The 354,898-nt window shown below is 41.4% G+C and carries 303 protein-coding genes, 6 tRNA genes, 1 pseudogene and 1 riboswitch (1 of these 311 only partly in view); of the genes and pseudogenes, 170 read left to right on the top strand and 140 right to left on the bottom strand.

Annotated features, from left to right (window positions below; translation table 11 throughout):
- Nucleotides 1-308: 308 nt before the first annotated feature.
- Together FCN14_RS12890 and FCN14_RS12885 are read right to left on the bottom strand one after the other, a co-directional pair.
- Nucleotides 309-1,085, bottom strand: coding sequence for a queuosine precursor transporter (locus FCN14_RS12890; protein ID WP_138431679.1), 777 nt, complete (start codon nt 1,083-1,085; stop codon nt 309-311).
- A gap of 91 nt (nt 1,086-1,176) precedes the next feature.
- Nucleotides 1,177-1,890, bottom strand: coding sequence for an N-formylglutamate amidohydrolase (locus tag FCN14_RS12885; RefSeq protein WP_138431678.1), 714 nt, complete (start codon nt 1,888-1,890; stop codon nt 1,177-1,179).
- Between the two features lie 148 nt (nt 1,891-2,038).
- Here FCN14_RS12885 and FCN14_RS12880 point away from each other — a divergent pair, with 148 nt between their 5' ends.
- Nucleotides 2,039-2,968, top strand: a complete 930-nt coding sequence (locus FCN14_RS12880; RefSeq protein WP_138431677.1) for a 2-hydroxyacid dehydrogenase — start codon at nt 2,039-2,041, stop codon at nt 2,966-2,968.
- A 56-nt stretch (nt 2,969-3,024) separates the two neighbouring features.
- On the opposite strand, the gene FCN14_RS12875 is transcribed toward FCN14_RS12880, so the two are convergent.
- Nucleotides 3,025-4,095 (bottom strand): branched-chain amino acid aminotransferase, encoded by a 1,071-nt coding sequence (locus FCN14_RS12875; protein WP_138431676.1) that lies wholly within the window; start codon nt 4,093-4,095, stop codon nt 3,025-3,027.
- Nucleotides 4,096-4,266: 171 nt separating this feature from the next.
- On the opposite strand from FCN14_RS12875, the gene FCN14_RS12870 reads away from it, so the two are divergent.
- Both FCN14_RS12870 and FCN14_RS12865 read left to right on the top strand, forming a co-directional pair.
- Nucleotides 4,267-5,622, top strand: a complete 1,356-nt coding sequence (locus FCN14_RS12870; RefSeq protein WP_138431675.1) for a M24 family metallopeptidase — start codon at nt 4,267-4,269, stop codon at nt 5,620-5,622.
- Between the two features lie 93 nt (nt 5,623-5,715).
- Complete coding sequence (locus tag FCN14_RS12865; protein ID WP_138431674.1) at nt 5,716-6,402, top strand: uracil-DNA glycosylase; 687 nt, start codon at nt 5,716-5,718, stop codon at nt 6,400-6,402.
- A gap of 53 nt (nt 6,403-6,455) precedes the next feature.
- Here the strand turns inward: FCN14_RS12865 and ppc are convergent, their stop codons facing one another.
- Nucleotides 6,456-9,245, bottom strand: a complete 2,790-nt coding sequence (ppc, locus tag FCN14_RS12860) for a phosphoenolpyruvate carboxylase (RefSeq protein ID WP_138431673.1) — start codon at nt 9,243-9,245, stop codon at nt 6,456-6,458.
- A gap of 63 nt (nt 9,246-9,308) precedes the next feature.
- Here ppc and FCN14_RS12855 point away from each other — a divergent pair, with 63 nt between their 5' ends.
- The 13 genes from FCN14_RS12855 to FCN14_RS12810 all read left to right on the top strand — a co-directional run bounded on the left by FCN14_RS12855 (nt 9,309) and on the right by FCN14_RS12810 (nt 21,624).
- Entirely contained in the window at nt 9,309-9,884 is a 576-nt protein-coding gene (locus FCN14_RS12855) for a DNA-3-methyladenine glycosylase I (protein WP_138431672.1), read from the top strand.
- Between the two features lie 124 nt (nt 9,885-10,008).
- Nucleotides 10,009-10,215 (top strand): MerR family transcriptional regulator, encoded by a 207-nt coding sequence (locus tag FCN14_RS12850; RefSeq protein ID WP_138431671.1) that lies wholly within the window; start codon nt 10,009-10,011, stop codon nt 10,213-10,215.
- 502 nt (nt 10,216-10,717) lie between these two features.
- Nucleotides 10,718-11,425 (top strand): helix-turn-helix transcriptional regulator, encoded by a 708-nt coding sequence (locus FCN14_RS12845; protein WP_171032924.1) that lies wholly within the window; start codon nt 10,718-10,720, stop codon nt 11,423-11,425.
- A gap of 97 nt (nt 11,426-11,522) precedes the next feature.
- Entirely contained in the window at nt 11,523-11,696 is a 174-nt protein-coding gene (locus tag FCN14_RS15805; RefSeq protein WP_171032923.1) for a hypothetical protein, read from the top strand.
- A gap of 80 nt (nt 11,697-11,776) precedes the next feature.
- Nucleotides 11,777-12,973 (top strand): HlyD family secretion protein, encoded by a 1,197-nt coding sequence (locus tag FCN14_RS12840; protein WP_138431669.1) that lies wholly within the window; start codon nt 11,777-11,779, stop codon nt 12,971-12,973.
- 71 nt (nt 12,974-13,044) lie between these two features.
- Nucleotides 13,045-15,249 carry a peptidase domain-containing ABC transporter gene (locus FCN14_RS12835; protein WP_138431668.1) on the top strand — a complete coding sequence of 735 codons (2,205 nt, stop codon included), beginning with the start codon at nt 13,045-13,047 and terminating at the stop codon, nt 15,247-15,249.
- A 12-nt stretch (nt 15,250-15,261) separates the two neighbouring features.
- Nucleotides 15,262-15,603, top strand: a complete 342-nt coding sequence (locus tag FCN14_RS15910) for a hypothetical protein (protein ID WP_212747645.1) — start codon at nt 15,262-15,264, stop codon at nt 15,601-15,603.
- A gap of 51 nt (nt 15,604-15,654) precedes the next feature.
- Nucleotides 15,655-15,828, top strand: coding sequence for a hypothetical protein (locus tag FCN14_RS15800; protein ID WP_171032922.1), 174 nt, complete (start codon nt 15,655-15,657; stop codon nt 15,826-15,828).
- Between the two features lie 178 nt (nt 15,829-16,006).
- Nucleotides 16,007-16,237, top strand: a complete 231-nt coding sequence (locus FCN14_RS12825; protein WP_138431667.1) for a hypothetical protein — start codon at nt 16,007-16,009, stop codon at nt 16,235-16,237.
- A gap of 134 nt (nt 16,238-16,371) precedes the next feature.
- On the top strand, nt 16,372-16,605 hold the full coding sequence (locus FCN14_RS15795) for a hypothetical protein (protein ID WP_171032921.1): 234 nt from the start codon (nt 16,372-16,374) through the stop codon (nt 16,603-16,605).
- Nucleotides 16,606-17,267: 662 nt separating this feature from the next.
- Nucleotides 17,268-18,800, top strand: coding sequence for a M16 family metallopeptidase (locus FCN14_RS12820; protein WP_212747644.1), 1,533 nt, complete (start codon nt 17,268-17,270; stop codon nt 18,798-18,800).
- Between the two features lie 43 nt (nt 18,801-18,843).
- Nucleotides 18,844-20,949 carry a M16 family metallopeptidase gene (locus tag FCN14_RS12815; protein WP_171032920.1) on the top strand — a complete coding sequence of 702 codons (2,106 nt, stop codon included), beginning with the start codon at nt 18,844-18,846 and terminating at the stop codon, nt 20,947-20,949.
- Nucleotides 20,950-21,069: 120 nt separating this feature from the next.
- On the top strand, nt 21,070-21,624 hold the full coding sequence (locus FCN14_RS12810; RefSeq protein ID WP_138431665.1) for a DinB family protein: 555 nt from the start codon (nt 21,070-21,072) through the stop codon (nt 21,622-21,624).
- Here the strand turns inward: FCN14_RS12810 and FCN14_RS12805 are convergent.
- Both FCN14_RS12805 and FCN14_RS12800 read right to left on the bottom strand, forming a co-directional pair.
- Nucleotides 21,610-22,647, bottom strand: coding sequence for a glycosyltransferase family protein (locus tag FCN14_RS12805; RefSeq protein WP_138431664.1), 1,038 nt, complete (start codon nt 22,645-22,647; stop codon nt 21,610-21,612). The two genes, FCN14_RS12810 and FCN14_RS12805, sit on opposite strands and share 15 nt — an antisense overlap.
- Nucleotides 22,644-23,462: a UDP-2,3-diacylglucosamine diphosphatase gene (locus tag FCN14_RS12800; RefSeq protein ID WP_138431663.1), complete on the bottom strand. Its 819-nt coding sequence runs from the start codon at nt 23,460-23,462 to the stop codon at nt 22,644-22,646. The genes FCN14_RS12805 and FCN14_RS12800 overlap by 4 nt, the downstream gene beginning before the upstream one ends.
- A gap of 176 nt (nt 23,463-23,638) precedes the next feature.
- On the opposite strand from FCN14_RS12800, the gene FCN14_RS12795 reads away from it, so the two are divergent.
- Entirely contained in the window at nt 23,639-24,094 is a 456-nt protein-coding gene (locus tag FCN14_RS12795; protein ID WP_138431662.1) for an OsmC family protein, read from the top strand.
- Nucleotides 24,095-24,316: 222 nt separating this feature from the next.
- Nucleotides 24,317-24,796, top strand: coding sequence for an IS200/IS605 family transposase (gene tnpA, locus FCN14_RS12790; protein ID WP_138431661.1), 480 nt, complete (start codon nt 24,317-24,319; stop codon nt 24,794-24,796).
- A gap of 98 nt (nt 24,797-24,894) precedes the next feature.
- Here the strand turns inward: tnpA and gcvP are convergent, their stop codons facing one another.
- Nucleotides 24,895-27,810 (bottom strand): aminomethyl-transferring glycine dehydrogenase, encoded by a 2,916-nt coding sequence (gcvP, locus tag FCN14_RS12785; RefSeq protein WP_138431660.1) that lies wholly within the window; start codon nt 27,808-27,810, stop codon nt 24,895-24,897.
- Between the two features lie 315 nt (nt 27,811-28,125).
- On the opposite strand from gcvP, the gene FCN14_RS12780 reads away from it, so the two are divergent.
- From FCN14_RS12780 to FCN14_RS12755, 6 genes are all read left to right on the top strand, one after another.
- Entirely contained in the window at nt 28,126-30,135 is a 2,010-nt protein-coding gene (locus FCN14_RS12780; RefSeq protein WP_138431659.1) for an LVIVD repeat-containing protein, read from the top strand.
- 89 nt (nt 30,136-30,224) lie between these two features.
- Nucleotides 30,225-31,295 carry a YncE family protein gene (locus FCN14_RS12775; RefSeq protein WP_138431658.1) on the top strand — a complete coding sequence of 357 codons (1,071 nt, stop codon included), beginning with the start codon at nt 30,225-30,227 and terminating at the stop codon, nt 31,293-31,295.
- Nucleotides 31,296-31,419: 124 nt separating this feature from the next.
- Nucleotides 31,420-32,259, top strand: a complete 840-nt coding sequence (locus tag FCN14_RS12770; RefSeq protein ID WP_138431657.1) for a ZIP family metal transporter — start codon at nt 31,420-31,422, stop codon at nt 32,257-32,259.
- Between the two features lie 90 nt (nt 32,260-32,349).
- Complete coding sequence (locus tag FCN14_RS12765) at nt 32,350-32,742, top strand: response regulator (protein ID WP_138431656.1); 393 nt, start codon at nt 32,350-32,352, stop codon at nt 32,740-32,742.
- A gap of 71 nt (nt 32,743-32,813) precedes the next feature.
- Nucleotides 32,814-33,902, top strand: coding sequence for a fatty acid desaturase family protein (locus tag FCN14_RS12760; protein WP_138431655.1), 1,089 nt, complete (start codon nt 32,814-32,816; stop codon nt 33,900-33,902).
- A gap of 147 nt (nt 33,903-34,049) precedes the next feature.
- Entirely contained in the window at nt 34,050-34,523 is a 474-nt protein-coding gene (locus FCN14_RS12755; RefSeq protein WP_138431654.1) for a hypothetical protein, read from the top strand.
- A gap of 6 nt (nt 34,524-34,529) precedes the next feature.
- On the opposite strand, the gene FCN14_RS12750 is transcribed toward FCN14_RS12755, so the two are convergent.
- From FCN14_RS12750 to FCN14_RS12735, 4 genes are all read right to left on the bottom strand, one after another.
- Nucleotides 34,530-36,017, bottom strand: coding sequence for a PH domain-containing protein (locus FCN14_RS12750; RefSeq protein ID WP_212747643.1), 1,488 nt, complete (start codon nt 36,015-36,017; stop codon nt 34,530-34,532).
- The gene (locus FCN14_RS12745) at nt 35,989-36,480 is read right to left on the bottom strand and encodes a PH domain-containing protein (RefSeq protein WP_138431652.1); all 492 of its coding nucleotides are present in this window, start codon (nt 36,478-36,480) and stop codon (nt 35,989-35,991) included. Before FCN14_RS12745 ends, FCN14_RS12750 begins: the two co-directional genes overlap by 29 nt.
- A 90-nt stretch (nt 36,481-36,570) precedes the next feature.
- Nucleotides 36,571-36,747 carry a histone H1 gene (locus tag FCN14_RS12740; RefSeq protein WP_138431651.1) on the bottom strand — a complete coding sequence of 59 codons (177 nt, stop codon included), beginning with the start codon at nt 36,745-36,747 and terminating at the stop codon, nt 36,571-36,573.
- A gap of 119 nt (nt 36,748-36,866) precedes the next feature.
- Nucleotides 36,867-38,165, bottom strand: coding sequence for an MFS transporter (locus FCN14_RS12735; RefSeq protein WP_138431650.1), 1,299 nt, complete (start codon nt 38,163-38,165; stop codon nt 36,867-36,869).
- A 104-nt stretch (nt 38,166-38,269) separates the two neighbouring features.
- Here FCN14_RS12735 and FCN14_RS12730 point away from each other — a divergent pair, with 104 nt between their 5' ends.
- Nucleotides 38,270-38,836, top strand: coding sequence for a hypothetical protein (locus FCN14_RS12730; protein WP_138431649.1), 567 nt, complete (start codon nt 38,270-38,272; stop codon nt 38,834-38,836).
- Nucleotides 38,837-38,942: 106 nt separating this feature from the next.
- On the opposite strand, the gene FCN14_RS12725 is transcribed toward FCN14_RS12730, so the two are convergent.
- Together FCN14_RS12725 and FCN14_RS12720 are read right to left on the bottom strand one after the other, a co-directional pair.
- The gene (locus FCN14_RS12725; protein ID WP_138431648.1) at nt 38,943-40,409 is read right to left on the bottom strand and encodes a histidine kinase dimerization/phosphoacceptor domain -containing protein; all 1,467 of its coding nucleotides are present in this window, start codon (nt 40,407-40,409) and stop codon (nt 38,943-38,945) included.
- A gap of 315 nt (nt 40,410-40,724) precedes the next feature.
- Nucleotides 40,725-42,155: a sensor histidine kinase gene (locus FCN14_RS12720; protein ID WP_171032918.1), complete on the bottom strand. Its 1,431-nt coding sequence runs from the start codon at nt 42,153-42,155 to the stop codon at nt 40,725-40,727.
- Between the two features lie 247 nt (nt 42,156-42,402).
- Between FCN14_RS12720 and FCN14_RS12715 the strand changes: the two genes are divergently transcribed.
- Together FCN14_RS12715 and FCN14_RS12710 are read left to right on the top strand one after the other, a co-directional pair.
- Nucleotides 42,403-43,869: an SDR family oxidoreductase gene (locus FCN14_RS12715; RefSeq protein WP_138431646.1), complete on the top strand. Its 1,467-nt coding sequence runs from the start codon at nt 42,403-42,405 to the stop codon at nt 43,867-43,869.
- A 62-nt stretch (nt 43,870-43,931) separates the two neighbouring features.
- Complete coding sequence (locus FCN14_RS12710) at nt 43,932-44,729, top strand: alpha/beta fold hydrolase (protein WP_138431645.1); 798 nt, start codon at nt 43,932-43,934, stop codon at nt 44,727-44,729.
- 25 nt (nt 44,730-44,754) lie between these two features.
- Here the strand turns inward: FCN14_RS12710 and FCN14_RS12705 are convergent, their stop codons facing one another.
- The gene (locus FCN14_RS12705) at nt 44,755-45,729 is read right to left on the bottom strand and encodes an Acg family FMN-binding oxidoreductase (RefSeq protein ID WP_138431644.1); all 975 of its coding nucleotides are present in this window, start codon (nt 45,727-45,729) and stop codon (nt 44,755-44,757) included.
- Nucleotides 45,722-46,156 carry a hypothetical protein gene (locus FCN14_RS12700; protein WP_212747642.1) on the bottom strand — a complete coding sequence of 145 codons (435 nt, stop codon included), beginning with the start codon at nt 46,154-46,156 and terminating at the stop codon, nt 45,722-45,724. The genes FCN14_RS12705 and FCN14_RS12700 overlap by 8 nt, the downstream gene beginning before the upstream one ends.
- 292 nt (nt 46,157-46,448) lie before the next feature.
- Between FCN14_RS12700 and FCN14_RS12695 the strand changes: the two genes are divergently transcribed.
- Nucleotides 46,449-46,958 (top strand): hypothetical protein, encoded by a 510-nt coding sequence (locus tag FCN14_RS12695; protein ID WP_138431642.1) that lies wholly within the window; start codon nt 46,449-46,451, stop codon nt 46,956-46,958.
- Between the two features lie 3 nt (nt 46,959-46,961).
- On the opposite strand, the gene FCN14_RS12690 is transcribed toward FCN14_RS12695, so the two are convergent.
- Both FCN14_RS12690 and FCN14_RS12685 read right to left on the bottom strand, forming a co-directional pair.
- Nucleotides 46,962-47,402, bottom strand: coding sequence for a 5' nucleotidase, NT5C type (locus tag FCN14_RS12690; RefSeq protein WP_138431641.1), 441 nt, complete (start codon nt 47,400-47,402; stop codon nt 46,962-46,964).
- Nucleotides 47,403-48,162: 760 nt separating this feature from the next.
- Nucleotides 48,163-49,188: a zinc-binding dehydrogenase gene (locus FCN14_RS12685; RefSeq protein ID WP_138431640.1), complete on the bottom strand. Its 1,026-nt coding sequence runs from the start codon at nt 49,186-49,188 to the stop codon at nt 48,163-48,165.
- A gap of 87 nt (nt 49,189-49,275) precedes the next feature.
- Here FCN14_RS12685 and FCN14_RS15790 point away from each other — a divergent pair, with 87 nt between their 5' ends.
- From FCN14_RS15790 to FCN14_RS12665, 5 genes are all read left to right on the top strand, one after another.
- The gene (locus tag FCN14_RS15790) at nt 49,276-49,428 is read left to right on the top strand and encodes a hypothetical protein (protein WP_171032917.1); all 153 of its coding nucleotides are present in this window, start codon (nt 49,276-49,278) and stop codon (nt 49,426-49,428) included.
- Between the two features lie 83 nt (nt 49,429-49,511).
- Nucleotides 49,512-50,708: a CynX/NimT family MFS transporter gene (locus FCN14_RS12680; protein WP_138431639.1), complete on the top strand. Its 1,197-nt coding sequence runs from the start codon at nt 49,512-49,514 to the stop codon at nt 50,706-50,708.
- Between the two features lie 264 nt (nt 50,709-50,972).
- A complete protein-coding gene (locus FCN14_RS12675) occupies nt 50,973-51,239 on the top strand; it encodes a hypothetical protein (RefSeq protein ID WP_138431638.1) in 267 nt (88 codons plus the stop codon).
- Between the two features lie 501 nt (nt 51,240-51,740).
- Nucleotides 51,741-52,274, top strand: coding sequence for a thioredoxin family protein (locus FCN14_RS12670; protein ID WP_138431637.1), 534 nt, complete (start codon nt 51,741-51,743; stop codon nt 52,272-52,274).
- A gap of 251 nt (nt 52,275-52,525) precedes the next feature.
- The gene (locus tag FCN14_RS12665; protein ID WP_138431636.1) at nt 52,526-52,870 is read left to right on the top strand and encodes a carboxypeptidase-like regulatory domain-containing protein; all 345 of its coding nucleotides are present in this window, start codon (nt 52,526-52,528) and stop codon (nt 52,868-52,870) included.
- Nucleotides 52,871-52,983: 113 nt separating this feature from the next.
- On the opposite strand, the gene FCN14_RS12660 is transcribed toward FCN14_RS12665, so the two are convergent.
- The gene (locus tag FCN14_RS12660) at nt 52,984-53,529 is read right to left on the bottom strand and encodes a YceI family protein (RefSeq protein WP_138431635.1); all 546 of its coding nucleotides are present in this window, start codon (nt 53,527-53,529) and stop codon (nt 52,984-52,986) included.
- A gap of 531 nt (nt 53,530-54,060) precedes the next feature.
- Between FCN14_RS12660 and FCN14_RS12655 the strand changes: the two genes are divergently transcribed.
- The 5 genes from FCN14_RS12655 (at nt 54,061) to FCN14_RS12635 (ending at nt 58,521) form a co-directional block, all read left to right on the top strand.
- A complete protein-coding gene (locus FCN14_RS12655; protein ID WP_212747641.1) occupies nt 54,061-55,158 on the top strand; it encodes an RDD family protein in 1,098 nt (365 codons plus the stop codon).
- Nucleotides 55,159-55,227: 69 nt separating this feature from the next.
- Entirely contained in the window at nt 55,228-56,070 is an 843-nt protein-coding gene (locus tag FCN14_RS12650) for a LytR/AlgR family response regulator transcription factor (protein ID WP_138431634.1), read from the top strand.
- Between the two features lie 136 nt (nt 56,071-56,206).
- A complete protein-coding gene (locus FCN14_RS12645) occupies nt 56,207-56,845 on the top strand; it encodes a peptidase associated/transthyretin-like domain-containing protein (protein ID WP_138431633.1) in 639 nt (212 codons plus the stop codon).
- A gap of 187 nt (nt 56,846-57,032) precedes the next feature.
- Nucleotides 57,033-57,539: a YceI family protein gene (locus FCN14_RS12640; RefSeq protein ID WP_138431632.1), complete on the top strand. Its 507-nt coding sequence runs from the start codon at nt 57,033-57,035 to the stop codon at nt 57,537-57,539.
- 352 nt (nt 57,540-57,891) lie between these two features.
- Nucleotides 57,892-58,521, top strand: coding sequence for a hypothetical protein (locus FCN14_RS12635; RefSeq protein ID WP_138431631.1), 630 nt, complete (start codon nt 57,892-57,894; stop codon nt 58,519-58,521).
- A gap of 191 nt (nt 58,522-58,712) precedes the next feature.
- On the opposite strand, the gene FCN14_RS12630 is transcribed toward FCN14_RS12635, so the two are convergent.
- Genes FCN14_RS12630 through FCN14_RS12615 form a run of 4 tightly spaced genes read right to left on the bottom strand, consistent with a single transcriptional unit; the run spans nt 58,713 to nt 64,619 of the window.
- Nucleotides 58,713-60,086: a hypothetical protein gene (locus FCN14_RS12630; protein WP_138431630.1), complete on the bottom strand. Its 1,374-nt coding sequence runs from the start codon at nt 60,084-60,086 to the stop codon at nt 58,713-58,715.
- 56 nt (nt 60,087-60,142) lie between these two features.
- A complete protein-coding gene (locus FCN14_RS12625; RefSeq protein ID WP_138431629.1) occupies nt 60,143-62,335 on the bottom strand; it encodes a hypothetical protein in 2,193 nt (730 codons plus the stop codon).
- The gene (locus FCN14_RS12620; protein ID WP_138431628.1) at nt 62,335-63,426 is read right to left on the bottom strand and encodes a S8 family peptidase; all 1,092 of its coding nucleotides are present in this window, start codon (nt 63,424-63,426) and stop codon (nt 62,335-62,337) included. Before FCN14_RS12620 ends, FCN14_RS12625 begins: the two co-directional genes overlap by 1 nt.
- Nucleotides 63,423-64,619: a hypothetical protein gene (locus FCN14_RS12615; protein ID WP_138431627.1), complete on the bottom strand. Its 1,197-nt coding sequence runs from the start codon at nt 64,617-64,619 to the stop codon at nt 63,423-63,425. The genes FCN14_RS12620 and FCN14_RS12615 overlap by 4 nt, the downstream gene beginning before the upstream one ends.
- 197 nt (nt 64,620-64,816) lie before the next feature.
- On the opposite strand from FCN14_RS12615, the gene FCN14_RS12610 reads away from it, so the two are divergent.
- Nucleotides 64,817-65,215 (top strand): nucleoside 2-deoxyribosyltransferase, encoded by a 399-nt coding sequence (locus FCN14_RS12610; RefSeq protein WP_138431626.1) that lies wholly within the window; start codon nt 64,817-64,819, stop codon nt 65,213-65,215.
- A gap of 50 nt (nt 65,216-65,265) precedes the next feature.
- On the top strand, nt 65,266-65,565 hold the full coding sequence (locus FCN14_RS12605) for an antibiotic biosynthesis monooxygenase family protein (protein WP_138431625.1): 300 nt from the start codon (nt 65,266-65,268) through the stop codon (nt 65,563-65,565).
- Between the two features lie 7 nt (nt 65,566-65,572).
- Here FCN14_RS12605 and FCN14_RS12600 read toward each other — a convergent pair whose 3' ends face one another.
- The 3 genes from FCN14_RS12600 to FCN14_RS12590 form a co-directional block, all read right to left on the bottom strand.
- Nucleotides 65,573-66,034, bottom strand: coding sequence for a hypothetical protein (locus FCN14_RS12600; protein ID WP_138431624.1), 462 nt, complete (start codon nt 66,032-66,034; stop codon nt 65,573-65,575).
- A 53-nt stretch (nt 66,035-66,087) separates the two neighbouring features.
- A complete protein-coding gene (locus FCN14_RS12595; RefSeq protein ID WP_138431623.1) occupies nt 66,088-66,540 on the bottom strand; it encodes a MarR family winged helix-turn-helix transcriptional regulator in 453 nt (150 codons plus the stop codon).
- A 456-nt stretch (nt 66,541-66,996) separates the two neighbouring features.
- Nucleotides 66,997-68,562 carry a DEAD/DEAH box helicase gene (locus tag FCN14_RS12590; protein WP_138431622.1) on the bottom strand — a complete coding sequence of 522 codons (1,566 nt, stop codon included), beginning with the start codon at nt 68,560-68,562 and terminating at the stop codon, nt 66,997-66,999.
- 283 nt (nt 68,563-68,845) lie between these two features.
- On the opposite strand from FCN14_RS12590, the gene FCN14_RS12585 reads away from it, so the two are divergent.
- Nucleotides 68,846-69,235, top strand: a complete 390-nt coding sequence (locus FCN14_RS12585; protein ID WP_138431621.1) for a hypothetical protein — start codon at nt 68,846-68,848, stop codon at nt 69,233-69,235.
- 7 nt (nt 69,236-69,242) lie between these two features.
- Here FCN14_RS12585 and FCN14_RS12580 read toward each other — a convergent pair whose 3' ends face one another.
- The 4 genes from FCN14_RS12580 to FCN14_RS12565 form a co-directional block, all read right to left on the bottom strand.
- Nucleotides 69,243-70,166 (bottom strand): sterol desaturase family protein, encoded by a 924-nt coding sequence (locus FCN14_RS12580; RefSeq protein WP_138431620.1) that lies wholly within the window; start codon nt 70,164-70,166, stop codon nt 69,243-69,245.
- Nucleotides 70,167-70,344: 178 nt separating this feature from the next.
- Nucleotides 70,345-71,340 (bottom strand): universal stress protein, encoded by a 996-nt coding sequence (locus tag FCN14_RS12575; protein WP_138431619.1) that lies wholly within the window; start codon nt 71,338-71,340, stop codon nt 70,345-70,347.
- Nucleotides 71,341-71,404: 64 nt separating this feature from the next.
- Complete coding sequence (locus FCN14_RS12570) at nt 71,405-72,538, bottom strand: DUF368 domain-containing protein (protein WP_246043169.1); 1,134 nt, start codon at nt 72,536-72,538, stop codon at nt 71,405-71,407.
- An 88-nt stretch (nt 72,539-72,626) separates the two neighbouring features.
- Complete coding sequence (locus tag FCN14_RS12565; RefSeq protein WP_138431618.1) at nt 72,627-73,295, bottom strand: protein-L-isoaspartate(D-aspartate) O-methyltransferase; 669 nt, start codon at nt 73,293-73,295, stop codon at nt 72,627-72,629.
- Between the two features lie 137 nt (nt 73,296-73,432).
- Here FCN14_RS12565 and FCN14_RS12560 point away from each other — a divergent pair, with 137 nt between their 5' ends.
- The 7 genes from FCN14_RS12560 to FCN14_RS12530 all read left to right on the top strand — a co-directional run bounded on the left by FCN14_RS12560 (nt 73,433) and on the right by FCN14_RS12530 (nt 85,915).
- Nucleotides 73,433-76,510, top strand: a complete 3,078-nt coding sequence (locus FCN14_RS12560; protein WP_138431617.1) for an AsmA family protein — start codon at nt 73,433-73,435, stop codon at nt 76,508-76,510.
- Nucleotides 76,511-76,650: 140 nt separating this feature from the next.
- Nucleotides 76,651-78,111 (top strand): cysteine--tRNA ligase, encoded by a 1,461-nt coding sequence (cysS, locus tag FCN14_RS12555; protein WP_138431616.1) that lies wholly within the window; start codon nt 76,651-76,653, stop codon nt 78,109-78,111.
- Between the two features lie 354 nt (nt 78,112-78,465).
- A complete protein-coding gene (lgt, locus tag FCN14_RS12550) occupies nt 78,466-79,491 on the top strand; it encodes a prolipoprotein diacylglyceryl transferase (RefSeq protein ID WP_138431615.1) in 1,026 nt (341 codons plus the stop codon).
- A 24-nt stretch (nt 79,492-79,515) separates the two neighbouring features.
- Entirely contained in the window at nt 79,516-81,252 is a 1,737-nt protein-coding gene (locus tag FCN14_RS12545) for a phospho-sugar mutase (RefSeq protein ID WP_138431614.1), read from the top strand.
- 116 nt (nt 81,253-81,368) lie between these two features.
- Nucleotides 81,369-82,124 (top strand): ZIP family metal transporter, encoded by a 756-nt coding sequence (locus FCN14_RS12540; protein ID WP_246043168.1) that lies wholly within the window; start codon nt 81,369-81,371, stop codon nt 82,122-82,124.
- 78 nt (nt 82,125-82,202) lie between these two features.
- Nucleotides 82,203-84,434, top strand: coding sequence for a S9 family peptidase (locus FCN14_RS12535; RefSeq protein ID WP_138431613.1), 2,232 nt, complete (start codon nt 82,203-82,205; stop codon nt 84,432-84,434).
- A gap of 215 nt (nt 84,435-84,649) precedes the next feature.
- Complete coding sequence (locus tag FCN14_RS12530) at nt 84,650-85,915, top strand: hypothetical protein (protein WP_138431612.1); 1,266 nt, start codon at nt 84,650-84,652, stop codon at nt 85,913-85,915.
- A gap of 29 nt (nt 85,916-85,944) precedes the next feature.
- Here FCN14_RS12530 and FCN14_RS12525 read toward each other — a convergent pair whose 3' ends face one another.
- Nucleotides 85,945-86,880 (bottom strand): mechanosensitive ion channel family protein, encoded by a 936-nt coding sequence (locus tag FCN14_RS12525; protein ID WP_246043167.1) that lies wholly within the window; start codon nt 86,878-86,880, stop codon nt 85,945-85,947.
- Nucleotides 86,881-87,074: 194 nt separating this feature from the next.
- On the opposite strand from FCN14_RS12525, the gene FCN14_RS12520 reads away from it, so the two are divergent.
- The 3 genes from FCN14_RS12520 to rlmN all read left to right on the top strand — a co-directional run bounded on the left by FCN14_RS12520 (nt 87,075) and on the right by rlmN (nt 89,476).
- Nucleotides 87,075-87,503 (top strand): OsmC family protein, encoded by a 429-nt coding sequence (locus FCN14_RS12520; protein WP_138431611.1) that lies wholly within the window; start codon nt 87,075-87,077, stop codon nt 87,501-87,503.
- A gap of 105 nt (nt 87,504-87,608) precedes the next feature.
- The gene (locus FCN14_RS12515; RefSeq protein ID WP_138431610.1) at nt 87,609-88,247 is read left to right on the top strand and encodes a peroxiredoxin-like family protein; all 639 of its coding nucleotides are present in this window, start codon (nt 87,609-87,611) and stop codon (nt 88,245-88,247) included.
- A gap of 116 nt (nt 88,248-88,363) precedes the next feature.
- On the top strand, nt 88,364-89,476 hold the full coding sequence (gene rlmN, locus FCN14_RS12510) for a dual-specificity RNA methyltransferase RlmN (protein ID WP_138431609.1): 1,113 nt from the start codon (nt 88,364-88,366) through the stop codon (nt 89,474-89,476).
- Between the two features lie 168 nt (nt 89,477-89,644).
- On the opposite strand, the gene lepB is transcribed toward rlmN, so the two are convergent.
- The 4 genes from lepB to FCN14_RS12490 all read right to left on the bottom strand — a co-directional run bounded on the left by lepB (nt 89,645) and on the right by FCN14_RS12490 (nt 93,703).
- Entirely contained in the window at nt 89,645-90,730 is a 1,086-nt protein-coding gene (gene lepB, locus FCN14_RS12505) for a signal peptidase I (RefSeq protein WP_246043166.1), read from the bottom strand.
- 46 nt (nt 90,731-90,776) lie between these two features.
- Complete coding sequence (locus FCN14_RS12500) at nt 90,777-91,412, bottom strand: hypothetical protein (protein ID WP_246043165.1); 636 nt, start codon at nt 91,410-91,412, stop codon at nt 90,777-90,779.
- A 34-nt stretch (nt 91,413-91,446) separates the two neighbouring features.
- A complete protein-coding gene (gene lepA / locus FCN14_RS12495; protein WP_138431608.1) occupies nt 91,447-93,255 on the bottom strand; it encodes a translation elongation factor 4 in 1,809 nt (602 codons plus the stop codon).
- Nucleotides 93,256-93,421: 166 nt separating this feature from the next.
- On the bottom strand, nt 93,422-93,703 hold the full coding sequence (locus tag FCN14_RS12490) for a thiamine-binding protein (protein ID WP_138431607.1): 282 nt from the start codon (nt 93,701-93,703) through the stop codon (nt 93,422-93,424).
- 445 nt (nt 93,704-94,148) lie between these two features.
- Here FCN14_RS12490 and FCN14_RS12485 point away from each other — a divergent pair, with 445 nt between their 5' ends.
- The 14 genes from FCN14_RS12485 (at nt 94,149) to hisA (ending at nt 107,371) form a co-directional block, all read left to right on the top strand.
- Nucleotides 94,149-94,973 (top strand): DUF4382 domain-containing protein, encoded by an 825-nt coding sequence (locus tag FCN14_RS12485; protein ID WP_138431606.1) that lies wholly within the window; start codon nt 94,149-94,151, stop codon nt 94,971-94,973.
- Between the two features lie 317 nt (nt 94,974-95,290).
- Nucleotides 95,291-96,172 carry an ATP phosphoribosyltransferase gene (gene hisG, locus FCN14_RS12480; RefSeq protein ID WP_138431605.1) on the top strand — a complete coding sequence of 294 codons (882 nt, stop codon included), beginning with the start codon at nt 95,291-95,293 and terminating at the stop codon, nt 96,170-96,172.
- A gap of 2 nt (nt 96,173-96,174) precedes the next feature.
- A complete protein-coding gene (gene hisD / locus FCN14_RS12475; protein ID WP_138431604.1) occupies nt 96,175-97,464 on the top strand; it encodes a histidinol dehydrogenase in 1,290 nt (429 codons plus the stop codon).
- Between the two features lie 23 nt (nt 97,465-97,487).
- A complete protein-coding gene (hisC, locus tag FCN14_RS12470; RefSeq protein ID WP_138431603.1) occupies nt 97,488-98,549 on the top strand; it encodes a histidinol-phosphate transaminase in 1,062 nt (353 codons plus the stop codon).
- Complete coding sequence (hisB, locus tag FCN14_RS12465; protein ID WP_138431602.1) at nt 98,546-99,436, top strand: imidazoleglycerol-phosphate dehydratase HisB; 891 nt, start codon at nt 98,546-98,548, stop codon at nt 99,434-99,436. Before hisC ends, hisB begins: the two co-directional genes overlap by 4 nt.
- Nucleotides 99,437-99,438: 2 nt before the next feature.
- Entirely contained in the window at nt 99,439-100,044 is a 606-nt protein-coding gene (hisH, locus tag FCN14_RS12460; RefSeq protein WP_212747640.1) for an imidazole glycerol phosphate synthase subunit HisH, read from the top strand.
- A gap of 284 nt (nt 100,045-100,328) precedes the next feature.
- Complete coding sequence (locus FCN14_RS12455) at nt 100,329-100,874, top strand: RNA polymerase sigma factor (protein ID WP_138431600.1); 546 nt, start codon at nt 100,329-100,331, stop codon at nt 100,872-100,874.
- 19 nt (nt 100,875-100,893) lie between these two features.
- A complete protein-coding gene (locus tag FCN14_RS12450) occupies nt 100,894-101,277 on the top strand; it encodes a DUF6768 family protein (RefSeq protein ID WP_138431599.1) in 384 nt (127 codons plus the stop codon).
- 18 nt (nt 101,278-101,295) lie between these two features.
- Entirely contained in the window at nt 101,296-102,054 is a 759-nt protein-coding gene (locus FCN14_RS12445; protein ID WP_138431598.1) for an outer membrane lipoprotein-sorting protein, read from the top strand.
- Between the two features lie 95 nt (nt 102,055-102,149).
- Nucleotides 102,150-103,373, top strand: coding sequence for an ABC transporter permease (locus tag FCN14_RS12440; RefSeq protein WP_138431597.1), 1,224 nt, complete (start codon nt 102,150-102,152; stop codon nt 103,371-103,373).
- A 1-nt stretch (nt 103,374) separates the two neighbouring features.
- A complete protein-coding gene (locus FCN14_RS12435; protein ID WP_138431596.1) occupies nt 103,375-104,595 on the top strand; it encodes an ABC transporter permease in 1,221 nt (406 codons plus the stop codon).
- 74 nt (nt 104,596-104,669) lie between these two features.
- Entirely contained in the window at nt 104,670-105,371 is a 702-nt protein-coding gene (locus tag FCN14_RS12430; RefSeq protein WP_138431595.1) for an ABC transporter ATP-binding protein, read from the top strand.
- A gap of 73 nt (nt 105,372-105,444) precedes the next feature.
- A complete protein-coding gene (locus FCN14_RS12425; protein WP_138431594.1) occupies nt 105,445-106,563 on the top strand; it encodes a hypothetical protein in 1,119 nt (372 codons plus the stop codon).
- A gap of 88 nt (nt 106,564-106,651) precedes the next feature.
- Nucleotides 106,652-107,371, top strand: coding sequence for a 1-(5-phosphoribosyl)-5-[(5-phosphoribosylamino)methylideneamino]imidazole-4-carboxamide isomerase (gene hisA, locus FCN14_RS12420; protein WP_138431593.1), 720 nt, complete (start codon nt 106,652-106,654; stop codon nt 107,369-107,371).
- Nucleotides 107,372-107,412: 41 nt separating this feature from the next.
- On the opposite strand, the gene FCN14_RS12415 is transcribed toward hisA, so the two are convergent.
- The gene (locus FCN14_RS12415; RefSeq protein WP_138431592.1) at nt 107,413-107,907 is read right to left on the bottom strand and encodes a cupin domain-containing protein; all 495 of its coding nucleotides are present in this window, start codon (nt 107,905-107,907) and stop codon (nt 107,413-107,415) included.
- 208 nt (nt 107,908-108,115) lie between these two features.
- Between FCN14_RS12415 and hisF the strand changes: the two genes are divergently transcribed.
- On the top strand, nt 108,116-108,886 hold the full coding sequence (gene hisF, locus FCN14_RS12410; RefSeq protein WP_138431591.1) for an imidazole glycerol phosphate synthase subunit HisF: 771 nt from the start codon (nt 108,116-108,118) through the stop codon (nt 108,884-108,886).
- A 62-nt stretch (nt 108,887-108,948) separates the two neighbouring features.
- On the top strand, nt 108,949-109,560 hold the full coding sequence (gene hisIE / locus FCN14_RS12405) for a bifunctional phosphoribosyl-AMP cyclohydrolase/phosphoribosyl-ATP diphosphatase HisIE (protein ID WP_138431590.1): 612 nt from the start codon (nt 108,949-108,951) through the stop codon (nt 109,558-109,560).
- Between the two features lie 10 nt (nt 109,561-109,570).
- Here hisIE and FCN14_RS12400 read toward each other — a convergent pair whose 3' ends face one another.
- The 3 genes from FCN14_RS12400 to FCN14_RS12395 are packed head-to-tail and all read right to left on the bottom strand — an operon-like array spanning nt 109,571 to nt 112,607.
- Complete coding sequence (locus tag FCN14_RS12400; RefSeq protein ID WP_246043164.1) at nt 109,571-110,410, bottom strand: acetamidase/formamidase family protein; 840 nt, start codon at nt 110,408-110,410, stop codon at nt 109,571-109,573.
- 34 nt (nt 110,411-110,444) lie between these two features.
- Complete coding sequence (locus FCN14_RS16030; RefSeq protein WP_281280659.1) at nt 110,445-110,570, bottom strand: hypothetical protein; 126 nt, start codon at nt 110,568-110,570, stop codon at nt 110,445-110,447.
- Between the two features lie 39 nt (nt 110,571-110,609).
- Entirely contained in the window at nt 110,610-112,607 is a 1,998-nt protein-coding gene (locus tag FCN14_RS12395) for an OPT family oligopeptide transporter (RefSeq protein WP_138431703.1), read from the bottom strand.
- 198 nt (nt 112,608-112,805) lie between these two features.
- Here FCN14_RS12395 and FCN14_RS12390 point away from each other — a divergent pair, with 198 nt between their 5' ends.
- Together FCN14_RS12390 and FCN14_RS12385 are read left to right on the top strand one after the other, a co-directional pair.
- Nucleotides 112,806-113,216 carry an OsmC family protein gene (locus FCN14_RS12390; RefSeq protein WP_138431588.1) on the top strand — a complete coding sequence of 137 codons (411 nt, stop codon included), beginning with the start codon at nt 112,806-112,808 and terminating at the stop codon, nt 113,214-113,216.
- Between the two features lie 7 nt (nt 113,217-113,223).
- Nucleotides 113,224-114,390 carry a trans-sulfuration enzyme family protein gene (locus FCN14_RS12385; RefSeq protein ID WP_138431587.1) on the top strand — a complete coding sequence of 389 codons (1,167 nt, stop codon included), beginning with the start codon at nt 113,224-113,226 and terminating at the stop codon, nt 114,388-114,390.
- On the opposite strand, the gene msrB is transcribed toward FCN14_RS12385, so the two are convergent.
- The 10 genes from msrB to FCN14_RS12335 all read right to left on the bottom strand — a co-directional run bounded on the left by msrB (nt 114,387) and on the right by FCN14_RS12335 (nt 122,349).
- Entirely contained in the window at nt 114,387-114,839 is a 453-nt protein-coding gene (gene msrB, locus FCN14_RS12380) for a peptide-methionine (R)-S-oxide reductase MsrB (RefSeq protein ID WP_138431586.1), read from the bottom strand. The two genes, FCN14_RS12385 and msrB, sit on opposite strands and share 4 nt — an antisense overlap.
- Nucleotides 114,840-114,899: 60 nt before the next feature.
- Nucleotides 114,900-114,973: transfer RNA gene (locus tag FCN14_RS12375), tRNA-Pro, on the bottom strand.
- A gap of 56 nt (nt 114,974-115,029) precedes the next feature.
- Nucleotides 115,030-116,034 (bottom strand): type I glyceraldehyde-3-phosphate dehydrogenase, encoded by a 1,005-nt coding sequence (gap, locus tag FCN14_RS12370; protein ID WP_138431585.1) that lies wholly within the window; start codon nt 116,032-116,034, stop codon nt 115,030-115,032.
- 152 nt (nt 116,035-116,186) lie between these two features.
- Nucleotides 116,187-117,101, bottom strand: a complete 915-nt coding sequence (gene fmt, locus FCN14_RS12365; protein WP_138431584.1) for a methionyl-tRNA formyltransferase — start codon at nt 117,099-117,101, stop codon at nt 116,187-116,189.
- Between the two features lie 8 nt (nt 117,102-117,109).
- Complete coding sequence (gene def, locus FCN14_RS12360) at nt 117,110-117,676, bottom strand: peptide deformylase (RefSeq protein WP_138431583.1); 567 nt, start codon at nt 117,674-117,676, stop codon at nt 117,110-117,112.
- A complete protein-coding gene (gene ruvX / locus FCN14_RS12355; RefSeq protein WP_138431582.1) occupies nt 117,648-118,103 on the bottom strand; it encodes a Holliday junction resolvase RuvX in 456 nt (151 codons plus the stop codon). Before ruvX ends, def begins: the two co-directional genes overlap by 29 nt.
- 1 nt (nt 118,104) lies before the next feature.
- A complete protein-coding gene (locus FCN14_RS12350; protein ID WP_138431581.1) occupies nt 118,105-118,437 on the bottom strand; it encodes an HU family DNA-binding protein in 333 nt (110 codons plus the stop codon).
- Between the two features lie 148 nt (nt 118,438-118,585).
- Nucleotides 118,586-120,835: a RelA/SpoT family protein gene (locus FCN14_RS12345; protein WP_138431580.1), complete on the bottom strand. Its 2,250-nt coding sequence runs from the start codon at nt 120,833-120,835 to the stop codon at nt 118,586-118,588.
- Nucleotides 120,836-121,025: 190 nt separating this feature from the next.
- Nucleotides 121,026-121,604, bottom strand: a complete 579-nt coding sequence (locus FCN14_RS12340) for an outer membrane beta-barrel protein (RefSeq protein ID WP_138431579.1) — start codon at nt 121,602-121,604, stop codon at nt 121,026-121,028.
- 262 nt (nt 121,605-121,866) lie between these two features.
- A complete protein-coding gene (locus FCN14_RS12335; protein ID WP_138431578.1) occupies nt 121,867-122,349 on the bottom strand; it encodes a hypothetical protein in 483 nt (160 codons plus the stop codon).
- 386 nt (nt 122,350-122,735) lie between these two features.
- Here FCN14_RS12335 and FCN14_RS12330 point away from each other — a divergent pair, with 386 nt between their 5' ends.
- Complete coding sequence (locus tag FCN14_RS12330; RefSeq protein WP_138431577.1) at nt 122,736-122,954, top strand: cold-shock protein; 219 nt, start codon at nt 122,736-122,738, stop codon at nt 122,952-122,954.
- A gap of 295 nt (nt 122,955-123,249) precedes the next feature.
- The gene (locus FCN14_RS15785) at nt 123,250-123,405 is read left to right on the top strand and encodes a hypothetical protein (RefSeq protein ID WP_171032915.1); all 156 of its coding nucleotides are present in this window, start codon (nt 123,250-123,252) and stop codon (nt 123,403-123,405) included.
- 5 nt (nt 123,406-123,410) lie between these two features.
- Here FCN14_RS15785 and FCN14_RS12325 read toward each other — a convergent pair whose 3' ends face one another.
- The 4 genes from FCN14_RS12325 to FCN14_RS12310 all read right to left on the bottom strand — a co-directional run bounded on the left by FCN14_RS12325 (nt 123,411) and on the right by FCN14_RS12310 (nt 130,826).
- Entirely contained in the window at nt 123,411-124,532 is a 1,122-nt protein-coding gene (locus FCN14_RS12325) for a GNAT family N-acetyltransferase (RefSeq protein ID WP_138431576.1), read from the bottom strand.
- A 194-nt stretch (nt 124,533-124,726) separates the two neighbouring features.
- On the bottom strand, nt 124,727-125,482 hold the full coding sequence (locus FCN14_RS12320) for an InlB B-repeat-containing protein (RefSeq protein WP_138431575.1): 756 nt from the start codon (nt 125,480-125,482) through the stop codon (nt 124,727-124,729).
- A gap of 10 nt (nt 125,483-125,492) precedes the next feature.
- Nucleotides 125,493-130,241: a S8 family serine peptidase gene (locus FCN14_RS12315; RefSeq protein WP_138431574.1), complete on the bottom strand. Its 4,749-nt coding sequence runs from the start codon at nt 130,239-130,241 to the stop codon at nt 125,493-125,495.
- A gap of 24 nt (nt 130,242-130,265) precedes the next feature.
- Nucleotides 130,266-130,826 (bottom strand): hypothetical protein, encoded by a 561-nt coding sequence (locus tag FCN14_RS12310; protein ID WP_138431573.1) that lies wholly within the window; start codon nt 130,824-130,826, stop codon nt 130,266-130,268.
- Between the two features lie 568 nt (nt 130,827-131,394).
- Between FCN14_RS12310 and FCN14_RS12305 the strand changes: the two genes are divergently transcribed.
- The 4 genes from FCN14_RS12305 (at nt 131,395) to FCN14_RS12290 (ending at nt 138,174) form a co-directional block, all read left to right on the top strand.
- The gene (locus tag FCN14_RS12305) at nt 131,395-132,090 is read left to right on the top strand and encodes a DUF305 domain-containing protein (RefSeq protein ID WP_246043162.1); all 696 of its coding nucleotides are present in this window, start codon (nt 131,395-131,397) and stop codon (nt 132,088-132,090) included.
- Nucleotides 132,091-132,159: 69 nt separating this feature from the next.
- Nucleotides 132,160-134,199: an LVIVD repeat-containing protein gene (locus FCN14_RS12300; RefSeq protein ID WP_138431572.1), complete on the top strand. Its 2,040-nt coding sequence runs from the start codon at nt 132,160-132,162 to the stop codon at nt 134,197-134,199.
- A gap of 183 nt (nt 134,200-134,382) precedes the next feature.
- Nucleotides 134,383-135,435 (top strand): amidohydrolase family protein, encoded by a 1,053-nt coding sequence (locus FCN14_RS12295; RefSeq protein WP_138431571.1) that lies wholly within the window; start codon nt 134,383-134,385, stop codon nt 135,433-135,435.
- Nucleotides 135,436-135,939: 504 nt separating this feature from the next.
- A complete protein-coding gene (locus FCN14_RS12290) occupies nt 135,940-138,174 on the top strand; it encodes an amino acid permease (RefSeq protein WP_138431570.1) in 2,235 nt (744 codons plus the stop codon).
- A gap of 2 nt (nt 138,175-138,176) precedes the next feature.
- On the opposite strand, the gene FCN14_RS12285 is transcribed toward FCN14_RS12290, so the two are convergent.
- The 3 genes from FCN14_RS12285 to FCN14_RS12275 form a co-directional block, all read right to left on the bottom strand.
- Nucleotides 138,177-138,878, bottom strand: a complete 702-nt coding sequence (locus tag FCN14_RS12285; RefSeq protein WP_138431569.1) for a potassium channel family protein — start codon at nt 138,876-138,878, stop codon at nt 138,177-138,179.
- 24 nt (nt 138,879-138,902) lie between these two features.
- Nucleotides 138,903-140,756 (bottom strand): TrkH family potassium uptake protein, encoded by a 1,854-nt coding sequence (locus FCN14_RS12280; RefSeq protein ID WP_138431568.1) that lies wholly within the window; start codon nt 140,754-140,756, stop codon nt 138,903-138,905.
- Nucleotides 140,757-141,350: 594 nt separating this feature from the next.
- Nucleotides 141,351-141,423: transfer RNA gene (locus tag FCN14_RS12275), tRNA-Ile, on the bottom strand.
- A gap of 274 nt (nt 141,424-141,697) precedes the next feature.
- On the opposite strand from FCN14_RS12275, the gene FCN14_RS12270 reads away from it, so the two are divergent.
- Together FCN14_RS12270 and lexA (FCN14_RS12265) are read left to right on the top strand one after the other, a co-directional pair.
- Nucleotides 141,698-141,785, top strand: a tRNA-Leu gene (locus FCN14_RS12270).
- Between the two features lie 148 nt (nt 141,786-141,933).
- Nucleotides 141,934-142,572, top strand: coding sequence for a transcriptional repressor LexA (gene lexA / locus FCN14_RS12265; RefSeq protein ID WP_138431567.1), 639 nt, complete (start codon nt 141,934-141,936; stop codon nt 142,570-142,572).
- Nucleotides 142,573-142,702: 130 nt separating this feature from the next.
- Here lexA (FCN14_RS12265) and FCN14_RS12260 read toward each other — a convergent pair whose 3' ends face one another.
- On the bottom strand, nt 142,703-143,011 hold the full coding sequence (locus FCN14_RS12260) for a hypothetical protein (protein WP_171032914.1): 309 nt from the start codon (nt 143,009-143,011) through the stop codon (nt 142,703-142,705).
- An 86-nt stretch (nt 143,012-143,097) separates the two neighbouring features.
- Here FCN14_RS12260 and FCN14_RS12255 point away from each other — a divergent pair, with 86 nt between their 5' ends.
- The 7 genes from FCN14_RS12255 (at nt 143,098) to FCN14_RS12225 (ending at nt 154,760) form a co-directional block, all read left to right on the top strand.
- Nucleotides 143,098-144,453, top strand: coding sequence for a Y-family DNA polymerase (locus FCN14_RS12255; protein WP_171032913.1), 1,356 nt, complete (start codon nt 143,098-143,100; stop codon nt 144,451-144,453).
- 204 nt (nt 144,454-144,657) lie between these two features.
- Nucleotides 144,658-146,535 carry a histidine kinase dimerization/phosphoacceptor domain -containing protein gene (locus FCN14_RS12250; RefSeq protein WP_138431564.1) on the top strand — a complete coding sequence of 626 codons (1,878 nt, stop codon included), beginning with the start codon at nt 144,658-144,660 and terminating at the stop codon, nt 146,533-146,535.
- A 270-nt stretch (nt 146,536-146,805) separates the two neighbouring features.
- Nucleotides 146,806-149,442, top strand: coding sequence for a PAS domain S-box protein (locus tag FCN14_RS12245; RefSeq protein ID WP_138431563.1), 2,637 nt, complete (start codon nt 146,806-146,808; stop codon nt 149,440-149,442).
- A gap of 273 nt (nt 149,443-149,715) precedes the next feature.
- A complete protein-coding gene (locus FCN14_RS12240; RefSeq protein WP_138431562.1) occupies nt 149,716-150,096 on the top strand; it encodes a response regulator in 381 nt (126 codons plus the stop codon).
- Between the two features lie 48 nt (nt 150,097-150,144).
- Nucleotides 150,145-152,184, top strand: a complete 2,040-nt coding sequence (locus FCN14_RS12235) for a M1 family metallopeptidase (RefSeq protein ID WP_138431561.1) — start codon at nt 150,145-150,147, stop codon at nt 152,182-152,184.
- A 178-nt stretch (nt 152,185-152,362) separates the two neighbouring features.
- Complete coding sequence (locus FCN14_RS12230; RefSeq protein WP_138431560.1) at nt 152,363-154,066, top strand: sensor histidine kinase; 1,704 nt, start codon at nt 152,363-152,365, stop codon at nt 154,064-154,066.
- Nucleotides 154,056-154,760, top strand: coding sequence for a response regulator transcription factor (locus tag FCN14_RS12225; protein WP_138431559.1), 705 nt, complete (start codon nt 154,056-154,058; stop codon nt 154,758-154,760). The genes FCN14_RS12230 and FCN14_RS12225 overlap by 11 nt, the downstream gene beginning before the upstream one ends.
- Nucleotides 154,761-154,777: 17 nt before the next feature.
- On the opposite strand, the gene FCN14_RS12220 is transcribed toward FCN14_RS12225, so the two are convergent.
- The 4 genes from FCN14_RS12220 to FCN14_RS12205 all read right to left on the bottom strand — a co-directional run bounded on the left by FCN14_RS12220 (nt 154,778) and on the right by FCN14_RS12205 (nt 160,196).
- Nucleotides 154,778-155,344: an NADPH-dependent FMN reductase gene (locus tag FCN14_RS12220; RefSeq protein WP_138431558.1), complete on the bottom strand. Its 567-nt coding sequence runs from the start codon at nt 155,342-155,344 to the stop codon at nt 154,778-154,780.
- Between the two features lie 69 nt (nt 155,345-155,413).
- Complete coding sequence (locus FCN14_RS12215) at nt 155,414-156,787, bottom strand: replication-associated recombination protein A (protein WP_138431557.1); 1,374 nt, start codon at nt 156,785-156,787, stop codon at nt 155,414-155,416.
- 236 nt (nt 156,788-157,023) lie between these two features.
- Entirely contained in the window at nt 157,024-158,574 is a 1,551-nt protein-coding gene (locus tag FCN14_RS12210) for an acyl-CoA carboxylase subunit beta (protein WP_138431556.1), read from the bottom strand.
- An 8-nt stretch (nt 158,575-158,582) separates the two neighbouring features.
- Nucleotides 158,583-160,196: a DUF8457 domain-containing protein gene (locus FCN14_RS12205; protein WP_138431555.1), complete on the bottom strand. Its 1,614-nt coding sequence runs from the start codon at nt 160,194-160,196 to the stop codon at nt 158,583-158,585.
- A gap of 149 nt (nt 160,197-160,345) precedes the next feature.
- Between FCN14_RS12205 and FCN14_RS12200 the strand changes: the two genes are divergently transcribed.
- On the top strand, nt 160,346-160,975 hold the full coding sequence (locus FCN14_RS12200) for an ABC transporter ATP-binding protein (RefSeq protein WP_171032912.1): 630 nt from the start codon (nt 160,346-160,348) through the stop codon (nt 160,973-160,975).
- An 80-nt stretch (nt 160,976-161,055) separates the two neighbouring features.
- Here FCN14_RS12200 and FCN14_RS15780 read toward each other — a convergent pair whose 3' ends face one another.
- The 3 genes from FCN14_RS15780 to FCN14_RS12190 all read right to left on the bottom strand — a co-directional run bounded on the left by FCN14_RS15780 (nt 161,056) and on the right by FCN14_RS12190 (nt 162,631).
- The gene (locus FCN14_RS15780) at nt 161,056-161,232 is read right to left on the bottom strand and encodes a hypothetical protein (protein WP_171032911.1); all 177 of its coding nucleotides are present in this window, start codon (nt 161,230-161,232) and stop codon (nt 161,056-161,058) included.
- Nucleotide 161,233: 1 nt separating this feature from the next.
- On the bottom strand, nt 161,234-162,130 hold the full coding sequence (locus FCN14_RS12195; RefSeq protein ID WP_138431553.1) for an MBL fold metallo-hydrolase: 897 nt from the start codon (nt 162,128-162,130) through the stop codon (nt 161,234-161,236).
- Nucleotides 162,131-162,259: 129 nt separating this feature from the next.
- Entirely contained in the window at nt 162,260-162,631 is a 372-nt protein-coding gene (locus FCN14_RS12190; RefSeq protein ID WP_138431552.1) for a co-chaperone GroES, read from the bottom strand.
- A gap of 111 nt (nt 162,632-162,742) precedes the next feature.
- Between FCN14_RS12190 and FCN14_RS12185 the strand changes: the two genes are divergently transcribed.
- Nucleotides 162,743-163,594, top strand: a complete 852-nt coding sequence (locus FCN14_RS12185) for an SDR family oxidoreductase (RefSeq protein ID WP_138431551.1) — start codon at nt 162,743-162,745, stop codon at nt 163,592-163,594.
- Here the strand turns inward: FCN14_RS12185 and FCN14_RS12180 are convergent.
- Nucleotides 163,586-164,152, bottom strand: coding sequence for a hypothetical protein (locus tag FCN14_RS12180; RefSeq protein WP_138431550.1), 567 nt, complete (start codon nt 164,150-164,152; stop codon nt 163,586-163,588). The two genes, FCN14_RS12185 and FCN14_RS12180, sit on opposite strands and share 9 nt — an antisense overlap.
- Before the next feature lie 143 nt (nt 164,153-164,295).
- Between FCN14_RS12180 and FCN14_RS12175 the strand changes: the two genes are divergently transcribed.
- The gene (locus FCN14_RS12175) at nt 164,296-165,117 is read left to right on the top strand and encodes a tetratricopeptide repeat protein (RefSeq protein WP_171032910.1); all 822 of its coding nucleotides are present in this window, start codon (nt 164,296-164,298) and stop codon (nt 165,115-165,117) included.
- Between the two features lie 146 nt (nt 165,118-165,263).
- On the opposite strand, the gene FCN14_RS12170 is transcribed toward FCN14_RS12175, so the two are convergent.
- Nucleotides 165,264-165,614 carry a hypothetical protein gene (locus FCN14_RS12170; RefSeq protein ID WP_138431548.1) on the bottom strand — a complete coding sequence of 117 codons (351 nt, stop codon included), beginning with the start codon at nt 165,612-165,614 and terminating at the stop codon, nt 165,264-165,266.
- A gap of 69 nt (nt 165,615-165,683) precedes the next feature.
- Here FCN14_RS12170 and FCN14_RS16115 point away from each other — a divergent pair, with 69 nt between their 5' ends.
- Both FCN14_RS16115 and lexA (FCN14_RS12160) read left to right on the top strand, forming a co-directional pair.
- On the top strand, nt 165,684-165,839 hold the full coding sequence (locus FCN14_RS16115; RefSeq protein ID WP_138431547.1) for a zinc ribbon domain-containing protein: 156 nt from the start codon (nt 165,684-165,686) through the stop codon (nt 165,837-165,839).
- 131 nt (nt 165,840-165,970) lie between these two features.
- Complete coding sequence (lexA, locus tag FCN14_RS12160; protein ID WP_138431546.1) at nt 165,971-166,621, top strand: transcriptional repressor LexA; 651 nt, start codon at nt 165,971-165,973, stop codon at nt 166,619-166,621.
- 73 nt (nt 166,622-166,694) lie between these two features.
- On the opposite strand, the gene FCN14_RS12155 is transcribed toward lexA (FCN14_RS12160), so the two are convergent.
- The 19 genes from FCN14_RS12155 to uvrA form a co-directional block, all read right to left on the bottom strand.
- A tRNA-Pro gene (locus FCN14_RS12155) sits at nt 166,695-166,768 on the bottom strand.
- 102 nt (nt 166,769-166,870) lie between these two features.
- On the bottom strand, nt 166,871-167,272 hold the full coding sequence (gene mce / locus FCN14_RS12150) for a methylmalonyl-CoA epimerase (RefSeq protein ID WP_138431545.1): 402 nt from the start codon (nt 167,270-167,272) through the stop codon (nt 166,871-166,873).
- Nucleotide 167,273: 1 nt separating this feature from the next.
- Entirely contained in the window at nt 167,274-168,881 is a 1,608-nt protein-coding gene (gene serA, locus FCN14_RS12145; protein WP_138431544.1) for a phosphoglycerate dehydrogenase, read from the bottom strand.
- Nucleotides 168,882-168,897: 16 nt separating this feature from the next.
- Nucleotides 168,898-169,494 (bottom strand): ribosome biogenesis GTP-binding protein YihA/YsxC, encoded by a 597-nt coding sequence (gene yihA, locus FCN14_RS12140; protein WP_138431543.1) that lies wholly within the window; start codon nt 169,492-169,494, stop codon nt 168,898-168,900.
- Nucleotides 169,494-170,993, bottom strand: coding sequence for an amidophosphoribosyltransferase (gene purF / locus FCN14_RS12135; RefSeq protein WP_138431542.1), 1,500 nt, complete (start codon nt 170,991-170,993; stop codon nt 169,494-169,496). The genes yihA and purF overlap by 1 nt, the downstream gene beginning before the upstream one ends.
- 124 nt (nt 170,994-171,117) lie before the next feature.
- A complete protein-coding gene (locus FCN14_RS12130) occupies nt 171,118-172,887 on the bottom strand; it encodes a sensor histidine kinase (RefSeq protein ID WP_138431541.1) in 1,770 nt (589 codons plus the stop codon).
- Nucleotides 172,884-173,900 carry an ABC transporter substrate-binding protein gene (locus tag FCN14_RS12125; RefSeq protein ID WP_138431540.1) on the bottom strand — a complete coding sequence of 339 codons (1,017 nt, stop codon included), beginning with the start codon at nt 173,898-173,900 and terminating at the stop codon, nt 172,884-172,886. The genes FCN14_RS12130 and FCN14_RS12125 overlap by 4 nt, the downstream gene beginning before the upstream one ends.
- Before the next feature lie 539 nt (nt 173,901-174,439).
- Nucleotides 174,440-174,511, bottom strand: a tRNA-Gly gene (locus FCN14_RS12120).
- A gap of 46 nt (nt 174,512-174,557) precedes the next feature.
- Nucleotides 174,558-175,010 carry a cupin domain-containing protein gene (locus FCN14_RS12115; protein WP_138431539.1) on the bottom strand — a complete coding sequence of 151 codons (453 nt, stop codon included), beginning with the start codon at nt 175,008-175,010 and terminating at the stop codon, nt 174,558-174,560.
- 9 nt (nt 175,011-175,019) lie between these two features.
- The gene (locus tag FCN14_RS12110; RefSeq protein ID WP_138431538.1) at nt 175,020-176,126 is read right to left on the bottom strand and encodes a RuBisCO large subunit C-terminal-like domain-containing protein; all 1,107 of its coding nucleotides are present in this window, start codon (nt 176,124-176,126) and stop codon (nt 175,020-175,022) included.
- Nucleotides 176,127-176,232: 106 nt separating this feature from the next.
- On the bottom strand, nt 176,233-177,507 hold the full coding sequence (locus FCN14_RS12105) for an adenylosuccinate synthase (RefSeq protein ID WP_138431537.1): 1,275 nt from the start codon (nt 177,505-177,507) through the stop codon (nt 176,233-176,235).
- Between the two features lie 69 nt (nt 177,508-177,576).
- On the bottom strand, nt 177,577-177,933 hold the full coding sequence (locus tag FCN14_RS12100) for an STAS domain-containing protein (RefSeq protein ID WP_138431536.1): 357 nt from the start codon (nt 177,931-177,933) through the stop codon (nt 177,577-177,579).
- A 38-nt stretch (nt 177,934-177,971) separates the two neighbouring features.
- Nucleotides 177,972-178,883: a protein translocase subunit SecF gene (gene secF / locus FCN14_RS12095; RefSeq protein ID WP_138431535.1), complete on the bottom strand. Its 912-nt coding sequence runs from the start codon at nt 178,881-178,883 to the stop codon at nt 177,972-177,974.
- Between the two features lie 40 nt (nt 178,884-178,923).
- Nucleotides 178,924-180,744, bottom strand: coding sequence for a protein translocase subunit SecD (secD, locus tag FCN14_RS12090; protein WP_138431534.1), 1,821 nt, complete (start codon nt 180,742-180,744; stop codon nt 178,924-178,926).
- Nucleotides 180,745-180,838: 94 nt separating this feature from the next.
- Nucleotides 180,839-181,387, bottom strand: a complete 549-nt coding sequence (locus tag FCN14_RS12085) for a hypothetical protein (protein WP_138431533.1) — start codon at nt 181,385-181,387, stop codon at nt 180,839-180,841.
- 126 nt (nt 181,388-181,513) lie between these two features.
- On the bottom strand, nt 181,514-181,720 hold the full coding sequence (locus tag FCN14_RS12080) for a hypothetical protein (protein ID WP_138431532.1): 207 nt from the start codon (nt 181,718-181,720) through the stop codon (nt 181,514-181,516).
- A gap of 139 nt (nt 181,721-181,859) precedes the next feature.
- Entirely contained in the window at nt 181,860-182,828 is a 969-nt protein-coding gene (locus tag FCN14_RS12075; protein ID WP_138431531.1) for an NAD-dependent epimerase/dehydratase family protein, read from the bottom strand.
- Between the two features lie 13 nt (nt 182,829-182,841).
- Nucleotides 182,842-184,029: a glycine C-acetyltransferase gene (gene kbl, locus FCN14_RS12070; protein ID WP_138431530.1), complete on the bottom strand. Its 1,188-nt coding sequence runs from the start codon at nt 184,027-184,029 to the stop codon at nt 182,842-182,844.
- Between the two features lie 208 nt (nt 184,030-184,237).
- Nucleotides 184,238-187,093: an excinuclease ABC subunit UvrA gene (uvrA, locus tag FCN14_RS12065; RefSeq protein WP_138431529.1), complete on the bottom strand. Its 2,856-nt coding sequence runs from the start codon at nt 187,091-187,093 to the stop codon at nt 184,238-184,240.
- A 136-nt stretch (nt 187,094-187,229) separates the two neighbouring features.
- Between uvrA and FCN14_RS12060 the strand changes: the two genes are divergently transcribed.
- The 6 genes from FCN14_RS12060 (at nt 187,230) to FCN14_RS12035 (ending at nt 194,094) form a co-directional block, all read left to right on the top strand.
- Nucleotides 187,230-187,883 (top strand): DUF975 family protein, encoded by a 654-nt coding sequence (locus tag FCN14_RS12060; protein WP_138431528.1) that lies wholly within the window; start codon nt 187,230-187,232, stop codon nt 187,881-187,883.
- An 88-nt stretch (nt 187,884-187,971) separates the two neighbouring features.
- Nucleotides 187,972-189,018 carry a WG repeat-containing protein gene (locus tag FCN14_RS12055; protein ID WP_138431527.1) on the top strand — a complete coding sequence of 349 codons (1,047 nt, stop codon included), beginning with the start codon at nt 187,972-187,974 and terminating at the stop codon, nt 189,016-189,018.
- Nucleotides 189,019-189,136: 118 nt separating this feature from the next.
- Nucleotides 189,137-190,519, top strand: coding sequence for a 3-deoxy-7-phosphoheptulonate synthase class II (locus FCN14_RS12050; protein WP_138431526.1), 1,383 nt, complete (start codon nt 189,137-189,139; stop codon nt 190,517-190,519).
- Between the two features lie 273 nt (nt 190,520-190,792).
- Nucleotides 190,793-191,221 (top strand): Hsp20/alpha crystallin family protein, encoded by a 429-nt coding sequence (locus FCN14_RS12045; protein ID WP_138431525.1) that lies wholly within the window; start codon nt 190,793-190,795, stop codon nt 191,219-191,221.
- A 162-nt stretch (nt 191,222-191,383) separates the two neighbouring features.
- A complete protein-coding gene (locus tag FCN14_RS12040) occupies nt 191,384-192,877 on the top strand; it encodes a Do family serine endopeptidase (RefSeq protein WP_138431524.1) in 1,494 nt (497 codons plus the stop codon).
- A 182-nt stretch (nt 192,878-193,059) separates the two neighbouring features.
- A complete protein-coding gene (locus tag FCN14_RS12035; protein ID WP_138431523.1) occupies nt 193,060-194,094 on the top strand; it encodes a DnaJ C-terminal domain-containing protein in 1,035 nt (344 codons plus the stop codon).
- Here the strand turns inward: FCN14_RS12035 and FCN14_RS12030 are convergent.
- Nucleotides 194,091-194,471 (bottom strand): DUF2784 domain-containing protein, encoded by a 381-nt coding sequence (locus FCN14_RS12030; protein WP_138431522.1) that lies wholly within the window; start codon nt 194,469-194,471, stop codon nt 194,091-194,093. The genes FCN14_RS12035 and FCN14_RS12030 overlap by 4 nt on opposite strands.
- A gap of 86 nt (nt 194,472-194,557) precedes the next feature.
- On the opposite strand from FCN14_RS12030, the gene FCN14_RS12025 reads away from it, so the two are divergent.
- Complete coding sequence (locus tag FCN14_RS12025) at nt 194,558-195,337, top strand: S1/P1 nuclease (protein WP_138431521.1); 780 nt, start codon at nt 194,558-194,560, stop codon at nt 195,335-195,337.
- Nucleotides 195,338-195,476: 139 nt separating this feature from the next.
- Here the strand turns inward: FCN14_RS12025 and FCN14_RS12020 are convergent, their stop codons facing one another.
- Nucleotides 195,477-196,013, bottom strand: a complete 537-nt coding sequence (locus FCN14_RS12020; RefSeq protein ID WP_138431520.1) for a macro domain-containing protein — start codon at nt 196,011-196,013, stop codon at nt 195,477-195,479.
- A gap of 384 nt (nt 196,014-196,397) precedes the next feature.
- Between FCN14_RS12020 and clpB the strand changes: the two genes are divergently transcribed.
- Complete coding sequence (clpB, locus tag FCN14_RS12015; RefSeq protein WP_138431519.1) at nt 196,398-199,031, top strand: ATP-dependent chaperone ClpB; 2,634 nt, start codon at nt 196,398-196,400, stop codon at nt 199,029-199,031.
- Between the two features lie 105 nt (nt 199,032-199,136).
- On the opposite strand, the gene FCN14_RS12010 is transcribed toward clpB, so the two are convergent.
- From FCN14_RS12010 to FCN14_RS11995, 4 genes are all read right to left on the bottom strand, one after another.
- Nucleotides 199,137-200,633 carry an N-acetylmuramoyl-L-alanine amidase gene (locus FCN14_RS12010; protein ID WP_138431518.1) on the bottom strand — a complete coding sequence of 499 codons (1,497 nt, stop codon included), beginning with the start codon at nt 200,631-200,633 and terminating at the stop codon, nt 199,137-199,139.
- 304 nt (nt 200,634-200,937) lie between these two features.
- Nucleotides 200,938-202,044: an aminopeptidase gene (locus tag FCN14_RS12005; RefSeq protein ID WP_246043161.1), complete on the bottom strand. Its 1,107-nt coding sequence runs from the start codon at nt 202,042-202,044 to the stop codon at nt 200,938-200,940.
- Nucleotides 202,045-202,293: 249 nt separating this feature from the next.
- A complete protein-coding gene (locus FCN14_RS12000) occupies nt 202,294-206,754 on the bottom strand; it encodes a translocation/assembly module TamB domain-containing protein (RefSeq protein ID WP_138431517.1) in 4,461 nt (1,486 codons plus the stop codon).
- The gene (locus FCN14_RS11995) at nt 206,754-208,667 is read right to left on the bottom strand and encodes a BamA/OMP85 family outer membrane protein (protein ID WP_138431516.1); all 1,914 of its coding nucleotides are present in this window, start codon (nt 208,665-208,667) and stop codon (nt 206,754-206,756) included. Before FCN14_RS11995 ends, FCN14_RS12000 begins: the two co-directional genes overlap by 1 nt.
- A gap of 174 nt (nt 208,668-208,841) precedes the next feature.
- Between FCN14_RS11995 and FCN14_RS11990 the strand changes: the two genes are divergently transcribed.
- The 6 genes from FCN14_RS11990 to crcB all read left to right on the top strand — a co-directional run bounded on the left by FCN14_RS11990 (nt 208,842) and on the right by crcB (nt 214,532).
- Nucleotides 208,842-210,119: a M14 family metallopeptidase gene (locus FCN14_RS11990; protein WP_138431515.1), complete on the top strand. Its 1,278-nt coding sequence runs from the start codon at nt 208,842-208,844 to the stop codon at nt 210,117-210,119.
- Between the two features lie 149 nt (nt 210,120-210,268).
- Nucleotides 210,269-210,649, top strand: a complete 381-nt coding sequence (locus FCN14_RS11985) for a hypothetical protein (protein WP_138431514.1) — start codon at nt 210,269-210,271, stop codon at nt 210,647-210,649.
- Nucleotides 210,650-210,747: 98 nt separating this feature from the next.
- Complete coding sequence (locus FCN14_RS11980; protein ID WP_138431513.1) at nt 210,748-213,057, top strand: TonB-dependent receptor; 2,310 nt, start codon at nt 210,748-210,750, stop codon at nt 213,055-213,057.
- Between the two features lie 26 nt (nt 213,058-213,083).
- Nucleotides 213,084-213,677 (top strand): SCO family protein, encoded by a 594-nt coding sequence (locus tag FCN14_RS11975; protein WP_138431512.1) that lies wholly within the window; start codon nt 213,084-213,086, stop codon nt 213,675-213,677.
- A complete protein-coding gene (locus FCN14_RS11970) occupies nt 213,674-214,150 on the top strand; it encodes a copper chaperone PCu(A)C (RefSeq protein ID WP_138431511.1) in 477 nt (158 codons plus the stop codon). The genes FCN14_RS11975 and FCN14_RS11970 overlap by 4 nt, the downstream gene beginning before the upstream one ends.
- A gap of 10 nt (nt 214,151-214,160) precedes the next feature.
- Nucleotides 214,161-214,532, top strand: coding sequence for a fluoride efflux transporter CrcB (gene crcB / locus FCN14_RS11965; RefSeq protein WP_138431510.1), 372 nt, complete (start codon nt 214,161-214,163; stop codon nt 214,530-214,532).
- Between the two features lie 214 nt (nt 214,533-214,746).
- On the opposite strand, the gene pafA is transcribed toward crcB, so the two are convergent.
- Nucleotides 214,747-216,384 (bottom strand): alkaline phosphatase PafA, encoded by a 1,638-nt coding sequence (gene pafA / locus FCN14_RS11960; protein ID WP_138431509.1) that lies wholly within the window; start codon nt 216,382-216,384, stop codon nt 214,747-214,749.
- Nucleotides 216,385-216,680: 296 nt separating this feature from the next.
- On the opposite strand from pafA, the gene FCN14_RS11955 reads away from it, so the two are divergent.
- Nucleotides 216,681-217,301 carry a TlpA family protein disulfide reductase gene (locus tag FCN14_RS11955; RefSeq protein WP_138431508.1) on the top strand — a complete coding sequence of 207 codons (621 nt, stop codon included), beginning with the start codon at nt 216,681-216,683 and terminating at the stop codon, nt 217,299-217,301.
- Nucleotides 217,302-217,339: 38 nt separating this feature from the next.
- Here FCN14_RS11955 and FCN14_RS11950 read toward each other — a convergent pair whose 3' ends face one another.
- On the bottom strand, nt 217,340-217,795 hold the full coding sequence (locus FCN14_RS11950; RefSeq protein ID WP_138431507.1) for a methyltransferase family protein: 456 nt from the start codon (nt 217,793-217,795) through the stop codon (nt 217,340-217,342).
- A gap of 8 nt (nt 217,796-217,803) precedes the next feature.
- Nucleotides 217,804-218,640 (bottom strand): sterol desaturase family protein, encoded by an 837-nt coding sequence (locus FCN14_RS11945; RefSeq protein WP_138431506.1) that lies wholly within the window; start codon nt 218,638-218,640, stop codon nt 217,804-217,806.
- A 102-nt stretch (nt 218,641-218,742) separates the two neighbouring features.
- On the opposite strand from FCN14_RS11945, the gene FCN14_RS15905 reads away from it, so the two are divergent.
- Nucleotides 218,743-219,042 (top strand): class I SAM-dependent methyltransferase, encoded by a 300-nt coding sequence (locus FCN14_RS15905; RefSeq protein ID WP_212747638.1) that lies wholly within the window; start codon nt 218,743-218,745, stop codon nt 219,040-219,042.
- Nucleotides 218,948-219,364: a methyltransferase domain-containing protein gene (locus FCN14_RS11940; RefSeq protein ID WP_212747637.1), complete on the top strand. Its 417-nt coding sequence runs from the start codon at nt 218,948-218,950 to the stop codon at nt 219,362-219,364. Before FCN14_RS15905 ends, FCN14_RS11940 begins: the two co-directional genes overlap by 95 nt.
- An 8-nt stretch (nt 219,365-219,372) precedes the next feature.
- Here FCN14_RS11940 and FCN14_RS11935 read toward each other — a convergent pair whose 3' ends face one another.
- The 12 genes from FCN14_RS11935 to FCN14_RS11880 form a co-directional block, all read right to left on the bottom strand.
- Nucleotides 219,373-219,765, bottom strand: coding sequence for a rhodanese-like domain-containing protein (locus FCN14_RS11935; protein ID WP_212747636.1), 393 nt, complete (start codon nt 219,763-219,765; stop codon nt 219,373-219,375).
- A gap of 44 nt (nt 219,766-219,809) precedes the next feature.
- Nucleotides 219,810-220,196 (bottom strand): rhodanese-like domain-containing protein, encoded by a 387-nt coding sequence (locus FCN14_RS11930; RefSeq protein WP_138431505.1) that lies wholly within the window; start codon nt 220,194-220,196, stop codon nt 219,810-219,812.
- 55 nt (nt 220,197-220,251) lie between these two features.
- Entirely contained in the window at nt 220,252-221,013 is a 762-nt protein-coding gene (locus FCN14_RS11925) for a sulfite exporter TauE/SafE family protein (protein WP_138431504.1), read from the bottom strand.
- A 50-nt stretch (nt 221,014-221,063) separates the two neighbouring features.
- A complete protein-coding gene (locus tag FCN14_RS11920) occupies nt 221,064-222,482 on the bottom strand; it encodes an MBL fold metallo-hydrolase (protein ID WP_138431503.1) in 1,419 nt (472 codons plus the stop codon).
- Between the two features lie 58 nt (nt 222,483-222,540).
- Nucleotides 222,541-222,960, bottom strand: a complete 420-nt coding sequence (locus tag FCN14_RS11915) for a DUF6691 family protein (RefSeq protein ID WP_138431502.1) — start codon at nt 222,958-222,960, stop codon at nt 222,541-222,543.
- A gap of 132 nt (nt 222,961-223,092) precedes the next feature.
- The gene (locus FCN14_RS11910) at nt 223,093-223,653 is read right to left on the bottom strand and encodes a YeeE/YedE family protein (RefSeq protein WP_138431501.1); all 561 of its coding nucleotides are present in this window, start codon (nt 223,651-223,653) and stop codon (nt 223,093-223,095) included.
- 327 nt (nt 223,654-223,980) lie between these two features.
- Nucleotides 223,981-224,208, bottom strand: a complete 228-nt coding sequence (locus FCN14_RS11905; protein ID WP_212747635.1) for a YgaP family membrane protein — start codon at nt 224,206-224,208, stop codon at nt 223,981-223,983.
- A 66-nt stretch (nt 224,209-224,274) separates the two neighbouring features.
- A complete protein-coding gene (locus FCN14_RS11900; RefSeq protein WP_138431500.1) occupies nt 224,275-224,586 on the bottom strand; it encodes a hypothetical protein in 312 nt (103 codons plus the stop codon).
- 30 nt (nt 224,587-224,616) lie between these two features.
- Entirely contained in the window at nt 224,617-227,850 is a 3,234-nt protein-coding gene (locus FCN14_RS11895) for an efflux RND transporter permease subunit (RefSeq protein WP_138431499.1), read from the bottom strand.
- Nucleotides 227,851-227,872: 22 nt separating this feature from the next.
- Nucleotides 227,873-228,961, bottom strand: a complete 1,089-nt coding sequence (locus FCN14_RS11890; protein ID WP_171032909.1) for an efflux RND transporter periplasmic adaptor subunit — start codon at nt 228,959-228,961, stop codon at nt 227,873-227,875.
- A gap of 46 nt (nt 228,962-229,007) precedes the next feature.
- The gene (locus FCN14_RS11885) at nt 229,008-230,363 is read right to left on the bottom strand and encodes a TolC family protein (RefSeq protein ID WP_138431497.1); all 1,356 of its coding nucleotides are present in this window, start codon (nt 230,361-230,363) and stop codon (nt 229,008-229,010) included.
- A gap of 20 nt (nt 230,364-230,383) precedes the next feature.
- Nucleotides 230,384-230,770 (bottom strand): DUF302 domain-containing protein, encoded by a 387-nt coding sequence (locus FCN14_RS11880; RefSeq protein WP_138431496.1) that lies wholly within the window; start codon nt 230,768-230,770, stop codon nt 230,384-230,386.
- 252 nt (nt 230,771-231,022) lie between these two features.
- On the opposite strand from FCN14_RS11880, the gene FCN14_RS11875 reads away from it, so the two are divergent.
- The 6 genes from FCN14_RS11875 (at nt 231,023) to FCN14_RS11850 (ending at nt 238,543) form a co-directional block, all read left to right on the top strand.
- Nucleotides 231,023-231,832, top strand: coding sequence for a GntR family transcriptional regulator (locus tag FCN14_RS11875; protein ID WP_138431495.1), 810 nt, complete (start codon nt 231,023-231,025; stop codon nt 231,830-231,832).
- Between the two features lie 39 nt (nt 231,833-231,871).
- Nucleotides 231,872-232,072, top strand: a complete 201-nt coding sequence (locus tag FCN14_RS11870; protein ID WP_138431494.1) for a YgaP family membrane protein — start codon at nt 231,872-231,874, stop codon at nt 232,070-232,072.
- Nucleotides 232,073-232,262: 190 nt separating this feature from the next.
- Nucleotides 232,263-235,076 carry a PAS domain-containing sensor histidine kinase gene (locus tag FCN14_RS11865; RefSeq protein ID WP_138431493.1) on the top strand — a complete coding sequence of 938 codons (2,814 nt, stop codon included), beginning with the start codon at nt 232,263-232,265 and terminating at the stop codon, nt 235,074-235,076.
- The gene (locus FCN14_RS11860) at nt 235,077-235,730 is read left to right on the top strand and encodes a response regulator (RefSeq protein ID WP_138431492.1); all 654 of its coding nucleotides are present in this window, start codon (nt 235,077-235,079) and stop codon (nt 235,728-235,730) included. It begins immediately after the preceding gene.
- A gap of 119 nt (nt 235,731-235,849) precedes the next feature.
- A complete protein-coding gene (locus FCN14_RS11855; RefSeq protein ID WP_138431491.1) occupies nt 235,850-236,248 on the top strand; it encodes a response regulator in 399 nt (132 codons plus the stop codon).
- Nucleotides 236,249-236,359: 111 nt separating this feature from the next.
- Nucleotides 236,360-238,543, top strand: coding sequence for a PAS domain S-box protein (locus tag FCN14_RS11850; protein WP_138431490.1), 2,184 nt, complete (start codon nt 236,360-236,362; stop codon nt 238,541-238,543).
- Nucleotides 238,544-238,604: 61 nt separating this feature from the next.
- Here the strand turns inward: FCN14_RS11850 and FCN14_RS11845 are convergent, their stop codons facing one another.
- Complete coding sequence (locus FCN14_RS11845) at nt 238,605-240,125, bottom strand: DUF7282 domain-containing protein (protein ID WP_138431489.1); 1,521 nt, start codon at nt 240,123-240,125, stop codon at nt 238,605-238,607.
- Nucleotides 240,126-240,366: 241 nt separating this feature from the next.
- On the opposite strand from FCN14_RS11845, the gene FCN14_RS11840 reads away from it, so the two are divergent.
- Entirely contained in the window at nt 240,367-243,546 is a 3,180-nt protein-coding gene (locus tag FCN14_RS11840) for a S41 family peptidase (protein WP_138431488.1), read from the top strand.
- Nucleotides 243,547-243,866: 320 nt separating this feature from the next.
- On the opposite strand, the gene FCN14_RS11835 is transcribed toward FCN14_RS11840, so the two are convergent.
- Entirely contained in the window at nt 243,867-245,072 is a 1,206-nt protein-coding gene (locus FCN14_RS11835) for a permease (protein WP_246043160.1), read from the bottom strand.
- Between the two features lie 241 nt (nt 245,073-245,313).
- Nucleotides 245,314-245,910 carry a helix-turn-helix transcriptional regulator gene (locus FCN14_RS11830; protein ID WP_138431487.1) on the bottom strand — a complete coding sequence of 199 codons (597 nt, stop codon included), beginning with the start codon at nt 245,908-245,910 and terminating at the stop codon, nt 245,314-245,316.
- A gap of 177 nt (nt 245,911-246,087) precedes the next feature.
- Here FCN14_RS11830 and FCN14_RS11825 point away from each other — a divergent pair, with 177 nt between their 5' ends.
- The 3 genes from FCN14_RS11825 to FCN14_RS11815 all read left to right on the top strand — a co-directional run bounded on the left by FCN14_RS11825 (nt 246,088) and on the right by FCN14_RS11815 (nt 250,131).
- Nucleotides 246,088-248,376 carry a TonB-dependent receptor gene (locus FCN14_RS11825; protein ID WP_138431486.1) on the top strand — a complete coding sequence of 763 codons (2,289 nt, stop codon included), beginning with the start codon at nt 246,088-246,090 and terminating at the stop codon, nt 248,374-248,376.
- Between the two features lie 26 nt (nt 248,377-248,402).
- The gene (locus tag FCN14_RS11820) at nt 248,403-249,038 is read left to right on the top strand and encodes an HmuY family protein (protein WP_138431485.1); all 636 of its coding nucleotides are present in this window, start codon (nt 248,403-248,405) and stop codon (nt 249,036-249,038) included.
- A 157-nt stretch (nt 249,039-249,195) separates the two neighbouring features.
- A complete protein-coding gene (locus FCN14_RS11815) occupies nt 249,196-250,131 on the top strand; it encodes a sirohydrochlorin chelatase (RefSeq protein ID WP_171032908.1) in 936 nt (311 codons plus the stop codon).
- A gap of 562 nt (nt 250,132-250,693) precedes the next feature.
- Here the strand turns inward: FCN14_RS11815 and FCN14_RS11810 are convergent.
- Nucleotides 250,694-251,983, bottom strand: coding sequence for a hypothetical protein (locus FCN14_RS11810; protein WP_138431483.1), 1,290 nt, complete (start codon nt 251,981-251,983; stop codon nt 250,694-250,696).
- A gap of 540 nt (nt 251,984-252,523) precedes the next feature.
- Between FCN14_RS11810 and FCN14_RS11805 the strand changes: the two genes are divergently transcribed.
- The 3 genes from FCN14_RS11805 to FCN14_RS11795 all read left to right on the top strand — a co-directional run bounded on the left by FCN14_RS11805 (nt 252,524) and on the right by FCN14_RS11795 (nt 256,523).
- Entirely contained in the window at nt 252,524-253,621 is a 1,098-nt protein-coding gene (locus tag FCN14_RS11805; protein ID WP_138431482.1) for a PepSY-associated TM helix domain-containing protein, read from the top strand.
- A 170-nt stretch (nt 253,622-253,791) separates the two neighbouring features.
- On the top strand, nt 253,792-256,020 hold the full coding sequence (locus FCN14_RS11800; protein ID WP_138431481.1) for a TonB-dependent receptor: 2,229 nt from the start codon (nt 253,792-253,794) through the stop codon (nt 256,018-256,020).
- An 8-nt stretch (nt 256,021-256,028) separates the two neighbouring features.
- Entirely contained in the window at nt 256,029-256,523 is a 495-nt protein-coding gene (locus tag FCN14_RS11795; protein WP_138431480.1) for a thioredoxin family protein, read from the top strand.
- Here the strand turns inward: FCN14_RS11795 and FCN14_RS11790 are convergent.
- The 3 genes from FCN14_RS11790 to FCN14_RS11780 form a co-directional block, all read right to left on the bottom strand.
- Nucleotides 256,477-257,133 (bottom strand): metal-dependent transcriptional regulator, encoded by a 657-nt coding sequence (locus FCN14_RS11790; protein WP_138431479.1) that lies wholly within the window; start codon nt 257,131-257,133, stop codon nt 256,477-256,479. The two genes, FCN14_RS11795 and FCN14_RS11790, sit on opposite strands and share 47 nt — an antisense overlap.
- A 74-nt stretch (nt 257,134-257,207) precedes the next feature.
- Nucleotides 257,208-257,708, bottom strand: a complete 501-nt coding sequence (locus tag FCN14_RS11785) for a thioredoxin family protein (protein WP_138431478.1) — start codon at nt 257,706-257,708, stop codon at nt 257,208-257,210.
- Between the two features lie 47 nt (nt 257,709-257,755).
- Complete coding sequence (locus tag FCN14_RS11780; protein ID WP_138431477.1) at nt 257,756-260,377, bottom strand: PP2C family protein-serine/threonine phosphatase; 2,622 nt, start codon at nt 260,375-260,377, stop codon at nt 257,756-257,758.
- Nucleotides 260,378-260,476: 99 nt separating this feature from the next.
- On the opposite strand from FCN14_RS11780, the gene FCN14_RS11775 reads away from it, so the two are divergent.
- Nucleotides 260,477-261,247 carry an NRDE family protein gene (locus FCN14_RS11775; protein WP_138431476.1) on the top strand — a complete coding sequence of 257 codons (771 nt, stop codon included), beginning with the start codon at nt 260,477-260,479 and terminating at the stop codon, nt 261,245-261,247.
- A gap of 96 nt (nt 261,248-261,343) precedes the next feature.
- Here the strand turns inward: FCN14_RS11775 and FCN14_RS11770 are convergent, their stop codons facing one another.
- Entirely contained in the window at nt 261,344-263,062 is a 1,719-nt protein-coding gene (locus FCN14_RS11770; RefSeq protein WP_138431475.1) for a Na+/H+ antiporter NhaC family protein, read from the bottom strand.
- 272 nt (nt 263,063-263,334) lie between these two features.
- Between FCN14_RS11770 and FCN14_RS11765 the strand changes: the two genes are divergently transcribed.
- Nucleotides 263,335-263,517, top strand: coding sequence for a hypothetical protein (locus tag FCN14_RS11765; RefSeq protein WP_138431474.1), 183 nt, complete (start codon nt 263,335-263,337; stop codon nt 263,515-263,517).
- A 53-nt stretch (nt 263,518-263,570) separates the two neighbouring features.
- On the opposite strand, the gene gltX is transcribed toward FCN14_RS11765, so the two are convergent.
- Nucleotides 263,571-265,070, bottom strand: coding sequence for a glutamate--tRNA ligase (gene gltX / locus FCN14_RS11760; protein ID WP_246043159.1), 1,500 nt, complete (start codon nt 265,068-265,070; stop codon nt 263,571-263,573).
- A 305-nt stretch (nt 265,071-265,375) separates the two neighbouring features.
- Here gltX and FCN14_RS16110 point away from each other — a divergent pair, with 305 nt between their 5' ends.
- From FCN14_RS16110 to FCN14_RS11720, 8 genes are all read left to right on the top strand, one after another.
- Nucleotides 265,376-265,456, top strand: a complete 81-nt coding sequence (locus FCN14_RS16110) for a hypothetical protein (protein WP_350354174.1) — start codon at nt 265,376-265,378, stop codon at nt 265,454-265,456.
- A 29-nt stretch (nt 265,457-265,485) separates the two neighbouring features.
- Entirely contained in the window at nt 265,486-265,665 is a 180-nt protein-coding gene (locus tag FCN14_RS16105) for a GxxExxY protein (protein ID WP_138431473.1), read from the top strand.
- Nucleotides 265,666-265,700: 35 nt separating this feature from the next.
- Nucleotides 265,701-266,369, top strand: coding sequence for a WbqC family protein (locus FCN14_RS11745; protein WP_138431472.1), 669 nt, complete (start codon nt 265,701-265,703; stop codon nt 266,367-266,369).
- A gap of 72 nt (nt 266,370-266,441) precedes the next feature.
- Nucleotides 266,442-267,596 carry an aminotransferase class V-fold PLP-dependent enzyme gene (locus FCN14_RS11740; RefSeq protein ID WP_138431471.1) on the top strand — a complete coding sequence of 385 codons (1,155 nt, stop codon included), beginning with the start codon at nt 266,442-266,444 and terminating at the stop codon, nt 267,594-267,596.
- A gap of 128 nt (nt 267,597-267,724) precedes the next feature.
- Entirely contained in the window at nt 267,725-269,458 is a 1,734-nt protein-coding gene (locus tag FCN14_RS11735; protein ID WP_138431470.1) for a sodium:solute symporter family protein, read from the top strand.
- 341 nt (nt 269,459-269,799) lie between these two features.
- A complete protein-coding gene (locus FCN14_RS11730) occupies nt 269,800-271,791 on the top strand; it encodes a methyl-accepting chemotaxis protein (RefSeq protein ID WP_138431469.1) in 1,992 nt (663 codons plus the stop codon).
- Between the two features lie 510 nt (nt 271,792-272,301).
- On the top strand, nt 272,302-274,260 hold the full coding sequence (locus tag FCN14_RS11725) for a methyl-accepting chemotaxis protein (RefSeq protein WP_138431468.1): 1,959 nt from the start codon (nt 272,302-272,304) through the stop codon (nt 274,258-274,260).
- 40 nt (nt 274,261-274,300) lie between these two features.
- Complete coding sequence (locus FCN14_RS11720) at nt 274,301-275,002, top strand: DUF5020 family protein (RefSeq protein WP_138431467.1); 702 nt, start codon at nt 274,301-274,303, stop codon at nt 275,000-275,002.
- A gap of 88 nt (nt 275,003-275,090) precedes the next feature.
- Here the strand turns inward: FCN14_RS11720 and FCN14_RS11715 are convergent, their stop codons facing one another.
- Both FCN14_RS11715 and FCN14_RS16100 read right to left on the bottom strand, forming a co-directional pair.
- Nucleotides 275,091-278,309: a VPS10 domain-containing protein gene (locus FCN14_RS11715; protein ID WP_212747634.1), complete on the bottom strand. Its 3,219-nt coding sequence runs from the start codon at nt 278,307-278,309 to the stop codon at nt 275,091-275,093.
- 177 nt (nt 278,310-278,486) lie between these two features.
- Nucleotides 278,487-280,973 (bottom strand): annotated as a pseudogene (locus FCN14_RS16100) (zinc-dependent metalloprotease).
- A 244-nt stretch (nt 280,974-281,217) separates the two neighbouring features.
- Between FCN14_RS16100 and FCN14_RS11705 the strand changes: the two are divergent.
- On the top strand, nt 281,218-281,820 hold the full coding sequence (locus FCN14_RS11705) for a class I SAM-dependent methyltransferase (protein ID WP_138431466.1): 603 nt from the start codon (nt 281,218-281,220) through the stop codon (nt 281,818-281,820).
- On the opposite strand, the gene FCN14_RS11700 is transcribed toward FCN14_RS11705, so the two are convergent.
- From FCN14_RS11700 to glmS, 5 genes are all read right to left on the bottom strand, one after another.
- A complete protein-coding gene (locus FCN14_RS11700) occupies nt 281,821-282,132 on the bottom strand; it encodes a phage holin family protein (protein WP_246043158.1) in 312 nt (103 codons plus the stop codon).
- Nucleotides 282,133-282,207: 75 nt separating this feature from the next.
- The gene (locus tag FCN14_RS11695) at nt 282,208-282,564 is read right to left on the bottom strand and encodes an Hpt domain-containing protein (RefSeq protein ID WP_138431464.1); all 357 of its coding nucleotides are present in this window, start codon (nt 282,562-282,564) and stop codon (nt 282,208-282,210) included.
- Between the two features lie 362 nt (nt 282,565-282,926).
- Nucleotides 282,927-285,173: a heavy metal translocating P-type ATPase gene (locus tag FCN14_RS11690; RefSeq protein ID WP_138431463.1), complete on the bottom strand. Its 2,247-nt coding sequence runs from the start codon at nt 285,171-285,173 to the stop codon at nt 282,927-282,929.
- A gap of 100 nt (nt 285,174-285,273) precedes the next feature.
- The gene (locus FCN14_RS11685; RefSeq protein ID WP_138431462.1) at nt 285,274-285,849 is read right to left on the bottom strand and encodes a helix-turn-helix domain-containing protein; all 576 of its coding nucleotides are present in this window, start codon (nt 285,847-285,849) and stop codon (nt 285,274-285,276) included.
- Between the two features lie 236 nt (nt 285,850-286,085).
- Nucleotides 286,086-287,924, bottom strand: a complete 1,839-nt coding sequence (gene glmS / locus FCN14_RS11680; protein ID WP_138431461.1) for a glutamine--fructose-6-phosphate transaminase (isomerizing) — start codon at nt 287,922-287,924, stop codon at nt 286,086-286,088.
- 136 nt (nt 287,925-288,060) lie between these two features.
- On the opposite strand from glmS, the gene FCN14_RS11675 reads away from it, so the two are divergent.
- Nucleotides 288,061-289,260 (top strand): putative sugar nucleotidyl transferase, encoded by a 1,200-nt coding sequence (locus tag FCN14_RS11675; protein ID WP_138431460.1) that lies wholly within the window; start codon nt 288,061-288,063, stop codon nt 289,258-289,260.
- Between the two features lies 1 nt (nt 289,261).
- Here the strand turns inward: FCN14_RS11675 and FCN14_RS11670 are convergent, their stop codons facing one another.
- Nucleotides 289,262-290,740 carry an SLC13 family permease gene (locus FCN14_RS11670; protein WP_138431459.1) on the bottom strand — a complete coding sequence of 493 codons (1,479 nt, stop codon included), beginning with the start codon at nt 290,738-290,740 and terminating at the stop codon, nt 289,262-289,264.
- Between the two features lie 341 nt (nt 290,741-291,081).
- Between FCN14_RS11670 and FCN14_RS11665 the strand changes: the two genes are divergently transcribed.
- The 3 genes from FCN14_RS11665 to FCN14_RS11650 all read left to right on the top strand — a co-directional run bounded on the left by FCN14_RS11665 (nt 291,082) and on the right by FCN14_RS11650 (nt 294,324).
- Entirely contained in the window at nt 291,082-291,297 is a 216-nt protein-coding gene (locus tag FCN14_RS11665) for a cold-shock protein (protein WP_138431458.1), read from the top strand.
- Between the two features lie 206 nt (nt 291,298-291,503).
- A tRNA-Leu gene (locus tag FCN14_RS11660) sits at nt 291,504-291,587 on the top strand.
- A 574-nt stretch (nt 291,588-292,161) separates the two neighbouring features.
- Nucleotides 292,162-294,324: a S41 family peptidase gene (locus tag FCN14_RS11650; protein WP_138431456.1), complete on the top strand. Its 2,163-nt coding sequence runs from the start codon at nt 292,162-292,164 to the stop codon at nt 294,322-294,324.
- 67 nt (nt 294,325-294,391) lie between these two features.
- On the opposite strand, the gene FCN14_RS11645 is transcribed toward FCN14_RS11650, so the two are convergent.
- Nucleotides 294,392-294,814 carry a MarR family winged helix-turn-helix transcriptional regulator gene (locus FCN14_RS11645; protein WP_138431455.1) on the bottom strand — a complete coding sequence of 141 codons (423 nt, stop codon included), beginning with the start codon at nt 294,812-294,814 and terminating at the stop codon, nt 294,392-294,394.
- An 80-nt stretch (nt 294,815-294,894) separates the two neighbouring features.
- Between FCN14_RS11645 and FCN14_RS11640 the strand changes: the two genes are divergently transcribed.
- Nucleotides 294,895-295,218: an antibiotic biosynthesis monooxygenase family protein gene (locus FCN14_RS11640; protein WP_138431454.1), complete on the top strand. Its 324-nt coding sequence runs from the start codon at nt 294,895-294,897 to the stop codon at nt 295,216-295,218.
- A gap of 9 nt (nt 295,219-295,227) precedes the next feature.
- Nucleotides 295,228-295,647 carry an EVE domain-containing protein gene (locus FCN14_RS11635; RefSeq protein WP_138431453.1) on the top strand — a complete coding sequence of 140 codons (420 nt, stop codon included), beginning with the start codon at nt 295,228-295,230 and terminating at the stop codon, nt 295,645-295,647.
- A gap of 277 nt (nt 295,648-295,924) precedes the next feature.
- Here FCN14_RS11635 and FCN14_RS11630 read toward each other — a convergent pair whose 3' ends face one another.
- Nucleotides 295,925-296,383 carry a transposase gene (locus FCN14_RS11630; protein WP_212747633.1) on the bottom strand — a complete coding sequence of 153 codons (459 nt, stop codon included), beginning with the start codon at nt 296,381-296,383 and terminating at the stop codon, nt 295,925-295,927.
- Nucleotides 296,384-296,984: 601 nt separating this feature from the next.
- On the opposite strand from FCN14_RS11630, the gene FCN14_RS11625 reads away from it, so the two are divergent.
- Entirely contained in the window at nt 296,985-297,650 is a 666-nt protein-coding gene (locus tag FCN14_RS11625) for a hypothetical protein (protein WP_138431451.1), read from the top strand.
- Between the two features lie 253 nt (nt 297,651-297,903).
- Here the strand turns inward: FCN14_RS11625 and FCN14_RS11620 are convergent, their stop codons facing one another.
- A complete protein-coding gene (locus tag FCN14_RS11620) occupies nt 297,904-298,473 on the bottom strand; it encodes a hypothetical protein (protein ID WP_138431450.1) in 570 nt (189 codons plus the stop codon).
- Between the two features lie 453 nt (nt 298,474-298,926).
- Between FCN14_RS11620 and FCN14_RS11615 the strand changes: the two genes are divergently transcribed.
- Together FCN14_RS11615 and FCN14_RS11610 are read left to right on the top strand one after the other, a co-directional pair.
- A complete protein-coding gene (locus FCN14_RS11615; RefSeq protein ID WP_138431449.1) occupies nt 298,927-299,280 on the top strand; it encodes a hypothetical protein in 354 nt (117 codons plus the stop codon).
- 155 nt (nt 299,281-299,435) lie between these two features.
- On the top strand, nt 299,436-299,882 hold the full coding sequence (locus tag FCN14_RS11610) for a hypothetical protein (protein WP_138431448.1): 447 nt from the start codon (nt 299,436-299,438) through the stop codon (nt 299,880-299,882).
- A 138-nt stretch (nt 299,883-300,020) separates the two neighbouring features.
- Here the strand turns inward: FCN14_RS11610 and FCN14_RS15775 are convergent, their stop codons facing one another.
- The gene (locus FCN14_RS15775) at nt 300,021-300,158 is read right to left on the bottom strand and encodes a hypothetical protein (RefSeq protein ID WP_171032906.1); all 138 of its coding nucleotides are present in this window, start codon (nt 300,156-300,158) and stop codon (nt 300,021-300,023) included.
- Between the two features lie 906 nt (nt 300,159-301,064).
- Between FCN14_RS15775 and FCN14_RS15770 the strand changes: the two genes are divergently transcribed.
- From FCN14_RS15770 to FCN14_RS11605, 3 genes are all read left to right on the top strand, one after another.
- The gene (locus tag FCN14_RS15770; protein WP_171032905.1) at nt 301,065-301,211 is read left to right on the top strand and encodes a hypothetical protein; all 147 of its coding nucleotides are present in this window, start codon (nt 301,065-301,067) and stop codon (nt 301,209-301,211) included.
- A gap of 356 nt (nt 301,212-301,567) precedes the next feature.
- The gene (locus tag FCN14_RS15765) at nt 301,568-301,726 is read left to right on the top strand and encodes a hypothetical protein (RefSeq protein ID WP_171032904.1); all 159 of its coding nucleotides are present in this window, start codon (nt 301,568-301,570) and stop codon (nt 301,724-301,726) included.
- A gap of 18 nt (nt 301,727-301,744) precedes the next feature.
- Nucleotides 301,745-302,278 (top strand): right-handed parallel beta-helix repeat-containing protein, encoded by a 534-nt coding sequence (locus tag FCN14_RS11605; protein ID WP_138431447.1) that lies wholly within the window; start codon nt 301,745-301,747, stop codon nt 302,276-302,278.
- A 70-nt stretch (nt 302,279-302,348) separates the two neighbouring features.
- Here the strand turns inward: FCN14_RS11605 and FCN14_RS11600 are convergent, their stop codons facing one another.
- Complete coding sequence (locus tag FCN14_RS11600) at nt 302,349-303,959, bottom strand: bifunctional aminoglycoside phosphotransferase/ATP-binding protein (protein ID WP_138431446.1); 1,611 nt, start codon at nt 303,957-303,959, stop codon at nt 302,349-302,351.
- Nucleotides 303,960-304,163: 204 nt separating this feature from the next.
- Here FCN14_RS11600 and FCN14_RS11595 point away from each other — a divergent pair, with 204 nt between their 5' ends.
- From FCN14_RS11595 to FCN14_RS11585, 3 genes are all read left to right on the top strand, one after another.
- Nucleotides 304,164-306,305 carry a prolyl oligopeptidase family serine peptidase gene (locus tag FCN14_RS11595; protein WP_138431445.1) on the top strand — a complete coding sequence of 714 codons (2,142 nt, stop codon included), beginning with the start codon at nt 304,164-304,166 and terminating at the stop codon, nt 306,303-306,305.
- A 537-nt stretch (nt 306,306-306,842) separates the two neighbouring features.
- Nucleotides 306,843-308,285, top strand: coding sequence for a hypothetical protein (locus FCN14_RS11590; protein ID WP_171032903.1), 1,443 nt, complete (start codon nt 306,843-306,845; stop codon nt 308,283-308,285).
- Between the two features lie 219 nt (nt 308,286-308,504).
- The gene (locus FCN14_RS11585; RefSeq protein WP_138431443.1) at nt 308,505-308,861 is read left to right on the top strand and encodes a DUF3127 domain-containing protein; all 357 of its coding nucleotides are present in this window, start codon (nt 308,505-308,507) and stop codon (nt 308,859-308,861) included.
- A gap of 13 nt (nt 308,862-308,874) precedes the next feature.
- Here FCN14_RS11585 and FCN14_RS11580 read toward each other — a convergent pair whose 3' ends face one another.
- The 3 genes from FCN14_RS11580 to FCN14_RS11570 are packed head-to-tail and all read right to left on the bottom strand — an operon-like array spanning nt 308,875 to nt 311,126.
- The gene (locus FCN14_RS11580; protein WP_138431442.1) at nt 308,875-309,063 is read right to left on the bottom strand and encodes a hypothetical protein; all 189 of its coding nucleotides are present in this window, start codon (nt 309,061-309,063) and stop codon (nt 308,875-308,877) included.
- Between the two features lies 1 nt (nt 309,064).
- A complete protein-coding gene (locus FCN14_RS11575; RefSeq protein ID WP_138431441.1) occupies nt 309,065-310,501 on the bottom strand; it encodes an amidohydrolase family protein in 1,437 nt (478 codons plus the stop codon).
- A 31-nt stretch (nt 310,502-310,532) separates the two neighbouring features.
- Complete coding sequence (locus FCN14_RS11570; protein ID WP_138431440.1) at nt 310,533-311,126, bottom strand: NlpC/P60 family protein; 594 nt, start codon at nt 311,124-311,126, stop codon at nt 310,533-310,535.
- 87 nt (nt 311,127-311,213) lie between these two features.
- Here FCN14_RS11570 and FCN14_RS11565 point away from each other — a divergent pair, with 87 nt between their 5' ends.
- From FCN14_RS11565 to FCN14_RS11460, 22 genes are all read left to right on the top strand, one after another.
- Nucleotides 311,214-311,951, top strand: a complete 738-nt coding sequence (locus tag FCN14_RS11565; protein ID WP_138431439.1) for a pyridoxine 5'-phosphate synthase — start codon at nt 311,214-311,216, stop codon at nt 311,949-311,951.
- Between the two features lie 37 nt (nt 311,952-311,988).
- On the top strand, nt 311,989-312,876 hold the full coding sequence (gene era / locus FCN14_RS11560; RefSeq protein WP_138431438.1) for a GTPase Era: 888 nt from the start codon (nt 311,989-311,991) through the stop codon (nt 312,874-312,876).
- A 197-nt stretch (nt 312,877-313,073) separates the two neighbouring features.
- The gene (locus FCN14_RS11555) at nt 313,074-314,771 is read left to right on the top strand and encodes a M1 family metallopeptidase (RefSeq protein ID WP_138431437.1); all 1,698 of its coding nucleotides are present in this window, start codon (nt 313,074-313,076) and stop codon (nt 314,769-314,771) included.
- 50 nt (nt 314,772-314,821) lie between these two features.
- The gene (locus FCN14_RS11550; RefSeq protein WP_212747632.1) at nt 314,822-315,913 is read left to right on the top strand and encodes a sensor histidine kinase; all 1,092 of its coding nucleotides are present in this window, start codon (nt 314,822-314,824) and stop codon (nt 315,911-315,913) included.
- Between the two features lie 480 nt (nt 315,914-316,393).
- Nucleotides 316,394-316,513, top strand: a riboswitch (SAM riboswitch).
- A gap of 144 nt (nt 316,514-316,657) precedes the next feature.
- On the top strand, nt 316,658-317,986 hold the full coding sequence (locus tag FCN14_RS11545) for an O-acetylhomoserine aminocarboxypropyltransferase/cysteine synthase family protein (protein WP_138431435.1): 1,329 nt from the start codon (nt 316,658-316,660) through the stop codon (nt 317,984-317,986).
- 89 nt (nt 317,987-318,075) lie between these two features.
- A complete protein-coding gene (gene metX / locus FCN14_RS11540; protein ID WP_138431434.1) occupies nt 318,076-319,125 on the top strand; it encodes a homoserine O-acetyltransferase MetX in 1,050 nt (349 codons plus the stop codon).
- Nucleotides 319,126-319,128: 3 nt separating this feature from the next.
- A complete protein-coding gene (locus tag FCN14_RS11535; protein WP_138431433.1) occupies nt 319,129-321,540 on the top strand; it encodes an aspartate kinase in 2,412 nt (803 codons plus the stop codon).
- A gap of 190 nt (nt 321,541-321,730) precedes the next feature.
- On the top strand, nt 321,731-322,339 hold the full coding sequence (gene can / locus FCN14_RS11530) for a carbonate dehydratase (protein WP_138431432.1): 609 nt from the start codon (nt 321,731-321,733) through the stop codon (nt 322,337-322,339).
- A gap of 755 nt (nt 322,340-323,094) precedes the next feature.
- Entirely contained in the window at nt 323,095-323,565 is a 471-nt protein-coding gene (gene mraZ, locus FCN14_RS11525; RefSeq protein ID WP_138431431.1) for a division/cell wall cluster transcriptional repressor MraZ, read from the top strand.
- Nucleotides 323,549-324,487, top strand: a complete 939-nt coding sequence (rsmH, locus tag FCN14_RS11520) for a 16S rRNA (cytosine(1402)-N(4))-methyltransferase RsmH (protein ID WP_138431430.1) — start codon at nt 323,549-323,551, stop codon at nt 324,485-324,487. The genes mraZ and rsmH overlap by 17 nt, the downstream gene beginning before the upstream one ends.
- Nucleotides 324,488-324,490: 3 nt before the next feature.
- On the top strand, nt 324,491-324,925 hold the full coding sequence (locus FCN14_RS11515; RefSeq protein WP_138431429.1) for a hypothetical protein: 435 nt from the start codon (nt 324,491-324,493) through the stop codon (nt 324,923-324,925).
- A complete protein-coding gene (locus FCN14_RS11510) occupies nt 324,926-327,079 on the top strand; it encodes a peptidoglycan D,D-transpeptidase FtsI family protein (RefSeq protein WP_138431428.1) in 2,154 nt (717 codons plus the stop codon). It abuts the gene before it with no gap.
- Nucleotides 327,080-327,082: 3 nt separating this feature from the next.
- Entirely contained in the window at nt 327,083-328,564 is a 1,482-nt protein-coding gene (locus tag FCN14_RS11505; protein WP_138431427.1) for a UDP-N-acetylmuramoyl-L-alanyl-D-glutamate--2,6-diaminopimelate ligase, read from the top strand.
- Entirely contained in the window at nt 328,564-329,700 is a 1,137-nt protein-coding gene (mraY, locus tag FCN14_RS11500; protein ID WP_138431426.1) for a phospho-N-acetylmuramoyl-pentapeptide-transferase, read from the top strand. Before FCN14_RS11505 ends, mraY begins: the two co-directional genes overlap by 1 nt.
- Nucleotides 329,697-331,064, top strand: a complete 1,368-nt coding sequence (gene murD, locus FCN14_RS11495) for a UDP-N-acetylmuramoyl-L-alanine--D-glutamate ligase (protein WP_138431425.1) — start codon at nt 329,697-329,699, stop codon at nt 331,062-331,064. Before mraY ends, murD begins: the two co-directional genes overlap by 4 nt.
- A gap of 79 nt (nt 331,065-331,143) precedes the next feature.
- Nucleotides 331,144-332,334 (top strand): FtsW/RodA/SpoVE family cell cycle protein, encoded by a 1,191-nt coding sequence (locus FCN14_RS11490; RefSeq protein ID WP_138431424.1) that lies wholly within the window; start codon nt 331,144-331,146, stop codon nt 332,332-332,334.
- Nucleotides 332,327-333,493, top strand: a complete 1,167-nt coding sequence (murG, locus tag FCN14_RS11485; protein ID WP_246043157.1) for an undecaprenyldiphospho-muramoylpentapeptide beta-N-acetylglucosaminyltransferase — start codon at nt 332,327-332,329, stop codon at nt 333,491-333,493. Before FCN14_RS11490 ends, murG begins: the two co-directional genes overlap by 8 nt.
- 124 nt (nt 333,494-333,617) lie before the next feature.
- The gene (gene murC / locus FCN14_RS11480) at nt 333,618-335,018 is read left to right on the top strand and encodes a UDP-N-acetylmuramate--L-alanine ligase (RefSeq protein ID WP_171032925.1); all 1,401 of its coding nucleotides are present in this window, start codon (nt 333,618-333,620) and stop codon (nt 335,016-335,018) included.
- A 33-nt stretch (nt 335,019-335,051) separates the two neighbouring features.
- Complete coding sequence (locus FCN14_RS11475) at nt 335,052-335,804, top strand: cell division protein FtsQ/DivIB (RefSeq protein ID WP_246043156.1); 753 nt, start codon at nt 335,052-335,054, stop codon at nt 335,802-335,804.
- A gap of 127 nt (nt 335,805-335,931) precedes the next feature.
- Nucleotides 335,932-337,197, top strand: coding sequence for a cell division protein FtsA (gene ftsA / locus FCN14_RS11470; RefSeq protein WP_138431422.1), 1,266 nt, complete (start codon nt 335,932-335,934; stop codon nt 337,195-337,197).
- Between the two features lie 67 nt (nt 337,198-337,264).
- Nucleotides 337,265-338,590: a cell division protein FtsZ gene (gene ftsZ, locus FCN14_RS11465; protein ID WP_171032902.1), complete on the top strand. Its 1,326-nt coding sequence runs from the start codon at nt 337,265-337,267 to the stop codon at nt 338,588-338,590.
- Between the two features lie 260 nt (nt 338,591-338,850).
- Nucleotides 338,851-341,583 (top strand): S9 family peptidase, encoded by a 2,733-nt coding sequence (locus FCN14_RS11460; RefSeq protein ID WP_171032901.1) that lies wholly within the window; start codon nt 338,851-338,853, stop codon nt 341,581-341,583.
- A gap of 549 nt (nt 341,584-342,132) precedes the next feature.
- Here the strand turns inward: FCN14_RS11460 and FCN14_RS11455 are convergent.
- Together FCN14_RS11455 and FCN14_RS11450 are read right to left on the bottom strand one after the other, a co-directional pair.
- On the bottom strand, nt 342,133-342,975 hold the full coding sequence (locus tag FCN14_RS11455) for a sulfite exporter TauE/SafE family protein (protein WP_246043155.1): 843 nt from the start codon (nt 342,973-342,975) through the stop codon (nt 342,133-342,135).
- On the bottom strand, nt 342,942-343,721 hold the full coding sequence (locus FCN14_RS11450) for a PhzF family phenazine biosynthesis protein (protein WP_138431419.1): 780 nt from the start codon (nt 343,719-343,721) through the stop codon (nt 342,942-342,944). The genes FCN14_RS11455 and FCN14_RS11450 overlap by 34 nt, the downstream gene beginning before the upstream one ends.
- A 179-nt stretch (nt 343,722-343,900) precedes the next feature.
- On the opposite strand from FCN14_RS11450, the gene FCN14_RS11445 reads away from it, so the two are divergent.
- On the top strand, nt 343,901-346,303 hold the full coding sequence (locus FCN14_RS11445) for an endonuclease MutS2 (protein ID WP_138431418.1): 2,403 nt from the start codon (nt 343,901-343,903) through the stop codon (nt 346,301-346,303).
- Nucleotides 346,304-346,425: 122 nt separating this feature from the next.
- Here the strand turns inward: FCN14_RS11445 and FCN14_RS11440 are convergent, their stop codons facing one another.
- Genes FCN14_RS11440 through FCN14_RS11430 form a run of 3 tightly spaced genes read right to left on the bottom strand, consistent with a single transcriptional unit; the run spans nt 346,426 to nt 348,729 of the window.
- Nucleotides 346,426-347,172: a uroporphyrinogen-III synthase gene (locus FCN14_RS11440; protein ID WP_138431417.1), complete on the bottom strand. Its 747-nt coding sequence runs from the start codon at nt 347,170-347,172 to the stop codon at nt 346,426-346,428.
- 30 nt (nt 347,173-347,202) lie between these two features.
- Nucleotides 347,203-348,345 (bottom strand): ShlB/FhaC/HecB family hemolysin secretion/activation protein, encoded by a 1,143-nt coding sequence (locus FCN14_RS11435; RefSeq protein ID WP_138431416.1) that lies wholly within the window; start codon nt 348,343-348,345, stop codon nt 347,203-347,205.
- A 12-nt stretch (nt 348,346-348,357) separates the two neighbouring features.
- Nucleotides 348,358-348,729: a carboxymuconolactone decarboxylase family protein gene (locus tag FCN14_RS11430; RefSeq protein WP_138431415.1), complete on the bottom strand. Its 372-nt coding sequence runs from the start codon at nt 348,727-348,729 to the stop codon at nt 348,358-348,360.
- Nucleotides 348,730-348,830: 101 nt separating this feature from the next.
- Here FCN14_RS11430 and FCN14_RS11425 point away from each other — a divergent pair, with 101 nt between their 5' ends.
- A complete protein-coding gene (locus FCN14_RS11425; protein ID WP_138431414.1) occupies nt 348,831-350,339 on the top strand; it encodes a hypothetical protein in 1,509 nt (502 codons plus the stop codon).
- 5 nt (nt 350,340-350,344) lie between these two features.
- Here FCN14_RS11425 and FCN14_RS11420 read toward each other — a convergent pair whose 3' ends face one another.
- From FCN14_RS11420 to FCN14_RS11400, 5 genes are all read right to left on the bottom strand, one after another.
- A complete protein-coding gene (locus tag FCN14_RS11420; RefSeq protein WP_138431413.1) occupies nt 350,345-351,319 on the bottom strand; it encodes an FAD:protein FMN transferase in 975 nt (324 codons plus the stop codon).
- Between the two features lies 1 nt (nt 351,320).
- Nucleotides 351,321-351,824: an Aq_1264-related membrane protein gene (locus FCN14_RS11415; RefSeq protein ID WP_138431412.1), complete on the bottom strand. Its 504-nt coding sequence runs from the start codon at nt 351,822-351,824 to the stop codon at nt 351,321-351,323.
- Nucleotides 351,821-352,387: an FMN-binding protein gene (locus tag FCN14_RS11410; RefSeq protein WP_138431411.1), complete on the bottom strand. Its 567-nt coding sequence runs from the start codon at nt 352,385-352,387 to the stop codon at nt 351,821-351,823. The genes FCN14_RS11415 and FCN14_RS11410 overlap by 4 nt, the downstream gene beginning before the upstream one ends.
- A 63-nt stretch (nt 352,388-352,450) precedes the next feature.
- On the bottom strand, nt 352,451-353,569 hold the full coding sequence (locus tag FCN14_RS11405) for a porin family protein (RefSeq protein WP_138431410.1): 1,119 nt from the start codon (nt 353,567-353,569) through the stop codon (nt 352,451-352,453).
- 60 nt (nt 353,570-353,629) lie between these two features.
- Nucleotides 353,630-354,685, bottom strand: a complete 1,056-nt coding sequence (locus tag FCN14_RS11400; protein ID WP_138431409.1) for an extracellular solute-binding protein — start codon at nt 354,683-354,685, stop codon at nt 353,630-353,632.
- A gap of 138 nt (nt 354,686-354,823) precedes the next feature.
- Between FCN14_RS11400 and hemG the strand changes: the two genes are divergently transcribed.
- Nucleotides 354,824-354,898: the beginning of a protoporphyrinogen oxidase gene (gene hemG / locus FCN14_RS11395; protein WP_138431408.1), read on the top strand. The gene runs 1,296 nt beyond the window's last position; only the first 75 of its 1,371 coding nucleotides appear in the window; it begins with the start codon at nt 354,824-354,826; the stop codon falls past the right edge of the window.

Here is a 354,898-nt window from a genome sequence, read left to right as displayed (position 1 = left end):
ATGAACAATGTCTGTCCCGCCTAACTGCTTCCGTGGCGGCGCTCGGCCCTGTTTCAGCACTCAGTGCCTCCCAGTTCCGAAGCGATGCAAAGATAAACACTCTGCCGGACACTTCCAAATTTAATTTTAGCTCTTTTTTAGAGCCAAAAAAACGGGGTTGAGCAATTGTTGCTGTTGGGCTCGACCCCGTTTCTAAATTGGAATCTTAAGGTACGACAATTAGGGGGTTCGTGTCAATAAATATTTAAGTTTTTTTTAGGAAAAATAGGTAATCCCTACTGCCATTATATAAAGGGCATATTATGGAATTAGCCCCCCTCATATAAGCTGTAATCACTGGGGTCTTCTTCAAAATCCCGGAAGAGTTTGACCCCCAAATAACAAAGTGGCGTATCGATCAGTGCGAAAAGAAATTTGAAGACATATGAATTAAAAATTAAGATCACTAATTTCCCTATAGTGTCTACTTCTCTACCCAAATTTCCGGCTAAAAATAAAATGGTTAAAATTGCAGTAGAATCAACTAATTGACTAATTGTAGTTGAAGCATTATTCCGAAGCCACAAATGTTTACCGTTGGTAAAATCTTTCCAAAAGTGAAATAGTCTAACATCAACAGTTTGCGCAACCAAATAAGCAATCATACTGGCTATAGTGTTTCCTATCATAAATTCGTAGACCCCTTCAAAAAGCTGAAGACCTCCGCTCACTCCTCCTGTATTTGGCAACCAGTGATTAACTGACATCAAAAAGAGCATTAATACATTCATCCAGAAGCCAACCCATACAACCAGCTGGGCTTTTTTTCTTCCATATAATTCAGAAATGAGATCCGTTGCCAAAAAAGTAAAGGGATACGCGATTACGCCCACAGGCACACTCATTGTATAAATATCATTATCCCTTATAAGGGGTGGTACAATATCTAACAACCACGCAGGAAGTGCCACTGAAAAAATAGTTACAAACTTTGTGGTCCCTATTACATTTCCCAGTACCAATGAAGTAAGGAATATTCCTGCGAGTGATAAAAAAAGAGCATCCCTTTTATAACTGATCCCAGTTTGATTATTACTGCCGTTCATTTACGTTTATAATGTATAGTTGAATCTTTTTAGCCAAAGCAATTTGAGTAAAAGGTCATGCACTCAGAAAGTCTAATGAACAATCATTTTTTTACTTCTCAAAATTTTTAAAAGCAGATTTTAATGATATGGCTATCTGCTCTCGAATTCTGCTCCAAACGTCACTCCCAGTAGAATGAGCAAACCGTTGATTTACCTCAACTTCAACACCAATATATTCCTCTTCAGGATAATTTCTTCGTAATTTAGTAATAAAACCATCCATCGTTCCTTTATATGGCTGGTTCATTCGAAGCCGGAGCCCTTCATGGCGCTGGTCTAATTCCTTTCGCCATATTTCACAAAACTGTTTTCCATTTTTTCGTACCGGATCAAATAGAAAGCCGACATCTACATCGCGCTCCTCTCCTTCCCAGACCGGGGTGAAAGTATGAACCCCAACATGGATAGCTCGTTTTCCCTCATCAATAACTTGCTGAACTCTCTTCTTCACCTTTTGACGATGAGGCCGATAGTACTTCTCAAAGATATCTTCTTTAACACTTAACGGCTGCTCCTTCGTAAACTCCGAAAACAAAGTGGGGCTCTGTACTGATCGGTTTAAATCGACTAATAATCGTGTTACGGTATGCAAAAATGGTTCTTGCTCCATCTCTTCCGCGATGGTATTGGTAAGTTTCAATGCACCGATATCGATACCGCGGTGTGTATGTAACGGTTCTGTGTCATGTTCAAAAAGATGGCCATATTCCCCAGGCACTTCATTACCGGCATGTTCACAAGAGATGATCATTTGTGATCCCATCAGAAATAAAACTACTAATTAAATGAGGATTACTATTCTCTGCATTATATAAAACAGATACTTTCCTTTTCATTCCAAATATGCTCTAAAAACAAATACTATTTTTTATAACTTATCATCCAAATAAAATTCAACTAATATCATTTAAATGTCACTTATATTCGTTGCTCCTGATAGAAGTCTCTCTGCCTGGAAAGATGCTATTCATAAGGTAGACCCAAACCTGGACGTTGAAATATGGCCTCAAATAGATAACCCTAAACGAGTACAGTTTGCAGTCTGCTGGAATCAGCCCAAACATGTATTAGACAATTACCCTAACTTGAAAGCCGTTTCCTCTCTTGGAGCTGGCGTCGATCATTTGCTGGAAGATGATTTTTTACCGGCAGATGTTAACATTTGCCGGGTAGTATCTTCATCTCTTATACAACAGATGAAAGAGTATGTCTTGGGTACTGTTATTAGTATTCAACGTAACTTCGTCCACTACATCCGGCAAAAAGACCAGCAGCAATGGCAAGCACATACCCATCCCTTAGCATCAGACTTAGCCATCGGTATTATGGGCTTAGGCAAATTAGGGAAACCGGTGGCCCAACAACTTTCAGAGCTGGGATACCAAGTTAACGGCTGGTCCCGATCTCCAAAAACTATTGAAAACATTTCCACCTTTGCCGGCCGAGATGAATTCTCGGCCTTCCTTCAGAAAACACAAATACTGGTTTGCCTTCTGCCATTAACAGATGAAACAAATGGAATACTGGACCTGGAAACTTTAAAGCAGTTACAATCTCCTTCCTGGATTATAAATGTGGCCCGGGGTGAACACCTTGTGGACGAAGATCTCATTTATGCCTTGGATACAGATATAATAAAAGGAGCGTGGCTGGATGTATTCTCTGAAGAACCCCTACCTGATAGACATGCTTTCTGGAATCGCTCAAATATCATGATCACCCCCCATATTGCAAGTATCACCCAACCATCAGAAGTAGCAGACCAAATCGTGGAGAATTATAAAAGAGCACTCTCCGGAATGGAGCTTAACTATGAAGTAGATCGCCAGAAAGGATATTAAAAGTAGAAGAGCACTAAGTACTTCTACATACTCAGTATTCTTCTGTCACATAGATATCAAACCTTTATCGGTTGAGCCCAATCAAAGGGATCATCTATCTTACCTTGTTGGATTCCCGTAAGGGTATCATACAGTTTTTTTCCTACAGCTCCGCGTTCCTCGGTATCAAAAGTCACTGATTCTCCATCGTGGTGCACTTCCTTGACCGGAGAGATCACTGCCGCAGTACCTGCACCAAAAACCTCATCTAACACTCCGTCTCTACCTGCTTCCATAACTTCATCTATAGTTATACGACGTTCCTCAAACGGCATATCCCAATAGTCGGCAAGTTGTAAAATGGAGTCCCGGGTAATACCCGGTAAAATAGTACCATTTAATTCTGGTGTTACTAACACCCCATCAATAACGAAAAAGATATTCATGGTACCTACTTCTTCGACATACTTATGCTCTTTAGCATCGAGCCACAGCACCTGATCAAAACCATTTTCCTGTGCTTTTTTAGCTGGATAGAAACTAGCGGCATAATTACCTGATGCTTTGGCAAAACCAACGCCCCCTTTGGCAGCACGTACAAAATTTTGGGAAGAGGTCAAGCGAACAGCTTTATTATAATAAGCCCCAACGGGAGAAGTCATAATAAAAAATCGATAACTTTCTGCAATACTTGCTGAAATTACCGGATCAAAGGCACATGCCAAGGGACGAATATACAGGGTATTACCATCTTTCTTCGGAACCCATTTGTGATCAAGCTTAATAAGCTCTGTAAGACCTTCCATGAAGGTCTCTCTATCAAGAACCGGAATGCACATCCGCTCACAAGAACGAACCATTCGCTCATAGTTTTGTTCCGGACGAAAAAGGTTTATAGTCTCTTGATCAATATAGTAAGCTTTCATTCCTTCAAACACCGACTGTGCATAATGCAAAGTATTAAGTGCCGGAGTTACTTCAATATTGCCGAAAGGCTTTATTTCTGCCTCTTTCCAATAACCGTCGGAATATTCAACCTCAAGCATATGATCAGAAAAAACGCGGCCAAAGCCGGGATCATCCAGATTAACCTCAGTTAAACGGCTGTTTGATGTTTTTGTAATATTCAATGCAGTCTTGGTTGTCATATCTATTCATTTATTAAAACGACCATATAAAATACGGGGTTTTTGATAGAAAACCTCATTAAAAATAATATATGGAATACCTAAATGCTTAAACAGGAGTAAGTTGAAAAACTGCTACGCTTTCTGCTTCTTAAATATTCTTTATTAACATCTCATTAAAATATAATGTCTATGAATGCCTCTTCGCGCTGGTGCAGCCTGCTAGGAATTATTGCCATCTTCTTTTTTTTGAATACCTCTTTGGCTCAACAATCAAGCCCGCCGGGTATATTATCTATGCAAGAGCGAGCCGAAGTTCAAAATAACTGGCTTGAATACCGCCTTAATAATGTGGTTCCGAAGCTGATGCATCGCGAAAATATTGATATGTGGATCATTGATGCCCGTGAGTATAATGAAGATCCAGTTGTAAAAACCATGTTACCGGCGACTTGGCAATCGGCACGGCGACGTACTATCCTGATTTTCTGGGATAATGGGGAAACAGTTAAACGTTTAGCAGTCGCTCGCTATGATATCGGTGAGTTTTTTAAAACCGCCTGGGATAAGTCCAAGCAGCCGAACCAGTGGCAACGACTGGCTGATATTATAAAAGAACGTGATCCCCAAAAGATTGCCCTTAACTATTCCTCGACCTTTGCTTTGGCTGATGGTATAAGTCATTCAGAGTACGAGGCCTTAACAAATTCCTTACCTGAGAAGTACCAAAACCGCATTGTCTCCGGTGAAAATCTCGCTATTGGCTGGCTTGAAACTCGTACCAAAGCCGAAATGCAGGTGTACCCTATGATTTGTCATATTGCTCACGACATTATAAAAGAGGGATTTTCAGAGAAAGCAATACAACCGGGCATTACAACAACCAAAGATTTAGAGTGGTGGTACCGGGAACGTATCAGAGATCTTAACTTAACTGCATGGTTCCACCCAAGTGTGTCGGTTCAACGAGCAGCAGATCCGGATAACAGTTTTTTAGCTAATTTTTCTAAACGTCCTGATGCAAATATCATTCGTCAAGGCGATCTGCTGCATGTTGATTTTGGAATCACCTATCTAGGGCTTAATACCGATACCCAACAACATGCTTACGTACTTAAAGCAGGTGAAACAGAAGCTCCGCAAGGATTAAAAGAGGCCTTAGCTGAAGGGAACAAGCTGCAGAACATTCTTACCGGCAACTTCAAAAGCGGAAGAACTGGAAATGAAATATTAGCCATATCCAGAAAACAAGCTAAGGAACAAGGAATCACACCCAGTATCTATACACACCCTATAGGATATCATGGCCACGGGGCCGGACCTACCATCGGTCTTTGGGATCAACAGGAGGGCGTAGCAGGAAAAGGAGACTATCCACTCTACCCAAATACTGCGTATTCTATTGAACTTAATGCTACCGTGGATATCCCGGAATGGGACAAAAGCATTCGGATAATGCTGGAAGAAGATGCCTTTTATAATGGGAGTTCTGTACGGTATATTGACGGGCGACAAACTGAGCTGATGTTAATCCCAAGACAACAGTAACATTTGCTTTGTATAAAATGCTGAAATAAACTTCAGCATAACCAATTTTAGGAACTTCACTATATATAACAGTTTGTAACTTGCACACTATTTATGAACAGTATTGATACCCTCTTTGACCTCCTTTCCGATACACCGAACGGTGCTTTTTTTAATCCCTGGTACCAAAAAGATCCACAGCATGACCTCAATGAACAGGGGCCTGAGATTCGCCGAAAACAACTTCAGACCTATCTCAAAGAACGAATTGATACCGCAAAGTATCTTTTCATTGCTGAAGCACTGGGGTATCAAGGAGGTCATTTTACGGGCATAGCAATGACTTCTGAACGTATTCTCTTGGGACATCATAAACCTGTGCACGGTATTCCGGCAGATGGGGCCTTTACCGCCATTACCCCACAACGTACCAGCAAGCCAGAAATCAAGGAAAAAGGGATGTCGGAGCCTACTGCTACTATCATGTGGAAAGCGATCTACCAGCTTGGTATTGATCCCTATGAAACAGTGCTTTGGAACGCCCTGCCGTGGCATCCGTATGATGAAGATGATGGTCTACTTAGCAACCGCACTCCTACCGACAATGAACTTGAGAAAGGATACCCATCGCTACGAGCTTTTCTGGATATTTTTCCCGATGGACAACTTATTGCAGTCGGCAGAAAGTGTGAGCAAAGTCTCGACGCTTTTGGCATTGATTCTTATACACCGGTACGACACCCTGCCAACGGTGGAGCTCCTAAATTTCGCCGCCAAATGAAAGAGTTAATTAAAAATTAGGAATTAAACGTACCAAACTTCATTCATAATCCTCCATTCTAAACTCCCTTTTGCTACCCTGTGCTTTGCATGGCAGCAGCTACACCGTTAATACTTAAGAATAGTGCATTGCGCAGGTCATCCTCTTTCTCTACCTGCTTTGTTTTCCATCGTTGCAGCAGCTCAGTTTGCATCATATTCAGAGGATATGTAAACGGATTTCGGAAACGAATCGATTTCTTAATTACCGGACTATTATCCAAAATACGGGTTTGCCCTGTTATTTGGGTAATAGCCGTTGCAGCCTTTTCAAAATCTTCGGTAATACGACGATGGAAACTACCATCATCGATGTCCTCATAAATATTAGCTGTGGGAATATGCGTACGGGCCATTTCTCGCTGGGCATTGTCGAGCACGGTTTTAAAAAAGATCTCCTCCTTATACCATCTTTGTAGCTTCTCCAACTTATCTACTTGTCCAATCAAGGTGTGCAGCACTTTGCCGATCCCAAACCAACCGGGCACATTATAACGCACCTGCGTCCATGCAAACACCCAGGGAATGGCACGAAGGTTTTCAAAGTCAGCGGCCTTGGCACTGCCCCGAGATACCGGGCGAGAGGCAATAGGCAATCTACTTATGTGTTCAATAGGCGTTTTGGCAGTATACCAATCCCAAAAATCCTTGTCATCAATGAGATTACGATACCGTAGCATAGATCTCGTTGCTAACTGCTCCATAGTCTCATTAAATTGATCCTGATCCAGATATGAATCCTGCTCTGAAACAGTAACCCTAATCATGGCATTGACAATCTGTTCAAGATGCCGTCGTGTGATGGGAGCCAGTGAATATCGGAATGAGATCACCTCTCCCTGTTCGGTAAAACGAATACGTCCATTATTACTGATTGGCGGTAATGCAAGTATCGCCTGATTAGACCGGCCTCCGCCACGTCCTACGGTTCCCCCTCGTCCATGGAATAATCGAAAATCAACCTCATATTCTCTGCACACTTTACCTAAGCTTCGTTGTGCTTTTTCAAGGGCCCAATTTGCCATCCAATACCCTCCATCTTTATTACTGTCGGAATATCCAAGCATAATTTCTTGGAGGTTATTACGTGCTGCAAGCTGTTGTTGATAAAGTGGACTTTCAAATATTTCGGTCATTAACCTGCCACACTCTTCCAGATCTTCTATTGTCTCAAAAAGAGGTACTACATCAATTTTGCTTTCGACAGAAGCAGCATTATAGCTCCAAAGCCCTACCTCTTTAGCCAATATAAAGACCTCCAGCATATCACTTACCCCGTGCGTCATGCTGATGATATAATTACCAATGCATTGACTATCTAACTGTAGCATTCTTCCTATAATCTCAAATACCTCCAGCATTTTGGCAGTATCATCCGTAAGCTGCGCATGCACAGGTGAAAGAGGACGCGGGTTTTTCAACTCTTCAGTAAGCAAAGTTACCTTTCTATCTTCAGAAAGTTGTTTGTAATGCTCGGTAACCTTCCCAACATTAAGTAACTCTGCTACGGCATTCTCATGTTTGGCACTGTGTTGACGAATATCCAAGGCCGCCATATGAAAGCCGAACGTTTTAGCCCGCAGTAACAAGTGATTGAGCTTTCCCTGTTTTGCCACACTTTCTAATCCGGAGTTCGTCAGGCTTTGGCGAATCATTTCTAAATCAGTAATAAAGTCTTCTGCCCTATATTTTTGCCCCTCCTTTAGAATACCTGCAGCATTTTCGGAATCAGCTGCTTGTATTTGATGCTCCAGTTTATGCATCATATGAGTAACCTTACGGCGATACGGCTCCTTATCGTACAGTCGCTGATAGCGTTCAGATAAGGGATATTGCTGCTGTTCCTTCTCCAGCGAATCCTTCAATTCATTAGTAATGGTATACTTATTCTGTGAAATGCTTAAATAGCGACGTAATTCATTCAGTTCATTAAGATAAAGATCCAACACATTTTGGCGCTGTTCCAAAATGGTCTGCCAGGTAACATCCGGTGTAACATTTGGATTACCATCACGGTCGCTGCCAATCCAAGATCGATAACGCAGGATGGTATCAAAGTCTGGCACTTTTTCATAATACATCTCAAAGGCATGACGAAGGTCTTCATAAAGTACAGGAATGGTCTCCCATATTGCATTACGGAAATAAAACATCCCATTTTCAACCTCATCCTCAACCGTAACCTTCCCAGTTCGCACTTCATCAGTTGCCATTAACAAATGGATTTCATTAAAAATATCCATTTCCATCTCTTTACGTTCATGAGGGGTCAAATCCTCTTGACGCAGCTGCTCAATCATTTCTGTAATACGTTGCTGCTTTATAAGCACACTATGCCTGCGAGCTTCAGTAGGATGTGCCGTTATTGTTGGCTGAATATCGAGCTTAGCAACAACACCAGCCGCTTCATCAGCACTATATCCCTGTTCCTTGAGATAATAAATAGCTTCTGTAATACTTTCGTTGCGCGGCGACTCAGGGTCATTATGGATGGCACGTTCCCGATTAATACGTGTAATCTCCCGCTGTTCCTGCGAATTCATCAGGTGAAAGAAGATGGTATAGTACCGTAAGAATTTAGCAATCTGGTCTATAGATAGCGCTTCAATTTCCTTTTGCAGTTTACTTAATACTTCTGTGTTTCCCTCATCAAAAGCCTGTGCAGCTAACTCTGGAAAGGTCGTTAACATCTCTAAGAACTCATCCTCCTCTTTGTCACCCACAATCTCTTCCAGGAAATGAGTCAACAGTTCAACCTGTCCGGCTAACTGTTTACTAATTCCAGTTTTCTCTCCAAACGTTTCAATTAATTTTTCCCAGTGCATCAATTTGATATTTTAGACTATAAATAATTTCAATTATGCTGTTTTAATTTAAAAAATCCAATTATGCCTACTAGATGCGACTGGTGCGAAGGTACTTTTGAACAATATGTTACTTATCATGATGAAGAATGGGGTGTACCTGTATGGGATGATACCACCCAATTTGAATTTATCATGCTCGAAAGTGCCCAAGCGGGATTAAGCTGGAGTACTATTCTTAAAAAGCGGACTGGATACCGAAACGCCTTTGCCAATTTTGATGTACAAAAAGTAGCGCGATTTGATGAAAAAAAGGTGCAAGAACTACTCAAAAATCCTGAAATAATCAGAAATGAAAATAAAATAAGGTCAGCTGTAAATAATGCTCAATGTTTTAATGAGATTCAGGAAACGTTCGGAAGCTTCTGTAACTATATATGGGATTTTGTTGATGGAGAACCCATTCAAAACGAATGGAAGTCTTTAGAGGAGGTTCCTGCCAATACTCCAACATCGAACAAATTAAGCAAAGATATGAAGAAACGAGGCTTTAAATTTATTGGCAGCACTATAATATATGCTCATATGCAAGCTACAGGTATGGTTAATGATCATATTACTTCCTGTTTTCGCCATCAAGAAGTTTTAAATCTGACTTAAAGCGTTTATACCCTTATATTTATTACTGTTTTGTTAATAGTTTATATTCGACTAGTAAAAAAGTTGATTTTTTCTATTTTAGAGCCAATTGATCAACCAAGCTAAATAAATTATAGATAGTATTATGCGATCGATGTTCTCTCTGGAAGAAGTTGGTGATATGTTAGATATGAAGACCAGTGAGGTAGAACGTGAAATTGAAAGTGGTCATTTGACATATTCCTTTCATGACGGTGAAAAGCGGATTACCCTGTATGATCTGGAAAAGTATATGGGAGCTGAGCAAACCCGGAAAATCACTCAGGATTACCTGAAAGACGGGGAAAGCTAAATACTACACCGCTTAATATTTATTACTGAAAATAAAGCCTCTTTTTATTTCCAAAATCGGTATGAACATAATATCACGTCTTTTATTTTAAATTCCATTTGTATACCAAATCAGCAATTCTAAATTAATTTCGAATTGCTATATCTACTTTTGATTTATCTCCCCTCCTTCAAATTTCATTCGATTTAGAATATGAAATTAATTCTGTTCAGCAGTAGCCACTGCTTGTCCTCTTCACCCTTACTAAAATAATTTGCTCCTTGTATCTCTCATCTCTTCTGCAAAAACTACTTAAATACAATTTACTGAAATGGGGCTAGGCAATTAAACCTCAACCAGGGAGAAAATATATGGGTCCTTCCTTACACTAAATCAATTCGTACCACAACAAAAGGGTTAATTTATTTTAATAGATAAATTGTAACATCTGAGTTTAGGCCTACTCTTGTTTTTTAGTACAGCTCTCTTTCAAAATAATATGTTGGCTAATATCAGAGTTGAAATGGTACATTCAGAAATGACTATACACCTTTTACATCCCAGTAATATAGAAGCAAAAGCATTATCTAAGTTATTAACTGAAAAAAATTATACCGTAATCCATCATTCCAGAGAATCAATAAAAACAGTCATATCCCCATCCCCACCATATGTAAAGCAACGTTTATTAATAGACACAAGGTGTTTATTCTTTTTAAAGACAAAGCATGTAGAAAAACTTTGCAAATCTAACCATTCTATCACCCTCTTAGGTAGGCTAAACCACTTATTTTGGTTCTTTCAGTTTGGGTGTACCCACATAAACTTTGTACATCCACAAGACCAAGTTGAATACTTACTTGGAGCAATCCAAGAAATAGGCAAAGAACAGTCTTTGGTTAGTGATAGAATTATGACTTTTCTGAATCAGGAACAAAAAACACAACAAACAAATATCCTAGAAAACGACCTTGAGGCACATTTAACTAAAACTGAACTTCAAACAATGCTTGAAATATCAAAAGGAAAAAAAACAAAGCAAATAGCAAAGAGTTGGTCACGAAGTCACCATACCGTCAATAATCATCGGAAAAATATTCTAAAAAAAATTAGATCTACGGGGACATTTACTCTCAATAAATTTTGCATTGAACAGAGAAAAGAAATTCAAACACTTCTTGCTATAAATGAAAACAGCAATCTAATCAACAGCATTAGAAAAAATGACTAAAGGTAGCTATTTACTTTTCCCCTCCTTTAATATTGCTTGCAAACGTTTCGTAAGAAACTACTCATCATAAATATACATAACATAACAAGAGGTCTTTATGCATGATTGCAAAAAGTTAGAAAATCTAAACCTAACCGAATTAACACCTCAAGAAAGTAAAAGTTTTGAAGGTGGCAGTACAGATACAGGTGTATGGGATGACCCCAATGATCCTGATGATGGCGGTTGCATACCAGATCCGTTTAGAGATTTGTTAAAAGACAATAACTAGTTGATTACTATTTATTCGCAAAAGGCGAAGGGAATTCCCTTCGCCTTTTAATTCTCTCCATCCAAAATTGTTGCATCAATATGGACAAAAAACTATTCCCGAAGGAAATTATAGAAAATTCTGCCGAATCGAACTTTCAGAAACATTCAGTAAAAACAAAGTTAATCTATATTACTGCTGTTTTATTTGTTATTAGTTCTCTTCTGGCATTACCCTTTATTTATGTGGATGTAAGTGTCAAAAGTCGTGGAGTTATTCAACCTACTACCGAACGCAACAAATTAACGTCATTAGTTTCAGGAAAAGTTGATAAACTAAACATTAAAGAAAATATATCCATCAAAAAAGGTGAGCAGGTAGCAATTGTTGCTGCTCCTTTGCTGAAAGAAAAGTTACGTTTTAACTCAAAGCGACAAAAACAAGTAACTCGTTATCTCAGGGATTTATCAAAATTAGGGCAAATTGATTCCGCCACCATTCAACGCAACATGGAACTGGAGACCCCTAAATACAACCATTCTCTTTTACAGATCAAACAAGAAATCAGGGGGCATCTGCAAAAAGTAAATAAAATCAAAAAAAGACATGGACGAAATCAAAAACTGTTCAAGCGCGACATGCTTAGTAAAGCAAAATATGAAGAAACAGCATATGCATTAGAAGCCGCTCAAAACAAATTACAACTGCTCCTTGACCGGCAAATAAACACATGGCAGGCTGATCAAATAGCGTATCAAGAAGAATTAGATCAGCTCAAGACAAAAAGAGAACAGCTTAAAAGGGAACAAGAGCAACATATTATCAGGGCCCCAATTTCAGGAACTATCCAAAACATGCAAGGAATTTATGAAGGTAGTTTCATTACGCCCAATCAACCACTAGCAGAAATTTCTCCAAACACTGGCCTTATTGCGGAATGCTATGTATCACCAAAAAATATTGGACTGATAAAAGAAGGAATGGAGGCTCGATTTCAAGTATCTGCCTTTGATTATAATCAGTGGGGAATGCTTAAAGGAACAGTAACAGAAATTTCAAATGATGTTACTGTTATTAATAAACAGCCAGTATTTATTGTAAAAAGTAGCCTGAACCAATCATATATGAAATTAAAAAATGGATACCGTGGCAGGTTAAAAAAAGGGATGACCATCCAGGCGCGCTTTACTATCACGGAACGCAGTCTATTTCAATTACTGTATGATAATGTAGATGACTGGCTAAATCCTAAATGGGATGGTCAAAATTCAAAAGATAAAGAAGTAGCCCTCCGATAATATTCTCTTTTATTTTTCTTCTATTCAGAAGTCGGTAATACGAGTAATAAAAACAAACAGATTTACGATATATGTGGCTTAAAGAACGCAAGGTTGGCATCAAACAACACGATATAACTGATTGTGGAGCAGCTTGTTTAGCATCAGTTGCAGCACACTATGATCTAAAGTTACCTATTGCACGAATTCGTCAGTATGCCTCTACTGACAAAAAAGGGACAAATGTATTAGGCATGATAGAAGCTGCTGAAGAACTTGGCTTCTCGGCCAAGGGAGTAAAAGGAGAGTTTGACAGCCTCTTTAAAATTCCTACCCCTACCATTGCTCACGTAGTCGTAAAGGAAGTTCTCCACCATTATGTGGTTATTTATGAGGCAAACGATACCCATATTGTGGTTATGGACCCACAAGATGGAAAACTTCATGAAATACCTCATGAAGAGTTTAAGGAACAGTGGACCGGCGTTTTGGTTTTACTGATGCCTGATGATGACTTTCAAACGGGTGATGAGAAAGTATCTATACTTAGCCGACTTTGGTTTTTACTGAAGCCCCATAAAAAGGTACTGGGACAAGCCCTATTTGGTGCGGCATTATTTACTATCATTGGTTTATCCACGGCCATCTTTGTACAACTTATCCTTGACCATGTTATCCCCGATGGGAATGAAAACTTGCTCAACCTACTGGGTATAGGGATGGTGGTGTTACTATTATTACAAATCTTTATCGGTGCTACCAAAACCGTTTTCACTCTCAAAACCGGTCAGCTCATTGATGCACGGCTTATTTTAGGATACTATAAACATCTACTCAAACTTCCACAACGCTTTTTTGACTCCATGCGTGTTGGTGAAATCATATCCAGAATCAATGATGCCGTAAAAATTCGGACATTCATCAATGATGTTTCCATTAACCTGGCTGTAAATATATTTGTAGTACTCTTCTCTTTCGGCCTTATGTTTACTTACTTCTGGAAACTGGGTCTGGTAATGCTCGCAATCATCCCCGTTTATGTACTTGTTTACTTCATTACCAATAAAATTAATAAGAAAACGCAACGCGAGGTGATGGAAAATGCAGCTGATCTGGAATCTCAGCTGGTAGAATCGTTGAACTCCGTTTCTACTATTAAACAGTTTGGACTTGAAGACTATGCAAACATCAAAACAGAAGGGCGATTTGTTAAATTATTGAAATCGATTTACCAGTCCGGTTTAAACTCGGTTTTTGCAGGTAATGCCTCTACCTTCACTTCAAGAACATTTACAATCATCCTACTCTGGTTGGGTGCCTATTATGTAATGGATAACACTATTACCACCGGAGAGCTTATGTCTTTCTATGCTGTAATCGGATACTTTACAGGACCTGCAGAAAAACTTATCGGCATGAACAAAACCATACAGGATGCCTTAATTGCCGCTGACCGCCTTTTCGAAATTATGGATTTGGAAAAAGAAGAGGAAGGCCAACAAATGGAATTAAATCCTGAATCCACCGGTGATATCATATTCGAGGAGGTTCATTTCCGGTATGGTTCTCGAGTTACTGTATTTGAAGATCTAAATCTTACTATTCCCAAAGGAAAAATTACGGCCTTTGTCGGAGAAAGCGGATCCGGTAAAACAACCATTATTAATATTCTCCAAAAACTGTACCCTTTGGATGATGGAAAGGTAATGATTGGAGATATAAACCTAGACTATATAACAAATGAGAGTCTCCGAGATAACATATCTGTAGTTCCCCAAGATATTGACCTCTTTGCCGGAAACGTTATTGACAATATTGCAGTGGGAAAGTTTAACCCCGATATGGAGAAAATCATCGAGATTTGTAAACAGCTAAAAATAATGCAATTCATTGAAGATCTCCCCAACGGCTTTGAAACATATCTTGGAGAAAATGGAGCCAGTCTATCTGGCGGACAAAAGCAGCGCATTGCCATAGCAAGAGCCCTTTATCAAGAACCTGAAGTTTTAATCATGGATGAAGCTACCTCCTCTCTGGACTCCTCCTCTGAACAGCATGTTCAACGAACGATAGAACTTTTAACCGAACAGGATAAAACTATCATTCTTATTGCACATCGCTTGAGTACCGTCTTTCAGGCAGATAAAATATGTGTCTTGGATGAAGGGCAAATTGTGGAGCAAGGTACCCATCAAGAACTTATGGAGCAGGAGGAAGCCTATTACAAACTCTGGCAAAAACAGTTTCCCATTTTAAACGGAAAACCTTTATCACAATTAGATCAAACCGTCAACTAAAACCTATTCAATATGTCACTTCGCACCTACTTGACCCGTATTCGACGTCTTGATGCTATGATTCGAAGAAAGAGTACCGGTCCACCAGAAGAACTTGCGAATAAGTTAGATATTTCGGAACGCTGGCTTTATAAATTCCTTCGCGAATTGAAAGAAGAGTTTGACTGTCCCATCAGCTATGATCAATACCGACAAAGCTATGTTTATGAAGAGAAAGGAAAAATTATTGTAGGGTTTGAAGAACTCTCGAATAAAAAGCAACGCAAAATCAGCGGTGGTTCTACCAAAAAAATATGTCACTGTATTTATTTGTTCAGTCGGCCACTATTTATTTCACATGGATCTAATATTTAGATCAAAACATACCAATAACTAAATAAAATAATCATGGATAATTTAGATCACATGGAACTCGTAGAATTAGATGATGAATCATTAACAGAAGTCGATGGTGGTTTCATCGCTCTAACTATTCTAGGAGTAACCTATTCAGCCACTACAGTAGCTGCTGCAGTAGGCGCAGCAACAGCAGCCGGCGTTGCAGCAGGAGTCGCAGCAGCAGCCGCATCTGATAAATAAACACATATCTTCATTCATTCTTAACACCTTACATATGGAATTCACAGAGTCTACGGCTCATGCCATAGTGCTTGCCTGTTACCTCGCGTTGGTTGCAGGAATGGTTTTAGGTGTTATTACTGCTATCAAAACGGATAGCAAAAAATAATCTATTCATAATTTATAAATTTATTTTACCATGAAAGCAACAGCAAAAAAACACTCCACTTTTAATAATATTGATGAATTTGGTCTTACCGAATTAAATAATCACGAAATCAAGAATACCAATGGTGGTGAACCTGTAACACTTTCCGGGGCTGCAGCAGTAGCAGCAGGCGGAGCTATGGTAGCCGGAGCTTTTGTCGTTGGCGTCGCAATTGGTGTTGGCGTTTATTATGGTGTAAAAGCAGTTACAAGTGATGAATAATTCATATTGGGTCTGGTGTATCCCAGACCCAATATTTTATTTAACAACAACGACACCTCTGGTGCTACAGCCAACATAGTGGAAGAAGGAGCATCAGCCAGTGCCGGTAAAAAACTAACATGGAACCCAACGTTATGTCCACTGATAACAATTTTTTTATTCAAATAGGCCAACTTTTGTTCAATAAAGAATCCACAGCAACTATACTATTGGGCGTTCTGTTGCTAGGTGTTATGGTTGGACTATTAAGTATCATACATATCAATAATCCGGATACTACAATAACAGAGACCCTCCCCCTTTTCTTCGGCACTGTTATTCCAATTCTTATAATCATTAAAGGGTTTAAAAAAGCTGTTCAAAACTAAAGTATTCTAACAGCTTATTTACTTGCTGGTTAACGTTTAGTTAACCATACACAATTTTAAAAATTCAACTAAGAGTTTTGAGAATTCTATTGATCTTTCGCCCACGACGCTCAAACTTCCAATAAGAGAATTCTTTTAGGGTAGTTTTTAAAACTACCTATCTGATACATGCTTTTCATAATTCAATTGCAGGTATTTTTAATGTTTTGTTATAATTTTAGGACTTCTCCCTATAATATTTAGAAAAGTAATGCCATAATTATAGGTTATATTATCAATCTTCAGTAGCTTAAAAGGGGAATAATGCTACGAGCTACCGTTACAGCGCCACCCTTTTGATGCTATTAGCAAGTTTTCTAAACAATCAGCGAACGCCCAATCATTGAATGCATTAAAAAAAGCAATATTAAGATCGTTTAATTCTTGTAACACTGCCCTCTCTTTTTGGTCTTGACCTCTCTTGTTTACCCTATTCCAAAATTGCTTTCTTAATCAAAGATCAAATCATACTGAATTGCACTCTACCGAGATAAGTAGTTATCAGCAAACGTTATACCACTAACATTATAAATAAGTAATATAGACCATCTCTCTTTACATACTTATATACATTCAATAACATTTCATCCACACAACCTATAAACTAAAACTAAGGATCAAAGATGCTACGACGTATTTTACCAGTGCTCTCAATGCTCGTGCTTTTCGTCGGTTTTTCAATACAACCAGCAAATGCACAATCGTTAGACAAATTTGAAAATAAAGTAACAGAATTTACCCTCGATAACGGCCTAACATTTATCATCATTGAACGCCCGGTAGCTCCCGTGGTTAGTTTTGCCACCTACGTTAATGTAGGCGGAGCCAACGAGCCCGTCGGCCATACCGGTATGGCCCATATTTTCGAACATATGGCTTTTAAAGGTACTCACACCGTGGGCACTAACAATTGGAAAGCTGAAAAGAAAGTGCTGAAAAAGCTTGACAATACCTATCAAGAATGGCTGGCTGAAAAGTATCAACCTAAAGCCGATACGGTCAAAATGAACAAGCTTTGGGACAAGTTTAAGCAGCTGCAGGAAAAGGCCGGTGAATACGTGGTCAATAACGAATTTTCACAGATCGTAGATCGCAACGGCGGTACGGGAATGAATGCCACTACCAGCCAAGATCGTACTAATTATTTTTACAGCCTTCCTGAAAATCGTATGGAATTGTGGTTCAGTCTAGAATCAGACCGTTTTAAAAACCCGGTGTTTAGAGAGTTCTATAAGGAAAAAGAGGTTGTACGTGAGGAGCGCCGGATGCGCACTGAATCTCAGCCCATTGGTAAATTGTTTGAAGAGTTTGCTGCTGTAGCATTTACTGCTCATCCTTATGGTCGTCCAACCGTGGGTTGGAACTCCGATATCACAGCAACCACCATGGAAGATGCCCAAGAGTTTTATAACACTTATTATGTTCCTAACAATATCACTTTTGCCATAGCAGGCGATGTAAAAGCAGAAGAAGCAAAAAAGCTTGCAAAAGAATACTTTGGTGATATGAAATCGGGTCCCGAACCACCACCAGTTTATACTAAAGAACCCGAACAACGAGGAGAACGTCGTTTCACTATCAAAGGCCAGTCACAGCCGTTCTTTATTATGGGATACCACACTGTTTCCCAAGAGCATCCTGACTTCCAGGCCTTACAACTCTTAGGAAGCATATTATCAGGTGGACGTACTTCAAAACTATATAAAAGAATGGTGGTTGAAGAAAAAACGGCCCTCCAGATTAGTGCTTTCAATGGATATCCGGGTGCAAAATATGAAACGCTTTTTGCCACTTTGGCCATCCCCAATCAAGGTGTTGGAGTAGATACTATGGAAACAACTATTCTCGATGAGATTGAGAAAGTCAAACAGGGAGAAGTCTCACAAGAAGCACTGGATCGGGCCCGTACCAATGCCCGAGCTAATTTAATTCGCAGTCTTGACTCAAACTCTGGCCTTGCTTCCTCTTTAGCTTCCGCAGAATCATTGAGAGGCGATTGGCGTAAAGTATTCACTGATCTAGAAAAGCTTCAGAATGTAACAGTAGACGATATTCAACGGGTAGCTAAAGAGTATTTAACGAAAGACAACCGTACTGTTGGAGCCATCGTTACTAAATCTGAAAAGGAAAAAGAAGTGGCTGATGCCAGTAAGTAATTCACAACTCCAACAACTTATGAACACAAAGTATTCTATTACTATGAAGAAACTAAGTATATTAATGTTGCTGGTTGCATTTATTACTTCTTGCACCGGCTCCCAACAAACTGCTGAAACACCGTCAAGTGATATTTCTGCTTCTCAAGAGCTCAGTGCTCACGAAAAGCTTGAATTCCCTGAGTTAGGTAATTTTGAGAAGCCTCAAGTAGAAACCTTTACTACTGATAACGGCATTAAATTCTTTTTGGTGCAGGATAATGAACTCCCACTTATAAATGTTAATGCGAGAATTAAAACGGGGGGCGTGCAGGTTCCTAATAAAAAAGCAGGACTTGCATCAGTTACCGGTTCTGTAATACGATCCGGGGGAACTAATAATATCCCTGCTGACTCTCTAAACGCATTGCTTGAAAACAAAGCTGCCAGCATTGAAACTGGTATGGGGTTTTCATCTGGCAGTGCCAGTATGGATGTACTCAAAAAAGACTTTGAAATGTTACTTCCGGTCTTTATTGAAGTGTTAACAAATCCTGCGTTTCCTAAAGACAAAATTGAACTCACTAAAAAGCAACAAAAGTCTGGAATATCACGTCGTAATGATAATTCACGGCAAATTGCATCCCGCGAATTTAAACGACTTATCTATGGCAAAAACTCTGTATATGGCCGAAATAATGAGTATGCTACTATCAATAATATCAGTCGTGAAGACATAGTAAAGTTTCACAAAAGCAATTTCGTGGCTGAAAATATGATGGTTGGCGTTGTGGGTGACTTTGACGCCTCTGAAATGAAGCAAAAGCTACGTAATGCATTTCGCGAAATACCTGCCGGCAATGAGAATGAGCTTACTTTCCCTGAGGTAAACTATGAAGCCAAAAGTTCTATCAATTTCATTAACAAATCTGACGTAAATCAGAGTTTCGTCTTAATGGGCCATTTAGGTGGACTACGGGACAATCCAGACTATCCGAAAATACAGGTGATGAACCGTGTTTTAAGTGGCGGATTTTCAGGGCGTTTGATGCAGAAAGTACGCACTGAACTGGGACTTGCTTATGCTGTATTTGGCCAATATGGAATGAATAGTTTTTATCCGGGAGTATTCTTTGCCGGCGTTCAAACAAAAAGCTCAACTACCTCAGAGGCTATTGATGCTATCATAAAACAGATTGAACGTTTACAAGAGGAACCTATTACCCAACAAGAACTGCAAGATACTAAGGACCAAATCTTAAATTCTTCGGTATTTGAGTATGACAGCTACGAGGAAGTACTGCGCAAGCAGATGTCCTACGAATACCGAGGACTGGCTGAAAATGCTTTTGAGCAGTACATTGAAGGTGTTAAAAACACAACTATCGAAGATGTACAACAAGTAGCCCAAGAGTATCTTAATCCTGAAAAACTAGAAATCCTTGTTGTGGGTAATAAGGATGAGATCGGTAACCAGCTACAAAAATATGGTGATGTCAATAAAATTGATATTTCTATTCCAGAACCGGGTAGCGAACAAAAAGTAGTAGATGGGGACGCTCAAAAAGGAAAACAGCTGCTCAACAAAATGGCAAATGCAGTTATCAAAACCGATACCAAACTCAACACCCTTACTCTTACCGGTGAGGTAACCATGCGAGGACAAAAGCTGCCTACCCAGCTTACTATCAACTTCCCCGACGCTATTAAACAAACAATTGAAGGTCCCATGGGTAAGATTAAGTTCGACTACAAAGATGGCTCTGGGACCATGACAATGGGCGGTCGTGAGCGGTCGCTTCCCCCACAATCCGCAAAAAATTTCAAAAGCACGCTCAACAGGAGCTTCCTATCTATTGCCATGAATGCGAGAGAGGTAGACCCTCAGTTTATAGAAACGGAAGAAATAGAGGGCATCTCATACAACAAAATCAATGTATCCGTAGATGGTTCAAATGTAGTTTTACTGATCGATCCTAAAGATTACTATCCCGATATTATTCGGTATAAGCAATTTAATCCCCGAGCTGGTAAACAGGTGAACGTAGAAACCCAAAATTCCAACTGGAAAATAGTAGACGGGGTGGCATATCCCCACAAGCAGGTAACTAAGCAAAGTGGAAAAACTGCTTCTGATGTGACTTATGAAAGTCACACGGTCAATCAGTAAAATCTATTCATTTTCTTTTGGGGCCGGAGTAATCCGGCCTTTTTTATTTCATGATATTTTTATCTGAACGCTCAAACTACTAATTTTTAGCAAACTTAAACCTAAAATGTCACACCCTCTATGGCCCTTTTCACATGGGAAGAAAATACTCCAGCACCCAATGAATATGGAGAATTCTATCAACGATATATAGAACGGGTTACCGAATCAAATGTACTACAAGCGCTCATTAATCAAGGACAAAAAACCTATGCTTTTATACAACAGCTAGCTCCGGAAGAGGCTGGCTATTGTTATGAAGAAGGCAAATGGAGTGTGAAAGAAGTCATTGGTCATCTTATCGATACCGAACGTATTATGGCGTACCGGGCGCTTAGCATTAGCCGGGGTGAAGAACAATCTCTTCCCGGCTATGACCAAGACGAATACGTTAAGAATGCCAACTTTGACAGTCGAAGCATTCAAAGTTTATCTACTGAATATGATGCGCTTCGGAATGCTAATATCAGTCTTTTCAACAGTTTTGATAAAGAACAAACGCTTCGAAAAGGAACTGCAAACGGAGTTACCGTATCAGTACGAGCTCTTGTCTATATCATAGCTGGTCATGAACAACACCACCACAATATCCTAAAAGAACGATATGGGTTTGGGTCAGCCTTAGAAGAGTCTTAGCCCAGATCGACTACGATTTTGGGATTGTTTAGTCGTAAGGGCATCAGCTTGTTTTATAATCTCTTCAACTATCATTTTAGGATCAGCGATAGCATCCAATCTTAATAGTTTTTTTTGGTCCAACCATTGCTTTAGCTCTTTTTCGCAGTTATTTAATGTTTCAACAGTTTCAACTCCTATACTTTTCAAGGCAGCAACATTGCATTCTTGCTCATACTGATTTCGGATAGGCACAGCCAATAGTTTTTTTCCCAGGTACATTGCTTCAGAACAGGTTTCAAATCCTGCATTACAGATAACGCCCCTGCAAGAGGCAAAACTATCTAGAAATTGTTGATGGCTAATGGGATGAACCTCAGTACTACCTTTCCGATGGTACTGTTCGCAATAGGGTGAAAAAATATGCCAATCAACCATGGTAAAAGGAGCAAATATCTCTTGCAATACTTTGTGATGATACGCGGGAAGATACACCGTCACATGATTCCCGGCACACTGTTCGACCTCCCGAATAGCTGAACGAATAATTGGAGGCTCTATAAAGTGATCATATTGCAGAAAATGAAATCCTATAGGGTAATCTACTGGAGAAAAATGCTTGAATAGTACTTCTGCAACCAATGATTTTTGGGGAGGCCGCGGCGTTAAAGCAGATAGAAAAGAAGCTTGATGACTCAAGCCAATTGAAGGTACATCTTCCAACTTGGCCGCCCAAGCCGATACCGGTTCATAATCACTTATTACTAAATCATAATCCGTGACAAATACTGACTGTACATCACTAAGAAACCGGATCGGCCGAAAATCACGAAGAGTATCCAATACCGCAATTCCCCCGTTATTATCATACGAAAGACTTATCCCATACTTCTGATATTTAATATCCTCTTTTATAGACAACTGATTGTTATGTCCGCTGACCATTACATCCACCACTGCATGCTTTTGCAGTTCGGGGAGAACCTCCCGCGCCCTGCTGATATGTCCGTGCCCCGTACCCTGAATGCCATAGAGTATATTCATCCTATCAGCTCTACCTCTTTAAAGCGTTGTCGTACCGGAATGCTTACCGACTGCTCTTTATCAATAAAGTCATCTTCGGCATACCTATACATCTCCCACCCTTTGCCATTATATTCGAGAGCGGTCAGGTTCTCGATCCAATCCCCGGAATTCATATAAATAACCGACCCCTCTTCATTTTCATATCCTCTTATTTTAGGTTGGTGAATATGTCCGCATATCACGTAATCGTATCCATTTTGTATGGCCAAATCCATCGCGGAAACTTCAAAATCATCTATAAACCGTACCGCTTTTTTCACACTGTCTTTGATCTTTTTGGAGAGAGAAATCTTATTTCTACCCATCTTTTTAAGCAGCCAATTTACCGCCCTGTTTAACAGGATAAGCATATCATATCCCTTGCCCCCGATTTTAGCAATCCATCGGGTCTGCTTCATGGTGATATCAAAAATATCACCATGAAAAATCCAGCACTTTTCACCATTTAGATCCAGTACTAGCTTATCTTTAACAAACAGGGGACCTAACTGCAGACTTGTAATTTTGCGAATAACTTCGTCGTGATTACCCGTTAAGTAATAGATATCGGTACCATTAGCCATCAGGCTCAAAAAACATTTTACCACCTGCATATGTGATTCCGGCCAGTAATACTTTTTAAAATTCCAGATATCAAATATGTCTCCGTTAAGTACCAAAGTTTGAGGTTCAATGGAATTTAAATATTGGGTTAATTCTATGGCATGACATCCTACGGTACCCAGGTGTAAGTCTGAAAGCACTACAATATCTACAGTACGTTTGTTAGTCATAATTGATAGCAGTTTTTCTTTAAGAAAGGAATCATATATTAACTGACCGTAGCCTAACTTTTAACTCTCAATAATGATTATGTTATCCCAGTTTGAATAACCAATGAAACCCAGCCAACATATCATTACGTTATGGCAGATTACATACATTAATCTTCACCTAACCCAATTACACTATGGCAACTGATTCCAACAAGAAAAAAATTGTGCATGCACACTTACCCAAAGATGAAGAGTTTACTACTACCTTAACTGCCGGCAGTCACGAGCTTTTGGGCGATGAACCTACCTCTGTTGAAGGCGGAAAGGACAAGGGGCCTGACCCATATGATTATTTACTGATGTCTCTGGGAACCTGCACCGTTATGACGGTAAAAATGTATGCCAACAGAAAGGGTTGGAAAGTTGATGATATGTATATGGAACTTCGCCACAATAAACGGCACAATGAGGACTGTGAAAACTGTGATGACCCTAATAGTAAGATAGATGTTATTGAAAAGGAACTTATTATCGAGGGCGACCTCAGTGAGAAACAACTCGATCGTATGCTGGATATCTCAAAAAAGTGTCCGGTACATCGTACATTAATGGGCGACATGAAAATTAAGAGTTTTATAAGCCGAAAATAATTTCAACGAAATTATATAGCCATTCACCTTTCCGCCTGACGATGAATCATCAGGCTAAGAAGACAACCCAAAGCCCACTTTAAGTGGGCTTTAAAAAGATGCTTAGCCTACGGATTCATCCCTAGATAAAATAGCAGCAGACTCTTCCATGAAGAAAATTTTTGTGAGTATTTCTTTTCAAATCGATCATACTCTTAAAGGTCAACAAATCAAGAGTATGATATGAGCAATACTTATTCACAAATTTATATTCATCTTGTTTTCAGCACAAAATATCGAGCACCAAGCCTGAAACAAGATTTCGAGCATCAACTCCAATCTTATATCCGAGATCATGCTGAAGATCAGGAACTAAAAATATTAGCCATTGGTGGTACTCAAACTCACCTGCATATTTTATTAACTATGCCACCTAAATTTCCGGTCAGTAAAGCAGCTCAAATTATCAAAGGTAGTTCCTCAAGATGGCTCAACAAGTATCATTTTGATAAAGAAAAGTTCCGGTGGCAGAAAGGATATGGTGCTTTTAGCATTAACAAATCGCTGCTTCCGACCACCATCAATTATATCAAAAGGCAGAAAGAACACCATTCAGAAATAACATATAAAGATGAATTCGCAGCTTTTTTAGATAAGCATGAGATTGATTATGATAATAGAAAGCTGTTCCCCTCTCCGCCTGAAGATGAAGCACCAGGCTAAGAAGAAAAACCAAAGCCCACTTTAAGTGGGCTTTAAAAAAGATACTTAGCCCTCGGATTCATCCGCGGGCTAAGCTGTTTAGTAGTGGAAATAAATATTTATTCCACTGCCTCCGGCTCTTGTCCTTCGGCATAAGCATCCATCGGAACACAACTGCACATAAGGTTACGATCACCATAAGCATCATCCACACGGCTAACCGCCGGCCAAAACTTATCGAACCGTAGGAAGTCGAGCGGGAATATTGCTTTGTCGCGACTGTAGGGATGATCCCAATCTTCGGCCATTGCTACCCGCATCGTATGGGGAGCATTCTTAAGTACGTTATCCTCGGAGTCCGCCTGCTCTTCTTCGATCTCCCGAATTTCTTCTCGTATCGCAATCATCGCTTCACAGAAACGGTCAAGCTCTTCCTTGGATTCGCTTTCCGTTGGTTCAACCATCAGTGTACCCGGCACCGGGAACGACATCGTTGGGGCATGGAAACCATAATCCATTAGCCGTTTGGCCAAATCAATAGAACCAATATTGGCAGACTGTTTAAATGGACGCAGATCCACGATAAATTCATGTGCTGTTCGCCCATTTTTACCTGTATACAAGATCGGGTAGTGACTTTTCAGCTGCTCTTTAAGGTAGTTCGCATTTAATATCGCATATTTTGTCGCCTCAGTTAATCCCTCGGCCCCCATCATCTTAATATATGCATATGAAATGGTAAGAATGCTAGCACTCCCCCACGGGGCTGCTGAAATAGCAGGAATACCATGCTCGCCGCCGGTTTCGATGACAGCATTGCCGGGCAAGAAAGGCCCCAACTCATCGGTAGCAGCTATAGGTCCCATCCCCGGGCCACCACCGCCGTGGGGAATACAAAATGTTTTGTGGAGGTTGAGGTGACACACATCAGCCCCAACTTCTGCAGGACTGGTAAGCCCTACCTGGGCATTCATATTGGCTCCATCCATGTAAACTAATCCACCATTATCATGGATAACCTGGCAGATCTCTTTTATATCTTCTTCAAATACCCCATGCGTTGATGGATATGTAACCATCAGTGCAGCGAGATTTTCTTTATTCGCTTCCACCTTTTCGCGAAGGTCATCGAGATCAATATTGCCATGTTCATCACACTTGGTAACTACCACTTCCATCCCAGCCATAACAGCACTTGCAGGATTCGTACCATGAGCCGAATCAGGGACTATAGTGACATTGCGATGCTCGTCGCCATGATGCTTGTGATAAGCTCGAATAGTCATCAAGCCAGAAAACTCACCCTGCGCACCGGAGTTGGGTTGCAGCGAAACAGCGGGAAATCCCGTTATCGCCTTAAGCTGGTCCTCAAACTTTTCAAATAGTTCGTGATATCCTTGAGCCTGCTCTGCGGGTGCAAAGGGATGGATTTTGCCGAATTCAGCCCAAGTCAGCGGAATCATCTCTGCTGTAGCATTGAGTTTCATCGTACAAGAGCCCAGCGAGATCATGGAATGCACCAAAGAAAGATCTTTATTCTCCAGCTTCTTGAGGTATCGTAGCATCTCATGCTCAGAGTGGTATAAATTAAAGACCGGGTGTTCCAGATAGTTAGATGTACGAGACAGCCTTTCCGTGTAATTGACTTCAACCGATTTGGAATGCGCAGCAACATCAACACTATTTTCGATTCCTTGTACCACAGCAAAAATATCGAGCAGCTGCTTCACATGATCCAGATCCTTCACTTCATCAAAAGCAATACCGACTGCCGCTTCATCAAAATATCGGAGATTAAATTCTTGGTCCAAAGCAACCTTCCGAAGTTCCTCTTTCTGGTCTTGGCTATCCAGTGCTACTTTTAAAGTATCAAAGTAACAGTCAGTCTTTACATTAAAACCAAGCTCTTGTAATCCCTTATCAGCAATTTTTGCTAAACCGTGAATACGCTCTGCAATCCGTCGTAATCCTTTAGGCCCATGATAAACTGCGTAAAATCCTGCAATAACAGCCAGAAGTACCTGGGCTGTACAGATGTTTGACGTTGCTTTTTCTCTGCGAATGTGCTGTTCCCGGGTTTGTAATGCCATACGATACACGGGATTTTCTTCCGTATCCTGAGAAACACCAATTATCCGCCCCGGAATCTTACGCTTATACTTTTCTCTTGTAGCAAAATAAGCTGCATGTGGTCCGCCATATCCCATCGGGACCCCAAAACGTTGAGTAGAACCCACAACAACATCGGCCCCCATTTCTCCGGGAGGGGTTAAGAGAGTCAAACTCAATAAGTCTGCGGCAACTATCGCCTTTACTCCACTTTCGTGTGCTGCTTCAATGAGACTGGTATAATCCTCCACCGAACCGTCAGTAGCCGGATATTGTAATAATATGCCAAACAGTTCTTCATCTGTAACATCCAGCTCGCTATGGTCTCCAACAATAACTTCAATACCCAGCGGTTCTGCACGCCCCTCTACTACTTCTATTGTTTGGGGGTGACATTTTTCGGATACAAAAAACGTCTCCGCTTTCTTTCTCTTTGCTCCCCGTCGTGTAGAATAGAGCATTGACATCCCTTCAGCGGCAGCTGTTCCTTCATCCAGCAACGATGCATTGGCAAGTTCACGTCCAGTTAGATCTGAAACCAACGTTTGGAAATTGATCAGTGCTTCTAACCGACCTTGTGCAATCTCAGCCTGATACGGAGTATAAGCCGTGTACCAACCGGGATTTTCAAGCACATTGCGTAAAATAACATTAGGCGTTAAGGTATCATGGTACCCCATCCCAATAAACGACTCATAAACCTCATTCTTTGCCGCTAATTTCTTAAAATCTTCCAGGAATCGAAACTCACTCATCGGCTCATCAAGCCCGAGCCCTTCACTAAGTCTTATTCCTTCAGGTATTGTTTCATCCATCAGTTGTTCCAGTGACGAAGCTTTGATAGCAGAAAGCATCTCGCTTTTCTGCTCTTCGTCGGGTCCTATATGGCGGTGTAAAAAGCGTTCCTTATCAAAATTGATGCTCATTGAAAGCAATGATTTTAGTTTTAAAACGTATTGGTTTGAATAATGATTAAGCAGCTTTAGTCATTCCCAAAAGATTGACTTTTTCTGCTTTATCTAACAGGAAAATCAAATGAAAGAAGGTAAGCAAAAACCGTTACAATAAACAGCTTATATCTCTGGAAAGGATCGTTAATGAAGACTTATTCAATTATAACTCTCAAAAAATGTAAAAGAACGTAAGCAGCAGCTATCGAACGGTTATAACGATATTTTTAGCTTCATTTTAGTCTCATTTTTCACTTTTTTAAAGCAAACTACACATCAAAACCTGTTCCTATGAAAAAAGCGATCTCTATTGTAATTACTTTCATTCTTTTTGCTCTTATTGCCGTACCTACGTGGGCGCAAAAAACCTCTGACTATAAGATTGTCTTAGAACCTTCAAGCCTAAGCCTAGAGGTTGACGATACTACTCAACTAAACGGCACTATTCAGGATGGTAATGGAAATACCGTACAAGATTCTGTTGCCTTTTATTCCCGGGATGCCAAAAGCGTTCCCATTTCTGCTGATGGTTCAATTCAAGCCTTAAAGCCCGGTACTTTTGAAATTATTGCTTATGCTTTAGCACCTGATGACTCTCGCCTCAGGAAAACAATTACTGTTCAGGTAGCCTACCCCCCTATTACCGATATTAATTTTGTTAATATGCCTGGGGAAATTTACAATCAAACGACACTTCCTATTAAATATGAAGTAACAGATGCCAAAGGTTTTAGCAGAGACGATGTAGATGTCCAGTTTTCTTCTTCTGATGATAAAGTTGCCCATGTTGGTCAATTTGAAAAACTACACACCAATAAAAAGGGAAGTACTACTATTACTGCAACCGTGGGAGACATCAGTGCAAGTTGGATGGTTACCATTATCAAAAATCCGGTTGCTTCAATAGCTCTGGAGCATAAAAAAACGACCGTCAAAACCGGTGAGGTTGTCCACTTTAAAGCAACCCCTAAAAATGATAATGACCAACCGATCAAAGATGCCCCGATCAGTTTTTCTTTTAATTCACAAACTGATGATAATCTCGGAGAGAGCGCTTCCGGACAAATCCAACAAGATGGACGCTTTGTAGCTAATAAAGCCGGCCTTTTTACTATTACTGCCACATCAGGGTCGATCTCAAAAAAAACCACAATCCGTGTTAATACCCGCAATGTGCAAAAAAGCCTAAAAGTAGTTGGCCACGGCCTTATCAGTGAAGTTCACACCTCCGACCTTTGGGTATGGGAAGGTATTGACGGGAGAGATTATGCAATTACAGGTACTTGGGGAGGTGATGGTGAAACCTACTTCTGGGACGTCAGCAATCCCGCTGATATGACGATTATAGACACCGTTACCGTTGATGCACGAACAGTCAATGATGTGAAAATTTCTGAAGACGGACGCCTAGGTATTATTACCCGCGAAGGTGCATCTGATCGTAAAAACGGTATTGTCATACTGGATGTTAGTGATCCCCATAATGTGAGTATCATTACGGAATACACAAAAGGGCTTACCGGTGGCGTACATAATTCTTTTATTTACAAGGATCATGTTTTTGCTGTAAATAACGGTCGTCGATATGATATTATCGATATCAGTGATCCTAAAAATCCTAAAACAGTAAGCCGCTTCGAACTTGATACACCCGGCCACTCTGTTCACGACGTCTGGGTCGAGAATGGGATTGCATACTCTTCTAACTGGGATGACGGTATTGTGGCTGTGGATGTGGGAAGTACCCCTGCGGCACAATCTCCTGAGCGACATAACACTGGGGCCGGCTCTTTTGATAATCCCGTAAAACTAGGGAGCTACACCTACCCCAGCGGTTGGAATCACGCAGCTTTTCCTTTCAAGAGTCAATCTACCGGCGACTTCTATATCATAGCCGGTGACGAAGCATTCCCGAATGGCCTTAATGTAGATGAGGGTCCTACTCGTCCAGCAGGATGGATTCATTTTGTTAAGTTTGAAGGCGGATGGGATACTCCCAAAGAAGTAGCTCGCTACCAAATTCCAGAAGCAGGTACTCATAATTTCTGGGTCAAAGATGATACCCTTTATATTGCCTATTACAATGCTGGGCTCCGGGTTGTTGATATCTCTGGTGAACTTATGGGTAATCTCTACGAACAGGGACGTGAAATTGCCAAACATATCCCGACTCATCCCGAGGGGCACATCCCCAATGCTGCTATGACTTGGGGACCACAACCCTATAAAGGTTATATCTTTGTATCAGACTGGAACTCAGGCATCTGGGCATACAAGCTAGAGGATAAAGCCAACCAATGAACCAATTGAATATTTGAAATTTATGGGGTTTGATATAAGCCCACCATACCTACTTATTCATGAATTCTTAAGAATAACCTCTTATTACTATGAAACAAAGCATCCATAGTATTTCTTATTTCATCATTGCATTGGTACTGATAGTCGCGGCCAAGCCTGCAGATGGACAAACGTATCACGCGTATGTTGCTGCGGAATCAGACGATGAGGTATATCAAATAGCCTACGACGTCCAGACTCAAAAAAGCATCGTTACTGATGTCATTTCCGTGGGGCAATATCCTACTGAAACCGAAGGACCGCATGGTATTAACGTAGGTCTCGATGGCAAATATTGGTATCTCTCCATTGCACACGGAAATCCCTATGGATGGCTTTATAAATTTGAAACGGCTACCAACAAATTTGTTGAACGAACCGAACTGGGAATGTTCCCTGCCAGCTTGGAAATCTCGAAAGCAACAGGACTCCTTTATGTGGTTAACTTTAACTTACATGGGGATATGAAACCCAGCACCGTTTCAGTGGTTGATCCGCAAGCCATGACCGTTGTCAAAGAGATTAAAACTGGTATTATGCCCCATGGATCGCGCATTAGTGATGATGGGAAATACCAATACCATGTTTCAATGATGACGGATGAGCTTATGCAGATCAATACGGTAACCATGGAGCTCAGCCGACGCTTAAAATTATCTGAAGATGAAAACAATTCTCCTCAGGTTAAACCAACATGGGCAGATCCACACCCAAAGAAAAATATTGTATACGTAGCTGGCAACGGTTCTGATGAAATTATCGAAGTAGATATTAAGAAATGGGAAATACTACGGCGTTTCAAGACCGGAAAGGCTCCGTATAACCTTGAGGTAAGCAATAATGGTCAGTACCTGGTTGCCAGTTATAAGGGAGAAGCAGCCACCGGGATATGGGATCTGAAATCAGGGAAAGAAGTTGCTAAAATTAGCAATAGCCGAAAAGTAACTCATGGGGTAAGTATTACGCCCGATAGTAAATATGCTTTTGTCTCTGTAGAAGGAATTGGGGGGCAAGCCGGATCAGTTGATATAATCGATATAGAAGAGCTAGAACGAACAGACGTCATAGAGGTGGGTAAACAAGCCGGCGGCATTATCTTCTGGAAAAAGACTAGGAAGTAGACTGCGGGTAACCCGATACTTCCCCATACAACTATTAGCCTAAGCTAATTTTAGTTTTTGATTTAGCTTACCTTTTCCTATTATTGCTGATTCAATTTATCACAGGATAGTTAGTAAAGTAACAATGTTTGAACTCGCAGAACTTAAAGAGCTTTTTTACAGCTTAAGCCCCATCACCCAAAGCCTGCTTGGCGGAATTTTCACATATACGCTTACCGCATTGGGAGCAGCCCTGGTTTTTTTCACCAAACGTGTTAACTACAAACTACTTGATGCCATGATGGGATTTGCAGCCGGTGTCATGATCGCCGCCAGCTTTTGGTCATTGCTTGTCCCATCCATTGATATGGCTAGTGCCCAGGGCATGATTGAGTGGCTCCCTGCTGTGATTGGATTTTTGACCGGCGGTATCTTCCTTCGGATATGTGATGCCTACTTACCCCACCTCCATATTGGCTTACCGGTAGAAGAAGCAGAAGGGGTACCCACAACCTGGCGACGAGCAACACTATTGGTTTTAGCCATAACGCTGCACAATATTCCCGAAGGATTGGCTATTGGCGTGCTCTTTGGAGCCGCATCTTTGGGGATTGAAGCTGCCGGTGGTGCTACGGTAGCCAGTGCAATTACACTAGCTATCGGTATCGGGATTCAAAACTTTCCGGAGGGAACAGCCGTTTCAATGCCTCTACGCAGAGAGGGACTTTCAGTGGGTAAGAGTTTTTGGTACGGACAACTTTCGGGCATTGTAGAACCAATATCGGCCGTTATAGGCGCTGCAGCAGTTTTAATGATTCAACCATTGTTACCCTATGCCCTGGCTTTTGCAGCCGGAGCCATGATATATGTTGTGGTTGAAGAGCTTATTCCTGAATCTCAACATCGTGGAAATACAGATATTGCCACCGTGGGTACTATGGTCGGTTTTAGTGTTATGATGGTTTTGGATGTTGCATTAGGATAATTAGTTGAAAACTTCCTATATTCGTATCCTTATTTTTTATTTATAGCAAAATATCCATACTACTTTTTGAGATAGTTTTAAGGAAGACGAATGAGTGAATCTATTCCAGAAAAAAATGTACTTATCGTAGAAGATGACATGATCATCTCTATGGTATTAGAACGAATGATCCTGAAACTTGGTCATAATGTATTAAATAAAGTTATAACCGGGCGCGATGCTATTGATAATGCTTTTGAGCTTGAACCCGATCTTATCTTGATGGACATCCAGCTCAAAGATGATATTGACGGTATATCGGCAATGCAGGAGATCAGAAAAAAATCTGATGTCTCGGTTATTTATATTACCGGTAATTCCGATCAATATAATTTATCAAGAGCCAAGGAGACTAACTATGTAGATTATCTCATCAAACCTATTCAGATGAGTCATCTCAAAAAGTCTATTCGTAAAGCTTTTACATCCAACGGATCAGAATAATTTTTTTCCTGCCTGTAATTTCCTTTATTGCACCAGAATAATAAAATCAACGGCTTAGGGTGTAATAAAAAATGTCAGCAACTCGAATCTCTTTTAAGGGGAAGGACCAGCAAAATTTCTCTCGTGAATTAAAGCAAAAAGTTAATGCATATTTTGAGGAGAACAATCTCTCTAAGCATGCAAATACCCAAATGGTTACCAAAACCATTATACTACTTACCCTTTATTTAGGCACTTATGGTCTCATCATAAGCGGGACTTTTAACTTATTAGGCATGGCTTTTCTCTGTGTTCTAATGGGAGTTGGCATGGCCGGTATTGGCTTTTCGATATCTCATGATGCATTGCACGGAGCATACTCCTCGAACAAAAAAGTAAATAAATGGCTGGGCTATACCTTCGATATGTTAGGAGCTAACAGCTATATTTGGAAGATCACGCATAATATTATCCATCATACTTATACAAATATTTATGAGCATGATGAAGATCTTGAAGTAGCCGCATTTATACGGTTATCTCCCAATGCCGAATATAAACCCATCCATCAGGCCCAACATATACTTGCTTTCTTTGCCTACGGTTTCGCCAGTCTCTTTTGGGCATTTGTAAAGGATTATAAATACTTTCTGCAGTCTAGTCTGGGACCCTATGAAGACAAAACGCACCCGCTCAAAGAATGGGTTATCCTATTTGTCACCAAAATACTCTATTACGGTTACACGCTTGTTTTACCTTACATTCTACTCCCGATTACCTGGTGGCAATTGGCTATCGGCTTTTTAATTTTCCAATTTACTTCGGGTGTCATCTTAGGGGTTATTTTCCAGCTGGCTCACGTTGTTGAAGAAACCGAACATCCCACTGAAAATGAAGATGGCAATATTGAAAATGCGTGGATGATACATCAACTAGAAACTACTTCTAATTTTGCACATGACAACCATCTTCTCTGCTGGTATATCGGGGGACTAAACTATCAAATTGAACATCACCTTTTCCCAAAAGTTTGTAGCATCCATTACCCCGAAATTAGTCATATTGTCCGTAAGGTAGCCCAAAAGTATGATGTCCCTTATAACTACCACGAGACACTGGGTATCGCTATCAAATCTCACTACAATACGCTTAAAAAGTTCGGGAGTCCGGCCACGGCTTAAAAGCTTGTTGCATTACTGCCCAGCCATTACTATTTATTATATATGTGCAAAAGGTGAAGAATAACAATTGACCTTGCCTTTTTGCTACGGTTACGACGTTACATATTCAACTGTAATACCGATTATAATCGGAAAACAGGAGGAATTATGGATGCGAATTTATTAATAGCAGCACTTTCTGGCTTGATAGGCGCGTTTGTACTCACCTTGCTAATCTACCTGCTAAAATTCTTTGGCTACGATCTGGATATCCCCTACCTCATTGGTTCTCGTTTTGTTGGGATCCAAAATAGGAGAAAAACTTATACGGTTGGAATTATTGCGCACCTCCTTATTGGAGCCGGATGGGGTATTCTTTATGTCTTCCTGTTAACTGCCATGGTTGTTACTCCCAACTGGCCAGCCGGTATTTTATGGGGGTTTGGCCACGGTATATTTGTGGGGTCTATTATGGGAATGCTTGCCGAAAGTCATCCCTATATCGGAGATGACAAACCAATATCAGATCCGGGGATACTGGGTCGACGGTGGGGTGTTCTTATGCCCTATTTCATATTGGGATTACATGTTATATTCGGTATTGTTACACTGGCGATTTATCACAGAATCGTTTTCGGTTAATCTTAGTTACTCTATCGATTCCGAAGACTGATCTTGATCGATATCAGCTTCCAACTGTCGCTTTCTCTTACTGTTAGCCAACCAGTCTTTATAGGCCGTTGCCTGTTCATCAACTAATTCGCGAACTTTAAAAGTCCTCCCTTGGTTACCACTAGCCACATGTATAATAAGGTCTGCAAGGTCTAACCGAGACTGAAAGGGATTCTGTTTAACTTCTATTGCTTGTATACGGTATTTTTTTATTATAGCCGTCGTTTTACTTAACAGGCGACTGCTCATAATAATCGTGTCTTCCCCGGATTTCACCTCAGCATCGCGATATTGCTGGTACCCCAATAACAACATAAATGGCAATATAAACCAAGCATATACGCCGTAAGGTACCATACTCCAGACCACAGCAATAATACCCAGCGACAGCCACACCATCTGCAGTATATATCTTCGCAATCCCCTTTTACCAATACTTACCGTATGGTCGACTTTAACGTGGTATTCAGGAATCACTTCATCTATAAAAGCATGCATACGTTCCTTGGATATAAGAGGAAACAGTGTATTTGAATTTCCCTGATCCTCGCCATAACCCGCACTTTCAATAACAAGAGAAGCATACCCCAAAGGCTGGCGTAAAATTTCCTCTTTAATCTGTACAGCTTGTATACGATTGAAAGGTATTGTTAGCTGTTTACGCTCAAAAAGACCTCTTGAAATAAGCAGATCATCTTCACGTATCTCGACCTTGAAATCATAATAGGTAATAATAGTACTAAGGAATGACAACACCCATGCCGCAAGAATCATCCCCACTATTGAAATAACTACAATAGAAAAAGAGGTAAAATTAGGCAGGTGCGTTTCAATGAATCGAATAATTTCCTGATCCGAAATAACCTGATCTAACTGGGAAAATACGGCCCCCACAATTGACAGTGCAACCCCCATTCTACCGGATGTAGTTGCTGCAATAACTAAGTCACGATTATCAAGGGCATATATTTTATTGGCTTTCTCAGATATTTCTTCTGTTTCTTGCTCGCCCCCTTTACGCAGTAATTTTTTTAATTTCTCTGCCTCTTGACGACTGATGGCATTAATCTTTGCCTCTTTTGAACTACTACCGGCCGTTTTTATCTCTACTGCTACCAATCCAAATATTCGTTGAATAACACCCGCAGTAATATCTATTACTTGAATACGATCGGAGGTTAAATACAACTTTTTATGAACAAAAACCCCTTGTTCAATTTTCAGCTCCCCTTCGTTAACACTAAACTGAAAACGAAGCCATGAAATAACGCCCCAGATAAGCAGCGCCACAAAAGTACCAAAGATCCAGTACAGAGTATAATCCCCTTGTTTACCACCAGTTCCCACAAATATGAGGATTAGGATAGTGATAAAGTTAGCTTTGATAATGTCAAATGCATTAGCAAGAGCAGCAGCCGGATGTTGGCGTTGTGCTTCAAACATCTTCTTTAGCAAGTCGGGCAAATTTTGAAATTCTATCGCGAACCTGGTCAGCCGTTTTTTCATCCAGGGCCGGAATACGGTGTGTAGTAGCAGCAGTTGAAATAGTGACATCCGCCAAGCCATAAGAACGTAGGATTGGCCCCTGTCGTGTATCAACATGTTGCACACGTTTTACCGGTATTAGCGTACGAGTGATAACAAAGATTCCGCTTTGCAGATCTATCTCATGCTCATCAACCTGGTAGTACCAATGTTGCCAACGAATCTCCGGAAGAAAAAATATAATCAAACCGGAAATAATGAAAAGCACGGCTGAAATACTACCAATCAACCATATTGAAAAATTCGTATTGCTTGGGCTAAAAGTGTTATATACCCAAAAGAAGAGAGGGATCAATATAAAAACCAGACAAACAATAGCCGTTGAAACGCGCCAGGCCTTAATAGCCGATTTTGACAATTTTTGCTGTGGTGAGGAACGCATATATTATATGATCTATAATAACATTAACTCAAAAAGCAGGTACAAAAAAAGCCACAATAAAGTGGCTTTTCAATAGAAATCGGATAAAACTTATCCGTTATTTTTAATGTCTTGGATTTCAAGGCGTACTTCCTGGGACAGTTTTCTCAGATTTTGAAGACCCTTGCGAGCTCGAGTACCAGCAGCCTTGTTTCCTTTTTCGTAAAACTTGCCCATATCTTCTTCAACTCCTTCTACAATACCTTTTAATTCATCAAATCGGCTCATGTTTTTATCCGTTATGTTGTTGTTAAGTTAGGAAAGACATTTTTTCTTTCCCTGGAATGATTCCATCCAAATAATAAGCCCTAATGTACCATATTCTGCATTAAAAGCCCGTACTTTTTTTAAGAATCTTCAAGCCCGATCTGTACCTCTTTAGCCTCGGGTACTGTATATAAAATAGCGAGTCCCACTATAAATAACAGCACAATAAAACTCATACCAATACGCTGACTACTAAACACATACGTTAACCACCCTACCAAAGGCGGACCTAAAAATGCCGTCACCTTTCCTGAAAGAGCCATCAGTCCAAACATCTCATTTTCTAAATCGGGAGGAGAAACCCGTGCCATATAGGTTCTGCTGGCTGCTTGTGCAGGTCCTACAAAGATTCCCAATGCCAGCCCCAAGCCCCAGAACCAGTTGAGGGTTGTCACAAGCAGTACACCGGCCGTGGTAATAATCAGTCCAATAAGAGCAAACATCATTGTTTTCTTACTACCCAGTTTATCATCCAGCCATGCAAAAAGAGCCGCACCAATACCAGCGGTTACATTTAAGCCGATACCAAAAATAAGTACATCCTTTTCGTTCATATCGAAGGTGCCGGCGGCATATATACCACCAAATGCAAAAACAGTGGCTAGTGCATCGATAAATATCATTCGTGCTATAAGAAAGCGAACAATATGCCGATACTGTCTCACATTTTTAATTGTATCTACAAGCTGTTTCCACCCCGAACGTGCCGCCCCCAGAAGCGAGGTTCCAGTTTTGGGACGATCTTTTGTAAATAGGAACATTGGGATAGAAAACAGGAAATACCAAACAGCTACTAATATAAAGGTAGCGCGCACATGTTCTGCTGATGCCTTTTCTAACCCGAAAGGTGGGATATCGACATCTACAAACACAAACAGGGCTACCACCAATGCAACAAGACCACCTGCATAGCCCAGCCCCCAAGCCCAGCCCGACCATCGTCCCATTCGCTCTTTTGTAGCCAAATCGGGGAGCATCGCATTATAAAAGATGATAGCAAACTCTGAGCCCACAGTACCCAGAAATACCAGCGCAAGTCCAAACATAGCAAACTTTTGTGAGGGCTCTACCCACCACAAGGCTGCAGTTGCAAAAATACAGAGTAACGAGAACCAACCTATCCATGGTTTCCGTCGTCCCAGCTGATCGGCAACCGCTCCTACAAAAGGAGCGCATATAGCTACAACTAGTCCTGCTGCACCAATTGTATAGCCCCACTGCGAACTGCCCAGCGTATCATTCTTTGCAACCGATCCCATGAAATAAGTGGCGAATACAAATGTTTGTATTACAACGAAAAATGCACTATTGGCCCAATCATATAGCGCCCATGAAAAGAGCCCGGCAAAAGAATCAGGTGCTTTTTTCAACTTGTTCATCTGTCATTTTTATATAAAATTCATACCAAGTATGATTGGAATAGTTGGGAAATGCAATTTGTTATATATATTGAAATTCACAGCTGACCAAAAGATTAGGTATTATGAAGTCAAAACAACAAGATCTTATTTACATTTATGATTCTGATCATCAGAAAATTATTATGATCGATAGCGAAACCGGTGAACAGGTAGATGAGAAAGATGACCAAATTACATCGATGCTCAAGTATCTGGATCAAGAAGGACGTCAAATATTATTACGGAAGTTTGCGGTATGGTGTACCCGCCAGATTAATGATAAGCTTAAGCCCATGCAGAAAAAGATCCTTGACCTTGCAGAAGAAGCAATCATCCAAGAGGCAACAACAGAGGATCTAAAGGAATTATATGAAGAAACCGAGGGGGCTGCTGTAGCAACCGATTCTGTGGGGCTGCGCCAGGGAGAAGAAAGTGCACCAGCCTACCTTGCTGCCCGAGAATGTATTAACCCCGACCCCCTGGAAGGCGCCATACAAGCGGCACGTTTTCATCGCATTTGGACTGAGATGAAACAGGATGATGATAGTAGAAAAGTTCTAAAAGAGGTTAAGGCTACTGCCCAAGATGATCTTATTACCCAAGTAGAGCAACAACAAACAGACCACTTACTTGATTTGATGAATAAGTAGTATCATCGCCATAAATTTATTCATCTTTTTTATATAACCAGTAGAAATATAGAAGTATAGAATAGGCAATTGGGAACAGTTATCTCTCATCAAAATACTAATTCTCCTAATCATCTAGCGCGAAAGCAAACTTGAAAGCAGCCCCGCTACCTTTATCGGTAACGATTTCTGTTTCTGCTTTTAGTTGCGCCGCAAACGTTTCTATCAACATAGAGCCCAGTGATTCACCGGTATCGAAACCAAAGTTATTGGGCAAGCCCGGTCCATTATCTTCAATTAACAATTCAACAGTGCCATCAAACTGTTTTAATGATACCTCCAACATTCCCGATTCACCTACAATAAATGCATGCTTAAAAGCATTCACAACCAGTTCATTTACTAATAATCCGCAATGGATAGCCGTATCCACATCAACAGTAACTTCTTCGAGATCAAATTTTAGGTCCACTGCCTCTCTGTAATTGGTAAAAGTAGAATGCAGCGTTTCTACAAGTTCTTGTAGGTATTGATCCAACCGCACATCATCCAGTGAATCCGTTTGGTATAGCTTGTCATGAATTAGAGCAACCGACTGGATTCGAGATTGGCTGTCTTTAAGTACACTCAATGCTTCTTGGTGCTCTGTACTATCCAGTTGTAAGCCAATAAGGCCGGATACAATAGAAAGGCTATTTTTAACACGGTGGTGTATCTCGCGAAGTAGGGCATCTTTCTCTTTCAGTGACTGCTTAAGATCTGCTGTTTGCTTATGAACCTGACGCCGCAACATCACGATCCAACCAATAACCAATAGTAATACAACAACTGCTGCTCCACCTGCCAAGTACCAATAATATCGTGGAACTATAGCATAGTTTAAATCTTCAGGGGTACGCAGAAACACCTTGTATTCTCTTTGATTAGGGAAGTCGGGATTATACTCTCCTACAATGCCTGTTACCGAAACCTTATCCCCAATACTCAGAACATCAAAATCAAACTTTTTATAATGGATATTAAAGTTGGAAACGTAAACCATAATAGAATTACTACTGGTATCAGAGGAGGTAATCCGCAAATATTTACCATTATAAACCGTTCCTTTCTCTATGATTGTTCCTTTCCCTTCCACCACCATCCCTATGTACTTTTGGGGACTATTTATCGCTTGGGGCAATGGTTTAGGTTGAGGGGGGTGGGCGGCATCCGGAAACACTTTATATGAGCTAACATTAAGCTCTGCCATCCCTTTATAATTTTGGATCTCGCCGGTAACGACCAAACTATCCCCCCGCTTAAAGGGCGTAGTTATCTTTTTACTGAAGAGTGAAATACCCGTCGAATCGTTCTGAATAAACGCTTGTAAATAGTTTTCATGGAATACTCCGGTAGCCATATTGGCAATTCCCGTTACCGTAACGGTCTTCCCAAGATAATCCAAATTCCTGTCATTATTTGTATCCGTTCTTACTTTTTCAAATGTCCAAAGATCAACGGATGCCTCCTGTGCTAACCCCAGCGTTGGGATAGACAGTATTATAACCACAAAAAAAGATACAGCCTTTAAAGCTGTGCCGGCATTCTTTTCCATATATTCCCCGAAGTAACCTAAAGTATTCCTAAACCTGAATAATCTAGCCTCTGTATATTTTTTACCATTATAAAAAAGTAACGGGAATAAAACAGGCTCAAAAACTGATTAAAATTACAACTCCCATTAAGACCGGGGATGAGGGGATAATCCTATTATAGGAATTTTATTCATCAATCAGATTGCTTACTTGTCTTGACGAAGAAATAGCAAACCAGTCATTTCTTAGTAATCCGTCTTTTTCAGTCGGATGAGTTAAGGAGGAAAAAGCACATTTATCGGAAGAGACCTTCCTTAAAAATTTGCTTAATGAATCTACCCATCCAAATTAAAAGTAAACTTAAACGCTGCTCCGCTTTCTCTACTGGTAATAATTTCTGTTTCTGCTTCTAGTTGTGCAGCAAAGGTTTGTATCAACATAGAGCCCAGTGACTCGCCGGTACCAAAGTCAAAATCATCGGGCAAACCAGGCCCATTATCACTTACCATCAATTCAACCTTACCATCAACGTGTTTTAATGACACCTCCAAAACGCCAGCTTCTCCAGCGGTAAAAGCATGCTTAAAAGCATTCACAACTAATTCATTAACAAGCAATCCACAAGGAATAACCTTGTCGATATCGATTTCAACAGATTCCATCGCAAACTTCAAATCAATATCACTGCTATATTCGGTGAATGTACTATGGATAGCTTCCACCAATTCACTTAGGTATATATCAAGCTGAATATCCGACAGTGAGTCTGTCTGGTATAACTTATCATGAATAAGGGCCATCGATTGTATACGGGACTGGCTATCTTTTAGCACTTCTTGAGCAGTATCATCATCAGTACTGTCAAGCTGAAGTCCAATAAGGCCTGATATAATAGAAAGATTATTTTTTACGCGATGGTGAATCTCACGAAGTAGAACATCCTTTTCATTGAGTGATTCCTGTATGCGTTCTGTCTTATGATCTACTTGCTGACGCAGGCTAACAATCCATGCTCCAATACTCAATAAGGTGACAATCAAAGCAACGATCCCGATGGAAAAATAATATTTGGGCACGCCGGCATATTCCAGTTCAGCGGGAGTCCGCAAATATACCGGATAGTAAATCCCCTTGGTTTCGCTTTTGTACTTTCCTACGACACCCTTTACCTGAACTCTATCACCGACACTTAACAAATCAAAATCGAACTCATTGAACTGCCGGTGAAAATTGGACAAGTATATTACCAAGGAACCTTCCAATGAACCCTCAGTTAAAACTTCAAGGTATCTACCATTATCAACTTTGCCCTTATCGATAACCTTAGCAGTACCTCCAACCAGGATTCCAATATATTTTTCAGGGTTATCAACTACCCTGGAAAGAGCCACAGGCTCAAAACTGTGATCAACTTCAGGAAATACGTTGTAGGATTCTACATAAATCTCGTCCATCCCGTCATAGTTCTGCAGCTTTCCGGTTACAACAAGACTGTCCCCTACATCAAAAGAAGCACCAATCGTTTTACTAAACAGTGGAAAGCCGAAATGCTCATTCTGAAGAAAAGCTTTGAGATTATTCGTATGAATCTGTCCCGAAGCAGTATTTGTTATCCCGCCAACAGTCACAGTAGTCCCCAGGTAATCAAGGGTATCATCCTGGTTAGCATCTATACGAAGTGTAGACAATGACCACAGTGAATCACTTTCACTTTGTGAAAAAGCACTATTACAATAACCCGAAAGTATGACCAAGAAAAGTAACATTACTTTTCCTGACGATGACCAATTCTTTTTACTTTTTGGGATATAGAATCGAACAACCTGATAATAAAAACGAAACAAAATTAACATTCCCCCAAATCAAAACACTTTAAAACCTAAACTTCTTTTATTTGAAGACAAAATACCGTTTTTATTGTCCAAAAGATAACTCATGGAGTATTATATATTTTGAACCTTTTGTACCCAAAATTATGTTACCATTCACTAATCAAAACCCACAAATTATTCTATGGCTCACAATATTCGTTGTTTAGTAACCGGTGTTACCGGCTATATCGGGGGACGACTGGTTCCATGCCTCCTTGAAAAAGGATACCAGGTTCGTGTTTTGTCACGAGACACCTCGCGTCTGCAGGGCCGCCCGTGGATCGATGATGTCGAAGTCGTAGAAGCTGATGTATTACAACCACAAACTCTTTCCAAAGCGTTCAAAAGTATCGATGTAGCCTATTATCTTATCCACAGTATGAGTGGGAATAATAGTTCCGGATTTCATAGTCGTGATTTACAGGCTGCCCAAAATTTTAGCAAAGTAGCTGAAAATGAGGGCGTAGACCGAATAATATATCTTGGCGGACTGGGTGATCCTGAGGATGATTTATCAGAGCATCTTGCATCGCGCCAGAAAACAGGGCAAGTGCTGCATGATTCTAATGTATCGGTAACAGAATTTCGGGCTGCTATTGTAGTTGGTTCCGGCAGTAAATCTTTTGAAATGATACGGTACCTTACAGAACGAGTACCGATTATGATCTGCCCTTCGTGGGTATACAGTAAGGTGCAACCCATTGCTATTCGGGATGTGCTACAATACTTGGTATCAGTACTGGAAAAACCGGAAACAAAAGATGAAATCATTGAGATTGGCGGCAGCAGTGTTATCAACTATGCCGACATGATGCGCATCTATGCCCAAATAAACGAACTTAAACGAATACTGATTCCTGTACCAATTCTTAGCCCCACGCTCTCTTCCCACTGGGTTCACTGGATGACTCCTGTACCGGCCTCCCTGGCTCGTCCCCTTATAGAAGGCCTTAAGAATGATGTTATAGTCAAGGATGATAAAGCCCAGCAGCTGTTTCCTGAAATTAATCCCATTAGCTATGAAAAAGCGGTAGAACTAGCGATGGTTCGTATCAACACCGAGGATGTAGAAACCACTTGGAGCGATGCACTAATCAGCAGTAAAGGTAATGAACAGCCGGTGATACTGAAGTCAAAACAGGGACTCAATATCGAACGCCGTATTAGAGAGGTCAACACAGAGCCACAACAGGTCTATGATACCTTTAGCAGCCTTGGAGGCGAAAAAGGATGGCTTACCTACAACTGGGCCTGGAAGCTGCGCGGTATTTTTGATCGCCTGGTTGGAGGTGTTGGATTTAGACGTGGACGACGCCACCCTACAGAGTTGCGTGTGGGCGATGCCCTCGATTTTTGGCGTGTAGAAGCCATTAAACCCGGCAAACTACTGCGGCTCAGAGCAGAAATGAAAGTACCGGGACGTGCCTGGCTTGAGTTCCAGTCGATACCCAACGAGGACAATAATGGAACCAAGCTCATACAAACGGCCTACTTTGCTCCCAAAGGACTTTTGGGCCTTCTCTACTGGTACAGCTTGTATCCTCTGCATGCACTCATATTTTCAAGCATGATCGATCATATTGCAGACGAAGCTGCTAAAGCAAAATAGAATCTTCTATATTTGAAAGCCCATTTAGCTTTTGTAGATTTACAGTCGATAAAAATAAGTCTATGCTATATTATAAAACATATCACAAAAGTGACGAGGCCGAATGGGTCGTCTTTGTCCATGGCGCCGGTGGCAGCTCTTCTATATGGTTTAAACAGCTCAAAGCCTATAAAGAAGAGTTTAATGTTCTTATGGTTGACCTTCGCGGGCATGGCAAATCGAAAGGAATGCTCCAGCAGTACTACGAAAACGAGTATTCTTTTAAGATGGCCAGCCAAGACATCATTGACGTTATCGATGATGCAGGTATCGAAAAAGCTCATTTTGTTGGGGTTTCACTAGGCACTATCATTATACGAACAATCGGTGAAATGCAGCCTGAACGGGTACGGTCTATGGTCATGTGCGGGGCCATCATGCGGCTAAATATTCGCTCTCGGTTCCTTGTTTCACTGGGACACCTTTTCAAAAAAGTAGTGCCCTTTATGTGGTTGTACAAACTTTTTGCGTGGATTATCTTGCCCAAAAAACGGCACTCCGAATCGAGAAACCTATTTATAAGAGAAGCAAAAAAGCTATATAAAAAAGAGTTTATGAAATGGTTTAATATGACCCATGAAGTAAACCCGTTGCTAAAATATTTTCGCGAAAAAGAGCTGGAAATACCCACCTTGTATGTAATGGGCAGTGAAGATTATCTCTTTCTTCCCCCTATCAAAAAGATCGTGGATGACCACAAAAAATCGGTCTTAGAAGTCGTAAAAAAGTGCGGCCATGTAGTAAATGTAGAACAACCGGAAACCTTTAATGAGGTTTCACTCAACTTTCTTAAATCAGACGGCTTACCTTCCAACTGCTAATTTCATTTATATCGGCTACATCAACCTACCTTCTTATTACTTCATCTAAATCTCTTCGCTCAGAATAGGGCATAGTACCAGAATAACCAAAACGGATAAGCAGTAATGGAGTTAACCCCACCAAATTAAGCCGATACGCAAGTGCTTTACGAATCTTAGGTACCTCGCACGGCATATTTACATGGGCATGGCTAATACCTAACTTGGTGGCCGTAAGCGCAAAACGCTGAAACGCCCGTCCCAAACGTACCCAATGAGAAATATTATTGTGAGCAACCGTAAAAAGCATTAATCCCGCCGAAGCATCAATCATTTTTGACCAACGCCGTGCTTCGCTTTTAGCCGAAACAAAGTGCTTCATCATCATTGAACCGACAAAGGAAGGCACAGGAGAGTGCCCTAAACATTTTGCCTGCAAACCATCACCCTTTACTTTTGCTTTCTGTTTAGAAAAACGTCTCCACCGTATCACCTCTTCAATATAATCATCGTTTTTAAACTGCTTGTTATTTGCTGATAAAACAAACGGCTTTATCTCACTCATCTCCTCTGAACCCACAAAGGTCAAGACTTCTACTCCCCTGAAATCAAAAGCGTTCTCTAACGCTTCCAGATCTTCTTTGGGCACATTACTATCTTCATATTTATTCCTTCTGGTTTGCCGTACTTTTATTACATCCACTAATTTATCAACCTCAATAGTGGGTTCTTTTGTTAGGGAAATCGATATATAATCATCACTGTTTTTAGATTGCATCACAGTTATGCGAGGACGAATGCCCATAGAGGTGGCCGCAATAGCAATATTTTCAGTTGCACATCCCAAGGCTATGAACAGTTCGTGTTGATCGGTGTCTATGATCGGCATAGCACGATCAAAATCCGGGTAAATACGAATCTCATCGTCTTCAAGTGAGAAGATCCAAGGTTGCGTATTATGTCCTGACGGTGCCTGTATACCGTATTCTACTAGTCTCTCGAGGGTGTTTAAATTAATCATAATCTTGTTTGTTAGAATTCACAGATGTAGTAGCCATAGAAATGATGCTCAAAATCAACATGACGAAACCCAGCAAACCATAAATAAGCTGCAATGGCGGACTGGTATGATACCCAATCATGATAATTTCAACGCCTATCCAAACTATAAGGGCAAGGCTCAAAATCAGCGCTCCTGTTTCTGCCCACAAGTGCCTTTTGTAAAGGCTGTAGAACACGATAACAGGATAGATACCGAGGACAATAAGTAGTATAACTCCCAGCAGCAGGTAATCACTGAAGGGAGAAGGATGAAGTAGCTCCAAAGGCATCTCAAGTATAGTTCCCGAAGGATCCCAAATCAGTGCTCCACCGCCATACAATCCGCTCGCGGCCTGGAAAAAGACCAAAAACATGAGCACGTATATAATTGGTGTATTTCTCTCCATTGAATTCATTCTTATCCTTTTTACTGTTGCCAGTATCCTTGTCATAAAAACGGATCATCAACTTTATATAATGAAATAACTGTGCCAATTGATGAGATATAGAACAATTGATGTTTAAAACGAACGAGACAAGAATCGCTATAGCCAGCTTAGCTTTTTTTTGCAATAATGCTACAATACTAGATAAGAGCATCATGCATCCCTGCAAAAGCTTTCCAAATAACCTCGTCTTGCGAATTAGCAGAGATATGCTACTTTAGTACAAACAACATACCTCAACTAATTTTACACAATGAAAAAAAGTCTTCTCAGCGCGCTCTTTTTTATCGGCCTGTTTATTATCACTGTACCCATCAGCGCTCAAAACCACTCTATAGACGCCACACTAGCTGAACTGTACCAATCAATCTCATTTAGTCCCGACAATGACCCAAACTATGATGCTTTTGAAACACTTTTTACTGATAACAGCCAGCTAATTAGTGTGAGAGATACCAGCTCGATTACCATGACACCGGATGATTACCGAAAGGCGATGACCCGGCAGTGCAGAGAGGGTAAAATCATCTCTTTTGTAGAAAAGGAATTGCATCGCAAAACTGAGCAGTATGGCCCCATCCTGCATATTTTCAGCACCTATAAAACTATATTACAAACACCGGATGGCCGCACTATCGGTCGGGGGATTAACAGTATACAGATGATGAAAAAAGATGAGCAATGGAAAGTTGTGTCTTTGATCTGGCATGAAGAGGACAAGGCCCATCCCCTGCCCAAAAAATATCTTCCAAAAGAAAAATAATAGCTAGCCCAGCAGATAATTGAGCACCGCATCCCAATCCTGGAAGGGGGCCTTCCCGAACTGAATATGTTCGCCCTCAAATTCACCTGCGCCGTTAGCCGTTCGGTCGTCGATCAGGTAATCGCCCCTGTTAAGATGCTTATTGTGACTCAGAATCAAGCGCTTGTACCCGGTCTCGGGCAGATGCCGCTGCACCCAACGAACCTTATCAATCCACGCGGTGGGGTTGCCCCAAGGGGCCGTTGATAATATATAGGTTTCATACTCACTGCTAAGGGCCCGAAACCCATCAATAGCTCCATCAATAGGTGGCAAATCATTAAAAAAATTAGGAATCTCATCGAGGTCGCCCTCATACTCTTTTTTGAGCTCATCGGAGAGCTGATCTACGCCCCATGGGAAATCTACGAGGACGTTATCCATATCTACATATACTATTTCCATCTGATCAATTTGTTTCTTTTCTGGTCTGTTGATTCATGATAAGGAATTTTAGAGAGTGACTCTATTTCAATCGTTCTGGTTCTGGAGGGATCAACATTTAAAACTTAGAGGGATATTATTTTTGAAAGGTATTATTAATTCTTCTTTGCTGGTCCGACAAACGGCAGATGAGGACAAAAAAAGAACAGAGAAGATAGTGCGGAAATCCTCCTGCACATCCTTCGATTTGTACTGGCAGACCTAAACAAGGAGGACTCATCATTCTATCATCAGCGCCCGTCATTGCGAGAAGTTCCGCGGATTGGCGGGACGACGTGGCAATCTCCATGAAATAACTAGTTGATCCGTGAAGGCTGCCTTTTGATACTACGCGTATTGTTATCAGGGGATTACGTCGTCAGATGAAAAACACTCTTCCTCGTAATGACACTGCTTTTTTATGGTTTTTAATTGGTGGGCGGAAAAAAACTTGCAATACGTTGCTTGCTTAGCCCCCCCCGACATAACGAATTCTGAGTGGAGAACAGTAGGTGATCAGGAGTATTTCATACCGGTAATATCATTTATCCAGGCACCTGTCTCAATGGACCATTGAAATACTCCCACCGAAAGTTCAGAACTGTTTTCAGAATTCTTAGTCGGTGACTTTTTGGGTTACTTTTTTCGTCACTGAAAAACAGTAACACGCTAATAGCAGGACCTTCGCTTTTTAATATATTACGAGTTCTGCGTCCCATAAAAATATTTACACACATTCGTATTAAGGCTCCAAAATTACTTTACCGATATTTTGGCGCTCCTCAATATAGCGATGCGCTTTATCCACATCATCAAAGCTAAACGTTGTATCCACATGGGGATTCACCCAGCCTTCTTCAACGCCCGCCATGATCTTTCGGATCCACGTATTTGCCTTATCCCCTTCATGCCATAAATGCCCCAGGTTAACGCCAAAAACCCCCTTATTCTTGTTGATCAGCGGGAGCGGGTGATAAAACGGCATCTGTATTACCGTCTTCAGCATATTCCATGTTGCCCTGAAACTACCGGAACTACTGTCACTGGCCGATGATACTCCAAACATCCCCAGACGACCGGTGGACCGAAGCGCATTATAGCTTCGCTTCCACTCCTTGCCTCCCAACGGATCCGTAATAAGCTCCACGCCCCTACCATCAGTCAGGGCCATTAGCTCCTCATACCAATCCTTATTGCGATAGTCGATCGCATAATCCAAACCGCGATCACGCAGAAAATCATGCTTGCGGCGGCTCGCCGTACCATAAGTAGTAGCCCCGATGTGCTGGGCTATATCCAGGGCCGCAATACCTACCCCGCCCCCCACATTATGGATCAAAATAGACTCATACGACTGCAGCGACCCCATTACCTCAATAAGCAGATAAGCGGTGATATAATTAACAGGGATCACAGCCGCATCCACAAAAGAAAGCGACTCCGGCTTTTCAAATACCTGCCCGGGCTTTACCGCCACCTGTTCGGCCTGTCCCTTAAAACGAGTAAACGCCAACACCTCCTTGCCGATCCAATCTTCACGAATATTGTTGCCGACCTCACGCACCCTGCCCGACACTTCATATCCAACCACACACGGTTTGGGCGGGGCATCAGGGTATTGTCCCTTCCGCGCTAAGATATCCGCAAAATTGAGGCCCGACGCCTTTACATCAATAATCAACTCATCCGATTGGGGAACGAGATCCGGTACTTCCTGTACTTCCAAAACATCATAACTTCCGTTGGCCGTATTAACAATTTGTCTCATAGAACATTTCCTGTATTGCGGTTGATAATACCAATCGTCTCCTCAGAAACATGGAACCCCATCTGTTGATATTAATTAATAAAACGTATGATACTCATTGGGAAGCACCATCGCAGGCGCCTCCTTTTTGCTACTCAAAAGAAATCATTAACCCAGAAAATACCAAGCTATTATTCAATCTATGGCGAGAAGCCCCATGATACCGAGTTAATTCCACTGGCAAGCCTCACTCCCGGTTGATATCATGAATCCCGCCTTTTCTTTTGTATCTTTTGCTCGCTTTTTCATACAATTTATCACCGTATAACAGCTACATTTTTTTGATGGCCGCATCATCACCCTTTGAACAAAATTCGACTGCCAAAAACATTCTGCTTATTGCCGGCATTGTGCTCATTGCCGTAAATCTGCGCCCGGCACTGGCAGGCGTAGGTCCCCTGATTAGTACTATCCGCGAGACCACCGGTCTTTCCAATACCCTACTGGGATTACTGACCACCCTGCCGCTGCTTGCCTTTGGCGTGCTTTCTACGCTCACGCCCCTTTTTACGCGCAAGCTGGGTATCGAAGGCACCCTGGCGCTGGCCATGGGCCTACTTTCCGGTGGAATATTACTGCGCGTAATTCCCGGCAACCTGCCTCTTTTCGGCGGCACCCTGCTGCTGGGTATTGCTATCGCTTTCGGAAATGTATTGCTGCCCAGTCTGGTCAAGCGTGACTTCCCCAACCATACCGGTATTATGACAAGCGTCTACTCCAGCATGTTGGGTATTGGCGCTACCCTGGCCGCAGGCATCAGCGTACCGCTGGCCCAGGACTGGGGATTGGGCTGGCGCTGGTCACTAGGCGCTTGGGCCTTCCTTGCAATCCTGGCTTTAATAATCTGGCTGCCCCAGCTTAAAAACCTGACGCTACCCAAACATGACCGCAGTTTTATACAGGCGATGAAAGATCTGGGCGGCAATACGCTGGCCTGGCAGGTAGCCCTGTTTATGGGACTGCAGTCGCTGGCTTTTTATGTGATTTTGGCGTGGCTGCCCGAAATACTGCAGGACCGTGGCCTCAATGCCAATACCGCCGGCTGGATGCTTTCGCTCTCCCAGGGTATGGGCGTGGTAGGCACCATTCTGATTCCCGTTTGGGCCGAAAAGATCAGCGACCAGCGTATACTGGTATGGGTACTGATGATCTGCGAGGCAGTTAGCCTTGGCGGACTGATGCTGCCGGATGCCTTCCTGGTAAGTGTATGGGCCTCGCTCATTGGCCTGGCCTTGGGCGGCAGCTTTGGACTGGCCCTGCTGTTTATTGTACTACGCACCCAAGACTCCGAAACTGCCACCGAGCTTTCGGGCATGGCCCAGTCGATCGGCTACTTGCTGGCCGCGGTGGGTCCCACCCTCTTTGGCGCCCTCCATGACCTTACCCACGCCTGGTTTGTCCCGCTGCTGTTCCTGTTTGTGATCTTGATTGCCAAGCTGATCTTCGGCCTCGGCGCCGGCCGCCCGCAAGAGGTGAGGTAGGTTGCTGACCAGAATATTATGTCAACATGTTATAGCACATAACTGCACCATAACATACCCCTATAATATTCGATTTTGCCCTTAGCAGCCTTTTATACAACTTACGATCGTTGAACAATAACATTATTATGCAACCGCCTAGTTGCGATAATCATAGGTTATAGGGCACTTCCAGCTTAATTCTTGCCTTTCTCAAATTAGATTACAAGAATTAGTTTACTTATTAATATACGTTGGTTAATAAATTATTCAGGGGTGGTTATTATGGATTTCAAAAAATTTGGAAATATAATTTTAGTTATAGCGATAATTGTTTTTGCCTATGGAGGGCTCAAATATTTAGGAAATCAATCCGAAGAAAACAATAGCACTAATTTGGGACAAAGATTACAGACTGGTCAAGCCAATCTAGGGCGTGCTCAAAAAAGAAATAATGCCAAAAATATTATGATCTATAGCGGTATTGGCATTATTATCGGTGGTGGAATTTCTTACTCAGCGGAAGAAAAGGATTCCGAAGAATCTAACTAAAATCAGATCCAAATATTTCTTCCGTTTTTATAGCCCTATAACCACTCTAAAAAGGAAAATGTCAAGCAGACAGTCCTCACCTAGTTACTTATTTCATCATTTCTATAAATCCATAATTCAAACCGTTAGCTGGCGACCGGTGTCGCTGATCAAGCTCGGATTACCTGCCGGCATCCAAACCTTCGCCAGTAGGCAGACAGGCTCTTTTCAGGCTTATCCTCCATCAAAGGACAGAGACTGTCCCGAGTAACCCGGGACCATCCCAAATACGGGCCGAAATATAGTGTTGAACGTATAGATCAGAAATTGAATAGACTATGACTCACTCCTTTTTCTGAAGCCTATTAAATGCTTTTATACAGCAGTGCATATTTAAATAAATATTGAACCATCTTCTTGACCGCTTCTCTTTTTATCATTACTCTTGCAATCTTAAAAATCACTGTGGCATCTGTGTTTGGTGCAGAATATCTTAATCCCTTGTGAACATCATTCCCCGGCATGAATTCAAACTCATTGATACAGCGCCTCAACCAACTGGAAGAGTGGCTCGAGAAAACAAAATCTAAACACCATCTTTTACCCTTACGAATGGGAGGCTATCTGCTTCTTATCCTGGTATTGATGATCAGCAATTTTCTTGCTGTTGTACGCTGGCCGTTAGCTTCCCTGAAAAGAAAGTTTGCCGAAAGAAGTGGCAATCCTGAAAGATCTATCCTGCCAAATGCCGTCAATGAAATTGCCCCCAAACAGCTGGATCACATTTTACAGGGGACAAAGCCCGTTCTTATCGATTTTTGGGCCGAATGGTGCGGACCGTGCATTATGATGAACAAACCCTTGAAAAAACTGGCTGAATCGGAAAACATTGATTGTACTATTGTTAAAGTAAACACCGTACAGCATCAGGAATTAGCCACACAATACAATGTAAAAGGATTGCCGACCCTATTGCTTATGAAAGAGGGTGAAGAAATAAAACGCTCTGCCGGGGCCCTCTCCTATCAAGAGCTAAAGAAGTTTATTACCCAATAGCTGCAACAGCAAAGCTGGCTTTTTGAAATACAATTTATTATCTATCGAATAACAGTTCTCTTTTCCATAACCTAAGGCCGCCTAATTAAGACATCAATCTTAGGCATTTATTAGAAACCAAGAGATTATCGGTAGAACCTTTCGTATTTACCGTTGATACCGACACCATCTACATAAAAATTACAATAGATCGTACTATCACCATGAAATTACTACTTCATGTTCTTAAACCTTTATAATTACAATCACCTATGAGAATATCCGTTACCGTTTCAATTCTATTACTTGTTCTATTTATTGGATGCTCAAAATCGACTTCATCTGAGTCTACCTTGGAAGAGATTGTTGTCAACGGCCAAGTATTAGAACGAAATGCCAACAGTACTTCTGATCCAGTACCCGATGTCACAATTACAGCCGGAAGTAAAAGTACCACTTCTGATGATATGGGAGACTATAGCTTACGTTTAGAGCCCGGGACCTATAATTTGAAAGCAGAGAAAGATGGATTTGAACCCTACAACAAATCGATCAGTATTTCTGAAGATATGGACAGCTACTATAAAGATATTATTATAGATCGCTCCGATAATTAATTAAATGTGGCTTCGCCTTATTTTCATCTTTCTTTCAGCATAAACCTATTGAATAAAAAACACCTGCAGGCATTCAAACCTGCAGGTGAGTTGAATTAACCATGGAAAAGATACTATCCTTCCTGTTCTACAATCTGTACATTCAACTGTAGCTTTACTTCCTCTCCAACAACGATATTCCCGGCCTCAGTAACCGCATCCCATTCCAGACCAAACTCTTTTCGATTTATTGTGCCAGTAATTTCAAACCCTGCTTTTGTTTGCCCATAGGGATCTTCTACTGTACCGCCATGTACAGCATCAAGCTCTACTGTTTTTGTGTTACCACGAATGGTCAAATCGCCAATTAATCGGTAACTGTCCCTTCCTTTCTTTTCAAAAGATGTAGAAGTAAAAGTCAGCTCCGGGTATTCTCCCGCATTGAAGAAATCATCTGACTTCAGATGCTCATCTCGGTCTTCATTATTGGTATCGATACTGTTAATATCCGCTTTGAACTGTATGTCTGCCCCTTCAAGTTGCTCACCGTCGGTTTCCAGGCTTCCCTCAAACGAGCCAAAGTTTCCGGTTACCGTTGATATCACCAAGTGCTTCACCTTAAATTGAATCTCGGAGTGTGTGGGATCAATATTCCAAACTGTTTTTGTTGCTGTACTCATTTGTACCTTATTTGTTTTATATTAATTAGTTTAATGTTGAACTAACATACTTTTTATCTCGGACCCCATCAATAACTATTATTTATGAACCTAATAGATAGAGCCAAGCGACATGGGGGAAGAGTTCAAGACAACTAGCAAAAACGACTCTTTGAATCCCATACATTCTTGGATAAGGAGTTCCCGAATTAAGTTCAGGGGCACATATTTTTATTAATTATTCGAAATGAATATGAGCATTAGAATTAAAAGAGTGTGATGTATATCAATATCCCCTTTCTGCAGATCAGTCATATTGTATAACGTTGGTGCGAGGTCGCCTAAATACCTCTGCACCCAATACCAGAAACCGGATTCCAAATAGCCCCCATCCCAAAAGACCACGTGATATTCACCCCTTGCTCCATTCACACTAAAATTGTATGATACAGAATACAAGATACATCACATCGCTTCTTGGGGACTGAGAAAGAGATTACCAGGCTATAGTCGACTGCAAACCAATATATTAATCAAGATATTTGTCATATCGTGAAGAAGGATCCCAAAAAAATTGTTACTCCTTTTGCCTTTAACGTGCATCCCGAGCTATTGGGATTACCGCTTGCAACACCTAAACGCAGGCTTACAGCTTTACTTCTGGATCTTATCATCGCCTCTATCCTTGGATCGCTGGGTAATTTCATCTTGGCAGTAGCGGTAACCATCCTTTTCTTCTGGATTGCTATTAGAACCAGGACTCAAAGCGTATGGAGAAATATTATGCGCTTTTCAATGGCCGGAATCGGGAGCCTTTTGATCTTTGTGGTAGTTATAGGGGTACTGGAGGGCTCCGAAACAACTGATACGGATGAAGAAGTAGCCAAAGAACTTGCCAAAAGAGGAATCGTCACATCCGGCGCTTCCGTAGACTGGAAAGAGTTCAGCAAAGAAATGGCAAATATTGATCATACCAACCAAGAAGAGACAAAAAAGGCTATTCAGAAAATAGAAAAAAAGTTGGAAAAGGAACTTCCTACGAATGCTGTTGCTGTAGATTCTTCATTTTATAATGACCTTCCCGATACATTCTCAGCCAATCTTCTTGTTTTGTCCCAAGCTATTAAAGAGCAGGACCAAAAACGCGCCGATTCCCTGCGTTCTCAAATCGCTTCTGTAATAGCCCGTCCCGAACTTTCTAACCTGGAAAACGAAATTGAACTGCTGGGAAATAAAATCATTGCGGTTGAAAAAGAGAATGAAATGTTACAGGACCCCAGTATCTATCGCACACTCAAAGCCGGGTTTAACTTTATGGGGCTTACCCTTGGATGGGTCGGTATCTATTTTATCTGCTGCCTGGCATTCTTTAAGGGGAAAACCATTGGCAAGAAGTTTTTAAATTTGCAAGTACGACGCCTCGATAATAAGGATATCGGTTTATGGTATTCCTTTGAACGTTTTGGAGGATATGCTGCCGGACTTGCCACAGGACTCTTAGGATTTTTCCAGATATACTGGGACCCAAACAGGCAAGGCATCCATGATAAGATTGCAGGAACGGTTGTAGTGGATCTGCGAGACTCTAAGAGACTAAAAACCAAGAAGCTACGTGATCAAATTCTTGAAGAAGAAAACCTGCTAAACTAATTAACAGATCTCTGTATTGATATACATAGCAAAATTGAGCAACTTGCTTTTATAAACTTTACTAAAGCAATGCTCAGTCTTAAGAAAAAATATCCATTTTCTTCATTAGCAACTGTTATCGATACAGATAGTGCTAAAAAGAAGTTAGTTCTCTGGCTCAGTGCATTCTGTTTTCTTATGATGGTACTGGAGCTCAGCCAGGATATGATTAGCTCGGCCGTTAATGGCAATCCTTTTTCGATATCTGATTCCCTCTCTTACAAGCTCTTTTGGCCTTTGTTCATCCCCTTTAGTCTCGTGTTGATCAAGTGGTGGAATAAACGGTCTGTAACCCCCCTCAACAGTGTAGTAACCGGGATCCTGGTTGTATTGACGGCCTTTGCCCACCTGATTCTCTTTTCTTTGCTCCTTTTCAGCATATCAAGCGTGCTGTATAAAGAATCCTGGTCGTTATACTACCTGCTGACAGAAAAACTTTCGACCCGTCTATATATAGCTTTGGCTTGCTATATCATTCTTTGGGCCACCTATTATTACCGTGTAAAAACCCAAGGTGAATTATCTCATGCAGACAACAGATCTCCCCAAAAAACCGGTCATCTTGTTGTTAAAAATGGGAAACGTTCAGTTAGGGTTGATATTAACCAGATAAAATGGATAAAAGCCGACGGCCAATATCTCTCTGTCATTACGACAAAAAACACTTATGTCGTATTAGATAGTCTCAAAAATATCATTCGTTCACTTCCCGATCATTTCAAAAGAATTCATCGCTCCACTATTGCCAATACCGATATCATTGAAGAGCTGCAATCCCGCGGAAATGGTGATTACGATTTACTCACCAGAGATGGAGAAATACTTCGTCTGAGCCGTACCTATGCTAAACCGGTAAAAAAAATACTGCTTTAATACTCAGCTTATAATATAAACTACTCGACTCGTATAATAGCCCTTCCAACCCTTCTCATTGATTACTAGCTTTCTTCTAACACTCATAAAAAGGCGATATTTCTATAATCGTCGATAATCTTATAATCTAACAGCGATGAAGATACAGCCATATTTCTTATTACTCATATTGCCAATATTCGCCTTTACCAACAACTATTTATACTCACAGGACATCAAACAGTCCGAGGCTCAATTAGTAGGACAATGCGAAGGCTGCGAGGCTGTGTTTGAATATGGAAACAGAACCTTAACCCCTGAGGATACGCTGCCCGAATTTGAGAATCATACCCCCCAGATCAAAATAACAGGGACGATCTACGAAAGTAACGGAAAAACACCTGCAGAAGACGTTATTCTATATATCTACCATACTAATAAGGAGGGCGTATATCCTAAAACTGGTAATGAAAAGGGATGGGCTAAACGTCATGGTTATATTCGTGGCTGGGTAAAAACCGGAGCTGACGGCCGTTATACTTTTTATACCTTCAAACCCGGCTCATACAGCTCCAACCCTGCCCATATTCATCCTATTATCCTGGAACCCAACGGGCGCTACTATTGGCTCGGGAGCTACTTCTTTGAAGATGATCCCCTTCTAAAAGGCAAGCAACGGAATCAGAAATCACCCAGAGGTGGCCACAGCGGGGTGCTTACTCTCACGAAAATGAATGGTCTCTGGGTAGGAAAACGTGATATTATATTGGGCAAAAACATTCCAGGGTATGAGTAACATAGGGGCTATTTCATTCATATTGGCTGTCGTAATCCCCCCCCCTCACGGGACACACAAACCATGGGGCCCATACCCAAACAAAAACCGATTTTCATGATTGTTTCTTACAAACAGGTCCAACAACTAGTGACACCATACGTATTGACACCGACCGTTCCAATATCGAATGGATGGGTACTGAGATGTGGCAATCGAGCTCACACATGAAGGGACCCTACCTTTCGAAAACGGTTATCTCATATTTGACAAAAGCCGAATAGCAGGGGGCTTTTTTCTTATGGATATGACTAACATATCAATTACTGATATTCCGGAAGATGAACCTGTCCCTCGCAGGAGGCTCCGCAATCACTTAAAAAGTGACGACTTCTTCCACGTGGACAAATATCCGAATACACAACTACGTATAACAGAAACTAAAATAATATCTGCTCATAAAATACGGGCAACAGCCAATCTGACAATCAAAGATGTTACTAAGCCAGTATCTTTTATTATCAATAGGATCAAAAAAAGTGCTTCACTCCCCTATAGATATAGAACACATCTAACAATTAACCGTTTTAATTGGAATATCTCGTACCAAGGCAGTTACTGGGAACGAATAAGTAGTATCATCGATAACAATTTAGTTGATACTGATATTAACCTTAGAATTGATATAGTAATCTCTTCTTATTATCAAGAATAGTTTTAAAACCATATCCAAATTTACAGCTTCCGTATAGCTTTTCATTAACTTCCTACAAACCTCCTATAGTTTAAAAGGTTACTTTGTAAAATCTATTCTACTCTTTTTGAACAATTTATGAAGGAAGAAGACTGGAGCTATTGATGAAGATGGGAAAGAACCCAGGTATATGATACCGTATAGTAATTTTTCCGGCATGCATTAATTTTTTTTAATAAAACCACTAATGTCTTATTAGTGACAGTACTAATTTGCTTTTATCAATGAAAATCGATGTATTAAGGCGAGTTTATCTATTACTACAATAGAAGATTTGCAGAATCTGTAAGGGACAAATATTAAAAATAAGGACATGAAGAAGTACCTTCTCTCTATTTTATTCATTGTCATTGCTATGCCGTTACTAGGGCAAACGGCAAATTTTAGCGGTAAAATAACCTATAAATATGAATTCCAGGATCCGGCAAACGGTGAAACTATCACCGAAAAAATGAAAAAGTTCTTTGGCAAGGAAAAACACTTTTTCATCAATGCCGAAAATTATCATGCCTATGATGAAAAAGGTACTCTTCGCCAGTTGTACCACAGTGATACTAATACCTATTATTTCCGAAGTCCCAATAACGGAAAATTAATTGCTGTTGAAGCTGCTAAGAAGGTTAGTGAAATTATTTCTGTTGAACATAGCGATGAAAAGGTGGAGGTAATGGGTAAAACTTGCCACAAAGTAGTTATTAAAACAGAACATGATGAAACTACATACTGGTATAATCCTGATATTTCAGTAAATCCAGCAAATTTTAAAGACCATAATTTTGGAGGATGGAGTGCCTTTATGAATGCCAGCAATGGAGCCCTTCCGCTTAAATTTAAGGTCAAAGCACCTAATTACATTTGGGTTTCAGAAGCTGTTTCGATTAAAGAAATGGAAATATCAAACAAAGAGTTTGATATTTTATCATCTCGGAACACAGATGATTAAGTAACTGCCTTTTGAAAAAACAGTTACATTCATACTCCCTTGAGTGAATATTTCGCCGCAGTTAATGCCATACTTGTGATCTATTTCATAGAATTGGCTGATTTGAACCTCAAAACGATGTGATAGTTGAACTTAGTAAAGGACTTATAATGTTACAGGCTTGAATTACAATTATGCTGTAACCCCACCTGCTAAGTTGATTCATTTGTAAAAAGCTCTTGTACAACGATATCAATACTATTGACATCAAAACCCGCCTCTCCTTCCCAATATTGGGAATGTGTTTTAAACCCAATCAGCCTTAGTCGATTGAACCAACCATAATCTTTTAGGGATCTGTTCGGTCCCGACAAACGATTGACATTCGGTGCTATTGAAGATTTTTCATCCAGACAATAATCAGGATGGAATTCAATACCTGAGGTCTCTCCTGTCTTCGAGTCGGTAAAATTGGAACCAAACACATCAGATTTCATATAGATATTAATCCAATTCCGGGGAACACCATCGTATTGCATTCGACTGTTAAAGTACTCAGGCCAATAGGTACTGATAAAATCGTAGGGAGTGCCTATTGTTGTTAAACTATCAACCATTTGGAAACGCGGTACTAATGGGCTGTCGTTGGGGAACAGAGAATCCAAGGCAATAATAGAACCAAAGCTGTATGAAAGCAGGTGTATATTATCGTATTTGGGAAGTCCCTCCCCTTCCTTTTCCGAAATATGTTCCAGCAGAGTTGCAAATTGCCCGCGTATTTTACTCCGCTTTTCATCCACAGACAGGTAGTTTTCTGCTGCAGCCAACTCTTTTCCAAGCTCAGATATCATTTGCTTGAAATCCTCTTTCGAAAACAAGCCAAGAGCGGCTACCACAATCACTATCGGAACTGGCAACCAGAGAAATAAACGCTTCAAAACAGAATATATAGATTTCTCCTGTAGTTTACTTTTTGTTGTATCAGCAACAGTAGTATTACCACTTTCAACAGAATCTATTTTAACCATCCCCGAAGTAATATCAGGCACCGTCTTTGGAGCGACTGTATTCGCTTGAGGCCCATGAATTACAGCAGAGAAATCAGAGAGGGTAGCTCCAAGAGCAAAAAGAAGAAGAAAAAAATATGTTGATACCGTTCCAGCCATTGCCCACCCATAAAATACCTGCCATTTTTCTAAACTTGTCTTGCTGGTTCTTTTCATTCCTTTAATAAGGCGTGGTACCATTCCGAGACAGGACCATAGTATTGAAAGCAAGTGAACAACAGGCTTTCGCTCATTCATTGGGGACAGCAATAAATCACGATAATCAAGCTCATATAGATCCACAACAGGGATATCCTCATCTCCTTTTTGTATAATCGTAAACCGAGGGCTATCAAATTCTCGAAAGTCTTCCCTTGCCTCCTTTTTGATATAGAATTCTGCTTCCCCGGACTCAGCATTTCGATCGAAGGCTGCTGCCAGTCTATTGGCCATAGCATTAATAGAATCGTTACCATGTTCTTTGCTCAAGGCCGGCACATAAATGATAGCATCGCGCCTTTTTTCGAATTGATCACCCATAAATTTATTGGCTTAGTTGTTTATCGATACCCTAAAATGCACCATCCAATAGGCATTTAGTTCCACGTTGCAGTGCCCAAATTGAATAATGGAATATCTACAGTAACCGCCACTTGCCAACGCCAAGCACTGCTCTTCGTCAACGTGGGGCTGCCCGTATCAATTTTTCGTAGTTGGGGGCCTAGTTGCGCACCTCCCATTACAGTCAGTGGGGTACCCCCTACATTCCATGCCAAATATGCCCCCGGTGCAATAATATTTTCAAGAGTAAATTCTGGTAGTTGTTTTGCCTTATCTTTGATTCTATAACTGGCAAGGGCCCCCAAATCTATGGCATTGATAAAAAGGGATATCGAATTCACACTCTTTCTGGTTTCGTTTCCATATCCCCAACCTCTACTTAAGGCAATCCCGATAGGAACAAACACTCCAACTGTGCCACTAAGATCGTTATTTTCTCTAAGCCTTTCTCCTCCCCCAAAACCTCCTAAATAGGCATTAACAGATAAATTCCATTTAGATACTCTCTTAATCCGGGAACTACCGGCCGGCAAGGCTGCCGCTTTGATAGCCGCCTGCACTTGGTCAGAATTTTCAGCTTTGGCTACATTTGCCATGAATATTCCATATTTCATCAGCTTTGTATCCATTTGTTTATCAATAAATACATTATCCTCGAAATATGTGATGACCTTTTTTCGAAACTCCTTCCGACTTTTCTTGCTATCAGTCAGATCCCTGAACGTAATCCCGTCAAAATGTTGAGTCTCAACCTGTAAAAGGCTAACGATACGTTCTTTTACTCCTTTATAATTAGCCTCACCCTCACATTTATCAATCTTATCAACACAACGCTGATAGCTATCCATTAGCTCTTTCATGGATTTATTTATAGCATCTACTTTTATCCCGATCGCATAATCATAGATTTCTACCAGGTTCACAATAGCCGAAGCATAGTTTTTACTACGTACATTCTTCATTATATCTCCCCCTTCTCGAGCAACCATTAGATAGCGATCTACCTTATCCCTGTAGTCTTTTATTTGAGTAGAATCACTCTCGAATAACCGTTCGATCTCGTCAAAACCGGAGTCAATAAAATTGGGCAGTGTCACAAAAAGTTCATAATAATCCAGATACCTCCTATCTGTTACGGGTATTTCCCCAACCTCCTTAAAGTGTTTTTGGACCACTTCATAATGGGTGATAAGATTGGTATATACCGTTTCAAACTGACCCACTTTACCCTCAACTTTTTTAATTACCTTGGCAAATGACAGGATCCCCTTTTCCTCTTTTTTGTCAAATGTTATCCCAAGAGAACGCTGGTAAAGCAAGCCCAAAAATAAATCGCGACTTACCGTGTTATTAAAAATATTTTCTTTAAGCTCGCCGGCAGATACATAGGCACTGCCATCAGCAGAATCTCTAATACTGGATGAAAGTAGGGAAACCACTTTGAGACCATTTGCCAGATTTGTTGAAACCTTTTCCACCTTTTTATGTTTACCAAGTCCATCAATAACATCTGCGGGGTGTGATCCCTTTGACAGTTTGTAAACAATCTGGCTAGCCTCAATGGCCAGATAGATAAATTTCAGATCTTCATTACTGGCAATCAGCTCCCGATATTTTTTGGTCTCTACAAGATCTTCAATATTCACCACCAGTTTTGAAATATCATCCCGGAACGCCTCTTTGAGCGCATTTAACATATATGAATACTGTAAGGGATCTAACCGCTCTATTAATCTTGTACTAGTCGGGAAAAGCGTGGTTAACTCGACATTCTTTTTAATTTCTTTCTTGAATCGACTAAAAAAGGCAATGCTCAACTCCTCATTTGCCCGTTCTACTAAAAACTTGGCGATCCCATCAGCGATGGTAGATACGTTTAATCCCCCAACAGCTTTAGACAACTTCTTTTCCTCTGCTGCAATAACCGGAGTATCAATATTGCTAGTGGTTCCCGAGCTATCAAAATAAGCACTTAAAAAACGGTTACCATTCTTTCTAAAGTGCCAGTGAAAATCGGTATTGGTATTGATACTATCGCGCTTTTCTTCGGGGATATACTTTTTAAGAATACTAACATATGTAGAATCACCTCTGTAAACATCCATTTTCATGTCAACTCCCGTTTGTTGAACATACTTTTCTAACCGTAGTACATCCTGATAAATAGATTGGGCAGATAGTGGCAGAGTAATAAATAGAATTGATATTACAATTATTAAATTGCGCATTACACTCTCTCCATAAATTTAGTTGAATTTATAATATCATAAGAATAGTTCCCGCTTTGCTTTGTCACACATGTTTCGATAAGAAGGTTTGACAACTCTGACATACTTTTTTGTGGGCTTTTACTTTTAGCCAATGCTAATAATCCGGATACATAAGGGGTAGCCATGGACGTACCGGAATCTGTTTTATAGCCTCCTTTTTGGGCAGTAGAATAAATTTCATGACCGGGAGCACAAATTCCCAAATTTTTAGACCTTATGGTATAATCCGTGATTTTTTCTAATTCATCTACTGCTCCCACTGCTAATACCGACTCATGCTCTGCTGGGTAATCCCCTTTTCGGCGAGTTTCCGAGTTACCTATAGCAGCGACAATAAGTGTTTGTTCACAAGCCTCAATGGCTTCTCGTACTCTTTTATTTATTCTTGAAACACCCGCTGAAATTGAAATAAGATCTACTTTCCCGTTGTAATACTCGATAGCATCAGCCAAAACATCCAAATTTATACCACTTATTACAGACCGGGTAATTTTCCCTGAAATGACTTTTGCCTTGGGAGCCACTCCCCACACATTGTTTACTCCATTAGCGGCAATAATCCCGCTGCAGTGGGTACCATGACCATTCCAATCCTGCACATCCTTATCCCGTGATAAAAAATTAAAGCTATCAATTTGATTGAAGCTATGTTTTAAATTGGGATGATCGATATCTATTCCCGTATCCAATACTGCTATAGATACCCCTTCTCCCATATATCCTTCATCCCATACCTCCTTAATACCAAAGCCGGATAACCACCATGAGAGTTCAATACTTTGGTCTCCTTCTATTGATATCTCTGAATCCTGTTTTATCTCTTCAAACCAACCGCTCCAATAAAAGTCTCCATTCTTATCACGGTACCATAGGTTATTACCCTCTATCTCTTCCCCATTCCATTCTTCTGCTACCTGTACCTCAAAACCTGCATATAGAACACCTTTTTTATTTGAATCGCCCCCTCGTTCAGGCAGTTTAGTTCGAATCGGGATCTCCTCATCCGTTTTTACAACTCGGGTAACATCACGAATTTTAGTTCCACTCATCTTTTAACCCCCTTTTGCTTAGTAATCTCACTCTTAATGTTGATTACCTTTTTCAACGTATCAAACCAAAATGGAGCCCCAAGGCTAATTGCCAGAGCTGTTATGAGCCAACCGATAATCGAATACCAGTGCAAGCCCCACCGTGGCTTACTGGTATCCCAACCAATTCCCAGAGTGCTGGCAGCTTTGTTAATCTGTTGCTCTTGTAGAGTCATTAGTCTGTTGTAAGCAGAATCTACTGCCACTGCTTGTGGATATTTGGCTTTCAAAGAATCTTGTGCAATCAAATACAGTGAATCTTCTACAGCTACTACCAAATGGTCTTTATAGCCATCACTAGTAGTATCCTGCCAATTTTCCTCTGCGGCCATCTTCTTTTTTATATCGTTTTTAACACTCTTGTAATAGCGATTATCAATGTCCGTTCGAAAATCTTTTTTCAGCTCATTTAACGATTGTGACAGCATCGTTTTATGAGAAATCATAACTGTTGAATCGCTTGCCTCTTTTAATACAATACGTCCATTCTCATTTGCATAATCATCAACAAATGCTTCAGTCTGAGCTATAAGGGCCTGTCTAGCCTGTGGATTATCTGACAGCGTCTTGAATATAGATATGGAATCCACATTAAATGCAACAGCAACAACCAATCCCAAAGCAATTAAAATCCATCGTAATTTTCTTTTGTACCAATCAGAAGCATAACCCATCACCTTGTCATACCACTGCTTTACCTCCTTCTCAAAGGCATTCAGATCCTGCTCTACCTCCTCAGCCAGGCTTGCTAAATAGTTGAGCCCCACACTCGATTGGGTATCCAAACTTTTTAAATACTGGGAGATTGTCTGATCATCTTCCTTCTCCTCTTTAATCGTTTCTATTAATGCATTTGTAAAATCTTCTGGAGGAATCTCATCCGGTAATATTCCATGATGGTGCTTTTCAAGAAACGACTTCGAACCATAATTAAGCTTCCCGGTTCTACGTAAAAATGTTTGTATCTTTGGGTTTTCATAGATCTTATCTACCAGCTCCGAGGATACCATATTCTGAATAATAGACTTAAGCTCTGTCCCACGGATCTGTAACAAACTGCTTAAAATCTCATTGATAATACTTACAAAAAGACTAAACAACAGGTATACGAAAATAAGGCCTACAACAACATTTAACGCTTCAATCCCGAACATGACAACAGTTTTTTAATTAATAACTCTTGATTTAGCAGAACAACCCTTATACTAATCCTCTCCCTTTTGACTTGCATTCTAATTAAGTGCTATATTTTTAAAATAGCAAGATGAGAACCTAAAACTGAGTAAATGGAGTTGTTAGAATTGTTTGATAAACTTTAAGAAACAAACTTTAATTTTAGCTTTTTAACTGAATGAATATCTATTTTTCCGGCTCAATCAGAGGTGGTCGACAGGATGCTGCATTGTATAATCAACTCATCAATGAGTTAAAAAAATTTGGGAATGTACTAACTGAACATGTTGGGGCATCCAATATCAGCAATGAGCCTACCGACGAACAAATTTACCAACAAGATATGAAGTGGCTTAAAGAAGCTGATATTCTGATTGGAGAAGTTACTACCCCTTCGCATGGAGTTGGTTATGAAATAGGCCAAGCTATTGCCATGGATAAACAGGTATTTTGTTTACACCAAACCGATAAAGATAAAGCACTTTCAGCAATGATTAACGGTGCTCCTGCGATTAAATGTTTTGAGTATTCCGAAGTTGAGGAAGCAAAAAAGATTATTCAACAGATCTTTTCTTAACTGCTTATTTCCCAGAATCATTAATTCGTTATTAAATAAAATTTCAGATTATGATTATTGTACATATCAAACACTTTCTTAACCAACAAGGTGAGGAGTATTTTGGTAAATGGGTTAGTGAAGTAGCCGATATACTATCCGACTTTAAAGGATTTATTTCCCTTGAAATAATCGAAGAGATCGATGAAGCCAGCGAGTCACAACTTTTATTACGGTTTGAAGATGAACCCCTTCTGCGGAAATGGGCAGATAGTCCTGAACACGATGCACTCGTATCAAAACTATTCCCATACCAACTAAAACCTTACAGCTCCCAAACTTACCAAGTAAAGCAAAGCTTTGACGACTAATTTCTATTCAAGATTGCACCTTTTGGGGCATACGACCACTTAGAATAAGACCTGACTTCATATTTTGTGCCATCAAATATATGTTTGTACCACCTGCAACAAATTCGACGAGCTGGATACTGTAAAATAGCCCTCCGAAATCGGTAGATTGAGCCAAGTAATGTAAAACAACTGCTGATGGTAAAAGCACAGTTAAACCCAGCAGCATAATGCGTATCATTCTCTGCTTCTTCTGCTGAATGGGCTTCGCTTTACTGCTACCTCCCAATTTATTACCGGAAAGTCCAGATATTGCCATCGCAGGTACTAATATCACGAGTCCATAGACAATATACTGTTTTACCAATTGTATATACTGCAATGTACCTAAGAGTTCAACAATAACAGTAGAAATGAAAAAGCTTGCTATTAAAAAAAGTGCGATTGTGCTACTTGCCGCATGTATGGTTACAATTATTGATCGATTCATAATAATATATTTATTAGTTGCATAGACAACTATTTTGATAAAAAATAGCTGTCCTATTTTGGTTTATCGTTCAAACGGTCTCTGAATTTCTTCAACGTTTTGAGCAACTGATCAAGCTCCTGCTCGTCGGCTACATCAAAAATGCTGGAAAAGTGACCCAATAGCTTAGCCCTTACCTCTTCACGTTTCGATTTTGCCTGTTTGGTAAGCTCAATAATATATGCCCGGCCATCTTCAGGATCTCTGCTTCGTTTAATCCAACCGTTGTCTTCCATGCGTACCAACATCCTAGATATATTATGTTTATCCTTCAGAGTTAAATGTGCTATATCGTTCTGGTTCATCACTTCATCTGTTGACCACAGCGTCTGCATTACCTGCCACTGCTCGGGCGTAAGACTATATTCGGATAGCGCATTCTGCAGTTCATTTCGAAACAGTAGTGCTACACGATAGATATTAAAACCAATCGCATCATCCAGAATTTCAGGTATTTCTTTAGCCATATTGTTGTTACATTTGTTTAATGCAATATATAGTTGTCTATGCAACTAATCAACAAGTAAATTACTGTCTCTTTTAAAAGGAAGTGCCTGATCACCCAACTATGTTTTTATTATAATTTTTCTGTACTAAGCGGGCAATACTCGTAAAATAAACATCAGCTCCAAACTGATTGGGTATTTTCTGATGATGGCAAAGACCTTATGATTATCGCAGGTCAGCGTTTTATTATGGCCTGCACCCAATAGTGCTTTGATCTGATGACGATCTTCTTTGCTGAGTTGGTTGGATTGTATTTTACCATTACCACACAAATACAAACCACTTTCCCGAAGTCCTCAAGTCACACTTCTGAACATCTTCTTACAGATTGTCCTTACCAGTTGAATCCAGAAAATAAAAAAGCAGATACTCTTTTTGAGTACCTGCTTATATTATAGTGTCAAAATTGAGAGCAATTAGGCAACTTTCACATGCACTTTCTTCCCTTTTACTCTGTTATGATCCATTCCGGAAATCACTTGGTTTACATACTTTCCGGGAACATCAACGAAAGAATGTTTGGGGAAAATATCGATATTTCCAATCACTTTTCCGGGGATACCAGACTCACCTGCAATAGCTCCGACTAAATCACCGGGATATACATTGTTCTTTTTACCCACGTTGAAGTAGACCTTGATCATATCTGAATCGTTATATTGCTTAGCCTGTTGGCTTGCATCTTGTGATTCTTTTTTGCCCGAATTCATCTTTAACAGAGCTGCTGCAATTTCAATCGTTGTAAAACGATCATCGACAAAACTTTCAATCTGTTCGATATAATCACGCAGGTCTCCTTTTTCGAGCACCTCTACCATCTCTTCCATCAGTCCGTCGAGTTTCGAGATTCGAACATCGGCCGGAGTTGGCATCTCCAAAGGATTTAACTGAGTTTTAATCTGTTTCTCTATAGCGCGAAGCTGCTTTCGCTTGTTTCGCGTAGTAAATGTAATAGCCATACCTGAACGACCGGCCCGCCCTGTACGTCCAATACGGTGCACATAATACTCTGGGTCTTGGGGAATGTCATAATTAAAGACGGCTTCAATATCATCGATATCAAGTCCGCGAGCAGCAACATCGGTGCCCACCAATACATCAATAGCACCAGATCGAAACTTAGCCATCACACGGTCACGCTGATTCTGATTAAGGTCTCCATTTATAAAATCAGAAGAATAACCGCGAGATTGCAGCTCTCGAGTCACCTTTTCCGTTTTCCGTTTGGTATTACAAAAAACCAATGCTAATGCAAAGCCGTTGATATCCAAAAACCGACAAATAGCTTCTGTTCGTACCGAATCTCGCACCTCAACTTTATATTGCTCAATATTAGGCGCAGTCATCTTCTTTCGTTCAATGGCAATCGTCTGCGGATTATTCATATACCGCTTCATAATCTTCTTAATACCTTTAGACATGGTAGCAGAAAACATAATCGTCTGTACAGGCCCATCAGCATATGACAAGATCTGTTCCATATCATCACGGAATCCCATATTCAACATCTCATCCGCCTCGTCAAAGACAACACGCTTCAGGTTATTAAGTTTCATGGTACCGCGACGTAGGTGATCAATCGTACGACCGGGAGTACCTACAACAATATGCGCTCCTCTTTTCAATGCCTTAATCTGCCGAGAAATAGATTGCCCGCCATAAATAGGAATCACGTTAAGCCCGCCAAGATGCTTACCAATCTTTATAAGCTCACCGGTAACCTGTATCGCCAATTCACGTGTAGGGCACATTATAATGGTCTGTACTTTGGCAATGTCAACATCAGTTTGTTGAACTACAGGAATTCCAAATGCTGCTGTTTTTCCGGTTCCTGTCTGTGCTTGTCCTACTACATCTTTTCCTTCTAAAAGTGCAGGAATACATTTTTCCTGAACGGGGGTTGGACTTTCAAAGCCCATACTTTCTAACCCTTTAAGAATTGGCTGGGCTAGGTTTAAATCGCTAAAATTCGAATCTGTCATATAGATAAATAAAATGAGTATTAGATAATTACCTGACGCTACAACATGTACCTTTAGTACCAGCATGCTAAGCTGCCATCCTAAAACCGTACATAACTTGAGGCGCCGACAGACCTGAGAAGGGATGTGAGAACCTGTTTAAACGAATAGGCGGGATAAAGTAACACCAGAACGGGGCAAAGATACGGATAATTATACATATTACCCATTTTTAATTGGCACTTAGAAAGTATATAAAGCAAATGTTGTTAGGGAAGGGGATAAAACGGGGTTCAAAAACAATATGATGGCACAACAACTGTTACTTATTATACTTGTTGTCGTTATTGTAGGGATTGGTACTGTCATTGCAATAGATTCAATGAACGAGAGTCGGACTGAATCTAGGAAATCTGCTATTCGGCAAGATATCCTACTGGTCATTAATGACGCTCAAACCTACTATCAAAAGCCAGCAGCTATAGGTGGAGGAAACCAGTCATTTGATGATATTTCAGAAGCTAATATTCGCTCAATCAAGCCCACCAATGAAAATGGCAGCTATCAAATATCGGGCTCCGGATCAACAGTTACCATAACCGGTACCGGTACAAATAATATTGTAAAACTTACTACTACTGCTAGCATCAGCCAAGGGGGAGTTCAAATTAGTTGGGCCGATTCTACCCAGTAATAGACACCTATTCCTCTGCTTCAGCTGAAGATAAAGAAGCGACATTATCCGACCTATTCCCTTCCGATTCTTTTGCTACCCGAGCCTGTTCGGCGGGACTTGCAAATAGAATAAACAGCCAATCTCTCCACCCTTCAGCCTTCTTCAGATCTTTCCAGATGGCAATAAATTCATGAAATACCAAATAGACCGGGTTGTAGGAGTCCGGGGGCTTGGTAATGCCGTAATTCGGTGTATTTAGTTCCGGCTGAAAAGTACCAAACATCCGATCCCAAATAATTAAGGTCGAACCATAATTTTTATCCAGGTAATGATCATCTTTGGCGTGGTGCACCCGATGATGCGAGGGGGTGGTAAAAATAAACTCAATAGGGCGAGGAAGCTTATCGATAAGTTCGGTATGGATCCAAAACTGGTAAAGCACCGCAATCTGGTGACAAATAAAAAATGCCACAGGGTGAAAACCGGCTAGTGCTACCGGTAAAAAAAAGATCACCTTAAAGCCTTGCACCCACGATAACCGAAAAGAAACAGAAAAGTTATACTCTTCGGAGGAATGGTGTGGAACATGGGTAGCCCACCAAATTCTTTGTTCATGGGCTATACGGTGTGCCCAATAGCGACAGAAATCAAGCAGAATAAAGCAAAGTACATACGACCACCAAGTATGTGGCACCCGCCAAGGAACCATGTTATAAAAGAACAGCACCAATGCAAATATACTGATCTTTGTGGCTGAACTAACTATAATATTACCTATCCCTATAGCTGTAGAAGCCCAAAAGTCTTTGGTATCATACAGATCCCATTTTCGCCATGCGCTTAATCCCCACTCAATAAATACAAGGGCAAACATTACCGGAGCTGCATATATTATTATCGGAGGCAGCCCCATATCCATAAGCTCTTGTATTGTAATAAGTTCTGGCATAGTAACTACTCTTAGTCCTAAAGAATGAAAGTAAACATATTATTTCTATGCATCAGTTAAAAATTTTTTCACTGATACAATACAACGGAACAAACGACTAGAAAAATCGTTCGTTGCCTTTTACCAGACAGCAAATGCTGTCTGGTAAAGCCCCCCCCTGGAAATATCAAATATGATGCTACGCTTTCGTTTTTTCTTTCAATTTCTCCTTTGCCGGCTTGACGGTAAGTACCGGAATAGATAGATGCTGTGAAACCTTTTCGGTAGTTGAACCCAAAAAGAAATGTGCCAATCCGCTGTGGCCGTGAGTAGTCATAACTACGAGGTCGGCATTCTCACTGGCATAGTCCTCGATAGCAAGATGAGCAGAAACCCCCTTTTCTATCACAGTTTTTAGATTGACCGTTTGACTTGAGGCTCCCTTTGAAATCACTAATTGATCTTTAAAATCACTTTCGTACCTATTTAAAGAAACCTCATCACTATTTTCAAGATAGGTTTCCAATTTATCAATAAGTGCGGTATAAATATTGGTCTCGTCAGACTGTTCTGGACGCCCCATCACATCCTGCATGGGATCGCCATACAGTTCAATAGCATGAAAAAGAGTAATCTCAGCCTCATAAATTTCGGCCAGTGGTAATGCAAGAACTAAGGCAGAAAAAGAGAGAGCAGATCCATCTGTTGGAATGAGTATCTGCCGCAAACCCTCAACATCCAGGCTATCATCAACCGTAAATACCGGTACTTTTGAATGTCGGATAATCTTTTCGGTTGTGGACCCTCGTAGTAATGGAGTGCCATGCCCCCCCTTGGAGGCCATTACAATTAAATCATATTGCCCATCGCTTGCGACTTCACATATTTTTGAAGACGCTCTCCTATGGATCGGCCGAAGGACCTCTCCCCTGTACTCTTCTGCAATATTCAGCTCCATCTGCTCATTGAGCTTCTGTGAAGTCTGTTCCTGTACTTTGGGATAGATATCAGAATCCATGCTAATTGGTGCTCCCAGTTGTGCAATACTATCGTTGAAATACTTTAGAGTGGGTATTACATGGATAAGATCAATTTTTGCCCCAAACTTTGCTGCTATTTGTTGGGCATGCTGGTAAGCAATTACTGAGTTAACTGAGAAATCTGTAGGTACTAATATTTTATTTATCTGCTTCATGATGATACCGGCTTAATGGCTTTTTATAAAAAAGACAATTTAGTCTCTTTTTCTTTACTGAAGATTATCCTTTCGCGCGTAAAGAATCAAGTCCCAGAACCATTAAAAGTCCGATAATTATCCCGATTATTCCATCCCAAAAATGTGGTGTTCGGGCACCTTTGTCCGTTGCATATGGGATATAAGGATCACTCTTAATCAATTTCTTCTTAACCGTAAGTAATACCACTTTTTTAAGTTCATCAGAAGTTGCTTCAGGGTTCTGTACTTCTCCTATTCGCTGATACTCCGGGCGATTTTCGGAAGGGGGATTATTTCGCAACTCAACAACTTTGGGACTGGTGTATTCAACCACTTTTTTCTTAGTCACAATCTCTTTGTACATCCGGTTTTGATAAGGCCAAATAACGTACAACGAGCCAATCAAAAAACCAATCAATACCGCAAGAGTCTTTGCCTCATATCGATTTAACAACCAAGATAAGAGCCGCGAAAAAAGCATAAGCCCGCAAACTGCCCCAGCTACAAAAGGGGCCAAAGCAAACAAAGCCATTGAGGTATCAGCTGTTCCGAGACTTCCTATCTGGCTAAGTATATAATCATATTTCCGGAGAATGAGCAAAATATAGGAGCCCGAAATACCCGGCAAAATCATTGCACATATGGCTACAGACCCACTTAGAAACACATATAACGAGGAATCGGGGGTGTCAGCAGGTACCAAGGTAACTACCCAGAAACCGATGACGGCTCCAACCAGTATCAGCAAAGCATGAATCCACCCAAAATTTTCTATCGCATTTATTAGAATAACAATTGAGCCGACAATCAATCCAAAGAAAAGTCCATAAATAAGTTCCGGATCGGTGAACATATAAACCTGCAGGGGAACGACTTTCGTAAAAAAGAGTACAGCCGCAAACATCCCTGCCAGCAAAACTCCCATAAAACGCCAATCCACCCCCTCAAATGCTTCTTTGAGTCTAAGGGTAAACAGCTGCTTAAAGAAATCAGTGTCAAAACTTTTAATGGCATCAATAAGACGCGTATAAATACCTACGATAAGGGCCATTGTTCCACCGCTTACGCCGGGCACAATATCAGCAGAGCCCATCAGAAAACCTTTTAATAATAGAAAAGGATACTCCTTCCAGGATTGTGCTTTAGAAGTGGAGTTGGATTGATCAGTTTTAGACAAAGGAAATAAGAGTTAGGAATTAGGAATTAAAATCGTTGAAAGATATAGCAAGGAGACCAGTTTTTCATTGATCATTTCAAATTCCTAATTACTTCTGCCAACCTTTTTTGCCAATGAGCGGTACAAATTTAAAATCACTGTAATGTTCTTCCTCATATTCATCTTCGCGTATCTTTATAATACGGACCATCTCTTGACGACTTTCATTACCCACAGGCACTACCAATCGACCGTTTAGTGCTAATTGCCCTACCAAGTCTTCAGGAACTACCGGGGCACCGGCTGTAACAACAATAGCATCATAAGGAGCATAAGCTGACCAACCCAAGGTGCCATCACCCAGTTTTGCCCGAATAGAATAACCGAGATTTTTTAGAGTAGTACGTGCCTTTTCGTAGAGCTTCTTATGGCGCTCAACAGTATACACTTCGGCTCCAAGTTCGCATAATATTGCGGCTTGGTAGCCCGAACCAGTACCAATCTCTAATACTTTCTCGCCCGGTTGTACTTCAAGCAGTTCTGTCTGGCTGGCCACAGTAAAAGGCTGTGAAATAGTTTGCTCTTTACCAATAGGAAGAGCCGTATCTTTGTAGGCTCGATCTTGAAGAGCAGTATCTACAAACACATGCCGAGGTACGATACTAAAAGCTTCCAATACCCGTGGGTCTTCAATACCTTTATCTGCCAACGTTTCGACTAACCGTTCTCGGCGGCGTTTAAATTTTGGATTATTAGCTCCGGATCCCCAATTCAACATAGTTAATCAGTATTATAGCAACTAATTAGCGTTATTTTATAACATAAGGAACTTGTAGCAATAAAATCGATTTTTATTGTACTATTAAGTAGCATATAATTATATCTCATCATATAAAACTGATCAATGGAGAGTTTATGAAAACATTCTTAAAAGTTGTAGCAGGCTTTCTGGTTATTATCATTTTAACAGCTGTAGGCCTCAGTATTTATTTTACGGATGAACGCCTTAAAAGCACGGTGATGCCCCAACTTAATAATGCCGTTGGGCGTACGGTTAATGTTGAATCGATGTCACTCACCTTTTTCAGCTCTTTTCCTCAACCGGGTATTAGCATCCAAAAAATGAGTATTCCGGGGGCAACAGAATCAGATACCCTACTATCAGTTGATGAACTTATAATATCAGTGAAGTTATTCTCCCTTTTGGGCGACCAAGTAGAGATTGCAAACCTGAGTGTTGAAAAGCCGGCATTTACCTATATTGTTCACCCTGACAGCAGCACAAATATTGACTTTCTGATGAGTAACGAGGGAAGTTCCCAAGATAATTCTGCTGGCTTGGCAGTCAATATACCTTCGCTACAAGTATCGGGTGCTCAATTCACGTATCGGGATTCAACCTCAAATACCAACGCTTTCATTAATGATCTCAGCGCAGATATTTCTCTTCGTTATGCCGACACGATTGAAAGTACTATTGACCTGCAGATAGGCGGTTTTTCTGCTACGGTCGGAGAAAATCGTTATCTAAACGACTTACCCCTCACCCTCCAACAGCAGTCAACAATTAACCTTTCCGAAGAAAAACTAAACCTTCAAAGCGGTACCCTTTCTATACGCGGCCTAGCCCTTAATTTGTCAGGGACCATAACGGACTGGAGTAATACATTAAGTACAGATCTCTCTATAAGCTCGTCATCAGAAAATTTTGGCGAGCTCCTTAGGTTGGTACCCCCGGAATATGAAGAATATGTTGAAGGGCTTGAAACTAAAGGTTCTCTGGCTATAGATGGTACTATAAAGGGACCGCTAATAGCTGACGAGCTCCCCCAATTCAATCTTAATATGCAGGTAAGCAACGGTTACCTTAAAAACCCGGAGCTGCCTCAACCTATTAAGGAAATTCAGTTTACTGCTCAAGCAAATAACAATTTGGTTACACTTACTAGATTGAACGCCCGGGCAGGAGAAAATAACTTTTCTGCCAAAGGAGAACTCACTAACCCTCTTAATGAGAATGGCGATTTTTCCATTGACTTTGATGGCAATATCAACCTGGCAACAGTAAGTCAGTTTTATGATATCAGTCAGTTTGATATTCAAGAACTTAGTGGAAAGCTGACTGTGAAAGGCAAGGCCAGTGGTAATAGAGCAAAGCCCGAAAAAGCTACTTTCGATGCTTTTACAAAACTTACAAATGGCCGTCTCAAATATACCGAGGTTCCTAAAGCGATTGAGAACATCGCCATTGATGCTCAGGCAAACCATACCAAAATAACAATCAACAACATGGCTCTTGAGACTGCTTCAAATACTTTTTCGATGCAGGGAGTTATCAACCAGCCATTAAAGGAAGTAGAACGAACAGTAGATCTGAACACAGAGCTACAATTTGATTTATCAACCATCAAAGAGTTCTACCCTATTGATGAGGATACTCTGGAAATGCGCGGCCAGCTAACTGCCAATGCCACATTAAAAGGGAAAGCAGACCGACTTGAACAAGCCGTACAGTCCGGCACTATCAGCCTTGCTAATGGGTATATTGAGCATAAATCACTGGGCACTCCTTTGCAAGAAATTGCTTTCGATTCTAAACTAGACGGCCCAACGCTTTCTATTTCTGAAGCCCGTATCAAAACTGGTGATAACAACCTCTCGCTGTCAGGGTCTATCAAAAATTACCTGGCCGAAGATCGTATCATTAACCTTCAACTCAATGGCAATGCCAATTTATCAGAAATCACCAATTACTATGATCTTAAGCCAACAATCACTGAACTAACTGGAAAAACCAAGCTAAACCTGACTGCTTCAGGACCTGTAACGAAATCGGCAGAAATGCATTTTGACGGTACTATGACTGTCTCAGATGTCAATATGAATGGTGATGCGATGGTTCAACCCCTGAAAAAATTAAATGGCGAGCTCACTTTTGATCCCCAAACTGTTGCTTTAAATGCGCTCCAATTCAATCTTGGGTCCTCTGACTTTAAACTGGGCGGGTCGCTCAAGAATCATATGGAATACCTGAAAGCTGAAAAAGATCGCAGCACTACCCCAAACTTAACGGGTTCTTATAAAAGTAAACTGCTTAATGTTGATGAACTGATTAACTGGGAAGATACTTCGAGCACAGAAAAAACACCTATTCACCTTCCTGATCTAAACAGTTCGGTAACAGCTGATATTTCTGAACTTGTAGTAACTGGTATTTCTATGAAAAACCTAAAAGCCCGTGCTTCCACAACTCCAAAGCAAATAAAACTTGAAAGAGCATCGGTACAGCTTTTTGATGGAGAAGCTAATGGTTCTTTTACCTGGGATGTTCCCCAACCTGACCGCACGGAGCTTACGTTTAGCGGTTCGCTGGACAGCCTGCAATCTAAATCATTTTTTCGCGAATATCCCATATTGGGAGAAGACAGCAAGTTCCACAAATATATTTCAGGAGCGTTTACGGCTCAGGTGAACTATTCCTCAGAGCTTGATGTATACCTGCAGCCCGTTATGAAAACTTCTACGATGGAAGGAGACTTCGGGATGACCAAAGCACGCCTCAAAGGTCATCCACTGCAAAATAAAATTGCGGTTTTTTTGAAAGCCGATGAGTTAAGAAATATTGCCCTGGATAAGTGGCAAAGCACCTATACACTAAAAGACAATGTTTTTACGATTAAAGACCTCCGCCTTACCAGTGGCAATATCGGGGCCGAAATGAATGGCACGCAACATATGCAGACGGGCAAAATTAATTATCAGCTAAAACTCTTCTTGCCCGAACGATTCAAAGGAGCCATTGCTTCGGTTATCAGTAAACAAGCAGCTACCGCGCTTACCCAAGAAAACGGTACTATTATGGTCCCGCTACGGGTGCGAGGCACTCAGACTAAGCCCGTTGTTACACCTGACGAAAAAGCGATTACCCCAATTATCAAAGAATTCTTAAAAAACAAAGCGGGCAATGCCCTTAAAAAATTATTTGATGGGTAATTCCGATTCATTTTTTTTAAATGGAACCAACAATAGCCTACTCAACTTCTAATTGTAAATACATGTTGTAAACTATTCACTCTAAGCTTTATCTTAGTGTTCAATAAATTTAGTGAGAAAACCAGAGTCACCCATATTAAATGGATACACTACATATATATAATACGCTTAGTCGTGAAAAGGAAAAGTTTGAACCTATCAAAGAGGGCTTTGTCGGTATTTACGTGTGCGGCCCAACAGTCTACGGCGACCCCCACTTGGGACACGCTAAAAGTTATGTCTCTTTTGATGTAGTAATCCGCTACTTGCGTTATCTCGACTACCAAGTGCGTTATGTACAAAATATTACGGATGTGGGGCATCTCACTGATGATGCTGACCAGGGCGAAGACAAACTCGAGAAACAAGCTGCTATTGAGCAACTTGAACCTATGGAAATTGCCGAAAAGTACACCTACAACTATTTCCGGGATATGGATGCGTTAGGTGTACAGCGCCCTGACATTTCTCCTCGCGCAACCGGACATATCATTGAGCAGATCCAGATGGTCGAAAAGCTAATCGATAATGGACATGCTTATGAAACCGATGGGAACGTATACTTTGACGTTTCTTCTGATGAAGAGTATGGAAAACTTAGTGGCCGCGATATTGAGGAACAGGAAAGTGGAAGCCGTATTGAAACGGCCAATGACAAACGATCACCTGAAGATTTTGCACTCTGGAAAAAAGCCGATGACGGACATATTATGAAGTGGCCTTCCCCATGGGGAATGGGCTATCCCGGCTGGCACGTAGAATGTTCGGCAATGTCAACAAAATACCTGGGTGAACATTTTGATATCCACGGTGGCGGCATGGACAATCAATTCCCCCACCACGAATGCGAAATTGCCCAAAGCGAGGGAGCCCATAACAAACCTTTTGCAAACTATTGGATGCACAACAATATGGTAACGCTTGAGGGGCAAAAGATGGGCAAATCGCTGGGTAATGCAATTTCGCTGCATCAATTTTTCTCAGGTGACCACGAGCTTCTTTCTCGCGCATGGGATCCACAAATTATTCGGTTCTTTTTGCTTCAAAGCCATTACCGCAGTACTACCGATTTTTCTGAAGATGCACTTTCAGGTGCTGAAAATGGGCTGCGCAGTCTACAAGAGATGGTTCAAACTATTGATCAAGCAAAGCTAGAAGATGCTGGAGATTCCTCTTATGACCTTGAGTCATTGCGAACGTTGCTGGAAAGCAAGTTAAATGATGACTTCAATACCGCACAAGCTATTGCCGTACTTTTTGAAGAATTGAAAACAATTCGCAAGGATATCAACAGTGGTAATATTCCCGCTAATATCGAGGAGATCAGTCAATTCCTGCATACTTTTGTAGACGGAGTTCTGGGTTTATGGCCAAAAAAAGAACAAGTTTCTACAACAGATGATAAGACAGAACAACTTATTGAATTACTTATCGATTTCCGTAATGAGGCACGCCATAAGAAAAACTTCGAACTTTCAGATGCGATCCGTGACCGTTTGGAGAAAATGGGTATTAAGCTAATGGATGGCCCGGAGGGTACCGACTTTAAGATCAAAAAATAGTAGTATTACTACATTAGATCCCTCTTTCCCAAATAGGTATAAATACGCTGCCTTTTCACAAGTCAGCTTTCCTTTTGGAACCAAACACGAAAAATAGCGTGAGCGTCCCGTTCATGCTTTTGAGACCTATACAGTAATTATCAAGTAGTTTTTACAATGATAATAATTACTTTAATTGGTACATATTACCCATACAATACACATTCTTAAAAAGAGAGGAAAAATGTTTACCAATCTATTCAGAAACTATATATTTCTGCCTCATTATTACGAGTTATTTTATAAAAAGACTACTAATTTTAATACCAAGAGCGGGCAGCCAATTTAGCTCACTCCCTATTATTTACTTAACCAATGCAAAATTCTGATCATCTGGTTTGGAATGCAGATCCTGTAGCTATTGATTTAGGTACATTTCATCTCCCTTTCCCAATTACCTTGTATGGCATTTTCGCTGCTTTTGTAATCATCTATTTTGGATACCAATGGCTTGCACCCGACAATCAAACTGAGGATAAAGAGCCTGAAATTCATCCCCTTAAGTTAACTGGCCTCATCATCGGCTCTTTCGTCTTAGGCCAGCTTGCGTTTTTAATATTACCATCCCCCACTATCAGCGAAATTGGTCCTATACAGCTACGTTGGTATAGCATGCTTTTTGCAGGTTCTTTTGTGGTTGGTATATGGCTCACACGAAAAATGTTCATCCATGCCGGTCGCAATCCCCTGGAGGTAGACCAACTCTTCATGTATGTCATTATTGCTACTGTTGTAGGAGCACGGCTGGGACACGTTCTCTTTTATGATCCATCATTCTACTTTCGGTACCCTTTCCAAATTTTGGCTGTCTGGAATGGGGGATTAGCCAGCCATGGAGCTGCTATTGGCATACTGTTAGCGCTTTACGTTTTTGTAAATAAAAAAAAGCAGATGAGCTTTCTGTGGTTGACAGATCGCGTAGTTATAGTAGTAGCTATTGCAGGCGCCTTTATTCGAACAGGTAACTTTATGAACTCCGAAATTATTGGAGAACCTACTGAAATGGCATGGGGTATCGTCTTCCAACGACTTGATATGGTTCCCCGCCACCCAACAATGCTTTACGAAGCTCTGCTATGCATTGTTGTTTTTGCCATACTCTGGAAAGTCTACAAAAACTACAATAACAATCCGCCTGAAGGTTCCCTCTTCGGCCTATTTTTAACAATACTATTTAGCGGACGCTTTTTGCTCGAATTTACAAAGATGGAACAAGCTGCATTTGCCGCTGACTGGATCTTCAATATGGGTCAGTGGCTTAGCGTCCCTCTTATTATTGCCGGGATCTGGCTCATTAGCAAAAAAGTAGATTGGCAAAAAAAGCCACAAATAAACGCATAATTTCAGACATTTTAATAATTACCTATGCAAGCTTTAGACTCTGATATCCAAGAAAAAATTGATCAGTGGTTAAATGGGAATTATGATGAAGCCACTAAGGAAAAAATCCGCCAGCAACTGGACAACGGAAAATATGAAGAGTTAACAGATGCCTTCTATAGGAATCTTGAGTTTGGTACTGGCGGCCTGCGCGGTATCATGGGCGTTGGCTCTAACAGGGTCAATAAATATACCTTTGGAATGGCTACCCAAGGGCTAAGCAATTATCTGAAAAAGAAATATCCAGACAATGAAATTAAAGTAGCTATTGCATATGACTGTCGTAACAATTCGCAGTCACTTGCCAAAACTGTTGCTGATATCTTTTCTGCTAACGGCATCTATGTTTATCTTTTTGATGGTCTGCGCCCTACCCCTGAACTATCCTTTGCGATCCGTGAACTTGACTGTCAGGCAGGCGTTATGTTAACGGCCTCCCATAATCCCAAAGAGTACAATGGATATAAAGCATATGATGCCAATGGCTGCCAGTTGGTATCTCCCGAAGACAAGGCAGTGATTCAGGAAGTACAAAAGATTGATAATATTGACGAAATCAATTTTAATGGTGATGAGAACTATATTGAGATGGTCGGCGAATCAATCGATGAAAAATACCTTGCCGCCATTACTGAACTTTCAATTTCACATGATGCCATTGCCCGTCAAAAAGATTTGAGTATTGTATTCTCTCCTATCCACGGCACTTCCGGAGTAATGGTGCCCCCTGCCCTTAAGCGATATGGATTTGAAAATGTTACTCTTGTTGAAGAACAGATGAGCTTCGACGGAGATTTTCCAACAGTAGAATATCCGAATCCGGAAGAAGAGGAAGCGCTCTCTATGGCCCTGGAAAAGGCAAAAGATATTGATGCGGAACTCGTAATGGGTACCGACCCCGATGCTGATCGCGTGGGTATAGCTGTGAAAGATAATCACGGAGAATGGGTGCTCCTAAACGGTAACCAAACGGGGACACTTATCATTAACTATATGCTTAATGCCTGGAAAGAAGCAGGCAAACTCTCCGGTGATGAGTATGTAGTAAAAACTATTGTAACCTCCTACCTCATCGATCACATTGCGGAACAGTATGGGGTAGATTGCTATAATACGCTCACCGGCTTCAAGTATATTGGAGAACTTATTACAGAGCTGGAAGGAAAAAAACAGTTCATTGCCGGTGGCGAGGAAAGCTATGGCTACCTTATTGGTGAACACGTGCGTGATAAAGATGCTGTTGTCTCTGCTGCTATCATAGCTGAGATGACTGCTTATTATAAAGATAAGGGGAGTAGTTTATTTGAATCCCTGCTGGATATGTATATCCAACACGGATATTACCGCGAACGATTGGTCTCTATCTATAAACGTGGACGTAAAGGAGCCGAAGAGATCCAGCAAATGTTAAAAGATTATCGTGAGAACCCTCCTGCTTCTCTTGACGGTTCAGAAATTGTTATGGTTAAAGATTATAAAATGCAGAAAGCGAAAGATCTCAGATCAAGAGAAACAGAAACAATTGACCTTCCAACTTCTAATGTCCTTCAGTTTTTTACCGAAGATGGTACTATTGTATCAGTCCGCCCCTCAGGTACAGAACCAAAGATAAAGTTCTACTGCAGTGTAAACACAAACCTTGAGAACAGGGCTGAATTTGATGAAGTGACCCAGAGGTTGGAAAATAAAATGGATCGCGTTATCGCTGACCTAACAGACTAATCCAATCACTACTCATCACCCCGTTGTGAAGTAGCATATGTAATCATTCTAAATACTTGTAAGAAGGTGGATATGCAATTTCCACTATTTATATTCCCTTTCTTAAACAGCGAATTATGATGAGTGAATTACTACAACACCCGGCAACAGACGTATTCCTTTATGCCCTGGTAACTGCGGTAGCAACGGGTTTAGGAGCTATTCCCTTTTTCTTTTTTAAAAAGCTGACGGCCAGCTGGCTTGGTATCTCCAATGCTATTGCATCAGGTCTTATGCTGGCTGCAAGCTTTGGACTTATCTATGAAGGCCTCAACTATGATCTCTGGTTTACCTTTTTTGGTATACTCATTGGACTCGCATTTATCTTCTTTAGCCAAAAAATATTGAATGGATATGAAGACCAATTTGGGATAAAGAATATAAAACAGGCCGACAGTACCAAGATGTTATTAATTGTCGGTATTATGACCCTTCACTCCTTTACAGAAGGTGTTAGTGTGGGTGTTTCTTTTAGCGGTGGTCTGGACCTTGGAGTATTTATCACCACTGCTATTGCCGTTCATAATATTCCTGAGGGCCTGGCCATTTGCCTTGTCTTAATACCGCGCGGTACATCCCCACTTAAAGCGATGTGGTGGAGTATCTTTTCAAGCCTGCCCCAACCCTTGATGGCCGTACCCGCTTTTCTCTTTATCGAAATTTTTCGCACCTACTTGCCTATGGGGCTGGGTTTTGCCGGTGGTGCCATGATATGGATGGTTTTTGCTGAACTTATCCCCGACGCGCTCGAGGATTCCGATAGTTCAACTGTTGCTACTACCATTACCCTTGCGATAGCACTGATGATTGTCTTTCAAGTGCTTATCGGTTAAAAAATCATTTGCCCCACCGTCTATAATTTGATTACTTCAACCTATTCAAAGAATTACCTACAACAGACATTTATGATAATGAACACATTAAAAACAGTATGTAAACTTTTGTTCTTTAGCCTGCTTGTTGGAGGATTCCTTTTCCAACAGCAAGCTTTTGGTCAAGAGAAAAAAGAATATTCAAGTGTTAAAGAAGCCCTCTCAAAAAGTAGGCAACTCAGTGGTTCTAACGGTCCTCGTAATGTCAATTGGATTGACAACGGAAATCGTTACTCCTATATGCAATACAACCAAGAAACAGAAAGTATGGAGATCCGGGCCTACGATCCGGCTACTAAAAAGGATGAACTGATATTTAACAATACAGAACATACTTTCCCTGACTCCGAAAAGACATTTGAATATTCCTCTTTTCAATGGTCAAAAGATTCCAAGTACTTGGTTTTCAAGTCTAATTTTCGTCCGGTTTATCGCCATTCAGGTATCTCAGATTACTATCTATATTCTGTAGAAAAAGGATCACTGGAACTGCTGGTTGAAGATGCTCGTACGGCTGAACTCTCCCCTGATGGACAAAAAATCGGTTATGAGCGTGAAGGCGATCTATTCGTTTATGATTTACAAGCAGAACAAGAAACCCAACTTACCAACAGCGCTGACAAGTATTTTTATAATGGACGTTTTGGATGGGTATATGAAGAAGAGTTTGGGTTGGCTCAAGCTTGGGTTTGGTCACCTGACAGCAAACATATTGCCTACTGGCAAACGGATGAACGTCACGTTAATATTTTTCAAATGACTGATTACTCAGGACAACACCCGGAATATGAAAAGATTCCTTATCCAAAAGTGGGCGATAAAAACCCTAAAGTAAAAATTGGAGTTGTTAATGTTGAAACTTCCGAACAACAGTGGCTGGAAACCCCGGAGGGAGGATATATTCCCCGCCTGTATTGGACATCAAAAAATGATAAACTAGCTATTGTGCACCTTAATCGTGCCCAAACAAATTTAAAGTTATCATTCAGCGACATCAATTCCGGTAACAGTCGGTTGGTTATGGAAGAAACTTCTGACAAATGGATTGATGTGTTTGATTTCTTTGCGGGTATTAATCACCTGTTTTTCTTCCCGAAAGACAGTGAAGAGTTTTTCTGGATCTCTGATCGTGATGGCTGGAGCCACATCTATCGCTACGGTTACGATGGTGAAGTAAAAAACCAAGTTACTAAAGGAAATTGGGAAGTCACCTATGTACACACCGTGGATTACCGTAATAACCGTATTTACTATAACTCTACAGAAGAATCTCCGTTACAGCGTCACCTCTATTCAGTGAACTTTAACGGGCGGAATAAAATGAAACATACTAAGGTTGAAGGGCGCCACAACATTAGTATGGGTTCTAACGGCAAATATTTCATCAATCGCTATTCTAACATTTCTACTCCTACCCAAGTTGAACTTTGGAACACTATGGACGGTAAACTTGAGGTCTTAGAAGATAATGTTCCGGTAGAAGAATTTACCGACTCTCATGCTTACTCTCCCCGAGAACTTTTCTCTTTTACCACATCTGACGGGCAAAAGCTTGATGGCTATATAATTAAACCTTTCAACTTTGACCCCACAAAAAGCTATCCATTGGTTTTAAATATCTATGGAGGTCCCGGGGCTCAAGGAGTATATAATTCTTGGGAATCCAGCGGGTGGAACCAATATCTTGCTCAAAAAGGATTTGTCATCGTTAATGTCAATAACCGAGGTAGTGGCGGATACGGCTCCGACTTCGAAAAAGTTGTTTACAAACAGCTGGGCAAATATGAAGCTAAAGATTTTGCTGAAACAGCAGAGTATATGGCCAAAAAAGACTGGGTGGATGGTAACAACATGGCAATTCGTGGTCACAGCTACGGTGGTTATATGACAAGCTACACCTTGTTTACCCATCCTGATGTGTTTGCGGCTGGCATCTCTACAGCACCTGTAACCGATTGGCGACTATATGACAGTATTTATACCGAGCGATATATGGGACTCATGAAAAACAATAAGGAAGGCTATAAAAAAAGTGCCTCAGTAACCCATGCCAGTGACCTCAAAGGAAAGCTGTTGCTCTCACATTCTACTATGGATGAAAACGTACATGTTCAAAATACGATGCAGCTCATGACTGCCCTTACCAGCAATGGTAAAGATGTGGACTTACGGATCTATCCACCGGGTGCGCACGGTGTTGCTTTTAATACGGCCAGCTACTATCTGCTCTACGAAACATATACTAACTATCTACTCGAACACCTTAAGTAAAAAAATAGAACGATTATTTACTTACCCCTGTTTGGACACAAATCCAGGCAGGGGATTTTTTATGGTAAGTACATCTGTAACCTTTTTTAATACTTATCCCCTCCTTTTTAAAAACTTTTGCACTCATCAGCTAGCCCTTAAGTTTAAAAAATCTTAATTATAGCTCAGTGTTCTAGGCCTATACTGAAATAATAAAATTGATTCCAATCCATATAATGGCATACAACAAATACAGTTTCATCGGTATCTTTTTACTCATTGCTCTTCCTTTAGAAACTTTTGGCCAGGTAAATGGCACTATAGATAGAACAGTCAAAGTATTCCTAGATTGTAATCGATGCGACCGCTCATATATTCGGGATAACATCAACTTTGTTAATTATGTACGTGATAAGGAAGATTCCCAAGTACATCTCTTAATTTCTAAACAACGCACAGGTAGCGGAGGCACTGAATATACTTTACGTTATATTGGACGTGAAAATTTAGATTCACAAGATCAAAACCTAAAGTATACTTCTCTAAAATCTGATACCGAAGACGAAGAACGCAAAGGTTTAGTTAAAAAAATAAAAGTTGGGCTTCTACCCTACTTATCAAACAGTTCTGTATTAGATAATCTCGATATTACCTATGCAGGAGATGGCGAGTCTGCACCCCAGGAATCTGCCCAATCTGATAAATGGAATTATTGGGTATTTGAGCTGGATGGAAGAAGCTTTTTTAATGGAGAAGAAAGTAGAAAAAACCTATTTATTTCGATGGGTGCATCAGCAGATCACGTGACTAAAAATTGGAAAGTAAACATTGAGTATGACTATGATTATAACAGAAGAACCTTCACATCTACCGACTCATTGGGTAACGAAGTTACTGATATTTTTGTAACCCGGGGGCAACGTTTTGAAAGTTCTATTGTTAAAAGCTTATCAGACCATTGGTCCTTAGGTATACTTGGCGAATCCTTTTCATCAAGCCGTAATAACATTGACTTTAACATTTCTGGCAGTCCTGCTATTGAGTATAATATCTTCCCCTACGAAGAATATGCTGAACGCCGAATAAGCTTTATGTATGTAATGTCAGCCGGTTACTTTAACTACAAAAAAGAAACTATCTTCAATAAAAAGACTGACTTTCTCATCCGTCCTCAGCTGCGAGGTCGAATGGATTTTACCCAACCATGGGGAGAAATTGAAGGACGAGTAAACGCCTCTACCTATCTTCAAGACCTCAGTAAAAACCGACTTGACCTTAACCTTGAACTTGACTTTCGTATATTTCGAGGGTTAGAGCTAAGCCTCTCGGGCAGGTACTCACTGATTAATGACCAGCTTTCGATCCCTAAAGGTAATATATCTGACGCAGAACAACTGCTGAATCTACGCCAGCAGAGCACCTCTTATTCCTATCGCGGTTCAATCGGTATTGAATACTCTTTTGGATCTATCTACAACAATATTGTCAATCCTCGATTTTAAGTAATATGACCAGGCTTACAAATAATATCTCAATTATCCTCCTGCGTTGATTGCTTCCCGTCGCCCAGCACAGTATTCAACTTTTCTCCCCCGCGAATTCCAAAGTCAAGAGTGCGAATAGGGAATGGAATCATGATATCATGCTCATCAAACTTCTTGGTAATCGCCATGATGGCATCACTTCTTGCAGATAGAAAATCACTGTTTTGACGAAAATCGACCCAAAACCGAATACTAAAATTTATTGAGCTCCCCCCAAACTCTTCATAATATAGTTCTACCTCTCTACTATTGTCATAATTATCTAGACTTTCCACCGCTTCAATAGCAAGCTTTTTGGCTTTCTCAAGATCATCACCATACGAAACACCACAAGACAAATCTATTCGACGCTCATAACTGGCCGTATAATTTATAAATGGATTTTCGTATACCACTTTATTGGGAACATAGACGAGTTGCCCCTGCGGGGTTTTAATCAAAGTATTACGCAGATTTATCTTCTGTACAGTTCCATAGTAGTCGTTACTTTCAATGATATCACCTTTGCCAAACGGATGTCGGAATGAAAGAAGAACACCAGAAATAAAATTCGCTGCAATATCCTGAAACGCAAAACCTATGGCCAAACCGACAATACCGGCACCGGCAAGAAGCGAGGTTACTGTACCCTGCAACTGGAGTACTCCTAAGGCAATGAATACCCCAATGCCCACAATAATTACACCGGCGATGGTTTCCAGCAGATCTATAATCGTTTTGTTGTCAGTCGCTTTATGGAGCAATCGATTTACCATCTTCCGGATTAGCTTCCCTAAAATCACGAAAGCCACAAGGATAATAACTGCAAGAACCAAATTTGGAAGCATCTCAATTGTTGCATTTAACCAGCCCTGCAGTTTATCTATCAGCTGATCGTATGCTTGCTCAATACTAATGTTCATCTCAGTTAAATTTGTTGTCATTGCACTTTTCTTGATTAATATACCTCTTAATAGATTACCAGTATAAAACGTTCATTCACCCAAGAAAGATAAAGAAACTTTTATTCTGCCAGATCAAAAAAAACATTTTTTAAAACTAACATTTCGGAATGTCTTTTAAACTATGCATGTTATCAAATCTGACTTGAAATTTTTCAATAAAATATTATTTAATTATGCCAAAAAGAAAAGCAAATGCTCGTTGGAATGGTGACCTTAATAGTGGAAATGGAGAAATGGCTTTCGGGAGCGGTGCCTATAAGGGTAACTACTCCTTTAAATCCCGGTTCGAAAATGGATCAGGTACCAATCCCGAAGAATTAATCGGTGCCGCGCACGCCGGCTGCTATTCTATGGCACTCTCGGGCGTTCTGGCAGAAGCCGGCTTTAATCCTGAGTCAGTTTCTACCGAAGCGACTGTCTCTCTTGAGATGGTAGATGGAGACCCCGCCATTACTACTATCACACTCGAGGTTACAGCAAATATTCCAGGCATTGATGCCGATTCCTTTCAGGAACATGCTGAGGGAGCCAAAAATAACTGTCCCGTATCTAAAGCCTTGGCCGGCGTCAATATTGAGTTAAATGCTACACTCAATAACTAATTTCATATTATAGTTATTTGGGGATGCCCTTTATCGGGCATCCTTTTTTAGTAAGAAATAATACTCCCACCCACTCTATTATTAAACTCCAACAATAATTCGCTTATGAAATCACTTTTAAAAACAATTACACTTTGCTCTCTACTCTTTACGTTTGCTTCTACTACTTATGCACAAACATCCTATGCTCCAGAAGCCTCTGAAGTAGAACCCGCTCTTACAGGGACCACAATACCCAATGCCTCGGTCAAAACAGTTGACGATGAAACTATAGAGCTAAAAAAGATAATTAGTCAAAAACCTACCGTACTCATTTTTTACCGTGGTGGCTGGTGCCCCTATTGCAATAAACATTTGGCTGAACTCCAGCGTGTGGAACAAAAACTCGTGGATATGGGATACCAAATAATGGCTGTAAGTCCTGACCGTCCTGAAATATTAAAAAAGAGTATTAGTAAACACGACCTTGATTATACTCTACTTTCAGACAGCCCAATGAACCTTACCAAAGCCTTTGGGTTGGCTTTTAAAGTGGATGACAAAACCGTTCAACGGTACAAAGAAGCTGGGATTGATCTTGAGAAAAACTCCGGCTATGATCACCATCTGCTTCCTGCTCCAGCAGTTTATCTTATTAATCCCGATGGGCTGATTACATTTCAATATGTGAACCCAAATTACAAAACCCGTATTGATTCAGATGTACTCTTAAGTGCCGCTAAAGCGTACTATCCTGAAGATTAATAAGAATATATACCTGTCTGCACAACACTCTGCAATATAACTCCTGTTATAACCGAATAAAATTTTCATATTCATTCAATTAACAACCTTGCCATACTATTTGTATCTTTGGGGTTATGAATACAGAAAAAGATATTTCCGAAAAAGTAAACCTTAAAGACCTTACTAAAGCTGAATTACAGGAGTTTTGCGAGGATTGGGAACTACAATCATTTCGTAGTGACCAAATTTTCCAGTGGCTCTATCAAAAAGGCGTGCACAGTTTTGATGAGATGACCAACCTCTCCAAAGATCTGCGTGCTCGTCTAAAAGAGGTGGCCAAAATTCCCACAATAAAACATATAAGGCAGCAAGAGTCGCAGGACGGAACCATCAAGTTCCTGTTTAGGCTTCAGGGAGAGGAAGGACACCGTGTAGAATCCGTGCTTATTCCTGACTTTTATGATGACGGGGTCGCCAACCGCTTAACAGTATGTGTATCCTCACAGGTTGGATGTGTTTTTGGATGTTCTTTTTGTGCAACCGGTAAAATGGGATTCTTTCGCAGTCTTACCCATGGTGAAATTGTCGACCAAGTTCAATATATCGATGAGCTTTGCGAAGAAAGATTCGGCAAAGGCATCACCAATATTGTGTATATGGGGATGGGCGAACCGCTTCATAACTATCAATCCGTTGTCAACTCAGCTAATATCATTACCGATGAATTGAGTATCGGACTTTCTCCAAAAAGGATAACAGTTTCAACGGTCGGGTTAACAAAGCAGATTAAACAACTAGCCGATGAACGACAACCGTTTAATCTAGCAATTTCTCTACATGCTGCTAACGACGAAAAACGTGATGAGATCATGCCGATCAACAACTCAATGAATCTTGAACAGCTAAAAGAAGCTGTACAATATTATTATAATAAGCTTCACCGCCCTATCACTTACGAATACCTACTCTTTGATGAGTTCAATGACAGTCCGGAAGATGCCCGTGAATTGGCCGAAATTGTACAGTGGGTACCCAGCAAAGTAAACATCATTATGTATAACGATGTTGCGGGTGTGGCTCTTAAACGAGCCCGTGAAAATAGACTGGACAACTTTATGCAAGAACTTGTCAAGCGCGATATTACAGCTACTGTACGTCGAAGTCGCGGTGACGATATTGATGCCGGTTGTGGACAACTGGCTATTAAAGATGGACAACCGATGGGTAAATCGATCAGAAAAAATTGATAGCATTTTTCCTATTCGGCACTTAAAACTAAATACTGATAAGTAGGTATCGTTAGTTAGCCGAACTCCAATTTATCTTACCTATAAATTACTCATTAAGCATGAGTTGGCTACAGGAATTGCTGAAAGTTGTTTTTTACTACCGACTCCGGAACAAAATATCCCATTTTAGTCATGAATAACATCCAATAGACGACCGAAACGCGGGAACCAACGTTCGCTATCCCAAGAAAAATAGATCATGCCTGCCTTTCCTACAATATGCGACTGAGGTACAAATCCCCAGAACCGGCTATCTTCACTGTTATCCCGGTTATCTCCCATCACAAAGTAATAATCCTGCTGGATAGTATACTTATTTGTCTCCTCACCATTAATAATAAACTGATCAGCATTTTGCTCCACATTGTTACCCTCGTATCTGGTAATAATGTTCTCATAGATATGATAGTTTTCAGGAGTTAGACTCACAGTATCACCGGCAGAAGGTACTTTAAACGGAGAAAGGTGGTGATGATTATTAAAGCCGGAAGAGAAATTAAATTTACTCTGTCGAAACTCGTTAAAATCTTCAGGCAATACAAAAGGGTCTACACTGGTGACTTCAGGCCACTGACTCATTTTTTCTGCTATCTGTTTCGTCATATTTACGCGATAGCCATTGCTGCCCTGCTGTCGATAAAGCTGAGCACCTGCCGCTTTTACTTTTGCCGGACTCAATCGCACCCGATCTCGAACCTTCACAGTATAGGTCTGCTGTATACCGGGGAAAGGCGTAGCCTTTTCACCGTTTACATACAGTTGTGCATCATCGAGATATAAAGAGTCACCGGGCATACCAACCGCCCGTTTAATATAATTTGTTTTAGCTGCAATAGGTGCTAAATCTATGGGATAATTAAATACAACAATATCATTTCTCTCAACTTCTTCAAAACCGGGCAGACGTGTCCAAGGTAATACTAGGCCAGGTAAATGGATGTTAGTAAAAGGAACTCCCAAGACCATAGGCGTACGAGGTCCATAATTTATTTTAGAAACAATGAGAAAATCACCCGTAAGTAATGTTTTCTCCATTGAGGGAGTAGGAATGCGATATGCCTCAAAGAAAAAAGTACGGATAATGAGTGCTGCAACAGCCGCAAACATCAAGGCATCAAGCCACTCTCGCAACCAGCTTTTAGCCTTTTCATTTTGGTTATTTCTTTTTTCGCGCCGCTTTTTGCGCTCCTCTTTTGAAAGTTGATCTGCCAATGTTACTCCTTTAAATCGTTAATAGCTGTAATTAAAGATTCGTTTATTAATAGTCAAAATCGATTTCCATCCCTTCAGGCGATGAAATTTCTTTCGTCTTATACTTCCCATTCCTATAGGCCACTTTAAACCATTGTTCTCGTTCGGGAGAATAAAAATAATCCTGGAATGGATCCAAAGCCTTTACCTCTAGCAATTTCTTGGCAAATGTTCGCTTAATCTGGGGCATCAAATCTATATATTTGCTAGCTCCCCCAAAAACCAATCCATCTGTAAAAGGTCCATCAACATCCAAGACCATCAAAGGAATACTGTCATTCACTGTAAACCAATATTCAAACTGTATCGCTTGTCCGGGGCGAAAACCTTCTGTGCTTATCAAGTCTTCCAATGTTTTTGTGGGGTTCCCAAAAACTGTTTGAAGTCGTGCTCTAATTTCATTGGTTTGGGTGCCATCCAGATCGGTCTTTCGATATAGTCCGCGACCAGTCCAGCTAACATCTTCAAACTTCTTCATGAACCATTTGGCATCCTTGGTATCCACCTTCTCGAAGTCGGGTTCCTCAAACTGGGCAAAACCAACAGTAGTAAATAGAACAACAAATACGATCGGTAAAATCGATTGCAGACTTCTCTTTAAGACTAGCGTTAAGAAAGTAATGGTTTTATTTGCTGTAGCCATTTGACTTTTTACACCTAAATATTTCCGTTGAAATTTATTGATCATCATCCATCGAAAGTACAGCAAGAAATGCCTCTTGTGGCACTTCAACTGTACCTACCTGCTTCATACGTTTCTTACCCTCTTTCTGTTTCTCCAATAACTTTCTTTTTCGAGAAACATCACCACCATAACATTTAGCTGTAACATCTTTCCGTATTGCCGGTATGGTTTCACGGGCAATAACATTTGAACCAATAGCTGCCTGTATGGGTACCTCAAACTGGTGTCTATCGATCAATTCTTTAAGCTTTTTACATAGCTTTCGTCCCAATTCGTAGGCCTTATCACGATGGATAATGCTTGATAACGCATCTACTGGCTCTTTATTTAGTAAAATATCCAGCCGTACCAAATCCCCTTCACGATATTCCAAGAAATCATAATCCAGAGATGCATATCCCCTGGTTCCACTTTTTAATCGATCGTAAAAATCGAATACCACTTCTGCCATCGGAAGTTCATATTTAATTTCAACCCGCTGGCTTTGCATATGGATTTGATTAACGTACTTGCCTCTTTTTTCTTGACATAACGTCATTACAGGACCAATATAATCAGATGGCGTTAAAATGCTGGCCTTTATATAAGGCTCATACACAACATCAACATCACCGGGATCTGGCATCTCACTGGGATTATCGACAAGCACCTTTTCCTGTTCCCCACGTTTAGTCACCATCACCTCATATTCAACATTAGGTACGGTAGTGATAATATCGATATTAAATTCTCGGTCCAGCCGTTCTTGTACAATTTCCATATGCAGCATTCCCAAAAAACCAGCACGAAATCCAAAACCAAGAGCTTCAGAAGTTTCCGGCTGATAGGTTAGTGAAGCATCATTAAGCTGTAACTTTTCCAAAGCCGACCGCAGATCTTCAAAATCATCAGATTGAGTAGGGAAGATTCCACTAAATACCATTGGTTTAGGCTCCTGGTAACCGGGAATAGGTTCATCAGCAGGATTATCAGTTCTTGTCACCGTATCACCAACCCTGGCATCATCCAGTGACTTTACACTTCCGACGATATATCCCACATCACCGGCCTCTAACCTATCCGTTTTTTCTTTCGTAAGCTTTAAAAACCCAATCTCTTCGGCCTCATACTCTTTATCGGTAGCCATAAAACGAATGCCGTCCCCTTTATTTAAGGCACCTTCCATTACACGAACATACACAATGGAACCACGGTAACTGTCGTGAATAGAATCAAAGATAAGAGCTCGCAGCGGTTTTTCATCTTCTCGTCCCGGTGGAGGTATGCGTTCTACAATGGCCTCAAGCAGTTCATCAACTCCTTCACCAGTCTTTCCTGAGACTTCTAAAATCTCATCATGGTCACATCCAATAAGATCTACGATCTGCTGTCCTACTCCTTCCGGATCAGCTCCCGGAAGATCAATTTTATTAAGTACGGGCACAATTTCCAGATCCTGCTCCATGGCTTGATAAAGCGTTGATATTGTCTGTGCCTCAATTCCTTGTGATGCATCGACCACAAGTAATGCCCCTTCACATGCTTTTAAAGCACGCGATACCTCATAAGCAAAATCCACGTGACCGGGAGTATCGATAAGGTTAAAAATCACACGCTCGCCGCTTGGGCGCTCGTAATCCATCTTAATAGCATGACTCTTAATGGTAATACCACGCTCCCGCTCCAGATCCATATCGTCGAGAATCTGCTCCTGCATTTCGCGTTCGGTGATAGCACCGGTACGCTCTAGCAGGCGATCTGCGAGTGTCGATTTACCGTGATCGATGTGGGCGATAATACTAAAGTTGCGTATCTGAGTCATAAAGGTGTGCCGTCAACAGCATTTTGGCTTTCTCAAAAGAACGCTAAAGATACAAAAATGGTAGTGGTATTGCACAATATATTCATACGAGTAAAAACTACTTTTATTCCATAAAAAAAGCCCAACACCTTAACAGTATTGGGCTTTAAAAATGAGAATCACGCTGTTAGTCATCTTCAGTTGGAATCTCAACCGGATCTTTATCTTCTGCAACTGGACTCAACAGTTCTACGTGAAAACGAAACTCTTCTTTTTCTATCGTCATTGTATTATACATCTCATGGATGAGCTCAAAAACCACTTCTGTCTCACCGCGCACACTTGTTGACATATAGTTTACATCAACCTCAACATCATGTTGCGCCACTAACTCTAACAAAAAGTCTACACTTTCACGGGGGTCAGATGCTTTTAGAGGGATATAAGTAAATTGAGCAGTTGTAATCATAATAAAGCTTTCAATATCAGTTTCAGTTGTTTGGGTCTAAGAATAATTGTTTCACCGTAATAGTTCAATCATTAAATGATAATAGTTTGCTTATATAGCTTACTTAAATTGGCAATACCCTTACATTTCTAAAAATTTCGGAACAATTTATTTTTTTTCAAGTTCAACTACGTGATAGTAACAGCTCTAACTTGGAATAAACAGCAATCAGATGCAGAAAAAAATTGTTTCCAATCCTATCATCCAGTTCACCCTTTTTACGCTCCTCCTTATCGTTATGGTAGCAACCATATATGCATAAACGAACACAATACTGTATTAATCAACCAGGTTAATTGTCCAACCCCATTCTAAGGCAAATTCCCCTACAATTAAGTGAAACATTTCTTGCCTACTGCCAATTAAAAAGCATGAAATACGAATACGAAAAAGTTGACTAACTATTATGAAAAATATTACGCTACTTATTACACTATCAATTGCACTTATTTTTGGAATCACTTCTTGCGATACCACTAGCGAAAATGGTGGTACAGGTACTATGTCTGTAGCATTGACCGATGCCCCTGCCAATTACGATTCTGTGAATGTGACTATAAACAGCGTACGGGTTAATAACGGTGAGACCGCAGAAACCGACAGTTCAGAATCCGATGAAGAAGCCGAGGAAGATGGATGGGTCACAATTATGGACCAATCCATGAAGGTTAACCTTCTTGAGTTAACAAATGGCAACACCATTATGTTAGGTACCGAAGAATTAGAAGCAGGTACTTATGAACAGATTCGATTTATTCTGGGCGATGACAATACCGTCACTGTTGATGGTAAAACTCAGGAACTGCAGACCCCCAGTTCCCAACAGTCAGGACTAAAACTCAATGTTAATGCCGAAGTTGAGGATGGTTCTAATTATACACTCTTGGTCGATTTCGATGCAGCTCGTTCTATAGTTAAAAAAGGAAATGGCGGATATCTACTTAAACCTGTTCTTCGTGCTGTTTCTCTGGCGGAAACAGGATCCATTTCTGGTACTGTTCAACCTTCTGACTTCAACACCAATGTAATGGCAATAAGCGGTGAAGATACTGTTACATCAACTATTACTGCTGACAATGGGAACTTCACAATTATTGGCCTGCAAGAAGCAACTTATGATGTAGGTTTTGATCCCAGTAGCGACCAGTACACTGATTCTACCCAAACCGGTATCGAAGTAGAGAGCGGTGAAGAAACAGAATTGGGTACCATTGAACTTAAATCCAATTAATAATTTCCCTTTAACCCCTCAAGGTTAACATATACGCAAAAGGCTCTTGTTGAAAGACAAGGGCCTTTTGTTTTTAAAGCGACTTACTCAAATCGCAGACTTTAAAATTAAATAAATGTAAAGACCATTATTTCTGTGGATGGGTTCAGAAAATTTTGTATATTTGCCCTGATGCTAAAACGACAACTCCATATCCACTCTCACCTCCATCACGGCGGTTCCCACCGTCGATAGCATCTCTATATGTAGCTTAGGCTACCCCGTCTCTTATTATTCTTAGTATTTTCCCAAACAACAAATTACTATATCTCATTGTTATGCAACGCACTGCAGACTCTAATACTTCACTACGTATTGCTATTCAAAAATCAGGACGTTTAACCGATAAAACGATTGACCTACTCAAAGGCATTGGACTCAGATTTGATGATTACAAACGTAATCTCTTGGTCAAATGCCGAAATTTTGATGTCGAACTGCTCCTTATTCGAGATGATGACATTCCCGAATATGTTCAAGATGGAGTTTGTGACCTCGGATTTGTAGGTGCAAATGAAACACAAGAAAAAGGTGCGGATGTCACCGTACTTAGAGGATTGGATTATGGTGTCTGTCGCCTTTCTTTAGCTGCCCGCAAAGATGGGGATATCCAATCTGTAAGTGACTTTGAAGGCAAAACTATTGCTACCAGCTACCCAAAACTAACTCGCGACTTCTTCGAAGAAAAGGGGATAGACACCAATGTGGTAACAATATCGGGTGCCGTTGAAATTGCACCCCGACTCGAAGTCGCTGATGCTATCTGTGATATCGTGTCAACCGGCAACACGCTTAAAGCCAACGGTTTGCAAGAACTGATCACGATACTGGAGTCAGAAACAGAACTCATCCAAACCAATAAAAAATTATCGCCGGGAAAGAAAAAGCTTATCGAAAAATTCCTGCAACGAATGGACGGCCACCAACAGGCCGAACGCAGTCGTTATATTATGATGAACGCTCCTCAAGACTCCGTACCCAAGATTAAGGAGATTATTCCTTCTCTTAAAAGCCCAACTGTAATGCCATTAGCTGATAATGGTATGGTTGCTATTCATACCGTTATCCCCATTGATGAATTTTGGGTTGTTATGGAAAAATTAAAAGCAGAAGGAGCAAGTGGTATTGTTATCCTTCCTATTGAAAGTATGATATTGTAACTATGAAACAGTATACCTACAGTAAGTTAACGGAAGAACAGCTACGAAAGCTCTGTCAGCGACCGAAGATGGATTTCAACGCCATCTTTGAACAGGTTGAGCCTATTATTAAGCGTGTTACGGAGGATGGTGACGCAGGAGTCAACTATTTTACAGCTAAGTTTGATGACGTTACCCCTGATCCGTTGGTTATCAATCCTGATAATCAACAGATCAATTTAAATGATGGAGTTAAAAAGGCCATAGATACCGCATTCAATAATATCTATGAATTCCATAAGGCGCAGCTCCCCTCGAAACTGGAAGTAGAAACCATGCCCGGCGTGCAATGTAAACGCATATCACGCCCTATTGAACGGGTTGGTTTATATGTGCCCGGAGGCACGGCTATTTTACCCTCTACCTTGATGATGCTGGGGATCCCTGCTATGTTGGCCGGTTGCTCTACGATTGTTGTGGCAACACCGCCTCAAGAAGATGGTAGTATAGCTGACGAAATGATCTATATCGCGCAAAAAATTGGAGCTGTGAACTTGCTTAAAGCCGGTGGGGCACAAGCAGTGGCTGGAATGGCTCTAGGTACAGAATCTGTACCTAAAGTGGACAAAATATTGGGTCCCGGCAATCAGTACGTTACGGCAGCTAAAATGATGCTGCAAAACAGTGAGGCGCAAATAGCTATCGATATGCCGGCCGGGCCGTCTGAAGTACTGGTTATTGCGGATAAAACAGCAAAACCGGCCTTTGTCGCTGCCGATCTATTGTCACAGGCCGAACATGGTGAAGATAGCCAGGTGGTGCTGGTAGCTACGGAAAGTTTTGACTTGGCAGCCTGCCAACAGGAACTGGAAAAACAACTCGATCAACTTCCGCGCAAATATGTGGCTAAACAAGCTATTACTCAAAGCTTTAGCTTAGTTACGCGCACTCTTGAAGATGCGGTAGCTTTCTCCAATAAATATGCCCCCGAACACCTGATTATTCAATGCAACCAACCAGAAGTATTGGTTGAGGATATTACCAATGCCGGATCCATATTCTTAGGCCCCTGGACACCGGAAAGTGCCGGTGACTATGCCTCGGGCACCAACCACACATTGCCAACTTACGGCTATGCCCGTATGTATAGTGGAGTATCGATAGACTCATTCATCAAGCAGATCACTGTTCAACAGATCTCTAGGGAAGGCTTGCAAAATGTAGGACCTGCCGTTGAAAAGTTAGCAGAACTCGAAAAGTTACAGGGCCACAGGAATGCGGTTTCTATTCGTCTTGCCGATATTAACAAGTAAAACAACAAATATTTTTTAAGATAATGAGCAGTTCATTTAATATTGAAAATTTTGTGCGTCCTAATATTCAACAACTTGAACCCTACCACAGTGCTCGCGAAGATTATGAAGAAGGTTTGCTACTGGATGCTAATGAAAATAGCTTGGGAGCACCGTTTAACGACGACAGTAAACTGCATCGCTATCCGGATCCATCCCAAAAAAAACTGCGACAACTCATTGCAGAATGGCGGGGTGTTCGAAAGGAGAATGTATTTGTGGGGGTAGGAAGCGACGAAGGCATCGACCTATTATTTCGCATTTTCTGCACTCCCGGAAAAGATCGCATACTGACGGTCCCTCCTACATATGGAATGTATACCGTATCTGCTAATATCCATGATATTTCAATTGATGAGGTATTGCTGGAAGAAGAAACTTTCCAGCCACGAGTGCAGGCCATCCTAAATGCGGTAACGCCGCATACAAAGATTCTATTTCTTTGTTCCCCTAATAATCCAACAGGCAATACTTTTAAAACTGACAAAGTAGAACAACTTGTGGAAGAGTTTCCCGGTATTGTGGTGGTGGATGAGGCCTATATCGACTTTAGCGAAGGACCTAGCTGGACTTCAAAAATAGCTAAATATCCAAACCTTGTAGTTTTACAAACGGTATCAAAATCACTGGGGCTGGCAGGAATCAGACTTGGAATCAGTTACGCTCAGGAAGATATTATCAACTATATGATGAAGGTAAAAGCACCATATAATATTAATAAACCTACCTCCGAACTGGCTATTAATGGACTTCAAAACTGGGAAACAGTAAAATTCCATATTGAAGCGATCAAAAGGGAACGAAAACAACTACACAATAAGTTGGAACAGCTCAGTGCTGTCAAACATATTTTTCCCAGTGATGCAAACTTTTTGTTAGTCAAAATTGATGAGGCTCGCATGATCTACCAACAACTGGCCAAGAAAAATATTATCGTGAGATACCGTGGTAATGAACCGCATTGTGATAACTGTCTGCGTATTACCGTAGGAACACCGGATGAAAATGAACGTTTAATCTCAGCTTTAAAAGAGATAGTACAATGAACATTCGAATATCGACAGAAGCGCTTTCCGGATCTGAAACTGAGTTATTGTGGCCCGGTGCTTTATACGGTCTTAAAAGGCTACAACAGCTGGGGCATACACTCTTTTTTATTACTGACAACCTATCTAAACTGGAACTTGATCTCTTAGAAAATGAGAAAATATCTGCTACAGGAACCAGTTCCGAGGAAATAGCCCTTCAAGTTATCACCGAAGATAAGCTTTTAAAAGCTATTGATGAAGAGGGTAATGAAGTGGAATCTGCAGAAAACTGGATATCTCTGAGTAAAAAAATCTGTTTCCCAACGCGAAAAGCAACCGTTGAGCGTACTACTTCTGAGACTGACATCTCCATCAGTGTAAACCTTGATGGTACAGGGAAAAGTAATATTTCTACAGGGCTGGGCTTTTTCGACCATATGCTGGAACAGATTGCAAAACATGGGCTAGTAGATCTAGATATATCCTGTGACGGCGACCTCGCTATTGATGAACATCATACAATTGAAGATGTAGCAATCACCCTGGGAGAAGCTATCAGTAAAGCATTGGGAAATAAAGTGGGAATCCAGCGCTATGGTTTTGCGTTGCCTATGGATGAGACATTGGCGACGGTAGCACTGGATTTCTCGGGGCGCCCCTACCTTGTCTTTGAAGGAAACTTAAAGCGAGAATATGTAGGAGATTTCCCAACTGAAATGACGGAACACTTTTTTTACTCTCTGGCGATGAACCTCAAGGCCACACTAAATATTTCAGTAGAAGGTGAAAACGACCATCATAAAATTGAGGCTAGTTTTAAAGCTTTTGCACGCTGCTTGCGTGCTGCCATAAGCCGAAATGAACGTAATGCTAACATTTTACCCAGCACTAAAGACTTACTCTGATAATGATCGCAATTATTAATTATGAAGCCGGCAACTTAGCATCAGTATCCAATGCTCTTAAACGCCTGAACGAACCCCATATCATTACTAATAACACTGGTGAGCTGGATGATTCGGATGGCATTATTTTTCCAGGTGTTGGTCATGCAGAACCGGCAATGGAATCTCTGCAGAAAAACAACCTGGACCAGTGGTTAATAAATACAGACAAGCCGGTGCTTGGCATCTGTCTGGGCATGCAACTATTATATGAATCCTCGGAAGAGGGTGACTCTCAGGGACTTGGAATCATTCCGGGTCAATTAAAGAAGTTTGATTCTTCGGTAGACAAAGTACCCCATATGGGATGGAATACTTTTTCTAAAGTTGCCAAGAACCATTCCTTGGTTAGTAGCTTTGGCACATCGGAGTATTTCTACTTTGTACATAGCTACTTTGCGCCTGTCAATGATTATACCTTAGCTAGTTGCCATTATATAAAAGACTTTACCGCTGTCGTTTGTAAAGATAATTATATGGGCACCCAGTTCCATCCCGAAAAATCGGGAAAAGCCGGGGCTTTACTTTTGCAGAATTTCCTTTATTCTATATATCAAGATGGTCAATAACTCTTATACCTAATACCACCCTATTACCTACTATCGGCCATTTACCTCTACAACTTCCCAAATAAATATTGATCAGAAGCTCTTGATAATACCTTTCCTTTCTGCAACCAGCGAAAAGGGAAGGTATTATCCCCCCCTATTCCTTCTTCCATTCCATCTATTTTATAACCAATATTGCTTTTAAGAAGCTCAGTAAATACTATTTGAGTAGAACAACTTCATCAATCAAGAGATGAAAATAATTTTGAACCTTTTCAGTTTTCATTCGACTATATAGATGAGTGATGGATACTACGGATAAACAACAATCAGATGAAGAACTGGTTCAACGCTTCCAAAATGGAGAAAAAAAAGTGTTGAAAAAACTTATTAAAAGGTTTCATCCGCTTATGAAGCAGACTATCTATTATCAAGTCCAACAGCAAAATCCTGTTGAAGACATAGCCCAAGATTGTTGGTATGTCATTATTGAGAAACTTCCAGAGCTGGAACTAAAAATCAGCTTTAAAGCATGGGCACTGAGCATCGCCCGCCGAAAAGCCTTAGATTGGATAAGGAAAAAACAGCAGTCAGCTAAGAATTCTTCCCTCATTGAAAACCGTTCGGCATCCTCAACTAAAAGTTCTACCACTGATAACAGCAGTAGCAAATTGCAGAAAGTACGTAACGCTATTCAACAGCTGCCAGGCACACAACGGATCGTGCTTGAACTTTTTTATTTGGATAATTTGACTTTACAGGAAATCAGCAGTGTGCTCAATATATCCAACGGAACAGTTAAATCCCGATTGTTTTATGCCCGGGAAAAACTGAAACAGATTATTTCATAAAGACAAAATAACTATACCGATGACAGAAGAAGAAATTGATAAATTAATTACTGAATCTCTGGATAAAGAGGAAACAGAGTTCTATAATAATCTTACGGAAAAAAGTATTTTCAGTATGTGGGGAGAACTCTATACCGGTAAGCTGGGATGGCTTGCTATCTTAATGTCAATATTTCATACATTTATTGTTGTAATATGCTTCTACTGCGGATTTAAACTTTTTATAGTAGAGGGTATAACAGAGATACTGAGGTATGGGACGGTACTTTTTATCGCACTGACTTTTGGCGCTATGATCAAACTCTGGCACTGGATGCAAATAGATAAGAATTCTATCCTTAAAGAAATTAAGAGACTGGAATTTCAGATTGCTATGCTTACGGAAAAAGTAACAAATGAATAACCGATTAGTTACGCTATCATGCAGGCTATTAAAAAATATTGCTTAGCTACTATACTGTTCTTGTTTAGCTGCACATTCATAATACAAGCCCAAAATGCTACTGATATTGTTAAAAAAGCAGATAAAAAGATACGTGGGGAAAGCTCGCGGGCAAAGATAACCATGAAAATCATACGCCCCACTTGGCAGCGCGAAGTATCAATGAAAGCATGGAGTCTGGGCACTGAATATAGTCTCATCCTTGTTACCGCCCCGGCCCGTGATCAAGGAACCGCCTATTTAAAACGGGATAATGAGATCTGGAACTGGCTACCCAACATCAATAGGACGATTAAAATGCCTCCCTCTATGATGAGTCAGTCTTGGATGGGATCAGACTTTTCAAATAATGATCTGGTAGAAGAGTCCTCTATCGTCACCGATTATAACCATACGATAGCCGGAGACAGTACCCTCAGCGATTATGAGTGCTACAGGATCATAATGTCACCCAAGCCCCAAGCTCCGGTCGTATGGGGTAAGTTGATTAGTTTCATATCAAAACAAGAGTACCTGCAGCTGCGGACCGAATTTTATAATGAGGATGGGAAATTAATAAAGGTCATGGAAGGATCACAAATTGAAAACATGAACGGACGAACCATCCCTACAAAAATGGAGATGATTCCCATGGATAAAAAAAACCAGAAGACGGTATTACTTTATGAGGATATTGCTTTCAATATTGATATAGCTGAACGATTCTTCAGCATCCAAAATCTAAAAAACCTAGATTAAAACGCAGGGTTTACAGCTGATGCAAGTTTCCACGAATTTTATCTGCGCTTGACTGTTTAGCCTGCATTGCCTGTGTCCTATTAAACAACTTTGATATGCTATCTATAAAATTAGCATGGCGAAATATTTGGCGGAATAAACGAAGAACGATTATTACAACGCTCTCCATTGTTGTTGCCGTCTTTTTATCGGCCATTACCCGTTCCTCACAAGAAGGGCAATATGATAATATGCTCGAGAATACGGTGGGCACCTTTTCCGGTTATATCCAAATTCATAAACAAGGCTACCAAGATAACCCAACTTTAAATAATAGTCTGGCCATTAATGATTCCCTCTATGAGGTTATTAAATCTGATAAAAATATAAGGTCAATCATCCCGCGTATTGAATCATATGCCCTTGTAGCTACTGGCCAGCAAAGTCGGCCCGCCATGATTATGGGTATCGATGTAGAAGCAGAGCAAGAACTCAGTCAACCACAAACAAAACTACAAAAAGGAAATTACTTTAGCTCTAACAGTGAAAAAGGAGCAATTATCGGTGAAAAACTGAGGCAGCGCCTGAACGCTCAAATCGGTGACAGCTTGGTTCTTATTGGTCAGGGCTACCACAGTATGAATGCTACCGGGCTCTATCCTATTAAGGGTACTGTTTCCTTTTCCAATCCCGAAATGAACAGTAGCCTGGTCTACCTTCCGTTAAAAACAGCCCAATATCTGTTTTCAGCCCAAGACCGTCTTACTTCGATTGCTATCAAACTGAAGACCCCTACCCAACTTAATGCTACTGCCAAATACCTTAAAAGCAGACTACCGACCAACGACTACGAGGTGCTAACATGGCAAAAAATGATGCCGGAATTGAAACAAGCTATTGAAGTGGATCGAGGAGGGGGAATCATTATTCTGCTTGTTCTCTATATGGTTGTTGGCTTTGGGATTTTAGGCACCGTGCTAATGATGATTGCAGAGCGTAGCTATGAATTTGGTGTCATGCTCTCGGTAGGAACTCCACGCACCACCATTGCTAAGATCCTTTCTTTTGAAATACTTCTCATGAGTCTAATGGGAGCAGGGTTCGGCATCCTCTTCAGTATTCCTGTAGCATGGTACTTCAATGTAAACCCTATTGACCTTTCAGGGGCCATGGCTTCGGCTGTTGAACAATACAATATGGCTCCCATCCTTGAATTCTCTACGGATCCTGAAATATTTACCAGCCAAGCTCTGATTGTCTTTTTTATCACTCTGCTGTTTAGCATCATACCTATTCTTAAAGCCGCAAACTTAAACCCTATCGACGCTATGAGATCTTGATATGTTTCGAAAAATTATCGCACTCGGATGGAAGAATATTTGGCGAAATCCTACACGCAGTGGCGTCGTTATCATTGCTGTAATGCTGGGAATTTGGGCCGGTATTTTTATCTCCGCCTTTTTTAACAGTATGGCGCAGGGGTACCTTCAGAACCAACTGGATCTCACAATAGGTCATATCCAGATAACAAATCCAGATTTTGAGGATCAATATAATCCCAAATACAGTATTGAGAAGGCAAAACACCTGTTGAATAACTTAGAGGAACAAGAGTATATCCTACAAACCGAGTATGAGAGTCAATCAACGGGATTAGCACAAAGTGCTGCCAATAGCTATGGCGTTACCATACATGGTATTGATACCACACACTCTGGCACCCCGCCTGTTATACAATACATCAAAGAAGGCGACTTTTTGCAAAGCATAGACCGCAATCCCATCCTTATTGGCAAAGCATTGGCCGAACGGCTCAAGTTGAATCTGCGATCAAAACTGGTGCTCAGCTTTCAGGATGTAGATGGAAATATAACAGCAGGTGCTTTTCGCGTGGCCGGCATCTTTGATTCCTTTAATGCCAATTATGATAAAGGCAATGTATTTGTATTACGAAGCGACTTAAACCGTTTATTGGGCAATAATGATCTCATTCATAAGCTAACGCTTAAACTGGATGATTTTACAAAAGCTCCTCGGCGAGCCGAAAAACTGGCAAACTCTTATCCCAATCTTAAAATAGCCAGTTGGGGCACCATTGCCCCAGAACTCGAATATGTCTTTAGCATGACAGATGTTTCCATGTACGTTATTATGGTCATTATTATTATTGCATTGGTATTCAGCATCATCAATACCATGTTGATGGCCGTAATGGAACGTACGCACGAACTCGGTATGCTTATGGCTGTAGGAATGAACAAACGCCGGCTATTCGGGATGGTGCTCTCAGAAACCTTTTTCCTGACGATGGTCGGAACCCCGCTGGGCCTACTGTTTAGCTGGATTACTATTTCAATATTGGGAACTATCGGTATCGATCTCAGTGCCTTTGCAGAAGGCCTTAACGCTTATGGAATGGATACGGTTATCTATCCGGATTTAGATGCTGTTTATTATCTAAATATCACCCTGCTTATTGGAATCGCAGCCATCTTGTCGGCCCTATACCCGGCATGGAAAACCCTAAAGTTAAAACCCGTAGAAGCGATAAGAAAAATTTAAGACATTTCTCGTAATACATTAAACCCCAACCCGTAACTTGAACCTTGAATCCCGCAACACGAAAGCTGAAAATCATGCCTGTCATAGAAACCAACGGTTTAACCAAAGTTTATAACAAAGACCAAGTTCCGGTTCACGCCCTCAACGGCGTAGATTTAAAAATTGAAATAGGGGAATTTACTGCTATTGTAGGTCCATCGGGATCAGGAAAAACCACACTTTTAAATATCATCGGTGGACTTGACAGCCCTACTGAAGGCAAAGCGATCGTAAAAGGCACTGATCTGGGTGCACTCTCCGACAGTGAACTCATTAATTTCAGGTTGCAACATATCGGCTTCGTTTTCCAGGCATATAACCTTATTCCCGTACTCACTGCTATCGAAAATGTAGCTTTTGTTATGCAGATGCAGGGACGTCCCCAGAAAGAGTGCAACGAAAAAAGCAGGGCATTACTCGAAGAAGTGGGCCTAGCCGATAAAATCAATAAACGTCCTTCTGAACTTTCGGGCGGTCAACAGCAGCGTGTTGCCGTTGCACGTGCCCTCTCCTCTACCCCCGACTTTGTTCTCGCTGATGAACCCACGGCAAACTTAGATTCGGTATCTACTGCGGACTTGCTGGATATGATGGCAGAACTAAACAAAAAAGAAAATATGACCTTTGTATTTTCTACTCACGACCAACGGGTTATAGATCGTGCTCGACGCGTTATTACTCTTGTAGATGGCAAAATTGCTAAAGATGAGGTACACAAAAAGCATCCTGCTGAATAACAGAATATTGAACACTAATATGGCTCATTATAAAAAAGCTATTTATTTATTTTTCGGGATTTGCATACTTCTTTTGAGATTACAATCTGCCTCCGCTCAGAAATCCTCTCTCGATCTGGATATCAGTGGATACATAAAGGAACTGGGACGAGCATCAGTAGATAATGGATTTTCAGAGATCCATTACGACAACATTCTGCATCATCGGCTGGAAACCGAATGGAACCTATCCAAGAACTTTGAACTTCGGGCGGATCTACGAACACGGTTACTCAATGGCTACACCGTCAATAACACTCCGGGATTAAAACAAATCTATGAACAGGATGCCAACTATTTTGATTGGTCTTGGGTATGGTTTGGTACCAACTACTCACTAATGCACTCCAATATCGACCGACTGCACCTTAGTTACATTAACGGTCCGTGGGAGGTACATGCAGGCCGGCAGCGCCTAAACTGGGGACGCACCTTTGTTTGGAATCCCAATGATCTGTTTAACAACTATGCTTTTCTGGATTTTGATTACGAAGAACGCCCCGGTGTGGATGCCTTCAGCGCGCAATACAATTGGAGCTATGCTTCAAACTTAGACGTTGGTTACCGCATCGCTGGTAGCTGGGAGCAATCCGTGCTGGCGGGGATGGTCCGCACAAACTGGGGCAATTACGATATCCAGTTTACCGGCGGACATTACCTAAACCAGCTAACTATAGGAGCCGGTTGGGCCGGCTACCTGGGAAATACAGGATTCAAGGGGGAGATTTCATACTTCCACCCCGAAAACGACCTTTTTGAGGAAACAGGCCATTTTACGGCCACAACCGGACTCGATCACATGCTCTCCAATGGGGTGTATTTACAGGGTGAAATGCTATACAACGGCGGATACAGCCAACGAAGAAATCCACTAACTACGTTAGTCCGACCTCCAAGCGCTGACAACCTGTTTATTGCCAAAACAGGATTTTTCCTCAACAGTTCCTACCAATTCCACCCCTTAATAAGCGGAAATATAGGTTTTCTAAGCAGTTTTGATCGCTCCATCTTTATTACTATTCCGCAAGTGACAGTATCGGTAGCTGAAAACCTCGACTTTCTTCTGCTGTCACAACTTTTAAAGGGCGCCGTTTTCAACCAAACAGTTGCAGCACCTAACCTTTTCTTTTTTCGCCTAAAATGGTCGTATTAGATAAGTTTTAGCACAATTTACTGTGAACTCTCTGGTGCTATTTGTACTTTCCCTTTTTTGAAAAAAACTATAATAAAAACTTCCTGAAATGAAAGTTATTCCCGCCATTGATTTATTAGATGGACAAGTTGTACGCTTGCACAAAGGTAACTATGAAGAAGTGACGATATACAACGATAATCCTTTAGATGAAGCTCGAAAGTTCAAAGCTGCAGGCTTTGAACATATTCACATTGTTGATTTAAATGGTGCCAAAGAAGGAAAATTTATAAATCTGGAGCACATTAAAATAATCACTCAAGAGCTGGGAATTTCTGTTCAAACAGGCGGCGGTATACGAAGCTATGATGATGCTTCTATGCTTCTTGAAAAAGGAGTTTCAAACATTATCTGTAGTTCAATGGCTGTTAAGAACAAAGAAAGTTGGCTTTCAGTACTTGATAGTTATGGAGGTCGAGCCATTCTTGGAATGGATTTAAAAGATGGTAAAGTAGCATATAGCGGGTGGTTAGAAACACTGGATCAAACATTAGTAGAATTTCTACAACCAATGATTGACCGTGGCTTACAAACGGTACTCAGTACGGATATTTCAAAAGACGGAACACTGGAAGGGCCAAATCTGGAATTGTATAAAAATCTTAAATCTCAATTTCCGAATTTAAACTTTATCGCCTCTGGAGGAGTCTCTGATTCTTCAGACCTTGAAGCTTTAGAACAACAAGAACTTTATGGTGTTGTAGTAGGCCGGGCATATTATGAAAATAAACTAACACTGGATGACATGCTGAAATACCATACTCCCTAATTAAACAGAGCTCCAGCTCATCTCCCTATTAGGCCAATAGACTAACGACCAAAATCATCTTGCACACGAACAATGTCGTCTTCGTCCGAAGGGTTTTCAGGATCCGTATGTTGCCATATCTCTGCTAAGACAGCCCAATTTTGCAGCCCCACTAATCGGTGGCGCTCCCCCTTTTTAATTCTGATAACATCTCCTTCGTCATATTCTTGAACCACACTTTGCTCATCACTATCACTCTTCATAACGCCTACCGGCCCCTCTATCACCTTCCATATCTCGGCACGGCGATGATGATATTGCCAAGACAATCGTTTATTCGGTTGAACAACTAAAATCTTGGGACTTAGCTTGCCCGAATTTTTTAATTCGTCAGCAATATTATTGAAATAACGCTCAGCAAATGCCGATGCTTCACCTTCATCAATAACGAAAAAGCCACCCCACGGTCGTTCTTGATCTCCATCAATAATACTAAAATCCTGCTCTTGAATATTTTGTTCAACCTCTTTGAACAGTTTCTGTTCTGCTTCCACTATATCCTAATTAATTTTTATCCTGTTAGCCTCTAATCATGTATCAAAGATTCCTGAAGATACAAATTATGATCATTATTTTTTATCGGTAATAGACAATATTAAACCTCGCTTCAATTAGACCGAAAATTTTGGTAATATTATTGCCTCCATCAGAATGGATCCATTCTGCCTAAATCAAGTAAATATAATAAGTTAACCAATTTTATAGATGCTCGCAAAACGAATCATACCCTGCCTTGATATTAAAGATGGCCGAACGGTAAAAGGTGTTAACTTTGAAGGGTTGCGTGATGCCGGTGATCCGGTAGAACTTGCTAAACGCTATTCTGATGAAGGAGCTGATGAGCTCGTTTTCCTTGATATTACAGCCACCAAAGAAAAGCGAAAAACGCTGGTAGAGCTCGTGAAAAAAATAGCTTTAAACATTGACATACCATTTACTGTAGGTGGTGGTATTAGCAGTGTCGAAGAAATCGGAGATTTACTACATGCTGGTGCAGATAAAATATCGTTAAACAGTGCTATTGTTCGGAATCCTGAACTTATAAATAAAGCTTCCCAAAAATTTGGGTCTCAGTGTATTGTTGCTGCTGTTGATGCCAAACGAACCGGTGACCAATGGAATGTCTTTATTTCCGGTGGCTCAATCGATACTGAAAAAGATGCCCTGCAATGGATTAAGGAAGTAGAAAAACGCGGGGCTGGCGAAATTCTCCTTACCAGTATGGATAAGGATGGTACTAAGTCAGGCTATGATTTGGAGTTGCTGAAAAAAGTAAATTCCTTTTTGTCAATTCCGGTAATAGCCAGTGGAGGGGCCGGTACTAAAAACCATTGTGTTGAGGCCGTCAAGAAAGGAGGAGCCGATGCCGTTTTAGCAGCAAGTATATTTCACTTCCAGGAGATCGAAATTGATGAATTAAAGATTTATATGGAAAACGATGGCATTACAGTTCGGCATACTGTAGATAGTAATTAACCTATATTCACTCCTTTTACAGCATCTCTTTTAAATAAATATTATTCTAGAACTAATTTCTGATGAAAACTGAAAATTTAGATTTTGAAAAAGGAAACGGCCTGATCCCGGCAATTATCCAAGATGCCAAAAACTTTCAAGTATTGATGTTGGGCTATATGAATAAAGAAGCCCTTGAAACTACTCTCGAAAAAGAACGCGTGACCTTTTATAGCCGAAGTAAAGAACGTTTGTGGACCAAGGGTGAAACTTCCGGCAACTTTCTTGATCTGGTAGATATTCAAAAAGATTGCGACAATGACACCTTGCTAATCTTAGCCAACCCTCACGGGCCTACTTGTCATACCGGAGAACAATCCTGTTTTTATGAAAAAGATTTTAAACCTAATCAGGATCTCTCATTTATTGGCAATCTGGAACAATTGATCCAGGGACGTAAAAAAGAGATGCCCGAGAACTCCTACACTACCCACCTATTCACTGAAGGGCTGGATAAAATCACCCAAAAGGTTGGTGAAGAAGCCGTTGAAACTGTTATTGCATCTAAAAACAGTAACGAAAGTGCATTCGTAGGAGAAGTAGCGGATCTTATTTATCACCTACTGGTATTGCTGACTGAAAAAGGTATCCCGCTGAAAAAAATTATTGGTCGCCTTAAAGAACGTCATCAATAAAAGGCTCAATTCATTTAATTCCCAGAACCTCTTTCGGCATATGTATGGTCACCAACATGTGAGGAACATCGACTACCTCGGCAATTTTCAGGTCCCCCGCCAGCGAACACAGTGCATAAGCATCTTTCCGGTCCATATTGTGTTCCTCAACCAGATAATCAATCATGTAACGAGTTGCTTTTTTTGCGGCCTCATCAATAGTAGTCCCAAAACCTGTAACCACGTAATAATCATTGGTTTCATATTGTGGTTCCTGAATGGATCGACCATTTTTAACTAACTTTATTTCATAGACTATCCGCATGGGAGCCTCAATTGCTGTTCCACCGACCTCTCCTAGCCCTTGGGTGGCATGGACATCCCCTATTGAAAAAAGAGCTCCTTCCATAAATACAGGGAAATAAATCGTAGTTCCCTCTGTCATATGTGGATCATCCATATTACCTCCATTGGCTCTCGGTGGGATGGTGGAGAGCATAGAATCTGTTGCTGGTGCCACCCCCATCACGCCCGGAAAAGGATTTAAGGGCACTGAAATATCATCAGAAAAATTAACATCACGACTCTCTTTATTGAATTCAAACGTTTTCAAATAGGGCTCTTTAAAATCATCAGCGAGAAAACCGAATCCCGGTATAATAGCTGTCCATCCCCAGTGACCCAACTCAATTTTATGCAGTTTTACTTTTAACAGATCTCCCGGTTCAGCTCCCTCCACATACATTGGTCCGGTGAATGGGTGAATGGGAGTAAAATCGAGATTTTTAAGGTCTTCAATTGTTGATTCCGGATTAAGTTGTTTGTCAGAGGCTTTCTCTGTGGCCACCTCAATCACTGAACCTGATTCCACTGTAATCAATGGTTCAATGGCACTGCTCCATCGATTATGGGTTTAGCGTATAGTCTACTTCTGGGACCTCTGGTGCCCCTGTATCGGTTTGCTCTTGGTTGCATCCTATCCCCAGCGTTCCTAATAACAATATCGAAAAAAGTACCCCTGGTAACTTCATACTATCCCTTTGATGTTTTTAGAATTAAATTTATCGCACTTATTTTTTTACGGCCACTTTATATAACCAAATGCAGAAAAAGATTGCGGCAGCGGCACCCAGCCAATCCGCATAAGGTGCAAATGACTGCGGTACCAAACGAAGTGCATCTGTGCTTTCCTGTATAGCAAAAGGAATAGCCAAAATAATACCTATTAAAGCCTCACCCGTAATAAGCCCAGATGAAAACAGCAATCCTTTTCGCTCGGCTTCTACCTTTGCCTTTTTAGGGTTTTCATCATTTTTCCTTGCTCGACTGGCAACCACTTTTGCTGCTCCCCAAGCAATCATCCCACCTATAAAAATGGGGACGGTAAGTTCCAGCGGAAGATAAATGCCAACTGCCACTGCTAATACCGGGGTTCTAAAATCAGAACCTTTGGCTTCCAGTACTTTATCCAGAATGATGATAGCCACTGCAATAACCGCCCCAATCCAGATCATATTCCATTCTAAATTTTGGGCAAAAACCCCTTCGGCAACCGATTGCATGAGCGTAGCTTGCGGCGCACTGAGCATCTCTTCGGTACTCATCCCTTCTCTGGGAAGCACCCCGCCTAACCCATAGGCATTAAATAACAAACTTAAAATAGGAGCAATAACTAATGCCGCCGACACAACCCCGATAATCTGCATAATTTGTTGCTTATAAGGAGTAGCTCCGACCAGTTGACCGGCTTTCAAATCCTGCATATTATCACCGGCAATAGCTGCAGCACAGGCTACCATCGCTCCAACTACAATAGCAGCTGCAGCAGCTGCCTTTGCACGACTGCTATCCACAGAAAAATCTAGTTGTGAACCCAGTAGTACCAACAGTATTAAAGAGGTCGCTAAAATTGTAGCAATTGTCACTCCGGAAATAGGATTATTCGAAGAGCCGACTAAACCAGCCATATAGCCGGCCACTGAAGCAAAAAGAAAACCTGCTACCAACGAGAAGAGCACGCCAATTCCCATAGTAGTCCAATATAGATTACTGCTCACCGGCAAATGTGTAATATCAATTACTTGCGTGAATACAATAAAAATGGGAATTGCCAATGCTACAACTCCCCACAACACATAGTTGATTGGCATATCTTTTTCGGTCCGCAACACTTCTGGGCCATCATCAGACTTGGCTTCTTTAACAGCCTCCCAGGAAGAAGCAATTCCATCTTTAAGTGGCTTTGCCAATGAAACGAGCGCCCAGATACCACCCACGACCATCGAACCAACCCCCATATATCGAATCTTCTGACTCCATATCTCCAGAGCTGCATCATAACCCTCCATATTTCCAACCACTCCTGCAACCTCCCCCGGATTTGCAAATGCCATATACAGCGGAATACCAAACAGCCATGAAATCAACCCGCCGGCAAAAACTAACACGGCAATATTGAGTCCTACTATATATCCTACTCCAAGGAGTGCAACAGATAACTCGGTTCCCATCCCAAAAATTGAACGTCCAGCTGTTACCGAACCACTTACTGAGCCGGAAAATAGCTTTAAGCCTGTTTGTCCCAATTTATACAACCCTGCGGCTAACCCCGCCCATGCAATCTGTGTAATACCTTTACCGCCTTCCGTTCCGGCTTTAAGTACCTCTCCCGTTGCAACCCCTTCCGGGAATTTAAGCTTCTTCTCAATAATCAAAGCTCTGCGTAATGGAATTGTAAATAGTACCCCGAGCACTCCACCGAACATAGCAATAGCCATAGTATCTAGGAATGGAAAATCGCTCCAGTATCGAAGTAGTATTAAGGCAGGGAGGGTAAAAATAACACCGGCGGCTAGTGATTCACCGGCTGATGCCGCAGTTTGCACAATATTATTTTCCAGGATATTCGAATGTTTAAACATTCGAAGCAGAGCCATTGATATTACTGCAGCCGGAATAGACGCCGAAACTGTCATTCCAACTTTCAACCCCAAATAAGCATTAGCTCCTGCTAGGATTGCCGACAATAATATACCTAATACAACGGCTTTAACAGTAATTTGCGGCATATCGTCATCAGCCTGTACGTATGGAATAAAATCTCTTTTATTGTTACTCAAGGAACCCCACATTTAATTCTAATTTTTCCTCAACTTAACAGAACTAATAAATAATGCAATATTTTAACCTTTTTCTTCCTTTCCTTAGCCCTCACCATTTCTTAGCTTTGACGATCTAATTTCATTTAACATAAAGTATTAAAAGGTATGAAGATCACAATTGACCAACTCGATAGTACCCACATGGAAGCAGCAAATGAAGAAGGCGGCTTACTTCGTATGGATGGGTCAACGAGTATTGGCGGGCTGGAAGGTGGTTTTAGTCCGATGCAACTACTGCTTGCCGGGGTTGGAGGATGCAGCGCTATTGATATCATTGGCATTTTAAAAAAACAGCGACAGGACCTTGAAGATCTGTCGGTAGAAGTGGAAGGAGAACGGGAATCGGTAGATGAATACTCTGAATTTACGAAAATCCATATTAAATACATTTTTGCCGGCGACCTTGATGAATCAAAAGTAGAACGAGCCATTAATCTATCGCTTGATAAGTATTGTTCCGTCTCCAAAACTCTCGAGAAGACGTCTGAAATCACACATAGCTACGAAATAAAATAACACAATCATGAGGGATCAACAGCCAGAAACAAAAGCCATACGAAACCAAACCGAGCGTACTGACCAAAAAGAACACTCAACCCCACTATTTCTAACATCAAGCTTTGTCTTTGATTCTGCAGAGCATGCACGAGCCCTTTTTGCAAAAGAAGTAGAAGGAAATGTTTACAGCCGGTACTCCAATCCAAATGTTGATGAATTTGTAAACAAAATGTGTGGTATGGAAGATGCCGAGACTGGAGTTGCTACCGCATCAGGTATGTCATCTATATTTTCAACATTGGCCGGACTTTTGGAACAGGGCGACCATGTCTTGGCTTGCCGATCACTATTTGGTTCTTCGCACCAAATACTAAGTGGAATTTTACCTAAGTGGGGAATTGACTTTAGCTATGGAAGTATTGATGATACTGAAAGCTGGGAGTCTCTGATACAGGATAATACACGTATCTTATTTTTAGAGACCCCTTCCAATCCCGGTCTGGATCTTATTGATTTGAAATGGGCAGGAAAACTAGCTGAAACTCATAACCTGATCCTCATTATTGATAATTGCTTTGCCACCCCTTATTTGCAACAGCCAATGAAATATGGCGCAGATGTAGTACTGCATTCTGCTACAAAATTTATTGATGGACAAGGACGTGGCTTGGGCGGTATTGCTGTTGGAAAGGAGCGCTACATTGACAAAATAAGCTTTTTCTGTCGTCATTCCGGTCCTGCACTTTCTCCCTTTAATGCATGGATGTTTTCCAAAAGCCTTGAAACTCTACCTATGCGTATGGACCGTCACTGTGACAACGCCCTTACCCTTGCTGAAACGCTTCAGGAAAATACCAATGTGGAGTGGGTAAAATATCCCTTCTTGCCCAGTCATCCACAATACGGATTAGCCAAAAAGCAAATGAAGAAAGGGGGCGGGGTTGTTTCCATTAGTATTAAAGGAGGTTATAAAGCAGCCAAAAATTTTCTGGATAATCTCAAAACCATTTCATTATCAGCCAATTTAGGTGATTCCCGCTCTATTGCTACCCATCCAGCTTCGACGACCCATTCTAAACTAACAGAAGAAGAACGACAAGCTGTTAATATTACTCCCGGAATGGTTCGTATTGCGGTAGGGCTAGAGGCTATTGGTGATATTATCACAGATGTAGAACAAGCCTTGCGTTAATCTGACTTCTTTACAAGCTGGAGAGAAGAAGAGTTCACACAATACCGTAATCCTGTTGGGTTGGGGCCGTCAGGGAAAACATGGCCAAGGTGGGCATCACAAACGTTACAAAGTACCTCAATACGGTGCATACCATGGCTTAAATCCTCTACATACTTTATAACGTTGTATTGCACTGGTTTAGAAAAGCTGGGCCATCCAGAGCCAGATTCAAATTTCTCTGAGGAATCAAACAGTTCTGTTCCACAGCAAACACAAGCATACAAACCCGGTTGGTGCGCCTCACAATACTCACCGGAACCAGCCCGCTCAGTGCCATGTTTTCTTGTGACCCGAAACACTTTATCGGAAAGTTCCTCTCTCCATTCTTCTTCGGATTTCTCTACCCTTTTCGGTGGATTGGGGTTTTCCTTACCAGCATATTCATTAACCTGTTTCCAATCTATCATAGCGATAAAACCAAAGTTAAAAAAGAAAAAGGCCAGACGATCCTGTCTGACCTATTGATGTCGGGGAGACAGGATTTGAACCTGCGACCCTTCGCTCCCAAAGCGAATGCGCTACCGGACTGCGCCACTCCCCGAAAAAATGAATACTGATGGAATCACTTTGAGCGATTCCATCAGCAAAAATGTACTATTATCCTATACGGGTAATTAAATCGGCAGTACGGGCAGAATATCCAGCTTCGTTATCATACCAAGCCAATATCTTAACCAGCTTACCATCCGTTTTGGTAAATCCGCTGTCATAAATACATGAGTGGGAATTACTGAGAATATCAGTAGAAACAAGTTCCTCCTCAGAATATTGAAGCACCCCTTTCATTGCACCATTGGCTGCCTTTTTAAAGGCTTCATGCACTTCTTCTTCAGAAACTTCGCGATTAACAATAGCAGTTAAATCTGTAAGAGACCCATCAGGTACCGGAACACGAACAGCGCTTCCATCAAGTTTGCCATCAAGATGAGGGAGTACCAATCCTACTGCTTTGGCAGCACCTGTAGTGGTAGGTACAATATTGTGAGCAGCGGTACGTCCGCGACGCAGATCGCCATGCGGACCATCGAGAATATTTTGATTTCCTGTATAAGCGTGCGTTGTAGTCATAAAACCTTTTTCGAGCCCAAAAGCGTCATCAAGCACTTTTACCATTGGAGCAAGACAGTTGGTAGTACAACTGGCGTTCGAATAGATCTCAGTTTCATCATCGATCTTTTCATCATTCACACCGAGGACAATCGTCTTGACATCCTTATCCCCTTTTGCCGGTGCAGAAATAATAACTTTTTCCGCTCCTGCCTCCAGGTGTTTAGCAGCGGCATCACGCGTGCGGAAGAGTCCAGTAGACTCAACAATAATATCAGCACCGCGCTCACCCCATTTTAAATTAGCAGGATCTTTCTCGGCAGAAATATCAATTTCCATACCGTCAATAACAATACTGCTTTCCGTGGCACTTACTTCCCCATCAAAAGTGCCATGCACCGAATCGCGCTTAAATAAATAAGCAAGTGTCTCTGCATCCGTTAAATCGTTAATACCTACAATGTTAATTTCATCGTCATGGTAGGCCAATATTGAACGAGTCACCAGACGACCAATACGTCCGAATCCATTAATACCGACATTAATTTTAGCCATAAATATTTTCCTTTATTTGCCTCAGTTGTAAATTAAAACCTTAGAACGAAATACGTTGATGTTGATATAAAGCGCTCAAAAATAATAGTTAATCGATCATTTGTAAATTATTTAATACAAATAATATCATAATCTTGCACTAATATGAATCATTAGTGAAGAAAACCGCTTCCATTATATCCATTTATAAAATCCTTTCCACTCATTCGGCGCTTTCCCTGCAACTGAACTTCTTTCAGAATGACCGTTCCCTCATCACAACCCACCAATAGATCGTCCCCTTCTGTCTGTAATTCACCTTTCCCAAGATTCTTAGACGGACCTATTTCTGACCGATACATATTAAATTTCAGATCATCGATCTTAGCCCAAGCTGTAGGGAAAGGACTGAGTCCTCGAATCTTATTGTGAACTTTTGGGGCCGGCTGATTAAAATCAATTTTACAATCATCCGTAAAAAGTTTGGGGGCCGGTGTTGCTTCCGAATGTTCTTGAGAAACCGTTTCGTATGTTTCTTTATCAATTTCTTCCACTGCTTCCAGTAGCGTATTACTTCCTAACTTTTTAAGGCGCCCATAGAGATCTCCCGTCGTTTCATTAGGACCAATAGGTGTTTTTTCCTGTTTAATGATTTCACCGGTATCAACATTTTCATCCAAAAAGAAGATCGTACAACCGGTTTCATCTTCACCATTAATAATTGCCCAGTGGATCGGGGCAGCTCCTCTATATTTAGGTAACAAAGAAGCATGCAAGTTTACAGATCCTTTTTGGGGCAACGTTAAAACTTTGGGAGGCAGAATACGAAATGCAACGACCACAAAGAGGTCGGCATCCAAAGCTTTCAGCTCTTGGTAAAAGTCAGGGGCATCGAGCTCTTCAACTTCAATTACAGGCAGATCTAGCTCAAGCGCCTTCTTTTTCACCACCGTGGGACTCGGCTTCGAACCACGTCCGCGCCGCTTATCCACATTACTTACTACCGATACAATTTCGTGTTTTGATTTGTGAAGTTTTTCCAGACTTGGGATCGCAAAATCAGGAGATCCCATAAATACAATACGCATATAATCCTCTATTTAGCCTGAGCTTTTTTAGGAACTATTGGATAATCTATCTCTTTTTCCCCTTTTGCAATCTCTTTAAGCTTTGATGACAACAGCTTTCGTTTAAACAGCGAAAGGTGATCCAAAAATAAGATTCCATCCAAGTGATCAGCCTCATGTTGAATGACACGCGACCACCATCCATCTACTTCAAGTTCCTGCTGCTGAAAGTTCTTATCCAAGTAGGAAACCGTGATTTTTTCTGGCCGACTTACCGTAGCATTAACTCCTGGAATACTGAGACATCCCTCATCCATATCGATCTCCTGATCACTATTAGTAGTGATTTTAGGATTAATCATGGCAATGGGGCCAAAAGAAGGACCCTCATCATCTGTCATAGGATCGGCATCTGCCACAAATATTCGCAACAGTTTACCAATTTGAGGAGCAGCTAACCCAACACCATCCGAGTTATACATGGTGTCAAACATGTCCTCGATAAGCTCTTGTATTTCTTTACTATTTTCGTCGACAGGTTTCGCTTCTTTGCGAAGAACCTCGTCGTCATACGTAACGATCGGTAATACGGACATTATCGGTTTTTCTCGATTCAATATATTTTTGAAGAATAATAGCGGCAGCAGCTTGGTTAACGCGATCCGACTCTCGGCGTTTCATCTTCGGAACCCCTGCTTCAACCATAGCTCGAACAGCTTCCTTAGTGGTATAACGCTCATCAATCTTGTCAATTTCCATCTCCGGCAGTGCTTTTCTCAAGCGAGCTACAAATTGTTGAACCATCTTTATAGCATCACCTTCCTGGCCGGCGGGGGTCAGCGGCCATCCTACTACAATTTTTTCTACCTGCTCACCATCTACAAGCTCTTTAATTTTGTCAATAGCAATTTCGGTATGATAGGTATCAATGGGATTAGCCACGGTCTTAAGAAGGTCAGTCCGAGCTATACCAATCCACTTAGTTCCTACATCAATACCTATAATTCTGCCGTATTTTGCCACGTTAATCGTCCATTTCTTCTAATTCCCCTTCTTCAAGAGGTTCTTTTAAAAATTGTTTTAATAACTTACTGGGCTTAAAGTGCGTTTTTCTATGCGGAGGCACGTAAATCTCTTCGTTCGTTCTGGGATTCCGTGCCCGTGGTTTAGCTTTAGTTTTCTTCACCTCAAAAACACCAAAATCTCTCAATTCGATCCGACACTCCGGATCTGCACTCATCATTGTTTCACGTAAAGCATTAAGCACAGCCTCTACCCATGGTTCAGTATGTACCATAGGTTCATCCAGCTGCTCTGCTACATGACGTACAATATCTCGTTTGGTATATGTTATCATAATCTATTGCAAAAATCTTAAATTCTGTAAAGCAATACGTACTCTATCTCCTGTAAAAACAAGCAAATAGTAGCCGTCAAATAAGTCTGGTTGATGATATTACTTTTATCAGGAATATGAAAGTAATTTGTGGAGGGAAATCACCTGTTTATTCGTAACGAAATACACTTTTCACACCTTTCACCTTTTCCAATTTTTCGATAATCCGTCCCAGATGATTAATGTCATCTACATAAACAGTTAGAATACCTTCAAACATGCCGCTGTCACTATTAACATTGATACTTTTCATATTTGTTTCCAGTGATTTGGAGAGCACATCAGTGATGTCATTAATCATACCCACACGGTCTTCACCGATAACTTTAACAGCGCCAAGGAATTTCGAATTTATATTTTTAGCCCAAGAAACATCTACAATTCGCTCACCATCAGTCTTTATAAGATGGTGGATATTTTTACAGTTCGAGCGATGAATTTTAACATTTCCTGTACGACTGATAAACCCCATAACATCATCACCGGGAATGGGATTACAGCAATTGGCATAATCATATTTAACATTGGTTACCTCGCCATTAATAACCAACGCCTTTTCATCACTGACCGATCGCGCCGCATTAATATAGGTCTCTTGAATCTCTTCTTCAGTAACCGGTGGCGGGGTATCATCTTCATCTTTCTTCTCCTCTATACGACCTTTACTGGTAAACTGCTTGACCATATCGTACAGTTCATTTACATCAAAAGTGCCTGTACCGATATCATAGAAGAGATCTTGCGTTGAATCGAATTTGAGCTTATGAGCAATACGCATCAAGTCTTGGTCAGAGATCTCGACGTTACCGCGTTTAGCTCGCTTCTCCCAAATTTCACGGCCTTCATCAGCTTTCTCGCGTTCTTTCTGCTTAATATACTGACGAATCCGAGACTTGGCCTTATGTGTTACTACATCATTAATCCAATCAGGATTTAGGTTTATTTTATTACCTGTTATTATTTCAACCTGATCTCCGATATCAAGCTTTTGCCGAAGAGGAGCCATCTTGCCATTAATCTTTGAAGCAATAGCCCGCTCCCCAATCTCACTATGGATATCAAAGGCAAAATCGATAGGGGTGGCCCCTTGGGGTAAGGTTCGCAGCTCCCCGTCGGGGGTAAATACATAAATTTCATCCTGATACAGGTTAAGCTGAAAATCTTTAACAAATTCTGTAGCGGCATCAGGCCGTGGATTATCGAGAATCTCCCGTACCCAGTGTACAAACTTATCCAGGGTTTCAGACCCTCCCGATCCCTCTTTATACTTCCAGTGTGCTGCCAAGCCTTTCTCCGCGATGTCATCCATCTGCCGGGTGCGAATCTGTACCTCGACCTTCCGTCCTTTTTTTGTAATAACCGTGGTATGTAACGACTGGTACCCATTTGCTTTGGGAACGGATATAAAATCCCTAAAACGTTTAGGTATAGGCGTGTACCAATCAGTGATAATAGAATACACACGCCAACAGTCCTCTTTAGAATGTGGATCTTCAAGAATAATCCGAATAGCAAAAAGGTCGTATATCTCCTCAAAGGGCTTTTGTTGCCGCTGCATTTTTCTAAAAATGGAATATATATGCTTGGGACGTCCCTTAATTTCAAAGGTGAAGCCCTGCTCATCCAGTTCCTCGCGAATGGGCTTCATGAACTCTTCAATAAAGGCCTCACGCGACTCTCGCTTTTCACGAAGCTTACGAGAAATAAACTTATAAGAGTTTGGGTCAATAACCTTGAAACAGAGGTCCTCAAGCTCACTTTTTATATTAAAAAGCCCGAAACGGTGTGCTAAGGGAGCATAAAGCTCCATTGTTTCCGTAGCCTTCTGCATCTGCTTTTCACGCGGCAGGTGTTGAATCGTTCGCATATTATGAAGGCGATCCGCAAATTTTATCAATACCACCCGGATATCTTCTGCCATCGAAAGCAGAAGCTTCATAAACGTTTCCGCTTGCTTGGTATTTCGGCTCTTGAAAACACCCGAAATCTTTGTCACTCCATCAATTAAATGAGATACCGTTTCACCAAACATCTCTTCAGTATCTTCTAAGGTAACCTCTGTATCCTCTACAGTATCATGCAACAAGGCCGCTGCCACAGAAACATCATCAATATTTATCTCCTCGGCTACAATCTTTGCTACTGTCACGGGATGATAATAATAGGGTTCACCGGAAGCCCGATTGACCCCTTCATGAGATACATAACAAAGCTTGAAAGCACGAGAAACCATTTTCTCATCTACACTTTCAAGATGCTCTCGACATACTTTTATCAGCTGATCCAGATCTTTTTGTTGAGGTGGATCGAGAGTGTAATTATCCAGGTTAATATTTTCTATCGCTTTTGTATCGGCCATAAATCTGTTTAATAATAAAAAGAGCTTGCACTGATGACCTGAAAGTATCAAACAATGCAAACAGCTATTGCATTCAAATAAAGGAACTCACCGCATATTAACAATCAGTGTATTCCTTTTCTTTAAAGGACTTAAAATAAAAAAGGCAGACGTTAGAATTAACGCCCGCCTATGGGAAAAAGTCTGTTCATTAGAATGACAACGAAACGCCAAAAATTAAGCGTCCGTTACTTTCACTTATATCATTCTTTAGTTCATCTTCATAATTAGAAACGTCCTCTAAGCGATATTCGACAAATGGTTTTAAAGCAGGAATAATACTCACTTTTGCCCCTACAAAACCGTTCCAATAGATGGCACTGTCATTAGCTTCATCCGACAATGGAGACCCCTGTGGCAAGTTACTCCGACTCACATCCAACGTAGATGAACCTAGCCCCAATCCTACATAAGGACTTATCGGACCAACACCTACACCCCCAACGGCTGCCACACCAAAGTCGTAGTTCTTAATGTCAGTAGAATACGTTCTATTTTCGTATGAGATATCCTCATTAAAATAACTGAAGTGTGCCCGTATGCCAAGATCTACTACAGGGAGTTTATTCAAAATACCTCGTTCAATACGAACGCCAAAACCATTCTTGGGTTCTGCGTCACGAATTTCATATGAGGCACCTAAACTCCACTGAGCATTTGTTGTTTGAGGTACTAAACTTAATGTAATAGCAAAAAACGCAAATGGTAATAGTATTTTCTTGAGTTTCATAGTGATTTTAATCTGATTGTAATTTTTTATTTCATTCGCAAGGCTTAGAGTAAGGTTGTAAATAAATTTATGCAAATACCTTATAAACAACTTTTCTCCAATATTGACAAACTCTACTTAAGATACATTCCAAAAGGATAAAAAGTTCATCTCATGATAGTAAGATAGCTAGTAGCTGCCAGCAGCTCGTATACTAGGCACAAACTAAAATGGAGGATCGTTTTTGCTATTTACGAACTATCAAGGGTGATATTTTAAAAAACTATTTCATCACTTTTTTAAGCTTCCACTTCGACCAATCATCCAAACTATCTAGCCCATCTATCCGCCTTACCTCAGATATAAGAGCTTTCATCAATCTGCCCGTTTTAATTGTTTGTAAATGCTTGGGGTTAGCCTCGATGTATCCTAAAACATCAAAACGTAAAGTTTCACCGGTTACAATGTTAGGGGTTGCCGGACCATATCCGATTACTTCTTGTACTCTGCCAATCAACGTAGTTATTTTATCATCTCGATATTTTATCGAATCCACTTTGACAATAACAACTGCCATCCCGGGGGCTATCTTCTCTCCTGCTCGTGGAGGAGTTGGCACAGTATCTCTTGATGTTTCAAAAGTTGAATCAGGAGATACCATCGTCGAATCATTTGTTGACTGGGCACTCTGTTCATGATTATATTTTTCTGTCACAAAGAAATACCCTCCCACTATTAGCACCAAAAGTATTGTTATAAACTTCATTACACCTTTTACCAATGAGAGCTTCTATATTTTAGCATTCAAATTTATTGTAGCAGGGACTCAGCTTCTGCCTTTACTACCTAACGAGGTGTAGACAATTAAATTCTATTTAATATTGGCTAAATACCAAATAAAGAGAACCCTGTCAATCTGGGGTAAATTGTTGGCAAAACCTATGAACCGGCTAATATAGCTTATAGTCTTTATATTTTTAGCAGAAGCGTTCCAAATACTGAAAAAGCTATGGACATTCCGATTTAAGACCCCTATCTTTAAACTCAATTTTTAATTCCCACCTTTAGCAATAAGTCTTATGTAGAATACGTGGTTATAACTATTCTTCTTGACAGATGAGCTTAAGGTGTATAAAACAATACTTAGTATAAATGACACAACAAGGCAAAGTTAAATGGTTCGATGTTGAAAAAGGATTTGGATTTATCGAACCTGAGGACGGAAGTAAAGATGTATTCGTCCACCGAAATAACGTAGAAAATTTAGATTATAATCAAGGTCTCGAAGACGGTGAGAATGTTGAATTCAACGTTGAAGAAACCGACAAAGGGTTAAGTGCTACTGATGTACGTAGCCTTGATTACAAGTAATGTATGAGCATTGCTCTTGATTAAAAGCCCACTTCTTTTTTGGAGTGGGCTTTTTTATTTACCTATTGTAGATGTCCATAGGGCTAAAAAATTTCTGCCCGTTTCGGTCCCCCCAATCTTTTGATAATCCTTCTATGATTATTGGTATAATGACATCCCCTTTACGATTGAATCAACTACAGTATAAGGTGCCTTTTCCTGTAGTTAAATAAAGAACAAACACCATTAATACTATGCGTATCAAAGCGGGAATCCTTTTAAAAAATACCTGGAAACTGAGGATCTATCTCCCCGAATGTTTTCTCAATTATCAGGTATACCCTACCCTATCGAAGTAAAGGGGATACTGAAAAATCATCTTTCTATAACTGATTTACGGGCTCATCATCTGCCTGTAGCCTTCCATACTGACCTGCAGATCTGCGAAGAAGAACAATTTGTTACCCAATAAGAGCTTTATAATGCCTTTCGGTAGGTACGTCTTCTCTTGTGGATTCTATTTTCATAGCTATTCCACAGCGCTTGAATAGACTCATTATCCTCAAGCTCAGGGTTGGTTTCTACCCTGGTAATGCCCCGGTCGTTAAACATCTCATTCATCTCCTTAAAAATAATGGAGGTCAATCCCTTATTCTGATATTTGGGATCGATACCAATCAGGTAAAATGCGGCCTTATCATGGAAATAGCGGGCCTTTAGTAAGTGAGCCCACCCAAAAGGCAGAAGCTTGCCATGAGCCTTCTGCAGCGCTTTTGCGAACGAAGGCATCGTAATGGCAAAAGCAACCAGCTTTCCATCCTCATCAGCAATGCAGTTAATAAAATCGGGATGCAAATACCTGAAGTATTTTTCCTTGTAATAGTCGATCTCTTCTTGTTGAATGGGCACAAAGGTGCTAAGATCCTGGTAGGTTTTATTGATCAGATCGAACATTGCTTCGGCATGTTCTAAGATCTCTTCCTTATCCTTATAATGGATAACTTCCAGATTATACTTTTCCATGATAAGGCCGGCAAATCGTTTAACCTTATCCGTGGGCCCCTCTTCTGGAATTTTAATTTCAAACTCTACCCATTCTTTTTCTTTTTCAAATCCTAACTGTTCAAGATGTTCTTTATAGTGGGGTAAACTGTACCATGTTATCATGGTATTGAGTTCGTCAAATCCTTCAACCAGCATGCCCGCCTTATCCATGATAGAGAACCCCACGGGACCTTCCATATATTCAAGATCATGCTGTTGACCAATTTCCCGGACCTTCTCAATAAGAGCTTCTGTAACCTTGATATCATCAATAACGTCGAACCAACCAAAGCGCATTTTAGGCTTTCCTTGATTCTCAATCTCCATCCTATTTATAATAGCCGCAACTCTCCCTACCGGTCTACCATCTTGGTAAGCCATAAAAAAATGACCTTCAGCTTGTTCAAAAACAGGATTTATATCCGGGTCAAAATTCTCTAGTTCATCGGATATTATGGGGGGAACCCAATATTCATTATCCTCTAGCAGATTAAACTGGAACTTCACAAATTCTTGTAGCTGGGCAGAACTAGTTAACTCTTTAATTTCGATCATGAACAATAATTAATTGGCGATAAAGCAAAATTAGCTAATGAGGCCTGAAAAATTTCTATTCTAAAATAACTAAGATGATCAGAAACGCCAATGCAATAAGCTCAACAAGACTAAAAAATATTTTTTAAAAAAAGAGTCTCCCGAAATAATCCAGGAGACTCTTTTAACACTCTTAAGTGTATTAATATTAAATGTTAATTAGTTAATTGGTATTTAATGAGTAAACTATCGGAATCAGCAGCTTCAAATATAGCTGTATTCTTAGCACTCATATCTACCTGCGTTGAGGTATCTGTATTCTTTTGAATTGTTAGGGAACCATTAAGAACTGTTTCTTTGAAGTTCCAGTTAACCGTTAACGAATCTCCAGACATAGTTCCTACCTGTATATTCCAAGTAATAGAACCAGCCTGAACTTTTCTGAAGTCTTCTAACAGCTCCAAATCCTTCACCTTAACGAACATATGAATAGCATCTTCGCTTTGAGGCGGAGCCGGTGGACTTTCAGTATCCATCCCTTCGTCAAAACCTTCTGAAGCTCCTTCCAGCTGACCAAGAACCAGATTCATTGCATTAAGAGAGTCCACTATTCCCAGTTCAAATTCATAAATAGACCCCACGGCATCGAAGTTAGCAGTAATCTCCGTATCCGAATCCATGGTTATAGTCAGTGGGTTATCTGTTGATTCCACATCTCCCGTCCATTTATTAAACCCCCATGCAGAATTTGCATTATCGGCTGTAACTTCAACCTTTTCTCCTTCCTCATAGGTTCCCGATTCAGGATTTATCGAACCTGCATCACTGGGTGAGACATCGGAACTTAAGTCATACATTGTCGGTTCCGGATCGCTACCCCCATCACCAGATCCAGTGCTAGACCCGCCACAAAAGCTAATGAGTACTGATACTAATCCTAAGACAAATATTATACGAATATATTTAAACATTGGATTCTCCCTATTTGATCAAAGTCATTTTTTGAATTTTAGTAAATGAATCGGTGCGCAACCGTACAAAATAAACACCACTTGCCAGATTGCTGGCATTAAAGTTCACATTATAAGTACCCGATTGCTGAACTTCGTTAACAAGAGTTTTTACCTTTCTGCCTAATATATCAAAGACGTTTAAGGTCACCTCTGTTTTATTTGCCAGTTCATAACTTATAGTCGTTGATGGATTAAACGGATTCGGATAATTAGGATGCAGATCATTTTCTACAACCATCTCATCAGATTCCAGGCTTTTAAAACGCATATCATCATATTCTTGATCGATGAGTCTGCTTTCTCCTGGTCGCAAGTCAAAATAGATTACGTTTTCTCCATCAATTGCCTCAATCCGTATCGGACTATTATTGGCTTTATCACTAGTTACCTTAACAGGGTAAGAAGCGGCAGTAAGATCTAAATTGCTCATACTGTTATCAGCAATCTTGTAACTTCCGTTTATTCTAACATCTAAAGGTGCCGACGGTGCCACCGGTGGCAGCATATAACTTCGTTTCTCTTTTTTCGAAAGTTTACCGCCCATCATATAAATTGATTGTTCTATACCGTCGCGTTCAAACCTTAGCTCTTGCAGGTTTCGTACTACCGGATTGCTTTCATCCTTAGCCTTTTTAGATGATGATACAGTAGCAGGCGAATCAAGAAGTAGGTCTATCTTACCTTTATCGTCAGCATAAACCCAATAAGCCTCCGATGGTGTAATTTCGGAAACTTCTTTATAGGTACTTCCATCAAAAACATATATCGGTACAGAAGTAAGCACGCTGCTGGAATCTATGATAGTATTTGTCTGTAAAGTATCTGTAAGTCCACCAATAATATTCCACCCTCTTGTAAGGTTTATACCGGCACTCGTTAGCACACTTCCTTCCACCGACATACTACCCTTAGCAGAACCTTTTATCCAGTATCCTTTACCTCCTTTCAGAGAATCTTCTACCTGATACCCACTTGAATAACTAACAAGCTGTACTTCATCAGGAAGTTTTATTTCAGCTCCTGTTGGTATACTTATCATACTCCAGCTGTCACTATAATTGGCAGATCCCGAGTAATTTCCGGTGAGTTCTGAAAATCCACTTTCATTACCTAAGCTATCTACCGCTGTTACACCATAAAACTGAGTGTTACCTGTGGCAGCGTTGGTATAAGTATAACTCTGCGAACCTCTGGATACACTATCTATTACAGACATCTGATCAGGATCCGATCCTTTATAAACTTTATAGAAATGGAGGTCCTTCTCAGAGTTTGCACTCCAAGAAATATCCGCCTCTCCATTCGAAAGATTAAAGCTGATATCTGCTGGGTTTTCAGGTGCTGCAAAGTTAACTCCACCCGGTATCAAGGGAAAGTCAGCAGTCCCTTCCGTATTGACAACCCCGGCAGAACCATCTTCTGCTTTAATATAATATTCAATTCCGAGTGAACTCAGTTCACTTCCCGGAATTGTAGCCTCGTACTGGTTATTACCAGATGTCGTCATATTTGCCGTTTTATACGTAATATTACCCACTGTTCGATAGTACAGCGTAGCTGATCCAACGCCTCCTGTTGTATCTTCGATTTCAGCTGATAATGTTAAATCACTGCTCGGTGTAAATGCAGATGGCACAGTATGAGATATAGTAGGTGGCGTATTACTGCCAACAGCCATACTATATGCATTACTTTGTGGGTCACTGCTAGGTATTGTTTGCGTACTCTTGGCATCAGTAATCTTCACATAAAACTCCATTCCGGGTTCCTGTACTTCTGTATCCGGAATTTCACCTTTATAAAAAGACGATTCAGAAGATAAGGTATGAGTACGGAAAGAATTTTTCGTTTTTGAAGAACTGCTAGGCTTTTGCATCTCTACAGATTTAAATGAACCCGTTGCCCCTACCTTTCGATAAAGCAACTCAACCTTTTGAACAGTAGAGCTCACAAACGATTTTATTTCCGTTTCAATGCCAATACTTTTATTAAGCGGTTGACTTTTCTGACGTTTCGCCAGTGTATTAGTAGAAAGATTCTGAATTGGTTTTGTAGCCGGATCATATTTTTCTGTATCAGAATCCTGAGTCTGTGAGTTACCAATTGCAGTAATATCTACCAATCGATTACCGGAGGTCCTACTTGAACCGTCAAATGCTTTAGGCGACATACAAGAGAGTATATAAGTATTAGATACCTGCTGACTAATTGCATCAGCAACAGTAGAGCTGAAGTTCTCTCTGATATCAAATATCTGACCACCAGTATTGCTTGTTATTCCTTTAAACTCATCATTTAAAGAGGTAGTAGTAGAAGCATGTACCGTAACGTCACCAGCCACAGCAGCATTAATTGCACTTGTCTCATCAGATAACGATGACTGACTTGGACGTTCGTCTGTAATTATTACGAATACTCGCTGCGAACCAGGACGAAAAGAAAAGTTTGATATCGATTTTTCTATCGATAGAAAACCGGGCTCAGATGATCCTGATGTTACATTTCTACCTAACACATCATTTTTGAAATAACTGGCATCTGTGGTCAAAGCTCCGCCATCTTCAAATATCGGTCCGCCATAAGTTAATCCCAGCGTGCCCTGCCCTGATTGACCGTAACGGGTTAACCCAAGTGCAAAGTCGACACCTCGATTTTTAAGGGTATCAACAAATGCAATAATATTGTCAATTACCTCTTGCTGCTCACTACCCATACTACCACTATTATCTACGACAAAAACAACATCAGCCAATCGCGCCCCACTTTGGGAAGGTGGAGTAAGGGTACAATTCTTTTTATCAACTGTTAATCCATCTTCCGTCACAGAAAAGTCCGAAAGATCCAGCGCCGGATTGGGCGGAGAACCTTGTTCGGTAACACTAACACTAGCAACGAAATTAGGAGTTGCTGGCAAGGGAAGTCCTGTTAGTCTAAAATCAAGCCCCGTAATGTCGACCAAGAACTGTTTTTGCCCTGTCAAGATAAGTGAAGCATCTTGTGGGCCATCTGTTATAGAACCCTCATGCGAAATAGTAACCGTATAAAGACCGGCCTGAGGGGTCTTTATCATTACTTGCTCCACATTATCGCGATCATTATTGCCCGTATTAGCTGCAGTATTCGGGCTAGACGGATCCATCACATATGGTTCATACGTATTTCCGTTTTCATCCGTAATTTTAATATCAAGATCATTAACTAACATCGATGTTGTAGGATCAAGCTGAGCACTCACAGGTGATCCTGAAGGATCAGTCCAAGCGAGTGTAGCCACCAAAGGATCTTGACCATCGCTTTTTACTTTATACTCAACCGTTTTACTATCTGCGAGAGAAAATTCTTTGATATTAACACCACCGCCATTTGCCTTATCCTTTGTTATAAGGTTTGCAGCTTTTTCAGCATTTAATAATCCCCATCCAAACTTATAGTCTGGACCATCATTTCCGGCCTCATCTGCGGTATGTATCAGCAAGGCTTTCATTGTAGAAGAAAGAGGTTCTTTACTACCAAATTGATTTCTATAGTGTTCTTGTAATAAGCCAACGGTACCGCTAACTACCGGTGAAGACATTGAGGTACCACTATAAGACGAATACTGATCATTTCCCGACCCAACAGAAGAATAAACGCTCACTCCTTTAGCTACAATATCCGGTTTAATTCGCCCATCATCGGTAGGCCCCCATCCACTGAATGTTGACATTTGCACATCACTCGGTTGGGAATAACCACCTGAAATGCCATTAACAGCTCCAACAGTTAACACGTTTTTGGCCAAACTTTTAGATGAGATAGAGTCAAATCCATCTGCCCCCCCATCGGGATCTCGTGTTACATTTGATGTAACCCAAGCACCATTGGATCCACTATTGGGATCCCAAACATAATGTTGTGTAGGTTGATTGGAAGGGCCATCATTCCGATCGTTCCCTGCAGATTTTACGATAAGGTAATTCGGTGCATTATATGCGATGTCATCCCATTGAGCAGATGATGAACTATAAAAACCAAATCGGTAATCTTCTGATGCATCCACAGAAGGGGCGCCAAACCAGTACCAATCTCCATTGCCTTTATAATCATAAATCCACCCTGTTATAGTTCCATAGGAATGGTTTGAAACCCGTAGTCCATTAGCAGCTGCAGAGGCCATCTCGCTTTCGTCATTACCCCAATCATAAGCATCTAAATCAGCTTGAAATGACATGCCTTTGGCATTATTATCAACGCCGGCAGCAATCATTGTTCCCCCCACGTGCGTGGCATGATTACTTATACCTCCCGGTGAATCTTGTTGAGTAACCCGGCTTCCGAACTCTTGGTGGGATGTCAAAACTCCTCCGCCATCCCAAATACCAAGGGTTTCTGTAGAACCATCGAGCGAAAGTCCCGTAGATCCACCTGACCAAATTTCATCAATCGAACTTGTTTCGGCCGCTCCTAAATTATAGGTGGTAAAATATATAGGATGCCCATTTTCGAATCTTTGCAACTCTATTACTCTGCCATCTGGCAACACTTGCTGGATAGGCATCCCCGCCTTTTGTGCTCTCTCGACAGCAGCTTGGTGTTCTGCTTCCCATTTCAATTTACTTTCTTGTGCTATCTCTTGTAATCGGTTTACCTGTTGCTGGTTTTGAGCAAATAGGTTTCCCGAAAAGAAAACGAATAGGAATGCAAACGCAATCCCCAATGCTTTTTTTGATCTTGACATATTTACCTCCTCGTAGTGATGATTTTAACTTGTCTCTTGGACCTTTCTCAATATTTTCCCAAGCTTTTCTGTTAACTTTAAAAATTGATCTGGATAATATTCTCGATCTGCTCCCATATTAGCCTTTACAGTTACCGGCTCTTTTCCACGTTCCAATCGAACAGACACTTCAACTCGGGGGGCTGGTGTATTTATCATAACCTCTCTTGGATCTACATCCGGTAGTGTACTGGGAAAAGCAGAAACTGGTGTTTGAGAAAGAAGATCAGACAGTTCATCAAATGTATCTTTAGAAAGACTCCCTTGCTTAATCTCTGTCTCTTTGATCTTTCGCTCACCATTACTCTCACTATAAATCTGTTTATAGAGTGTATAATCGGCTGAAAATGAAACCTCTATTGTGTAACCATAGGTATCTCCATTTTCATACTCGTCCATTTCGCCCTTTTTAGAATAGCGAAAATAATAATCCTCTGTTTGCTCCGATGAATCTGAGTTGATGCTATACCCCCAATAGATCCCCACGGTTACTATCCCAAGAAGCAGAACCCCAAAAAGTTTAGGTATCAATTTATTTAACCCCATAGCAATTTTAACCTATTACGGCAATATTCAATCTTGACTACAAATATTATTTTATTAAAGCGATCTACTTTTGGTCCAATAATTCAGTTAGACCATAAAGTTCCATACATAATTAGAGCAATAAAAAGACAGGTGGCAAAACCAAAACACAAAAATTAGACAGGAGAGTAGGATTCTAATATTGTCATACTCCCTAAATCCTAATAAAACACTTTTTACAACTTTAAAACATACTGCCTTTTAACCCCTGTTTTCATAACTCTCTAGATAAATCAATTTTAATCAATTGGAAAAGTATAGCATGCACTTTTCCTTTACTCTGCGCTCACACAATAATCATTAAAATATAAAAATTCAAAATTATGTCTCTTTCTGTTTTTTAGAAACTCTGGCACACCTTTTACGCATACCGCCGAGCAATGAAAAAATTACCCGAGATTAACATATTTTTACTACTATCAAAAAAGGCTAATTATTACCATTAGTTTTTGTGACATTTAGCATTTATACTCTCAACGAGAAAGCATTTATTATATATCACTTAACGTTTTAACTGTTTATTAATACCGTGGGACAGCAAAAAATCGAACAACTATTTTCCCCTATCAAGTTTTTTATTACCGCACTGTTACTAATGGGAACCGTTGCCTGCAAGAGTACCGATACCACTTCAAAACAACCAAACAAACCCAATTCAGAAGCTGAACTTGAGGACCTTTACTGGCAGCGTATTGAAGATTCGCGCAATTCCTTTACCAACGCCGATGTGAAATTTATGACAGGTATGATTGCTCATCACGCTCAGGCTCTTGTCATGTCACGTCTTGCTCCCCAAAATGGTGCCAGCCCACAAATTGAAACACTGACCTTACGCATCATCAATGCACAAAAGGATGAAATTAAAACGATGCAACAATGGCTTCGGGACCGGAACCAACCAGTGCCTAAAATACAAATTGACAGCCTTGACCTAACGGTGACTATAAATGGTGAACCATATACTAAATATCGTAAGATGAAAGGTGTACTTACACAGAAACAGATCCAAGAGCTGGCAGAAGCCAAAGATGATGAGTTCGACAGACTTTTTCTTACCTATATGATTGAACATCATGCCGGCGCTGTTTCTATGGTTGAAAACCTTTTTGCGACCGACGGTGCTGCTCAAGACGAAGCCGCATTCCGCCTTGCTTCTGATATTCAAGTGGATCAGCGAACAGAAATCAATCGTATGTTTGAAATGCTTAATAATCTACCTAAATAGCGTAGTGGATTGAGTCTTTTTGTATGACTAATTAATATTTAACGCTTACTAAACCTTAACGGAATAGCTATGAACCTCAATTATAAAAACAATACCACAACTCCGGGAATAACCGGGATTGGCAAACACTGGTTTTGGGTACTATTAACAATAATACTTTTCAGTAATTATGCCTGTACTCCCTCTTCAGTTGTTGATGAATCTTCATCACCTAAACCGAGTATTACCCCCAAACCATTAACAGAAATATCAGCTCCCAGTCCTGACCCTCGCGTAGGGTTAAAAGCAGGCCTGTTTGATGCCGAGGAAGCTTCATGGAACTTAAAAATGCTTTCTCAAACTCGTCCTCCTAAAGATTTTGTAGGAGTTACCAACTCTGACCTTGCCTTTAAAGGAGATTATGCGATTCAAGGGAACTATAATGGTTTTATCATTTGGGATATTGCCACTCCTACATCTCCGGAACTGGTCGTTGATTTTCTGTGCCCGGCCTCTCAAAGTGATGTCTCTGTCTATGGAGACCTCCTTTTCGTATCCGGTGAAGGGCTCAGTGGTCGACTCGACTGCGGTACCGAAGGCATAGAGAAAGCAGTCAGTGATAAACGACTGCGAGGCATTCGCATTTTCGACATTTCCGATATCGAAAATCCAGAGTATGTCTCCAACGTTCAAACGTGCCGTGGTTCTCATACTCACTCCGTACTCGATGATCCGGAAGATAATGAGAATGTATACGTTTATGTATCAGGGTCTGCCTCTGTACGCCCAGAAGAAGAACTTCCCGGATGTACGGATGCCCCACCAAGCGAAGACCCCAACTCCGCCCTTTATCGTATTGAGGTTATAAAAGTGCCGCTAGATAATCCCAAGGATGCTAAAATTGTAAACTCTCCTCGTATTTTTGAAGATCTAAAGAAAGCACCAAACCACGGCCTCTCCCCTGCTGATGTTGCAAAACTTGAACAGGCAGAGAAAGAAGGAGCATTTATTGCTGAGGTTTTCGGACAACGTCGTATTGTTCCCGACCGTTTTGTAAAACAGATGCTTAAGGGCATAGTCAAGAAACGAGGGGGGAGTGGGGAACCTACTGCAGCCGACAGTGCAAAACTTCGAAAAGAACTACCTAATATTATTGCACAACGATTTGGAACCCCCAACGAACAAGAGGGAGAAAGTCGAGGTCCTAATCAGTGCCATGATATCACGCTTTACCCAGAAATTGGCCTTGCCGGCGGTGCTTGTGAAGGGTATGGACTTTTGCTCGATATTACTGATCCCGCAAGCCCCATGCGTGTTGATGCCGTAGCGGACTCCAATTTCGCATACTGGCATTCAGCTACCTTCAACAATGAGGGTTCAAAAGTACTCTTTACTGACGAATGGGGCGGTGGCGGACAGCCTAAGTGTCGCGAAAAGGACCCAATGGAATGGGGAGCTAACGCCATATTTACTATCGGTGATAACAACAAAATGGACTTCCAAAGCTATTTTAAAATGCCTGCTCCACAGACTGAACAAGAAAACTGTGTAGCACATAATGGTTCGTTAATACCCATTCCCGATCGTGATGTTATGGTACAATCATGGTATCAAGGTGGAATCTCTGTTTTCGACTGGACCGATCCAAGTAACCCTGTTGAGATTGCTTTTCACGACCGCGGACCCGTTGACTCTACTCGCATGCAGATGGGCGGAAGCTGGTCGGTATACTGGTATAATGGTGTGATTGTTAATTCAGAAATCGCTCGCGGACTCGATATCTTTGAACTCAAGCCAAACCCATATCTCACTGAGAATGAGATTGCCGCTGCCAATACGGTTACCTTTGAACAGTTAAACCCCCAGGGACAACCAAAATATGACTGGCCCACAACTTTTGTTCTGGCCAAAGCCTACCTGGATCAACTGCAACGAGGAAATGGGCTGCCTCCAAATGAAGTCACTGCAACAAGAAAGCATCTTGCCAAAGCCGAGAATGCTTCTGGATCTAAGCAACAGGAAATTCTACGCTCACTTGCTGATAATATTGAAGGCCAAGCCAATAGCTCGATCCAATCCGAAAAAGTACGAAAACTAGTAAATACCCTGCGTGGCCTAGCGTCAAAATAGATACATCGCAATCGGCATTAGCAGCCGATATCTTTTTTAGCGAAATATAATCCCCTTTGGCTCAATCATCTTAATTGACTGGATACCAAAGGGGATTTTTGATTTTCTGCAAATTTATAACAAAAATAAAACCTTTTTTACCAGCAGTTTATCACACTAGGATAAAAAACTATAGTAACCTTTATGAATCGTCGAGAAATACCTCTTTTATTAGTTGGGGTATTCATCTTCATTGGCTCCCTCAATAGCGCTAACCTTTTTGAGGGACCTCCTCTATCCCAACAATTTGTCATCCATACTTCTTCACAAGACAGCTTAAAGAATATGCCGCTTGTGGATCATCACACCCACATTTTCACCCCGACTGTAAGTAAACACCTGGTCAATACTATCACTGGGTTGGATGAATTACCACCACTCGGTCTCAATCAATTAACAAAAAACTTACAAAAGAATAGCACTAAAAAAGCAGCTGTACTTTCTAACGCCTACTTTTTTTCTGAGGCCGGAGCTTCGACAGAAGAAGACTTCAGAACCATGCAGAGCCAAAACGATAAGATAGCTAAAGCGGTATCTCAACATCCCAATAAACTAGTGGGATTCTTTGGGATCAATCCTCTCTCAGATTCTGCTAGCGTTGAAATCAAACGCAATGCTGATAAAGAAGAGTTTTCAGGCATTAAACTGCATTTGGCTAATTCAAAAGTAGATCTTCAAAACGCATCACACCTTAAGCAACTAGCCCGCATATTTCACCAGGCTAATAATCATAATCTTGGAATCATTATCCATCTGCGTACAACCAAGAATGATTTTGGGCAAAAAGATGCTGAAAACTTTATCCAAGAAGTGTTATCCCAGGCACCCGATATACCTATACAAATTGCCCATATGGCGGGATGGGGTGGATATGACCCTGTTACCGATGCTGTACTAGGTACTTTTGCCCGGTATATAACACATAACGAGATCGGAGAGAACATCTACTTCGACATTTCTGCTGTTATCCGTGCCCCCCGAAAAAAGGCAAAGGCTGATTCTCCCGAATGGTATCCTAAGAACCGTTACAAACAGTTAGTTAAACAAATGCGAAAAATTGGAATGGAACATATTCTATTTGGTACCGACTGGCCGGAATGGCAGCCACGCGACTATCAAAACAAGATTATAAAACAGCTTCCTCTTAATAATGATGAGCTTCGAACGCTCTTTACAAACCATGCTCCGTGGTTCTAATAATGGCTACATAAAACTATTTATAAAAGAAAAGTGAGCCTGAAAAACCTCAAACTGCTGGGTGGAAAACATCCCTAATTTATTCAATAACATATACTTCTGATTAAAGTTACTTTGGTGACTGGTAACTCAATCAATCATGTTATATGGAATAGCAATATGGATTTATCTTTTTCAACCGGACGAGTTTTTAGGCCATATTTAACCAACCACTCCCGAAAAGAAGTTAAATTAGAGCAATAAAAAGAGATAAAAGAAGAAATTCAGATAGATCTTTTAATAAATATCCAGATAAACTGAGTGAAAAAGACACTACCCCTCCAGCAACTTATCCGAAGATGTAATATCTTTAGTATTTGTATATTACAGACTAAGTAACCAAGAATCGATGATAACCTAAAAACAGTTATTAAAAGATCCCAAACCTCAATATTGGTTGTTAAATAGATAGAAATTCGTACATTTACGCTCATTAGTTTTCCAACTGCATAGCAATAACGTTTTATGAATGAGCCATCCGGTGATCAGGAACTTGCACGTGATCTCGGTTTTTTAGAAGCATATACTATCGGTGTTGGCACCATGATCGGGGCTGGTATTTTTGTGTTGCCCGGAATTGTAGCGAACAATGCTGGTCCGGCCGGAATGATCTCCTTCATTATTGGCGGAATCGTCTCACTGCTAACCGCCCTTTCCCTTTCTGAGCTGGCCACGGGTATGCCCAAAGCTGGAGGAAGTTATTACTATGTAAACCGGGCGATGGGAAGTTTCTTTGGATCCGTTGTTGGATGGAGTATGTGGGCCGGGCTGATGTTTGCTACCGCTTTCTATATGCTTGGGTTTGGACAATATCTAACGTTTTTCTATGGCAATATTCCCGTTGCATGGTCAGCCCTAGGGATGGCCGCTCTATTAATTGGCGTGAATTATCGGGGGGTTAAAGAGGCCGGAGCTCTGCAAAACCTCATTGTTATTCTCCTCATTGGTTTCATACTGGTCTTCTTGGCCTTCGGAGTATTCAATATTAATTGGGTGGTATTTAAACCCTTTAACCCCAATGGATGGGGAGCTGTTGCTTCTACAGCTGCTACTGTGTATGTCTCCTTTATTGGTTTTGAGGTAATCGCTACCAGTGCCGAAGAGATCAAGAACCCGGGACGCAACCTCCCGCTGTCAATGATTGCTTCAGTGCTTACACCAATGATATTTTATGTGTTGGTAATGTTAGTATCGACAGGCGTTCTCCCCGTCGCGGAACTAGCAAGTTCCAATATCCCGGTGGCCGATGTGGCCAGTGAATACCTAGGGACCATTGGGGCGTTGATGATGGTCGTGGGTGCGTTACTTGCCACCGTTTCCAGTGCAAATGCCTCTATTCTTTCAGCGGCCCGTGTAAACTTTGCTATGGGACGTGATAAAATACTCACCGAATGGCTCAACAAAATTCACAGTAAATTCCGAACACCATTCCGAGCTATCCTCATAACAGGAGTAGTAATCCTGCTGTTGATCGGTTTTGGGGTGGGCATTGAGACACTGGCTGATGTCGCTAGCTTCTTATACCTGCTCACTTATGCCTTGGTACATATTGCAGTGATTGTAATGCGACGAGCAGGACCGGAAGATTATAATCCAGATTTCAAACTATCGTCTTGGGCCTATCCTTTGATACCGTTGCTTGGATCAATATCATGCCTGGTCATTCTGGCCCAAATGCGGACCCTTGTTCTTCTGATAGGAGGAGGCATTATCGTAGTGGGTATTTTGTGGTACTTTAGCTATGCAGCCAGCCGAGCAATCAAACCCAGCCTAGTTGGAGATGCAATTGCGGCTCGAAATAGCAATCCTACGCCAAATGACCGATATCGTATTGTTGTGCCTGTAGCCAACCCACAAACCGAGCAGCATCTTATTAAGCTTGGCGGAGCCATTGGTGGTAACTATGGAGAAGCAGAAATTGTAGCGGTCAGCGTCTTGCAAGTTCCCCAGCAGACATCTTTGCAACAAGGCATCCAGTACGAAGATGAACGGCTAAAACGACAGCAAGATCTGTTGGACAATGCTAGAAGTACTGCCGAGAAAGCCGAGATTGGACTACGTACGCGAGCTATTGTTTCACACAGTATAAGTTCAGCAGTATTAAATGTCATTAAAGAGGAACGAGCACAACATCTGGTGTTAGGCTGGCGCGGAAAACGCAAGCGGTACCAGCATATACTGGGATCCAACATTGATCGGATTGTCGATGAAGCCAGTTGCGAAATTTCCCTGATCAAAGCCGGAGATCGGCCCACAAATAATATTGTGGTGCTAGTCGGTCCCGGGCCGAATACCACACTAGCCGTACGACGGGGGTATGATCTGGCTTCCAGTATTGAAGAAGCATCACTAACCCTGCTCACGGTGCAACCACCGAGTGAAGATGCAGACATGGATCCTCAGACTGAAGGAAAAGGATTGATTAATTCGATAGCACACGAAGTAGGGTTGAATTCGGCGCAATTCAAAACAGAAGTATTAGTATCCGATAATGTCCGTAATACGCTGTTGAAAGCAATTGAAAACTATGACACGGTCTGTATTGGAGCAACCAGAAGTACGGCTATTACGCAGGCGTTATTTGGGTCTATTCCAGAGGAGATCGGCGAACATGCTAAAGGAACTGTGATTATTAGTCGTGGTCCCGAATACCGTCCACGCACCATCACGGAAGGTATTATTGAAAGGTTATCCAGCTAAGCTTAATTCGTTTCAAGCAGCTTATCGACATCTTCTTTGCGTCCGACCAGTAAAAACCGATCCCCCTTTTTTATCTTCGTGGACCCGCGCAAGATACCTATGGGTTTATACTGTTCCTCAGGTCCAATTTCCCCTTCCAACTTTTGTGATCTTTTGATTGTGATTAAGTTGAGTTCATAGCGCTTGCGAATTTCAAGCTCTTTCAAGGTATATCCAACCATCGCATCCGGGGCTTCTACTTCAAACATCGCAAGACCTTCTCCAATATCAAAGACATCCGACATGCCCCGGCGTACCAGAGATACCCCCATGCGCTCAGCAACCTGACGTTCGGGATGGATAACATCAGTAATACCAATCTGTTCTAAAATCTGCTCTTGGATCAGGGTTCCTGCCCGACCATAGACCTCTTCCACTCCAGAGTTGAGCAAGTGCATAGCAATGAGTGCCACAGGTTCGAACCGTTCACCAATGGCAATAATGGCAACATCAACGTTAGTAATACCGTGGCTTTCCAGCAGCTCAGGGTCCGTCGCATCAAAGCAGATGGCATCAGAGACATATTCTTTAACTTGGTCGATATGCTCCATAATGTTGTCAATAGCGATGACATAGGCACCTTCCTCAGAAAGCTTTTTGGCCAACGCACTGCCAAAAGCCCCAATGCCAATAATTGCAAAATGCAGTTCATTTCGTCGTTTCATGATAAAAATCGTTATTCATTTGAATTAAGATACCATAATATTTTCTTCTGGATACTTATATTTATTGGTATCCACTTTGGTTGCAAAAGCAGCCATAAAGGTGAGTATTCCCACTCTGCCTAAAAACATAGAAACCACAATAATAAACTTACCCCAAGATGTGAGATCGCCGGTAATTCCCCGGGTAAGTCCAACCGTGGCAAAGGCTGATACTTCTTCGAAGAACAGATCCATAAATGAGTGATTTTCCACCAACGTTAACAAAACTGTACTTACGCTAATACAAGAAGCAGCTAATAAAATCACGGTCATAGCCCGAAAAATTACGCGATTGGGCACCGTTCGCCTGAACATTTCCATTTTATCATATCCACGTACCGTCATCACAATAGACCGCATTACCACTGCAAAAGTTGTCGTTTTTATCCCACCTGCAGTCGACGCCGGTGATCCCCCGATAAACATAAGGGTAAGCATAACCAGTGTTGCTGTTATACCTATAGCCCCTATATCAATTGTATTAAAACCAGCAGTTCGCGTGGTGATGCTTTGAAACAGCGAAACCATAATCTTCTTTCCCCAAGCGAAGTCGGCCAGCGTATGATTCCACTCCATGGCTAAAACAAGCAGGGTTCCGGCTACAATAAGTACGGCCGTAGTTGTAAGCACCGTTCGGGTATGAATAGAAAGCCGGCGGCGCCATCGGGAGCGGTCTGTTCTTCTCCGAATCATCTCCCAAATAACGGTGAACCCCAGTCCTCCCAGCACAATTAAAGTCATAGTGGTGATGTTAATGGCCCAACTGGTGGCATTCGGACCATCTGCCAAACTGTTAGTAAACAGTGAAAAGCCTGCGTTACAAAAGGCTGAGATGGCATGAAATATTGAGAACAATATACGCTGACCATGGCTTGGAAAAGAGACGTCCCAGCTAACATAATACCCAATAGCTCCTATAGCCTCGACAACAAATGTGAATCCCACTACTCGTTTTAATGTAGCTGTAACTAAGCTGGTGTTGCTCTCCCCCACTACATCCCTTAACGTATTCATCTGGCCAACTCCCAGTCCCCCACTAATAAATAAAAAAAGGAAAGTGGCAAAAGTAATTATACCTATCCCACCGAGCTGGATCAGTGTGAGGATGATAAGCTCTCCAAACAACGTAAAGTGGGTAGCCGTATCAACAACAATAAGTCCCGTTACGCATACTGCGCTAGTGGAAGTAAATAGAGCATCAATAAAGATAAGTCCTTGCCCATTCTGCGTAGCTCCGGGCAACATAAGCAGAAAGGTGCCAGCAGCAATAAGTGACAAGAAACTATATACTAAAAACCGACCGGTATTTTTTTGTTGGCCCAGCAATTCCGGCAGATACTGCAAAAACTTTACCACTACGACAAAAAGCAGATAGCCTTTCAGTAACTGTAGGAATACTCCCTCGGCGTTGGGAGCATCCCCAGACAGATAGTCTATGATACCGATGGAGGAAATCCCGATATCGATTAATAAAAATACCGAAAATAGTGATACAACACCTTCGAACCAGCGTTTCTTGAGGTAGGTTTTCCGATCACTAGTCAAAACCAACCGCAGAACAAAGTTAGCAACAAAGCCAAGCAGGATCCATCCCTCAATCTGACTATTTAAATATACCAGTTCGGGAGTAAGTTCAAAACCAATGGGAATAAGTATGCTGACCACCACCAGCAGACTAAGCAATATACTGAATGCCCGCAAGTAAGGATGTGCTACCTTGTCAATCTCATAAATATCATCTTGCAAAAAATGAAAATTTAAATTGACGTCTTTTTTAAAGTTACGCCACCGGCGAAGTAAACTGATCCACTTTTGCTTCCAATTGTAGGGAAATTTCATGCCCGAACCTATTAACTTATGCGCATACTACAAATTTTTATTGCAGTCGCTCAATATCGAAATATTTTTCTAATTGATCATCCTTTGTTTCCTTGATGGTTTAATACAGTAGGTATGGCTTAGGCAACTCGACACTTCTCGTTGGATACGGGCAGTAGTTTTTTAGCCTATTTCTTTAACGCATACATAAACCAGGCGTTTTTCTAATTTAGGAGACCTTCATTTTTCAATATGGGAAACCCTTATAGCTAACAATGGTTAAGACAAAGGTACTCGCGCTAATCATAGAGTCAACCCCGATCATCTTAACATCAAAAAAGAAAGGTCGCGCCTCAAACCAACTTCTCCGAAAGAAACAGAAGACTCAGACTATTCAGACACAAAATATTAATTTATATACTTTGTCCTTATTTAAATTGCAATATCAAATCTAATTTTACTTCCTAGCTCGAGGCAAATATTTAGCAAAATTGCATACGCTGCCTGTATTGTTATCCGAAATGGATCTTTCTATACCTAGACTAAAACTTTGGGCCAAAATACGATAGGTATTAAAAGATGGGTAGCACAAGAGTCCTCTAGAGATAAGAAAAGTGGGCCCGGACGGATTTGAACCGCCGGCCAATCGATTATGAGTCGACTGCTCTAACCGCTGAGCTACGGGCCCTAATAGTCTTACTCTCAAAGAGCGCTAAATTTAAGGGATTGTCATTCACAATACAAGGATAACTCCACATTTTATATCAATCCTTGATGTTCCTTTGAGTTAATATAAGCCCGATATCTTATTAACTTTACAGGCCATCCCTACTCGCATACAATTTATCAATGCGTATTGTAGTGCTTCAAAAAAGTCTTAGAATTTCTGTTGTATAAGTAGAAATGATTACCTTATATTTAGCGTCTCTTAAACGATCGCCTTATTGTATCGTAAGAGTGATGCCCGAGTGGCGGAATTGGTAGACGCGTCGGACTTAAAATCCGATTGGTATTTAAATGCCAGTGCCAGTTCGAGTCTGGCCTCGGGTACTCGTAAAGCCTTGCTGCTCTATAAATTATTGAGCAGCAAGGCTTTTTTATTTATCTCCCCCACCTGCCGGATTTCTCATAGCCTCCTATTTTCGATTTATATCCCGAACATGTACATTATGTACAAACATACATACCCCATTTTACTATGGAAAATCTGACATCCAAACAGCAGCAATTTTATCAAAGCCTGGTTTCTTTTTTCCAGAAGCATTTGCGCCTGCCCAGTCACCGTGAGGCTGCTGAGCTCAATGACTTTAAATCAGCGAACAGTTCGGTACAATATCATCGTGCGCTGGTAAAAAAAGGATACCTCAAAAAAGACGGTTCCGAAAACTATACTTTTACCTCTGCCCTTGATATTTGGCCAGGAAACAAACCTGCATCAACTATTCCTATCTTGGGCGAAATCACGGCTGGGGCTATGCAAGAGGCGATTGAATCAGATATGGGGCAACTTACTTTTAAGTACCTTTTTCCCAATACCGAAAACATTTTTGCACTGCGCGTAAAAGGGATGAGTATGAAAGATCTGGATATTACAGATGGAGATTTTGTACTGCTTTCTCAAACGGAGATCCGAGATGGTGATATCGGAGCCGTACTTTATAATGATGAAACTACGCTCAAACGCATCCATAAAGAAGAGAATAGCCTGCGGATGGAGCCGGCTAACCCTGAATACGATGACATTATAATAGTGCCAGATGAAGCTGAGGAAGTACGGATCTTGGGCAAATATGTGGGACATATGAACGAACAAGGCATATTTAAGTCACCGTATTAAAGCCAAAAAGGATACAGAGCTCAGGATGTGGGAGAATTAGGGTTAGATGTGAGAGGTTCCCGGGCGACGATTATTCGTCATCTGGTGGTACTTTATATTTTACACTAGATCAACTGGTAACTGCCACTGTTCACCTGAGCAGCATACCCGCCTCTTCATAGACAAGATACCACCCAACCTTACGCGTATCAAAAACGATATCCAGATAGCGATCGTCATCGGTTTGCAGGGTAATATGAATCTGCTTATGTCCATGCCCTACCGGTTCTTCATGGCACTTTCGTATTTTCTGAACCTTATGCACCTGCCCATTTTGGCGCAGTATCTTGACCGGCTCCAATCGCCGGCTAATGCCTCGCTTCGTATCCGCAAAGGATGCTACCGTTGTTATCACGATTAACGGTTCCGGCTCATTTTGTTTTTTTGGGCTGTCCCCCATTACTCACACCTTTCATTCTATTGACTAAATTTATATTATGTACGTATGTACATATAATTTACATCATTGATAGACTCATTGTCAACATGGATCTGCAAAATAATCTTCCGCCTAGCCTGCCCGATCCGGGGAAGTACCAGCTAAGTAAAAACGTGCATAATATTACGCGCTACCAGACCGTAGCAGCTGATATGCAACATCCCGGAAATAAGCCGCGGCTTTATGTTCATATCGATATGAACGCCTTCTATGCGCAAGTTGAGCAGCTCTGTTACAATCTCTATGGTATGCCAGTGGCCGTGGGCGGCTGGCGTAAAGAAGATGGCACTGTTAAGGGAATTGTCGCAACAAGCTCGTATGAAGCGCGTGCATTAGGCGTAAAAACCGCGATGAGTGCCCTGGAAGCCTATAAACTCTGTCCCTATATCATTTTTAAACAAGTAGATTACGAGAAGTATCGAGCTTATAGCAAACGAATAAAAAAAGTACTTGATACTTTTTCGCCGGATGTAGAAGCCTACAGCATGGATGAATTTTTTATGGATATTACCTGGAAAAAAGACGACCCTCGGGATGAGCTACTGGAATTCGGCTGGAATATAAAAGAAGCGATCCTGAACGAGACACAACTTAAGTGCAGCGTCGGCATATCTACTTCAAAAACCTATTCCAAACTGGCCTCCGATATCGATAAGCCAGATGGCCTTACCGTCATAACGCAACAAGATGAGATAGAAAATCGGATCTGGCCCATATCACTGGATGAGGTGTGGGGTATTGGTCGTCGGCGATATGAAAAGCTAAAATCACGAGGCGTATCAACTATTGGAGATGCTGTTGATAAAGGATATCCGCTCTTCCAAAAGTTATTTGGACAATACTTCGGAAAAATGCTTTGGCGAACAGCAGCCGGGAAAGATCGTGCCATTGTCAGCGACGACAGCGAATACGTTCCGGAGCGCGTATCCTATGGGCATACCTTCTCTACCTGGACCGATGACCCATGGAAGGTTGCCGGGGAGTTTGCCAAAGCTACCAAGCAGGTCTGCTACCGCCTGCGCGGGTATGGCAAAAAGTCTGATAAATTTTTCGGTAATGTCCGTTTCCAGGGGCCTCAAAAAGATGGATTTTCTTTCACTTTTCGTGCACCGGGATTAACGAACCTTGATGATTATGTCCTCCGTAACTGCCTGCAAAAAGTGATGCCCATACTTTTTTATTGTAAAAAGCGGGGAAAAAAGTTTAGAGCTATTATCCTAGGTACTACAGAATTGAACATGACTACACAAATGGAACTTTTTTTCCAGGAAAACCCGCGCCTACAACGACTACATCAAGCCATGGATTACCTCAACAATCGCTTTGGGTTAGATACTGTAGACCACGGCATGAGTCAATACGATGTTAAAGGACATACTCATTTCAAAGAACGATCGATATAATAACAGAACTATTCGGCAAAGTTTTACTGAATGATAACACAGTCATATTGATTATTATACTCTTAGTCCAGATACTGTTTGAACAGTAAGTCAATAAGTACCGAACTGCCTTTTAACCCTGTATCACGCACTTATCTCTTCTGCTATTACTTACTATCTTTTTTAGTGCCAAAAGCTGTGTATCCTAAAATAGTTCAGACAGATATGAGTTCACTTTCCACTTCCGAAAAAAAGCGACTTCAAGAATTAGCTTCATATGATATTCTTACCGAAGATATCCAAGATCAACTAGACCACCTTACTGAACTGGCTTCATGTATTTGTGAGACTCCAATTTCACTAATCAACCTATTGGATGCGAAGTACCAGATTACAAAATCCAGCCAGGGATGGAATATTGATACTATCTCACGAGAATCAAGCTTTTGTCAATACACTATTGAAGAGTCAGACTTTATGATTGTTGAGGATGCGAAAACGGATGAGCGTTTTCGTAATAGCCCCTATGTAAAGACAGAACCAAACATCCGTTTTTATGCCGGGGTTCCCTTATGTACTGAGAATGGGTATAACCTGGGGGCTATCTGTGTAATCGATAACAGGCCCCGAACATTATCTGATGAACAAGAAAGGATGTTGAAATTATTAGCTAAAGAAGCTGTCTCACAGCTTGAGCTTATAAAGAATAAAAAACAGCTGGAGAAACAGAATAAAGAGCTTAGAAAAGCAGATATTTTCATCAAAAACTCTTCCGATATTCAAGCTATCATAGATTCGGAGACTTTGCATATCCTGGAAGTCAATTCTGAGGCTTTCAATGAAATAGGCGGTAACAAAGAAGATTTTATTGGCAAACCGTTCGGAAATCGTATTGCAGACAAAGAGATGCGATCCGAGATTTTAAGTTTTTTGAAACAGAAAGAGAAAACATCTAGTTCTTTTACGGCTCCCGTTAAACGCAAAGATGGGAGCATCTTATACCTTGAACATACTTTCTCTTTACATAACGGAAAGTGGTTTATGACAGCACGTGATATAACCCAACGTCAAAAAGCGCAACAAAAACTAAAAAATGAAAAAAGGCTGAGTAACGAAATTATCAATAGCCTGCCGACGATGTTTTTTATGTTTGATGAAAATCAGAATCCCCTTCGATGGAACGATATGGTTACTAAAGTCACCAAGCTTAATGATCAACAGATCGCTTATTCTGATCCTCTGGACTTTTTTCCCGAGGAGCATAAGCAGTATGTACAGACTAAAATAGAACGGTTATTTAGCGGTACACCAGTCACACTTGAAACAGAATTACTCACGGCCGACAACAATAAAATTCCATTCCTACTTAGCGCCGTACCCTTTACGAGAGATGCAAACACGTACATGATAGGTACCGGATTAGATATTTCTGAACTAAAAGAGTATCAAGAACAATTGAAAAATTCTCTTAGCGAAAAAGAAGTATTATTGAAGGAAATCCACCACCGGGTAAAAAATAACCTGGCTGTAATTTTAAGCTTGTTGCAACTGGAAGAGTTTACAACCGGCAATAAACAGGTGCAACAAGTATTGAGAAGTAGTCAGCTTCGGATTCAATCGATGGCTACTGTTCACGAGATTCTTTACAACACGGAAGATCTTAGCACTCTCCCTTTTAAAGGATTTGTCTCTAAGATTATAAGTTCTACACAAAAAATTTATGATGAATCATCGACCAATATCTCCTTTGATTTAAATATTGGTGAGGTGAAACTAAATATTAACCAAGCCATTCCCTGTGGACTTATTATAAGTGAACTTATCACCATTGCATATGACAATGCAGAAGAAGGGTCGAAAGAACAAATACTAGGCATTTCTCTAACAATTGAAGATCGTAAAGTTATATTGGCAGTTAATGCTTTCGATAATATTTTGTCCAATGCGTTTTCAGAAAATCAGGAAACCAGCTATACGCTTATCCAAACTCTTATTCAGCAATTAGACGCTACCATTGATATTCAGCCAAATAACGATACCTCTATTCTTATTACATTTACCAAAAATAATAATAAGGGATCAAGTAGTACTATAGATCTCTAACTTTATTCCGAACAAACATCCTACTGCCCTTCAGTATTCCATCCATCCTTTTATAGACACCTATTTGTTTAACAACAGGCACTTAAAAAGTGCTTCTGTATGTAACAACTATTTACATTTTTTGGGTTAAGATTTTCCTCCCATCACCGATAACGATAAAGTATAAAGTATAGCTTAGAATTATCATCAACCATTATGCCCCTGCGTGAAAAAATCAACACTGATCTCTAAGCGCTTTCTTTGAACTAACCATTTTTAACGACTGAAATTATGAGTTCAAACACCCCCCAAAAGCGGCTAGTAGAACTAGAATCATTTAACATTATTGAGAAAGAGATTGAGGAGACCCTTAATGGATTAACAAAACTTGCCTCCGCAATTTGTGACACTCCTTTTGCACTGATAAACTTGTTAGACTCTCACCAGCAAATTACACAGTCGGGTAATGGCATTGACATACCTGCTATTCCCAAAGAAGAGAGTTTCTGCCAATATGCGATCAAAGGTGAAGGCATCATGATCGTTGAGGACACGCTCATGGACCTTCGTTTCAAAGACAGCCCCTATGTAGAACAGGGTATCCGGTTTTATGCCGGCGTACCCTTGAAAACCGAGAAGGGATTCAATTTAGGCACTATATGTGTTATCGATAACAAGCCTCGCCAACTAACTGATCAACAGGTCCAAAGTCTTAAACTGTTGGGCAAAGAAGTAGTTGATCAGTTTACTTTAATAAAGAAGAACTCTCAGTTAGAGGCACGAAATAAACGCCTTAATAATGCCGATAAATTTCTGGACAACTCCTCTGATCTCCAGACAATTATTGATACGTCTTCTCTAAAGATCCTCGAATGTAATGATGAGACTCTCAATACGTTGGATATTGATAAGGAAAAACTTATTGGCACATCCTTCGCTGATCAACTTATTGATGGACCTGCCAAAAAGAAAGCAATCAATTTTCTAACACAATCCCAGAAAAAGAAAGAAACCTTTATTGCCCCTGTTGAGATAGCAAACCAGCAAATAGTTTACTTGGAATTTACCTTTTCCAGGTTCTTTGATCGCTGGTTCATAACGGGCAGAGATATTAGTGACCAAGAAAAGACCCTCCGCGCACTGCAAGAGTCGCAAATCAAGAAAGAGACCATTTTAAACTCGGCCTCTGATTGTATCATCACTATTAACCGGCATGGCGAAATCATCCAGTTCAATTCAGCCGCAGAACAAACGTTTCAATACAATAAAAAGGAAATTATTGGAAAATCAATGCCTCAAACGCTTATCCCTCCTCCTTATCGCAAGGAACATGAAGAAGGGATAAAGCGCTATCTTGAAACGAAGAATAGCCCTATCATCGATACGCTTATTGAGATGCCTGCCTTACGTAAAGATGGCTCAAAGTTTCCCATTGAATTGCAAATAAGCTACATTAAAGATAGTAATCCCGCCCAATTTTTGTATATCCTTCGTGACATTTCCGAACGCAGAGAAACCCAGGATAAGCTCAAAAAAACGCTTACTAACCTTAACCTTGGTCAAGAGCTGGCAGAGGTTGGTAGCTGGCGATGGGAGGTAGTAAAAAATAGCATGGAGTGGTCAAAAAAGACTTACGACATCTATGACTTTGATATCAAACAGAAACCTTCCCTAGAATTGCTTCTAGATCGGGTACATCCCAAAGATAACAAGCGGGTTAAAAAGTTACTTTCAGATATCATGAAAGGAGATCTCATTAAAGATTTTGAACACCGTATTCTCACTCCCGACGGTACTACCAAGTGGGTGCGCCATTCCATTAAAACTATTTATGGCCCCGGAAACAAACCACTTGAGGCCAATGGTGCGGTCCAAGATATTACCAAACAAAAGAAAACGCAGTTCAAACTCGAACGAGAAAAAAAACTAAGTGATAAAATCATTAACAGCCTGCCTATATCGTTCTTTATGTTCGATAGTAGTGGAAATCCTATTCGATGGAACGACCAGATCCGGGAAATAACGGGTTACAATGAACAAGAGATCTCATATATGAACCCGCGAAAATTTATTGCTGAACAACATCGACCCTATGTAGAAAAAGCACTACAAAAAGTATTTAAAAAGGGCGAAGTAATGGGCGAAGCTAATTTAAAAACACGGGATGGCACAAAAATCCCACACCTTTTTAGTACCAGTTCATTCCAAAGCGGAGATCAAAGCTTTTTTATAGGTACAGCGCAAAATATTGCAGACTTAAAAGAATATGAACAGCAGCTGGAGGTCTCTCTAAAAGAAAAGAAAGTATTATTATCAGAGATCCATCATCGTGTAAAAAATAATCTGGCGATCATTTCCGGCCTGTTACAGCTTGAATGTTTAAAGACCCAGAATGATAACACAAAAAATATATTAGCCAACAGCCAACTTCGTATTCAATCAATGGCTACCGTCCATGAAATGCTGTACCAAGCCCAAGACTTTAACAATCTCCGCTTCGGTGATTTCGTTTCTAAAACAATTCAGTCCATAAAAAGTATTTACCAGCAAAAACATTCTGATATCACATTTGAAGTATCAGTGAGCGATATTCAACTCAACGTCAACCAAGCTATTCCTTGCGGACTTATCATCAATGAAATAGTGACCAATGCCTATAATAATGCTTTTCCCAATGACAAAGGTACTATTGAAATTTTACTCGAAGAACATAAACGTGATGTAACCCTTCATATTAAAGATAATAGCAAAGGACTGCCCAATGACTTTTCGCTTTCTAACAGCAATTCTATTGGGTTCTCACTTATTAAAACTCTGGCTCAGCAACTGGAAGCAGAAATAGAAGTACGATCAGAAGAAGGCACCGAATTCATTATTAGCTTTGAAAAACAAAATGTGAAAGGGGCAGGCAGCTCCTTACAAATTTAACTGACAAGAAAAGAACCCTGAAAGGGTCTACCCAGATACTTGCTGATTAACCGTTATTTTCCTGTATATTCCCTTTCTTACGTGCTCGGTTTAAATAAAAAAGGTCTGTAGTTTTTTTTGTATTTCCAATAAAATACCCATACCGTTGAGTACTACATATTGAATATTTTATACACTCTGTGTGTACAATTTGGTTGGGTTACATAAAATTGATTGTCTTATCTCTCGATTTTTCTATTTTTAGAATTGTTATCATGAATTGATCACATTTTTATGGGCACAAAAGAAAAGAATGTCATAATTGTTGAAGACGATCTCATTCTAAATCTCTTGTATGAGAGTTATCTTGAACGACTTGGCTTTCAAACAGAAGGGGAACTGGTTTACGGCAAAACTGCTATTGAGACCGCACAAAAAATTGATCCGGATCTTATTGTGATGGACATCTCTCTGGAAGGTGATATTGACGGTATTGATGCAATGCTGGAAATTCGTAAATTTTCAGACGTTCCCGTAATTTATATCACCGGTAATTCTGACCCCTACCACGTAGAACGAGCCGAAGCTACCAATTATCTCGACTACCTCACTAAACCCATTGAGTTTGATGATCTTAAGAAGGCCATATCAAAACACTTTTCTCTCGATTCATAGCAAATTCCATATCTTTTATAACTAAAAAAGTTACGACCTACTTTCCTTATGGTACAGCTAGTATCTTCTCGCAATATTTCTGTTGCTATTATAATGTTATTTGTATTTTTCTCAGGCTGTACGGGAATGCAACAAGCGACAGATGCCCCACAAAATGAAGATACCTCCCAACAAGGGCAGCAGGAGAAGTTTCACAAACTACCTTCTGAAATGAATCGGTCGGTGGCTAACCCCATTTCCAATGAGATCCCAACCTCCTTTTTCAATGCTGTGGAACTGGATACCCGAACGATGTCGGGAAAGCCGGGACCGGACTATTGGACACAACGTGCACATTATAACATTGATGCAGAATTAATCCCTGCCGATACCCTGCTAAAAGGAAGTAGCACAATCACCTACTACAACAATTCGCCGGATACCCTCAGGAATCTGTTTATGGAGCTGGCTCAGAACCTCCACAAAAAAGGAGTACAACGCAGTAGTAAACAAGAAGTAACAGGGGGAATAAACCTCCATAAAGTAACCGTCAATAGTAAAGAGCTATCACCAATACAGATGCGCAGTGCTCCCAGCGGATTTTCAGTCAATGGAACTCAAATGGTTGTTCGCCCCGATGAACCTTTGGCGCCCGGTGACAGTACCAATATTAGTATAGATTGGGATTTTAAAGTACCTAAAACCGGGGCAGACGGACGGATGGGATATAGCAAAGACAACCTATATTATATTGCCTATTGGTATCCTCAGATGCGCGTTTACGATGATGTGAACGGCTGGTTTACGGATCCTTTTACCGGTAATGCTGAATTTTATCACGATTTCGCCTCCTATAATGTAGATATTACCGTACCCGAACAATGGATGGTTGCCTCTACCGGAAGACTCCAGAACAGTAAAAGCATCCTCAAGGAGGATATCCATCAACGTCTCACTAAGGCTCACCAAAGTGACAGTGTCGTTCATGTGGTAACCAAAGATGACTTTGGGGCTGTCACTAAATCTACAAAAAACGGTAAAATTACATGGAACTTTGAGGCCGAAAAGGTTCGAGACTTTGCTTTTAGTGTTACTAAAGAATCGCTTTGGGATGCTACACGAGCCAGTGTTGGAGATCGTGACGGTGATGAAAGTGATGACTTTTCCAGCATTAATGCCATCTACCGCAGCTCAGCCCCCTTGTGGACAAATGCTGCTAAATTTACCAGGCATGCAATCACTTTTCTATCAGATTATACCGGATTAGCCTATCCCTGGCCACATATGACTTCTGTTGAAGGTGGAGGCATTATTGGTGGCGGCATGGAGTTCCCCATGATTACGATCATTGGAGATTATAAAGGACGGAGGGCCCAATCTCTATATGCTGTTATTGCACATGAACTAGCCCATATGTGGGTACCCATGCAGATCAGTACAAATGAACGTCGCTACGCCTGGATGGATGAAGGAACTACTACTTTTAACGAAAATCAGGCCAAAAAAACGTACTACCCCGACAAGCCAAACTTTGACATTAATGATATGCAAAGTTACTTGCGTATCACCTATACAGATATTGAAGGCCCCATTATGCGCTGGTCTGACTATCACTACAACAGCTTTGCTTACTCAAAAGCTTCATATCCCAAACCAGCTACCATGCTCGTAAGCTTACGTAATTTACTGGGAGAAGAAACATTTAATAAAGCATACCACACCTTCCTTGAACGATGGCGTTACAAATATCCGTACCCTTGGGACATGTTTAATACCTTTGAAGATGTGTCGGGACAAGATCTCGATTGGTTCTGGAGAAGCTGGTATTACGAAACCTGGACCCTGGACCATGCAATAGCTGATGTGACAGTGCGAGCAAATAGCAGTCGTATTACTATCCATGATAACGGATTAGCACCGATGCCGGCAATTATTGCCATCACTCTTTCAGACGGATCGACAGTAATGCGCAAAATCCCCGTTGACAAATGGCTCAAAGGAGCAACAAAAGCTAGTATCACCGTTGAGGGCCTAGCCACTAAAGTTGTTATCGATCCTGAAAAACTTTACCCAGATACTAATCGCGGAAATAATCGATGGGAAAAGTAGCATAAATTCTTCCAATATCAGTTAAAAGGGCAACGAATCTGGTGTCCTCTTGTTATTTTGGACAAAAAAGTTATTAAATTCCGTAAATAATCGGAGTTATTGAATTCGTTACCTTTTAAATTTTCTTATTTTAGGTGCTTGGTATCTCACAGTTTTATCATTTACTAATAAACTTTATATGAAGCGTTACGGATCACTTCGATGGATACTGCTTGCCGCCGGTATTGTCGCTATTATCGGGCTTACCGGGATGAATGTATATTCACTGTATGCCCTTCATGAAAACACGCTGGAATCGAACCGGGAAAATAAAAAGCTGCAGATTGCTGAATTTTCTGACAAAATCCGATATCGTTTTTTCGAATCATACTATGGGCTTGGCTCTACAGATATAAAACATCTGAAATCTACTTTCCGAAAAACAGGACAATTTTCAAAAGAAGTAGTATCGCTACTCAATGAAGCAGCCCATGATAGTATTTATGATGATATTTATTTTATTCCTACGGGTTCCGGAATTTGCAAGAACAACAAAGCAATTCTAAAGTATGATGAACAGCTTGAGAAGTTTATCCGAACATCCACTTACCCCAGAGAAGTAGTCTGTGATGGGATGGGCATTACACGCACACAGATGAAAACTCTCATCGATGAATACCGATATAGTAACAAAGTCATTTTTGACTCGCATCGTAGTGTTACAATCGCGATCATCGACCCTTCCGAAAAAAGTATTTTTGGCTACCTTACCATGCCATTCAACCAAGATTATCTACGCAACGAATACTTGCCCCAAAAACTGGTTGAGAAGTTCGGAACGACGAATCAATCAGATATGCATGTTTGGCTTCGCGACTGGGTCAATAATGAAATTATTGCCAGCAGTGACACTACGGTAAAATATGATCACGAAAAAGTACATTTCGAACAGGATTTCCCAAGTTTATTTGATTATTGGGAACTGCAAGTCTCATTTACGGATCAATCTGCTGTTGCTGCTTCTAATGCCTCACTTATCAAAAATATCGTCGTTTTGGCAGCTGCCATGCTTCTATTGCTAGGATCACTTGTCTTTATGTTTAGATCCGCCCAAAAAGAACGTGCACTCGCAGAACGTCAAGCAGGTTTTTTGGCCAATGTTACCCACGAACTAAAAACCCCCTTGGCAGTGATGCAAGCTGCTGGAGAAAATCTGGCTGACGGTCGTGTTACTGATAAAACAAGGCTTAAAAATTATGGGAATCATATTTTTAATGAAGCAATACGCCTCCGGAAGATGATTGAAAAGCTTCTGGATGTTGCCAAAGCAGATGCTGGACAATCACTGGTAGAACCTGAACCTATTGATTTGAGTGAAAAGTTGTACTCTTATATTGATGAACATGAAGAATACATTGAGAAGAAAGGTTTTACCCTCCGCACTACCATTGAAGATGATATACCCATGGCAATGGTCGATCCCAACAGCTTTGAAACCATTGTCAGTAATCTTGTAGAAAACGCGATTAAGTATAGTACCGATGAAAAGTTTATTCACATTCGACTAACAGTCAAAAATGAAAACTTGGTATTCCAAATAGAAGACCACGGAGTAGGGATGAAACAGAAAGTCATCTCTCAAATCTTCGAAAAGTTTTTCCGTGCTGAGGATACGTTAACAGCCAAAACGAAAGGACATGGGCTCGGCCTGTCTATTGTCAACAACCTTGTTGAGCTGAATGATGGTGAAATTACCGTCTCCAGTGAACCTGGTAAAGGCTCAACTTTTACCATTAGCTTTCCTGCTATCCTTGAAGAAAAAGATACTACCAAACAACACACCCCATCATATTCTTCTGAATCTGATTCATTAAATAAGGAGTCTGAAACATATGTCAACTGATTCTAAAAAGATTGTAATCGTCGAAGACGAACCAAGTTTAGTTTTTACCTTACAAGATACCCTGGAGAATGAAGGCTACGATGTATATGTAGCCAACAAGGGAGATAAAGCGGTAAATATCGTCAAGAAGGAAAATCCTGACCTGATGGTTCTTGACCTTATGCTACCGGGAATGAGCGGCTTTGACGTATGCCGAAAAGTTCGAGGGATGAACTATACCTTTCCCATCATAATTTTAACTGCTCGTGACCAAGAAATCGATAAAGTCACGGGGTTAAACATCGGGGCTGATGATTATATGACCAAGCCCTTTGGAGTTAAAGAGCTGTTAGCACGTATCCAGGCACGATTACGCCGCTCCGAAGAATATGCCAGTGCAACACCTATTAATGAGGTGGATCTAGATCCTATCAAAATCAATCTCAAAGATGCCGTAGCGGAACATCCTGAGGACGGAAAACTAGAGCTCACTACTCGTGAAGTGGAACTTATTCGATACTTGGTTGCTCATGCTAATGAACCGGTATCACGAGATGCTCTGCTCGAGAACGTTTGGCGATATGAGTTTAGCACAAATACACGCACAGTAGACGTCCACATTTCCAAACTGCGATCAAAAATTGAAATGCATCCCGATGATCCAAAATATCTGGTCACACTCCACGGAGTAGGATATATGCTGAAAATGAGTTAATACTCCCCTGCTTTCTGTTACCCCTTTGAGATAACTGAATCTTTATTAAGGTCCTGTACAAACTGGGGAAAACCGCTGATCTGTGTCATTAGAAGTTGTTGCTGGAGTTCATCTTTAATTCCCCCTTCATCATCAAAATTTTCGGTAACTCGGGGAATAAAGACCCGTTCTGGAAATATATGGGCATGCCGATAACCAAGCACCTGCTGCAACTGTTCTACGGCCCGCAATGCCCCAAAAGCACCACTGGCTTCACCTACCAACGCAATCGGTTTCTTTTCTAAACTACCTGGAAAAGGAAAGTAATCAATAAACAGCTTTAAGATACCGGGATAACCGCCATTATACTCTGGGCATACAATAACGAGACCTTCTGCTGAAACAGCCCGGCTTACAAAAGCCTCAACCTCAGGCAAATCTTCTCCATACCGCCCGCCAATAACCTGCTCGGCAGGAAAATTCTGCAAATCAATAATTCCTGCATCAACACCTTCATCGCGATATTTCTTCTGGATATATTTTGATATCCGCAGAGCATTAGATCCCGGGCGGTCGGTACCGCTTATAATTTGTAAATCAAGCATAAAAATGTAGACTAAAAACTGAATTATTGATGATCAAAGATACAATTTCTTATATAAAGTACAGGAGGCCTATTCCTTAGCAGATTTGGCATATGCTTCTTTAATTGTTTCCAACCGTTTCCAAAGCTTACTTTCACGTCCTATGTTGCCGGGGTCATACCATCCTTTCTCTTTAACTTCTTCAGGCAAATAGTCTTGAGGTATCCAGTGATGATCATAAGAGTGAGGATAATGATAATCATCTGATGCATTTTCAACTCCCAAGTATCTCGATTGCTTTGAGTTTGCTGTTTTATCTCTTAGGTGCGAAGGCACAGGACCAATACCATTATTTTTAATTTCGCTCCGTACCGAAAACACTGCCCCGGTACTATTACTCTTAGGAGCCAGTGCCAGGTATATACAGGCATGAGCCAAAAAATAAAGACCTTCGGGCATCCCGCACTTTGTAAAAGCCTCATGGGCCGAATTTACCACTGACAACGCATGTGGATCTGCCATCCCCACATCCTCTGACGACTGAATAATCATGCGACGGAATAAGAAGTTAGGGTCTTCGCCCCCCTCCAGCATTGCAACCATCCAGTACAGGGCAGCATCCACATCGGACCCCCGCAACGACTTGATAAAAGCCGAAGCATAATGGTAGTGTTCATCTCCAGTACCGTCATACCGTACACCACGCCGCTGAATACACTCCTTGGCGATATCCAGGTCAATATGGATCACGCCATCCTCATCGGCATCACTGGAAAGCACCGCTACTTCCAGGGCATTAATAGCATTCCTGATATCTCCACCTGCAAACTCTGCAAGGTGGTCTTTAGCAGCATCCGTCACCTCTACCTTTTTACCCCCCAGCCCACGCTTCTTATCGTCCAGTGATCGGTCAATCATGGTAAGCACATGATCTTTGGTTAAATCATACAGCTCAAAAAGCTGACAACGTGATAACAGCGGACTTACCAACGAATAAAAAGGATTTTCAGTGGTCGCTCCGATCAAAGTGATAACCCCCGACTCCAGGTGAGGCAACAGTGCATCTTGTTGGGCTTTGTTCCAACGATGAATTTCATCCACAAAAAGAATAGTTTTTTGTTCATTCATCTGCTGCATTTTCTCAGCCTTGGCTACTACTTTCCTCAGATCCTTAATACCATCGAGTACCGCATTTAACTCTATATACTGGGCATTAATTTCCCGGGAAATTACATGGGCCAACGTCGTTTTACCAGAGCTTGGCGGACCATAGAAAATAAGTGACCCGATTACACCGGATTCAATCATACGCCGCAGCATCTTGCCTTCACCGACAATATGATTTTGGCCTACGAATTCTTCAAGCGAACGCGGACGCATTCTTGTAGCCAACGGCTCATGAGGATTTACGAAATCGGATTGCTGACCTTTTTGTTGGTCCGCATCCTCGTTGAAAAGATCCATGAATCAATTAAGGATTAAGAATTGGGAATAAGCGCTAATATTCATTGCAACAATAAAACAGAAATAAATATTAATAAATTCTGGCTAAGTATCTGCTCACTCCATCACAATCAGCTTATAGACGGGAGCACAATTCCCTCGGAGCCGTTGTACAGTTTGAATGTTCGGGATGCTGGTTCTAAAATTAAACTTATTTAGCTGAACTAACAGGAGCCTTTTAACCTTTAATACTCAACCTATAACGGAAGGTTGTCGTGCTTTTTCTGAGGCACATCATCCACCTTATTTTCTGTGATCTTGAGCACATGAATAAGTTTTTCGCGCGTTTCACTCGGCAGAATAACATTATCAATAAATCCTCGCTCAGCTGCCTTATAGGGATGTGCAAACTCCTCTTTGTAGTAATCGATGAGCTCTTGCTCCTTTGCTTCCGGATCATCAGCATTGGCAATCTCTTTACGGAAGATAATCTCAACTGCTCCCTTCGGTCCCATCACTGCAATCTCAGCTGTTGGCCAGGCTACATTATAATCCGCACGAATATGTTTGGAGTTCATAACGTCGTAGGCTCCACCATACGCCTTACGGGTAATAACCGTCATCTTAGGCACAGTTGCCTCGCAAAATGCATACAGCAGCTTCGCACCATGTTTAATAATGCCGCCCCACTCCTGGTCTGTACCGGGTAAAAAACCGGGCACATCTTCAAAAGTCACCAAGGGAATATTAAAAGCATCGCAGAACCGAACAAAGCGAGCACCTTTCAGTGAAGCATCAATATCGAGTACACCAGCCAGCGACAATGGCTGGTTTGCTACAATCCCAACACTGCGTCCGTCGATACGGGCAAAGCCTACCACAATATTTGTAGCATAGTGCTCATGGACTTCCATAAATGAGTCCTTATCTACAATACCGCCAATAACATCTTTAATATCATAGGGTTTATTGGGATTATCCGGAACAATATCATCCAGTTTTTTGACCTTTGAAGAATCCGGTGCTTTGGCCTCTTCCCGTGGCGGCTTTTCTTCGCAATTTTGCGGCACATAAGTCAACAGCTTGCGAAGATTCTTCAGGCAGATCGCATCATTCTCTTCTGTAAAATGTGCAACACCCGACTTTTTACCATGCGCACTGGCTCCGCCCAACTCCTCGGAGGTAACCTCTTCGTGGGTTACTGTTTTCACAACATTGGGCCCCGTCACAAACATATAGCTGGTATCTTTCACCATCGAAACGAAATCAGTCAGGGCCGGACTATAAACCGCTCCACCTGCACACGGTCCCATTACGGCCGAAAATTGTGGAATCACCCCTGAAGCCATACTGTTTCTCCAAAAGACTTCGGCATATCCTCCAAGCGAAGAAACCCCTTCCTGGATACGAGCTCCACCGGAATCATTAAGACCAATAATGGGCACTCCGTTTTTCATTGCCATATCCATAATCTTGCAGATTTTTTCGGCATGGGTCTCTGAGAGCGAACCGCCAAAAACCGTAAAATCCTGACTAAAAACGTAAATCGGTCGGCCGTGTATTTCACCAAAACCAGTTACAACACCATCTCCGTCAATTTTCTTTTTGTCTAACCCAAACTTCTTACTTCGGTGAGTTACAAAAGGGTCGATCTCTTCAAAGGAACCATCGTCCAGCAATAGGTCTAGTCGCTCACGAGCTGTAAGCTTTCCTTTATCATGTTGCTTTTGAATTCGTTTTTCTCCACCGCCCTTTTTAGCATCTTTACGTTTTTGCTTTAGTCGTTCTACTTTTTTATCCGAAGCCATCTAATTTCTTATTTATTTCGATTTTGTTTTTCCAGAAAATAACTCTGCAGCCGATCTGTAAAATCAACAGCGGTCTCAGAGTACATGTCCACTAAATTACGTTTAAAAATATCTTTTTCGATATACTTGCTTGCATCCCGCCAACTGGCATAGGCCGCGATATCTTCTACTGCTTCTTCATAAGCCCGTTCAGAACCACGGAATATATTTTCAATAAATCGTTCACGGTCGCCCGAAAGCTGTTCTTGAAGATTTCGTATCTCTTTCTCTGAGGCATCTTCTTGGGTAAGGTCGATAATGGGTTCTTCCACAAACCCATCCTCATCGGGTTCTTTGTCCTGCTCTTGCTGTTCCTTTTGATACTCTTCAATTTCATCGTCGCTCATATAGCGCATCCACATGGGGGTTTCCTTCCCTTCTGAATTTGCGGCCTTCTGCCCATTACTCTCCTTTTCAGTGGCTTTACCGGAACTCTCCGGTTCTGCAGACGTTTCCTTCCTCTCCTCTTTTGCTACTTCCTCATCATGAGATGATACCTCCGGCTCCGGCTGGTCTGTTATTGCTGTCTCTTGTGAACTTTCTTTACTCTTTTCGTCGCTTTCAGGTTGCGCAAAAATAGCATTGAGAGAAGCATGGTCTCCATTACTTTCTTCCTTTTCGTCTATATCTACTTTATCTTCAGATTCGAATCCGCCGTTTAAACTGTTATCATCTTCTTTGGCAATAGACTCATCATCTTCCTTATCTGAAGATGATGAAGCGTCCCTATCACTTTCTATACATTCTTCAGAATCTTCTACAACAGACTTTTTCGATATACCTTCAGCCTCATTCGCTGCCCCCCCCGGGACATTCTTGGTATCAAAAAGAGTCGACTGCTCTTCTTCATAACCTTCAAAGTTCAATAACTCCGGTGAAGAAAGGATTTCTATAAGTTCTGCCCGCGTTAGTGCTCCACTCATCAAGTCGAACTTTCGTGCAATACGTGGCATCGCCTTATCTTCAAAAAAGAGGCGCAATAACTCAGTATCAATTTCGGCATCCAGCAATTTAAAAAGGGGCTCTAACATCTGGGCCCAATTTAAGGGAGAATATTTTAATGTCAGCTTCTCATCTGCTTTCGAAACAAGTTTAGCACAACGCTTTTTAGTTAGCTTATCCAGTCCCTTCTTCTCCATATACCGAGGAATGAGTCTCCCTAAATGCTGATAGACCACCACGGCTTCTGCTCCTTTTTGTACCATAGAAAAGTCAAGCTCATCCTTATTCCCAAAAATAACAGAAGGAATATTTTTTCTTGGTTGCACCAATATCTCAACGACATCAGCTACTGCTGTTTCAATTACCGTTTGGGCATAACTGGCCGGTAGGCGAGCCTCGGCTCTAATAGCACTTACAAACTGATCCCATGCATCTAAAACCGCATCCGAGCTGGTATTGGCCCAGTCCGTTTTAGGAATAATCATCGATTCTGCCAAATTCCGTTCGAGCTCGATCTTTATTCTTTTAATAATAAATGAAGGGAATCCCCATGAACGCAGCTCATGCAGTCGATAATACTGCTCATGCTCCGGAAGTCGGGCGATCAATTGTTTCGTTATTTGTTGAATAATATGTTGCATAAATTTCTGGAAATATATCGTCTAAAGACAGGCAATACAACTAAAGAACGCAGCAATATGTTAAATCCTGACAATCTTTTGAAATTTTAGAGTGCTTTGTCTCAAATTTTATCATTTGTGATTTAAAAATGCCTTTTTACCTTTGGCCTATGATTACCTTAAAAGTTACAAAGCTTACAAAATCATTCGGCGACAACACTGTTTTTTCGGAAATCTCTTTTGCTCACGAGGGAAAAACATTGGGGATTGCAGGCTCCAATGGCTCTGGCAAATCCACCTTTCTAAAGTCCCTCTCCGGGTTGTTACAACCCAGCAAGGGAACCATCAACTGGTACAACAGTGGCGATGAGATTCCAATACCCCATTTTAAAAAAATGTTGGGCTATGCAGCCCCATACATCAATCTGTATAACGAGTTGAGTTGCCGTGAGAACCTATCTTTTCTTGTGGATGTCCGCCATCAAAAAACGGATGAGAAAGAGTTAAATTATTGGATTGACAAGGTAGAATTAACCCACGTTGCCGACCAGCCGTTTGGAAAACTTTCGACCGGACAACAACAGCGATTGCGACTGGCATCGGCTCTCTTTCATGACCCGAAGATTCTTATGCTGGATGAACCCGGCTCAAACCTGGATGAGGCAGGCAGAACCCTTATTCATAATATTGCTGAGTCGTTCCAATCTCCTGAAAAAATGCTGATAATTGCCTCTAACAGCCCTGAAGAGTTACAGCTCTGCGAGAACATTTTTTCTATTGAGCAAGAAGCTTTCGAATAGGTAGCCGCAGACCAATCCGAATTAAGGAAAAATTACGGTAACCTTGCTTTTTCTAACAAGAATTTTCCTCAGCAAGTGGACTAATTCATTTCACAATTTTCGCCCTGACAACATTCCTGCACGTTAATACCACAGTGGGCACACTGCCCGTGCCCATGTACCCAAACCAAAGGCGCTTCCACTCCGCAATAGCTACAACGGCGTGATTCTTCCTCGGTAACTTGCTGGTATATTTCGACTGTTTTACTATTTGCCATATCAAGATTGAGTTAATTCTTCATATGCAACAGCAAGATTCTGGGGCAGTGTCCAAAAATCAGCATACAAAAAGTTCTCAAAACCATTAAGCGACTTTATCTTAGTAATCTCATCTTTGGATTTTCCCTGCTCAATCCCCTCTTGAACATACTCAATTATACCTGAAAGGTAATTTCTCATCACTAATACATCCTCTTTGGCTCCTGTAATACCATATTCCGGTTTCCCATGGCCAAAAATATACTTTGCATCTGCCGGGTACTCGTCAGCTACCGTTTCCAAAATAGTTACCCAATTTTGCATAGAAGCACCGGCCGGACGATCGGTGTAGGGATTCATCCGGTTAAAGACCAGATCCCCCATGTGCACCACATTAGCTTTCTCAAAATAGATCACAGAATCCCCGCTGGTATGTCCGTGCCCGTAATATTTAGCATGGACCGTCTCATCTCCTACATCCATTTTCCAGCTATCTGCGTAAGTTGTTGTAGGAAAAGCGGTATTGCCTTCACCCTCATTCTCTTTATTCGATTGTTTCATCAGTTTAGGCACATTCTTATGGGCCACCATTTTTTCTGCTACTCCTTCAAACACTGAATTGCCCGAAGTATGATCGCCGTGATGGTGCGTATTAATAAGCAGATCCAGGGGATGTTCGGTACGATCCTGCAGCCCATTCAAACATTTTTTTGCTGATTTGGGGTATTGCGTATCAATAATAACCATTCCGTTTTTACTTGCCAGCCATCCAATAGTCCCTCCCCGTTCGGTAAAACAACCTACATTTCTTCGAAGAGGTGTGAACGTTCCTTTTGCTTCGGCAAAGAGACTTTTAAATGGTAATGCCGCTCCTGCGGCGAATAACGATGAGCGAACTAAAAATTGACGACGATCCATAGCTATGTAGCGATTAAATTAATGTTTGTGGTACATAGAAAAGAGAACCGAAGCTTGATAACAGGCTTCTAATAATATCTTCTTTCCCTTACCATTGTAAGAATAAAGCTATCTACTATAAAATCGATCCTAAAGTGCCATATCTTCCCTGATCAACAACAATATTGCTGCATGCGGACAAATCAGGTATTTCTCATTTTCAAATTCAATTTCGTGTGTTTGGTCCTTTAAGAATATTGCCAAATCACTTTTTTGTGCCTGCATACCAATATATTTAGTCTCACTGGTATCCTTCCAGGCTTCATCTACTTCGTTCGAGGGAATAGGATAACCCGGTCCCGTTTTAACGACATACCCACTGTGGATATCTTCTTTTTCTTTAACTGTTGCCGGTAATACAAGACCACTTTTAGTTCGGGTTTCCATATCCCTTGGCTTTATGAGTACGCGATCGCCAACGACAATAAAGTTTTCTACAGAATTAAGATATTCTTGAATCATTTATAATATATGTTTCGTGAAACTAATTATATAAACGTTTAAAGTTAACTTCTTTGAACAACAATCTGAACTAAATATTTTAATACTGACCACTATCAGCAATTTTACGCTATGGATTTAGCTAATAAACTTTGTATAGTTACCGGAGCTAATTCCGGAATAGGCAAAGAAACAACCCGTGCCTTGGCAAACCAACGAGCATATGTGATTATGGTTTGCCGTGATGAAAAACGAGCCGAACAGGCAAAAAGAGATATCATCAACGATACAACTCATACGGGTATAGAAATCATGCTTGCTGACCTAGCACTTCAACACGATGTGCGAGAACTAGCCAACCGAATCACCCAAAGATATGAAAAAGTAGATCTGCTCGTCAATAATGCCGGCCTCATTACTAATGAACGTGAAGTGACCATCGATGGTATTGAAAAAACGTTAGCGGTAAACCACCTGTCTCCATTTCTGCTGACCAATTTGCTGGGTGCTCATCTTAAAAGGGCTTCCCAGGCAAGGGTTATTAATGTAGCTTCTGAAGTACATCGGCTGGGAGCTGTCTTTTTTGACCTCAATGATCTGCAGGTACATAACAACTATGCTCCTATAAAAGCCTATGGTATCTCAAAATTATGCAATATCATGTTCACTCATGAATTGGCTAAACGATGGGCCGACACCACTGTTACTACCTATAGTTTACACCCCGGTATTACGCGCACACAGCTTGCTGAAGAAGCCAGCTGGCTTATGAAACTATTCTACTTTATTGGCAAACCCTTTATGCGATCACCAAAGTCCGGAGCCCAGACCAGTATCTACCTGGCCACTTCGGATGATGTCGCAGAAAAGAATGGAAAATACTTTCGAAACCGAAAAAAACGCTCTCCGGCTAGCATCGGTTATGACGATAGTATTACAAACAAATTATGGAAAAAAAGTGCTGAACTTACCGGACTATCCTAATACGAAAAATCGTTTCATTCGAATTTTTCGGGACCGCCAAATGAGGTCTCCCACCAAATCTGCCGATAGTTCCTCTTCCTGAGGATCTTCCGGCAACTCTTCTTTGACCTCATCAAGATGCAGATTATTCAAGAAGAGTTTTAACTGCTTCCTGTCATAGTGGGCATATTCATTTTCCAGTGCTTTTATAACACCCGGCCAAATTTCGGGATGGGCCGACCATTCAATGCCAAGACCGATAGCATTTTCGGGTACCTGCTCTCCCAAACAGATATTCAAGCGTTTTTCAATATTGGTTGGGACCGGTTCATGGCGCAGTAATTTTGGCCCTAACTCATCTTCCGTTGCACGAGGGAAAAAGGCCTTCCACATCTGGTTTGTATAGGGATGATGATAGTAGACCTCACAATTCTTAGTATCCTTGCGAAGTTGTCTCATCTCACTAATTAATGCAATTTGTTTATCGTGGTTTATGATATACATTATGATTATTTCGTTTTTGTTGGGATTTCTCCCTTTTGCCAATATAACGCTAATAATCCCGGCCAACCGTTTCATAATTTTTAACTCTAATTGCCCCTTTTTGTTCCCGGTTATTTATTTCATTCAACCAAACCACTTTGGATTGCAATACACTAGAAAATACCGCATAATACATGTGCATTCGGCAGACGAAAAATAATAGCCAAACGGCTTTATTTATGTATAATAGATCCCATTGTATAATCTCCGCATTTCCTTGCCCCCTTGTTTCACCAATATTTCTGTGTGCCATTCTTTTAACATCATTCGTTAGCGAGCTAACGGCTCAAAACTTATTTCAGCAAGGAAAAGAATTTTATGATCAACGCGCTGAAGGGGCAGAAGGGTTCCGGGCAGATCCTCAACCCATAAACAAATCTATTGATGCCCTACAGCAGGCAATCCAAAAAAATATTGAACTAAAGAAATCAGCCTCATTCCTTCTGCGAGCCTATTATTTTAAAGCGATGTTTACAGACCTTTCTGAGGATAAACAAAAAGATATTTACGACAAGGGGCGTGAGTTGGGAGAAAAAATGAACCAACAGTTTCCAAAATCAGCCCCCATTAAATTTTGGTATGGAGCCAATCTTGGGCGTTGGGCCGATGTTCATGGATTTATTAAAGCCTCCACCAGTGGTATAGCTAAAAAACTGCGACGCCTGTCTAAAGAAATTATTGAACTTGATCCCAGATATGAAGCAGGCGGAGGGTATCGTATCTTGGCACAGGTCCATTTTTACACTCCTAAAATCCCGCTATTGATAGGTTGGCCTTCTGACGAAAAAGCTAAGGAACTTGTTGAAAAAGCGATGGAGATAAACCCTGACCACCCTACCAACCGGATGCTCTATGCGCAGGTACTATTAGAGTTTAATCAGGACAGTAAAGCTAAAAACCATCTGAAATATATTCTCAACAAAAAAATACGTCCTGACCACATCATTGAAGACCGATACCTAAAATATCGAAGTCGAAAGCTTTTAAAAGAAAACTCCTGATCAACGAGAGAACTTTGAAAAACCAAGAATTCTGATCAAAGTCAAAACTTGAGTCAGTTTGAAACTGGTGCTTATCTCCCACTAATAAGAATTTCCAGTTTACTAAAATACAGATATCAACCAAAAGGACGGTTTTTCAGAGCTCTTTAACGCAAAAGCTGTAATACAAAACCAATAACTTCTCGGCTAAGCTGATCTCCTTTAAGACGCCCGTTTATTGCAATATTGCTACCTCTTTGCTCTTCCGGCATCTTATATTCAAACGCAACTTTACGCTCTTCTTGTTGGGGATTTCGAAGCCCTACGACTACCAGTTGTCCCACATCAATGGGCATTTTATCCGGTACCTTAATTGAAAAATCGAGAATAGGATCTTTAAATCCCCCTCCTGTATCAATGGCCGAAAACTCAAGTTCAATAAAGTGCTCTTCAGCTAGGTCTACTCGCTTATCGTCAATTAGCAGCTGATCAATAATTGCAGCGGTCTGAATTTTCATAGCTGTAATTATATTTTACTATTCTTATGATGCCAATAATAGGCAAGCTTATACTTATTAGGAAATATTATGTCGCAAAAAGAATGCCCTGCATGTGCTGTACAGATTGATAATAATGCAGAAATCTGTCCCATTTGTGGATATGAGTTCCCTACCCAGCCCTTATACCTGAAGGTTGCCGTTTGGGTAATGATTTTCTTACTAATCATATGGCTTGTCCTCTAGGCATTTGCTCTACATTATCTTTGAGCATGAGAGTTGAATGATATCAGATTAATGACTGATAAAATATTTTTCATATGATATATTCATCTTTTCATGTTTTTTTTCATGTATTTTTTATATAATAGTCTCTTATGAAAACACTTACCGAAAAACAGAGACAACTCTGGGAATTCATTATTGACCACTATGAGGAGTACAGCCAGTTCCCCTCCTACTCTGATATGCAGGAAGCATTTGGCTATAGCTCATCAAACAGTATCTACCAACACTTAAATGCCCTTGAAAAGAAAAATTACCTTACAAAGTATGGACGCGGAAATTACGGTATTCATCCCACCAAACGATCTGAGCTGAAGGGCTTCTTCCCCGGCATACCTATCAAAGGACGTATTGCCGCGGGTGGCATGCACGAAGCAATCAGTGAAAACCTTGGACATCTGCCCGTAGAAGTACATCCTGCCAACAAATCCGACCATTATTTTGCCCTCATCGTTGACGGTGAGAGTATGATCGATGCCGACATCAGAGACGGCGATTACATCATCATCGACCCGCGCGAGCCGCGAGACGGGGAGATCGGTGCTATCCTGTATAATGGGGAGACTACCCTAAAGACCATAAGAAAGAAGAAAGATGGTGTGATGCTGCAGCCTGAAAATCCCTCCTACAAACCTATCCATATAACACCCGATAAGTGGGAAGAGATTACGGTCTTCGGCACGTTTATCGGTAAGGCGTGGAAAAAGAACGGCAACTGGGGACTGATCTTTCGCTCTGGATAATAATCGAGGATTGCCCAATTTAAAAAAGGCCTTTAAGTAGCCGTTAAGACTACTAAAAAAGACCTTTTAAATGTCGGGACGACTGGACTTGAACCAGCGACCTCACGACCCCCAGTCGTGCGCGCTACCGGACTGCGCCACGTCCCGAATTAACGAGTACAAAGATACGGCTGACAGACCCAAAACTCAACCCTTTCTTTGCTATAAATTACTGTAAGACTCTTTGGTATTCACCAAGAAAAATAGGGGCTAACCTTCCTGCTCTTGACATAGTTCTACCAATACGCCGCAATTGTCTTTGGGATGAACAAAGGCAACCAGCTTATTATCGGCGCCACGACTGGGCTTCTCACCGAGGACTGTAAATCCTTCTTCTCGCAGGCGATCAAGCTCAGCATAGATATCTTCTACCTCAAAAGCTACGTGATGCATTCCCTGCCCTTTTTGGGCGATATACTTAGCAATCACAGAATCAGCAGTAGTCGCACCGAGCAGTTCAACTTTCGACTGCCCAGTCTTGAAGAAAGCTGTTTCTACGTTTTGGTCTTCGACCACTTCCCTTTTATAGCATTTACCGTCCAACAGCTTTTCGTAGGTTTTTACCGCAGACTCCAGGTCTTCAACAGCTATTCCAATATGATCAATATGCATACTAATTGTTATCGTGGTTTGAAGGCAAACTTATATATTGCAACGCTCGTATATCTTCCAAATCATATAACGGTTGTAACTCTTCTTCCGTCATTTTTTTATCCACAGAAACCGCTGTAATTGCATTTTCACCCTTAAGAGTACGGCCCAAGCTTAACGATGCAATATTAATTTCCTGCTTAGCCAGCGCATAACTTACCTTTGCAAGCATTCCCGGCTTATCAACATTCTTGTACATGAGAATATCTCCTTCAAGAGCCAATTCGATACCGAAACCATCAATCTCAACAATACGATAGTCATTCTCACCGAAGACCGTAGCAGAGATCTTTTGATACTCCCCGTCCTCTTTCAGTTGAATCGTAATCAAATCATTAAAAGTCTCGGATTGAGAATCGGTTGTTTCACGAATATTTAAACCCCGTTCCTCGGCATAATGACGAGCATTAATTAGATTTACCGCCTCACTCACATGGTGAGAAAGAATGCCCTTAAGAATAGAATCCGTAAGTACATCCGAAAACTTAGCACAAGTTCCGCTGTACTCAAATGAAAACTCGTTGGCATGTTCAGGTGCCAGCTGAATAGCGATACTACCTAGCTTTTGTGCCAGGTCGAGATAAGGCTGTACCTCCTTGTTGGTTGTAAGAGCTATAGACTTACCATTTAGACTACCTTCAAACCTTTTCTCTTCAAAGGCATCAGCCATCTGTTCGGCAATCTGCTCAGCTACTTTCTCCTGTGCCTCATCAGTAGAAGCTCCCAAGTGAGGAGTCGAAATAATTTTGGGATGTTGAAGTATTTCATACAACTCATCAGAAGGAGGCTCACTGGAGTATACATCTAGAGCAACGCCGCCAACATAGCCCTCATCAATCAGTGCAGGCAGATCTTCCTCTTTGTAAATGCCCCCCCGTGCGCAGTTAATTAAGAAGATGCCCTTCTTGAGCTTATCTGCATTTTCCATAGAAACAAGCCCCTTCGTTTTTTCTGTGAGAGGGGTATGAACGGTAAGAAAGTCGGAAGTACCTAATAACTCGTCAAGCTCAACAAGTTCTACGTCCAATCGCTCGGCTTTCTCTACAGAAGCAAAAGGATCATAAGCTTTTACCTTCATATTAAAATGTTGCATACGTTGGGTAACTTCACTCCCTATTTTACCCAATCCAACGACACCTAAAGTTTTGTTATAAACCTCATTCCCCATGTATTTTTTACGGTCCCAACCACCGCTTTTTACTTTTTCAACAGCCTGAGGGATATTATGTGTGATCGCCAGAATCATACCACAAGTATGTTCAGCGGTAGAAATAGTATTACCGTTGGGCGTATTCATTACCAATATCCCTTGTTTCGTAGCAGCCTCTATATCAATATTGTCAACTCCTACTCCGGCACGACCGACGACTTTAAGATTTTCACCTGCTTTTAACACCTCTGGTGTTACCTTGGTAGAGCTGCGTACGACAATACCATGATACGATTTAATCTCATCATATAGGGCTTGGCCACTCAGATCGTGATTTCTGACAACTTCAATTCCACGCTTCTCAAATACTTCTTCACAACGTTCGTTTACGTTATCGAGCAATAAAACTTTAAAGGACATAACTTGTGTGTTGTTGTTAATCGTCAAATTGGGCAAATTCGTAAATTAATTCTTTTATCTCTCCGACCCCAATATTATCCTCAGAAGAACTAATAATAATAGGAACTTCAATATTCATTTCATCTAAGATTCGCTTGACTCGTGCCTTAGATTGCTGGCGTTTGTTATGGGATAGTTTATCCCCCTTTGTTAATACTACTGTAAATGGCAGGCGATTAATCCCCAGCCAGTAGAAAAACTCTTCATCCAGATCAGTAGGTTTATGACGAATATCCACCAAATGAATTACAAGTCGTAATGTCGACCGCTCTAACAAGTAATCTCGAATATCACGCCCCCACCGCTCCCGCTCTTTTTTGGATACTTTGGCATATCCGAAACCGGGGAGGTCAACCAGATACATTTTATCATCTACCTGGTAATAATTCATCTCCTGTGTTTTGCCTGGTCTGTTACTGGTACGTGCCAATCCCTTATGGTTGACGAGCGCATTAATCAAAGAAGACTTACCCACATTCGATCTTCCTGCAAAGCATATTTCTGGGAAATATGGTTTGGGACAAACATCAAGCGACGGGGCACTGGTAACGAATTCTGCTTTTTTAAAACCCATTACACTATCTCATTATCTTCTTTCTCGATACCAAAATTAACGGGTACCGGATAATCCTCTGTAAAGCAGGCGGTGCAATATCCTTTAGGAGATACATTTGCTTCTTTTACAGAATCTACCAATCCATCAGGGGAGAGATAACGTAAACTATCAACCCCAATCTCTTTTGCCATAGCATCAATATCACGATCAAAACGATTCGCCATCAGCTCTTTTGGTGTTGGGAAGTCCATGCCATAATAACATGGGCTGATGATTGGTGGAGAACTCACTAAGAAATGTACTTCGGCAGGATTGGCCTGACGAATCATATTCACCAGGTATCGAGAGGTTGTTCCCCTTACAATAGAATCATCAACAATAATAACCGAGCGATTTTCTATTACTCCTTTGACCGTATTAAATTTTGTTCGCACTTTCTGGTCCCGAGATTTCTGCCCGGGCGAAATAAACGTACGACCTACATAATGGTTTCGGATCAACCCGATTTCAAACTTACATTCAAAACCCAGTTTCTGGTTTTCATGCACATACCCCAATGCCGCAGTGTTACTGGAGTCGGGTACTGAAATAACGATAGGTTTGTGTTTGGTATCTTTTTGAATAATCTCATCAATAGGATGTTCCTTGGCCAAGTACTTGCCTAAATTTCTTCGAACCTTATCTACATTTTCCCCAAATATTTTACTATCAGGGCGTGAAAAGTAAACATATTCGAAGATACATTGGCTGGTATCTGTACCGTATTCTGCATCCAGATGATAGGATTCAGGTTCAGAATCGATATCAGCATCCAGATCCATAACCAACACTTCACCGGGTTCAATATCTCGTATATACTCAGCATCAATGATATCAAAGGCACAGGTTTCACTTGCCACACAATATGAGTCGTCTACCTTTCCAAGAGCGAGTGGACGAAAACCATTAGGATCACGAACAGCAATAAGCTTTTCATCTGTAAGCATTACTAAGCTGTAAGCACCCTCAACCTGTTCCAGTGCTTCCAGTACCTGTTCCAGCTGTGTATCCTTTTGGCTGTGCGATATGAGGTGTAATATCAATTCGGTATCAGAAGTACTTTGAAACAATACCCCTTCTTCCCGAAATCGATCACGAAGCTGTTTGGCATTCGCCAGGTTCCCGTTGTGCCCAATAGCAATATTTCCCTTTCGGTAATGCACTCGAAAGGGTTGGATATTGGCGGGGTTCTTCGAGGCACCTGTCGTAGAATAACGATTATGCCCAATAGCAGCCCTTCCTTTTAGCTCATCTTCAAAAATTTCCTGATCATCAAAAACATTGAGAACAAGACCGAAATCACGGTGAGCAGGCATTACCCACCGATCTTTTTCCTCATCAAAATGGGAAGTTACAATTCCCGCTGATTCCTGTCCGCGATGCTGTAGAGCATGCAATCCGTAATAGGTAAGAAGTGCAGCATCCGGATGATTTTGCATTCCAAAAATACCGCAATAGTCGCGTGGCTTGTCGAGCATTAATTTTTATTGATAATAATCGAGTTCCAGTGATCGGAAAGTTAAGAAAATCGAGCAGTAAATAGTAAATTAAATAATAGAGTTAACTACTCAACAAAAATACTCTAAATTACTCGTCTGTAAATTAGTTTAAATGGTGGCTCCCAATACCCTTCGTAGCAACATTTTTAAAAGCAAGCACAAATGTAGTGCCTTCAATGCTGGAGTGATATTCAATATCTCCACCTAGCTGCTTGGTAAGGATATTTATCAATTTTAACCCTAAGGTATCAGGTTTCTCTAAATCAAGGTCGTTGGAGATTCCTTGCCCACTATCAGTCACCTCAAGGACTATTTGCTTTTCTCTTTCGCGGAGCGTTATATCAATTTTTCCATACTCTGTGCCTGAGAATGCGTGTTCTAAAGCGTTTGAAACCAATTCATTTACGATAAGTGCTGCTGGTATTGCCTTATTCACATTAATAACTACATGATCCAGGTCATAATTAATTTCAATTGATACATCAGATACTAATGTTTCCTTTACGGTATTTACTAATTTTTTTATCTGTGTATGGAACTCTAAATCTGAAAAATTATCACTTTGATACAATAATTCATGAATGGATGCGATAGATTGAATTCGTAGCTGACTTGCCCGTAACTTGCTGGCAAAATGGGTATCATCTGCTTGCATAGATTGTAATTCCATCAGTCCTGATATTACGGCCAGGTTGTTTTTAACCCGGTGGTGAATTTCTTTTAGCAATACCGTTTTTTCCTCAAGCGATTTTTTCATCTCTTTTTCGTAGCGTACTCGTTCAGTAATATCGAGTCCTACCGTTTGTGTAGCATCCCTGTCATCATATTTAATGGGCATTGATTCTAACTGAACATAGCGTTCTTTCCCTTTTAGAGAAGTAACCTTATAGGTCGTTGGTGATACTTTTTCTTTGGACTCTTGTACCTGTGATACCCGTACAAGTGCTTTTTCAAGCTGGGACTCTTCGATAAGATCATAAATATTTAAACCCTCCACTTCTTCTGCAGACACTGCACCAATTAGGTTTACCCCGGCAGGGTTTATGAACTTCACGATTCCATCAATATGAATCATGACCAGGTTTGGATCTTGTTCCACAAGCTTTTCCCATCGCTTCCTGTTTTGATCAATCTTTTTTCGGCTCTCTTCTAACTCCTCAATCTTTTTCTGCAATTTCCTGGTCATCCTGTTAAACTCTTTCGCTAACTTTGTGTGTTCACCTTCTCCTTCCAGCTCGATTGCGACATCCAGATCGCCTGAAGCAATTTGTTTTGTTCCATTTAATAGGGTGTCAAGAGAATAATTTAGACGCCTGCGAAAACGAAAAATGAGAAAGGAAATAATAAAAACAGCCGGTATCATAAGAAATTGTAATAATACAAGCTGGTACTTTTGCTGAGATTGGATATCAGCCTGTAAATTATTGGTAACGGTGTACGCAATGGATTTAAACATCTGAATATCAGCTCGTATCCTTGCCTCTGCCCGTTCCAATAGTTGCTCTTTCCGTTCTTCTTCATAGTGTTGGGGATTCTCTTTAATTTCCCGAATCAATTCAAAGGCATCTTTAATAGACTCCATGTAGTTTTTCATCGCTTTTCTTCGCGGCAGGTCATCTGTTGAGTCAATATCGACTTGGAGTTCATGATATAGTCTACCCCAAGCATTTAGATGGCGCACTTTCCCATCTGCCAAGTATCCTCCAACAACTGTTTGAACATTGGATGCGGTATTCTCAAATTCGTTAAGCCTATTTAAACTTTCTAGTTGGTTACTTAGTTGCGCTTTTGAATACCACAATAGCCCAAATGTCAGTACAAGTACACCGACAGAACAAGCAGCAATAATATTTAAACGGTTTATTAACTTCATTTTATAAGGGTAATACCTTCAGGATCTACTTCATTTAGCGGCGTTGTGTTTATTAGATTTATATAATTCAGATTCGTAGTATCTGCTTTTCCTTTTCTTATTAACCATCGCTCCTGATCTTCAAACAACTGAATCATACGTTCACTCATTGACAGTTTATAATCAATTTTCTGCCAAACAGAGTCGATCGCGCTCACCGGCACTTCTATATTAGCAGATAATATTTTTCGGGCCTCTAATCCATTTTTTTCAATATAGTTGTTGGCCTGATATAACGTTTTTAAATAAGCTGTTAATATTTCAGGATTGGATTTAGCAAATGAGCTGAGTGTTGAAACTAACCAAAGTGTGGAGTAGTGAAGTTTTGTTTTTAATAATATACTTTTCGGCCCCAACTGTTGTTCTGAAAATGTTGCATAGGGCTCCCAATTTACTGAGACATCTACTCTGCCTTCTCTAAGGGCTTCTACCTGAGAGAGAGGGCTTAGATCGACAATAGTCAAACTGTCTTTAAGTACTTGATGTTCCAAGAGAAATGAGTCGAGATAATACTCCAACTGGGTCCCTTTTGCCAATGCAACCTTCTTACCAATAACATCCTTGGGACCTGTAATACCATGATCTTTTCGTGCAACTATTTTTTGGACTTCATCAGTAATAAGCAGGTTCGTTATTATCTGTAATTCCGGCGGCGTACCTTTTGGGTAGTAAGAAGAGTCAACCAGTGAATAGACAACAGGAGTTTCGGCTACATGGGCAATATCTACTACCTTATCGAAAAGATCATGAATAGAAGCAGTACCGGACTGGTTATGTTTTAAGGATACATTTAATCCATTTTCTTTAAATAAACCCTTTTCTTTTGCTACAAAAATTGCAGCTTCTCCTATAAATGAAGAAGTAATACCAACTGTAACATCCTTTAACTCTTGATCATCAGGCGAACCATCTGGAACACAGCTATTTACCGATAGAATAAATACAATAATAAACAGCTGGTATATTTTTCTCATCTCAAAAGAAGCTATATTAGTAACAAATACTACATCAGCATGCTGTGGTAATATCTGATGTCTCCAATCCCCTTCTCATCTATTAACTGTTAACCCTCAACAAAACTTATATTTACAATGTTCAAAACAATTAATATTTATTAAGCACTGCTATATTAAGATTCGACTGCTTTTACCCGCCAAACCCAAACTTCTTGGCTGGAAATACAATCAATTTTACTAATAATAAATGCCCCCACCATTAATGATGAGTTTTTATAAACAATAGTCTACCAGCCATAACCTCCATGTTTTATTCCCCTCCTCTATCTCCATATTCAAATGTCACAATATCTCCTTTTTTAAATGATGAAACCGAATGGAGAACTTCTGTAGCCTCAAATTCAAGAAATTGTAAAGATTGATGGGAATTAGTAATAAGGAGGGATATTCAGCTGTAGTATCAGATTGTTAGATATGAGTACGTACAACGATAAGATGAAAACTACTGCACCTAACATAAAAAAGCCCTTGCAACAGCTGCAAGGGCTTTTTATCTGAGCGGGAAACCAGATTCGAACTGGCGACCTTCTCGTTGGCAACGAGATGCTCTACCACTGAGCTATTCCCGCTTTTGAAGCGAGTCCAATATAAGGCTATTCACCACTATATTTCAACTCAAATTTTAATTTTTTTGCGGACTTTTTCTGATTCAACAATATCATCAATTTTATCTTTATCCGGTAAAGTTGGACGATCTCGATAGCGATCAACAGTACAGATAAATCCTAATGATTCTCCATGATCGGCATGAAATTGATGCAGGGTATTCGGTGCAATATAAACAACATCATGCAGCGATAACTCACAAACTTCATTATCCAATATAACGGTTCCCATCCCACGAATAACCACAACAGAGTGTGGGTGACGATGATATTCAAAAGAAGTATAGCCTCCCGTTTCTACTTCAAAATACCGAGTTTCAAAGTTCAATGCTTGTTCATCATTTCTTGTTCCCAGTAAGGAGTAACGTTGTACTCCCTTATAGCAACTCTGATCATCCTTGTACTCCTTGTGAGACACTGAATCCCACTCATAATCCGAACATTTAACTACTTTAGACTCCATATCACTATATCAACTCGTCATAAGTTTAGCACGCAGCTTTTGTACTGCTTGCTTAATTCCTTCAGGATGTTCATATAAACTGCTACCGATCAAAAATGTGGTATCTAGCCCATACTCTGCAATCCAATGATCCACATTTGAAAGCTTTATGCCACCACCGGGCATTGGAAATGAGGTTTTAAATGGCAAATCCACCGTTCGTGCTGCCCGGTTGATAGATTGGCATTCATCAGTATCCAGTGTGAACCGCCCTCCTTTATTGGGATAGATCACATAATCTGCCCCAAAAGCCCGCCATAATTGCCCATATAAATAGCTTGGAGTAAAACCCTTGGTCTTGTGTGTAGTAAGCTGTCCCGAAAAAGCCGGATGAGCAATTATTGGCAAATTGATCTCCATCTGAGCTAACAAGTGCATCGTTGGCAGCCCACTGATATGAGGACAAAGCAGTACTCCATCTGCCCCAGCCTCTGCTGCCTTTCTATACCGCTCCACAGTCCGTTCAGGTGTAGCGGTAATGTTGGGATAATAGTATGAACGATCCCCGGTCTTTTCTGCAGCTTTATCAACTGCTTTCACACAGGCATTTAGTCTTTCTAAAAAAGGAGCATTTACCTGATTCGCAAGGCCATGATCATCTTTGATAATATCGATACCCCCACAAGCAAATTGGTAACAATAATCGGCGAGCTCGGCAGAAGTACTCCCAACAGGTTTTAAAGCCGTTGCACTTAATGGGCGATCTGAAAGCTGGTACCGGCTACGCACTTCTTTCATCCCTACAGCCGGTCCATTAAGAAGATCTGATAGCTCAGTCCAATCAGTACCGGTTATACGAATACCCGGTTTAAGAGAAATATTCCCATACAGTACATTTATAAACTGTGTAACTTCGCCCCCAAGGTTTGCAATCGGCCAAGCAATTACAACCTCATATTCACCTTCTCTCCTCTTCTCTTTGTAAACAGTTTCTCCGACTATTTCTTCTTTAGCATGACCATCTAACAAAGCTCTGGGCAACTCAACCGATTGTTCCAGGCAAATAGATTCAACCTTCTCATTAATATCTTCACCTTCTAACAAGGTTACCAGATATGTAATTTCGAAGGTATTCATCCGGCTCTATTTTGATTACGCTGCATAGATATTATTGGCACCCTTCTATTTAAAAGCAATTTAAAAAGGAACCTTAATGGTGGTCCCTTTTAAAAACCATCTGCTCTTACAGAACAATAGTTTCACTACGCTTAGGTCCTTTTGAAAGTATCGTCAATTTAACACCCAAGTAGTCTTCCACGAAGTTGAGATATTTTTTGGCGTTTCCCGGAAAATCATCGTAGCTGTCACAATCTTCCAGCGACTGCTCCCACCCCGGCATCGTTTTGTATATGGGTTCAACCGAATCGATATCGGGCAGATCCATCGGAAATATATCCGTTGTTTCTCCGTCGATTTTATATCCGGTGCATAGCTTTATTTCCTCGAAGTCGTTTAGAATATCCAGTTTGGTAAGCGTGAGTTCGTTCATACCATTCACGCGCACTGCATATTTTAGAGCAACCAGATCGATCCAGCCACATCGTCGTGGACGACCAGTTGTAGCTCCAAACTCCTGGCCTGCTTCACGAAGCTCCTGACCAACTTCCTCCGTCAATTCTGTAGGGAAAGGCCCATTTCCTACACGCGTGCAATAGGCTTTAGAAATCCCCATCACTTTATCTATTGCAGTAGGCGGGATTCCCGATCCCGTACTGGCCCCACCGGCGGTAGGACAAGAAGAAGTCACATAAGGATACGTGCCGTGATCAACATCTAGCAAACTGCCTTGTGCTCCTTCGAGTAATATTTCTTTACCATCCTCAATAGCATCATGCAGTAAAGCACTGGTATTGGTGATATAGGGACACAATTTATCTGCTGCCCCCAACAAATCTTTGACAATGGGCTCTGCCTCTATAGGCTCATGGTCATAAATATGCTGTAGTGCATCATTGATATCTGTTATGTTACTGTTCACTTTCTCTCGGAGTTGCTCTGGGTGGAACAGATCTGACATGCGAATTCCTACACGAGATACTTTGCTTACATAAGCAGGACCGATACCACGCCCTGTTGTCCCAATTGCATCATCACCGCGATGTTCCTCTTTTACTTTATCCAACAGCTGATGGTAGGGCAGAATAACATGAGCAGCATTACTGATCTTAAGCCGCCCGGTCAAATCTCCGGCCATAGCTTCTACTTCTTCAATCTCTTCTAACAAGGCATGGGGATCGATGACTACGCCATTTCCGATAATACAGGTAGCATCACCATTAAACATTCCGGACGGAATGAGATGAAGCACAATCTTTTGGTCATCAAATTTTAAGGTATGACCGGCATTTGCCCCCCCCTGATATCGAACTACATAATCAGCTTCTTTACTAAGCAGGTCAACGATTTTTCCTTTCCCTTCATCGCCCCACTGGGCACCTACAACAACTCGAATAGACATAATAATGGTTAGACACAAAAAAAGGGGTGTAATAATCACCCCTTTTCTGTTATTTAGAATTTTAGTTGATTATTCTTCTTCCGATGACTCGGCAAATGACTCTACTGCCGCTTCTAATGATTTATAGTGCTTGAATACTGTAATTAGTTTCGTAACAACAAGCAGACTTTCGATCTTATCGGTCGCGTTGGCAATTCGAAGATCGCCACCTGCTTTTCGCATTGTCGTTAGCCCACCGATCAGCATCCCCAAACCGGAAGAGTTCATAAATTTGACCTTACCAACATCGGCAACGATATTGGTCTTATTATCTTCAATTAGCTCGTGCAGTTTTTCGTTGAGCTTTACGGCATCGGGGCCGCCCATCACATTCCCTTTAAACTCAATAACTACACAGTTATAACGCTCTGATACGTTGAAATTCATTGTTTGATCTCCCCTTAGTTAGTATTAGGAGTTAATAATTAAGCATTTTCTTTTCTGCGTTGAAGCTCTACAACCATAGAACTAGCTACGAACAACGAGCTATATGTACCAATAATAACACCAAGCATCAAGGCAAATGAAAATCCTTTCAGGACTTCCCCGCCAAAGATAAATAGCACGGTTACCACAAACAAGGTAGTGACAGAAGTAATAACTGTACGACTCAATGTATCATTGAGACTTTTGTTAACCATCTTATCGTAATCCATGGTCTTATATAGCAGGCTATTTTCACGAATACGGTCAAATACTACTACCGTATCGTTTAGCGAATAACCAACAATAGTTAAAAAAGCAGCAATAATCGACTGATCTATCTGCATACTAAATGGAGCAATTTCACCAAAGATGGTAAAGATCCCCACTACGATTAATACATCGTGAAACAGGGCAGCCACAGCCCCGGCAGAAAAGGTCCAGTTTTTAAACCGGATAAGGATATAGATAAAGATAACTACCAAGGCAAAAATAATGGCATTCATCGCCCCTTGCTTCAGATCCTCTGCAAAACGAGCCCCCACAATGTCAGTTTTGATAACAGAAGCTTCATTTTGCGAATACCGTTGGTTAACGACTTCCAAAATTGTGTTTTGGACTTCTGTAATATCGCCTTCGTTATCTGTACGAATCAGTACATCCGTTGGCGACCCAAAACGTTTCACTACCGGCGTGCTTCCCAACGGCTCAGAAAGTGCTGATCGCAACTCTACCACCTCAATGGGCTCATCAAATTCAAGGACGAATTCTTTACCCCCCTTAAAGTCGATGCCATACTGCAGACCTTTGGTAAAAATTCCAATGAGAGCAGCAACAAGTAGGATACCGGAAATGACGTAACCAATCTTGTGTGCTTTAATAAAATTAAAATCTGGTGTTTCGAACCATCTCATAATATATATTCCCTAGTCTAAATGTTGAATTTCTTTTGAATTAACCGAAGCTTATTTCAGCTGATTTTTCACGAGTTAGGTAATCCACAACAACGCGAGTAATCACAATAGCGCTGAACAGGGAAGCCACAATACCGGCCATCAGTGTAACCGCAAAACCTTTAATAGGTCCTACCCCAAAGCTATAGAGGATAATACCTACAAAGAAGGTGGTTACGTTCGCATCCACAATAGCACTCATTGCATTGGAATAACCACCTTCAATGGCAGCCCGCAATGTTTTACCGGTCCTTTTCTCTTCCCGTATTCGATCAAAAATAAGTACGTTTGCATCTACCGCCATACCAATCGTCAGTACAATACCCGCAATACCGGGTAAGGTGAGTGTGGCCTTGAAGGCAGCCAAAATCCCCAATATAAAGACGATATTAAGCATTAAGGCGAGGTCGGCAATAGCACCCCCGGAATGGTAGTATGCAATCATAAAGAGGGCAACAATGACCAATCCTATGAGAGTTGAATAAAAACCAGCCTGAATCGACTCTTCCCCTAGTGTAGCCCCTACCGTACGTTCTTCAATAATTTCGAGCGGAGCGGGCAATGCACCGGAAAGCAAAATATTGACAAGGTCTTCCGCTTCCCTGACATCTCCAATTCCACTAATCGAAGAACGTCCGTCAGAAATTTTGGTCTCTACGTTCGGATACGAATAAACATATCCATCTAATACAATAGCAATCGGTTTCCCGATATTGGCACCGGTAATTCGGGCCCAACGTCGTGCCCCTTCGGCGTTCATATTCATTGATACGCGCGGCTGGTTCGTTGTCTGATCAAAGTTTACACTCGCCTCAGAAATAACATCACCGGTCATTTCCACATCAGAACGTACCGCAATAAGCTCAAACAGCTCTTGTCCCTGTTCTGTAGTCTGGAAAGGGGTTGCACCCCACATCAAAGTAAGGCTGCGAGGGATAAGTTCTTGTACTTCCTGTTTCTGCAATAACTCATTGACGCGAGCAGTATCACGGCCTGTGGAATATCCCACCGAGTATGGATTACGTCCCCGTGGATTTAACACTTCTAACAGCGGATTTTGTTGTCGCCCCTGCTGAACCGAATCGGAAGTATCGGACTGTGCCTGCTGGTTATAGTAGCTTACAATGCGTTCTTTGGCAGAACTTATTTGATCGGGTTGACCTACAAGACGAAACTCAAGACGTGCAGTACCTTTAAGAAGGTCCCGAATACGACTTTTATTTGCCACACCAGGTAGCTCAACAACAACACGGCTGTTACCTTGCTTAAAAATAGCTGGCTCTGTTACACCGTAACGATCAACACGTGTACGAATAATTTCCATCGCACGGTCTACAGCAGAATCACGCTGTTTTTTCAGATATTTTACAATCTCTTCATTGCTTGATCGTCGGGTGATATTCTCCGCTTCTGAACGATAATACCGACTTAGTCGTCCATCAGGATAGCGCTCCTCGAACTCTGAAACCATTTCGTCAATAAAATCAGTATCATTTTCGATGGCCTGTTTCTGAGCTATCTTAATAACGTTATTAAGGGTTGAGTCGGCATTACTTCCGGCCAATTCGCGAAGAAGCTTCGCCGTTCCAACTTCCATTGTTACGTGCATACCACCCTGCAAATCGAGACCCAAAGAAAGAGAATTTTGGCGCAGCTCTTGCAGACGCTGTGTATTTTCCTCTTTATACTCAACACGTTCGGCTTCGGGTAGATCTTCAATATAATTTTGCTCTAAGGTATTAGCCAAAGTCGGCCACAAATAATAAATTGATATTATTAAAAAGGCCGCAATAGCGACAATTTTTGTTCCATTACCTTGCATAATAAATCGTCTTAAAATTTTTAGAATTGCGTTTCAAATAAGAAGGTACTCCCAAACTGCAGGAGCATTACATATTTATAAAAGAGTGGACTTTCTACGGAGCACCTATGGCAATGCTATCAACCATTGGTATTAACACAATGGAAAAGCATTTCTTAAACACAAGAGCTTGCCCTACTTGCTGCAACAGCTTGTTATGCTTATGAGAAAAGGTGCTTGCGGTACTATTGAAAGGATTTTTGTCTGTATTAACAGAATATAATGACTTTACGGTCTGTTGCACAGGAATACTTGACATCTCGTCACCTGTCTGAAACTGATTCCACTCAATAAGCAACATCTGGTATAACTGCTGTGAAGCCATGGATTTGTCATACGAAAAAGAGAACTCTTCATTGTTCTTACTAACAATGTGAGATGCTTTTTCGATAACTTTATCAAGATGGTCACCAGACTGGCGTAAGCTTTCCAGCTCTTGCTGAAGGTCAGCCCCATTTCCTGTGGTAGTCATTGTACTTAACCAATCCGCAAAAGCACTTGTTGTATGCTTTGCTTGTATAGGCTGTACCATCGAAAGGCTAAAGCCACTGCAGATAAGCAGTACAATTATGAACTGCACAATATGTGTACGGAATCGTTTCATCAGTGGCAGAAAATAGGGAGAAACAAAGAGTGGGACAAATGATTTCTTAATAAGCTGAAATAAAAGACATACCACTAACATAAAGTCGCAAGTACCCGGACATAATTATCCCGTATAAATCGACTGTTAACTATCCTCTAACTCTGGCTGCCGTTTATAAACATATACTTCAGCAATCCAGCCATAGAACAAGGTGAGCAACAGACCCATAAAGACTGTAAACAACATCGTTGCCTGAAGCGGAATCTGCGGATCAAAAATCCATTCAACGCCTGCTGTTAATAGAATTGACAGAACAATAAATACTGCTAAACACTCATAGAAAAACCTCATTGTAGACCTCCTTATTTGGTGGAAGTATTTATTTTAAGATGTGGAAACTAATCTAGTATGCCAAATAATAAAGCCCGAAAACAGCTACATAGATTCTGTTTTCGGGCTAAATCCTCTTTGGGATATTAACAAGAAGGCATCAAGCTTCACTTGCTTTTAACAGATCGGGATTTTCATTTGGTATGTTTGCCAACATATCTTCAACCATTTTATCCAGATCATAGGCATGCTCCCATCCCCACTGTTCACGCGCCGCACTATCATCAATAGAGTCGGGCCAAGAATCAGCAATTTTCTTGCGGTAATCGGGGTCATAACTGATCTCAAATCCGGGAATATGCTTTGTAATAGCTTCTGCAATTTCCCGGGGTGTAAAACTAATAGCCGATAAATTATAGCTTGTTCGTATTTTTATATCATTTTCATCGGCCTGCATTAATTGAATAGTTGCATCTACCGCATCTTCCATATACATCATCGGCAATGCATTATCCTTATCCAAAAAACAGCTGAATGGTTCGTTTTTGAGTGCTTTATAATGAATATCCACCGCATAATCAGTGGTACCGCCACCGGGGAGTGACTTATAACCAATTAAACCAGGATATCGCAAACTGCGTACATCTACTCCAAAATTTTCATGGAAATATGAACACCATTGTTCGCCGGCCATTTTACTGATACCATAAACAGTGGTTGGATTTAGAGCTACGTTTTGCCCAGTACGTTTGCTGGGGGCATCAGGGCCAAAAACAGCTATGGAACTGGGCCAAAACACCTTATCCAGCGATTTTTCTTTCGCCAGGTTCAGCACATTTAATAACCCATCCATATTGAGCTTCCACCCTAACTCGATATTTTGCTCAGCTTTAGCAGACAATAACGCTGCCAGATGGTAAATCTGAGAAACATCATTCTCTTCAACTGCTTTTTCAAGGGCGTCTTTGTCCATCACATCAATATATTTAAAAGGACCCTCGGCAATACGCTCCGGAGGTTCTTGAATATCCGAAGCAATTACCTCTTCTGTGCCATAAATTGAACGCAGTTTTTCAGTAAGCTCGCTTCCCAGTTGTCCACAAGCACCCGTAATTAAAATCGTACCCATATTATTATATCAACTATGCTTCTTCGATTTCTTCTTGAACTTCCGTAAAGGCTTTAATCGCCTGATCTAAATGCTCTCGTTCGTGTGCGGCAGAAAGCTGAACCCTAATACGAGCTTCTCCTTTAGGAACTACCGGGTAATAAAAACCGATAACATATATCCCTTTATCTAACAAACGTTCCGCATACTTTTGAGCCTTTTTAGCATCATATAACATAATAGGCACTATGGGATGCGACCCATCTTTGATATCAAAACCGGCTTCGGTCATCTTTTGCCTGAAATATGTAGTATTCTCTTCCAGCTTGTCTCGAAGTTCTGTAGTTTCACTTAACAACTCCAGCACTTCAATAGAGGCTCCTGTTATTGAAGGTGCAAGTGTATTGGAGAAGAGATAGGGCCGTGATTTTTGGCGAAGCATATCTACGATCTCTTGTCGCGCAGCAGTAAATCCACCTGATGCACCACCCAATGCCTTACCAAGGGTTCCAGTAATAATATCAATTCGCCCCATAACATCACGGTACTCATGTACACCGCGACCGGTTTCTCCGATGAAGCCAGTAGCATGGCACTCATCCGACATCACCAGAGCATCGTATTTGTCAGCTAAATCACAAATTTTATCAAGCTGTGCTATAGTTCCATCCATAGAAAAGACGCCATCGGTAGCAATAACTTTTACTTCGGCATCTGAAGCTTCTTTTAACTTCTCTTCCAGGGCATCCATATTGTTATGCTCATATACATAACGTTGAGCCTTACACAGCCGCACCCCATCGATAATAGAAGCATGGTTCAGGCGGTCCGATATAATAGCATCTTCCGGACCAAGCAACGGTTCAAAGATACCTCCATTAGCATCAAAAGCTGCAGCATACAAAATAGCATCATCGGTACCCAAAAATTCGGCTAGCTTTTCCTCCAATTCTTTGTGAATAGTTTGCGTACCGCAGATAAACCGGACTGATGACATTCCATAACCGTATTCATCAATCGTTTTTTTAGCGGCCTCTAACACCCGGGGATGCGAGGACAGCCCTAAATAATTATTGGAACAAAAGTTTATAACTTCTTTCCCTTGGTCCGTTTTAATAACCGCTCCTTGGGGAGTAGTTATAATTCTTTCCTCTTTATAAAGGCCTTCTTCTTTTAACTCTTTCAATTCTCCTTGTAAACGCTGCTTAATTTTTTTACCCATATTCTATAATTGATATTTAGTAATAATTTTACTGCTTCAACCAATCAATATCATCTGATTGAAAAGTACTCTATCTAAGTTTTTATTCTTTTTCAAAAATAACTAAGTAAATAAGATTCAGAGCTTAAAATTTTCAAATTTAAAATAAGAAGGACTGGCAGAACTAACAATCTGACTGCTAACCTTAGCTACTGAACGAACAGTGGTACTAAGTTTTCACCTTCTGCTTTTCTTCTCGCTCAAACTCCTCTTTCAAGTACTGACCAGTATAGCTTTCTTCTACTTCCGCGACTTCTTCGGGCGTTCCCTGTGTAATTATTTCTCCACCTCCTACCCCACCTTCCGGGCCTAAATCAAGAATCCAGTCAGCAGCTTTAATGAGATCAAGGTTATGCTCAATAACAATAACGGTATTACCTTTATCAACCAGCTGTTGAATTACATCTACAAGCATGCGAACATCCTGAAAATGTAAGCCGGTTGTGGGCTCATCCAAAATATATAGCGTATCACCGGTACCTACTTTAGCCAGCTCTCGTGCAAGTTTAATTCGTTGTGCCTCACCTCCCGAGAGCGTAGTACTTGGTTGACCAAGGCGCAGGTAACCCAATCCTACATCAACGAGAGTCCCCAGTATACGGTTAATAGCAGGAACAGAATCAAAGAAATCATGAGCTTCATTAACCGACATATTTAACACATCAGATATATTTTTTTCTCTGTAATAGATTTCCAGTGTTTCGCGGTTGTAACGTGCGCCATTGCACGTCTCACAATCCACATATACATCGGGCAAAAAGTTCATCTCAATCTTTCGAACCCCATCTCCGTTACAAGCCTCACATCTACCTCCTTTCACATTAAAGGAAAACCGCCCTTGGTCATATCCCCGAATCTTAGATTCAGGCAGTTCAGCAAACAGCTTTCGAATATGATCAAATACCTTGGTATACGTTCCGGGATTTGATCGAGGTGTTCGCCCAATAGGGCTTTGATCCACAGAAATAATCTTGTCCAGATTATCAATTCCATGTACCTCATCATATGGTAGAGGTACTGACTTAGAATTATAAAATTCGGAAGACAAAATGGGTTCCAACGTCTGGTTAATAAGTGAACTTTTACCACTTCCGCTCACCCCCGTAACACAGATAAACTTGCCAAGTGGAATTTCAACATCCAGGTTTTTTAGATTATGCCCGCGTACATTTTCGAGCCCTACTGATTTCCCATTCCCCTCGCGACGTTCATCAGGATAAGGAACTACTTCCTCATCCTTCAAGAATTTAGCGGTCATAGAATCTGGGTCAAGATCTTCGGGCTTCCCTTCCGTAACAATTTCACCTCCATATTCTCCGGCTCCCGGTCCCAGATCAAGCACATAATCTGCAGCCTCAATAGTTTCCCGATCGTGTTCTACAACGATCACACTGTTACCCAGATCCCGCAAGGTTTCAAGAGACTTTATCAGCTTAACATTGTCTCGCTGATGAAGCCCGATACTTGGCTCATCCAAAATATATAGCACCCCTACCAACTGGGTTCCAATCTGGGTAGCCAGCCGAATACGTTGTGCCTCACCGCCACTCAGCGTTTGTGCTTCACGATCCAACGTTAAATAGTTGAGGCCAACATTAAGTAAAAAATCGACACGGTCACGTACCTCTTTGAGCACCTGACTTCCAATCTTTTGCTGACGTTCGGTTAGTTCCAGGTTATTAATCGTAGTCCGGAGCGTGGTAATATCCATATTCACCAACTCATCGATTGTGTAATCATCAATGCGGTAAGACAGAGCTTCCTTGTTCAACCGTCCACCGCCACACTCTGGGCAATCGATACGAGCCATATATGCTTTTGCCTTGTCGCGCTTTTTATTCGACTTACTCTCCTCGTACTGCTCGCGAATCATCTTTCGCAGTCCCTTGAAGGAGTGTTTATAAGTCACATTATCTTGTCGAAAATCGTAATTTACATCATATTTCTTATCCCCACCCCCTTCAAAAAGAAGGTCTACAGCTTCATCCGAAAACTCTTTGATAGGAGTTTCAAAATCCAGATCCAACGTATCCAGAACTGCATTAAGCTGTTTAAACGCAAAAATATCACGCGGTTCACCCAAAAACCGAATTGCTCCTTCTTCAATAGTCTGTTCTTTATTAGGGATTACCAGATCGCGATCTACATCATAAGTATATCCCAACCCATCACAATTTTGGCAAGCGCCATAAGGTGAATTAAAAGAAAAAATATTAGGAGCCGGATCTTCATAAGCTAATCCACTTTCGGGATCAAAAAGGTTTTGAGAATATAGATGATCCTTAAAAACCACTTCGCCATCCTTTTCTTTAGGTACTGACAAGATCACATTCCCTTCGGCCATTTCAAGAGCTAAGCGAACACTCTCGGCAATACGCTTCTCACTCTTTGTATTAATAACAAATCGATCAACAACTACCTCAATATTGTGCCTTTTATACCGATCTACCTTCATGTCCTCTTCCAGGTCCATCAGCTCTCCATCAACGCGCACCTGCACAAACCCTTGCTTCATCGTTTGTTCAAAAAGTTCACGATAATGGCCTTTTCTACCCCGAACAACAGGCGCCAGGCAATACGCTTTTGTACCTTCCGGCATATCCATAATAGTAGAGACAACTTGATCAGCCGTCTGCTTTTCCATCTTGTTACCTGACTTCCAAGAGTAAGGCACGCCTATGCGCGCATATAACAATCGCAAAAAGTCATAGATTTCTGTAACCGTACCCACTGTCGAACGAGGATTCCGGTTAGTCGTTTTTTGATCAATTGATATTACAGGCGATAATCCATCAATAAAATCCACCTCGGGACGTTCCATCATACCTAGGAACTGCCTGGCATAAGCTGACAAGGATTCCAGAAATCGCCGTTGGCCTTCTGCATAGATGGTATCAAAAGCCAGAGAGGACTTCCCAGAGCCTGAAATACCGGTCACAACGACAAGTTGCTCCCGGGGAATATTAACATCAACATTTTTGAGGTTGTGTTCGCGCGCGCCGCGGATGACTATATTTTCTCGCAAAGTACGTCCAGATTTTTAGATTTAATTAAACTGTAAAAAATACGAATAAATCGTATCTTTTGAAGCTTTATTTCCCGATAAATTTATCTATCAGGAAACACTACTTTTAACTACATTTTTTCTATAATATATCTGGATGAAGGACCTATCCATTGACCTTGTTAAACTCTTTAAAATAAGTACAACAAAATACGGCAAATATGCCTCTTTCGTTGTAGGAGCAACACTAACTTTTCTTGTGCTCGGTATAGTACCTAAGATATATTCTATGTTGTATGCCCCCGAGCAGCCAACAATGGAATCTCAAATTGTTTCTTTTGTCATAACATTGGTACAGGTTTTTTTAAGCCTGGGATTTATCAAAATCATGTTACTATTGGTACAAGATAAGTTTGTAGAAGTAGCTGATATGTTCAATAACTTTAGAATATTTCTGAGCTATTTTGTTGCCAGCTTTCTCTATGGTATTGCCGTGGCCTTGGGATTATTACTTCTGGTAGTACCTGGCATTTACATTTTTGTTCGCTTTCAATTCTATCCTCATATCATCATCGAAGAAGAGATATCAGCCTTCGCTGCGTTAAAAAAGAGTTTTGATTTGTCACAAAACCTCACTCTAGAACTCTTTTTATTACAATTAGTAGTCATTACCCTTAACATTTTGGGCATACTACTGTTCGGAGTGGGTATTGTCTTTACATATCCGCTCACAACAATGGCAACAGCTGTAGCATATAAAAGTATTACAGACAAGGGTGACACTATTCCTTCAACAGCTTTTAAGGCATAACCTATCAGGAACATTTGTCGGCCGTTCCCATTAAAACAACAATAAACCTTAACAACTGTACTTAAAACAGATTAGCAACACTATTCCCATGCGTAATTTATTATTCAAAGGGATTATTATATCAGCACTAATCATATTTATTTCTTGCAAAACAACTCAAACACCCGCGACTGGTGAACCAACACTTTATCCGTTTGTCAAGAACAATCAGGTTGGTTTTCTGGATGATAATTTAAACCCACAGATATCTGCCAAGTTTCGGTTTTTAAATAGCAGGCTTTGGCCCTATCAATTTTCAGAAGGTTTAGCTGCAATCAATTTCTTTGGTGCAATAGGCTATATAGATTATAATGGTGAAGTAGCAATAAAACCTCAGTTTGACCACGCCAAACCTTTCCAAGAAGGCATGGCTCTGGTTCAAAAGAACGGTCACTTTGGCTTCATAGACCGAACTGGTAATTATGTTATCAAACCTCAATTTTATGAAGCCCGTTCTTTCCATAAAGGACTTGCCGCTGTTCAAAAACAGAAAAATGGGCCTTGGGGATACATTAATACGAATGGAGATTATGCTATTCCATTAAAATTTAGCGCTGCTAAAAGTTTTAATCATGGCTTAGCCCTTGTTCAAACACCAGCCCACAAAGAGTGGGGATACATTAACAAAGAGGGAAAGACGGTTATTAACCCAACTTACACCAAGGCAAAATCCTTTTCTGAAGGACTGGCTCCTGTTCAACTTAAATACAAGCAATGGGGATATATCAATACCAATGGAGCTATTCTAATTGCCTCTACATTTTTAGAGGCCCAACCCTTTTCTGAGGGCAAAGCTGTAGTTGCCATGCCGCAGGATAATAATAACCTTGAAAAAAAGAAGTACGGATTCATTAACAAGCGTGGAACATTTGTTATCGAACCTCGTTTCGATAAAGCATTTAGCTTTCATGAAGGCATTGCCCGTATTAAGCTTAATAATAAGTTTGGCTTTGTTGATACCAAGGGTAATATGATAACCGAACCCATTTATGATCTAGCTTGGGATTTTCAGTCAGGCATGGCAATGGTTAAGCTGGGCAACAAGTATGGTTACATCAATAAACAGGGAATATTTGTGATGGAACCATTAAGCTAACTACCACTTATGTATATCAAAATCCTTTTAACAAACTATAATCCCATTTCAATTGCTCCTAAGCACATATTTCGGTATCCTTAGGGCTTATTAGAATGTACTCAGAATAATATTTACAATGTACTCCAAAAGAACTGTGGCTCCCGAAGTAGCAAACCCCAACGATTGGTCTCCTCTTTCCTGGAAAGATTATCCTGTTAAACAACTTCCTACTTATCCTGATCAGGAAGAACTGGAAGAGGTATATGATCAGCTCAGAGATAACCCTCCGTTAATTACGTCTTGGGAAGTTGAGGCGCTTAAAAAACGCCTTGCCGACGTATCAGCTGGAAAAGGATTTCTATTACAGGGAGGCGACTGCGCCGAAAGTTTTGCAGACTGCAAATCTCCAAAGATTGTAAATCTACTTAAGGTTTTGATGCAGATGAGCTTCATCCTTATTCACGAGATGGAGACATCTGTTGTGCGCGTGGGGCGTATCGCCGGACAGTATGCTAAACCTCGCTCTAGGGATTATGAAATTGTTGATGGAGAAAAGATCCCAAATTATCGCGGTGACCTAATTAATAGCATTACTCCTGAACTTGAACAGCGTATTCCCGATCCCAAACGCTTACTGACGGGATATAACAAGTCTTCACTAACGCTCAACTTCTTGCGTGCGCTCTCTAATGAAGGATTTGCAGATTTGCATCACCCTGAATACTGGGAGCTCGACTTTATGCAGGAGAATGAGTATTACAAAGAGTATGAGGCCATGGTTAACTCCATCCAGAAAGCAGTAAACTTTATGGAGACCATCACGCCTAACCAGTTTAATACGCTCCAAAAAATTGATGTATATACCTCTCATGAAGGGCTTAACCTCTGGTATGATTCTGCACAAACACAACGTGTACCCCGACGCCAGGGGTGGTACAACCTGAGTGCCCATATGGTGTGGTTAGGAAATAGAACACGTGACTTGGACGGAGCCCACGTCGAATATCTGCGTGGTATTCGAAACCCCATTGGTATTAAAATGGGGCCAAACTATGATATGGATCATACACTCAAACTAATTGAGCGGCTTAACCCTATTCACGAACAGGGGAAAATCGTACTCATTACCCGTTTTGGGGAAGATCAGGTTGAAGATGGCCTTCCAGATTTAATAAAACGGATCAAACACGAAGGAATGCCAGTAGTATGGAGCTGTGACCCTATGCATGGTAACACTTTTGCAACTGATGATAATATCAAGACACGTAATTTTGATGCTATTATTTCTGAAATTCGAAAAACCTTTGCAATCCACCGCGAGCAGGGTAGCTACCTCGGCGGAGTTCATCTTGAGCTTACCGGTGACAACGTTACTGAATGTGTTGGCGGTGCAAAAGGCTTACATGAAGGGGAACTGCATAAGAATTATGAAACATACTGCGATCCCCGCTTAAATTACCAGCAAAGTCTTGAGTTGGCTTTTCTTATTGCCAAAGAATGGAATCAAAGCTATAAATAGAGTTAATGGGTAATAGTTATTGAAATAAGAGATGCAATAACTATTACCCCTCTCTGTTCCCCTCCCTGTCACAAATACAGGCAAACTGTCGGTTTGACTAAATAGGCTGTGACATTTTTTTCCTTTCCTTTTGGCAGCCTGTAAAAAACGCAGATCTTTGTTGGCTGAATGTCATATCCCCTACCTTTAAATACCGTTGGCATAGGTATTGCTCCCATAAAAGTGAATTTGATTCAAACAACATCGAATAAAAATAATTTCGAGGTACCAGTTATGACACTTATGAAATATACACGACCAGGCAGCAATGCGATGTCTAAGCAGTTCTCTGATATTATGGACGAATTTTTCAACGACGCCGTAAATTCTCGTCGGGGTACGTTTGTTCCAACAATAGATATTTCTGAAACGGAAGATGAGTTTCAAATTACTGCTGAACTTCCCGGAATGGACAAAGATGATATTACCATCAACTTAGAAAATAGCCGGCTTTCTATTAGCGGTGAACGTAGTTTCGAAAAAGAAGAAACTGGCAAGAAGTTTCATAGAGTAGAGTCTAAGTACGGCTCTTTTGAACGCTCATTCCAACTGCCCGACAATGTTGATGAAAGTAGCATTTCAGCTACGTATGACAACGGATTGTTGAATATCGCTATTCAAAAAAGTGAACAAGAAGTAACAAAGAAAATTGAAATCAGCTAAAATACAGCTGATTTGATAATCCCCAACATGCGGGAGTGCCCGTGAACCGGTACTCCCGCTTCTTTTTTATTATTAGTGCACAATAATAACCACTTCAAAGTTGTTTATTGAACTGTCAGAATTTAAAAATTATTAATCCTGTATTATAAAACGGAGTTAATTATGAAACGATCGCGTTCAACCTATGCACTTTGGGCAATAGTCGCTGTTTTAGTAGTCGGTTTTTATTCAATTGAGCTACAGCCCAACCAAGCTTCTGTGTTTTCGGTGCCCAGCTTTTCAGCTGACGAAGAAACAGAGATAGTTAAAAATAAGTCTACTCCTTCACTACAAGAATTTAATGATGCAATTGTTGAAGTAGCTGAAGAAGCGAAATCTACTGTTGTAACCGTAACAGTCACACAAACTGTTCAAGCACGACCTAATCCACTATCGCGTTTCTTTGGGGACCCACGAGACCAACAGCCTAAACGCTACGAAAGAGAAGGACAAGGATCGGGGGTTATCGTATCAAAAGATGGATATATTCTCACCAATAATCACGTAGTTGAGAATGCTGACGAAGTAGAAGTACAGCTATATAATGACAAGGTTTACAATGCTAAAGTGGTGGGTACAGATCCCCAAACGGATATTGCTGTTCTCAAAGTAAAGGCAGAGGACCTCAATGTTATCAAACTCGGTAATAGTGAAAAAGCCCGTGTTGGGGAAATGGTATTGGCTATTGGCAGCCCCCTAAATAATGGACTTGCCCACTCTGTTTCTATGGGTATTGTATCTGCCAAAGATCGTAGCATTGGTATTATTGAAAGAGGTGCCGGTTATGAGAACTTTATCCAAACTGATGCCGCTATTAATCCCGGAAACTCTGGGGGAGCACTCGTTAATATGGAAGGAGAGCTGATTGGCGTTAACACCGCTATTGCTTCACGATCAGGTGGCAGTGATGGCATTGGCTTTGCAGTACCTGTAGATATTGCTAAGCGTGTTATGAAATCAATTATTGAAAAGGGTAGAGTTGTTCGCGGTTACTTGGGTATTACGACCGGCGGTGAAGTTGATGACACTATGGCCCGTGCCCTAGGACTCAATAAATCATACGGTATCATCGTAGGTGCTGTAAAAGATGATGGCCCTGCTGACAAGGCTGGCCTGCAAGAAGATGATATTATCCAGACCCTTAATGACAAACCGGTGCGAAACTGGAATTCTTTGCGGACTACTATCGCTACCTCTTCACCTGGCACTGAAGTTGAATTGGGAATTATTCGGGATGAAGAAAAAATGACCCTCACTGTAACACTAGGTGAACTCCCCGAAGATTTAATGACTGATAATAATCAAAGCCGCCCAGATGTAGATCTGGAAGAACAGCTTGGCTTTAGCGTAACTAACCTAAGCCCAGAAATAGCTCAGGAACTAGGAGTCAGCCGCAACCAAGATGGCGTTGTTGTTACGCAGATTTCACGAAGAAGCGATGCCTATCAACAAGGCTTGCGACAGGGATATATCATTACTGAAGTTAATAGAGAACCGGTGGCAAACCTCTCTGAATTTAATGAGGCGATGAATAAGCTTATGGAACAAAAGAAAGATATTGTTCTACTCCGCGTGAAAACAAAAAATGTTAACCAGCTTATTGCTTTCGAACTCTAATGCGATAAGGCTATTTATTAAAGTTTAAAGCCCTCTGGTTAATTTCAGAGGGCTTTTTTTATGACAAGCTGACGAACTACAGCCACAAAGTTGACAATTCGTTAGCTTTTAGATTCTGGCACTCTATTTGCTCTATTATATAGTGAAATTTAGAAAAAGCTCTATGATGGCATAATTACATTATGGAATACAAAAATTATTACGATATACTCGGTGTTAGCAAGAATGCCTCTCAAGATGAAATAAAGAAGGCATATCGTAAGAAAGCCGCCAAATACCATCCGGATAAAAACCCTGACGACCCTTCTGCGGAAGATAAGTTTAAGGAACTTGGGGAGGCATACGAGGTTTTGCAAGACCCCGAAAAGCGTAAACTATATGATAAGGTTGGTAAAGACTGGAAAAAATATCAGCGTGCCGGCGGTACTGCTGATGGCTTTGATTGGTCAGACTATGCCCGTCAAGGTCGTGGTCGAGGCTTTAATGGCGGCCAGCAATACCAAACCGGATTTGATATCAACGATCTCTTTGGCGGTGGCGGCCGTAGTGGTGGCCAGCAGAGACAGGGGCAAGGACAAAGTTTTTCAAGCTTTTTCGAAACTATTTTTGGCGGTGGAGGTGGCAGCCCATTTGGCCAACAAGCTCAAAGTAAGCGTTCTCGGCGCTATCAAAGCAATGCTCGCACACAGGGCCGCAAAGCATCAGCTAAAAAGAATTTAAATGCCGAAGTCACCATCCCTTTACAACAGGCATATAATGGAACTTCACGAACTATCCGGGTAGGGGGAGAAAAGATGAAAGTTAAGATCCCGGCGGGCATTGAAGATGGACAACGTCTTAAATTAAAAGGCAAAGGTTCTACCAAAGCCCGTGGAGGTGCCCGAGGTGACCTGCTGCTTACCGTTCGTATTGATATGCCGGAGGGCTATGAGCGCAAAGGAAACAATCTCTACTACGACCATCCCCTTGACCTCTATACCGCTGTACTTGGGGGCGATACTGTTGTTGATACCATTGCCGGTAAAGCTAAATTGACTATCCCTGCCGGTACCTCCAGTGGCAAACTATTTAGGCTCAATGGTATGGGTATGCCTAAATTCCGTAACTCCTCGAAAAAAGGTGATTTATTGGCTCGCATGCAAGTTCAAGTCCCCGAGGACTTATCGAAAGAAGAAGAAAAGCTGTTTAAAAAGCTGGCAGCAAAGAGTGAAAGCTAAGATACGATCTCTTTCTGCTCAAAGTTTTTGAAATTAAGATATAAAGAGATCATTAAAACCAATATAAAAAGAGTGCCGGTGGTAAAGTCAACTATTCCGGCCTTCATCTCAATACCTGTCAGTTGTTGAATCAAAAACTGGATATATGAATTAGGCATATCAGTGTAGCCTAATTTATCTCGTACCTGCCAGTGCCAATGCGTACACGGGCAGTACCCAAAACCATACCATACCCCTAGTCCAAACCATGAAAAGGCCGTCAATAAGAGCGTTACTAAATTCCATCGACGTGTCCATTTCCAAATCCATCCCAATAGATTAAAGAGGATAAATATGGTATGGCCAATAATAAAGATGATATCCAGCAGGCTATACATCTTAAAAAAAGTTAAACTATTTACCTTTCTGATAAAAAGTATGCATATTCAACATCGAGTCAAACCCCTATCAGAATATTTCATCCATGTTTTTTACACTCTTCTTTGCCATTTTGCTATTATTACCAACTACTAATGACCGTGGCACTGCTATTTGGGGTGCCAATGGTCATCGAATTGTAGGAGACATTGCAGCAGATTATTTAAATCCTGAGGCTAAAGAGGCTGTCGATCGTGTATTAGGCCCTACTTCAATGGCCATTGCCAGTACTTGGATGGATCGTATTAAATCTGATCCTGCTTATGACCATACTCATAGCTGGCACTGGGTAACAATCCCTGATGGGATGACATATGCGGAAACAGAAAAAAATCCTGATGGGGATCTTATCAATACTATTCGTACTATTGTTCGAGAGTTAAAAAGTGGTGCCCTCAATAAGCAAGAGGAACAAGAAAATCTAAAAATGCTTATACATTTGATTGGCGATATTCATCAACCTTTGCATGTAGGCACTGGTAAAGATCGCGGTGGTAATTCCACAAAGGTTGAGTGGTTCTATGAGGAATCGAACCTGCACCGTGTTTGGGATTCAGAAATGATCAAAGATCGTAAATTGAGTTATACTGAGTTTTCTACGGCTATTAACCACCCTACTAATGAGCAGCTGAAAGATTGGCAAGACTCTGGGGTTTTGGACTGGGCAAGAGAATCTATGAAACTTCGTGAGCAAGTATATGATTTGCCTGACGATCGCCAGATTGGCTATGAATATAGCTATCGAAACTACGAACTTCTTAATAAGCGTCTTCTTAAAGCCGGTGTTCGTCTTGCCGGAGTTCTCAATGAGATTTATGGCAAATAAGAACTAACCGTTACATGTAGTTAAGAAGTTATTAATGCTTGTTAAGAAAAAATAGATGATTCAACTATAATAGTATGAGCGGGATGCTCGCACTTATGGCTGCTCTATTTATTGGAAGAAAAATATCCCCAGCACATTCTTAGCTGAATATTTCCTCCATTACCTTTTCATGCGTTTCCATCGCCTTTTCGCCCCATAATACAAATCGTATTAAGCGTACAGATCTCAATACTGAAGCTTCCTCCTTAATTGTACGAAAGGCAACATCGGCAGCATCTTCCATGGGATAGCCAAAAGCCCCTGTTGAAATTGAAGGAAAAGCTACAGTTCCAATGTTATGATCTTTAGCCAGTTGTAACGCATTACGGTAACAATTAGCCAGCAGCTCCTCTTCTGGTTCATCACGTCCATATACAGGTCCTAAGCAATGGATTACATAATCATTCGGCAGATTATGAGCCCCGGAAATAACAGCTTCGCCTGGTTTGATGGGTGCCATAGGGCGAGTTTCTTGTGCCAGTTTGGGACCCGCTGCCTGATGTATTGCGCCGGCAACGCCACCACCTGTGCGAAGCTGGGCATTAGCTGCATTAACCACTGCTTCAATATCAGATTGACTGGCAATATCTCCTCGCTTGAGTTCAATACTCACATCTTCAATTGTAACTGTATTCATATCTCCGTCAGATTTATTAGCTTTTTACTTAAAACGTAATATCCAAGATACTTTCATTCAATACCTTTCCAGACTTACCTGATAAGAGCCCCCCTCATAGAACTTCACTTATCCCTCGTTTAAACGTATTTCGTATTCAAACCCCCTGTCGATATGTGATTTTGACAATATATATCCCCAAAAATCGCCTTATACACTGTCAAACATGCTTACTCTAATTTGATGTTGGCAGAAAGCTGTTATTTTTCTGATGAAAAGACAATAGTACGTACATTCTTTGTATTATGATTCTGTAATTTAGGCATAATTGTAAGCGCGGTATGGTATTAGCACATATTATGGTGAAAGGATAAAAAGAAAATTTCTAAATAGAATTACTCCATTATGAATTTGGATAAACTTACGCTTAAAGCACAAGAGGCTGTAAAAGATGCGGTTGACTTAGCTTCGGAGAACAACCATCAAGCCGTTGATCCATCGCATATTTTATTGGCTTTGGTATCGGATTCTGACAATGTGGTAAACACCATACTCAATAAGGTTGGAGTTCGACTACCACAGTTGAAAACAGAACTACAGAGTCGGGTTGATAAACTCCCGGTTGTTAAAGGAGCCTCTGTATCGGGACAGTATTTGTCCAATGATTCCAAAGGACTTTTTGATGAGGCTCAGAAATCAGCTGATGAACTTGGAGACGAATATATCAGCTCAGAACATGTGCTCATCGGGATGCTGGAAACCAATAACAAAGCCGGCAATCTGCTAAAAGAGCACGGCGTCAAAAAGCAGGATGTCTTAAAAATATTGCAGGATGTCCGTGGCTCTCAAAAGGTTGACGACCCCAACGCAGAAAGCCGTTATAATGCGCTGGATAAATATGCGCGCGATCTTAACGAAGAAGCAGAAAAGAACAAACTTGATCCTGTTATTGGGCGTGACCATGAAATACGGCGCGTCATGCAGATTCTATCGCGCCGTACTAAAAATAACCCCGTATTGATTGGGGAGCCCGGTGTCGGTAAAACGGCTATTGCCGAAGGCTTGGCCCTGCGCATTACTAAGGGTGACGTGCCGGAAAGTCTCAAAAGCAAACGCATTGTAGCCCTTGATATGGGGGCACTAATGGCCGGTACTAAATTCCGCGGGGAATTTGAAGAACGTCTGAAAGCGATTGTAAATGAAATTACCGACTCAGCCGGTGAAATCATTCTCTTTATTGATGAAATTCATACACTTGTAGGAGCCGGGGCAGCCGAAGGTTCAGTCGATGCCGCTAACATCCTAAAGCCATCACTGGCTCGCGGCGAACTCCATGCCATCGGTGCTACCACCCTTGATGAATATCGAAAACATATTGAGAAAGACCGTGCCCTGGAACGCCGCATGCAGAAAGTACTTATTAATGAACCTTCCGTTGAAGACACGGTCTCTATCCTGCGTGGCCTGCAAGAACGCTATGAACTTCATCACGGAGTAAAGATTCGCGATGAAGCACTCGTTGCAGCTGCTGAGCTTTCACACCGCTATATTAGCGAGCGTTTCTTGCCGGATAAAGCAATTGACCTTATTGATGAATCTGCCTCTCGACTACGGCTGGAGATTGATTCCATGCCTGAAGAACTCGATCAGGTGGAACGACAAATTCGTCAGCTCGAAATTGAGCGGGAAGGATTGAAACGTGGCGATAACAAAGAAAAAATCGAAAATATCGAGAAAGAGCTGGCCGACCTTGAAGAGAAACGTTCGACCATGCGCAACCAGTGGGATACTGAACGCGATCTCATAAAGAAAACACGCGATCTGAAAAAAGCTATTGAAACGGCCCGCAACCAGGCTGAAAAAGCTGAACGGGAAGGCAAATACGAAAAGGTAGCAGAGCTGCGCTACGGCACTATAAACCAGCTAGAAACAGATCTTGAAGAGACCAAGGAGAAGCTGGATGAAGTGCAGGAAGGCCGAGCAATGCTTAAAGAAGAAGTAGAATATGAGGATATTGCCGATGTTGTTTCTCGCTGGACCGGCATCCCGGTAACAAAAATGCTGCAAAGTGAACGTGAGAAATTAGTTCACCTTGAAGATGAACTACACAAGCGTGTAGTAGGACAAGATCCTGCTATCGAAACCGTTTCCAATGCTGTGCGCCGATCTCGGGCCGGACTGCAGGATGCACAGCGCCCAATTGGTTCGTTCTTCTTCCTTGGTTCAACCGGTGTTGGTAAAACTGAGCTGGCTCGTTCTCTGGCCGATTTCCTCTTTAATGACGAGGATGCGATGATTCGTATTGATATGAGTGAGTATATGGAGCGGCACAGTGTAAGCCGACTGGTAGGAGCCCCTCCCGGCTATGTGGGCTATGATGAAGGCGGACAACTGACAGAAGCTGTACGCCGCAAGCCATACTCTGTAATCTTGCTGGATGAGATCGAAAAAGCACATCCCGATGTATTTAACATGCTTCTGCAGGTGCTTGATGAAGGTCGACTGACCGATAACAAAGGAGTTACGGTCGACTTTACGAATACAATCATCATCATGACCAGTAACATCGGCTCACATATCATTTCTGAAAAGATTGAGGAAACAGGCGGTGAATTTACCGATGAGGTATACAGCAAGCTTCAGAACAAGCTGATGGATCGACTCAAGAAGAAGATTCGCCCGGAATTCCTGAACCGTGTGGATGATATTATTGTGTTCCACCCACTGAACAAAGAACATATCCGAGAGATTGTGGATATCCAGCTGAAACGGGTACACAAGATGCTTGACAAGAAAGATATCAAACTGTCAGTATCTGAACCTGTTAAAGACTGGCTGGCCGAACGTGGTTACGATCCGGTCTATGGCGCGCGTCCGCTTAAGCGTCTGATACAGACCAAGATTATTGATCAGCTGGCTACCGAACTCATTAAACGACAGGACGAAGGTGAAACATACTTTGAGGCTACCATCAGTGACGATGGTGAACGCATAGAGTTTGCAGAAATCTATGAGGATGCCGAAGCCTGGGCGAAATAGCAAATGACATAAATAATCATATTTCAAGACCCATTGGAATTAATAACCAATGGGTCTTTTTTTACTATACCATCCCAACTATATATTTCGGGACTGTTTCAAATCTTATCGTCTCACCAGAACCATCTTTTTAACGATTGATTGTCCCTTAAAATCAATCCGGCAAAAATAGATCCCTGAAGCGTATCCAGTTGCATTCCAGAGTTCACTGTGTGAACCCGGCGAATATAATCTCCGCGTAACTTCCTCAATAAATTGTCCTTTTATATTCCAAACCGTAAGGCGTACCATACCGGATTCGGTAAGTGAAAAGGTAATATTGGTAGTACCCCTAAATGGATTGGGATAATTACCCACCGAATCGACTTTTGTTATAGGTACTGTTGATTCCTGGATTAATTCTTTTACCCTGTTTCGTATTTGAGGCAATTGAGTATATAGATTTTCTCCCGGACACAATGTATTACAACCATCACGATGCCCACTTATGGTTTTTAAGTTTTGCTGGCTCGAAGAATGATATTGAATAGCCAAGGGATCGATATTCTTTTCGTCGGATTTCCATGCTAGTAAATTGGAAAGTGATTTTTTTGCCTCTTCCCTCGGAGCCACCTCCTCAAAATTACCCATTAGACAAACCCCCATCGTATTGGAATTGGTACCACAAAAATGAGCACCCTGCACCTCATCATCGCCATCAACCCATCCACGCCCCTGGTAAACTATCCCATTGGGATCTATCAACCAGTTATACCCGATATCACTCCACCCATTAGTGTTTACATGGTAATCCCATATTGCCCTAACTACAGCAGGCCAGTCATCAGTACTGTTTGTACCCGCGGAGTGGTGTACAATTTGATGCGTCACATCCGTCAAAGGATACGGTCCGCTCGGCTGTTGGCCATCGGGACAATCCCAATCGGTACGGCTTACAAAATCAGGCATGGGATACTCCTTTCCATTCGATTCATACTCTTTTTGGAGAGTTACTTCTTTATTTTTCTCTTGGATTTCTTTTAAGCGTTTGGGATCAGTAGCACCGGGACTGGTAAAAGAAATGGCTAAAGAACGTAAACGGGCGTTTCCAGTTATACTTGCTGATCGACGCTTTAATACTAACCGAAACTGAACAGTAGCTATAGTCTCGGACAAAAACTGTAATCTCCCAACAAGCGTATCCTTACTGTCTGTAAGGTGGGTATCCCATTTAATCTCCCTCCATGCTGACCATTGTTGGGTATTGTCTAGAGATCGGATTTCAATTTGAATAGCTGATAATTGATCAACTGCATTATCTAACACCAACCGACTGCCTAAAGCTAAAAAAGGAGTTACCTGCTGAATTGGCACATCAATAACATCAGACAACAAAACTGCATCTTTATCCGGGTTCTCTTTTCTCAGCCCTTTCTGCGTTTTAACAACGTTACTCGTTTTTAGTAAATGACCAGCTGTATCAAAATTGATCTTAACATGTTCTGAGGTGATATTTGCAACCCCCCTACCTTGGTTCGCAACATTTTTTTGAGCTGTAATTGCGGGTGCTCTAACCAATAGCATTGCTAAGAGCCCAAGCAACGTACCGAATCTAAAATCCATCGTTAAATTTATCTTTGGATATCCTTGGTATTGGCTGTAACTGAATGAATATAAATTGGATATCCAAATGAATGTTCCAATAACCTTTCTAAAACAGAAAGTCTGAACTTACCTCAGTTTTGATGAAACGGAACAAAAAACATATACATTCTAAAACAGACCTATAATTAATCCTGCTACACCAAATCCTATAAGGTGGTATCCTCCGTTAATGGCAAAAAGCTTTAACGACATATCATTAAAAAAAATAAAGCGACATGGATTACCATGTCGCTCCATAAAAAAGTTTGTATATACCTCACTACTATCCCAACAAATTCTCCGGATTTAAGCCCTTCAAATCATCTGAAATAAATTTGCGACCCTCACGGATCTTTTCATCGTCGAGATATACATCAGCGCCGATACACACAAGATCCCAGTGGATATTACTCTCGTTACCGTTCGGGGCAATTTCGTAGTCATTTCCGAGCGTCAGGTGGTTAGATCCGTATATCTTTTCATCGAAAAGGATATCATACATCGGCTCTTTAATTACGGGATTAAGCCCAAAACTAAACTCTCCAAACTGACGCGCGCCGGCATCGGTATCCAAAATATCCTGCAGGGCCTCATTATTGGATGAATCCGAATCGATAACGACCCCATCACGAACCTCCAGTTTTACATATTCAAAGGGATTCCCCTGGTAGACTGAAGGGGCATAGGTGATATGCCCATTAACAGAAGATAATACCGGAGATGAAAACAGTTCTCCATCAGGAATATTTCGTTTCCCAAAGCAGGGGATCCAGGTCTGTCCTTTTACCGAAAATTCGATGTCTGTACCTTCCCCTTCCAGGCGAATCATATCGGTATCTTCAAGGCGAGCTTGCAGGGGCTTCATCGCTTCAGCCAGCTCTGTATAATCCAACAGACAGGCCTTGTAATAAAACTCCTCAAACTCGTGCGTTGGCATCTTGGCATTCATCGCAAAAGCTTCAGAGGGATAGCGCAGCACTACCCATTTGGTATTATTTACTCGCTCTTTATAGTGCACGGGATCCAGAAAATGATCAGCGTAGGCTTTATTTTCCTTTTTACCGACATTGGCCTTCTCATAAATATTCAATGAGGCACGCACTCCTACAAAGGCATCCATCTTCTTCATCTTGGGCAGCTGATCGTTCTGAGCCTGTCCTTTCCAAAACTCCTCATCACCGGTTTCGATAAGCATGCGCTGCACTTGGGTGTCTTCAATCTGCACATAGGGATTCACTCCCATCGCCCGGGCATGCTCAACCAAGGCTCGAAGCAATCCGATTCCATTAAGGCCCATCAGCTGTAGCATTACATTTTGTCCCTTTTCCAGTTCACAACTAAACTCTAATATTTTCTTTGCTAACTTTTTATCTTTATTTGAGTAAATCATAAATCGCAAATAATTAAATTATCATCATTACCAGTTACTTACAGAGCAATACAGCCCTTCCTCTTTTCGAGGAGATTATGCCACCGTAGGCTAATACTTTTAAACGGAAGCATAACTCCCCTGATACTGTTCATTAATTATGTAGATCTTATTAAGTCTCCTTGGCAAACAGCATATTAAGTAACTATACTTCAATGTATAAGATATTACAATCTGGAGAGATCCGTAACCCCAATTATTATTTACTCATTAATAATCGTAATTCCATTTGATATCCACCCCTTGCCGAATACCATTTCCCTGCCTTATAAGCAGTTTAAGATCTTTGCGTAGCATATATTCAAGTAAAAAACTTGTATCTGGTGTCGAACCCGTAATCACATTTTGTATAGCCAGAAATACTTTGGGATTTAAATACCAGCCTGTCGTAATCTGCGTACCACTTTCTTCCCCCACCTGAATATTATCAATCTTAACTACGTCGATACCCAGCTTCTGTGTTGCCAATGCTTCTACTCTATCCAACAGAACATCGAGAGCTACATTAGCGGCAGAATTATTTCCCGAACCGGCAACAACCTGTTTCCATGAGTTGAGAGCATAGAAAGGCTGACCAAAAATGGTATAGCTTATAATATTTTCTAACTGCATAGTGGGGCGACTCTCATACTTGAATTTTGGATTTTCAACAGTCCCCTCAATGATATACCAGATCGTAATATCTTCTTGTGTTTGCGGAGGTTGATATCTCGTCCGTATTGAAAGTTTAGGATTCGTAGGATCACCAGAAAAAACCACACTCCCCTCCTCTAAATTAAATCGTTTACCAAAAGGGCGGGCATACCCACCGGGTGTTCTAATAGTTCCAAAAAGTTCAAGATCTTCTGCTTTCTCTTTTACTAAATCAAGAGCTCCATTCAGCTCAACCTCCATCTCCAGATAGCGATTATTACGGATATAGAACCTTCTATCAAAAGAAATATTCATGTCCAAGGCCAGCGAATCATACATATTAACATTCACTGCTGGCTGGTCAAGTGTATCGAGCTGTACGGTCTCCACTGATTTCTCCCCAAAGTTATTTAGCTTCAGAAATCCACTTACAAAAGACAGGTCTCCTGACATTTTAGGCTGACTCACCTTACCGCCAGCATTAGCATCAAGGTTAATAACTGCATTATATTGATCAGTATTGGCAATACGGAAATTCTTAGCTCTCAAATCTATATCTAATGCACCCGGTTCCATATTTCTTAAACCAACCTTTCCACTGGCAGTCATAGTTCCGTTATCACTATCAGCAGAGAACTCTTTTAGCTGAACATGGTCCGATTCGAAATCCAGAGCAGCTTGCACATTTTTAACCTTTATTCCTGCAGGTACTAATTGCAATGCGCCATTATCAAATACTAATTCACCGTCTGTTTTTAGATCTCCTATACTCCCCGAAAATTGTACAGCCCCATTCAATCTCCCTTTCACTTTTCGGACCCGGCGGCGATCTAAGAAATCATTCACTGCAGCAAGATTAAAGTCATTAGTTTCTATATCTACAAAAATTGAATCTTGTTTTGCAGGGAGGCCCAACTCAAAGGTCCTCAAATTAATATAAAAAGGAACTTCGCTTTTTATATCTGCTGCCTTTTGACCTAATGATAATACAGAAGCATCAAGCTCAACTTCTTCTACCGCATGATTATAATCAAAACCTGCAGTCACCGAGTCCACCGATACCCCAGAAAGCGTGGCCTTACTCAAGGTAGCATCGGCAACGAAACGCGGGTCCCCTGCTTTACCATCAAGGGTTCCACGAAATGAAAATAACCCGGTCGTGTTTGTAACTCCCACCTCTGCAAAAATAGATTTAAAACGGTCGATAGATATTTTACGCACCTGTATACTACCATGTACCGGTTCCTCGAAAAAACGATCAGTTAACTTTTCAGGATTTCCCAACTTAAATGGCAGATTGGCCTGTCCGGTAATCAACTCCTGCTGATCGTGCTTTACGGACAAATCCCCTTTCAAACGCTGATTTGCAATATTTCCCTGTAGCAATAACGTATCAAAACGGGTCTCTTTATATTCTACATCTGATAAAACCAACTCTCCCTGAGCGTTAAGTGCTGTGTCATTTCTGGAAAATTCCATCCTGCCCGACAGCATCCCTTTAATAAGCGTTTTATCCAACAAACAGCTCTGGACAACTGCTGTATTTAGAGCCTCACCATGAATCACAGCCTCCTGCTCATTTGCATTTAATACTGGTATTGCCATTTCAAAAAAGGCTCCATCACCGGATGACACCCGCATTCTTTCCATTCGAAACGTATCCCCGGTTAACGTCATATCAAAAGAGTTTTCAAGGCTTAATATGCGATAATCACTGATAATATTATATTCTCGCGTTCGTACACGGATAGAATCCGTTTCGATCCTATAATCTCCTGAATGTTCAATCCTACCTTCATTAGGACTCGAAAACTGAAGGTCGAACTGCCCATTTGCAGAAAATTCAGAATATGCTCCTCGGCTTTGGAGTTCCAAATCCTGAACTTTTACTCCCGAAAATATGGGCGTTTCCAAATCTATATTTAGCTTATACTCTAATGCCTTAAGAATTCTGGTATTCAATGCGCCTTTGGCCCTATCCGCAGCAAATACCTGCCCATATGTCAGATTTGCAAAATCAAAAGCTCCTCTAAATTCCAGACCATTCCCATTAATAGGGCGTAAACGGCCAGTGACCTGCCCTTTGACACCTAACTCCTCTACATCTACCAACGGAGCTAACGATTTAACATCTTTTAGTTGTAGATCTAAAGTAAGTTCATTTTGTGCATCATATCTCTTCAGGATATTCATTTGCCCCTTCAACGTTCCTTCAGCAATAGTACTTTGCAATCGTGCACTGTCAATTACAGCGATGGAATCATCAAGAGTAATGTGGGAAGAAAAACTGCGTAATAACTCCCCATTCACCAGAGAAGAATCGATATCTACGGTAGAGTTTAAACTAAGGTTTGGGATATCTTTTCCTTGCCCCTTGCCGGTAACAACAGCATTTATTGCCGTTTTAAAATCCTCTATCCCCATTAAAGCAGCAACATCGAGATCCCGACTTTCCAATTCATAGCTGAATGACGGGATTTGATGCAAATTCTTCACCTTAGCCATTACTTCCAACATGCCTTTTCGAATATCAAACTGGCTGTCAAGGGATATCTCCTCACTACTTATTTTCCCCTTCATTGTACCTTCTGAAATTGGCTGCCCCATCAATCGGCTTTTATTAATTGTAAGAGCATAGCTCCACGGGTTCTGTTGGGGATACCACCCCCTTCCTGACACTTCAGTAGTAAAAGATAAACGTCCGCCATAGGTAGAGTCCTCTGCCCAATAACCGGGATTAAAACGCTCAGCCCGAATTTGAGCACCAACCATTGGATAGTCAGACCATAACTGCTCTGAAGTTACACTAGCATCCAACTGCTGTTGACCTGCATTTAACTCCAAATCAAACGTTGCCTTCGCATCATCAACCTTTCCTTCCCCGTTAAACTGATCGATATTATAAGAAGCATAATTAACATCGTGCCCAGAAATCTGAAAAGCGCCATAGCTGTTACGATAATCGGCCAAAGGGAACTGCCCATTAAACCTGGCATTAAACTGGGCCAAGGCCGGCAGTGTTGTATCGGCTAGTAGTATGACTGGATCAAAATGTTTGATCTCTGTAGAAAGCTCTTCCAAAACCAATCCCTCATCCCAATGCAGTTGACTGGTGAGAGCGAACTTTTCGAGACCGGGGGCATGCACATTCAAAGTAGACCTAAACTGCCCTTTGCTACCCTTAACCCCTATATTTACACGCATATCTTTACGTACCGGTATCTCTTCTGCATAAGCCATAATATCCTCCCAAGATACCGGAGAAGCGTCAACACTTAATTGACCGCTTGAATCTTGCGTACTTACTGAAGCGCGACCTTCTATCATTGACCGTCCGGTTGCCATTACCAGCTTCTCCAGGGTTAGCTTCTCCTTATCAGCTGATGCCACAGTTGTTAGTTGAACCGGCCCCGACAATCGTTTTTCGTACAGTTTAAACGACAAATTCTGTAGATCTATATTGTATGATTCACCATATTCAAAACTACTTGCAATCTCCCACTCCTTAATTGTAAAACCATCCACAGGTAACAAACTATCAGAAGTTACCGATACCAAACCGTTATGTAGTTTAAAACTCCGAACCCCGATTGCCCATCCTGTACTACCAGATGCTGTATCGGGCGACTCTTTGACTATCGACTGAATATTCCATCTCCCACTTTTTTCCTCCAAACCTATCGTTGGACGAAAGATATCCAGCCTATCGACGTCAACTTTTCCCCCAACAAGAGGCCAAATATTGTAGGATATAGTTAAAGAATCTACATTCACCAACGTATCTTCACCTTGAGTCAAAGAAATTTCTGAAATAGAAAGGTGATTCCACAAATCCCCGGACAAATTGCCAATCACTAATTGCCCATCAATATTTTCGTTGACAGAATGCCTGACAGTATCTTTAACCCAGTTTTGAACGATCTTTGTCTTTAATGATAACCGCGCCAACAGCAGGCATACCCCCACCCCCAGCAAACACCACAACAAGCGTTTGCCCCATTTTTTAAAACTGCTATGTCGGATAGATTCCTCAGTCATTAAAATGCTTGCCCTATACTTAGGTGTATACCAATTCTATCCCAGGCACTTCCAAAATCCTGCCCATTATATCTATTTAAATCTTCATCAGTGGGATTAATCTTATACCCCACATCTATTCGTATTGGGCCCACCGGGGATTTGTACCGCAAACCTCCCCCCGCTCCAAATTGAATGGGCCTTGTATTTGTACGATGGAATGTATGCCATACCTGTCCGCCATCCAGAAAGAAAGCAATACCCAAACCATCAACAAAAAAGTTAAGTTCTTGACGGACCTCAATATTAAAACTGACCATTGCACGCCCGCCTCGTGGAATATACTTCTTAAAACCTGTACTGTCAGTTTGAGCACGTTTAGGCCCAAGCTGTTGACGATGCCAACCCCGCACCGAATTAGTACCACCTAAATAAAATCTTATATTCTTGGGAAGAGAATCAGACGGTACATTATATAAAGCCCCTCCCTGGAGGCGTGTTGCCAGCATAGTAGTATTAGAAAGACGTGTAAAACGCCGAATATCAGCCGATAACTTTTGAAACTGAAACGTAGCCAATCCAAATAACCCCGAAAGTTCTAAATACGGTTGAAAAACCCATCCCTCTTGTTCACGGCCCAATGTTTGATTATAGTATCCACTAAACTGGAAAGAAGACAGGTCATACTCCAGAGTGGTATCAGGCAAACTGCTATCAAGTCGCTGTGAAAGTTCTTTGTTTTTCGTGAACTCATAAGAGCCGGAAGCCGTTAAATTCTCGGTATAACGATAAATTAAACTATTAGTAATTCCAGCTCGTAGCAGTTCATAATTGTTCTGCAAAAGGTGCTGCCCAAAAGGAGATATAGCCACACTGCTTTTCGTGTTATAGAGATACGGGAAAAGATAATCCAGTCGGAGTGACTGTTCAATAAAAGAACCGTGGGCTGTTGCTGTTAATCGGTGTCCCCGTCTGGCAACATTTCGATGCTTCCAGCTCACTTGTCCCCGCAAATACTCTTCAGTTCCAAATCCTGCCATCAACTCAACAGAACGAAGATCATGCTCACGCACTCGCATCTGTAGATCTAAGGTAGAATCTTTTTGTTGTTCAGGAATGCTAATCGTCACAAACCGGAAAAGATGGTTGTTAAATAGCTCCTTTTGTGCAGTTCTTAACTTTTTTAAACTATAACGTTCTCCTTTTTTGAGATCTCCTTCTCTCAAAATATATTTTTCTGAAATGCTTTCAGCCCCTTCCACTGAAATGTTATTAATATACGTTCGGGGTCCCAAATCCCCCTTAATTGTTAGGTAAGCCGATAGTTTGGAAGTATCAACCTTTGCCTCAACCGAAACCTGGGCATAAGCAAAACCGAGGTTTTTAAATACATCAGTGAACGTACCAATTACTTCCGGCTCCCGTATCGTTTCATATCTCCTGCCTTTACGATATGCTTGTCTCTCTTTAACTCGCTGGAATGATTTATCTTTCTGTATTTCTGCTATCTCGGTACGTTTCGCTTCGAACTTATATCTTACAGACTGAATACGAATAGGTAGTTGCTCATCAATTTCAAAAACAACCTTTTTTTTCCAAGATTTACCCTCCTCCTTAATGCGATAACTAACCTGAACATTAACAAAGCCCCGCCTGCGATAATAGTTCTGCAACCGGATTACATCTTTTTTTATCTTTCTCTCATCAATGGCATAGCCCGTTTGGTCCCAAAACGATAGCTTTTCCCAAAATGTTGGTTGTTCAGTCGCAATCTGTTCAGACAACACCATCGCCGAATACTGATCATTACCTTCAAATCTCACTTTCCAAACCTGGTCGGGTATACCGGCTTCTTGGGCAACAGCCTGTGGTATTGGCAGAAAAGAGATCCCCACAAATCCCATTAAAAAAAAGAAAAAAAATCGTGACCCCATTAAGCTAGCAGGCAAGGTTAAAAATGGCTTATTCAAAAAAGGTATTCAATAATAAGATATTGGGAGAATGCATCAAAAAGAGACTCTAAATTTGCTGCAATACGAGAATAATGATTTTTGAGCTTCTTTTTTTTCATTACCTTTTCTGCTTCCAATAAATTAAAATCTACGTTTATGACTATCCGGCACCCCGTTATTCTACTTGCTTATTCGTTGGTGATACTTTCATTGCTATTAGTAGTTAACTGCAGTAGCTCGGAAGAGTTTAGCGGTTTTTCCTATGATCCTGAAGGCGTTACCATTACTACCGATAAAGAGATCCAGCCTCAGCATAAACGCAGAATTGGAGTAAACAAAGGATCCATTTGGATAAGCAATGAATTTGCTGGCGCACGGATGAATGATTTCTACCAAGTCAATGACACCTTATATCGTGTACTCATTGAGCCGGAAAACCATCCTGTTAATAATAGTCCCTGGTATGCATTTAAAATATGGAGCGACAGCAGTAAAACCGTCGACTTGCAGCTAACATACAAACATGGGAAACATCGCTATATACCGAAATTAAGTCACGATGGCAGAAACTGGCAACGTATTGACAGCGCCAAAGTACGAACTGATACCACGGCCGGTACAGCGACCCTTACCCTACATATAGACACTGAACCACTTTGGGTTGCTGCCCAGGAAATATTAACCGGCAAGAAATATAATCAGTGGGCCGATTCCCTGGCTTCGAAACCTTGGGTTACCATAGATACGGTAGGCTACTCCCATCAACATCGTCCCATATACAAAATGCTTATTGGGCAGGCTGATAGTTCACAACCTCAGGGTGTCGTCATCATTACGGGGCGTCAACATCCCCCCGAAGTCACGGGCGGAATCGCCTCACAAATCTTTATTAACGAACTTGCCTCTGAAAAACCGTTGGCTTCTCAATTCAGGAAAGAGTTTGAAGTTTGGGCTTACCCTCTTGCTAACCCTGATGGCGTACAACAAGGACATTGGCGCCATAATGCAGGGGGCGTAGATCTTAACCGAGACTGGATTAACTTTAACCAACCGGAAACACAGGAGATCCGTGATGATTTATTACCCTTAAAACGGGATAGCCTACGCAAAGTTTACTACGGCATCGACTTCCACTCTACTGATGAAAATATCTTTTATCCCATCAATCGTGAAATTGACACCTTTCCCCAGGATTTTACGTTTCAATGGATTGACAGCCTCAAAAAAGCATTTCCTGACTACCCCGTTGATGTTGAAGCTTTTGATACCAGCTCTCCCATCACTAAAAACTGGGTCTACCGAACTTTCGGAGCTGATGGGGTAACTTATGAACTCAATGATGAGGCAAATCGGGATAGCTTACGAACTGTAACTCAACAAAGTGCCCATATTATTATGCGACAACTTTTAGAAGAAAAGAAAAAACGGAAATAACCGATTAAAGATGAAGAAATTCATGCTTCCTTCATCTTTGCTTCTTAAGCTTGGGACTGATATAACATATTCGACATCCCGACAGGAAAGTTGAAATTAAACCAGGTAATAAAAATTGCTATCTCTCTTTGTGACTAACTAGTAAATCAATGATCAGAAAGGCAGTTACCATATCGTTGATAGTATGTGTACTGGGCTCACTTGTGCGTTTTGCCATGCCACTTACATGGTATATTGCCAACTATGATCATATTACTTCTGAGCTTTGTGTAAATCGGAATAATCCCGACATAGAGTGTGACGGCATGTGCCAGCTCGAAAAAAAGATGCACGAGCGACAAGAAAAGCAGGCACACGAAGCACCCCACCAACGAGTAGATCGCCAAGCACGAATCTTACTTTTCTTTACTGACACTCTACCCTCTATTCCAAACTTCGACAGGACCGGCCAGTCTATATATATTGGAAATATAAAAGACTATTCTCTCTGGCTTGCTGAGCCCCCCTCTCCCCCTCCAAAAATTGGTTAAGGCGAACATCATTCCACTTCTCTGTCAATTTTGATGACGATATCTAGTCATAACGACAGAACTATAATCGCGAACCATTTTTAAGTAATACCAGAACTATGAATATTATTAAATACACAACTACCGCTGTACTACTTTTGTGTGCTTTTAGCACGTCATTAGCACAACAAACGGCTACAATTAATGGACAGGTTTTCAATGAAGAAAACAACAAACCGCTCCCGGGCGTAAACATAATCATTAAGAATACCAACAAAGGGTCATCCAGCAATGGCCAGGGGGCATTTACCCTCTCCAAAGTCGATCCCGGCTCGTATACCCTGATCTTCTCTTTCATCGGCTTTAAAAAAATAATCAAACCGATTCAGCTTTCTCCCGGAGAAAGAGCTGAAATAAAAATAGAACTAAGCCCGCGTTCTATGCTCTTAAATGGTATACAGATTACAGCTCTGCGCCCCGACCAAATTGCAGAAGCTAATATGAAAGAAAATGAAGTCAAAGAAGCCAACCCAAGAGATTCAGGAGAACTCCTTCGAAATATTGCCGGTGTTGATGCCGTACGGAGGGGCCCTGCAGGTCTAGACCCTGTTATCCGGGGTTTACGAGAAACAGAAATTGGAACCTACCTTGATGGCACACGCATTTTCCCAGGCGGCCCTGCTCGTATGGATTCCCCATTGAGTCATCTTGATCCAACAGCTATAAAAAAAATTGAGGTTGTCAAAGGGCCCTATGCCCTAACATGGGGGGCAGGAAATATGAGCGCCGTTCACGTTGAAACCCAACCACTAAATACCCTAACGAAAACTTTCGGGGGGACCATTACCAGCGGATACGACTCCAACCTTAATGCTATTGAAGAAGCCGTATCAGTACGGGGCAGCACCGGTAAGTTTGGCTACTGGGTACACGGTGCCTGGCGCGAGGGCAATGATTTCGAGTCTGGCAATGGCACCAATATTCCCGGAAACTTCCTATCCCGTGAACTTCGTGCTAAATTCGGATATGCGCTTACTTCTAAGTCATACGTAGATATTTCTATAGGATATCAGAATCAAAAAAACCTTGATTATCCCGGCCGACTACTCAATGCCGATTTTTTTAATACCTATAATTATTCGGCCAACTGGGAGTGGATCCCAGAAAACGGGATTCTCAGCTCATTAAAGGCTCAAGCCTATATAAACAATGTTGACCATGGTATGGATAATGATGGGAAACCCACCGCGCAAGAAGACCAAAATCGTATGCCCCCCTTTCCATTAGCCGTTGCTGTTGATGCACGTGCCCATGTGAGCGGTGGTAACATCACTGCAGAACTCACACCTGCTCCTTCATGGAATCTTGAAATAGGCACAGATATCTACAGTGCCAATCGTGATGCTGTACGCACTATTGATCGACGTAATGAAGGTATGAAGCCGGCCATGTTCCCCCTTGTAGACCAGATGTGGCCCGATGCCAGAGTCACCGACCTGGGACTTTTTGCCAAAGCCAAACATTCCTTTACTGATCAGTTAAATGCAACATCAACCGTTCGGCTGGATCTGGTTTATACTGATGCCGGCCCTACCAGCAACTTTTTTGCCAATAATGTATCTACCAATTTAGAACAATCAGAAACCAACTTAAGCGGCTCCTTTACCCTGAACTATATTGCCAACCAGCACTGGACCTTAGGCGCCGGTCTTGGCTCGGTAGTACGTACTGCTGATGCCACCGAACGCTACTCTGATCGCATTCCGGCCAGTAAGGCACAAACCAGTGCGGAGTTTGTGGGAAATCCCGACCTTGACCCCGAACGAAGTACACAAGCCGACCTTTGGATTGACGCTACCTACCAATCCTGGAACCTATCCCTTAATCTATTTGGTCGTCAACTTGATGAGTATATAACCTTTGAAGCAACAAACCTCCAAAAACGTCTGCCCTTGAGCCCCGATACGGTATTTCGATATATTAATGGCAAAGCGTGTTTCTGGGGATTTGATCTCTCAGCCTCATACCGAATAATCAATGCACTATCACTTAACGGGAGTGCCCATTACCTTTGGGGAAAAGATATTTCATTAAATGAACCGGCCTTAGGGATTTCCCCCTTCGGCATTGATGGCGGACTTCGCTATGAATCACCTGATCGACCTTGGTTTGTGGAAGGTACGTTCCACTGGATCACCGAACAAGATCGTGTAGCTACCACACGGGGAGAAACTTCAACAGATGGGTATCTCACAGCCGAAATAAAAACCGGCCTAACGGCTTGGAATCGATTATCATTGCAAGCAGGGGTAGAAAATGTAACAAATACCCAGTACGTTAATCATCTGAATGCCAAAAACCCTTTCAGCAAACAATCCATTCCTGAACCGGGTCGAGTATTCCATCTTGATATCACCTACAAATTTTAACGCTGGCAATTAGCTAAATTCACATTATGAAGTATAACGCAATTACGTTATTTATTGCTATTTCTGCAGCGGTAATTCTGGCCTCGTGTAACAGCGGGCCAGAACCGCTGTATGATTTAAGCAACAACACCTATCAACTGCGTAACACTGACAGCAGCCGTGTGCAATTCCCCGACGATTTTCGCGGTGAAATTGCAGTTATAAGCTTTATCTTCACACACTGCCCGGATGTATGTCCCGCTATTACTGCAAACATGAGTAACATCCAGCGTGGACTTAAAGATACAACCGGCATCCAATTTATAGAGATCTCTTTTGATCCCCAACGCGATACGCCCAACGTATTAAAATCATACAAACAGCAATACAAACTAAACGATCAGTTCACTTTTTTAACAGGAGAACAAGCGACAGTGGATTCCCTGCTTAAAAAAATGGAAATTATAGCCGTAAAAACCTTTGCGGATTCACTGGCCCAAGATAGTAGCAACTACAATATGCGCCATTCAAACACTATCTATCTCATGGACGAAAATGGACGAATTCGTTCTGAATACCCAGCCAGTGTTGTTCCTCCTGAATATGTAATAGAAGACATACAAACGTTGAGAACCCTATGAAACCATCAATTACCTTTATTTTAATAATCCTTTTTAACATCACAATATTTTGGGGATGCAGTTCGGAATCAAAAACAGAAAAAAATACGAATGAAGTTATATTGGGAAAACTAGAGCTTTCTAATGGGTGGGCTCGACCGGCTCCTAAAGGCCAAACAACAACGATCTACCTTACTATTACGAATGGTACAGCCAGCCCGGATACTCTTGTCAGCACAAGCAGTACAATTTCCGAGTCTGTGGAACTTCATCAATCTATTAAACACGAAGATGGCACTATCTCCATGGAACCAGCCGGAAGCCAACTCATACCATCGGGAGAAAAATTGCGTCTCGAACCCGGTGGTTATCACCTCATGCTCAAAAATATAACCAGAGAACTTAGTATCGGAGATTCCCTTTCGGTAACACTTACCTTTGCCCGTCTTGGTGCGAAGAAAGTAACTGTACCCGTACAAATTCAGCAGAACTAAAACTTTTTATATGCTTCAATCTATACTTTTGGTGGGTCTTGGAGGATTTTTTGGCAGTATACTCCGCTATCTGGTGTCCTACTATGTTAACATGAACTGGTCATCCCAATTCCCCATAGGCACCTTAGCCGTTAACCTGGTAGGCTCTTTTCTTATTGGGATTATTATTGCAGCTTCGTTAAATGGCAACATGAGTCAACAAACACGTCTGCTGCTGGCCACCGGCTTTTGTGGAGGCTTTACTACTTTCTCATCTTTTTCATATGAGTTCTTTTCGCTGTTGCAACATGAACATACCGGCTATGCTTTTCTGTATGCCGCGGCCAGCTTTGTACTTGGGCTGTTTTTTGTGTGGTTGGGCTTTAGCTTGATCAAGGGATAAAACTCAAAAACCAATACGGAAGGAAATAAGCTGTAAAATGCTTTGCTATGTAGTTAAATAGCAGCTACAAAGGAGTTGTCTCACCGGCGAAGTATCAAAAGTATTTCAAAACTCTATTATATAACAGGGCCACAATATATTGTGGCCCTATTATCTGATATTCTTAAACGTTAAGCACTAAGTAAACTCAGGATGAGTTTGCCAATAACACTTATTATTTAAATTGCAATACATTAGCAGGCGAACCACTTGGCAGTGCTATATTTAACATCGTTGAGATGGTAGGAGCAATTTGTGGAATAACCGTTTTGCGACCGGTACTGCCTTGCGGCACATTCCATCCGTAAAACAGAAGCGGAACATGAGTATCATAATTATATGGTGAACCATGCGAGGTCCCCGTGGGGTAGTTAGAATCTAACCAACCCGACTTAAGCTGAATATACACATCCCCTGAACGGTCATACATAAAGCCACGCTGATACATTGCCTGCTGACCGTGGTCAAAACTTTTATACTGGAAATTATAAGCTGTATTTGTGGATTTTACCCCTTCAAACTGGAGAAGAAAATCTGCCACATTATCTTGGACCTGTTTCAATGAAAGCTCCTCTGTAGCTATTAACTCTCGATCCAGATAGATCTGCTGGTTAGTATAATCCTCAACCCATGCTCCGGAGCCATAGGTCTCATTCAGAAAGGATGACAATTGATCAATCACAGTATCACTGTCAAAATAACCACCCGGGAGGTTTTTATCCTTGAGCTCAGCCGGAACGTCAACAACCCCGTGATCAGATGTCAAGAAGACCATGTAATTTCCTTCACCAACCTTTTGGTCGAGATAACTAAGCAGGTCTGCCAAATCACGATCAAGGCGCAGATAGGTATCCTGCAGCTCAATAGAATGTGGCCCATACTGGTGCCCCACGTAATCAGTTGACGAAAAACTCACGGCAAGAAAATCAGTAATTTCATCGCTGCCTAATTGTTCATGCTGCACAGCTTCTTTAGCAAGCTCCTTAATCAAGGTATTTCCAAAAGGGGATCCTTTTACTGCCCAATATTCATCTTCAGAATACTCCCCCAGCTCATGAGGAAAAACCGGCTTCTCTTCATCCCCTGAGGTGCCTTCATAAGGCGTATCATCCGGATTACTCTCGGTATACTGTTCTATAGGCAGTAAGGTGTTCCAAGTTTTATTACTTAATTCCCGGGCTAAGCCGCGCTCATTAAACTCTTTCATCCATGTTGGTAGCTCCGACATATACCAAGAACTGCTCACAAAGTGTCCATTCGTATCATCATACCAATAGGCCCCATCCCCCAAGTGACCGGCAGGCAATACAGCGCCCCTGTCTTTGATAGATACCGCTACTACTTTACTCTCAGAACTTGCTGATTTAAGCTCATCCGTTATTGTGGTACTCAATAAATTATGGGGGGACATCTGCCCGGTATCTCCGTCGGTGCCTACCGGCTGTACCGTAGAGTCTGCTACCACATACATACCATCATCAATAGAACGATCGTACCAGGAGTTGCCGACGATACCATTCACAGAAGGTGTTGTCCCTGTATAGACTGCGGCATGTCCCGGGCCGGTATACGTTGGTACATAATTGAAGTGATTATTCGTAAAACTAAATCCCTTATTTACCAATCGCTTAAAACCGTTATTTTTAAACTTATCCCAGTACAAGGGTAAATAGTCGTATCGCATCTGGTCTACAACAATTCCTACTACTAGTTTGGGACGATCCGTTGTTATATTCTTTGCATCTTGATCTTGTGACCATCCTGTTTGAACTCCAATGAGTATAATGAGAAGCGTAAGGCTAATATTTTTCACGAGTTTCGTGTTTATTTTATTTGTCAAAATTTGATAACTAAAAGTAACTTCTTTTCGTTAATTATCGAATTATGTTTCTGTAAAATGATTTAAGCTCAGCTGCCTCATAAATAAGGTATTTCTTTTCGCGTAAAAAATTCCCGGCTCTGTGGACCTATTCACGCCATCCCCACCAAGATTAACCAACAATATAAAAGGATAAAAACAAGATGTAGTTCCACTATACTCACAAAAAACAAAGTTCATACTTACTAAATTAGTCAATTGACAACCTATATTTTTCTTACATTTAAGCTATGACTTCTACAGAAAAAGATAAAAAATCTAGTTGGAAACGAAGCCTTATTGAATGGTCTGTCATTGGAGCTGTTATTGCCCTACTCTACTTTACCGGATGGCATACCGAAGTTTTAGGCACCTTACAACGCGGTATGCTCTGGACCGGCCTCTTTGATGCCGATACCTCCCAGGTTACGACCACAGATGGTCCGATATTAAGTTCACAAGACTATCAATTAGAGTTGCTGCAAACCAATGGAAACAGAACTACCTTGAGTAACTTTAAAGGAGATCTCATTTTTCTCAACGTATGGGCTTCATGGTGCCCGCCCTGTGTTGCAGAAATGCCTACCATTGAAACCCTGTATAATGAAGTGGGGGACCATGAAAATATTCGTTTTATTCTCCTTTCTATGGATAAGGAACCCCATAAGGCTGTTCAATTTATGCAAAGTAGAAAGTTTGATATGCCCTATTACTTCCCAGCTTCAAGACTTCCGATAGCATTCCAAAGCGAATATTTACCCACTACCTATGTAATTTCAAAGGAAGGGAAAATCATCTATAAAAAAGAGGGAATTGCCGACTACAGCGCCTCTGTTTTTATGCAATGGATAGAAGAGATGGCCGATAAATAGCTCCAGAAAACAATGAATTTTACGCTATCTGAAAACACCTATATCCAGCGACGAACTTCTTGTCGGTACTCTCGATATTCATCCCCGAACTTTTCCAATAAAGCTTCTTCTTCGGGTTCAATCTGATATCGATTCAAATACACTACAAACAGTGGTACGCAAAAAAGGCTCAATATATTCTGTAATACCAAGCTATAGGCGATAAGTAGCAACAAAAAGGCAACATACATCGGATTTCGTGAAAGCTGATAGATACCATCAGTCACAAGACTGGCCGTTTGGTCTAAGTTTAGGGGATCTATAGTAGTTGTGTTACGGTGAAATTGATAGATACTCAATACACCAAACAGCACCCCAATAGCCAATAGTACTTCCGCAATAATATTGGGCCATGGCAACCCCAAGAATCCAACCTCATTAAAGAAGTAATCGATACCCCACATTAAACCTACAAAAATACCTGTTACTATAGCCGGTGGTATCTTAAGCTTCATTAATTTATTTACTCTTTGTCCTGTTTAGGATTTCCTTTTCTAAATGGCATTGTAAATAATCCCATTATTTTTTTGTCCTCATCCCGATCAAACTCATCAAGCCCAATATGCAATGTTTTAAGCGGATTGTGAAGTCGAAATGTATCTCCTATACGATCCCAAAAAGAAAACAATGAACTATAGTTTGAATCGGTTTCCGGCTGCCAGCGGGAATGGTGCACTTTATGCATGGCAGGTGTTACAATTATTGCGCGCAATGCTTTATCTGCTTTTTCGGACAATGCAAGGTCAGCGTGGTGAAACTGTACTACAGCAAACATCAGAGTCTCATACAATAGCAGCTCCCAGAGGTGTAACCCAATCACCAAAATTATTCCAATACGAAGAACTGAGGAAAAGATAATTTCCCCGGTATGAAATCTGCTGGCTGTTGTAACGTCCATTTTATCATCGGCATGATGCACACGATGAAAACGCCAAAAGAAAGGGATCTTATGATTAATGACATGCCACAAATACATCCATATGTCCATCAAAAGAATTGCTCCAACGGTATGAGACCAAGCAGGAAAGCCCGATAACTGTAACCAATTCAATAACCCAAACTGGTGTTCGTAAGCCCAGTTCGAGGCCCAAAGCCAGGCTCCTACAAAAAACACTGAGATGATCAATGCATTGGTTAATCCCAACGCCATATTGACTAGCAGATGCTTACCCTTTTCTTTGATGGATCCTTTGAAAAAATCAAAAAATGGATGAGCCTGCTCCAGCATCATCAAGATAACAAGCCCGATGACAGCAGCCAAAACCTGGGTTTGTTCCATTAGGTCGATAAGTGCCTGCATAACTGTAATTTTAACTCAAAAATAAACTGTTAATCATCATAAGAAACGACTAATTTTTATTTCATCAAACATCATCAACACTATATTAAGAGACTCAATAAGATGAAAACGGAAGCAGAAGCTAAAAAATTTTGGAATGAACGCTATTCAGGGAATCATTTTGTGTACGGCACGCATCCTAATACATTTTTCAAGCAACAGCTGGATAAACTATCTCCCGGCGAACTACTCATGCCTGCTGAAGGAGAAGGTCGCAACGCGGTATATGCCGCTGAACAAGGCTGGTCGGTAACGGCATTTGATGTAAGTGCCAAAGCCCAGAAAAAAAGCATTAGAACTTGCCAAACGTCATCATGTAACTATAAGATACAACATAAATACCTTTCAAGATTTTACCTTTGAACCCAATACCTTTGATGCCATCGCATTCATTTATGCTCATATTCATAAATCATTACGCCGAAACCTGCATCGTAAATACGTCAATGCTCTAAAACCCGGTGGCAAAATAGTTCTTGAAGCATTTTCAAAAGAACAACTGGGCAACAACTCTGGCGGCCCTAATAGCCTTGAGATGCTTTACTCTAAAGAAGAACTGCTAACAGATTTTGAATCCTTGGATATCAACAAAGCCCAATCCCTTGAAGTATCTCTCTCAGAGGGAGAGCACCACAAGGGACAGGCAAATATTATCCGTATTGTAGCACAAAAGCCCGGTAACTAAAGGCGATGCTACTCACTTTCAAATCCGGCATCAACCAGCTCTTGATACCCACCTACATTATATACGTTCTTGAAACCATATTTTTTCATCAACTCAAGTGATTTACCACTCCTATTGCCTGATCGACAATATAAATAGTAGGTTTTATCTTTGTTAAGTGAGTCGAGGTGAGCCTCTAACTCTCCGCTCAAATAATCATATTGATAATCGACTCTTGCAATGTGACCGGCGTCATACTCCTCTTGGGTTCGGACGTCTATAACTATTCCCCCCTGCTCATTAAGTTCTTTTTGAAATTCAATGGGATCAAGACGCTTCTTCTCCTTTTGTTCACCGCATGCCAATAAAATAACTGAACTAATGATTACCAATAAACTGATTGAGAGTATTCGTTTCATCATAACTTACCGATATTAGGTTAACGCTAAATTTCTATTCCATATATTTACGCCTGATCAAATCCTGCAGAAACTAATTGCTTGAATCCTCCAATATTATATACATTTTCAAAACCTTTTTTGTTCATCAAACTTGCCGCCTTACCACTTCTGCTCCCCGAACGACAGTATAAAAAGTAAGTTCCATTTTTATCCAGCTTATTTAGCTGCTGTTGAAACTCACCAGACATCACATCAAAGTTATAATCAGCTTTTTTTAAATGCCCCTGCTTATATTCATCTGCCGTTCGCACATCAATGACAGTACCGGATCCATTTTTAAATTTCTCTTTAAAAGCATCAGGAGAAAGCACCTCGCCCCTATTTCTTTTAGATAGATAAAAAAGAACAAATGCTGTTACTATAAGAATAATTACTACTAAACCTGTATCCATTTTTATTGTAATCGTTAGAAATAAATTAAAAGTGATGTACTAGAAGTAAGACTCTCTAAATATTCATATAACTAATATAACCGCCCATCAAAATGAGAAATATAGCAAACCCTTTTTTAAGGTTTTTATTGGAAATCTTGTTAGAGACTTTTTTGCCAATCAGACTACCCACAGCACCAATTAGGCTAAACACAAAAATAAGCTCCCAGTTCATTGACATATCCAGCTCGGCCAACACTTCCACATATTTATAAAAGCCGCTAAAACTCTTTAAGGCGATAATCAACAAGCTGGTACCCACAGCAAGGCTCATGGGTAACCCACCTAGCAAGACCAAGGCCGGCACAATAAGAAAACCACCGCCCACACCCACCAACCCTGTTAAAATACCTACAGCTAATCCTTCTAAGATTATTTTCCACCAAGCATGGGTGATCTTTGGCTCTCCACCAACCTCCACCCGCTCCTTGTTATCTTTGAACATCATTACAGCTGCAATAATCATAACAGCTGCAAAAAGCAGCAGTTGAAAGGTGCCCGTTACATAGCCGGCAATGATAGCACCGCCATAGGTTCCGACCATTCCCGGCAGTCCAAAGAGTATAACACTTCGCCAGTGGACCTGCTTTTTAAACGCATAGGGTATAAAACCGGCAAAACTAATTGCCCCGACAATACCGAGAGATTCTGCGATAGCTGCTTTTTCAGGTTCATCGGCAAAATAAATAAGTACAGGAACAGTTAAGATTGAACCACCAGAACCCAGCAGCCCCAGAGATAGCCCAACCAGTAATGCTCCAATCCAAGATAAAATCATATCGCCTACTACTTCTCTATAGACCGGAATAAGCCCGGCCCTGGTGATTACTATTTCTGTACAGCAGCTTTGCTTTTATTCTTTGCATACTTCTGCTCCCAGTTTTCATAATCATCGTCAACCCATTGCACATCGAAGCCTTCCTTGTCTAACAAGCCACTCGCATACGAAGCACGCCCTCCGGCGGCACAATGAACCAACAACTGTTTATCTCTGGGTAACTGATCAAGCTTATCAGCAAGTCGAGTATGCGCAATATTTATCGCATCCGGCAGATGCCCTTCCGCAAATTCTGTTGCTTTCCGAACATCCAGCACTACACTATTTCCATCTTTTCGATATTCTTCTGTAGTATCGAAATCAATAACATCAATGGATGTCAGTGGGCCCTCCCAGTCATTCAACATCTGAGGTGTTACATACCCCTTAATGTTATCCAAACCTACTCGAACTAAATCACGAATAGCCTCTTCCAAGTTATCTTCATCAATAACTAAATAGAGATCCTCTTCTGCATCGGCATAAGACCCTGCAATAGTATTAAAACTTCCATTAAAAACGGCTAATAATGATCCCGCCAAATGACCATCCATATAATCAGCAGCTTCTCGCGTATCCACAATTAGGGCTTCGGTATTCACAATCTCATCAACACTCATTCTTTTAGGATTAGGAAGGGTGCCCAACACGGCAGGACCTTCTTTATTCACCTTCTTCATGCGCCCAAAATAGAGCGGTGGTTCAGGCTGCCCATCCAATACAAAATCAACAAACTCTCTTTCCGTTGTTGCTGCATTAAAGGCGGGACTAAACCGTAACTCATACCCAACCGTTGATTCCGGAACCGACCCTAATGCCTTTCCGCAAGCACTGCCAGAACCATGTGCCGGCCAAACCTGAAGGTATTCAGGCAAACTTTTGAACTGCACCACTGATTGATATAATTCCTTAGCTGCAGGCTGCATTGCTCCTTCTTGTCCCGCAGCGGTTTCCAGCAGATCGGGTCGCCCGACATCACCAACAAACACAAAATCTCCGGTCAATATACCCATCGGCTCATCAGCCGCCGCGCCATCTGTCAGTAAAAAACTGACCGATTCGGGGGTATGTCCGGGCGTATGAACCACATCAAAGCTGATATTACCAATACTGAAAGAATCACCATCGGTAATTAGCTCATAGTTATAATCACTTTCTAGTAACCATTCATATTTCCAGTCTCGGCCTCCTTCATCTGAAGCATAAACTTTAATTCCTCTTTCAGCGAACTCCCGCAATCCCGATACATAATCAGCGTGGATATGTGTATCGGTAGCAGCAGTAATACTGAGACCTTCACTCTCTGCTAATTCATAATATTGATCAATATCGCGCATAGGATCGACGATAATAGCATCTCCCGATGCCTGACATCCGATCAGGTAAGAATATTGCGCTAATTTTTTATCAAATAGCTGTTTAAAAAACATAATGTGACTCCGTTTACAATAGCTGCTTTAAAAATTGCTGTTTCTTTTACTTATCAAATTAGTGGGGCAACATTGGCCGTAGTAAACCATAGGCCCAAGTCCCCAAAAGGGCACTGGCAATGGGTACAATCATGATTTCATAACCTGCACCTGCCAAAGTGAACAAGGGCCCCGGGCATGCTCCTGTCAGCGCCCAGCCGATACCAAATAAAATGCCGCCTGCCAAATAGCGCGTTATTTGTGACGAATCCTTCGGCGGTATGGTAATAGGCGTTCCTGTACTGTCTTTCAAACCCATTTTTTTGATAATCTGGATTGAAATCATTGCTACTATAATAGCTGAACCAATAATACCGTACATATGGAAAGCATCGAATCGAAACATTTCTTGTATCCGAAACCATGAAATCACTTCAGACTTTACTAATGCAAAACCAAAGAAAAGTCCTGCAAATAAATATTTAAGATAACTCTTCATAACGGGTATTGGTATCTAAAAGTTGTTCTATATTCTTGTAAATAAAATCGTTATAGATCAACAGAAAAAGATCAATCTTTCTGCCCGTATTCCCCCAAATAGATTTTTTAATAATTTCTTGTTCTAATCATCTTATAGAATTAGTGGGAATATGACATGTGTGACAAATAGCCCCCCTATAAAAAAGCCTATGACCGCCAGCAGAGAAGCCACTTGCAAATTGGAGATTCCGGTGATCGCATGGCCTGAGGTACAGCCCCCGGCATAGCGGGCACCAAACCCTACCAAAAAACCACCTGCGACCATTACTAGTATCCCAACAGGAGTTGCCAGAGCTTGCCAATTGAATAAGCCATCTGGCATCATTCCTCTGAAATCTAAAATACCCAAAACCTGCAATTCTTTAACCGTTTGCTGTGACAGGTCAATAGGCTCAGGGTTATTGAAAACCCAACCGGCAAGGAAACCTCCAATTACAGTTCCGGCAATAAAGACCAAGTTCCAAAGTCCTTTTTCTTTCCAATCGTACTGAAAAAAATCGATCTTCCCAGGCATACAGGCAGCGCAAACATGACGTAAATTCGATGATACTCCAAAGGTTTTACTGCCCAACAAAAGCAATATTGGTACAATTAACCCTATCATGGGACCGGCCACATACCACGGCCAAGGTTGTTGTAATAATTCCAGCATGCGTACCTATTTGTGAATTACATTCTACTTTCTCTACCTTTTTGAAGGTATGCAAAAGTAGCGCATTGAAGCCATCCTGTCAATACAAGTATTCACAAACAAGTGTTCGAACTAATAAGCTTTATTTGTATTCCGCCTACTTTAGAAGAATCAGTACTTATCCTAATTACTTTTGTTTCATTTTAGGGCCATCGCACAAGTTCGACGCTTAACGCTTACATAATTATAGGCCTACAACTGGGTAGTAGGAAGCATTATAACGATTAGCGTGATCGTCACGCTCGTGCTTTTTAAACTTCCCTTCAAACCCAGCTCCTTTTTAGAAATTTATGAAACAGTATTTGATTGTGTATTTGCCTCTTTTTCTACGCCAATACCTACTTTTGCTAATATCTGTTCTGCCAGACACCAGTTCGTAAATGAAGATTGGAATAAATTTACTCCCACAAAGAGGGTAAACAAGAACCAATAGGGACTTACATAATAGCCCAGTAGTACACTGATAGTTACAAATGCACCTGCCAATCGACGGATAACTTTTTCCATCGGTCTCATAGTGCTACAACTTTTATTCGTTTGACTCATTTTATTAAGATCTTTTAATTAGCAAATTCGTTCAACTTATACTGCTTTATCCACTTCTAATGAGTACGCATGAAGCGGATTAGATTGTTCTTCACCCTTCTCTACATTATAACTTTTCACTTCATCTAGTACTCGTTTTACAGATTCCTCATCTTGAAAAGAAAAGAAGAGCGTTGAATACACCCCATGCTCATCGTGAGCAAACCAGTTAGTAATGTCCGGTTGATATGCCTCAGTTCTAAAACCGTGAACTTCTGTTTCGCTATAAATAGGCACCTTTTGACGTGCGAGAATCTTTCGCACGTCATTGGTGTACTCTTCTACACTTAGGATGATTAATAATTTCATAGGTCTGTTTTTTATTATCTGAAATTTGTATTACGCCTTAGCATTTTCACTGCCCTTCAATTCTTTGACTTTCTTTTGTGCCATAAAATAGATCAGCGGTACCATCACCAGCGTCAAAGCCGTTGAAGCCACAGCCCCTCCCATCAGCGAAATCGCCAACCCCTGAAATATAGGATCAAAGAGGATCACTACAGCACCAATGACAACTGTACCGGCGGTAAGGATGATGGGCATACTTCGTACTGCACCTGCCTCAATTACTGCCTGTTTTAACGATTCGCCTTCATCCAGCCGGATGTTGATAAAATCGATTAGCAGCACCGAGTTACGTACCATAATACCGGCCAGGGCAATCATCCCAATCATTGAGGTTGCTGTAAAGAACGCTCCCAGCATCCAGTGTCCCAGGATAATTCCCACTAACGAAAGAGGAATAGCAATCATCATAATTATAGGCACCTTGAAATCCTGGAACCAGCCGATAATGAGCAGGTATATGATTACCAGTACTACAGCAAAGGCAATGCCTAAGTCACGGAACACCTCATAGGTAATTTGCCACTCCCCATCCCATTTAAGGGTGTAATCTTCCTGCATAAAGGGCTGGCCCGCAAAGATTTGGTCTAAGCCATAACCGGCAGGCATCTCAATACCATCGATCTTTTCGCCCGTATCAAGGATAGCATATACGGGACTCTCAATCGCCCCCGCCACCTCGGCCGTTACATACATTACCCGACGCTGGTTCTTACGATAAATACTAGGCTCCAGCGTCTCTTCCGTTACCGTAACTAAGTCAGAAACAGGAATCATCTGCCCGGCCGCAGACTTCATATGCAGTTGCTTCAGCTCTTCAATATCAGAACGATCGGCTTTCGGCAGTTTCAATACAATCGGTACATCATTAACCTCTTTTTCGCTATACAGTCGTGAAACCGACTTTCCACGTAAAGCCATGGTAACTGTCTGCACTACCTGCTTGGAAGGGATCCCTGAAAGCATCGCTTTTTCGGTATCTACATCCAATTGGTATTTGGTCTGCGGAGCCTCTTTCATCCAGTCTACATCCACTACTCCTTTCTCATTTTCAAAGATCTCTTTAACCTTGCGACCTATTCTCTTTCGCTGATCGGCATCGGGCCCATAAATTTCTGCCACTAAAGTTGAGAGTACCGGAGGTCCGGGCGGCACCTCTACGACTTTTACATTGGCATCATACTTTTCGCCCACCTTTTGTACTATAGGCCGAATACGTTTGGCGATGGCATGACTTTGGTCACTGCGTTTTCCCTTGTCGATCAGATTCAACTGCACATCTGCAATGTTCGACCCTTGCCGCAGATCATAATGACGGACCAAACCATTAAAGTTAATAGGAGCATTTGTACCCGCATAAATCTGATAATCTTTTATCTCCGGTACATCTTTTAAACTCAATCCTACTTCACGGGCTACGGCATTTGTACGCTCGAGTGTAGTACCTTCCGGCATATCTATAATCAGCTGCACCTCATTTTTATTATCAAAAGGAAGCATCTTCACCTCCACCATGCGGAACACAAACAGCAGGGTTGAAGCCAGCAGCAGCACCGTTACACCGCTGATAAAAGCCCAACGATAGGTAACATTTTCCAGCAGCGGTTTCATCGTACGTTCATACCACTTATAGATGAAGGTATCTTCAAGCTTATACTCTTTCTCTTTGCCTTCTTCATCCTTCTCAGGCTTCACATGTGGCAGAAGTTTGTAGGCCAACCACGGGGTAATAACCAAGGCTACAATCAGTGAAAAGATCATTGCCAGTGATGCCCCAATCGGCATCGGACTCATATAGGGTCCCATCAATCCCGATACAAAAGCCATCGGCAGTACAGCCGAAATCACCGTAAAGGTAGCTAATATGGTTGGGTTACCCACCTCACTGATTGAGGCAATAGCTGCCTGTTTAAAGGGAAGCTTTCGCATTTTAAAATGCCTGTGCATATTCTCAGCCACGATAATCGAGTCATCTACCACAATACCCGTAACGAAAACAAGGGCAAAAAGCGTAATCCTGTTGAGCGTGTACCCAAACATGTAGTAGAGGAAAAGAGTAAGAGCGAAGGTGACGGGTACAGATAGGAATACTACCAGTCCGCCCCGCCATCCCATCGCTAATGCTACGACTACAGTAACGGCCAATATCGCGACAAGGAGGTGCTCTAATAGGGAAAGCACCTTGGCAGAGGCCGTCTTACCATAGTTTCTTGTGGTTGTCACCTGTACATCATTCGGAATAAGGTTGCCATCCAGCTTCTCCACTTTCTTGTTGACCTGCTCAGCAATATTCATTGCATCGGCGCCCGAACGTTTGGCTACCGATAGGGTAACGGCCGGATACGACTCACCAGCTTCCAAATTACTTTTTTTCGCTTTTGCATAGCCCATTCCATAGGAGACATATTCAACAGGCTCCTCCGGACCGTCCGTTATCTCAGCTACACTCTTGAGGTAGATAGGATCGCCACCCTGAACATCCACTACCAGGTTACGCACCTCTTCAGCGTTTTTGAAAAAATCACCGGTATCTACGAGATACTGCTTGTCGTTCTTATCAAAAGATCCTGAAGTCATTTCCTGGTTGGCCGACTGTATTTGTCCGGCTACCTGCATAGGATCTATGCCATAAGAGGCCATCTTGTTCTTGTCCAACTTCACAGCTACCTGCCGCGTACGTCCCCCGTGAATATCGGTCTGTGCTACATCGGTTATCTGCTTAACCTCCAGGGCCAGCTCGTCAGCTACACGCCGTAATTCATAATCACTATACGACTTGCTCCAAAGTGTCAGCGTCATTATTGGCACATCATCTATAGATCGCGTCTTCACCATCGGCATTGTCGCCCCTTCCGGAAGACGATCCATATTCTTCATAATCTCATTATAAAGTCGAACAAGACTACGTTCCACATCTTCACCCACAAAAAAGCGCGCCGACACCATTGCTTTGTCTGGCATAGAAGTAGAATAGACATATTCCACACCCTCAATATTGGAAAGTACTTTCTCCAGTGGCACTGAAATACGCTTTTCTACCTCTTCTGGAGAAGCACCCGGGTAGCCGACAAAAATATCGGCCATTGGCACATCAATTTGTGGCTCTTCTTCTCGCGGTGTTAGATAGGTGCCATAAAAACCCAGCCCTAGAAACACCAACATCAACAACGGCGTTAGTTTCGAATCGATAAACGCCTTTGCAATTTTTCCTGCAATTCCAGTCTTCATAATATTAGCTCAAAAATTTCTATTACTGTGTGCTTACTTTCTGTCCTTCACGAAGCGTACCATCAACATTCGATACATACTGCTCTCCGGCCGCCAACCCCGATAAGACTTCAATATTCTGGCCATTACTATCCCCCAGACGAATCCACCGGAGTACCAGTTCATTATTACTGCTCAATGTATATATTCCGGTCAACTGACCACGTTCTACAATGGCCGATTGGGGAATAGTTACAACAGGTTCACCTTTGGAATTGCGAGTCACCCGGGCAAACATTCCCGACTTTATTCCGGCCTCTTCATCCAATTCCGGCAACCGCACTTTTAAGCGAAACTGTCGACTACCTCTATTACCGGATGGGTTAATAGCTGCTACCATTCCCATTAGGTTCTGAATGCCCGCAGCCTTGATATCTACCGAAACCGTATCCCCCCTGTTGAAATGAGAGATCTGTGTTTCGGGTACCGTAATCTCGACTTCCATTTGTCCTTCCTGTTCAAATGAAACCAACGGTTGGCCGGGAGCAGCCATATCCCCTTCACTGATTCTTTTATCCACCACATACCCATTAAACGGTGCTTCTAACACAGTATAATTCAGCATATCATTGATTTCGTTCAGCTTTCCTTCCAAAGCATTTACCTTAGCCTTGGCCATCTCATATTGTGTACTGATATCATCGAGCTCTTTTTGAGTAGCACTTTCTTTTTCATGAAGTGCTTTGAGGCGATTATAGTTTGTCTCTGTATTTTTTAAACCCGCTTTTGCTTCCTGCATACGAGCTTCAACCTGGTTCTTTTGTGCCTGCAGATTATCATCCTTGATACGAACAAGCACCTCACCCTTTTGCAAGTAATCGCCTTGCTCAACATCTAACTGACTTACCCGTCCCATCACTTTGGTACTCAGTGTTACCGTTCGTTCACTAGTAACCTCCCCCGCATACTGATAGGAATTTGAAGCCTGCCTGGCCTTAGCTTTCTCAACAGAAACTCTGACTGACTCCTGAGGGTCTATTTCTGTTTCTTCAGATGAACTACAGCTAATACCAAGCATTAGTAGAATTACTAGTACCGGCAGCATTCTGCTGTAACTGTTTATAAATGACATAATTTTCTTGTTCGGCATATTCATGATATGATGATTTAAATAGTTCTTAGTAGGCAATTTCTTGTTCTAACAATAATTCCAGGGTTGCAATGCTCAGGTTATACTGGTACATCGCATTGAGTCGTTGAGCTCGTGTCTGGGCAAGCTTAGTTTCTGCCGCCAACAGGTCTGTTGTTTTCTCCAATCCCTGGTTGTATCGATTCTTTCTAATTCGAAAATCTTCGCGGGCTTGCTCTACCGAAGATTTAGCAAAGTTCAGCTGCTTCTGCGCCTGTTGCAACGAACGACGAGCCTGCTTAACCTCCATTTCATTCTTAAAACGCTGACTTTCATAAGCAAGCTCTGCTTTCTTTAGGTCGGCACGCGACTCCATCACCTTTCCAACCTTGCTGAATCCACTAAACAGATTCCACTTGAGAGTAGCACCTACCATAAAGCTTTCGCCCTGGGTACCAAACAGGTTGTCATCATTAAACTCGTAGCTGCCAAAGAGATTGAGACTTGGGACAAAGTTAAACTTAGAAGAACGCAGCATCTGTCTGGCTGAAGAGAGGCGGTATTGTAATGCCTGCAACTTTGAATTAGTCACCTGTTGCGGATCTATATTTTCTGTTGATACTGGCTTTACCTCCAAACTATCCGTAGGAAGGATGGTGACTTCCTCCTTGATCCCCAACAAATATCGCAAGTTGTCTTGCACATTTTGCAGCTGATTACTCGTTCGAGACTGCTTACTCTCCAACTCCAGCACTCGTACTTTTGCAGCCAGGTAATCAGCCTTGCTAATCATATTCTGTTCATAATAATTAGCTGCCTGACGCCTATTTTCTTTGGCCATCGTTAATGACTTCTCAATTACTGACAACCGATTTTGCATTAACATAAGCCGATAGTAGGTATCTTTAACCTGAAAACGTGCGTGCTCAATAGTACCTTGCAGTTGTTTACGGGCAGCTTCCAGTTGATCTCTGACTGCACTCCGTTTAAACAACATATCCGAATTAATCAGGGGCTGCTGAACTGATAATTTAGTCGTGAAATTTTCGTACGGATCAGGTGCATTCAACAGGGCTGGATTAAAATCAGCCTGCGTTACAACCTCCTGCTTCAGCTTAAGGCCAAATACATTTAAAGGATCATTGGTATAGGTCCCTGTCTCTTCCAGCAAAATTTGAGGCAGGAAGGTGGCATTAGTCTGTCGGTACTGTGAACGTACTTTATTGACATCCGACTCTGCCATTCGGATCCGGAAATTATCATTCTGTGTAATGGTCAAAACCTCTTGCAAACTCATTTTCCTAATCTCCCCTGCCTCCTGACCTACCGCCGGTTGTGCTGCTAAAAACAACACACCGACAGTAAGCACCAGGGACAATAAAGACTTCTGATATTCAGTATTCATAATATTTAAGTAATCTCTTCTTATAATTGCTCAATAACTTTTTGTAGCCGTTTCTTGACCTCATCCGCTATGGAATGTAGCTCATCGTTTTCTACCGCCTGCATAGAAGCCACCGGGTTTACTGCAGATACTTCCACTTGCCCATTCTCATGTTCTTCGACAATAACATTGCAAGGTAACATTACACCAATTTTGTCTTCTGCGGTTAGTGCTTTATGAGCAAACTCAGGGTTACAAGCCCCTAGTATGTGATATTTTTTAAAATCAACATCTAACTTTTTCTTAAGTGTTTCCTTTACATCAATTTCGGTAAGTACTCCAAAACCTTCTTCCTTTAATAAAGCCGTTACTTCCTCTATAGCTTCTTCAAACGTCTTATTAGTGGTGGTTGTGTAATAGTATGTCATGAGTTTAAATGGTTAGTTGAATTTATCTGTCGTTAATATAGTGCGAGACAAACTACTTGTCAATACAAGTTAATACATATTGGCGATGGGTCCTATATACATAATCTATCACCCCATTTGAAATGGCCGTACGGTTATATAAACCCATTACCTAGACAATACAACACCATACAACTTGTATTTACAGGTATTTGTACGAATTCAATTTATTCATTAGATTTGAATGTAAATAACATTGAAAAAGAACCACCTATGGACTTAAAAGAAGGAATTCCTTTACACAAACAGATTAGCGACTGGATCAAAAACCAAATTGAGTACGGAACGCTTGAAGAGAATGAAAAGCTACCGTCCGAAAATGAACTCAGTGAAAAATTTGATGTCAGTCGTGTAACGGTGCGCCGTGCCCTGCAAACACTTGAAAACGACCAACTTATTTATCGTTGTCAGGGGCTGGGCTCTTTTGTTACTGATCAACGAACCCATCAATCATTTTCTATTTTAAATGATTTTACGGAAGAACTGGCCGGTTCGGGATTAACCCCGAGCTCAAAACTTATCTCTTTTGAACAAGAAGATGTTTCTGATCAAAAAGATCTGCTCTCATACCTAGGCATTCAGAATAAAGAAATAGCAGTAAAAATTGAGCGTGTCCGTCTTGGGGATGGTTCGCCCGTAGCATTTGATATTACTTGGATGCCCATCTTTTATGGGCAGCTCATTGAATCATATGACCTGGAACAAACAACCATATTTTCCATCTTGGAGAATGAATTTGACATCCCCATTGAGCGTGGCTGTTATCGCATTGAGGCCACCATTGCTAACAAGTCTCTAGCCAAACATCTTCAGGTAGAAACCCAAACCCCTCTATTGCAGATTAACCGGATTTCATATACTATTGGTGATAAACCGGTGTATTTTCAAAAGCGCTTTTATCGAAATGACAAAATTGTTTTTGAGCTAATGGCTGAACGATATAATACGACTGCTAAAAAGGGTAATAGTGAAGAGTTAGCATCAAAAGAATTTACGCCCGTTTTTCGTAACACCGATAAATAATCTTTATCTAATCTCAAATAAATACAAAAGGGTATCATTATGAAGAAGAATATGGGAAATATGGATCGCATTATTCGAACGATACTGGCGATACTAGTAGGTGTGTTATACTTCACTAATATCATTTCGGGGATTACTGCTGTTATTCTTGGTGTCCTCGCATTGGTCTTTTTATTAACAAGCCTGATTAGTACTTGCCCGTTATATATGCCATTTGGCCTATCCACAAAAAAAGAATGAGCCCAAAAGCTTTGTTTATTAAGCAGGCAATAACTAATTGCCTGCTTTTATTAACCATTTAAATATTTATTACTAAATATATTTACCAAGAGAGGCAACTAAGCATTAAAAAAATTTTATCTATTCATTTTTTATCAATACACTATGAAATAATGAATCAGTAGAGAATCTATTAATTAAGTATTGGCTTGTGACTATCCAACAGGATGATATCCCCCTTTCTCCTCTCAAGATCACCTTGATCTATGTGGTTGTTGCCACCCTGTGGATTACACTCACAGACCACCTCCTTGAATCAATTGTTTCTGATCCCAGCTATCTTTCTACCCTGCAAACATATAAAGGCGGTGTATACATTTTCTTGACATCTATTGGACTGTTTTATCTGATCCAAAAACATGGTCAACAGTTATCTGAAAGAGAATTAAAAATAGAAGAGCTATCAGAAAAAATATTCCTTGAGAAAGAGTTATCAGATATTTTATTCGATCGGATTCCTGTATTGATCAATATCTATGACCCTGACCATGAAGTATTTCGAATAAATAAAGAATTCGAAAAAGTGAGTGGGTGGAGTAACGAGGATTTACAGGATATCAATTTCATGAAGGCCTGCTTTCCGGATATCGAACAAAGAAAGGAAGTAGCTGAGTTTATGAAGAGTCCCGGCGTAGGATGGAAAGAGTTCGACATGGCTACTAAATCTGGAGAACGGATCCCTACCTCATGGACTAATATAAAACTAACCGATGATACTTCGGTTGGCATTGGTATTGATATGACTGAAATAAAAGCATCCCAAGCTAAGGTCAGGGAATCGCGAAAATTGTTGCGAAAAGTATTCGAAAGCCTCGAAGAAAGTGTATTTCTTTTAGAGCCGGATAATTGGACTATAGCCGACTGCAACAAGAGCACTGAAGATATGTTTGGTTATAAAGCCAGTGAACTTTTAGGTGAGTCTACTGAAAAAATACATATCGATCATAAAGCTTTTGAAAAGTTTAATGAGTTGGGCCAAGAAAGTCTCAATGAAACAGGACTTTTCAAAACTGAATTCCAAATGATGAAAAAAAATGGGGAAGTTTTCCATACCGACCATACAGTATCGTTAGTGTATAATGAAGATGGTGACATTGACAAAATTGTCAGCACCATACGTGATATTGATGCTCAAAAAGAGTATCAGCGAAAGTTAGAGGTACAAAATGATTTTATCTCAACCACCTTACAAAACATTCCTATCGGAGTTGCTGTAAATACCATTGATGACGGCAAAACAACTTTTGTTAATGAGAAGTTTACTGAAATTTACGGCTGGCCCAAAGAGATACTGGAAGATGTCAATAGCTTTTTTAACCATGTTTACCAAGATGAACAGTACAGGGAAAAGATGCGCAAACGGGTAATGAGAGATCTAAATAGCGGTGACCCTGAGCGTATGAGTTGGAATGGAGTTAAGGTAACTACAGAAGATGGTGCCACTAAATACGTAAATAACAAAGCAATTCCAGTATATGACCAGAACCTCATGATTTCGACCGTAGTCGATGTCACTGAACAGCAAAAGCTGGAACAAGAGCTACGCTGGTCTGAGCAAAAATATCGACATATCTTTGAGCAGAACCCCGAACCTATGTGGATCTATAATCCTGAGAACCTGGCTTTTGTTGAGGTTAATAAAGCAGCAATTGAACATTATGGATATTCTGAGAAAGAGTTCCTGAATATGACCCTGACTGATATCCGCCCACCAGATGAAGTTGAAGCTATGAAAAAGGATGTCAAAAAACACCAGGGCGTCAATTCATATTCAGAAAGCTGGACCCACCTCAAAAAAGATGGTACAAAAATATCGGTAGAAATATCAGCTGCTGATGTTAAATACAGTAACCATACCTACCGGCTGGTACTTATTAATGACGTTACCAGGCAGGAACGCCTACAACAGCAATTGCGCAAAAGTAAAGAACGAATACAAACAATAACAAACAATGTACCGGGAGTTGTATACCGCTATAATCGTTATTCTGATGGTACTGAGGAAATAAGTTACGTTAGTAAAGGAGCCCAAAAAATTTGGGGGTATTCTAATAAAAAAATCGAAGCTAATAATAGTTTAATATGGGAAAATATTCACCCTGAAGATGTTTCAGATATCAAACAAGAGATAGAGAGATCAGCAGAGAGTATGACCGAGTGGAATATTGAAGGACGCTTTATAAAACCTGACGGAAGCATACGGTGGCACAAAGGTACTGCTATCCCGCATAAAGATGATGAAGGCAATATTACCTGGGATGCTATCACCGTGGATATTACTGATCAAAAACAATTACAAAACAAGGTGATACAATCAATTATTGAAGGAGAGGACCGAGAAAGAAAACGTATTGCCCGTGAATTGCACGATGGATTGGGCCAATACCTGGTTGCTGCCAACATGAACTTTCAATCTATTGTACCGCAAATTAATCAACTCCCCAACAAGCGGGAACGGCAATTCAAAACCGGGCTCTCTCATTTAAAGAAGGCCCTATCAGAAACTCGCTCTATTGCCCATAATTTAATGCCCAAAGCTATTGCTGATTATGGGCTAGTTGCCGCTCTCGAAAATTTAATACAAGACCTTGAAAGCAGTACGGACATCAGTTTCAGGTTTGATAGCAACAAAAGTTCTCTTGCTCTTTCTCGACAGGCTGAAACAAACATTTACCGTATAAGCCAAGAAATTATTTCGAATGCTGTACAGCATGCACAATGTTCAAACATCGTAATAACGTTGAATCGATCTGAACAATTCTTGTGTTTAACCATAGAAGATGATGGGGTGGGAGCTGAATTGACCGACAAGCATGAAGAACAAGGTTTGGGCTTACGAAGTATTAAAACACGCGTAAATAGCTTGAATGGAAATATTGACATTTCATCTGAACCCAATAAAGGAATGAAAATCACAATAACATTTCCTAAAATTGATAGACTAACCTCAGGTAAAAAATCTTAAATGGCTAGTATTAACATTCTTCTTGTTGATGATCACGATATTGTCCGTGATGGAATCCGATTACTTCTGGAAGATGAAATAGGATTTCAAATTATTGCCGAAGCTGAAAATGGTAAAGAAGCCATTGAAGCATGTAAAGACTATGATATTCAGTTTATTATCATGGACATCAACATGCCGAAGTTAAATGGGATAGAAGCTACTAATGAAATAAAAGAACAGTATCCCGATATTAAAATTCTGGCTCTTACCATGATGGATGAGGATGAACATATCCGTAACATGATTGAGGCCGGAGCCTCAGGGTATATTTTAAAAAGTTCTGACAAAAACGAATTGGTTGAAGCTATTACTACTATTCTGGACGGTCGCCATTATTTTAGTGAAGACGCCACCCAACGGGTTATGATGGACCTGGTAAAGAGCAGTAGCAAAAAAGAAAACCAGGACCCTGCTAATATTACTGAACGAGAACAAGAAGTACTCGATCTGATTGTCAAAGAGTATACCAATCAGCAAATTGCAGACAAATTCCATATCAGTATTCGCACAGTCGATGCCCATCGCCGTAATCTTCTTCAAAAAACAGGTGCTAAAAATACAGCTGGCTTAGTAACCTATGCAATCAAACATAATCTTGTAGAGCTGGAATAACGTCCCCTCTTACAATGGTCGTAGGTGAAAACACCTACTCTTAATTTAGGCTTTTTTCGTTATACCCCTGCCCCCCTAAAAATAGTAGATTGGGTACAAGCTACAACGGATAATTATTTATGAACATCTTGCTATTGGGCCCCGAGGGCTCTATTACTCATACCATTTTAGAGATGCTAGAACCTATTGAGGACTGGCATACTGAGAGCCATATATCCGAGAATGATGTCTCTGCACTTACTATTCCCCAACCGGGAAACACCTCCTACGACATTATACTGGTTAATTTGAATGGCTTTTCTGATTCTCCCCGGGAAACGGTCCGCAATATATTATCCAAATTCCCTGATACTCCTCTTTTAGCACTCAACTCCTATAGCAAGAAACTATTAATAAAACCGTTGCTTGAACTCGGGGCTAACGGTTATATCCAAGTAGGTGCCAGTGAAGAAGTAATTATTGAAGCTGTATCAAAAGTAGTCGAAGGAAAACAATACATTTATACAAATTCTACCTAATCATCTATAGGTGATTTGAAGTATAAAAAATTTAGGCTTTTCAGCTGTTACATCTTAATTCCAAATTCGTGAATATATCTTTCCACGTTCACCAATTCAGTCCCCAACAAGATGAGCAGTGACTTTTTAAATATTCAACTAGATGCATCATTATTGGATAGCCTTGTAACACAAATCGCTATCATAGATTCAAACGGTACAGTGCTAAAGACGAATAAAGCATGGACCACATTTGGTGATGATACCAGCTACATAAAACGCACTTCAGAAGGGGACAATTACTTTGGCAGTCTCCAACAGGCAATAGAGTTTGGAAATGACTATGCTCTTAAACTCTTACTGGGAATAAAGAAAGTGATTAATGGTAAAAAAGATTCATTCTCTTTTTCTTTCCCGGATCAAACACAAGATAATTCGTTCTGGTTTAAACAAACTATCCAACCTTACCAGGGAGAACAACAATACATCATCATTAATGAAGATGTAAGTGCATCGGTACAAAAAAAGCAACAACAAGAAAATCACCAAAGTAGATATCATATACAATTTGAACAAAGTTTAGACGGTATCTTAATTACCAACTCTAAAGGCCAGGTTATTGATGCAAATCCGGCAGCTTGTGACATTTTAGGGCGTAATCAAGACGATCTAATTAGCTGTAGAAAGAAAGATATTGTTGATGTTACAGATCCAAAATATCAGCAAGCGTTGAAAGAACGAAAAGAGTCAGGTAAATATCAGGTTGAGACTACTTTTATCCATAAAGAGGGTCATAATATTCCGGTCGAAGCTTCCTCACAAGCCTATCGCACGCCACTTGGAAAAGTAAGGGCTATCGTCAGTTTTAGAGATATTAGTCAACGCCAAAAGGCTGAGAAAGACCTCATTAAAAATAAGAACTTTACAGAATCTATTCTTGATAGTATTCCCGGAGCCTTTTTTGTATTTGATGACGAAGGAAATTTTGTGCGGTGGAATCAAAACATGATTACGAAGTTTGGTTATAGCGCCGATGAATTGAAAGGCAAAAACGTCATGGATTTGGTGCTGGAAGAAGAACACCTGCAAGTAGAAAAGGAAATTAACCGTTGCCTGGAAGGAGAAGAGTTGGTTCTGGAAACACGCGCTCACAGTAAAAGCGGAGAACTTCGCAATTATTATATTAGCGCTAAACGGTTCATAGAAGATGGGAAAAAATATATTGTCGGTGCCGCTCTAGATATGACGGAAGAAAAACGTATCAGGCGTGAAAACAAGCGCACCCAATTAATGCTTCAGCAGCTTTTTGACAACTCTCCCAACGGCATTGTCATTGTAAATGCCGACGGTGAAGTAGAAAGCGTAAACAAAAGCTTTGAACAACTTTTCCATTATCGGGAAGACGAAATTAAAGGACAATCTGTCAATAACTCAATTGTTCCTGACCAAAAAGATAAAGAGGCGAAAGCTATCTCGGAAGCCACTTTCAATGGAAAAGCCTTACAGATTAAAAGCACACGTATGACCAAAGATGGTCGGGAAGTACCGGTAATAATTGGTAGTGTTCCCGTAAGTCACAAAGGAGAAATAATAGGCATTTACGGCATTTATGTTGATATCTCACATCAACAAGACTATCAAAACAAAATTAAAATAGCATTAAGAGAAAAAGAGGTTCTGTTAGCCGAGCTTCATCACCGTGTTAAAAACAATTTGGCGCTTATTAATAGCCTGCTGGAACTACAAACCTACGATTCTAGTAATCCTGAGTTCGATAAGCAACTGCAAGATATTAAAAATCGTATCCTAACCATCTCTTCCATCCACGAAGTACTTTATAAAAATGGGAAGCTTAATAGTATACCTTTCAAAAGCTTTGTGGATGAATTTATTTCTGAACATAATATTCAGAAGAAACATGACGCCGAAGCCATCAACCTTAAAGCGGACATCGGAGCAGTCCGTATGAATATTGATCAATCGATCCCTTGTGGATTATTATTGAATGAACTATTGTCTTTAATTTGTGAGTTCGACAGTGATAAAGATGAATCCACAGATATTAATATTCGCCTAAGGGAATATGGCAAAAAAGTACACCTCATCTTAGACGGATACAACATTGTCTCAGATGCCGAACAAATACAAAACAATGACTCCTTGCACAACCTCCTTATCAGTCCGCTGGTTAAACAGTTAGACGGACAAATGCTTTGGCCTAATGAGAGTTCTTCGTATCAAAAATTTGAACTTATTTTCGCTAAACAAAATGGGAATGGACCAGCTAGAAACTGGCTTCCCGAAGCAAAAGAATAAAAAAAGACCCTCCGTGAACGAAGGGTCTTAAACCAGCAGTGATGGGGTTTACCTGCTATGTTTACTGTACCGTAAACTGAACCATGACGATGTCACCATTTGAATCAGATACCGGCGGATCATCCGGATTACTATCATTCGCATCGAAATCGTAAGTGCCGTTACTGTTACTGTCGATATGTAACATTGCCCAGAGTTTTTCGCCGGATGCAACACTTTCGGCGTCATTTAGATCTATCATGACATCACCATTTGTACCGGTATAGATATCGGCTTTTCCAATAATACCTGATACATCAGGAGCGTCATTGCCATTACTATCCTGAGTATTCCGGTGAATGACAACAAAGCCGCGTTCCATCATATCCGCCTCAGCTACAAGAATATCATTATCGGCATCCTGGTCATTAGTAGCCACCTTAGGTGTAGAACCTGAAACCGTAATTTCAGTTGTTAATACATTACCATCTACAATCATAGGCTCATCCAATCCACTTTGACCGTCAAATTCATACTCCCCCATAGTACCAGTATCATAGTGTACCATAGGCCACAACTGTTCGCCATCACTTACAACAGAATCTCCAAATGAAATTTTAACATCGGTATTCATTCCCTTGTCGATAGCTGCCTTGGCAATAATCGGAGGTACATTGGGCCCGGAACCGGCGTCGCGGTGTACCACAACCCAACCGGCGGCATCGGCATCTACATCTACAGAGATACTGTTATCCATAACCGTTTGGTCGTTAGCTGTTAATGTAGACTGGTTCGCTTGTACGGTAAAGCTGTTCAATACAATATTACCGTCAAAAATTACCGGCTGGTCGAGTCCGCTTTCACCGTCAAACTCATATTCTCCATCCGTGCCGGTATCATAGTGAAGCATTGGCCAGAGTTTTTCACCGGTCTCTACCGATTCCTCATCATTAAGTGAAACTTGCACGGTACCATTCGATCCAGCGTCAACAGCCGCTTTCCCAATAATGTCGGGTACCATTGGGCCATCACCATTTGAATTGGATCGGTGAATAACAACCCAACCTTCTTCAGCAGCATCCACCTCTACATTAAAAGTACCGCCGCTATTAGATTTATTAACCTGATCTTCTGCTGCTATAGCAGGATCGGTCTGCACTATTTCAAAAGGCTTTGTAAGCACATTCTCATTAACGGTAATAGGCTGGTCAGGAGAATCGCCGCCGGTAAACTCATACTCTCCTTTTGTACCGGTGTCTTTGTGCAACATCGCCCATAATTTTTCGCTATCAGAAACACTTTCTTCAAGCTGAATTGCGATATTGCTATTGGTTCCGGATTCCAACATCGCTTTTCCAATAATATCAGGTACCGTTGGGCCATCACCATTTGAATTGGATCGGTGAATAACAACCCAACCACTTTCTGGTACTTTTACTTCAGGAATATTAACCATATTCCCATTAGAAGTCCCTTGATTCTCTACCGATAAGGTAGCAGGATCTTCCATATTAGAATCATTGCCCGTCCCATTGTCGCTGCATGATATTATCGGCAACGTCAACAGTATGGTATAAATGAGTAACTTCTTTATAGATAACATAATGTGTATGTTTTACTTGTGATTAGTGAAAGTTTTCGACTCTCTATCCTAATACACGTAATAACTTCGAAAGCAGATTTAATTTTTCTGCTATTTTTTGAAATTATTTCCACAATCCTTTCATAAAGGATAAGCTTGCTTATTTGATAAATCTCTTACATACTAGAAAATGGACCAAAAGAAATGTTCATCAATCAAACTGAGCTGTTCGGTCTTAGCATATAAACCAATCAAATCTCTTATGAAAAAACTGTCTATACTGTTCCTGCTTTTAACATTTTTTTGTTCTATACATCTACATGCACAAAACGATGAGCCCTTTGCTCGATTCCCGACCATAAGCCCTGATGGCTCTACTATTGCTTTCTCGTACCAAGGTGATATTTGGACTGTTCCTGTCGAAGGGGGCCGGGCATGGCGACTTACGCTCCACGAAGCATATGAAGCACGTCCGCAGTGGAATTATGACGGTACCCAAATTGCATTTACAAGTGACCGCCATGGCAACGATGATATTTTTGTGATGGATGACAATGGCAATGCCCTTAAAAGACTCACTTATCATTCAACTGCCGATGAACTTACCGGCTGGACACCTGGCAACAGTCTTATCTTCACTTCGAACCGAGTATTTAATCAAGTAGAGTGGGAAGCTGAAATCCATACCGTTTCTGCTGAAGGCGGAACACCCGAACGTTTCTTTGATGCCTTCGGAATGATGGCGACGATGTCCCCCGACGGGCGCTATCTTGTTTTTATTCGAGGGTATAATAAGGAATACCGCAAACGCTACCGTGGGCCTGCCAATAAAGATTTATGGGTATATGACACTAAAACCGATTCCTATCAGCAGTTAACAGACTTTAAAGGCAACGACATGTACCCCACCTTTGCCGATAACAACACGCTCTATTTTATTAGTGAACGCAGCGGTACCCATAATATCTACCGCACAAAGTTTACCTCTAATGGCACCTTTGGGAGTAGCCCCCAACAGCTTACCGATTTTGAAGGTGATGGGGTACGCTATTTTGATGTCAGCAATGATGGCAAGGTCGTTTTTGAACGAAAAACGGGGCTCTATACGCTTATCAACGGCACAGCGGCTCCTTTACCTCTAGATGTATCCCAAGATCAGCGGTTTTATAATATAGAGCGAAAATCTTACTCTGCTGATGCCGAAGAGTTTGCAGTATCTCCCAGTGGTGATTGGCTAGCCTTTGTTATTGAAGGAGAGATCTTTGTAAAGCATAACGATCCTACTAAAAAACGGTCTATTAAAGTTACGAATCACCCATTTCGGGATCGCGATGTTGCCTTCCTTAATGATTCTACCCTAATCTTTTCCAGTGACCGCAACGGACAGTATGATCTTTACTCTCTCATGCCTGCACAAAAAGACAAGAATGACCTTTTTGAAAGCCTTCAGTTTTCTGTTAACAGATTGACTGCTACCGAGACTTCAGAAAGAAACCCTGTAGTATCGCCGGATGGGAAAAAAGTAGCATTTAACCGTGGGCGCGGACAGCTAATTGTCTCAGAAGTATCAGGACGATCCGATCTGGGCGAAGAAACAACGCTTCTTGATACCGGCTGGGCTGAAGCCAGTAGCATAGCCTGGAGCCCGGATAATAAATGGCTCGCTTATTCCCGACCTAATCTTGATTTCAACCACGAAGTATATATTCATCCTGTAGACAATTCCAGAGAACCGGTAAATGTCAGTAAGCACCCTCGACCCGACGGCTACCCGGTTTGGAGTCCCGACGGTAGTAAGCTCGCATTCCTTTCTAATAGAAATAATGGAGATGACGATGTCTGGTTTGCATGGCTTAATAAACGAGACTGGCAACGCACGGAACTTGATTGGGAAAAAAGCCAAAAACCTATAGAGGTTACCGAAGAAGAAGCTAAAAATGTAACGGTTAATATTGATTTTGATGGCCTGTATAAACGACTAAAGCAAGTTACCTCTATGCCAGGCGATGAATCCGGTGTCGCTATTTCCAAAGACGGTCAAACGTTTTATTTCGTTGGTAATGACACAGATCGTGACCTATATAAAACGAAATGGGATGCCAGCGAAACAAAGGCACTAACGGAAGGTGGACAAAGTCCTTATAGATTAAGGTTACATGACGAAAAGAATGCGCTTTACTTTATGAAATCCGGCGGATTCATGGGGCGCTATGACCTTAAAAAAGATAAGCTCGAAAACCTGCCTCACACGGCTAAGATGAAAGTTAATCACAAAAAACAACGCGATCAGATTTTTGAAGAGGCATGGAGAAACCTAAATGTAAACTTTTATGATCCTGACTTCCATGGTCAAAACTGGGGGAAAATCCATGATCATTATAAGCCATGGACCCAACAGGTATCCTCTGACCGCGATTTTGAGGATGTTATGAACATGATGCTTGGCGAACTCAACGCTAGCCATATGGGCTTTTACGGTAGCGAACGAGCTGAAACCCAAGATATTAGAACCGGCCTTTTGGGCGTAGAAGTTTCTGATGTAGCCAATGGCACACGCGTTGACCGTATAGTGCCCAACTCTCCTGCCGACCGTGAAATGAGTAAGTTGCATACTGGAGATATAATCACCAGTGTGGATGGAGAATCCGTTGCTGAAGCAAATAACTTCTATAGCCTGCTGGCCGATAAAGTGGATACCCCCACCCTGTTGCAGGTTATAAATAGTGAAGGAGAACAACGAGAAATCGTTATTGAACCTACCGGTAGTCTTAGTAATGAGCTCTATGAACAGTGGGTTGAGAAGCGAAAAGCACTTACCGAAAAGTATTCGGACGGCCAACTGGGATATATTCATGTTGAAGGCATGAACTGGCCCAGCTTCGAACGCTTTGAACGCGAACTCGTAGCTGCCGGTGAAGATAAAAAAGGCATCGTCATTGATGTTCGGTATAACGGCGGCGGCTGGACAACAGACTATCTGCTTACCGTTCTGCAGTACGAACAACATGCTTATACAATCCCACGTGGTGCAACTTCAAATCTTGAGAAAAATAAAACTAAGTTTCGTGATCACTATCCGTTCGGAGAACGTCTGCCACTTTCCAGCTGGACCGAGCATGCTATCACCCTGTCGAACCAGAACAGCTACTCTAATGCAGAGATTTTCTCCCATGCCTTTAAAAACCTAGACTTGGGAACCTTGGTAGGAGAAGCTACATTTGGAGCAGTAATTTCTACCGGCGGCGCCGGCCTGATGGGCGGTTCCTATGTACGAATACCCTTCCGCGGTTGGTATGTAAAAGCCAATAATAAAAATATGGAACTGGGTCCAGCCGTACCTGATATTGAACTGGATAATGCTCCAGACTACCGAACCAAAGAAGATGCCCAATTAAAACGTGCCGTAGATGAACTGTTGCAACAAATTGAAGATGCAAAGTAACTGTTAGATCCTATCTAAGATAAAGGCACTGCTTGCAAAAACAGGCAGTGCCTTTAAAAATGAATAATTCTTACACATTTTTTCTATCGTAACTTTGAAATGGGTACGGGATGCATTACTCTTAATGCCCCACCCTGACAAGAGTGTAAACCTATTGTCAAAATAATCATTACAATACCTATTGGGAGTGGTATTTAAATCGTTTCATAGTACTTATCTGCTTGGTTATAATGAAACACTACCAATAGCTAAGTACCCTCTGCTTTAAAGTTTTCACAAAAGTATAACAAGATGTTTACGACTTTATCACAAACACTATCTCACGAGAATAGATACACCAAAACTCCTACAATATTTATAATAATGAATAAGTAAACCGTTAATCGTTTTAACCAGCTCCCACCTTCCATATTCATCATATCCATAGAATGTTTCTTGAGATATTTTTTATGCTGATAAACAGCCCACCCGGCAACAAGGGCAAAGACAACATTCATCCAGAAGGTATAATCAATCTTGAATTGCGTAATATCTGAAACCTTTTTCTGGCTTTCGGGAATAATATCAAAAGCCGTAAATATCCCATTAAGTATTAGAGCTGTTAATACAATACTCACAAACATAACACCGGCAATATACAGCGCTACTCTCCACCCGTAGTATTTTGCATTTACATGTACCAACGGGGGCACCATCAAGTCGGAGTAGATAAAGCCCATGATACCGGCAAAAAGCACACCATTGGCATCCAAGACGGTAGCCAACGGGATATTCCCCATCGACCCAATAAAAGTAGCTGCTGCTACAAAAGGAGCAACCAACGCATTCTCAAGACTTATTACCCAAGCGGGGAGGTGTGGTGCATCAGCTAAAAAGAGGGATGCCCAAAATGACTGAGGAACCAATACGGCTACAAAGCCGGCAATAGTGAAACCAATTAGGATATCCTCCCAAGCCATTTTCCAATCCATTACAAACTTATGGCCCACCAGCTTCCACCCTTCTTTACTTTTAATTCTTTTTTTCCAGTCAAAATCCTCTTCTAACCCATCATCTTCAGCTTCTACCTTTTCACGTGCCTCCTCTAACCATTTTCCGGGATAGGTAATCTTAATGAGAAAGCTACTGATAGCAATCAATACCAGCCCGCCTATAATTTCTGCCACCAAGTATTGCCAGCCTAGAAAAATCAAAATCAATATTCCCAGTTCTATTACTAAATTGGTTGAAGCAAACATAAATGCTACAGCAGCAATAAAATGAGCTCCCTTTTTAACTAATGACCGCGCTGCGGCCAGGGCTGCGAACGAACAGGACGAAGATGCTGCCCCAAAAAAGGTAGATAATGAAATACTTTGCAAATCAGGCGTTCCCATATATTTTGTGAGCTCAGCTTTAGGCACAAAAGCCTGTATCATTCCGCTTACAAAATATCCTAGTACAAACGCCCAACCTGCTTTCCAGAAAAAGCCCAGTGCTGTTTTAGCCGACGCCCCATACTGATTTAAAAACAGATCCAATTCCATTGCACTCTACTGTAGATGTGTTATAAAGAATTATCCTTCTATTAGATACTGCTTTCACAATACAACTGCATAACATTTTTTGGATATCAAATGTGTATTTTTTTTGGATATCTATTCAACAACTGAGAGCGTATTTTATAACAGGTATTCAGCCGCACAGATTTCCATATCCCAAGTACTAAAAATTTTGAACTCTCAGTACTTATTCTTTATTAGCCCTGTATTGCTGTTCAGGTCTTGACTAAAAAAGCGGGTCATTCCTGAATATTTTAAGCATCAATAGGTATAAATCTTCTTTGGGATTATTGAACCTAAATTCTGACTCTTTAAGATGCAGTCGATAGGTCTCATGATGAATCCCTTTAAACTTTTCTAGTCGGGATTTCAGAAATCCTTTAAAACCTGAAATACAGCTAACTTTTGCTGGTTCTTTTTTTAATAATTCATCTCGATCTAACAACCATTTTTGCTTACCCCGGGAAAAGTTAACAAAAACATCCAACATGCAATAAACTTCTGTTTTAGCATTTAAACAGGCATAACTATCTATAATACAAGTATAAATATTTCCCTCCTTCTCACAGATACCTACACAAAAATCGCTCTGATTTATTCCCTCTTCAAAGCCCTCTTTACCTGCCTTATTCAACGGTCCCTGACAGTCACAATAATCTGCTATCCCCAACCTAATTCCTTTTAAATAACGATTAACTGTATTCCTATTTAATCCCGACAGTTCAGCTATTTGAGTAGCCGTCAAATCAAGTGCAAAAAGACGAGCCAGTTCACGAAATTTATACTCAGATATTTTTGCACGATTAACATACTTATTATCCATTGCTAAGCAATAACTTACAGCTATTAACCTTTTCTTGTTTTAGTCAAGCCCCCTCATTTCTATCCACTAATTTCTTTGCAATGGAAAATTGAGAGCCTTCTTTTATTTAGAACTATTCTAAATTATATTTATGCCTCACTATTTAAACACAGTCTAAATAAAATTCAAGTTTTTGGAATGAAAAATATCTGGTGCCTACTTCTCATTCTTATCTGCTCTGCATACGGTATTCCCGCAGATGCCCAACATTCTCAATCCCTATCAGGAAAAGTGCTCAGTGAGGGAGGCCAAGCTATAGCAAATGCTCATATAATTATTGGAAGTAATCATTACCATGCTATATCTGATGAAAACGGGAAATTCCGCTTTTCATCACTGCCTAATGGGATTTACGATCTCACAATCAGCCATGTAGGCTATCAAGCTATTCACAGCAGCATCGATTTGAGCAGTGAACAAAAGCCCCTGACATTTCACCTTAAGCACAAACGTTATTGGTCTCCTTCCGTAGTAGTAACTGCTACCCGTACCGTTCGTGAACTTGAAGAAGTACCGGAACCAGTTACCGTCATTTCTAAAAAACAGATCGAATCATTAGGTACTAACCGCCTCAGTACTGTTCTTACTGAACAAACTGGCCTTACCCTCACTACTAATCATGGCACTGGCTTACAGGTACAAGGATTTTCCTCGGAATACACCAAAATCATGATAGACGGACAGCCACTGATTGGGCGAACTGCTGGTACCTTTAACCTTGACCGGATTGCAATTGGTAATATTAAACAAGTTGAAATTATTAAAGGACCTTCTTCAGCTTTGTGGGGAAGTGATGCCTTGGCTGGGGTTGTCAATATCATTACCCAAAAGGGAACTCGTCCCTTTGAACTCGGGATCGATAGCCGCTATGCAACCAACCAAACCATGGACCTGGGTTTGAATATTTCTACAGAAAAAAAAGGCTGGAAAAACGATTTCTTTTTTAACCGCAATAGCTCTGAAGGGTACAGCCTGTCCTCCAATGCCCTTTCTCAAACTGTTCCTGAATATGCGAACTACACAGTCTCATACCATACTGAGGTAATGATTTCTGATCATATAGATGCGGAGTTTCAGGGTCGATATTATCGTGAAAAGCAACATAATACTGATTACCTGGGGAAGCAGGATAATCCTACACTACTGGATGATGAGGCTTTGCAAGAAGATTACAGCATTTCTCCTACCCTGCATTTCGATCTTGGTTCAAAAACAACAGTAGAGTTATCGCACTATTTTAGCCGTTACCGCACAGATACGCAATTACATTTCCAACAGGGGGACAGCCTCTATACCCGATCAATATTTGACCAATATTTTAACAAGTTGGAACTACAGCTTAATCAAAACTGGAATGCTAAGCACGCTACCACAACAGGAATTGGTTTTAAAGATGAACAGTTGAAGGCAAAACGCTATGCTGGCACTCCCGTCTTCAATAGTTATTTTGGGTTTATACAACATGAATGGCTGTCTACCGATCTCCTGAGTATTATTGGGGGCCTTCGTTATGATGCCCACAGTGAATATAGCTCACAATTTAGTCCTAAACTATCAGTCCGATTTGAAATAATTGATTGGTTAGATCTACGGGCATCCGCAGGTAGTGGCTTCAAGGCCCCTGACTTTCGTCAATTGTTTCTCAACTTCACCAATCCTACCGTAGGATACAGTGTATTTGGTTCTAGTAATGTTAAAGAAAAGGTGCGTTTACTACAGGCTGATGGCAAAATAAAACAACAACTACTACCTCTGGACCAACTCAAAGAAATTAAAGCTGAACATTCTTGGGCTTATAATTTTGGTATCAACCTACACCCCAGAAAACAGCTGAGCTTACAACTTAACTTCTTTCGAAACAATGTTGACGATCTTATTGAGACTGCTCCAATCGCTCATAAAACGAATGGACAATCGGTATTTAGCTATCTTAACCTTGAAGAAGTTTACACCCAGGGTATTGAAGCTCAACTTCGTTGGACGCCCATCCGACAGCTGAAAATAACGGGCGGATATCAATTGCTTGATGCCCGTCGAAAGATTGAACAAAGTCGTACAGTGCAAGATGACAATGGAGAGGTCATAGAAAAGAATGTTGTGTCCTATAAACCGATGTTTAACCGATCCAAGCATTCGGCTAATCTAAAAATCTTTTACCGTTGGGAAACTCTGGATATAAATGCCAACATTCGAGGAAACTGGCATGGGAAATATGGCCTTATAGACATCAATGGCAATAATTTTGTAGACGGCGATGAATACAGCGATAGTTTTATAATCTGGAAAACAGCTATTTCCAAAACTTTTAATAACCGCTTCACCCTTCAGCTTGGTATTGATAATCTGTTTGGTTTTACCCGTCCCGGCAACTTGTCGTACCTGCCCGGACGAAAATTTTACGGAAAGTTATCACTACAACTCTATTAATCAAAAATAACCTAATAAGAACTACTATGTTACCATCTCAAAAGACTCTAACCCTACCACTCTTTGCTGCAGTAATTGCTTTCATATTCACAGCCTGTAATGATTCTACCACTGGAGTCACCGATGCCCCCTCACAAATCGAATCCCATACTGTTGAAAATATCGGAACCGGAAGCTACAGAGCTGCCGATACAGCCTATTATAACCTTCGTAAAAATAAATTAGTAGAGAAAGCCGATTCTACTACTGATAAATGGGACATCGCTTTATCCCGAACAACCATCTATATCAATAATGGTATAAGCGGCCCCGGTGAAGGAGGTGCCATTGTATTAGACCAATCATTTGACGCTACTGAAATCGCTCCTTCTAAAGGCTACAATTCAGATACGAAAGAATCCATGGCTATTCCTACGGGTAGTGGCAATGGTTGGTACAATTATAATCCATCGAACCATCTCATAACTCCCATTGAAGACAAAACTATTGTTCTTAAAACAGCTGATGGAGAACACTATGCCAAATTAAAAATCATAAGTTATAACAAGGATAATCCCGATTTATCCAGTGACGAATTTAAAAATAATCCTGAAAAGTATCCTTCAGGATACTACACTTTTGAATATGTAATTCAACTAAACGGTACACGCGAATTCAAATAACTCCTCGTACTTTGCTCATTCCCGGGGAGGAGCTGCTCGTCTTTCGAAGAAAGACACCAACTCTTTTCCCAGGCTTCTAATCACTCTAAAATCAAAACCAATCAAAATGTTTACCAAATACCTGACTTCTAAACTACTATTTATATTTCTTCTAGTCTTGAGTACTATAGTTTCCAGCGTTACAGCTCAAGATACAGGAGTTCTTATCCTGGCACATGGCGGTAGTGATCAGTGGAATGACGCTGTTGTGGAAGCCGCACAACCACTCAAAAAAGACTACTCTGTTGAAGTTGCTTTCGGTATGGCCAATGCCGTAACCATGCATAACAGTATTGAAGAGCTGGAAAAGAAAGGGATTAATAAAATTATAACAATACCACTGTTTATTTCAAGCCACAGCCCTATAATCCGCCAAACGGAATACCTTCTGGGGCTTCGTGATACGCTTGCAGATGATCCAATGCCACTGATGCACCATAAAGATGAATACCTTGCTATGGTGGGCAAAGAAAACACCGATTCGTCACAGTTGGTGCACGGCATGCTCATTCCCGAAAACCTGCAACCACTGGAAATAGATGCCAAAGTGACAATGACCCCTGCCCTGGATGACCATGATCTGGTTGCCCAAATTTTGCATGATCGCATCATAAAGTTGAGCGAAGAGCCCTCTAATGAAACAGTAGTCATTGCCGGCCACGGCCCAAATCGAGGAAAAGACAATATTAAATGGGTTGAGAATATGGAATCGCTTACACGTAAAGTGCAGGATTTCCAAAAGAATAAGGGTGAGGGTTTTAAACAGATATTTGCTTTAACAGTGCGCGATGACGCGAATGAACAGATTCATGAACAAGCCAAACAACAGTTCCGTAATGTGGTACGTCAAACCGGCCATTTCGGTGATGTTATTGTGGTTCCACTATTTTTGTCATCCGGCGGACGTGAACATGCCGTGGCAAAACGCTTAGAAGGACTGGAATTTAAATGGAGTGGCGAAGCACTACTTCCTCATCCACTTGTCAGTGACTTTTTAGTTACCTCCGTAACCCAAGCCATAAAAAACAACGATACGGGAGAAACCGCTAAGTAAAACACTGCACTTCAAGCATACACTTTAATCCGAGCCCTACTTCCCGGAGCATAATAAACGTAAAATGGCTCCGGGAGTACTTTTTTAATCTTATCTACAATTTGATTGCTACCAACACATAATATGAATAGCCAAGACCGAACAATCTTGACACAAGATGGTGATATCATTATTGAACAATGCAGTTGTTAAGATAATATCGTATTCATCTATCGAAATATTTTACTAAAGTTTACTCCCTAAGTATTTCAAGAATTCACCACTTCATTTAGAAAACTCAACTTTGAAAAACAATCGTATACATTTGAAGAATGTACAGAAAAAATGCTGATAAACACACCTCAAAAAGAAATCCAACTCTGTTTTACTAAATGTGAGTTTGAACAAGTATGCCAGACCCTGCAAGAAGCCACACTTATGCTTGAGGTAGATCAGATCTTACTGGGAACTTCCTAGGGTTGGCAGTAATACCTGCTTTTTAAGTTTTCTTCCAATTTCAGCTAAAAGTTAACAAAAAAGAAAAAGTGATTTGAGAATAGAGGTATCTGCAAGATCCGGATTCTTAATTTTTAACTTTTAAAATAACAACCCCATCAGAGCTATTGGCCACATAAAGATAATCTCCGTGGACTAAGATCTGGTTGACTTGAGCCCCTGATAAGTTTATCCCATTCACATCGGCCAAGTTAAAACTGCCCACCTTTTTCAACCCTTTAGAACGAAAATTATTGGGCACATCAAACACATCGATAACTCCCCCGGCTCGAGCAGTATATATGCGATCTGACCCGGAGTTACCCGGAGTAGAACTCTCATGGGCAGTTACACTCAAGTAATTCTCATCATTTAAACTCTCTTGGCTATTCCAGACCGTAGAACCGGTAGAATTAAGAATTGAAAAACCATTCTCATTTAGTGCAGCTATTAGCAGGTCGCTGCCTGTTTGACTGTTTAAAATCTGAAGGCGTGCAATAGAGAGTTCATTGCCAAGCTGTTCACCAGGCAACAAACTTATTGTTTCCTTAAATTTATTAAATGCACTTTCATTAGTACGACGAACGATCCCGCTGCGATCCAAAGTAAAAACTTGTCCCGAGGCACTACGTACAGCTACAGAACGAAACTCAACATCATCTGGTGCTGACAACTCTTTTTCTGACCCAAAATTTGCATCGAACTGATGGAGATCATTAAGATCATTTACAGCATATACATAGGTGCTACTTTTACCCGGGCTATACCGAGACACAATGCTTTTAACCACATTTCCACTTATTTTTTTTGTCTTTTGCCCAATAATATTGCCGCTGTTGTTAAGCTCAACCTTCACTAACCGTGCAGGACTATCGTCCTCTTTTTTAACAGCTACAGCTCCTCCCACATATAAGGCCTCTTCGTTTTCATCGAATCGCACTTCCTGTACATCAAAATTGGAGCTAGCAATACTTCTCAAACTTGATATAAGATTTCCACCATTTGAGCTCGCTGGTTGAGCTAGCTCTATAATATCAATACCTCCTCCATATTCTACTCCAAACATCTTGTATCCTACATGAAGCTGATTATTTTGATCATCGAAACTTAGATGAGTTGCTCTCGAAAAAGTTCCACCAAGACTGGGAGGAGCTATTTTTGCGATTGCCGAAAGTGAAAAACTATTACTGTTCTTACTAACAGTTACCGTTCCTTTATCTTTACTGTTGATATAAGTAATCCGATCTTCAATATCATTTGTGACCTCAAAATTGGGCTCTTCCTGATCATCCCTATTTTGTTCATTACTCATTACATTACACGCTGCTGTTAAACATAGCAACATCCCTATAGCAATAACTATTTGTAATCTCTCCATAAATCAAGTCAACATTTTTCTTTTAAAATAAGTTCTTGAAAAAACGACTCAGCGGCAAATTAGATTACTCTTAGCTTTATACCCGGACATCCTTTCCAAAGTAAGTAGTACGCCAATCCACAAAAGCTTTGAATTTATATAGGCTAAAAAGAATAACCCTATCTCACCTCCAAACCCAAGATAAATTAAAACTCATGCAAACCTTGTTGTTTAGAACAATTATAAATTATATTTACCACCCTCTAATTAGAACAGCTATAGAAAATGGTTGTGTGCTATACTCTAACAATCATGCTTTAGCAAAAACACAACACAGCAACAGCTTTAAAATGAACAATTTAAATCACTGTTTTGGACCTAAACTCTAGCTACCAACTTTTTTATAGTGTATGTATTGAGATCTAGTTTAATAAAAATTATCACTCTTCTATATCACAGTAGGCCCTATCTTACTTGGGAAAGGATATTCCAAAGTACCAAGAACGCCTAAAAAAACACTGTCTACCACTCCGTGAAGGGTTTGGAAGCTTTTTTATTTCTATGAATAAACAAACACTACTTTCTTTCCATAAATGGCTAGGGCTTATAGCGGGTATTTTTATACTCATCATGGGACTAACAGGCTCGGTAATCGTCTTTGATGAAGAGATTGATCACTTTATCCATTCTGAGATCATTGAACAACCCAGCTCTTCTAAACCGGTCGCTCTTGATAAGGCTTATTCCTCAATTATAAATAAACACCCAAACTGGGATCTTCGCTTCACATCTATTCCCAAAAGAGCCAACCGCGTAATTGAAGCAGAAATACGCCGACCCGAAACCCGCCGTTTTCTATACATCCACCCCGTCTCCGGCGAGATCCTTTTTGACAGTAACAGCCAAAACAGCTTCACCCACTGGATGCTTAAACTTCATTACAGTTTACACTCCGGATTTTGGGGTGAGCTGATTCTATTAATCGCAGCCATCATGTTCATAGGTTCTCTAATTACCGGCTTCTGGTTTTATCGGAAGGCTATTTGGCGAGTACTAACGTTCAAAATTCGTCCCCGCTTTCGTGATGTACAATCTACTTCCTCTGAACTGCATCGTACCATCGGGGTATGGGCACTGCTTTTCAATTTTATCACTGCTGCAACAGGGGCTCTCATTTTATTCATAATTGTTGGTACTCATATTAAATCTGGTGGCCCTGAACCTATGCCTAATCCACCGGCTGTAAGCACATCTATCGATAACCTATTGGATAAAGCTCAAACCTTATATCCCGGTTTCGCCCCTTCCTATATCAGTATGCCCAAACAACCGAATGGCAATATCACCTTCTATGGTCATATGAATACCGACTGGCCTATTCATTACCGCTTTTCAAACTATGTACAGTTCAATCCTCAAAATGGAAAAGAGGAGCAATCCTTTTTTATCGCGAACCAACCGATTTATATGCACCTGCTTAGCTTTGCCTATCCTCTTCATTTTGGAAACTGGGGAGGTCTTATTATCAAGATACTTTATTCCCTCTTTGGCTTAGCACCCGCTGTTCTTTCTATTACCGGTTTTATTATTTGGCAGAAAAGAAATCGAAAAAAGAAAAGGATTAAACGAAAAAGACGAAATGAACGACTAGCTGCATAATTCAGCTTTGTTCTTCCATTTTTAAGCTTTGAACCTATACAGGTTTGGAGCTTTTTTTATTTACGAATACCACACCATATAGCTTTAATAAAATATATATTTAGTCTTGACTAAAAATTAGACTAGCCTTAACTTGTGTTATAATTTATATAACTATTAATAAGCTCAACATGTTTCGCTACTCAATACTATTAATACTTTTCATTACAATCCCGATTGTTGCTATAGGACAATCTGGTGGTATCATAAAAGGAACTATTTACAATAATGAAAAAACTGTAGCAGGAGCCAATGTAATTATTACCCAACTCCAAAAAGGAACTCCTTCCAACAACGATGGTACTTTCAAAATCAACAATATTATTCCCGGTACTTATACGATAGTCGTCTCAGCTGTAGGGTATAAAAAGTATAGTCAAGAGATTACCATTCAAGAGGAGAAAACGATTAACCTTGATATCCAGCTTAAAGCCAAAACGGAACAACTTGATGAAGTCGTCGTCACTGGAACCATGCGTGAAACCTTTGTCAAGGATTCCCCGGTAAAGGTAGCTGTTATTAAACCGCAGCGCCTTCAGCAGGGTAAAACCAGCTCAAACATTATGGATCTTATAGATAATGTGAGCGGGCTCTCTACTCAATTAAATTGTGGCGTTTGTGGCACCAATGCCATTCGCATTAATGGTGTTGAAGGTCCAAACACTGCTGTACTTATCGATGGCATGCCTATTATGGGAGCATTAGCCAGTGTATACGGTCTAAATGGCATCAGTCCTTCAATTATTGATCAGGTAGAAGTAATAAAGGGGCCACAATCTACCCTGTACGGTACCCAGGCGCTAGGCGGGGTTGTAAATATTATTACCAAGAATCCGAAGAATACCCCTACATTTTCGGTTGACGCATATACTAAAAGTACGAAGGAGAGTAATATCAATCTTGCTGCTTCTCCCCAAGCTGGTCAACTTAGCGGTTTTATTAGTGGTAATGCGGTTCGCATGGAAAATTATTTTGATAACAATGGCGACAGTTTTAATGATGTTGCCAAACGATCGCGAATTTCGCTTTTTGGTAAAGGTATTCTGAAAGGCAAAAATGGTGAGCAACGATTAAATTTTGCAACTAAATACTATAATGAAAACCGAACGGGCGGGGTAAAGGCCTTCTCTGATGATCTTCGTGGGTCGAATCAAGTCTATGGCGAATCGATTTATACTGAGCGCGCTGAACTACTTACTGATTATCGCCCGGCGGGGTTAAATCAACAGCTGCGAATTAGCGGAGCCCTCACCTATCACAGCCAAGATAGTTTTTATGGTCCAGAACACTACGATGCAGAACAAGGTATTATATATGGGCAGGTCACCTGGGACCAGTCACTTAAAGATCATTTCACGCTATTGACCGGCCTAACCGCACGCTACCAAACGTATGATGATAATACCCCTGCTACCTCCAATGGCACTGATAAACGCTTTATACCCGGTGTCTTTACCCAAGGTCAGTTCACCTATGATGGTCTGATGCTACTCGGTGGTCTCCGCCTCGATCATCACGATGAACATGGATTCGTTACAGCCCCCCGTCTTTCCGTAAAATACAGTACAAGCAATAATACAACCTTTCGAATTAGTGGTGGTACCGGTTTTCGGGTCGTTAATGTATTTACCGAAGATCACGCAGCCTTAACCGGCTCAAGAGAAGTCGTTTTTGCCGAGAATCTAGATCCCGAACAATCACGCAGTATAACAGGAAGCATAAAACATATCCTGCCCTTTTCCGGTAATCCGCTAACATTAGGCCTTGATGGTTTCTTTACTCGTTTTTCAAATAAGATCATCCCTGATTACGACCAAGATCCAAATCTTATTGTTTACGAAAACCTGAATGGTCATTCCGTAACACAGGGCTTTTCTATCGAAGCAGATCAAAACTTTACAGCTATGCCCATCAGTTATAACATGAGCTTCACGCTAATGGATGTGTTCACAAAAGAGAATGGCCAAAAGCAGTCGCTCACCTATGCCCCCGACTTTACCGGCTCTTGGGGTCTGACCTATTGGCAGCGATCCTGGGACCTGAAGGCCAGCTACACCGGCAATTTGGTGGGGCCGAAACGTATGCCCGATAACTATGTGCAAAACTTTGGCCGCGACCGGTGGTCTCCAACTTACGCTACGCATGATTTCAAAGTGACAAAAGAGTTCACTAACGTAAACAGTAAAAACGGCCTCGGTATTGAAACCTATATATCTGTTGAAAACATTTTCAATTATACACAGGGCAGCCCACTTGTTGATGCTAATAACCCTTTTGGAGCTGAATTTGATACTATCTACACCTGGGGACCTGTTATAGGGCGTACTTTTTCAATAGGTGCACGTCTTAACATTAGATAATTACTGTTATGAACCCAGTTCACCACACATATTTTTGGGGATTTATCCTGCTGCTCTTGGTTTTAGTGGCAACTATCCCCGCCAGTGCACAACAGATACAATGGCTTTCTTTTGAAGATGCCCTTACTGACGCACAGAAAAAGGACAAACTTATTTTTGTTGATGTATGGGCCCCTTGGTGCGGCTGGTGTTATAAAATGAAAAATGAAACCTACCCCAACTTATCAAATACCACAAAGGGTGCGTTTATCTTCACACGTATTAATCGAGATAGCAACGAGAATAGATATAACTATGAGGGGAACAAGTATTCGGCTGTAAAGCTGGCACAAAAGTTTAAGATAAACTCGGTACCCGGCATTGTAATTCTCTCAGCTAAAGGAGAATACTTACTTCACACCTTAGGCTTTCTTAAAACCAAAAAACTTGAGCAGATCTTACAAAAAGTACGGAAAGCTACAGCTCAGCAACAAAAATGTTGCGTGCTACTTCATGGCCAATAACTTGCTCCTCTTTTTCAACCAAGAGTGTAATCGGACCTTCAAACGGTGCTTTCTCTTTAACCTTGATCTTAATGCCCGGCAACAAACCGATTTTACCGAGATAGCGAAGCAGTTCCGGGTCTTGGTCTTTCACTCTACTCACCATATACTCCTCCTCCATATCGACCTTGTTTAAAGGCTGAGCATTCATCTCTGGCATTAACCCTTCTTTAGTCGGAATAGGGTCGCCATGTGGGTCGTGGGTAGGATCATCAAGCAGTTTCGCAATTTTATCTTCAAAACGTTCCGATATATGGTGCTCCAACTTTTCTGCTTCTTCGTGCACCTCATCCCAAGAGTAACCCATTACTTCTAATAGGTATAGCTCCAACAAGCGATGGTGGCGTATAATCTCAAGAGCAATTTTTTTACCGGATTTTGTAAGAGAGGCACCTTTATAAGATTCATAATCGACCAACCCCATTTTCGACAGTCTTTTAACCATATTCGTAGCCGATGCAGATGATACTTCCAAGGAATCAGCAATCTTCGTAGTTGTAGCCTTGCTTCCATCGGCTTCCAGGGTATATATGGTCTTCAAATAATCTTCAACTGCTTGGCTCAGTACCATAACGCTATTATTGATGGTAATTTCTAAATCACTGCAAATATATTAATTACGAGAGACGATTACATCAGAAAAACTCACTTTTCTATGTTTACTCCCTGTTTTTTTAGATATGCTTTAATTCCCATCTTTTTGTAGTACTCTGCACCGATGTATGATAACAGACTATCAAATATTTCGGCTCTCATATAACCGGGTTGGGTACCTAAAATTTTACCATCCGAATCAATAAAAATCATTGTTGGAGTAGACTGAATACGAAACCTTCGTGCGAAGTTACGCTGCGATACCATCTCTCCGTCAAATTTGATCTTTTCTTTAGACTCAATATCAACTTTTACAGAATGAAAATATTTTTTCATGGTTTCTTCCACCGCTGGTTCGGGAAAGACTTTTTTCTTCATCTTTTTACAATACCCACACCACTCAGCCTCAGCAAAAACAAATACTTTTTTTCCCGTTTGGGCAGCCTTTTCCTGGGCTTCACCAAGTGAGACCCATTCCAGGGTTTGTCCTATAACTAACGAGTTAATCCCAAAGAATATTAAAGCAATTATTAGTACAATACGTATCTTCATTGTCAGTTTTTTTATGAAAACATAGCGGTCAGCCAACCATTATCGTATTAATCAAGCTTTATAATAATCATGGTCATATCATCATGTTGTTTGGCTTCTCCAATATAAGTGTAAAGATCTTGAGATAACACCTTCAGGAGCTCTCCGGCAGAATTCTTTTTATAGTCCTTAAGTGTACTATTTAAGCGTCGAGTACCATAGAATTTGTGATCTTCATTCAAGGCTTCTACAATACCATCTGTATATAAAGCCAGCACATCTCCTTCTGAAAGTTCTAGCTCAACTTCTTCTATATTTTGATAAAATGAGGGCCCATCCGTTAAACCGATACCAATGCCTTTGGGGCGCAACTCCTTGATCTCATCACTAGCACCATTAATTTTTATTATCGGATTATGACCTGCCCGAGCAAAATGGAAAGTGTTTTTTTCAATATCTACGATACCATAGACTAATGAAATAAAAGTGCCTCGAGGCGCATTATCACAAAACAGGCGATTCGTTTTTTTAAGCACCTCTGCCGGGGAATCAATTTCTCGACACAAGCTATGCAATATCCCCTTAATAAAGGTCATATAAAACGCAGCTTGTATCCCTTTTCCACTCACATCACCAATCGTTACTGCCACACGGTGGTTATCCAACTGGACAAAATCGTAGTAATCTCCCCCCGTTTCATATGCCGGTTTACAAATAGCTGCTAAATCGAGGTTTTTAAAGTCGGGTGTTTGGACCGGTAAAAAAGACTGTTGTACCTCACGTGCAATTTCCAATTCCTGTTTTATTCGTTCCTCTTGGGCCAGCTCTTCTACATATTCCGGAACAAAACGGGGCAAAGACTGACGCTCTGTTCCCCTGGTCACAAATAGAATACCGGCAACAATATTGAATATTAAAAATCCACAGAATACGACAAAAACATACAGGTCCGGCGACTGAGTTGTTATCCACCCACTGGATGATTCCAGCATCAACACAAAAAGGAAGTGGCTGAATAGGGTCGTCAATATATCCCACTTCAGAAAGATCGCAGTAAAAATAATTCCATAAATACCGCATATAATAAATTCATATGGGGTAGGTGCCATCTCTTGAATAAAAGGAGGAATAAGAGTTACTCCCAAGACCATCACTACTGCAGCCAGCCATTTATTCTTGTAGATCGCATAGGTTTGTGTACCCACAATTGAAAATACGCCTATTACAAGAAGCAGGCTGAACCAGCCACTACTAACAAATAGATAAATAGGAGGCCAGGCAGCTTCAAAATGCCAAAATGTTCGACCAATATTGAAATGCAAACCGGGAATAAATGACAGCAACATGCTCCAAATCCCACTCAGTATACATGCTAATACCACGGACCGCAAAATCATCTCCCCTATAGGCTTGTTGAAGAACATGCCTTGCCTAAGATAATCATAGCTATATAGTTTTTCGGGCCAATGCTGGCGTACCAATGAATCACCTACAGCAAAACAAGCAAAGAATCCGATTGAACTTAAAGCTCCGAAAAAGCCCATTTGGAAAGCTTTGCCAACCATATCAGAAGTCTCTATACTCTGTAATGAAGGAATCGTAGCCCATTCTTGCAGAAAGATTATTCCTGCTACAATAAGCCCTCCAATAACTCCCACAACTAATGCCGGCTTAGTATCAACAGCCCGTAATCGTATCCTGAAATAGAATAAAATTATTGTTGCTAATATAAAGACAAATATAATACCCGCCCGTATCAAGAATATCGGATATAGCAGGGCAACGCTCTCATCCTCTTCCTTATTAGGATTATAATGAGCTTTGAGCTCAACCAAACCCCCTGTTGGTAAAACGGTAAGATCGAGAATCACATTTTGTCCCAAAGCAGGCGCCCTATTTTTGAACTCAACGACTGCTACTGTTTGTGAATGGATGGTTTCTATCTGGATATCAGTTAGCTTTAACTCATCCAGCCGCCACCCACTCTGCTCAACATGATAAGCAGCTAACTTCTCAATATTTTCTTTTGTATAGGTATGCCCCTGATCCTTTGAACGCGGAGCATTCAATGCATCAGACTTATTCGTAGTATTCGTAGCATACTCCCTGTCAACATCAAAACGTAATATTCTTTTCCATGCTGAATCTGGAATAGTTTTCCACAATTTAAGATTAGGATCTGCTCCAAAAGAGGCAATAATAGCATCCCGATTTACTGTTCGATCTGGTAATACTTTGCTAGCATTGATAAACTCAATAAACTGGCCTTCTTCATTTAATCGAATCAAAGCACGCTCATCAAATCTGGGCGTCCCACTATCCGTGATCTCTTTGTCACCAAGTTTTATAATATTCATCTGCCAATAAAAAGGATGAACGCCGTGATGAACGGAATCAGATAGCTTTTTAATAGCTTCGGTCCGTCCAACATGCTCTTGGAGAGCTATCAAAAGATCATCATTCCCTTCAAAGGTCACAATAGATTCCAGACTCTTAGTATTATAACCAAGACTATTAAGACTTTCGACGGCCTTTACTTTGGCTGATGTTCTGTCGAGCTCCATTTTAATAGCAGTCCGGGGCTCTTGCGAGGGATAGCTTAAAAAGAAAGCAAACCCACATAGCAAACCAACCGCCACAAAAAGGTAGTCCCGAACGGTAAAAGCATTTTTTTTATTTAATAACGACATACATTGTAATTTGGACGGCAAGTTTGTTCATGAATAGTTCACGCACGAATATGCCAAATTGTTACGAAAAATTCTTATATCAAATTCACTGATTTTCATATGTGTCTTATCGTTTTCTCATATAAACAGCATCCCAAATACGATCTGGTCTTTGCAGCAAACAGGGATGAAGAATACACACGTGCTACCCGTGCTGCATGTTTTTGGGATGAACACCCACAAATCCTAGCCGGAAAAGATTTAAAAGCCGGAGGTACCTGGATGGGTATTAATACTAAAGGCGAATTTTCTGCTCTTACAAATTTTCGAGATCCAACAATACAAAAACAGGATCCACCCAGCCGGGGACAGTTGGTTCTCAATTTTCTGAAAAATGACCAAGCGCCCATTGAATACTTACGAAAAATTGATTCTAAAGCGAATCAGTTTATGGGCTTTAACCTTTTAACCGGCACCCCTGACTGTTTGGGATATTATTCTAACCAACAAAATGAAATTCAACTGCTGGATGCAGGGATCTATGGCCTAAGTAATCATCTATTAGAAACTTCTTGGCCTAAAGTAGACCGCGCTAAAGAAGGAGTAACCCATTTGATTAAAAACGGCAGTATTTCAGAGGATTCCCTTTTTAACATACTTGCTAACGATCAAGAAGCTCCATCAGCCCAACTACCAGATACCGGTATCCCTCTGGAGGTAGAAAAAAAAGTTTCTCCTATTTTTATCAAAAGTGATAATTATGGCACCCGTTGTTCTACCGTTCTACTTGTTGATAAAAACGGTAATGTAACTTTTCATGAACGTCGTTTTGTTCCCGGAACCCAAGAAATAGAAGATGAAAACCGATATAAATTTCGCATTAGCCGTTAAGCCATCATAGCACTAGCTAAAACGACAAGCGCCATTATAGAAAAAGATTTATGATACGAGCCAGACACTCACAACATGAAACTAAACAATATTTTATCAGTCTAAGGTAGTAGATGCAGCTTCTTTACCCTCAGGCGTGTATTCTTCGGGATTTGGTATTTTACCAAACTTAAAAATAATACCTACTATAATTGCAACACCTAATGGATAGATAATCCACCAAGGAATACCCACTACCAACATTCCTATCATACTCAGAATACTTATTACTCCTACTATCATCGCATAAGGCAACTGAGTATTAACGTGCTCCACATGGTCGCATTGCGTAGCAATTGAGCTCAAAATAGTTGTATCTGAAATGGGTGAGCAATGATCTCCCCACACCGATCCGGCTAATACTGAACTCACACTTGCATAAATAATTTCAGCAGTAATGTCGTAAGGCAGACCTGTATTATTACCAATCTCCCAAGCTAACGGCACTACCAGCGGCATCAAAATACCCATAGTCCCCCAACTTGAGCCCGTAGCAAAAGCAGTGAGCGCAGAAAGGAGAAGTACAATAGCCGGCAGCCAATATGCATTTAGCGTTTCACCGAATACATTCATTAGGTAATCAGCAGTACCTAACTCAACTGTTATAGCACTAAGGGCCCAAGCCAATACCAAGATTAATAATCCATCAAACATGGTATGCATACCCTCCATCATACCTTCCAACATCTCTTCAACTTCTAACAAGTTTCGAGCCAATGTCATAACGATGGCAGCTGCAATGGAGATAAGCGACCCCCAAAGCAGTGCTTTATACGAATCTGCCGTTTCAATAATACTTTGAATAGAATCACCCGTCCCGGTTATAAATAACCCTGCCACTGTACCCCCAATTAACATCAAAATAGGTATAGCTGCATTTGACCAGTGGGAGACTTTCTTTGTTTCCTCATCATCTTCAATCTTGTCTTTCCAAAGATTGTAAGTATCCAGCTTTGGATTATGCTTGGCCTTGTAAAGATTGATACGCGCCGTCAACATGGTTGCAAAATCCCTTCCTGACCATGCAATAAGAATCACAAAAAGAATGGTAAAGAAGGCATAGAAATTATAAGGCAATGAGTTTAGGAACACCGCATAAGCAGACTCATTAAAATTAGGCATCTTGGACTCTGCGTCCGCAATGAAGCCTACCATTGCACCAATCCATGTGCTCACCAGGGCGATTGTTGCTACCGGGGCCGCTGTTGCATCAACAAGATAGGCTAGCTTAGCTCGCGATATTCGAAGCTTATCGGTAAGCGGGCGCATGGTATTACCTACGACCATGGTATTGGCATAATCATCAAAAAAGACCACAAACCCCATCAGTGAGGTCATTAATTGCCCATGTACTTTCGTGCGTACAAAGCTCGTAATACGTTCAATAACGCCTCGCGTTCCCCCATTATCAGTGATAATCCCTACCATTCCTCCAATAAGTATGGTAAAGATGATGATACTCATATGACTCGTATCAGCAGTGGCTGGAACAATATAGCCGTCAAGGGCGGTAAAGAAACTAGTGAAAACGCCTCCGAAACTCAGGTCTCCTGCCAAAAAGGCTCCACACCATATTCCCAAAAAAAGTGCAAATAAAACCTGGCGAAAGATAAGGGCTATACCAATAGCAACAAGCGGAGGCACAATACTAAGCCAACTCCCTTTGGTGATACCTATACTAGCAGCTTGAGCTGCATCAGGAGAAGCAAAACCGAAATTATAGAATAGAAATAACGTTAACAGGCCCGCTACGAAAAATAGTGTTTTCCGCTTCATTCGATACTTATTTGATTAACTATTTTCAGCTGATCGCTGGATGATCCTTAATTGATGAGTGAAAATACAATCTCTGTACAAATTTGCCAGATTTTTTTGCAAATGTTTTCATTGGAATGGTAAAAATAACAAATGAATCATTTCTCGAAACGGTAACACGATAATCCTTAATCACAGACAATACTTAGTTTCTATGAATACTCTGACAAAGGCCCTACAATCAGTGCCCCTGTTATCAGCCCTCCTTAGCAAAAATTCTTAGAGATTTAGAAATGCACGTGATCTTTGTAAGTGAAGAAGACGGACAATGGTGCTACGCGATAAAAAGTGTTACTGAAGAAGATGATATCTATACATTCACTATTGAGGAAACGCAATTCGGATTAGAACAGGACTTAATAGATGCAATAGCAAACATTCATAAAATGAACTTTTATCTAGAGCAACATCAATAAAAAAACCTGACAGGTAATAACTCCTGTCAGGTTATACTTTTTGGTAGTAAAAGCTATCCCAACTTCTCAATAGCCGTTTCAATACGTCGAATTGTTGCCTCTTTTCCAAGAAGCTCGAGTGTTGGTGTCAAGTCTGGGCCATATCCCATACCTGATACTGCGACACGGAGGGGCATCATCAGCGGTCCCCACCCCACATCATGTGCTTCAATAACTTCTTTGATCTTATCCTTAAGGTTAGAGGCTTCAAAGTCATCCTCATCGAATTCCTTGATCTCATCCACATAAGCTTGCAAGAGTTCTGCGCTATTATCGCTCCACTTCTCTTTAGCACGTTCTTCGTATTCATCAGGATCTTTGAAGAAAAACTTACCCATGGTAACAAAATCTTCAACCTTGCTTACCCGTTCCTTCATCAGAGGGATAATCTCTTTCATGTATTCCTCATCGGGTTCGATATTGTGCTCATTGGCAATTTCTTTAACCCGCGGGAAAAGCTCATCGGCTGGTTTTTCACGCAGATAATGTTCGTTGTACCAAATTAGTTTTTTATAGTCAAACACCGCTCCGCCTTTGCTTACCCGATCTAATGAAAACATATCAATAAGTTCATCCATAGAATGGATTTCGGTATCATCTCCGGGGCTCCATCCCAAATAAGCCAGAAAATTCACCAGTGCTTCGGGCTCAAACTTCTGTTCAATGTAATCCTTCGTATTAATAGGAATTCCTTCACTTTCAGCCTTACGCTTGGAAAGCTTTCCTCCACTGGGCGACATAATTAGCGGAAGGTGAGCCATCTTGGGAGGCTCCCAACCAAAGTATTCATACATCAAGATATGCTTGGGCGTACTACTCAGCCATTCTTCCCCACGAATTACGTGCGAAATTTTCATTAAATGGTCATCAACGACGTTCGCCAGATGGTAAGTGGGCATTCCGTCTGATTTAATGAGCACCTGATCGTCGAGTCCCTTACTCTCAAAAGAAACGAACCCGCGCACTTCATCTTCAAAACGGATATTCTCGCGCCGCGGTACCTTCAGGCGAATCACATAATCTTCTCCCTCCTCCAGCTTGCGCTCCACTTCTTCTTCGGGAAGCGTCAGACTGTTCTTCATGGACATGCGAGTAATAGCATCGTATTTGGGAGATGGATTACCTGATTTCTTCAGGCGCTCACGCATCTGATCCAGCTCATCGGTAGTATCAAAGGCATAATACGCATTCCCTTGTTCTACCAGCTGTTCAGCATACTCCTCATAAATGTCTTTCCGTTCACTCTGGCGGTAAGGACCAACGTCGCCGGGATTTTCGGGACCTTCATCGATATCCATGCCCACCCATTTCAGGGATTCTTTAATATCTTCTTCAGCACCTTCTACATAGCGACTCTGATCGGTATCTTCAATACGTAATACAAATGTCCCATCATTACCTTTGGCAAATAAATAATTATACAGTGCCGTTCGTAATCCACCGATGTGTAAAAATCCGGTGGGTGACGGCGCAAATCGTACTCTTACGCTACCTTCCATAAAGTTAGTATCCATTATTTTTTAAATTCTTTTTTGGCGTGGGTAAAAATAAGGCTTCTGTAGCAGTAGTGCTAATGGGTGATGGGTAATGCACAATACGTGAGGTGTGATACTTAATATGTAAAAGTGGATTAGCTGTAAAGATTGATGTGGGTGTAGGCCTTACTTTTATTACCCCAAAGACACCTAAAGCACTAAGAAGTGCCATGAAGTTTACACAGAAAAACGTTAATCAATTAGCATATGACATTGTTTGCTGTGCTATTGAAGTTCATAAAGAGTAAGGACCCGGATTACTGGAATCCATCTATGAACAATATTTGGTCGAGGAATTAAAGACACAAGGATTTGAAGCCAAACGGCAAGTTCCTCTCTATGTTACTTATAACGGCAAACATTAGATAGGGGTTAAAAATAGACCTACTCATCAATGATATTGATTATAGCAGTTGAAGCGATGTCCACTGTTTTTAAAGCGCAATTATTGACTTACCTTAAGCTAGCAAATAACCCAAAAGGATTGCTCATATATTTCCATTGTGAAAATATTGTTGAGCAATTAATACCATTGGTTTCGCAACGATTTGCAGAATTGCCAAAACATAAATAGATACTTAATGAACTTAGTACCTTAGTGGTATATTCATGATCCTAGCTCTTTTATTCCCACAGTTTGCTCCCAATCTCTATGATCTATCGGTTATGATACAGGCCGACCGACTGATCCTGCAAGATCTGGAACGCTGGTCACGAAAAAGCCGAACCCATCGTGCTAAAATTCGTGTCCCTAACGGTACCCAGTGGATTAACATCCCGATCCGAACCGAAGACCGAAAGAAAGCGATCAAGGATGTACGCATGGACCATTCCGAAGATTGGGTTACCCCTCTGTTGCGAACCATTGAGTATAACTACCGCAACAGTATCTACTATGATTTTTACGAACCGGAAATTAAGGCTGACTTCCAATCCGCATACGACTACACTTCATTACTGGATTTTATTCTCTTTATCCAAGAACGGCTGTTAAGTTTTATGGAAGTGGAAATTGAGTATGTACTCTCTAGTGACCTTGCTGACTATACTTCAAACCCTGATGAACTTGGTCGGCAACTTGGAGTCGATACTCTACTACAGGAATATGACAGTCGTCACTATCAACGGCGGGCTGAAGATTATAACAGCACTATAGATTTTGAACATCCGAAATATCATCAACATTTCGACGGTTTTGAACCATGGTGCTCCATACTGGATATTTTGTTCCAGTTCGGCCCCGAAAGCTTTCGTATCACTGACCAATTAAAAGGTTGAGGATTTAACAGTAAATGTTACCTTTAGAAAAAGTGGTTTTATAATGATAACTATTTCAAAATAGTGCAGAAAATGGAATGTCAATCACACCTTTTTGAACTGCCCGAAAATCATCACTATATCAACTGTTCCTACCTCTCTCCCCTTTTGAAGAGTGTAGAACAAGCCGGTATTAACGGCATTCTGTCGAAACGATATCCCTGGGAGGTTACCCCGCAACACTTCTTTAATAACAGCAATACTCTGCGCTCTTTATTTGCCGACCTTATTAATGCCCATACTGATGATATCGCTATAATGCCTGCCGTCTCATACGGATTGGCCACGGCAGCAAAAAACATCGATCCTGCAAAAGGGAAAGATATTATAATAGCCGGTGAACAGTTTCCCAGCAATGTGTATGTGTGGAAGCGCTTCTGTAAGCAGCACAACTGTAATTTAAAAGTCATCAACCCTCCCGGTGATTTTAACCAACGTGGAAAAGTATGGAATCAACGCATCGCTGATACTATCGATGAAAACACGCTCGTTGTTGCTTTAGGAAATATACACTGGGCTGACGGCACCCTCTTTGACCTGCAACAAGTAGGGGAGCTTGTCCGACAAAATGATGCCTATTTTATCATTGACGGTACGCAATCTGTTGGTGCTCTTCCTTTCAATGTACAAGAAGTTCAGCCCGATGCCTTAATTTGTGCAGGCTACAAGTGGCTTATGGGGCCTTATGCCATCACTCTGGGATATTTTGGTCCTAAACTACAAAGTGGAGTGCCTCTCGAGGAAGGATGGATCACCCGAAAAAACAGTGAAGATTTCAGTGGTCTTGTTGACTATGAAGAAGAATACCAACCTGGTGCCCAACGCTTTGATATGGGAGAACGAAGCAACTTTATTCTTGTTCCTATGATGATAGAAGCGTTAAAACAGGTTATTGAGTGGACACCTGAAACGATCCAACAATACTGCAAGGCGTTAACTTCGGATCTCGTTCAGCAACTTCCTGAATACGGTTACCAGATAGAAAATGCAGACTGGCGCGGACACCATATGTTTGGCATTCGTCTCCCAAAAAATATTGCAATAAATGAATTACAGGCCAAACTGAATGAAAGAAATATCCATGTCTCGGTTCGTGGCTCTGCCGTTCGCATTGCACCCAATGTTTATAATGATGAAAAAGATATTGTTGCCTTAGAAGACACCTTAAAATCGGTAGCCACCAACTAAAAAAAAACGAAGTACAAACATGAAGAATGAATCAAATCAAAATTATTGGCTCGTATTAGCCTTTGGCCTGGGATACATAGTACTGCTAGGCTTATTCACTTACTTTTTCAACTATCCCATTTAACAGTATGCACTGGATAGACTGGCTTGTCCTCATTATTTTCCTGGGATACACCATCTGGGACGGTACCCGGCACGGCAAAAAGAGTGAAAATATAGAAGGATTCTTTTTAGCCAACCGATCTATGCCCTGGTGGGCTATGGGGCTCTCCGTAATGGCTACCCAGGCTTCTGCCATCACTTTTATCGGCACTACCGGTCAGGCATATGTCGAAGATATGCGATTTGTACAGATATACCTGGCCGTTCCGTTTGCCATGATCATTCTTTGCACCACCCTTGTACCCTTCTTTAACAAACTACAAAACTTTAGTGCCTACGAAGTACTGGAAGAACGATTTGGTCTTGCTACACGGTTGTTCACCAGTTTACTATTTCTACTATCGCGCGGACTAGGACTGGGAATTATCATTGCAGCCCCCTCTTATGTGCTGGCGCTGCTGCTTGGCATTCCTCTCTCTACAACCATCCTCATTATCGGCATTACAGCCACCCTATACACTATGGTAGGCGGCATTAGTGGTGTTATTCGCACCGACGTAAAGCAAATGGCAGTGATGTTATTTGGGCTTGGCTTCTGTTTTTTTTGGATACAAACTGAGCTGCCCGACAATATAAGCTTTTCCGACTCGCTCTATTTGGCCGGAACGCTTGGTAAACTTGATGCCCTCGACCTTAGCTTTGACATCACCGAAAAGTATAACATCTGGACAGGCGTAATTGCCGCACTCTTCTTAATGCTCTCCTACTTTGGCACCGATCAAAGTCAGGTACAGCGGTACCTCACAGCCAAATCCCTAAAAGATGCTCGAAAATCGTTACTCCTCACCGCCTATGCTAAAATCCCAATGCAGTTTTTCATCTTGCTGCTGGGCGTCATGTTATATGTCTTTTATATATTTGGTGCAGCCCCCATCACTTTTCGCAGTGTTGAACCCGTAGCCGATCGTCCCCAGGTTGAACAGCAGGGTAAACAACTGCAGCGCAACTACGAAGCACTCCATAAGAAACGACAACAAACGGCTCAAGACCTATTACAACGTAAGACACCAAAAAATGCTGACCAGTTTCGACAGGCCGACAAGAAACTACAGCAGGTCCGTGAGGCTGAGCTCGAAAGGCAAGAAAAAATCACCCAGTCCTCACTTAACGATACCAATTATATACTCCCTTACTTTATTCTAAATGAAATTCCCATTGGGATCATTGGTCTTATTGTTGCCGGAATTTTTGCAGCTGCCCTTTCCAGTATCGACAGTGAGCTCAATGCTCTGGCAACTATTTCTATTGTAGATTGGCTTAAACGTCTTGACCCACACGACCGAGGGGAAACATGGTATCTTAAATTCTCGCGATTCACTACCGTATTTTGGGGCATCTTAGCCACTCTGGCAGCTCTTGCATTGGGGGAAACAAGATCAATTATAGAACTTGTAAATAAAATTGGGAGCTACTTCTATGGCTCTATACTGGGCGTTTTTGTATTGCTCCTGTGGGTAAAACGAGCAAATGGTGTGGGTGCACTATCCGGTCTTATTTCAGGAATGGCTACTGTATTTCTTTTTGACCGAATATATCAACAACCTAATACCGACGCTTGGTCACTTGTTATGCCATGGACTGAAGTACCCGAAGGGCATAGCAAAGCTATCGAATATCTATGGCTTAACCCATTGGGTACCACCGTTGTTGTTTTGGTAGGAATAAGCATAAGTGTATTCTGGAAAAGGTTTAAGAAATAGCGTCCCTTCAAACGACAAATAATCAAGCCCTCTCTCCTTTTAAAAAGGGTATTTAAGAAAAAATAATTGTTACCGATAACCATACCTAAGGTTTGCAGCCCTGCATGAATTACAGGGATTGGGATGCTCCATATAAGTATTTAGGTTAGGTAATTATTACATATTGACTTCGCGGGACAATTTGAGTCAATCATTTCTTTTACATGATATGATAACGATATCACTGTAAAGAGATATAAAATAGACAGCTAAAACTGTCACTATCCTACCTGAAAACGTAATTCAACACATATTATTTATATGCTTCTTAAAAACTATAATAAAGATATTAGGTAAGGTATATGGATTTCATAAAGAAATTATTAGGGGATCTCCGAATAGGGACATCTAACGATGATAAAAAAACCATCGGGAAACGCATCTTTTTTCTAGGTGTAGTTGGAACGATCATAACACTTGTTCTAGGTTTATTCGCTATTTATTCATTGACTACCATTAACGGCTATTCCGAGAAGTTGGAGCAGGCGCATCATCCCGAATGGCGACTATCAACACAATTAAAAGAAAATGTTGCTGAAATTGGGTTTACTCATCTCCGTTATCAAATAAAATATGACAACGGACTCTATGATTATATGATGAAATATTTTGGTAAGATTGATAGTGTTATTAACGAATCTGATGACCTGGCCCAACGGCAAGACCTACCTAATTTGAGTAACAGAATTAGCACTCTGAAATCTGCTGCTAATACTTATAAAGAAGCAATTGTAGCGTTCCACGAAACCACCGAACAAGCCATTGCTGATCGCAAACGAACTAAGAGTAGCTTCCAAAAAGCTTACCAAAATTGGCAAGAAGCAATAAATACGCTTGAAGGCGAAAAAACTATTGTAGCAGCTAAACTTCTAAGTGAATTCACGAATAACCGAAAAATGTTCTGGTCGGCTGTTAACAGTGACAATATAGAAGAACTTAAAAATGTAATCCCTCGCCTGGCAGAAACCCACCAATCACTGGAAAACATAAATGAAGCCCCCTCCTTATCTAATGCAGCCCAAAACTCTTTAGGAAGTGTCATCACAAGTGTGAAAAATAATATTGCTGCGACAAAAAGTTATATCGCATCACGGGAAGAGCTTGTAAAAAGAGGTAAGGATGCTTTTGACGGCAACCAGGGAATTTACTGGGAGGCCGTAGATATGAATAAAATTGCCCGTGAAAATGCGAATGAACAAGGGAATATTACAAATACTTCTGTATCAAACTTCATCTGGATTTTAGGAATAGGTGTAGCATTAGCAGTGTTGGGGACCTTGGCATTAAGCTCTTGGACCAGTCGTTCTACAACAGCAGCACTTAAAAATATCATTGATCGTCTCAGGGGTGGTGCTGAACAGGTCAAATCTTCATCTCATCAACTCTCAAGTGCCAGCCAAGATTTAGCGGAAAGCTCAAATCAGCAAGCGGCTAGTCTCCAGGAAACTACTTCATCACTTGAAGAGATGGCAGCACAAATTAATCAGACCGATGAAAACTCTACCGAAGCTGAACAAGCGATGCAACATGCTCAACCCCTGGTTGCCCAAGGTGTTGAGGCCATGGACCGGATGTCGGGAGCCATGGAAGAAATTAAGGAATCGGCGCTGGAGACTTCCAAAATCATTAAAACAATTGATGATATCGCCTTTCAGACTAATCTGTTGGCCCTTAATGCAGCCGTTGAAGCAGCACGAGCAGGAGAAGCCGGTAAAGGTTTTGCTGTAGTAGCAGAAGAAGTCCGAAATCTGGCACAGCGAAGTGCTGAAGCAGCTAAAGATACCGCCCAACTCATTCAGCAGTCACAGGAGTGTACCGAGCGGGGGACCGAAATGGCTGATGAAGTCTCAGAGAACTTGGCAAAAATTAAAGACAGTGCTGGTAATGTAAGTATACTGGTTGAAGAAATATCGGCAGCCTCAAAAGAACAAGCTGTTGGTATTCAACAAATGAACTCTACAATGGCTGAAATGGATGGAGTTGTACAAAAGAATGCTTCGGCTTCTGAAGAGTCAGCCAGCTCGGCAGAAGAACTCTCTTCTCAAGCTAATGAGTTAAATGATATTGTTAACGAGCTCAAACAATTAGCTGGAGGCGATACCCAACAATCTGACAATGATTATAGCAGTAGTAAACAAGCGAAGAATCGTTATCTTGATCAGCATTCTCCAAAAGAATTTACAAATGGACACAACAATAACGACCACTCTAACCAGTCCAGTCCTAATAACGATCGTTCTTTAGGTAATGAACTAATTCCATTTGACAATGATGAGGATTTCAGCAGTTTCTAGCAACTCTATTTCGTGAGTTAATATCCATAGACAATGCCCGGGTATGTTAAAAGTAGTTATTTACTACCAACCCGGGGCATTAAAAAAACCGCAATACCCAATTTCTTTGATCTCTGCCCTTAATAAACTGCACTGCTTCCAATCTCTTGTTAAGATTTAAGTAATTCTAATTTTACCCGATAACTATATCAGCGAAAAAGGCCCATTTTAAAATACTGGGGCCAATAATAGTGTAGCTGTGAATACGGTCATTTTAGGGTACATATATTGACCTATTTCAGTAGAAGTTAAAACGTGACAATATATCAACCGAACAAATAAAAGGTAGAAAGTTTCGGTTTACCAGGCTCTCTTCGTTATCACTACAAAGAAGTAGGATTGGGAAGGATATTTTGAAGGTTAGATCTTGAACAATTCCAAAACTCTATGCTTCACTAATACTAATGAGGAGAATAAATCGAAATCCAGTAATCAATACTTAATAATATAATTGCCGAAGGGTATATAAATATGAGTTTTATAGAAGAGTTTTTTGGAAATATTAGTTCAAATATAAGTGACAGCAACGACAACCGAACTATAGGTAAACGTATTTTTAGATTAGGAGTCGTCGGTACAGTTGTAACAATATTATTAGGTCTTATTGGGATCTATGCACTTAGCACCATTAACGGATATTCAGAACGGCTTGAGCAAGCCTATCAACCGGAATGGAAACTTTCAACAGAATTAAAAGAAAGTGTAAGTGAGATTGGGTTTACACAGCTCCGATACCAAATACAGTACGATAAACAACTGTATGACCACATGACCAAATATTTCGGAAAAATTGATAGCGTTATTACCGCTGCAGATGACCTTAGTGAAGAACAGGACCTTCCTGTTTTAGGCAAAAAAATTGGAGAACTTCGAACATCAGCGACTGCTTACCGGAAAGCTATCGGGAACTATCATGAAGCAACTATCGAGGCCGAAAAACAAAAAGAGCAATCGGTTGAAACCTACCGAGAAGCAGTTGAAGCACTACAAGAAGCCGTTGATACCCTGCCGGCAGAACAAGCCCTTGTAGCAAGTGAAGTGAAAGCACAACTTATCGAGAGCCGCCGCAACCTTTGGAATGCCTTAAATTCTCGAAATATTGAAACCCTTTCACAAGTTACTTCAATGCTAAATGAAGCACGCGAATCATTAGCAACACTATCGTCTAATACTACTGGATCAGTAGATAACGCCCTCAACACTCTTGATGAGAATATTGCTGCAACGAATGATTTTATTAATAGTAAAGAAAATGTAGTAGCCAAACGAAATGAAGCTTTCGAAACTAATAATGGTATTTATTGGAACTCTGCAGATCTGAATAAAGCTGCACGAGATAATACCAACAAACAAGGCAAACTTACTACAGCCACGGTAACAAAGTATACTTGGGTTTTGGGTATTGGTGTGGCAATTGCTGCTCTCGTCACGCTATTATTGGGTTATTGGACCAGCTATTCTACTACTACCGCCTTGCAACATATTATTGACCGCCTCAAAAGTGGGGCTGAACAGGTTAATACTTCTTCTGACCAGCTTTCAAGCTCCAGTCAGGAACTGGCCGAAAGTGCCAATGAACAGGCTGCGAGCCTCCAAGAAACTACATCTTCCCTAGAAGAAATGTCTGCTCAAATTAATCAAACTGATGAAAATTCCAGTGAGGCAGAAACAGCCATGAAACGAGCAAAACCCTTAGTGAAAGAAGGGGTTGACGCCATGGACCGCATGTCTGGAGCAATGGAAGAGATTAAAGAATCGGCCCTGGAGACTTCCAAGATTATTAAAACAATTGATGATATCGCCTTTCAAACTAATCTGTTGGCCCTTAATGCAGCCGTTGAAGCAGCACGAGCGGGTGAGGCCGGTAAAGGTTTTGCTGTAGTGGCAGAAGAGGTACGTAATCTGGCTCAACGAAGTGCTGAAGCAGCAAAGAACACATCAGAACTTATTCAAAAATCCCAAGAAAGTACGGAACGAGGTACGGACGTAGCTGAAGAAGTTTCTGAAAACCTTGAAAAAATTGAAGACAGTGTTTCCAATGTTAGCACACTGGTTGTTGAAATTTCTGCAGCTTCAAAAGAACAAGCCGTTGGCATCCAACAGATGAATTCTACCATGGCCGAAATGGACAATGTAGTACAAAAGAATGCTTCAGCTTCTGAAGAATCAGCCAGCTCAGCCGAAGAGCTCTCTTCTCAAGCTAATGAACTAAACGATATTGTCCGTGAACTTAAGAGTTTGGCCGGTGATGACAACGAACCATCACCTCCCCTTAAAAACTATAATGGATTGGGTAACAACAGTGGGAATAACAGTAATGGCCACCAAAATGGATCTTCTAACGGCCATACCAAGCAACAATCATCTGATAATGGTTCTTCCGTTGAAGAGCTTATTCCCTTTGATGATGGAGATTTCAGTGACTTCTAACAATAGTTGACTAACTAATTTAATACACAAATATAATTTTATGAAAAAGTTCTTATTCATTGTTCTGATAACTGTAGCCTATACTTCAGTCAGTGCTCAAAATATCCAAACGCATTACGACTTTGGAAATGATCGCCAGATGCTAACTACCACTATAGAGATGTTTAAGACAGATGATTATGGCAGCACCTTCTTCTTTGTAGACTTTAACTACGGAGGGAAAGTAGCAAATGTAGACGGAGTATCTCTTTCGTACCTAGAAATAGCCAGAGACTTAAAATTCTGGGATAATCCCTTTACTATTCATGCCGAATATAACAGTGGTATGTTCCGAACCAGTAATTTTTCCGCACCCATAAACAGCGCTTATTTATTCGGGGGCGGCTATACCTTTAGCAACAGTGACTTCTCTAAAACATTAACGTTGCATGCTATGTATAAATATATCGAAAATAAGGAACAGAATAACTCTTTTCAGTTAACTGCTGTTTGGGGACTGCACTTTTTAAACGGCAAAGTCTCTTTCACCGGTTTCTCAGATTTTTGGAAAGAAGAAAATGTTGTATTTGATGAATCAGGTGCTCCCACTAATGCCGAATATGTATTCTTAACAGAACCACAACTATGGTACAATTTCAATGATCACTTATCTGCCGGTACTGAAGTTGAAGTCAGCTCCAATTTCGGCGGACATAAAGGAGTAATGGTGAATCCTACTCTCGCTATGCGTTGGACATTCTAGTGTTATACCTACTCTTTCTAAGCATATAAAAAGGGCAACAGTCATAACATCTGTTGCCCTTTTTCCTTTATAGGTATATACGAAACAGTTAATAATCTATCGATTCAAACTCCTTAAATGGACTCAACTCTGCGTTGTCCATTGTTTCTATATACGCAGGCCATTCCTTTTCAAAAAAGGTATTAATCTTCTTAACGGCTTCTTTTACAGAACTACGTGCCTTTTTCATCAGACGCTTCTCTTTCTGAGTAGGCCCACTAATAGCCCCCCTCAGATAACCACTCGGCGCCCATAGGTCACGCTGTACCGTTGGTTCAGGATTTCGAATAATACCCTGCTTATCATCATTTTCTTCACCCAAAACAAAGGTCAATAATGCTTTTACAGAGTCTTTAACCGCATTTGTTTGAGTCGTAAGTGAATCCAGCCTATCCTCACTCATACTTTCTGCTTTTTTGGCTTCAGCAATAAGTTTTTCTGCAGTCTCAATCATATCATTTGCTTTGTGAAGCTGGTTTGTAGCTTCAGCAGCAGTGCCCTGCAATGACATCAATTCGTGCTGCATATCCTGAACAGCCCTGAGATCACTCATATTATATTCAATACGAGGATCGAAATGGACCTGCACCATAGTAGAATCAGATTGATCCCCATATGTCATCTTCACTTTATATGAACCCGGCAGTACTTCCGGACCGGCAGGCTCCGGTGCATCTTCTCTAGGTAAGTCACGACTGGGACCGCGAACCCCTTTTTCTCTTAACTGCCACGTCATTCTATTTATGCCATTGTGTTCGGGAGTATCTTCTAATGTTCGTATTTTTTTACCCTCATTGTCATAAATTTCAATGGTTACTTTCTGCTCTTTTTCTTTCTTGCCAGCTTCAGCATCCTCAGTGCCTTTATCTTTGGAAACAGAGTACGTCAGTCTGGCTCCCATTTGGCGATTTTCACCTTTGTAAATAGCATCACCGGCAAAACGTGTACCGGAAGCCTGGAAAGTTGATGCTAAATAAGCATCCGGGGCAGGATACACATTTACTTTTTTCTCCAACTCTTCTGTCCCTTTACGAGCCAACTCACGTAACGGGCGTATATCATCCAATACCCATGCGGCCCGACCAAAAGTTCCGATTACCAGATCATGCTCCCGCGGATGAATAACCATATCATAGGTTGAAGCCGCAGGATATCCATTAGTCCATTCGGTCCAACGGTCACCGCCATCGATACTTACATAAAGACCGAACTCAGTACCGGCAAACATTAAATCAGCTTCCTCAGGATCTTGAACAAAAGAAAGAGCATAACCATCAAGCCCCTTCCCTTCTACAATATTCTCCCAACTTTCGCCATAATCCGTGGTCCGCATAATATAAGGTGCCCAATTATTACGTCGATAGTCATTTAGTACCACTACCGCTTCTCCTTCATTATAGTGTGAGGTCTTGATCTGTGTAACCCAACTGCCTTCAGCAACCTCATCAAAATTATCTGACACCTTTGTCCAGCTTTCCCCATCGTTTTTGCTCACATGTACATTCCCGTCATCAGTACCGGCCCAAATAACTTCATCCTGTAACCGGCTAGGTGCAATAGCAGTAATGGTCGTATAATTCTCAGCTCCCGTAGCATCATACGTTAATCCACCGCTCTTGTGCTGTTTCTGTTTCGTCGTATCATTCGTAGTTAAATCCGGTGAAATGATCGACCAACTGTCAGCTTTATTTGTACTCTTATGTACAAATTGGCTACCAAAATAAACGGTTTCATCGTCAAAAGGATCCAGCGAAATAGCTGCATCCCAGTTGAACCGAAGCTCTTCTCCTTCAGGATTTACCGGCTTAGAAAAACGCGAATGACCGGTCTCAAGATCAACACGCCCCACATTACCTTGCTGCGACATTGCGTATGCATAACGAGCATTACTTGAGTCAATAACTACATCAAATCCGTCTCCAAAATAAATTTCTTGGAAATAAGAATTTCGGATTCCACCCTGTCGCCAAATATATGCCGGTCCCTGCCAAGAACCATTATCCTGCATACCACCATACACGTTATAAGGATACTGCATATCCACATTAATATGATAATACTGAGCAACGGGGATATTCTGTACAAAACGCCAACTTTTACCACGGTCATGAGAAATATTCATTCCTCCATCATTACCATCAATAATAAATGACGGATCTTCGGGATGAATATAGAATGCGTGATGATCGGGATGAATATAGTTGTAATAGGGATATATACTATCGAAAGATTTTCCGCCATCTTGACTAACCGACAAAAAGCTGTATAAGCTGTACACTCGGTTTTCATTATGGGGATCTACATAGATATCAGCATAATAAAAAGGTCGGTTCCCCATATCAGGATCTTCCGACATCTCTACCGTTTTCTCCCAGTTGTAGCCTCCATCATTACTGCGATACAATGCATTATTATTTGATTCCACCCATGCATAAACGCGATCGGGATTACTCTGTGCTATGGCCAGACCAATACGTCCCAGCGGACCTTTTGGTAATCCATCCTCATCAGTAACCTCAGTCCAATTCTCACCTCCATCTACAGATCGATATAGGCCGGATCCTTCTCCACCCGACTCAAAAAACCAAGGCCAACGACGGTATTCCCACATTGCAGCAAATAACTTATTGGGATTCGACGGATCCATAACCAGATCAGCAACACCTGTTCTATCGTTATTGTAAAGTATCTTGTCCCAAGTCTCTCCACCATCTGTGGTTTTATAGACGCCGCGGGCTTCAGTATCGCCCCAAGGATTACCCTGTGCTCCTACATAAACAATATCCGGGTTTTCGGGATGTACAATAATACGGTGGATGGTACGCGTTTCTTTTAAACCCATAAACTCCCAACTTCGGCCACCGTCAATGCTTCTATAGACGCCACCTCCCATCGTTGCACTGTTTCGGGGGTTCCCTTCTCCAGTACCCACCCAAACAATACTGGGATTCTTTTGGTAGATATCAATAGCGCCAATAGAGTGTACCTCTTGGTCATCAAAAACAGGTTCCCAATCGACTCCCCCACTTTCAGATTTCCACAATCCACCTGAAGCAGCACCACTGTATATAATATCAGGATTTTCAGTTACCACATCGATTGCTGTAATTCGCCCACTCATACCTGCCGGACCGATATTCCGTGGCTCCATATCTTTAAATTTTTCCATATCAAGATTTTGAGCACCGGCTACGGCAGTAAGAAAAAACGTCACAAACGCTATCAACGTGATCCTACCTATTCCCTTTTGTACAAAAGAAGCTTTCATATAACCTCAATTTCATTTTTAAATAATTACTGTTTCCCAATTCCTTATGCTATTGAATGCAAAACCGATTTGCAAGAGCAGGATGTAAAAAAATGTTGTTCTTACAAAAAAGCCCCGACTATTGCCGGGGCTTTATACTATTAGAAAATGTATTTCGCTGTTTTAAGCAAATTTATTTTAATCATCAGGGTTAAGAATATTTTCAATACGTACTTCCACATCATTCAGATGCACCCTTGTAGCACGATCACGAACTCTCCTCTTTGTACCTTGAACATCATCAAGAAGCAGCTCAAGCTGGTTACGAACAACAGGGCGAATATCCGACTGACTTACATTAACATCAGTCCAGCCTATGAACTCCTTAAAAGCCTCAGGAATACTTGGCAACTCTTCTGTCATTAAGTGCTCCATACGTTCGATATAAGCTCGTTGCAGATTACGACGATAAACATCGATCACATCATGATCATTTAGCTCACTCCAGATACCATTCCTCAGATCATCCATCATCTCAAAAGCATTATAGGTATCATCAGCAGAACGTGCATCAAACTCTATAAGACGGGCAATACGCTGTGGATCAGTGACCTCATTAAGGACACCCACCTGTGCATCTCGCATATTATCAACAACGGTTGATTGGTTAATGCGATCCAGTATATCACTATCCAGGACCCAACCAGGAGTATGGAATCCGTAATCAATAAGGAAATCCATAGCACGTTGCTGCTTCTCTTCAGGAACAAACTCATAGACCGCACCCTCTTGGCTATAGGTCTTATTATTTTCATAGACCCCACCAATATTTTTGGTCACGTGGCCCATATATCGTCCCCATTGGTTGAGAATACTTCCATAAAGCTCTTCGAGTTCGGCAAAATTCTCACCCTCTTGTTTAGTCCATTCTACCAAGTTCGCAGTAATACGCTTTAGATTAGCAATACCCAGCTCACTTGCTTTCATCGCATCATTACCGAGGTCTTCATTTTGCGAACGGGGATCAATTTTACTGCCCGATTGTCGTCCATAAAAATAGACCGGATCGTCAGCTCGCTCGCGAGTCCATTCATTAAGCTTGGCTTCTTTCTCCTCTTTGCTCATCCCTTCTGGGAACCAAGAATAGCCCCATTTGATAGACCACTCATCATACTGTCCAATATCCGGGCCAAAGCTTTCTACTCCATCGCCGGGCTGTGCTATGTAATTAAAACGAGCATAGTCCATGATGGAAGGCGCGGTACCATGGGTAGAGGTAAAAGATGGAGAGCGTAAAGAATCGACAGGGAATGCATAACTTGATCCCCAGTTGTGTGGTAGACCCAGCGTGTGACCTACTTCGTGTGCCGAAACGAAACGAACGAGTTTACCCATCACTTCATCTTTGAAATGGACCGTACGGGCATCAGGATTTACTGCGGCTGTTTGCACAAAATACCAGTTTCTAAGCAGGCTCATCACATTATGGTACCAACCGATATCACTCTCTAAAATCTGTCCCGTTCTCGGATCATGAACATGAGGACCGTAAGCATTTCTAATATCTGAAGCGAAATAACGGATCACCGAATACCGCACATCTTCCGGATTCCATTCAGGATTTTCCTCCTCTGAGGGCGGATCTTTAGCAATAATAGCATTTTTAAATCCTGCTGCTTCAAAAGCTTCCTGCCACATTTCAACTCCTTCTTTAAGGTATGATCGCCATTTTTCGGGTGTTGCAGGATCAATATAATATACGACAGGGTTTACTGGCTCTACCAGCTCACCGTTTAAATAGGCCTCTTTATCTTTGGGTACCAATTTATAGCGCGTAACATATTGTTTATTTTTAGCCTTGTGTGCATTGGTACCATAATCTGTCTGTTGTACGCTAAAATACCCTACTCTTTTATCATAGGAGCGGGTATCCATTTTATCTTTAGGCAACAACACCATGCTGTGGTTAACTTCAAGAGATATTGTTCCCGTTGATGAACTTGATGGCGGTTTGGAGGCCTCGTAGGTTATCCAATTTCGGGCCTCAATATTTTGCGGATAACTGTGGATATGTTCAATAAATGAACGATCCCTATCCAATCGGCGTACCCGGTATCGCTCGCGACGGCTACTTTGTAATCCCAAAGAAGGCACATCAGTGGTATAAAGATCCGTTACTTCAATTACAACCCCAGAAGAATCTTCCCCTAATGATTTAACATCAAATGAAGCGATGATAGGCTAAAAGTTAGAGTTTTTCACTGCTTCATAAACCGGTAAAGAATCATTCGCTACATTTTCATACGTAACATGACGCAGTAACACTTTATCATCCTTCTTTTGCCAACGTACAACTTGGGTATTCAGTTTTTCACCTCCGTAGCCAATCTCATTTTGTGTTTCAGCAATACGCGAAACCAATAACATCTCGCGACTAAGCAATGAATCAGGAATTTCATAAAAATAATCAGTCTCAATCTTATGAATATCAAAAAGCCCTTCATCTGTTTTGGCTTTATCAGTTATTACCTCACTGTAAGGCTTAAGCCCGTTGGGGGATTTAGCCCCATTAGTGCCCTTATCACTTTTCGAAGAACTTTTCACTTGCTCAGAGGTAGCACAAGATGCCAGAAATACCAGCCCCAACATCAAAACACCAATCCTCTTTACTATCTTAGAACTCATAATGGATTATTTAAGTTAAATTTTATTTTTTGTTAAAAGTTAGAAGCATACATTTACATATGAATGATTCAAAATTAATTACCCTTGCATATGTAAAAATATTTTATGAACTAATCGGGATTTCGAAATACGAATCCAGATTTCCGAATGGAAGTAAGAAAATTAAAATATTGATAACAATGCTAGCCATAAACCGCTAGCTTTGTTACCTTTAGGAATTAATAATGATAAAAATAGAGGTTGATTGGAACATCTGCTTTACTTTTTTAAAGATCTCAAACAAGTAGGAGCTATTGCTCCCAGTTCAAAATTTCTTGCTAAAGATCTGGTTTCACAACTCAAAAAAAAACTTGCCGGTAACGACTGCTCACCACTTCGTATCTTAGAAATCGGTGCGGGTACGGGCCCGCTAACCAAGCAAATCATCAAGCATTTACGCCCTAAAGATCAGTTGGATATTGTTGAGATACACAAAAAGTTTTTTCAAATCGTAAAAACAAAATATCGCCAGCAAAACGTTCAGGCCCACCATTCCGACATCCTGCACTTCGACCCCAACTATCAGTACGACTTTATTTTTTCCAGCTTGCCATATGAGAATATGCCGGAAAAGGTATCCCGTGAAATATGGGAAAAAAAACTCAACCTATGTAATCCGGAAGCATATATCAGCTATTTTAAATATGTGAAATTTCGTGATTTCAAAAGCGACTTTGAAGAAAAAGTAGTTGAAAAGTATGGGCAAAACGAAAAGATCGTTTTATTAAATCTCCCCCCTGCCAAAGTGTATACCTTGGAAGTAAACAGTGGCGGCACCGTTACATCCGACAGTGTGAATGTGGCTTAATTAGAAAAAGCCTAAATTTAAAATCGAGAGCAAGAAGCTAAATAGTAAAGCCCATCCAAAGCCTTTTATTTCCATTCCTTCTATAAGGGCATCTACCAGCATCAGCATAAGTGCATTTATTACCAAGAGAAACAATCCGAAAGTTAGCATTGTTATGGGGAAGGTTAAAAATACCAGTATGGGCTTAACAAAAGTATTTACCAATCCTAATACAATAGCCACACCAAGAGCTGTTAGAAAACTCTCAATTTTAACTCCTTTCAAAAAGTAGGCTATCAAAAATATCCCAAGAGCATTTAGCAATAATGACATTATCATAATATACACCTGTATTTATTAAATTTTGCAGGTGTACGTAACCCTATAAAAATTGTTACTTACTTATTCTTAATTGAGTTCTTTCAGCTTCGAAGTTAGTTCATTACAAGCATGATTACAGATCTGCTCAAATTCCGAGAGCTGTGCACCCAGCTTTTTAGAAATGTTATTGTTTTTAATCTGGTTTTCGATATCAAGCACAATCGATCGCCCCTCATCCATTCCCATGTAACTCATATTGGATTTTATTTGGTGCGCTAACTTTCTTAGTTCTTGCCATGTTTCATTCGCATAGCACTCATTCATTTGACAAATTAAAGCGGGTATATTTTCCAGAAAAGCTTTAGCCGTATCTTTAACAATCTCTTCATCTCCCATTGCCATCTCACGCAGATATGACAAGTCCGTAACCTGATTTTCACTCAAGATATTTTCCGATTAGTTGCGTTATTAGTATCGTGACTTTGGCCTCAAATATCCCATCCCGGGAAATATTAGACTCAGCCAGTTAGCATAACAATACTAATAAGTACTAATACCGTTATTTTAAAAATTAATGCCTTCCAATCTTTCATTAAACCTTCCCCACAGTTTAAATTATTTTTAGCCGTCTTTATAGAACCCCTCGGTTAATAACCAATGAAATTCGCAATTTCAAGTTATCCACATTGAGGGATATACCCTTTTTACTGGGCATATACATTCAAGAGTGAGCAAAAGGCTTTTTGTTACAAATTATTCTTAATTTATTAAAAAATTCTAATTTTACACATAGTTTTCCACAGCTTCTATGCAGAAAGATCAACCTTTTGTAAACGACGTGAATTAAAGACCACGTTGATAGAGCTAAATGCCATGGCCGCTTCTGCCAGCAATGGATGCATCATTCCAAGTAATGCAAGAGGAATCATTACTACATTATAGAAGAACGCCCAAAACAGATTTTGCTTTATTTTTCGGAAAGTTGCCTGACTCAACTTCATCGCTTGTATAACTGACGAGAGATCACCTTGAACCAAAACGATATCGCCCGATTCTATTGCCACATCCGTACCCGTGCCAATAGCGATACCAATATCAGCCTGGGTAAGAGCCGGAGCATCATTAATTCCATCTCCTATCATGGCCACCTTTCGGCCTTGCTGCTGAAGTTTTTTTACTTCATCTGACTTCTGGTCCGGTAACACACCGGCAATAACTTTTTCGATGCCTACCTTTTGCGCTACTGCTTTGGCCGTTCTCTTATTGTCACCTGTAATTATTATTGGTTCTAAGCCCATATCTTTAAACGTGGAGATCGCTTGCTGGCTATCATTTTTAATAGGATCAGCTACTGACAGGATTCCAGCAAACTCTCCTTCAATCGCAACAAGAACCGTTGTCTTTGCTTCATTCTCTAGAGCAACCACTTGCTCGGAATAGTCTGTAGGAATACTGATATTAGCTTCTTCCATAAAAGATTGATTACCAATCAAAACCTTCTCTCCTTTTACCTTCGTCCTGATACCTTTTCCCGTTACGGCCTCAAAAGCGGTAGAGCCAAGCAGTTCATATCCTTCCGATTTCGCATAAGTTACAATAGCCTCTCCTATAGGATGTTCAGACCTATTTTCGGCTGAAGCTGCATATTTAAGAAGCTTATCTTCATCTATATAGGCAACAACATCGGTTACAGAAGGCTTACCCTCTGTAATAGTACCTGTTTTATCAAGAATAACAGTATCTATCTCGCGCAGAATCTCCACCGCCTTGCCTTGGCGAATAAGAATACCGTTTTCAGCACCAAGGCCCGTGCCAACCATAAGAGCAGTAGGTGTTGCCAATCCCAACGCACACGGACAAGCAATTACCAGTACTGCAATGGCTGCATAAAACGCCAAGGCTACATCCCCCATAGCCGGATTTATCCATGGTATAAAACCAGCTCCCCAAACCGCTATTTGATGGAAGAAATCGGGGAATATCATCCAGGCTGCCCAGGTTACTGCCGCCAGAACCAAGATCACCGGCACAAAAATAGCTGTAATTCTATCGGCAAACTCCTGTATGGGTACTTTGGAGCCTTGTGCCTCTTCAACCATCCGAATAACCTGACTCAAAAATGTTTGTTCGCCCACTTTCGTAGCCTGCACCTTCATGGTGCCATTTTGATTGATAGTTCCTCCAATCACTTCATCACCTTTCACCTTTTTTACCGGCATCGATTCTCCGGTAGCAATAGATTCATCCACTCGGCTTTCACCATCAATAACATTGCCGTCTGTCGGAATCTTTTCCCCCGGACGTACAATCATCACATCATCTACATTAAGATCTCTTACCGAGACCGTCATCTCTTTACCATTACGGATGATACGAGCTTCTTTGGCTTCCAGAGTCATCAACTTTTTAATAGCTTCTGAAGCTCGTCCTTTTGCCTTGGTTTCAACATATCTTCCTGTTAAGTGAAAGGCCATAATCATACCGGCAATACCGGCAAAACTGTGAAAGGGCGGTGCCATTCCGAAAGCATGAAGTAATGCTACTAACCCGGTAGCCAGTGCAGATAAACTCCCCATGGCAATCAGTACATCCATGTTGGGTGCGGCATTCAAGGTCGACTTCCATGCCCCTTTCAGTGTTTCCAAACCGGGATAAAAGATAACACCTGCAGAGAGGGCAACCATTATCGCATGGTATAGCGCTTCTCCCCCCACGGTTGTATCCCAAATCATTTCGGGGAGCATCCACAGCATAATGGGTATTGTTAATCCCCAGGCCCATTTCATTTTGTTATAGGCCCGTTCCAGCTTTTCATTATCGGAATCTTCAATAGAGGCTACATCATCGTCTTCCTTAATATCATAACCAGCACTCTGCACGGCCTTTTTAAGCGCACTCTCATCTATTGAACCATTTTCAAATTCAACCAGCGCTTTCTCGGTAGCCAGATTTACTGAAACCTTTTTAACCCCGGATACTTCTGCTAATGCATCCTCTACACTGTTAGCACATCCGGCGCAGTGCATCCCTTCAATCTGCAATGATTTCTTCATGACAAGCTATCTTTATTAGTTTTTGATCGATATAAAGATAGCAAACTCCCACCCTCTAGGTGTTACAATCAAATAACATAGGTGTGTAAAATTTTTGGATCTATGATCTTACAGCATCCAACGACTGGCGTCCGGATCGATCCAAATGAGTGCGAAATTCACTTACCGTTTCGCCGGTAACATTTTTGAACTGCTTAGATAGATACTGCACACTACTATAGTTTAACTTCCAGGCAATCTCACTTAGTGTTAACTCTTGATAGCTGACTAACTCCTTAACCCGCTCAATTTTTAATTGTATTAAGTAACGTTCAATAGTCAGGTCCGTTTCACTTGAAAACCGGTTACTCAAATAACTATAATTACGGTGCATGCTCTCAGAAAGGTATTCTGAAAGTTTAGGCGGATCATCTTCTTTCTCAAGAATCTGCAAATAAGCTATGAGTTTAGCTTTTATTTCCTCTACCAGCTTATCTTTTTTCTCTTGTATAAGCTCAAAGCCTTTCTCTCTAAGCTGTGTGGCTATTGTTTCTAACTGCTCTTCGCCCGGGGTTTCAGCAACATCTACTTTGCCAAGCTCCACAGCCCGAACATCATACCCCAGCTCTTCGAAGAGCTCTTCTACTGCCGTAATACAACGGTCGCACACCATATTTTTGATATTTATAGTAGCCATAGTTTTATCTAACGGTGCACAATCTAGTTTCGTTTAGCTATAAAGATCCTGAAAGGAGCTGAATATGACAAGTTCATTCTGAAATAGCTTGCTGCTTCTCAGAAGTACAAGTTTTCATCTCAATAAAAAAGGTCCCTTCACCAGGTGAGACCTTAGTTATCTTCTCATTCACTGCACTCCATTTAGAAACAAACAGAGAACGTAGTACAGTCAAAGCCAGCTACCAACACCCCACACTACTCTACTGTTACACTTTTTGCCAGGTTACGGGGCTGATCTACATTACAACCGCGATTAACCGCTATATAATAGGAAAGCAACTGCAACGGTATCGATGTTAACAAGGGTGACAGACAATCTTCTGTCTCAGGTATTGAGCAGTAGAATTCTGAAAGATCAATGACCTCATTGTTATCCTCCCCTGTTATCGAGATAATACGTCCATCACGAGCCTTTACCTCTTCAATGTTGCTAATCATCTTTTCATTGGTATGATCGGTTGCTGCAACCACTACGACCGGCATCATCTCATCAATAAGTGCAATGGGCCCATGCTTCATTTCTGCTGCAGGATATCCCTCAGCATGACTATAAGAAATTTCTTTCAGCTTAAGCGCGCCTTCGAGGGCTACAGGAAAGTTGTACGTTCTTCCCAAGTACAAGAAATTGGGGGCATAGGTAAACAATCGTGCAATCTCTTTTATCGACTCTTTTTGCTCAAGAATCTTCTCTACTTTACCCGGAATACGATCCAACTCTTGAATCAGACGCCCGGCATATTGATCATCAATCGTTCCTCTTTTCTGTCCCAGCATAATTGCCATCATCGCCAGTACAGAAACCTGAGTAGTAAAAGCTTTAGTAGAAGCGACCCCAATTTCAGGACCGGCATGGGTGTATACTCCTGCATCCGTATCACGGGCTATCGTAGATCCTACCACATTACAGACACCCAGTGTTAAGGCTCCGTGCTCTTTAGCCGTGCGCAGCGCAGCCAGAGTGTCTGCGGTTTCTCCACTTTGCGATACAACCAACATCACATCATCTTCATCGATAAGGGCTTCACGGTAGCGGAATTCTGAAGCATATTCAACCTCTACCGACAGCTTTGCCAGGTGCTCAAACAGATATTCGCCCACAAGACCGGCATGCCAGCTTGTACCACAAGCGGCAATAATAAGTCTTTTTGCACCCACAAGTTTATCAAGCACATCGGCAATCCCGCCCAACTGAATAGAATTATTCTCTACATCAATACGTCCGCGCAAACAATCTGAGATTGCCCGAGGTTGTTCAAAAATCTCTTTGAGCATAAAGTGCGGGTAGCCGCCCTTCTCAATCTCTTCTACGCTCATTGCCAGCTCGTGTACCTTCTTTGTAAGCGATACATCTTCAATGGTTTTCACTTCGTAATCATCTTTAGTAACAATAGCCATCTCACCATCATCGAGATATACCACCTTCTTCGTATGCTCCACAATTGGTGAAGCATCGGAGGCTATAAACATCTCACCATCTCCAACCCCGAGAAGCAAAGGCGAGCCCTTTCGAGCCACAATTATCTGTTCGGGATTTTCAATATTGATAATCGCCAGACCATAGGTACCCACTACCTGCTTGAGCGCCATCTGCACAGCCTGTTCAAAAGTGATATCATCTTCACTTTCGTAGATCTCTTCAATAAGCTGAGCTATAACTTCGGTATCAGTGTCAGTATGGAAGCTGCGACCTTTGTTTTCAAGCTCCTTTTTAAGCGAATTATAGTTCTCAATAATCCCATTATGAACCAAGGCAATTTTCCCGGATCCGCTTACATGGGGGTGCGAGTTCACATCGTTCGGTGCACCATGGGTTGCCCAGCGCGTATGACCAATTCCCATATAACCGGCAGTAGGGTCCGCTGACAGTTTATCTTTCAGGTTTTGAACCTTGCCTTTTCCTTTTTTGATCTCCAGACTTCCATTATATAAAGCAATGCCAGCAGAGTCATAGCCTCGATATTCCAATCGTTCGAGTCCTTTAACAATAACCTCACTTGCCTTATTTTCTCCGACATAACCTACAATTCCACACATATGGGATATCCTGTAATTTGCGTAATTATTTTTGTTATACTGCCTCTCTGAGTCAGTTTTTGACCATGGGTAAAGTTATCATTCTATATTATATTTTAAAACTAACTCCTCATAACTTTTAGTCACTTACCTAGACATGCAGTTATGCTTCTTTGAAGATCATATTTCTGAAAATCTGCAGCCGCTTATCCTAACACGCCCGGTTGATGACCTGCGTGTAGGCATACAAACTATTTCTCAACAATGGGCTCTAGCATTAGAAGCTCCAGAACCTGCTCGACTGCTTCGGCCTCATCTACAAACTCTTTTTTCACGTGGCTCGATTAATGCTACCGAACAGTGCTTATGGATTAACAGTCGGTACCTACCCAGTAGCAGTCTGATTCAACAACTAAATGATTTAAACGAAGGACAATGCCTAAAACACGGAGACACCGTTATTGCTGCCTGTGTAAATGGTTCTACCTCGGCTGAGTGGCACAAAAACAATACCACTGACTTCAGCAATCTTTTTGTGCTCGAAGGTTCCGACTTCCTTTCTATTACATACCTTTGGGATATGTTCCAACTGAATGGACAACAGATAACATTTGATACTACCTTACTTCCCATAGAAGAAGATATCGATATTACAGTCTCTGAGAATGCGATACTCCAAAACAAAGACGATATCTTTATTGAAGAAGGCGCTACCATAGAGCCGGGTTGTATTCTAATTGCCGAAAACGGACCGATCTACATCGGCAGAAATGCAACGGTCATGGCCGGTTCTTATGTTCGCGGGCCGGTAGCTATTTGTGAAGGTGCCACTGTTAAAATGGGAGCCCGGATTTATGAAGGAACTACCGTTGGACCGGTATGCAAGGTGGGCGGCGAAATAAATAACACCATTTTCCATTCCTATTCAAATAAAGGTCACGATGGTTTTATGGGCAACTCCCTTATTGGGCAGTGGTGTAATATTGGTGCCGATACGAATACCTCAAATCTCAAAAATAACTACAGTAATATCCAGATTACCAACTGGAGTGATCGCGAGCAGATCGAAACCGGACAACAGTTTATCGGTACCATTATGGCCGACCACTGTAAAACAGCTATCAATACCCAGCTCAATACCGGAACTATCTGCGGGGTAAGCTGCAATATCTTTTCGGATGATTTTCCACCTAAACTCATCCCCTCTTTTAGCTGGGTGGGGGCGAATGTGATCCAAACCTACAAACTGGATAAAGCCTTTGAGGCGATGAAAGCGATGATGATACGCCGTAATATACCATTAACCGATGAATACCGGGAAATGATTACAACAATCTTCGAAAACCGAAGGGCCTAATTTAATTGGTTGCCCACTCAGGCAGCACACCTGCTTCAATGCCAAATACCAAGGTAATTAAAGAAAAAGCTGCGGCGGTCAGCAGCACAATAAAAATGAGATTCAACCATAAGCCGGCCCGGGACATTTCGGGAATGGTAATCTTATCACTCCCATACACAATAGCATTGGGCGGGGTTGCCACGGGCAGCATAAAAGCACAGCTGGCTCCCAAAGCCGCCGGAACAGCAAGTATCAGCGGATTTTCTCCCAACCCAATGGCTACCGAAGCAACAATAGGCAAAAAAGCGGCTGTTGTAGCCGTATTACTGGTAATCTCGGTCAAAAAGACGATAGTGACGACAACCAAGCTCACCAGCAGCAAAAGCGACCAGCCCCCTAACATACCAACTCCACTTCCTATCCAGCCTGCCAGCCCCGTTTCGCTGATGGCTGCGGCTAGGCTTAATCCACCTCCAAATAATATAAGCACGCCCCACGGCAGCTTCGCCGCATCAGACCAAGAAAGTAGAAACTGCCCCTCTGAAAGATTATGAGGAATAACAAAGAGGGACAAGGCCGCTGCAATAGCAATACCCGCATCCGAAAGCCCCGGTAAAATATTTGTCAAGAGCGGACGACTAATCCATAATACTGCTGCACAGATAAACACTGCCGCTACCTTCTTTTCAGAACTGCTTATAGGTCCCAGCTGCTCCAGTTCTTCTTCAATAAGGGCCCGGCCGCCGGGCAACAGATCAATTTTTATGGGATATATAACTTTAGTTAACATCCAGTAAAGAATGGGAACTGCAATAATAGTCAATGGCACCCCTACCATCATCCACTGGGCAAAACCGATATTAAGTCCGTAGGTCTCATTCATATATCCAGCCAGCAACGCATTAGGCGGCGTACCGATGATTGTAGCCATTCCCCCGATATTGCAACCGTAAGCAATACTGAGCACCAAGACAATCTCAAAATTTATTTTCCCGGCATGCTCTTTTTGATTCTCAACCAACTTTAATATAGAGAGTCCAATAGGTAGCATCATCAGGGCCGTAGCTGTATTACTGACCCACATACTGAGAAAAGCTGAAGCCAGGATAAATCCCATAATAATAGAAGAGGGACGGCTCCCCACAAACTCCACGATATTCAGCGCAATTCGGCGGTGCAGCTCCCAGCGCTCCATGGCAACAGCAATAATAAAGCCTCCCAAGAATAAAAAAATAAGCGGATTGGCATAAGGCGTGGTTGCTTCGGCGATACCTGTGATATTGAGCAGTGGTAATAACACAATGGGCAGCAGTGCCGTTACCGGAATAGGCAGTGCTTCGAAAAGCCACCAGGTAGCCATCAACAATGCCACCCCGGCGGTGTGCCAGCCCGCAACAGAAAGCCCTTCGGGCGCAGGCAGCAATAAGATACATACAAAAATCAGGGGCCCGGCAACAAAGCCCACGCGCCCACTGAGTACGAACGAATTCTGCTTCATCTGTCTCTTTTTTTCTTAATCATAATTATTTCAGCCGTATTATTGTTTATTCAACCCCATTTCCCACATGTTTCCCATCCACAAAAACAGCCCTTTATGCATCACAAGACGGGAGAAATATATATAGGCGTCCCAAAGGAAAGGTTCAACCTAATACCACGTTTTCCAAGAGCTTAATATAAAAATGTAAATAGAAATAGGTATTCTGTTGGAATAGTCGTATTATGGCGTGTTACATTTAATTACCCACCTACTAGTATATTTTTTGGAACGACGCGTTAATTCAACTCCTTTCATCTGATACCACTCGATAGGTGTACACTAATACACAGTTATATATTATGGCACAAGGCAAAATAAAATTTTTCGACACACAGAAAGGATTTGGATTTATTGCACCCGACGACGGTGGTAAAGACGTTTTCGTTCACAGAAACAATGTCGAAAACTTAGATTACAATCAAGGACTTGAAGACGACGAAGCAGTAGAATTTGACGTTGAAGAAACTCCTAAAGGATTAAGCGCTACTAACGTCCGAAGCTTGGACTACAAATAGTCGTTCTTTTTCTTGACGATTTTAAAAGCCCGCTTTTTAGCGGGCTTTTTTTGTTTGGGGATGTTTGGGATTTGCAGCATCTATATTTAGCGCACCCCTTACAACTCACCCTTTGCCGGGGCCGGGTTCAATACGAGTCCTAAAAAAGTATAGCAAGAGGTTTCAAATTCATTGCGAAATGTCCTATATTTGAAACCGTTCAAAATGCCCAAGTGGCGGAATTGGTAGACGCGCATGCTTCAGGTGCATGTGGGGGTTTCCCCGTGAAGGTTCGAGTCCTTTCTTGGGTACATTCAATACATCTCCTTTCAACTATATCGTATTGGCCAGACTCTGCTCACCCTTCCTGCCCTTTTTCAGCACATGTGTGTACCCCATGGTTGTTTTCACATTTTGGTGGCCGAGTAGTTCTTGTACCCCATTAGAAATTATTGGCCTACAAAGCGGTACGCAGATACACTTCATCATGACCCAGGGTTAAAATGGACAAAAAGTTCATGGAAATTTGGCGATTACCATTATCAATTTGTCGGTTCAGGAGACTACGTTGATGAATGGAATCTTGATGTTGTAAATGGTTACTACATACTTCGGCGGGTTGGCTCAAAATAAAAATTGAGACAGTCCATTCATATTTAAAATGTAATTCCTTTATTTATGTAGACAGGCCTCCCCAATGCTTGCCGACTTCCCTTTTATTAGTTACCCTTTCATTTGTATATAATTTCAATTCGCCACTTGTGCCTGCAGTTTATGCAAGACGTCGTTACATGAACAGTCATTTCTCTTCGTAACATTGCCACTGGATTTACGAATACCCTTTCTTTTATTGACAAATGTACAATTATAATTCAAGTGAGTTTTATGTATTTTTCATTTAAAGTGCACACGCTCCTCAACTGGGTATTCTTATTATCAATATGTATAGGTATTAATAGCCATCAATTTTTAGCTGAACCTGTAAGTCCATTAGATAAAATTAAAATTACTGGCTTTGAGAATTACTATATAGCCAAGACAGATACTCTACCTTTTCCACCCGAACAGTTTTACCGCCGTGCTACGCCCCGCAGTGAACGACTCATGCTCAGGCAGGAGATACCAAAATCAATGTCAGTGCAAGAATGGCGGGCAGATTTAGATACCCTAGCTTCCTTGATTCGTCAACGTATACCGTACTATGAGGCTGCGATCAATGAAAAAGAACTCACCCGGCGGGTGGATTCGCTTAAACAACTGGTGCCAGAACAGACGCGCGACCAGCGCATATTTTCACTTATGCAACTGGCTAATCTGCCAGCACTCGGCACGGGACATACTCGTATACGTTCCGCCCAAAGTGCCATAGGTTGGCGGGCTGTTCCATTATTTCCTTACCGGTTTGCTGATGGGGTTTATATCATGGCAGCCATCAATACCGACTGGATCGACAGTGAAATATTATCAGTCAACGGTATACCTGTTGACGAGGTGTACGAAGCATTATCTAAATATGTGAGCTCCGACAACCGGTGGGACATGTGGCGCGATGTGGAGGAATATGTAATTCAATTTCGCTGGGCCAACCACCTGAAGGCGCTGGATTTTATCGATGATATTAATAACGTACCCCTCGAGATTCGAACTCCTGAAGGAGAAAGAAAAGAGATACAGGTAAAAACGCTTATGCCCAATACCGCTGAATATGTAGCTTTTGCTACCATGCCACCGTCACGTCCGTTGGTGCCTGAAAACCTGCAATGGTCGCCGGGCTCCGAGCCCCAAAGTAATAGGGAACCGAATTACAGTCTGAGTTACCGCGATTCGACCCAGAACCTGTATCTCGATTTAAATTTGATTGTGCATGAATCCGAAGACTGGACACTCAACCACCTTGCCGACAGCCTTGGGCACATCGCCGATAGCAACCCGATCAACAAAATGATCATCGATCTCCGCACCAATGGGGGCGGCAACTCATCGGATGCGGAGCCCCTGATCCGACAGTTCGCCGATCATCCCAAGTTCAACCAGCGAGGTAAGCTCTATACGCTTATTAGTCCCGAAACTACATCGGCCGGAGGTATTTTTGCCATGCAGATGGAGCGCCGAACCAAAACCATTTTTGCCGGAGAAAACAGTTCTTTTAATCCCAATATCTGGGGCGAAACGGTACCGGCGCAACTGCCAAATTCCAAAATTGTGGTACTGCTGTCACATACAATGCATCAAGAGGGCATGCCCGATACGCCCAGAACCTACCTGGAGCCCGATATCAGGGTGCCTATGACCTCGGATCAACATTTTAACAACCAGGATTTAACTATGACGGCGGTTAAAGAACATCAGCCGCCCCCCCGCTATACCATAGAGCTAGATGCTGAGGAAAGAGAAAAGTTCACGGGCACCTATCGTATCTCTCCGGTACACCGAGCGACCATTACCAACGCTTCCGGTCAGCTACACCTGCAAGTCGATGATGGAGCCAAGCAAGCATTTATAGATACGGAATTATATCCACTGTCGACCCACCAGCTGGCTACCGATATTACAGATGTATACATAGATCGTCGGTTGGGTAACACACATCTAGATCTTATCTGGAAAGACACCACCTACGCTATGCATCCTGAAGAAGGAGATTTTAAACTACCCGCTGAACTTATACGAGCTGGAAAACTGGATGAGGCAGAAAAGCGGCTTAAAAGTGCTATTTCTTCCGGAATGAAGCTTGGTGGTGACTTTATTGAACATCCGCTTATTGGTCTTGTCGAAGAGAATCCCCTGCCGGTTTGGCCCGATGATCTGACCAAAGAAGAAAAAGCCCAACGTGCATTGCCTTATGCTAAGCTTGCTGATAAACTGGCTCCCATGTCATGGTATTCGACGGCTGAGCTGGCACAGTTATACAAAATTCTCGGGCAAGAAGGTAAGATGATGGATGCAGCACACCGAATCGTTAAGCTAAGTCCCGTACGGGGAGCCAATTTTGTTCGCGAATACATTGGGCTAGAGGTTGCACCTAATGGGGAAATTATCGCAGAATAAATTTTATAAACTGAAAAGGAATGAATATGCTCATTTAATCAGCATATTAATGGGACACGCCTCGCCGTTAGCTGTCATTGAGTAATTCAACACATCTTGCTAAATTTTTTCTTGTTTGTTCAATCTCTTGTTCCGTTAAATCACTCGTCATTTTGCATTCGATATTTTGCACTATCTTGTGTGCCTTTTTGAGTAAATCTTTTCCTTCTGAAGTTAAAAGCGTATTAATTTTCCTTCCGTGAGAAGGATCTGATTTTCTTTCAACCAATCCCTTTGCCTCCAACCCACCTATAATTTTGTGCATTGTTTGTGGCGTTAAAAAGCAGCGACGGGCTAATTCAGCATTCGAAAGTCCCTGATCTTCTTCTAAAATACTTAATGCGGCATATTGGGGTGTTGTTACTCCAACAGTATCTAATTTTTCATCCATGCGCGAGCGTAACACTTGTTGAGTGCGCTTAATCACATATCCTAACCTTTGGTCAACCATAATTACGTATTGATTTATCAGTATGCTGATATTATATTGTCAGTGCACTGATAATATAACCTAAAATTTATTCAATCTCTATGACCACAATTAACCAACATGATGATATCTTCACATTAATTAATGTTTTTCATGTCGAACCTACCAACCAGCAAGAACTTGTTAATCTACTTGCTGAAGCTACTGAAGAAGCAATGAGTACTCTGCCCGGATTTATCTCAGCAAACATTCATCAAAGTTTAGATGGGAAAAGAGTAATCAATTATGCTCAATGGAAAAGCAAAGAACATTTTGAACAGATGTTGTCGAATTCTGCTGCCATTCCCCATATGAAAGAAGCAGAAAAACTCGTGAACAGTTTCGAACCAATTCAAACGGGAGTAGTTGATTCGATATCAATTTAATTAATCACGATGAAATATTGGATCATAGTCGCTTCCAAAGACCATATGCAAGCCGCAAAAGAAGGAAGTTACTGCCAAGCTTGTCATGGTAAGAAGTGGCCATTGGCAAAAATGAGTGCCGGCGACGGAATTCTATTTTACTCGTCAAAAGAAAAACTTAGATCAAATACCGCTTATCAAAAGTTTACTGCTATTGGTTTCGTTGAGAAGGGAAAAGTATCTCAACAAACGATAAACGCTAATTTTAAACCTTATCGCAGGAAGGTGAAATTTCTGCATTGTGAGGAAGTTAAAATACATCCACTTCTTAAGAAGTTACATTTCGTGGATAATATTGATAAATGGGGATATAAGTTAATGAACGGGTTTTTAGAAATAAACAAATATGATTTTGAACTCATCAAAAGTAACATGCTGACCAAACATTGAGTCTGGTCAGCTAACCCCTTTAAAAAGGGAAATGTCAAGCAGATAGCCCTCACCCAGCATTCTTCTTTTCGCTTCAATTTGTAAATCCTATTCAAACCTATCGCTGGCGACCGGGTTCGTTGATCACGCTCGGATTACCTGCCGGCAGCCAACCCCCTTTTCGGGCTTATCCTCCGCCAATGGGCAGAAGCTGCAGCTCTGTGGGAGCTACTATCCCAGATCTCCGGCCGGCCAGCCAACCGATGTCCCAATCCCGCGCACGGGCTCGGTGTCCCTCTTAGGCGTTCGGGTTTATCGGTTGGGGCCAGCAGGTTTGGGAAGCAGCCCTTACTGGCTGCCCCTTACATCCGTTATATTCTTGGTTCTTCGTCAGCATATGCCAGACGCCTTTGGCCAGCTCTTTTCCAACCACAGCTCGCGCTACCGGGCGACCGCTTCGGCGCTTAATCTTTTGGTAGAATTTCTTCACAACCTTGTAATGGGTATAGGCCGAGACGGCGGCCTGCCCGAAAGCTGCTCGCAGGTACTTGTTGCCATCCTTGTTTCCTGATTTATGTCTGCTCTTCCCTCCACTGTTTTTACTACCCGGTACCAGACAACAATAACTGACAAACTGTTTGGCACTGGGAAAACGGGTAATATCCCCGATTTCGGCCAAGGTGAGATCGATTCCGTTGGCCCGGCACCAGTCACTAAGCCAGTACCAGTTGCTGGTGCACTCGACCACGGCTTTCACAGGGCCGTCAAAGGTGCCAAAGAAATCTTCCAGCGATTACCGGGACGTCGGCAGCTTTGCCTCTCGAATTACTTCACTATTGCTGTTAATCGCGACATTTACCATATTATTTGCGTGAAGATCTATTCCTACATAGGTCATGGGGTCCTCCTTGGATTAGTTAGGATTGATACTTTCTAATCTAAGTGAGGACCTCCTTTTTGGAAAGATCCCGCGCATTTATTAGACTACCCTACCTGTTTAAATGTGCTGATAAATCTACGTTTTAGAATACCAGCACTTATTGTTAACTAATGCCAAGTTTTGCCTAGTAAAACTATTCCTGCGGGCAGCATATAAGTTTTCGGAGAGTATCTCCCCTTAAAATATCGAGACTGAGACAGCAACTGAGCGACCTCTTTTCTTTGTTATCCAACCACCATAAGAGGGCGATCAAGAAGTTTTTTTACAACGTGTTAAGAAGATACCTTACAGCTAAATTTAGAAGATGCCCTACAGCTAAATAAGGTTCAAAGCATTACACTAATTTTAGTAATGGCAGAAAATTATCCTCTACAGCAGATATTAGCCCTCAATTATAAACTTATAAAAGAGGTCTCTTATGAAAGATTCAAAATTCTTGATTCAATTCTTATCAACTTCTATTCTGATACTTGCATTTATATTGGTAGGGTGTGATTCTGTTATAGATTCTCAAATCTCAGATTCAAAAGATTCAAATTCAAAATCAGCGAGCAACTTAATTGAGGCTAGTTCTCATCAAGGACCACCTACTGCTTCAGGTCCAAGGGTAATCAGGTTTGAGGGAACAGCTACTTTCTTGATAACAGATCCCAAGAATGATTACGCATATTTTGTTGGAGCTAATGTGGTCGATATTTGTCAAGGCATACCCAGCTTTAGTGCCGTTAATTTTATGGAAGTTCAACCCGCTGAAGATCTAAATCGCATAATACGAAATATTAAAGGCAAAGATGTGTTAGCCAGTTTGTGGAATCCAGCTCCCAGTAGTTGTGCTGATGTATTAGCAGGTGAACCGCTTGCTACCGGTATTGCCAATTTCACATCCACGGATAATGATCTTCTTGTCTTCTTAAATCCAGATAACAAAAATGCAAATTCATTTGGCATATCGAGCTCTGGAAAATTTGAACTAACTAGTGATGGAAAATCAGTAAGAGCTAATGCACATAGTAGATGTGTATGGGATGGTGTTGACCCAACAACATTGAAGTGCAAAGATAAAGTTAATGTTGCGGGTTATTAACTAAATATTTAGCAGTATAATAAGTTGCTATAACCTTCCGACTCCGACATGAAGTTTTATTTGGAATTTGGACGCAACTCAACAGAGTTGCGTCCTTTTGCTTTTTGGTATAAACGTTTGGAATGTGTGATGCATCACAAATCCCATTACGCCCATTAAGTGCAATGTCGTTAGGCTTCTCAGAACAATAAAAAGGCCGCGAGATAGCAAATCCCGCGGCCCTCAAACGTTTTACGATAGTTTATTTACCAGTTTACAATCCAACCCTTGCATTTTCTCCATGGAATACTCCGTCTGGATTAGGATACCAAATCCAGGCATGGAGCGCCCAGAATGTGCCTGTTGGTAAGCTAAGCATGTGCCAGTAATCTCCATCGACTCCTGGAAAAGCATCATCCAAATCACTCTGGCTGGATACCGCACTTACAGGAATCAAATATTCAACAGCACCTAGCCGACGGTTATCTGGTTCAGCTGGATTACGCTGATACACCAACACTTCGGGCTCCAGATAATTTATAGTACCGTCAATCAGCGTTGGGTTTACATGGTGATATCCCATTTGAGGTACCCAATGGTCTGTGGGAATATACCCATCAGCCGTGGCATGGTCCACATTATTATAAGGTGCCGTTGCTCTTCGCACCTCTGCTAATGTCCGTTGTAAACCGGAATTGTTAACCGAATGAAGTGCTGTCGGAACATGGTCGATGCTGTCTCCCGGCTGTGATACCTGTTCTGAAGTTACAGATGAGTCACATCCCAAGAGTAGAATTGTCATTAAAGGTATGATGAAAAGATAGACCTTCTTATATGAATACATATTTCCCTCTTATTTTTTTGTTTGTATAGATTTATAATTGATAGGAGGCAAAGTGATTCAAACACTCCATCATTTAAACTTGCAATACCTCTATACAGGTTATTGCCAGTGCCACCCAAGCTTTTTATGTAAGACAAATCACCACACATATTTTTCACTTCTTTTTTGACGCAATTATTGTGATGATTACCCTCCATATCCCGAAACAAAGATAATAACACTCACGAATAACCGCCCCTACGATGCGTGAAGTATCGTTTTATTGCCATTAAGTCCGCCAAATTGCGTTCCTGTAGACCCTGCAACCCTGGATAGTGTTCTTTGCTTTTGGGGAAATCATATCAGAACCTACTATTCATCAAGAACCTGATGCGCCAATCGTTATAATTCCCATTCGGTAGCCGTATTTTTGAATTTTATTATTTATATAGATAAAATGGATTAAACGATAACATGATGATTTATTTTGCTGAAATTTTCATACTACACTTTTTTAAAAATATGAAAGCGCACACATTATGGCTCAGCATTATTTTGATTGTTAGTCTTTCAAGTTGTACAACATCTCCACTAGAAAAGGACACTGAGATACTTACCGGGCAAATAAAAAAAATCCAAGTTGACTGCGGGGGGTGGGGACTTAAAGCTGATGATGAACTTTACGAACTTGTTAAGCTACCAGATAATTTCAAGGAGAATGGATTACGCGTGCAAATGGCAATCAGTAACCGTCAAGATTTAGCAAGTTGTACGATGGTTGGGCCAATAGTTGAAGTATTATCTATACAACGAATTGAGGCACTATAATACGCGCAATAAGGGGGGCAAGCCTTACCGATTCTTGCTATCTGTTCTTTTTATAGATATAGTTTCATTTAATAAGAATTTCAACGCTCCGGCACCTATACCTAATACGTATGATCATTAGCTATATACTACATTACTAATAAATACTGTTCGTCATGGAAAAAATTAGATTAAAAGTGAATCCTAAATACTGGGTCATTTTCTTTGTTTCCTTTTTTGCTTTCGCCAACGTATTTCTTTACTACTTTGCTGGTGTAAACTCCATTCAACTGCTACTTCCAATAACATTTGTTGCTTCCGTTATTGTCGCTGGATCTGCGGTAGCTATTTCAAGATTTAATCAAAGGGAGGTTATAATTGATGATAAAGAAATCAAGAAAGTTGGTTATAATTCGGAAGCTATTTTATTCAGTAATATTAAAAGAGTTGAAGTTGGTACTGGCGGTTTTAGTATCTATGGTAGCAGTAAAAGTCCAATTAATATCTCAACAATGCATTCCAACTTTGAAGCTGCTAAGGAGGTTCTAAAAGAAAAGATAAAAGGCAAGAAAAGTGTTGAAATTACTGGCTACCAATATTTTATAAACAAATATCTAAATTGAAAACAGTTGTACATCTATCCCCTTCCCTACAAAGGGTAAGTAAACTGCGAGCCTAGATAATGGGCACTACTTTCCTATCTAAAAAAGCCCGGCCTATAAAAGACCGGGTACATAGGTCAAACCTAAATGTTCGGATTATTAATCCAACTCAGCGACTTTATCCGGTACCCTTTCCCATATCACATCTGTATGATCCCGGATCATACCGCCCAGTTCTTTCCACGTTCCCTCTTTACTAAAAATACCATTCATGTAATGCTGGTGGAAATCGTCCATTCAATATTATAATCCGCCACATAATATATAGCGGTAGTACTGGCACTTTCCTGGGCAACAGCTGTTGAAAAAAAACAAAAAGATGCCTAAAATTTGAGATGCTATAACCTTAGGTTTAGTTAGTAATCGCATAATATTTACCCTCTATTTTTAGAATTGCGGAGCAACCAAATATAGCTGATAATAAGATTTACGATACAGCACTCTTCTTGTTGAATACTTCATAGTAATTAAAAAAACTGATATTAAAAATATTATCGTAGCAACAGATTATTTGAGAAGATATAGAAGTTGCGAATTTTGACCACTGCCAAATCAAAAATATTTTCGAACTATATTAAAGAAACAGATAATCATATAAGGGCCTTCCGTGTCAAATAAATATGCTAGAACTGATGTTGAATACACTGCTACATAGTTGTTGTATATATATTTTTCAGTCAAGCATATTGGCATTTTACTAGTTAAGCGAAGATTAAAACAGTACGAACAAATCGGGGACAAAAGTTATGACCTCCTATTAAGAACTCAAATCGGGAGTATTTCTATCAAAAATATCAGCATGAAATTTACTATCATTTGTCGGCAGCGGAACCCTATCAATCACTAAAGCTTACAGCCCGTATTAACTGGCCCCCAACATCAAAACCCGAACACGGGATAGATTCCTGTGAGAGTAAAACCTTTACCTACAACGACTTCCCAAAATTCACGAAAGGCGGATAATCTTATCTTTTACTACTGCTATGCAATAGAGATAAACAGTGAGCAAGTTCGTAGTTTGATAATAGACATCGATAGGTGATCACTTTATTTAGACTTGTTTCATATTTCCGTTTCTGTTCGTAATTAACCATGGCTTTAGATACTTTTATAGCATAATTTGAAATAAAGAAAGGAGAGATTATGTGTAAAAGAGATGAATGTCCGGAATGCGGTGCTTCCGCATTAGAAGCTTGTCAACATGAACCTAAAGATGATTGCGCCCGAGAAGTAGCAACCTGTACTAAGTGTGGAGCCACGGCTACTGAACCGTGCCGCGATGAAGCATAAAAATAACTTATAACTATTTATGGAGTATCCCTTTTCCGGATACTCCATTTTTTATGCCTCTCTTTTTTATAACACAGTAAAAATGGACAACTGGTGATATTTCCGGTGATCAACAACCACCATTTCTTCGCTGTTATATATTGGACCTCCAGAGATGTTTATTAATAAATTGCAATTTGCTAATTGCCTGCAAACAACCTAGGATATATTTAAGAGGTTTTTCAGCATATTCAAAAATGCTAAGAGAGGGGAAAATAAAACAAGGTGGGCAAATCTAGTTATCAAAGATAGAGACCATATACTTCCTCAGTAGATCAATACCTCTTCATTTAATTTCAATTAACGGAGGGAAGTCCATGAAACAGCAAATTCATTTCTTAGGAATACTTATAGCAACCAGCTTTATAGTATGGAGTTGTCAACATGCTACACAAAGTGATGTTGAAACAACAAGCAACCAATCACAAGTAATTTCATCAGTACAGGGCACACCCCATCTGCTTTCCAGCTGCTAAACAGCAGGAAGCACAGGTTTGACGGCTGTATACGTGAATCAGTCGGTAAAAATTGAAACCATTAATTTTGCAGATCACAGTTGTGACCTGGCTATATATTTTGATGCCAATGCTCCTAAAAATGCATCGGTACAAAATGTAACAATCATACAGGAAACCAGTGCAACCGGAAGAAGTACCGGTCTTTGGAATAATGGAGGAGATATTACGATCAAACGTTCTACTTTTATCACAGATTTCTCCGGCCAATACCTGCCAATTCGCTTTGACGATGGAGTCCAAGGAACAATAACCGGTAATGATATTACCGGTACTCATCGTTCTGCTATACTGATCCGTGGTAAAAATACACATGCCAATATCAAAGGGAATACGGTCGCAGGAAGTGGCGCCAAAACTAACGGCTGGGCTGAAAACGGAATCCAAGTGGATCAAAATGCATCAGCTAAAATTATCCGGAACAACATCGCAGGCCATTGGTGGGATGGAGAATCAAACTTTGCTTCAACAGGATTACTTCTGTTTGGGGTTTCCAATGCCTCTTCTTCCTGAGACGCTGATTCTACCAATACCCAACAGATCTTCGTCTCCTGCTACCTGCGTAACCACCTCTTAAAAAGCTTTATCCGTGCTGGATATTTATATCGGCAAGCTTTTTATAGAGCCGTTCCCTCGATGTACTCACCGAACAGTCCGTCGATACCTTTAGCATGTACTCTCTCGGGATCTCCCTGGGCGCTTCAAACGTACTAGCCAGAGCTTCAAAATCTTCGCGTCGGGCGTCTGACACTACATCTTCTTGACCGTCCCGTGCCTGAAGACGCTCTTTAATAACAGCATCCGGTGCTTCCGTCTCCACAAAAAGTACCGGGACCTCTACTGTTTCGATCAGTTTCTTGCGGGCTGATCTCTTGCTATACGTAGCATCTAAAATCACACTTCGGCCATCTCCCAGACATTCTACTGCGTGATCCAGTAACGCCTGGTAGGTTTTTTCGGACATTTGACGGGAATATAGTTCATCCCTTTTTTCTTCTGGAGAACGTTCTGAAAGGGGCAGCCCAGCCATTTTTTTTCGGATACGATCGCTTGAGAACCGTTCTATATCAAGTTTATGTGACAGGTGTCGCGCAATGGTACTTTTACCTGTCCCAACACGTCCCATTACGACCAGCAACTTAGGATGTGACCCGAGCAGGGCATATCGCAGCGAAAGCTTAAAATAACGAGCTGCCGTTGCTGCTGCTTTTTTTCGTTCTTGTTTTGGTACTTCCTCTTCCCCGCTCTGCAAGCTCTTGACCTTGCCCTTTACATAAGCACGATAACATTTATAAAAATCGATAATACTGAGCAGTCCGGGATCTTCCAGTATTTTTGCCATCCGATCTATAAAATAGCGCTCTTCTTTCCACCGATTATTGAAGTCCAAATCCATTGCCAGAAATGCCAAATCCACAGCCAAGTCACCATATCGAAAACGTTCGTTAAATTCGATACAGTCATATATCTGCACCTTATCCGGCGTTATATGAATATGCTCCAGATGCAGATCACCATGCCCGTCTACTATACGTTTATCCTGTACTCGCTGCTCAAAAAGGCTTTGATGTTGGTTGAAATATTCGTTTGTAAAATGCCGAATTGCATCAAAACTATTTTGTTCTATCGTTTCCCCAATAAATGCTTTGGTCTGCTCAAAGTTTTCATCCGTATTTACTTTGATATTTTCTATCTTGCCCCACCTTAAAACCTCTTCATCCGGGTCCTGACCGTCATAAAATTCAGCTAACTTATTTGCTAGTCGGTTCAACTGATCATAGGTTAAAGAACCATCTTCCAGGTAGGTATGTAGAAAGTACTCTTCCGGCAGCAACCTCATCTTAACAGCATATTCTACTACGTTCCCAACGCTCAGTTCTTCTTCAACAAACTCAACTGCACCGTTCTGTTCTACAATAGAAATAATCCCCAAGTAAATATCATCACTCAAGCGCCGGTTCAAATTTACTTCGCGCCGGCAATATTTTTTACGCTTTTTGAGAGTGCTGTAATCCAAGAAGCCAAAATCGACCGGCTTTTTGAACTTATAAACATATGGCGGGGCAATAAATACGTGGGAAATATGCGTTTGAATATGCTCTACTTGCTCTGGCTTGTGAGGATAAAAGTTTGCCTGCTCAAGATGATTAATAAGCTTATCCAAGATATTTGAATTCAGTGCTTGCACGCTCATAATTTCATAGTTATAAGGTTCGGCAATTACTCTATCAAAAAGATAACAACCCTGCTATCAAAAGTCTTGTCTCCTTATAATTAAAGGTTGTTAATATAAGGGCTCCTGAAACAAGCTTTTACGATCAGTAATTGCACTTTTCCCCTTATTACCTATTTTGTATTAGTTTTTAATCACCGACAACAACTTAAAATTTCCGCTGTTATGCAGAGCAAAATTCGGCTCCCTTTTCTTTTCTTAATTGTTGCTTTCGTGTTTAGTTGCACCCAACAGAAAGGCCCTTCAGCCTCCGACATCCAATATCCGGATACCAAAAAAGTAGATACTGTTGATACTTATTTTGGTACAGAGGTACCTGACCCCTATCGCTGGCTTGAGAATGATAATGCTGAAGAGACTGAAACGTGGGTAGAGGCCCAAAACAAAGTCACTTTTTCTTATCTCAATGACATACCATTTCGAGCTGAGGTTAAAAAAACGGTTAAAAATCTTATTAATTACGAAAAAATAAGTGCCCCCGACAAACACGGAGAATACTATTATTACTACAAGAATGACGGCCTGCAGGACCAAAGTGTATATTACCGTACCAAAGATCTGAATAGTGACAAGGAAGAAGTATTTTTGAACCCCAACAACTTTTCTGAGGATGGCACGATTTCTATGGCCGGCACTTCCTTCTCTAATGATGGCTCTCTGATGACTTACCTTATCTCTGATGGTGGATCAGACTGGCGTAAAGCAATCACCCTTGATACCGAAACCAAAGAAGTGGTCGGTGATACGTTAACAGATTTAAAATTCACAGGCATCTCCTGGAAAGGCACTGAAGGATTTTACTACAGCAGTTATGAACGTCCCAAAGAGGGTGAAGCCCTTACCGCTGCTAATAAAAATCAAAAGGTCTATTTTCACAAAATTGGTACCCAGCAATCTGAAGATCGCGTAGTATTTGGGGGCGATATTCAGCGACGCGGTATTTCTGCAGGACTTACCGAAGATGAACGTTTCCTGGTCCTCTCTCCCTGGAAAGGCACCAGCGGTAATGAACTGTATATTAAGGACCTCGAAGATCCCGATGGCGATTTTGTGCAGTTCGTAGACAACTTTGAAAATAACCATAGCGTACTACACAGCGAGGGAGACCGATTGCTCATTTATACCAACCTGAATGCCCAAAACTATCGTATTGCTGAAACTACTATCGATAAACCCAATCCCGAAAGCTGGGATACCCTCATCTCCGAATCAGAACATGTACTTAACAGTGCTTCTACTGCGGGGGGGTACCTGTTCCTGAATTATCTTGAAGATGCTAAATCTAAAGTAAAACAGCTTACTTTGGATGGCGAGCATGTGCGGGATATAGATCTACCTGCCATAGGATCGGCCAGGGGCTTTGGAGGAGAGTCCGAAGACACCGAACTCTATTATACCTTCACCTCTTTTACCTATCCCAGCACAGTTTTTCGGTATGATATTGAATCAGGCACTTCTGAACTTTACGAGCAACCCGACGTTGCTTTTCATCCTGATCAGTATGAAACCAAGCAGGTATTCTATGAAAGTAAGGACGGTACGGAAATTCCGATGTTTATCGTCCATAGAAAAGGAGTTGAGCTAAATGGTAATAACCCTACCCTGCTCTATGGCTACGGTGGATTTAATATTAGCCTGACCCCCTCTTTCAGCACCCGATGGATATCATGGTTGGAGATGGGCGGCGTTTTTGCGATGGCAAATTTACGCGGTGGCGGAGAATATGGAGAAAGCTGGCATAAAGCCGGAACCAAAATGGAGAAACAGAATGTATTTGATGATTTCATTGCAGCAGGAGAATACCTTAAAGCTGAAGACTACACCAGCTCCGATAAGCTAGCTATTATGGGTGGTTCTAACGGTGGTCTGCTGGTTGGTGCTACCATGACCCAGCGCCCTGACCTTGCCCAAGTTGCCATTCCACAGGTTGGTGTACTGGATATGCTGCGTTACCACAAATTTACTATTGGAGCAGCATGGGCCTCTGATTATGGACGTGCCGATGATTCCAAAGAGATGTTTGAATACCTTTACGGATACTCACCCTATCATAATCTGGAAGAAGGTACCAGCTTTCCTGCTACTCTTGTAACTACCGCAGATCATGATGACCGTGTGGTTCCTGCTCACTCCTTTAAATTTGCGGCTCGTCTGCAAGAGTACCATACCGGGAATACTCCTGTAATGATCCGTATCGAAACACGCGCCGGACATGGGGCCGGAACGCCAACAAGTAAAACGATTAAACAGCTCACAGATATCTTTTCCTTTACGCTGTATAATATGGATAGCCAACCGGACAACTAAGCAGATACAGCAAAGCTGATTATTTCAAAAGAGCTGGCATTTTTAGAAAATGGGATTATTGCCGGCGCAAAGAAAGTAAAAAGGGACACTAACAACTGCTAGTGTCCCTTTTAAAATATTAGGATGATAGGATTTAAAAAGAATACCTTGGAATAATTTGAAGTTAATAACGGAGGGATTAATTTTTCTGAGTTTTTTAGGAATATTAAATTGCTAAAAATTAGCTTACATCACACAAAGAACTCTATTAGGATACCCAAAAGCTGGGAGATTGTTTTTTACAATTCTCCTTTATGTCTCTATTTTTAGCAAAATTTTTATAGCAGGCTTCATACTGTACTATGGTCATATATCCTAGTCATAGTCCATAAAACTCAAATACCACTTAACAATTTTATAGAACTATATCCTTACCACTCACTTCATTAATATATATCCGGGCTAAGCTTTTAGAGCAGCTACAAATATTTAGGATTACGTACTTAAAACAAAAGTAAAAATAATTTATCCGTAGCTAAATTCTTAGAGAAAACCCAAGTGAAATTTAAAGAAAACCATGGCATGTCTAGTAAACTGATCAAGCTATTAACCGTTATAATAACTACCGCTTTTTGTACACTCCCAGCATACTCTCAATATTTGTACACAAAATTACCGCATGCATCAAACATTGACTGGACTTTCAATCATCGTTTACAAATCATGGACAAGAGTCATGCTTTTGGTGATTCTTTCTATGACCGGGGATTTACCCGGGTATATACAAGGCGTGGACATAGAGAATATGAGTTAGACATGATGAACCAAGAGTTTAGCTTTGGAGACCAATATGCGTGGCATAAAAATGGTCTTGGTTTTAGAAGCAGGTTTGCCAGTTATAAGAAAGCAACATGGGCCGTCTACTCAGAATTGCATAGTGAAAGTAAATTGACAAGTAGATCCAGAATTGGGTTACACACCTATTTACAGCAACATGCGAGAGCAAACCGTGCATTGTTTGAATTTGAATACAAACTGAATATTGGAAAAAAGAACTCAATATCGCTTTCAAATACTATTAGTGAATACAAAAAAGATATGGACTTTACGGTATCTTACCGCAGAGATTTAGGTCCAGTTGGCAATGTACGTCTGGATTATACATTCCAAGATTATTACAACAATTTAGTAAATACTGCCGGAAATAATCTACCACCTACCGGTGAAGAAAATAGAAAAATTGAAAAAGAAATTACCACCCCTAGTTTTTTCATCTTAGGCAGATGGACCGCTCCGAAAGACAAGTGGTACAACTGGGATCTTTCCTTCATATATCAACCGAAAATAAAATATGACGTTACCGATCGAATTGATGAACAGTTCTTTTTTGAAGAGACCAAAAACTTATATCTAATAAACGGGTTACTAAGTGTCCGTTACTCATCATTTGTAGGCGGTGTTTATGGATATATGGATTATACTGCAACTAAAAGGATTTCAAAGGGAGTTCCTTTTAAAGGAATGTATATGGCAAAACAGCGATCTTTAAAAGGAGGGGTCTTTTTATATGGAAAAATTTGGCGTTTTGAGCCAAAATTGAGAATCTCTTTTGAAAACTATTATGATCGACAATATGGCGATGATTTTAGCATATCAGTTATAGAGCGTGCTTTTGACTACCAAGAACCAAGAAGACTGATTGATATAGGACTTGGCTATAGAATTAGTGAAAAAATTCATATTACGGCAAGATACATGCAACTCAACCGTTATAATCAAGACAAGGAATCAGTACGATTTGTTGTTAAACACTTACCCGAAATTTATATGGGGAATATCTTTAAAGACAACCGGATAGCTTTTCATATTACTACAAAATTCCATCCGAAGGTAAGGTTTGAAGTTTTCGGGGCGTATGATATAGACGGTGATGACCATGAATACAATCCCAGAGTAGCAAGATTCGACAAAGGGGGAGGTAAACTTATCGTACTTTTTTAATAAATGTTTATGTTCTTATAAATGAGAAGATTTTAGCATACCTAAGTCCGATCAATTCTTTCAGGCATATAGATAGCACCTCACTTATTTAAGTGTGATATTACCTTTACCGTTCTCATTGCCAGTAACAAAAAATTAATGCGTTTTTTTATTGATATAGAGTCGGTTCATGCCTATCCTGTGCCGGTTATACCAATTAAAAAATGAGCACACAGAACTATGGATTTACAGGTTAAGGGCAAAGTTACACAAATTCTTGAAGCACAATCGGGCGAAGGCAAAAACGGGCCGTGGAAGAAGCAAGATTTTATCCTTGAAACACAAGGCAAATATGGCAAAAAAATCTGTATCACCCATTGGGGAGACAAAATTGACCAGTTCAACATACAAGAAGGGGAAGAGCTTACGGTCTTCATTGATATCCAAAGCCGGGAATACAAAGGCAACTGGTACACCGATGTTAAAGCATGGAAAGTAGAGCGAGGAGAAGAGGGACCTTCCAATCAAGAGGCTCCTTTCAATGACCAAGAACCGACTATCGATATGTCAGATATGGACCACGATGTCCCTTTTTAACACAGCAACTAACCTAGATAACACGACTGATCATATAGACTGCTCCCGCAAGTCCAACTACCAATAAGGTAATAATAGTATAAGCCTCAAACGCACTACTCCCATTTTCTTTCATGGCATTAGCCATTTTCGTGATCGGCACTTTCCAAAGCCATATCAATAAGGTAATGCCTAATATAAGAGCACCTAAAAAGATAATCATGCTAACCCCCTGCCTCCTCCATCAGTTCAGGGTACTTAAACCAGTCCTCGACCTCTAACTCACTTTCAGGACCAATATTTCCTTTTACTTGCTCAAGTAGCTTATTGGGATGATAAATCTCCCCTGACTTCATGACCAGCTTTACATTCCGAGTATTGGTAATATCTTCCAAGGGATTTCCTTTCACTACATAAAGATCAGCCAGTTTTCCAGTTTCTATAGATCCCAGCAAACTTCCTTTCCCAAGAGCATTGGCTCCGTTTTGAGAAGCAATTTTAAGCACCGCTCTTTCAGGAATTCCGGCCATCACCATGGCATGCATCTCGCGATGAGCCCCGAATCCTGCCAAATAATATCCATGAGTAGGTGCATCAGTACCGAGGGTAATCAGGTCTCCTCCCCCAGCATCATAAAATGCTTTCGTGGACCGTAGCATTGCCTTGTACAATCCATCCATAAGATCACTCCCTTTCTGTTCCTCCCGAGGCGGTAAAAGGTTGCGTACGTAGGGAGTAAACATTCCCTTTTCATTTTTCCAGTAATTAAATCCTTCTTTAAGAGTTGTAAAATAGACAGGCGCATTAATCGTCGCATCAAAATAAACGTTGTGATCAAGGTAATAATGCACTGTTTTCTTAAAGTCTGCCGAAGTTGTATCCACTTTATTCCAAACAGGATAAGCATATTGATCAGGCTCCAGTACAAATCCACCGAGAATATGTTCTACGCGATCGATACCGGCATCAATTGCCGTTATCGCATTCGTCGTGCCTTTATATCCTGATCCAAGATGACCGGCAACAGTCAACCCATGATAATGTGCCCTGTTTACCAAATGCTTAACCGTTTCCGGATCTCCACCTTTGGTCTTAAAACCATCTACGCCTAAGCTTACCCAGTGATCAACCTGTTCATATATCTCTTCTTTGGAATAATCCTTCCAATCGGGTCGAGCACTGCCAAAATACGGACCTGACGCCCAAATACGCGGTCCTGCCCACTTACCACTGTTGATCAACCTTTTAGCTGCCAACTCCATATGGGGATAGTAGACCCCATTGGCAAAGGCAGAAGTAACCCCATTTGCCAAATAGACGAGTGAATTATATTTAAACTCATCTATTTCATTTTCCTTTTCCGACCCGAAGGCATCCATTCGAAAGTGAGCATGAACATCTACAATACCCGCTAAAATATATTCATCATCTTCAAGCGTAATCACCTCATAATCACCCTCATTCTTTGGGACGGGTCTATCACCTATCTCATAAAACCGACCGCCACGAACTAATATCCCCTCATTGGATACCATCTGTTGGGTATCAACATCAAAATATTGACCACCCTTAATATATTTGGGAGGTGACTGTGAAAAAGCTGAAAATGAAAATGAGATCAAGCAGATAAAGGTTACAACTACTGCTGAATAATTGCGCATAATACGTATTGATTTACCTGATTAAATAAAATTATAAAATACGGCGTGCTGCTAAAAAACGTTCGCGCCAATAACTGTTCCCCAACTTGCTAATCATAACACCGTTGGAAGTTGAAGCATGTAAAAATTCGCCCCTGTTAACAGCCACTCCCACATGTAGTGTTTTTCGCCCCGTTTTAAAAAACACCAGGTCTCCTGTTCGAATACCTGCCCTTCTAATACCTTTTCCTTCATTAAGTTGGGTTCTCGTATTGTTAGGAAGGTCTATTCCCATGTAGTCTTCAAACACAATTTCTACAAACCTTGAACAATCAACACCCTTACTGGATTCCCCGCCAATTCGATAGGGTGTGCCTTTCCATTCGCGGTAGGCTTTCATCAATGATGATTTTGCTTCATTAAGCGACGACACTTCCATTGCAGATGGCGGGGATGAATCAGAAGATGTTTCCTCCTCCTTTTCTATTTCTGTAGATGATGTTGAAGAAACCGGCTTCGGAGAAGATGTTGTATCTTTACTTATTGTTTGCACAGGTGGGTTTGCTGAACGAGGCACAACGCCACAACCTCCTGCTAGCAGACCTATCAACAAAATTATTGCCCCTAATTGTAATCGTATCATCATTTATATCATTTTTGACTTAAACTCTCCCTTAAATGATCTATATTTAGAGGTTTAAAGACAACTGTAAATAAGCGCTTATTTTTATCTATGCAACTTTTGGTAAATGTTGATCATGTGGCCACACTGCGAAATGCACGCGGCGAAGGATATCCGGATCCGGTAGAAGCTGCAGAAGTATGCGAGCAGGCCGGTGCGTCGGGTATCGTTTTTCATCTTCGCAAAGATCGCCGTCACATTAAAACAGATGATGTACACAGGTTAAAGAAACATGTTAACGGTACGCTAGACTTTGAGATGGCAGCTACTAATGAAATGATCAAAATCAGCAAGGCTGTTGCCCCAGACCTAATCACTCTGGTGCCCGAAAGCCGCGAAGAGTTAACTACTGAAGGGGGGCTAGATATGGAAGTTGTCTATGATGATTTCAAGAACCGGGTTTTTCCAGCTTACATCGATACCGATATTGCCATAAGCCTTTTTATAGATCCCAATGAAGAAGATATTGAGCTGGCAGCCGAATTAGGTAGCGATGCCATTGAGTTGCACACGGGTACCTATGCCAACGCAGAAACGGAAGAAGGGAAACAAAAAGAACTCGATCGACTGAAAGCAGGAGCCAAACAAGCTCACGAATTGGGCATGAAGGTTAATGCCGGCCATGGACTCAACCTTGATAACCTGCGTCCCCTTGTTGAAAGGGTTCCTCACTTACACGATATCAGTATTGGTCATGCCCTGGTATCCTCAGCACTGTACCACGGACTGGACGAAACGGTCCAGAAGTTCTTGCATATCATGCGGACCACCAAACAAACTACCACCTAATAGATATCGCAGCTATTGCGATTAAGAAATACGAACTATGGAAAATACTCCTGAACACAGATCTGGCTACGTTGCTATTATTGGCAAACCCAATGCGGGTAAATCTACCCTGATGAATCGAATGCTGGGCAACAAGGTCTCGATCACAACGCACAAACCTCAGACCACCCGGCACCAAATCCTGGGCATACACTCCGAAGATGACCTACAAATTATTTTTCTGGATACGCCCGGGGTTATCGATCCCAGCTATGAGTTACAGAAGGCGATGATGAAAACAGTGGATCGGGCCCGACGCGATGCCGATATCATCTTGCTTATTGTAGATGTAACTGATTACAAGGTACCGGGACGAATTTTCAAAATGTTCTCTTCGATGAAAAACAAGGAAATTTTCCTGGTCATTAATAAGATCGACAAAACCTCAGATCAGCAGTGCCAGGTTGTAGCTAGAGAGATCCAGGAGAAGTTCGATTTTGATGATACGCTCTTTGTTTCTGCCCTCAATGGCGAGGGTTTAGAACAACTCATGGATACTATAAAAGAAAATATCACTTCGGGCCCGCCCTTCTATCCAAAAGATATGCTAAGCGAACAACCGGTGCGCTTTTTTGTAGCTGAGATGATTCGCGAACAGCTCTTTTTACTCTATCATCAGGAAATACCTTACTCTTCAACTATCAATATTGTACAATATGACGAGCGGGATGACCTGGACTATATAAGTGCAGATATTATTGTAAACCGAGAATCTCAAAAGGGCATCCTCATTGGGAAAGGTGGCAAAGCAATTAAAAAACTGGGGAAAAGTGCTCGGGAGGTCATACAGGCTTTTGTTGATAAAAAGGTATATCTCGACCTCCATGTTAAGGTGCGCGAAAAATGGCGCGAGAACCCCAGTCATGTTCGACATTACGGGTATTAGCGTTCAGTGTTGGCATAATACATAAAGCATGAGTCGCAATCTTTGGATGTTTAAACAATTAGAAATTGAGAATTAAAAGTTTAAAATCCAGCCTGTTACCTTAATTTTTCTTTACAAAGAAAATGGAATGATTATTTTTTCTCGATACGACGATGTTACAATAGCCTGATTTCATCATTTCGCAACTAACGGTATTTATGAAAAAACTCTATAACCTAATTCTGTATGGATTACTAACTTGTTTCCTCATTGCGCTCATCCTACCCGCCACTGCACAACATTCCGGCGTGCTTGCTACTAAAGCTGATACACTCCGTGGTTCTATCACCCCTCAACGCGCCTGGTGGGATGTAGAGTTTTATGATCTGCATCTTACTGTTCAACCTGAAGACTCTTCAATCACTGGCTATAATAACATTACATACCGCGTTACCGATACTCCCAAACGTATGCAGATTGATCTGCAAGATCCGTTGAAGATTGATCAAATAAAACAGGGAAACCAAGCTCTTGAGTATCAAAGGGTGCCAAATGGTTACGCTTATATGGTAGATGTACCCAATGGATTAAAACAGGATTCTCTTTATACTATCTCTGTATTTTACCAGGGAAACCCTCAAGCAGCAAAAAATGCCCCCTGGGATGGGGGATTTGTATGGGAACAGGATTCATTGAACAACCCATGGATTGCCACCGCCAACCAGGGATTAGGGGCCAGTATTTGGTGGCCCAACAAAGATCACCAAACAGCTGAACCCGATAGCATGAGCATTAATATTACGGTGCCGAATGAAATAAAAAATGTATCTAATGGTCGACTGCGTGACATTACTAAACACGAAAACGGAATGACCACCTGGAGCTGGTTTGTTACCAATCCCATTAACAACTACAACGTCTCTGTTAATGCCGGTAATTATGTTAATTTCAAAGATACCTACCAAGGCAAAAAAGGAACACTCGATCTCAGCTATTGGGTACTAAAACCGAACCTGGAAAAAGCTAAAAAGCAGTTTGAGCAGGTAAAACCAATGATGCGATGTTTTGAAAAATGGTTTGGCCCCTACCCCTTTTATGAAGACAGTTTTAAACTGGTGCACACCCCGCACCTGGGCATGGAACACCAAAGTGCTATTGCCTACGGCAATGGGTTCCAAAATGGATACAACGGAACCGATCTTTCCGGTTCTGGCTGGGGTCTCAAGTGGGACTTTATCATCATCCATGAGGCCGGACACGAATGGTGGGGCAATAATGTAACCACTAAAGATATTGCCGATATGTGGGTGCATGAATCGTTCACCAGCTATTCGGAATCCATTTATACCGAGTGCCAGTTCGGAAAAAAAGCTGCTGCAGAATATACGAGGGGATTACGTTCGAGAATTCAGAATAAAGCCCCAATCACGGGCAAATATGGTATTAACAATGAGGGTTCCGGAGATATGTATTACAAGGGACACAATATGCTCCATACCATTCGCCAAATCGTAAATAATGATACCACTTGGCGGCATATTCTGCGAGGCATTCAAAAAAAGTTTCGTCACCAAACAGTTAGGGCCGATCAAATTGAACGATACATTATCGAGCAGTCCGGAAAAAATCTAGATGATATTTTTGACCAGTACTTGCACTATGCGGATATCCCTACTTTAAAATACCATATCAAAAATGGTATACTGTATTATCGGTGGGAAGCTGATGTTGCTCATTTTGATATGCCTGTAGAAATATCCATTAATGATAGCAACTCATATACTTTTATTTATCCTACCTCGAGTCGGTGGAAAAAAACAAAGCTGGATTTCAAAAAAAATGATAGTTTTTCAGTAAATAATAACTATTATGTAAAAAAAGATTCCGTAGCTACTACTCCCTTACCTGGCAGATAAGATGTTATTGCTCTTTTGGAGAAATAAGTACAATGAAGGTTATCATTACCATGGCTAAAGATGTTTTCGAAGAATTCCGAGAAAAGCAATTAACTAAAGACGTTTCCCAATCTGTAGACCAAAGAATAGCCAAAACACTTATAAAAGCTATTGAAACAACCAAAGAGATGGTGGTGGTTACCGATGCGCCTGAAACAATAGGTGAAGAAAAAATTGTGTTCGTTAATAGTGCTTTTGAGAAAGTTACACAGTATTCTAAAGAAGAAATCCTGGGAAAATCTCCCACGATATTGCAAGGTCCCAAAACCAACCAAGAAACAATCAAAGATCTTGTAGAAAAGGTTAGTAATGGTGAGCATTTTGAAGGAGAAACCTTTAACTATAAAAAAGATGGATCAACGTACAGAGTCCGCTGGAGTATCGACCCTATCCGGGATGATGAGGGAGAGATTACTCACTTTGTCTCTGTTCAGAGAGATGTTACAAAAGAGTGGGAACAGCAACAAAAGTTAAAAGAGATTATTGATGAGCGTGAAATGCTTATCAAAGAGACCCACCATCGTATTAAAAACAATCTTGCTACTATTACCGGGATGTTGGAACTACAGATCATCAAGAGCAACTCAGAGGATGTTCAAGAGGTACTCTCTGAGAGCATGAATCGGGTGCAATCGATTGCGTCTATTCATGAAAAACTTTACAAAACCGAAGGTTTAGCCAGCATTGCGCTGAATGTCTATATTGAAGATCTTATCGAACATCTCCAAAATTCTATGGAGACTATCAACAGTTCCGGCCCGGGAAAAATAGGTTTTGACCTGGAGATCGAACCGATCTCTTTAAATATGAGAAAGGCCGTACCGCTGGGGCTTATCATAAACGAATTAGTTTCAAATGCACACAAACATGCTTTTGAAGACAATGGGGGAACCGTCTCAATTCGCTGTTATGAAGAAGACGACCATTTATTCCTCAAGGTCACGGATAATGGGAAAGGCATTCCCGACAATATGGATATCCAAGAAAATGACTCCCTGGGATTAAAACTTATTGAAACTTTAACTCAACAGATAGATGCTGAATACCGCCTGTATTCAGAAAATGGAACCCATTTTGAAATGAATTTTAAAAAAGATGCCTGATAATTAGGATAACTAATACTTTAAGCTCCACTTAATTAAACCAATTCAGCAGATATAATTGGCCATTTCTTAATGTGCCAGTGACATACAGAGACTTACAACTTTAAAATCTTTCAACTTCCATTAATTATTCTTCACTTTTTGCCTGTTCTCAGCTCAAAAAGTTTCGTTAGGATTTGAAAAGACCATTAAAAATAAGAAATGAAAAGAAAAAGCATATTTTCCTTTTCATTTCAAAAGGTATTGTTTGTGTAATAAAAAAAAATCGCATATCTTAGAAACGAAATTAAAACTGAAGTAATAATGAAACAGATATCACAACATATTATTTGCCTCTGTTGCATGTGTATGCTTATGCCATGCCTGCAACCGAAGGAGTGATTTGTTTCATACCTATGTAAACAGATTCAAAGCCCTTCGGACGACCCCGAAGGGCTTTTTTTGAATATCTGTGCATTAGTTCTTTTTACATACTGAGCACTCTTATCAAGAAAAGCTGAGGGATCAGGCCCGATGACGCTTTGGCAACCGCCCTGTGTATTTGATACACAGGGGATAGGTGCTACTTCCTGCTCCGGCTGGTCCGGGGAAAGATGAGAGATGAGGTCACCCATGGTATCCATGGCATGTTTGTTAAGCCTCTTCTAAGATCTTTTCTCTGGTACTACGACGGAGATCTTGGGAGAGGCTTTTTTATTAGATCTATCAATTTTGACCACATATAAACAACAAACGACCGATACCATGAGTACAAACGGAAAAGAACGAGACCTAAAATTTGAAACACTGCAACTACATGCGGGACAGGAACCTGATCCCACTACCGGATCACGTGCAGTACCCATTTATCAAACAACATCCTACAATTTTGATGACACCGAGCATGCAGCCAGTCTCTTTGCTCTTGAAGAGTTTGGCAATATCTATACCCGCATCATGAACCCCACCAGCGATGTGTTTGAAAAACGTATCGCTGCCCTCGAAGGCGGTGCTGCCGCTGTTGCTACAGCATCAGGCCAATCGGCACAGTTTATGGCCATTACCACCCTGGCGCAGGCCGGAGATAATATCGTCTCAACAAGCTTTTTGTACGGCGGTACGTATAACCAATTTAAAGTAACACTCCCCCGCCTGGGTATCGATGTTAACTTTGTTGAAGATGATAGCCTAGAGAGCTACGAAGCGGCTATTGACGAAAATACCAAGGGTATATATGTAGAATCGATCGGAAATCCGCGTGGTAATGTGCCGGACTTTAAAGGACTTTCCAAGATTGCTAAAAAGCATGGTATCCCCTTGATTGTCGATAATACTTTTGGGGCTGCAGGCTCAATCTGTCAACCGATTAAGCATGGAGCCAATGTAGTTACTGAATCAGCTACTAAATGGATTGGTGGCCATGGTACCAGTATCGGTGGCGTTATTGTCGATGCCGGCAACTTCAATTGGGGTAATGGTAATTTCCCGGTTTTTACCGAACCTGCTCCCGGTTATCACGGACTAAATTTCTGGGAAACATTTGGACCAGACGGACCATTCGGCAATATCGCTTTTGCCATTCGTGCTCGTGTTGAATCTTTACGTGACTTCGGTTCAGCCCAGTCACCATTCAATAGTTTCTTGTTCTTACAGGGCTTAGAAACACTATCACTGCGTACCGAACGCCACTGCGAGAATGCACTTGAGCTGGCAAAATGGCTTAAGAAACAGGATGCTGTAGACTGGGTAAACTATACCGGCCTAGAAGAACATCCCTACCATGAAAGAGCCCAGAAGTACTTGCAAGACGACAAGTTTGGTGCCGTACTAACATTTGGGGTAGAAGGCGGATTTGAATCAGCCCGAACCTTCATCGAAAATGTAGAAGTAGCCAGCCATCTTGCAAATGTGGGAGATGCTAAAACCCTTGTTATCCATCCTGCATCAACAACCCACCAGCAACTTAGCGAAGAAGAACAAGCTTCCAGCGGCGTAGAACCAGATCTTATCCGCGTCTCTGTAGGCATTGAGCATATTGACGATATAAAAGAAGATTTCGAAATCGCATTTAAACAGATAAAACAACCTGTATAAATAGGTTTGCTGTCTACGGCGCCCGCGTTTTCATGATGTCTGGTTTGCGCGGGCGCTTAATACAGCCCAAGAGTTACTGACTTTATATAATGAGTACGAAAAACACAATAACATTTGAAGATCCTTTCATAACTGAAAAAGGGGAGCCTATACCCCAACCCTCCATTGCCTATAAAAGTTGGGGTAACCTTAACAAAGCAGGTGATAATGTGGTGGTTGTGTGCCATGCATTAACCGGTAATGCCGATGCCGAAGAATGGTTTAGTGGACTTTTTGGTCCCGGCAAAACACTGGATCCTGCGCATCAGTTTATCATCTGCCCCAATGTACTGGGCAGCTGCTTCGGTACCACCGGCCCAACCAGTATGAACCCTGAAACCGGCACGCCTTACAGAGCCAACTTTCCAAGAATCACAATTCGTGATATGGTACGCCTGCAGCGACAACTGCTTGATGCCCTTGGCATTACAAGTATTGAACTGCTTATCGGAGGATCTATGGGGGGCATGCAGGTACTGGAATGGCTAATTATGGATGAGCGTCCACAATCAGCGGTACTTATTGGAATGGGCAAAGCCCACCGCCCCTGGGCCATTGGCATCAGCCATACTCAGCGACAGGCTATTTTTAACGATCCCAACTGGGATAATGGTTATTATTCTGAAGAGCAACCTCCCAAAAAGGGACTGGCTCTCGCTCGGATGATTGCTATGATAAGCTACCGCAGTGATACCGATTACGAACATAAATTTGCACGTTTACAAGAGGCAGATTCCAAAGAATTTGAAGTAGAGTCGTACCTCGATTACCAGGGAGAAAAGCTGGTAGAACGTTTTGATGCCGTTTCCTATGTCCGCCTTACCCAGGCTATGGACAGTCACGATGTTGCTCGTAATCGCTCATCATACGTAAAAGTACTTGGCAACATTGAAATCCCTGTATTGGTAGTAGGTATCAACTCAGACATGCTATACCCAGTTCGAGAACAGCATGAACTTGCACAATTATTGCCCAAAGGACGATATCGAAGAATACGGTCGAAGCACGGGCATGACGCCTTCTTAATTGAATTCGACCAGCTCAACAACATTATCAAACCTTTTTTAGTAGAAACGCCAACAAGAATTGCACACTATTAACCAATGAATACTTCTGAAACACATGTTCTTAAATTCGGTGGTACTTCACTACAGAATCCGGATTATATTAAACAATCTGCCGAAATTGTTATTGACCGTACACAACGGGCGCGTCCTTTTGTGGTAGTGTCTGCCCTTGAAGGCGTTACCGATGCACTCATTGCACATACCACTAATATCGGCCAAAAGACCGATTCTATTGAGTCCAATGTTGATAATTTGCGTCAAAAACATTTGGACTTTTTTGATAAGCTCACCAAAGAACTACCTAAAAAACGTAGAAATCTGGACAAGTTGTTTGATGAACTAATTCAAAACCTGCATAAGCTCAGCCTCGATATTGAAAATAAGCGAGCACTCAAAGATCGCATTCTTTCCATAGGTGAAAGAGCTTCAGCGTTAATTTTTGCTTCCGTTCTATCCAGTAACGGATTACCTGCAAAATCATTTGAAGCCCATCAATTTATCAAAACTGATTCCACTTTCGGAAAAGCTAAGGTAAAGCAGGATACAAGTCGTGCACTGATCCGAGACTACCTGCAACAATCGAAATTTGTACCTGTTGTCACCGGCTTTATTGGCTCTGACTCAAAAAATCGCATCACAACGCTTGGTCGTTCGGGGTCTGATTATACCGCCGGCCTTGTTGCTGATGCTCTTAATGCCGACCATCTTGAAATATGGACCGATGTAAACGGAGTGCTTTCAGCCGATCCCCGATGGGTACCCACCGCTCAATCAATTAAAGAACTCAACTTTGGGGATATAACAGAGCTTTCGGCTCATGGGGCGAAAGTGATCCATCCCCAGACCATACGGCCCATTCAGAATAAGGACACTACTGTGCTTGTCAAAAACAGCTATAACCCATCTCACCCCGGCACTTCTATAACATCGGGCTTTGAATCTAATGGAGCCCTTAAAACCATTACCGTTACCGGGCCTTTTGTAAAGCTACAAATTGACGAAACATATGCATTTGAACTGTTCTCCAAACTTACTGATTGGTCCGAACAAGAGACTGACTCGGAAGCGGTTGGGTTTAGAACGAGCTCAGAGTTTGAGCCGGCACGTTTTATACTACGGCAATCATTTTTCGAAAAAGTTTCGAACCTTCTCGGACAATGGGCATCTAACAATAATGTGGTGCTAGATCTGCAAAGCAACCTCTATAAAGTTAAAAAATTCAGCAATCACTTCTCTGATGATGAATCACTTTGTAAACGTATTTGGGATCTGTTAGCCTCAAATAACCTGCAACCCATTAGCACTGAACGAAACCACGATGAACGCTTCATTTCTTTCTTGTTTGATAAACAAGATGCCCAACTGGCAGCACGTCTGTTAAATGATTATTTGCAGGGAGATCAAAAAGTGATCGACCTTTTTGTAGCCGGAACTGGTGCTGTAGGCCATACGTTGCTGGAGCAGCTGAAAAGGCTGGAACCGGAAGGAATCACCTTTCGACTTATCGGAGCCTGTAACAGCCGACAAGCCCTGTGGAACGAGAGCGGCATTGCGCTTAAGAAAAATATTGACTGGTCTGCGTGCCAGCCTACCAACTGGGATACGCTAGTTGATAAACTTACCGAACCGCACCGCAACAACCTCATTTTTGTTGATGCTACTGGAAGTGAAGAGGTAGCACGACTGTATCCAAAGCTATTCGAAAACGGCACCCATATTGTTACCCCCAGCAAACTTGCCAATACCTTTGAACAGGCTTTCTTTGATGATCTACAAAAGTTAATTAAAGAAAATAATACCTCTTTCCGGTATGAAACAACTGCCGGGGCCGGACTGCCGGTAATATCAACACTCAATGAACTACAGTCGGCCGGTGATAATATTACCGAAATATCGGGTGTGGTGTCAGGGACGATGACCTACCTGTTTAACCAACTCGAACAAGGAATTCCTTTCAGCAAGGCAATTGTTGATGCCAGAGAGAAAGGCTATGCTGAACCGGACCCGCGTGATGATTTATCCGGTGAAGATGTAGCTCGTAAGTTTTTAACGCTGGCTCGTACCCTCGGGTTTAAAATTGAACGTGAAGAAATAGCTGTGGATTCTTTAATTCCAGACGCTTTAAAGGATGTGGAGAAGGATACTTTCCTTAACAGGCTCAGCAACTATGATCAACACTGGGAAAAACATATTGAAGCAGCACTAAATAAAGGCAACACTTTGCGTTATACCGGGCGCTTTAAGGATGGCAAAGTACAGATCGGTATTGAAGAACTCCCAAAGGACTCTCCTATCGGGCAGCTAAAGGGAACGGACAACCTAATCCAGATTTTCTCTAATCTTTACAACCAAACTCCGCTAGTTATCCAAGGTCCTGGTGCTGGCAAAGAGGTAACAGCTGCCGGTGTTTTAGCAGATATTTTGAAGACGGCACGGGCTTTATCGTAACTGCAACCACCTCCAAACTTTCTGAGGCACCTCATAACTGCAGTGACATATCGGGGGAACAAGAGTCAGCACCATCAATAATAGAGCGTTCTTTTACCATATACTATAGACACATGAATTTGCATAAATACCGTTAAATCCGTAGCCTCTAAGGCATTTATGGAAACCATGGTTTAAAACAAAAAATACTGTGAATACTCCAACTGACCTACTCGACCAAAACAAGGAATGGGCGAACCGAATTAAAAAAGAAGATCCCAGATTCTTTGAACAACTCTCCAAGGGACAATCACCAAATTACCTGTGGATAGGCTGTGCCGACAGCCGCGTTCCTGCCAGCCAAGTAGTAGACCTCGCCCCCGGCGATATGTTTGTACATCGCAATATTGCCAACGTTATTGCCCATACGGATTTCAACAGTTTATCAGTGATACAGTATGCAGTAGCAGTACTCAGAGTAGAGCATGTTATTATTTGCGGACACTACGGCTGCGGTGGCGTGAAGGCGGCATTTGATGACCAGAATCACGGCCTCATTGACAACTGGCTGCGCCATATTCAGGATGTAGGCCGCCTGCATGCTGATGAACTTGATGGACTTTCTGAAGACGATAAGCTCAACCGACTTTGCGAATTAAATGTAGCAGAACAAGTCCGCAATCTCTGCCAAACACCTATCGTTCAAAATGCGTGGGATAGCGGGCAGGATCTGAACGTTCATGGATGGATCTATAGCTTAGCCCAGGGAGAAATTACTGATCTTGAGCTCACAGTTTCATCGAATAGTGACCTGAGCTAACCATCCAATTCAAATATTCCTAAACAAAGAGGATTAATCTCACGACCAGTCCTCTTTCCTTTTATATTCAATATCCTACCTACTAATCATTCGAAAATCACATATTCTGGCGATCTCTCATTTTTCAGGGGCTTTACGAAATAATCTCAGCGTTTATTCATAACATAGTTACGGGATGAGATACAAAACCAGCTACTTTCCGTTATTGAGGATGCGTCCGACCTAAGAGGCGGTATGATCTGAAATAGCAAAATAAATGTATTCGTTGCATAATATACTATTGTGATCAACTGTTAAAATGATTCTCAGAATCATAATATCACGCATTCTCATTACCTTCCAAACGCTATTTGATTTCCTTTTACAAGGATGATCTACTCAAATTGCGAAGACGATACTCGGTCCGATATTTAAAAGTTGTACCGTAACTATTCACAGCAACGCATAACTCCGCATTTCGGCCCAGATGAAAAATCTCTACCACTCTCTACCACCGCATCAATTTATGAGGCGATAAAAAAATACATCCATCTTTATTTGCCGACAAAAGCCCCTTAGCATTACCTAAACATTACTTTTAAGTTAATTTCCGAAATTTTAGACCTATAATTACATACAACTTTGTGATCTTTTTGAAATCAGCCCTTGACATATTACAACCTTTCGGGGTACATTGTGGGGTGAAGTGGTAGAATGTGGGAGTTCATATCCACGATCGAATTCGATAACATTGCTGTAACTCTGGGGATCCATATATGCCTAGCTTTAAAGGCGAATACGAACATAGTGTTGATAACAAAGGACGCGTTAGCTTCCCGGCTAAACTGCGTAAAGCTCTGAATCCCCAAGCAAAAGAGCACTTTACTATATTAAGAGGTCTAGACAAATGCCTTTATCTCTACCCAGAGGATGAATGGCAAGAAGTTGAAGACCAGCTCTCCCAGATAAACAGTTTTACAAAAAAAGGTCGCACACTCAAGCGTAATTTTCTGCGCTTTGCAATTGATGTGAACTTGGATAATCAGAATCGCATTCCACTTCCTTCACAACTAACAGAATGGGCCGATATCGACGGTAAAGCCATATTTATTGGCACAGGCGAACGAATAGAAATATGGTCTCCAGAGAGACTCAACTCCGTTGATGAGAACCTTGACTTTGAATCGTACCAACAACTTTTTGAAGGCGTAATGGGTGACGATAATAGCCATGAACAACAACAATGACACATATTATGAGCATCATCCGGTATTGCTTGAGGAGTCCGTAGAGTACCTTATTACGGACCCCAGCGGTATCTATATTGATGCGACTTTAGGCGGTGGCGGACACAGCCAGGCATTGTTGTCTCACCTTAATAGTGATGCCCAACTTATTGGTATTGATCAAGATGATGAAGCACTAGCTGCAGCAAACTCCCGCATTGGCGATGACCCCCGCTTCTCATCCATCAAGGGTAATTTTGGCTACCTTTCTCGGTTACTTCCCCCAGAACTGCATGGGAAAGTTAGCGGTATTCTTTTGGATCTGGGAGTTTCTACTCATCAGATAAAAGAAGAAGAACGCGGATTCACCTTCCAAAAAGAAGGTCCGCTGGATATGCGCATGGGTAACCTGCGCGGTATAACTGCATACCAAGTAGTCAACGAATACTCCTACGAAGACCTTCGCGATGTTATCTTCCACTACGGCGAAGAACGAATGAGTCGCCAAATTGCTCGCGAAATTATTGATCGTCGTCCTATCGAAACCACGACCGAGCTTCGTAAGGCGGTAGAAGCCGTTGTTAAGGGACAGTACCAAGTGAAAAGTGTAGCTCGCGTTTTTCAGGGCATCCGTATTGAGGTGAACAGAGAGCTTGATATGTTACGTCAAGTGCTAAAACAGGCACTTGAGCTTCTGAAAATTGATGGGCGTATAGTTGCCATTAGCTACCACTCACTTGAAGATCGAATCGTCAAGAAATTCTTTAAAGCAGGCAACCATGAGGGAGAGATCGAAAAAGATTTTTATGGCAATCCTCTAAATCCCATAGAGGAGATCTCAGGTGGTATCATTCGCCCTACCGAAGAAGAAATTGAACGAAATTCTGCTGCACGAAGCGCAAAAATGCGCGTTGCACAGAAGATAGAAGAGCCGGAGGTGTAGCGCATGCTTATAAAATCTCCACTCAAGAAAGAGAAGGTTAAACAAAATAAACGTCGCTCTTCTTCCAAGAGTAACAAAAGAAGTACCATCAAAGGGGCAGCCCGTTCAAACGGTAACCACTATGGCACTCGCAAAAAAAACCAAGACCAAGATAGTGGATTCTCATTGCCCAAGCTAAAACCCTGGAAAGTTATTGTTGGCGCACTCATCGTTGGTGCTCTTGGCATTGTGTATCTAAATCACGTATTCGCTACGCAACAACTACTACAGGAAGTACGGCAGCTTGAACGAGAATACAACCAAGTTAAACGAATGCATGAAGATTACCGGCTTACTTATGATCGGATGATTGGTCCGGCCGAAATTTATGAAAATGCAAAAGAGGCAGGCTTCATCAATGGTGGGCCTGCAGAAAAAGTAATTGAGGTGGAAAAGTAAATGCAAGAAGAGCGTTCTGCCATATTAAACAGGATGTTTATAGTCTTTGGACTGGTACTATTGATACCATGTGCCATTGGTGTGCAGCTCTTTCGCATCAATTTTGTAGAAGGGCCCGAACTCCGCCAACTCTGGAGTGAACAAGCCATTGATTATATCCCCATTCCAGCCCAAAGAGGTAATATATACAGTGAAGACGGCAGCTTGCTGGCTACAAATTCTGTGGCATATAAAATTGCAATCGATCCGAAAATAAATGGGCTTAAAGATACTCAAATCTCACAAGTTTGTGATACGCTGGCGAAGTATACCTCCCAGACGTCAAACCAGTATTTACGAAAAATTCGCAAAGCCTCTGCCCGCTCCCGCTATGTAGTGCTCGGCAAAAATGTAGGCCCCGAAGCGCATCAGGCATTGCAACAGATGAATATTCGGGGTGTCATCCTGGAAGAGAACTATAAACGACGTTACAATTTTGGAACACTGGCTGCTCATACGTTGGGCTTTGTCAACCATAACACCCAAGGGGTAACGGGGCTTGAAAAAATGTACGACAAACGACTCAGCGGTGAAGACGGGGTACAGCAAGTTCGTCGTGAGCGAAACGGTCGTATATCTTCCTACGTTGGTGCGCCAACAAAGCATCCCCGACAAGGGCAATCACTGCACACGACTATAAATGCCCATATACAAGCAATTCTTGAAGAAGAACTTAAAGCCGGGATTGACCGAACGAGTTCATCCTACGGTTCTGCTATTGTGATGGATCCCAATACAGGTGCCATTAAAGCGATGGCTAATTATCCCACATTCAACCCAAATAACCCTGCTTCCCTGAACAGTACTAACCGCAGGAATTTTGCGATCTCGGATATGATCGAGCCCGGCTCTACTTTTAAACTGGTTACTGCTATAGCTGCTGTTGAACAACAAAAAGTGCAATTTTCAGAATCCTTTGAAACTCCTGAAAACGGGAAAACAAAAATTCACGGACAATGGATGCGTGACCATGAACCTCTTGGAACACTCAGCTTCCCCGAGGTTATACAAAAATCATCAAACGTAGCTACTGCAGAAATCGCCATGCGTTTGTCCAAGGATACATTTTATCAGTATGCCCGCAATCTTGGATTTGGCACACCTACTAATGTAGACTTGCCTAATGAAGAAACCGGAAGACTGCCCAAGCCTTATGAATGGAGTGAAGTTTCCCTGCCATGGATGTCTATTGGATATGAGCTTCAGGTTACCCCCATTCAATTGGCTCAAGCTTATGCCGCTTTTGCCAACGGAGGTAAAATGATGCGTCCATACCTTGTAGAAAAAGCCACCAATGCTCAAGGAAATACCAGTTGGAGTCACAATGATGTAGAAGTACGACAAATTGCCGAACGGGAAACCCTGGAGCAACTCTACCCGGTATTCCGAAATGTTGTTACTGATTCCGGAACAGCCAAGTATGCTCAAATTGACGGCCTTCCCATTGCCGGCAAAACGGGAACAGCTCAAAAGCTCATTGGCGGACAGTATCGCAACGAGTATCGTTCTTCATTTGTAGGGTTTTTCCCAGCTCAAAATCCAAAATATGTATGCCTGGTCGTTCTTGATGACCCCGATACCTATCCACCTTATGGTGGCGTTACTGCGGGACCAATATTCCGTGAATCTGCCAAACGTATTGCCGGCCTCGACGATGAAATTGAAAAACAGATTATTGAAAGTGAAACAACAAACAAAATTTGGGCTTATGCTCCCCAACTATCAGGACTTAACAAGGAGGAAGCCCAGTCTTTGCTCGAACAACAGAATTTAGAATACAAGATTAGCGGAGAGGGTGACTGGATAAGCGGGCAACGACCCGAAGCCGGTACTAAACTAACCTCCGAAGATAACATTACGCTTAAACTTTCAAATACTATAGCCGTTGCTGATACTGCCGAACTCCCTGATGGATACTCTATTATACCGGATGTAGGCGGAATGAGTATGCGCAAAGCAACCTTAGTTATTCACAGCCGAGGTTTTAAAACCAAGATGATCGGTTCAGGAACTGTTTATACCCAATTCCCGCGGCCCGGCGATATGATGAAACAAGGCCACGCCATTACCGTTCGCGGTAAAGCAAAAGCAATGGAAACCTTAACAGGAGACTAACCCTTGACATTTAACGAACTTATATCACTTTGCAATCCGATTGACGTCTCCGGTCCGGAGCCGAATACCATTGGTGCGCTTACACAAGATTCGCGTACCGTGGATAAAGGAGACGTTTTTATTGCCGTGCGTGGTTTCAATGTTGACGGTCATATCTTTATTGAGGATGCTGTAGCAAACGGGGCTTCAATAATCATTTGCGAAGAATCATACTATACTGACAAAGAAGTATGCGTATTGGAGGTAGAAAACACCCGTTCGCTGTTAGGCAAGCTGGCGCAAGCCTTTGAAGGGAACCCTGCTGAGCAGCTCACGATTATTGGTATTACCGGTACAAACGGAAAAACCACTGTTGCTACCCTTGTATTCCAAATATTGCAACAATTCGGTGCCAGACCCTCTCTCTTGGGCACCGTATCCAAACGTATTGGTGACCAAGAGCTCAGAAGCTTACTGACTACTGCAGACCCCATTGAACTGGCTGCAGACATGGCTAAAATGGTAGAAGCCAATTCTACCCACTTGGTGATGGAGGTATCCTCCCATGCATTAGACCAAGAACGTGTGGCAGGTGTTCATTTTGATGTAGGTGTTTTCACAAATCTAAGTCACGACCACCTCGATTATCACGATGATTTGAAATCCTATGCAGTATCAAAGAAAAAGTTATTTGATAGCCTTGATGACGATGCATGGGCTATTATTAATGGCGACGATGATAAAGCTGCATTCATAGCAATGGACTGCTCTGCAAATGTAGTTGATTTCAGCTTTAACAAAGCACTGGATGTTGAATGCCAGATTTTATCAAATAGTATTGAAGGCCTTGTCATACGTATTGGCAACCAAATCATCGAAACCCCTCTGGTAGGTGCTTTTAATGCCTATAATATTGTAGAGGCCTTTTTGATCTGCGATACTATTGGCTATCAGAAAGAAGCTATTGCTGATATCCTGAAAACAGCAACAGGAGCTGCAGGACGACTGGAACGCATACAACAAGCTGACAATCGCGATATCCCCGTTGTGTTTGTTGATTACGCTCATACTCCTGATGCACTTGAAAATGTGGTTAAAACGTTGGCCGATCTTAAACAAGAGAATCAGACTCTGCATACCATTTTCGGATGTGGCGGAGACAGAGATAAAACCAAGCGTCCCAAGATGGCCAAAGTTGCCGAAAAATACAGCGATAAAGTTACCGTTACTTCAGACAATCCCAGAAGTGAAGATCCAGACGAAATAATTGATGAAGTTATGGTGGGCTTTGAATCCCCCGAACGAATAGATCGAATTACAGACCGAGGTGATGCTATTATTAAAGCAATTGAAGATGGTGATCGACATACCATGATTCTGATTGCCGGCAAAGGCCATGAAACATATCAAGAAATACAAGGGCATCGCCACGATTTTGATGACCGGGCTATAGCTCGTAAAGCACTAGCAAGTAAAAATCCCAATGATAATTCGGGAGGTGCCTAATGCTATACGAACTCTTACACTGGTTAGAAATTAACTATCAGCCCCCCGGCTTTGGCGCATTTGAATTTATCACTACACGGGCTGCTGTGGCTGCTGCTATGGCTCTATTTATCAGCGTTATGATAGGCCGCCGTATCATTCAGTGGCTTGAAAAAATGCAGCTTCGCGAAGTTATCCGGGAAGATATCGGTCTTGATAACCACTTGGGTAAGGCCCACACCCCCACTATGGGTGGCATCATCATCTTATTAGCCGTACTTATTCCGGCCCTCTTTTGGATGAAAATGGACAGCGTATATACATGGATGATCATTCTCGTTACTCTTGTGCTGGGGGTTGTCGGCTTTATTGATGACTATATAAAAGTCGTAAAAAAGGATAAAACCGGCCTAAGCGGTAAATTTAAAATTGCCGGGCAAGTTACGGTTGGCCTGCTATTGGGATTAACCCTCTACTTCTGGCCCGATTTTAAGAGCTTCAATACGCTTTCAACCGTGCCTTTTTTAAAAAGTGTCAATATTGATTACGCCTTTTTAGGAGAAGCCTTGGGATGGGTTATCTATATCCCCATGGTCATTTTTGTTATAACAGCTGTGAGCAATGCTACCAATTTAACAGATGGGCTTGATGGACTAGCAGCTGGGACATCGGCTATTGCAGGGCTCATTCTTGGTATTTTTGCTTACGTTTCCGGGCGAACTGACTTCTCAGACTTTCTCAACATTATTTATCTGCCGGGCTCAGGAGAGCTGACCATCTTTTGCGCATCACTGGTAGGAGCCTGTATGGGATTTCTCTGGTATAATACCCACCCCGCTTCTGTTTTTATGGGGGATACCGGATCATTAGCACTGGGGGGATCATTCGGTGCTCTTGCACTCATGCTGCATAAAGAATTATTACTGCCAATAATATGTGGAATTTTCTTTGTTGAAACGGTCTCAGTCATTATTCAAACAACCTATTTCAAATACACCAAACGCAAATATGGTGAAGGGAAGCGAGTATTTTTGATGACACCCATTCACCATCATTTTGAGAAGAAAGGACTGCCCGAATCCAAAATTGTTGTTCGTTTCTGGATTATTGCAGTACTCCTCGGAATTCTCAGCCTCTTAACTCTGAAACTGCGATGAGAGAAGTTCAAAACCAACATATCGTTGTAGTAGGCGCCGCCAGAAGCGGGCTGGCTGTCGCTTCGTTGCTGAAGCGTAAAGGAGCTCGTGTGTTTATTACAGACCATGGGGCTATCGCTGATAATGTAAAAGCGAAGCTTAAAGAGAACAATATCCCATTTGAAGAAAAAGGACATACAGATAACGCAAGTGGCGCAGACTTCTTGGCAGTAAGTCCAGGCGTGCCAACAGAAGCACCCTTGATTCAAGAATATCTTAATGCCGGAAAAGAAGTATTCTCAGAAATTGAAATTGCCAGCTGGTTCAATGAGGGGCCAATTACAGCGGTCACAGGAAGTAATGGCAAAACAACCGTCACTCACTGGCTTGATCACACCTGGCAAAAGGCTGAGCGCGATCATATTACTGCCGGCAATATCGGCCATGCTTTTTCGGATGCTGTAGAACATACTTCTGAAAATACCGATAGCTTGTTGGAGGTGAGCAGCTTCCAGCTCGATCATATTGACACCTTTAAACCAGATGTAAGCCTACTGCTTAATATAACGGCCGATCATCTGGATCGCTATGATGATGACTTTTCGAAATATGCGGCCTCAAAATTTAGAATTACTGAGAATCAATCCGGTAATGACTGGTTCATCTATAACTATGATGATCCAACCATTGCCAACTTTGTCAATATGCTCAAAAAAAAAGCCGATGTCCCAAAACTACTGGCCTTTTCGAACCAGAAAGAGCCAGAAGAAAGCGACGGGGCGTTTATACGCAATCAAAACATCATTCTCAAAATTAACCAAGAAGAAGAGGTACTGATGCCGATCAGCGATGTACAACTTTCCGGAACGCACAATTTAAAAAACGGCTTGGCGACAGCCTTGGCTGCCCGTGCTTCTGAGATAAATAATGATGTGATACGTGAAAGCTTAAAAACTTTTGAAGGAGTCGAACACCGTCTGGAATTTGTGCGTGAAGCCCAAGGCGTCAAGTATATCAATGACAGCAAGGCAACCAACATCAATGCTGTATGGTATGCCTTGGACAGCTTTAATGTGCCGCTTACACTTATTCTCGGCGGGCGTGATAAAGGCAATGACTACTTGGAATTGGCAGACCAAATCCGCGAAAAAGTGCATACGATTATCGCTATCGGTGAAGCACGCCCTCTTATAGAAGAACAACTAAAAACAATTGTTCCTCATTTTAATACCGCGAATAATATGAATGAAGCTGTACGAAAAGCTAAAAAAGGAGCAAAACGAGGCGAAGCGGTATTGTTAAGTCCAGCTTGCTCTTCATTTGATATGTACGATAATTACAAACACCGAGGTAACGAATTTAAAAAAGCAGTAAATAGACTTTAACCGGAGTCAGCTTTCAGTTTTCAGCTATTGCGCATTGACTATTCATTAGCTGAAAGCTGAAGACTGAAAACAACGAAATATGCTATACACTACGCCAAATAAAAATATTTCATCCATTATGGGTACCAGCCCGGATGACATCGATACCCCCAAGCAGGGTAGCGATCGCGTACTCCTTATATCGGTGATATTCTTGATGATTATCGGGGTGCTAGCGGTATATTCTTCTATAGCCTATTTCGCAGAAACGAAACACACTACAGCAGGAAGTCTGGTGATAGGCCATGCGTTAAAACTGGGCATCGCCTTTCTCGCTATGCTTATTGCTTCCAAGATAGATTATCACTTGCTGGCCAAGTTCAGCCGCATGGGGATGGTCATTAGCTGGATACTGCTTATTGCCGTAATGGTATTTGGCAATGAGGTATTTGGAGCTAAACGATCATTAAATATCGGTGGATTTTCATTCCAGCCTGCTCCTTTTGCCTCCCTAGCCCTGCTGATCCATATCTCCGTATTATTAGAAGAGAAGCAGGATTATATCAAAGATTTTAAACGAGCATTTTTACCCATCATGTTTTGGGTGGTTATCACCTGTGGCCTTATCGGTATTGAAGACTTCAGCAGTGCTGCAGTCCTTATGGGATTATCACTGCTGGTAATGTTTATCGGACGTATCAGCACAATGCAGCTGGGCTCGCTTATGCTGATTGGTATTATGGGGGCTGCCCTGCTCATTTGGCAATCACCGGAACGCCAGAGCCGTATCAACCAGTATGTAAATCAAATTACGGATATCAATAGCAACGAATTTAATGTAGCAGAAGGATACCAGGCCCAACAGGCTCATATTGCTATTGCGCAAGGCGAAATTTTTGGAGTCGGAATTGGGAAAAGCACTCAGCGAAACTTCCTGCCCGCTCCCTACAACGACTTTATTTTTGCTATTATCGCCGAAGAGTACGGCCTGCTTGGCTCTGTTTCACTTATCATATTATTTAGTGTAATACTATTCCGAGGCATTGGTAAAATTGCTAAAAATGCTCCCGATACCCTTGGCATGTTAATGGCTGTAGGATGTACACTCACTATCGTTCTCTATGGATTTATCAATGCAGGTGTAGCTAGTGGACTGCTACCTGTAACCGGTCTCCCCATGCCCTTTGTGAGCTATGGAGGAACAAGTATTCTTTTTGCAGGCCTAATGATTGGCATCCTAATGAATATTTCAAAGCATAGTAACAACAAAAAAGCAGTTTTTTATGCATAGCGCTGCAGCAAAGAACATATCATCACAAGGCGGACCAGTCTCCGCTGCTATGAGCGAAGTAAAAGTGCTCATAGCAGCCGGAGGTACTGGAGGGCACGTCTACCCGGCCATCGCTATTGCCGATGCGTTGCGGGAGACCTATGATGATACCGATATCCTTTTTGTTGGCACTAAAGACCATATGGAATGGGAAACCGTGCCAAAGGCCGGTTACAATATTACCAGTATTTGGATCAGCGGGTTCCACCGCCGTCTCACTGTCAAAAACTTAATTTTCCCTGTAAAATTAGTCACAAGCTTGGTACAGAGCCTGCGAATTCTAAACCGTTTCAAACCTGATGTCGTAATCTCTTGTGGCGGTTATGCTGCCGGCCCCATTGGTTGGGTAGCCACCCAAAAAGGTATTCCACTGGTTGTACAAGAACAAAATAGCTACCCGGGAGTAACCAACCGGATCTTGGGTAAAAATGCCGAATATATTTTTACAGCCTTTAAAGAAGCGGACCATTACTTCCCTATTGAAAAAACGAAGCTTGCCGGTAATCCCACGCGAAAGTCACTTACAGCTATTGACCAACAACAGGCCTACAAAAACTTTGGATTTAGCCAGAACAAAAAGACGCTTTTGGTGTTAGGCGGTAGCGGCGGTGCAAAAAGCATTAATGAAGCGATGCTTCATAATATTGAGAAGCTTCATGATGAAATGGGGTTACAGATTATCTGGCAGTGCGGCAAACGATATTATGATCAGCTACGAAGCGATATCAGACCACAAGCATATGATCAGCTGTTACTCAAAGATTTTATACACGATATGCCTGCAGCTTATGAAGTAGCGGATATTGTTGTCAGTCGTGCCGGTGCTCTTTCATGTGCAGAGTTAGCCCTTACAGGAAATGCAAGCATACTTGTGCCCTCCCCCAATGTAGCAGGAGATCACCAAACAAAAAATGCACAATCAATGGTACAAGAAGGAGCAGCAAAAATGGCTCCTGATAATGAGTTAAAGGATATGCTACCATCCCTTATTGGAAAAGTTATTCACGACAAAAACAAACTGAAACAGATGAACAATGCAGCAAAAAGCCTAGCACGACCAGAAGCTGCAAAAACTATCGCTAATAAAGTTTTCGAATTAGCAAAACAACATAACCCATAAACTAAAAATATAATCCTGAACTTTTTTCAGGATCTCTGCAAAACAGGAGATGCTGAAAGTAGTTTTCATGATAGACTGATAAAAGCAAATAAGCTTAATGAGCAAGCAAATACAAACACAGCCTATATTCGGACGAACTCGCCATATTCACATGGTAGGTATTGGCGGTATCGGTATGAGCGGCATGGCCGAAATCCTACTGCAAAAGGGATATATCGTATCCGGCTCAGATGCCAGTATGGGCGAAACCATTGAACGACTCCAGAAACTTGGAGCTAATATCGCTATTGGCCATGATGAAAAAAATATTGAAGGCTGCGATGTCGTCGTTTATACCAGTGCCGTAAAAGCAGAAGAAAATATTGAAACAAAAGCGGCCCTAGAACAAGGTATCCCCGTTATTAAGCGAGCCGAAATGCTGGCTGAACTTATGCGAATGAAGTATGGCGTGGGCGTAGCGGGCACCCATGGGAAAACTACTACCACAACTATGATTGGTCATGTAATACAGGATGGTAGTTTTGATCCTACAATCATGGTAGGTGGCAAAGTGCACAGCTTTTCTGAAACCAATGCCGTTGTTGGTAAAGGTGATATTATTGTCGTAGAAGCTGATGAGTTTGATCGTACTTTTTTACGACTCACTCCTTCGCTGGGTGTCATCACCAATATCGAAGCCGAACATCTGGATATTTATGATAACCTGGACGATGTAAAAGAAGCCTTCATTGAGTTTGCTAACAAAGTTCCTTTTTACGGCGCTGTAGCTTTATGCCTAGATGACCCCAATGTACGGAGTATCATTCCGAAATTAGAACGAAGAACTATCACCTACGGTTTAACACCGCAGGCAGAAATCCGGGCAATCGACATTGAAATCGATCACTTTACCAGCACCTTCACTGTGATTGATGAGGGAGAAAAGCTGGGGGAAATAAAGCTCAATGCTCCGGGCGAACATAATGTGAAAAATGCCTTAGCTGCTGTTGCTGTAGGCTTGGAACTGGATATTGACTTTAAACAAATAAAATCTGGCCTGGAACGCTTTAAGGGCGTTTTCCGACGCTTTCAACTTAAAGCAGAGAAGGATGATGTGATCGTTATTGATGATTATGCACACCATCCTACCGAAGTACAGGCAACACTTAGTGCCGCACGCGAAGGCTGGAAAGACCGCCGTATTGTGGCAGTCTTTCAGCCTCACTTGTATTCACGTACGCAAGAGCTCTTTGAAGAGTTTGGACTTTCATTCTTTGATGCGGAGGTCTCCGTAATTACAGATGTCTATCCATCGCGTGAAGATCCCATAAAAGGGGTAGACGGCAAGCTTATTGCAGATGCTGCCAAAGAGTATGGCCACCGGAAGGTACACTATGTGGAAGATAAAGCTGAGCTTCCTAAACAGCTCAAAGAGATTGTAGAACCCGGTGATGTCATAATCACGATGGGGGCCGGTGATATTTATAAATACAGCGAACAGTTTGTAGAAGCACTGGAAGCAGGAATTTCAACTTTGAAGAAGTAATAAATCAGTAATATATCTGAATTAAAATAACTGATGACGAAAAAGGAAACAGATAACAAATCAAAAAGCGGTAAAAATCCACTGCCATGGGTAGCCGGAGCTATATTGGTTCTGGGCATTGCTATCGTTGGTGGCCTATATTGGAGCGCTAATATGACCGTGCAGCAAGTTCGCTTTGAAGGCAATTACTTTACTACGGCTGAAGAGTTGCAACAGGTAGAAGTGCCTACTGGTGTGAATCCGGATAGTATTAATTATGCGGATATAATACGCCAATTTGAAAAACTGGCCTACGTCGACAGAGCAAATATCAGTGTGGAACCCAATGGCAACCTCATGGTGCAGATTACTGAGCGACAACCTATAGCGCTGATCGCTGATGGAAGTAAAAAAGTATATGTAGACCAAGAGGGAGTTCGTCTCCCGAAAGTATTGGGCAAAAGCGTTGATGTGCCCATTCTTTATGGATTTAAAGCAACCCCTTTGGGGGATACACTCAGCAGCGATGCATTTAGATATGCCTCTCACTTTTTAACAACCGTTCATAGAAAAAAGGTCAGTAATGCTACTATTAGTGAAGTTGCCTGGACTAATAAAGACGGCATTATTGCACTGACAAATCAAAATGGTGTAAAACTAATTTTTGGCAAAGGTGATTATGCAAACCGGTTACAAAACTGGGAAGCATTCTATGGCAAGGTTATCAAACAAAAAGGAATTGAAGCAATGCGTTCGGTTGATCTGCGCTTTCAAGGACAAATTGTAACCCGAGAAAAAGGAACATAAATATAATAATAACAAACATGTCATCCTGGAATTGTTTCAGGATCTCAAAGATCCTGCTGATAGATGCTGAAATAAACTCAGCATGACATGATGAAAATAAATCATATAACAGTACGTGGATAGTATTATGGAAGAACAAAAAGACCGAATTGTCGTCGGATTGGATATTGGCACAACCAAAGTTTGTGCTATTGTTGCATCCATCGATCCTCAGGACCGGATTCATATCCTGGGTGTAGGTAAAGCCCCAAGCGATGGTTTAAATCGTGGAGTGGTGGTGAATATCGACAAGACCGTGAATGCTATACAAACTGCTGTGGAACAGGCACAGCTTGCTTCCGGAATCGAGGTAAACTCAGTAAATGTTGGCATTGCCGGCGATCACATCCGCAGTATGCGCAGCAAAGGGGTGATCACCATTAATAACCGTGACAATGAAATTACAGTAGATGATGTAGAACGCCTGCTCGAAGATTGCCAGCAGATTATGCTGCCTACCGACCAGCAGATTATCCACGTTATTCCACAAGAGTTTGTCGTTGATGGACAAGATGGGATCAGCGACCCCGTGGGTATGAGTGGTATGCGAATGGAAGCGGAAGTCCACATTATTACCGGTCTCGTATCAGCTGCAAAAAATATCTATCGCTGTGTTGAACGCGCCGGATACCAAGTTGCCGATATTATTCTTGAGCCTCTGGCCTCTTCCTATTCCGTACTTGATGATGAAGAGAAAGAAGCCGGTGTGGTACTGGTCGATATCGGTGGCGGTACTACTGATGTAGCCATTTTCCAGGATAACACGATTCGCCATACTGCAGTTATCGCTATTGCAGGTAAAAAAGTCACTGATGACATCCGCGTAGGACTTAGTGTACTGGATGACCAAGCTGAAAAACTGAAGCGCGAGCATGGTGAAGCGTATGTAGATATGATCCAAGAAGATGAAGCCATTACCGTACCCGGTATAGCCGGGCGTCCACCCAAAGAAATTACAAAAAGTATTCTGGCAAAAATCATACAGGCACGTATGGAAGAGATCCTGGAGATTGTCGCCATTGAAGTTAAACGAAGTGGCTATGCCGACAACCTGAGTGCCGGAGTGGTGCTCAGCGGCGGAGGCTCACTCATAAAAAACGTATGTCCCCTTGCCAACGAAGTACTTGGCATGGATGCCAAAATTGGCAAACCGCTCGGACTCAGTGGCGGACTCATTGAAGAAGTTAACAATCCAATTTATGCAACCGGCGTGGGTTTAGTGATGCACGCCATTGAGACGGGCAGCGGTCCTGCAAACCAGGCTATCGTGCCCTCATCAACCCAAGGTTCCAGCGTCGAGAAAGTGATGAATCGCATCGCTGATCGTATGAAAAGCTGGTTCAAGGAATTATAGCAATAAACACTAGCAATCAAACAGTAACACAAACAGCATACAGCAATCAAACCAAGGAGTAACTATTATGTCTAACCTCAACTCTCGTTTTAGTTTTGACATCGACGGTCAAGACAATGCGAAAATTAAAGTCGTGGGTGTTGGAGGCGGCGGCGGTAATGCCGTTAACAACATGATCCATAAAGGCTTGACCAGTGTCGAGTATATAGCACTCAATACTGATGCTCAGGCCTTAAAGAATAGCATGGCCGATATCACGATCCAGGTGGGAGCTAACCTCACTAATGGACTCGGAGCCGGTGCTCGACCCGAAATTGGTCGAGAAGCGGTAGAAGAAAATCGACACGAAATTGAAGAAGCAATAGAAGGCGCCGACATGGTATTTGTCACCGCCGGAATGGGCGGCGGTACCGGTACCGGTGGTGCCCCTGTAGTCTCAGGTATTGCCAAACGGAAGGGGATACTGACGGTAGGCATCGTCACTACCCCATTCGATTGCGAAGGTCCCAAACGGATGAAATATGCCCTTGAAGGCATTACCGAACTCAAGAAAAACAGTGATACAGTTATTGTAATCCCCAACGAACAATTGATGGAGATTGCCAATGAAGACACCACTCTTCTTGAGGCTTTCGATCAGGCCAACCAAGTACTCTACAATGCCACCCGTGGTATTTCAGACCTGATCTTAATGCCCGGTCTTATCAACCTTGACTTTGCTGACGTGCGTACCACCATGCTTGATGGAGGTGCTGCCATTATGGGATCAGCAAGTTCTACAGGCGAAGACCGTGCAGAAATTGCAGCCCGCGAAGCAATCAACTCACCGCTGCTCGACGGGGTGAGTATTCGAGGTGCACGCAATGTTCTGGTCAACATCTCATCTGGTGCTAACTTGGGAATGCGCGAAACCACCACTGCAACCAGCATCATTCAACAAGAAGCCGGAGAAGATGCTGAAATCATACTCGGTACAGTACTCGACGAAAGTTTTGACGACGAGCTACGCGTAACCGTCATCGCTACCGGATTCGACCTGGCCGAAAGTGATAATGAGGCCCGGGTTGCCCCGAACTCGAAATCCGGAAACGAGCAGAAATCAAACGATCTCGAAATGCCTTCGGCCAAAGATATGACCGGGCAAACCAAACATTCTGCTACCAATGATCCATTTTATAAAGGGGAGAAAAACCTCAAACATATGGATCAACCGGCATTTCATAGACGTGGTTTGAAAAATGTCCGTTCCCTAAGTGACGAAAAAGAGAACGAACAAGAACAACAGATGCAAGACGAGCAGAAACAGGGCGACGAATTGCTTAACAATCGCAGGGAACGAATTGATAAATCCGATTCTGACCAACCTGCGTTTCTGCGCAAAATTATGGATTAACGAAAATCAGTGAACCCTACGTTCATTGCTGTATGTTGATATGCTGATATTTTATCAGTGATATCACTCCCGCGTTTATGCGGATTTTGATTGCTATAATACAGAAGGAGTCTCCTGACCGGGGACTCCTTTTTTATAATCTCCCGCCACCTTTAACTTTTGTATTTCGGATAATGGACTCTAAGAGCTATCTTCCCATCCCACTCAAATTTTGTAGTGTTACAATCAGTGTGTTCAATCTTCAACAAATGTGCTTCGCAATGCGGCTTATTAAGCTTTCTACTTTTACTCTTGTTTTATCATTATTAACTATAAGCTCTCTTTTTGCCCAAAAACAAAAGCTCACTCCCGATGATTATGACCAGTGGCAGTCTATTAGATCTACAGAATTATCGGCCAATGGAGAATGGTTCGGTTATAATATCAACCTGGTAGATGGAGATGGGTGGCTTACCATCAAAAAAGTGGGCACAGATTCTACCGGTGACCATAAGTATATGCATGCAGAAAGGCTCGAGTTCTCTCAAGATAATCAGTGGGCTGCGTTTCAAATCGGAGTCTCAGAAAACAAAAAAGAGAAACTCGAAAAACAAGATAAACAGGTTCGTCTTAAGCTGGGTTTAATGAATCTGTCCACAACTGAAGTTGATACGTTTAAAAATATTTCAAGCTATACTTTCTCCGATAACGGGCACTACCTCGCGATGAAAAAGTACCAGGCCGAACAGTCAAAAGCAGAGGGTACAGATCTCATCCTCCGAAACCTGCAGGAAGGAACGAATCAACTCATCGGGAATGTATCGGAATATGCCTTTAATGACGGGAGCACCAAGCTGGCTGTGCTTCTTGATGCTCACACCACCCTCGGTAATGGTGCTCATTTGTATGATCTTTCTACAGGACGAATTACTGTACTAGACAGCGATACTACCACATACAAGAGCCTGGAATGGAGTGAAGATGGAACAGCTTTGGCTTTCCTTAAGGAAAAGGAAGACAGTGATTTCAAAAATATCACACATCAAATATTAGCATTTAAGAATATCCATAAGTCACCAGAAAAAAATATTTTTAACCATCACAACATAAATAATTTTCCTGATGAGTATCGCATCGTTGATTATCGAAATCTAAAATGGTCGGAAGATACTAAAACCCTTTTCTTTGGAATTATGGAATGGGAGAAAAAAGAAAAAGAGACAAAGGCAGACTCTACGAAAAAAGATAGCGGAGGTGACCTGGACCCCTCAAATGTAGAAGTGTGGCACTGGAAGGATGATAACATTCAAGCAAAACAAGAAGTGTTAGTCGGGCAAATGAAACAAGAGAATCACCTTGCTGCCTGGCATTTAGATGAAAACACCTTTGTGCAAATTGGTAATGAAATGCTTGAAGAAACATTCCTTACCGGGAACCAACAATATGCGGTGGGATATAACCCTAAACCCTATGAGCCCACTTTTGAAGAGGAATGGAAAGATGTATATCTGGTTGATGTAACATCAGGTGAATCCAAGAAAATCCTTGAAAAGCACGAATATATAAGAAACTCACCTGATGGTAAATATCTACAATATTTTAAAGATCAAAACTGGTGGGTCTACAATATTGAAAAAGGAAAACATATAAATCTGACCAAAAATATTAATACCCGCTTTCAAAACTTCACTAATGTTAACGGGCGTAAAAACCGACGTCCTTTCGGCAGAGGAGAGTGGGCCGAAGATGACAGATGGTTCATTGTCTATGACCAGTATGACGCATACAAAATTTGGGCTGATGGAAGTAAGACAGAAAAGCTGACGTCAGGCACTCAAGATAAAATTCGCTATCGACAAGTACGATTCGACTACGACAATAAAGGCATTGCCAAAGACGAAACCATCTATTTCTCTATGTATGGAGATGAAAGTAAAGATCGGGGCTATGCTCGTACTAGTAAAGCCGGACAAACACATACCCTGGTTTATGAACCTAAAATGTATAACCGCCTTACTAAAGCAGATTCTACCGAACATTATATATACCAGGTACAATCGGCTACCGATTCTCCTGATTTCTTCCATGTTGACTACGACTTTGCTGACCCGGTAGCCTTGACATACACCAATCCCCAACAAGATAACTATTACTGGGCTGATGATGAGGTTGTCACTTTTACCAATGCAAACGGTGAGCAGTTAGAGGGCCGGCTTCTCTACCCTGCCAACTATGATCCTGACAAAAAATACCCGATGATCACTTATATTTATGAAGAGCGATCACAGACAACCCATCAGTATAGCATTCCTACGAAGAGAAATCCGTATAACTTTAGGCGCTTTTCTTCGGAAGGATATTTCGTTTTCCAACCGGATATCACCTACGAATTAAGTAATCCCGGAATATCCGCAGTTGAAAGCGTAGTACCGGCAGTAGAAAAAATGATTGATACCGGAATGGTTAACAAAGACCAAATTGGATTAACCGGTCACTCATGGGGAGCGTATCAAACAACTTTTATCATAACGCAAACAAACTTGTTTAATTCAGCTGTTGCAGGGGCCCCTCTTACCAATATGATCAGCATGTATAATTCGGTGTATTGGAATTCCGGTACGCCCGATGCTAATATATTTGAAGTTAGTCAGGGTCGTTTTCCTGATCCATGGTGGAAAGATTGGGATAACTTTGTAGAAAACTCTCCTATCTTCCAAATGGAGGGGGTAAGTACTCCACTCTTGGTAGAATTTGGAACCCAAGATGGTGCTGTGGACTTTAATCAAGGTGTTGAACTGTACAACACGATGCGCCGTATGCAAAACCCCTTTGTAATGCTGGTATATGAAGGAGAAAACCACGGGCTGGCTCGCGAAGAAAACCAGATCGACTATGCCAACCGTGCTTTCCAATGGCATGAGCATTATCTCTTAGGTAAAGAAGCTCCTGAGTGGATTACTGATGGCTTGCCATACTTGCAACGCCCGGCCATGAAAGACAACGGAGCCAAGTAGATATTTATCCCTAAATTATTCTTTTAAAATAGCTCATGCTTTTAAACGGGGGTGAGCTATTTTTTTAATCCCATTTCTTTTGGACATGGCCACCTACGAAACAGATACCGATACCAGGAGCATGCTCTTCGCCAAAGGAATGCTATTCATTGGTAGTATGGTTTACTGGCCATTGAACTCCATAAACTAATCCTTGATGAAGTGCTGACACTTATTGGAATAAGCTGGATAATATTACCCTCACAAAATTCAGTCTTCGCCTTACTTATGAGAGTGGAACCAAAGAACGCTTTCGACTGTCCTATCTAGCGGCCGACGAGTTTAAAAACTTAAAAACGATCCTGAAAGAAAAAAGCGAATCATACGACTTCGATATCACAGAAAAAGCGTGGTGGAAAATCTTTTAGAGCGCTTTACAAAACCTAGCTTGTCATCCTGAATCCAGTTCAGGATCTTGGTTTAAACGCCAAAAAATGAATAGGAGATTCTCATACGCCTGACGGCGGACAGAATGACAATATGGAGATAGTTTTGCAAAGCCTTCTTAAGCTAAAAAACTTCTGCAATTAACTTGATAGCCATCCCCACGGCCAGAACTGCAAAAGCCAACTGCAGGTAGCGTCGATCTACTTTCAAGTTAAAGAGAGCCCCCACAAAACCCCCGAACAGCCCCCCTATGGCCAGCGGCAATGCTGCACCAAAATCTACGTACCCCCAATGGAACGCAGTTAATGTTTCAATACCTTTACCTGCCAAACCAAGCTGTACCCATCCCGACAGTGAGATCATTACAATAGCGAGTGACGAGATGCTGACGGCACGGGAAAAGTGCTTTTTATAGAGCAGGTTGAGAAGGGGCACCATTACACCACCGCCGCCGATACCGGCTAAGGCTGCCACAAATCCCCCTAATCCCCCTGTTACAAGAGATTGTGAAATAGCTATCTCATTATTGTTGGATTTAATTATTTTAGACTTGTTATTTCCTCTGCGATAAAACATATAAGCAACATAGAACAACAGCAGGCTAAAGAAGATGACAAACTCCTGTTTACTATAGTATGGTGAAGTAATTACAAGCTTTCCGAGATAAACACCTGCCGCCCCCATCAACCCAACTTTGAGCCCATCTTTCCAGAAAAAATTCTTTTGCTGAAACTGCCGGACCGAGCTGCCTGCTGCAGCAATAAAAGTACAAAACAGAGAACTGCCAATAGTTAACACTACGGGGTTTTCAATACCGGCATCACTCAAGACAAAGAAGAGGATGGGGGTAAATAATACGCCACCGCCCAGACCAAATAGTCCGGCAACAATACCTGCGATAATACCTAAAATCAATAGTATGGCGATCTCTATCATAGCTGAACTTTTCCCTCTAAAAAGGTGCATGCTTCACCAGCTAATTGTACACGTTCGCCTAAGTATGTACAATAAACTGTGCCTCCTCGTTGAGATATTTGCCGGGCGATCAATTCTTTTTTACCCAGTTTCTCACTCCAATAGGGTATTAGCATTGTGTGGGCAGAACCGGTTACGGGATCTTCATCGACACCGGCATTGGGAGCAAAAAACCGAGAGACAAAATCGACTTCATTTCCCAGCGCTGTCACAATGACGCCGCGCACATCGGCTTTGGCCAGCAAACGAATGTCAGGATTGAGGTCACGGACCTGCTGCTCACTTTCTACTACGTATAGCAAATCGGTATCACGGTACAGTTCCTGACATGATACTCCTATCGCTTTTTCCAAAAAATCGGGGAGTTGGGCTTCTTTAACCTTAGCAGCAGGAAAGTTCATTTTCAGTCGTCCCTGCTCTTTTTTTACGATTAGTTCTCCGCTGCGAGAATTAAAATGTATTTCATTTTCCGGATAGTTGAGATGCTCAAAAATAACATGTGCTGTTGCCAAGGTCGCATGTCCACATAGGTCTACTTCTGTTGTCGGGGTAAACCATCGCAGATGAAACCCGTTATCCGTTTGTACAAAAAAAGCGGTTTCGGAGAGATTATTCTCCATCGCAATTTGTTGCATTTGCTCATCAGGCAACCATTCTTCCAAAGGGCAAACGGCTGCAGGATTTCCTTCAAAAAGTTCTTTCGCAAAAGCATCTACCTGGTAGATATCCAATCGCATATATACTCTTATTTTATGATTCAATTGTTGCTCTTCAATTAACAATTATTTTCCTCTTTTCAAATTCATCATTTCCGTTGAAAGAAGCTTATATTTAGGACAATTGAATTCTTTTTAACCCCAGTATCTATATCCTGATCATTTTTTTGATAACAGGATAGCCTGAAGTTTATTTGTATATGCACCTATTTCCAGAACGTCTGAGTGAGAAAGTTGGCTTTAATTCAGTACGATCGGCAACGCAAGACAAAGCCCGATCGAAGATGGCAAAAGAGCAGATAGCGATGATGCAGCCCTTTTCTGACCGACAGGTTATTGAACGACGGCTGGAGCAGACCGCTGAAATGATGGACCTGCTTCTCAATGATTCGTCCTTTCCCCTCAATAACCTACATGATGTCCAACAGTTTCTGGACAAAGCCCGACCCCAAAATAGTATTATTCCACTTCAGGCTTTTGTTAAGATATTAGAGCTCAGCATTACGGCTCGCCGTATTAAAACCTATATCGAAGAGCGCGAAGAACACTACCCGGCTCTCAAAGAAGTTTCTATTGCACTGATCCCCTTGAAAAATTTGGAAGAAACGTTACAAGAGGTACTCACAGAGAATGGGGAACTCCGTGATGATGCCAGTCCTAAACTTCGCTCTATTCGCAAAAGAATTAATAACCGAAAGAATGATCTGCGTACCACAATCAACCGGGTAATGGGACGCCTATCGAAAAAGGGTATGGCTTCTGATGAGGGCCCTACCATCCGCAATGGACGCATGGTGGTACCGGTACAGGTTGAGTATAAACGAAAGGTTAAAGGATTTGTCCACGATGTATCTTCTTCGGGCCAAACGGTGTACCTAGAACCGGTAGAAGCGTTAAATATCAATAATGAGATTCGTCAGCTTGAGTCGGAAGAGAAACAGGAGATTGAACGGATTTTACGGGAACTGACTAGTGAAATCCGAAAACGAAGTGATAAAATTCGACAAAACATGGACTGCCTTACCACTCTCGATATTATACGTGCTAAGGCAGAACTCAGTATCGATATGGACGGTTTTACGCCAGTTATTTCCGAAACCTCTCATCTTTATATAAAAGAAGCATACAATCCCCTGTTGCTGCTTAAAAACCGCGGACTTCCGGAAAACAAACAAGAAAAGGTAGTGCCGCTGGATATGGAACTTGAAGAGGAAGAACGGTGCCTCGTTATTACCGGTCCCAATGCGGGTGGAAAATCGGTAGCTCTTAAAACTCTTAGTCTCTGTTCTATGATGATACAGGCGGGTTTTGCAATCCCCGCCCGTGACAGCTCTGAAATCCCTATATTCGACAGTATTTTTGTAGATATGGGCGACGACCAATCTATTGAAAATGATTTGAGTACTTTTTCTTCACGCCTGGAGTGGATGAAACATACATTGGCAGAAGCTAATGAAAATAGCTTGGTTCTCATTGATGAGGCCGCAGCGGGAACTGATCCCGAGGAAGGGGGCGCTCTGTTTCAGGCTTTTATTGAAATCCTGATGGAGCGCAAAGCTAAAATACTAGTTACTACTCACCACGGCTCACTCAAAGTATTTGCTCATGAACGTGACTATGCTGTCAATGGGTCAATGGAGTTTGACCAAGATACATTATCGCCCACCTATCGGTTTAAGAAAGGAATTCCCGGCAGCAGCTATGCTTTTGAAATTGCAGAACGGATGGAGCTACAAGAAGAACTTCTGAGCAATGCCCGAACGCTCCTGGGAGAAGCTAAAGGAGATATGGAGACCCTTATCTCAGAGTTGGAAACAAAGAGCCAAGAGGCAGAGGAGCTCAAAAAGAAGTATGACAAACTAAAAGCAAACACTGAAAAAGAGCGGCATCGCTACAAAGAGAAGCGCACGGCTATTGAGAAAGAGAAGCAGAAAATCCGTGAAAAGGCCCTTAAGGAAGCTAAAAATATCATGGATTCAGCCAATAAAAAGATTGAAGAGGCTGTAGAGCGTATAGTTGAAAAGGGGCACAAAGATGATGAAACAATTAAGGAAGCCCGTAAAGAGGTTGAAGAACATCGCAAACAGATTGATTCAGAACTGCAGCAACTGGAAGAAGAGCAGGAAGAGCGCTACCAGGATGCTAAAGAAAAACCGCAAGTGGGCGATTTGGTTCGGCTCAAAGATGCTAACACGACTGGAGAACTTAAAGAGATCAATGGTAATAAAGCAGTTATATCAGCGGGCGGATTGCGCGTTAAAACGAAATATAAGAAGTTGGTCAAGGTTGAGGACGCTTCGAAAAAGAAGAAAAAAAAGCAGAAAGTGAAGGTCAACTTTGAAGAAGGCAGTCGATACAAAATGGTAAAGCCCCAGCTTAGCATTCGAGGCATGCGCGGCCGTGAGGCGATGAAAGAAGTGGAACACTATATCGATAATGCGCTTGCTGCCGGACGTAATGAAGTACAAATTGTGCATGGCAAGGGTGAAGGCATTCTTAAGAATCTTGTCCATGAGTATTTGAACAAGCGAAAAGAGGTTTCTAGCTATGAAATTGCTCCCATTCAGCAAGGGGGTGCAGGTTGTACGGTAGTGCACTTTTAGTGTTGGAGTGCGAAGTGATTAAGTTCTAAGTGTTACGTAGCTGATCACGAAACTGTACCGATGACGGGGGACTGACAACCGTTAATAGATGACTCCACTTTACAGATTCTAGCATCCAAAACTCACCCTTCCAGCTCTTCCTTAATTATTTTACGAATAGAACTCCAACTTCCTTCGGCCTGGCTATCTACCTCAATACCCTCCCCTTCCAACTTCTCGGTAACCGCTTGATCTCCCGTAGTAATGTGGGCTTCGCTATAATTTAGGTTAGGGAATGCCGCCAGCAATCGATTTACCGATCGACGTGAATGGAAAATAATAAATGCAGGATCATGGGCAGCAATATCTTTGCGGTACTCCTGTAATTTTAACTCTTCAGGGCCTTCCAGGGTAAAGAGAACCAATTCCTCGACGGGCACATCTAACTCCCTTAAAAGCCCAGGCATACTTTCCGAGGTTTTATCTCCGCATGGATATAGCGTACTACCAATATGCTTAATACGCAGCATAAACTCCAGCAAGTCTATCGCCTTGCCATCAGAATGGGGATGCACCGCCGGTATACCTGCTTCTTCCAAATAGTCAGCCGTGTGCTGATTTAATGCCAAATTCAACTGGTTGCGTACCGCATCCATTTTATCATACTTCTCAACGGCTTCCACAAAAAACATGGCGTTACGTTTACTACCGTGCACAATATTCTCAAACTCATCTAAAAGCTTGAACGTATCACGCACATCCTGATCATCTTCTACCAGCTCATAACGCTCCAGGGGATAATGCAAAACTGAAACGGTTTCATCTCTCAGTTCAGACTGAAAAGTTTCGGTATCTTCTTTGGCTGCAGTTAATAATACTGAACGACTCATAATGGCTAAATAAATTTCTAGTTAGTAATTCTAAAAAAGGTATCCTACGCCAACATAAATACGCGTCACATCTTCGGAAAAACCGACATCTCCTCGTAGAATAAAGTCGGGAGTAAAAATAGACATCGCTCCCCCAAAACCAATTGTTTGTTTATAACCACGAAACAGGTCCTTTACATCATCCGGAGTGGTAAAAACCCGACCAGTATCTGTAAACAACTGCCCCCCGAACTTCAGGTTATACAGCTCTGGAAATTCGAAAAGCCAAGTTCTGAGTTCAAGTGTGTAAGCTATCGAGCTATTGCCTTTAAACCTGTTCAAAGGATAGCCCCGAAGAGTGTAGGCATCCCCAAGGGTCGAAAGTTCCCAAAAGGGAGTATCACCTGCTGCATGACGTGCTTCTAATTTATTTGCAAACGTTATCCAATTAAAAAGCTGGAAATATTGCCGAAGTTCTAATCGAACGGTTGTGAATGCATATTTACTGATCAAATTGGGGGCAAAACGAACTTCCAACTCTGCTCTATTTCCTTTGGTTGGATCAAACTCACTATCTCTGTTCTCCCAGACAAACCCCGCATTCAAATTGTTAATCCATCCTCCTTCCTGTCCATTGGGGCTTAACTGGAAAAAAGACGACTGCTGCTGCCTTTCATAAGGGATATAATATTGGGTACTTAGCCCACCCTGCAGATCAAACTGACTATGCCTATCACGGAAAAGGGGCTTCCGCAATTTATATTGTGCGCCAAAACTTATTGAACGAAAAAAGTAATAATTATTATTCCATTGGCTTTCTGAAAAAGTGGTATTATTTCCTACACCAAAAAAGAGATCTGTTGTATAGCGATAGAAATAGCCTTCTACAGAGGTACGGATATCACGATTAAAACTCCGGTTCTGTTCGTATTTCATCTCCGCTTCTACAAAACCCTTAGTTGAAACTATCGCAGATGATTTCAGATAGTTTTTAAAAGGAGCAATTCCCCCTTTGTAGTTATATCGATTAAATATTGCCCCCCCAACAAATCCTTCATTAGAACTGTACCCAAAAGCCGGGACCAATGCCGTGGATATGGAGTCTGCCCCTACCCCCCCTCCCAATAGTTGGGCACTGGCAGAACCACAGAAAAGATTAATTAAAACAATGGTAAGTATAAGACGTTGTTTCACGATAAGCGTATTTTAGGAGTCTAAGATTTCCTCTTCTTCCAGGATTTCCAACGTTTCCACAGCGTGACGTAAATGGGGAATAACAATACTACCCCCTACCACCAAAGCCACATTTAATGCTTCTACAAGCTCCTCTTTGGTAGAGCCTGCTTTTGCACATTGCTCCAAATGGTAATCGATACAGTCGTTACATCGCAATACTGTTGAGGCTACCAATCCCAGTAACTCCTTCGTTTCTACAGATAGCGCCCCCTCTTTGTATGTATTATTGTCTAGATTAAAGAAACGCTTAATGCCAAGATTGTCGAGATCTAATATCTTATCATTAGCCGCTTCTCGTGCTTTGCGAAACTCTGCTAATCGGTTATTTTCTTTTTTGTTCATCCTTTTGCTACATTCTTATTTAAAATGCGCTTTAAGATACGACATATTCACAGGAAGTTTAATCTGAATTTTGAATCTGCGATTAACCCCTTTTGCGTACCGTGAGTAAAAAAAAGTCATCACCTAAACATAAACTTGTAGTATTAGGAGACAGCGTCAGCCAGGGGTTTCAAAATGGCGGCATATACCGCACGGATCTTAGCTATACCAATTTTCTGCGACAATGCTGGGAACCTACCCCTGATTTCGACCAACCGCTGTTTACCGCGCAAGCCGGCATTCCCCTGAATCTTGAAGTACTAACGCGTGGCTTAGCCGATGAATTTGGGGAATCCTTAGAGTGGAATGAATACCTGCCCGCCATCTCCCACCTGTACCAAACACTGCGCCGTGTTAAACGATATTGGGAGGGCAAAATAAAACCTTTGAAACGAGAACGTGACATTCCCTACCACAATCAGTCGGTTTGGGGTTTTGCCATGAATGATGCCTGGATGGTTACTGAACGAAACAGTAAAGAACATATTGAAACCCAACCTGAAACATATTCAGTTTTCGACATGCTGCCTGACCATGCGATGTATGTTACCGCTCGGTTGGTGTTGAATCCCTCCTATAATGAAGCGTATAGAGATTATACGCTACTGGACAATATTCGTTACTTACAAGAGCACGGAGGTATCGAAAACCTTATTGTAAGTATGGGACACAACAACGTCATCGGAGCGGTTTCAGACCTAAAATACGTTCTTTCTGAGGAAGAAGACCTTCAAAAGTTCCCTACCGAGCGTAGTTACACTGTTTACAGACCTGAACATTTTGAACAGGAGTTTAGAAAACTGGCAGAACAAGTAAGCCAAGTGGGAGCAGAGCGAATTATCACGCAAACCATCCCATATGTCACCATACCCCCTGTTACACGAGGGATTAACTCTGATAAATCACGCAAAGAACATACCGGCTACTTCGATTACTACACCCGTTTCTGGGTTTGGGATGATGACTTTCATCCTGACACCCATCCTCATTTAACCAAAGATCAAGCAATTAAGCTTGACCAGCATGTTGATGAATACAATACCATCATCAAAGAAGTGGCCCGCGAATATGGATGGATCACAGCTCCCCTGAATCGCTATGTAAGTGGAATTGCACGCAGACGTCTAGGAGGACCCAACCGCATCCCCTATCCCGAAGGGTTCCGACAGGCTATGAAACGTCACGAGATGACCAAGCACTTGGTAGAAGATGAGGATAATCCCAAATTAAGTACCGATTATATTCGAATTGACGAAGATAACGGCAAAGTGTATAAAGGCGGCATCTTTAGTCTCGACGGCATTCATCCCACCACCATTGGTTATGGGCTCATCGCCTACGTAGTTAAAGAAGCAATGGAAGATAATGGTATTAGCTTTGAGAAAGATTTAGACTGGGATCATATTATCTCCAGTGATACTTTAGTAACAAACCCTCCTTACCTGCTGGTAGAACTGCGTAAACTCCTTCGATTCTTATCGCTCGGTAACCAAGATAAGATGTCGGTGGTTGGTAATGGTGTACTCAACCAGCTAATGAATGTCTTTTCATATCGCGAAAATTCGCAATAAAGAGATTAACTTCCATCCAATACTAAAGTGCGAACTTCAGAAGGAGGTTCAGCACCAACATACGCTGCCGTTGACCACGCATCCGCATGCATAGCCGAAGAGTGAATGGCCGTAACTGATCCCACCGGTTCTACGGGTTTTGCCTGTGTAGGAAATAACAGGTGTCCCCACGAATGTTCATTTCCATCATGGCGACGTTTTTGATAAGCTCCACTGGTGCTTAATGCTTCATTAGAAAGTTCCACCGGCTCTGCCAGCGGTTGTTGTGTTTGGGGATCTACGAGATAGACCGGCCATTTTTGGCCCTTCATAGGTTTGCCAAAGCAATGAATATCTCCACTGAAATTAATAAAGGCAGCAGAAATATCGCATTCCTTCATTGCAGAGATCGCTTTGTCAAGGGCATACCCTCCGGCAATACCTCCGGTATCGATAGCCATACCCTGCTCGGCAAGCAATATGTTATCATTCTCAATGATAATCTTATCTGACCCTATAATACGTTCGAGGGTTCTTAATTCTTTATCTGTGGGTTGAGAAATAATTCTCCCGGGATTATCGCGAAATCCCCAACGCTTCATTGCAGGCTCAACGGTAACGTCAAAATAATTAGCACCCTGTTGGTAAACCGCTTTAGCAAAACGCAAAAGTTCTATCGACTCATTAGAAACGGGCACCGGTTTTGTTCCGGCTTTGCGAGCAAGCATTGCCATCTCACTTTTCTCATCATACATTGAGAACGTTTTTTCAAGATCACGAAATATCTTCTCAGCCCGTCGAATAGCCTTGAAGCCCGCCTTCTTGGTTTCTGCTACTACCTGAAATGATATTAACGATCCCATCACAACGCTTTGTCGGCTCACAGGAGTCAGCGAGATACCACCCTCCCTCCATCTCTTTGGAATGACTGAACCACCCAAAAGAGTCCCGAACCCACCGGTAATAGCTAACTGCAAGAACTGTTTACGGTCAACACTCATATTAACCCTTATTTTGTTTTGATAATGATTCTTTCATAACGATAAAACTCATCCAAGCGTAGGTGCCCACCATCAAAGCCCCGCTAATTATTACTACATAAACAAACGGTGACCACAGGTATCGCATCACCCACAATCCACCAAAAGTTACAAAGAGTGAAATAAGGGGTTCCACCGCAATAGAAAGCTGTAGCCAAGAATCTTTACCCGTGGCTAAATACAAAAATCCAGTAATAAAAAATAGAGAAGACAACCCCAAAATATGATTATGTGTTGTTATGAGCATCTCTTTCACGGGCTTGGGAAATTTCAATTCCTGAGAAGCCTCAATTTTACTTTTACTAATTCCTTTATACTGCTCTACTACTCCCTGAGGAGTTAAGTGCGTGGTAACTTCAATCATAATACCGCCCACGACCACCCCAATAAATGAGATCAACACAAAGGTAAAAACCAGTTTTTTAAATGATTTTGGCCATGTTCTCAGTGCTGGTAATGATTTCATTCGGGTAATGATATCTGGTTAATAATTAATAAGAGATCATGAACAGAGTTGGTTATAGAACGAACTGATATCGTAGCACCACTTATATTCTGTATACCTCTCCTAAACCTCACCTGCTTAGCTTTCGACTTTCCTTTAAACTGGTTCCGAAAATAAGAGTAATCAATTTCATATCCATAATTTTCCCGGTAATCCAATACATCAATACCGGTGATCTTTTTTGAAGCATCAAAATATAGAAGGTAAGTAAACTCTTCTGAACGGCTTGGAGCAATATCCGGCAAAACATATTGTATACCTTTGCCTGTACTAATCGTACCTATATATACTGTATCCGGAACTTCCGATTTTGCACGCAACTTACCTTCAATTAGTTGAGCCGTACTATCGGAAACTTCAATTTTTGCCCACTGAGTTTTTTCTTTCACTCCCCAAACTTCGTTTACCGAATTTGAAATAAGTGTTTCATTTAGTTCATCAGGATGCACCTGCCCCATGACGTTATTAGCCAAAACTAACAAGGCAATAGACGCAATAAATGTCGAAATAACTGTTTTGTTCATATCATCAGAAATATAAAAAGGGAGAAATCCGTAGACTTCTCCCTTGAAAATGGTAATAACTGCTTAGAAGTTATATCCTATACCAATATTTAATTGGTGCTTATCATTGAAACCACCTTGTGTGGTTAACAGTTGATAATCAGCTTTAACAGCAACTTGAGATACCGGCTTATAGGTCAAGCCAAAAGTATATTCGTATCGTTCGTTTTCAGGATTATCAAAAACGTTAACCGTTGATGCCTGAGTATCATATACTTCAGCACGGCTGAAAAGGTTCAACTGCTGGTCTGTAACTTCATCTCTTAGACGCAAAAGATCATAAGAAAGCTCAAGGTATCCTCCATACTGAGAATCACCTATATTATTCCCTAAGGTGTTATTGATATCTTCAGCATTAGAAGTAGAACTGTATACAAACAAACCACGGGCTTCAAAACCCCCGTTATTGTAAATTGCATGACCATCAATCATATGAATTGCAGCGCCTTCCATAGCTGAACCATACTTATAGTTTGAGGATAAATGGGAGAAGAAATAAGAAGCACCAAAAGTAAGGTTTAAATTCGGACGATAGTCTAAACGCCCCGTTACAGCCCAGTTATCAGTAGAAGATTCAAAAGCCTTTTGGCGAGCATCACGGATACCACTGCTTCCCGTAATCCCTTCCGTTTTCAAACCAGCCATCAGATAAAGCTTATAACTCAATCCAGATTCGGTTTTACCGTAAACTCCTGCACCTGCTTCTCTCCATGTAGATGGAATGATATACTTCTCTACATTAGGACGTTCAACACCATTAAATGTTGGGGGTTCATGAACAGGATTTACAATCCCCATAGGAACAAGCATAATACCACCCCGGGCACCAAAACTCTTTTTAAAAGCCAAATCGATATAAGCTTGCTCAAGAGCAACTTCGCCCTGACCATCTTTTACATAGGTATGTTCTATTTCTAACTCTGAACGGAATTTAATCCAATCATTAAAATCGTATCCTGCGTACAAGATAAAACGATGAAAATCGAATTCACCCGGCCCTTGATCACCGTTTGCTTTATAAGTTACATCGTTATAATGGAGTTCTCCATACCCTCCAATAGTAGCTCCCTGTTGGGCAGATGCTGCCGCAGAAAACGCCACTATAAGAGCAATAGATAAACTAATTTTTTTAAAAAAGCGCATATTTCTATTCTTTGTGTTCTTAATTAAGGGTTATTGTTGGCTGATCTATAGAATAAACTTTTAAATAATTCCTGCTTCTCTAAGTAGGTTAAGCGTACCTTCCAATTGTTTTAGCTGCTCATAATCGTAATTAGGGCTCAATTTCAAAGCCTCTTTTGACTCCAGCATATAGTCAGGAAGTTTCGCTTTTTCTGTTACCGGGTATTCATTCACCGATTGTGCTGCATATTCCTGAGCCTTCTTTGACAACAGGAAGCTCATAAACTTTTGAGCTAACTCTGGATTATCAGCAGTTTTTAGCTGTGACACTCCTGTTACCAATGCCAGGTTTCCAATATCACCATTATCAAAATGATAGGTTTCAATATTCGCATCAGGATTAGGTCCTTTTTCCCCATAATGCTCATGGTCCTCAAAATATCCTTCTTTACCACCATGCTTTGTCTGGATCACGTAATAGTGATTGGTAAGCCCAAGGTCGATCTCACCAGCCATAATAGCCTGCACCATCGGGGTGTTAGAGCTATAAGCTTTGGGGTCAAGTAGCTGCATATTGAGAAGCCATTTTTTGGCCGTTTCGTTATCTTCCGTTAATCGAAGCGCAGTAATAAAATCGTAGAAACTGGAATAAGTGGGGGTCCATCCAATACGACCCTCAAACTTATCCATTTTCGGCAAATCAAGAACTGAACTTGGCAGATCTTCGGGATTTATGGTTTCAGGATTGTATGCCAAGACTCGAAATCGAGCCGTTACCGGCACCCATTTCCCGCTGGCAGATTGATACGCATCCGGCTTTTTGGTTAACGAATCAGGCAGTGTTGTTAACATCCCCTGTTCGTTTGCCTGTGCAAGGGCTCCGGTCGTATTTGCCCAATATACATCAGCAGGACTCTGTTCGCCCTCCTCATTCAAAACAGCCAACAGCTCAGCATCATTACCATACCTCACCTGGATATCGATACCGGTCTGTTCTTTAAAGTCAGAAACCAGTTTCTTCACTAGTGCCTGACTCCGTCCGGAGTAGACTACCAGCTGATCAGAAGATGATTGACTACAAGAGCTGATTAAAAAAAACGTCAGTACCGCAACAAATACTTTTAGTAGATACTTCATAATAATTGATCCGAAGTCTTCACTTTTCGTTTATATTAAAAGCGTATTCTCAGGTCTGTGATTATCGAGCCTAGAAAACACTATACTTAATTAGATCAATTCTAATTAAGAGACGGAAGGTATTGAAATTCTCATACAATGACTAATAAAAAATCATCAGTTGGCATACTAGGAGCAGGTATTTCAGGGTTGACCATTGCCCATGCCCTCGCC

It is taken from the genome of Fodinibius saliphilus, from assembly GCF_005869845.1.
In the GTDB taxonomy this organism is placed as follows: domain Bacteria; phylum Bacteroidota; class Rhodothermia; order Balneolales; family Balneolaceae; genus Fodinibius; species Fodinibius saliphilus.
Note: the sequence above shows the minus strand (reverse complement) of the source record. Positions and strands in the feature narration are given on the sequence as shown.

Coding starts and splice junctions, on each gene's coding strand:
- lexA (WP_138431567.1), top strand. CDS start 141,934: ATGGAAAATCTGACATCCAAACAGCAGCAATTTTATCAAAGCCTGGTT.
- FCN14_RS11535 (WP_138431433.1), top strand. CDS start 319,129: ATGAATACTTCTGAAACACATGTTCTTAAATTCGGTGGTACTTCACTA.
- FCN14_RS12490 (WP_138431607.1), bottom strand. CDS start 93,703: ATGATTACAACTGCTCAATTTACTTATATCCCTCTAAAAGCATCTGAC.
- FCN14_RS12250 (WP_138431564.1), top strand. CDS start 144,658: ATGAGTTCACTTTCCACTTCCGAAAAAAAGCGACTTCAAGAATTAGCT.
- FCN14_RS11730 (WP_138431469.1), top strand. CDS start 269,800: ATGGATTTCATAAAGAAATTATTAGGGGATCTCCGAATAGGGACATCT.
- FCN14_RS11725 (WP_138431468.1), top strand. CDS start 272,302: ATGAGTTTTATAGAAGAGTTTTTTGGAAATATTAGTTCAAATATAAGT.
- FCN14_RS11805 (WP_138431482.1), top strand. CDS start 252,524: ATGAATAAACAAACACTACTTTCTTTCCATAAATGGCTAGGGCTTATA.
- FCN14_RS12585 (WP_138431621.1), top strand. CDS start 68,846: ATGATGGCACAACAACTGTTACTTATTATACTTGTTGTCGTTATTGTA.
- FCN14_RS11685 (WP_138431462.1), bottom strand. CDS start 285,849: ATGGCTACTATAAATATCAAAAATATGGTGTGCGACCGTTGTATTACG.
- ftsZ (WP_171032902.1), top strand. CDS start 337,265: ATGTCTAACCTCAACTCTCGTTTTAGTTTTGACATCGACGGTCAAGAC.
- FCN14_RS12455 (WP_138431600.1), top strand. CDS start 100,329: ATGGATACTACGGATAAACAACAATCAGATGAAGAACTGGTTCAACGC.
- FCN14_RS16030 (WP_281280659.1), bottom strand. CDS start 110,570: ATGAAGTTACCAGGGGTACTTTTTTCGATATTGTTATTAGGAACGCTG.
- FCN14_RS12675 (WP_138431638.1), top strand. CDS start 50,973: ATGGATTTCAAAAAATTTGGAAATATAATTTTAGTTATAGCGATAATT.
- lexA (WP_138431546.1), top strand. CDS start 165,971: ATGAAAACACTTACCGAAAAACAGAGACAACTCTGGGAATTCATTATT.
- FCN14_RS11870 (WP_138431494.1), top strand. CDS start 231,872: ATGAAGAAGAATATGGGAAATATGGATCGCATTATTCGAACGATACTG.
- FCN14_RS12220 (WP_138431558.1), bottom strand. CDS start 155,344: ATGCTTGATTTACAAATTATAAGCGGTACCGACCGCCCGGGATCTAAT.
- FCN14_RS12335 (WP_138431578.1), bottom strand. CDS start 122,349: ATGAAGTTTATAACAATACTTTTGGTGCTAATAGTGGGAGGGTATTTC.
- FCN14_RS12535 (WP_138431613.1), top strand. CDS start 82,203: ATGAACACATTAAAAACAGTATGTAAACTTTTGTTCTTTAGCCTGCTT.
- mraY (WP_138431426.1), top strand. CDS start 328,564: ATGCTATACGAACTCTTACACTGGTTAGAAATTAACTATCAGCCCCCC.
- FCN14_RS12885 (WP_138431678.1), bottom strand. CDS start 1,890: ATGGGATCACAAATGATCATCTCTTGTGAACATGCCGGTAATGAAGTG.
- FCN14_RS11770 (WP_138431475.1), bottom strand. CDS start 263,062: ATGAAGCGGAAAACACTATTTTTCGTAGCGGGCCTGTTAACGTTATTT.
- FCN14_RS11635 (WP_138431453.1), top strand. CDS start 295,228: ATGAAATATTGGATCATAGTCGCTTCCAAAGACCATATGCAAGCCGCA.
- FCN14_RS11570 (WP_138431440.1), bottom strand. CDS start 311,126: ATGATGATACGATTACAATTAGGGGCAATAATTTTGTTGATAGGTCTG.
- FCN14_RS12295 (WP_138431571.1), top strand. CDS start 134,383: ATGAATCGTCGAGAAATACCTCTTTTATTAGTTGGGGTATTCATCTTC.
- FCN14_RS12620 (WP_138431628.1), bottom strand. CDS start 63,426: ATGAGTGGAACTAAAATTCGTGATGTTACCCGAGTTGTAAAAACGGAT.
- FCN14_RS12670 (WP_138431637.1), top strand. CDS start 51,741: ATGAATTCAAACTCATTGATACAGCGCCTCAACCAACTGGAAGAGTGG.
- FCN14_RS11720 (WP_138431467.1), top strand. CDS start 274,301: ATGAAAAAGTTCTTATTCATTGTTCTGATAACTGTAGCCTATACTTCA.
- murD (WP_138431425.1), top strand. CDS start 329,697: ATGAGAGAAGTTCAAAACCAACATATCGTTGTAGTAGGCGCCGCCAGA.
- tnpA (WP_138431661.1), top strand. CDS start 24,317: ATGAGCAATACTTATTCACAAATTTATATTCATCTTGTTTTCAGCACA.
- FCN14_RS12500 (WP_246043165.1), bottom strand. CDS start 91,412: ATGGCTACAGCAAATAAAACCATTACTTTCTTAACGCTAGTCTTAAAG.
- FCN14_RS12760 (WP_138431655.1), top strand. CDS start 32,814: ATGTCAGCAACTCGAATCTCTTTTAAGGGGAAGGACCAGCAAAATTTC.
- hisB (WP_138431602.1), top strand. CDS start 98,546: ATGAACATTCGAATATCGACAGAAGCGCTTTCCGGATCTGAAACTGAG.
- FCN14_RS12825 (WP_138431667.1), top strand. CDS start 16,007: ATGAAAGCAACAGCAAAAAAACACTCCACTTTTAATAATATTGATGAA.
- FCN14_RS11840 (WP_138431488.1), top strand. CDS start 240,367: ATGAAAAAACTGTCTATACTGTTCCTGCTTTTAACATTTTTTTGTTCT.
- FCN14_RS12030 (WP_138431522.1), bottom strand. CDS start 194,471: ATGTATAGCCTGCTGGATATCATCTTTATTATTGGCCATACCATATTT.
- FCN14_RS11800 (WP_138431481.1), top strand. CDS start 253,792: ATGTTTCGCTACTCAATACTATTAATACTTTTCATTACAATCCCGATT.
- FCN14_RS12810 (WP_138431665.1), top strand. CDS start 21,070: ATGGCCCTTTTCACATGGGAAGAAAATACTCCAGCACCCAATGAATAT.
- FCN14_RS12340 (WP_138431579.1), bottom strand. CDS start 121,604: ATGAAACTCAAGAAAATACTATTACCATTTGCGTTTTTTGCTATTACA.
- FCN14_RS12035 (WP_138431523.1), top strand. CDS start 193,060: ATGGAATACAAAAATTATTACGATATACTCGGTGTTAGCAAGAATGCC.
- FCN14_RS12775 (WP_138431658.1), top strand. CDS start 30,225: ATGAAACAAAGCATCCATAGTATTTCTTATTTCATCATTGCATTGGTA.
- FCN14_RS12780 (WP_138431659.1), top strand. CDS start 28,126: ATGAAAAAAGCGATCTCTATTGTAATTACTTTCATTCTTTTTGCTCTT.
- FCN14_RS12705 (WP_138431644.1), bottom strand. CDS start 45,729: ATGATTAATTTAAACACCCTCGAGAGACTAGTAGAATACGGTATACAG.
- lepA (WP_138431608.1), bottom strand. CDS start 93,255: ATGACTCAGATACGCAACTTTAGTATTATCGCCCACATCGATCACGGT.
- FCN14_RS11490 (WP_138431424.1), top strand. CDS start 331,144: ATGCTATACACTACGCCAAATAAAAATATTTCATCCATTATGGGTACC.
- FCN14_RS12320 (WP_138431575.1), bottom strand. CDS start 125,482: ATGTTTAAATATATTCGTATAATATTTGTCTTAGGATTAGTATCAGTA.
- FCN14_RS12020 (WP_138431520.1), bottom strand. CDS start 196,013: ATGAATACAGTTACAATTGAAGATGTGAGTATTGAACTCAAGCGAGGA.
- FCN14_RS12395 (WP_138431703.1), bottom strand. CDS start 112,607: ATGCCGCAAATTACTGTTAAAGCCGTTGTATTAGGTATATTATTGTCG.
- FCN14_RS12865 (WP_138431674.1), top strand. CDS start 5,716: ATGAACAGTATTGATACCCTCTTTGACCTCCTTTCCGATACACCGAAC.
- FCN14_RS12855 (WP_138431672.1), top strand. CDS start 9,309: ATGCCTACTAGATGCGACTGGTGCGAAGGTACTTTTGAACAATATGTT.
- serA (WP_138431544.1), bottom strand. CDS start 168,881: ATGTCCTTTAAAGTTTTATTGCTCGATAACGTAAACGAACGTTGTGAA.
- FCN14_RS11825 (WP_138431486.1), top strand. CDS start 246,088: ATGAAAAATATCTGGTGCCTACTTCTCATTCTTATCTGCTCTGCATAC.
- FCN14_RS12630 (WP_138431630.1), bottom strand. CDS start 60,086: ATGGGTGATCAATTCGAAAAAAGGCGCGATGCTATCATTTATGTGCCG.
- FCN14_RS11645 (WP_138431455.1), bottom strand. CDS start 294,814: ATGGTTGACCAAAGGTTAGGATATGTGATTAAGCGCACTCAACAAGTG.
- FCN14_RS12105 (WP_138431537.1), bottom strand. CDS start 177,507: ATGTCTATTCGAGTTGTTGTAGGTGCCCAGTGGGGCGATGAAGGGAAA.
- FCN14_RS15775 (WP_171032906.1), bottom strand. CDS start 300,158: ATGGACGATTTCCACCAGCATTACATGAATGGTATTTTTAGTAAAGAG.
- FCN14_RS12600 (WP_138431624.1), bottom strand. CDS start 66,034: ATGAATCGATCAATAATTGTAACCATACATGCGGCAAGTAGCACAATC.
- FCN14_RS12525 (WP_246043167.1), bottom strand. CDS start 86,880: ATGACAACAAATTTAACTGAGATGAACATTAGTATTGAGCAAGCATAC.
- FCN14_RS12390 (WP_138431588.1), top strand. CDS start 112,806: ATGAAGATCACAATTGACCAACTCGATAGTACCCACATGGAAGCAGCA.
- era (WP_138431438.1), top strand. CDS start 311,989: ATGGAAAATACTCCTGAACACAGATCTGGCTACGTTGCTATTATTGGC.
- FCN14_RS12665 (WP_138431636.1), top strand. CDS start 52,526: ATGAGAATATCCGTTACCGTTTCAATTCTATTACTTGTTCTATTTATT.
- FCN14_RS12170 (WP_138431548.1), bottom strand. CDS start 165,614: ATGAAAATTCAGACCGCTGCAATTATTGATCAGCTGCTAATTGACGAT.
- FCN14_RS11955 (WP_138431508.1), top strand. CDS start 216,681: ATGACTTCTACAGAAAAAGATAAAAAATCTAGTTGGAAACGAAGCCTT.
- FCN14_RS12255 (WP_171032913.1), top strand. CDS start 143,098: ATGGATCTGCAAAATAATCTTCCGCCTAGCCTGCCCGATCCGGGGAAG.
- FCN14_RS12715 (WP_138431646.1), top strand. CDS start 42,403: ATGGCTCACAATATTCGTTGTTTAGTAACCGGTGTTACCGGCTATATC.
- FCN14_RS12230 (WP_138431560.1), top strand. CDS start 152,363: ATGAAGCGTTACGGATCACTTCGATGGATACTGCTTGCCGCCGGTATT.
- FCN14_RS12515 (WP_138431610.1), top strand. CDS start 87,609: ATGAAATCACTTTTAAAAACAATTACACTTTGCTCTCTACTCTTTACG.
- FCN14_RS12520 (WP_138431611.1), top strand. CDS start 87,075: ATGCCAAAAAGAAAAGCAAATGCTCGTTGGAATGGTGACCTTAATAGT.
- FCN14_RS11665 (WP_138431458.1), top strand. CDS start 291,082: ATGGCACAAGGCAAAATAAAATTTTTCGACACACAGAAAGGATTTGGA.
- FCN14_RS11455 (WP_246043155.1), bottom strand. CDS start 342,975: ATGCACCTTTTTAGAGGGAAAAGTTCAGCTATGATAGAGATCGCCATA.
- FCN14_RS11785 (WP_138431478.1), bottom strand. CDS start 257,708: ATGAAGATACGTATTGTACTAATAATTGCTTTAATATTCTTTGGGATT.
- FCN14_RS12205 (WP_138431555.1), bottom strand. CDS start 160,196: ATGCAACATATTATTCAACAAATAACGAAACAATTGATCGCCCGACTT.
- FCN14_RS12835 (WP_138431668.1), top strand. CDS start 13,045: ATGTGGCTTAAAGAACGCAAGGTTGGCATCAAACAACACGATATAACT.
- FCN14_RS11935 (WP_212747636.1), bottom strand. CDS start 219,765: ATGATGAAACGAATACTCTCAATCAGTTTATTGGTAATCATTAGTTCA.
- FCN14_RS12445 (WP_138431598.1), top strand. CDS start 101,296: ATGCAGGCTATTAAAAAATATTGCTTAGCTACTATACTGTTCTTGTTT.
- FCN14_RS11700 (WP_246043158.1), bottom strand. CDS start 282,132: ATGTCATTATTGCTAAATGCTCTTGGGATATTTTTGATAGCCTACTTT.
- FCN14_RS12285 (WP_138431569.1), bottom strand. CDS start 138,878: ATGAAACGACGAAATGAACTGCATTTTGCAATTATTGGCATTGGGGCT.
- FCN14_RS11830 (WP_138431487.1), bottom strand. CDS start 245,910: ATGGATAATAAGTATGTTAATCGTGCAAAAATATCTGAGTATAAATTT.
- hisC (WP_138431603.1), top strand. CDS start 97,488: ATGAGCAGTTCATTTAATATTGAAAATTTTGTGCGTCCTAATATTCAA.
- FCN14_RS11550 (WP_212747632.1), top strand. CDS start 314,822: ATGGCTAAAGATGTTTTCGAAGAATTCCGAGAAAAGCAATTAACTAAA.
- FCN14_RS11980 (WP_138431513.1), top strand. CDS start 210,748: ATGAATATTATTAAATACACAACTACCGCTGTACTACTTTTGTGTGCT.
- FCN14_RS11930 (WP_138431505.1), bottom strand. CDS start 220,196: ATGGATACAGGTTTAGTAGTAATTATTCTTATAGTAACAGCATTTGTT.
- FCN14_RS12300 (WP_138431572.1), top strand. CDS start 132,160: ATGAACCTCAATTATAAAAACAATACCACAACTCCGGGAATAACCGGG.
- FCN14_RS12100 (WP_138431536.1), bottom strand. CDS start 177,933: ATGAATTTCAACGTATCAGAGCGTTATAACTGTGTAGTTATTGAGTTT.
- FCN14_RS11715 (WP_212747634.1), bottom strand. CDS start 278,309: ATGAAAGCTTCTTTTGTACAAAAGGGAATAGGTAGGATCACGTTGATA.
- FCN14_RS12820 (WP_212747644.1), top strand. CDS start 17,268: ATGCTACGACGTATTTTACCAGTGCTCTCAATGCTCGTGCTTTTCGTC.
- FCN14_RS12435 (WP_138431596.1), top strand. CDS start 103,375: ATGTTTCGAAAAATTATCGCACTCGGATGGAAGAATATTTGGCGAAAT.
- FCN14_RS12740 (WP_138431651.1), bottom strand. CDS start 36,747: ATGAGCCGATTTGATGAATTAAAAGGTATTGTAGAAGGAGTTGAAGAA.
- FCN14_RS12680 (WP_138431639.1), top strand. CDS start 49,512: ATGGCCGCATCATCACCCTTTGAACAAAATTCGACTGCCAAAAACATT.
- hisH (WP_212747640.1), top strand. CDS start 99,439: ATGATCGCAATTATTAATTATGAAGCCGGCAACTTAGCATCAGTATCC.
- FCN14_RS12765 (WP_138431656.1), top strand. CDS start 32,350: ATGAGTGAATCTATTCCAGAAAAAAATGTACTTATCGTAGAAGATGAC.
- FCN14_RS11690 (WP_138431463.1), bottom strand. CDS start 285,173: ATGAAGAAATCATTGCAGATTGAAGGGATGCACTGCGCCGGATGTGCT.
- FCN14_RS11820 (WP_138431485.1), top strand. CDS start 248,403: ATGTTACCATCTCAAAAGACTCTAACCCTACCACTCTTTGCTGCAGTA.
- FCN14_RS11575 (WP_138431441.1), bottom strand. CDS start 310,501: ATGCGCAATTATTCAGCAGTAGTTGTAACCTTTATCTGCTTGATCTCA.
- FCN14_RS16115 (WP_138431547.1), top strand. CDS start 165,684: ATGTCGCAAAAAGAATGCCCTGCATGTGCTGTACAGATTGATAATAAT.
- FCN14_RS12880 (WP_138431677.1), top strand. CDS start 2,039: ATGTCACTTATATTCGTTGCTCCTGATAGAAGTCTCTCTGCCTGGAAA.
- FCN14_RS12745 (WP_138431652.1), bottom strand. CDS start 36,480: ATGCGTTCCTCACCACAGCAAAAATTGTCAAAATCGGCTATTAAGGCC.
- secF (WP_138431535.1), bottom strand. CDS start 178,883: ATGAGATGGTTCGAAACACCAGATTTTAATTTTATTAAAGCACACAAG.
- FCN14_RS12080 (WP_138431532.1), bottom strand. CDS start 181,720: ATGAGGTTTTTCTATGAGTGTTTAGCAGTATTTATTGTTCTGTCAATT.
- FCN14_RS12350 (WP_138431581.1), bottom strand. CDS start 118,437: ATGATAACATATACCAAACGAGATATTGTACGTCATGTAGCAGAGCAG.
- FCN14_RS12580 (WP_138431620.1), bottom strand. CDS start 70,166: ATGCCAGAACTTATTACAATACAAGAGCTTATGGATATGGGGCTGCCT.
- FCN14_RS12730 (WP_138431649.1), top strand. CDS start 38,270: ATGAAGTCAAAACAACAAGATCTTATTTACATTTATGATTCTGATCAT.
- FCN14_RS12430 (WP_138431595.1), top strand. CDS start 104,670: ATGCCTGTCATAGAAACCAACGGTTTAACCAAAGTTTATAACAAAGAC.
- FCN14_RS11650 (WP_138431456.1), top strand. CDS start 292,162: ATGTATTTTTCATTTAAAGTGCACACGCTCCTCAACTGGGTATTCTTA.
- FCN14_RS12575 (WP_138431619.1), bottom strand. CDS start 71,340: ATGAAGCAGATAAATAAAATATTAGTACCTACAGATTTCTCAGTTAAC.
- gltX (WP_246043159.1), bottom strand. CDS start 265,070: ATGGATACTAACTTTATGGAAGGTAGCGTAAGAGTACGATTTGCGCCG.
- FCN14_RS12235 (WP_138431561.1), top strand. CDS start 150,145: ATGGTACAGCTAGTATCTTCTCGCAATATTTCTGTTGCTATTATAATG.
- hisA (WP_138431593.1), top strand. CDS start 106,652: ATGAAAGTTATTCCCGCCATTGATTTATTAGATGGACAAGTTGTACGC.
- FCN14_RS11440 (WP_138431417.1), bottom strand. CDS start 347,172: ATGAGTCGTTCAGTATTATTAACTGCAGCCAAAGAAGATACCGAAACT.
- FCN14_RS12010 (WP_138431518.1), bottom strand. CDS start 200,633: ATGGATTTTAGATTCGGTACGTTGCTTGGGCTCTTAGCAATGCTATTG.
- FCN14_RS12805 (WP_138431664.1), bottom strand. CDS start 22,647: ATGAATATACTCTATGGCATTCAGGGTACGGGGCACGGACATATCAGC.
- FCN14_RS12385 (WP_138431587.1), top strand. CDS start 113,224: ATGAGGGATCAACAGCCAGAAACAAAAGCCATACGAAACCAAACCGAG.
- FCN14_RS12770 (WP_138431657.1), top strand. CDS start 31,420: ATGTTTGAACTCGCAGAACTTAAAGAGCTTTTTTACAGCTTAAGCCCC.
- FCN14_RS11745 (WP_138431472.1), top strand. CDS start 265,701: ATGATCCTAGCTCTTTTATTCCCACAGTTTGCTCCCAATCTCTATGAT.
- FCN14_RS11945 (WP_138431506.1), bottom strand. CDS start 218,640: ATGCAGGCACTTATCGACCTAATGGAACAAACCCAGGTTTTGGCTGCT.
- FCN14_RS12330 (WP_138431577.1), top strand. CDS start 122,736: ATGACACAACAAGGCAAAGTTAAATGGTTCGATGTTGAAAAAGGATTT.
- FCN14_RS12845 (WP_171032924.1), top strand. CDS start 10,718: ATGGTACATTCAGAAATGACTATACACCTTTTACATCCCAGTAATATA.
- FCN14_RS11905 (WP_212747635.1), bottom strand. CDS start 224,208: ATGAGACCGATGGAAAAAGTTATCCGTCGATTGGCAGGTGCATTTGTA.
- FCN14_RS15790 (WP_171032917.1), top strand. CDS start 49,276: ATGATACTCATTGGGAAGCACCATCGCAGGCGCCTCCTTTTTGCTACT.
- FCN14_RS11675 (WP_138431460.1), top strand. CDS start 288,061: ATGCAGTTATGCTTCTTTGAAGATCATATTTCTGAAAATCTGCAGCCG.
- FCN14_RS11600 (WP_138431446.1), bottom strand. CDS start 303,959: ATGAGCGTGCAAGCACTGAATTCAAATATCTTGGATAAGCTTATTAAT.
- FCN14_RS12440 (WP_138431597.1), top strand. CDS start 102,150: ATGCTATCTATAAAATTAGCATGGCGAAATATTTGGCGGAATAAACGA.
- FCN14_RS12565 (WP_138431618.1), bottom strand. CDS start 73,295: ATGTTGAATTGGGGATCCGGAGCTAATAATCCAAAATTTAAACGCCGC.
- FCN14_RS12875 (WP_138431676.1), bottom strand. CDS start 4,095: ATGACAACCAAGACTGCATTGAATATTACAAAAACATCAAACAGCCGT.
- FCN14_RS12260 (WP_171032914.1), bottom strand. CDS start 143,011: ATGGGGGACAGCCCAAAAAAACAAAATGAGCCGGAACCGTTAATCGTG.
- FCN14_RS12700 (WP_212747642.1), bottom strand. CDS start 46,156: ATGGAGAGAAATACACCAATTATATACGTGCTCATGTTTTTGGTCTTT.
- FCN14_RS11740 (WP_138431471.1), top strand. CDS start 266,442: ATGGAATGTCAATCACACCTTTTTGAACTGCCCGAAAATCATCACTAT.
- kbl (WP_138431530.1), bottom strand. CDS start 184,029: ATGGGTAAAAAAATTAAGCAGCGTTTACAAGGAGAATTGAAAGAGTTA.
- FCN14_RS12610 (WP_138431626.1), top strand. CDS start 64,817: ATGAATATCTATTTTTCCGGCTCAATCAGAGGTGGTCGACAGGATGCT.
- rlmN (WP_138431609.1), top strand. CDS start 88,364: ATGAATACAGAAAAAGATATTTCCGAAAAAGTAAACCTTAAAGACCTT.
- yihA (WP_138431543.1), bottom strand. CDS start 169,494: ATGGGTTTTAAAAAAGCAGAATTCGTTACCAGTGCCCCGTCGCTTGAT.
- FCN14_RS12315 (WP_138431574.1), bottom strand. CDS start 130,241: ATGTCAAGATCAAAAAAAGCATTGGGGATTGCGTTTGCATTCCTATTC.
- FCN14_RS15795 (WP_171032921.1), top strand. CDS start 16,372: ATGTCCACTGATAACAATTTTTTTATTCAAATAGGCCAACTTTTGTTC.
- FCN14_RS12695 (WP_138431642.1), top strand. CDS start 46,449: ATGAAAAAAAGTCTTCTCAGCGCGCTCTTTTTTATCGGCCTGTTTATT.
- FCN14_RS11545 (WP_138431435.1), top strand. CDS start 316,658: ATGAGTACAAACGGAAAAGAACGAGACCTAAAATTTGAAACACTGCAA.
- FCN14_RS12185 (WP_138431551.1), top strand. CDS start 162,743: ATGGATTTAGCTAATAAACTTTGTATAGTTACCGGAGCTAATTCCGGA.
- FCN14_RS15800 (WP_171032922.1), top strand. CDS start 15,655: ATGGAACTCGTAGAATTAGATGATGAATCATTAACAGAAGTCGATGGT.
- secD (WP_138431534.1), bottom strand. CDS start 180,744: ATGCAAGGTAATGGAACAAAAATTGTCGCTATTGCGGCCTTTTTAATA.
- FCN14_RS11900 (WP_138431500.1), bottom strand. CDS start 224,586: ATGAAATTATTAATCATCCTAAGTGTAGAAGAGTACACCAATGACGTG.
- FCN14_RS11620 (WP_138431450.1), bottom strand. CDS start 298,473: ATGTATTCATATAAGAAGGTCTATCTTTTCATCATACCTTTAATGACA.
- hisIE (WP_138431590.1), top strand. CDS start 108,949: ATGAAAACTGAAAATTTAGATTTTGAAAAAGGAAACGGCCTGATCCCG.
- FCN14_RS12110 (WP_138431538.1), bottom strand. CDS start 176,126: ATGAATACCTTCGAAATTACATATCTGGTAACCTTGTTAGAAGGTGAA.
- FCN14_RS11565 (WP_138431439.1), top strand. CDS start 311,214: ATGCAACTTTTGGTAAATGTTGATCATGTGGCCACACTGCGAAATGCA.
- FCN14_RS12040 (WP_138431524.1), top strand. CDS start 191,384: ATGAAACGATCGCGTTCAACCTATGCACTTTGGGCAATAGTCGCTGTT.
- FCN14_RS11970 (WP_138431511.1), top strand. CDS start 213,674: ATGAAACCATCAATTACCTTTATTTTAATAATCCTTTTTAACATCACA.
- ppc (WP_138431673.1), bottom strand. CDS start 9,245: ATGCACTGGGAAAAATTAATTGAAACGTTTGGAGAGAAAACTGGAATT.
- FCN14_RS12625 (WP_138431629.1), bottom strand. CDS start 62,335: ATGCGCAATTTAATAATTGTAATATCAATTCTATTTATTACTCTGCCA.
- FCN14_RS11975 (WP_138431512.1), top strand. CDS start 213,084: ATGAAGTATAACGCAATTACGTTATTTATTGCTATTTCTGCAGCGGTA.
- FCN14_RS11510 (WP_138431428.1), top strand. CDS start 324,926: ATGCAAGAAGAGCGTTCTGCCATATTAAACAGGATGTTTATAGTCTTT.
- FCN14_RS12055 (WP_138431527.1), top strand. CDS start 187,972: ATGCGTAATTTATTATTCAAAGGGATTATTATATCAGCACTAATCATA.
- FCN14_RS12130 (WP_138431541.1), bottom strand. CDS start 172,887: ATGAAGTTAATAAACCGTTTAAATATTATTGCTGCTTGTTCTGTCGGT.
- FCN14_RS11780 (WP_138431477.1), bottom strand. CDS start 260,377: ATGTCGTTATTAAATAAAAAAAATGCTTTTACCGTTCGGGACTACCTT.
- FCN14_RS12720 (WP_171032918.1), bottom strand. CDS start 42,155: ATGTTACTTTTCTTGGTCATACTTTCGGGTTATTGTAATAGTGCTTTT.
- FCN14_RS12045 (WP_138431525.1), top strand. CDS start 190,793: ATGACACTTATGAAATATACACGACCAGGCAGCAATGCGATGTCTAAG.
- FCN14_RS11625 (WP_138431451.1), top strand. CDS start 296,985: ATGAAAGATTCAAAATTCTTGATTCAATTCTTATCAACTTCTATTCTG.
- mraZ (WP_138431431.1), top strand. CDS start 323,095: ATGCCTAGCTTTAAAGGCGAATACGAACATAGTGTTGATAACAAAGGA.
- FCN14_RS11765 (WP_138431474.1), top strand. CDS start 263,335: ATGCACGTGATCTTTGTAAGTGAAGAAGACGGACAATGGTGCTACGCG.
- fmt (WP_138431584.1), bottom strand. CDS start 117,101: ATGCGTATTGTATTTATGGGATCTCCTGATTTTGCGATCCCAAGTCTG.
- purF (WP_138431542.1), bottom strand. CDS start 170,993: ATGCTCGACAAGCCACGCGACTATTGCGGTATTTTTGGAATGCAAAAT.
- FCN14_RS11890 (WP_171032909.1), bottom strand. CDS start 228,961: ATGTCATTTATAAACAGTTACAGCAGAATGCTGCCGGTACTAGTAATT.
- FCN14_RS11845 (WP_138431489.1), bottom strand. CDS start 240,125: ATGTTATCTATAAAGAAGTTACTCATTTATACCATACTGTTGACGTTG.
- FCN14_RS15805 (WP_171032923.1), top strand. CDS start 11,523: ATGCATGATTGCAAAAAGTTAGAAAATCTAAACCTAACCGAATTAACA.
- FCN14_RS12560 (WP_138431617.1), top strand. CDS start 73,433: ATGAAAACATTCTTAAAAGTTGTAGCAGGCTTTCTGGTTATTATCATT.
- FCN14_RS12290 (WP_138431570.1), top strand. CDS start 135,940: ATGAATGAGCCATCCGGTGATCAGGAACTTGCACGTGATCTCGGTTTT.
- FCN14_RS12635 (WP_138431631.1), top strand. CDS start 57,892: ATGAAGAAGTACCTTCTCTCTATTTTATTCATTGTCATTGCTATGCCG.
- FCN14_RS11875 (WP_138431495.1), top strand. CDS start 231,023: ATGGACTTAAAAGAAGGAATTCCTTTACACAAACAGATTAGCGACTGG.
- FCN14_RS12060 (WP_138431528.1), top strand. CDS start 187,230: ATGAAGGACCTATCCATTGACCTTGTTAAACTCTTTAAAATAAGTACA.
- FCN14_RS12645 (WP_138431633.1), top strand. CDS start 56,207: ATGAAGATACAGCCATATTTCTTATTACTCATATTGCCAATATTCGCC.
- FCN14_RS15780 (WP_171032911.1), bottom strand. CDS start 161,232: ATGGCAAATAGTAAAACAGTCGAAATATACCAGCAAGTTACCGAGGAA.
- FCN14_RS12545 (WP_138431614.1), top strand. CDS start 79,516: ATGCAAGCTTTAGACTCTGATATCCAAGAAAAAATTGATCAGTGGTTA.
- FCN14_RS12540 (WP_246043168.1), top strand. CDS start 81,369: ATGATGAGTGAATTACTACAACACCCGGCAACAGACGTATTCCTTTAT.
- FCN14_RS16105 (WP_138431473.1), top strand. CDS start 265,486: ATGATATTGATTATAGCAGTTGAAGCGATGTCCACTGTTTTTAAAGCG.
- FCN14_RS12345 (WP_138431580.1), bottom strand. CDS start 120,835: ATGGCCGATACAAAAGCGATAGAAAATATTAACCTGGATAATTACACT.
- FCN14_RS11950 (WP_138431507.1), bottom strand. CDS start 217,795: ATGAAGCTTAAGATACCACCGGCTATAGTAACAGGTATTTTTGTAGGT.
- FCN14_RS11850 (WP_138431490.1), top strand. CDS start 236,360: ATGAGCAGTGACTTTTTAAATATTCAACTAGATGCATCATTATTGGAT.
- FCN14_RS11835 (WP_246043160.1), bottom strand. CDS start 245,072: ATGGAATTGGATCTGTTTTTAAATCAGTATGGGGCGTCGGCTAAAACA.
- FCN14_RS12200 (WP_171032912.1), top strand. CDS start 160,346: ATGATTACCTTAAAAGTTACAAAGCTTACAAAATCATTCGGCGACAAC.
- FCN14_RS12800 (WP_138431663.1), bottom strand. CDS start 23,462: ATGACTAACAAACGTACTGTAGATATTGTAGTGCTTTCAGACTTACAC.
- FCN14_RS12890 (WP_138431679.1), bottom strand. CDS start 1,085: ATGAACGGCAGTAATAATCAAACTGGGATCAGTTATAAAAGGGATGCT.
- FCN14_RS11910 (WP_138431501.1), bottom strand. CDS start 223,653: ATGCTGGAATTATTACAACAACCTTGGCCGTGGTATGTGGCCGGTCCC.
- FCN14_RS11405 (WP_138431410.1), bottom strand. CDS start 353,569: ATGCGCTTTTTTAAAAAAATTAGTTTATCTATTGCTCTTATAGTGGCG.
- FCN14_RS11920 (WP_138431503.1), bottom strand. CDS start 222,482: ATGTTTTTTAAACAGCTATTTGATAAAAAATTAGCGCAATATTCTTAC.
- FCN14_RS12310 (WP_138431573.1), bottom strand. CDS start 130,826: ATGGGGTTAAATAAATTGATACCTAAACTTTTTGGGGTTCTGCTTCTT.
- FCN14_RS15785 (WP_171032915.1), top strand. CDS start 123,250: ATGTTTTCTCAATTATCAGGTATACCCTACCCTATCGAAGTAAAGGGG.
- FCN14_RS11885 (WP_138431497.1), bottom strand. CDS start 230,363: ATGAATACTGAATATCAGAAGTCTTTATTGTCCCTGGTGCTTACTGTC.
- FCN14_RS12595 (WP_138431623.1), bottom strand. CDS start 66,540: ATGGCTAAAGAAATACCTGAAATTCTGGATGATGCGATTGGTTTTAAT.
- FCN14_RS12195 (WP_138431553.1), bottom strand. CDS start 162,130: ATGGATCGTCGTCAATTTTTAGTTCGCTCATCGTTATTCGCCGCAGGA.
- FCN14_RS12870 (WP_138431675.1), top strand. CDS start 4,267: ATGAATGCCTCTTCGCGCTGGTGCAGCCTGCTAGGAATTATTGCCATC.
- FCN14_RS12530 (WP_138431612.1), top strand. CDS start 84,650: ATGGCATACAACAAATACAGTTTCATCGGTATCTTTTTACTCATTGCT.
- FCN14_RS12660 (WP_138431635.1), bottom strand. CDS start 53,529: ATGAGTACAGCAACAAAAACAGTTTGGAATATTGATCCCACACACTCC.
- FCN14_RS12710 (WP_138431645.1), top strand. CDS start 43,932: ATGCTATATTATAAAACATATCACAAAAGTGACGAGGCCGAATGGGTC.
- FCN14_RS12795 (WP_138431662.1), top strand. CDS start 23,639: ATGGCAACTGATTCCAACAAGAAAAAAATTGTGCATGCACACTTACCC.
- FCN14_RS12180 (WP_138431550.1), bottom strand. CDS start 164,152: ATGAAACGGTTGGCCGGGATTATTAGCGTTATATTGGCAAAAGGGAGA.
- FCN14_RS11775 (WP_138431476.1), top strand. CDS start 260,477: ATGTGTCTTATCGTTTTCTCATATAAACAGCATCCCAAATACGATCTG.
- rsmH (WP_138431430.1), top strand. CDS start 323,549: ATGAACAACAACAATGACACATATTATGAGCATCATCCGGTATTGCTT.
- gcvP (WP_138431660.1), bottom strand. CDS start 27,810: ATGAGCATCAATTTTGATAAGGAACGCTTTTTACACCGCCATATAGGA.
- FCN14_RS12245 (WP_138431563.1), top strand. CDS start 146,806: ATGAGTTCAAACACCCCCCAAAAGCGGCTAGTAGAACTAGAATCATTT.
- FCN14_RS12240 (WP_138431562.1), top strand. CDS start 149,716: ATGGGCACAAAAGAAAAGAATGTCATAATTGTTGAAGACGATCTCATT.
- FCN14_RS12075 (WP_138431531.1), bottom strand. CDS start 182,828: ATGGGTACGATTTTAATTACGGGTGCTTGTGGACAACTGGGAAGCGAG.
- FCN14_RS11410 (WP_138431411.1), bottom strand. CDS start 352,387: ATGAACAAAACAGTTATTTCGACATTTATTGCGTCTATTGCCTTGTTA.
- FCN14_RS12225 (WP_138431559.1), top strand. CDS start 154,056: ATGTCAACTGATTCTAAAAAGATTGTAATCGTCGAAGACGAACCAAGT.
- cysS (WP_138431616.1), top strand. CDS start 76,651: ATGGATACACTACATATATATAATACGCTTAGTCGTGAAAAGGAAAAG.
- FCN14_RS15765 (WP_171032904.1), top strand. CDS start 301,568: ATGAAACAGCAAATTCATTTCTTAGGAATACTTATAGCAACCAGCTTT.
- FCN14_RS11585 (WP_138431443.1), top strand. CDS start 308,505: ATGGATTTACAGGTTAAGGGCAAAGTTACACAAATTCTTGAAGCACAA.
- metX (WP_138431434.1), top strand. CDS start 318,076: ATGAGTACGAAAAACACAATAACATTTGAAGATCCTTTCATAACTGAA.
- FCN14_RS11460 (WP_171032901.1), top strand. CDS start 338,851: ATGCGGCTTATTAAGCTTTCTACTTTTACTCTTGTTTTATCATTATTA.
- FCN14_RS11985 (WP_138431514.1), top strand. CDS start 210,269: ATGATCAGAAAGGCAGTTACCATATCGTTGATAGTATGTGTACTGGGC.
- FCN14_RS12755 (WP_138431654.1), top strand. CDS start 34,050: ATGGATGCGAATTTATTAATAGCAGCACTTTCTGGCTTGATAGGCGCG.
- FCN14_RS15770 (WP_171032905.1), top strand. CDS start 301,065: ATGTGTAAAAGAGATGAATGTCCGGAATGCGGTGCTTCCGCATTAGAA.
- ftsA (WP_138431422.1), top strand. CDS start 335,932: ATGGAAGAACAAAAAGACCGAATTGTCGTCGGATTGGATATTGGCACA.
- FCN14_RS15910 (WP_212747645.1), top strand. CDS start 15,262: ATGTCACTTCGCACCTACTTGACCCGTATTCGACGTCTTGATGCTATG.
- FCN14_RS11795 (WP_138431480.1), top strand. CDS start 256,029: ATGAACCCAGTTCACCACACATATTTTTGGGGATTTATCCTGCTGCTC.
- FCN14_RS12590 (WP_138431622.1), bottom strand. CDS start 68,562: ATGACAGATTCGAATTTTAGCGATTTAAACCTAGCCCAGCCAATTCTT.
- FCN14_RS12025 (WP_138431521.1), top strand. CDS start 194,558: ATGTTTTTTACACTCTTCTTTGCCATTTTGCTATTATTACCAACTACT.
- FCN14_RS12685 (WP_138431640.1), bottom strand. CDS start 49,188: ATGAGACAAATTGTTAATACGGCCAACGGAAGTTATGATGTTTTGGAA.
- FCN14_RS12840 (WP_138431669.1), top strand. CDS start 11,777: ATGGACAAAAAACTATTCCCGAAGGAAATTATAGAAAATTCTGCCGAA.
- FCN14_RS12650 (WP_138431634.1), top strand. CDS start 55,228: ATGCTCAGTCTTAAGAAAAAATATCCATTTTCTTCATTAGCAACTGTT.
- lgt (WP_138431615.1), top strand. CDS start 78,466: ATGCAAAATTCTGATCATCTGGTTTGGAATGCAGATCCTGTAGCTATT.
- FCN14_RS11450 (WP_138431419.1), bottom strand. CDS start 343,721: ATGCGATTGGATATCTACCAGGTAGATGCTTTTGCGAAAGAACTTTTT.
- FCN14_RS12175 (WP_171032910.1), top strand. CDS start 164,296: ATGTATAATAGATCCCATTGTATAATCTCCGCATTTCCTTGCCCCCTT.
- FCN14_RS12850 (WP_138431671.1), top strand. CDS start 10,009: ATGCGATCGATGTTCTCTCTGGAAGAAGTTGGTGATATGTTAGATATG.
- FCN14_RS12210 (WP_138431556.1), bottom strand. CDS start 158,574: ATGGCTTCGGATAAAAAAGTAGAACGACTAAAGCAAAAACGTAAAGAT.
- FCN14_RS11810 (WP_138431483.1), bottom strand. CDS start 251,983: ATGGAGAGATTACAAATAGTTATTGCTATAGGGATGTTGCTATGTTTA.
- gap (WP_138431585.1), bottom strand. CDS start 116,034: ATGGCTAAAATTAATGTCGGTATTAATGGATTCGGACGTATTGGTCGT.
- FCN14_RS11670 (WP_138431459.1), bottom strand. CDS start 290,740: ATGAAGCAGAATTCGTTCGTACTCAGTGGGCGCGTGGGCTTTGTTGCC.
- FCN14_RS11855 (WP_138431491.1), top strand. CDS start 235,850: ATGAACATCTTGCTATTGGGCCCCGAGGGCTCTATTACTCATACCATT.
- FCN14_RS11995 (WP_138431516.1), bottom strand. CDS start 208,667: ATGGGGTCACGATTTTTTTTCTTTTTTTTAATGGGATTTGTGGGGATC.
- FCN14_RS11415 (WP_138431412.1), bottom strand. CDS start 351,824: ATGAAATCATTACCAGCACTGAGAACATGGCCAAAATCATTTAAAAAA.
- FCN14_RS12085 (WP_138431533.1), bottom strand. CDS start 181,387: ATGAAACGATTCCGTACACATATTGTGCAGTTCATAATTGTACTGCTT.
- FCN14_RS11400 (WP_138431409.1), bottom strand. CDS start 354,685: ATGAAGTATCTACTAAAAGTATTTGTTGCGGTACTGACGTTTTTTTTA.
- FCN14_RS12690 (WP_138431641.1), bottom strand. CDS start 47,402: ATGGAAATAGTATATGTAGATATGGATAACGTCCTCGTAGATTTCCCA.
- FCN14_RS12005 (WP_246043161.1), bottom strand. CDS start 202,044: ATGATTTACTCAAATAAAGATAAAAAGTTAGCAAAGAAAATATTAGAG.
- FCN14_RS11925 (WP_138431504.1), bottom strand. CDS start 221,013: ATGATTTTATCTTGGATTGGAGCATTACTGGTTGGGCTATCTCTGGGG.
- FCN14_RS15905 (WP_212747638.1), top strand. CDS start 218,743: ATGAAAACGGAAGCAGAAGCTAAAAAATTTTGGAATGAACGCTATTCA.
- FCN14_RS11895 (WP_138431499.1), bottom strand. CDS start 227,850: ATGAAGACTGGAATTGCAGGAAAAATTGCAAAGGCGTTTATCGATTCG.
- crcB (WP_138431510.1), top strand. CDS start 214,161: ATGCTTCAATCTATACTTTTGGTGGGTCTTGGAGGATTTTTTGGCAGT.
- FCN14_RS11880 (WP_138431496.1), bottom strand. CDS start 230,770: ATGACATACTATTACACAACCACCACTAATAAGACGTTTGAAGAAGCT.
- def (WP_138431583.1), bottom strand. CDS start 117,676: ATGTCCGTATTACCGATCGTTACGTATGACGACGAGGTTCTTCGCAAA.
- FCN14_RS12485 (WP_138431606.1), top strand. CDS start 94,149: ATGAAAAATATTACGCTACTTATTACACTATCAATTGCACTTATTTTT.
- mce (WP_138431545.1), bottom strand. CDS start 167,272: ATGCATATTGATCATATTGGAATAGCTGTTGAAGACCTGGAGTCTGCG.
- glmS (WP_138431461.1), bottom strand. CDS start 287,924: ATGTGTGGAATTGTAGGTTATGTCGGAGAAAATAAGGCAAGTGAGGTT.
- FCN14_RS11990 (WP_138431515.1), top strand. CDS start 208,842: ATGACTATCCGGCACCCCGTTATTCTACTTGCTTATTCGTTGGTGATA.
- FCN14_RS12450 (WP_138431599.1), top strand. CDS start 100,894: ATGACAGAAGAAGAAATTGATAAATTAATTACTGAATCTCTGGATAAA.
- msrB (WP_138431586.1), bottom strand. CDS start 114,839: ATGATAGATTGGAAACAGGTTAATGAATATGCTGGTAAGGAAAACCCC.
- FCN14_RS11915 (WP_138431502.1), bottom strand. CDS start 222,960: ATGAAGAGTTATCTTAAATATTTATTTGCAGGACTTTTCTTTGGTTTT.
- FCN14_RS12280 (WP_138431568.1), bottom strand. CDS start 140,756: ATGAAATTTCCCTACAATTGGAAGCAAAAGTGGATCAGTTTACTTCGC.
- hisD (WP_138431604.1), top strand. CDS start 96,175: ATGAAACAGTATACCTACAGTAAGTTAACGGAAGAACAGCTACGAAAG.
- FCN14_RS12735 (WP_138431650.1), bottom strand. CDS start 38,165: ATGAACAAGTTGAAAAAAGCACCTGATTCTTTTGCCGGGCTCTTTTCA.
- FCN14_RS12605 (WP_138431625.1), top strand. CDS start 65,266: ATGATTATTGTACATATCAAACACTTTCTTAACCAACAAGGTGAGGAG.
- FCN14_RS11610 (WP_138431448.1), top strand. CDS start 299,436: ATGGAAAAAATTAGATTAAAAGTGAATCCTAAATACTGGGTCATTTTC.
- FCN14_RS11735 (WP_138431470.1), top strand. CDS start 267,725: ATGCACTGGATAGACTGGCTTGTCCTCATTATTTTCCTGGGATACACC.
- FCN14_RS11595 (WP_138431445.1), top strand. CDS start 304,164: ATGCAGAGCAAAATTCGGCTCCCTTTTCTTTTCTTAATTGTTGCTTTC.
- FCN14_RS11640 (WP_138431454.1), top strand. CDS start 294,895: ATGACCACAATTAACCAACATGATGATATCTTCACATTAATTAATGTT.
- hisG (WP_138431605.1), top strand. CDS start 95,291: ATGCAACGCACTGCAGACTCTAATACTTCACTACGTATTGCTATTCAA.
- FCN14_RS12215 (WP_138431557.1), bottom strand. CDS start 156,787: ATGGATCTTTTCAACGAGGATGCGGACCAACAAAAAGGTCAGCAATCC.
- FCN14_RS12815 (WP_171032920.1), top strand. CDS start 18,844: ATGAAGAAACTAAGTATATTAATGTTGCTGGTTGCATTTATTACTTCT.
- FCN14_RS12615 (WP_138431627.1), bottom strand. CDS start 64,619: ATGTTCGGGATTGAAGCGTTAAATGTTGTTGTAGGCCTTATTTTCGTA.
- FCN14_RS11790 (WP_138431479.1), bottom strand. CDS start 257,133: ATGGTACTGAGCCAAGCAGTTGAAGATTATTTGAAGACCATATATACC.
- FCN14_RS12725 (WP_138431648.1), bottom strand. CDS start 40,409: ATGGAAAAGAATGCCGGCACAGCTTTAAAGGCTGTATCTTTTTTTGTG.
- FCN14_RS12115 (WP_138431539.1), bottom strand. CDS start 175,010: ATGGAGTCTAAAGTAGTTAAATGTTCGGATTATGAGTGGGATTCAGTG.
- FCN14_RS11860 (WP_138431492.1), top strand. CDS start 235,077: ATGGCTAGTATTAACATTCTTCTTGTTGATGATCACGATATTGTCCGT.
- FCN14_RS11445 (WP_138431418.1), top strand. CDS start 343,901: ATGCACCTATTTCCAGAACGTCTGAGTGAGAAAGTTGGCTTTAATTCA.
- FCN14_RS12190 (WP_138431552.1), bottom strand. CDS start 162,631: ATGATTCAAGAATATCTTAATTCTGTAGAAAACTTTATTGTCGTTGGC.
- FCN14_RS12050 (WP_138431526.1), top strand. CDS start 189,137: ATGTACTCCAAAAGAACTGTGGCTCCCGAAGTAGCAAACCCCAACGAT.
- FCN14_RS11420 (WP_138431413.1), bottom strand. CDS start 351,319: ATGAGTGTTGACCGTAAACAGTTCTTGCAGTTAGCTATTACCGGTGGG.
- FCN14_RS11430 (WP_138431415.1), bottom strand. CDS start 348,729: ATGAACAAAAAAGAAAATAACCGATTAGCAGAGTTTCGCAAAGCACGA.
- FCN14_RS11580 (WP_138431442.1), bottom strand. CDS start 309,063: ATGATTATCTTTTTAGGTGCTCTTATATTAGGCATTACCTTATTGATA.
- murG (WP_246043157.1), top strand. CDS start 332,327: ATGCATAGCGCTGCAGCAAAGAACATATCATCACAAGGCGGACCAGTC.
- FCN14_RS11615 (WP_138431449.1), top strand. CDS start 298,927: ATGATGATTTATTTTGCTGAAATTTTCATACTACACTTTTTTAAAAAT.
- FCN14_RS11515 (WP_138431429.1), top strand. CDS start 324,491: ATGCTTATAAAATCTCCACTCAAGAAAGAGAAGGTTAAACAAAATAAA.
- FCN14_RS12325 (WP_138431576.1), bottom strand. CDS start 124,532: ATGATCGAAATTAAAGAGTTAACTAGTTCTGCCCAGCTACAAGAATTT.
- FCN14_RS12125 (WP_138431540.1), bottom strand. CDS start 173,900: ATGAGAAAAATATACCAGCTGTTTATTATTGTATTTATTCTATCGGTA.
- hisF (WP_138431591.1), top strand. CDS start 108,116: ATGCTCGCAAAACGAATCATACCCTGCCTTGATATTAAAGATGGCCGA.
- FCN14_RS11555 (WP_138431437.1), top strand. CDS start 313,074: ATGAAAAAACTCTATAACCTAATTCTGTATGGATTACTAACTTGTTTC.
- clpB (WP_138431519.1), top strand. CDS start 196,398: ATGAATTTGGATAAACTTACGCTTAAAGCACAAGAGGCTGTAAAAGAT.
- FCN14_RS11475 (WP_246043156.1), top strand. CDS start 335,052: ATGACGAAAAAGGAAACAGATAACAAATCAAAAAGCGGTAAAAATCCA.
- FCN14_RS12000 (WP_138431517.1), bottom strand. CDS start 206,754: ATGACTGAGGAATCTATCCGACATAGCAGTTTTAAAAAATGGGGCAAA.